This is a genomic window from Levilactobacillus sp. FUA 3915, from assembly GCF_044053135.1.
In the GTDB taxonomy this organism is placed as follows: domain Bacteria; phylum Bacillota; class Bacilli; order Lactobacillales; family Lactobacillaceae; genus Levilactobacillus; species Levilactobacillus lanxiensis.
On sequence record NZ_CP168704.1, the window covers coordinates 1 to 461,373 of the forward strand.

Here is a 461,373-nt window from a genome sequence, read left to right on the forward strand (position 1 = left end):
ACGTCCTATCCTCGCAGGGGGCGATCCCCCAACTACTATCGGCGTGCTGAAGCTTAACTTCCGTGTTCGGCATGGGAACGGGTGTATCCTTCAGGCTATCGCCACTACACTATGAAAGAACTTCTTCTCTCAAAACTAGATATCATCAAATTATTTTCTATTGAGAACACCACGTTTTTCAACTTGGTTAAGTCCTCGACCGATTAGTACTGGTCCGCTTCACGTCTCACAACGCTGCCACTTCCAGCCTATCTACCTGATCATCTCTCAGGGGTCTTACTTCCATATAGGAATGGGAAATCTCATCTTGAGGCGAGTTTCACACTTAGATGCTTTCAGCGTTTATCTCATCCATACATAGCTACCCAGCGATGCGCCTGGCGGCACAACTGGTACACCAGAGGTATGTCCATCCCGGTCCTCTCGTACTAAGGACAGCTCCTCTCAAATTTCCTACGCCCGCGACGGATAGGGACCGAACTGTCTCACGACGTTCTGAACCCAGCTCGCGTACCGCTTTAATGGGCGAACAGCCCAACCCTTGGGACCGACTACAGCCCCAGGATGCGATGAGCCGACATCGAGGTGCCAAACCTCCCCGTCGATGTGGACTCTTGGGGGAGATAAGCCTGTTATCCCCAGGGTAGCTTTTATCCGTTGAGCGATGGCCCTTCCATACGGTACCACCGGATCACTAAGCCCGACTTTCGTCCCTGCTCGACCTGTCTGTCTCGCAGTCAAGCTCTCTTCTGCCTTTACACTCAATGAATGATTTCCAACCATTCTGAGAGAACCTTTGGGCGCCTCCGTTACTTTTTAGGAGGCGACCGCCCCAGTCAAACTGCCTACCTGACACTGTCTCCCACCACGATAAGTGGTGCGGGTTAGAGTGTTCACACAGCGAGGGTCGTATCCCACCAGCGCCTCACTCGAAACTAGCGTTCCGAGTTCTACGGCTCCGACCTATCCTGTACAAGCTGTGTCAACACCCAATATCAAGCTACAGTAAAGCTCCATGGGGTCTTTCCGTCCTGTCGCGGGTAACCTGCATCTTCACAGGTAATATAATTTCACCGAGTCTCTTGTTGAGACAGTGCCCAGATCGTTACGCCTTTCGTGCGGGTCGGAACTTACCCGACAAGGAATTTCGCTACCTTAGGACCGTTATAGTTACGGCCGCCGTTTACTGGGGCTTCATTTCTGGGCTTCGCCGAAGCTAACTCATCCACTTAACCTTCCAGCACCGGGCAGGCGTCAGCCCCTATACGTCATCTTACGATTTTGCAGAAACCTGTGTTTTTGATAAACAGTCGCCTGGGCCTTTTCACTGCGGCTACACTTGCGTGTAGCACCCCTTCTCCCGAAGTTACGGGGTCATTTTGCCGAGTTCCTTAACAAGAGTTCACTCGCTCACCTTAGGATACTCTCCTCGACTACCTGTGTCGGTTTGCGGTACGGGTAATTAATTACTAACTAGAAGCTTTTCTCGGCAGTGTGACATCTGGCACTTCCCTACTAAAATTCGGTCCTCGTAACGCCTTGTCCTTAGCAATAAGCATTTAACTCATCACCAGACTTGACGCTTGAACGCACATTTCCAATCGTGCGCATACCATAGCCTGCTGCGTCCCTCCATCGTTCAAACATAATTAACTAGTACAGGAATATCAACCTGTTATCCATCGCCTACGCTTCTCAGCCTCGGCTTAGGTCCCGACTAACCCTGGGAGGACGAGCCTTCCCCAGGAAACCTTAGTCATTCGGTGGATCAGATTCTCACTGATCTTTCGCTACTCATACCGGCATTCTCACTTCTAAGCGCTCCACTAGTCCTTACGATCTAGCTTCGTTGCCCTTAGAACGCTCTCCTATCACGTGACCTAATGGTCACATCCATAATTTCGGTAACATGCTTAGCCCCGGTAAATTTTCGGCGCAGGATCACTCGGCTAGTGAGCTATTACGCACTCTTTAAATGGTGGCTGCTTCTGAGCCAACATCCTAGCTGTCTATGCAACTCCACATCCTTTTCCACTCAGCATGTATTTAGGGACCTTAATTGATGGTCTGGGCTGTTCCCCTTTCGACGGTGGATCTTATCACTCATCGTCTGACTCCCGGATATAAATCAGTGACATTCGGAGTTTATCTGAATTCAGTAACCCATGACGGGCCCCTAGTCCAAACAGTGGCTCTACCTCCACGATTCTTAATTCCGAGGCTAACCCTAAAGCTATTTCGGAGAGAACCAGCTATCTCCAAGTTCGTTTGGAATTTCACCGCTATCCACACCTCATCCCAGCATTTTTCAACATACACGGGTTCGGTCCTCCAGTGCGCTTTACCGCACCTTCAACCTGGACATGGATAGGTCACCTGGTTTCGGGTCTACATCAATTTACTGAAACGCCCGTTTCAGACTCGCTTTCGCTACGGCTCCGGTCTTTACACCTTAACCTTGCAAATTAACGTAACTCGCCGGTTCATTCTACAAAAGGCACGCTATCACCCATTAACGGGCTCTAACTAATTGTAGGCACATGGTTTCAGGAACTATTTCACTCCGCTTCCGCGGTGCTTTTCACCTTTCCCTCACGGTACTGGTTCACTATCGGTCACTAGGGAGTATTTAGCCTTGGGAGATGGTCCTCCCGGTTTCCGACCACGTTTCACGTGTGTGGCCGTACTCAGGATCCTGAACTGAGGGTCAACGATTTCATCTACGGGGGTATCACCCGCTATGCCACGCCTTCCCAGACGTTTCGATTATCATTGACTTTGGTAACTCAAATGTTCAGTCCTACAACCCCAACAAGCAAGCTTGTTGGTTTGGGCTATTCCCCGTTCGCTCGCCGCTACTTAGGGAATCGATTTTTCTTTCTATTCCTGTGGGTACTTAGATGTTTCAGTTCCCCACGTCTGCCTCAATTCAAGTATGTATTCCCTGAATTGTAATAGTCGGTTAAAACTACTGGGTTTCCCCATTCGGAAATCTCCGGATCAAAGCTTACGTACAGCTCCCCGAAGCATATCGGTGTTAGTCCCGTCCTTCATCGGCTCCTAGTACCAAGGCATCCACCATGCGCCCTTCATAACTTAACCTAACGATTACTTCGTAATCGTTGATTAATTGAGTATTAGCGATAAAAACTAATTAAAAACTCAAAAAAATTCGCAGTGTTCTCGGTTTAATTATTAATAAAAATAATTATTAGAAAATATTTGATAATATCTAGTTTTCAAAGAACAAGTTAGAGAGGTAAGCCCCTCAAAACTGACCATTGTTTCGACAAAGTATGTGTAGCCTCCGTATATTCCTTAGAAAGGAGGTGATCCAGCCGCAGGTTCTCCTACGGCTACCTTGTTACGACTTCACCCTAATCATCTGTCCCACCTTAGACGGCTGACTCCCGAAGGTTATCTCACCGGCTTTGGGTGTTACAAACTCTCATGGTGTGACGGGCGGTGTGTACAAGGCCCGGGAACGTATTCACCGCGGCATGCTGATCCGCGATTACTAGCGATTCCAACTTCATGTAGGCGAGTTGCAGCCTACAATCCGAACTGAGAACGGCTTTAAGAGATTAGCTTAGCCTCACGACTTCGCAACTCGTTGTACCGTCCATTGTAGCACGTGTGTAGCCCAGGTCATAAGGGGCATGATGATTTGACGTCATCCCCACCTTCCTCCGGTTTGTCACCGGCAGTCTCACCAGAGTGCCCAACTTAATGCTGGCAACTGATAATAAGGGTTGCGCTCGTTGCGGGACTTAACCCAACATCTCACGACACGAGCTGACGACAACCATGCACCACCTGTATCCATGTCCCCGAAGGGAACGTCCTATCTCTAGGATTTGCATAGTATGTCAAGACCTGGTAAGGTTCTTCGCGTAGCTTCGAATTAAACCACATGCTCCACCGCTTGTGCGGGCCCCCGTCAATTCCTTTGAGTTTCAACCTTGCGGTCGTACTCCCCAGGCGGAGTGCTTAATGCGTTAGCTGCGGCACTGAAGGGCGGAAACCCTCCAACACCTAGCACTCATCGTTTACGGCATGGACTACCAGGGTATCTAATCCTGTTCGCTACCCATGCTTTCGAGCCTCAGCGTCAGTTACAGACTAGATAGCCGCCTTCGCCACTGGTGTTCTTCCATATATCTACGCATTCCACCGCTACACATGGAGTTCCACTGTCCTCTTCTGCACTCAAGTTACCCAGTTTCCGATGCACTTCTCCGGTTAAGCCGAAGGCTTTCACATCAGACTTAAGAAACCGCCTGCGCTCGCTTTACGCCCAATAAATCCGGACAACGCTTGCCACCTACGTATTACCGCGGCTGCTGGCACGTAGTTAGCCGTGGCTTTCTGGTTAAATACCGTCAACTTCTGAACAGTTACTCTCAGAAGTGTTCTTCTTTAACAACAGAGTTTTACGAGCCGAAACCCTTCTTCACTCACGCGGCATTGCTCCATCAGACTTTCGTCCATTGTGGAAGATTCCCTACTGCTGCCTCCCGTAGGAGTTTGGGCCGTGTCTCAGTCCCAATGTGGCCGATTACCCTCTCAGGTCGGCTACGTATCATTGTCTTGGTGGGCCTTTACCTCACCAACTAACTAATACGCCGCGGGATCATCCAGAAGTGATAGCCGAAGCCACCTTTCAAACAAGAACCATGCGGTTCTTGTTGTTATACGGTATTAGCACCTGTTTCCAAGTGTTATCCCCTGCTTCTGGGCAGATTTCCCACGTGTTACTCACCAGTTCGCCACTCGCTTCAATGTTAAAATCAGTGCAAGCACGTCATTCAACGGAAGCTCGTTCGACTTGCATGTATTAGGCATGCCGCCAGCGTTCGTCCTGAGCCAGGATCAAACTCTCATCTTAAAGATGATGCTTGAATAGCTCATCGATTGTTGTTACTTTATTTGTTATAAAAGCGAATTGACTTCGCAAATATTGTTTGGGTTTGATACCAAGTATCAAACCGCCCTACACATATTTGGTTTGTCGAAACAATGTTCAGTTTTCAAAGGTCTACCAAGTTGTCATAAGAAGCAATCGCTCCGTGACAACTTTTAAAGTATATCATGTCGTTTAAATCGTGTCAACATCTTTTTTCAACTCTCTGAATATTTATTCAACATCCGAAGAAATGAATTCGACGTGTTTGACACGCCTTGACAACATAAATCATTGTATCAGTTACGATTTAACTCGTCAAGCACAAATTTCAAATTTTGATTAACTATTCAAGAACTTGTTATTTATGCATTGCTCGTCTCAAATCAGCAACAGGTAATATCTTACCAATCATCTTTAAGTAGGTCAAGCCCTAATTGCAAATAAAATAAAAAGCCTCCCCTAAGAGGAAGCTTGTTCTTGATCTAAGCGCTGTGAGGCCTCGGACTTCCAGCCTTCTAGCCGATCCGCAATTGGTTTAAACCCAATGTTGATGCGATGGTTCGTCCAGTAATGTCGGTGTTGATGCTCCAGGGGCTCTGGGCTATACGCTACGTGCTCAAGGCACCGTAGCGACAAACTGATTTTTCCCGTGAACTCATCAATGTCCAGAATAACCACGTTCACTTCCTGATTGACCTTTAAATAGTCGTGAATGTCCTTCACGTACCCACAATGACATTCAGAAATATGAATGAGGCCCTGACGATGACCGCCCAAACTGACAAACGCCCCGTAAGGCTGAATGCCCGTAATGTGGCCGGTCACCCGTTGACCAATTTGAAACGGCATAGTCGTGCCCTCCTCACTAATCATCTGGTTCTCGCCTATTTGGCTTCTGTGACCGTGACTTTGTCCATGGTGACAGGCGTTGCTGGTTGATCACTAGCATCCGTCTTGACCTTGGCAATGGCGTCAACAACGTCCATCCCCGCGATAACTTGACCAAAGACTGTGTGACGGAAGTCCAACCAAGGAGTCCCACCATCTTTATAAGCATCGACGATTTCTTCTGGGAACCCGGCATCCTTCATCTGAGCCTGCATCTGTTCCGTCATGTCCTTATCTTGCACGATAAAGAATTGGCTCCCGTTGGTGTTAGGACCCGCATTCGCCATTGAGACAGCCCCACGCAAGTTGTATAACTCTTGTGAGAATTCATCTTCGAATGGTTGACCCCAGATGCTTTCGCCACCCATACCAGTGCCGGTTGGATCGCCACCTTGAATCATAAAGTTAGGAATGACCCGGTGGAACGTCAAGCCATCATAGTAACCGGCCTTGGCATGGGTCACAAAGTTTTCAACTGTCTTTGGTGCTTGTTCGGGGAAGAGTTGCAGCTGAATGGTCCCCATGGACGTTTCAATCGTTACTTGTGGACCCCTGGCGTTAGCCAAATCAATTTGTGGAAACTTTGTCATAATTATCCTCCATATCTTTTCAAAACACTATCTGCTTATCTATTATCACCGCCAACCGTCAAAAATGCAACTGACAGCCACGGTGTTATACTAAGAGAACACAATTTAATTCGAAGGAGTCTGATTAAATGACAAAACCAACAACGGCTTTAAAGCAACGGACGATTGACTTACTTAACGAACGAGGTGTCGAGCTTGAGGCCATCGCCGACCTGGTTATCTTCCTCCAAAAAGATTACATCGCCGGTCTCACCACCGAGGAAGCCCTTGCCAGTGTGCAAACCGTCCTTAGCAAACGAGAGGTCCAAAATGCCATCCTCACCGGGATTCAACTCGACATTGCTGCGGAACACCACACCCTACTGGAACCGCTACAGACAATTGTCGAACGAGACGAGGGGCTTTACGGCGTGGACGAAACCATGGCGCTCTCTATAGTAGACATTTACGGCTCAATCGGCTTTACCAACTACGGGTACATCGACCGGGTCAAGCCTGGAATCCTAGCCAAGCTCAACGCCCACGAACCGGGGATCATCCATACCTTCCTTGATGATCTCGTTGGGGCGATTGCGGCGGCTGCGGCTGCGCGGTTAGCCCACGACGATACTGGTGAGCAGGATACCCCGTTTAAATAAGTGTCGAACGCGCTTACCCTCAAATATCATAATTTCGTTAAGGTTCGCCGCCCCTGCTGACAGTGGGGTCAAAACCTTCTACAATGTAGGCATAACAAATTTCACACTAGCATAAGGAGACCCTTAATGGGATATTTAATTGATTTCGTCTTACACATCGACGACCACTTGGTGAACATCGTCAATACCTTTGGCGGGTCCACCTACTTCATTCTTTTCGCCATCGTTTTCGTGGAGACCGGTGCGGTGATTCTGCCCTTCCTTCCCGGCGACTCCCTGTTGTTCGCCGCAGCGGCCCTTGCTGCTAACCCCGCCTACAAGCTGAACATCTGGTTCTTCGTGGCACTCTTCCTATTAGCTGCCATCGGCGGGGATTCGCTCAACTTTTACTTGGGTGGCAAGGCCGGTGCCGCATTGTCCAGTCACTCGTGGTTCGGCCGCTTGATCAACAAGGATAAGCTCGCGCAGTCGGAGAAGTTCTTCCGTAAGCACGGACCGTTGGCCATCTTCTTGGGACGGTTCATGCCCATCATTCGGACATTCGTCCCCTTCACAGCTGCGGGTTCCCAATTCCCTTACCGACGTTTTCTCAAATACAACGTTAGTGCCGCCCTTACCTGGGTGGCCATTTGCTGTGGCGGTGGGTATTTCTTCGGGAACATCCCCTTCGTCAAGGCGCACTTCTCTGCCGTTGTCTTAGGCATCATCGTGATTTCCCTGATTCCCGCCGTCGTTGGTTGGTTAAAGGGGCGTCACCCGTCAACCCCGAGTAGCCTCCCGGAAGACGACTAAAAAATAAATTCTTGTGACACAAACAAAGCAGGACCTGAGAATTTTCTCAAGTCCTGCTTTTTAATTTACCAATTAGGCGCGTTTAATGGCGACGCGGCCCCGCCAGTATAACCAGCCGAGTCCCGCCTCGAATAGGACGAACGCCAACACGAAACAGTGCAGGAAGAACGTATCTGGTAGCGCATTGATGATAGGATCGAGATCCGGGTCAAAGAGCCAGTCGTTGTTGCGAAAGAGCACTTCGTGAAAGGCAATGAAGAAGCCGTTAAAGTTCACGGCGAGCATCGCCCCCAGCACCAGTGGCACAATCGCTGCAATCTGGACCGGCCGCAAGAGACGCCACTGTTCGGCCCGTTGCTTGAGCTGGTGCAAGTACCACCCCGCAGGTCCCACACTGAGCACGAGAACCACGTTATTGAGCAAAAAGAGGTTCTTCACGTCATGAAAGTGGACCATCCCCGTAAATGACGTGGGAAAATCGGTCATGTTTAAATCGGTCACCCACGGCAGTTCCAGGTACGCCAGCATTTGCAGATAATTGTGCATGATCTTGTGTGCAGACATCTGGACCGTTTGGCTGATGGCCAACCAGTGAATGTCTAGGCGATACAGCCACACGGCGTTGATCGTTAAGAAGATGCTTAACGTGATCAACGCTAAAAAGAGGGCGGTTAGCCCACCCCAGCGTGCTAACCTAGTCAATCGGCCCCGCCTCCAGATCCCAGTGAGCCAGGTCCGGCACGGTATAGGTCGGTTGGATGGCCTGTTGCGTCACTTGTGCCGGTGTCGACACGCCCGTATAGGTCAACAGGGTGTCCACCCCAGCGTGAATGCCGGCCAGGATGTCCGTCTGGTAGTTATCGCCTACCATCAGTGCCTGATCAGCCGCAATCCCCAGCTGTGCCACGGAATTATTTAAGATAATCGGTTCCGGCTTACCCACAAAAATCGGGTCCTGTTGCGTGGCGTAGCGCACCATATCGACCAGCGCCCCGGCACCGGGCATCAAGCCCCGGGCCTTGGGAATATTGGAGTCCGAATTGGTCCCGATAAACGTCGAGCCACTGCGAATCGCCAGAATGGCCTTCGCAAATTTTTCGTAGGTCACGTCACTGTCTAGCCCCACGACCACGTACTCGGGATGGTCCTCATCGACCGTAAACCCCTTTGCAGCCAAAGCCTGTTTGAGCCCAATCTCGCCCACCACGTAAACGGTTCGTTTGCCCGTCTGACCGGCGCGACGGTCTAAAAAGTCCGCCGTTGCCAGTCCGGCCGTGTACACGTTGTCCGTGGTGACGTGAATGTCGTGGTTATTGGCCAGGTTCGCCACCACGTCGACCGGGAGCTTGGTCGTGTTATTCGTCACAAATTTAAAGGGCACGTGCGCCGCCTGAAGTCGCTCCACGAACGCCTTTGCTTTGGGATAGCGCTTGCTACCCGCGTAGATGGTCCCATCGAGGTCGATTAAATAAGCCTGATACTTTTTCACTGCCAACTCTCCCTAATCTTCTTTTTTACGAATAGTAAAGTGCCGCCGTCCCTGACCGCCAGAAGCCACGGTGACCGTCTTCTTGTCGTTGCCCGTAGTGGGCTTGGCGACTGGCCGCCGTTCTTCCGTGTAGGGATGCGACGTGTTGCGGTGACGGCGGTGTGACCGTCGCCGATGCGTGTTGTGTGCGCCGTTGCCGTTGCCGTTAACAGTAGCATGGCTTTCAGCCGTGGCCGATTTCTTAGCTGGTGCAGCTTCGCGCTTAGCCGACTGGTTCGTTGGCTTTTCTGCCGCGGCTTTCGTCTGATTGCTGGAACTGGTCGGCCGTGCGTTTCGACGCCGTCTCGGCCGCCGTGGTTTGGGTGCCGATTTCACATCCAAATTGTGCAGAATAAAGTAGGCACAGCCAAAATTACAGGATTCATAGAGATAGTCCTGCACGGCATCAATCTGATTTTGCTTGGCGCCCGCACGGTCTTCGGCGTAAAAGCCCTTCAACCGGAGCTGTTCGAAGCCCCAGTCGCCGACAATGTAGTCGAATTTGCTCAAGATGGTGCTGAAGCGTTGGGAGAATTCCGTGAAATCAAAGCCCTCCCGGACGTCAGCAACCACTTCGTAGGGATGGCCGTTGATGTTTAAATGCGTTTCATCGACCCGGACCACTTCGGCGGCTGGCTCCCGGGTTTCTTTTTGTTCGGCAACAAGTGCCTCTAAATCTTTGCGATCCACCGTCGTCATCCTCTCTGTTTCTAAGTTAAGGGGTAGTGCTTCGCCAGATATTTGGCAAAGACTTCCCGTAATAAGTCTTCATATAAAATTTGATTCTGGCCCACGATTGAGATCGTTGGGAAAAATGGGATGAACAAATAGTGATCCAATCCCGCAATCGTATACTGCTTAGTTGGTGATAGCGGTTCGCCCCGCCAGGTGACCTCGTGGGTCTTGGCGTCATAGGCGATACCCAAATAATTGATCTCTCCAAAGATTTTACCACGAAATCCCATGCCTTTTTGCGGAAAGTATCGTAAAAATAGCCGGGCGAGCTCAAATTCCTGAATCAACCGCCACAAGTCGTAGCCACTTAACGTGATCTTCATCACGTGCATGTTGTGGGGTAAGAGCTCGTGGAGTTGATTCTGGTTGACCACGCCACTAGGTAAATCGTGGAGAAAGAGCCCGGCATTTAAAATGGCTGCTTGGGTGCCGGCGTACTCCGCCACCGCGTGCAAGCCCTCTTGAACCAGCCGGGGATGACCAGCCGGATCAGCCTCCATGGCAACCGGCAAGTTGGCGACCCGTTGTTCGGACAAAATGGACTTGCCCAGGTCATCGAGTGCGCCAATTTCAGCAGCATCCCCGCTCTGTTCGGGTAAGGTCGCCGTTTCCACCACGCCGGCCTGGCCCCGCTTCAGCTGATGATCCTCGAGGTCCAACGTAATGCGGCCCACGTAACGCCCCCATTTGCCAGCCGCGGCCAACAGGCTATGGTTATCCTGCTCACCGTGCTTGAGCAAGTGGTGCGTGTGACTGCCGATGATGACCGTCACCTCGGGAAAGCGCTTGGCAATCTGCCGGTCAACGTCTAATCCCAAATGTGACAGCAAGACGCACACGTCAAATTGCCCGGCGTAGGTCTGTAAGAGCTGCGTTAAGGCTGGATTGACGGCAATCGGGTACCAACCGGCCAAAGGATACGTCAGATGGTACGGCGCCGTTAGCCCTAACACCAGCATCCGGGTCCCTGCCGGCGTCGTGAAAATCTGATGGTCGATGGCCCAATCCGGTTGCTCGTGCGTGTCCCCGGTCAGGATGTTGCCCAGAATCACGGGGAAATTTGCATGGTCGTAGAGATGGTCCAACTGTGCGCGCATGAATCCCAGGCCCTCGTTGTTGCCAATCGTGGCCGCATCGTAGCCAATCTGATTCATCAGTTCAATGTTTTTCTGACCGACCGTCGCCTCACTCACGGGGTGGACCCGGTCAATGTTATCACCCAAATCAAAGGTGTAGACGGTGTCCCCCGCTTGTTCGGCCTGTTGCCGGGTGGTCGCCAGGTACCGGCGAATCCGCGGCCAGTTCTCAAAGTGTGAGTGCAGGTCGTTGGTATGCAAAATGGTAATCCGTTCCATCAATTCTCTCTCCTCTTAACACTGATTTCAATCGTACGGCATCGGAGAGAAACGGTCAAGCACGGGCCGCAATACCTGACCGGCCTGATAACCGTGACCATCCTAAACGACCATTTATTGCTTTTCCTGGAACTCCTGGGCCTTGCCAGCGACCATTTCTTCAATCTCACTGGTTGAAAATGGCGTTCCAAATGGCACTTGTTCGGTGAGATAGCGGGTTTCTGGCGTATCCACGCCAACGTTGATATTCTCTTTGACCGGCACCGCGTAATGGTGAATATGCCCGTGCAAATTAATAATCTGGTTCACGATTCCCAGCATCATTGGGTAATGGGTCATGTAATACTGCCGGTGATCATATTTGATCAGTACGCCGACGTCGTGAAAGGCAAATTTCGGCTGACCGTTTTCAATGGGGTTGTGCGCCGCCAGGTACTTGAACAGGGCGCGACTGTCATGATTCCCCTTGATCAGTTCCAAATGGCCGTTCAGTTGCGATAAGACGTTGCAGACGGCCTCATCCGACTTCACGGCTGGCTTGGTAAAGTATAGGGCAATGTCGCCCAGATGATAGACCGTGTCGGTCGGCGCCACCCGCTTGTTCCAATTATCAATGATAGTTTGATTCATTTCGTCCACGCTGGCAAAGGGCCGTGGGGCAAAATCGCTGTCCCCCAACAGATCTTCGTGAAAGAAATGGGTATCTGACGTAAAAAATTCCATGAGTGCTCCCCCTTTTATAAGATATCTAATGGTTGCTTCGTCGTTGGTGCTGGAAAGGCTTGGTCCAGCTGCGCTAATTCAGCCGGCGACAACGTCAGGTCGCCCGCGGCAACATTTTGTGTCATATGCGCCACGGAACTGGTCTGCGGAATCGCCAGGACTTGCGGTTGGTGAATGACCCACGCCAAGAGGACTTGATAGATTGACACGTGGTGTTGAGCCGCGATGGCCTTGACCGTCTCGTTTGTGGTCAAATGGTGGCCCCAAGCATCCCCCTGAGCAAGTGGTGAATAGGCAATCAATGGCAGCTGGTGTTCTCGTTGCCAGGGCAAGACGGCGTAGTCCAAGCCTCGACTCCCCAGGTGGTACAGGTCTTCGTTGGCGACGGCTTGATCACCGCCGGGGAGCTGCCAGAGTTCCTTTAAGTCGTCAATATCAAAGTTAGACACGCCCCACGACCGGATTTTCCCGGTCTGTTGCAGGCGTTGGAGCTCCGCCACCGTTTCTGCTAACGGTACGTTGCCCCGCCAATGGTAGAGGTAAAGATCCAGATAATTCGTCCGTAACCGCCGCAGACTGGCATCCAAGCTGGCGGCCATGCGTTGCCGGGACGCATTTTCCGGTAACACCTTGGAGATCAGATAGATCTGTTGTCGGTCGACGGGGGCCAACGCCTCCCCGACCAGGTCCTCGGCCCGACCGGAACCATACATTTCGGCCGTATCGATGACCCGGGCCCCCGCAGCGATGCCCGCGCGGATGGCCGCAATCTCAGTTTCCCGTTGGTCTGGACGGTCGCCCATGTGCCAGGTTCCAATGCCAATTGCGGGCACTGTCTGTCCGGCAATCGTGACTTGTTTCATCATTAAACACCCCTATTAGCTTAGTCACCAACTTAGCTGATTGTCCGATCATTTAGACCACTAATGACTTGGCAATTTGCCCAAGTCTGTGCCCCCAAATATCAGATATCCTCACCAAAGCGGCAACCGTTATATTACTCCTATCGTAGCACTTTCAGCGTTTTTTCGCTGACTCTGGCCCGCGGATGAGCCCAATTAAAAAGAGCCTGGAATTTTATCCCAGGCTCACGTATTTCGTTTGACATTATTTAGATTTCTTTGGTGTCGTCGGTCGTGCCATCATCCACAACGGGATGACTAGCTGTCCGCCGATCCTTCAGGTATTTGCCGACACTCAACGCTGCGAGCCAGAAGATGGACCCAATCAACGCAATCAGCGTGTCCACCCGGAACAGGAGAACAATCCCGACCATGGCCAGGAAGGCCAAGATGAAGTAATCGCTCCATGGGAAGAATGGCATCTTAAAGCTGGACTTGGTGGTGACGCCGGCCGCCAACTGTTGCTTCTTGTATTTAATATGTGCCACAACGATTGCGCCCCAGATGAACAGGAAACAAGTTGTCGCCACACTGGAAACAAACGCGAAGACGTGACCCGGAATCAAGAAGTTCAGAAAGACTGACACAGCAATCACGACGGTCGAGAACCGCAGTGCCCGGACTGGCACCTGCGCATGAGAGAGAACGCCCATGTGCTTGGCGAACTTCCCCTCACCCCGGTAGGTCAGGGAGAACAGCATCCGCCCGGTCGTAAACAACGAACTGTTGCAGGCCGAAGCCGCCGCCGTCAAGACCACGAAGTTGATCACGGCCGCAGCGGATTGAATCCCCACGTTCTTGAACACTTGAACGAAGGGACTGCTGGTTGGGGAAACGGCTTGCCATGGGTAGATGGACATCAGTGCTAACAGAGATCCCAGGTAGAACAGGATGATTCGCAGCGGAATCTCGTTGATGGCCTTAGGCAAGACCTTCTTCGGGTTGGCCGTTTCGGACGCGGTCATCCCCACCATTTCGATGCCGACGAAACTGAAGAGCACCATCTGGAAGGAAAGGAAGAAACCTTTGGCCCCGTTGGCAAAGAAGCCGCCGGAAACCAGGTTCGTGACACTAGCGTGACCGGCCGGCGTTGGGTAGTGCACGGCAACCATGTACGCCCCGGCAAGAATCAAGGCAATGATGGCCACAATTTTAATGATGGCAAACCAGAATTCCGTTTCACCAAAGGCACTGACCGTGACCGAGTTTAAGGTCAACAGGATGCCCAGTAAGACCAGTCCCGTGACCCACTGTGGCAGGTGTGGGAACCAGAATTGCATGTATTGCCCCGCGGCGGTGATTTCTGCCATGGCAATCGTGATCCAGCAGACCCAGTAAGTCCAGCCGGCCACGAAGCTCATGTTGTCACCCAGGTACCGCTGAATAAAATCAATGTACGAGTGTGCATTTAAATCTGAGAGTAAGAGTTCACCTAATGCCCGCATTAACAGGAAACACATGATTCCCGTTATCAGGTAGGCCAACACAATGGATGGTCCGGCAAGGTGAATCGATTGGCCGGCCCCCAAAAATAGCCCCGTCCCGATTGTGCCCCCCAGCGCAATCAGTTGGACGTGACGACTCTGAAGGCCCCGTGAAAATTCTTGGTTTTCATTCACTTGACTTTTTTTCATCTTAATCGCCCCTTTGTTGAAATTCATTATACACGTCCAAGGGGGCAATGCTAGTAGCGACACTGGTTGGTTTGGTAAATTAAAAAGCGTTGCCGGCCCAGTGTAATCCAGTTTGTATCACTTTCGTAGATTTTAGATGAAATATATTCAACTATTGTTGCAAGATTCCGGCTGGTCATGAAACCGTGAGAAAAGATGGCACAAAAAAGCGACCCCACCGGCGCAAAATGCCAGTGAAGTCGCTGTCGTGAGTGACGCAAGGCCCTCACTCTTTAAAACTTATTTCCGTAACCGTTCGATGTCCCGAACGATCATTAATTCTTCATCGGTTGGGATCAAGAGCGTCTTGATCTTAGAACCGGCAACACTCAAGTCGCGTTCAACGCCACGAATGTTGTTCTTTTCTGGGTCAACGCCAATGCCAAAGTAGCTTAACTTGTCGGCAACTTCTTGACGGATCATGATGTCGTTTTCACCCACACCGGCCGTGAAGACGATGGCGTCAGCGCCACCCAATTCAGCCAGGTAAGATCCAACGTAGCGAATGATCCGGTTGATGAACATGTCACGGGCTAACTTCGCACGTGGGTTCTTAGCTTGAACCTTTTCCAGGTCACGCATATCAGCGGAAACACCAGAAACCCCAATCAAACCGGACTTCTTGTTCAAGATGTTGATCATGTCATTAGGCTTGTCGATGTTCAGCTTTTCCATCAGGTAAGCCACTAAGGAAGCATCGATGTCCCCAGAACGGGTGGCCATTTCGATACCGGCCAGTGGCGTGAAGCCCATGGACGTATCAAAAGACTTGCCATCCTTGATAGCGGTAATGGAGCCACCGGCACCCAGGTGCATGGTGATCAGCTTCAAATCCTTCAATGGCTTGCCTAACATGGCAGCGGCCCGGCCAGCAACGTAACGGTGGCTAGTCCCGTGGGCACCATACTTACGGGCACCATACTTTTCGTAGTATTCGTAAGGGATGGCGTACATGTAGTTTTCTTGGGGCATAGAGGTGTGGAAGGACGTATCAAAGACAGCCACACTCAAGACGTTAGGCAAGATCTTCTTGAAAGCTTCAATGCCTAAAGCAGCGGCTGGGTTGTGCAATGGGGCATATTCGGACAAGTCCTTGATCTTTTGTAAGACCTCGTCATCAATAATGGCGGAGTCCTTGAACTCTTGACCCCCGGCAACGACCCGGTGACCGATACCCGTGATTTCGTTGAAGTCGGTGATAATCTTCAAGTCAGTCAATTGGTTCAGCATCAATTGGATAGCGGCACTGTGGTCGTCCACGTCTTCATGCGTTTCGTACTTTTGGCCGTCGCCGTACTTGATTTCAACTAACGAGTTGCCCAAACCAATTCGTTCAATGGCCCCTTCAGCGATAACTGATTCTGCAGGCATTTCGAACAGTTTGAACTTTAAAGTTGAACTGCCGGCGTTAATTGCTAATGATTTTCCCATGTGGTATTTCTCCTTTTATTTGCGATCGGTCAGTAGGTTTTGTTCTTCCCACTGCACAATCTCTGCAACAAACTTTTGGAACGCTGATTGATTCTTAAATGAAGGGAATTCCCCCAACATGACTTGTTCAACTTGCTTGGCGCCCGCACCCGGCTTCTGTAAGATCAAAATGGCCTTTTGTGCGTTGGCATTCGCAAATAACTCACTTGGCAGATTCAACAATCCCTGCAAATAAGCGTTGTTTGGCAACCACTTCAACAGGTTCTCTGCCTGTTCACTCTGGAAGAGTTGTGAGGGCACCAGAAAGACACCGATACCGCCAGGCGTCAACTGATTCATGGCTTGCTCCAACAACAAATGATGCACATAAGTGTGCCCTTTTTGCGCCGCTGTCTTGAAGTTGACTGCATTGTCATCAACCGGGTAATACCCAATTGGTAAGTCAGCCACAATCAAGTCACTAGCTGGCACCAATAACCGTTCCAAGGCATCCTGGTGAACCAGTTCCACCGGAATGCGTTGCAGGTCACTGGATGTTTGGGCAATCGCTAACATGGTGTCATCGTTATCGATTCCGTACGCATCAATCTTACCAGCAACGACCGCTTTTAGCTGTGAAATCACAGCAGTTAACAAGTTCCCTGTCCCTACCGTTAGGTCCAGTAATGACAGGTGGGTCTTCCCCTTCTCTAACCGGGTAACCAAATAGCCCATGATGTAGGCAATGGTATCAGGCGTTAACTGATGATTGGCTTGGATTTCATCGATACGAATGGCTTTCAGCATTGCTAATTGCACTGCTCGCCGCACCGTTTCCGAATCAAAGCTTTGCCAATCGGCCTGCTGGTACAAGTCAGTTAATTGGGCGACGGTCTTTTGATCTGGCCGATCGTCTTCAACTTGAACTTGTCCGTTGAGGAGGTTATCCCCCGTCTCAACGAACGCATCTAAATAAGATGTGCTTAGTGCTGCTTGTAAGGTCGTCGTGGACTCGTCCAGGACCTTAAAGAGCGCTTCAGTCTGTTCTTGTGACAGCACGCTTCGCCTCCTTGTGAATTTTCCATGACACATTGTATCCGCTATCTATACTACCGATTTTTTACCCTTTATTCAAGCAATCTTTGCGGCGAATCCGCTTTGGTCGGCTGGTGACGTCGGGTTGTCGCCCCCTTTTTCACGAGCTGTCGGGTTTGGTGCACAATCTTTTGCGTCGATTGCTGATAGTCGCGAACCAGCTGATTGGTTGTCTCTCGACGCGCAGCTAGCCCGACCCCAACGACGCTCAAAAGTAGGCTGACACTGGCTAAGAAAAAGAGCGCCCAGAGTGTCAGGAACCCGTGATGCCGCGTAAATCGACGAGTGTGGTCTGCCAAGGTAATCCCTCCTGTTTGAGTCGTAGCCGCACCACCCCTTTGCCCAAATCCTGCCAGTGAATGGCCGTGACCTGGCGGAGCAAGGGGTCGTATCCCCGAAACCGGGCGTTGGTCAGCTTCAACACTTGCTTACGGTCAATTGACAGTCTCACTGGCTTATTGGCCTGCTGCTGGTCGTAAACGGTGAGGACGTCATCGTCAGCCGCGGCAAGGCGGTAGCGCCCTGGCTGTTCAAGGAGCTGGACCACCTGATACCAAGCCACGGGATCATGTCGGAGCGGTCGCAAGAATGTCTGCTCCGTACCGGTTGCCAGGACAAACACCCCCGCCGCAATCGCTAACGCCACGACGGTTTCAATTAGGGTGAATCCCGCGCGGCGCCTCATTGCTGGTCCAACCAGTGCTGTAAGGCCCGGTCGTGGGCCTGACGCGCCGTCTCTAATCTAACCTGTCGCTGCCGCTCTAAATGATGGGTGGTCTGTAAGAAATCCGTGGTCAGGGTCACTGCCAGACACACAACCGCGAGCGCCAACAAGGCATCAGGCAGGACCCACCCGTGGCGGTCGGCGCGTTGACGTGGTTTCCACATAAAAAATCGCTCCTCCCAATTGAAACGTTTGATAAATCCAGTTATGGCTGGCCGTGCTGTACCATTCCATTCGTAACGCTGTCGAGGCACCGGAAGGCCGAATGGTCCAAGCCGTGTCCGGATCGCGCAGTTGTAAGGTTGGCGGAATCCTTAACTGCCCCAGAACCTGGTGACCCTTGATGGTGCTAAGCGTGACTACGTGTTGCGCTGAAATCACCCGAATGCCTACCACTTCGCGGCGACGGATGGCAGCTTGCCGACCCGCCGTCCACATCCGTTGCCAAGAGGGCCAGAAAGCCCGTTCCGCTAAAAGCTGTTGGTGCCGCTGCCCCTGAAACGTGACCAATACCGTGAGTCCCGACACGATGACCAGAACAATCAGCATTTCGTATAGGGTAAAGCCCCTACTTCTGGGCAATGGCCTGGTCCCCTTTAATTTGAATATGTTCTTGCTCGGCACGTTCAACCTGTTGGGCAGTCAGGTATTTGCCGCTCTGTAACATCTCATAGGTCACATGCGGTTCCCGAGCATCCTTGACCGGGTGATCATCCAGATAGGCCGTGACCTGACCCTGAACGACCGTCGTCATGGCATTCCCATGAATCTGGTTGGCGCGCTGCCGCTGATTATTCAGGTTGGGCAGGATAATTAAGATCAATAAGGAAATAATAAAGAGCACGATGGTCATTTCCACCAGCGTAAAGCCGTGCCGCACGTTAGTCATTGTAGACCCCCTGTAAGTTTTGATACATCGGTAACAAGAGACTCAGATAGGCGCCGACAATCAGGATGGCCACGACGCCCAGTAGAATCGGTTGGACCAGTGCCAACCCCCGTTCCGTTCGGCGCACCAGTTCCCGGTACTGAAGCGTACTGAATGCTCGGAGTTCCCGGGCTAGTTGGGCACTAGTGCTCCCCTTTTGTAGGAAAACCAGTACCTGCGCCGGGATAAACGCCTGCTCCCTTAACCAGCCAACGGGCGACTGACCACCGGCTAGCTGGCGTTCCAGCCGATAAGCCAGTTGATGGAGCAAGGCGCGTTCCGGCAAGTGCTGGAGCACCGCTATCATTTGTTTGACGCTCAGCCCACTCTGCACCAGCTGACCAAGGTTTGCCGTCAGGTAGTACGCATAGTAGGTCTGACAGATGCGGCCGATAAAGGGAATCCGCAAGTACAGGCTCGCCAAACGCAGACTTGGTTGGCGCATCCACCACCGCGCGGCACTGACTAAGACCAGCACCAAGATGAGACCACCGCCCAGCCAGCTGTACTGTTGCCAGCCAATCGGGAGTGTTTGGGTCGGCGCTACCTCATGCTGAAGCTGAGGGAGAATCCCCACCTGTAGTGTCAGAAACAACCCGGCCATACTGACAAATAGGCCCAGCGGATACGCTAACAATTGCCGCAACCGTTGCCGTTGGGTCGCCATCAACCGTAAAAGTTCGGCCGCCTCCCGCAATGCCGGTGCCAGCTCGCCATAGGTCGTGGTGACCTGCAGTTGAAAATAAATATTGGGCTGCAGGTATGGCGCTAGCAAGGGGACCAGGTCGGCTCCACCTAACAGTGCTTGCTCAAGTGTTGCCAAGCTGGCCGGAAACTCGCCGCCGACCGTACGCAGAAAGGTCACGGCTTGCTTCAGTGAAAAGCCACTCGCAAGTTGGTCGGCCAGTAATTGGCAGAACCGGGCCTGGGTCGTCAATGGCCACCTAGCCCGCCCGAAATTTTGCCGCCGTAGCCGCGCTAATAATCCGTGTTGCTGCTGCGTTTTCAAGAGCTTCTCGCCACCTTTCTGTCGGAGTCGCGGTTGCCTGCCACAGGGAAGAGCCCGTCACAATATCCAGGAGCACGGCCGGTGTGCCATCCTGCTTAGGAATCAATCGCTGATAGCACGCCGCCGTCAACACCTGGCGCAGCTGGCTCGGCACAATCCCCAAGTCTGCCAACCGACTCACGGTCCCGACCGCCGTTTGAGCGTGTACCGTGCTCATGACCAGATGGCCACTCAGCGCCGCCCGCACTGCCGCCTGGGCCGTCTGTTGGTCGCGAATCTCCCCAATGATAAAGGCGTCAGGTCGATGCCGTAGACCCACCTTGATCAACGCATCGTAACTCATCCCCGCCGGTTCATTGACCTGTAACTGAATAAACCGGGGCTCTTTGATTTCCACCGGGTCCTCCACGGTCAGCACCACGGCGGACTGGGCTAAGCCACTCGCCGTCGTGTACATGGTCGTGGTCTTCCCCGCCCCGGTTGGCCCGGCAAATAGCATCAGTCCCCGTCGCTGGGCCAAGGCCACGAGCTGTCCCTGCTGTGGCGGTACTAAATAAGCTGTCCGTGTGGCCGCATAGGGATAGATGATTCGAATCACCAAGGATTCCTGGTTGGCGTAGTCCCCCACGGTCGAAAAGCGGAGTTCGACCGGTACGGGCCCCGGCCAGGTCAGCGCCCCGACTTGGGGTCGCCGCCGTTCGCTGACTGCCATGTTGGCGTGAAATTTAAAATACGTCATGATCTGCATCCCCACTGCTAGTGTCACCGTTTGCCACACCACAAGTTCCAATGCCTGTCGCAAACGAATCTGATACCCCGTTTCGTGCGGTAAAACATAAATATCGCTAGCATGTTGCGCCACCGCTGCGGCAATCAGTTTTTGAATCAAATCCTCAATCAAGTTGTGCCACCTCCAAGTCCTTTTAAGTTAACTCCGTAATCGATTGCCAAATGTTTTTTATTTTTGGAAAAAAGGGCAAAAAAAATAACGCCCACCGAAGTGAACGTTATTTCGAAAAAATCTATTCAACACTTTCAGGCAATACGGCTGCTTCATAAATATCAGAAACGTCATCGTTGTCTTCGAGTTCTTCAATCAAACCTTGGTATTGCGGAGCCTTAGCTTCTGGTACTTCGGTCGTGTTTTGTGGGAACATCCGCACTTCAGCGGTGTCCAGCTTGTAACCCTTGGCCTGTAATGCATCACGGGCACCGATTTCACTTTGTGGATCCGTGAAAATCTTGAACTCGTCGTCCGTGGTCTGCATGTCATCTGCCCCGGCGTCTAAAGCATCCATCAACATCGTGTCTTCATCCGTATCCAAGCCATCACGCAAGATAACAATGTAACCCTTACGATCAAACATGTATGAAACGGAACCGGCTGCACCCAATGCACCACCATGGTGCGTGAAGGCAGAACGAACAGCCGCAGCCGTCCGGTTCTTGTTATCCGTTAAGGCAGCAACCATGATTGCTGTCCCGGCTGGACCGTAGCCTTCGTAGGTGATTTCTTCGAACTTAGCGCCACCAACACCAGAGGCCTTATCTAAAGCCCGCTTGATGTTGTCCTTAGGCATGTTAGCTGCCCGCGCTTTGTCCATTTCCAAACGAAGTTGAGGGTTACCGTCGGGATCAGGACCACCTGCTTTTGCAGCTTGGTACAAATCACGTGAGATTTTTTGGAAGATTTTTCCACGTTTTGCATCCTGAGCATTTTTCCGGCCCTGGATGTTATGCCATTTAGAATGTCCTGACATCGTAACTCCTCTTTTCTAAAGTTTTATATATCCGTATAAAACAGACACTGTTCATATTAGCACTTACTCCGCTTTCATTCAATTGGCAAGCTCAGTATTTATCTATACAACAAAAAATGTATAAACGTTATCACCATTTCCCTTTAAATCAGTGTTTTCATGAATTTCAAAAGAATAGATTATGTATAAAACCACCTTTTTTAAAATAATTCTTGTATAAATAATCGAGTCCTGCTATACTCGTTAGCAACATCAAAAAATATTGAGGAGCTTTTATATGAAGAAGAGATTGGTATTATTCTTTGCTCTGCTGTTGGCGCTGGTCACCGGCTTCACCGCCCTAACCACGACGGCGAACGCTGCCACCGACAACTCACTGACAAAGATTGAGAAGAAGGGGACGCTGGTCATGGGGACCTCGCCCGATTATCCACCTTATGAATTCCAGGCAACCGTTCACGGCAAGACCAAGATTGTCGGCATGGACGTTGCCGTCGGTCAAAAGATTGCCAAGGACATGGGCGTCAAGCTCGTTGTGAAGTCGATGTCGTTTGATTCCTTGTTAGTTGCCTTACAAACGGGGAAAGTCGACATGGTTATCTCCGGGATGAACCCCACGCCCGCTCGGCGGAAAAACGTGGCCTTCACCCACACCTACTACCAAGGTGGGTACAGTATCGTCATCAACAAGAGTGACAAGGGAATCTATAAGAACAAAGATTCCTTCGTTGGCAAGACCATTGGTGCCCAGACCGGATCGACCATGTACAACGAATCCAAGAAGCAAACCAGTGGCACGACCGTCAAAGGAATGACCTCCGTGTCCGACCTGATTTTGGCGCTGCAAAGCCACAAGATCCAAGGGGTTGCGATGGAAAAGCCTTCTGCGCAAGCCTACGTGGCCAACAACAAGGAACTCGCCGCCATCCCCAGTGACTTTAATTTAAGTGCTTCGGATACCAGCGCTTCCGTTGCTTTTGCCAAGGGCTCCACGGCCTTAGTCAACAAGGCTAACAAGTCCGTTGACCAAATTAAAAAGCAGAACCTCGTCAACAAGACTTACCTGCCCGCTGCTGGGAAATACTTAAAGACCAACACGGTTAACACCAGCATGTTCCACTACTGGAAGGCCTTCCTGACTGGGATTGAATATACTTTGATCATCACCGTCTGCTCCGTCTTCTTTGGGTTTATCTTAGGGGTTCTCTTATCCCTGGCACGGATGGCCCGGGGCGGCGTCTTCAAGACGGCCCTGCGGTGGTTAGCCACGGCCTACGTTGAATTTATCCGGGGCACGCCAATGATGGTCCAAGTCATGTTCGTTTACTTCGGCTTAGGACTCATCGTTAACCTCCCCGCCTTAACTTCCGGGATCATCGCCATTTCCTTGAACTCTGGGGCTTACGTGGCCGAATACATCCGTGGGGGAATCAACTCCGTGGACGACGGCCAAACGGAAGCTGCCCGGAGCCTGGGGATGTCTAGCGGTGCCACCTTACGCTACGTTGTCTTACCACAAGCCTTAAAGAACATCTGGCCATCACTCGGAAACGAATTTATCACCCTGATCAAGGACAGTTCCATCGTCTCCATCATTGGGGTCTCCGAACTGATCTTCCAAAGCAACATTGTGCGTTCTGACACTTACCGGGGGGTTGCCCCAATCGCCGTCATCATGGTGCTCTACTTCATCTTGACGTTCACGGCTTCCCGGATTCTGAACTACTTCGAAAGGAGAATGCAACATGACTAAACCAATTATTGAGGTTAAAGATCTCGCCAAAAACTTTGGCAAAAACCAAGTCTTAAAAGATATTACGGAACAAGTCACCCCTGGCCAAGTCATCGTCGTCATTGGCCCTTCAGGTAGTGGGAAATCCACCTTCCTGCGGTGCTTGAACTTGCTGGAAACGCCCACCTCTGGTGAGGTCGACTTTGCCGGTGAAAACCTGACGACCCTGGATACCAAGCGGGTCAACGAGTTACGGGAACAAATGGGAATGGTTTTCCAGAGCTTCAACCTCTTTCCCAACATGACCGTGCTCGAAAACATCAAGCTGGCGCCCATGAAGGTCAAGCACGTGGACGATGCCACGGCGACCAAGCGGGCCCATGAACTCCTCAAACAAGTCAACTTAGACGACCACGCCGACGCCTTCCCTGCCAGCCTCTCCGGTGGTCAAGCACAACGGGTTGCCATCGCGCGGTCCCTGGCCATGGATCCCAAGGTCATGCTGTTCGATGAACCCACCTCTGCCCTGGACCCCGAAATGGTCGGTGAAGTGTTGAGCGTTATGCAACAATTGGCCGAACAAGGCATGACGATGGTCGTCGTCACCCACGAAATGGGCTTTGCCAAGTCCGTGGCCGACCGCGTCTGGTTTATGGCCGATGGCTACATTCAAGAAAATAGTACCCCGGATGACTTCTTCAGCAATCCGCAAACGGAACGGGCACAAGACTTCTTATCTAAGATTCTGATGTAAATAACTGCTTAAAATGCTCGTCGACCTAGTACCGGCGAGCATTTTTTCTGTCTGATTCTCGTTTTCACAAGGTTAATCCAAAGAGGACCATCCACGATTTAGTCTCGTGGACGGTCCTCTTTTTTTCGTGATAACAACTAACTTACTTTATTCATGACGACGTTTCCGCAATCCTGCAAGGCCCAGGCCGCCTAACAAGACGCCTAAGGCTGCCCACCAGGTTGTCGGAGCCTCGTTAGTCTGTGGCAACGTTGTCTTCGTAGCGGGTACGACAACCGGCTGCGTGGCCGACTTCTTAGCGGTTGTGGTGGTTGGTGTAATCAACGCGCCATCCCCACCATGGTGCAGGGTCCCCGTTGCTGGGTCACCCGTAATCGCGGCACCAATGCCGCCATTGTAACGTTCAAGTGTCTTCTGGGCACTCTTTTTGGCCTGCACGTTGATGGTTGCGCCGGCCCCCTTCTTATGAACACCTTGGTCACTAATGACCTTGTGCACATCGTCGGGGTCGGTTGGCTTGGCTGGATCAACGGGCTTAACGGGATCGGTTGGATCAGTCGGGTCGGTTGGGTCCGTGATATCTGGGTCGCCCCCGTTACCAGGATCCGTGGTGCCACCGCCACCGCCCGTGGTTGGTGCGACCACGTGAAGCGTGACGGTCTTGGTCAGCTCACCGTAGTGCAACGTCACGGTGTAGTCACCAACCTTGGTCGTGTCCGCATCCCCCAAATCCAGGGTCAGCTCGCTGTCGGGAACCGGTAACGCATTGGTATCCGTTGCCGCCGCCTTAAAATCAGCGAGCGTTGGCGCAGTGCCATTGACCTGCATGGTGTAGTCACTCCCGGTCAACGTTGCCGCCACCGGATTGATGGTCAATTTACCAAGGGTGACGTTAGCTGCCATGTAGTTTGCGTCCAACTGGCTGGTATCCAGCAGATAAGCGTAGTCGCCAGCTGTTTCGCCAGGCACCCGCGTCACTTGCAGGCCAGAAGTCGTCATCGCGTCGCCCTTGCTATCGGTCACCGTAAAGACAGGCGTTGGATCAGTGGTACCGGCATCTTTGGTGGCACTGGCCACATTGACCGTCAGTGGTGCCGCCACGATGGTCAGCGTCGCATCGGTCCCATTATCGGTCCAGTCGTAGTAATCACTGGCGGGCGCTTCCGCTTGAACCCGGGCAATGGCGTCCGGGTCGAGGCTGACCTGATACGTCCCGACATTTGGCAGAGAAGCCGCGGTCAAGGCAGAGGTCTTGCCGTTAAATTTAGACGTGCTGGTCGATCCGGATGGCGTAACGATCAAGTCGCCGCTCTTCAAGGTGTACACGAACCCATCGGACAACGTTAACGTATACTGGGAGGCGTCAAAGACGGGTGCTTGGCCAGTATACGTGACGGTGGCGTTGCCGGACAGACTGTAGCTGGCTTCCCGCTTGATGACGGTCACCTGGGCGGTCGAAGAATCGACGCCCTCGTAGCTGTAAGTCACGTTGTAAACGCCCGCGTTCTGTGTCACCTGATTAGCGTCAACGCTAGCTCCCTTGGCATCGGTAATCGTGACCACCAGATGATCTAAAGGAATGTTTTCACCGTTAGTCATCACGGCACTAACCACGTTGTCCGTCGGTTGCCAACCATCGCCGTACCAAACCGTCGAGTTGGCCACTTGAATCTTCGGGTCATTCAAGACGACTTGGTAGTTCCCGGTGTAGGTGGCGCCGGTACTGTCGGTCAGTGTCCAGGCAAACGTGAAGTTCTCCACGCTATCCGGAATGGTAAATTTGCCATTGCTGTAGGTCACGCCGTTAGACAACTTGGTCAGTTTTAAATCAGCGTTTTTGAGGTCACCAACCGCAACGTCAAATAGATCATCGATTGAATTTAATTTAGCCTTACTCGTGAAGATAGTGGCCGTCTGGTTTTGGGCCAAAATTGCCATGTCGCCCGCAGCAGTCAGGCTGGTCAACCGGTTGTAGTCAAATGCGTTGGCACCAACCTTCGTCGACGTCGCCACCTGAACGCCCGCCAATTGATTTCCGAAGAACGCCTGCTTGCCAATCGTCGTGAGCGCCGTGTCACTGAGGTCCAACTGACCACCCAAAGCGTTGTAGGTGAAGGCGCTCGTGCCAATCGTCGTCAGGTTGGCATTGACTGTCAACGATTCCAAATGGTTTCCGGCAAAGGCCAGGTCGCCAATGGTCGTTAAGGCTGGTGGCAGGGTTAAGCTCCCTGTCAGACCAGCGTATTCAAACGCCCCACTCTTAATCGTGGTGAGTGCCGTGGCTTCACTGGTGTCCACAGTCGCTAATTTAGAATCGTAGGTAAACGCGTTAGCCCCAATCGTGACCAGGCTGGCAGGCAATTTGATACTTTTCAGCGATGAATTCGCCAGGAAGGCCTGGTCACCAATGCTCACTAAGCTGGCGGGTAAGGTGATGTTGGCCAGCATAGTGTCATAGATGAACGCCGAGTTGCCAATCGTGGTCAACTGGCTGCCATCAGCAAAGTTGACCGTGGTCAAGCCGCCGGCCGTGGTGCCCGTAGCGTCCTTGGTCGTCATGGCGCCGAACGCGTAGTCACCGATACTGGTCAGACTCGCCGGCAGATTCAGCGTAGTGATGCCGCCATCGTACGTGAAGGCGTAGTTCCCAATCGTCTGTAAGCCGTTGCCAAAGTCGACCGAAGTCAGGGCTGTGTCGGGATCAAAACTGACATCCCCACTTTGGTAACTTGAAAAGGCGTTATCACCAATTTGCAAGACCCCGTCGCCCAAGGTCAGGCTCTTGAGACTCGTCGTCCCAGCAAAGGCCGCCGTTCCCATGGTCGTCAACGTTGGGATGTTTAAGCTCGTCAAGGACTCATCCCCGGCAAAAGCGAGGTCGCCAATGCTTTCTAACTGGGTCGCCTGACTGAAGTCGATGTTGGCCAGTTGCGTATTGTATTCAAAGGCACTAGCTCCAATCGTTTTCACGGTCGCCGGCAAGACCAGGTCGGTGATACTACTGCTGAGAAAGGTCCCTTCACCAATGTTCGTTAACGTATGATTCTCACTTAAATCAACGACCTTGATATTGTTCAGGTACCCAAACGCATAGTCACCAATTGACGTGATGCCGTCCCCAATCACCAGACCCGTGATGTTTTCCGTTAGCTTGGGTTGGTTGTAGAAGGCACTGTCCCCAATAGCCGTGACATTGTAGCTCTTACCACCATCGGTCACGGTCGTTGGAATCACCACGGTTCCCGCCAGCGCTTGGCCACTCAGACCGGTTAAAGTTGCCGTCCCGTCTGCATCATTATAGGAAAAATTAAAATTGCTTTGATCCGTTGCCGGTAAGGCGACCCGAGCCATTTGGGGTGCTGAAAAACTGACCGCTGACACGGGGTGAACGGCTGTGTTACCTGGCTGGTCTGACTTTTGATTATTAATCGGGACATCATTAACTGACCCAGTCCCCTTAGTTGATTGGTCAGTTAACTTTTCCTGATTGTTGGCGTCAGAAGCGGGTGACCCCGTTCCCGTGCCAGTTCCAGTTGACCCATCACCGGAATTCTCCTGTGACTGTTCCCCATTGTCAGTGTCACCGGGTACGACTTCTTCACCCGCAGCTGACTGATGATCATTCTGGCTACCAGTTTCACCATTTTCTTGGTCAACACTATTGTCCGACTCACTGCCGGTGGCGGCGTCACCATTGTCCACTGATGACCCGGTTTCAGTCCCAGTGCCGGCACCCGTTTCGGCGCCATTTTCGATTGCGTCATCGTTCTCTGTAACCGTACCCGCCACGGCAGCGCTTGCATTTTCAGCGTCGCTCGTTGGGTTGGCAATTGGCACGACTTTATCCGTCAATTCGTCCGACCCCGAACTCTGTTGACTCACGTTGTCATTGCTGGCTGGCGCCGTATCCGCCTGGGCCGTCTCTTGCCCAACCAGTGTTCCCAAGCCAACCGCAACGACCGTAATCGCTGCGAAGACCCAGTGCTTGCCATCCTTATACATCTTGTAGTGTTGTTTTGTTTGCATCGTTGTTTGCCCCTCTCACCATTGGAGTCTCATGTCCCCCAAAGCCTGTCTATCAACAACTAAATGACCGGCTGGCTCAATCCTTTACTGAGCATTTTAGCGCCTCAATCAATGAGTGCAACTAAACCCAACCCATGCCATCAAGTTGGGCTCTAAGCCTTACCAAGTCACTAATCATTTTCCTCAACTTTATAAATCCCTAACGACTGTTCATTTGAAACTTATTTCGCCACAATAGTCCCTAACCCCATGACTTAAAGGTCGCACTCACGGTTAAGCAAGCCGCCACTTAGGCTCCTAGTTAGCGCTCTTGGCTCGCAATCAATCGGCGTTTAAATGCCGATTGATTTTAGGACATTGTGTCTACTTTTTGCTTTGTTATATGGCGTTACTATAGCATATTATTAACTGAAATAATAGTCTAAAGTCGCTTTGTAACGGTATTTCTGTTGACTATTAAAATTCAATTAATCTAGCTTTTTGATAAAACACAATTTGCACATTATTCTTTCTCTGGCCAGCTGTTTCAACTTAAGATGGCCTTTAGTTCACGTCTAAAACGGTTTCTGTGCAAACTATCGGCTATCCCTTGATAAATCAATCTTTAGATTTCTAGTCATCGAAATCATCGACCGCCTCAGTCCTTTACCCACCTAAATTTTCCGACTCACTTGCTCAAAATGACAAATTAATGTGAACGCCCCAACAAGATTAGAAAATCAGGAGGCATCAATGGAGCCTGTCACTTTTTTCAATCAAGAAGAGGCGCCAATTTGCCTGACAGTGAACGCAAAAACGCCCCATCAGAGAAGTCAGCGGTTAATCTGGCTGAGTTTCTCTGATGAGGCGTTGCTTTAAATTTAATCACTTTTAACGCGGTTTATTCATGACGCTTCCGTTGCCAACCGACCAGGCTCAATCCGCCCAGTAAGGTGCCCAACAGGGCCCACCATGGGGTTTGCGTGTCACCCGTTTGGGGGAGCTCAGCGGTTGCTGGTTGGTCCGTGGTTGACGTTGCGGTCGTGCTTTGGTTCCGCTTGGTAGTCGCTGTCGCGGTTGCCGTGGTTGCCTTAGCTAGCCGTGTCACTACAGCCTGGTGATTGGTCGTTGGCATTTCGTCAGCCACTTGAACCATGGCGGCCGCCCCACCGGACTTCACCAAGAACTGTTGCACATCGTGTTCACCGGATGTCCCAGCGGAGACATTTTCATGTGTCCCCGTCTCGCTGACAATATACTGATCACCACTCTGACCAGGGGTCGGCTTAACTGGTGTCACCGGCTTCGTTGGCGTTACTGGTTTCGTCGGTTTGACCGGCGTGGTTGGTTTAACCGGCTTAGTCGGTGTGGTTGGCTCAGTTGTCGTGCTGCCACCGTTGCCCGTGTCTGGGTCAGTCTGATTGCCAGAATTGCCGTTATCGCCGCCGGTTGCGGCCGCTTTAACGTGCAGGATAACCGAAATCGTCTGCTCGTTAGGTTGATTGCCATAGCTGAGCGTAACTTGGTAATCGCCAGCCTTGGTCAGGTCAGCGTTGCTCAAATCTACGGCAATCTTATCAGCTGACACAGCTTGGGCATTTTCATCCGTCCCCGTGGCGCCGAAGTCTGCGGCCTTTGGCGTCGCTTCCCCCACCGTCATGGTGTAATCCTTACCAGACACTGTGACTTGCGCCGACGTAATGTTTAACGTTGCTGGCAGATAGGTGACGTCAAAGTTAGACGCAGGTACCGCGTCAGTGCCTTGAACGGCTGGCGTGTAGGCATACGTCCCAACAGTCTCACCTTTTTCCCGAGTATAGTCAATGGTTAAGGGGAAGTTAGTCAGCGGTGTGTGCGTTTCGTCATCGTCGGCCGTCACCACAAACGTTGGTGTGGGATCTTGGGTTCCGGCAACCTTAGTTGGTTGGTCACCTTTGATGGCCACGGTTACCTTGGCTGGCGTGATGGTCAACGTTGCCGTCGAATCCTTATCCGACCAATCAAAGAGTTCGACTGCGGGAACTTCTTTCTTTACCCGCTCAATGGCTTCTGGCTTAAAAATCACTTTATACTGGCCAACATTTGGTGCCGTACTGACAATTCTTGTGTTCTTCGCCGAATCAGTCACTGTTTCATCTGGCACGATTTCTATATCGCCATCCTTGACCGTGTATACAAAACCATCAGACATGGTGACCTGATAGTGATCCTCAGCAACCAGGCTTGGGGTGGTCCCTGTATACTGCACCGTTTGATTACCCGTCAAGGTATACGTTCCTTGTCGCTTGGCGACGGTTAAGATAATTGTTTGAGCATTAGTGGTGTCGTCTTTGTACTGATAGGTCACCGTATACTTACCAGGAGTCTTAGTGACTTGATCGGCTGTGACAGTCTTATCATCACCATCCTTAATCGTGACGGTTAAGTCGCTCAGTGTCAGACTCGTTTTATCTGGTTTTACGGCACTAACAAAGTTATCTGCCGGCGTCCAGTTATCCTTGTACCAGGCTTGTCCGTCCACGACCTTGATATCTGGATCGTTTAAAACGACTTGATAAGCGCCCGCATAAAGATTGGTACCGCTGGCATCCGGTAAAGACCAGTTGAATTTAAAACCAACCGTCTTAGCCGGAATGTTAAACGTTCCATCGGCTGGGTTATAAGTCACGCCATTCGTCAGAGAATCAGGATCAATGACCAGATTCTTATTGTTCAAACCACCGACCTCGGTGTCAAACAATGTATCAATAGTCACATCCCCAGAATCCCCAAAATAGGCGGCATATTGGTCCAAGGCAACGGCGCCATTATCCGCACGCGTTGACAGCTGGGTAATCCGGTTATAGTCAAAGGCGCTTTCCCCGACACTCGCCGATTTAGGGACAGTGATCCCTTGAATTTGGTTCCCATAGAAAGCTTTCTTGCCCACTGTTGTCACTGAATCTGGCAATCCAAGACTACCATCCAGCTCATTGTAGGTAAATGCGCCATCACCAATAGACTGGAGGTCGTCATTAAAGGACACTTTCTTTAACTGACTCCCGGCAAACGCATAGTTCCCAATTTCCTTTGTATTGGTTGGCATCACAAAAATTGGATTGCCATCGGCGTCCGTTTGACCAGAACCCGTGACCCCAGAATATTCAAAGGCCCCGTTACCGATTGTCGTCAGTTGGTCTGCCTTACGGGTATCCACAGTCTTGAGATTTCCGTCGTAAGTAAAGGCGTTATCACCAATATCTTGAAGACTCGCCGGCAAGGTAAAGGTCTTCAGCGCTGAATTAGCCAAGAAGGCTTGCTTGCCAATCGCTGTGACGCTGTCCGGTAAGGTGATATCTTCCAAAACTGTATCGTAAATAAACGCACTATCACCCACAGTTACCAGTCGGCTACCATCGGCAAAGGTCACCATTTTCAGCCCACCAATCGTGTTACCCGCGGCATCCTTCAGATTATCCGCAGCAAAGGCTTCGTTGCCAATCGTCACCAGGTTCGCTGGGAGGTTCAGGCTCATGATATGCCCATCATAGGCAAACGCATCATCCCCAATAGTGAGGTCCTCGTTCGCTGTTTGACCGTCAAACGTGACGTCAGCCAGGTTTGTGTTCGATTCAAAGGCAGCGGTCCCAATCTTTGTCAGTGTAGCTGGAAAGTGAACAGCCGTTAAACCGGTTCCATAAAAGGCATAATCATCAATGGTGGTTAATTGACTATCACTCGGTATGTTCAGGGTCGTCAGATTCTTATCGCCACTGAAAGCTGAGGCACCAATCTCTTTAATATTCCCCCCCAGCGTCACCGTGGTCAGATCGTCGTTATCTTTAAACGCTCCCGCCCCTATGGTCGTCACATGACTAAGATCTAGATTAGCAATTTTAACACCAGCAAAAGCATTTTGCCCAATACTGCTCAAATTAGGTGCCTCTGAAAGGTCCAGTCCCGTAATCTGTTTATCATTTGCAAACGCAGAGTCACCAATATTGGTTAAATTTTTCGAGAGCTTTACATTGGTCAGCTTACCGTTGTACAGAAAAGCCCCATTTCCAATGCTAGTTACGCTGTCAGGCAAGGTTAGGGAACTAATTTCACTCGACACAAAAGCTTCGTCACCAATTGTTTGAAGCTTTGTTGCTTTACTTAAATCAAGTGTCGTTAAATCGTCATACGAAAACGCACTATTGCCAATGCTAGTCACTGTTTCCGGTAACGTTAACGAAGTGATTCCAGCACTAACAAACGCCCTTTCTCCAATCGTTTCCAAAGTATGATTTTCACTAAGATCAACTACCTGCAGATTTTTCAGGTAAGCAAATGCATTGCTCCCAATGCTCTTGATGCCATCACCAATCACAACGGTTGACACGTTCTCCATCTTTCCCGTACTGCTAGCAAAGGCGCCACTTGCAATGGCAGTAACGGAATAAGTCTGCTTATTCTTCTCATTAACCGTAGTCCCAGGAATCGTCAGTGTGGTCGAATTAACCACACTGGTAACACCATCTAGGGTCGCGGTTCCATCATCATGATAGGTGTACACAAAACTGGCATCAGTCGTTGGTACATCAACTGAAAGGGCCATGGCTTTCATCATGCCCAACTTACCAGCTGGCAGTTGCAACAGCGAGTTTGATAAGTCAGACACTTTGGCGTCGTCTAAACTGTTAACGTCCAAAACGTCTTGGTTGATTTGATTGACGTCAGTTTTCTCTTTGCCTGAATCAGATGCTGTGTCGTCAGTCAGTTGGTCCGATGGCGTGTTGTTCACAGTGTTCCCGTCAGATCTTTCACTATCATTATTCTGAGCTGATTCGTCCACAACGACCTTGGTGTCAGACGTTTCCTTGGCCGCTACCTGCGAATCGGTATCGGTCGTTTGCTTATCTGAATCTGTATTTGCATCTTTACCTGTATCCACACCCGTACCGGCATCCGAGCCTGACTTATCTTCTGTGCCAGTACTTTCTGAAACTTCCTTAGTCCCTTGATCAAGACCACTCGTTTCAGTATCTTTCTCACCAGTCGTCTCAGTTCCCGGCTGCGACTCTTTTTCTACTGAAGTCTCTTCAGCCGCCCCACTGGTTTTCAAAGTTGCGGTCGTCCCGGTCGTCGTTTGCGTTCCAGTAGCCGTTTGACTGCTGTCCGTCCCGGTCGATGCCGTCTCGGCGTGGGCAACGGTGCCTTGGCCAATCATGGTTCCTAGTCCCATGGCGGCAACGGTCACAGCTGCGACAACCCAATGTTTCCCATCCTTGTACATCTTATAATGTTTTTTCTCTTGCACGATTCCTTACTCCTCTTGAGGCGGGGGTGGCCACTCCCACTGAACATCTACCCAATTTCTCGGTCCGTATGCTGCCCTGATATTTTAACGCCCAAATTAATCAATACTACTAATCTTAGTTTGTGGCGCCAAATCGTTTTTTAAACGCTGTTAGATAGCCATTTGCTCGGTGGTTCTTTCCATTTATACATTAAAGTTATTCATATTCTATTCCCAAGAATTGCGCCCGTCAACAAATAATTTAAATAAAAGTCAATCTAATAAAAAGAATTACCACTTAACCAATTCGACATGGGGTACATCGTTTTCAGTAAAAAATTTGTAAATGAAAAGACATTCAGCGATGGACCCAGCTGACGAGTCATCGCTAAATGTCTTTTGCGCACAAATTAAAAGGAGCCGCGGTTTTCACCCAGCTCCTCAACTAATTTCTATTCTTTTCGAAATGTCCGGTGACCCAGCATAACAACCATGCCAATCACGATTTCCGCCACACCGGCGAAAATAATGACGCCGAGACCGCTACGGCCAATCGTGGTCAGCAGATTGGCTGCCGTTTTACTGGTACTCGTCACCACGTACGGCAAGAAGAAATACCCGCCGACACCGACCAGACCGGTCAGTAAACCACCGACCGTCATGCCGGAGCCCAGGCTCGCAAACACGTGATGCACACTGAGGGCATAGAAGAACGTGACAATCAGTAGCAGGATGCTCCCCAGGAGGACCGCAAAATTAATCTTCTTGGCCCGTTGTACCTGAATGGCAGCCTGGGACATGGCCGACGTGCTAAACGCCGCCTGGGCCCGTTTTTTCGCCTGCTTAGCGATGGCCGTGGTCATCCCCGCCGTAGCGGTTACCCCCATGGTTTGGGCCTGCGTGCTAATGGCGGCGGACAGATCCGTGGTATCGACCGTCGTATCAATCGTTTCGCCATAGAGTTTGGCAACGCCCATGGCTAAGTACGGTTGCATCAAACTAGACGTGACCGGGGCCCCGGAGACCCCCAAGTTTTGGAGATCATCATTGACGTGATTGATGACTTTTTCACCAACTGACGACCGTGACACCACGCCCGCCGTGTAGTTGGCGTTAAACACGGTGAGTTTCAGGCCCACACTGACCGTCAATAATAAGATTAGAAAAGCCACCCACCGGGCCAAGGCTGGGCGCCGTTGATACGTTTCAGTTGTTTGTGGTGCTTGTTGTGGTTCCGGTTCTTCATCTGAGTGGTAGCGCGCCATGCGACTATTTTCACTCATAAGAACCACCTCCCGTTACCCAATATGATTTGCTTATCATTGTAGCACATCTAAATTTCAGATTGGTTAAGAGCAGCTTAATTGGGCAAAATCTTACACAATTGTTCCCCACTGTACCATGGATGGGGCTGTCCGCCTCCGGCTTCCAGGAACTCCGCCTGCTGTGGGGAACGACTGCGGCCTGAGAACCGGTCCTCCGTCTCGCTTTAAAGCCGTGTAAACCACACGTCTTCAAAGTCGTCCCATGCTGTAAGCTGGAAAAATCACCAGCTAACACCATCGACACAGCCGGCTACGTTCCTGGCTTCCTGCGGCTAGCATAGCCCCATCAATGGATACGCGTGCCAATCTGAACATTTGACATTATGCGTCCCACATGTGCATTCGAACACGCAAACTGCTAATTGTTGAACAAACCAGTCTACCACAAAGCTAGTGAAACTGTGCCAACCCGGCTAGTGTCAGTGACCAGAGGCGGATCAAAATGACCAGCTGTGTCGGTGGTCTTAACTGAGCGCTTTTCTCAGTTTAGAGCACGGGACGACCTTTGAGACCGCTCTTTGGCTCAAAGTCGAGGTGGAAGCCCGCCCTTCGGCTGGAACTGGTCCCCACAGCAGGGCATTTTGAATCCGCCGCCGGGAACGAACAGCACACGCCACCGCGTTCCAGTACAGTTTTCACTAAAGCAAAAATTATGTATATGAAAAGGTTCTGGAAACGGGTTCCGGAACCTTTTCATGACGCTTATTTAGTCGAACTCCGCTTCATTAACCCGTAAGGCAAGATAACGGTGTTCTCTTCAACTGTTTCGTTGTTCATCAGCTTCGTCAACAGACGCATGGCAACGGCACCAATATCGTACAAGGGTTGCGTGATCGAACTCATCTTAGGCCGAACCAATTCAGTCAGCTTCGTATCGTTGCTGGTGATGACTTCAAATTCGCCAGGAACGTCGATGCCGGCATCAGTTAAGCCGTTCATCACGCCAGCAGCCAGTTCGTCGTCGCCGACAAAGGCAGCCGTGGCACCCACTGCGCTCAAGGCTGGTTCCAATGATTGGCCTGCCTTGTACGTGTAGTCCGTTTCAAAGACCAATTTATCATCGTAAGCAATCCCTGCGTCCTTCAGGGCCTTCTTGTAACCTTTCAACCGGTAGTCGTGGTTGATGGCTTGGTCCATGGAGCCGGAAACGAAGGCAATCTTTTCATTACCGTGATCAATCAAATTCTTAACGGCTTCCGCCACAGCGGCTACATAGTCGATGTTGACACTGGGTTGCGCCTTTTCAGAATCCACAGAACCAGCTAAGACAACTGGTGCCTTAGAACGCTTGAATTCTTCGCGAAGCTCATCGGTCACCTGGTTACCCATGAAAATGATGCCATCAACTTGCTTGGCCATCAAGGTGTTCAGCACTTGAACCTCCTTGCCGCCGTTTTCATCGGAGTTGGTCAAGATAATGTTGTACTTGTACATCATGGCAATATCATCGATGCCTCGTGCCAGTGATGAGAAGTAGATGTTGGTGACGTCCGGGATAATAACCCCAACCGTCGTGGTCTTCTTACTTGCTAAGCCTCGTGCAACGGCATTTGGCCGGTAGTCAAGACGGTCAATGACCTCAAGCACTTTCTTTCGTGTAGCTGGCTTGACGTTGGGATTTCCATTGACGACCCGCGAGACGGTGGCCATGGAGACCGCCGCTTCCCGTGCCACATCGTAAATTGTAACTGTTTGTTTTTCCATAGCGATAGCCCTTTCTTCCTTGTTTTGGTTTGTTTTCATTCGTTTTCAAGCAACTTGACCAGTATACAGAAAGTCAATCAGGGACGCAACATTGAAAACGCTTTCATATCAAAGAATACCTTAATTTCATCGAATTTTCAAGGCACATCTCCCCATACGGTAGAATCTTTGGCCCTGATATTGTTTACTATAGGTCACTTTAACCGCGTTGTTAAGCCGTTTACAGAAAACAAAATCAATTAGCGGGTGATAAAAAATTAATCCGACCTTATTCGCTTGAATTATGAGAGATAGCTAATTTATATTTTCCATTATATAATTTCAATTATGCCAACATCAGCCTGCCCTGATATCCCAGCACTTTATGCCCGCGACCGGCCCAATTTTTGCGTGGCATTTTACGAGACACGGCAGTCCTTTTCACGAGTGCAACTAGTCTCTGGCTTATGCTATAATTAACACATCTTTTAAAGGGGTGATTGAATGACTAAACTCGAACAAATTCAGCAATGGACCGCAGAACAACACGCTAGTATGACCTACCTCAGCAATCCCAAAACTATCCAGTATCTCACTGGATTTGGGAGTGACCCCATCGAACGGGTACTAGCCCTGGTCATTTTCCCAGACCAAGACCCATTCATCTTCGCACCAGCCTTAGAGGTCGAAGTGATTAAGGCAACCGGCTGGCAGTTCCCCGTCGTTGGTTACTTGGACCACGAGAACCCATGGGCAATGATTGCCGCTCAAGTCAAGCAACGCCACGTCAACCCCGACCACATCGCGTTGGAAAAGGGCCAACTTCAGGTTGCCCGGATGGAAGCCTTGGCTGCCCAATTCGACAATCCTAAATTCGATTTGGATATCACCAGCTTCATCGAACGCATGCGTTTGATCAAGTCGGCCGAAGAAATCAAGAAGTTGGAAATCGCCGGTAAGTGGGACGACTTCGCCTTTGAACACGGCTTTGCCGCAGTTAAGGCCGGTAAGACGGAACAATCCGCCGTTGCCGAACTCCAATACGCCTTGATGCAAGAAGGCATTATGGAAATGTCCTTCGGTAGCCTGGTTCAAGCTGGCGCCCACGCCGCAGAACCCCATGGTGCCACCAACGACACCAAGTTCCAGAACAACGAACTGGTCCTGTTTGACCTGGGAACGGTCTACGATGGCTACATTTCCGATGCGTCCCGGACGGTTGCTTTAGGCACCCCAACGGCCAAAGAGTTGGAAATCTACGACGTTTGTTTGGAAGCCCAATTGACTGCCCAAGCCGCCGTTAAGCCTGGCATGACCGCCGCTGAACTCGACAAGATTGCCCGCGACATCATCACCAAGGCCGGCTACGGCGAATACTTCATTCACCGGTTGGGCCACGGGATGGGCATGAGCGATCATGAATTCCCATCCATCATGGAAGGCAACGACCTGGTTCTCGAACCCGGCATGTGCTTCTCCATCGAACCTGGTATCTACATCCCAGGTGTCGCCGGTGTCCGAATCGAAGATTGTGTTCACGTCACGGCCGATGGCAGCTTACCATTCACCCACACCTCTAAGGAATTAACTTACGTTGGGTAATTAAATGATTAACAAATAAGTTCTCGCCTTTCAATTGAAAATGGCGGGAACTTTTCTTTTCACCGGCAAAATAAAAAGAGCCACGACCGCAGTCGCAACTCCTAACTAGTCTTTGCTTAAATTAAACGGGCTTGTCCGCCGTTGGTTCGTCGCTAGCGGGCGTTTCGTCGTTGTCGGCTTCATCAGCGGCATCGGCGTCTTCACTAGGTAAATCAGGAACCTGGTCGCTGCTCAAGACGATATCGTCGTCTTCATCTTCGGCCGTTTCATCGGCGTCCGTGTTCCGCCAAGCTGGCGCATCGTTCTTACCAGCCAACCGGTCGTCTAAGGCTTCCTTGAAGTCGTCGGCGGCATCGGCTGCGTAAAATGCGTAGTCGACAGCGCGGTCCTTGAAGGCGTTGTACCGGTCACGAGCGGCATCCTTTAAGGCTTCGCGTTGTTCCAAGTCGAGGGCGTGGTAAGCCGCATAGGCTGCGCCACCCAGTACTAATCCTGCTAATAACTTGTGTTTTGCCATCTTCATGACTCCCTTTCCGTAAACAACTATTCTTTGTTTCTGCGGTTCTTGTACAAATCAAACACGGTCTTGCCAGCGCGGGCAGCCAGTGACGTCTTAGCCGTCGTTTTGGCGGTCTCACTTACCCGGTCGGTTAAATTACGAGTGGCGGTGTTTAAATCAGAAACACTCTCACCCAAATCAGCGGCAGCTTGGAAAACGGGATCAATGGTCGCAACCTTCTTGTTCACGTCTTCCAACAGTTCGTTGGCATTTGCCATAATGTCCTCGGCTTGGTGGCTGATTACGTCCACGTCCGAAGTCATCGTCTTCATTGAGCGATTCACCTCACCCAATGTTTTATTCATCTTTACTAAGAACATGCCAATGAAGAGAACCAAAATCAAAAACGCAATCGCCGCGATTAGGCCCGCTACTTGTCCACCGGTCATGACAACCCCTCCTTGTGCTCGTTACTTACCAATAGAATAGCATTCTCAGCGCTTACACGCAATTAAAACCCCGAATTCGATTGGTTTTATTCGTCAAGACTAGTAAAATATGGGATAGCGCGTTGTCATTCGCCTGTAGGAAGTTGAAAATTACATTGGGACGCGGTGGCAGGTTCTGTCCGTTCCCGGCGGCGGGTTCAAAACGCCCTGCTATGGGGCCGGTTCCAGCCTAAGGGCGGGCTTCCACCTCAACTTTGCGCCTGAAGAGCGGTCGCAAAGGTTGTCCCGTGGGCTAGGCTGGGAAATAACCCCAGCCAAGACCACCGACACAGCTGGGCATTTTGACCCGCCTCTGGTCACTAACACTGACTGGTCTGGCTCATTTTCACCTACTCCGGGCGATGGACATTGCTCTAACAACTAATTACCTTAATCATTTTTCATTCACCAACTCGTCAGCAATTATTCAATCATCACCATTACCTATTGGCTGGTGAATCAGATCAGGCAGCTACCCACTAAAAGGCTCCGATATTTATTGACGGGCTAAATCCGTGGCAGCCGCAGGGCTGGGAAAACTGGGCCAGTCGTGGGAGTGACCAGTCCGACTCAATTTCACCCGCCCCGGCGATTGACTCGCTCTAGCAACTAATTACCTCAATTTATTATTTTTCCACCAACTTGTTGGCAGTTATTCAATCACCGCCACTAACAATAGGCTGGTAAATCAAATCGGACAGCTGACCAGCCATCCAACCGAAATGAAAACACATATTGACGGGCTAAACCCGTGGCAGCCGCAGGGCTGGTGAAATAGGCTCAGCCGTGGGAGTTGCCTTAGCGGTTTACCGCTTAGGCAACTGATATCTTTGAGACGCGGTCTTCGGCTCAAAGTAAGCGCGGAGACCGCACTTTGGCTCCGGGCGTGCGCCCACAGCGTCACGGCCTATTTTCACCAGCCCGGAGGCGATGTCAGGCCCACGTTTAACCCGTAAATCAAAAGAAAAGGAGGGCTCGTCTCGTGACGGACCTAGTAACCACCACAGCCACCTCTTCCAAGTGGCTCCAACATTATTTAAATACCTTTGACTGGGAAAAGGTGCTCCACCTGATTACCAGTCGCTTTCTGAGTCTCCTCTTCCTCACCCTATTGTTCTTCGTAATCAACGTGGTGGGTCGCTGGATTCTCAACCGGAGTTTCAAACGCTACCTGGTGCCTAAAGACGGCCCCACCAACCGCCTACAGACCATCAGCATGCTGACGATGAATCTGTTCCATTACACGATTATCTTCTTCTGGGCCTACGCCATGCTCTCCACCTTAGGCGTGCCGGTCGGGACGTTGGTCGCTGGTGCCGGAATCTTCAGTTTGGCTTTAGGCCTGGGTGCCCAGGGTTTTGTCAGCGACTTGGTCACCGGGATTTCCATCCTGATGGAACAACAATTTGACGTGGGCGACACGGTTAAAATTGGGCTGATCACCGGGACCGTTTCCGCCATGGGCTTGCGCACCACGCAGGTTACCGAGGCGGATGGGACCGTCAACTTCATCCCCAACCGCAACATCACCATCGTGGCCAACCGCTCGCGTAACGACATGCACGCCACCATCAATATTCCCATCGCGCCAACGACGCCGGTCGAAAAGTTACCCGCCATTATTCATGCCACAAACGACCGCCTGTTGCCGGAACATCCCAGCGTGGTCGGTGAGCCCGTCATCACCGGTGTGGTCACGTTACCGACCGGCGAACTGGTTTACCAGGTCAATCTCGTTGCCAAGAGCGGCAGCCAATTTGGCTTGCAGGCCGCTTTCCTAACCGCCTATCTCAAGGCGATTCGTGAGGCGGGCATTCTCCTACCCACACACAATACGCTCCAGAATAAATAACATTAAGCTTGACTCGCGTCTTCTGGGGTCAAGTTTTTTTTCGCACGAAAAAACAGGTAACGGCCATCGCCATCACCTGTCTTGCCAATCTTTATCTTCAGCTGCCTAGCGGTCCAGCCGCCACCAATCAATGGTGCTGATCAGGGCCAGGACAAATAGGATCAAAAATGACCAGTAACTTCCGGCACCGGTAGCTGCCATGAAGGCTAGCCCAATCGCAAACAACCAGAGGATCCCAATCAGGATACCTAAAACCAGTTTCATCAGAAATTCCCCCTTCATTTATCGATTATGAGCCACCAATGCTTAGTGGTCGCCATTTTCAATCACTTTTTCCCGCGGAGTGACCAGGTAATGGTCATCTAAATTGTGGGCTAAGTAGTTTACACGTTTTAAAATTTCACGCCGGGTAATGATGCCCTGAAAAACGTTATCTTGATTTAATAACGGGATAAAGGGTTCATCCACCATATAGCTTAAGATTGTTTCTAATTTAGCTGGGTCGTCTACCCAGTGCTCTACCGGTAACATGGCGTCGGCCACGGTGTAGTTGCTCAGCTGTTCCACCGCAGCGCCTGGCACATGCAACAATTTATCGGTAATCGCGGCTAGCGAAATCATCCCCTGCAGGTGATCATCGGGGTCGAGGACCGGAATCCGGCTGTACCCGACCTTAGAGAGCACCATCAAAGCATGCTCCAGCGTATTGGTCGCTGTCACGTTGGCAACGACCGCGGCTGGAATCACATAGCTCTTGGGGTCATTGCGCAATAGCTGCTCAACAGCAGGGTCAATCATGGGTCATGTCATCCTTTCTAGTTACGAACGGTCAAAGGTAAATTTTAAATCGGGCACGGGCTGGGCGTCACGGGTGTAATACTGGACGACCCATTGCGCCGGCGTCACGGTGATCATGGCACAGGTGCCCCCTAGCTGGCGGAACTCGCCGCGCGGCTGACTGATGCTACCGGGATTCACGAAAACGTGGCCCCCGACCGCTTCGGCCGCCAGCTCATGGGTGTGGCCGTAAAAGACCAGGTCGGCCTGTTCCTGATCCGCGTGCAATTTCAGCTTGGTCAGGTCCCAATGCACCTCATCGTAGTGGCCGTGCGTCAACAGCACCTTGCAGCCATCGACCGTGGGCGTCTGCACCAACGGTAACTGACTATCAAAGTCCATGTTGCCCATCACCACGTACGCCCCCTTGAACCAGGGATCATCGGCGTTCATTTCGGAATCGCCACAGTGAAAAATGGTATCCGGTTGCAAAGCCTGCTTGAGACTGACCAGGATGTCCCGGTCTCCATGATTATCACTGACTACCAGCCAACGTGTCATTATTTTTCCTCCCACCATTCATCGAATTGCGGTAACATTGCCGCCGTGGCCTTGGCCCGGTGACTGTGTTGATTCTTCTGAGCCAAACTCATTTCGGCAAAGGTCGCGTGTTCGGCGGGCACATAAAATAAGGGATCGTACCCAAAACCGTCTTCACCGCGGGGAGCCGTTAAAATTTCACCGCGCACCTCACCCGTGGCCACCAGCTTCTTGCCATTTGGCTTGATCAACACTAGCGACGTATGAAACCCAGCGCCCCGTTGTGCGGCGGGAACGCCTTGCAGCTTTGCTAACAATTTGGCATTGTTCTTGGCATCATCGTGATCACCGGCGTACCGCGCAGAATAAATGCCCGGTTCACCATTGAGGGCGTCGACCATCAGGCCGGAATCGTCCGCTAAAACGGGCAGCTGCGTCTGTTCAGCCACCGCGGTCGCCTTCAACGTGGCATTTTCCGTGAAGGTCGTCCCGGTTTCCGCAACCTGCGTGAGGTCCGGGAAATCTGCCAGCGTCTTCACCGTCAGGCCCTTGGGCTCAAAAATAGCGCGAAATTCACGGGCCTTTCCCGCGTTGTTCGTGGCGATTACCAATGTGTTGTCCATACTTATTCTACCTCCGCGGGGGTCGCTAACGTGCTGACATCTAAGTGGGTGACGTGCTTCGGTGCGATGTCTAACCACTCACTGGCCAATTGATTAAACTGGTCAACGTCGCCGGTCGTGTAATACGTCGCCGTCACGGGTTGCCCCGTGGTATTCAGTTCATGCTTGTCTTTCAAAATAGCTGCCGTTTGCTCAGCGGCTGATACGCCGGGATCGACCAACGTGACGTCGGGCCCGATTGCCCGTTGAATGGCGTCCCGTAGCAGTGGAAAATGGGTGCAGCCCATGACTAGCGTATCAATGTCGGTCCCTTGGAAGGGTGCCAAGTTTTGGGCGACCACTTCTTGGGCGTGTGCCGAGGTCAAATCGTTGTGTTCGGCCAACGTCACTAGTTGGGGACAGGCGACACTCACAACCTGGTTCTGCGCATCGACGGCCAAAATATCCTGTTGATACTGGCCGCTCTTGACGGTGCCTTCCGTCGCGATGACGCCGATTTTGTGGTTCTTGGTGACCTTAGCGGCCGTCGTGGCCCCGGGGGCAATCACCCCAACCACGGGCACGGGTAGTTCCGACTGCATCTGCGTTAAGGCCGCCGCTGTCGCCGTGTTGCAAGCGATAACAAATATTTTAATGTTGGCATGTTGCCGTAAGTAAGTGGCAATCTGTCGCGTAAAGGTCGTGACCTCTTCGACAGACCGGGGACCGTATGGCAAGCGCGCCTGGTCGCCCAAAAAGACCGTATTTTCAGCTGGCAATAACCGCTGAACTTCCTTTAAAACTGTTAAACCGCCGACTCCTGAATCCATGAGACCAATCGGATCTGTTTGCATGAATCAACGCTCCTTCTCGATGTTCTTGAATCTCCATTATCGCCTTTTTATTAACCGGTTTCAAGTTTCCTGCCAGGCAAAACGCCAATTCCTATAAATATACGTAAAATTTACCGGATAGTCATATTCCTGAAACAAATACGGTATAATGAGTTCAGAAACTAATCGGATGAAGGAGTCCACCATCGTGAAAAACTTATATCAAACCGTCATGGCCGATGCCGACGGTGCCGTAAATCTGCCACAAATGTTACTCAGAGAAGCCTTACTCCCAGAATTGTTAGGCGATGACCAGGGCGATATCAACTACTGGGCGGGCAAATCACTAGCTCGCCGGTTCCCAATCGGCAACCCCAAGGACGCCACCACCTTCTTTGAGCAAGTTGGGTTTGGCCACTTGTCCCTAATCAAACAGACGGCCCAAATGACCCGTTGGCAACTCAGCGGTACGCCCGTTAAGCTGCGGAAACAATTACAGGGCGATGGCGATTTCACGTTGGAAGCAGGCTTCCTCGCAGAAATGATGGCCCAACAACTGGGCGTTTCCGCTGAAGCCGAGTTGACCGAAACTTCACGTAAGCTGCAGGCCACGACCGTCACCTTCGACGTCTACACCGATCCCGAAGATGTGATTCCGGACTACGACGCGCCCACCCCACTGACGGTGGTTCGCGACGAACCTACTGAGTCACCCGAAGAAAACTAGCCAAGTTACACGTAAGCACTGACCGCGCTATCACGAGGGTCAGTGCTTTTTTCGTCAAAAAAACGGCCGCCACCGCAGTGACGACCGTTTGCCAACGCGTTAAGCTTCCACGTATTGGTCCAAAATCTTCTTTAATTGATCCTTGGAGTGGTAACCCACGATAGAATCGACCACTTGGCCGTCCTTCTTCACGAGTAAGGTTGGGATACTCATGATACCAAAGGATTGTGGCGTGTTCGGGTTGGCGTCAACGTCCATCTTGTTGAACGTCACGTTGTCCATTTCCTCAGATAATTGTTCAACGACTGGTGATTGCATCCGACAAGGACCACACCAAGTTGCCCAAAAGTCCGTCAGGGTTACGCCCTTAGCGGTGTCCTGTTCAAAGGTCTTATCAGTTGTTTCTGCTACTGCTGCCATTCAGAATTGCCTCCTTATCAAATTTAATCACGACTTCATATCTTTCAGTCTACCAGAATTTTTTGAAATCACAACTAAGTTGCTTACAATTTATTAGCATTCGCATTTGATACTTGCAAATGTCTTTGTACGCGCCTCCAGGCTGGTGAAAACTGAGCCGTGACGCTGTGTCAGCTGTCCGTTCCCGCCGGTGGGTTCAAAACGCCCTGCTATGGGGCCGGTTCCAGCCTGTGAAACGGGCTTCCACCTCAACTTTGCGCCTGAAACCCGGTCGCAAAGGTTGTCCCGTGGGCTAGGCTGAGCAAAAACCTCAGCCAAGACCACCGACACAGCAGGGCATTTTGACCCGCCTCTGGTCACTTACACTGGCCAGCTCGGCTCATTTTCACAACCCCGCGGCTGACACGGCGTTACCCCGTATCAAACGGCTCATCAATCAATTGTTGGCACTTAATTGTCTGACTCATTAGCTAATGGTTAGTTTCTACTCATGCGCTTACTCACGCAACTATGCAATAGTCTCCTAACCAAAAAGTCCCCCAGTAAGCAATTTACTGAGGGACTTTGAACATGAGACAATTTAATACACACAAAACTCCACACACGCCCCGGTGATGGCTCCACCGTTGGGCTCTCACACCATGTAAGCCGTGAGGGCGGGGAAAATAAGTTCAGCCGTGGGAATTTCCTTAATAGTGTTCTCACTGTTAAGGAAATTGGCGTCTTTGAGACTCGGGTTTTGAGGCTCAAAGCGAGGTTAAAGACCGCTTCTCAGGCTTTGACCGTCCTTCCCTCGCGTTCCGACTTATTTTCCCCGCCTGGTAAGGCGCTGCAAAAGACTACTTAAACCGCACAACCGTCGACCCGTCGCCACCGGCGTTGGCTGGGGAGAAGCCGAAGCTCTTGATGCGGTTATTCCGCTTCAAGTACTCGGTGACCCCTTTCCGCAAGGCCCCGGTGCCCTTCCCGTGAATAATCGTCACAGATGGGTAACCCGCCAGTAAAGCGGAATCAATGTACCGGTCGACTTCGGCCATGGCCTCTTCGTAACGGTGGCCCCGGAGATCCAAGGTTGGCGACATGCCGTTGGAACCACTGCGTTTCACGCTGGCTCGCGGTTGTTTGGCCGACTTGGCTGGATCCTTGGCCTTTTCCAGGTCGTTGGTGGCAATCTTCATTTTCAAGATTCCCAGTTGGACTTCCCAGTGGCTGTCATCCAGCTGCTGCATCAGGACCCCGATTTGGCCGTAGGACTTGACCAGCACGCTATCACCCTTATGGAAGTCGAGCTTGGCCTTTTCACGCCGCAGAACCCGGTTCTTCTTGAGCTTGGTATCCTGTTGCAGGGCGTTCAAAGCCCCTTGAGCCGCAATCAGTTCGTCTTCCTTAACCACGCTCTGACCAGCCGCCAACTGCTTCTTCCGCAAATCAGAAATAATTTGGTTAGCCCGTTTACGGGACTCATCGACCAACCGGTTGGCGTCACGCTTAGCGTCCGTCATCAGCTGATCCTTTTGCTGTTGATAACTGTTAAATTGCTTTTGTAATTGATCGTGTAACTCATCGGCCTCAGCCAATTGGGTCCGCAAACTCTCGGCATCATCGTCAACCCGCCGCTTTTGTTCGGTCAGATCGGAAATCATGGCGTTCAAGTCTTGACTGTCTTGGTCGGTCAACCCCCGAGCCGCGTCGATCACCTGCGAAGGCATCCCCAGCCGGGCCGCAATGTCTAAGGCATTACTCCGTCCAGGAATCCCAATCAACAGCTTATACGTTGGTTGGAGCGTTTCGCCATTGAACTCCATACTGGCGTTAATCGTATCCGGTCGGTTGTACCCGTAAGCCTTCAGCTCAGGATAGTGGGTCGATGCCATCACATAGCTGCCCAGCGTCCCGATTTCATCCAAAATGGCGATGGCCAGTGCGGCCCCCTCTTGGGGATCGGTGCCGGCACCCAGTTCATCGACGACAATCAAGCTGTGGTCGTCGGCCTGCTTCAGGATGGATACGATATTTTCCATATGCCCGGAGAACGTACTCAGGCTCTGCTCGATGGATTGTTCATCCCCGATGTCCGCGAAAATATCGTTGAAGATGCCAATCACACTGTTTTCATTGGCGGGAATAAATAGTCCCGACTGACCCATTAACTGGACCAGTGCCAACGTCTTCAGCGTGATGGTTTTTCCACCCGTGTTGGGCCCGGTCACGATGATGGCCTTGTAGTCCTTGCCGATGGTGATGTCGTTGGCCACGACCTTCCGCTGATCAATCAGTGGGTGGCGTGCTTGCCGCAGGCTGACCTGATTATCCAGGGACAACTTGGGTTCGGTGGCCTTCAAATGATGGGCGTACTTGGCCTTGGCATTGATGAAATCAAAGTGCCCCAAAATTTCTGAGTTCCGTAAAATTTCATCCTGGTACGGGTCAAGTAAGGCCGTCAACTCGGCTAAAATGCGTTGTTCCTCGTGTCGTTCATCCATTTGATTTTGCCGTAACCGGTTGTTCAAGCCCACAACTGCTTGGGGTTCAATGAACAGCGTTTGGCCACTGGCACTTTGGTCATGCACGATTCCACCAAAGTGTTGCTTGTAAGCGGCCTGAACGGGAATCACGTAACGGTCATCCCGAATGGTCACGATGGTTTCACTCAGATATTTGGCATCCTTCCCCCGGGTGTATTGGTCCATGGTCCGGCGGATTTCAGCTTCGGTCTGGGTGATGTGCTGGCGAATCTGCTTTAAGGCGGGTGAGGCTTCATCCGTGATGTGGCCGTCGCCCTCTAGTGAGGTCCGCAACCGCCGCGTGACGTCGGGTAACGTGACCAATTCCTTCACGACCCGGTCCAGCCGGCGTAAATCGACTTCCTTTTCAGCGAGGTCATGGAAAAATTTAACCACGGTTCCGGTCGTCCATAAGACCCGACTGATTTGAGCCAATTCCAACCCGTTCAGCGCGGCTTCCATGGCTAACCGGTGTAAATGTGGCCGGATATCATCCAGCTTGGGCAGTGGAATCCCACTCTCTAAGCGGTAGATGTCGGCACCGTCTCTGGTTTCGTCCAACCAGGTCTGCAGTTGTTTGGCATCCGCGGTTGGGGCCAGCTGACTCAGCTCATGCTGACCAGCTGCCGAGACCAAGTAAGTGCGTAAGGCCTGCTTGATTCGGTCGTACTCCATAATTTTTAATGTTTTTTGATTCATCGGCGAACTCCTCTCTCCCGAATCAATCTAATTCGATTCATGCTCCGTCAGCCACCAGGTGAACACCTGCTTTGACAGCACGGGTGTCTGTTTGACGATCCACTGGGCGACTGGGGAGGCTTGATAACTGTTTTGAAAACCCTGAATTGGTAACAGGATCAGTAAATTTAAGGTTAAAAAAATGACCACATAACGAATGACCAGATTAATCAGCCCACCCGCTAAGGAATTAACTTGATGAATCACCGGCAACCAGGTCACCTTGTTGATGCCATAAGCTAATTTGCGGACAATGAAAAAGCCCACGGTCAAAATGGCCGAAAACGCGAGACCATTTAAAAAGAAACTGCTACTCTCAGCCGCGGTCACGGCGCTGGCAGAGCTGTTCAGGGAAAGATTTCCCACGAACTGGCCCACGCCGCTCGCCAGTGGTTTGGCACCCAACCGGGCGATAACCCAAACAATCAAGTAGCCAATCGTGCTAATAATCTGTAACACCAGTCCCCGCCGGTAGCCCCGACGAAAACCAAAGATGAGAACTGCGAGAATAATTAAGCTTAAAACCAAACTATTCCTCCGTTTCTGATGAGTCCTTAGCGGAATCCGCTTGGTCGTTGGCCGCTGCCATCTTTAATTGGTCCGAAACAGCGTTGAACGCCATCAAGATTGCCGCATCTTCTTTACTAATATTGGGTGACAGCTCCTTGAGCTGGGTGAACTGTTCATTCAGCACCTCAGTCACCGCCCGCATATGTTCGTCCGTGGCTTGCCCGACAATCGTGTAACTCTTACCGGCAATGACGGCTTTAAAGCGGTGTGTTTCTTCAGTCATTTTAAAATTCCCCCTGTTTTGCGCAACGTCTTATTTTACCATTAAACAGTGGTCGGGCGCACGTTTTGGCCTTTAAATTACCGCTAAGATTGTGGGGTTCCGCCTCCGGTAGTTAAATTCGCCGCCTGTGGGGCACGGCTGGAGCCAAAGAGCGGTCTCCAGCCTCCAGGGTGAACCTCCCAACCCGAGTTTCACCCCGGGCCGTGGTGTAAGACCGGAACTTCACCGGCCTAACACCACCGACACAGGTCTGCGAATTTAACTGCCTCCAGCTACACCCGCACTGACTAGCAAAATTTAGGCAAACGGGCGCTCACGCACTGTAATGATTGTTTTCTGCCAAGCAGCTGTTGGACAAAACGCTAATAACTGATTTCGGCTACACGCACACAGGTTTTCGCCCAGTCATTCGTTAATCCCACCAAATTTTCTCGTCATACAAAAAAGGACGGAAAAATTCCGTCCTTTCGTTGAAACTGACTAGTCTTTTTTACCAGCGTTAGGATCAATGGTCCCATCAGCCAGGAAAGTGTTCAGTACGGATTCAACCATGTCCCATTCTTCGTCGGACTCGATCAATTGCAAGTCGCCACCGGATGGGTTAGCTGGATCATCGTCTGCAGGTAACGCGTAGGCTTGGATGTCAACTTCCTCGTCGTCGCTCTTGCCTGAAGGGTAAATCAAGATGTATGACTTACCAAAATCGTCAGATTCAAAGGTAAACAGGACATCGTACAGTTCTTCGTTACCATTTTCGTCAACTAATGTAATTTGTTCTTGGTCTTCGTTCATGGGAAACCTCACTTTTCTTGAGTTAACTTGCCGTGACGGTCCAAATAGTTCTGGAGGATCAGTCCGGCAGCTAATTTATCAATTACTTTTTTACGTTTGCGGCGCGAAGTGTCCGCTTGTTCCACTAACATACGCTCCGCCTCAACGGTTGTCAACCGCTCGTCTTCAAAATCGACGGGCAAATGGAACCGTTCAGTTAACATCTCGCCGTACCGCTTAGATGCCGCGGCCCGGGGACCTAACGAATTGTTCATGTTCTTGGGGAGCCCGACCACAAAGCCTTGGACTTCGTGTGTCGCCACCAGTTCTGCGACCCGATCCAACCCGAAGACTTCTTCCTCTTCTTTGATTGGAATGATCTCAATCCCTTGGGCGGTCCACCCGAGGGCATCGCTAATCGCAATGCCCACGGTACGGGATCCCACGTCTAAACCCATTAACTTCATGAAGGCTTCACCGGTCCATTCTGATTCAGGTAGAACCGCACTAACTCTTCAATAATCTCGTCGCGCTCGTGCTTCCGAATCAAGTTCCGTGCATCATTGATACGTGGAATATATGCAGGATCGCCCGATAGTAGGTAGCCGACAATCTGATTAATTGGATTATAACCCTTTTCCTCTAGTGCTTGATAGACCGTTACCAGCGTATCATGAACGTCCTTTGGTTGGTTAGCCCCAAAGTCAAAATACATCGTTTTGTCTAATGAACTCACTATAAAACACCCCCGCACTTCCTCGCTTAGCCTCAATTTTACTCGATTACCGCCCAAACTACAACGCACTTCAGCAATGTAATCTATTCGTAATACTGTTGCTGGGAAGGGAGCCACTCAACTCGAGCCGCTCCCTCCTCTTGACTAAGCTTTTCGCTAATTTTTACACAGCCGGGTCGCGCCACCACTGGCAAATTCACCAGCACTGACGCCAACACCAACCTTAAACATGATTAATAGTTTAACAGAATGACCACAGTTTTCAAGCAAAACGCCTCAGCGTTAGTCTTGATCAGCCAACCAATCGGCCGCAGCCGTCATGGCATCTGGTAAGCCCGCTGGGTTCTTCCCACCGGCTTGGGCCAGGTTAGGCCGACCGCCGCCACCACCGTTGATCTTTGGTGAAATGGCTTTGATCAAATCGCCAGCCTTGACCTGCTTTTGCTTGTCCGCGCTAACGGCCACAATCAGGTTCGCCTTACCATTGACTTCCGCACCCAATACTAACACATCAGAAAGGGCTTGGTCACGCCAAGTGTCGGCTAAGGCCCGCAACTGGTCCATCTTGGAAACTTGGACAGTCCCGCTGATCAACTTGTAGTTACCAGCCGTGACCACGTTATCAAAGACAGCGCCGGCTTGTTGGCTAGCTAACTTGCCTTCTAAGGCCGCTTGCTTTTGTTCTAAGCTCTTGACTTGGGCTTGCAGGGCATTCACCTTCTGGGCAACTTCAGTGACCTGAGTCACCTTCAAATCGCTCGCAACGGCATGCAAGATGTCATCGTGTTCATGCAGGTACTTGTAAGCAGCCGCAGAAGTCACGGCTTCGATCCGCCGGACACCGGCACCGACACCAGATTCTGAGGTAATCTTGAACAGGCCAATTTCATTGGTGTTCTTGACATGGTTCCCCCCACAGAATTCGGTAACGAAATCGCCGGCACTGACAACCCGAACGACCTTACCGTACTTTTCGCTGAACAAGGCAATGGCGCCCATTTGCTTAGCGGATTCGATATCGGTTTCAACCGTCGTCACAGGTAATTCAGCGAAGATCTTTTCGTTCACAATAGCTTCGGCCTTGGCCAAATCGGCAGGATCAACCTGACCGAAGTGGGTGAAGTCAAACCGCAAGTAGTCCCCTTCAACCAGTGAACCGGCCTGTTGGGTGTGTTCGCCAAAGACTTCACGCAACGCCTTGTCTAACAAGTGGGTTGCGGTATGGTTCTTTTCGACCTTGCTATGGAAGATAGCGTCAACCTTGAGTTGGTAAGTGGCGCCCTTCTTCAATGGGGCAACGACCGTCAACGTGTGCAGGTTCTGGCCGTTAGGGGCGTGTTGCACGTCAGCAACGTGGGCAACCACGTGACCGGCTTCGTCCAAGATGTCCCCTTTGTCAGCAACCTGGCCACCCATTTCAGCGTAGAATGGCGTGGTGTCAAACATGGCTTCAACGGTGCCAGTCGTGGCTTCGTCAGCCAGTTGGTCATCAACCACGAGTTCGGTTAACTTGCTCGTCGTTTCAAGTTGGGTGTACCCCACGTATTGGCTAGGCGTCGTCACGTTGATCAAGAGGTCGTGTTGCAGACCCATGGCCGTTTGCTTGCCACGCGCATTACGTGCCCGATCCTTTTGCTTTTGCATTTCGGCTTTGAAGCCGTCAACGTCGACCGTGATGTCTTGGTCATCGGCGTATTCTTCGGTCAGTTCAACTGGAAAGCCGTACGTGTCGTACAACTTGAAAGCGTCGGGACCGGCGATTTGGCTACCGCCCTGCTTCTTCAGATCAGCAATCAAGCTGTTCAGCAAGGTTAACCCACCGTCCAGCGTTTCGCCAAAGCGGTCTTCTTCGGAACGAACGACCTTGGCAATGTAATCAGCCTGAGCCAAAACGTCTGGGTAGTAAGACTGCATGATGGTCCCAACGACGGGAACCAATTGGTCTAAGAAGGCACCCTTGATGCCTAACTTTTGGCCATTCACAACAGCCCGCCGAATCAAACGACGGATGACATAGCCCCGGCCTTCGTTACCAGGCAGCGCACCGTCACCGATGGCAAATGTGATGGCCCGCGCGTGGTCCGCAATCACCTTGAAGGACACGTCGTCTTCCTTGTTGACACCGTACTTCTTGCCATCGCTGAGTTCAGCGGTCTTTTCAATGATTGGCATGAACAAGTCGGTTTCAAAGTTCGTCCGGGCATTTTGGAAAATAGAAACGACCCGTTCGAGACCCATCCCCGTATCAATGTTCTTCCGAGGCAATGGCTTGTAGCTGCCATCGGGTTCGTGGTTGAACTGGGAGAACACGATGTTCCAAACTTCCAGGTAACGTTCGTTTTCGCCACCAGGGTAGTTTTCAGGATCGTCATCGGCCAGATTGTTAAAGGCTTCACCACGGTCGTAGAAGATTTCGGAGTCAGGACCAGAAGGACCCTCACCAATATCCCAGAAGTTATCTTCGACAGCGATGATGTGATCAGGGGCCACACCAGCAGCTTCCCAGTCAGTCTTGGCGTCGGTATCCTTTGGGTAAACCGTCATGTACAGGTTTTCAGGATCCCAACCGAACCAGTCTGGGGACGTTAAGAGTTCCCATGCCCAAGTGATGGCTTCTTTCTTAAAGTAATCACCCACGGAGAAGTTCCCGAGCATTTCAAATAACGTATGGTGCCGCGCGGTCTTCCCCACGTTTTCAATATCGTTTGTCCGAATACTCTTTTGAGAACTGGTCAAACGGGGATTCTCTGGCACAACTTGGCCGGAGAAGTATTTCTTCATCGTGGCAACCCCGGAGTTGATCCACAGTAATGATGGATCATCCTTGGGAACCAGTGATGCACTAGGCTCAATGGTGTGCCCCTTCGACTTGAAAAAGTCGAGGTACATTTGCCGAATCTGACTACTAGTTAGCTCTTTCATCTCTCAAATACCTCCAAAAATGTCAAAAACACCGTTGCCCGTAGAGACGCCGAAGCGCGGTACCACTCTACTTGCAACGATGTTTTAATCGTTAACCTCTTAAACTCATAACGCTGAGTCGCGATGTTCCTGAGGGAGCGCCACTGAATCCATGAGTCGTTTTTCACAGCAACCAAAACGTTTCTGAAAGTCATGGGGTCAGGGTATGTCCTCGATAGTATATTTAAATGTCCACTTGAAATTATAGGTGTGGCGCACTTTCTTGTCAACTAAACGTTCGGGAAAACTTTGGGTGAACGCCAGCTGTCTGCATCGCCTGCCGGACGGCCAATCGGCTTAGACTGGTTTGGGGCGTTCCCGTCTGAACTTATTCGCAGTGTGGTTAAGCTTGTTGACGGGTTGTGCAGAACCTGGCTTCCCTTGATTGGCTGCATCTTTGCTGGCTGTATTGGCTTACTGCGTTAAACTTGCTCTCGCCATTTTGTCCGGAAACTTGCGGCCTCTGAAACGTGCCACTACCGGGCAACTGGTTCCGCTTAACACCATTAAGCAAACGGCCCAAGCCCGGGGCCATTCACTTAATGCCGTTAATGCTCGCCAGCTGAACGCCCTTCGTACCACTCTTAACTGAAACGTGCTCCACAGGGCAGGTCCCTGCGCTTAGCAAAAAGAAGGTGCCCTGCTCGGCTTTGCCGTTGCTGGCCATGCTGGCTTACTGCGCTAAATTTGCTCTCGCCAATCTATCCGGAAACTTGCAGCCTCTGAAACGTGCTACACGAGCCAGACTCCTCCGCTTAGAAAAATAAGACGCTCCCGTCCGGCATAGGTCTTTCACTGGCCATGCTGGCTTACTGCGTTAAACTTGCTCTCGCCAATCTATCCGGAAACTTGCGGCTTCTGAAACGTGCTCCACAGGGCAGGTCCCTGCGCTTAGCAAAAAGAGAGCCCCAAGCCGGCTCTGCCGACTTGAGACTCTCTTCTCGCTAATGCTCAGGACCTAACCGCCCTGTTCCGCACTCTTTTATTGATACCGATCCGACTCGCGCTTCCGCCGCTTGCGTTCATTTCTGGCGCTTTGGCGTTGGGCGATTCGGCGTTCTTGGTCTTTTCTACGGTGAATTTCTTGCTTGATTTGGTGCTTGTAACCTGGCTTGATTTTCTTCTTCTTTTTCATAACGAAACCAATCAAACCTGGATCAAGCTTTTCAGTACTCTTGTTCCGTTGGGTCCGGCGGTTCCGGTCGTAGGAATCGATGATTTCACCGTTGCTGATTCGCTTAGGCTGGAACTTGATGCCCATGGCTTCAATTTCAGCGACCTTGGCTTCTTCATCTGGTGAGTACAACGTGATGGCCGTTCCGTGCATCCCCTGACGACCCGTCCGGCCAACCCGGTGGACGAAGAAGTCTAAGTCTTCTGGAATGTCATCGTTGATGACGTGAGAAACCCCTTCAATATCAATTCCCCGGGCAGCCAAGTCGGTAGCCACAACGAATTGGAATTGGAGGTTCTTGACTTCACGCATGACCCGCTTCCGTTCACGAGGCTTGATGCCCCCATGAATCATAGCGACCTTCATGCCCTGGGCCTGCAAGAAGTCGTGGATTTGTTCGACCCGCGTCTTGGTGTTGGCGAAAATCAGGACCAGGTAAGGTTCACCCATGGTAATCAATTGGTAGATCAATTGGTTACGGTTCTGACCTTTGGTTGAAATCAACCAGTTATCGATCGTATCAGAAATAATCGTATCAGTTGGAATTTCTTCAACGACGGGATGGTTCATGTACTTCTTTAAGAAGGGATTCAATCGTTGCGGAATGGTGGCCGAGAAGACCATCATTTGTAAGTCTTTCGGCATCCGCCCAGCAATCCGGTCGACTTGGTCCAAGAACCCAAGGTCCAGGGTCATGTCGGCTTCATCCACGACAAATTGGCGTGCGGTATGCACATCCAAGGCGTCAGATTGAATCAAGTCCATGACCCGACCGGGCGTCCCGATAACCAATTGGGGTTGGAAGTGCCGCAGTTTCTCAACTTGGCGCTTCTTGTCGGTCCCCCCGACGTAGTTCCCAATCCGAATTTCAAATGGGGATTCAGCGGCTAATTGTTCAGCGGCCGTGTGGATTTGGTAAGCCAGTTCCCGGCTAGGCGTGGTGATCACGGCCTGAACCTGGTTTTCTGACGTTAACTGGTTAAAGATGGGCAGTAAGAACGTATGCGTCTTCCCGCTCCCGGTCTGGGATTGGCCCACGACATCTTTGCCCGAAGCAATCACGGGAATTAATTTTTCCTGGACCTTGGTCGGGGTCGCGAAACCAATCTTTTGCAAGGCCGTCATTAAGTACGGCTGCAAGTTGAATTGTTTAAAATCTGCGGTCATTCATTTTCTCCTTTAGTGTTAGCCACTAACTCATCGAGCTCGTGAATAACTTGGTCAATTTCTGCCTGATCGTGGGCTGTGGCGCCACTGGCCAGGGCGTGACCGCCCCCACCATGGTTCTTAGCCAATTCGTTAATGGAAGGTCCCTTCGAACGCAACCGAATGCGGAAGGTCTTGTCCTTGGCTTCAACGAAGATAGCCCAAGCCACAACGGAAGTGATCTTACCGGGCAATGGCACGACGGCGGACGTGGAGTCACTGGCAGCGAGGCCAAAGGATTCCACGATTTCGTCGGTCAGCTTCAAATAAGCCGCCCCACTAGGCAAAATTTCTAAGTTCTGGTAAACGTAAGCGGACAACCGCGCCATTTCTGGGGAAATTTCATCCTCAGCCTGGTTGACGTCCGTCATTGAGAAGTTGTAAGTCAGTAACTTACTGGCAACGGCAAACGTGTTGGCTGACGTGGCCGGGTACATAAACCGCCCGGTGTCGCCAATGATGCCGGCATAAAGTAGTCGTGCCGCATCGTCAGGCATGGTGAGTGCCGCGGCATTCTTGGCATACCAATCATAAATGATTTCGGACGTGCTGGACGCTTGATCCAACACCCATTGAATGTCGCCAAAGGCATCGTCATTGGGATGATGGTCGATCTTGATGACCGCGGCCCCAGTGGACCACCGTTCATCGTCGACTCGAGGTTGGTTAGCGGTGTCCACAACAATCACTAACGCACCCTGATAAACGCCATCTTCCACGTCTTGGTCGGCTTGGCCCATCCAGTCGAAGCCGGGGTAATGCTTACCCACAGCCAGAACCTTCTTTTCTGGGAAGCTCGCTTGTAAAATGTCCCGTAAAGCCAGTTGAGCCCCGATACAATCGGGATCAGGCCGCTGGTGACGGTGAATAATAATTGTCTGATACTTTTTGATTTCTTCTAAAATGGCAGCTTCAATAGCCATAGGTTCACCCGTTTTCTATCCGATTTTTTCGACCAAGACGCGTCGATACCGCGTTTCAGTATACAAGTTTTAGCGCGCAATTTCAATAAAACTCGGTCCGCGGTGGATCGAACCATCGCCTCCGGGGTGAGAAAAACTGGACCGGAACGCGGTGGGCAGGACGTCCAGAGCCAAAGAGCAGTCTCTGAACTCGCTTTGAACCTCTGAGAAACGAGTTTCAAAGTCGCCATTTCTTAAGGGTTCCCCTTAAGAAATCCCACGGCTGAGTCCATTTTTCCCACCCCTGCGGCTGACATTGGTTGAACCCACGCTGCCGCATTTTATTAATTTTGTTGCTAAGTGTCGTTAGTTATTATTGTTCTGAATTAACTTTTACCTGACGATAACCTCGACTCACTAAATGTTCTCTTAATCATCGCCACCAAACAGTGGCAACTTCACGTTTTCAAAAGTTTGCGCGGCCAGTCCGGTTAGCGTGATGCCCAGCAAGCGGACCTGTTCGTCATCCCCGGCCACGCTGTGGTAGAGGTCCAGGGCTAAGTCGTAATAGATGTTGGCGTCGTTGGCAATGAAGTCCGTTTGGGTCACGCGCTTCGTGATGGTGTTGAACTCGCTGTCCCGTAGCTTGAGGACCAGCGTCTTGCCGTGCCGTTGCTTTTTCTTGACCGTTGTCGCAACCATTTCTGCCAGTCGTTGCAATTGCGATTCCACCTCGCCGACCGACGACAAGGGTGGCCCGTACGTGCGCTCCTTGCCAATCGACTTGCGCTCGCGCAGATACTCGACCGGCCGCTCATCAATGCCGCGCACCCGCTGATACAAAACATAACCGAACTTGCCGAAGTCGTGGATCAATTCCAATTGGGATTTTTGATACAGGTCCGCCCCGGTTTGAATGCCCAGCTCATGCATCTTAGGCACGGTCTTCTTGCCCACGCCCCGGTAACGTTCAATCGGCAACGCCATCAAAAAATCATGGGCGTCCTCCGGCAGAATCACGCTCACCCCGACCGGCTTACGGAAGTCCGAGGCCTCCTTGGCCAGAAACTTACTATAGGAAATCCCGGTCGAACAGGTCAAATGGGTCTTGTCAAAAATCTCCACCTGAATCTCGTGAGCCACCTGAACTGCCGAGCGGATGTGTTTCTTATTCTCCGTGATGTCCAAATAGGCTTCATCAAACGCCACGGTCTCAATTTTATCCGTGTACTCATGAAAAATTTCGTGAATCTGGTCGGAAATTTCGCGGTAATGGGGGAAGTCTGGGGTCTTAAAGGTGGCATGTGGGGCCAGTTTAAACGCCTCGTTGGCATTCATGGCGGAATGCACGCCTAGTTGTCGCGCCACATAATTGGCCGTAGTCACGACACCGCGACCGCCAGTTGTTCGGGGATCCCGGGCAATGATCAGCGCGTGACCCTTGAACTCGGGGTGGTCCCGCTCTTCAATCGACGCGTAAAACGCATCCATGTCGACGTGAATGATTTTTCTTTGCGTGTATTTTTCTGGGACCACAGCCATCCCCTCCTTTCCACGATTCTTCCGGTTAAGCAGTCGTTGTCAGCGCCTCCGGGATGGTGAAAACTGCGCCGGGACGCGGTGGGCGACCGCCCGGAGCCAAGGAACGGTCTCCGGGCTTACTTTGAGCCGAAAGCCCCGTCTCAAAGATATCAGTTACCTAAGTGGCAAACCCGCCCACTAAGGTAACTCCCACGGCTGAGCGCATTTTCACCATCCCTGCAGCTAACGCACGCTTAACCCATATCGCCTGCACCCATCCAGAATCTAACACTATGCACAACTTACGCAATACTTGAGTTGCTTGTTAACCGTCAGCCACAACTGTCTCTTCCCACCATGCCTACCGATTATTAGTATATAAATTATACCCAAACAAACGTTTGTCTTCAATCAAAAACCGTTATCTTTTTCCCGTAGTTTTTCGGCTTTTACTCACCGTTCACTTAAAATTCGGCCAAAAAAAAACGGCCTCTAGGAGACCGAACTTTTTGATGTCTTATTTAGCTGAGTCATCATCAGTTTTTTCAGTAGTTTCGTCACTTGCAGCGGCGTCACTTGCTGGTTCTTCAGTGGCATCTTCAGCGGGTTGGTCCTCGCTGGCTGCTTCACTGGTTGCGTCGTTAGCGGCTGGGGCCGTAACGGCTTGTGGTGCTTGAGACGTTACTTGGGCAATGGCACGCAGGTCAAAGACCAAGTAGATTCCGTCGCAATCCAAGGTAACCGTTTGGTCAGCTTGGTTGATTTCGTCGATCACACCGTGTAACCGGCCAATCGTGATGACGTGGTCGCCCTTTTTAAGTTCGCTCATCATGTCACGATGCTTCTTTTGTTGCTTTTGTTGTGGACGTAACATTAAGAAGTACATCAACCCCAAGAAGACAACTAAGATAATCAACGTTGAGTAACCACCGGCAGCGCCAGCAGCAATATTTAAATTATCAAACACATTTGTTCACCCCTTTATATTCTATCTATTGGACAACTTTACCAGAATACGGGGAATCCGTCCAATTATTTCTAGAAATTCTTTAGACGTTCGGCATTGCCGCGTACTTTCAGAAACGGCTTGTCACCGCGGACGGACGCCATCGGTCAGACGCTTAACCATTTTCCTGTTGTGGGAATTGACGGCCGAGGTGTTCATACCCCGCCGGCGTGACGACCCGTCCCCGGGCTGTGCGTTTCAAATACCCGCGCTGCAGGAGGTAGGGCTCGTACATGGCCGCGACAGTTTCCGTTTCCTCACCGACATTGGCCGCCAGGGTGTTCAACCCGACCGGCCCACCGTTGTAGTAATCAATCATAGTTTCCAACAGCTTGATGTCGGTGGCGTCTAGCCCGGCCGAATCCACTCGCAGTAATTTCAGCGCATGGTTCACGATGGCTAGGTCAATCTCGGTATGATTAGGCGAGACTTCGGCAAAATCCCGAATCCGTTTCAACAAGCGGTTCGCGATTCGGGGCGTTCCCCGCGAGCGTAACGCAATTTCGTGGGCCCCCTCAGTTGCGATGCGCGTGTTAAAAATGTCCGCCGACCGCGTCACAATTTCTTGCAGGTCTTGCGTTTGGTAGTAGGCCATGTGCTCCACGATACCAAACCGGTCCCGCAACGGTGCGGATAACAAGCCGGCCCGGGTCGTGGCCCCAATCAGCGTGAATGGTGGCAACGGGAAGTGCACCGGATGGGCGGTTGGCCCCTGCCCCACCACGATATCAATGTAGAAATCTTCCATCGCGGAGTAGAGCATTTCCTCAACAATTTTCGGCAGCCGGTGAATTTCATCAATGAAGAGAATATCGCCCGGTTGCAGTTCGTTGAGCAAGGCCACCAGGTCGCCCGGCTTTTCAATTGCCGGACCACTGGTCGTGCGGATGTGTACGCCCATTTCGTTGGCAATCACCATCGCCAAGGTCGTCTTCCCTAAACCAGGTGGCCCATACAGCAGCACGTGGTCCAAGGACTCCTCTCGTTGCTTGGCCGCCTGAATGTAGACGGACAATTCGTGTTTGATGGGGTCCTGACCGATATACTGGGTCAGGGTTTGTGGTCGCAATGATTTTTCAATCGAGTCTTCGTTATCATCCGCTGGTTCCGGTGACACGACACGTTCATCATCAGTCATGGGTCAGCCTCCTTTCAAAAACTAGGTCGTCAATAAACGTAAGCCTTCGCTCAGATAATCATTGGTTGAGTCTCCGGCAAATTTCCGCAACTGTGGCGTGATTTTCTTAACGGCAGCGGCCTTGTATCCCAGTGCTGTCAAAGCCGCAATTGCGTCATCCAATTTCGGATTCCCTTCGCCAGTCGTGACAGCTTCCGGTGTGAACAAGGCCCCATCGTCGACTGGTGCCAGGTCATCCAACTTATTCTGCAGGTCCAAGACAATCTGGCCGGCCGTCTTCTTTCCAATTCCGGGGAACTTCGTCAGGAAGCTGATATCGTTGGTCTTAATCGCCAACATCAGCCCTTGATGGTCCGGATTGGCCAGAATCGCCAGTGCACTCTTGGGCCCAATACCGTTAACGTTGATTAATTTTAGGAACAATTGTTTTTCAGCAAAATCTGCGAAACCGTAAAGAGTCTGCGCCGTGTCACTCACCGCCTGGTAGACGTAAATCGTGACCGGTGTGGTGCCAACGGCGTAGCGGTAAGGGTTAGCGGTATTGACCAGATAACCCACCCCGTTAACGTCAACGACCACGTGGTCCGGATAGACCGCCGCAATCTCGCCGTGAAGGTATTCATACATGCCAGTTAGTCTCCTTTGCGCTTGTTTCAGAGTTAACATTCAGCTAGTAAAAATGAAGTCGGGTCGACGCTTCCGTTCCCGACGGCGGGCTCAAACTGCCCTGCTGTGGGGAACGGCTCCAGCCTGAGAAAAATCACTCAGCCAAGACCACCGACACAGCTGGTCAGTTTGGCCCGCCTCTGGTCACTTACATTGGCCGAGACATTTTTACTAGCTCAAAACTGACTGATTGTTAGCCAGCCTCAAGCGTCTTATTCATCTATCTATCTATCTTTAAGAAAACATATGTTTGCTTTTTAAATTGTACCACACTTGGCTCAACTTAGACTATAGATTCTGTTCTGAGTTTTCTGACGCCAAAAAATAGAATCTAGCCCAGCAATAACTGAGCGGTTAGCCGGAGGCAGCCAACTTGAGCACCCCGTGTCAATGGTGTTAGTCGGCGTTTTTGCCGGCTTACAGCATGGGCCACCTTGGCTTTAAACGTATCTTGGGGCAAGCTCAAAAACAAAAGCCAACCGAATAGGTGGTCATTCTGGAGACAGCTAAGATTCACACCTGTGTCGGGGACCTTAGTCGGCGTCTTCAGCCGGCTTAGGTCCCGGGACGACTTTGAGATTGCGCTCTTGGCAAGCTCAAAGCGAGACTGAAGACCGCCTTTTGGCTTCAGTCGGTCCCCACAGGTGTGGACCTTAGCTGCCGGAAGAATTTAAGACCACCTATTCGCCCCAGTCGTCGCCGGAGTGGTGTGGATCCTGGATCCGTTTAAACAGCTTTTCCAAGTCCTGGTCCGTGAAATGAACCAGCACTGGCCGGCCGTGAGGACAGTTGAACGGGTTCTCCGCTGTGGCTAATTTCACCAGTAAAGCGCGCGCCTGTTGGTCGTCCAGGTGGTGATTGGCCTTGATGGCGCGTTTACAGCTCATCATGATAGCCGTCTTTTCCCGGAAGGCCGCCACGGAAATCTTGCCGTCCTTTAAGACCCAGTCAATCATTTCCTTAATGGTATCGGTCTCCTGCCCGGCCTTGAACCAGGTTGGGTGTTCATGCACGATGAAACTGTTGGGGCCAAACGACTCGAGGTTAATACCGACACTGGCTAACGTTTCCAAGTGATTGGTCAGCTCCAAGACGTCCGTCGTCGGGTAATCCAAGACGATGGGTACCAGCAATTTCTGCTCGTCATCGCTGACCTCGCCGATTGCCTGGCGGTAGAACTCGTAGTTCACCCGTTCCTGCGCAGCATGTTGGTCGACTAAATACAGGCCATCATCGGCCTCAGCCAACAGGTACGTGCCGTGGACTTGTCCCAAATAACGTAACTGGGGGAAACGTTGGGCTGGGGGTTCGGGCGCCGTCAAAGAGACTTCGGCCACCGGTTCCTCAGCGGGCGGCGTTGGCCCACCCAGGGGCGCGGCAACCCGTTCCGTTTGATATTTTTCATCAAATTCTTGGACGGCTGGCAATTGGAAATCCTGCTTGTCATGCACGACCACGGGCTCAACCGGGACCTCTTCTGGGGTGGTCAACGGTTGCGGGCCAGCGGCTGGTGTTGAGACTGGTTGTGCCGGTGTAGGTGTCGGTGCTGCACTTTCCGCCGGTTGTGGTGCTGGCTGGGTGTGGCGCGCCGACATATCATACTTGGCCGAGACGTCGTTTAACGCCATGGTCAGTTGATCCGTGGTTGCGGCTTCTCTTTTTTTCGTTGGCATTTCATCGAAGACATCCGGAATCAAATTCTCTCGGGAAAGCCGCTTGAACACGGTGTCCTGAATCAACTGCGTCAGTTCCGGCTCCTCACTGATGCGGACCTCTTGCTTGGTTGGATGCACGTTCACGTCCACCAGTAAGGGGTCCATTTTAATATCCAACACGGCCAGCGGGTAACGGCCGACCATCAGCTTGGATCCGTACCCGGCAATCAAGGCCTTACTCAGCTGAAAATTGTGGATGTACCGGCCATTTAGCAGTAGCGAAATGTACTGCCGACTGGCCCGGGTCAACTCGGGTAGGCTCACGTAACCGCTCACCTGAAAATCCGGGTTCTTGCCGTTGATGGCTACCATTTTCCGGGCGCTCTGAACGCCATAAATGCCGGCAATCACCTGTTGCAGGTCGCCCCGCCCGGCTGTCCGGGTAAGCTCACGACCGTTGTGGACCAGAGAAAACGCCACGTCGGGATAGCTTAAGGCCAGCCGGTTGACGATATCCGTAATCCGGGCCAGCTCGGTGGCGGGTGATTTCAAATACTTCAAGCGTGCCGGCACGTTGCCAAAGAGGTCCTTGACGGTAATCGTGGTCCCCTTGCGAGCGGCCGCGGCAGTGTGTTCCTTGATGATGCCGCCCACGTTGTGAATCAACGTGCCAACACCCCCGGTCGAGGTCGTCATCGTGACATCGGCCACGGAAGCGATACTGGGCAAGGCTTCACCCCGGAACCCCAGGGATTTGATACGAAAGAGGTCCCGCCTGTCGGTAATCTTACTGGTAGCGTGGCGCTTGAAGGCCATCTCGGTATCTTCGTCTGCGATACCATCCCCGTCATCGACCACGGTAATCCGTTGTAACCCGGCCTCTTCGACCGTGATATCAATCTGTTTACTGTGGGCGTCGACCGCGTTTTCTACCAGTTCTTTGACCACGGATGCGGGCCGCTCGACCACTTCACCCGCGGCAATCTGGTCGGCTAAGACCGACGCTAATTCATGAATTTTGGCCATCAACGACCCTTCCTCTCATTCAATACAAATAAAAAATGGTAGATGCATCCGTTCCCGGCGGTGGATTCAAGGTTCCCTGCTGTGGGGCCCGCTTCCAGCCTGAGAAACGGTCTTCCAGCTCGCCTTGAAGCCTGGAAAATAACCAGTCTCCAAGGTCGGCCCGTGCTCTAAGTTGAGAAACACACTCAACTAAGACCACCGACACAGCTGAGAACCTTGATCCACCTCTGGTCACTCACATCGACCACCATTTTTCATTGTCTTACTTTATTATCACGATAATTTGTTTTTAGTTAGCCTAGCGCTACTCGCAAACAATTTTAGGTTATCTCTGCTAAATCTACCACCCAAACGACTCATCGTCCCTTTTAGCCAGCCAACTTAACATCCTCAAAGCTGTTTACTTCTTCGCCAATTTCTGTTGCCATTGGTAAACCTGGTTCATGATGGCCATTGGGGTCATCCCCATCAGGTTCAGGTCGGAAATTTGTGCCAGCACCTTGGCCTGGGCCGGATTTAACTCTGGCTCTTCCGTGAACAACGAAAGCTGTTGATCGGTAGTTGGTTCTGCCGACTCGCTTAGTTCTGGTGTTGGTTCGCTGACAGCCGGTTCCGGCTTGACTGCCTCTGCTGGTTGCGCCTGCACGGGTGTCGTCGGTTCTGGTGCCGTTTGGACCGTTTGAATAGGTGTCTGCGCCGTTTCTGGTGTGGACAGGGGTTGGTCCTCAGCTGACTGTTCCAGGTCCTCTAAGATGACCTCAGCACGGTCTAACAGCTTCGTTGGCATCCCCGCCAATTTGGCCACGTGAATCCCGTAGGACTTGTCCGCGGGACCCGATTGCATTTGGTGTAAGAAGACCAGGTCGCCATCGCGTTCGACAGCGCCCACGTGGACGTTGCGTAACTGCTTCAAGGACTGGTCTAACGCCGTTAACTCGTGGTAGTGGGTTGAGAACAACGTCTTCGCGTGGACCCGGTTGTGAACGTATTCGATAATGGCCTGAGCCAGCGCCATCCCGTCATACGTGGCCGTGCCCCGCCCGATTTCATCGAATAAAATCAGACTGTTGGCGGTCGCTTGGCTCAACGCGTGGTTGGCCTCTTGCATTTCCACCATGAAGGTACTTTGCCCAGAAATCAGGTCATCTGCGGCACCGATTCGGGTGAAAATTTGGTCAAAGATGGGCATCTGGGCGGACTCTGCCGGCACGAAACACCCCATCTGGGCCATAATCACGGTCAGGGCCAGCTGCCGCATGTAGGTACTCTTCCCGGACATGTTCGGCCCGGTAATCAGTAAAATGTTGGTCTGTTCATCCATCATGACATCGTTAGGGACGTATGATTGACGACCCAAAACCTTTTCGACCACGGGATGTCGGCCCTGTTTAATGGCTAAATTATGCCCTTCAATCAACGTTGGCTTGATGAAGTGATAGTCCTCGCTGACGACGGCAAAACTTTGGAGCACGTCTAGACTGGCAATGGCGGCGGCTAATTTCTGTAGCCGGGTGATGGCTAGTTTGACCTGTTCACGCAGATCAACGAACAATTTATATTCCAGCGCAACGGATTTCTCCTCAGCCTCTAAGATCAAGCGTTCCTTATCCTTCAGCTCAGGTGTTGAGAACCGTTCGGCGTTAGCCAGCGTTTGCTTTCGTTCGTACCGGTCGGCTGGCAGCTTGTCCAGGTTGACCTTGGTGACTTCGATGTAGTACCCGAAGACGTGGTTGTAGCCAATCTTCAGGTTATTGATCCCGGTCACTTCACGTTCGTGGGCTTCCATTTCGGCCAACCAGGTCTTCCCGTTACGCATGGCATCCCGGTACTCGTCCAATTGGGCGTTGAACCCATCACGGATCACCCCACCGTCGGAAACGGAGATTGGGGGTTCGGGAACGATGGCCTCACGAATGGCTGCCGCGACATCTTCCACGGGGTCCAGCCCGGCCAGCGTATCATCAAAGACCGGTTCGTCCAGCTCTTCAATCGTGTGCTGGATTTGTGGCACCTGTTCCAAGGACGTTTGCAACTGGATTAAGTCCCGGCCGTTCACGCTCCCGAACGCTACGCGTCCGGCTAGGCGTTCCAGGTCATAGACCTTAACCAATTCTTCCTGCAAATTATTGCGTTCGAAATAATGGTCGAGTAACGCGCCAACCTTGTCCTGCCGTTCTTCAATCTGTTGCCGGTCAATCAGTGGCCGGTCTAACCATTGCTTCAGCAGCCGTCCCCCCATCGCCGTCTTGGTTTGGTCCAAGAGCCACAGCAAGGTCCCAGATTTTTTCTTAGTTCGTAAGTTCTGGGTGATTTCCAGGTTGCTTTGCGAAGAGTGGTCCATCTTCAAAAAGGCGGTTGGCCGGTAAGCCACGGCCCGTTGTAAATGCGCCAGACTACGCTTTTGCGTCACCGTCACGTAGGTCACCAGGACGCCGACAACTTGCTTCAGCAAATCGGTCTGTAGGTCCTGCTCCACGTAACTGAGCTCGGAACTTGATTGAATTTCATCTTGATTAGAAATCATCATGCCGAGCTGCTTCATCCGGGCCTTCAGCTCATCGTCAATCGTAGTATCCACGACGACTTCCTTGGTCTGCAGGCTCATTAATTCATTCATGACGGGGTCGTCGCCACTGATTTCAGCGGCCTTGAGTTCCCCGGTCGACAAATCAGTGTAGGCCAAGCCGTATTGTGACTTGGTGCTCATGGTTAGGGCGGTCAAGTAGTTGTTGCGTTTGGCCCCGGCAGCGCCGGTATCGGTCTGGGTCCCTGGGGTGACCAGTTGAATGACCTCTCGCTTGACCATCCCCTTGGCTAACTTTGGGTCCTCCATTTGTTCACAAACGGCAACCTTGTAGCCCTGATCCACCAAAATGTCGATGTAATTTTGCACGGCCTTGTGCGGTACCCCACACATTGGAATCGGGTTCTTGGCACTGTGACTCCGGGTCGTCAACGTTAGTTCCAGCAATTGCGAACCCTTGACGGCGTCTTCATTGAACATTTCATAAAAGTCCCCGAGCCGGTAGAACAAGAACGCATCGGGATACTGGTCTTTAATCTTTTGGTACTGCACCATCATGGGCGTCGTGTTCGTTTTCGTCATGAAAAATGGTTCATCCTTCCGTTATCGTTTAGCTTTGGTACGGGTGTTGTGGGCTGATCAAGATTGGCTTGATGCTAGCTGCGTGCCCCGTTTTATCGTTTAAGTCAATGACGGCACCGGAGAGAATTCCGGGACCGACTTCTTGGACCGTGTAGCGGGTTGGCCGTTGATTTTCAAAGCGTTCAATCACGCTATCGGCCTGCATCCCCAAAACACTGTCGGCGGGACCGGTCATGCCGGCTTCGGTCATGAAGGCCGTGCCGCCACGCAGAACCTGCGCGTCACTGGTCTGCACGTGTGTGTGGGTGCCAACGACGGCGGAAACCTTACCAGCATAACGCATCGCAAAGGCCCGTTTCTCACTGGTCGTTTCCGCATGGAAATCAACGAAGACAAAATCCGTGTCCAGTTCTGGCAGTAACTCCTTCATTTTCGCAAAGGGATCGTCCATGGGGTTCATGAAGACCCGGCCCTGCATGTTGACGACGGCCAACACTTGTTGGTTCACTTTGACCTTCGTCCAGCCTTGTCCCGGCGTATCGCCAGGGAAGTTAGCGGGCCGAACTAGCCGGTTGGCGCCACCAATGAAATCATAGAGTTCAGCGTTGTCCCAGGTATGGTTCCCCATGGTGACCACGTCGGCGCCATCTTTTAAGAGTTGCTTGTAAATACTTTGACTGATACCGCGACCAACGGGGGTTGAATTTTCCCCATTGACGATGGTGACTTGGGGCTTTAAGTCCCGCTTTAATTGGGGGAGGTACTCATGAATCATATCCACACCAATATTTCCAACAACGTCACCAACAAATAAAATACGCATCTTCGTTCCCCTATCTAGACCGTTTTGGCCCGCCTGGCTCTTGTGACCAGTTCTCGTAAATAACCTCTATTTTACCATGGTTTTTCTAATCCTGCGTGAGTTAAATCCGGGCTAACTGCCCGTTCATGCACCTCCGGATTGGTGAAAATGGGATTGGAACGCGGTGGGCGGACGCCTGAAGCCTGAGGGGCGGTCTTCAGACTCACTTTGAGCTGCCCAAAACGCATCTCAAAGATGCCAATTGTCTAAACGGCTAGCCGTTAAGTCAATTCCCACGGCTGAACCCATTTTCACCAATCCTGCGGTTAACGGCCGCTTAGCCCTTCTACTGGCAATTTTTTAGTACTCGTCACAATATGCCTGTAAACCAGCCAATCAATTTCAACTTTTTTCTACAAAAACGTAAAAAAGCTAGGACCAAATGGCCTAGCTTCTCTGACTTATTTCGCATATTCAACTGACCGGACTTCCCGGATGACGGAAACTTTGACGTGACCTGGGTAATCCAGGTCGCCCTCAATTTGTTTCTTGATGTCGCGTGCCAAGACAACGGCATCCGTATCGGAAATCTTCTCGGGCCGCACAATAACTCGAACCTCTCGTCCCGCCTGAATGGCAAAGCTGTGGTCGACGCCGTCAAATGCATTGGCGACGGTCTCCAGCTTGTCCAACCGGTGGATGTAACTTTCCAGAGAATCTGAGCGTGCGCCTGGCCGGGTGGCTGAAATAACATCAGCGGTCCCAACCAGTTCCGCAATAACGGATTGCGGAGCCGTTTGATCTGCTTGAGCTGCGATAGCGTTAACCACAACGGAACTTTCACGGTACTTCTTTGCGAGTTCCGTGCCCGTCGTGATGTACGAGCTATCGTCTTCATGCTCTGCAGCGCGGCCAATATCATGTAATAATCCTGCACGTTTTGCTAACGTAACATCCTCACCTAATTCAGCAGCCAACACCCCAGTGATCTTGGCAACTTCGATTGAATGGGCCAACGCGTTTTGCCCATGAGAAATTCGGAAATTCATGCGACCAACCAGTTTGACCATTTCGGGATGCATAGAATGAATCCCCAAGTCAAAGGTTGCTTGCTCGCCAAGCTCCCGGACATGTTCGTCCAGTTCTTTTTTCGCCTTGGCTACCATTTCTTCGATCCGTGCCGGGTGAATTCGCCCGTCTTGGATTAACTTCTCGAGAGCAATCTTCGCAACTTCTCGCCGCAAGGGGTCAAAGCCACTCAAAACGACGGCTTCGGGCGTATCATCAATGATCAGGTCAATCCCGGTCAGAGTCTCTAACGTCCGAATATTCCGTCCTTCACGACCGATGATTCGGCCCTTCATGTCGTCGTTAGGCAACGTCACCACAGTAATTGTGGTTTCCGTAACCATGTCGGCGGCACTCCGTTGAATGGCGGAGACAATCAGGTCTTTGGCATTTGCCTGAGCTGTCTTCCGCGCCGTTTCTTCGCTTTCTTTAATCATCTTTGCCCGTTCGCCTGCCAAAGCCTTTTTGGCCTCGGAAATAATCAGGTCCCGTGCATCATCCTGGGATAAAGCAGCTACGTCTTCAACCGCAGCTTGGCGTTTTTCAATCAGTGAGTCTGCTTGCTGTTGCTTCTTTGCTAAATTCTGCTCTTCAGCACTTAGCTTTTTGTCCCGACGATTCAAAGAGTTTTCGCGTTTTTCCAGAGAACTATCTTTCCGGTCTAACGTTTCTTCCCGTTGAATCAAGCGATCTTCTTGCTTCTGAACTTCGGCACGACGTTCTTTCAGCTCGGTTTCGACCTCTGCGCGGTACTTATGACTGTCTTCCTTGGCCTCTAATAAAGATTCCTTCGTGGCAGTCTCAGCTTGCTTCTTAGCTTCAGCCAGTACACCTTCAGCAGTGTACTTAGCCGCATCTAGCTTTCGCTCGTGGACAGATTTACGAAAATAATACCCGCCCACAACACCAACAACGATAGCGATGATTGCGAGGATTATAATTGGAACACTCATGATTCCACCTCCGCATCATCAAAATGACTAATTTAAAATCAGACTTTTTAAGATGTTGATTTAATAACTGACGCAACTTCAATTTTAATGGTTGCCATGAACGCTGTCAACTAAACTCACCGGAAACTGGTGGGTCCGTGCGGATTTATTCGTTTCGGATGATAAACCAGTGTCGCCAGAAAAATCACACGTAGCATGCGAAGGTAGAATCAAACGCGAGCACTAGTCGCTTCCGCCCTGTTTTCAGTCACAACACCAAACAAAAAACGCCAGCCACCTCACAGGATGACTAGCGTTTCGTTTTATTTACCAGGCTTGTTCTTGTCCGGAATTAATTCACTTTGTTCTGGCTTGCTTTTGTCCTTAGGGGCATCGGCTTTGGCATCCTTCTTGTCAGTTGGCTTACTGTCTTTACCAGCAGCCTTCTTCCCGTCATCGGCGTCGTCACCTTCGCCAACACCATAGGCGGCCCGAACACGTTGGTTAACTTCAGCCATCATATCTGGATGGTCAGCCAAGTATGCCTTAGCATTCTCACGACCTTGACCAATTCGGTCTTCGCCGTAAGAGTACCAGGACCCACTCTTATCAACAATGTCCTTTTCAACGGCCATGTCGAGCAATTCACCGGTTTGGGAAATCCCCTTACCGTACATGATGTCGACTTCAGCTCGCTTGAATGGCGGCGCAACCTTGTTCTTAACGACCTTGATCCGCGTCCGGTTACCGATAACATCGGTGCCGTCTTTGATCTGTTCAGCCCGGCGAACTTCCAACCGAACCGTGGCGTAGAACTTCAACGCACGGCCACCAGGCGTAACTTCAGGGTTACCAAACATAACCCCAACTTTTTCACGAATTTGGTTAATGAAGAGTGCAATCGTCTTCGTCTTGTTAATCGTCCCGGATAATTTCCGCAACGCTTGAGACATCAGACGGGCTTGCAGACCCACATGGGCATCACCCATTTCCCCTTCGATTTCCGCACGGGGAACCAAAGCGGCAACGGAATCGACAACCACAATGTCCACGGCCCCACTGGAAATCAAGGCATCTGCAATTTGCAGACCTTGTTCACCGGTATCAGGTTGTGACAAAAGTAATTGGTCGATGTTAACCCCTAAAGCAGTTGCGTAAGCCGGATCCAGAGCGTTTTCTGCATCAATATACGCTGCAGTCCCGCCCCGCTTTTGAACTTCCGCTACGGCGTGCAAGGCCACGGTCGTTTTACCTGATGATTCTGGACCGTAAATTTCAACGATTCGTCCACGTGGGTAACCACCAACACCCAAGGCCACATCAAGGGCCAACGAGCCAGATGGAACGGTTTCAATGTTCAGGTTACTGTTGTCACCTAGCCGCATGATCGAACCTTTACCGAAATCTTTTTCAATTTTCTTCAGCGCTTTATCCAACGCCGCTTGTCGTTCGTCAGCCATCCAAATCCTCCTTTGTTGCATCAATATTCATGTATCACTATACGGGTTTTGTTCGCAAAATGCAAGTAAAAATAGAACAAAAGTTCCCCTTTTATTTTGACCCGTGTAAGACGCGGCGGAGCCAATCCAAACCGGTCATCACGGACCGCTCACGAATGGCCGCTCGAGTCCCCGTCAAATGAACCAGACGGGCCCGCGGTTCATGTCCGCGTTGCGCCAGACCCAACCAAACGGTCCCAGCAGGGTGGCCTTCCAGGGCATCTGGCCCCGCCACACCGGTAAAGCTCAGCGAGAAGTCGGTATCCAATAACGCCCGGGAACGCTCCGCCATTTGCTGAGCCGTGGCCGCACTAACGACCCCATCCTCAGCGATGATGGACTGCGGAATCCCTAACAGGTCATGCTTAGCTGAATTGGCATAGGTCACGAAGCCACCCGGAAAGATGGCCGAAACCCCGGGGACGTCCCCCAGTGTACTCTGGAACTTCCCGGCCGTTAAACTTTCAGCGCCCGTAATCGTCAGGTGGCGGTCAATCATTTCGTTGACCACGACCGCTGCCAAACTGTTGTCATCCCCATAGCCATAGAGATAATCGCCCACACGGTCCTTAATAGTCGCCGTCATGTCATCCAACAGCTGATTACCAGCAGCCTCATCCTTTGCCTGGGCCGTCAACCGCAGCGTGACCTCATTTACTTTAGCATACGGTGCAATCGTCGGGTTCGTTTGCCCATCAATCAGGTCACTCAGCAGGGTCACCAGTTGCCCCTCGCCGATGCCAAAGAACCGCAAGACCCGCGATACCAGGTATTCATCCCGATGATAGGTCGCCTTCAGCAAAGGCACCGCCTGTTCAGCAAACATGGGCTCCGCTTCACTAGGTGGTCCGGGCAATAGCATGATGTCAGCCGCGTTAGGGTCCTGATAAAAGGCCCCGACAGCCATCCCGGTCCGGTTCTTGAGTGGTTGGCTTCCTTCAGGATAAAGTGCCTGTAAGCGATTGTTAGGGGTCATAGGCCGCTCTGCCGTGGCAAAGTGCTCGCGAATTTTGACCATCGCTTCAGGCTCCTCAACCAGCTTCACCCCCAACAAGTGGGCAACGGTCTGTTTTGTCAGATCATCTTTCGTCGGTCCAAGTCCCCCACTGATGATCACCAAGTCGCTCCGCGAACGGGCCTGATTCACCACTGTCGTCAGCCGGTCAGCGTTATCGCCAACCAATGAATGGTAATAAACTTCGATACCGGCCTCAGCCAATTCACGGGCAATAAAGGCCGAATTCGTATCAACGATTTGTCCCAATAGAATTTCGGTTCCGACGGCAATGATTTCTGCTTGCATGCTGACCCCTCCTGAATGACTTAAAGTTAACTTCGTAATGAAACGCGATTTATTTTATTTTTTTCAAATTTATTTTCTAATATCAAGCAAAACGCCCACAATACAACGTTCAGCCGTTTCTTCAACCACATCAAAGAAACGACACCTGTACTAAAATCCTACCACAATCACGCCACAACTGGTTAATATTGCCTCAGAAATCGTGAGAAATCTAAACAAAAATGGCGACCCCCAGTCATTAACAACTGGAAATCGCCATCCGATTATTTTTATTTTTTTGGATCAGTAACCGATGCCTGCATCCTACCGACAAAGTTGTGCTACTGCCAACTAAAAGTCGGACTCACAATTACTGACTAAACCAGTCTCAGCCGCAGGGCTGGTGAAAATGGGCCACGTCGGTGGATGTTAGTGAGCAGAGGCGGGCCCCCCCACAGTAGGACACTTTGAGCCTGCCGCCGGGAAAGAACGCGTTCATATAGAAAAGGTCGCACACCAGCGCTAGCTGACACACGACCCAAAATAAATTTAAATTCATAATTGCCGCAATACACACTCTGCAAAAAAGTGAATAGCGGATTAAACCAGTCTTAGCCGCAGAGGCTGGGAAAACTGGGCCGGTCGCAGAAGTGACCAGAGGCGGATCAAAGTGACCAGCTGTGTCGATGGTCTTAGCTGAGGTTTCTCACTCAGCTTAGTCCATGGGACAACCTTTGAGACCGCCCCCCAGGCTCAAAGTTGAGGTGGAAGCCCGCCCTTCGGCTGGAACCGGCCCCACAGCAGGGCGCTTTGAATCCGCCGCCGGGAACGGACAGCACTGCGTTCCGGCCCATTTTCACCAGCCCGGAGGCGCAGTCAAAGACTGGTTTAACCCAGTTATTCTGCGGAGGATTCGGCGAAGACTTGGCGGTTCTGAACAAAGTAATCGATTCCAGAGTAAATCGTGAAGAACAAGCAAATGTAGAAGAAAATCAGCGCCATTGGCACGTTGATACTCCCAAACCCAATGTTGTTCAACAGTAACAGGATAATCCCAACCATCTGTGTTGTGGTCTTGATCTTACCTGGCCAAGCCGCAGCGAGGACCTTGCCCCCGGTCTCCACGACAATCAACCGTAACCCAGTCACAGCTAGTTCCCGACAGACGATGATGGCGACACCCCAGGCAGGGACGGCGTTCATCGACACCAACAGAATGAAAGCCGTCATGACGATCATCTTGTCAGCCAGTGGATCGGCAAACTTCCCAAAGTTCGTGACCAGATGGTTGCGCCGTGCAATTTGACCGTCCAAAAAGTCGGTGATAGACGCCACGGCAAAGACAAGAGCACCCCAGATTTGGGCGACCGGAATAGCCGTCCCCAACCAGGTGACCTGGCCCCAGTCTAACGGCAACACTAGTAATAGAATGAAGACCGGGATTAAGATGATCCGGACAATGGTTAAGCGATTTGGTAGATTCACGAAAGGTTCCTCCTTAAATTTTCCAACTAAAAAAGGCGCGCCGGTCGCCACGGACCGACCCGCCTTGAGTCTTACTTAAATTCCAACGTCACAGTTTGAACTTGAGAAGACGTCGTCGTACTTGAGCTAGACGTGGTCGTCGTTCCCGAAGTGGTGCTTGAACTAGAAGCACTGCTGGTGCTGGTATCGGAAGTGAAGTCAAACTTCTTCCCGTCAACCTTCACGGACGTTGCTGGGGCGTTCCCAAATTTCAGGGTCACGCTGGTTGCGGAACTTGGAATAGTCAGTGAATGTGACGTCGAAGCTGACAAGGTTCCTTGCCAAACGGTCGAGCCACTAACGGTCACGGACATCCAAGCACTGCCAGTTGCGGACAAGCTCATCTTTGGCTTCGAGGAAGCGTTCGTCATTTCCCAAGTTGAGCCTGAGGTCGTTGAGCTGACCTTCTTAAAGCTTGGCGTCTTGGTCTTCTTTGAGGAAGACTTCTTGGATGATGAGGACTTCTTACTGCTACTGCTCTTGGTCTTGTTCGAACTGCTACCAGAAACACTGACAGAACTGCTGTCCACGTTGTCCTTGGCGGTATTGTTGCCGTTATGTGAAGCGGCGACCCAGATACCCACGAGGATCACGAGGACGACGATGACAATCCCAATCACAGGAATCGTCCGGCGTAATTTGACATAACGTTCATCGACCTGACGCTGTTGGGACCGGGTCTCCGGATTACTTTCGTTGACCTTATCCACGTATTCCTGCGTCTGCGTGCTTGGCAAAGCACTGTCGAACTGCTTTAACAGTTCCGCGCCATCCAAGTCGACCATATCGGCGTACTGCTTGATAAATGCCCGCACGTAAAAGTCCCCAGGCAACTCATCAAAGTTTTGATCTTCGATGGCAATCAGATAACGCTTCTGAATCTTCGTCGTCTGTTGCAGGTCATCCAGGGTGTACCCCTTCGCAATCCGCGCGTCACGCAGCGTTTTTCCCAATGTAATTTTGCTGTTATCACTCATGTTTTAATTCTCCACCTGTTCAAAATTTCTCTATAAGCAGTATAGCATAGGCGCCACCGCATTTTCAGCCACAACTCCCAGAATTCAGGATTTAACGGATTCTTAACCTCCGTTAGGGCAAAATCGTGTAGACCGTTTGCCGGCTGTCCCCTGAAAATTGGGCCCATGCTGCCTGCACATCGGCGAACGTCATGGCCTCTAAAACGGCCAACTCATCGAAGAGCGTGGTCCCGCCAAATAGCGGCCCGTCGTACTGATTGGCAATGGCCTCGACCGAGTTGATGGCCCCAATCGTCCGGCCAATCGCCTCGCGTTTAACCAGGTCAAATTGCTCCCGGGCAGCCAGTAGTTGTGCGGGTCCATCATTTAAAATCGCAGTTAGTTCACTGACAAAAGATTCTGGCTGATCAGTATCGCCCGCCAGTTGGCCGAAATGTGCCCCCCGTTGGACTTGGAAATCGTAGCCAAAACTGTCATCAATCACGTTGGCATCATACAGCCGTAGGTAATTGTCGCTACTGTCGTTAAATAACAGGTCCATCGCTAACGAAATGGCATCGCTGTATGCCAACCCCGCCTTACCCGCTGGCACTTGGTCGTACCCGCGCAGGCCAATGCTGACCTTGGGCCGGTTGACCGTTAAGTGCCGCGTTGTCGTTGGCACGATTTCCGTGGCCGGTGTTTGCGCAGAAGGAATCCGTTGAATCGGCTCGGCCGGCGCAAACGTCTTGCCAGCTTGATTAGCCGTGATCCAGCTTAACGTTTCTTCCGGCTCAAGCTGCCCCACCACGACCAGGCTCATGTTGCTTGGGTGATAGAACGTGTTGTAGGCCGCGTACAGGTCGTCCGCAGTAATCTTATCGATGGAGTCAACGGTCCCCGCAATGTCGATGTGCAAGGGCTCGCGGGGGTACAGCTGGCCAATCATGCCAAAGTAGCTCTGCCAACCCGGATCATCATCGTACATCTGAATTTCCTGACCGATAATTCCCTTTTCCTTGTTGACCGTTTGGGCCGTAAAGTACGGGTCCTGCACGAAGTCGAGGAGAATATCCAGGTTTTCATGCAGATGGCTGGTCGTCGCAAATAAATAACTGGTCTGGGTGAAGCTGGTAAAGGCGTTGGCACTTGCCCCGTACTGACCAAATAGGTCAAAGGCGTCGTGGTCCTTTTTCTCAAACAGCTTGTGTTCCAGGAAGTGGGCAATCCCATCCGGGAAACGAACGGGTTCTTTTTGTCCGCGGGGCACAAATTCATTGTCCGTGGACCCGTAGTCCGTGGTCATCACGGCAAAGGTCTTATGGAAACCGACTTTAGGGACCAGAATGACCTTTAGGCCATTGGCCAACGTGGTTTGGTAGACGTTTTCGCCCAACCGGTCGTACGCTTGTTTATTCAGCATCCTGATCACCTCCATGCAGGCAGTAAGTGGCCTGCAGCGTGACTTGTTGCGCCACGCGTTGCACGTCGGCCACCGTCACTGCCGCTAATTTTTCTTGCCAAGTCTTTAAGGGTTCCGTCAAATGGGTCAATTCACTGTTCAACAGCCCCACTAATTTCCGTTGGGGACTATCCAGTCCAGCCAGACGGGCATTGAGCAGGCTGGCCTTCACTTCGGCCAACAGCGATTCACTGAGCTCACCGCGTTGAACGGCAGCCAATTGTTCGCCAATAATGGCAATCACGCGGTCCTGGTTCTGGGCTTGAATACCGCTTTGCACGCCCATGGTCCCGGTAAAGGGATTGTACGAGCTGCTGGCATAGTAGGCCAAGCTGGCCTTTTCGCGAACGTTCGTGAACAACAGGGACAACGGTGTGCCCCCGAAGGCCGCGTTAAAGACAACGGCGGCCATGAAGTCCGCATCGTCTCGGTAAATCGGGAGCTGGTAGGCCAGGTTCAATTTGGCTTGAACGACTGGCGCCAGGTCATCTCCGGACTGCACCTCATCGCGCTTGTCCCACCGGTAGTACGGTGAGTCATCGGTAATCGTCCGGTCAGTTAGTGGCCAGGTGGTCAAAGCTTCCTGCACCCGGTCCGCCGTCACGTCACCGACAACGGCCACGTGAATGGCGTCGTTGGCCAACATGTCGTGATAGGTACCGAGAATGTCGGCCGAACTGAGCTCACCCAACGTGGTCGTGTCACCCAAGGCACTCATGGCTTGGGCGGGTTGACCGGTGAACAATAATTCTTGTAAACGCCGGTTCGCCAAGTATTGTTTATCATCATCTAAGGATTTAATCGCCGTTAATAAATTCTGGCGTTGTTGCGTAAACGTGGTCGGATCAAACTGACCATTGGGCAACAGCGGTTCAAACAGGACAGCCTTCAGGAGCGCCATCCCCTGTTCAAAGAGCGGGGTTTGGTCCGCAAATTGGTTCAGGTATTGTTCATCGACCACGGAACAAGTCAACCGAATCACATGCTTCGTCCCCAATTTAACGACACTGATGCCGAAACTGGCCCCATACATCTGGGACAGCTTACGGGCCAAGGCCGTCTGCGTGGGGTAAGCGGCCGTACTGGTCTCTAGAACCTGAGCCAACAAGGCTCGCGCGGTAATCGCCGTGGCCGTCAGTGGCGCAACAAAGTCCACCTTAATGCCAATTGTTTTAAATTGTTTTGTGGGTAACAGGTCGAGCGTTACCCCGTCTCGTATGCGAAAATGCACGCGCAATTGCCTCCTCTAAATATCTGGTTGGTTTGGGTTAAAGCCGTTGTTATCAGCGCCTTACCGGGCGGTGAAAATAATCCGTGACGCTGTGGGCGGACGCCCGAAGCCATAATGCGGTCTTCGGGCTTACTTTGCGCCTCTGTGGTGCGAGTCGCAAAGATACCAGTTTGCTAAGCGGTAAACCGCTAAGCAAACTCCCACGGCTGACACTGGCTTAACCCACCAACCGCTTATTTATTATTTCTTGATTATACCAACTCAAAGTTTTAATTGAACGTAAAATTATCTCGCGCTGGTTACTTTTCTACAACAACTCTTTTCAGCCGTTTTGCTGGTAACCCTAACTAAAACCAAGCGTATCGGTGTTTAATTTTAAGGGAAGCCCGGCATAAATACAAGCAACCGCACGCAAATATGAATTAATTTGTAAAAGTCTTTCCCCGGGTGTCCCCCTTTATCGACCGGCTTCATAATTTTTTACAAAAAAATAGTCGTTCCCAAATTTTCTGGGACGACTACCTAGAAGTTCATTCAGCCGGTGAACTGAAAGCCCCCCGACTTTTTTACTTATTATCAGGTAAGAGTGGCGTGTCGACGTTTTCGCCGAACCATTTCTTATTGATCTGACGCAGGGTCCCATTCGCAGCTAACCGCTTCAGGCCGGCATTAATCTTCTTGCGCATGGTCACATCCCCTTTACGTGTCCCCACGGCAAATTTTTCCTTAGGGAAACTCCCGACCGTGACGCGGTAGTCCTCGGGGTGCGCCTGATGTTTGATGTAGTAATTGGCATAGGTACTGTCAATCAACAGCCCCTGAATCCGGCCGACGTTGAGGTCGATGAAGGCGTTGGTAAATGAGTCGTACGTGACGGCTTCGTGATTCTTGATGCGGTTCTTCAACAGCTTCGGGTGCGCATCAATGTCGTTGGCCCCGGAGGACCCGGTTTGGGCGCCCAAGACCTTGCCCGTCATGTCCCGGTACGAGGTAATGTGGTTTTTCTTCAACGTGACCAGCACTTGGTCGTTGTTCAGGTAGGTATTCGAGAAGGCCACCTGCTTGGCCCGTTGCGGCGTGATGGAGAAGCCGTTCCAAATCAAATCAATCGTCCCATTGTGCAGCTCGGTCACGTTCATGCTCCAGTCGATCGATTGAAAATCAACTTTGATACCGTAAAGCTTGAACACGGCCCGGGCTAAATCAATATCGTAGCCGACTAACTTCCCACTCTTTTGGCGGAAACCCATGGGCACGAAACTATCATCAAGGCCCACGACCACCCGTTTTTTCTTCTGAACGGTCGACCAGGTGTCATCGGTATTGGCGCGTTGGGTGACATTGTTGCATCCGGCCAACAGCGTGCCGAATCCCGCCACCACGGCTAGAAGAACCCAGAAACGATAGACTCTTTTCATTTTGCGGCCTCCTTAGTTCTTCGGTTCCACGCGGAGCATTTGGTCCGCAATTGCTTCAGCAAAGGGAATATCATGGGTCACGACAATTTGCGTGATACCCTCGTCCCGTAATTTAACAATGATCTGTTGTACTTCTCGGCGTAAGTCAGGGTCCAGCGCGGACGTGGGTTCGTCGTAGCACAACAATTTGGGATGCATGGCCAGGGCCCGTACGATGGCGACCCGTTGTTTCTGGCCCCCAGATAATTCGTAAGGGAATAGGTCCGCCTTGTCACCCAAATCCAATTGTTTCAGGAGGCGTTCGGCTTCTTCGTTGGCGTCCTTAGCGGATTGCTTCAGCACCATCGTGGGTGCCAGCGTCACGTTTTGCCGGACGGTCAAATTAGGAAAGAGTTGATAGTCCTGGAAGACGACGCCAATCACAGCATCGTTGTCACGGTTAGAGGCAGGATCAAAGGCCTTGCCGTCTAAGAGAAATTGACCACTGTCGACTGAAGCCAACCCACTAATGCACCGCAGTAACGTCGTTTTCCCGGCGCCGGATGGTCCCACAATGGTTAAAATCTTACCATCCGTCACGGTCAAATTAATATTATCCAAGATGGTCTTGCCACCAAATTTTTTCGTAATTCCTTTAAGTTCTAACATATGTTGACCATCCTTTCCTTAACGCCAGAAACTGTAGTGCTTTTCCATCCGCTTCAAGACCAACGTGCAAACGGCCGTCAGCAGCAGGTAAATGACTCCGACTAGTAACATGGGCACCAGCGTGACATCGCGCGCCATGGCCACGTTGCCGGCCCGTAATAGGTCGCCCAACCCGATAACGTAAACCAGGGACGAATCCTTAACCAGGTTAATGACTTCGTTCCCAATGGAAGGTAAGACAATTTTGACCACTTGGGGAATCACAATCTTCCGTAACGTCTGCCAATTGGTCAGCCGCAGAACCCGGGCACTTTCGTACTGCCCTTCCGGAATGGCTTGCAGGCCGCCGCGGAAGATTTCAGCGAAGTAAGCCGTGTAGTTCAAAATGAAGGCGAATAAGGCGGCGTCATACCGTTGGAACACCACGCCGATGATGGGGAGCCCGTAAAAAACAAAAATTAATTGCAGTAACAAGGGCGTTCCCCGCATCAACCACACGTAGATATTGATCAACCAGGTCAACGGTTTGAAATTCGTGGTCATGCCTAGGCCGACCAGAATTCCCAGCGGAATCGCAATAATAATCGTCCAAAAGAATATCGATAGCGTCATTCCGGTCCCGGAAATTAACGATGGTAAAATCTGACTTACATAGTGCATAACAATTCTCCTCCTTTAACGACAAAAAAGCCCTCTCGAGAAATAACCTTCTCAAGAGGGCGTCTCAACGCTGTGCCACCTCATGTTCTCGACGGGCTCACGCCACGCCGACTCAACGAGTTGCCGACAAGCGCTGAGAGATTTGGCGGGAAATAAAAAACGCCCTCCTAGGTCCTAAGACCTAAGAGGACGATCACATCGTGGTTCCACCTCTGTTTGTTTCCGTATCACTACGAAAATCTCAGCGAGTTGCTAGCAACTCCAGCGATAACGGGCTAACCCGGACCTTCTTACTCATTTCAGAAAGCCAACTCACAGATGTGGTTCGAATCGTTAAGTCCGCCCGTTTCCATCATCGGGGCTTTCTGGAGAACCTTAACCGTTCTACTCTTCCGTTCAACGTTTTTTCATTCATTGACAGTATACTACGTTTTTTTCACGGCGCTGTCAAGACCAGTTGTCACAAAATTATTTTCAATGATCAATTTCATCGACCCAAATAAATTTTGCCTAACTCCCCTAACAACAGCTCCGTAATAACAATATGCATCACGGAGCTGTTCCACGTGGCTAACCACCACTGTGTAAGCCGTGAGGGTAACGAAAATGGCTTCAGCCGTGGGAGTTGGATTTCAGCTCGAAAGCTGAAATCCAACTGGCGACTTTGAAACGTGTTCCGAGCCATTTTCGTTACCCGGTAAGGCGCGGCAGTGGTGCCTAGCCGCGGTGGAACCAGCTGCTGACTTTGTGCCAGAAGCCCGTATCCTCTTGTTCCTCAATCTTCATCAATGGCACCGTTTCGCCCTCTAAACGCCGAGCAACGTTGCGGTAACCCTGACCAGCAGGATTGTCCGTTTGCATAACCACGGGTTCCCCTTGATTGGAGGTCGTGATGACGGCATCGTCATCGAAGATAATGCCAAGCAATTCAATCCCAAGATGATGGGTGATCTCATCGATATCCATCATGGAACCGTCTTGCATCATGTTCCGGCGAATCCGGTTGATCAACAGCCGTGGGGCTTCAGTCAAGGGGTGTTGTTCCAGCAGACCAACGACCCGGTCGGCATCCCGAACGGCAGAAATTTCTGGCGTCGTCACCACGATAGCGGCATCGGCACCGGAAACAGCGTTGATAAAGCCTTGTTCGATACCGGCTGGGCAATCGATCAAGACGTAATCGTATTCGGGCTTTAACTCGTCAACGATTTCCTTAACTTGTTCTGGCTGTAAGGCCGTTTTATCTGTGTTTTGGGCAGCTGGTAACAAGTAGAGCTTGTCATCAAACCGCTTATCCTTAACCAAAGCTTGTGGTAATTTGGCGCGACCCTCAGCCACATCCACGATATCGTAGATGATGCGGTTATCGAGGCCTAACACGACGTCTAGGTTCCGCAACCCAATGTCCAAGTCCATCAGGCAGACCCGCTTGCCCATTAAGGCTAACGCGGTCCCGATGTTGGCACTGGTCGTGGTTTTCCCAACGCCACCCTTACCGGAGGTGATCACAATTGCTTTTCCCATTTCTAAATTCCTCCAATCTGGTTATACAACTTCGGATTAATCTTCTTCAATTGCCCGAGCTTTCCGTACGACAAGACGTGAAGGTCATTGACGTAGGCAATCGTTTGCCGTGAGTCGGTCAATTCATCTGACTCAACAATATCAAACTGCTCAGCAATCCGGACCTGTTGCGCGGTCTGAAGATTTCCCATAATCAGCTTAGATTCGTCATCGGGATACCCCGCCTGAAGAATTCCAGCGACATCCCCCATGGAAAAGATGTTGCCCGTTGTCCGGAGCTTACCACCCTCGTGAATCGTCCCCAAGAACAGGACGTCCCCTTTCATGGCGACCTCCTGCCCGTTACGAATCACTTTACTTAACAGGTGAACGTTCTCCCGCTCACGCAATTGGATTGCATCGGCAATCGTCATGACGTTCGCAGCAATCTTGTGGATTTCAAAGCGCGGATACTGGGCCACCATCTGTTCGATGCGACTCTTCTCATCCGCCGTCAAAATCCGGTCCTCAGTCAGGACGTCCAAAGAAACCTTGGAACTTTCCAAAGCTTGAGGATCCACCTTGAGATTTTCTAACAATGTTTTTAAGTCAACCAAGATTTGGTCCAGACTCGCTGATTGCTTGAGGACTAAATCATAGCCGTTTTGCGTTCCGCGTAGTACGGCAGCCTGCATAGCGTTCGTTCCCTTCACCTATTTTAACCAATTATACACCCAACGAATGGGGAAATATAAAATGACAAACATGGCCAGATTAAAAGCCAATGTTGGTCCCAGCGTGTTCACTAGAAACGCGCTCCCAGCGGCATCATTGAGGTGAACGGCACGACTCGCCAAGTACCCCAATCCTTCAACCACAGCAATATCGATGAAATAAATCAGTAACCCACTTAAAAAGTTTGGACTGATCCACGCCACCAACTGCCGGGTCACGTAAATCACTAACGGAAAGATGAAGACGTAAACGCCAAAAATTCCCGTATAGTAAAGATCGAAGACTGCGCCGGCGACCGCTGCCCAACGCGCGAGTGGCATATCAAAAGCCCCATCGGCTTCAAAGATGACCCCGCAAACTAACCAGAGCACAACCAAATGGCTGATCATGGTCGTTGGGTAACGAAACATTTGAACACTAAAGACTTGGCTCACTGCCCCGTCTAGAAATAAAGCCAAGAACAGGAAGACAGGAAAGCCAAAACGTAATTTCGATAAGCGATACACGATTGGTTCCCCCTTACTGCTTGGTTACGGCAACGGTCACGATGTTCAGGTCGCTTAAGTCCGTTGCTGGCGTAATGTACAGCTTGGTAGACAGACCGTAGTCATCCCCACTGGCCTTCGCAACCGTTCCAACATACAAGCCCTTAGGCGTCACGCCACCCAGACCACTCGTCACGACCTTGTCGCCCTTAGTGATCTTAGCTTTGGTGGTGATGTTGTTCATGGTTACCTGACCCGTGTTGGCATTGTAGCCACTCAGGACACCGTTGACCGTCTTGCCGGACTTCGTGCTGATTTGCACAGCGAACCGGTTAGCCGTGTCATTGTTATCCGTAATCAGTTCAACTTTCGAGTTGGTCTTGTTGACCTCGGCCACCCGACCGATTAAACCGGAACCGGACATCACGGGCATGTTCTTCGTGACACCAGCCGAAGCCCCCTTGTTGATCACGACTTGGTTCTGCCATGACGAAGGCGTCCGGGTGATGACGGAAGCCGTCACGGCCGTGTAGTCCGTTAATGAACTGTTTAAACTAATTTCTTTTTTCAGTTGTTTATTTTCTTTAGCCAAAGTCTGATCACGCACCTTGGTTTGGGCGAGTTCACTGACCTGCTTCTTTAACTGTTGGTTTTCTTGATACGTATTCAGTAGCTCGGAAATGGAGCTCACGGAGCCGCTCAACCCGTTCGTTGGAATCGCAACAACGCGGTCGACCAAGCCGACAATGTCGTTACCAAACTGTTGAACTAGGGGTGGCGTTGCTTTCTTGTTACGAACTGCCACGGACACCGTCATCAAAGCAAAGCTAACAATCACGCAGACAATGATAATGACGAGTCGCCGATTGAGAGAAAATTTCTGCATGTTTGACCTCCATCTTGTGGGTCGGGTTTATTTGGCCCGTACCGTCACAATAAAGAAGCGGGAAGCTGCCTTCCCGCTAGTCCCTATTTTTTCTTCATGACATCGATACTCTTTAATGATTCACCAGTACCAGCGGCCACACAATCTAATGGGTCGTTTGCAATGGAAACCGGCACCTTGGTTGCGTCGGCGATGACTTCAGAAAGGTTCTTCAGTAAGGCACCCCCACCAGTTAACACGATACCGTGATCAATCACATCGGCAGCGATTTCTGGTGACGTTTCTTCCAAGGTTTCCTTGATAGCCGTAATGACGTCTTGAACGGGTTCTTGGATGGCTTTGGCCACATCAACAGCGGAAACTTCCACGGCTTTAGGCAAACCAGTGACTAAATCACGGCCCCGAATCGTGGCACCGTCGATCTTGCTGGCTTCTTCCACGGAAGCGGAACCAATGTCCATCTTCAGCTTTTCAGCCGTCCGTTCACCGATCAACAGGTTGAAGTTACTCCGAACGTAAGTTGCAATCGCATCGTCCAACTTGTCACCGGCAACCCGGATTGAGCGGCTGGACACAATCCCACCTAAGGAAATGGTGGCAACGTCGGTGGTCCCACCACCCATGTCAACGACCATGCTACCGGTTGGGTCCATCACGGGCAAACCGGCACCAATGGCAGCAGCAAATGGTTCTTCAATTACGTAGGCATCGCGCGCACCGGCAACCCGGGTTGCGTCGATCACTGCCCGCTTTTCAACTTCAGTCACACCACTTGGTACACAAACCATGACATATGGCTTACCACTAGACTTACCAACCGTCTTTTCGATGAAGTATTTCATCATGGCAACAGTTGTATCGTAGTCGGCAATCACGCCGTCTTTCATGGGCCGAATGGCAACAATACTAGCCGGCGTCCGACCAATCATTGCGCGTGCGTCTTCACCAACGGACACAATTTCCCCAGACTTTGTGTTCTTGGCGACAACGGAAGGTTCGCGTAGAACGATACCCTTACCGTCAACGTAGACAATTGTATTGGCGGTACCAAGATCGATCCCAATATTTTTCGTTCCTAATCCGAACACTGTGTTTCATCCCTTCATTGTCAACAAAACTTTAATTGATTTTTATTTTTATACATTGATAGACGTATTATAACATACCTATCAGCGTGAGAACACGTCGTCAATGTCAAGAATACCGAACTTTTAACGAGAAAGAAATAGCTAAAAGTGATTTTAAACAGTTTTTAATGGTTGGGGCCACTTTACCCGCTTTTCCTGGCAACCACTTATCCAGAGACTGCCGTCGTCTCGAGTGGCAAATGTCCCGTTTCCCGCAGACTAAAATAGCTGTGCACGCCAATCACAAAGCCATCCAGCAGTGGAATTCCCATGAGCTGGCCACACTCGGCCAAGCGCATCATGAAGGCCAAATCGTTGTGGGAGGGCTCCGGCAGGCCACTGGGATGGTTATGGGCCACCACGATGGCCGCGGCGCCATTGAGGACCGCCACCCGGAAGATTTCCCGGGGATGGGCCGGGCAGCTGTCTAGCGTCCCCTGAAAGACCGTCTGGCGGGCAATAATCTGGTGTTTGGCATCCAAAGCCAAGACTTCCAGCTGTTCCTGTGGCAAATAGCGCAGGTCGTCCATCAGGCTCTGCCCCAACTGGCTGCTAGCCAGGACCTCCCCCAGAATGGGCCGCGGTGCCCGCTGGACCCACCGTCCCAGCTCGATGGCCGTTAATAGGCTTCGTCGCTGCGGACGGTTCCCCACGTAGGCCCGACACTGCCGGTGACTGGCGTAGCGGACATCCGCAATGCTATGAAAATAGTGAAAGAACCGGTCACATTCCGTGGCGGCCGGTAAGCCAAGACTCTTTAATACTTGGTTCAGTAACTGACGTTCATTACGCGTCGATAATTTTGGTCGTTGCATGCGTTTCACCCCTCTACGGGTTAACTCCGTAAAAGAAGGCGAATTATTCGTCGGTTCCTTTAAAATATTGGCGAACCTCGGAAATAAAGTATAACGATCCCGTTAATAAGACCAAGTCATCGGCTGAAATGGTCCCCAGCACCGTCTTCAACGCGGTCGGCCAATCTGGTGCCATGGTCACGCGCTTGGAGGTCACTGCGTCCTCCAAAGCCTGTGGCGTCGCGGCGGCCCGCTTCCCAGGTCCCTGGAATTGCGTCACAACGATGTGGACGTTGCGGACCTTGAGCAGCGTTTGAACCATCTGATCGTACTGTTTATCGGCTAAGACCGCCAGGATAATGTAAACGTCATGCTGTTTAAAATGTTGCCGCAACAACTGGGTCATCTCGACCATGGCGGGCTCGTTGTGGGCCCCATCGATGGCAATCAACGGTTCGGTATTCAGTCGTTCGAACCGACCGGGCCAAGCCGTGTGCGCCAGCCCCTGCCGAATCTCAGCAATGTTGACCCGTTGCTTCTTGACCAGATGATACGTGATGAAGGCCGTTAAAGCCGTCGCCGCGTTATCAATTTGATACGGGCCTAACAAATCAATCTGAAGATGCCGCCAACGTCGGTCACCCCAAGCATAGGCAAAACGCTCGCCCCACTCGTCCTCCGGTTGATTCTTCACCTTGTAATCCCGATTCAGCGCGCAGACTTGCGTGTGGTTGGCCGCGGCCGTATCGTCCATGACCGCTAAGGCATCCGGCGTCAACCGACCCACGACCACGGGAACGTCGGGCTTAATGATGCCCGCCTTTTGTGCCGCAATTTTAGGAATCGTGTCACCCAAAATTTTCATGTGATCCATCCCAATCGTGGTGATCACCGAGACGACCGGCGTGATAATGTTGGTCGAGTCGTACAAGCCGCCCAGGCCAACCTCAACGACAACGATGTCCACCGGATGACTGGCAAAGTAACTGAACATCAGAGCCGTATCGATTTCAAATTCAGTAGGTCCCTCGGCCCCTAGCTCCGCGTCCAACTGCGCCACCACCGGTTCGATGCGTTGAACGTCGGCCAACAGGTCGGCATCACTGATGGGCTCGCCGTCGACACTGATGCGTTCATTGAAGCGCGTGATGAATGGCGAGGTAAAGGTCCCGACCGTGTTGCCCTCCGCCATGAACAGGTCCCGCAAAAAGGCCACGGTGGAGCCCTTGCCATTGGTGCCGGCCACGTGGATCATGGTCAGTTGCTCCTGTGGGTTCCCCAGCAACGCCATGAACTCACGCATCCGGTCCAACGTGGGCTTCTTTTTGAAGCGGTCCCGGCCGTGAATAAATTGTAGTGCTTCGGCGTACGTTTCAATCAAGTTAAAAACCTCCCGAGTAGTAGTCATTGCCTCCCAGTGTAGCAGATTTCCCCCGGGTGTGAACGGATAAATTGATTGTGTTTGTCGCCTTACCGGGTGGGCAAAATAGGCCGGAACGCTGGGGGCAGGACGCCCGAAGCCTGAGAAGCGGTCTTCGAGCTTGCTTTGAGCCTCCAAAACCGAGTCTCAAAGTCACCATTTCTCAGCTAAGCCCGCTGAGAAATCCCCCGGCTGAGCCTATTTTGCCCACCCTCACGGCTTACACAGTTATTTACCCATTCACTGTTTTTCGCCCCTTCCAGCTTTAAAAATTTACTTCTTAAATCACAAATACATACGAAATATCCGTCACACAAAACATAAACTCATGACTCTAGTCAGCATCGTCGCTAGTCTGGCTGTAAAACATCTAATCCCTTCACCAAGCAACGTAGTAAGTTAGTTCACCGTACTTAATCAATTTTACAGAAAACAAAAACCGGCACCAACTACTCATGAAGAGTCGTTGGTGCCGGAAATTTTAGTGATTTAAGAACTGTTCTGAAAACAAAACCCCCAGAGCAATCAGTCAACATAAGGAACAAACTAGATGGGTACGCCAGTGTAAGCCGTGAGGGTGGCAAAAATGGACTCAGCCGTGGGAATTCTCTTAACGGCGTAGTCGTTTAGAGAATTGGTGTCTTTGAGACTCGAACTTAGAGGCTCAAAGCAAGTCCGAAGACCGCTCTTTGGCTTCGGGCGTCCGCCCACAGCGTCACGGTCCATTTTTGCCACCCGGTAAGGCGCTGGCAAAAACCAATCTAGATTTGGGCCTTGATGTCGGCGAGGCGTTGCTTGGTGGCGGCTAACTTCTTCTCGTTATCCGCTTGCTTTTCCCGTTCAGCGTTAACCACGTCTTCTGGCGCGTTAGCCACGAAACGTTCGTTGCCTAACTTCTTGGTTGCCCGGTCAACTTCGGCCGTGTACTTGGCAACTTCCTTGTCCAAGCGCTTAGCTTCGTCGTTCAAGTCGACCAATTCGGCCAATGGCACGGAAACTTCGGCACCCGAGATCACGGAGGTCATGGCCAGCTTTGGTGCAGTCACATCAGCGCCCATTTCAAAGCCCTTTGGGTGAACGAACCGGTCGATGTAGTCGCGGTTGTTTTCAAAGACACTTTGTAATTGGGTATCGCTGGTCTTAATCTGCAGGTCGATTGGCGTGGACATTGGCGCGTTGGCTTCGGCCCGGATGTTCCGGACAGCCTTGATCAAGTCGATCAGGCTCGTCATGTCGTTTTCTGCCGTGGCGTTGTCAAATTCTGGGTGGTCGACTGGGTAAGCCGCCGTGACCAGGGATTGACCGTCATGTGGCATGGCTTGCCAGATGGCTTCCGTCACGAATGGCATGATTGGTTGCAGCAGACGTAAGGTTTGGTCTAAGACGTAAGCCAGCATGTCTTGCTTGTTGGCCTTAGCAGCGTCATCGTCGCCGGTCAGGACTTCCTTACTCATTTCGATATACCAGTCACAGAAGTCGTTCCAGATGAAGTTGTAGAGTGAACGCCCAGCTTCACCGAATTCAAACTTGTCAAACATTTCCGTAACGTGCTTAACCGTATCGTTCAAGCGGCTTAAGATCCACTTGTCGGTCAGGTCCCACTTGTCAGCGGCTGGCACAACGGGCTTGGTGTTCTCGCCCAAGTTCATGATGACAAATCGACTGGCGTTCCAGATTTTGTTGATAAAGTTCCAGGCGGCGTCCATCTTGTCATAGCTGAACCGGACATCTTGGCCGGCCGTTGAACCGGTAGATAAGAACCACCGCAGGGCATCGGCACCGTACTTGTCGATAACGTCCATTGGATCGATCCCATTGCCCAAAGACTTACTCATCTTGCGACCGTCTTCGGCCCGAATCAACCCATGTAAGAGCACGTGTTTGAACGGCTTCTTACCGGTAAATTCAAGGCTTTGGAAGATCATCCGGGAAACCCAGAAGAAGATGATGTCGTAACCGGTCACCAACGTGTCGGTTGGGAAGTAGCGTTTGAAATCAGCGCTGTCTTCGTTTGGCCACCCCATCGTGGAGAATGGCCACAGGGCACTGGAGAACCAGGTGTCCAAGACGTCAGGGTCTTGTTCCCAGTTTTCAATATCCTTAGGCGCTTCTTCGTCAACGTAGACTTCACCAGTCTTCTTGTTGTACCAGGCTGGAATCCGGTGGCCCCACCAGAGTTGACGGGAAATAACCCAGTCGTGGACGTTTTCCATCCATTGGGTGAAGGTGTGTTCGAACCGTTCTGGCACGAAATCAACCGCGTTGTCGCCCTCTTGGTTCTTGATAGCGGCTTCGGCAAGTGGCTTCATCTTCACGAACCATTGGGTAGACAGCCGGGCTTCGACTTGAACCCCGGTCCGTTCAGAATGCCCAACGGAATGGACGATTGGGTCAATTTTGATCATTAACCCTTGGTCGTCTAAGTCCGCAACCATGGCCTTACGCGCGTCGAAACGGTCCATCCCAGCATACTTGCCGGCGCGGTCGTTCATCGAAGCATCTTCGTTCATGGTGTTGATCCGTTCGAGGTTGTGACGGTTACCCACTAAGAAGTCATTTGGATCATGAGCTGGGGTAATCTTAACCATCCCAGTCCCAAAGTTGATATCAACGTATTGGTCAGCGATGATGGGAATTTCACGATTGGCTAATGGCAAGATAACCTTCTTGCCCACTAAGTCCTTGTACCGGTCATCGTCGGGGTTAACGGCAACGGCGGTATCACCCATCATGGTTTCAGGACGGGTCGTGGCAATTTCAATGTAATGCTTGCCGTTAAACGTGTAGTCTGGGTCGGCAAATGGGTATTTGACGTGGTAGAACGCACCCTTGTCGTCCTGGTGAATAACTTCGATATCAGATAACGCGGTCCGGGCTTGTGGGTCCCAGTTGATGATGTATTCGCCCCGGTAGATCAGGCCCTTCTTGTAGAGGGTAACGAAGACCTTCTTAACGGCGTCAGATAAGCCATCATCCAAGGTAAACCGTTCACGGGAGTAGTCCATGGACAGCCCCATCTTGGCCCATTGCTTGTGGATGGTTGCGGCGTATTCGTCCTTCCATTCCCAAACCTTGTCGACAAATTTTTCCCGACCTAAGTCGTAACGGGTAATGCCTTGTTCACGTAAGCGGGCTTCCACCTTGGCTTGCGTAGCGATACCGGCATGGTCCATCCCCGGAATCCAGAGCGTATCAAAGCCCTGCATCCGCTTTTGCCGAATGATCATGTCTTGTAAAGTCGTGTCCCAGGCGTGGCCTAAATGCAGCTTCCCGGTAACATTTGGTGGCGGTAAAACAATGGAATAAGGCGTGGCTTTCTTGTCACCACTGGGTTTGAAAACATCTTCATCAAGCCAAGTTTGGTACCGACCTGCCTCAACGGCGGTTGGGTCATACTTGGTTGGCATATCAATTTGCTTGTCAGCCATTTAAATCAATTCCTTTCTTTCTGGCGAAGTTAACGTTTGACGGGACAAAAAAATCTCCGTCCTAAAAAATTAGGACGAAGATTCTTCGCGGTACCACCTAAATTGGGCGTTTATGCCCCACTTAACTTCTTTGTTAACGGAGAGTGCTCCGGTCCGGGCTTACTGTTGGTTCAGCCCGGCAGCTCGCAAGCTACGTTCACGTATAGCCATCCACCGGTTTCCAGCAATTCCGGCTCTCTGCGAGGATGTTCTAACGCTACTGACTTGTTCAACGCTACTTTCACATAGTTTACGCAATTTTAGCCTAAAGGTCAACTCGTGAGACTAATTTTTCCAGCGCATCGATGGCGGCCAGGTAATCTGGTTCTTCCGTTTGTTCCTTGACGATTTGACGGTAAACAATCTTGCCGGCGTCGTCGATGATCCAGATGGACCGTGCCAGGTTCCCCAGGTTCGGAACGTACAGACCCATTTCGTAGCCAAACGACAATTCTTCGTCAGACAACAAATCAACGTTCTCAACGCCCTGAGCGGCACACCAGCCGGTCTGTTCCGCGATTGAGTTATTTGAAATCGTGGCAAACCGGGCATCTGGATAGTGATCCGCTTGCTGGGTAAACTTCCGTGTCTGAATCGTGCATACTGGTGTATCCAGGTCAGGCACAACGCTGATCAAAGTAACTTTCCCAACTAAATTAGCCGTCTTAACTTTGTTATTGTCTTGATCGAATACCTTAAACTTTGGTAACTGATCCCCGACTGCTGGCAAGGTGCCGGACAGTGAGAATGTATCGCCGAGTCGTGTGACTTCCACGCAGATCAACCCCTTCAAGTTGTTTATCGGCCTAACGCCGATTGATTGCTTCAATTATCACGCAACATAGGGGGTCCTGACAAGCGATTTGAGTTAAAATCACGAAAAAGACAAAATTGCGTTTTAACCTAGACCGAACCGGGAATATCGTTGCTGTGGCAAGGACAGAAAATTTATGATTAACCGTGATTCGCTACCGCTTGCTGAGCCAGTTGAACAGTCCCCACTGAACCACGTAGACCAGTAAGACGATTGCCCAGAACAGGCCGTAATTTCCCTTCACTATAAAAATAGCTACCAGTAAAATCAATGATAACGTTAGATTAATGAGCCATTTGGCCTTCTGGTGGTTCACCGTCGACTCCTCCAAAATTTTCTTTAGATTACTCGTTCAGCTTACCATGCTAACAGCTCATCTCAAAGTAATTTCGCCTATAAATATAGTATAAAGTTAATTATATTTATAGGTGTCACTAACACTGTTAAATTCTATCCTAATTCAAACTAAAACGCCCTAAGACTGTGCCCAGAGCGCTTGGGTATTTACCTTAATGTATTAACCTGCTTAGAGATTTCCGCATTAACCGCTTCTCGCTCGCCTTCCACCAATTGCACACTACTTTCAATCGTCGTGAACCCAATCGTAATGTTTCGGGCCAATCCTGCATGTTGTCGCTTAGAACCAAAAAACGCTTTAAACTCAGCCAAGCGATTGGCCGTATGGAAGGTCTCCGCCGTTAATGTAATCACGTAGGCCAACTGCGCCTCCCCACCTAAAGTCTTTGCTAGCCAGTACCAGCTCTCTCGTAACCAGTCCCAAGCCAGTTGTTCCCCCTGTGGGTTAGACAATAAGCCGCTATACCAAAACAAGCTATCTTGTGGCTTGACCACGTTAACATCCCGTAAATAGGTCACCAATTGCGCTAACATTTTTTTGTCTGACGTCGCCAATAATGCAGCCCCCAGGTCCTTTTGATAATTGGCCTCAGTCGCTTTTTGATAGCCAGTTAGGAATTTCTCGAAAAGTTCTGAACGGCAGAAATTAACCATTTCATTTCTTAAAATGTGCTTCCGCGTGGTCGCCGGTAAATCAATCAAATGCGCATGATTTTTGTCAAACAACTGGTGCGCTGTGGCAATGGCTTCTCCGTCTTCCCCATACAAGGCCGCCCGAATCACCATCGATCTCACGACTTGGTCATCCAGCGTGTCTGTTTCTTTCGGCTGCCAGCCCAATCGTGTGACCTGTTTCGTACTTAATTTCTTAAAATACGATTTGAGCTGTTGCTCTTCTGGCGAACCAGGTGTGACAAATCGTTTCAAGCTATTCGCAATGTCGTAAAGAATGGTCAACACGTTGGTTGCACGACTATCTGCAAACCTAGGTAACAGGGTCACTAACTCAGCATAGGAAAGTTGACCACCTTGCGCCAACAACTGTAAGTCTTGTAACAACTGGCGCTGGGCCGTGTCATCCAGTGACGCCACATTTGCTAAAATATCCGCCATCAGTGTCTCATCATACTTCACAACGACATGTGACTGATTACCCACGTTCAGACGCAAGGGTTGTCCATTGGCCTGTCGACAAGCCTGATAGTCAGCCACAGCAATTTCTTTTTGCGCCATGAGCGCTGGTACTTCTGGATAATTGCTTGCCAACGGGATTTTCCATTGACGACCATGGTCGGCCCCTTGTCCAATGAAGAACTGCTGTTGCGTGATGTGTACTTGATTATCGCGCAATGTCACCGAAAGAACCGGATACCCCGGCTGTTCCAACCACGGCACCATGATTGCCGCAATATCTTGACCAGAGGCTTGACTCAATGCTGACCACAAATCAGCGCCAATGGCATTAGCATACTGATGCGCCGCAAAGTAATCTTTTAAACCTGTGCGCAACGCTTGATCTCCAATCAGCTGACGGGCCATCGTCAACAAACGTGCACCCTTGGCGTACACAATCGCAGAATCAAAACTAGATTCAATCTCAGCTGGATTTGCAACCTGAAAATGAACCGACTGAACACCATCCGTCGCGTCCCGTTTCAGCGCCATCGGAACATCATCCGTCTGAAACATATTCCAAGCGTCCCACTCCGGCTCCAGTGCGTCGAGCGCCACATACTCCATCATATTTGCAAAACTTTCATTGAGCCACAAATCATCCCACCAGGACATTGTGACCAGGTCGCCAAACCACTGATGAGCTAACTCATGGGTAATCACGGTTCCCACAAACATTTTTCTATCAAATGTGACGTTAGCCAAATTGAGTAGTATCAGCTCTTCTCGGTAGGTCACCAATCCCCAATTTTCCATCGCCCCCATCGCAAAATCAGGCAAGGCCACGTGCCAAGAGTGTTTGAGGGGATAGGGTGTTTGAAAATAATCTTCATAAAACGTAATCGTACGGGTCGCAATCATCAAGGCAAAATCGAGTTCGGCCGGTTGATGGACCTTCGTCGCAAATATACCTACTTGAACACCACTCTTGGTTGTCGCCATTTTCTTTTGCAAATCGCCGAAGACAAACGCAATCAGGTAAGTTGACATCCGTAATGTTTGTTCAAAATAATGGATTCCCTGCTCACATTTAAGCTCGGGCATGTTACTCAAAATCGTCTCGCCCGCATGTTCATCGTATTTAATGGCCAGACTGAAGGTTGCTTTGGCGGCTGGCTCATCGACACAAGGAAATGCTTGCCGAGTGGCGGTTGCTTCGAATTGCGTCCCCACCAGTTGTTTCTTCTGGCCATTTACTTCGTAATAAGAAGGATAAATCCCCATCATCGTATCAGTCAGCTGTGTTGTATATGAAATAGTTAACGACACCGGTCCAGAATGGTCCAATGTCACCTGTAATAATTCGGTTTCATCATCAGTGACAAAAGCTCTCGACTGACCGTTCTCCGTGACTGTTAGGATCTTCAAGAATTTCTGGTTAAGCAAAAGCTGATTTTCGCTGGCGTTTCCTTGCACGATAACTGTCCCATTAATTTTCTTGGCCTCACGGCTGATGTCCAGCCGAATATCATAATGTTCCGGTTGAAATTGTTGTACTAAATGAACGCTACTAGTCATTTGTCCGCCTCCGTTTTGATAGAAAACAACTGTTAACGTAATCCCCTTTATCAGACTATAACACCTTAAAGTATATCCCCTCCTTTTGAAGGTATAAATTTCATCTGATTAATCCATTGCTAATCCCAACAAGGATTCCAGCACTAGTTTCTATATAGCAATTTCCGTTCACAAAACCACTAATGTCATTCGCCAAAAATCATTACAAAAACAAAAAAAGGACCATGCCAACCGGCACAGCCCCTCTCAAATTCTGGTTAAAGTAATTCTGCGAAGACATCTTCGTTTTGGTTCAGGTAGTTGTCCCCTGGCCGGATTTCCGTTACGGTAATCCCGTCGAGTGCTTCCTGCATCAAGCCCTCCACGTCAATGTACCCTTCGTACTTCCGGGACTTTTCCAAGTCGGGATGCGTCTTGGGTGCTGGTGGCGTGAAGATGGTACAGCAGTCTTCGTATGGCAAGATAGACAGGTCATAGGTGTCGATATCTTCGGCAACCTTGATGATTTCCGTCTTGTCCATGGACAGCAGTGGCCGCAGGATTGGCATGGACGTCACATCATTGATGGCCGCCATACTTTCCAACGTTTGTGAAGCCACTTGGCCCAGAGACTCCCCGTTAAAGATTCCCTTGGCGTGCCGCTTCTCCGCAATCGCTGCCGTCAACCGTAACATCAGGCGACGTTGGACCGTCATCAGGTAACCCTCGGGCACCTTTTCCTTGATGGTCTCTTGGATCTTGGTAAATGGCACCTGGATGAATTGAATTCCCCCAGAGTAGCCGGCCAACCGCGCCGTCAGTTCCTTGGCCTTGGCCAAAGCTTGTTCAGAAGTGTATGGCGGACTGAAGAAGTGCACCATATCAATCTTGACCCCACGACGAAGGGCGTAGTAAGACGCAACGGGTGAGTCGATCCCACCAGAAAGCATCATGACGGCCTTACCACCGGTCCCAACGGGCAGCCCGCCGGCACCATGAATCGTTTCGCCGGACAGGAAGACCCCGTTCATCCGCACTTCGACCCGTAACTCCAGGTCGGGGTGCTTCATTTGAACGGTCAACCCCGGAACGCCTTCAAGGACCGCATCCCCAAGGATCCCGTTCATTTGGTAGGTATCATATTCAAATTCTTTGTCTTGCCGCCGGGTGTTGATCTTAAAGGTCATGCCTGGCTTGAAGACTTCTTTGACCATGGCAATCGCCGTGGCTTTAATTTCGTCAATATCCTTATCAACCTTGACCGAAGGCGAGAAGTTTTCGATCCCGAAAACGCCCTTCAGCCGGTTCATAACGGCTTCTGAATCCGCCCCATTTAAGGTAACGTGCAAGCGGTCGTGTTGGGCCCGAATTTCCAGACTGTCAAACGTGCTGAGCGCCTTGCGGACATTTTGCCCCAGCTGCTTGATAAAGTCTTTCTTGTTCTTCCCTTTCGTTGACAGCTCGCCGTAACGGACCATAATTTCGCTGTATTCCATTGCGCGACCCCTTTCGTGATTTAGCTTAACTTGGCAAACTGCGTGTACAGTTCATCAAAGACTTGGTTAAATTTTTCGGCTTCCGCCATGGTGTTGTGTTCGTCCAATGAAATCCGCACGGCGCTGGTGGCAATCCCATCGTCGACCTTCATGGCCTGCAGCGTGCTGGATTCGACGTGCTTTTTAGAAGAGCAAGCACTGGTCGTTGAAATGTAGATGTCGTGTTCCTCAAAAGCATGCACGATGGTTTCACCCCGGACGCCGGCAATCGCAAAGCACAGAATGTGGGGAGCGAAGACGGGCAAATCCTTAGAGAAAATCGTCACGTTCGGGAAGCTCTCGACGTGGTGTAAGATGGCCAACCGAATCTCACGTTGGCGCTTGACCTTAGCGGATTCATCGGCCAATAACAACCGTAAAGCCTTGGCCATAGCGGCAATGGCGGGCAGGTTTTCGGTCCCGGAACGCAGATTCCGTTCCTGACCCCCACCGGCCATCAGTGGCGTAATGGTCCGACCTTGGCGTTTGTACATGAACCCGATACCGCGAGGCGCATGGAACTTGTGCCCAGAGAACGTCACAAAGTCGACCCGGTCGTTAAAGATCTTGTCGGCTAAGCCCTTCCCAATCCCTTGAACCGCATCGATATGCCAGTGAATCCGTGGGAAGTCCCGCAGGACATCGGCGATTTCATCGAGGGGTTGGATGGCCCCAATTTCATTATTGACGGCCATCGTGGACACCAGAATCGTGGTGGGCTTGATAGCGGCCCGTAAGTCCGCAGCGGACACCCGGCCATTTTCATCAACGGGCAGGTAAGTGACTTCAAAGCCTTCCTGCTTCAGTTGTTCCATGGAATTGTGCACGGCTGGATGTTCCACTTCGGTGGTGATCAGGTGGTTCCCAAATTCCTTCTTAGCCATCGCGGTACCCTTAATGGCCCAGTTGTCGCCTTCGGTACCCCCACTGGTGAAGAGAATTTCACTCAGCTTGGCACCAACCAGGTCAGCGATTTGCTGGCGGGATTGTTCTAACAGGTTGAATGCCTGTTCACCAAATTTGTGCAAACTTGATGGGTTCCCCCAGTAATTCTGGCTGACCTTCGCGTAAGTATCAACCACTTCGGGCGCTGCCTTGGTGGTTGCACTGTTATCAAAATAAATCATGCTGAACCCTCTTATCTTCTTCTATTGGTTCGACTCCGATAGAAATTCTTTCTCATTATAAACACAAATCCAGCGAACCACAAGCCTTTGCCCCCTGGGCATTTCGTTGAAAGGGGTTTCACTTTGACCGAAAAAAGAAGCCTCACTGGATGGGGTCCGAGTGAGGCTTTCTCGATTTAATTGTTGTCTTCTAACCGTCGCTTGGGCTTAGCCGTTCCCTTACGGTCGTAGTAGGCGTCTTCTAAACGCTTGTATGACCCGGGTTCAACTTCGTTCAAGACCGTCGCAATCGTTTCCAGGGCCTGAGCGTATTCGAACTTCTTTTCAAATAAGTTCTCGGCCTTTTGACTAGCCTCGGCCACGTTATCGTGACTGGTCTGGTAACGGTTCGCATACTGTAACAGTTGTTCGGCTAATTGTGAGCTGTCAATCAAATCATCCGTCTTTTCCTGGAGCGTGTCCAGGTCCGTTTGGATGATCAATAACTGCTTGGTGATCCGCTCCATGTCAATCTGGGGCTGATCCATATCGGTCGCCAGTTGGGCCACTTCATCCCGCACTACAAAGAAATAATCCAAGTAGGCTTGGGGAATGCCGGGCAGATTCAGGTTCTCAACTTGCCGCCGCAAACTGTGGAGGTTGAAGTCAAACTGTTGTAAGGTGTCACGCGCCTGCCGCTCTTCGTCGGCCAACCCGGCCACACTCTTCAAAATGTCTGCCTGTTGTTCTTCGATTTGCTTGAGTTCCTTCTCCTGTTGATTCTGGTGTTCCAGCACCTGGGAGAACGTGGCCGTCTTACCGGTCAACGCCTGAACATCTTGTTGGTAAATGCCATCGATGCCCCGCAGCTGTTCGTTCAACTCCCGGGCCGTTTCCAACTCCTGGTGGTCCAACGTATAGTTCTGGCTCAACCGATCCAACTCATTTAACAGGGAGTGGCTTTGGTTTTGCGCGTGGGCAATGAACTTGGCAACGCGGTCCAGATTCGTTTCAACCGGGTCCTTGGCGTCCATTTCCGTTTGCATCAGGTCGTAAATTTGGTCGATTTGTTTAGCAATCCGGTCATTGACGACCTTCGCATCCTCGGGCCGCAAATCATTTAATGTGTTTAAATTATCTTTGACATGTTCTTCAGCGTCATGAATCAGGCCGGGAACATCTTGATCACCGAATTGATAATGTTCGTTACTCAGCTGTTGGAAGCCACCGGTTAGTTCTTTGATTTGATCCGGGTAAACTACGGTCAAATCCTTATATAATGGCGGAATGGCTGCAATCAAGTCTTCCAAGTTTGTCGTATCCTCTTGGAGTTGGGTCAACACGTCCGCAGCCCGCTCGTGGTCCCCTTCTTGGGTCAAACGGGTAAACGTATCAAAGTTCCCCTCAAGTTGGCCTAAGCGTTCCTCTAAGCCATCAATGCTGGGGCCAAACGCAAAGTTTTTAGCCAACAACGTTTTCCGCAGGTCTTGGTACTTCTTTTCCAAGTCGCGGACGGCTTCACGGTGTTGCTTATCAACTTCCTGTAAGCTGGCCAGTTTGGCCTGAACGTCTTGCACCAACTCGTCAGTCTGTTTAACCAGCAACGTAATCTTGGTCAGCCGCTGGCGCAGTTGTATCAGGTTCACACCACGTGAGTCCTTCAGTAATTGGGTCAATTCCTGGTCAATGCGCTTGAAACGGTTCTCAGTGATGTCCTGATAATCCGCTTGTAGTTGCTGGAACTGCTCCAAAGACTGGCCCGTCAGGCTTAATTGCCCAACCAGCTTCAGTTCATCCGCCAAGGGAATTGCCACCATCGACGCCTTTTTTGTGGTTAACGCAACAACTTGTTTGCGAATACGCTGCTGGTAAACCAGCACACCCACGTAGACGACAATCGCAAGTATCACGATTCCAATCAACACACCTACCATAATTGACCCCATCCTTCATCAGCATTTCATCATTTAACGAGTTGCAAAATAACTCGGTTCATTTTACAATTTAATCTAATTTCGATTATAGCATAAGTCACGCCTAGGCTTCACTACGTTTTCACGATTCCCTTAACGTTTTCCCTATATTCGAACATTTTATTCATTAAACTTTGGAGGCCTTTCTATGAGTGATGCAATTAATCCATTAATCACCGAACAAATTGACGCTTTGTTATATGAGGAAACGAACCTCGTCGCCAACCTATCCAACGCCGCTGCACTCCTCAAGCAAACCTTGACGGACGTGAACTGGGCGGGCTTTTACCTGTATCAGGCGGCCACGGACGACTTGATTCTTGGCCCCTTCCAGGGCAACGTCGCCTGCGTTCATATTGAAAATAACCACGGCGTGTGTGGCACCGCGTTAGCGACCCAGGAAGTCCAACGAGTTGCCGATGTCCACAAATTTGCTGGCCACATTGCCTGTGACTCTGCCAGTAATGCCGAGGTCGTCGTTCCCTTAACCTTGGCCGATGGCACGAAGCTGGGCGTCATGGACATCGACTCCCCCAGCATCGACCGGTTCAGCGCGGCAGATCAGGCCGTTTTGGAAGAATTCGCCCGGGTTCTGTTGAAACACGTTGACAAAGCATAGTACTTCAGGTTATACTGCTCGTTGTGTAAAATAATGCAGCGATAAGTGGTAAGCTCGTCAACAGATTGTTGCCGTTACATTGGTTCAGGAAGTAACCTGCGGCTGCATACGGTGAAACCTGCAAAGCAACCTGCACGAATACTAAACTTATATACAGCTTATTTTACTCCAAATAATATTTTATTGGAGGAACTATCTATGTCTCGTTACACTGGCCCAAGCTGGCGCCTTTCTCGTCGTTTAGGGGTATCCCTTTCCGGCACTGGTAAAGAATTAAACCGTCGTCCTTACGCACCTGGTGATCATGGTCAAGGACGTCAAAAGAAGCTTTCTGAATACGGTACGCAATTGCGTGAAAAGCAAAAGCTCCGGTTCACTTACGGCATGACTGAACGTCAATTCTACAACTTGTTCAAGCGTGCCGGCAAGATCTCTGAAGGTACCCATGGTACGAACTTCTTAATCTTGCTCGAACGTCGTCTGGACAACATGGTTTACCGTTTAGGTTTGGCTACGACTCGTCGTCAAGCTCGTCAATTGGTTAACCATGGTCACATCACCGTTGATGGTAAGCGCGTTGACATCCCTTCATACGAAGTCGAAGTTGGCCAAATCATCTCCGTTCGTGACAAGTCTAAGGACATGACTATCATCAAGGGCGCTGTTGAAGCCGTTGTTGGTCGTCCACAATACGTCGAATTCGACGCTGACAAGCTGGAAGGTTCCCTTACCCGCTTCCCTCAACGTGAAGAATTAGATGCAGAACTTGACGAATCTCTTATCGTTGAATACTACAACCGTTAAGATTAATTCTGACTGGTTTAGAAAAGGTCTCGCCTTTGGCGGGGCCTTTTTATTTTGGAAATTTATTTGTGAGATGACTGCCTGTAGACTGGCACATCATCGAATGCCCCTTTAATTCCTTTGAGTTGAAAATGATGGCCTTTTCTGACCAGTTTGTACATAATGTTTCTACCAGGCCACAAGCCAATCTTCTTCGCGTACCCTTTTAAAAAGTAGGTGTTCTTCGTGTGCTTATAAAAAGGATGATAAACCGTCACGGTCGGCATCCCCATATGACCAACGCCAAACTCATGCTTAGTAGCAGAAAAATCAGTCCATCCGATATTGACATGCTTATTTTGAACGCCCTTGTTATACCAGTCTCCCCGAACCGCTTTGGGCGTCCCCTTTTTCCAAGCAGATGCATTAACCGTTGTTGGCACGGTTAGTCCCACCCCTAGCAATGGGATAGTTAATGCAATGACCATCTTAGCAATTTTCATCATCTTTCCTCCATCCTGTTATGGGTTAAGTATACTGCTGGTAACACCGTGTTGAAATGATATTTTTCAAAGATAATCAAAAAGCGATGACCAGCTTCTCAAATTTAAAAGTCTGGTTATCGCTTATATAAATTTTATAATTGTTTCGCTTTACGATTTCTCAGCATTCTCTGCCGACGTCACCCGTTTCGGTTTCAACTGTACGTCGAACACGTCCAGGAAGAACGCCACCAGTGGCACCCCGACAATCAGACCCCAGGCGCCAAAGAGTTGTTCACTGACAATCAAGGCAATGAACGTCACGAAGATCGGCAGGTTCGTGGCGTTGGCCATTAACCGGGGATGCAGGAAGTAGGATTCAAACATGTGAATCAAGATGACCAGCACTAAGACCTCGACGACGCGAATCAGCCCACCAGTCAGGAAGGCCACGATGGTCAGCGGAATCAGGGAAATCAGCACCCCGGCAACCGGAATCAGTCCCAGGAAGAAGACCATAATCCCTAAAATCAGTAAGCTAGGCATCCCAATGATCCACAAGCCCAAAACCATCAGAATTGTGTTGATGGTACAGATAACCAGCTGCGTTTCCAATACCGTGCCAAAAATGTTCACGAATTTCAGAATCAACTGGCCCATCGGCACAAATAGACTGGCAAAACGACTCTTGGTAAAGGCGTGGACAAAGGTCTGCAGCTGAAATTTCGTCAGGTTAAAAATAAACCCGAAGAAGAACGCTAACAGTATCGTCTCAACGCCCGAACTGAAGCGAGACAACTGCCCCATCCCACTGGTCAGTAAGTTTTTTCCATTGCTGATGACCGACGCATTTTGCGACAGGTTCTTGATCAGTCTGGTCAACTCACTCTGCAACTGGGGATATGTATCAATTAATTTATCAATCGTGTTCGGCAGGTTTGAGGCCTCCGACACCAGCGGCGGAATGATCTGTGAAAAGGCCGCCACCAAAATTCCCAGAAACAACACGTACACCAGCAGTGTCGCCCACAAGTGATGCAGGTGCAGGTGCCGCTCGATGCCCACGATTGCGGCATTCCCCAGATAAATGAAGATCACCGTAAACAAGGCTAGTGACAAAAAGGCGTGCGCCTGCCACGCAATAAAAATCAGCAAGATTAACGCGATGTACATCATCGTCAGCGGGTTCTGCCACACCCGTTTTAGAAACGCTACCACAAAAACTCCCCCTTCAAGCTGGGGCCATGCCGCCAACTGGCGCATCCCCTGGTAAACTCCGATTATTTTGAGCTTACCGCTAAACTAAATCCGAATCAATTGATCATACAGCGGCAACAGTGCGCGCACCGTATCCTGAATCGTCTGGACCTGTTGCGCGGGCGTCCCCGTGAAGAAGTCACTGCCACGCAGAAAGTTGCGACCAACCTGCCACTCCGCGTGTTTCTGCGGCTGCATGCGCATCAGTTCTTGATAAGTCTCCCGCGTCAACGGCTGCCCACAATTTTTATCCGTGTGGTCCCCGCCGCATTCAAAACCAGCGGGCAACTGCATCACCGTATCCTCTTTGAGACTACTCAGTAAGGCCTGACGATTCTTGGCCTCCTGCAACACGGTCAACCAGATGAAGAACCGGTCGTCCCAGAACCCTACCTCAATGTGCGGCAACATTTTATACCCCCGTTTGGACGTACTAAATGCCACCCAGGTGTCTGGCGGTGGATTCTTAGACCGCCGGCGATGCAACGAGATGTGATCGTAGATGGGCACGGCCAGTTCAGCGAAAACGGGTGCGAGGTCCGCCACCGTTGCCGTAAACTTCGGGTCGATCTGCGCCCGAATCTTGCCCAATCGTCCGGGTAGCGTTTGGTCGTCCCACACGTGAAAATCTTGGTCCTGATACATGCTGAAGCCCCCTTCCTAAACGTCTTTTCTATTCCATGGTATACTTATGGGACTAACTTGAAAAGAGGGAAACCAATGGCTGAGAAGAGTCAAATGGAACAACATTTACAAAATTCTGTCTATGGGACACCGAAAATCAATCCTGACGAGCAACGCCATTACCTGGGCACCTTCCGTGAGCGAGTCTCACTGGCCATGACGATTGCTGAAGTCACCGACCGGCAAAGCCTGGATGCGTTCATCACGGAAATTTCTGCGCACCCGGACTACCAGGTTATTTTTAATGGTCACATTAACCAGACCGACCTCGCGCCCTACCTCAAGCTGGCGAGCCAACACAACCTCAAATTTACGATCAAACAGGACACCATCTACGGCGTCAATGATACAGACCTTGGCCTAGTGGTGGCCAGTGACGAGGCCATCAATCAAAATCCCATCAGCCTTGCTAAAAAGTATCCGGCCAAAACACCAACCGATTCAACGTCTGCACCTAAGAAAAATTGGTTCGATAAACTACTCGGCCACTAAGAAAGGAGTCTCATTTTTGGCACAACAACCCTTAGCCTACCGCATGCGGCCCCAGCGCCTCGAAGACGTCGTGGGCCAACAGGACTTAGTCGGTCCCGGCAAAATCATTGCCCGCATGGTGGCGGCTAAACTACTATCTTCTATGATTCTCTACGGGCCGCCGGGCACCGGGAAGACCAGCATCGCCAGCGCGATTGCCGGGTCGACGAAGTATGCCTTTCGCAAATTAAATGCGGCCACCGATTCCAAAAAAGATCTCCAAATCGTGGCTGAAGAAGCCAAGATGAGCGGCACCGTCATCCTGCTCCTGGACGAAATCCACCGACTGGATAAGACCAAGCAGGATTTCCTGCTGCCACACCTGGAGAGTGGACGCATCATCCTGATTGGAGCGACCACCGAAAATCCCTACATCAACATCAACCCGGCCATTCGGAGCCGGACGCAAATTTTCGAGGTCCACCCGCTATCGCTAGACGACATCAAGACCGCGCTTCATCGTGCCATGGCCGACGAGGTTCGCGGACTCGGCAAACTCAACCTAAACGTTGACGACGAGGCCTTGAACTTCATGGCCGGTGCCACCAATGGTGACTTGCGGAGCGCATTGAACGGTCTCGAACTGGCCGCCCAGTCGACGCCTCCAGCCGACGATGGCGAGATTCACGTGACGCTTGAAGTCGCCGAGGCCTGTTTTCAGCGTAAGGCCCTGGTCGGCGATAAAAATGGTGATGCCCATTACGATGTCATTTCTGCCTTTCAAAAATCCATTCGGGGTAGTGATACCGACGCCGCGCTCCACTACCTGGCTCAACTGGTGGCAGCTGGCGACCTCCCGTCTATCTGTCGGCGCCTGATGGTCATTGCTTACGAAGACATTGGCATGGCCAATTTGCCAGCCGCCGCCCGTACGGTTCAAGCCGTACAGGCAGCCCAACAATTAGGCCTGCCAGAGGGGCGCATCCCCCTTGCCGACGCGGTGATTGAGCTCTGTCTGTCACCAAAATCCAATTCCGGGATTGCGGCCGTGGATGCCGCCCTGGCCGATGTGATGAACGGACACAACGGCGCGGTCCCCGACCGATTGAAGGATGCGCATTACAGCGGCGCAAAAAAATTAGGTCACGGCAATGCTTACCAGTTCCCCCATGACTTTCCGGGTGACTGGGTCAAACAACAATATTTACCCGACGACCTTAAGCACGCTGAATACTATCACCCCAAGACTAATGGCCGTTTTGAAAGTCAGTTGGCCGAACAATATCGGCGTCTTCTGCAAGCAAACCGACAGTGACTAATTGAAATTTTAATATTTATATGCTACTATACAGATGGTTCTAAGGTGTACGCGTTGTCTCACTACAAGTTGCCGATCAAGTAATCTATAAACGGGATCGCAAAATGCTGGAAAAGATGACATGCCTTTTCACTTGGAAGTCAGACGTTCTAGCTAGCTTTCCCCCCTGCATTGTCATCGCGGGTCAACATGACTAGACAATTAACGGCACCACTTAGATCATCCAAAGCTCTGCTTTGAAGGCCATTCCTTTGAATGGCCTTTTTCTTTTGTCTTCGTTGTCCTTGACCTGTTCTACTGGTTCGGTTCCGGGTCACCTGCGGCTGTCAGGCATTCCGCCTGCTATGGGGAACGGTCCCAGCCTGTGGTGCGGTCTGGAACCTCGCCTTTGAGCCCAAGGTACGGTCTCAAAGGTCGTCCCGTGCTCTAGGCTGAGTAACCCCCTCAGCCAAGACCACCGACACAGCTGACTCCATGTCTGACCTCCTCCGGTAACCCGGAACCACGCACTAAAACAGTCAGTCAATTTCAATTCTCTAAGTCTCTGCTGATTATCCAGCGAGCTTCACCGCATTGAGATTATCCTTCTAGCTTTCTTTAAATGACGAAAAAACTTTCCATAGTTCAAAACTAAAGTATCTTTTCCAATCCACCCACAGCGTTAGGGTAACCACCCTAACAGCCGTAGAATCAACAAGGTTCACGTGTCTCAAAGGTCATCCCGTGCTGTAACGACTAACACCACCGAGACAGGCAGCTGCGTAACTGACCTCCTCCGGTTACACGGACCCCAGCACCTGACCAGACGAGCGTCATAGCCGTCAAAGGACCAGTCGCATCAGACTTTTACTCGGAACGCATGTATAATCACCACTGCTAATCAGCAGTATATAGTATGCCCTCGCATAACATAAAGTTTCATTATCCCATCACACAAATGTGGTAACCTCCGGGAACTCAGCAACATCAGTTGAGAAACCAACTTACGCAGAAGAAAATCCTCACGGTTGTGGCGCTCACAATTTCAGCCGTGAGGGCAGAAAAAATGGACTCAGCCGGGGGAATTTAATCCGTGGACTCGCCACAGATTAAATTGGTGTTTTTGAGACGCGCTCTATGAGGCTCAAAACAAGTCTGGAGACCGCTCTTTGGCTCGGGACGTCCGCCCCTCGCTTCCCAGTCCATTTTTTCTGCCCAGTAAAGCGTGGTAAAAATCCAGCTTCCCCAGAAGAAAAACACCACGTGATTGTGGTTAACCCACTATATCAGCCGTGAGGTCGGCGAAAATGTGCTCAGCCGTGGGATTCTTCGAGGGACCCACTCGAAGAATGGCGTCTTTGAAACACGTGCTTTTCGTGGTTCAAAGCGAGCTTCAAGACCGCTCTTTGGCTTGGAGCGTCCTTCCCCAGCGTTCCGGCACATTTTCGCCGACCGGTAAGGCGCGGTAAAAAACCAAAGTAATCCCCACAAACCCGTGGTGATTTTAAGGGCTGAATCGGGTATACTTAGTCACACAGTACCGAATTTTTAAGGAGGACCCATCTCTTGGCCATTACGATTTTAATGATTTGTTACACCCTGCTCGCTCTTGGTATCGGCTGGTACTTTTACAGTCACCGGAACCGAGCTTTCCTAGTTTTCCATCCCGAATCATCCCCAGCACTCAGCCGGGTTCTCAACGTCGGCGGCATCCTGATGATATTGATTGGGATCGTCTCCGCCGTTGCCACAATTATGAATAATACCATTTTTATTTCCGGTGTCTTGCTAGTGGGGGTCATCGTGGTGATCACGCTGCAACTCATCCTCGCCCACTGGCTGCCCAAGGGGTAACCGGTTACACTTTTCTACGATTTTTCACCATTTCGCTTTTTATTTGCCGACAAATAACGTATGATAAGAGTATAAAGTAATGAGAGGTGAACAATATGTTACAACAATACAAGCACATTTTAGTCCCAGTTGATGGTTCCTACGAAGCCGAATTAGCTTTCAAGAAAGCGGTCGCTGTGGCTAAGCGTAACGATGCTGATTTACATCTCGTTCACGTTGTTGATACGCGGGCTTTCCAAAACATTTCCAGCTTCGATACCAGCATGGTTGAACAAGTCACGGAAACGGCAAAGAAGACGCTGGACAAGTACGTGGCTGATGCGAAGGCTGATGGCCTGCAAAGCATCGACTACGCCATTGAGTATGGGGCACCTAAGACCATTATCGCACGGGACGTTCCTCGGGATAATGACACTGATTTGATCATGATTGGGGCAACTGGTTTAAACGCCGTTGAACGCCTCTTGATTGGTTCCGTTACCGAATACGTTACTCGGACCGCTGTTTGCGACGTTATCGTCGTTCGGACCGACCTGAATAACCAACCGGCTAAGGTTACCCACCCCGAAGCTTAATTTAATTTTTGATGATTCCGCACGTCGCTGTTGATCAGCGGCGTGTTTTTTTGCGCAAAAAAAGACCGGCTACCGAATTCCTCCGATTGCTGGTCTGCTAAATTTTAACTTAATCTGCGAACACGGATGAACCTGCGGCCGGTGCCAACCGTTCCTGTAAAGGAATGTTGTGCGTCACCAGGGCCAACGTCTTGGCAATCATCAGACTGCGTTTGGCGGCCGTCTTGGCCATCAGAGCCTGTTCTGCCTGTCCCTTGACCTCGTACAAGACATCGATCAGGTAAAGCGAGGCTTGGCGTTTCACGGCCTCTAAGGCGGACTCAACACTTTCAACCACCAGTTGGGGTTGTTGGAGCGTCAAATACATTTGGGCAATCTGATAACGCGCCCAAACCAGGCGTTTGAAATCAATCTCATCGTGCCACTCGAAATCATCAAGGTAGCTAACGGCCTCACCTAAGTAGTAACGGGCCTTGTCCAGTTCCTCACGCTTCAAGTACGCAGCGGCCATCCCCACGTTGCCCACGATGGCGTACAGGTCCCAAGGCATCTGGTAAGACCGGTGCAGTAACAGGTTGAAGTGAAAAATCGCTTCGTCTGGCCGGCCATGCGCCCCGAGTTCAATGAACCCGCGGTAGTAATGGTACCGTTCACGATCAAAGGCCGTGGCGACCTCATTCATATCGATCTCTTCTAGGGAATCCGCCGCCGCGGTATAGTCACTCCGCCGAATTGCCAAGGAGATTTCATCAAATTGTTCGTCCATGCTACTGCCCACCCCGGCCAACACGTCCGTTAAAGACACGTTGAGTCGGCGGCAAACCTGCAACATGATCTTAATGCTTGGAATCTTGTTCTTCTTTTCCATCAAGCTTACGGTTGCCTGCGTGCAGATTCCGTCAGCCAGTTCTTGCTGTGACATGTTTTTTTGTTTTCGATATTGCTTAACTTTATTCCCTAATAACCGCATCTGCTCTCTCCCTCACGTACTGTAACGCTGGTCAGTTGCCAATTCTGATAAAGCCGAACATTACGTTTGAATCGCGTTGACTGAGAGCTCTAGCCGTCGACGCTCGTTAACTAGAACTCTTCCCCTGGAAAAATAATGGCCTAGTCCGGTTCCTTTATCATTAATACTAATAATAAGGGATTTATCACGGAATACAAGAAATATGCCAGTTTATTAAGGAACTCTAATCTGTCTAGGCCATTTTATCATTCTAATATAAAAAGAATTATAAACGGCATCTTTAGCCGGATATAATTCTCTAATTAGTTGATTTCATTCGTTTATTCGTCAATAACTCTTTTCGCACAATAGCCGTTAATCAGCTTAATGCTTACGCTTGTGCACGACACTGGCCGAACTAGAACTAGCCTCACCCACTACAGGTAACTGAACACAAAGTTCTGCAGTACCGCCCACCAATTGGCCGCTGGCCGTTGCTGAGACACGCCCCGCAGCCGGGACAGCTCATTGGTGATCTGACCATCCGCCCCCAACGCCCACATGCGCGTCATAGCGCTCCGGGAATCCGGCGTCCACAGGTAGGCCTTCGCCCCCAATTGATGTGCCGCCAGAATAAACTGCTGGCTGACGGAGATCCGTTGAAAGGAGTAAAAATCGGCCGGAATCGACGACGGCGCCACCCAGTTAAACGGTGTAATGTAGCCCACGCGTAACTGTGGCGTGGTCCGCTTCACCTGGGTCACCACCCGGTAATCCAGCGAATGAACCGCCGAGTGATCCGCCGCCAGCCGTGGGCCATACGCCCGGGCAAACCGTGCCGCCATCCCCTTGGAATCCGCTGGGGTCGTCTTAATTTCCACCAACAAGGGCTGATGCAAGCGTTCTGCCGTCCTGAGGTAGGTCGACCAACTCACCAAGTGGTCGTGATAGCCATTTTCGTGGACTGTCAGCCGTTGCAGTTGGGCTAGGGTCAACGAGTGTGGTGTCACGTTACGACCCGCGAGAGTGGCTAAATTTTCATCGTGAAGCACCACCCACTGATGATCCCGGGTCTCGTGCAGGTCCATTTCCACGTAGGTCGGGTGCTGACGGCTGACATAGCGCAGGGCACCCAACGTATTTTGGACGCCGTGACCATGATCCACCCCCCGGTGACTGATCAGGGCCATCTGGGAGAACTGGGGTGTTTGATAAATGGCTTGGGTGCTGACGCAGGCCGCGGCAAACACGGTCACGCCTACCAGCGCGCCAATCTGTCGACGGGGACTACAGGGACTGGTAACGGGTGGCTGCCCGCACCAGCTCCACACCAACGTGATGATGCTCAAACCGGTGACCAGTAACAAGCCCAATAAAATCAGGCCGAGCGACCCCCAGGCGAGAAAACGCGCACTCCCGGCACCTAGGTGCCGGCCCCACCACCAATTTAAGCCGACAAGTAGTTCTGCCCCAATCAGCCAGGTCAGTGTTAACCCCGCGGTGATCAATAGTGCACCCACCATCTGCCGTAGGGTTCCGGGATGGCTGATTTGCGGCGTCAACCGGCGAAAATGCCGTGGACCCCACAGGAGGCAATACCCCGCCACGACCACATAGATAATGATGACTACGATACCCACCGGCCGGCGGTGTAACCCGACAGCGTTGACCCACATGGCGGGCACCGGCAAGCGAACCAGCAGGCGACTGCTCAGTCCCCAGAGACCAAACGGTACCGTCAGGATGATCAGGCCCAGTTCTACGAACAACCAGGTCCCCTTGTTGCGCCAAACCAGTTGCCAGCTTTGCCAGGCGGCCGGTCGGCGACCAATTAGGGTCAGGGCCAACTGTGTTAATTGCCAGGCGCCCACTATCAGCGTCAGTAAAATCAAGACGATACCGGCAACGCTCCACCCCGGCACTTGCCCCAGTAACCGCAACCCGGTAAACAGCAGAACGGCGAGTCCCCACCCCAACGCCAGGTTTGGGCCTTGAATGCCAACCGTCCACGCCCGTTTCAGTTCATTTCGCCAAGACCGCACACCGGTCCACCCCTTTCCATCAAAAAAAGCCGGTCAGAACGTTTCCGCTCCGCCGACTTTCTCATAAAATCTGTTAGTTCTTTGGCTTGTAAGTTGATGCCGCTGAATGGTCATCCAACGGAATAAAGTCATAGGCCAATTCGTCTTGGTACTTAAACTCATCTAAGCCCAATTGAATCAGACGGTCGATCAAGTCGGCATAGCTGATGCCCGTTGCTTGCCACAATTGTGGGTACAGGCTAATGTTGGTGAACCCAGGTAAGGTGTTGACCTCACCGACGTAGGGGACGCCATCCTTGGAGACCAGGTAATCAATCCGGGCCATCCCCTTTAAACCAAGCGCAGCGTAGGTGTCTAAGCCCATCTGCGTGATTTCAGCGGTCAGGTCAGCGGATAATTTAACGGGCACTTCAAAGGTCACGCCACTAGCGTCCACGAACTTGTTGTTGTAGTCGTAGAAGACGTCTGAATCTGGTACCCGAATGGCCCCGAGCTTGGAAGCTTGTGGCTTTTCGTTACCCAAAATGGAAATTTCGACTTCTTCAGGACCGTCGATGGTTTGTTCCACTAAGACCTTGTAATCGTACCGGAAGGCGTCAGCGATGCCCTCGTCGAATGCCTTTTCGTTACCTGCCTTGTGAATCCCCACTGATGAACCCTGGTTGGCTGGCTTGATGAAGACGTTGTCGCCCAATTTTGCTTGAACGGTCGCGTAATCGTAGTCGTCGCGGTTTTCCGGCGTTAAGACCAAGTACTTGGTATTGCGGATGCCGTGCGCGGTCAAGACCTGCTTCGTCATATCCTTATCAAAGGCCACGGCCGATGCTAAGACGCCACTCCCCACGTAAGGCTTTTTCAGTAACCGGAAAAGCCCCTGGATCGTACCGTCTTCACCCAAGTTACCATGAATAATTGGGAAGAAAACATCGATGTCCTTTGCTTGAGATAAATTCCAAATGGGTGCCAATGGGTTGGATGCGTCTACTTTGGTTTGTTCCTCGGCTGCCACCGTTAATTCGTCCTCGCCATCAAAGACGCGACGAGATGCGGCATCGCTCAAAACAAAGCCGTCCCGGGTCAGTAAGAATAAACTAACATCGTAACGGTCCTTGTCCATTGCGTCATAAATATTGTGTGCTGAACGCTTAGAGACGTCATGCTCCGAGGAATTGCCACCGAATAATAGACCTACGTGTAACTTGCTTTTCGTTTCCATGTTGTCACTCATCCTATTCGTATATATTTCGGTTAGCCTTCAGTATACCATTTCTCGAAATAATTGAGAATCGATTCAGCCTAAAAAATCGATGGTCGAGTTTAAATATTTTTTAAGCGACTGGGGGAGACTCTCTTGCAGGCGCAAGGAATCCAATAAACGCTTGCGGTTAAAGAACCGATTCCAGCCCGCAATCGTATCCGGCCGGCGATGCAAGGCGACCTGTTGCCGCCAACTCTTGAGTGCCAGCAACAGTGTTTCCTCGTATAAGTCGTGACGGTTCGCCAGTTCTGTTAAGAACGTGGCGATGCGGTCGTTTTCCCCGTAAATCAGCGGCGTGTTCAGGCGCTTGATTCGTTCGATCAGGGTCATCATCAAAAATAATTTGTCGGCCCGCGTCAGATTCTGATTACCGGCCAGCACGCTCAAGAGATCCGTGGCGGCGGTAAAGGCGTGCGCCCACCCGTAGTGGTTCACGAAGCCCCGTGTGTCCGTTTCCAAGCAAAGGTAAGCGGCCGCCAAGACCACGGTCGGTTGAAGGTCCGGGTCGACCGGCACCTTGTCTGGCGAGATGAAATGCAACAGCACCGCTAACATCGCCACGCGCCCGGCCCGACCAAACACGGCGGCGTTGGCCGGCTCCAGAATGTGGTCAAACAAGGCTTCCGGGTCCCGCAGCTGTTGGAACAGGTAGGTCAACTGACCGCTGTCCAAGGCATTTTGTTGCAAGGCATCATACAGCGAGAAATTGATGCCCTGATAACGAAGACCGGGGTCGAGGGAGGACAGGTGGTCGATCAGGTTGGTCATTTGCGCGCGCGACAAGGTGACCGGCACATTGTCGTTGAGTTGCGACCGCAGCTCTTCTAAAATGTCCTGGATATCATCCCCATCGTCTGGCAACTGGACAGCCGTCCGCCGACGCCGGTGAATGTCGTCCATAATCTTACCCAACCGGGTACCCAATGACTGGTATACCTCGCCATTACGCACCTGCGTATTCAAGTCGCTGAGCTCCTGCAACACCTGTGCTACCTGTTCATCCATCAAGAAACCTCCATCGTTCAATCTTTTTTCTGCCAGTTACGCTTGCGAGCACCCCCTGCTCAGCAAAATGCTAACTGGGTTAATGCCTGCTACTCGACCATTTTCCCAGTATTGATGACGGGCTGAGAGCCCCGTTCGTTAATGATTGTGACCATCATGTTGTTGATCAGTTGAATCTTTTGGCTATCGGTTAATTCCAAATTGGTTTCGGCCGCCAACCGTTCGATGGCGCCTTCCGTAATGGAGACCGCCCCTTCGACAATGATTTTCCGTGCCGATAAGATGGCCTGGGACTGTTGCCGTTGCAGCATCGCGGACGCAATTTCCGTGGCGTAAGCCAGATGTGTCAGCCGCGTCTCCATGATTTCAACCCCGGCCACGTTCAGCCGTGCCTGGAGTTCTTCGGTTAAATGGTTAGAAACCTCGGTCGGATTACTCCGCAGCGTCAGGGCCTTGCCATCGCCAAAATTATCATAGGCATATTCAGAGGCCACGTGCCGGATAGCCGATTCACTTTGAATTTCCACAAATTGTTCGTAGTCTTCCACCGCGAACAGCGCTTTGCTGGTATCGACCACCTTAAACACGATGACCGCCGCAATTTCCACGGGGTTCCCTTGTAAGTCGTTAACTTTCAAAATGGCACTGTTAAAGTTGCGGACCCGTAAGGACACCGTCGACTTGTTGGTCAGTGGCACGGTCAGGTACAACCCGGCCTCCCGAATCGTTCCGATGTAACGGCCAAAGAAGGTCAAAACTTTGGATTGGTTAGGACTGATGATCGTTAAACTGCTAGCCCCTAAAACGGCGATGATGACTAACAACCCACCTAAAACGGGCATCCCGGCAACACTGAGGTAAACCCCACCAGCCAAAACAATCAGGACTAAAATCAGACCCAAGTAACCGTTAATGTGAAAAACGTTCTTTTCTTCCATGAAACTCACTCCAATCCCCTTAATAGTTCTATTATACCCGACTAGCCCCTAAACCCCTAAGAAACCGCTAACTTTTAATGGCCGTTCCCGGCGGCGGGTTCAAGCAGCCCTGCTGTGGGGAGCGGTTCCAGCCTGAGAGACGGTCTTCCACCTCGCCTGGGAGCCTAGAAACCCACTAGTCTCCCAGGTCGTCCCGTGCTCTAAACTGAGAAATTCACTCAGTTAAGACCACCGACACAGCTGGTCAACTTGACCCGCCTCTGGTCACTCACACTAACTTAGCCTTTTCTGATGGGCTATCCACGTAATTGTCTCAAGCTAAGCCTAGTTACATACTTGCTGATATTACGCAATCTTGCCACATACAACTATTATCTATTCGCCGCAATCCAAATCAATTGTATCTCCCAAACATATGACACAGCTACATCTAAAACCAATTACCGATAAGGCACAGCCCACCTCCACAACTGAGTGAGCCCGTTTTTTCGGACCAATTTCAACCACGGAATTGGTGAAAATTAGACCACTGATTCAGTGTTAGTGACCACAACTAACCTCCTGCCTACCAGCCCAACACTCCCACCGAGTGAACCCGCTTTTTTACGGGCCAAACCAGTCTCAGCCGCAGGGATGGTGAAAATGGGCTCAGCCGTGGGAGTTGCCTTAGCGGGTTCTCCGCTTAGGCAACTCCTATCTTTGAGACGTGAACTTCGGCTCAAAGTAAGTCTGGAGACCGCCCTTCGGCTCCAGACGTGCGCCCACAGCGCCACGGCCCATTTTCACCCTCCCGGAGGCGATGACAACGACCTAACGCCAGCCAGCCCATAAAAAAAGCCGGTTCAACTCCGTGGGGAGTTGAACCGGCTGGTATTTCAGCGAGGATTAGTCTTCTTGAACGTCGACAAACCAAGCTGCATCAGTATCGCTACCGTTTAAAGCATCGAAATCGTTGGCCAAAGCATCGTTAACGGCCGTTACCTTACCGGAAACGGGACTAGGAATGTCAGAAACCGCCTTGTCAGCTTCGACGCTCAACAGGTTTTCACCCTTCTTAACGTCATCGCCAACGGCTGGTAACTTGGCAAACTTGATGGTGCCTAATTCGTCTTGACCCTCGGTGGTTAAACCGATCCGAGTGCCGTCGTTAACTGCTTTCGTCCAGAAGTACTTTACCATTTCACTCATGAAAATAATCTCCTTCTACTTAAACGATTCGTTACGACTAAACATGTAACTCTTATAATGATAACGCATTGACATGATTAAGCCAATACCTATGAGGTTCCCAATCAACGCGGACCCCCCTTGGCTAACGAATGGCAACGGAATACCGGTCAGTGGTAACAGCCCGATACTCATCCCAATGTTTTCAAACACGTGGAACAGAATCATCATGATGACCCCGGTTGAGATGTAGGCGTAGAACACGTTCTTGGTATCAAACGTGACCCGAATCATTTGGTAGATCAACAGGAAGTAGAGGAAAATTAAGATACAGCCGCCGATGAACCCAAAGTTTTCCCCAATCACTGAGAAAATCATATCGGATTCACGCACGGGCACATACACGTGTGAGACGTTGAAGCCTGTCCCAGTAAGACCCCCGGAACCGATGGCCTTCATACTTTGCCACAATTGATACCCGTTGTTTGAGGTATCTTGTGCGGGATGCAGCCAGGTGTCGACCCGGGAGAATTGGTAGGCCTGGAAGCCGACCTTTTCCAAAATCTTCCGCCCGCCATCGGTCGTGACCAGCGCTAACGCGGTCCCCCCGACAACGGCAATCGCGCCAAAGGCTGGGGCAATGATTTTCCAAGTGATTCCGGAAACCAGGATGACCCCACCCACGATGGCGAAGAACACCAGCATGGTCCCAAAGTCATTTTGCAATTTCAGCAGGACTGCCACTGGCAAGGTCCAGAGAATCAGCTTGCCAATCAAAATCCAGTCGGTGTGCACCGTGTGAATCGGATTGGCATTGTTGTGCTCCGTCACGACCCGCGCCAGCATCAAGATGAACGCTGGCTTCATCACTTCGGATGGCTGGAAGGTCAGCGACCCAATCGCAAACCAACTCCGGGCACCCGTGTTGATATAGTAAGCCCGACTGTAGAAGACCAGCACCGCCAGCAGTAGGAAAATTCCCAAGCCGTATAAGAGGGGCGCTACTTTCCACAGTTGCTCCGAATCAAATTGCATGATGATAATGATGGCGACCGACCCAATCACGTACCAAGCCAATTGGGACACCACCGCTGAGGTAATGCTGGTGGCGCTACTATCGTGGGTCGCCGCTACGTAGATCGAAGCGACACCAATCAGCGCCAACATGAGGACACAGAAGATAATGCCCCAGTCGATGCGTGATTCCGTCTCGCCCCGTTTTTCTGTCGCATTCTTTGCCACAATGATTGCTCCTTAATTCAAACTAGGTTTTGATTTAATTATAAAGGCCGAAGTGAAATTCGACGTTTCACTCCGACCAACTTTACCAAAATTTATTAACCGCGGTGCAGGTGGTAGTCCTTTAATAGCAACTCGACACCCTCATCGACGGATTTAACGCGGTAAACGTCCCCGTCGTTCAGTTGGGCTTCTAGCCGGTCTTCAACTGGGGTTACCGTGCCGATGGTCTCGTCGCCAATCTTTAGCACGGACATGGTGCCACCGTCTGGGAGCTTTTGCTCATCAATGGTTACCTGTACAGATTTTTCTCGTTTGCTCATGCCAACTCTCCTTTATTTGCTGAGGAATTCTGGGTGTTCCTCGTCTAACTTCATGGCCTGGCGGTAGGCTTGTTCAGCCGCCACGTTGCGTTTCAGCGTGAAATGGTCCGGCACCGGATCGACGCCCCCCCGTACGAACGGATGACAGCGTAAAATCCGGGCAATGCCCATTAGACCGCCCTTAAGCGCCCCGTGTTTTGCCAAGGCCTGCAACATATAATTCGAGCACGTCGGGTAATACCGACAGCTCGGCGGAAACAGCGGTGAAATCCATCGTTGATAGCCGCGAACGAGCCAAGTTAGAATGTGGCGCAACGCCAGGCCCCCTTTGCTTTAAGCGTAATTAGTTATTTTCTTTAGCCGTCTTGGTGTCCATGTGTTCCAGGAGCACACCAGCACCCTTGGCCACGTTATCCAATGGGTCTTCTGAAATGATGACGGGAACCGTCAATCGTTCGGAGAAGAGCTTGTCGATGCCGTCTAACAGGGCACCCCCACCGGTCAACATGATGCCGCGGTCGATAATGTCAGCAGCCAATTCTGGGGGTGTCGTTTCCAACACGGCCATGGCAGCGGACACGATTTGTTCGATTGAATCATGAATGGCAATTTCCACTTCGGCGGCGTTGATGGTCGTCGTGGTTGGCATCCCGCTCACGGAGTCCCGGCCACGAACTTCCATGGTCTTTTCTTCGTTGCCTGGTTCTGGATAAGCTGTCCCAATCTTGATCTTAATGGTTTCAGCGGTCCGTTCCCCAATGATCAGGTTGTGGTTATGCTTCAGGTAGTTCACGATTTCCGTGTTCATGCGGTCACCAGCGACACGAATGGAGCGGCTAGCGACGATGTCACCCAAGGAAAGGATGGCAATATCACTAGTCCCACCACCCATGTCGATCACCATGTTACCACTAGGCTTGAAGATATCCATGCCGGCACCCAAGGCCGCCACTTTAGGTTCTTCTTCCAAGTAAACCTTGGCACCACCGGATTTTTCGGCAGCCTGAATGATGGCCTTTCGTTCAATCTCGGTAATGTTGGTTGGGGCACAGATCATGATGTTTGGCTTGGATAAGAAGCCCTTAACACTTAATTTATTGATGAAATAGGAGAGCATGGCTTCGGTAATGTCGAAATCAGAAATGACCCCATCCTTCAACGGACGAATCGCCCGGATATTACCAGGTGTCCGACCCACCATCCGGTAGGCTTCGGAGCCCACTGCTAATACCTTGTCAGTCTTCGTGTCAATTGCTACGACTGATGGTTCATTTAATACGATTCCTTTGCCGACCACGTAGATTAAAACGTTCGCCGTACCTAGGTCAATGCCAATGTCTTTCGCCATACTTATGCGTCCTCCTGAATTTTAATGCCAATTTTCAACATTTCATTATACCATAAACCGCGTGAACTCTAAACGGTTTCTCAAAATATCACGGGTGTTCCCCCGTCCCCTGGCCACCAAAACTGACAACCTAGCTTCAAGGATAACAAAAGGGTGGCATCACTGCCACCCCCGATAATTGCTAGTTATTCACGTGCGAGTTCTTTAAGACCACCGCGTCAGTGTCATCGACAGTGACCCGCTTGACCTCAGCACCCAGCGCCGTCAACTTCTTGTGGAAGTCGTAGTAACCCCGGTCCAGGTACTTCAGGTTCGTGACCTGCGTGTATCCGTCGGCAACTAAGCCGGCCAGAACTAAGGCTGCGGCCGCCCGTAAATCAGTGGCAGCCACTTCGGCGCCGTTGAAATCGGTTGGTCCATGCATCACGACGGTCCGCCCATTCACTTGGTAATTGGCGTTCATCCGGCGTAATTCTTCCAGGTGCATGAAACGGTTTTCAAAGACCGTTTCAGTCATCGTACTCGTGCCTTCAGCGGCCAGCTGCAAAATGGTCATTTGCGGTTGCATGTCCGTTGGGAAGCCCGGGTAAGGCAAGGTCTTAACGTCCGTTGGTTGGAGCTTATCTGGGCCGATGACCCGAATACCAGCGGGTTCTTCAGTCACTTGCACACCCATTTCTTGTAATTTAGAAATCAAAGGCTTGTTATGTTCCACGATGCCGTCTTGAATCAAGACGTTCCCGTGTGTTAACGCAGCACCCACCATGAACGTGCCGGCTTCGATACGGTCCTGAACCACACTGTGTTCGGTCCCATGCATCTTCTTAACGCCGTCGATTCGTAACGTTTCGGTCCCGGCACCACGGACGTGCGCACCCATCTTGTTCAGGATGTTAGCAAGGTCCACGATTTCCGGTTCACGGGCAACGTTATCGATCACAGTCGTGCCTTCAGCCAAGCAGGCCGCCATCAGAATGTTCTGCGTGGCCCCCACACTTGGGAAATCTAAGTAGATATGTGTTCCCTTGAGGTGATCGGCAAAGGCTTCAACGTACCCATCGTGTTGTTCGATGCGGGCACCCAGGGCCTCCATACCTTTCAAATGCAGATCGATTGGTCGGGTCCCAATGGCACAGCCACCAGGCAGCGCCACTTTAGCATGACCCAAGCGGGCCAACAGTGGCCCCATCACAACAATTGATGCCCGCATCTTGGAGACGTATTCAAACGGCGCCTCGCTAGAAACTTGCTTGGTTGCATCAATCGTGACTTCTCGTTTGGCTTCATCAAAATCGACGCCTAAATTCAAGAAGCGTAAGACTTTATTCATCGTATAAACATCAGACAAAACCGGAACATTTGCTAAATGAGTGAGTCCATCTTCGGCCAGAATAGATGCTGCCAGGATTGGCAATACAGCATTCTTGGCCCCTTCAATGTGGACCACACCAGTTAAGCGGTTCCCACCATGAACGATAATTTTTTCCATGGGATACCTCCAGAGATTTTTATGGGTCTACCGTAACAGATAGCCCAGGTTACGAACGTTATCGATGAAGTCCAAAAAGAATGAGCTACACCCGAAGCCAATGGCAACGGACAGCATCACGATCAAGACCCGTGACTGCCGGGGATAGAACGTCATTAATCGTTCAATGTGTAACGCAGAGATTGCCCAAAATGCAATCCCAATAAAAAACAAATGACTAATGATCGTTAAGATTCCCTGTAACCCAATGAGTGACATTCCCTCAATCCCTTCTAAACATTCTCACTAACTATAGCATAAATTTTCGGACTTGTCCCCGAGATTCCTATAAAATCGGCGTTTGTAATATTACAATTTTTTTATTTGACCAATTAAACTGAACAAACTATTGGTTAAATCACCGGATAAACCGTTAAACCGCCAATTTGCTTCACTAGCTGAAAGCGCCGCTAGCCACGCCGTACATACTTTAAACCATCTGTGATTTGCATAACCTTTCACAACAAAATCAATCCCGAAATAACTTGGTGAAGGCCCACAGCTAAAACTGAAAAAGCGTCGGCTAAAAAGATGTCTGCAATTTTCATTGGCTAGTCGTTGAAAATTGACACTCATGCCCAAACTACGACCAATCAGCACATGCCTCAATCACTTTTTTCTAGTGCTACCAATTTTACGCTGCAACTGAAAATAAATTTCCAGGTAAACGCAGAATTCTGCCAGAAAGTCCCCGCCTTTCTCGGCTATGGCACCTCCCCCCTGCTAATTATCAGTCAATTGAAGATTAATTATTCTCTTTATTTTTCCACACAGACAAAATATAAAATCATCGTAAGAGGAAAATCAACAACCGTCCAACACAACTAAAACTAAAATCACCCACTCATTGTTAGTAAACCCAGCACACAAAAGACAAATTCAACGGCCATTTTCTTTGACGTACTATGCACAATCAAAACAGCCTTAAGAACACTAAACAACAGTCGTAACCATCTCCCACAACAATCGCTAAAACCTAGGATGCCCCCCTCCCACGTGACCATTTTTTTACGCCATGTGAGTGACCAGAGGCGGCTCAAGGTTCTCAGCTGTGTCGATGGCATTAGCTGAGGTCCCTCACTCAGCTTAGGGCATGGGACGACCTGGGAGACTCGCGCCCTTCGCGAGGTTTCCAGGCGAGGTGGAAGACCGCCCCTCAGGCTGGAACCGTGCCCCACAGCAGAGTACCTTGAAGCTGCCGCCGGGAGTGCAGTTGTTCCCCACAGCAGCGGGAGCAAAGATTGCCGCCGGGAGCGTAAACCAAAGCAAAAAAAAACGGCCATCGCCGAGGGCGATGGACCGTTCAAACAAGAATTTGTTTAAGAGTTTAGTGCTTAGCGACGTTGATCCGGTTAACAGCTCGACGCAATGCTACTTCAGCCCGTGCAAGGGAGTCAGCATCATGCGCGGCGTGGGCCTTTTCAATCGTTGCTTGAGCACGTTTACGAGCACTTTCAGCCCGATTGACGTCAATATCGTCTTGACGTTCCGCACTGTCTGCAACAATGGTCGCCACGTTGTCAGAGAATTCCAAGAAACCACCGTTAACGGCAATTTTATCTTCGTTTTCACCTAACTTGATCCGCGTCTCATCAACTTCCAAGGAAGCGATGAGCGGCACGTGGTTATACATAATCCCAAGTTCACCAATCGTGGTCTTCACAACTAATAAGTCGCTCTTACCTTCGTAAACTTGGCCATCAGGGGTAACGATACTAACAGATAACACTGATTGATTATCAGCCAATTAGAATCCCTCCCTAATTGTTGGCAACGGCGTCATTCATTTGCTTAGCCTTGGCCACAGCATCTTCGATAGGACCACAGTTCCGGAAAGCATCTTCTGGAAGGTCATCGTACTTACCATCGAGGATATCCTTGAAACTCCGGATCGTGTCGTCGAGCTTGACGTACTTCCCTTCCATACCCGTAAACTGTGAAGCCACGGAGAATGGTTGTGACAGGAAGAATTGAATCCGCCGAGCACGGTTAACAATCGTTTGTTCTTCATCGGATAATTCATCCATCCCTAAGATAGAGATGATATCTTGCAATTCATGGTACCGTTGCAAGACGTGTTGAACTTCCGTCGCCACGTCGTAGTGCGCTTGGCCGATGATTTCAGGAGCCAAAGCGGTTGACGTTGAAGCCAATGGGTCCACGGCTGGGTAGATCCCTTGTTGGGTCAAAGACCGTTCCAAGTTGGTCGTAGCATCCAAATGGGCGAAAGTCGTGGCAGGAGCAGGGTCGGTATAGTCATCGGCAGGCACGTAAACGGCTTGGATAGAGGTGATAGACCCCTTCTTCGTCGACGTGATCCGTTCCTGTAACTGACCCATTTCAGTAGCCAACGTTGGTTGGTAACCAACGGCTGAAGGAATCCGACCCAAGAGGGCAGAAACTTCAGAACCGGCTTGCGTGAACCGGAAGATGTTATCGATGAACAACAGAACGTCTTGGCCTTTAACATCACGGAAGTATTCCGCAATTGTTAAACCAGTCAAGGCAACCCGCATCCGGGCACCAGGAGGTTCGTTCATTTGACCATAGACCATGGCCGTTTGCTTCAGAACCCCGGAGCCTTTCATTTCCCAGTACATATCGTTACCTTCACGAGTCCGTTCACCAACACCGGTGAAGACGGAAATCCCGTTATGGCCTTGGGCAATGTTATGAATCAATTCTTGAATTAAAACGGTCTTACCAACACCGGCACCACCGAACAACCCAATCTTCCCACCACGAACGTAAGGTTCGAGCAAGTCGATAACTTTGATACCCGTTTCCAGGATTTCAGTTGAAGGGTTTAATTCGTCATACTTAGGTGCATCACGGTGAATTGGCATCCGTTCTGCGTCTGGTCCAAATTCGGCACCGCCGTCAATTGGATTTCCGAGAACGTTGAACACCCGACCCAGTGTGTCGTCACCGACAGGAACAGAAATAGAAGCACCAGTGTTTTCTACTTCCAGTCCCCGACGAAGACCATCGGTACCGTCCATGGCAATGGTCCGCATAACCCCGTCACCTAATTCCAAGGCAACTTCGGTTACAAGGACACTACCATCATCTTTTTTGATGTTTAGGGCAGTGTTGATGTCAGGTAATTCATCATTCAACGGGAATTCAACGTCGACAACAGGTCCGATAACTTGAACAATTTTACCAGCACTCATTATTCGTTAATTCCTCCCGTCATTAATTATTTAAGGCTTCCTGACCACCGGTAATTTCGGTGATTTCAGTCGTGATCTGCGCTTGACGTGCACGGTTGTAGTGCAGTTGCAGCGTCGCGATTAAATCATCGGCATTATCAGTAGCAGACTGCATCGCATTGGTACTTGATGCATGTTCGGCCGTCTTTGCGTCCAAGATCGCACCATAAACCAAGCTTTCCGCGTATTGCGGTAACACAACTTGGAGCACAGCTTCATCAGAAGGCTCCGTATCGTATTCAGCCGTTAAGGGCGATGCTTGCGTATCGTTTGCCGCATCAGTCGTCATTGTTTCCTTGTCGACTGGCAACATCTTCTCAGCCCGGAAACGAGATGAGATTCGGTTAACAAAATGGTTGTAGCACACGAAGAGTTCATCGAACACTTCGTTGTTAAACATCGTGGTTACGGTCTTCACGATTTCCCGAACTTCATTGAATTCAGGCACATCGCTGACCCCACGATATTCATAGGCCACGTTAACGCCCCGGTGCCGATAGAAATCAGCACCCGTACCGCCGACGGCTAAAATCATGTAGTCGTCTTGGTTAGGCGTCCGTTCTTTAATGAACGCATTGGCATCCCGTAAGACGCTGCTATTATAGCTTCCCGCCATACCACGATCGGAGGTGATCACCAAATATGCGGTTTTCTTTACTGGACGGTTCGACTGTAGGCTACTTGAGGAATTATCCAACAGATGAGACTGCGAAAGATGCATGACGACAGCCTTAACCTTAGAAACATAGTCTTGGTAGCCGACTGCTTGTTTCTGAATCTTATTTAACTTCGCCGTCGAAACCATGTGCATCGCCGCCGTAATTTGACGGGTTGCTTTCGTGGAATTAATTCGACGTTGAACGTCATGAATTGATTCAGCCATTATTTCTCACCATCCTTCCTTCAAGTATCTTAATTAGCCGAGTCGTCGGCCTTGGCAGTTGGTTGGAAAGTCGTATCGAATTCAGCAATGGCCTTTTCCAGGGAGTCGCCTTCTGGCAAGTTCCCAGTCGTGGTAATTGTGTCTTCGAGATCTTGATGGCTGGCGTCCATGTAATCAAACAACTCGTTTTGGTAACGTAAAACGTCCTCAACTTCGAGCTTGTCCAAATGACCATGTGTCAAAGCAAACAAGATAATAACTTCCTTAGCAACAGGAACGGATTCGTGTAAGCCTTGCTTTAAGACTTCCACGGTCCGGGCCCCACGTGCTAACCGCGCTTGGGTAGCGGCATCCAAATCAGAACCGAATTGGGCGAAGGATTCCAGTTCACGGTAGGCAGATAAGTCCAACCGTAAAGTCCCAGCAACCTTCTTCATGGCTTTGATTTGAGCGTCCCCACCAACCCGGGAAACAGAAGTCCCGGCATCCATGGCTGGCCGAACACCTGAATAGAAGGAATCACTGTTCAGGAAGATTTGACCATCGGTGATGGAAATAACGTTGGTTGGAATGTAGGCAGAAACGTCACCGGCCTTGGTTTCAATGACAGGTAAGGCCGTCATTGAACCGCCACCAAGTTTATCGTTTAACTTAGCTGCCCGTTCCAATAAACGAGAGTGGGTGTAGAAAATGTCACCAGGGTAAGCTTCACGACCTGGCGCACGCCGCAGAATCAGAGAAAGTTCACGGTAAGCATCGGCTTGCTTAGTTAAATCATCATAGACGATCAACACATGCTTGCCGTTGTTCATGAACTCTTCACCCATGGCTGCACCGGCATATGGTGCCACGTACAGCATTGGGGCTGGTTCAGATGGTGCAGCGGTTACGACGATGGTGTAGTCCATGGCGCCAAATTTCTCCAGCGTAGCCACTTGTGCACGAACCGTAGAAGCCTTCTGACCAATAGCGACGTAGATACAAATCATATCTTGGCCCTTTTGGTTAATGATCGTATCGATGGCGATGGAGGACTTCCCAGTCTTCCGGTCACCAATGATCAATTCCCGTTGGCCACGTCCAATTGGAACTAAGGCATCAATGGCCTTGATCCCGGTTTGCAGAGGTTCACTAACCCCTTGCCGGTCCATAACCCCTGGTGCTTTATGTTCAATTGGTCGGGTCTTATCCGTGGAAATGTCCCCTTTACCGTCAATTGGTTGACCTAATGGGTTAACAACCCGGCCAATCAATTGATCGCCAACGGGAACTTCCATGATTCGGCCAGTCCGCTTAACCGTATCGCCTTCAGTGATTCCAGTGAAATCACCCAAGATAACAATACCAACGTCACTGGCTTCGAGGTTTTGGACCATTCCATAAACCCCGTTGTCAAACAACAGTAACTCACCTTGCAAAGCGTTGTTCAGACCGTGGGCCCGAGCGACACCATCACCAACGTAAGTAACCGTACCAGTTTCTTCAACTGAGATTTCATCCTTATAGCTTTCTAATTGTTGTTTAATTAGAGCACTGATTTCCTCAGCTTTAATGCTCATGAAAGTTTCACCTCTTTATCACCGAATTCGTTATGCTAGCAGTTGCTGCCGTAAACGATTAATTTTAGTTCGTAAGCTACCGTCAAGAACCGTATCAGCAGATTTAATCACGACGCCACCAATAACGGCGGGGTCGATCTTACTGCTCAAGATCACCTTGTCAGCCCCTACGCGCTTGGCGTAGACGGATTGGATCTGTGACTTCTGATCAGCCGTTAATTCGACTGCCGTCGTCACTTCAGCATAGACCGTGTTGTGGGCCTCATCATACAGCTTTTGGAAAGCGTCGATGATATCGACTAAGTTTTCCATCCGACCGTAGTCGTAAGCCATCTGAATCAGGTTCTTGATGTACGGTGAAGCCTGGTCCAACAATGGTTGGATCAAGGCTTGACGTTCAGCAACCTGCAGGCTAGCGTCTGAGAGCATCGTGCTCAACTGTGGGTTGTCCTGGAAGATACGCCGAAGTTCTTCGAGCTCTGTGTAGCCTGACTCCAGTTGGTCTTTTTCGGACAACAATTCAAATAATGCTTTGGAGTAGCGCTTTGCTACCGTTGCCCTATTAAGACTCATGTTGCTTCCCCAACCCTTCGATATAAGAATCAATTAATGCCTTTTGGTCGTCACCTTTTAATTCTCGTTGAATGATCTTGGAAGCAATCTCAATAGATAAATCCGCCACATCGTTCCGGGCATTGGACAAAGCGTCTTGACGCTCTTGTTCGATATCCTTTTGGGCATTTTGCTTCATTGTTTGAACATCCGCTTGCGCAGCCGTGACAATTTGTTCACGTTGTTGTTGACCATTGGTCTTCGCATCGTTCACAATCGTTTGCGCCTCTGAACGAGAATTTGCTAAGGCTGCTTGGCGTTGTTGCACCAAGTCAGCGGCATCGTTACGGGATTGTTCAGCTGAGTCAATATCATTACTGATCTTGTCAGCCCGATCCTGCATCATCTTCGTCACTGGACCCCAAGCAAAAATCTTAATGATCCACATCAAAAGTAAGAACGTAACAATGTAGAAAAGTGAATCTCCAAAATAAAGCGCCTGACCAATCACTAAATGTGAGAGCATCTATTGACACCTCCTTTTGCTATCAGATAATTACAATTTTTACCGGTTGTTCGTTGTGATTGTGACTACTTGTTCATAACCATCAAAGCAACAACGAAGGAAATGATAGGCATGGCTTCAACCAGCCCAACACCAATAAACATGTTCGTCCGTAATTGACCTGATAATTCTGGTTGACGAACCATACCTTCAAGCATCTTTGAAATAACGATACCGTCACCGATACCACCACCAACGGCGGCACCAAACATAGCAATACCAGCTGCAATAGCTCCCATAATCTGTGTTTCCTCCTTAAATTAGATAAAACTTATTCCTCGACTTCAAGCTTTTGAGAAATATAAACTGATGACAACGTAACGAAAACGAACGCTTGGATAGCCCCTAAGAAAGCAGAGAACCCTTGCCAAGCCATTTCAATTGGTACCGCAACCACCATCGTTGCAATACCGTGTGAAGCTGCCAGATCCCAGATTACCCCTAATAGCATTTCACCAGAGAAGATAACCCCGAAAATACGGAGACCCAACGTCAGGAAGTTCGTGAATTCCTCAAAAATACTGATAGGAAGCCAGAACACGAAAGGTTTCAGGTAGTTTGTGAAGTGTCGCTTGTATCCTAATTTCCAAACACCTGCGAATTGCGCAACCATCATGGTCATCAACGAGAACGTCAATGTCGCAATTGGGTCAGACGTTGGACTACGAACGATTGTCGCACCCCCACGCGTTGCCACTTGGATGAATAATCCCAATTCGTTAGACAGGAAGAGGAAGAAGAATAACGTGAATCCCCACAAGCCAAACTTACCGACATCGTCGGCTGGAATGGACCCCTTCAAAATTCCATTGGTAAAATCAATCAGCCATTCCAAGAAGTTTTGCCCTTTGGATGGCTTCATGGCCAATTTTCTGGAACAGAAAAAAACAACTGCAACGATCAGCGCAAAAACAATAAGGCCGGATACAACGTTGGCAGTGCTAAATGTCAGCCCCAAAAATTGGAAGGTCGAAACTGGATCACCATTCACCGAATATCACCTCTTTTCCACACTATATGAACGCATTTCCTCAGCTAAATCCCTCGACAAAGCCAGGTATCTCGCAAGAAACGCGGAATAGTGAACGAAGCGAGCGCTCCATTCAAATACACTGGAAATGATACCACCAATTCAGATAAAAGACAAAACAATTTTTCATAGTCTGAACATTCATGTGAAATGAGCTGTGAGTCAGACTATAAAAGGATTGATATCGGTTTCACCGTGTAGTTGCGTGCGCACTCGCCAGGATAAAAAAATTTCTGGTTAGACCATTTTTCTCCCAAAACTATTTGCCAATCAGTCGCTTCAGCGGACCGACTGGATCTAGTCGTTAAATGACTCGCCAAACAAACAATTTTACCACCGTTCTACCATATAAGAAGGCGCAGCTTGTCACTGCGCCTCCTTAAACTGATGGACATCGTGTCCAGAGCAGTTGTGGGGCTTAACTGACGCTTTTAACCAGTTTCTTCCATAATGATAGGTGTTACGGGTAAAGTCGCTTAGTGACGACTTTAGGGCTGTTTTGCTGTGGGCCGTTTTGACTCGTTTAAGGGTGGCAGGCGCCCGCGCTTAACCCAGCTAAAAACAGTTCAAGATGCTTCACTTACGACTGTTTTAGAGCGTTGGACTAGTTCCCCGCGTCTACTATCCTCGGCCCTGGCGGCCTCTGAAACGCGCGCCACAGGGCAACTGGTTCCGCTTAACACCGTAACAACAACGACCCAAGCCTTTAATTTCTTGGTTTCTTGGCGCTCTTACTTAGTCTCTCGAATCAACTTTTTCGGCCCTGGCGACCTCTGAAACGTGCTCCACGAGCCAGATGCCTGCGCTTAACCCAGCTAAAAAATAACCCAAGCCCGGGGTTATTCCTTTAGCTACGTTAATGCTCAGCATCTAAGCGGCTCGTTCCGCACTCTTCCAAACAAATAAGAGACTCAGCCCAAAAGGCCGAATCTCTTTGACGTTTACTTCGTTCCAAACAGGCGGTCACCGGCATCGCCGAGACCTGGGACAATATAGCCATCTTCGTTCAGGTGATCATCCAACGCTGCAGCATAGATATCAACGTCTGGGTGAGCTTCACGTAAGGCTTTGACCCCTTCTGGTGCGGAAACTAAGCACACGAACTTCATGTTCTTAGGATCGGCACCACGCTTTTCCAAAGCTTCAATTGCCATCATGGCTGAGCCACCGGTTGCTAACATCGGATCAACGATAAAGATTTGCCGTTGATTGATGTCAGAAGGCATCTTGAAGAAGTATTCATGAGGCTGCAGGGTCTCTTCGTCACGGTACATCCCGATGTGACCAACCTTAGCAGCTGGAATCAATTCCAAAATTCCATCAACCATACCGATACCGGCACGTAAGATTGGAACAATGGCAACTTTCTTTCCTGAAAGTTCCTTGGCAGTCATCTTGCCCATTGGTGTCTCGATTTCTTTATCCTTCAATGGCATGTCGCGTGACACTTCGTACGCCATTAAGGTCGAGATTTCGTTGACAACCTCCCGAAAGCTGCGGGTACCGCAGTCCTTGTTCCGGATAATTGTCAGTTTGTGTTGAATCAACGGGTGGTCAAGTACTTGAAACTTTCCCATGAATGAGCGCTCCTTTATGATTTCTTACAATTGTACCATGGATTTCCGCTACCAAAACGCCTAATTTGAAATGAAAACGTTTTTATTGCAATTTTTTTTAGTCTAACACTGATAACGGGTGGGCACTGGTCAATGCGTGAACTTTTTCGCGCACATCCTGCAGGCTGGCTTCATCGTCTGGATGTAAGACCGTCTGGACAATCAAACGGGCTACCTCGCGGCATTCGTCGGCGTTAAACCCACGGGTCGTCACGGCTGGCGTCCCTAACCGAATCCCAGAAGTCTTGAATGGACTGAGTTTTTCGTTCGGAATGGCTTCCTTGTTGGTTGTGATCATGACGCTATCCAACAATTCTTGTGCCTGCTTCCCGTTCAGCGTGGTTGCTGAGAGGTCCAGGGTCATCAAATGATTGTCCGTGCCCCCAGAAACGACGCGCACCGTTGGGGCCTTGCTGAATTCATCGGCCATGGCATGGGCATTTTCGATGATTTGCTTGCCATAATCGGTAAAGTCCGGTTGGAGGTCTTCAAAGAATGCGGCGGCTTTCCCAGCAATCACGTGTTCCAGCGGCCCACCCTGAGTCCCAGGGAAGACGGCAGAATTGATGCGTTTAGCATTTTCAGCTTGGGACAAAATCAGTCCCCCACGAGGGCCCCGCAAGGTCTTGTGCGTCGTGGTCGTGACCACATCCGCAATGCCCACGGGACTTGGGTGCAGGCCAGCAGCGACTAGCCCGGCAATGTGGGCCATGTCGACCATCAGGTAGGCACCAACTTCGTCCGCAATTTCACGGAAGGCGTTCCAGTCAATGATACGCGAGTAGGCTGAAGCACCGGCCACAATCATCTGGGGCTTCACCTCTTTGGCCAGGTCGCGAATCATATCATAGTCCAGGAGTTCGGTCTCTGGATTGAGGGCATAACTATAGGCGTTGTAAATTTTCCCAGAGAAGTTGACCTTGGCGCCGTGCGTCAAGTGGCCCCCGGCATCCAGGCCCATCCCCAGAATGGTGTCGCCAGGCTTTAAGAAGGCCGCATAGACGGCTTGGTTGGCCTGGGAACCAGAATGAGGCTGCACGTTAGCGTATTCGGCATTAAACAACTTCTTCGCACGGTCAATGGCTAATTGTTCGACAACATCGATGTACTGCGTGCCACCGTAGTAGCGCTTGCCCGGATAACCTTCGGCGTACTTGTTGGTCAACACGGAACCTTGCGCCGTCCGGACGGCCTCACTCACGATGTTTTCGGAAGCAATCAATTCAATGGTATCTTCTTGACGTTCTTCTTCCTTCGCAATGGCGCCCCATAATTCTGGATCTTTTTCTTTAAAATTCAATGGCGTTCCCTCCTGAACTGTGATTGTTTTTATTCTACCAAACTTTGACCGCCAACGGGACTACTTCGCACTATTTATTATTTTATAACGCGGCGTTCTGCCCACTGGCAAGTGTGACCTGACTAACGACTTCATTCACCCGCAACGCCCCAATCATCAGCGTAAGCTCTCCCCGCTCAGGAAACAACTGCTCACTCCTGGTTTTGATAGCCGCCCAACTAACTTAGAAGATTGTACAAAAAAAGGCTCGAAACGTTTATCGCGTCTCGAGCCCAGCTATTAATCAAAATTTATTTTTCAAAGTGTTGTTGCCCAGCCGACTTGTTCAACCGGTTCATGTAGGCCGCACCCAATCCTTCGGCCGCGAAGCCTTGGGCTAAGATGCCGGTCACGGGTGATTCCAAATCGTAGTGCCGCAGTCCCGCAAACAAGCGGTGGCTGGCACTGGCCATGTCGGCGCCCAACGAGAAGGCTTCGGTGTTGGCTGGTAATGTTTCGTTGGCTAACGTGTGGTCAAGGGCCATAACCCCAATCGTGCCTGCCTGTTGTGCGGCCCAGGCTAAAGCAGCTGGCCAATCGGCTTCGTCATCCACGATGGTGACCTGCGCGTTTGGCGCGTAGTGCTTGTACTTCATCCCCGGTGCCTTGGGAATCTCACCCTTGCCGACCTTGTGATGGTTGGATTGCACCGTCCCGATGACGGCTTCCAGCTGTTCCTCGGTCACGCCACCCGGCCGTAAAATGGTGGGAATATCCGTGGACATATCCAGCACGGTCGACTCGACGCCGACTTTGGTTGGGCCATCGTCGAGGATGCCAGCGATTTTGCCATTCAAGTCATGGTAGACGTGCTTAGCTAAGGTTGGACTGGGCTTGCCTGACGTGTTAGCGGATGGTCCCACCAACGGCACACCAGCGGACTTGATCAGATCTAACGTGACCTGGTTCGCGGGGTTCCGAAAGGCGGCCGTATTCAAGCCACCCGTGACGGCCTTGGACAAGGCGCCCGGTTGGAGCTTAAAGATCAGCGTCAATGGGCCGGGCCAAAAGGCCTTGATCAGCGCCTCAGCCTTATCTGACAGGGGTTCGGCATACTTTTTGACCGTATCTTCACCGGTCACGTGCACAATCAAGGGATTGTCACTTGGACGTCCCTTGGCGATGTAAACCTGCTTAACGGCGGCCTCATTGGTCGCATCGGCCCCTAAGCCGTAGACGGTTTCCGTGGGAAAGGCCACTAACTGCCCCGCCCGAATCGCGGCCGCGGCCTCATCAATTTCGTTTGGTTGAAAAATCTTTGTTTCCATACTGATTTCTACGCTCCCATCCTAAATTCACAATTGCACGCGCACCATCCGGTCGTGACCGTTGATGTCCGCCTTAATGGTTACCGTGGCTTGCGGGTAGGCCGCCGCGAAGATTGCCTTAACAGCTGGCCCCTGCTGGTACCCGATTTCGGCAAAGAACTGGCCGTGGGGCACCAGGAAGTCCCCGATGCTGGCCGCAAATCGCCGGTAAAAAGCCAGACCGTGGTCCGCCGCAAATAATGCCCCTTGGGGTTCAAAACGTTTCACGGATTCATCCATCTCCGGCAACTCCGAGTGGTCGATGTAGGGGGGATTTGACACAATCACGTCAAACCGATGCCCACTGACCGGCGCCAACAGGTCGCCCACCGCAAACGTTACGGGGGCCGCCAGCGTTTGTGCATTGGCCCGGGCGACATCGACCGCCGCGGCGGAAATATCCGTCGCCGTCACGGTCCAGTCGGGTTGTTCAGCCTTTAACGACACCGCAATGGCACCGCTCCCGGTTCCCACATCTAACAGACGAATGGGCGTCGTCACGGATGCCAAGATCCATTCGACCAGCTCCTCCGTTTCTTGGCGGGGAATCAGTGTGGCCGCAGTCACCTGAAACTCCCGGCCAAAGAACGGTGCGTGACCTAGCACGTACTGGGCCGGCTCGCCCGCACATACGCGGTCCACCTGCGCCTGATACATCGTTAGGAACGCTGGGGTGGCCGATTCACGGTAGTGTTGGACCAGTTCGGTAAAGGACCAGCCTCGCCCCTCTTGTAGTAAATACTGGGCAACGCTGGTCGCTTGGCCGGCCGCCGCTAATTGTTGCTCGGCAGCTCGTAACGCCATCAAAATGGTGGTCGTTTTAGCCATTATTCTTTAAATTTTCAAGCTTGGCGGCCTGATCGGACAGAATCAGGGCATCAATGATGTCATCCAATTCCCCGTTCATCACGCGGTCTAACTTGTTTAACGTCAAACCAATACGGTGATCAGTGACCCGGTTTTGGGGGTAGTTGTAGGTCCGGATTCGTTCGGAACGATCCCCGGTCCCCACGGCTGACTTCCGTTCGGCGTTGTAGGCGTCTTCTTCTTGGGTCTTGTAGTAATCGTAGACCCGGGCCCGTAAGATGGTCATGGCCTTGGCCCGGTTTTGCTGTTGTGACCGTTCATCTTGCATGGCAACCACGATACCGGTTGGCAAGTGGGTCATCCGCACGGCAGAAGAGGTCTTGTTAATGTGTTGCCCACCGGCACCAGATGACCGGTACACGTCGGTCCGAATATCCTTCGGGTCGATATCGATGTCCACGTCTTCTTCTTCAGGCATGACCCCGACCGTGGCGGTACTGGTGTGGACTCGACCGGCAGATTCCGTGGCGGGTACCCGTTGAACCCGGTGCGCACCGTTTTCATACTTCAGCTTGGAATAGACCTTGTCACCGGTGATCATCAGAACGATTTCCTTGAACCCACCAACTTCGGTGGCGTTCTCGTCAACGATTTCAATCTTCCAGCCCTGGCGTTCAGCGTACTTGGAGTACATGCTAAAGAGGTCCGCCGCAAATAAACTGGCTTCGTCCCCACCAGCGGCCCCATGGATTTCCATGATGATGTTCTTGTCATCGTTGGGGTCTTTGGGCAACAGTAAGACTTTGATGTCGTCTTCCAGTTGTTCCTTTTGGGTGGTTAGGTCCTTCAATTCTTCCTTGACCATGGCATCCATGTCGTCGTCGAGTTTTTCGCGTAACATTTCGTCGTCATCGGCGATTTGTTGGGTCACGTCTTGGTATTGGTGGTATTTGTCCACCGTTTCCCGCAGTTCCCCTTCTTCTTTGGAAAGCTTCATAAATTTTTGCGTATCGGCAATGACTTCAGGGTCACTGATCAATTCGTTCAGCTCGTCGTAACGGTCGGCCACGGCTTGGAGCTTGTCAAACATTTCATCCATTCGATATTAACCTCGTTTCAAATTAGCGTGCGCGTTTAATTGGTGCTGTTGACCGGTTGTTTTGAAAAACCATCGTTGCCTTACCGATATCGTGTGTAACACACATCGGCCAACACCATTTCAGTTTAAATTAAAGTTCCCAGTCATTTCTCGACCAGAACTTACAGTGTACCATAGCTAGCGGTCACTGTAACGGGTTAGTGCTGACCAGGTCGCTACTTTGGCCGGGACTTCCCAATCTGATCCAATGGTGGATTAAAGTAGTGGCGCCGACAAACGGGGTAATAGGCCTCGTTGCCACCGATCTGGACCTGTTCGCCCTCGTAGACCGGCTTGTTGTCGTGGAACCGCAAGTTCATGATGGCCTTCTTGGTACAGAACCAGCAGATGGTCTTCATTTCCTCAATCTTATCCGCATACAGCAAGAGGTACTTAGAACCCTCAAACAGTTCGTTACGGAAATCATTTTTCAGTCCAAACGTCATCACGGGAATGTGCAGCTCATCCACGACCTTGGCCAATTGGAACACGTGGTCCTTGGTCATGAACTGGGCCTCGTCAATCAGTACACAGTTTGCCTGGGCATCCAAGCGTTGGATCTCGTCGTACAGGTTCATGTCTTTATAAATTGGGTGCGCCGTGCGCTTGAGCCCAATGCGGCTAGCAACTTGGCCCACCCCGTCACGCGTGTCCAAACCACTGGTCATAATAATGACCCGCTTGCCTTGTTCCTCATAGTTATGGGCGACCTTTAAAATTTCAATGGTCTTCCCGCTATTCATTGCGCCGTACCGAAAAAATAGCTGCGCCACGTTACTCCCACCTTTTTGACAGTTTCTATCTATTATAGCCGATTCCTCTAGAAAATTAAACAGTCGTTGTCAGTGCCTCCGGGATGATGAAAATGGGACCGGAACGCGGTGGGCGGACACCCAGAGCCACAGGGCGGTCTCTGGGATGCTTTGAGCCGTAAGCCCACGTCTCAAAGACACCAATCCCCTAACCGGTAAAGCCCACCGCTAAGGGGATTCCCACGGCTGGGCCCATTTTCATCATCCCTCCGGCTAACGTCAGTTTATTTTCTAGGGGACGTCCCCCCTTTTGTCATTCACCGTTTTCGGCGGCGGATTCAAAGCGCCCTGCTGTGGGGAATACTTCCAACCTGAGAAGCGGTCTTCCAGCTCGACTTTGAGCCCCAAAACCGGTCTCAAAGGTCGTCCCGTGCTCTAGGTTGGGAAAGAACCCCAACCAAGACCACCGACACAGCTGTCCACTTTGATCCGCCTCTGGTCACTAACACTGACCCCGAATTAAACCATCCGCTCGGGCCGACACGCTGCCTTAATTTACGTAAGGTTTCTCCCTCGCATTCTAGTGTCACACGCAAGTAACAAGTCATACCAGAATATGACCAGCGCAATCAACACTGGGGTTGACTGCTCCCCCACTAACTTAGTGGTCGACCTGCAATCTAGAGCCCTGGAAGCCGCAGGCGGTAACTTATCCACAATCCAAATCACCAAGACAATGTGACCAGCGCACCCAACACTGGGGGTTGACTGCTCTCCCACTAACTTAGTGGTCAACCCGCAATTTAGAGCCGGAGGAAGCCAGGACGGAGACGGCTGTGTCGATTCTGTTAGTCGGCGTTTCTTGCCGGCTTACAGAATGGGACAACCTTTGAGACCTGCACGACCCTCGCAGGGCTTAAAGTTGAGGTGGGAGCCTGCCCTTCGGCGGAAACCGGCCCCACAGCAGGCGTAGCCCTGGAAGCCGCAGGCGGCAAATTCTCCACCCCCATCACTAAGACAGCATAAAGCCGAGCGGCCAAACCCCAGTGTTCCTTGCGTTTTGGGAAAGATGGGGCGTTGGACTCCCCTAAACGCGCAAAAAATGCTAAAATTAAGGCTTGAATATTCAGGAAACCGACATTAAAAAAATCTTGTCGCGATTAAGGAGCGAATTGCATGTCATTCAGAAGCGGCGTTGCCACCTTCGCGGGGAAATCCTCTTACTGGTTTCTCCACACGTTTCTACACGGGGGAAGTTCTCTCCCCGGAAAAATTACGTTAAAGCTCGACCCCAACATTTTACGCACGTTAGGCGCCAAGTATGACGTCATTGTCATCACGGGAACCAACGGGAAGACGTTGACGACGGCGTTGACCGTCTCCGTTTTGCACGAAAAGTATCCCACTATCCTGACGAACCCCACTGGGTCCAACATGGAACAAGGAATCGTCACGACCTTCTTAAACGCTAAGAACCCCAAGACCGGCCGCCCCTTAGCCGTGCTGGAAGTTGACGAGGCGAACGTTATCAAGGTCACGCAATATATTGAGCCCAAAGCCTTTGTCTTCACCAATATTTTCCGGGACCAAATGGACCGCTACGGTGAAATTTACACCACCTACCAAAAGATTTTGGATGGGGTGGCGCTGGCACCTAACGCAACCATTATCGCCAACGGGGATTCTCCCATTTTCCATTCCAAAGAGTTACCGAACCCAATTGAATATTATGGTTTCGATGACCAGCCCGACACGGACATGAAGGCCAAGCCCAACACTGATGGCGTGCTGTGCCCCAACTGTGAGCACATTTTGCATTACCATTCCCTGACCTACAGTAACCAAGGCAAGTATTTCTGCCCGAACTGTGGGTTCTCCCGGCCAGAGCTGACCTACCGCCTGACCAAATTGGGGGAACAAACGCCGACCTCGTCTAAATTTGAAATCGACGGTCACCCCTTCAAGATTCAAGTTGGCGGGACCTATAACATTTACAACGCGCTGGCTGCCTACGCTGTGGGTCGTTTCATGGGCGTCACCCCTACGCAAATCAGCAACGCGTTCAACGCCAACCAACAGGTCTTCGGTCGCCAAGAAGTCATCGACGTCGATGGCAAGCTGGTCACGATTATCCTGGTCAAGAACCCCGTGGGGCTGGACCAAGTGCTCCATATGATTGGCACCGACACGCATCCGTTCTCCCTGGTTGGGCTGTTAAATGCCAACTACGCCGACGGAATCGATACCAGTTGGATTTGGGACGGCGACTTTGAACAGCTGGCCGACCGTGACATCCCAACGGTGATTACCGGTGGTGAACGCTACAAGGACATCACGTTCCGCCTGAAGGTCGCAGGGATTCCTGACGACCGGCACATCGTGGAACCGAATTTGGAAAAAGTGGTCGATGAGATCAAGAAGGTCTCGACCGACCGCGTCTACGTGCTGGCGACCTACACCGCCATGCTCCAGATGCGTAAGATTTTAGCCGATAAAGGCTACGTCAAGGAGGGACTCGGACTATGAGCTACGAACTAAACGTCGCCCACCTGTACGGCGACCTGATGAACACGTACGGTGACGTCGGGAACATTCTGGCGTTGAACTACTATGCCAAACAAATGGACGTTAGCTTAAACGTTAAGGTCGTTAGTCTGGAAGAAGACTTCAAGTCAGATGACTACGACCTCGCCTTCTTCGGTGGTGGTCAGGACTTTGAACAGACCATCGTTTCCCAAGATATCCAAACGAAAAAGGCGGAACTGACGAAATTTATCGAATCCGACGGTCCCCTGCTGGCCATCTGTGGCGGTTTCCAACTGCTCGGCCACTACTACATCGGGGCTGACGGCGAAAAGCTGCCCGGCATCGGCGCACTGGACCACTACACGCTGGCCCAGGACCACAACCGGTTCATCGGCAACATCGTCATCAAAAACCAGGAAACTGGCGAGACCTACCACGGCTTTGAAAACCACCAAGGGTTAACCTATCTGGGGAAGGACGAACGCCCACTGGGCAACGTCGTCTCCGGTAAGGGAAATAACGGTGAAGACGGCACGGAAGGCGCGATTTACAAAAATGTTTATTGCTCCTACTTCCACGGCCCAATTCTGACCCGGAACGGCGACATCGCTAAGCACCTGCTGGTCGCAGCGTTGCAACGGAAATATCCGGACGCTGACTTCAGTCAACAGGCAGCCTTACCGATTCCCGCAACTTTCTAACTGACTAAATAAAGCGTCCCACTAACATCTATGTAATCTGGATGTTGGTGGGACGCTATTTTTGTGGTTTAGTTCATGACTCTATCTTGCAGAGTGGTCTCGGCTAACCCAGTTAAAAGCTGCCAATCACGATCAACGAATCAACGATACGACTAGCGTGAGTGACCAGAGGTGGATCAAGGTTTCCTGGTGTGTCGATGTTCTTGGCTGAATTGCCCTTCCTCAGCCTAGAACATGGGCCGACCTGGGAGACTTGCGTCCTTAAGCGAGGCTCCTAGGCGAGGTGGAAGACCGCCTCTCAGGCTGGAACCGGGCCCCACAGCAGGGAACCTTGAATCCACCGCCGGGAACGGATAAATCCCGCCTACACTTTCATTTAACAACTAAAATCGTGGGCATCGTAGCGGCTCTTCTCTGCCAGATACGTGCCAATCACCGCGTTGCGTTGGTCCAGGTACGGTTCGTTGGGCGCCACCGGATGGACCCGGTTGGTCAGAAAAACCATCGCCTGCTTGGCGGCCTGGTCGATGACCAAGTACGTCCCCGTGAAACCCGAGTGCCAGATAACGCGGTGCGGGGTCGGCCACTGGGTTGCGGTCAGTGCCCACCCCAGCGAGCGCCCGGCATGACCGGTGGGCGTCAGGTCATGGGCCAAATGGTTAACCAGCAACGGTGGTAAGACTGCGGCAACCTTTTCCGGTTGAAAATAGGCCTGGCAGAACCGGGCTAAGTCGTCCACCGTACTGAATAACCCCGCCGACCCACACCGTCGTTGCAACACGTAACCTTTAGGGTCATGGACCTCACCACGCACGAGCCCGCGTTCAACCGTTTGAGCCGTGGGAATACAAGCCAACGGATTAGCTGGCGTGAACGTGCTGTGAACCATGCCCAAGGGTGTCAACACGCGGCGTTGTGCAACCACCTGAATCGGATCGCCGAGAATCTTTTCAACGATCCAGCCCAGGAAAATGTAGTTCACGTCGGCGTATACCATTTTCCGATTAAAGGTGGGCCCAACATGCAATCCCAACAATCCGGCGGTCAACTCCGGCGCGGCCAACTGATTTCGGTTAGGAATGTAACCGGTGATGCCCGAGGTGTGCGTCAACAGGTGTTGAATTGTGACCCGTGTGTCCTGCCATTCGGGCAAGTAATCGCTGACCCGGTCCGATAATCGAAGTCGGTCCTCCGCCAACAGCTGTAAAACCACGCTCAGGGTGCCGACCACTTTGGTCAACGAAGCTACATCATACAGCATGTCCGGCCGCAGTGGTTCGGGAGCGGGCACCAGCGCGGCCTTCCCGTACTGCCCCGTTTCCACCCGGTCGCCATCGATCAGCGCAAAACTGACCCCTGGCACCACTTTCTCCTGAACCAGCCGCTGTAGGGCCGCCTTCGTTTGCGTATACGTCATGGACCGCACCTCTCTCTTCTCTACTAGCCCCCATTGTACCCGTTTGGCTTTCGCCTTGGCAATCCAAGATTCGGTTAAGACTTGGACAAGTACTGAATAGGCACGGACTGTGCGCAATATAAAACAAAAAGTGCCCCGCCCAATACAGGGCAGAGCACCAATAATTTTATTTAAATATCCAAAACACAGCCCACGCAAGCGGCCAATAAACACAACCACTCAGCTTACGGGTTAGTCGTGTTTCAGCCGCAGGGCTGGGAAAACTGGACCGGTCGTGGCAGTGACCAGAGGCGAGCCAAGGTGACCAGCTGTGTCGATGGCCTTGGCTGGGGTATTTTCCCAGCCTAGTCCATGGGACAACCTTTGAGACCGCTTCTCAGGCTCAAAGTTGAGGTGGAAGCCCGCCCTTTGGCTGGAACCGGCCCCACAGCAGGGTGCCTTGAGCTCGCCGCCGGAAACGGGCGCGACCAGGTCTAATCCTCAAAAAAGTGCCCCACCCAAAACGGGCAGAGCACTAATAATTTGATTTTTTAATATCCAAAACACACCAGACACACAGCCCAAGTAAGCAGCCAATAAACACAACCACTCAGCTTACGGGTTAGTCGTGTGTCAGCCGCAGGGCTGGTGAAAATGGGCTCAGCCGTGGGAGTTGCCTTAGCGGTTTACCGCTTAGGCAACTGATATCTTTGAGACGTGATCTTCGGCTCAAAGTAAGTCTGGAGACCGCTTCTCAGGCTCCAGACGTGTGCCCACAGCGTCACGGTCCATTTTCACCAGCCCGGAGGCGCAATGCAACGGCCTAACCCTAAGCCAAGTCGTTGCCGGTGAATTGACTGTTGTAGAGATCGGCGTAAAAACCATCCGCCGCCAGCAAACTGTCATGATTCCCGGTTTCCACAATGTGCCCATGGTTCATCACCACAATGTTTTCGGCATTCTGAATCGTGGATAATCGGTGCGCAACCACGAAACTGGTCCGCCCAGCCAACAACCGCTTCATCGCGTGTTGAATCAACATTTCCGTCCGGGTATCGACAGAACTCGTGGCTTCATCCAAGATCAAAACATCTGGATCAGCCACAAAGGCCCGAGCAATCGTTAACAATTGCCGTTGCCCTTGAGAAATGTTGGTGGCCGCTTCGTTCAGAATCGTGTCGTAACCGTCAGGCAGTTGCCGAATGAAGGTGTCCGCATGCGCCGCCTTAGCAGCTGAGTAGACGTCTTCTTCGGTCGCATCTTCCCGACCGTATTTGATATTATCAAAAATCGTTCCGGTAAACAGCCAGGTATCCTGAAGCACCATCGCAAAGTGCCGGCGCAAGTCCGTCCGCCCAACGGCGTGCGTGTCTTGCCCACGGTACTTGATTTGACCAGCATCGACATCGTAGAAGCGTTCCAACAGGTTAATGATGGTCGTCTTCCCGGCACCGGTTGGCCCAACGATGGCAACCATTTCGCCCGCCTTGACCTTCAGATTGAAGTCTTCAATCAAGGGATTGTCTGGCACGTACTTGAAGGCGACGTTATCAAATTCAATGACGTTGCCTTCACTGGCCGTCTGCTCTGGCAATTTAGCCGTGGTGGTGTCAGTCATGTCGTCTTCATCCAGCACGGAGAAAATCCGTTCGGCGGAGGCAATCGTGGCCTGAATCGTGTTGGTCAGGTTAGCCATCTGCGTGATGGGTTGGGAGAATTGGTTGGTATATTGCAGGAAGGCCTGCACGTTCCCCAAACTAACCGTCCCGTTGGCAACCTGAATCCCACCGATAACGGCGACAGCCAGGTAGTCCAAGTTCTTCACGAAGTTCATCAATGGGAAAATCAGACTGGAAACAAATTGCGCCTTCCAAGCCGATTGGTAATACTTCCGGTTGTGTTCTTCGAATTCTTCTTGCGTCGCACCTTCACGGTTAAACGTCTTGACCACGGTATGGCCAGCGTACGTTTCTTCAACCGTGTTGTTTAGGAGTCCCAAGTTCTTCTGTTGACTAGCAAAGAAGCGTTGTGACTTGGGAGCCACGATGCCGACCACTAAAATACTCAGTGGGACGGATACCAGGGCCACCAGCGTCAGCCAGCCACTGATGGTCAGCATCATGTAAAGCACACCGAAGAACGTCAGAAAACTCGTCACCATTTGGGAGAGCGTCTGTTGCAGCGTCCCACCGATGTTATCCATATCGTTAGCCATCCGGGACATCAAGTCCCCGTTGCTATGGGTATCGTAGTAACTGATTGGCAACCGTTGCATCTTTTCCTTCAGGTCGCGCCGCAAGCGGTAAACCACCTTCTGAGAGATCCAGCTCATAATCAGCTGTTGCACGATGCCAAACACCGCGGCACCGGCATACATGATTCCAACGACTAACAGAATGTGGCCAATTTTACCAAAGTCGACGGGTAAGTTGTGAATCGGAATCCCGGCCTTCAGTTCGGCCGTCCCCTTCATCACACCTTTAAACAGTTCCGTCGTGGCCTCACCTAAAATTTTGGGCGTCTTGATTTGCAAGACTACCGAAACGATGGCGAAGACCAAGACGACGAGGATACCGGGGATCCAGGCTTTCATGTAGCGGAACAACCGGATCGTCGTTCCCCAGAATTTTTGTGGCCGCTGTTTCGTTGCGGCACCACGTCCATTACGCATCGACGGTATCCCCCTTCCGCAGTTGTGAATCGAGAATTTCTTGGTAAGTCTCGTTACTTTCTTTCAGTTCATCGTGGGTCCCTTGACCAACGATCTTCCCACCGTCGATAACCAAAATCAAATCGGCATCGGCAACCGTGGAAACCCGTTGGGCAACGATAACGGTTACCCCATTTTGAACCTGTTCATCCTTCCGCAAGTCTTGCCGCAACAAGGAATCAGTCTTGAAGTCCAAGGCGGAGAAGGAATCATCAAAGATGTAGACACTGGCACGCTTCAAAATGGTCCGCGCAATCACCAGCCGTTGCCGTTGTCCACCGGAGAAATTATCCCCGTTTTGTTCAACGACACCGTCCAAGCCGCCTTCTTCTTTAATGAAGTCGCTGGCTTGAGCCACGTCTAAGGCATGCCAGATCTGTTCGTCCGTGGCATCCGGCATCCCAAAGGTCATGTTGCTTCGCACGGTTCCGGAGAACAAAACAGCTTTTTGTTGCGTGATAGAAATGGCATCGTGTAGGGCTTTTTGGCTCATCGCCGTCAATGCCGTGCCATTCAGCTTAATTTGACCACTTTCGGGATCAAATAGCCGCGGAATCAGGTTGACCAGCGTGGATTTACCCGAACCGGTCCCCCCGATAATGGCTACCGTCTGGCCGGCCGTTGCCGTGAAGTTCACGTCCGTCAGCGCTAATTTTTCAGCGCCGGTGTACCGGAAGTTCACGTGATCAAAGGTCAAGCTGGCTGCATCGGTGTTCAAATCAAGTGGTTGATCCGCATCGTTGATCTTACTCTTGAGGTCCATGACTTCATTGATTCGTGCCGCAGAGGCTTGCGCCCGAGGGAGGAAAACGAAGACCATGGAAACCATCATAAAGCTAATCAAAAGTTGGGTCGCATATGTCATGAAGGCAACTAAGTTACCCACTTCCATGGCTTGGTGGCCAATCAATTGACCCCCATACCAAACGATTCCAATATTGGTTCCACTGACAATCAAAGTGATGACCGGGAACATTAAGGAAACAATCATGAAGACCTTGATCCCAGTCTTGGTGTAGTCCTGGTTGGCCCCTTCGAAACGGTCCTGTTCAAATTGGTCCTGGTTAAAGGCCCGAATGACCCGCACTCCGGTTAGTCCTTCACGGAAAACCAAGTTGATGCGGTCAATCTTCTTTTGCAGACTCTTGAACAGCGGCACCGCAAAGTACATGATCAAGCCGGTAAAAAACGCCAAGATTGGCAGAGCCACGAGGAAAACCATGGTCAGCCGGGGACTCTTGACGTACGCCAGCACACCCGCACCAACCAACATGATTGGCGCCATTAGCATCATCCGTAACATTTGGACCATGACGTTTTGAATCTGCACCACGTCGTTGGTCGTCCGGGTAATTAAGGAAGCATTCCCCACCGTTTCAAACTCTTCAGTGGAAGAAAACGTGACTTTCTTAAATAAATCAGTCCGGATTCGTTGACCCATTCTTTGTGACTGGGTCGACGCATAGTAGACGTTCCCGGCAGCACCTAACACCCCAATGAAACTCAAGAGGAGCATCTGCCCACCAGTCCGCCAGATGTAGCCGATATCGTTGTTGGCGATCCCTTTATCGATGATGTCCGAAGTCAACGTCGGTAAGGAAAGGTCACAGGCAACTTGTATAATCATAAACCCAACAGCAAGGGCTACTGCCCACCAGTCCAAGTGTTTTCGGGCAAGTCGCATCATAGGAAATTTGGCCTTCTTTCTTCTAAGGTTACTCTATAAAACATCAAAATTGCATATGCGATAATTATACTCGCCTGAAATAGGTTTGCAATAAATGATTTCCGCAAATTTTAACTAGCCGGAAACCACTGGCGTTCCCTGACTAACGGTGGTTAAGCTACCCAGCGGTGCCACCTTTTACCAAGTTACTGTCCACCATCCGCGACCACGGTAAGGTCAGTATGGGAAATTAAGATTTTTATTGTCGCTCAATCATCATTTTTATAGAAAACTCGTATCCGCTTTCATTCACGTCCTAGCAAACTTTTGGCCAGACATCACAATCCGAATTGCTGAGTAAAGCCCCTTCTGGCAAGCGTTTGAGACTGGCAAACGCCGCAGAATTTGTTACAATGGGGTCACCGAAGGGAGAAAGATAATGGCGAGCAACTCAGATTCAATCTATAACGTCCTAACCTTTATCCATCGCCACCAAGACCGGGTGCGCTTTATCCAGCAGCGCAACAGCAACGTCATCGCGATTGGCGTGCCGGACACGGTTTCCGTGGCCAATCCAGAGCTCTACTTCCCCGTTGGCCACCTGCTGGTCAACCGGATGGACGATGACTTCTTGGCAATGAACGGCGACCTCCTCAACGATTTCTTCGAGCGGACCCGCAGTTCTAAACTAGACTATCGGGAAGTCTGGATCACGACCAGCCACATTCCGGCTGAGCAGACCTATTTGGTGGAGATGTCATTTGAATAACGCACGTATTGAAAAACGGACGGCCAGCTTGCTATAGTCCCCTTAAGGTTGACAGATGAAAAACTATAATTCATCTGTTAACTTTAAGGGGATTTTTCTATGCCTAGGACAAGATTTACAGCTATGGAGAAACTGGATATTTTGACTGGTCTATCACAGACCAAGTTGAACAGAAGCAAATACCTTGAGCAATATGGTATTTATGGCTCTACTATTCGTTTGTGGCGAGAACTTTACAAGCGTGATGGCCTCGACGGCCTAGAAGAACGCCATATCTGGACACGTTATAGTGCAAAGACCAAGCAGCAAGCCGTGGAAGCCTATCTAAATGGTAAAGGTAGTTTAGTTGAAATCAGCAATCGTTTTGGATTGAGAAGCGACAAGCAACTTCGCGACTGGATTAAGAAATTCCAGTATAATGGGACCAATAAATCATTGATGGCTACCCCGTCAAGAAGGCAGGTCCGCATTATGAGTCGTAAAACAACATTCGAAGAACGAATTAAAATTGTGGAGTATGTCACAGCTGGAAAGCATTCGTACTCCCAGGCATCCGAACACTTCAACGTCTCTTACCAACAGGTAAGAGCCTGGGTTCTCAAGTCCAAAGATGGTGGGTACACAGCATTAAAGGATGGCCGTGGACGTACTAAACCAGTTGAAGAAATGACTGAAGTTGAACGTTTAAAACTAGAGAATCGTCAACTAAAGGCCCAGCTCAAAGAACAGGAGGTAATGGAGCTCTTCGCAAAAAAAATCCGGGAACTACAGAACAAGGAGTGAACGCCCAACATAAATTAATATTCCAGACAATCCAGGAACTCAGTCCACAGATTCATGGCGCCCAAACCATTATTCTTCGCAAAGTGGGTCTATCTCGCCAAGCATTTAATCAATGGCTTCATCGTGAAGAAACCCCTTGGGAGCAACAAGAAGCGCAGCTTAAGCAAAAGATACTCATGTACTTCAATGCACATCGTCAGAGAATCGGCGCAGGAAAATTGAAGATTTATCTAGATCATGATTCAGATCTTGATTTTTACGTCTCGCTTAAGCGCGTTAAGCGGATTATGACTCTCCTGCATCTCAAGTGTCAAAGCAGACTGAAGAAACACCATCGAGTAAAACAAGCCGAACAAGAAATACGAGACAACGTATTAAATCAACGGTTTAATATGGCAGATAATCCAAATGAAGTGTGGTTGTCGGACGCCACCGAAGTTCGTTACGGTATCAATGGCGAGTACAAGGCTCGTTTGTGTGGTGTACTAGATCTATATGGCAGATATCTTTTATCCTACAATCTGAGTGTTACTGAGACCAGTGACGCAATGGTTGAAGTCTTTGAGCGAGCCTTTAGCAAAGCTGGAGAAGTTCATCCAATGGTTCATACCGATCGTGGTTCGGCTTACACTTCCAAAGATTTTAATAATCTAATGACCGAACACAAAGTCGTTCGGAGCATGTCCCGACCGGGAACGCCTTATGACAATGCCCCAATGGAACGTTGGTGGAATGAATTCAAGTTAAACTGGCTAGACAGCCACCCAATGCCTAAAACCAAGGAGGAGCTAATTAAGCTTATTGAGGAAGGTATTCACTACTTCAACTATATTGACCGTACAGCACAAAGAAACGGCTCCACCGCGGTTGAGTACCGCGGTGAAGCCGCTTAAACACATCTACAAAAATTATAGTATTTCATCCGTCAACTTGACAGGGACTAGGGACTGTCTGAAAACTAAAAATTCAGGTATAATCTGAGGAAAAACGAATCGAGGCATTCCGATGACAACACCTAAACGATACGAACTGGAAGATGCTCAGTGGGACCGAATCAAAGGATACTTCCCGCCATACCGGACTGGCCGTCCATCAAGCCTAGACAACCGTACCGCCCTCAACGCTATCCTCTGGCTCATGCGCAGCGGGGCTCCTTGGCGTGATCTACCTGAACGCTATGGCTCTTGGAAAACGGTGTATAGTCGCTTCCGAGCCTGGGTAAGTTCAGGCTTGTTCGAACAGGTTTTTCTCGAATTGATTGACAATCCCGACATGGAAAACTTGAGCTTAGATTCAACGATCGTTCGAGCGCATCAAAAGGCCACTGGGGCAAAAAAAACGCCGAATGTATGGTCGAAAATCAAGCTATTGGACTAAGTCGAGGTGGCCGAACGACCAAGATTCACGCACTCGTTGACGGATTAGGGAATCCCTTGGGTTTTCGCCTAACAGGTGGTCAAGTACATGATAGCCAAGTTGCCAGTGAGTTGCTGGAAGGCTTCGATATTTCTCAATCAAATATTATCGCGGATAAAGCCTATGGCACCGCGAAACTTCGCCAGTATATTAAAGATAAAGCAGCCGTCTATACCATTCCGCCAAAGGAAAATACCAAAGACAAGTGGACCTGTGATTACCACGTTTATTGTGAGCGCCATTTGATTGAGAACTTCTTCAATCAGTTGAAGAACTTTCGTAGGATTGCAACGCGTTATGATAAGCTCGCTCATGTTTATCTGGCTACGGTTTACATTGCCTCAATTTGCATCTTACTTAAGTAGTTTTCAGACGGACCCTAGTACAAGCTGGCCATCCGTTTTTGTTTTGTCTTCATTTATGGGCTTACGGGTTAAACGCGTGTACTCATCGCCTCCGGGCTGGTGAAAACTGGGCCTGGTCGTGTCCGTTCCCAGCGGTGGGCTCAAGATAACCTGCTGTGGGGTCGGTTCCAGCCTGAGGAACGGGCTTCCACCTCGACTTTGAGCCAAAAGGCGGTCTCAAAGGTCGTCCCATGGGCTAAGCTGAGTGAGAAACCTCAGCTAAGACCATCGACACAGCCGGCCATCTTGGCCCACCTCTGGTCACTCCCACGACCGGCCCAGTTTTCCCAGCCCTGCGGCTGACACGGGTTTAGCCCACAATGCCATTCGTCATTTTCTGTTGTCGTTATAACATTATCTGTTAATTAGTTGCGACGCTATTTAGTCAGTCTGAATGTGGCTGAAGCCGGGTGGAACAGGTTGCAGTCTCAAAGGTTTTCTCGTAATCTGGGATGGAAATGAACTCCAGCCAAGGTCACTTCCACGACCGGCCCATTTTTTCCCAGCTAGTCCGAGTGTAGCTGGAGGCAGTCAGGAAGGCCTGCCTGTGTCGGTGCTGTTGGTCGGGAGTTTTGCCCGGCCTTACAGCACGGGACGTGGGTGAGACTTGTGCTTTTCAAGGCTCACCCACGAGGTTGAAGACCGCTTTGGCTTCGACCGTTCCCCACAGGTTGGCCTTCCTGAACTGCCGCAGGCGCAACGCACACACACCAAAATACTAGCTGAATAGCGCGTGAGAGGCCCAGAGGCCGCCACCGATGACCAGGACCGCGACGATGAAGAAGCGGAACAGGGCCGCGAAGGCTACCAAAACAATGGCGCCGATAATTAACGTTCCCACGATGCCTAACAACCAGCCGGCCAAACCAAAGACCAGTCGCAAGATGGGAAATAGTAGTAACAATAGTAATAGTAAAAAGATCACGATGATCGCTCCATTCTGCCCGGGAACCCCCGGTTAAGTCGTATTTTACACGATTTTATTCAGGTTCGCATGGATTTGATATTTAAATATTTATAAAGGGTCCGAACGACTATCAAACAAAAACGCCCCCACTATTGTAGGGACGCTCGCTTGTCTGAATTCGTTAACCAATGGTAATCTGTTGCCGACCATTCTTCTTGGAATGGTACAGGTTGGCATCGACTCGCTTGTAAAAGTCCAACGGATTATGGTCACCTTCGTGTAGCACGGAAACCCCAACGGAAATGGTTACCTGTAAAATTTCCTCGTTATATGGGATTTTAAGCGCCTTGACCGCGTCAAACGCTGCCTCAGCCACCGGCCGGCTCCGATTGATGTCGTAGCCTGGCAAGAGGATATTAAATTCCTCGCCCCCGGTCCGGTAGAGAATAATCTCCGGATTGATGCTCTTAATCGTGCTGGCCACGGTACTGGCGACCTGCTTCAAGACCTCGTCACCAGCTAAATGCCCGTAGGTATCGTTCACCCGTTTGAAATGATCGATATCAAACATGACCATCGCCAAATTTTTCTTGTGGGCAACACTTTGATGGAAGTGATAACCGATAGCGTGGTCATATGCTGCGTAATTCTGAACGTGAGTTAGTGCATCCCAATTGGCGGACTAGAACAGCCGATCCTTGATACGACGGTCCTTGTCCTGAATCCGGAAGTACCCGTACATTAATGACGCTAGCACGGCGTAGTCCGCAATCTCAATCCAATACGTGCCCCATGGAAGATGGAACCGGAATTTAACAAATAACCACAATGCCATCCCAAAGCCCAATGCCACTGTAATGTAGCGGGTATACGGTGCGCGCCACAGATGGGTACTTTGTTGGTAGGAAATCATGTAGAAAAGGACAAACAGGAACGTGTATCCCCAAGAAAGGATGGCCGTCACGTTACCATTCATTAACATGAACCCGACCCCGGCCAATAGAATCAACCAGTTAGGTATTTTCAACTGTAGGAAGTACGCGACGAAGATTAGCAGTAGGAGTTGGAAATTGGTGAACGTCCACGACAGGTGGGTGTCCCGCACAATCAACTGCAAGGCGAAGACGGAGACCACCGCACAGGTCGTCCCCAACAGCACCTGAACCCGTTTTAAGTTATAGGGCTTACTGCTCGACTCCACCTTGGCAGTCACCCAGGTGAAGATGGACCAGTAGAGAGTGATGATTCCCAAGACAAAGAAAATACTAGTAATGATCGGCGGCACTAGCCACATAGTCCATGACATGGAATCAGTCTCCTTGTTTTCAATGAATTAACTGGCAACAAAGCCAGCCTCTGCTGATAAATTATCTTACGCTTAAGTATAACGCAATAATTTATTCATAGCACCCACTATAGAACATTTTATATAATAAATCCATAGGGCTTTATATAAATAAATATATCATGGGTTGAACGATTAGCGGTTTTTGTAGTCAGCCCCTATCGATTATTTTTGTAAATCGCCCCTATCCGTTTTCGTCAAAATAAAGTATGATAGGAGCAGACACTTTGGAAGGAGGACCTTAGCACTATGTACCGTTATTTTCTTCAGCCACAGCTAGATGTTTCCAACAATTCGTTAATTGGTTACGAATTATTGATTCGCCAACAGGTCGATGACAAATGGGTCCTACCCAAAGACTTCGAATCCATTCCCATCGACATTCAGGCCGACTTGATGAAACGGACCGCGCAAAAATTGCGGCTTAAGATTGGCTCCGTTTCATTTAATGTCAATCAGCGCCAATTCATCGATTGCACGATTGCTAAAGCCATTGTCGCTGCCCAACAGCAAATCTACCCCGTAAACTTGATTCTCGAAGTGACCGAGGAAGAGACTGACAAGGCCGTTTCCAATGAACAGCTGATCGAACAAGTTCACTTTTTCAATGACCACGCCATTCAACTGAGTCTGGACGACATCAGTACCGGGGTCAATTCCTACGAGCATTTGAAGCCAGTCCTCCCCTACGCCAGTGAGATTAAATTTGCCATGCAAAACTTCCGGGCAGAGGGCCGTGCCGATGAAATTACAGAACACTTAAAATTTTGGAAGAAGATTGCCCAAGAATACAAGCTCCGGCTCATTCTTGAAGGTGTGGAAAACGCCGAGGAAGACGAAATGGCTAACGACCTAGAACTGGATCTGCGTCAAGGCTGGTACTACGGTAAGCCCCATTTATTTAAGCTATAGTTTTTGGATCATGATATTATTTATTTTACAGGCGATTGAAGGTTGCTGCTGTTTAGGCCCTTTGATGGTCTTTTTATTTGGTTTCTTAACTATAGAAACCACTATTCCAGTGATTTCTGTTGATCTGGGGTATACTCTTTTTAATGTTAGTGGCGTTTGTTTTATTGGCTAGAAATGGCATTCTGCTCATCCTGATGAGGAGGACTTTACATGTTAAATGTTATAGCTGAGTACGCAATTTTAGTATTTTCAATTTTGATGGGGATTGCAACATTAGCAAACTTTAAGGCGTATGTCAGTGGTAATGGTTTGCTGAAAGTGTCCGGAGCTTTTAATTTACTTAGCCCATTACTTATTGCTGTATTTCTTTTTCTAGGCACTTCAACGGAAATTAAAATTGCTGTCACTTGTGCTGCTATCATTCTTATCGGTGCTGCCATTATGCATGGAATTGCGATTAATAATTTTCATTTAAAACACCACATCGTTAGAATAATTGTTTTCTGCTTAATGTTGTTTTTGGTTTGGGTATAGGGAGAAATTTTTCGCAAACTAAGAAGAACAATTTAGCTACCTATTGCCGCCCTTTATAGTTCTAGCCTCTTGTCCACGAAAGTGTGATTCAAAACGGTGTAAGCAGGAAAGTTGCCCGGCGTTTCGGTTGTCTGAAAAGTGGCTGCCCTTTTGGCTTCCATTCACAATAACACACATAAATGAGACCCAATTTCAACAGGTCAATGGAACTGTTAGCGTAACGGCTAACGGTTTTTATATTGCCATTATGTACCAAAAGAGCCCTACTCAATCTATTCGGACAGAGCATTCGGCAACAGAGGTTATTAGTTTTTGCCCCTTTTATGTTTTGCAGGTTAGGTGTATTTTATTAGGTAGAAAGCGGGGAAATACTATGGCTAACTTACCACACGCTATCACCCTTGCTGCACTGGCTAGTTCCGTTATTGGACTAGTCCTAGCAATACGAAACTTCGTTAAGGTGATGCGGCATGAATAAACAAAAGAAAGTTGACTATGAAAAGAAAACGCAAGTTGCTACTAACATTGGTATCGCACTCGTGCTAGTTCTACTAGTGTTACGGTTATTCTAAGGGGGGCAGTGTCATGAGTAATAAGGTTCTAAAGAAAAAGATTAAGCATCAATGGATCTATTTAAGAATTGCCGTTGCAGTTGGCATGGTATTAGTAGTTGCCAATATATTATTTCAGTAATCAAAAGGGTATCAAAATGAAAAGTAAAAAGGCAACTGCGCTACTGTATGGCAAGTAGTGTGATTAGTTTCCTACCCCTACCCACATTTTCAAATAAGCACACCGGCATCTAAGGGGGCATTACAATGAGTAAACGAACCATGAATACACTGACCGTTATTTCCTTTGCACTAGCTTTCATCATCTTAGCGGGAAAGGCAATTTTAAAATAGGTCAACTACTAACCATCTTTCTTATTCAGGGGATGGTTTTTAATTTACGCTCAGCAGGTTTACAATATTTTACAAGGAACAGATATATTAGGGGGTAACTAAATGATTAAGTTAACAGGTAAATACGCTGCTGCTCTCATGCTTCTAGGAACAGTTACAGGGGTTGGAATTGCTATGGGAACGCCTACAGCACATGCGTCAGTGACACCCATTGTAACGCCCGCACAAACAGCTAAAAACCAAAAAAAGTTAGATGCTCTATTTGACAAAATAGATATTAGTAAAGCATTCGGTGTTTCCGACAACTACGGTTTTGGGACGGCTGCTACAGTGAAGCCTGATACATACAATTATCGCCAAACGTATAAATTAACAACGGCCACTGCATTAACCAATGAGTTTAGACATAAAACCGTTACCCTGCCAAAAGGTTCGGTTGTGACAGGATATGCTGACGGAGATGGAAATTTGACCTCCCTAGACAACACTACTCTAAGCATTAAGAATCAGAAAAGAGTATTCAGCAATCTAGGCAACTGGAAATATAGTTTTCTCATGACTAAGGCAAACGGTGCAGCAGTTAAGCCATACACACGTAGCACTGCATTTTCTTATAATTCTTTGGCTAGTGTTCCCGCCTTGCCAATCAAGAATAACAAAGCACCCCATAACGGTGATGAAAGAACGCGACCATTTATTACTGTCACGGCGGACAGCCAACTTGTCTATCACAGTAAGGGCACAGTATACACGGCAACTCGCTATGCTAAAATCAAGAGCTTTAAGCGGTCTCATTCAACGCTTACCTACTATCTTAGCAAGCCTGTTAAAGGTGTAACTACCAAAAAGACCAAGGTAGGTAAAACGTACCGTTATAAGATGACTCTCAAGTTAGGTCACATTTATCAAAACGATATGATCGATTCTGATCCGGGTGAATTCAACCTCTCCGTCAAGAACGGCAAGCAGACGTTTTTCCTAGCATTCAGCGATATTGCAGAAGACTACGTAAACAGCGTAACCGGTTATGAAACCGTGACTGCCCGTTATTCTAAAGTGGCAGCTGATTATATTCAAGGACTATACTAGAGCCAACCAAAAAGGCCACCCATGGCAGGTGGCCTTTTATTTTTCTCTCAGATTGGTGCCCGTCATCCCCAAAACAAGCCCAGATTATAAGTCTCACCTGCGTAGACCTAACCTGCCCCACTACAGTTAAGATGGCAAATAACTCTCACCCGGGACATGCTACCTCTCATAGATCTAAGGCGTATCCTCTGTAATCATCCCCGTTAATAAAGATAATCGTTCAGGGCACAACCTTGAAAACTATTTCGACCGGGCCGAACTGGAACACTTTTTTGAGTGCTTGAACGATGATGATAACGACCCGCAGGCCAACGTATTTTTCAGGTTAGCGGCTTTCAGTGGCATGCGTAAATCTGAAATGCTCTGCCTGCAATGGTCGGACATCAATTTCAGTAAGAACACGGTAACCGTCTCTAAGACGCAATCACGAGGCGACAACGCGCGTTTGCTGGTGCAATCCCCTAAGACTGCCCGCAGTAATCGAACCGTCTACCTTGACCCCAAAACGTGCCATATTCTACAGCAGTGGAAACTTGAACAGCGAACCCAACTACTGCAATACGGATTCAACGTTAATCAGGGACACAACCTTATCTTTGCCAACGAAAATAACGAAATGTGCCAACCCTCTAAGCCGCGTAAATGGTTAGAGCATACTCTCAGCAAGTATGATTTGAAGCACGTCACAGTGCACGCTTTCCGTCACACGTATGCTACGTTAGCATTTGAGGCCGGTGCCTCTATCAAGTCAGTACAAGACCAGTTAGGACACTCTAGTTATAAGACCACCTTAGATATTTACACGGCCGTCACGGATAAGGAAAAGAACGAGGCAACAGAGAAACTTGCCAGCTATTTAAATTTCTAGTTGGTGTAGATCTACAGCGAGCAGGAAAGTTGCCCCGCATTGTGAATGTCTGTGTGAATGTCTAAATTGAATGTCTAATTGAATGTCTTTTGAATGTCTTTCAGCGGTATTTCACAGATACCCATGCAAAGCCCAATGTACTAAAAAAGCCGCTATATCAACCCCCGTGAGGTCTAATAGCGACTAATGCAAAACTACTATTGGGTATACTGGGCTCGAACCAGTAACTTACGGATTCAGAGTCCGCTGCCTTACCATTTGGCGAATACCCAATAAGACTTCTGTTGCCTGGACAACTATTTAATCTTAACTTGTTCAGCTTTTGGTGTCAACCAGTTTCACCTAAAAAATCCGAATTCTTGCATGAAGTCCCATTTGAATGTAATTTTATGCAGAGAAGGATTGACATTTTTTAGCGAATAGGTTAAATTAGATATTGCTAGTAGGGATTATTGCCCGTTGGTCAAACTGGTTTAAGACGTCGCCCTCTCAAGGCGGAGCTACGGGTTCGAGCCCCGTACGGGCTATCAGTTGTCCACAAACGTTGGTAAAACAACGTTTGTGGACTTTTTCTTTGTCTAAATTTTCCGGACACAAAAAATCGGTAAAAGTTCGTGGACTAGACCAATCAAAGGAACTTCAACCGTTCTTTTTTGTCTCACAATTTAGCTGGATCTTTCACCGTTAAGCGATTCAGCTCCTGCTCAAATTCAGCGACACCCTCACCCGTGACCGCCGACAACAAGTAGATCTGCTGCACACCAGCATTTTTCAACTGCTCTCGAGCGTAGTCGACCTGTTGCGGCGTTGCCACATCTATCTTAGAGATGACGCCAATCGTTTGAACCGGAAACATGGTGGTAAAGGCCGGTGGGAAAACCGCCCGCTGGTCAAGCCCGCTCTGAATCGCCACAATCAGCTTGGCCCCGGTCGACATCGTCATCAGTGACGGGTACAGGTAACGGTGCTCAACGAACTCACCGGGGGTATCGATAATCTCTCCCCGAAACTCTACTGCCTGGGTTTTATCATAGCTAATTTTCTCGTGATGTAGGCGCTGAATCAGGGTGGTCTTGCCACACCCAATCGCGCCGACAAACATGGCTTTTCTCATCGCAAACCAACCTCCCTTCACCACATCATAACGCTAATCATACATGGCAATGCCAATCGGGGTAACAAATTGCGGGAAGTCCGGCTTACTTGCCGGCGTTCCCAGTGCCTGACTGAACGTTTTAATGAAGTCCTTAAAGTTAATCGCCCCGCCAACCACGATAACGGGTTCCTGTGGCTGACCTTGCGTCGCCGAGCGGGTAATCGCCGCCATCTTCTCGACAACTGGCCGGATAGTCGCGAAGACTTCCAGTTCCTTTGTGGTATCGCGTTTGAAGGTCTCGGCTTGAGCCATGTCCCAGTGATTGTGCCCTGCTAAGACCATGGTCATGTGCGAGCCACCCGTCGCTTCATCCGTCACGTAGGTTAACTGATTATCCTTAAAAATACTGATCCCCGTGGTGCCACCACCAATATCAACGACCGTACCATTTTCCAAGTGTAAAAACTTAGCCGCGGCCGTGGGTTCATCGACCACTGCACTGCAAGTGAAGCCCGCCGACTCAATCACGTTGGCCACGATTTTAGCACTGCCTTCACCCGTGCCAGGTGGAATGGCGCCACTAGCGGTCGTCAACGACACACCCAGAATCTCTTCTGCCTGTTGTTTCAACCGCATTAAAATCCGTACGGAATCCATGAAATTAACCACTAAGCCATCACGAACCGCGTGATCATATTCAAAATTTCCATAAAGCACGTTATCGTCATGGTCCAAAACCACCATCACGATGGACGAGGTTCCTAAGTCGACGCCCACCTTTAGCGTTTCCTGGTCCGTCACTGGCCGCGTCGCTTGATCGCCGTTAACGACCTGCGCAAACTGATCAAGTTTTTGGTTCGCCGCCGTGACTAAATCTTGTTTTTCCGCAATCATACTGAACACCTCATCATCAAGTGACTTCACTAATGCAGACATAACCGTTGGGCAATTGACGGATGCTGCTTAAAGAATGCCTGCGAGTATCCGCAACCCGCCACAATACTTAGATCAAATAGTCGTGCCATCATAATTAGTTTTAGCATCAACTGACCCGCCAGCCCCTGATGGGCAAAGTCCGGTTCAATGGTGACCTCAGTGATCACTAGCAGGCCCGTGCTCCAATCAAAGGTTGCCTGACCGATGGCTTGCCCTTGTTGCTGTAGCTGAATGTCGTCTGGAGCAAAGGCAAACGTTAACGCCGGTGACGCCAGTTCGGCGCCTTGAACCGCCGCAACCAGCCGCGCCATCGCTAGCTTCAAAAATGTGATTGTCGGTTCATCCGTTAGCAAGTCATGCTTGGCAAATAACTGTTCCACGTCGCTAAGATAGATTTCTGAGGGTTGAATGACCTGCATCCCCAGCACCAAAGCTAACTGTTTCAGCTGCTGATTCGCGCTCATTCCGCCCAGTTTACCGGTCGAGGCCGAGGCAATTAAGGCGGGTTTCCCCTGCCACAAATTACCGTCATCAGATACCGACGCGATATCCAAGGCATTTTTTAAACAGCCCGGCATCCCCCGGTTAATTTCCGGCGTAACTATGCAAAAGCCGTCTAATTCTTTGATCTGTGCCTTGAACGCCCGACAAATCGCCTGTTCTCGACTACTCATTTGATCATGTAACAAGGGCAAGTGGGCCAGTGAAATCGGCTCAACCATGACGGTATTGGGGCCCATCAAGCCTAAATTGCGGACAACTTTTCGTGCATAGGATTCCGCCCGGAGACTCCCTGCCAATAACCCAATTCGTTTCAAAAGAATCGTGCCTCCTTCACTAATGACCCACGCTTCTCAAAAAAATCCGCAACAACCTAGGTGCCAAAATACCTAGTCATCGGGGATCTTTTTTAACCCAATTCTGATGTTAAGTATATTTGCTGTAACCGGCGAATCACTGACGCAGATACCCCCACAAAGTCGACCAGGTAATCACTGATGCTTCCAAATTCACCAGCAATCAAGGTTAAGGCCTGGTCAAAATAATCGGGTGAGGCTATCGATAGGTCAATAATTGAGGACTGAAAATTGGCATTCATTTGATAGTCACGCGCCGCGATGAGTCGCCGCACGACCCTTGCTAAACAATACTGATTCGTACGCAAATAGTCTTGCTTGATCTGGGAAATGGGCACGCCCAACGCCCCTAGAAGCAGCAGCGCACACATACCAGTGCGATCCTTACCAGCGGTGCAGTGGAACACCACCGTCTGCGGCTTGTCCTGCGTCAATAGGTCAAAGAACTGCCGGTAGGCCTGGCGCGGTTGGGCGTTCAGTACCAAGCGGCGGTAAACGCGGAGCATTCTGCGGTACCCATTGCGGGCGTCACTCGCATAAAACTGATTGCGTCGCTGAATCATTTGGACACTCTCAGTCTCATCGTTATCAAACAGCGGAATGTGCGTCAGCTGAATCGATTCGGGTAGCTTATCCGGTGCCTGACGCCACTCCGCGTGAGAACGCGTGTCAATCACCGTTGTCACGCCGTAGGCTACTAGCTTCTCTTGATCTGCTACTGTTAAATTGGCTAGGCTATCCGCCCGCAGCAACCGATGCGTCCGAACGCGCCGGTGGTCAAATGTCTCCAGACCACCCAAGTCGCGGACGTTCACCGCGCCTACTAACGGTAACGCTTGTTGCTTCATCATTTCTCACCACACCACTATGTTCGTGTAATATTGGTGACATCGAATCCCAGCAAGTCTCTCAGCGTGGTCACCACTTGCCGCAACGCCGCCTCGACCTCTGAGACCTCACCGACGATGACGACCGACCCACTAAACCGGTCAATAAATCCCAATTCCACATTGCTAGATTTGGTTGCAATATCGCCGGCAATAATGGACGTTTCACTGGGCGTAATCGTCAAGATTCCCAGTGCATTGCGATTCGTCTGGATACCCAGTTTCACGTAGATATCTGGCGTTGGATTAGCAATAATATGTGCCAGCGTCACCTGCTTACCAGGCACATACTCTTGAATTGAACGTGCAATATCGCGAGCCATTCCGTTCACCTTCTCCTAACTATCCAAAACCTTCTCAGTCTCCCGGGCAATCACCAGTTCCTCATTGGTCGGAATAACCAGCACTTTGACGCGACTGTCAGCGGCCGAAATATCCAGGTCATTGTCCTGGTTCGCCTCGGCATCAATTTTGACGCCCAGGTAACCAAAGGCGGCACAGACCCGTTCACGAATTGGCGCGGAATGCTCGCCCACACCGGCCGTAAAGACCAACGTTTGTAAGCCCCCCAGGTCGGCCGTATAGGCGGCAATGTAGGACTGAATCTGGTGCACGTAGATCTGTAAAGCTAACTTCGCGCGGTCGTTGCCGTCAGCCTCTGCCTGTAAGACATCACGAACATCATTGGACACACCGGAAATCCCTAGTAATCCCGATTGATGATTGAGCAGCTGCCGAATATCAGCAGCGCTAAAGTTCTCTTTCTCCGCGATGAATGGCAGAACGTTGGGATCCACGTCCCCAGAGCGGGTCCCCATCACCAGGCCAGCCAGTGGCGTGAACCCCATCGAGGTGTTCACCGACTTGCCGTCCCGAATAGCACAAACACTGGCGCCGTTGCCCAAGTGACAGGAAATAATTTTCCGCGAAAAGTCTTGATCATAGCGCCGGTTAACCTCGCTATAGATGTACTGGTGAGATTGCCCATGGAAGCCGTACCGCCGGATCCCATATTTGGCATAATATTCAAATGGTAGCGCATACATATAGGCCTTTGGCGGAATCGTACTGTGGAAAGATGTATCGAATACCGCGACTTCACTAGCACTTGGCAACAACTTCTCAAACGCTTCAATCCCCAATAAGTTAACCGGATTGTGCAGCGGCGAAATCGTTGCCAAATCCGCAATTTTTTGTTGGACAACTGGCGTAATCTTGGTGGTTTGGGTATATTCACGGCCACCATGCGCCACCCGATGGCCGATACCAACAATCTCTTGCTTATCTCGAACCGCCCCACTGGCCAACAGGGCATCCGTGACGAGTTGGACGGCCTCGGTATGGTTTTGAACTGCTTGGGCCTTTTTGTAGTGCGTTCCCTGATAATCATAAGTGAAGACGGCATCAGAATGGCCGATTCGATCAACCAAGCCACTGATAATAACGGTCTCTGCTGGCATGGCGTACAATTTAAATTTCAGCGAGGAACTCCCCGCGTTAACGGATAAAATCTTTGGCATACGTCATCTTTCCTTCTATCATCAACTGATTTACCGAATCACTTTACGGTAAATCGCCTTTAAATCCTCATCGGTTGGCACAACCGGGTTCCCCGCAAACGTTGCGTCTAATTTGGCATCATCCACCACGACCTGCAGCTTGGCTTCGGCGTCCTTAGCATCAACGCCAAATGCCCGCAAATTTTGGGGACAATCCATCTGGAGCATCATCTGCCGGATGCGTGACAGTAGGCGTTGAATCGCTAACCGATCACTCAACCCACGAGAGGCTAAACCCGCCTTGCGAATGGCCTCGGCATATTTATGCAGTGCCAGCTCAGAATGGGCCGCATTGTACGCCACGACGTGTGGCAACAACATGGCGCAGGCTAAGCCATGGGGTACCTGGAAGTTAGCCCCAAGTTGATGCGCCAAAGCGTGGCAAATGCCTAATCCCGCATTGGTGAAGGCCATCCCGGCCGCACACGAAATTTCGTGGACCGTCTGACGTTTGGCGACATCGTCCCCGTGCTGATAACAATCGACTAAATCATGGGTGATGACATCAATGCCCTTCTCGGCAAAGGCATCCGTAATCGTGTTGGCACCCTTGGAGACTAACGATTCCAGTGAATGGGTCAACACATCCAGTCCGGAGTAAGCGGTGACACTCTTGGGCGCCGTCATGACCAACTGCGGATCTAATAACGCCACATCCGGTGTCAAATAAGGCTCACTCAACGGAATCTTCGTATGGTTCTCGGTATCAGAGACGACCGCAAAACTGGTGACTTCTGACCCGGTCCCGCTGGTCGTTGGAATGGCGATAAACGCTTTGAGCTGCGTCTGATTGAGCTTTTCACCGAAGAAGCGAATGGCCTTACCAGTATCAATCGCTGAGCCCCCGCCAATGCCAATCATCACATCGGGTTTGACCTGATTAAACTGGGCAACCCCCGCCATAATCGTTTTCAACGGTGGATCGGGCTTAACGTCTGAAAAGAGACTGACTTGGTTAGACTGGTTAATCCGTTCTTGAATCCCCTTTAACGTAGGGGTTCCTGGCAAAAAGGCATCGCAGACCATTAAGATACTTTTACCAGACAGCTGTTTCAGCCAATCAAGGCTATCTGTTCCGGAAAAAATCTTGGTTGGAATTTGAAATTCTTCCATGGTCTAAACCTCCCAGTTTCTCAGTGAAAATCCTTCAGGGCTCGTGAACCGACGACGACGCGTAAAGGTCTTGGTCGTCGTGGTCCCTTCACCGGTTGGGGTCGCAATCGTAAAGGCCGCAGCACCCGTGTAGTAGCCGTTATCGCCAACCCCGGTTGCAGCAAACGTTGGACCGTTAGCCACAAAGATGGAGGTGTTCATCCGATGAGCCGCTTGATTGATATGTGGCAAGTTCTCGGAATGAATTGAGGCCGTGTGGTGATGTCCGCCTTCAACTTCAACCGCCGTTTGTAACGCGGACTTAAAGTCTGGGCAGCAAACCACTGGCAGAATTGGCATTAACATTTCGGTCGTGACTAAGGGATGATCCTTCTTGGCTTCAAAGGTAATCACTTTCGGCTTACCCGTGTAAGGAATCTTGGCCGCATCCAGAATCACGGTGGCATCCTTCCCGATATAGGTCCGACTTGGTGTGCCGTTCTCTTGAATCGTCATCTTAGTTAACGTGGCAATCTGGTCGGCATCGGTGATTAAGAAGGCCCCGGCAGTCTGCATCTTTTGAATCAAGTCATCCTTGACGCTGGCTTCCACGACAACTTCCTTTTCAGCGGTACACAAGATGTTATTGTCAAAGGCACAAGAGGTAACCACATCATGGGCAGCCAAGTCCAGGTTGGCCGTTTCATCAACGATGGCTGGTGGATTCCCAGCACCGGCACCAACAGCCTTTTTCCCGCTAATCAACGCCTGATGGACCACCGCTGGGCCACCGGTCACCGCGAGCATGGCAATGTCTGGATGCTTCATCATTTCTTGGACGGACTCAATTGAAGGGACGTCCAGGGAAACGACCATGTTCTTCATCCCCGTTGCTTTTTCAACATACTTATTAAGATGTTCGATCATCCAACGCGTAATGTTCTTAGCACCTGGGTGGGCCCCGAAGAATAAGGTGTTCCCGCCGGAGAGCATCATGATCGAGTTGTTAATCACCGTTTCACCGGGGTTCGTGCTTGGTCCAACGACCCCAATGACGCCAAATGGCGTGTACTCATACATGGTCATCCCGCCGTCACCCGTTTGAACCTCGGGATCCAGCATCTCAACGCCAGGCGTGTTGTACAGGGCATCCTTCAGCTTAGTTTCCTTCGCCTCAACGGTTCCCATGCCGGTCTCATCCCAAATCGCCTGGGCAATTTCCTTCAGGTGGGGACCAAAACCGTCTTGAATCGCCTTGATAACCTTTTTCCGAAAGGCTAACGGCTTGTCCGCATAGGCAACTTGGGTCTGCTTAGCGGCCGCAACCGCGGCATCGACCGTTTGAAAAATCCCGTTGCCTAAGCCCTCTGGTTGGGCCAGCTGTGGTGACGGTTCGGCGTCAGTGGACGCCTGCTTCGCTAATTCTTGGTGTAAAATCTCTCTGATTTTTGTCTCTAACTCATCGGTCTGCATATCTTCGTCACACTTCCTTTAAAAATTCCCGAATGGCTGCTTCACAGATGGCTTGGTCTTCCTCGACCAGGCCACCGCTGACCCCAATCGCCCCGATAATTTTGTCATCGATCACGATCGGGATGCCACCCGGAAACGACACCAATTTGCCATCAAGCATCGTTTCCATTTGATACAAGGGGCCGCCCGGCTGAATATCACGACTAATGTCTTTAGTGGGCTCTTCCATGGCGATTGCTGACCACGCCTTCTTCGGTGCGAGCAACGAGCCCACTAAATTGCCATTCGGCATGTGATACAGCATTTGGACGATCCGTGCGCGATTCATTAGGCAAATGGTGACGCCAACACCGAGATCGTCCGCCTTGGCAACCGCCGCATCAATCACGCGCTCCATCTTTTTGCGCGCAAACGGTTGGGCGGCATCCTGCTTGGACAGGACATCCTTCACAATCTGATTTAGCTGTTGTGCATCCATCCTATTGATCCCCCTTCACTGCTTGGCAGTACCGCTTGATGACTTGATCTTCAATGACGCGCAGTTGACGTTCGTGATCCTCTGAGCGGGCGATGATGTAGAAGAAGTCTGATAACCGATTGACATACTTTTCAATCTCCGGTCGAACAAAATGCGTCTGCATGAATTTAACTAGCAACCGCTCTGCCCGGCGGCAAACCGTCCGACAAACGTGTAACTGGGCACCGGCCGTACTAGAACCCGGCAGAATGAAACTGTCGACGGCTGGTAGACTGGCGGTGTATGCGTCAATGACGTGCTCCAAGAACTGAATGTCTTCCTCAGTAATCATGCGACTGTTCTGCTGGAAGGTGGTTGCGTGCTGCGTGGCTAGCTCTCCTTGCAGGAAGAACATATGATACTCGACCCACTGCAGCCATTCGACATTCTTGGGGACCTGACAGAACTTATCGGCCAGGCTCACATTCGCGTTCAGCTCATCAAAGGTGCCGTAGACCTCAACTTGTAATGAATCCTTCGAAACCCGTTGCCCATCGTACAAACTCGTCGACCCTTTGTCGCCGCCTTTGGTATAAATTGGCATGGCAATCACCTCCCACTGCTAGACATCCACGCTGTCGATGATGCCAACGATTGAACAGTCATTCACATCGTTAGGCACATTGTTCACCGTCGCGTGCCGCGCACCAGCACCACGCGCCAGTAAGACCCGCTCGCCAATCCCGGCACCAACCATATCGGCCGCAACTTCCTCGGAGCGCATCGCTTTGCCGTCCGCGTTAATGGGTTGCACAATCATTAACTTGCGACCAACCAGCGAGGCGTCCTTTTGCGTCGCAACAACGCTACCAATTACTTTTGCCATATACAATCTTCATCAGTCCTTACCTGCTTCGTGATGTGCTTTTGGGCCATCGCAGTCACAGCCTCAACCGTCAACCGTTGCTTGGGTGAGACAATCAGAATCGCTTGATCCGGTAATGCAGCAATCTCCGCTCGACCAATGCTGCTCTGGTAGTCGGCCTTAACGACCTGCGCGGATCCGACCTCAAAGGTGACCGGCCAATCCCGCAGCATTTTGAGCGGGATGAAATTGATTAGATTGCGATTAAGTTGAAACGTAAAGTGTACATCGTAACTCATTCCCTTCAGCAACCAGGCAACCCAGGCATTCGCTTCGTTAACTTGGTATAGATTTAACAGCAAGTCAATCGTCATGCCTTGTAGCGTGACCTGACCAAAATCAATCAGGAGTCGTTCACTGGGAACTGGCGCTTGTTCCGAATAAGGAATCGCTTTCATTTTAGTTTGGCGCTCTTGAATTCGTTTAAGTACCTCGGCAATCACCCGATCCATTCACCGTCACCAACTTTCATGCTTAAAATGTTGACTGAACTTTCGGAATGATGTGCGCAACCGTGGTCGACTGAACGTTCGCGGCGCTGGCTTCGTCCGTGTCGAGATGCATTTCTAGCGTAAAGTCTTTCCGTGGCCGGGCAATCACATCATCATAAATGGTTCGACGGCCCGCTGAGTTGATTTCAACCGTCACGGTATCGCCCAGCTTGACGCCAAATCGTTGGGCATCCATTAAACTCATGTGAATGTGTCGCTTGGCCACAATCACACCCTGAACGGTCACCTCACCAGCCGCTGTGCGCAGCTTAACCGATGGTGTCCCCGCCAGATCACCCGACAACCGAATGGGTGCCGGGACCCCTAGCTTAAAGGTTTCTGAATTTGCGATTTCAACCTGTGAATGCGACCGGCAAGGGCCTAAGACCCGCACGTGCTCCAGGGTTCCCTTGGGACCAATCACATCACACGTTTGCTTAGAGGCAAATTCTCCGGGTTGCTTCAGTTGCTTAAATTTTTCCATCTTTTGTCCTGGAAATAATTTATCGAAGTCCGCTTGAGTTAAGTGAATATGGTGGTTGGAAATGCCAATTGGAATCGCATTTGGATCGGCAACTGCGCTGGCACATTCAGTCACAATTTGGCGAACTAGAGTCCGTAAGTTTTCTTCAGTCAATTCCATAAGTTATCATCCAATCTCTTCAGCTTATTTACCGCTTGGTAAAATACCTTCAACTTCAGAATGTGGACGAGGAATGACGTAGGAACTGACGATTTCACCGACATTGCCCCCAGCTTGCACACCTGCATCCACTGCGGCTTTAACGGCACCCACGTCACCACGAACCATGACCGTGACCAGTCCACTCCCAATCTTTTCTTGTCCAATCATGGAAACATTGGCAGCTTTGACCATGGCATCCGCTGCTTCAATCGACGCAACTAAGCCTCTAGTTTCAATCATTCCAAGTGCATTGTTCATCATTCATTCCTCCTAATTTTGCTCCCAGGAGCCAAGCTCTCATCGAGGTTAGCTTTCCGGTTTGTTCTTTGGTTGCGACTTGTTTGTTGCTGGTCGCTTAGTCGTTGGTTTACGACTCGGTTTACGACGACTGACCGGCTTCTTTGCGGCTGGCTTGGTGGTCGTTGGCTTCGTAGTCGTTGGTGTTGCCTTGGCCTTGGTCGTTTGTACGGCCGGCACCTGTGGCTTCTTAACGGCTGGGGGCGTCTCGACCTTCTGCGTCGTTACCGGTTTCTTGGGCTGAGCAACGGCGTCCCCAGACTCACTTTCTGGCAAATCGTTGCTAAACGCATCCGTCTGTCCCAATTCAGGAACACCTTCGGCTGGGTTGGCCAAGACGGTGGTGCTGACGACGGTCACCCGACTGTCGGCTGTTCCAGCCTCAATCGCGGCTTCAACTGCAGCGACATCCCCCGTCACAGAAACGGTAATGTACCCACCGGTCGCATTCTCAATATTCTTAATGCCTACCGAAGCGGCTTTTAGCATATGATCCGCCACCATGATGGCATCGGTGAGTCCAATCACTTCAACGTATCCAATTGACTCCATTTCGTTCACCTACCTTACAGCTTAAATGGCACACCCTTTACTAAGCGGGCGGCATTGGCGCCGATGATTCTGATGGCCTTGGCCGTGGTCACGTCCTCCGTAAAGAGCGGGGCGTTCGGTGCCAGATTCTTGTAGTGCACCACGATCTGGTCGTGACTATAGGCAATGCCTACCGACAACCGCGAAGCAACCGCAGCATCGTAAGCCCGCGTGACTAAGTCCGGCGACGTCTGATCAGAATTCGGTAGAAATAGAAAAGGAATCTGTTCCTCTTCTATTCCCAACAGCAACGGCTGCAACCGTTCCGGTAAGGTGGTGCCATCCTCTGGCAGGAGGGCAATGTCGATTGCTGGACGATCTAAATCTTCAGCCATGGTCATTGTCGCCTACTTTCATCAGCGTACGAGAGAATCAGTCCCGTTGCGACGGCGTTCCGGGGACCTTCAATGCCCCGAATGTTCCCGCGTCCGGCAACCAAGTCATAATGCGACAGCTCATCGGTGACCAATCCAGGAATTTCAAAATCAAGCGCCGAGCCACCCACGATAACCACAAACGGGATATCGCGAATGTTACCCGTTGGACTGACGTGGCGTAAGGCCCGAAGCGCGTTGGTCACAAACACCCGCTTCTTAGCCGTTTGCCGAATCAGCTTGATTTTTTCAATGCTTAAGTTCCCCGGAATCGGTTCATAACCGGTCGGCTTCAGGGCAACGACCCGGGCAAACAGTTCTGCGGGCAAGGGATCCTCGAAGAACTGAACCGACCCATCCTCGTGCCGCAGTTGAAAGAGGTTCTCAACCTTGGCCAGCGGATAACGTTTGATATCTTCTGCCAGGTAAATGTTGTCGAGCCCTAACTCGGAGTTGATGATCATCGTGACCATATCTCCGGCACCGGCTAAATGAATGGCGACCTTCTGATTCTGCTTATTCACAATGGACGCATCGGTCGAGCCGGCACCCAAGTCCAGGATGGCCAGCGGCTTGGTCGTTCCGGGCGTCGTTAACGCCCCCAGAATGGCCGACTCCGCTTCGGCGCCCCCAATTTCAACGGGGATGCGAAGTTCCTTCTTGATCAAGTCAGCAATCAATTGCATTTGCAAATGGTCTGATTTAACCATCGCGGCAATCCCGACCGCCTGTTCCATTGAGAATTCACCGGCTAACCCGCCCCGTACCTTGACGGGCACAGACGTGTTCACTGCCAACAGGTCTTGAATAGCGATGTCCTTGTTCGTCTTGCCGGTTAAATCAGCCATGGTTTGCCGAACCTTTTCGAGCATCCCCCCCACGTTGGTGCCGGCTTCACCAGTGATATCATCGATTTGATCAAAGACGTTGATCTTATCCATAATGCTTTGCGCACCCGTCGCCACGTTGACTTTTTGGTGGCCCTTGTTCCCGGCGATGGTAATCGCCCCAGCCGGGATGACCCGCGCCTTAACATCACCCTTAGGCGTCTTGATCACAACGGCTGACCGATTCCCAATCAGTGCCCGCGAAACCGGCACGATGTTCTTCGTTTCTTCCGAGTTCAAATTAAACAACGTAGCAATCCCGTATGGGTTGGACAATTGCGAAATCACTTGCCCTTGCGGCGCAACTTCAACCGCGGCCAGCATATGACGTGGCACCTTATCGATCCGGGCGACTTCATCCACAATCGGCAACTTCGTTGTTAACCGATTATCAACCAAGACCCCATCATCGCTTTGAAGGATTGCCGCTGTAATATGGTAGCCGTTAGCAGTATAGGCATTGATCAGCTGGGCAACATCCGCAAAGTCCATCTCTTTCGACACAATCACGATATAAGACCGCTGTTTATCCGTCTGCTCACGCAAATCTAGTAAGTCGACCGTATAACCAGAACCAGTCCCCACGCCACCAGGAGTTCCCGGGTTATGCCCAATCATCGTTGATTCGGTAATCACCGTTTCCGTAATGGTTTCCATGGCAACATCGCCAATCACTGGAGTGGCCTCGTTGATGCGAATCAAATCAACATCCTTTAAGTCAGTTTTCGTGGTCGCAATCACGCGATGAATCGCATCCTTAACCCCAATTAAGTTTTTCTTCGTTCCCTTAATTCCCGTTGTTGGCGCAATTCCAGAACCAAGAAAGTTAACCTTGCCATCCGTTGACACATCCGCTAAAGCAACTTCAGTCGAGGAATTACCAATGTCTACACCAATCACACGTGTCATGCTAAAACCCCTACCTTTGTCTAATTGTCACCCTTCAGCTTATTGTGCTTTTCATAGTTAGTTGCGGCTTCCTTGAACCAGTTGGAGCAAATGGGTGCATGGTACTTGTCTGCCAGTTCATCGGCAATGTCTAACAGGTCCTGCTTGGAAGACCGGTATGGCCGCAAAGCCCCGTACATTTCAAGTAACCGATCATCTGGCACACTGGTCAATTCAGCTGCTCGCTGGAAGTTGTTTTGAATCTGTGAACGACCGGCTTCGGTAGCGATTTTCCCTTGCATTCTTAACGTTGATGGGGCAATCCGTAATTCTTTCGAATCCACTTTGCCATCCACGATGTCTTGGAACGTAATCGCTTTCAATTCTTTGCCAGATGGTGACTTAACTAAGTCTGGGTGCTTCTTGAACAGTGGGAAGTCCTTGGCCGTCAAATCAGGATCAGCACTAGTCGTGTCTTGAGCTGGTACCTTAGTCGCTGTCCCACCGTTGCCGTTTAACTCTTTCATAATTTTGGCAACTAAATCGTCTACTTCACTACTCATCAATACTGCCTCCAATCACGTACTTGTTAATTAAAGTTCACATCAATTTCTTCAGCTGGTTTACCAACCACAACCTGCTTCGTTTCTTTAATGTGCATCAAAGCTGCCAGTGCTTGGTAACGTGGCCGAGCCATTTGATCATTAACCGTTGGTACTGGGCTTGGGGACATGCCTTTCGCATACTGAGCCGCGTTCTTCCCGATTGCCCGGAACGTATCCAACGTCAGAACAGGTGCTTGTGGGAATAATTCCAAGTTGTTCAAAGGATCTTGGTCCTTCTGGTGAATAATGGTCGTCCCTTTGGATTGCACCGCAATGGCGATTCCGGAACCGGAAAGCTTGTCGGCTTCGGCTGAGATAAAGGAAACGTCTGAAGTCCGGTAAACCTTCATGACCCGGGCCTTCAAGCCTTCTTCTTCAATTCCGGCAATCAGTTGCCGCAAAACATCCTTGTGTGATTGCTTGATGATGGTTTGGGTCATGACCGTGGCAAATGCAGGTCCAACGGCAATGACCACTTCGTTCTTAGAACGTCCCGGCTTCGCAAGGCCCATTGGCTTGAACCAATCGACACTACTTTCTTGACTGGGGCCGTCCGTTGCAACTTCTCCGCCCTTAAATGAAATTGGGGTATCAGCGCTCTTCATTTCTCCAAGAACATCGCGAACAATGCTCTTGAGTAAAGTTTCATCAATTTCCTGACTCACTGAACTTACCTCCTTACCTGATACTAGAAGTCAACTTTTTGAGGATCCAAGGCCCAAGGAATATCCTTGATCTTCTGCCACTGGTCCTTGTTTTCCCAAACACGGTAGCCAGTTCCTGGACCCATGTAATCGTTGTTATCGTTGATCGCAGAAATACAGTTCCAATCCTTGTCGAAGATGGCAGAGGTTTGCAGGTAGTCCCCACAGATCTTTTGTTGGGCCAACTTGAAGACGGCTTGGGCAGTATCGTCAATGCCATGGTCATCCAACGCCTTGATGATGTCGGAAACCGTGACGCCACGATCCATCAGGTCTTGAGCCGCTTTGATATCCTGGGTCATGTCACGCTTTGGCATATCGTCTGACGTGCTCCCATAGGTTGCAGCTTCAACTTCTTCATCAGTGATTTCTGGTAATCCTAAACCATCGAAGACCGCTTGAACCGCCTTGGCAGCCTTTTGACGAATCTTGATAGCTTGATCTTCAGTGATTGGCAAAATCCCACCGTCAACCGCTAAGTCACGTTCCATGGATTCGTAGTCATCGTAGTCCAAGACATCCATGTTGGAACCTGCGAAGGTGTTGTCGGAGTTTTCTTCACCGGCATAACCAGAAGAAATGTAGTCAGTCCCGGCGATGAATTGACCTAACATCCGTTCAGTCCGACGAATATCAGAGTGTGAGAACGTTTGGTCGTTACTGGAAGCACATTCCAGATCCATCATCATGCACATCAGGTTTTCACCTAAGACTTCACGCAGACCACTTGGAACCGCACTAGGAACCCCGATACAACTAACACTCCCGTTTTGCAGGCCTTGAACACCAGAAGCCTTCGTGATGTAAATGCAACGAGATTCCAGGTAGAGCATGGATTTCCCTTCGGTGTAGCCCATCAGCACTTCAGAACCAGAACCGGAACTGAACCGCATCTTCAAGCCACGTGAGGCATAGCAGGAAGCCAAGAAGCCTTTGGACCAAGGCGTATCGTCACCATCAGTGAAGACTTTGTCGGTCCCGTAAACGGAAATCGTTTCGGCATAGGCCGTGAAACCACGCATCCCTAATCCCAGTTCAACCGCTTCTTCAACGGAACATTGGGTGATAACCCCGGGACGACCCGCTTGAGCCCCGACCATTAATGAAATCGCATTTAATGGGGCATAACGGGCAACCGCCGTGGTCGTTTCAAGTTCAGGGAAACCACGCAAGGCAGCTTCGGCACCATCGGCCGCAATTTCTGCTGGATTATCCAACGTGTTCGTAATATGTGCTTGGGTAAATGGTGTCCGCCGTGGACGCATCTTTTGAACCGCCATGATCATTTCAGCGAAGTTCAATTGATTGATGACATCGGAGGCTTTGGCTGGCGTCAATGCCGTCGTGACCTTGGCCACTTCGGAACGCGAAACGTTGGGATCAATCAGCATTTTTGCAATGGATTGTGAGGACATCGCGTTGGCCTTTTCAGCATTGGCAATGTTAATCCCATATTCAGCGATGTACTGGTCGATTAAATCAAAGTCTTCGCGCTTCTTGCCATCAAGTTCGGTAATAACACCGTTTTCAACTTTGAGACTTGGATCTGGGTCGTTCTTGCTGTGCATCGCAACCAGACCTTCATCGTCCCATTCCTTAACAAATCCGTCCAAATGTACTGGACGCTTCTCAAGCTTTTCAAATCGTTTTTGCCGCTTCAATTAAAATCATCCTCCCAACTACTTAATGTATGATGGAAAATCATTGACTGGCTTATCGCCTAATTCGGCTAATAATTTCAAACCAACTTCACGTCCGGCCATGACAGCTTGACGAACGGCACCTGATTCACCACTAATGTGAACCATCCCTTCGTTTGAGAAGCTCGTTCCGTGACCTGGTGACGCGAAGGATAACACGTTGACGGAAGCTGTTTTGACAGCTGTATCGGCCATCACAACCCCAATTCCGGCAGGCGCCCCACAAATCAGGCCGTAAGCCTTACCTTCAGGCGCACCGAAGGCAAAGTTGCAGGCACCTGAAGCCCGGGCAGTGAATTGGAATTCCAAATGTCCGGCGGCGGAATTATAAACATCCCCGAACGTCCGGCTCAAATTATCCAACGCCACATTGATTGCCTGACGGGCATCCGATGGGTCGTTACCACCGACAATGATCAAGGAACCATGGCCAGCGCCACCCTTGGTATCCCGGGGTAATTCAACGTCAATAACTTCGGTATTCGTTTGCTTAACCGCTTCATCAATGGCCATGATGTGAGGACCCGCACCAGAGCGGGCACTCAGAATCCCCAAAACGGGGTACTTCTTGGATACATGTAATTGATCAAGTAATAATGGATCAACACTTGGAATCACCATCCCAATGGTGTCCCCGATTTCTCGGGTCCCGACAAACTCAGGAACGACACTCGTTGAGTTCAAAAGGTCCTTGGTTTCCATTTTCTTTCCTCCCAACGAACTCATTGCTTCCTTAGGATCGATATTGATACCGCGCTTCAAAAGTTCTTGAACAACTTTCTGAATCACTTCATTATTTTCTGCCATCTTTATCAACCACTAATCCTTATTTGGCTGCGTCTGTTGCTTGCTTAGGTAACAGCTTCTCAACATCCGTGTGTGGACGTGGAATGACGTAGTTCGAAACAACTTCGCCGATGTTTTCCGCTGCTGAAACACCTGCGTCAACAGATGCCTTAACCGCACCAACATCTCCACGAACCATTACCGTGACTAATCCGTGACCAATCTTTTCTTGGCCAACCAAGGATACATTGGCAGCTTTAACCATCGCATCGGCTGCTTCGATTGAAGCGACTAACCCTTGGGTTTCAATCATTCCTAATGCTTCTTGTTCCATAAGGTGAGACCTCCCATAAAGTATAGAATCAAGCCGCTTCAATTCGGTTTGAAGCCGCCTGTTATTCTTAAAACACCTTCATTATAGAGAAGTCGACCGTCATTATCTTAATGAACAAATTCACAAAGCCTGCAATAATTCACTGATAAAAGGTAAGCTTTTTCCAAAATGACAAGATTGAAACAAAATTGTAAGCGCTTCCTTGCATTTTCTTGATAACCCGTTTAAAATTACCCATAGATAAGATTCTACTAATAATGTTTTCGAAACTTGGATACCTTCGGAAGGAAGATCACTATGCCTATTAGTACTCCCGTCACTATCGATTACACTGGATTATCTGATTCGATTCAACTATTTTCAAAAATAAGTCAAATAAGGACCTCCTTTTATGACTTCAGCGATACGTTATTAAAAGATGGTCACGTTTATCACGGGATAAGTGAGGTTGAACACAATCTCATTTTGAAGGATTCGGCAATCACCCTCCTGTTTCCGGTAATTGCTGCCGACAATATCATCGGTTTTGTCATCTGTGACGCGACCGGGGTCTCCCAAGAACGTGCTCACCTGGCCAAGACTTACATAGAGAGCATCTCCAACGATACTTTAGGAAAGTTACTGCATACCCACATAAAGATTCTCAACCCACTCAGTGCCCATAGCGTCTCTCAGATGAGAAAATTTGCTCTGTTGTTCAAACCAACCCTCAATCGGATTGATCAACAGCCGGCCACCAATCGCACGCATCCTCTGACCATCAAGAAGACCTCGAGCATTGATGACATTCTGGCCTACGTGCAAAGCAATATTCGTAATCCGATTTCCCTGGAATCAGTCTCACAGAACGTTTTCCTCTCGCCATCCTATCTCAGTCGGATTTTTAAGCGGTACCTTCACGTGAATTTCATCGACTATGTCAACTACCAACGGGTCGCCATCGCTTGCAAATACTTAATGCTCACCAACAATAAAGTCAGCGTCATTTCCAGACAAGTCGGTTGTGCCCAGAATAGTTACTTCTCCAAAGTCTTCAAACGTGCGACTGGCATGTCCCCCCTGGCCTATCGTCGAAGCCACGCGGCCGTTCAAAAGGTCTTGACCATTCCCCGTGATTTAACTTGGAACGATCAAGATACCATCTTTGATATTTCCCGCCGCTACTTCAAACAATTAGACTGTGACTTCTCCATGCAGACCACGAATGGCTACCCCTATGTCAACCAAATTGGGTCCTTAACGGATTCTGGGGCGCGGGGCTGGCTTTACACGGTTAATTGTCAGCAGCCCACGCAGCCATCCAGCAACATTGTTAGTGCCAATAACGCAGTGATTCAATGGATCTATACGAGTCGCGTCTCGTAAATTATGTTCGGGTTCAGCCGCTTAATCCGTAATTTAGCCAAATTAAAAACTATCCACCGGTAAGTAACTGCCGATGGATAGTTTTCTGTCTGTCTAACCTAATTACATCAAAGGGCAACCTTAATCGCTGCCGCAATCGTGCCACCCAGCAGTGGGCCACACATTGGTACCCAGGCATACCACCATTCACCACTGCCACCATTTGGCACTGGCAAAATCGTGTACGCCAACCGTGGACCCCAGTCACGGGCTGGGTTAATCGCGAAGCCCGTGGTCGTCCCGAGGCCAGTCCCAATGACCAGAATCAGTGTTCCGACGATGAATGGTTTCAGTCCTTGGGTAAAGTTCCCGAGGTTCAGCAGAACAAAGACAAACCCAAAGGTCGCAACCGTTTCAGAAATAAAATTATAAAATGGCGATTTAATCGCTGGCCGCGTTGCAAAGATGCCGACCGTGTTGCCTTCTGCTTCACCCTTGCTGGCTTTGAAGTGGGGGGCAAATTGTAAGATGACGATTGCCGCACCCACAAAAGCACCGAGAAATTGGCCGGCTAAGTAAGGCAAAACATGTGACCAGGGAAAGAGGCCAAACAGGGCAAATGGAATCGTGACGGCTGGATTCAAATGTCCATCTGAACCCAATGCGCCGGCCACATAGACCCCCATCGTCACGGCCAATCCCCAGGAAGTGCAGACAAACAGCCAACTTGATCCCTTAGCATAGGACTTATTCAGGTTCAACCCAGCACCCGTGCCGGCTCCGAGAAGGATTAAAACCATGGTCCCAAAAAACTCACCGATAAATCCATTCAAAATTGACACCCACCTTTTCTAAGTATTACCATTTTTACTGGCAATTCTATCTTAGCAAAGGCGAGCGGTAGAATTTTATTCTGTTCACCTTTGAACAAGTGAACGCGGCTAAAATTTGCTATTTCTTAATTGCAATCATCCGCGAAAAATTCTGCTTGCGTTATCGAACGTTTGTTCGTATAATGCTATTTGAGGTGATGATCATGGAACAACGCGCATTCAACGGAAAAATAATCGCTGACCCGAAAGTCCTCAAGCTCAGTCCCCTACTCATCTTTGCGAAGGTTGCTGACGAGGCCGGTAACGTTCACAACTGCCTGATTCACCAGCATGGGCTGAATTTCCTGTACCAGGCCACGTCCGGGGCACGGGTTGCACTTTACGGGCATCTGAACCAACGTAAACAATTTGTCGTCACCCACTTTACTGTGGTGGCCAGTTCGGCTTCTGTGGCTTCTTAATGGTAATTAAAAGAGGCTGTGACATAAGTCTCCAAAACGAAAACTGGTTGAGAAAAATCTTCGGATTTTCCTCAACCAGTTTTTTGGTATAATCAAAATAAAAAAGAGCATCGGTCGCACCCGACACTCCTCGAAACTATCCCCGAAAGGATGTTCAATATGCAAGATTATTATAACATGAACCAAACGACTTTGAGTATCGCTTTAGACTATTTGCCAGAAGAAAATCATCCGGCTCGTTACATTGATACGCTGGTTGAATCTCTAAAGTTAGACTACTCCTATCAGTTTGGTCGTCCTCGAGAATATGATTTAGCTGCCATGCTTAAACTAGTCCTACTTGCTTATACCTATGGAATTTTCAGTAGTCGTCAAATCGAGAAATTTGCCCGTGAAAATAAGCCCGCTGGTTGGCTAATCGCCGACCAGGTTCCTTCATATCGAACTATTTGTCGTTTTCGTATCTCGGATGAATTGGCTAATTTGACGCAGCAAAGTTTAAACAACTTAACGTCATTTTTAAAAGATGCCGGTGTAATTGACGATGTCACATTTATTGATGGGACTAAGATTTTAGCCGATGCCAATAAATATAGCTTTGTGTGGCGGAAGAACACCATCCGTTTTGACAAAATGAATCGGGACCAATTGGTCTCGATTTTGGGCGAACTCCACGAAGCAAAGCTCATCGGTGAAGTCCCAGCTGGTTCTGACCTTACAGTGAGCATGTTGGACGCTGTGATTGGAACAGTTGAGGATAAGTTGGTTACTTTAGATGAAAAAGTTCAGGCAACAAGAAAAATATCACCTAACCCAGCCAAGCAACAGCGACGGCTTCTTAAAACACAGCGCCGAAAATTAGACCAACGGCGGGACAAGATGATTGAACATCAGCAGCAACAAGCAACCTACGGTCAACGAAGCAGCTACTCAAAGACTGATCATGATGCCACTTTCATGAGGGTTAAGGAAGACCCCATGCAAAATGGCCAGCTGAAGCCAGCCTACAATCTTCAAATCGCAACGAGCAATCAATTTATTACCGGATTCGACCTGTTCCAAAACCCAACCGATACACGAACCTTTCCACTATTTTTAGCAAGTTTGGAATCGCAAAATGTGCTTGGTAAAGTCATTGTGGCCGATGCAGGTTATGGCTCAGAAAGTAACTACCGATATTGTGAAGACGAGCTCGATAAACACGTCGTATTAGTTCCTTACGGGACAATGCTCAAAGAAAATAGTCGGAAGTGGCAAAGTGATGATCGAAAGGTAATGAATTGGGATTACTACGAAAAAGATGACTATTTTATTGACCCGAAAGGTGTCAGATTCAACTTTAAAGCTTATCGAAAAAGCACTGACAAGTATGGCTTTACTCGTGGATTTAAAGAATACGAAGCCGAAAAATACAATGAGAATCATGAAGTGATTCCACTGGCTTTGACACCAAAGAAAAGGCTTCGCCGAATTAAAGTGAATGAGGCATGGGAATACTTTAAGGCAAAGGAACGCACCCAGCTTTCAAAGCCAGAAAACAATGCTATCTACGGACGTCGAAAGATTGATGTAGAGCCAATTTTTGGCAAGATGAAGGCTTATTTGCATTTCAATCGCTACTCGGTCCGTGGTCTAGCGAAGGTCAAAAAAGAAACTGGAATCCTCGTTCTAGCATTGAATATCCTCAAGTTAGTCTCCACCAGGAGAAGACGGCTTGAGAATCAAGAGCATGGAAATAAGGCACGAAACCAAAGTTCGGTTTCGTGCCTTATTTTTGTTCTACAGAGGCTAGTTATGTCACAGCCTCATTTTTTAATGCTTATATAATTTAAATTTTGTGTCCACAGCGAGAATATAAAACGTTTTCTCCTGAATTCTCCCAATAATTCGTCCCGTATCTGAAATACGAAAAATCCAAAAACCCGGTAGACAGTCTAAGTGTCGTAACGATCGCGTAAAATCAGGATGAACAGCTACCGCAACTTCTTTCTCCGGCAAATTTTCTAATCCAAGTCGTTTAGGCCATCCAAGAATCGCATTGTAGCGTTCTGACGAGAGTCGAACCATTTTATCAAACATTTGGCCCTTGACGACTTTGGTAAATCCCTTACCATCAAAGCCATACTTTCTATCTCGTGTGATGAAGGAAAAGTTAAACGCCAATCGATCCGGCTCAAAGTTAAGAATTTTTCGCTTCCCCAATTGTCAAATCAAGTGCAACACAGGACAGTAAGGCGTAAGCATAACAGGATGCATGTTCTTGAAGACCTGTGTTTTGAAGACCTGGGCGGCGCTAGCATAGCCCAGGGATTTACGTAATCGATGGTTAAGTGCGTTTTGAATGGCTTGGATCGTTGGTAGATCAAAGTTCTTGAGAGAGATGCCCTTCGGAATGTACTCACGGATGAGACCGTTGAGATTCTCATTAGACCCTCGTTCAGAGGGCGTATAAGGATGAGCGAAGTAAACTTTGGTTCCTTGGACCTGATCTAGCTCGGCAAACTCACTGCCATTGTCAAATGTGATTGACTGGAAGTTCTTAGGACCATAGGCCGTAATGACCCCTTGAAGTGCCTGGCGGCAAGTGTCAGCGTGGTAGTCAGGAATCTTAACGATGATTTCAAAACGACTGACACGCTCGGTCAATGTCATCAGTGCGGGTTCGCTAGTAACCCGCTTGCCCTTAACTAGATCTCCTTCCCAGTCGCCCACCAAGATACGTTGGTCGACGATAGCTGGGCGCTCATCGATTGAGCTGCCCAATATCTTCTTATTCTTTCGGGAGCGAGCTCGACGAGTGCTCTTTACTCGACGACGTAGTTTGACTGGTAAATCAGCGTTACACAGATTCAGATAGCCTAAATCAATGTATCGATAAACAGTAGGTGTCGATGGGCAAGGCTTGTCAGGGTAAAGCTGATGGAATCGGTGGACGAAGCTATCGACACTATCGACTCTAATCTTCGTTTTAAGCGCTTCGACTAATAGCTTGAAGAAGAGCCAGCAACGCTTTAGCAAGCCCTTAGAATGACATTTAAGGCGGTCTTTTTCATAGACAGCCTGTCCTGCTTCAGCAAAATATTGATAGTATGGCAGATAGTCGGAGTTAAGCTGGCGAACCGTGCCACGCTTGATTTCGCGTGAGATAGTACTGGGATTTCGATGAAGATTACGAGCAATTTGGCGAACAGATTGGTGGTCCTTCAAGAACGCTTCAATTTGGCCACGCTCTTCGGCAGAGAGTTGTTGGTAAGTAATGGTAGTGGTATGATTTGACTGGGTCATGGAGATACCTCTTTCTTTTTGGTTTGGTCGCTTAAAAGTATAGGTCTCCATGGCCTATTTGTTTACCCTCAATGTCTTAAGGGGTGTTGCACTTCAATTTTAAATCGGGCGAATTTTTCGCTTTCGCAACTCGACCTTTTTTCTCGCAGACTTCTCGTACTTGGATGTCAACCGAAGTTTGGTCACTGAGCAACAACCTCAGCAATAAAGAAGTCTTTCATTAGCTCAGGACTGATGACGGTATTTTGAGGTGTTTCCAGCCACGGCCGTTCCTCATGTGTTCGCCGCATCAACTCGGTTGCTGATTGGTCCCCAAAAGCCGTCCATACAGCTGCCAATACGATACCTAATTGGGAATATTCAGAAATACTTTGATAGTCATCGACTGCCGTTGTATCGTCAGTTAGATTCCCAACGATTCCCCGTCGACCCTGATATTTTTCGTGGATCTCACGCACCACTGGTCCAAACTGCCAAGCAAAGAGGTCATTGGCAAAAGCCTTCTCGCCATAGGCTGCTAAATGCGTTCCCTGAACATAATATAGCAGCTTCATGACCTTCATTTGTGTTAACTCATCGGCTTGAATCGTTCGCATCTCTGCATTACTGGTCACTCGAAACCAATTAACAATTTTGAACACATCGGTCATCGGCTCCCACCCCTTTCACTTGCATCTCAACGACTACCGGTAGTATACCTGCTAACTCAGGCTCTTGTAAACGAATTGCCGTAATTCTCATCAACTAATAACAATCGTGTTTGATTGGTTTAGTTGTTTGATACTTCCTGCGTGACATTGACCTTCTTGTCTTCAAATAGCTCAAGACTGTCGATTCTAAAATACGCCTGACTACTTGTCCTAAGAGGACAAATAATCAGACGTATTTTGCTTATTCTCTGGAACATCCCCCGACTCCAGGGAACTTTTGTGTAGAAAGACCGCAGTCGGGGAACATCCCCTTTCACCATTAGCTCACAAGCCAACAGCCCCCATTGCCACTTTCTCTGGAGGTGAAAGTAGCAATGATTTTACAACCTATTTCTTCGCGCCATATAGATTGGTGTAGTTGTAACCTTTAGGGTTCGTTTGCTTAGCCAGTTGCTTACTGGTGTAGTAGTACGGGATATCAACGGGTAACGAAGACAAATGCTTATCATGTAGCACCTTAACCTTCTTGCCGTTCACCTTAGCCGTGACAACCTTGTAGCTTGAAAGGGCATCCTTAGCCGTCATCGCACTTTTAGTGGTGTTCCAACCGCCCATTTTAGTTGACTTTCCCGCCTTATAAGCAAAGATCCAGCTATCTTTGCCCTTTTGTAGCTTTTTAGCTGAGTTGTATTGGTGTAGCACGTATTTATCCGCCGTGTTGGCTTTGGTGGTTCCCCACCCTGCCCATTTCATAGTTAGGCTCTTAGCGGTAAAGGTCAGCTTACTGTACGTGAACTTCCCGTTATCATTTTTTTCATAGTGATACCAGGTACGCCGCAAGGACTTCGGAAAAGTCTTCAACGACTTCTTAGCCTTGGCGTCTGCCGTCACGCCTGGTGTGGTAACAGCGACTGCAGCACCCATAGTCGTGGCGACCATCACTGCGCTGATAAGTTTCATTAATTTCATTCTGGATTTGCTCCTTTTACAGTTATTAAGACTTCACCTTCAACTGAATTAGCTTAAATCACCAACGGCCGTGCTTAATGCTTGAGAAAAAGTTTCCATAGTTGAGCTAACTTCATCCAGGTTATCCGTAATGGGTTCCAGATTATCTAATTGCTTAGCCATGGCATCCAAGTTCTTCCGCTGGGAACCAGAGAAACGGCTCTTAAATACGCCATATACATCCATTAAAGAATCTTTATCTTTAGTAGCAGCTTTCACGTCATCAGCACGTGATTTAAAAGAATTGGACTCCCAATTGTCTTTAATTGAACCAGCTAAATCTTCATAGCTTCTGCTGTAAGGCTTAGCTTGACTATCAGAACTAGCATGCATCAGTGCAGCTAAGTAAGCCGTATAAGTATCATTCAACCGCTTCTGCTTGTTAAACGGTGCCTTCCCAGAACGCAGGTACTTCTTGTAGATCCAACCAGACTTGCTGCCGGACTTAATGTAAGCCAGCGTCCCCTTCTTGCCGTGGTTCTTAATAACGGCCTTCTTGGTGGCAGTCCAGGTGGTGTAGCGGTACTTACTCATCTTGTACTTGCGGTGCGTCAATTTGGCACTGCTGTAAATATTCCCCATGCTCCCGTGATAGGTCTTGGGGGCAACCTTACTGGTCGACAGTACCTTGACCTTGCTCTTCGCGCTGGCTGGTGTCGTCAAACTTGGCGCAACTAACACAATACTCAGGGCGGCTAACAGCCCCGTCTTCATCAATTTATTCATTCTGATCCCACTTTCTAGAACTTGTTGTTCTCACTTAGATTAGGTGTTACTTGTAAGCCTTGACCTTGAAACTCTTGTTGGCCGATAAAACGAAAAACGACTGATGACCATTGACCTTGCCGTTGTAGCCAGCCCGCAGTGTCAGCTTCTTCGCTTTGGTCTTCACGACCTGACTAAAGGTTAACTGCTTCGTGACCTTCGCCAGCTTGACGCCATTGGCTGTCACGATTTGCACGTTCTTAGCCGGCGTAAATACGCTCAACGGAATGTTGGTGACGGCTAATTTGCCGCTGACCTTCACCGATTTGCCAGACTTGGTCCGCTTGGCCTTGACGTTGGTCAGCTTATACGTCCACCGATTTTCCTTAGCCTTAACGCTGCTATCACTGGTAAGGCCCAGCTCAACGCCCTGCTTTAACGTGTACTGCTTACCGTTATACATGACGACTTTCTTGCCATTGACCTCCGTCACCGTGGCCTGGACTGGCTGTGGCTTGGCCTGGGCCGTCGTTGATACCGTGGCTAAGGCCCCGCCTAAGCTCAACGCGACCAGCAAACCGGCGAATCCGCCTTTCACTATATCCATATGTACATCCTCCTTCGCCCGACAATTCGGGTTCCCCGATTGCCGGCACAACTGTCTGGGTACCGTTTCACCAGACACTCGTAATCATACACGTTGGGGATGTCACATTATGTCGTTTGGTATCATCCGCTAAATAAAATAGCAACTTTTTTATTTCCAACGTAAAAATCCGTGGGTCCTTGGCAATTTACCCTACCAAAGACCCACGGATTTTATCTTTTGCGTGCCTATATTTCATTATCACAATTCACCGGTCCACTTGTTCAAAATCCACTCTCCCTCACCACCATCCCAGAATAGCGTCTAAAATCGCCGTGAGAGCGTCGCATGTGAAAATTGGTATAGTCAGACGTTTTCACCCACCAAACGCGTCCTAGGACACTAAAACGGCTACTGATGGGTCGTTAGCCGTTCAGGGCTAGACCAGTAAGTCACTTTTACCCACGGCTAGCAAAAAAGCACCGCCACGAAATTCGCAGCGATGCTTTCATTTAAAGTTTAAGTTTAGAGCCGAGCGTTTAATTCCTTACCCAACTTTTCAAAACCAGGCTTGCCTAACAGGGCGAACATGTTCACCTTGTAAGCTTCAACACCGGGTTGGTTGAATGGGTTGATTCCGTTCAGGTAACCAGAAATGGCAACGGCCACCTCGAAGAAGTAGATCAAGTAACCCAACGTGTATGGCGTTTGGTCAGGGATGTGGACGCCCATGTTAGGAACACCCCCATCGGTGTGAGCTAAGACGACCCCTTGGCCAGCCTTGGTGTTGACAAAGCTCATTTGCTTGCCTTCCAAGTACTTCAAGCCATCTAAGTCATCAGATTCACTAGGCACGTCAACGTCGTTTTGAGGCTTGTCGACGGTGATGACCGTTTCCATCAAGTTCCGGCGACCTTCTTGGATGTATTGACCCAAGGAGTGCAAGTCGGTACTGAAGTTTGCGGATGATGGGTAGATACCCTTCTGGTCTTTCCCTTCGGATTCACCCATCAATTGCTTCCACCATTCTGCGAAGTACTGCAGACGTGGTTCGTAGTTTTCCAGCAATTCAGTGGTGTAACCCTTGCGGTATAAGATGTTCCGTAAGGCAGCGTATTGGTAAGCTTCGTTCTTGGTCAAATCAGGGTTGGTGTAGGCGTCTTGGGCGTCAGCGGCCCCCTTCATCAATTCGTCGATGTCAGCGCCAGAAGCGGCGATTGGCAACAAACCAACGGCAGTCAAGACGGAGTAACGGCCACCAACGCCGTCAGGAATGACGAACGTTTCGTAACCAGCAGCGTCGGCTTCAGTCTTCAAAGCCCCCCGTTGCTTGTCGGTCGTGGCGTAGATCCGGCTCTTGGCCCCATCGGCACCGTACTTCTTGATCAACATGTCCTTGAAGATCCGGAAGGCGATGGAAGGTTCCGTCGTGGTCCCAGACTTCGAGATGATGTTCACGGAGAAGTCACGGTCGCCAACCAAGTTGATCAGGTCATGAACATAGTCCGGACTGATTGAGTTCCCAGCGAAGAAGACTTGGGGTCCTTGACGCTTTTCTGCTGGTAAGTAGTTAAAGAAGGTGTCGTGTAAGAAGTCCACGGCCATCTTGGCACCCAGGTAGGAGCCCCCGATACCAATCACAATCAAGACTTCAGAATCAGAACGAATCTTCTTTGCTGCAGCCTTGATGCGGGCAAATTCTTCCTTGTCGTAATCATGGGGCAGTGCCAACCAGTCACGGAAGTCACTACCGGCCCCGGTACCTTGGCGTAATTCAGAGTCTGCAGCGGTGACAAGCGCTTGCATTTCTCCAAGTTCGTTGTCATGAATAAACGGATCAAGTTTGGAACGATCGAAGGCGATATGTGCCATATTTAGATAACCTCACTTTTATTGTTTTGACTAGTCCATTATAACGCATTCCCCTTAAAAGTAAATGGTCTAGTCCACACTTTTTAAGAAAATAAAAAGGGACGCCAACCCACGTTAGCCGTCCCTTATAACTATTTCATTAAACCGAGCGTAACCCCACCAGCAACAACTAACAGAGAGCCAATTGTGATGTAGACCATTTCGCGTCCAGTCTTCTTTTCACCCAGTAACCAGATGCTCCCGAACGTGGAAATAACGATCCCACATTGTGCCAGGGAGTAACTGATGGCCAAGCCGACCGTTGGAATGGACATGAACATAAAGAAGTTCCCAATGCCCCAGACCAAACCGGTGATGACGTTCTTGGCGGTTGCCTTGTGCCAAACTTTTTGGCGAGAGAACATCACGAAGATCAAGGCCCCTAAAATCATTCCCAAAGATTGTGGGAAGAGAATCGTCTTGGAGTCCAAGCCAGATGCTGTGACGATAACCGTGTACAGCACGTAACCAATCGTAGAAATCACGATGGCGATTGAGCCCCGACCCGCTTCAACGGGTTGACTCGAACCGGCTGCGGCGCGCTTGTCACGCAAGGACGTCATGGCTGCCCCGATGATCAAAACGATAACGGCAATCGTGCCCATCGTGATCATCTTAGTGGTCTTCCATTCGTGGAACAGTAAGACCCCGGCCAGCGCCGTCCCCACGAGTTGTAACCCGGTGGAGATGGGCACCGTCCGTGAAATCCCAATGAACTTCATGGACTGGAATTGTTCAAATTGCCCCACTGACCAGCACAGCCCGGAAGCAATTCCGACCAGCATGGACATGCCGGTTAAGGCACTGTGGAAGTAGACCAATGAGAAGATCCCGAATAAAACGGCCCCAGCGGTCATCCCTAACGTCTGTTGATAGGAAGTCCCACCCAGACGGCCACTGATCAATCCAATACTTCCCCAACAAACCGTGGGGATCAAAGCTAATAATATACCCATAATGCAAACCTCAACTCTCGTTTCATCTCTGTCGTTTCTCTCTGTAAGCGCTTCTTAATTAGCATTAGTAAGTGTAAATGTTTCTTTTCGAAAAGTAAACCATTGTTGTGCAAAAAAAGGACCAATTGGTCAGTGGTCTATCTAACCAAGTAGTCCTTCTTGTGTTTATTTTCAATCGTTTTCATTAATCAACCGACAAGAGTAAACCCTTTAACGATTCACTATGACGGTCGGCAACGTTGGTCAAAAAGTCATTTGGCGAGCCATACGTATTGAAAGCAGTTACATGACCGGTATAATTTTCTACCGCAGCGTTAACCGTTGACTGTAAGTGCTTCATGGAATACGTTGGGGCGGTAGCCGTGACCAGGATCTTCGTCCCCGTCGTCGCCACCTTCAAGGCTTGTTCAACCAGTGGTTGTAAGTCTTGTTCCAGCGTAAAGGTCCGCTTCTTACCACGGATAAAGGCAGGTGGGTTGATCATGATCATATCAAAGGTCAGCCCATGCTTGCTAGCGTAATCCAGGTAGTTGGTCACGTCCATCGTCCGCATTTCAACGGGCGCTTGTTCCAGGTTGTTGGCAGCCAATTGAGCTTGCAACGTGGTCGTGGCCCGGTTCGTGGGGTCAACACTGACCGCGTCAACGGCCCCACCGACCATGGCAGCGGCAACTAAACCAGTTTCCGCGCTGAATAAGTTCAAGACACGCTTTTGTTGGCCATTTTGCTTAGCCCAGTCCCGGACATCCCGGAACTCTAGGGCTAACTGTTGCCGGCTCAACGTCAGGTCAACGGGATAAGTGATGCCGTTTTCCAAAACATTGCTAGGTTGTTGACCCAGGTCGCCACTGATCAATTGGGTGGTTTCTTGCCCAGGCATGGCTGCCACAATGGTCTGGCCCTTGCCCATGATGCGTTCAAAGCCCGCGTAGATCAACCGTGCTTGTTGCTTCAGTGCGGCGTTTTGCCAGCGGAAGACGTAGATGCCGTTGTAAACATCTACGACCAAACCGCCAAGGCCGTCACCAGTGCCGTTAAATAACCGGTAAGCCTCTTGGTTGGCAAAGGCGCTCCGCTTAGCAGCGGCGGCCCGGAACTTGCCGGTAAAGAAGCGTTCATCGATTGGTTCATTTTCCTTCAGGCTCAGCACGTAGCCGATGCCCCGGTGTTGCTTGGCGAAGTAAGCCGTCGCCACGAAATGGCCATGGTTTTCCAATTGGACCCAGGCGCCGTTGTCAAAATCCTTGTTATTTTCTAAGTCGGTTAAAGCGACAATGGGATAGCCGTCCTCAAACTTACGGACGGACTTCCCGGTAATTTGTACTCGTTTCAAAAGTTTCCTCCTTAATGGTTCCCTCATTGTATCATGTTTAGCCCCAAAACACTCCCGCGAATTCCCTATTCCGTGGTTTTTGCGCGTTGCGAGTTGGTCTGGTGCTGATCGGGGAAGATGACGGTAAAGGTCGTGCCGACCCCTTCCTTACTGGTCACGCTGATCTTACCATGGTGCAGTTGGACCAGCTGGTGCACGATGGACAGTCCCAAGCCGGACTCGCCGTACTTGGTATTCTTCCGCGAAGGATCGGCCTTGTAGTAGCGTTCCCAGATGTTTTGCAGCTGCTCGTCACTCATTCCCATCCCGGTGTCGGCCACCTTGACGATGGTCTCCTCATAGCCACGTTGGGCCGAAATGGTGATGTGTCCCTGCTGGGTAAACTGAATGGCGTTTTGCGTAATGTTAAACATAATCTGCACAAACCGGTCATAGTCGGCATACACGGCAATTTCCTTGGGCGCCTGCAACTCCAGAATATCGCCGGAGTCATCGGCCTTTTGCTTGAGCTGTTCCACAATGTTGTGAAGCGCGTCGACCGCGTTAAACTCGTGCAGGTTCAGCGCAATCTGGTTGGACCGAATCTTTTCGTAATCCAGGTTTTCGTTGACCAACCGAATCAAGCGACTGGTTTCACTCCGCATCAGGTCGATGCTCTCTTCCTTACTCTCTTCGGGAATGGCATCATAGGCCAAGCCTTCCAGCAAGCCGTTGATGGTGGTCAATGGCGTTCGCATTTCGTGAGACGCGTTGGCCATGAATTCTCGCCGCCGCTGTTCCTGGCGTTGAATCTCTTCTTGTGAATCCTTCAACGAGTGGGCCATACCGTTGAAATCATTGATCAAATCATCAATTTCATCGCGATTGCGACTGGCCATTTGAATGTCGTAGTTTCCTTTAGACACCTGATTGGTCGCCGTCCGCAGTCGGTTGATTCGTGACGTGTAGTACCGGGCTAAAATGTAGCTCGCCACTACGGCCACTAGGAATGAAACCAATAACGCCCGAATTAAATTACGGTTGATTTGGTTCACGTTGGTGTTGATGTCCGAGACGAAGGCCCCCATCACCACGACCGCCACTAATTTATGATTATAGAAGTAAGGTTTCATGACTTCGGTCATCGCCGGACTCACTCGGCCATTCTTGTTACGGACCCGTCGATCGACGACTTTGTGAATGATTTGGTTATTTTTCAATTTCTTCCAATCAGACTTATCAATCGCCTGTTGGTAGACATTGGCGGGAAAAACGATTTTATTAGTTGCACTGTAGATGGTTGTGCTGATAGCCTGGTTCTGGAGCAACTGCTCACTACTCTCGAGCGAGGTCGTATCGAATTGCACGGTATTGGGTTTCTGCGAGCTGATTCGCAGCGACTGCTCAATCAGACTGTTGGAATATTTTTCCAGCGAGTTCCAGGTGTTACTGTACACCATGTGCCGGGTCATCTGCGAATACGACACGCCCATGATGACCAAAATAATCATGATTGCCGCAAAGAACCCTAACATCTGTTGATACATGAGTTTCATTGCTTGTTTGCTCCACTATCATCGAATTTATAACCGACTCCCCAAACCGTTTGAATAATTTGTGGGCCAACCTTTTCAATCTTCTGCCGGAGCTTTTTAATGTGGGCGTCCACGGTCCGTTCATCACCGTAGTACTCGTAATCCCAGACCAGCTGGAGGAGTTGTTCCCGGGAAAAGACCTGCCGGGGCTTCTGGGCCAACGTCTTCAGGAGGTCAAACTCCTTGGGCGTCAGGTCCTCAATCTGCCGGTCGTTCAGGTAGGCTTCCCGGGTCTTGGTGTTGAGCTTGAAGTTTTCCGTGACCACGTCAAACGCCTCAGTATCATTGGCGGTATCGTCTTCAGTCGGCTTGGAAACGGGCCCCAATTCGGCGCGCCGGTGCAGGGCCTTGATCCGGGCAATCAACGTAATGGGACTAAATGGCTTGGTGACGTAATCGTCCGCCCCCATTTCCAATCCCAAGACCTGGTCGCTTTCGGAGTCTCTGGCCGTTAACATGATGATGGGCACGGTCGGCGAAATCTTACGGATCTCCGCGCTGACCTGCATCCCGTCCATCCCGGGCAGGTTCAAATCAAGCGTGACCATGTCCCAATCATTGGGTGCGGCGGAAAACATTTCGACCGCTTCGTTGCCATCGTAGGCAAACTGCGCGTCCCACTGTTCCTTCTTAAAAAACATCGACATCATTTGCGAAACTGAATGGTTATCTTCTATCATTAAAAGCTTCATCGTTACCTCCACTGATTCCAACGTTATCTGGATTCGGTGCCGGCGAAAAAGTTAGTCGATCATAGTTATCCTGAAGTTAACAAGTTAATCAGAAATGGTGGTGATAGAACTATGAAGTTTCTGTAACTTTTAGCCGGTAACCGGTTTCTCTTCTATTATTTAAGGGCCATCCTGGCTGATAACGCACCTAACACTTGAATCACTTAAAATAGTTGTGCTGGTCACTGCTGTCAGTATAAACTAATTTCAGGCTGGGAACTACTGACACTGTCCACGGATTGGGTGCCAGTGTCGTGTTCGACGATCCCGGTGGGACTTGAAAATGGCCTCACTCTCACATTATACCGTTCAATCAGGATTCTGAATACCACATGGGGTGACCGATTTTTGCCACGGACCGTTGTCTCTTATTAAGCGTACACTCTTTAGCTTAAAACGGGTTACGCGGATTGACCAGTCACCCGTTTAGTTCCCCATCCATCCCCGACCCGGCCAAAATTTTACGTCGGTTACGGCTGATTCAAGTCAAATATTTTGCAGACGGGCTCAGGTATGGTACACTATATCAGTATCGAAATGGGGCCGTTCTGGATTCGACTGGTATAGGTTGAAGCTTGACTGCGCGTCGTAGCGGCATCTACGTTAAAAGGTCCAGTTTATTATAACTGCAAAAAATAATAACAATTCTTACGCTTTAGCTGCTTAATAGGCGCTTAACGTAGATCCTCCTAGGCTTGCCCGCGGTCTAGATCTGGGTCCTAAATTTAACGGGCTTACGCTAACGGCTCCCACCTGAAGTACGTTAGAAGAGATGAATCAGGTTAGCTGAGTATGTGGGCCCTGACAGGCGGCAAGTTATTCAGTGAAACTTTAAGTAGTCTGCCTATGCGTGTAGACGTTAAGTTGGCAATATGCTAGGACGCGGGTTCGATCCCCGCCGGCTCCATAAAGCACCAGAAACGGATTGTTATAACCCCTTAAAATGCCGGTAAAACGGCATTTTTATTTTGTCCAAAATGTATTAATCATCAAGATATGGTAGCCAATGGGACTCTTTCTGGTAACCAGCACACGAGAATCATCATGTAGGGCGGTGGAAATCGCGAAGAATCCATTATTGTCAGGGGAATGTCATATGAAGGTGCAACGCAGACTTAACATTGCGACGATTATCCTTAGTATAATTGCCGGTGGTTTATTATATATTAGGATAACTGATTATTGTCAACTATCGAATGTATGGGTAGACTTACCCGACGCGTCATTGAAAAACTATATTTTGCGTTTATGGATTTTAGTAGGCGCTTTAATTTTAAGTGATTTGGTCTGGTTTTATCTTCGCTCTAAAGATCTAGATTTTAAAACGTGGAGTGGCTTCGGGTTCTTGATAGTCGTTCTGTTGGGATGTATTTTACAATTCACCCAAACGCCAAATTATAAAAGCTATCATGAAACACCTTACATCATAAGTGCTACTACAGTGGAGAAACGAATAAACGCCAAGTCTTTTGATCCCTATAAAGATTTTCCGATTTACTTTTATCGAAAAACAGATTCTGCCTATAAAAGTGTACGCCACCAAATTCGGCAATTCTCATTGGGACAGCAAAATGATATACCAAGTATTGACCTAGCAACACTAGAGAAAAAATTGGGTAAGAAAAGGTATACCGTCGTTCTTAAAAACGCCAAAATAAACTCTAACAGTGCTTTCTTTATGAAGTATTATAATGATAATGGTGATGCCCGTAGAATAACGTTCAACAATCTACAAGATTCTGAAAACCTAAATAAAGCATTCAAGTTTATGGCTGATCACTAATCAGCGACTTCATTACATCAGCTATCGCTCCCCTAACGCTAAGTCATCATATTTTCAATTGACAATTAACCTTTAATTTGGACGCCAAAAGGGGTGACAACCGCTATTGCTAGCGGCTGACAGCCCTTTTCAATTTCCCTAAATTCCAAAAAATTAGAATTCAGCGTTACCTGGCGTCCGTGGGTATAGTAGGCTTTCTGGGTAAACAGCACACAAGACTCATCATGCAAGGATGGTGGAAACTGGTATCTTAATTGGTTAGCGGCTTTTATTGCCCTCCAATTCCGCCTGCCACTACCTCAAATGTAATTCATTACATTTGAGGTATAACACACTTGTGTTATACTGAATGTACAAAAAGATTTTGGAACATTGAGTTCACCAAAGGCCCTGACTATTGGAGTAGTCAGAGCCTTTTTTGTACGTCTATGTAAATAAACGGGTGGGTTAGAAGTTACCTAAAACTACCTATGCCGTCTACGGTCTAACCAGTCCGCAAATAAGGCGACTAGGATGCCAACAACAAGTGGCGCAAAAAGATTTTGAAACATGAGAGTTCACCTCCCCACTGTTGCTAGTGTGGGTTAGGCAACTTCTCTATTATCAGGTATGACAACTAGGATTGCAATGCTTTGCGTCCGAAACCACATCAATGTCTAACGGTTAAAATAACTGCTTTGGGATCAACCTTGTACTCTTTGAGCCTGTGCGCCACTTTGCTACTGGTCAATTGCCCGTTAGTTGCGCGGCTAACGGGTTTTCTTTTACACTTTTCCAGACGCCAAAAGGGCCGTCAACCGCTATTGCTAGCGGCTGACAGCCCTTTTCATTTTCCCTAAATTTCAAAAAATTAGAATTCAGCGTTACCTGGCGTCCGTGGGTAAGGGATCACGTCGCGGATGTTTTCCATCCCCGTCACGTACATCAGTAACCGTTCGAACCCGATACCGTAACCGGAATGTGGCGTTTCGCCATACTTCCGCAAATCAAGATACCATTGGTATTCCTCTTGTGGCAAGTTGTTGTCCTTGATCTTCTTGGCCATTTCAGCGTGACGTTCCTCACGTTGACTCCCACCGATCAATTCACCGATACGTGGAACCAACAAGTCAGCAGCGGCAACGGTCTTACCGTCGTCGTTATCGCGCATGTAGAAGGCCTTGATTTCTCGAGGGTAATCCGTCAAGAAGGTTGGACGCTTGTAAACCTGTTCACACAGGTAGCGTTCGTGTTCGGCTTGTAAGTCGAGGCCCCAGTAAACGGGAACGTCGAACTTAACGGGGGCCTTTTCCAACTCTTCAATGGCTTGCGTATAAGTGACTTGGGCAAACTTTTCGTTGGTCGTTTGGTGTAACCGGTCCAACAGGCCTTCGTCAACGGCGCCGTTCAAGAAGTCTAACTCATCCTTGGCGTTGTCTAACAGATAGTTGACCACGTACTTCAGTAACCCTTCGGACTCGTTGATGACGTCTTGCAGGTCGGCAAAGGCCATTTCTGGTTCGATCATCCAGAATTCTGACGCGTGCCGGGCCGTATGTGAGTTTTCTGCCCGGAAAGTTGGGCCGAACGTGTAAACGTCACGTAAAGCTAAAGCAAAGGCTTCAACGGGCAGTTGACCACTGACCGTCAAGTTGGTTTCCTTCTTGAAGAAGTCTTCGTGGTCATCGACCTTGCCATCGTCCGTCTTAGGCAGGTTGTTCATGTCCAGCGTGGTGACCCGGAACATTTCCCCGGCCCCTTCACTGTCACTACTGGTGATGATTGGCGTGTTCACGTAGGTGAAGCCGTGGCCCTGCAGGTATTGGTGAATGGCAAAGGCTGCCAATGACCGAATCCGGAAGACCGCGTAGAACGTGTTGGTCCGTGGCCGCAAGTGGGCCATGGTCCGCAAGTATTCATAGGAATGCTTCTTCTTTTGCAGCGGGTAATCGTTGTCGGAAGTCCCTTCCAACGTGATGGACTTGGCGTGAACTTCTAAGGGTTGCTTAGCGTCTGGCGTGTAAACGACCGTCCCCACGACCTTGATCGTTGAGCTCAGTGGTAACTTCGTCAGTTCTGCATAGTTTTCAATGTCACTCTTCATCACGATTTGGGCATTCTTGATGGTTGAGCCATCGCCGAGTTCGATAAACCCAACTCGCTTAGACCCCCGCACCGTCTTCACCCAACCGTGTAAGACAACTTCTTCACTTTCGGCAAAGTGTGTTTCGCCGAATAAATCTCTGACTAACGCTTCTGTCATTTGTATTCTCCTTCTTTGAGCACTAAAAAAAGACCCAACATCCCCATAATCAAGGGACGAAAGATCTTTCCGCGGTACCACCCAAATTGTTTTAGTAATCAAAACCAACTTTAAATAAACGTACTATCATACGTTCCGCTTGATAACGTGGCGGATCACGGCGCGGCCTACTCTCGAAATTTCAGCCGGCAACGAAAACGGGGTTATCCCCACCTGACGAGTGACTAAGCTCTCACTATCCTTAGTTCGCTAACCGTCGTAGCAGGTTGGGCGTTGGCCGTTTTTATTGTCTTTAAGCTTATGCAACTGTTGTCAGATTAGCACAAGTTGCCCCGAGTTACAACTGAAATTTCTCGGTGCAGCTTAAAAACGCGCGTGAAGTCTAGGCCAAACTGGCAATCTGTGTCGCCACCGCCTGACTGGTCGCTTGACAGGTGACGGATGCCCGTTGGCCCAGGTGCGCCAGTTGGGTTTTGCTGCTAACCCAGACGCTGGTACGTGCGCCGGCCAACATTTCCAGGTCATTTTGATCATTGCCAAACGCGATGTAGTCGGTCACGCCCAGGTGCTGCAGGGCCGTTGCTTTGTTAATATCTTGGGCCGTAATGTCTAAGTTGCCCTCCCCGGCATAGCTGACCACTGCTAAGCCTTTCCGAGCGGCCAACGTGCGGGACAAGTCAGTGGCCTGACGCGGTGGCAACCCGAGGAGTACCACCTTCACGGCCGTGGTAATTTCTGCTAAAGAGACCCGCTGCGCCAAGTGAGCCGGATCAATCCGTTGGGCCAGGGGATGCGTCGGGGTGACCCGCGCGGCGTAGTTCCAGCGGCCATCGACCACGTAATCCAGATTAGCCTGGGCAATGACCCCACGGAGCCGGTGGAAATCTGCCGTCTGAATAGGTGCAACGACTTCGACGCGACCATTCTGAGCCACGAGGGCTCCATTGGCACCAATCAGTTGGGCGTGCTTAAACCCTGGAATAATCGGCATTAAGTCGCGAATGGGTCGCGCTGAAGCAAAAATTATCCGGTGGCCCCGTTCCACCAATGCCTGAATGCTGGCTAAGATTTCTGCCGCAATCGTTTGCCCATCAAAGCTCAAGGTGCCGTCCACGTCAAATACAAAGGTCTTCATGCCCACTACCCCCAAAATATTAAGTTGATAAGCTCAATCCTACCATGGATAGTGGCCCCTGCCTATCACATTCGTCACCACCCATTAAGCGAATTCGCAGCCAATTTGTCTAGCGTAACTGCCATTTTCATTGGCTAATTATTTCCAATTTCTAGCGATTCACACACTTAGTCACTCACCGGATCAGTACATTTCTGCGTGAAAAATTTCCAACAACCGACAGCCACAGTTACCTAACGACGAAACGCCAAAATGGGCCGGGACAGTGATTGTCTCGAACCATTTTGGTGTTCTTAAATATTCTATTTTTTATTCAGAACGACCAAACGCCTGCAACAGTTGCGCCGTGTAAGCCACGTCCTGCTGGTAATCGGCGACCCGCACGTTTTCGTTGGGTGCATGGGGACCCGACCCCGCCCAGGTGGACCCGAAGGCCACGATAGGCGTGTGCAGGGCTTCATCAAATGGTGCCTGTGGCCCGGTTCCAGCAGCGTTGGGCACCAATTTCACGTGGTCCCCATAAGCGGCCTTCGCCGTGGTCAATGCCATTTGCACGAAGGGATCGGTCAAGTCTGAACGGAATGGCTTTTCACCTAATAAATAGGTCACATGCACGTCGTCGAAGCCGTTGCGGTCCAGCTGAGCCTGAATCAATTGCGCAATCTTATGTGGCTCCTGATTCGGCACCAACCGACAATCCAGCTTGGCCTTGGCAAACTTAGGCAGGACGGTCTTGACGCCATCCCCCTCGTACCCGCTGGTCAGGCCGTTGATGGTCATGGTCGTCGCGTTGACCAGCGCCGTCGTTGGCTCTTCCGTGACTAATGGCCGCTTCAACCCAAAGTTCTGGCGAGTCGTTGCTTCATTGAAGGCTAACTGGTCCGTTGCCTGTTGCTCCACGGGCGTCAAGGCACGCACGTCATCGTAGAAGCCATCCACCAACACCTCGTTGTTTGGCCCCCGCAACGACGCCAATGCACGGGTCAGTCGCCAAGCCGCGTTGTCTGCGTAAGCCGCCAGCGATGAATGCAAATCGTTTTCAGCCGTTTGGACGCTGACCTCGAAGCTCATGATGCCCTTCACGCCACAGGTGACGTTGAAATTCTCGTCCGCATCCTTGCCGCCGGTCTCCCACACCACCACGTCAGCCGCTAAATCCGCTGCGTGTTGCCGCACCATTGGCTCAATGTGGACACTGCCAATTTCTTCTTCACCCTCGACGATAAACTTCAAATTACAAGGTAAGCCGCCACTATTTTGTAGGGCCTTGACCGCCGACAACCGGGCCATCAACTCGCCCTTGTCATCGGAAACGCCCCGGGCAACGTACTTCCCCTCAACCTCTGTAAGGGTAAAGGGTTCCGTGTGCCATTCATCTAAGGGTTCCGGTGGTTGCACGTCATAATGGTTGTAGAACAACAGCGTCTTGTCCGCGTTACCGGTCGGTCCGGCGGCAAACGTCGCGAACACAAAGGGATTGCTTCCAGCCACATCCCGCCAAACCTCGACGTTGGCGCCTAACTTCCGAAAGGCCTGTTCCAAGAACGCTACCGTCTCGGGGATTCCCCGTTTCTGCGCGGAGACCGTTTCCAAATGTAAGTAGTCCGCCAGCCGTTGCCGATCCTCGGCTAGGGCCTGATTGACGGCATTCTGTAACGTTTCTGCTGCTGTATCTGCCATGAAACCACTCCTTCGATATTTTTTGGTTTAAACTTAGTATTTATTACGCCTCAGGGATGGTGAAAATGGGCCGTGGCGCGGTTCTGGTCGTTCCCGCCGGCGGGGCCAAAACGCCCTGCTATGGGGTCGGTTCCAGCCTGAGGACCTGGCTTCCGCCTCAACTTTGAGCCATAGAACGGTCTCAAAGGTTGACCCGTGGACTAGGTTGGAAAAAATTCACCCAACCAAGACCACCGACACAGCTGGGCATTTTGCCCCGCCTCTGGTCACTAACACAGACCTCACTAGCTCATTTTCACCATCCCTGCGGCTAACACTGGTTTAACCCACAACTAACGAATCCATTAATCTATTCTTCAATTAACTTGTTACTCGGTATGACACTACTTATCCACATATGTGAGGCCAATAGAACAGGTGGGATTTCCAACACACAACTGGCAATCACCCCCAACATCAGTGACCAGAGGTGGGTCAAGGCTGGCCTGCTGTGTCGGTCATCTTGGCTGAGATTTCTCACTCAGCTTAGATGGCGGGACGACCTTTGAGACCGAGCTTCACGCTCAAAGTCGAGCTGGAAGCGTTCCCCACAGCAGGGCAGCCTTGAACCCACCGCCGGGAACGACCAGCATCATCAATCAAACTCGTTATTTCCAGTAAGCGTAGCGGTATTGCGCGGCGGTGCTGAAGGTGCTGTACTTCACACCCCCGACCTTGTCGCTGACCAGGTTGACTTGGGCTTGTTGGTAAAGTGGGTTGAAGACGCCCAACTTAGACAACCGTTGACTAGCTTCCTTCAAGAGTGCAAACCGCTTCTTGGCGTTGGTTTCCGTTTGGGCGGCCAACATCAACTGGTTGTATTTCTTATCCACGTAGTTCGAGAAGTTGATGGAATTGCCCTTCATGAACAGGTCGAGGTCGGTGGTTGGGTCTGGTTCATCCCCGGTCCAACCGAACGTGGAAACGTCAAAGTTACCCTTGAACATCTTGTTGATCTGTTGTGTCAGTGGCATTGAGGAAATCGTGACGGTCAGTCCCGGCATGTCCTTTTGCCATTGACTTTGGATGTATTCGGCCACGTTCTTGGAGCCGTCGGAATCGTTGGTCAAGAGCGTGATGTTAAATTTACCCCCGCCCAATTCCTGCTTGGCTTTGTTCCAGAGTTGCTTGGCCTTGGCATCGTTGTGTGGCGTGTAGTTCCCGGTGCTGACGGCGAAGTCCTTGCCGTTGTTCGGGTCCTTGGCAACGCCCTGAGCCACCATGTTCTTCAATGGCACGGAGCCATCCTGATTGACCTTGGTGGTTAATTCTTTCCGGTCAATTGCCAGGCTAGCAGCGGTCCGGAAGTTTTGGTTGCCCCCCAACTTCGTCTTGGTATTGAAGTATTGGATGGAAACGGCGGTCGTTAGCGTCTTGCGCATTTGCTTCTTCAGCTTGGCGTTGTTGGCCGTCCCAGTGACCGTGGTCCCAGAAATCTTAGTTTCTTGAACCTTGCCGGCGGCGAATAATTTTTCAGCCGTCGAGTCGGTCTTGACCACTTGCACGTTGACCTTCTTGATTTTGACGCTCTTGGCATCGTAGTACTTGTTGTTCTTCACGTAGACCCAGTTGTCCTTGGTCCCGTTCCACTTCTTCAGCACGTAAGGCCCATTGGCCACAACGCGGTCGGAGTTGGTCCCGTACTTGGCGCCGTATTTTTTGACCAAGTTCCGGTTGACTGGCAGATATTCAGTCGCCGCTTCGTAATTGAAGGACGGGTTCTGGCGAGTCAGGTTCACTTGTAGTTTGTATTTGCCCAATGCCTTAACCCCTAAGGCGGACGGTTGTTTCGTGCCCTTTTGAACGGCATCGTAATTCACAAATGTGGCAAACCGGTTGGCGTATTGGGCCTTGGTCGTGGGATCAACCTGCCGGCGGAAAGACTCGACGAAATCCTGGGCCGTGACTTGGTCGCCGTTGCTCCATTTAGCATTGTGGCGCAGCGTAAACGTATAGGTCTTCCCATTGTTCGTGGGCTTCACAACTTTAGTCGCAATCGCTGCGACCACCTTACCGTTATTGTTCTGGCGATATAACCCTTCAGTGGTCTGTTTCATCATGTAAAATGAGTACGCATCTGTGGCCTTATTGGGGTCAGCCGTTTGTAGCTCGGCTGGCATGGTAACGTTCAACGCCTTGTTCTGGTTGGTCGCCGACTTGCTTGACCCACAACCGGCTAAGGTACCAACCACCATTAGTCCCAACAATCCTAATCCAAATCTCTTATCCATCGAATCCCTCCAAACTTTTCAACTTTTGGTAAGCCTTTAGCTGCCGTGGTAAAAAAAGAGCGCCCTCAACAGAATTTTGCTTCTGCTAAGGGCGCTCAACGCGCGGTACCACCTCATTTACGACCTTAAGTCGTCACTTGACGGACTGCCCGGGACAATCCGCTCGCACGATAATGGGTGCCACCAACGCGGTTACTAGAAAAAATTTCTTCACCACTTCACTCCGAAGTGATTTTCGACTGGCGGCCCTGTCTCCCCTCACACCAAACGGGAGTCGCTGGTCAGTGCCGCACCAATCTAATCGTCTTCATCAACGCTAATTATTTACCTGCAATCTAGCTTGGAGATAAGATTAGACTTTGATGAGAAATAAGTCAAGCGTTTTTTAATCTAATTTTCATTTTATGCCCGTGTCCGGTTGAAAATAGCCGACAGAACTGGTCGTAATCCACTTAGCTTGCGTCAGGGGTTTAAACGCGCCACTCTTCCCGGTCACGATGACGCCGGCAAACTTGGCCTGGTCCAGCTTGGGGTAACGCTTGGCAAAGTGGTTGGCGTACGCGAGCACATCAAAGCCGTTGTACGTCATTCCGCTCGCAGTGGACAGGGCCTCGTGGCGGAACCACCGGTAGTTTTCCGCGGTGAATTTAGCCTGACTAGCCCCCTGGAAGCCGACAAAATTGTTGTCCATGATGGTGGCGTCGGCCTTACCAGAAACACCGGCCCAATACCAGTTAGCGTGAACCCCAGCCGGTAATTTGGCGTTAATTTGCTTCAGGGTCAGGCGGTGGTCAAAGGTCAGGGCGACTTCGGCTAGGTAATGCTTTTGCCGCACGACCTGCCGGACCTCGTGAGCGGGCTGAACCTCGGATTTCTGCCGATTAACGTTGTAGAAGAGCGGAATCTTGTGTTGGGTGACCCGGTCATAAGCGGCCGTATCGGAAATGTCCGTGGCATTGGAAAAACCGCCGCCACGTCCCAGCAACCAGGTATACGGCCCCCGATTGGCGGACCAATTCTCGCGGGCCCCGTCAATATCCTTATAGCGGTGACTGACCACGGTGCCCCCAAAGAAATCGCTATTCTCTAAGAATTGATCACTGATTTGAACGTTGGGGGATAGCACCGCGTTGATCACGTCAAACGACCGATTGATCTCATCGGATGCCTGCTTGGCTCTGACCCTGGTCATTTGGATAAAGGCCAGTCCCCCACCGACCATAATCACCAGAATCAAGCCGATGGTGATGCCCCAGCGGCGCCACTTGACCCGACGCGCTAGCTTTTGAAATTGTTGCTCCTCATTCATGCTTCCTCACTCCTCAATATTTTTTCCAACTTGCGATAAACGCGTTGCAGCCGCATCTTCACGGCCGCCGGGCGAATCCGTAACTCCTGGGCAATGGCGGCCATCGACAGCTCCTGATCGTACCGCAACAGTAACAAGCGGCGTTCCTTGTCCGACAGTTTCGCCAGCGCTGGTCCCAAAGAATCTTCGACGGGTGGTTGCCGGGTCACCATTTCCGGACGTAAGTATTTTTCGACCAAATCCCGATAACGCTGGTCACGCCGATACTGATCCAGGTAGGTGGACCACGCCACCCGGTACAGGTATGGCCGCAGCTTGTCCGGTGGCAAGACTAGCTCCATTTCCAAAATCTTGACGAACACGTCTTGCACGATGTCTTCCGCCGTTTCCCGTTGTGCCCCGCGGCTGATCAGGTAGCGCTGCAGCTCGACCGCCAGCTGGGCGACTAATTTTTGGTACGCTTGTAGCTGCATCCTGCTGCCTCCCCCTCTCACTGAGATAACGAACGACTCGCCCAAAGGTAACGTTTTTTCTGAAAAAAGTTTCTCTGGCCGCATTATACCGAAAGTTGGGGATCACTGAAACATTGGCGCATAAAAAGGCCGCCCACCTGGACGACCCTTCAACATTTTCTATTCTGGTCGATTCACGTTCGTCATGGCCAACGGATCGACCCACTGATCAAATTGTTCAGCGGTCACGTCTCCCGATTTCAACGCCGCCTCACGCAACGTCCAGCCGTGTTGCTCCGCTGCTTGCGCAATCGCCGCACTGGCGTGGTAGCCGATGTGGGGCGACAGTGCCGTCACCGTCATCAGTGAACGGTCGACCAACGCCGTCATCCGTGCCTGATTGACCGTCAGCCCGTGGATCAGCTTATCTGCAAAGCTCTGCATCGTGCCGGTCAGGAGGTCCGTCGATTCCAAAAAGGCGGCAATGATGACTGGCTTGTACACGTTCATTTCAAAATTCCCCTGGGAGGCCGCCACACTAATCGTGACGTCGTTACCCATCACCCGCGTCGCCGCCATGGTCAAGGCCTCCGCCTGCGTCGGGTTCACCTTGCCGGGCATGATAGACGAACCGGGCTCGTTAGCGGGAATGTTCAGTTCGCCATAACCGGCCCGCGGGCCACTCGCTAGAAAGCGGACATCGTTGGCAATCTTCAGCAGGTCGCCGGCCAACGTCTTCAACGCGCCATGTACCACAGTCAACCCCGAATGCGCGGCCAGCCCAAAGAACTTATTGGTCTTGGCCGTAAAGGGTTGCCCGTAGGCTTCACTCAGCTGCTCGGCAACCGCCACATCAAAACCGGGTGCCGCGTTCAGTCCGGTTCCCACGGCCGTGCCCCCGATTGGGAGTTCCAAGAGGGTGTCCTGGAGCGATTCGAGATAGTCGACGTCGTGTTGTAGCATGCTGACCCAGCCACTGATTTCCTGGCCAAAGGTGAGCGGCGTGGCATCTTGCAAATGGGTCCGGCCAATCTTAACGACCTGCCAGTACGCCGTTTGTTTCGCCGTCAGCTCGGCAATCAAATGTTGTGTCGCCGCCAACACTGGCTGTAAAGCCATCCGCGCGGTAATCGCCATGGCTGTTGGAAAGGTATCATTGGAGCTCTGGCTGTGATTGACATCATCGTTGGCCAGCACCCCGCTGGTCGGGTCGAGCTTGGCCGTCTGATGCGCCAGCACTTCGTTAACGTTCATGTTGGTCTGCGTACCCGACCCTGTTTGGTAGACGTGAAGCGGAAAGTCCCGTTGCAGCTGGTCATCGGGCAACGCCAGCAACTGGTCCGCCGCCTGAATAATCAGGTTCGCCTTAGCCTCGCGGACTTCGCCCAAATCACGGTTAGCCACCGCGGCGGCCCGTTTCAGCTGAATCAACGCCCGAATCAACACCAGGGGCATCAAGGGCCCGGTCGTAAAATTGTGCCGACTCCGTTCCGTTTGTGCGCCCCACAAGGCGTCGGCGGGCACTTTGACGGTACCCAACGTATCTGCTTCTTCTCGATAGGTCATTGTTTAATTTCCTCCCAAAAAATTCTCTCTGGTGAATGTGCACAGCTGCCCGTCGTTCCCGCCGGCGAGTTCAAGGTTACCTGCTATGGGGCCCGCTCCCAGCCTGAGAACCGGTCTTCCAGCTCGACTTTAAGCCTGGAAGACCACCAGTCTCAAAGGTCGGCCCATGCTCTAAGCTGAGAAAATTCACTCAGCTAAGACCATCGACACAGCTGGCAACCTTGACTCGCCTCTGGTCACTGACCTGGCTTGTGCCCATTCACCGACGCAATAATCTTTCACTGTGGTTATGTAGTCATTAACTCTGCTCAATATCACTCACCACTTTTAATTGCATCAAGCTTACCATGTTTTTCTCAAATACACCGCATATTTCCACAAGCAATCTGGTCATAAATCAAAAAATATTCTTGTCCCTTCTACCTCATAGAAATCAAGGAATACAGAAATTTTAATCGAGTGGCCGATCACAAACCAATTAGAAGCTTTTAGGACTCACCACTACTTTCAACGCACCCAGAACTAAACCAATTTCAACTTACAGGGCTGGTGAAGATGAGCCAGTTGTGGGAGTGACCAGAGGTGAGCCAAGGCGACCAGCTGTGTCGGTGGTCTTGGCTGGCGTTCTTTGCAAGCCTAGTCCACGGGGCAACCTTTGAGACCGCTCCCCAGGCTCAAAGTTGAGGTGGAAGACCGCCCTTCGTCTGGAACCGACCCCACAGCAGGGCCCCTTGAGCTCACCGTCGGGAACGGACGCGACGCAGCTCATCTTTGCCAGCCCGGCGGCGACAATTGGTTTGGTTCTAGTGCACCAAAAAAGTCGCTCCCGACTGATCGGAAACGACTCATTTTGGCTTCTATTTCTTTGCTGGTTAAGCGTGCTGATTTAACCTTCAGCAGGGGTCTTTAACTTCAATTCGTCGTTTTTAGCCAACTGTTTCTCAGCCTGTTTCCGGGCGTCAACAGCATCATAAAAGTCGGTAAAAGTCTGGTTTAAAATGTAGCGGCCATGGTAGAATAGACGTGCAGCCCATTTGCCAGAACGTTTGTCGAAGCTGACGCCAATAACACCGGAAATGTTCCGAGAGCTAATCTTTGTCAAGGCTGCAACGTTGCTACCATTCACTAATGGCAGGTTCATGGCGTTACCAATTTGCTTACGGGTCCGGGGATCCTTGGTGAGCCGGTCTTTACTAACATCTCGCCGGTAACAGCCACAGCTCACGGTAATCCCGTGCCGTAACCGATAACTATCAACTGTGACCAGGTTGCCACAGTTACATTTACACAGCCACGTCGCGTTACCGTTCTTAGCCGTACCGTCACGACGGATAACCGTCAGTCTGCCGAATTGTTGTCCACTTAAGTCTAGGAGTCTCATGGGAATTCCTCCATTCATAATTTCAAAAGTCTTGGTGTGACGCCATTCTCCCCGTGAATGACCCAGGTGTCCTGGTAAATTTATCCTCACTTAACTATTCTACACGCCAAACTAAAAATTAGCTTAAAGTTGCAAATATTTTTGATCTGAATGGATGATTACCCACACCGTTATCCATTACCACTATACTAACTCAGATAGAAGAAGGCAATTATAATGATTATAATTTTAACATTCTTAATTTATCTTGTCGCGGTTGAACATCTCGTGATTATGGGTTTGGAAATCTTTGGTAAGCCTGAACAACAAGCCAAGTTATTCGACATGCCCCTGAGCTTCGTCAACCAGGCCCCCGCCAAAGCTGCCCTTGGCAATATGGGCATTTACAATGGGATGTTGGCGGTCGTCTTACTCGTCAGTCAGTGGGTCCTCACCGGTCAACCCCGGCTGATCACGACGGCCCTGTTACTGGTCTACATTGTGATAGTTGCCATTTATGGCAGCCTCACCGTAAAAAAGTCGATTTTTTGGCTCCAAGGAATGCCGGCATTAGTGACGTTTCTCGTTTTACTAACACAATTCCTTTAAGTGAATCTTTAAATTTGAGGTTTACAGACCCCCGCAGCAACGTTATAATAAGGGTACATATTCAGGTGAGAGCCTGCCACGGGACTTCAATCGTTGGAGGAGTTAATTGACATTTAGCCATTATTAACACCGTTGAAGCCGTACACATACTTCTATTCTGCTGGTTGCGTCCGACGTAACTAGCTTTTTTATTACCTAAAATTTCAAAAATAAGACCAAGCCCATAAATCCAGGCTTGGTCATTTTAGCGTTTATCGTGCTAACTTACATGTGGCTAGCCGTAATCCACAACACAATCATGTGGTAGATCACGTCCGCCATGATGCCGATGAACAACCATCCACTCAGGTAATAAACATAATACATCATTGGACGTTTCATCTTCTAGCCCCCTAATTCGTCACAGCGTACCACGAATCACCGCGTACCTAGTCAAAAAGGGTTTGGTAGCCCCAGTTACCTAACTAACCGCGGACGTCTCACGCCGTTGGGCCGCCGCAACAATGGCTTTTTGTTCTGCCACGGTTGCCGCAAACTGTTGCATCATTTTCTTCTCGACCACCTCGGCGCCGTGTTGTTTCGCGCGCCAGGTAATCATCTGGAACTTCTTGCGTTCATCTAATAGCTGTTCGTTTAACATTTGGCTCCCCCCAAACTGTTCGCCAGTGTCTGCTACTTAATGACTACATTATAAACATAAAATCCGGTGTGGTCTACCCCTGTTACGCAATTATTACAAAACTTTTACATAAAACCGTTTACGTACTTTCCCCGGATTAGCGGGCTTTTGCCCAACGTTTACTTTCATGATAATCCGCATTTCAGACCATTTAATCTATAATTGGTATGGTTGCCACGTGCAAACGGTTGAACGCTTGTCCCACCTTGACTTGCCGTAATTGTTTAATGGCTTAACCGTCATTGGTTTAGCCGTTAGGAAAGCCCTTACACTTACGTGGCGTTTCCGTTGTTTTTTAGTCTCAATCGGCGTAATCTAGGGGTAGACTAGACGAAAGAAGGTAATTCTTTTTGGCCATTGACCGTAAAAAATTTCCACCCCGCTATCGAACCGTTGCCATCAACGACGATGGGCTCGAAAGCCACTCCTACGTGCCGGGTGGACTGGACGTTTTAACCACTGATCCGCTCTCCGACCAGCCGGGCGCAAACCCCGAACAATTTGTTGGGCTGGCCCTGAGTACCTGTCTGAACGCCACGTTGGAAGCCATTGAGAAACGTAAAGGGATTCCCCACACGTCACAGGTCCACACGATTGTGGAAATGGCGCGTGACACCCGCGGCCTCCAATTCTACGTGACCGCCCAGATTCGGATTCCCGGTGTTGACCAGGCGACAGCCGAGGCCATGGCAGACCTCGCCGAACGCCGTTGTCCCGTTGCCAAGCTCCTAAATGGCAGTGATAACGTGCGTGTTGAACTGGTAAAAGAATTCTCACCCGTTGAGGCGGTTGTGGATTAATCCGTCAAAAAAATGGACCACCCGCCCTGACAAATTTGTCGGGAGCGTGTGGTCCATTTTTAATTAGCGCCGGCCCAGATGCCGGGTCAGTCGGTCCCACCATGATCGTTTCACGGGTTCCCCGTACACATACGACCGTGATTGGCGTGGCGACCGCTTGGCATCGTGGTCATCATCCATGAAGACAATCTTGCGCCAGCGCTTCTCTTCCTCAGTACTCATGCGCTTTTTGCTCATTGGCTCCATTCTCCTTCTCCATCGCAAATTCTCCGGTGGCTAAACGTCCAAAGACGACGTTCACTTACTTTTTCATGCGGGTAACCTGACTGAAATCTCGAATAAAGTTCAAGATTTCGTGAGCCCGCTCATCACCGTAAACGTCGACCCACCCTTGAAAACGGTGGTTGATACGTTGCCGGATTGCCTGTTCAGCTTTAGTGCCAGCTGGCGTCGCCAAGAGATACAGCCGCCGCCGGTCATTTTCATCCGGCTGCTGTTGCAAGTAGCCCTGCTTTAACAGGACCTTGATCTGCCGAGAAATGGCGCTGCGCGTGACCTGCCGCTTGCTGGCAATGTCCATCAACGTGACGTTCTCGTTGCGCGTGATTTCTCGCAAAATCAAATACTGTTCAAATGACAAATGAAACGCCTTAGCTGGTTCGGAAACAAACTCATCTAAATACTTCAGCGAATTCATGTAGACGTCGATAAATGCGTCTAACAAAGGCTCTTCTTGCTCAGCCATGATTACCCACCTACATTTCTCAAAATACGATTTTTATCTTAGCATTTACGCCCGGCAAATACCAGCTTTTTCCTACCCAATTAGGCGGTTGTCCGCCCCGTCCTATGCTAAAATGAAGGTAGCGACTCCCCGTTTTCATTGGCGAGCCACCACAGTTCTAATTTTTCACTTTCGAGGGGGAAGTTTCCATGTCACACGTCAAATTAATCGCCGTGTTGGGGAGTGTCTTGTTGCTGGCAGGATGCGGTGCCGGTAACAAGTCCGCGGCCAAAACGCCATCCAGTCAACAGGAACCGGCCAGCAGTCGGTCGAGTCAGTCATCGTCAGTACAATCCAGTCATGCCAAGTCATCGGTCAGCGCCAGCAGCGCGGCTAGTGTTGCCAAGACGGCCACGTTTAGCAATCAAACATTTACGATTAAGAACGTGGCGTTCAAGTTGACCGGGTCTAAGATCACGGCCAGTGCAACGGCCAATCGCAACCTATTTGTTATTTATTATACCGTAACGAACCACCAGAACACATCCATTATCCCGAGTGATCTCTGGCAAGATGCCGTGAGCGCCACGCAAAATGGCCATAAGCTGGGCACCGGCAACCTGGCCTTCACCACCAGTCAGACCAGTGATAACAACAAGTTGAACCGCACCGTGATGCCGGTTAAGGCTGGGCAGTCGGTTAGTGGCTTGGCGATGTTTGAGCCTAAGGGCAGTCAAAACATTACGGTGACGTTCAAGGATACGCACGGCCAGACCGTCCACACCAGCACTTACCCGGTGAACTAGGGTTTCTTCACCGCCGGGCTGGTGAAAATACGTCTGGTTGCATCCGTTCCCGACGGCGAGCTCAAGGAGCCCTGCTGTGGGGTCGGTTCCAGCCTGAGAAGCGGGCTTCCACCTCAACTTTGAGCCTGGGAATCGGTCTCAAAGGTTGTCCCATGGGCTAGGCTGGGAAAATACCCCAGCCAAGTCCATCGACACAGCCGGGCATTTTGACCCGCCTCTGGTCACTCACATCGACCACCGCTTGCCACATTTTCATCAGCCCTACGGCTTTTACACTAGTCTAGCCCCGGGGTTTCTGCGGCGTGTTGTCTATCTAGCCGACAATCAACCTTAGTGAACAACAAATTTTCACCATGACAACCATTATCAAATATTTTCAGTTTTGTCACCTAAATCTATTTCAGCGCCAGAAAGGAATTGCCTATGCCGAGTTTAATCGAACGCATTCACCAAGTTGAGCTGGGAAATCTTGCTCAGTTTGCTCATCTGTGCCAGCAACTAGACCTCCCCTACTTTTTAATGGGGGGCTCACTTCTCGGCGCGATTCGCCATCAGGGGTTCATTCCCTGGGACGACGACGTGGACGTTGGCCTGCTCCGCGCCGACTATGACCGGTTCTTGGCCGCCGCGCCTGACCTGCTTGCTGGTAGCCATTACTTTCTGCAGACGCCCACTAGCGATGAAAATTATGCGCTGAGTTACGCCAAGCTATTGGACCGCAACACCTATATTGAGGAAAAACGCAACGTGAACAACGCGCGGAAGGGCATTTTCATCGACATTTTTCCCTTGGATCGGATCCCCACGGATATTACCGCCCAGCGCGAGCAGCTCGGAAAGTTTCAGCTGCTTAATACGCGGATTCTCCTACAGTTGCGCTACCACCTGGTGGACAATCCCCTCCGCAAGCTTCAAAGCCCGCTCAAGCCTGAGCAGGTCACTGCGGTCAATGAATTGAAGGCCCAACGTGAGGCCGTCATGACCCAGTACCAAGACGATGAGACCCTCCCTCAAGTCAAAAATTTAGCGTCCCAGTACGCTTATGACAAGGAAATCTACAGTGTTGCGGAACTAACTGACCTAACCCCCGTGCCATTTGAGCAGTTAACTGTTCAGGCGCCGTCACAATATGATACGATTTTAACGCGGCTATACGGCGACTATCACGAATTGCCACCGGAAAACCAGCAAACAGAAAAGCATCTTGACCTAGTCATCATGGACAATCAATTATTTACCGATTAAATTAAAGCGTTAACAATTAGATTAGCCATCTGACAAACCAAGTCAAATCTCGAAGTTTTTCACATTATTTTTGCCCCCAGCAACATGGTCCAGACCAATTTTAGTATAATAAACACAATCTGTGACAATAACTAAAGTGGTAAAACGTAGGTTGGGCTAGCCGGTTTACATCCAGCAATGAACCAACCCGTTCAATGGCCCACAACCTGAGTCCATTGGCCCGACCAAACCGTCCGTGATTATACGTTTAATTTTCACAATAAGTTAAACCAGATTAACGGATTCACAGTAGCCACAACAAGAAGCCCATTAGCCTCATTGGCAAAGCACAGAACGGACCCACCCGATTGGGGTTAAACCGGTGTCAGCCGCAGGGCTGGTGAAAATGGCCGGTCGTGGGAGTGACCAGAGGGGCGCCAAGGTGCCCGGCTGTGTTGACAGTTCACTTTTAACTGACCCAGGACACTGATTCTAAGTAACCGCAACAGAACCGTTGCCCAACCACCGAACGAACCACCCAATTGGGGTTAAACCGATGTCAGCCGCAGGGCTGGTGAAAATGGGCTCAGCCGTGGGAGTTACCTTAGCGGGTTCCCCGCTTAGGTAACTGATATCTTTGAGACGTGAACTTCGGCTCAAAGTAAGCCCGGAGACCGCCTTATGGCTCCGGGCGTTCGCCCACAGCGCCACGGCCCATTTTCACCAGCCCGGAGGCGCTGATAAGAACAGGTTTAACCCCAAACCAAGAATATTGAAGAAAGTAGATGAATTTTATGGCTGATGATTATTTTGGCGCTATGCTCGTAAACGTGTCCAGTATTGAATTGTCGATTGTGAACCTTAAAACCGGCGCCCAGACGGAACGGGTCAAATCGGCCGTCGCCATTGGGGAAAATATTTACAACCATGAAGAAATTAGTTTTGAAACCGTGGGTGACGCCGTCGAAGCGTTGCGCGGTTTCCTCCAGGTTTTAAAGGATTACGGCGTGACCCGGTATAAACTGTGGGGCTCACAGGCCCTCTCGTCGGCACCCAACGCCGAGTTCATTCGTGATCAACTCTACGTGCGGACCGGTCTCCACATCGAATGGCTCTCCCTGGGGGAGGAATCCTTCGTCCGCAACGAGGCAATTGCCCTGAAGTACGACCGTTACCATCACCTGGTCAAGGACCACGCAGCCATCATTGGCATGAACTCCGGGAGCACCACCCTGTCCTTCTTTGCCCACGAAGACCTGATTGCGTCACATAACATGAAACTGGGCCCGATTCGGATCAAGGAAGTCCTGCAAACGCTGCGGGCCACCGCGCCCAACCCAGTCGACGTCCTGGACGATTATATCAATAGTAAAGTCGATGACTTCTACCGTTTCTTGCCGGAAGAATTTCAAACGACCCAAAACCAGGTGATGTTGATTGGGGCCTCCCCGCTCAACACCTACTTCATCCCCAAGGGCGACGTGAGTTACACGCTATCCGTCAAATCGTTTAATAAATTCTGTAATGAGGTCGCTGGGGCCTCCAACCAATACTTAATGGAGCGACTCCACCTGACCGAGGAAAACGTGGAAATCGTCTTACCCGTGGTCCTGCTGGTCCGGAAGCTCCTGACGGTCGTGCACGCTGAGAAGCTCCACCTGGTCAACCTGAACGCCTTAGACGGTCTGACCACCAACCAAGCCATCACGGCGGGCTATCACAAGTACCATTTCGAAGACCAAATCTTAGCCGCCGCTAACGACCTGGCCGACCGGTATCGCGTGGAACCCAATCACATGGAGTTGGTCCGGCGCTTTGCCCTACACCTCTTTGATCAATTGAAGCCACTGCACCACCTGACGCCGCGCGACCGCTTGTTACTCGAGGTCGCCGCCATCGTCCACGATATTGGGGGCTTCATCGACACCCACGAGCACTACCTGCACTCGGATTACGTGCTCAAGGAATCTGAAATTCTGGGGTTGTCGACCGAGGAAACGCAGATTATCGCCGCCGTTTCCCGCTACCACAGTACCCGGACGCCCGCCGAAGACCTGGCTCATTTCCGCCAGTTAGACAGCGACAAGCGTGTCGTGGTTGCCAAACTCTCCGCCATCTTGCGGATTGCGGACGCCCTCGACGATGCGCATCAACAGACGATTCAGCGCATCTCCGTCTCCGTGCGGACCAACAAGGTCGTCATCACGGCCTTCAGCGACGACGAGCTCTCGCTGATTCGTTGGGCCTTTAACTACAAGGCCGATTTCTTCACTGACGTCTTCGGCCTGCAACCAGTCTTAAAACAGAGGAGGTTACACAAATGACCCTGGATTATACAAAAGCAAAATATTACACCAACCGGGAACTCAGTTGGCTAGATTTTAACGACCGGGTCCTGGAGGAAGCCCGTGACAAGGCCAATCCGTTACTCGAACGCGTGCGGTTCCTGGGCATCACCCAGAGCAACGCGGATGAATTCTTCATGGTCCGGGTCGCCTCGCTCTCGAAGCTGGCCGCAGTCAACTATCCGAAGCCAGACGCATCCGGCATGACGGCCGAGGATCAATTACTCGCGGTCAACGCCAAGGCTCACGACCAAGTCGTTAAGCAATATTCCACGTTGAACCGGATGCTGCTACCGGCCCTCGCTGCGGAAGATATTCACATTTTGACACCCAACGAGTTAACGCCGCCACAGACACGCTTTATTGAAAAATACTTCAACGATGAAATTTCGCCAGCCCTGACGCCGATGGCGGTGGACAGCTCACGGCCGTTCCCGTTCATTGGCAACAACACCCTAAACATTGCGATGCGGCTGTACAAGGACGGCGACAAGAAGGATAAGCGCTTCGCCACCGTGCAGGTCCCAGAGATTTTCCCACGGACCGTGCGTCTGCCGGGTGCCGACAACGATTTCATCATGTTGGAAGACATCATCAAGACCTTCATCGGCAACCTGTTTATTGGCTACCAAGTCAAGGAAGCCGCCAACTATCGGGTCATCCGGGACATGGACTTGGACGTCGCCGAAGAAGATACGTCCGACCTCCTGAAAGAAGTTGAACAACAACTGAAGAAACGGGAGCACGGGGGCGCCGTCCGCATGGAAGTCGAGGCTGGCATCAGCCAGTCGCTGCAGAACCGCCTGGCCACCTCCATCAAGATTGCCGACTACGCGGTCTACGAAATTGGTGGGCCCATCGACCTGACCTTCCTGTCGAAATTGACCAAGCAGATCAGTGGTCACGACGATGAAAGCTATCCGAAGTTTACCGCTGCCCGGACGCCAGGCCTGCAACATGACGATGACGTCTTCAAGACCATTCGCCAGCACGATGTCTTGGTTCACCACCCCTTCGACGATTTCGCCGCGGTGACCGAACTGATTCGCCAGGCCGCCTGCGATGACGGCGTGTTGGCCATTAAGATGACGCTGTACCGGGTCTCCGCCAACTCCCCAATCATCAAGTACCTGGGGAATGCCGCCCAGAACGGCAAACAGGTCACGGTTCTGGTCGAAGTTAAGGCTCGTTTCGATGAAGAAAACAACGTCCACTGGGCCCAACAGCTGGAAAAGATGGGCTGTCACGTCATCTACGGCCTGATTGGCCTGAAGACCCACTGTAAGCTGACCCTAATCGTTCGGCGGGAACCCGACGGCATCCGGCGCTACATGCACATGGGAACCGGGAACTACAACGACGTCACCGCCCACTTCTACACCGACCTGGGACTGATGACCACCAACACGGATATGGGGATCGACGCCTCCAACATCTTTAACATGTTGTCCGGCTACTCCGAACCACCCTACTTCCACCAGCTCCACATGTCACCCGATGGCATCCGCAATTTTATTACGGCTAAGATTGATCAGGAAATTGCCAACGCCAAGGCCGGCCAACCCGCTTGGATTGAAATGAAGATGAACTCCTTGTCCGACTCGGCCATGATCGCCAAGCTCTACGAGGCGTCCAACGCCGGCGTTAAGATCAAGCTGATTGTCCGGGGCATCTGCTGCTTAAACGTGGGCATCCCCGAACTCAGTGAAAACATCGAGGTCCACTCCATCGTCGGCCGCTTCCTGGAACACAGCCGGATCTACGCGTTTGCCAACGCGGGTGACCCACAGCTGTACCTGTCCAGTGCCGACCTGATGACCCGGAACCTGAATCGGCGGGTCGAATTACTCTTCCCAATTTTGAAAGATAATCTGCGTGAAAAGGTCTTTGATATCTTCTCTACGCTGTGGCACGATAACGTGAAGACCCGGGTGCTCACAGCCGACCGGACCTACACCCGCGTCGACCGGCGGGGCCTCGAACCCCTGGATGCCCAGGAAACCTTCATGGCCCAAGCAACGGCGAAAATCAAGGCGAACGCCACGCACGCCCCACAGGACAGCAACGCGCCGCACCAATTCAAACCAATGTTAAGTCCTAAGAACCAACCAAAATCCCCTATTGATCGGAGTCTTGACTAAATGGAAAACTTAGTTGTCATCGACCTGGGTTCCAACTCAGTGCGCATGACCATTAGTGAAATTGACGAAGCCGGCAATCACCAAACCGTGGCGGAAGAAAAGCGCTACGTCCGGTTGTCGGAAAACATGGGTGAAGAGCAGCTTCTCCAACCCGCTGCCATTGAACGGACCCTGGCGGCGTTAGCGGAATTCAAGGCCATCTACGACAAATTAGACGACCCGCAGATTACCGCGGTCGCCACGGCAGCCGTGCGGCAGGCAGCCAATCAGAAACAATTCTTGAAGCAGGTCAAGGACCAATTTGACCTCGACTTCGACGTCATCTCGGGGGCAACGGAGGCCCGCTACGATTACGTTGGCGTCGTTCACACGCTACCCATCGTGAACGGCTTGATCGTCGATACCGGTGGTGCCTCCTCCGAACTGATTCTGGTGGAAAATCGCCAGATGAAACACGTCGTCTCGATTCCGCTGGGCTCCGTGACCCTGTCACAGGCCTACCTGGAAAGCGACAAGGTCCAGGCGGACTCGTTATTCTCCGCCATGACCTTCGTCAACAACGTCTTCAACGACGTCTGGTGGCTGCGTGAGGCGACGAACCTGCCCGTCATTGGCCTGGGTGGCGCCAACCGAACGCTGGCCAAGATCAATCGGCGGAACAAGAATTTCTTAAACGTCGAGGATGTCCACGGCTACAAGCTCAGTGCGACCGACGTGTACAGCACGTTGACCCAGTTGCTAGGGCTCGACCTGGCTGGCCGTAAGAAGGTGCCGGGCCTGTCCAAGGACCGCGCCGACATCATCGTCGGTGGCCTGATTCCAGTGGCCCTGTTGATGCGCCTGCTAGATTCACAGCTGATCACCTTCTCCAACGCTGGTCTGCGGGATGGTATCCTGTATGACCGCATTGACCAGATTAAGGCTGCGGTGAAGTAAGCTTACTGGAAAATAAAAATCCCAACCATTCAGAATTTTCTGAGTGGTTGGGATTTTTTTGTGCTGTTTGATTGCTTGGGTGTTCAGTTACCACTTACTCCTCCAGGAGGTGGTTACTTGAAATTAGCGTATGGGTAAGTCAATACATGTTTGTAAATATGCGTACTAAACTTAACCTTTCCATTTCGGTAAATAAGTGTCTTAGCACTTCCATCACCGCCGCCAATAGTCTTGACACGTACCAGGAGCTTACTTGACTTGGGATAGAATTTAACATCAGTTGTTGCGATGTCTAATGAATCATGGGCCAAATAATAGCTTGAGGTTAATTTTTTCCGATTAGTTATTGTCTTCCACACCGTACGTCGGTATGTGTATCCAACCATTTTAGTTAGCCGACCATTCTTAAAGGCAATCTTAATCGGTCGATTGTCCATCCCCACCACCAATAGCTGAGAAATTTTCCGCTTATTATTCCGGACAATATAAGCACGTTGCGGCACTGACAAACTATCATTAACACCCACTCTGCTCTTCGTTGATTCAGCACTCTGTTGCTTTTTAATGAGCTTATCATGAGTTTTCACTTTCAATAGTTGCTTCCCGATATCACAATACTTCCCCTTAATCAGAACTTTGGGAGACTTGTAAACCCAACCCAACTTTTTGTTTGCCGTTTCCAAGAAAACATAATGAATACCATTACGCTTAATCAATTCCTTAGTCGCATATAGTTGCGTCTGGGTTAGCCGATCAAACACGTGCGAAATATAAGTGTAGTGCTTCGTATATATTGGACTGTCCCAAATACGATGTGTAAATGGATCAGCTATATAGTATGGTCGCCGTTTCTTATAAGTCCATTGCGACTTAACACCGTTAACTTGCTTTACGTCCTCAGCTTTAATCACACCGAAATCATCAAACGCATCATAATCAGTTGACGTCATAGCATCCTTGAACTTTTCAAATCCCCCCGAATCATACGCAACCATATGATAGTACGTGCCACTTTCCGTTACATATTTGCTAATAGCACCTAAAGTAGTGATTTTAGCATCGGCATAATCAGCAATCACCCAATCCTTTTTTCCATACTTGGCCAAACTCTTATAAAATTTAGCGTGCCGATTTGTTACTTGGAATGACTTGTCTGGATCCATTTTTGAAACTGATTTTACAATTCCAACTTTTGAGCTAGTTTGTACACTTGAGCTTGCTAAACCACCCATGCACCCCGCTAATGGGAGCCCAAGAGTAATCAAGACTATCACTAGTACTTTCATCTTCGAATGAACATTAAACATCACTTGACACTCCCCTTTGTCCACATTTTTAAATCACTACTTGGTTGTGCCTTAATGACTACCCACTCCACTAAAATATTGTTATTTGAAATCATCGTACGGATATGTGATTACGCGCTTTTCAATAAGCGTTGCAAAACTAACGTGTCCATTGCGATAAACCGTCACGCTTGCAAATCCATCATATCCATCGGTCTCAACTCTAACTAATTTCTTACTTTGCTTCGCGTAAAAATAAGTTTTCGCTGAATCTACAGATAGATACTCATGGTCCGCCGTAAAATGCGTCCGTAGCTTTTTCGCGTTGGTGGTCGATTTCCAAGCTTTGCGCCGATACGTGTAGCTGACTACCTTGATTGCCTTGCCGTTACTGAAAGTAATCTTGGTCGGTCGATTATCCATGCCAACAATTAAAACCCGTACAATTTGTTTGCCCTTTTTGACGACATAAGCTCTTTGCTGGAGAGACAAACTATCATTTACACCAATCCGATTACCAGTGGACTGCTTTGCTTGTTTCTGGCTAAGCAGCCTTTCACCCTTTTTAACCTTCAGTAACTGTCGAGCCACATTTCGGTATTTCCCAGCAATCAACGTCTTTTTACTTTTTCTTACCCAACCTAGCTTTCGTCCATTTGCGGTCTCCAAATAGACATAATGCTGTCCGTTGTACTTAATAAGCTCGCTGGTTGCATATAACTGAACTGTTGTTAGTCGATCAAGAACATGAGTTACGTGGGCGTAGTGGACTGTTGACACCGGACTATTCCAAATGCGGTGACTGTTAGGATTAGCAACATAGTAAGGCCTTTTTCTAGCGTAGTGCCATTTAGACTTAATCGTCGAGAAGCGTTTTAAATCACTTGCTTTAACATAGCCCAAATTATCCGCATGACCTTTCTGATTAAACCCGCCAGAAGTATATTCAACCACATGATAATAAATTCCCCGAGTGGCCGTTATAACCTGGGTAATGCCAAAAATCCCACCCTTTTCCATTTGATAATAGGAGTACACGCCACCCCCTGTCCCAAACTCTTTTAGACTTCGGTAGAATTTGACGTGCTTGTTAGCCATCTTATAAGCAATATTTGGATCTGCCTTCTTCGTTGAATAAATTTGGCCAATAGCCAGTGGTTTTGACTCGCTCTTACTACTGGTTGACACCTTTGAGGCCTCTGACTGTTTACTGGAACTTTCTGCTGTTGCCTCGCTGTCGTGGCTTGAACAACCAACAATAAAACCTGATAAAATCAAAACTGCCAATGCCCACTTTTTAACTCTCATGATTTGTTTTCCTTCTCATTTGATGTTCGTGCTGACTGACTCCTCAGCAATACATGCTCAGCACAACAAAACGTTAATTACTTAAAGTCGCTTATCGGATAAGTAGTTATATCGTGATCAATATGCGTTTTGAATTTCACCTGACCATTTCGATAAATCCAGGTTGTCCCCTGACTATTGGTACCATACGTTTTTACCCGAACTAACTTCTTACTATTTTTGGAAAAGAAATGAACATTAGTATAGGTCGGCTCAGAAAATTCATGCGTTATCGTAAAATGATTCCGCAATTTTTTCTGACTTGAGATTGTCTTCCAAGGCTTACGCCAATATTCATATGCTTTTACACGAGTGGCAACTCCCCGGTCAAAATCAAATCGGATTGGGCGATTATCCATCCCAACAGCCAAGACACGCAGTCGATGTTGACGGCCATTTTTAATCAAATAGACCTTCTGTGGCAGTGCAGAGCTGTCATTCACGTCAACCCGATTCCCAGTCGAACGCTTACTCTGCACTTTCAAGACCATTTTTTCTTTTCCTCTAATCTTCAATAGCTGATGACCTAATCCTTTATAACGACCAGCAATTAAAGCTTTAGGTGATTTGTAGACCCACCCTAATGACCTCTTGGCAGTCTTAAGATAGACGTAATGATCTCCGTTAGACTTAATCATTTCCCTAGTGGCATACAGTTGCGTCGTCGTAAGTCGATCAAAGACGTGCGTCACGTAGACGTAGTGTTTCGTATTAACCGGATTAGACCAGATATGATAAGCATAAGGATTGCCAACGTAATATAACTGCTTAGATTTATAAGTCCATTCCGACTTAATCGTCTTAACCCGCTTCATATTTACAGCCTTAACGTACCCATAGTCAGCATCCTCGTTATAACCAGCCGACCCCTCAGGATTTGACTTGTTGTTAAATCCATTAGCGTAGTATCTGAAAACATGGTAATACACACCAGTAGCTGTTTTCACTTTCCTCACACTGCCAAAGAAAGCGCCTTGAGCCGTCTCATTATCCGACACAACTCCATCTTCAGTGCCATACTCCTTTAAGCTCCGGTAAAATTTTGCTTTTTTATTGGCAACTTTGTAGGCGATGTCCGGATTCATACTCTCATTCGAGATAACCTTTCCCACGGGCAACACATTTGCCTTTTTACTGGTGGTGCTAGCGGAAACTTTATTAGCTTGATTATTCTGAGTCGCACAGCCCCCCATCAGTAACCCCAATACCGTCAAACCTAACAATACCGTTTTCTTCATTTCCCTGTGCCCCTAATCATTTTTATTAATCCGCTATGTATAGCCTAATCTGAAATGAATTTAAAAATAGAATTTCCCTGACTTCAACTGCGTCTGCATCAAACTCACAATTTTAACTTTATGGATATGAATTGAGCTTGATATAAGATTCACATGGAAATATAGATTTCGCCAGCATTCGGTAAAAATACTGTCCCCACAAGTTTTCTATTCTGAATTCATGAACGCCCTATCAGTTGAAAATTGATGCTAAGTTAATTTTAATAATGAACTTCCCCTAAACTAAAAGCAAGATTAAATACCAAAGCCGTTTAAATTATTTACGCCAATCACATAAAGTCTATCAATCATTATAGTTTGCTTGTTGTTAGCTTTCATGTCCCCAAAAACAGGCTTTCCTATTATGTCTGGCCGATAAAAAGCGCCTCTGTCACAGCAGAGACGCCAATAATTTTATTAGTCTTTAATCCGGCACCTGAACAATATACGGCCCCAGATGCGGCACCGTCACAATCTCAATCGGCGTGGCAAACGTCCGGCCCAACAACTTGGCATCGCGGAGATCATCCGGGGGCCCACTGGCGACCAGTTGGCCGTCCTGCAACAGCCACAGCCAATCACTCACACGAAAGGCCTGGTTGATGTCGTGGAGCACCTGGATCACCGTCAGGCCCTTGGCCGCCAACTGGCGCAGCTGCGTCATCAACTGCTGTTGGTAGTGGACGTCGAGGTAGGTCGTCGGTTCATCCAGCAGGAGCACGGCTGGTTCCTGGGCCAAGGCCGCGGCCAACCAGGCGCGCTGCTGTTGGCCACCGGAGAGGTCTTGAATCAGCTCGTCAGCCAGCGAGGTCAGCCCCGCCATTTCTAGGTATGGCGTCACCTCATTTGCCGGGACCGCCTGCAACAACCCGTGATACGGCAAGCGGCCCGTCGCCACGACCTCGCGCACCGTCAGCTCGTCGTACAGCTGATGATGTTGCGTCACCACGGCCACTTGCTGGGCCAACTGCTTGGTGGTCAATTGGTCCAACGGCTGTTCATTTAACACGACCTGTCCCGCCTGTGCCGGCAGCCGCCGCGCCAATAGCTGGAGCAGCGTGGACTTGCCCGCACCGTTTGGCCCAATGATCGTCGTGACCTGTCCTGGTGGGAAGACCCCCGTCAGGTCACTCAGGCCGCGAGTTTGGCGAGGATACTGATAGCTAACGTGTTGACATTCCATGAAATCCTCGCCCCCGTTGTAAGAGAATAATGACAAATGGCCCACCGATGACTGCCATCATGGTTGCCGCTGAAATCTCGCTGGGCACGATGACCGTTCGTCCCAGCGTATCGGCGGCGAGCATCAGCCAGGCCCCCGCGAGCATGGAAAACGGGAGCACGGTTTGGTAATCGTGACCGACCAGCCGCCGCGCCACGTTGGGAATCACGATGCCGACAAAGGGAATCGTGCCAACTACCGCCGTCACGCTGACGGCCAGGTACATCCCCAGTAACAGCAACGTCCAACGGAGCACGTTGACCGGCACACCCACATTTTTCAGCGCACTATCCGTTAATTTTAAATAGTTCGCCCAGGGAGCCAGTATTAGGGCCGCCACGAGCCCCACGACGCCCAGTCCGAGCAAGGTGCCGGTATCGCTCCAGGTGAGCCCATTAAACGTGCTGTGGCTCACCGCAGCAGCCCCACTGCTCAGCAGCTGTTGCAGGCCAACAAAGGTGGCATCGAGCGCGACCCCCACGATGATCAACCGGTACGGATCGGTCAGTGCCCGGCCACTGGTCAGGATGGTCAGGGCAATCAGCCCGCCGACCAGCGCCATTAGCCAGTTGCGACCGGGCAACCAGGGTAAGAGAAGTGCCCCACCCACTTTAAAGAAATCGGCGGCGGAGCTAATCCCTAGGATACTGGGGTCGGCGATGGGATTGCGGAAGACGGCCTGAAACAGCGCACCGGCAACCGCCAGGCTCCCCCCACAGATGAGACTACTCAGGATTCGGGGTAGTCGGAGTGAAAAAATCGTCACGAAGGCACGACTGGCCGGATGGCTCACCGCCCATGTGACTTGAGACAGTCCCAGCCATTCCGTGCCGGCCATGAGCGCAATCAGGCTGGTCAGCACCAGCAGTGCTAAGACACCACCGTACCACCAGCCAGCGTGTTTGGTCATACGGCCGCCCCCTTCGGATACAGCCACTGGCTGACCTGCTTGAGCGCCGTGGCGACCCGCATGTTCGCGGTCGCGTCAAACGTCGGCTCCTGCAGGTCATAGACTCGGTGGTGCTTGACCGCCGCAGTCTGCGCCCACATGGCATTACTCTTGAATTCGTGATTAAACTGCTGGGTCACCATGCTGGGCATGGCGTGCTCTAGGCGTAAAATGACCTGTGGATTCGCCTTCTGAATGGCTTCATCGTTGGGCGCTTGGTACTCCTGTGTGCGACTGGTGAAGACATTTTTGCCTCCGGCCAGGCGCACCAGATCTCCCACGTACGAGCGATTAGTGGCCACCATGTAAGACGCACCAGGCAGTCCCATTAACACCAGGACTCGGGGCCGTTGCCGGTGACCTGCCCGGGCCGTTGCCCGCTGCTTGGCTTGGTTGATCAGTTTATTTTGATTCGCCGCAGCCGCCTGGCGGTCGTACCGCTTGCCCAGCTGCGTTAACGTTTTCTGTAAGTGGTCCACACTGGTTAAATCTAAAAAGTGTGGCGTCACGTGTTGGGCCTTGAAGGCCTTGCCAAATTGGTCGTCCAACGTCGTCACGGAATACACGACAGTCGGTTTCAACGCCGCAATCTTTTCCACGCTGGGATTCATCGGGCTCCCCACCTTGGTGACCTGATGGTACCGTTGTGGCAGCTTGTTGGCCGTCGTCGGCACGCCCACCAGAGGTAAATGGAGTTTGTCCGCAATCTGAACGATAGCGACCGTCGTCGCCACGATGCGCGGCTGGCTTTGCTTCTGCCGCTGCTGGTGCCAGGCAATGCCACCACCAGTGAGGCCCAGCACCACCAAAACGGCCAACGTGATCAGACCGATTTTTCTTGGATTTTGCATGTGCACTTACCTCCTAGTGTCGGCCAAAGTACCACCAACTACCACCACCGACTAAGACAACGATGGCTACCACACCACCAATCAGCGCGCCCCAATGAGTCTGGTGCGCCGGTAGCTGGTCCGCACTAGTGGCCGATTGACTGTCGGCACTACTGGACGATTGGCTGCTGGTGGACTGACTGGACTTGGCTTTGGCTGATGACTTAGCCTGGCTCTTTGCTTTCATGGAACTACTTTGGGCCTGCGATGACGCTTTAGACGCGGTGGTCGCCGACGATGATGCGCTAGTGGTCGCCGGTTTGGCCGTGGAACTGGCTGCCATGCTGGACTGTGTCCGCTTCGCACGCGTCGTTGCCGTCTGCTTATTCAAGGCTGGTAAATTCCCCGTCTTAAATTTAAAGGTGATCAGGTGCTTGGCCTTGTACACGTCCGGCACATAGATCGACAGCTTCGCGTTCACCGCGCGTTTTAAATTCGTGGTGGTAAAGCTGTAATACAGATGGGAATTGCCCGCTGAATCCTTGATCTTACGGACATTTTCGGGCGATTGCCCATCAATTGATAAAACCTTCACCGGCCAACTGGTTAACTTCTTGGCCGTTTTAATATCCATGGTGACCACGTAGGCGTGATTCTTCACCGTCACCTTGGCCGGATGGACAAAGTAGCCACTGGCCATCGAGGTTTGATCGGTGCCGTATTTGAGCGCCGAATAGTCCAGTGATTGGGCATGGGCCGCTGTGGGCAGGAACCAGACGGTGATGGTCATGACGATTGCTAGGATGAGACTGCGTAATCCCTTAGTCATGGGCGCGACCTCCTCGCCAAATGAATCCGCTGAGTGCTAAGCCCACGAGGCCCAGGACGGCCCAATCATTCGTGGCTTCACCCGTTGGTGGCAGTGTTGCCTGATGCGGCTTGGTCGTGGTCAACGTGGCCGTCGGACTGGCACTAGCGCTAGCTGCGGTCACCGTGGTATGTGGCAACGCCGCAACCGTCGCGGCCGTCGCCTGATCAGCCGCCCCACTCCGGGCAAACCGGAAACGAATCGGGAATGTCTCGCTGATGTTCATGGCGGGTACCGTCACGTGAATCTGACCCGGAATCAATTTCTGTGTCAACGCGGACCGTTTGGCCACAGTAAAGGTGTAATTCATGGTATAGTTCCGACCACTCTGACCGTACGTCACGTTTTGCGGTTGCACGCCGTTGATACGCTTAGGGACGACCGCCCGGGCCCCGAGTTTCAGGGACTTGGCATATTTCACGTGGAGCGTGACTTGATACCCGGTACCCTTCGGCGTCACGGTCGCCACATCCGTGTAGTATTGGTCGGCCTCGGACTTGGTCATCTTAGTGCCCTGTAAGACCTGGTAGCGCCAGTATTCGGTGGCCGCTGTCGTCTTTTTAGCCGTCGAAGTGGCGGTCTTCGCTTTAGTCGTCGTCTTCGGCATGGTTACGGAAGCCCTCTGACTGCTGGCATTGGCCTTGGCAAGCGTTTCGGCCTGGGCAATCAGGTCCGTGGTCGCGACACTTTTGCTGACGGACTTGGCTTTAGCCCAGTTCAGGGTCAGGCGGGCCTGTTCCTTCATGGCCCCCATTGGCGTCGTCAGGCTAAAGGCCGTGGTCAGCGGACTGGTCTGGGCCGTCAGATTAAATTGATACAACGCCTGGTGATCCACCGTCTTGACCAGCGTCACGGCTTGGTCAGCCACGGTCATCTTCTTAATGTACTTGGCGCCATTCGAGGTGATCAGAACCGTCACCTGAGCGTGATTCACGCGGACCACGGCCGTTTTGCCAAAGAACTGATTGGCATCGGACGTGGCGCTACTATCCGCCTTAATAATTTTCATGGGAACTTGATAAAGGCCATTGCTCAACGTCGCGGCATGGCCGTCCGTCGTTTGGGTCCAGCCAAGAAAGACGAGACCCACGACCAGACAGGCGATAACACGGAAAAATTGCTGTAGATGTTTCATCTTGTGCTCCCCCGTTTCTCATTTTTAATAAAACCAAAAAATCACCACCGAAACCGGTAGTGATTTTTCCACTTACTTAACCGTTACGGTCTTGGTCACGGTCTTGTAACCGGCTTTAGTCGCGGTGACCTTCAGCTTCCAGCTCTTCTTAACGGCCTTCTTCAGCTTGACCGTGTAGGCCTGCTTCTTGGTCGTGACCTTGCCCAGGGTGGTCTTGTTGTGCTTGACCGTTACCTTGGCGCCCTTGGTGGTCGTGCCGCTGACCTTCTTGGCCTTGGCTTTGACTGCCTTGGTGCTCAGCTTAACGGCCTTCTTAGCCTTCGCCTTCGTGGTGGCCTTCAACGTCTTGGTTTGAAAGGCCAACGTCGCAGTTTCCTTCATGGCTTGTGGCATGCCCGGAACGGCGACCGTGAAGCCAATCGTTTGGTCTTGCTTCAAGTTCACGTTGCTAAACGTGTATGTATTGCCCGTTGCCGCCTTCGTGACCTTAGCCGCCTGACCACCTAACGTGACGGCATCCAGGTATTGGTTAGCGGCTGCCGTGCTCTTCAACGCCACGGAAGCCTTCTGGTTCTTAGCCGTGACCGTTGCGGTGGTGAAGTAGCCAGCCGCTTCGGATGGCGTCGTGGTCCCGGTCTTGTACAGATTGTACTTCACGCTGTACTTACCATTTGCCAATTTAGCCGCGTTTAAAGCAGCCGCCTGAGCCGTCGCTGTTGGCGCTGTGACTTGGTTCAAGGAAATACCGGCACCCGCACTGGTAACCATCAATAAGGCACTCATAATCGTTAAAGATTTTTTCATAAAATAAACCCTCCCAAAACAAACTGTTGATTATTTATGAATCCGCTTTCATGGTAGCACGATTATTGGTTGAGTACCACAATTTTGTAGCCAATCAAATTGTCATTTTGTTTATATACTGATAGGCCGATTAGTTTTTCCTTGGGGTTAAATGGGTGGTTAACTGGATTGGATGTCGATGACAGTTCGTTCCCGGCGGCGGATTCAACCTGACCTGCTATGAAAAAACGGGCTTCCACCTCAACTTTGAGCCTGAAAGGCGGTCTCAAAGGTTGTCCCATGCTCTAAGCTGAGAAAATTCGCTCAGCTTAGAGCATCGACACAGCTGCTCACCTTGGCCCGCCTCTGGTCACTTAGACTGTCCTCGCTGGTCCAGTTTTACCATCCCTGCAGCTGACCGTTCTGTTTGCGTGTCACTTATCGGTGTTCCCTTGTTATTTCCCCATAAGCCTTGATAGTTTGCTAAATTGGCTAACTATCGTCTCTCCGCAATCACCTGTTGCGTAAGTGATTTAGCCACAAACGAGGACAAAGAAAAAACCACATCCTCATTGTCTTGGACGTGGTTTGCTAACAGATAATTTTAAAATTACCCAATATGGTTTTCGTGGAGAATGGCCGCAACTTCCTTTTCCATTTCTGGGGTGCGTTTCCATTCTTGAAATTCAGTGAAGGCCTCTTCTGGCATCGTGTAATTTTCGTTCACGTAGTCTTCGTAGGCCTGGACGTGAGGCGTGTGGGCAATGTTTAGTTGCAGGATCCGTACTTGCTTGATCAGCTTGCGTTCCACCGCTAGTTCTGCCCGGCCATTTTGGACCATGTCGCTGATTTCCATATATTTACTGCCATCGAGGCGGGTAATTTCCTCAATCAGTGTAAATGTTTCGTGACTTTTCATTTTTAAATCGCCTCCGCACAATGCCTCTATTATACCGTGATTTTGGGCAAAACAAAACCACTACCAGGGAATGGCAGTGGTCGGCATAAGAGAGAAAGAGAATTGATTAGAAGGTAATTATTAATACCTTACGAGATATAATATACCGGTTTTTGTAAGCGCTGTCAATAGCTTTCAAAAAATAGTTGGTGATTTTCACTATTATTTTACGTTATCAGTTTGGGTACTCACCAGTTACTCCCTACTCCTACATAGGGTTGGAGCGGATTGACGGCTATTTTAAAAAATTTATATTTCGTGTTGCATTTGAAAATGGTCTGTAACTTGGCCGCTAGTTGGTGTGGCTCAGTTTGCGCCAGAGTTCAACTAAACCCACTACTAAGGCCGCACCAATGACCAGAAGAATCCCAGCATTCACGGGAAAGATTTGACCGTGAAATTGACCAATCGCCTGCGTGACCCGGTAAAAGGTGATGTGAAAAAAGTCTACCCTAAGTGGCGTGATATCATCTGCCCGAGCAATCCAGGCATCAAATCCGCCCCACAGTAGCATCGCGACTGCGGTGACTAAACCACCACTGATCATTTCAATGAGAATTCGCCGACTAGTTTTGTTCATGTGGATTGCCTCCCCTTTTTGGTTGGGGCTAGTTTACTGCAAGTGCTTTGCGACGGTATTAATTTGGGTGCGGTTGGGTTGGTGAGTTTTATTTGTGTGCATTTTGATTCCTTTTTAAAATAAAAGAACCGCCTTGGTATTGGCAGTTCTTGGTTGGCGTTATATTTGCTTAGGTCGTTTGATTGGCTCCTCACGGAAATATCCCGATACTGGCGGCTTCTGAAACGTGCTACGCGGGGCAGGTTCCTGCGCTTAACCCCGACTAAGCAATGACCCAAGCCTGGCATAGTCCTTAAATTTTATCTTGCTTTAGGTCGTTTGCTTGACTCCTCGCGGAACTATCTTGGTCCTAGCGGCTTCTGAAACGTGCTATGCGGGGCAGGTCCCTGCGCTTAACACCGACTAAGCAATGACCCAAACCTGGCATAGTCCTTAAATTTTATCTTGCTTTAGGTCGTTCGCTTGGCTCCTCGCGGAACTATCCCGGTACTGGCAGCTTCTGAAACGTGCTACGCGAGCCAGACTCCTGCGCTTAACCCGGCAAAGAAAATATCCCAAGTTCGGGGATATTCCCTTTGCCACGTTAATGCTCAGAGTCAAACCGGCTCGCTCCGCACTCTACAAAAAGAGACCGAGAATTTCTTCTCGGCCCCGCCATTTAGTCTTCACCAAATGAGAGATAAACCTTTATTCGGTTCATTGGGAAATCAAATAAAGGGGTAAATAAATGGTAACTTAAAGATACCACGAAAAATAATAAAAATCTATCCGTATTCTTATTATTTTCTAATTTATTTCACATTTGTTGTTTTGTTTGAATCGTGAAGCACCGTTTCTGGGTGCACAATGCTCCCTGGGTTTTGCAGGACTTCACTCACTGAGTGACCCGAAACGTTGACCAGGCAAGCCAGGACAAAGACGATGGCAACCCCGAAGGTTAGGAGACGATTGCCCCAGCTCATCTTTTCGCTGATGACTGAGCCATAGAAGTCCTTTTTGACCTCGGCTGCCACGTTTGGATCATCCGGTGCCGCCGCTTGACGTTCTTCGGTGACCTGTTTCTGGTAAGCGTCAATATCAAAGGACTTTTGGTTGGTCTTCATTTGACGTTGGAAGTGCTTCTTTTCCTTCTTGGTCTGGCCCTTGAACCACTTGGTGAATTCGCGGTAATGCTTGACCACGTCAGCGGTCGCACCGATTTCCTTGAGCGTTCCATAGTGAATCCAGGCGACTCGATCACACAGAATTTCCACCTGTTTCAGGGAGTGACTAACGAAGACGATGGTCTTGCCCTCATCCTTGAACTCGGAAATCTTGTCCACACACTTTTGGTAGAAGGTATCATCCCCAACGGACAACGCTTCATCAATAATCAAGATGTCTGGGTTCACGTGCACGGCAATGGAAAAGCCCAGCCGTGACTTCATCCCAGAAGAGTAGCTCTTAACTGGTTGGTATAAGAAATCACCAATATCAGCGAACGACACGATGTCATCCATTAACGCATCAATTTCGGGATTGGTTAGTCCCTGCATCAAGGCCTTCAACCGAATGTTTTCCAATCCGGTCAGGTTGCCCCGTAAACCGGCACCGATGGCGATAATTGAGGTATCCCCGCGAACATCGACCGTCCCCGTCGTTTGGGGAATGATGCCGGAAATGATGTTGGACAGCGTCGACTTCCCGGAACCGTTGACCCCAATCAGGCCCAGGGTTTCGCCCGGCTTTACTTCCAGGGAGATACCCATCAATGACCAGAAATGTGGCACGGTGGAGTTACTCAGTGAGAAGAACGCGCGCAGTTTTTCCGCTTGGCTCTTGTACAGATCGTATTCCTTCGTAACGTGTTGTACTTTAATTTTGTAAGAATTATCCATGAATTAAACTTCCTAACTCAATTTTTACGTTTCCTTATGCGGCCCGTAAACGTACCGGGCTCAGTCTGTTGTATTATACCAAATATTTGTGACTTGTGGGAACTTTCTAGTCAGCCTTAGCGATTTGTTAAGGTGTCCGCGACGTTCCAAACGCAAAAAGGTTCAGCAGCCCTACGGCTACCAAACCTTCGAATCACTCTATTTAATTAAGCTAACGCGCGTGAATCGACCCAGTAATTGGTCTTGTTGCCGCTGAACTGGATGCGGTACCAAGTCGTCCCGTAGGCCGTCTTGAGTCCCTTATAGTTCACCGTAACTTTTGCGCCCTTCTTACTCCCACTCGGCCATTTATAGCTTTCCTGGTTAAAATGAGTCTTCTTCACGTGATTGTAAAGCGTATACTTCTTGTACTTAGCGCTCAGTTTCTTGGTGCCACTGGCCGCTGAGTACACAACGTAATCATACTGGGGACTGGCAGCCGTTTCCGTTGACGCAATCCAGTATTTACCGTCGCCAACCTTGAGCCGGTACCAGGTCGATTTGACCCCATCCTGCGTCTTCACCGCCTGATTATCAGCCGTGTAGGACTTTGCCGTTAACTTCTTCAGCGTGCCCATGGACTTGGCCAGGTACGGCGAATTGAATACGTGGTTATAGTAACTCCCACTCAATGCACTATTCACCTTGACCGTGGCCGACCCTTTGGTGTACTTAACGGTAGGCAAGGTTAACGCTTTGCCGTACACCCAATACTTCTTGGCTGAACTGCTGTTGGTAAATTTCAGCCGGTACCAAGTGGTCTTCTTGCCAGTCGTCGTGGCCTTCTTGACCCCACGCATATCCAGGTAAACCTGAACATCCTGGCCCGCTCTAACCTTGTTCCAAGCTGTCTTCGTGACCTTCTCGCGGGTCCCCTTGATGTGGTTGTACAGACAGTAGCTGGTGTATTGGGCGTTTAACCGAGCTGTTTGGGTCCCACTCGCACCAAAGTACGTCGCCTTATCATACACGACCGGCTTGGGCTTAGGTGCCGCGGTATCCGCACTGCTACTGTTAGAGGAGCTGCTGGATGAACTTGTCGAGCTTCCATCTAGCAGCGAGCTCAGACTGTACGTCTTAATAATCGAGATAAGACTGCTACCATAGGTCGGGGCGGTGGCGTAGGTGTTGGTCAGCGCATTGGCTGCGTCACTGTAAGTCGCCGCATTTTCCCGCCAGGTCCCACTGTAAATCGTGGGATTGTAACTGGTCCCATTGCGTAACAACGTGGCGTTGTCCGTCATTGAGGCTTTGGCGCTTGGATATTTTCTAAAGTTGGCATTGGTATAGTATAACTGTCCATTACTATCGTACTCGGACGTCTGCATCGTCACGGATTGGCCATTATAGGCGCCTTTAATGCCGAAGTAATTATTGGCGGTAGTGGTGAGCGTACTGGTCCCCCAAGCGCTCTCTAAGGCAGCCTGAGCCATCATCACGGACGGATACAATTTATACTTGTTTGCCACCGTCGTGACCGGACTCTTTAAAGTTGAGATAAAGGTTTGTGGGTCGGTGGTCGCCGCATGACCCGTCCCCTTACTAATGGTAAAGCCACCGACGCCGACACCCAAGACGAGCGCGGCTAGCAGCCATCGTTTCGTTCGCTTCATTTTACCGGTTTCCCCCTTAAAATCGCTTCCAGGACAAGAATACCATATGTGCCCCGGGTGCAGAAAGGAAAATTCAAGAGAAAATGCGGTTGAAACAAAGACTTAATCTAACTGACTTGCAGCGGCTTCATCCAAGATCACGGTCACGTTCGGATGAGTCTGCAAATAGCTGGCTGGCACGTCTGGCGTTACGGGACCTTGAATCATGGCAGCAACCGCGGCAGCCTTGGCTTCACCGTAGGCAACAATCAGGATTTGCTTGGCCTTTAAAATGGACCCGATACCCATGGAATAAGCGTAACGTGGCACTTCATCGGCATTGTCAAAGAACCGCGCATTGGCGTCAATGGTCGAATCCGTCAACGTCACCTTGTGGGTCGTTGAGTCGGGGTCAGTCCCGGGTTCGTTAAAGCCTATGTGGCCGTTCTTACCCAAGCCCAACAGTTGTAAATCAATCGGGTTTTCCGCAATGATTTGATCGTATTCGCTAGTGGCCTTAGCCGCATCCAAATCAGCCCCATCTGGGACATATGAATGTGCAAAAGGTTTAGCGTTGAATAAGTGTTCTTGCATAAAGTAATGGTAGCTTTGTGGATGGTCTGCGTTCAAACCAACGTATTCGTCCAGGTTGACCGACGTTAATTGACTGAAGTCCAAATCGCTCGCAGCCAATTGTTCATAAATGGTGACTGGCGTGCTCCCAGTTGCTAAGCCCAAAACCTTGGCCCCGTTCTGTAACGCTTCTTCAAAGACCCGGAAGCCGGCTTGGCCCCCTGCTTGCTTGTCGCTAACAATTTGTACCTTCATGTTCGTCAATTGTTTCATATCATTCAGTCTCCCTCTCTTAATGGTATAGTCCAATTATAAATGCTCTAGACCAGTTTTGCAAGTCATTTGCTCGGGATTTTGAAAATTTTTGAAAACAAAAAGGACGACCGCCAAAATGGCTACCGTCCCACTACTTCCGCCGAATTCCCCGCCGGTTGGCGCTTAAATCGTTCTGTTGCTTCCGGAATTTTTCAAAAGTGGCATCCTTTTGCTTCTGGTTTTTATGACTATCGACTCGCTTCGTATATTTCATCATTTTCACCTCCCGCTTTCATAGATTATTTGCAATTACTATACAACTAAAAGTAAGTTAACGCAAGAAAAAGACGTTCCCTGGCGAGCACCAAGACAGTCACAAACGCCGCGTTACTGGGCCATTAGCCAACTAAGCTACTCAACTTTCTCGTGGTGGCGTGCCGGGAAACAATCAGCGAGCAACGGCCGAAGTTGTATTGTACCTGTAGTAGACATCAAAGACGGCTGAATCCACCCACTTGTTGAGTGGCGCGCACCGAACCAGTCTCAGCGACCAGAGGTGGCTCAAAGTTCCCGGCTGTGTCGGTGGTCTTGGCTGAGGTTTTGTCTCAGCCTAGTCCACGGGACAACCTTTGAGACCGCTTCTCAAGCTCAAAGTTGAGGTGGAAGACCGCCCCTCAGCCTGGAACCGGCCCCATAGCCGGGCACTTTGAAAGCCGCCGCCGGGAGCGAACCCCAAACTCAAAAAAAGAGCCACCCAACAAGTGGGTAGCTCTCAGGTGAAACTTTATTCAACAGTCACACTCTTGGCCAAGTTACGTGGCTTATCAACATCCAAGCCCTTGTTCAGACTAGTGTAGTAAGCCAACAGTTGTGCTGGGACAACGCTCAGCAATGGCATTAACATTTCATCAACATCTGGCAGGATCAAGTCGTCGCCGTCAACGGCTAAACCTTCGCGAACGATGGTCAACGTCTTGGCACCCCGCGCCATGGTTTCTTGTAAGTTACTCCGAGTCAGGCCGGCCGTCTTTTCCTGGGTGATGAAACCAATGACTGGCGTGCCCTCTTCGATCAAGGCAATCGTCCCATGCTTCAATTCGCCGGAAGCAAAACCTTCACATTGAATGTAAGAAATTTCCTTCAACTTCAAGGCAGCTTCCAGAGAAACGGCGTGGTCGATCCCCCGGCCAATGTAGAAGGCCCGGTTGGTCTTCAACAGGTAGTTGTTCGAAATGGCTTCCAACTTATCCTTTTCGTCAACGATGGCCTGCATCCCCGTGGCAACTAACCCAAGTTGTTGGCGGATGTTAAAGTTTTGGGCGATGATTTGGCCCGTCACTTCACCTAAGGCCTTAGCCAGGATGGCTTCCAACGCGATTTGCGCCGTGTAAGCCTTGGTTGAGGCAACCGCGATTTCAGGACCGGCATGTAACAGCAACGTGTAGGTCGCTTCACGAGACAACGTGGAGTTTTGGACGTTCGTGATGGTCAGGCTTGGGTAGCCGGCATCGTTCACGTTGACCAGCACTTCACGGCTGTCGGCCGTTTCACCGGATTGCGTCAGGAAGATAAAGAATGGCTTCTCTGACAACATTGGTTGTTCGTAGGCAAATTCAGAAGAAACGTGAACTTCCGTTGGGATGTGCGCTAAGTTTTCAAACAAACGCTTCCCAATCAAACCGGCATGGTAGCTGGTCCCAGCACCCACGATGTACAGACGGTCAGCGGCTTGCATCGCCTTCAACAGCTTGTCATCAATTTCTGGTTCGCCGTGTTCTGACAGGTAAGTTTGCGCTAACTTGCGCATCACGTTAGGTTGTTCGTCGACTTCCTTCAACATGTAGAATGGGTAAGTCCCCTTGTCGGCTTCGTCGGCGTTCATGTCAACGTGGAAGGTCTTCCGTTCAACGGCGTTCCCGTCAGCGTCTTCAATGGCCACCTTGTCAGGGGTGATGGTCACCACTTCACCATCCATTAATTCCAGGAAGTCATGGGTTTCGCGTAACATGGCCAAAGCATCGGAGCAGACCACGTTAAACCCATCGCCGACCCCAATCAACAGTGGGCTCTTGTTCTTGGCAACGAATAACGTGTCTGGTTGGTCGCGGTCCATCATCAAGAAGGCGTAAGAGGAACCCTTTAACAGGCTCAACGTCTTAAGAAAGGCTTGCTTAGCGTCCAAATTGTCTTCAACGGCAAACTTATCGATCAATTGTACAACAACTTCGGTATCCGTTTGACTCTTGAAAGGCACGTCGCTCAAGTACTTAGCCTTGAGTTCTTGGAAGTTGTCGATGACCCCATTGTGGACCAAGTAGAACCGGTCGTCGTTTGAGAAATGTGGGTGCGCGTTGTCCACGCTAACGACCCCATGGGTTGCCCAACGCGTATGACCAATCCCAGTAGAACCGTGTACGTCTGGGGTAATCTTTGAACGTAATTGTGAGATTCGGCCCTTGGTCTTAACCAAGTAGTCCTGTCCCTTTTGGTCGTTCACGTAGATACCAGCTGAATCGTAACCCCGGTATTCCAGTTTTTGTAAGCCGTCAACTAAGATCTTAACGGCGTTGTCGTTACCCGTAACTCCAACAATTCCACACATAGTTTATATCTTCCTTTGCTCGACACCGGTTCCGGTAAACCGGACGGGTCGGATAATTTGATTAATTAAATGAATGAGCTTTCTCAGAAATTGGTATAGACTGAAACGTCCTGAAAATCATCTCTGAATGACTATACTTTACAGCGTTCCGTCAGGGTTGTCAATTAGAAAAGCCAAAACCGGTATATCGAAATATTTATACAAGGAAATCTTAAAAAACACGCACCTATTTGCCTACTTATGGGGTAAGCCATTGGGCAATTTGGTCATTCATGACTGGTCGTAATTTCCATTCACCAGCAAATAGCCCAAGAAAAAACAGGATTGGCGGCTCAGTTTATGAGTGGTCAATCCTGTTTGAACTTCTAATTAATTTAGTATTGGTCCGATGTTACCCGATTGCGTGTTTGCTGTTATCTGGCAAAGTGCCTCAGCCAGTATAAAACAGACGCCTAGCAAGACTAGCACAGGTTCAAACCTGTGTCAGCCGTGAGGTCGGCGAAAATAAACTCAGTCGTAGGAGTTTCCTTGGTGGCTCTGCCACCTAGGAAACTGGTATCTTTGAGACTCGTTTCTCAGAGGCTCAAAGTAAGCCTGGAGACCGCCTTTTGGCTCCAGGCGGCCGCCTACCACGTTCCGGTTTATTTTCGCCGACCGGTAAGGCGCCACCAACATCAGTTTAACCCAGAGTGCTAGTCGACGCCGACTTCGGCGCGGACCACGTCAGCAATCCGGTCCACGTAAGCCGCAACCGTTTCTTCGGTTGGGGCTTCAGCCATCACCCGTAACAGAGGTTCAGTCCCGGAAGGCCGAACCAAGACCCGGCCGTCGCCAGCCATTTCTTTTTCAACCGTGGCAATCATGGCTTGGACTTGGGGGTTGTTCAAAGCGGCTTCTTTGTCAGCGACTTTAATGTTGACCAACTTTTGTGGGTAGGTCTTCACGTCAGCGGCCAATTCGGACAGCTTCTTGCCCGTCACCTTCAGGATGTGGAGTAATTGTAAACTCGTCAACAAGCCGTCACCGGTCGTATTGAAGTCCAAGAAGACAATGTGGCCGGACTGTTCGCCACCCAGGTTGTACCCGGATTTCCGCATTTCTTCAACCACGTAACGGTCCCCGACCTTGGTCTTCACGGACTTCAGTTCATGGACCTCCATGGCCTTGTACATCCCCAGGTTACTCATGACAGTCGTCACGATGGTGTCCTTCTTCAGACGCCCATGTTCAGCCATGTATTTCCCACAGATGTACATGATCTTATCCCCGTCAACGATGTTACCTTCTTCATCAACCGCGATACACCGGTCACCGTCACCATCAAAGGCTAACCCAATGGCCGCACCCTTTTCCACAACAAATTTTTGTAATTGTTCTGGGTGGGTCGACCCAACTTGATCGTTGATGTTCAACCCGTTAGGCGTGGTGGCAATCGTGTCAAAGTCCAGGTTCAGGTCCGCGTATAAGCGAGAAACCAAGCCGCTGGTAGCCCCGTTAGCGGAGTCCACAGCGATGTGTAACCCTTCCAGGTCATCGGCAATCGTTTGTTCCAGGAACTGAATGTACTTTTGGCTACCTTCGGAGTAGTCTTCAACCGTGCCTAAGCCATCAGTCGTTGGCCGTGGTAAGTCGTCGGTTGGGGCATCCAGCAGGGCTTCGATTTCTTCTTCCATTTCGTCAGACAGCTTGTAGCCGTCGTTCCCGAAATACTTGATCCCGTTATATTCAACGGGGTTGTGGGAAGCCGTGATCATGACCCCGGCTGCGGCGCCTTGCGTCCGGACTAAGTAAGCAACGGCTGGCGTTGAGATCACACCCAAGCGGAGAACTTCGATTCCCACGGAAAGCAAGCCGGCAACCAAGGCATTTTCCAGCAATTGACCGGAGATCCGGGTGTCGCGGGCCACTAAGACTTGGGGGTGCGCGTTGTCGCTATCAGCGTGCTGGGTCAAGACATACCCACCGAACCGGCCGACTTTAAACGCTAACTCGGGAGATAAATCTTGGTTGGCAACTCCCCGAACACCATCAGTTCCAAAATACTTCATGTCAAATTTCCTCATTTCTCAATCTGTTTGTTGGTTTTATTTGGTTGTTGCTGTGACCGTGACCTTAATGGTTGACGGGTCAAATGCCGTGACATCGTTATCATTGGTGTCCAGCGTGACCGTCTTGGTCGTTTTACTCTTCACATCACTCACGTCAACGTCGACGTCAACGCTGTTACCTAGGGCCTTTAACTGCGAGGCACTCCCATACGCCGTGACCTTATTGCTGGTCGTACTCAGCTTATAGGACGTTCCCGATGACCCGTTCTTCGCGTTCAGGTTCACGCTGACCTTTTGGCTCTCCCCGTCAGACGTCACTGGCAGGTTCACAGTCGTGGTCGACGGTGTCAAAATGACGTTGACCGTCTTGCCACTACTGTCGAGCGCCTCGATGACCGCTTGGTTATTCACGGTCTTCTTGGTGTTGGCCGGCACCGTCAGCTGGGCGATGACCTGCTTGACCCGCGAAATCTCGTTGGCCGCGCCGGTCGCCTTGACCGTCGTCACGTCAGAAGTGGCCTTGCCAGCGGAATAGCCCGCCGCAATGTTTTGACTATTATACCGAACCTTGACCGGGAATGAAACCGTTCGCCGGGGTTCAATGTCCACGTTGATTTTTGCCGGATCAATGCTCGACTCAATTTCGTGATTCAAGCCCTCTTGGTGTAGGGTGACCGTGTGCTTGCCGACACCCAGGTCACTGAGCGCCGCGTACACTTTAAAATTTTGCGTGTTGGCGGTGGTTGTGACTAAGGCTAAGGGTCCCTTCAATTTAACTTTGACCTTGGAGGGGTAGCCGGTCACAAAATATTTATTACTATTCACGTTCAGTTGTAACGGCACCGACACCGTCATGGTCTTGGTGGCCGTGAGCGATGTCGTATTGCCCGTCGAACTGGTCGACGAGCCACTACTTGAGGACTTGGTACTGTTGACGTAGAAGAACAACAGCACGGCTAGGATCAAGGCGAGGATGCGGTACAACCACGTGGTATAACGCTCGTTTTTCATTAGCGCCGCCCCCCTCTAAACCGTTGATCAAACCAATCCAGTGCCCGTAAGAACACGTTATTGTTGTCAGTGGCTTCATCATTGACCAATTCGTTGCGCAAGAACTTCAGGTAGTCCGTTTGGGTCAGCCCGCGTAACAGCTCGTTGTTCTTAGTGATTGAAACTTCCCCGGTTTCTTCTGAAATGACGATGGTCAACGCATCCGTCACCTCGGAGATTCCCACGGCTGCCCGGTGCCGGGTCCCCAATTCCTTGGGAATCAGATTGCTCTCGGACAGGGGCAGGTAAGCCGCGGCGACGGCGATACGGTTATCACGGATGATGACCGCGCCATCGTGCAACGGGGTGTTGGGGATGAAGATGTTGATCAGTAATTCACCGGTCAACTCGGCATCCAGGTCGATCCCCGTTTCAATGTAGTCCTCCAGCCCGGTGTCCCGTTGAATGGTCATTAACGCCCCAATTCGCCGTTTGGACATGTACTGGATGGCTTTATCGAGGCCTTCGATCATCTTGTTGGCGGCTTCATTTTCATGCCGCACCCGGACAAACAAGGACCCCCGGCCGAGGTGCTCCAACCCCCGCCGGATTTCTGGTTGAAAAACAATAATGATGGCGATAACGCCCCAGTTGATCACTTGATCGACCAGCCACGACACCGTGTTCAGCCCCAGGTAGGCACTGATAAAGCGGACAATCAGAATTAAAATAACCCCACGGAAGAGCTGGATAGCCTTGGTTCCCCGTAGCATCACGATTAATTCATAGATGACGAACCACACCACAAGAATGTCGAGGAGGTTGACCAAATTTCCTATAGTTAGGAGATTTCCCCAATCCAGGTTCATGACTTTCCCTCCAAATTGAATTCAAATTTTATTATAGCACGGCACCGCTGACATTTCGCCCCGATTGCCGACAATCCCGCGAAACTCTGCCCCAATGGTCGCAAAGCTTACAGATTTCTTAAGGTCAGGTTCACCCGTTATTTAAATGAAAATAATCTGCTAATATAGAAGTCATATTCTGTTCGATTTCGGCCCCGCGCTGTAGAATGAGGGTAGTACTTTGGGAAAGGATTGGTGATGGCTATGAATCGGCGAGCCCGGTGGGAAATCCGCGTCTTCTTTGTGGCGTGGCTCATTTTCCTCTATTTCCGCGCGAAGGACCCCTTCTCGTTCTTGGTGCTCAACACCTTTCTAGGGGCCATCCCCATCGAGATCAGCTTTCACCTCGGGGCCAAACGACCGCGTGGCTGGCTATTCTGGCCACTCGTCCTGTTGTGGCTACTCTTCTATCCCAACGCGCCCTACCTGCTGACCGACCTGTTTCACCTGTCACTCCTACAGCCCTACGCCATGAGCGGCCTGCTGCGCGTCACGCCGCATCTGTGGATCTACTTCACCTACATGATTGTCAGTGCCATCAGCTGCTCGTTTCTGGGCTTCTGGAGCCTCAATCACGTCAGCCAGGCCATCACTGCGCGACTGGCTAAGGGCAACGGCCTCGCGCGACTAATTGTCGTTTTACTGCTGACCTTCCTGACGTCGGTCGGTCTGTACATCGGCCGCTTCTTGCGGATCCACACGATTTACCTATTCTTAAATCCCGAGCAGTTCATTCGGCCGTTGATGACCATGTGGACACCGGACATGTGGATCTTCGTGGTCCTGATGACGTTCATTCAACTGTTCTGCTACTGGATTTTGTACCTCATCATGAACAACCGTGACGTGACGGACTAGCGGGTTTAAGCTCCCTGTCCATCACCCACTGTATGATGTTTTGACCTAATAAATAACCCGCAATGGCAACCGTTAGTCCTCGTGACTGCTGGCTGCCATTTTTATTTGGAAACGAAAAAATCGCCCACTCCGAAGAATTTCAGAATGAGCGACCCGTTTTAAAATTTTAGCAAACACACGACTTGAACGCCTAACCCTCTTCGCTGTTCAGTGACATGACCAGCACGTTCTCGGAATAGTTCACGTACTGCCGGAGATGGGACGCCATGTTCCAAGTAATGTTGCCGGCTTCCAGCAACGTTTGAATCCCGGTCCGTTCGGCTCCCAGTGCCCGCACCCGTAACTTATTGATCTGGTGTTGGTAGAGTTCCTCGTGGTCCGGTGCTGTTTCGGCCTTAGCCCGTTCGATTCGATTCCGGTACTGGACCAGCAAGTGGTACACGGCTTGGTTGTCGAATTGGGTCTCGTCGACGTCGGAACTGGCCAGGTACTGTGACAGCGCCTTGATGGCCGCCTTCGCCGTTTCCCGTTCAATCAGGTTGTTCTCGGCGTGTAACCGGTCCGTATCCTCCGAATGCAGCCAGTAGGCGGCGTTTCGGAACATATGCTTGAAGAAGACCCGCCAGTAACGCAGCACGCTCGGCATGGTGTGCCCCGCGACCTGGGTCAGCCGGTTCTCAAAGTTTTCGATGCGCCGGATGGCCCCCACGTAACTGGTCTGGGTAATTTTTTCACCCTTTCGCAGTTCCTTGAGGGAGGCCCGCTCACCGGCCAACGTGACCTCGCGCAGCTTGATTTCGTCTTCCAAAACCTTCTGCATCGCGGTATCGGCACGGTAGTTCATTTCCAAACGGCGAATGACAAATTGGTAATCCAGGATCAAGTCATACGCGGCTCGCTGGTTGTTCGGGCGCCGCAGCTCTTCAATCTTAGAAATAGCCAAGCGCATGATGTACGCGCGGGCCTCATCCTCACTGATTTGGCGTACGGTGTCGGCGGGAATCTCCTCGCCGTCCTCGTCCAAGTCAATCTCATTGGCATTCTCATCGCTGGCACTCGCCCGCGTCTGCAGGGGTTGCCGCGACGTGGAAATCAATGGCAACGTAATCGTCGCCGCTACCAGACTGATGATGATGACCCCGGACGCCACGAACAGCATCAGCGACCGCGTCGGAAAGCCGGCCCCGGAGGCAACCGTCATGGGCACGGATAAGACCCCGGCCATGGTAACGGCCCCCCGGACCCCAGAGAGACCGGATAAGATAGACATCCGTATCCCGGGCCGTTCGGAACGTTCCTTGTGATTGAGCCGTTCAAACAGGACGTACCCGTAAGTCCAGACCGTCCGAATCACTACGATAATTACCCAGACCATAAAGGCAAAGAACAGGGCTTGCCAGGTGTTGAACTGACCACCCTTGATGACCTTCGACGTGGCCACGGGTAACTCGATCCCCAGAATCACGAACACGATACCGTTCAATGAATAGATAATAATATCCCAAACTTTTTCAGTCACCAATTTTAATTCTGGTGAATCTTCGACGATTCGGTTTTCCCGGGCGTGATAGAGCACCCCGGCCGTCACGACGGCAATAACGCCTGATGCGTGGGTAATCTCTTCGGTTACCAGGTAAACCACGAATGGCGTGGCAATCTGCAGCACGGTGTTAAAAATCACGTCGTCAATTCCTTGTCGGCGCAAAATATCCATCAACAGCTGGATGGCCGTCATGAAGATCAGCCCGGACAGGAAGCCGACGATACTGATGTAGAAGAAATCACCGACGGCCGTCCCCATGGAGAAGGCCCCGGTCACCGTCGCCGCAATCGCATATTTAAAGGCAATCAGGCCACTGGCATCGTTGATCAGACTTTCCCCACTCACCAGGTGCAGTAGGCTATCTGGGAGCTTAGCCTGCTTGGAAATCGACTGCACCGCCACGGGGTCGGTTGGCGACAGAATGGCCGCCAGGGCCAACGCCACGGTAAAGGGCATCTTGGGAATCAACTCGTAAATCAGAAAGCCGCCCAAGATAGTGGTCAAGAAGACCAGCCAGATGGCGTTGGCAAAGATGGGTCCACGCAAACGCCAGAGTTCTTTTCTGGGGAAGCGCCGCCCATCGTTATACAGCAACGGGGCAATGAACAAAAGCAAAAACCAATCAGTTTCCAGTGGGACCTCGAATTTCCAGATTAAGGCAACGAGGAGTCCCAGCGCAATTTGAATCAAACTGACCGGAATAAACGTGAGGTAGTGACTGATAATATTAGAGAACAAAACTAACACGATCAACAGGATCACTGCTTCAACTATAGGCACATAAGGTTCCCCCTTTTAAAAATTCGTGTGCTTAGGCCGTGGTCGTCGGTTCTTCACCGATGATGCGGACCTCTGTTTCCAAATGAACTTGATCTTTTTCCCAAATAACGGCCTGGATGTGGTGAATCAGTTCCAGGTAATCGGTGGCGGTGGCATGATCGATGTTGACGATGAAGCCGGCGTGCTTGGTGGAAACCTGGGCACCGCCCCACTTCAGGCCCTGCAGGCCAGCCTCTTGAATCAGTTGACCCGTGTAGTGACCCTCTGGCCGCTTGAAGACACTCCCACAGGATGGCAGCTCTAGCGGTTGCTTGGCTGCTCGCCGGGCATTCAGGTCGTCCATGGTTGCTTGGATGGCTTCCCCGTCGCCGGGCGTCAACGCGAAGGTCGCCGTCAGCACGATATCATCATAATCTTGAATTGAGCTGTGCCGGTAACCGAAATCGAATTCAGTCTTGGTTAGCGTCCGAATCTCACCGGCTGGCGTCAAGACCTCAGCGGAAAGCGCCACCTCACTGATTTCACCGCCATAAGCGCCGGCGTTCATGAAGACGGCACCCCCGACACTCCCAGGAATTCCGGCCGCAAACTCAAAACCAGTCAGGGCCTGGGTCTGGGCAACCTGGGTCGTCTTGATCAGCGACGCGCCGGCTTCGGCGGTCACGGTGTTGCCAGTGGACGTAATCTGATTCATCTTTGTCAGAATCATGACCAGTCCCCGGATGCCGCCGTCACGGACGATGAGATTGCTGGCGTTACCAACCACGGTGACCGGCAACTTTTCTTCGTTGGCGTAGGCCAATAAGGACTTGGTTTCTTGAATGTTCGTTGGAAATGCTAAGTAATCGGCAGGTCCCCCAGTCTCGGTATACGTGTAGTGCGCCAAAGGCTCGTCACGTAAGATCTCAATTGCTGGAAATGCCGTTGCTATATCTGCCATCATCATGATTTTCCTCTCGTTCCGCAAAAATTTAAACTTGGTTTTGTTAGTCACTGGGCCAACCGTCATTGCGGTCGACCCATTTTTGTCGTCAATAGAATTATTTTACCATGAAACGCCAGCCAACCGGGAGAGAACGCTTCAATTACAGCAAATTCTAACTTTTCTGGTATACTAAAATCAGTTAGTTGGAGGTGCGTTATGAAATTTATTTCTTGGAACGTGAATGGCCTACGGGCGATTGTGAAAAAAGACTTTGTCGAGACGTTTAAGGACCTCGACGCCGATTTCTTTGGGATTCAGGAAACCAAGTTACAGGAAGGTCAAATTGACCTCGACCTGCCAGGCTACTATCAATACTGGAACTACGCCGAACGCAAGGGCTATTCGGGGACCGCGCTGTTTACCAAGCACAAGCCACTGAACGTCCTCTACGGCATCGACGCCCCAGACTTTGACCACGAGGGCCGGACGATTACGCTGGAATATCCCGACTTTTACGTGCTGACCTGTTACACGCCGAACTCTGGGAGCGGCCTGAAGCGGCTGGACTTTCGGATGGGCTGGGAAGAAGCCTTCCTGGCCTTCGTCCAAAAGCTAGACGCGAAGAAGCCGGTCATCTTCTGTGGCGACCTGAACGTGGCCCGCACGGAGATCGACCTGAAGAATCCCAAGACCAATCACAAGAACGCCGGGTTCACCGACGACGAACGGGAAAAGATGGCGCACCTCCTGAGCGAAGGCTACACGGATACGTTCCGCTACTTCAACCCAGATGCCACCGAGCGCTACTCGTGGTGGAGTTACCGATTCCACGCCCGCGACAACAACGCTGGCTGGCGGATCGACTACTTCATCACCAGTAATCGCCTGCAAGACCAACTAGAAAAGGCCGAAATCTTAGACCAGGTCATGGGCTCGGACCATTGCCCCGTTGAACTGGACGTTAAGGATTTGACCGTCTAACACTGTTGTTAATCGTCAACCCATAAGAGAGGAAAATGTCCCTGTGAATTTTGTTGCCATGGACTTTGAAACGGCTAGCGGCAAACGCTACAGCGCCTGTTCCCTCGCGCTGACCATCGTGCGCGACAGCCAAGTCGTTGATGAGTTTTATTCATTGATCAAACCCGATACCGACTTCTTCTGGCGCAACGTCCAGATTCATGGGATTCATGAACGTGACGTCGCCAATGCCCCCACATTCCCGGAAGTTTGGGAGCACGTGTCCCCCTTCTTCCAGCGTGACCGGTTAGTGATTGCCCACAACGCCCCGTTTGATAACGGCGTGCTTCGCAGCAGTCTGGAGCACTACAACCTGCCGACTGCCCGTTACCTGACGCTGGACACCGTGAAGACCAGTCGGAAGTTCTTCCCGGAATTTCCGAATCATAAACTCAACACCGTTTGCGACGAGTTAAACATTGATCTGCACCATCACCACAATGCGCTCGACGATAGCTTGGCCTGTGCCAATATTCTATTGTATGAAGCCAACCACTTCGGCACGCAGCCGTTGAAGTCCTTCGTTACGGTGAATGCTTAAACCTGAATCGTTCCCAAATTATCAGACTTAGTCGCCACCCGCTAAATGGGATGGCGGCTAAGTCTTTTTTAGTGAAACCCATTTTATTGATTATCAGCTATTGATTATTGTTTATCGATATTGTATTATCGAGTCGTAATAAATTTCAGGGGAGATGTTAACCATGTCGAAATGGTTAAAGTTTGGAATTAACGTTGTCATCATGTTTTTTAGATTTGGGATTGTCGCCGGTTACGTCACGCTCATTTATCCAATTATTTATTTGGCCGACGCGTTTCAAAACCGCACCACTCACGTCATTCTCACTAGTTCTGATTTTCTGCGCTTCTCAAGTAATCACCAAGCCACACTGGGCGCCGTGAAGAGTTTCCCCAGTTGGCCGTATGCGCTGCTTATGGCACTGGGGATTGTCCTCTCGGTATGGGCATCGATTAAACTCTTTAAGGCCTTAATTAAGCTGCTCACAAATATCAGGGACCAGGATTACTTTTCCACCTCAAACGAATTGGCCCTAACCGCGATTATCAAGGCGCAAATCGTGATGCTGTTGGGTGATCTGCTAGTTGCCGGTGGAAATCAGCTGTCCCAAAGCTGGTTGCTGCGAGTGAACAACGGAGCTTTCTCGGAGACCTGGGAAACCTGTTTTCACGATGCCTTTCTCATCATTATGCTAGCAGCCATCTACGAAACCTACCGCCACGCGATGCGGGTCAAAGCTGAGAATGATTTGACTGTTTAGGAGGTCTACCTACTGTGGTGAAATTAACTTTAAATGTGGTCATGGCAGAACGCAACATCAGCAGCCAAGAACTGGCCAAGGCCATTGGCATCACGCCAGCCAACCTCTCAATCCTAAAGACTGGCAAGGCCAAAGCCATTCGCTTTAGTACCCTGAGTAAAATCTGCCACGTGCTTGAGTGTCAGCCCGGGGATATTCTAAAGTATGTCGATGAATGATCATCAACTAACGAACGAACACAAAAAATCGGACTAAGCATTTCTGTAAATGTTTAGTCCGATTTTATTTACTTAGCATCCCAGTCAATTGGCGATTGGGTGGCTAAAATGGTTTCAATCTGCTCAAACTCTTCAGGGCTAAAGGCCAAGTTGTCCAACGCCGCCACATTGTCGACGACTTGTTCCGGCCGGCTGGCACCAATCAGAACACTGGCGATGGCGGGTTGCCGTAGGTTCCAGGCCAGAGCCATCTGCGCCAAACTTTGATTGCGATTGGCGGCGACGGCATTCAAAGCTTTAATCGTTCCCAAGGTTTGTTCAACCTGCGCGGGATGCAGGAACGGAATCGTGGCCTTCTTAGCGCGGGAATCGCTGGGAATACCGTGCAGATATTTATTCGTTAATAGTCCCTGACACAGCGAACTGAAAGACACGGCGCCCTTCTTCTCGGCGGTCAGTTCTGGCAAAACGTCGTCTTCGATTTGCCGGTTCAAGAGATTGTAGCGCGGTTGATCAATGATAAACGGCGTATGTAACTCGCGGAAAATACCGGCCATGACCTTGATCTGCGCCACACTATAGTTGGATAGCCCCACGTACAGGGCCTTGCCCTCACGTACCAGTTGGTCCAGGGCCAACGCCGTTTCGGCCGGATTGGTCTGCGGGTCCGCCCGGTGACTGTAGAAAATATCAAAGTAATCCAGGCCGGTTCGCCGCAAGCTCTGGTCGGCACTGGCAATGATGCTCTTGCGTGAGCCCCAGTTACCGTATGGACCGGGCCACATCACGTAACCGGCCTTGCTGGCAATCACCAGTTCATCCCGGTACGGTTTCAAATCCGTCGCCAACATGCGGCCAAAGTTCGTTTCCGCGCTGCCCGGTTCCGGGCCGTAATTGTTGGCCAGATCAAAGTAGGTGATGCCTAAGTCAAACGCCTGGTGGACGATGGCCTTTTGTGTAGCGTAATCATCCACGCTGCCAAAGTTGTTCCATAGTCCTAGGCCAATGGCTGAGAGCTTTAACCCACTGTCGCCAACTCGATTATAAGTCATTTTATCGTAACGTTGTTCATTTGCCTGATACATCCTGCATCCTCCTCAAAGTGATGTCCTGCTTCAAGGATACCGCTTTCACGGAGACAAAGAAAGCGGTGGTCCGTCCCCACTCGTCTAAATTTGGCGATGAAAAAAGCGTCCGGGACAACTCCCAGACGCGCTTGTTGGTTTGATTTTCTATGGCTGAAACGTGTGTCAAAAGGCACGCTCTAATCGGCAGCCAGTTGATAAACCATCTCAACCGCGGTCACCCGTTCGCCATCATCATCCGTGACCTTGGTCGGCGGCGTGGCCGTTCGAGTAAACCCTAGCTTCTGATACAGCTTCATGGCGGCAACGTTGCGGGTCTGAACCATCAGACCGACTGCCTGCAACTCACTGGCCGTTTGGGCCCAATACAGGGCTTCGTCGACCAAAGCCGTGCCGATCCCCATGTGCCAGTATTTTTTCTCAACGGCAATGCCGAGCTCCCCGACGTTACCTTGGGGTGTCGGCGCGATTGAGCAGACGCCCAGCAGCGTCTTGCCCAGACTGGCAACCAACAGCAAGTGGCGCGGACTGCCAGCGATTTGATTGAGCTGGTCGGCTTCCTGCGCGGCACTGACGGGATCGTCGGCGTCGGCCAAGCTGAACGTATCACTCTCCTGTTGGAGCCGGTCTAACAACGCTAATAAATTTTCGGCGTCGGCTGGTTCTGGCAAACGAATGGCGACTTCTTCACTCATTTTTGACTGTCCTCCAACTGCTGCACAATTTTTTCAAAGCGGGCACCCACGGGCTCAAACCGCAATGTCCGCTGGTTTTCACCGGCTTCATCGTCGCGTTTGAACACGATACGCAGGTACTGGGCGGGTAGCTCATCTTCAATGAATTGGGACCATTCGACCACGTTCACGCCATCCCCGTTGAAGTATTCATCCAAGCCTAGCTCATCCCCGCTGCCATCTTCCAAGCGGTACACATCCATGTGGTACAGGGGGATGCGGCCACTCTGATACTCGCGAATAATGGTAAACGTGGGACTCTTCACGTTGCGCTTAATGCCTAAGCCGAGCGCCAATCCCTTGGTAAAGGTGGTCTTGCCGGCACCTAAATCACCGTCCAGTAGAATCACATCGCGCGGTTGTAGACTCGGCGCTAAGGCTTGGCCCCAGGCCATCGTCTGGTCGGGACTCGTTACGGTCGTTTCAAACATACTGCCATTCCCCTTTTTTCAAAACTGATTTCTCATCCTTTAGCCATGACCGGGTCCGTCTCCGGACCGCTCATAACTCACCAGAATAAATAATACCCGGACTGCTAGCAAATAGCAATTCGGGTATCGTTATTTAACACGATTCATTTGTGTCCATGAAATGAAAAGTTTAAATTGATTGGGCTGCGGTAATGATGGCAACCTTGTAAACGTCCTCTTCGTTGCAGCCACGAGACAAGTCAGAAACGGGCTTGTTCAGACCTTGCAGGATGGGTCCAATGGCTTCAAAGCCACCGAAGCGTTGGGCAATCTTGTAGCCAATGTTCCCGGATTGTAATTCTGGGAAGACGAAGACGTTGGCGTGACCGGCAACCTTAGAATCTGGCGCCTTTTGGGCGGCAACACTTGGGACGAAGGACGCGTCAAATTGTAATTCACCATCAACGGCCAAATCTGGGGCCGTTTCATGGGCAATCTTCGTGGCTTCTTGGACCTTGGTGACCATTTCGCCCTTAGCAGAGCCCTTAGTGGAGAAGCTCAGTAAGGCAACCTTAGGGTCGATGTCAAAGACCTTAGCGGTGTGGGCACTTTCAACGGCGACTTCAGCCATGCCGGCAGCATCCAATTCGATGTTGATGGCACAGTCGGCGAAGACGTAGCGTTCGTCACCCTTTTGCATGATGAAGGCCCCACTGATACGGCGGACGCCTTCCTTAGTTTTAATAATTTGTAAGGCAGGACGAACCGTGTCGCCAGTAGCGTGCACGGCACCAGAAACCATCCCGTCAGCTTGGCCCATGTAGACCATCATGGTCCCGATATAGTTCGGGTCCTTTAACATTTCAGCAGCTTGTTCAGGCGTGTTCTTGCCCTTCCGCCGTGCAACCAAGGCATCTAACATTTCCTTGTGTTGGTCGGCTGGAATGGCAGCTGGGTCCAACAACGTGACTTGGCTCAAATCAATGTCGTTGTCCTTGGCAGTGGCTTCAACGTCACTTTGCTTGCCTAAAACGACGGACTTGATCAGGCCATCAGCGGCTAAGCGGCTAGCGGCACCTAAGACCCGAGCATCTTCCCCTTCAGGGAAAACGATGGTTTTGTTTTGTCCATTAATCTTTTGCTTGAGACTATCAAAAAGTTCCATAGATAATGACCTCCATAAAATATCCCACGAATCAATTCTCTCTCTGTCTATGCTTGGTTGGATGCTGGGTGGGACGGCTCATCTTCGGTAACGTGTTCTGGTAGTTGCCAGTCGATGGGCGTCTCCCCTAATGATGTCAATGCGATGTTGGTCTTGGAAAATGGCTTGGAGCCAAAGAACCCCCGGTAAGCGGATAGCGGACTGGGATGCGGTGCTTGTAACACAATGTTGGTTTGCGTGTCGATCAAACTGATCTTAGACCGCGCGGCGCTACCCCATAGGATAAAGACCACGGGTTCGGGTCGCTCCGACAATTTCGCAATCGCAGCGTCCGTTAACCGCTCCCAGCCGTGCCCTTGATGGGAAAAAGCCTTGCCATCACGCACGGTCAGAACGGAGTTGAGTAACAAGACACCTTGCTTGGCCCATTTTTCCAAATAGCCATGGTTAACCGGCTTGATGCCCAGGTCACTCTCGAGTTCTTTGTAAATGTTTTTCAACGACGGTGGAATCGGTGTGCCCGGCCGAACGGAGAAGCTACAGCCATGCGCCTGGCCAGGATTGTGGTACGGGTCTTGCCCCAAAATAACCACCTTGACCTGACTAAACGGCGTCCAATCGAACGCGGTAAAAATATGATACATGTCCGGATCAATCCGGTAGTGCTGATACTCGCCGACCAAGAATTTGCGCAATTCCTGATAATAGGTCTGCTCAAATTCGGGCTCAAGTACCGGCCACCAGTCATTATGAATAAACGGTTTCATTCCCAACACCTCGCCTTTTATTCTATCATAACGGCCGGCTAAATGATATTATCGAACAGCTTCTGGTGAAACATGTTAGAATGGGTTTAACAAAGTCGAGAACGATGCAAAGGAGGCGCCCCATGCGAACACTGTATCTCAACCAGGCCGCGCTGTCCGCCAAGGCGACGACGGTCATTCGCGATACGAATAATCAATCCAGCTATTTGCTCGTGGGTAAATGGGGGCTCAGAGCGGACGTGCTGTCGGTCTATACGATTGCCGGCGCACTGGAAGCCGAGGTCAAACAGGAATCCCTGGGCCTGCTGCCAAAATTCCGCCTGGTCTATCACCGGCAAACGGTCGGTCGCGTCAGCAAGACCTTCGGCGTGATCCGTGAAGTCCTGTTTGTCCGCGGACTCAATTGGATCATCATGGGCAATATCAACAGTGGCCATTTCAAAATCACCCACGGGCGTGAGCTGATTGCCACGATCGACCAGGTCAGTCAATCCGGCGGGGGCACCACGACTCTGGCCGTGGATCAGCCCGACCATGAAGCCCTGGTCATCTGTCTGGCTGCCATTCTCGACCGTTGGGCCAAGCATCAACACAAGGCGTTGGCCCCGCTGCGAAGCCACGCTTGGGCGCCGGCTGCTGGCGACATTGCGCAATTTACAAAGAAATAAAAAAATCGGTATCAGCCAGTTTTCATGGTTGATACCGATTTTACTATTTCACGGCTAACACGAGTTTCTTATTAGCCGTCACATACTTGCCATTAGTCAGTTGGAACCGTGTCGTCTTATGATAGGCGACAATCTTTTTGACCTTTAGCTGTTGGCCCTTTTTATAGTGAACGCGCTTCGTCTTCAGCGATTTTTGCTGATAGGCATTGACGCCGTTCTTCGCAATCACTTTGACCTTAGCCTGCTTGGTCGCATAGTACGCGCCCGTCACATAACTCGGTTTCGCCGTGATATACCCGGTCTTCCCGGCCGTCTTGGATTTATGATTCACATCCTTGACCTTGTAGCGCAGATTGCCCTGCTTGGACTCGGCCGTGCCGGTCACCACAAACATCGGCCGGTTGGTCCGTTTCTGCTTGCTGTACCAGTGTTTGACCGTCTTCTTGGAGAAGTTCTTGGTCTGATACAAGCCAATCTTCTTCGTCGCGTAAACGACGCTGGCAATCGGTGCCACCGTGGCGGCATCCCCACCAGACATCAGGTTGCGTGCATAGTGGAAGGTCACCGTCTGGGCCTGATTACTAAACGTCCCGCTGACCTGGCCCTCGGTCCGGCTCAACTTGTACCCAGCAAAGCGCAACTGGTTGGCTTGATAGATTGCCCCAACGTCGCCAGTTAACACCTGATTATTGGCCAGCTGATTGCCCTTTTCATCCAGGTAACGAACGGTCACCGGCTGACTCTGCGTCACAGCGGGTGGCGTGACGGTAGGTGGCGTGACCACGGGTGGGGTCGTCGGTTCGATTACCCGATTGACCGGCTGCCACACGTAGGTGACGATACCACTTGGATTATCCGTCCCGTTATACAGGTCAGTAATATCCTTACCATGAGCGAATTCATCGCCGAGGGGATTTTGAAGCGTCCCCTTGCCCACAGCTTGCCACAATCCCGTGAATTCATCCGGAGTTGCTATAGCATCATTCAATTTCGGATCCCCAGCGAAATGGGTCTTCGGACCAAACGTCACTTGCCCAATCGTGGTCTTGTTGGCAAACATGCTATACCCCGAAAATGTTGCCGGTGGCGCAAAGGAATCCAAGCGAATTGTCCGTAAATCAGACCCCGAGAGCATGTAGCCTGCATCTTTCAAGTTAGCAAACGTGGCATTGGCCAAGTTAATGGTTTGCAAACTAGAAGCGCCATTAAACATGGACGTTGCGGCCGTCACCTGTCCGGTATCAAAACTCGACAGGTCCAGCTCACTGACTCCTTTCAGACCATAAAACATTCCCCACATGGTCGTCACATTTTTCGTGTTGAAATGAGAAACGTCCAGCGAGGTCAACACTTTGTTGCCGTTCATCTGCAGGAACATGCCCTTCATAGTGGTTGCCGCAGACGTATCCAGTAAATTCAAATTCTCGTAATCCGTCACGTTGGGTAACTGTGCAAACAGATTGGCAGCGTTGGCAGAGGTCTTAATCGGCCCATCTAACACGACCTTGGTCACTAGACTCCCGGCGGCCGTAAGCTCAGCTTCACTGGGCGTCGTGAACCCCTGTTTTAGCGCAATCTGTTTGGCAAACTGCCCATCGTTCGTGCCCGTTCCACTAGCCGGTGGCATCGGTTCATCGGCTAGTGTGCCGGCACCTAAATGGAGGACCCCACTAGTGGATAACGTCCAGTGAACGCCATAGTCGCCTTCATACTGAATGTCATCCTTTGTCGTCGCGGCCCGTGCAGTCACAATCGGTGCTGCCTGTGGCAAAACAACTGTACTGACGGGTTGGGCCATTCCTAAGGTCAATCCTGCTAATAAAATCGTCGCTTGTAACTTCATAAGTCTTCCCCTCCTCAAGGTTCGTTTATCGTTTTACTTTTGGTTCAAAAGTCCCTCTGGCCGTGAATCACCCGTCAAAAAAAGCAATGATTAAAATACGTCGCTACATTGCCAGTCCAGCCTTAAATTAGTAACCCATGCTTTAATTTACTTTCGAATCATATGAGTTATTGAGTATATTTACCAGCTGTATAATAGCACATAATAGAAATTAATGAAACCGTTATCATCCGCAACTTTTTTTAGTCTTAAAATATTCGTTACAAACATGATTATATCAGCGTTTACGTTAGTTTTGTCACTTGTCGAAACCACAAAAAAAGCCGTTCCTGAATTAACCAGAACGGATTTTTTGTCTAAACGTTAAGCACCTTATTTAAGAATTCCTGCGTTCGCGGATTCTGCGGATGATCAAACACCTCGGCAGGTGTTCCCGCCTCTTGGATAATCCCCTCATCCATGAAGGCCACGCGGTCGGCCACGTTCTTGGCAAAGCCCATTTCGTGGGTCACAACGACCATGGTCATCCCACCTTCGGCTAGGTCCTGCATGACCTGTAAGACGTCTCCCACCATTTCGGGGTCCAATGCCGAAGTGGGTTCATCGAACAACATGATTTCGGGTTCCATGGCTAGTGCTCGTGCGATGGCCACCCGCTGCTGTTGGCCACCAGACAGGGAATGGGGCATCGCCTCAGCCTTATCTTCCAGGCCAACCTGCTGGAGAAGCTTTTCGGCCCGCTCCTTAGCGGCAGCTTTACTCAGGCCTTTCAACTGAACGGGCCCCAGTGTGACGTTCTGGAGCACGGAGAGATGTGGGAATAAATTAAAATGCTGGAACACCATCCCGATGTTCTCACGAATCTGATTCAGATTGACTTTCGGGTCACCAACCCGTTGGCCTTCTACCCAGACTTCACCACTCGTGATTTGTTCCAACCCATTTAGGCAACGGAGAAAGGTACTCTTCCCGGAACCAGAGGGTCCAATCATGCAGAGAACTTCCTGGGGCTGGACATCCAGCGTGATGCCCTTCAAAACTTCATTTTGCCCAAAGGCCTTGTGCAGGTCCTTGACCCGAATTTTTGGTGCAGTTGTCATTTAAATAACCTCCCAATAAAAACCTATCCCAATTTTATGTAAAAAGGGACAGCCGAACCAACCAAGTTCTGCTGTCCCCCTTATAAATGACTAGTAACGCTTCATAACCCGCTCAATCTCTCGGTCTTGTTCCCGCCGTTTGATTGTTTGCCGCTTGTCATATTCTCGTTTCCCATGGGCAACACCGATTAACACCTTCGCAAATCCATGCTTCAGGTACATCTTCAACGGAATCAGGGTAACCCCTTTATCCATTGTCGCTTGACCTAACCGCCGAATTTCCTTCTTGTGTAACAGGAGTTTCCGGTTCCGTAACGGATTGTGGTTGAATCGGTTTCCCTGAACGTACTCACTGATGTGCACGTTCATCATCCACGCTTCGTTGTTCCGAATCTGAGCGAACCCGTCTTGCAGGTTGACTCGCCGTTCACGCAACGATTTGATTTCGGTCCCCGTTAAAACGAGTCCCGCCTCAACTGTTTCCGTGACCGCATAGTCATGCCGCGCCTTCCGGTTCTGAGCTAAAACGTTATCTGGTGTTTTCTTGGACTTTTTTTTCGCCAAGTTCAGTCACCTCGCTTAGTGCCGACCACCTTGTGAATTGTTGCGGTGTTGGCCGCCACCATTGTTGTTACTCCGGTGTTGGCTGTTATTCCCGCCACGTTGGTTCGATGATCGTTGATTCCCGTTCTGGTGATTGCCACCATTGCGGTTACCACCGCCATGATTATTCCCATTGCTATGACCACCATTGTTGCTCCGGCCGTGGAAGTTGCCCCCACGAGAGCGGTGTTCACGGTGTGGTAATAAATCACTAGTTGGTGTTTTTTCTGGATTTAATAATTCGAAATCAATTTCACTTTGTTCCTTGTCGACGTGGATAACCTTAACCCGAATTTCTTGACCGATCCGGTAAGTCCGACGCGTGTTGCGTCCAACTAAGGCCAGATACTTCTCAACGTATTCGTAGTAGTCATCCTGCATCCGACTGATGTGGATCAACCCTTCGATGGTGTTTGGCAATTCGACAAACATCCCGAATTTCATGACAGAACTAACAACGGCGTCAAACTCTTCACCGACGTGGTCAGCCATGTATTCAGCCATCTTCATGTCGTTGGTATCACGTTCAGCATCGATGGCGCGACGTTCAGCTTCGGACGTATGAATCCCGATTTCTTCCAAAATTGGGGCAAACTTTTCCTTGCTGCTATCGCCAGTACCGTGGTCTTCGTAGTAATGAATCATCCGATGAACCATGGTATCTGGGTACCGCCGGATTGGAGACGTAAAGTGGGTGTAGAACTCAGCACCCAACCCAAAGTGACCTAAGGACTGGTCAGCGTAACGGGCTTGCTTCAAGCTCCGTAACATCATCACAGAAACCATGGCTTCTTCAGGTTTGCCAGCAACCTGCTTCAGAATGCCTTGTAACATCTTTGGCCGTAAATGATCGGCATCACCCTTAACGTTGATCCCGAAGGCCGTTAAGAATTCAAAGAAGCTCCGGACACGGTCGCCATCTGGCGTTTCGTGAACCCGGTATAAGAAAGGCACCTTGGCACGGAAGTAGTGTTCCGCAACCGTTTCGTTAGCAGCCAACATGAAGGATTCAATCATCCGTTCGGAGATCCCACGGGTCCGTAACTTAACGTCTACGGCGTGGCCCTTGTCATCAACAATGATTTCAGCTTCGCGGTCATCAAAATCAATGGCCCCACGACGCTTACGGTGCTTAACCAAGATCTTGTGCAACTCGCCCATAGCTTCAAACATTGGGACGAGTGACTTGTAACGGTCCATGGTCAATGGGTCATGGGCTTCCAAGATTTGGTTAACGGCCGTGTAGGTCATCCGCGCCTTAGAACGCATGACAGATGGGTGAATCCGGTGCTTAACGACATTCCCGGAGTCATCAATTTCCATGTCACAACTCATACATAACCGCAATTCGCCCTCGTTTAAGGAACAAATCCCGTTAGATAAGCGCCGTGGCAACATTGGAATAACCCGGTCAGTCAGGTAGACACTGGTCCCCCGTTTGTAGGCTTCCTTGTCCAGAATTGAATCTTCTTGAACATAGTGGGAAACGTCCGCGATGTGGACCCCTAAATGATAGTTTCCGTTAGGCAATTTCCAAACGGTAACGGCATCATCCAAGTCTTTTGAAGACTCGCCATCAATGGTGACCAAGTCTTGGTCCGTAATATCTTCACGGCCAGCCATTTCTTCAGGCAGCACGTGATCTGGAATCTCATCAGCGGCCTGCATGACCTCTTCTGGGAATTCAGAAGGAATGTTGTGTTGGTACACGATCTGTAAAATATCGATACCAGGATCATCAACGCTCCCAATAACTTGCTTAGCAATCCCAACCATGGCATCTGGATGCGCATCGCTTGGGTATTCGGTGATTTCAGCCGTGACGACTTCACCTGGAGTGGGGTTCAAGCCAACAGCGGTCACGTAGAACTTGTACTTCATGACCTTCTTGTCCGTTAAACGAACCTGCCCCAAATAACCGTTATCGTCTTCGGTCTTGAAGAATTCACCAACAACTTGTTCGTAGTGGTGTTCCACAATTTCTGTGACTTTACCTTCAGGACCTTTGCCGCTACGAGGATCCCCCGCGCGAACGATTTCAATCTTAACGGTATCGCCGTTCAGAGCCCGTAACGTGTTGTTAGGGGCAATGTAGGCGTCTGGTTCAATCTTGTTTTCATCATATGCGACAAAGCCAAAGCCCTTGTCGTTACCGTGGAAAATCCCGGTCAACGTCCGTTGGCTAGGATCCAATTGAAAATGACCGTGGTCCGTTACTTGGACAAGACCGTCGCGTTCCAACTGTGCTAACTCCTGCACGATCAGCTTAAAAGCAGCTGAGCCGTGGTAGTGGAGTGCATCCGAAATATCTTCAACTGTGTAGCTTTGTTCCGAATGAGACCGGAAGAAAGCTGTTAAATCTGTTTTCAATGTATTTTCTTGCACTATCGATTCCTCGTTATTTTAAAAGATTGTTTGTAGATAAGCTAAAATGTCCGTTTCTAATGCGCGGTGCGCGGTGTTCACGGTTAACACGTGACCCGCTCCTGCGTATTCGTGAAAATCAATTTGGTCGGCCGGATAAGCCTCCGCCAACCATTTACCCGAACGGGGGTCGATCATGTGATCTGCATCCCCCTGGGCAATGAAGACGGGTTGCTTCACCCGGTCTAAATGCGTCGCTGTGGTATCAGCAAACGCTTGAATGGCCATCAACTGCGCGTTCAAATGATCTTTCAGCCAAATCACGCGTTGTTCTTGGTCATCCCCCGTAATGTTCTGTTCCCGGTAGCTGGCACGAGCCATTTCAATAAATGACGCCGGAACGTTGGTTTGTCCCCGGTAGATCACGGGGGAGGCAATCGTCCCACCACCGAGAAGTTCAGGATGTTCCTGTAGGGCTCGTGTCGCAAACAAGCCACCTAACGACAGGCCAAAAATGGCAATCCGCTCGTAACCACGTTGCTTTAAGAAGGCAATCGCGTCCTCAGTGTCCTGCCACCACTGCTTCGGTGAGCCCAGTCGCAAAACATCGGCTGGGTCCCCCGTGGCGTGGCCAGTAAAGATTGGCGCCAGCACGGTGTAATTTTCACCCTGTAGCCGGCGCGCTAAAATACGCATGTCATTGGAGCTCCCGGAATAAGCGTGCAGTAGAATCACTGCTTGAGGCCCCTGCTCGAAAAAGAGCGGGGTTGGTTTTCGAATCATGTAAAACCACCACTTTCCGCTATTTTTGACTCGGGTAGTCTGTAAAAAAGCCCCCTGTAACTAACAAACAGGAGGCCCACATTCTACTCTAGTGTGAAGATAAATAAACTAAAGCCATTGCTAGCCCAAAGAATAAGGCACCCAAAACAACGGTCACTTTTTGCATGAAAGCTTCGAAGCCACGTGGCTTAGCCTTTGCAAACAAGTCGTCCGCACCACCAGATAAAGCGGATAACGCGTCGTTGGTCTTAGCAGGCTGCATCATTACCGCAATGATAATCAAAACAGCAACAATTAAAATACAGGTCATTAAAAAGTTATACACGAATTTGCCTCCTACCTATCGAATAGGTCTAATAGGTCTAACTATACCTTACCAATTTATCATAGTCAGCCACTTTTTACCAGCCCCCTGCTTGGTTAATCGGCCAAATGAGGGTGAGAATCGTTTAACTGGGTAAGCTGTTGGCGGACGAACGCGCGGTTCCGCTGATACGTGAAAATCAGTAACGTATCGCCTGCCCGTAAAATGGTGTCTCCCCGAGGAATCACGGACCGCTCGCCCCGTTGAACGCTGACCAGCAATGACCCCTTAGGCCAAACTAAATCACGGACCTGCCGACCAGCTAGGCCGGAACCTTCACTCACCGCAAACTCGATCCGATCCGTCGGTCCAGCCGTCTTGGCCTCTGCCGGCGCCACCATCTGCTGGAGCATCGCTTCGTAGATAGGCGCGCCACCCAGAACATCGACAGTAATGTACGCCACAATGGCGACCACCGCCAATGGCATCAAATGTTGTAAGGTCCCAACCATTTCCGTAATCAGTAGAATCGCCGTGAATGGGGCCTTAGAAATTCCAGCAAAGTAACCAGCCATGGCATAAATGATCAGGTTAGCCACGTAGATTTTCGGTAACCAGCCCACTAACACAAAGGACCGGGCGCCAATAGCCCCGAGTAAGGCCCCTAATGTCAGAATCGGCAGGAAAATCCCACCAGGTAAGCCTGAACTATAACTAATCGTTGAAAAACAGAATCGCAGAATAAAGTAACCGATCAACGGCATAAGTAGCGGTGTGTTTTTAGCAAATAGCACAATCATCTGGTTCCCACCGCCTAAGGCAACCGGCCACAGAAGACCGATGGGAATAACCAGCAGGAAAGGAATGATGCCATCAAGGTGTTGCGGTAACCAAGTGAGCTTCGCATACCAGCTACCACCACGGAGGGTGACCCATTGATAGACGTAGCCCAGTAAACCTAGGCCGACACCTAAAATCAGTAATAACCAATAATATCGTAACGGTAACGTTTGTTGGTAGTTAATGTGTAGCACGGGTGTTAAGCCAAAGAACTCATTCGAGACAAAATTGGCAACGACGGCACTGGTCAGCGACGTGAGCCAAACCAGTGTCGAGAAATTATGATAAACCTCTTCCAAAATAAATAACGTTGACGCGATAGGCGCATTGAACGCAGCTGACAGACCAGCGGCAGCCCCACCCGCAATCAACAAGCGGCGTTGACTGCCCTTCAGATGTAGCCCTTCGGCGACCCCTTGAGCGACGGTCCCACCCAGTTGAATGGAGGGTCCTTCTCGGCCAAGGAACAGCCCGGATCCAATGCCCAGAATCCCACTGACAAACTTCTTCCACAGCACTGGCCACCAAGCATAGTCCATTTCGCCGGCTAGTTGCCCTTCAATTTGGGGAATCCCAGAACCTTTGATCATAGGTGACTCTTTGGTCCAATGACCAATCAAAACGGCCACGGCAACCAGTAAAATTGCCCACGGAATGAGCCACCACGGGTTCTGACCGAACCAGCCGTACATGCCTTGCATAAACTTGAGAAGGTGCTCTATGGCCAAACGAAACGTGCTGACGACGACCCCAGCAAGTAGGCCGACCACGCTACCGAAAAAGATGGCGTTGAGTCGTGTGAGATCATGTTGGGTACGGTGCTGACGTTTCATTAGGCGATTCCTCCGGTATTTTTAGTCTAACAACTAGTTTAGCACAAAATGTTGTCAGACTAACGACGAATCCGCCGGTACCCGGTCAGACCGGTGAGGCCTAGAAGGACGCTAGCGCCGTACCACGCCAATGGAAGCGTTTGTTCATCTGTTTGGGGTAACTGCGACGTTTTTACCGATGAGGATGGCTTCATAATGTGCCCTGGCCGTTGACCACTAGTCGATTGGGTCGTACCCGGACGATGATGAGCCGTTTGGGGCTGATGTGTTGGCTGAGTTGGTCGTTTGACTGGCTTGTCTGCCGTAACGGTCGCCGTTACCGGTTGCCACCAGTCCGCTGCCCACTGATGGCTCAACGGATGATTAGCCACCTGTAATTGGGGCAAGGTACTGGTGCTGGGTGCGGTGGTCAGCGTGGGCACCGGCTTCTTGCCTGGCCGTAAAACAGTGACCAAGGCCGGCTGCCCAATTGGGTGTGTCGTTATTGGCACCTGAACAGGCTTAGGATGCGGCGTTGGTAATTGCGGTGTACTTGGTTTAGTTTGGGGCTTCGACGGTGCTGGCGGCTTAGGAATGGCCACTACGTCCTTGTCACCAGCGTTTGGTTGCTTTGCGGGTTTACCTGGTTCTGGTTTCGGTTCTGGTTTCGGTTCTGGTTTCGTATCAGGTACTTGCAGATTCGGTCCGCCGTTTGGTTCAGAACCAGCCACTTGCCCACCAGGTTCCCCCGTGGAAATGGCCTTAACCTTAACACGCCATTCTTCAGATAAAGACAGCACCCTGCGCTCAGCATCCCCAACATCAACCAACTTATAACCTACCGGAACATCAAAGACTAACCGACCGCCGAGAGTTAATTCTGGTTTAGATTCTCGTTTAGAAATTATTTTCCCATTCTCAATCTCAAAAATTAGGTGGACATGTGCCAAGGCTTGAGAACCGTTATATGCAACCGTTACTTGTCCTTTATGTTCCGAATAATGCTGCGACGTAAAATGTTCCAACGCTGGTAATGTCTTCACGTCATCTTCAGTTTGAAGATCCTGTTTCTCTTTCTTATAAAGCACTGTCTGGGGTTTAGTATCACCTTCACTAAAAGCATTTATCTTGTGCTCTACCGTTACCAATTTAGCCAACGCTACCGAACCCCCAAAAGCCCCAACACTCCCCATCCCCACAGTAAAGCCACTAACCATCAACAGCATGACGCGCAATCTTGTAAAATTCATCATTGTAATTCCCCCTCGTTAAAGTTAACTCCGTAAGAAATCGCCGATTATTTTATTTTTCGCGCAAGTTTTTCAAATTCTTTTTCGCCATTCTTTTTCGCTCAAAAAAATATGTAAAAAAAGAAGCAGGCCCATCACTGGACTTGCTTCTTGAAATTCATTTTTAAGCTACTTGTTGATGATGGCTAAACGCGCATCTTCGCTCAAGTTGTAGAAGGAGTGAATACCCTTGTAGTTGGAAGTCTTACCTAATTGGTCTTCGATCCGCATTAATTGGTTGTACTTAGCGATACGTTCGCCACGGCTCATTGAACCAGTCTTGATTTGGCCGGCGTTCAAAGCAACAACCAAGTCAGAGATAGTCGTGTCTTCAGTTTCACCAGAACGGTGAGAGATAACGGCCGTGTAACCAGCTTGCTTAGCCATTTCAACGGCTTCAACAGTTTCAGTCAAAGTACCGATTTGGTTCAGCTTGATTAAGATAGAGTTGGCAACGCCCATCTTGATACCCTTTGCCAAGTAGTCCGTGTTCGTAACGAATAAGTCGTCACCAACGATTTGGACCTTCTTGCCAAGGCGTTCAGTAGCCATTTGCCAGTCAGCCCATTCGTTTTCGTCCAAAGGATCTTCGATGGAAACAACTGGGTACTTGTCAACGATGCTTTCCAGCAAGCTAACAAATTCTTCAGCAGTGTATTCCTTACCGTCACCCTTAAGTTCGTACTTCTTGGTGTCGGCATTGTAGAATTCTGATGAGGCACAGTCAAAGGCGATAGCAACGTCCTTACCAGGTACGTAACCGGCGTTCTTGATAGCTTCAACTAAGATTTCGAATGGTTCTTCGTTGTTCTTCAAGTCAGGAGCGAAACCACCTTCGTCACCAACGGCAGTCGAGTAGCCCTTTTCGTTCAACAAGTTCTTCAAGTTGTGGAACGTTTCTGAACCCATCCGGATAGCTTCCTTGACGGTCTTGGCACCAACAGGCATGATCATGAATTCTTGGAAATCAACCTTGTTGTTGGCGTGCTTCCCACCGTTGATAACGTTCATCATTGGCGTAGGAAGGACGTGACCATTGAACCCGCCTAAGTAGTTGTACAGAGGTTGGCCTAATTCGTCAGCAGCAGCACGGGCAGCAGCTAAGGAAACACCTAAGATAGCGTTAGCACCTAACTTACCCTTGTTTGGCGTACCGTCCAAGTCGATCATAGCTTGGTCAATGGCACGTTGGTCGGTAACATCGTAGCCAACGATTTCTTTGGCGATGATGTTGTTTACGTTGTCAACAGCCTTAGTAACACCCTTACCCATGAAACGACTCTTGTCGCCATCACGAAGTTCAACGGCTTCATGTTCACCAGTTGAGGCACCAGAAGGAACGATCCCCCGGCCCATTGCACCGGCTTCAGTGTAAAGTTCAACTTCAACAGTTGGGTTACCACGAGAATCTAAGACTTCGCGTGCGTAAATATCAGAAATAATAGACATTTTTTGTATTCTCTCCTTATGAGTGTTTGGCTTCACGGGAACAAAACAACAATCCCATGCTTTATTCTATAAGTTTAACTTTGAACTTTCAATCACATTTTGCTCGAATTACAAATTTTGGTAGTTCGCCAGCTGAATGAAAGAGTTTTCATCCAAACTAGAGCCCCCGGCGAGCACGCCATCGACATTATTTTTGGCCATCAGACCAGCAATATTGTCGGGCTTGACGCTCCCACCGTAGAGAATTCGAACGCCATTGGCTAAATCATCCGAGTAAATGTCTGCCAACGTTTGGCGAATCAGGTAGCAGCCTTCTTCGGCTTGGTCGGTCGATGCGGAAGTCCCGCTGCCAATCGCCCAGCTGGGTTCATAGGCAACCACGATCTTCGCAGCATCTTCTGGACTGACACCCTTTAATGCGGCGGTCACCTGATTGACGACCCAGTGAATTTTTTCACCGGATTCGCGTCGTCCCATGGTTTCGTCACAACAGACGATTGGGGTCATACCATTTCGGAAAACCGCTTGGACTTTCCGGTTAATGACATCATCCGTCTCGTTAAAGTAGCGGCGCCGTTCGGAGTGACCGACGATGGTATACGGAATCCCCATCTCGTGAAGCGCGCGTGGGCTAGTTTCACCCGTATACGCCCCGTCATCTTCGTAGTAGCAAGCCTCCGCGCCAATGCGCAGCACATCTTCAGTATTTGCCTCTAACATGGTCTGTAAAAATAACGCTGGTGCGGCAATCGCCGTTTCCACGACGTCCGCAGCCGGTAGCTTGCCCTGCACAGCTTCAATGAAACTGCGCGCTTCCGCGACCGTTTTGTTCATTTTCCAGTTACCCGCAATGAGTGGTATCCGCAACCTAATCCACCCTTTCCTAAAAATAAATTGACTACGCCCATCATCTTACCGAATTCCCACTGGATTAGCCAGCGAAGACCCTTAATAATCGGCGACTATCACAATAAAAAGCCGTGATGACAACCACCACAGCTCTTTATTAATTTACTTATCAGAAATTGCGGCAATTCCTGGTAACGTCTTCCCTTCGAGGTATTCGAGAGAAGCCCCACCACCAGTAGAAATGTGGGAAAGCTTGTCAGCAACACCAAGTTGTTGAACAGCAGCAGTTGAGTCACCACCACCGACAATCGTCTTAGCATCCGTCAAGGTCCCCAAGAACTTACCAATTTCCAAAGTTCCTTCAGCGTAGTTGCTCATTTCAAAGACACCCATTGGGCCGTTCCAAACAACCGTCTTGGCAGTCTTCAGAACGTCTTCGAATTCAGCGACTGACTTAGGTCCGATGTCCAAGGCCATGTAGCCATCAGGCACGTCACCGTCAACCGTCTTGTGAGCGGCATCGTTGTCAAATTTTTCAGCAACAACGGAGTCAACAGGCAGAACCAACTTGTCGCCGGCCTTGTCCAAGATTTCCTTGGCTAAGTCGATCTTGTCGGTTTCAACTAATGAGTTCCCAATCTTCATACCCTTAGCAGCGTAGAACGTGTAAGTCATCCCACCACCGATAAGAATCTTGTCAGCCTTAGCCAGCAAGTTGTCGATCACACCGATCTTGTCGGAAACCTTAGCACCACCCAAGATAGCAACAAATGGGTGTTCTGGGTTGTCAACGGCGCCACCGATGAACTTGATTTCCTTTTCCATCAAGAAACCAGCAGCCGTTTGGGCCATGTTAGCAGCGATGCCGGCGTTAGATGCGTGAGAACGGTGAGCCGTCCCAAAAGCATCGTTAACGAAGACGTCACCCAATGAAGCCCAGTACTTGCCCAATTCAGGGTCGTTACCGGATTCACGCTTAACGTATTCGCCGTCTTTAACATCTTCGTAACGGGTGTTTTCCATTACTAAGACGTCGCCATTGTTTAAGCCATCAATGGCATCTTCAAGCTGCTTGCCTTCAGTCGTTGGGACGAAGGTTACAGGCTTGTTTAACAAGTTGGACAGACGTTCAGCAACTGGACGCATGGACAATGCTGGCTTGTCGTCTTCCTTCTTGATCCGACCTAAGTGGGATAAGAGGATAGCCTTGCCACCATGTTCGATTACGTACTTGATCGTTGGTAATGCAGCAACGATACGGTTATCGTTACCAATCACGCCATCTTTGATTGGGACGTTAAAGTCGACCCGCATCAGGACTTTTTTGCCCTCTAAGTCTAAATCAGAAACTGTTAATTTAGCCAATTCTGAAATCCTCCTTGAGTTTTTATCTTTAAATGATTACTTTCACAATATACAGCACTTACCTCTGAATTTCAAAGGACTTGTGCAAATTTTTAACGACTTACAAAAAACGCAGCGAAGAAATTCCTCCCTCCGCCGCGTTCGTGAGTCTATTTATAAGCTACTGTTACAACGGTCGGATTAGAGAGTTGCGAAGTGCAATAAAGTCCGGACCATGTTGCAAGTGAAGCCCCATTCGTTGTCGTACCATGAAACAGTCTTAACTAATTGGGTGTCACCGTTAGTCGTAACTTCAGTTTGGGTTGGGTCAAAGACAGAACCGTGGTCATCATCGATGATGTCTGAAGAAACGATTTCGTCGGCGTTGTAACCAAAGGCATCGTTACCTTCAGCATGCTTCTTCATAGCGTCGTTGATTTCGTCAGCAGTAACCTTCTTGTCCAGAACAGTAACTAATTCCGTCAAAGAACCGTCAGTCAAAGGAACACGTTGTGCGTGGCCTTGTAACTTACCCTTTAAGTCAGGGATAACTAAACCGATAGCCTTAGCGGCACCAGTTGAGTGAGGAATCGTGTTAACACTGGCAGTACGGTTGTTACGCATCTTCTTACCGCGAGGGCCATCCAAGATTTGTTGGGTAGCAGTGAAGGCGTGAATCGTGGTCATAGTCCCGGCCTTGATCCCGAATTCTTCGTTCATGAAGTAAGCCATAGGTGCTAAACAGTTCGTGGTGCAAGAACCAGCAGAAACGATAACATCGTCCTTGCTTAAGACGTCCAAGTTAACACCAGGAACAACCGTCGTAACGGCACCGGCTGGAGCAGATACTAATACCCGCTTAACACCAGCATCGATGTGGGCGTGAGCCTTTTCTTCGGAAGTGTAGAAACCGGTACATTCGAGAACGAAGTCAACACCGTCGTTCTTAACCCAAGGAATGTCTTGAGCCTTAGGGTCAGCGTAAACAGGGTATTCCTTACCGTCAACCACGATGCCCTTGTCCGTAGCGGAAACCTCGCCAGGGAAACGACCATGAGTTGAGTCATACTTCAACAAGTAAGCCAACATTGAAGGTGTCGTCAAATCGTTGATGGCAACAACTTCGATGTCACTTGAGTGGAGTTCGTGAATCCGCTTGAAAGCCAAACGGCCGATACGTCCGAAACCATTAATACCAATCTTTACAGTCATACTGTGATTTCCTCCTTCAGGAAGCAAACAAAGATAATTTTTTTAAAAAGCAATACATGTTCATTGTATCACTTCTTTAAAACAAAGTCAGCAGCACCTTCGTCGGTAATTAACCAAGTCTGTGCTGGCGCTAAACGCATGTACGCCGCAATCGCAGCGCCCTTCTCGGCACCACCGGCGACGGCGATGACTAATTGTTTAGCGGCTAAGTCGCCAATTTCCAGCCCGATACGGGGGAACTTGCTGACGACGTGGCCCTGGTCGTCATAGAAATAACCAAAGGCCTCACCCACGGCATGGGCCGCAGATAAATCGGCGATCACGTGCGGGTCCATGTTGCGCCGCTCGGCCATGACAAATGCCTGGCCGATACCGTGAATCACCACATTGCTCTGGGCAATCAACTGGAGAACTTCGTGAATGGCTGGCTCGGCAAAGAGCGGCTTGTAGGTCTCCGTATTTAATTGCTCAGGCACATACAGCTGTCGGAACTCGCTGTTGGTGTGTTCTGCCATAGCGGCACTAACCGCGTTGGCCTGAATGGTTGGCGATTCACCAACACCACCCCGGGCCGGAACAAATAGTAACTGCCGGTTAACAGCTAATGCCGGGGTCAACGCATCCGCCACGGTGGCCAACGTGTGACCCCCCATGACAGCCACGGTACTCTGCCCCTGCGGTAACTGATCATTCAACACCTGACTAGCTGCCTGGGCTAAGCCGTTGAGCGAGCCATTCGCCGCGGTGCTATCACCGGGTACAATGGTACAGTGGGCAATGCCCAACCGTTGTGCCAGTTCACGTTCCCGCTGTTGCCGCCCAGCCAAGTCATTCATAACGGGGGCTAACCCCTGTAGAACGCGTTGACCCGTGGCCGTAATCTGCATGCCCTTCACGGACATTTGAACAAATCCCAGTCCCGCTAAGGCATCCGTCGTTGTCCGCACGGTGCGCTCCGAGCAAGCTAGCTTGGTGGCGAGGGTCCGTCGACCGACGGGTTGGAGGTTGGCGATTCCTTGCAGAACACGGAAGCGGCTGGTCAGTTTCCCAACCATCTGGGGCATAATTGCCTCGACCCACTGCCAATCTTCATGCATCCTGCTTACCTCCTAGTGGGACGTTATTCGACCAGAGGTGGCTGATAAACGCCCACCCTGGTCAAAAATTTAAAGGCCAACCAGAGCCAACCTTTTACGACTAATAGTATAAGTCACCACAAGCGCTTTAGCAAGTGATTCAGTCTGTTAATTTATGTAAGCCCTTACAATAGAAGGAACAGGAAAACTGGGTTTCACTGGCAGCCCCTAGATTGGTGATTTTCTCGCATAAATTAGTCATCGTTCAGAAGACTTTAGCTAGTCGTGACGTCCCCCAACTCCCCCGTTACAACAGCCACAAACTGATTTCACGGTATAAAAAAATCCCACACCCGAAGGTATGAGATGCCGTGTTGTTAGTGATGCGCCCGGAGGGAATCGAACCCCCATTTCAAGAACCGGAATCTTACGTGCGATCCATTACACTACGGGCGCATAAAAATTGTTATGAACAACACCTCAATTACTATAACTGATTTTGGATAAAAATACAAGTCAGTTTGACTGTTTTCGTGAAAAATCATGCTATAATAACGGCATTAACTTACGTGGAGGTTTCGGTAAATGACGCGACATAAGACTTTCCGCCTGGTGGTGGACGCGCTCCTCATGGCGATTGTTTTACTACAAAATATCATTCCATTTTTGGGCTACATCCCCTTTGGGCCCTTCAGTATGACGTTGATTGGGTTAACCGTCATCGTCGCCGGCACCGCCTTAGGACCGAAGGATGGTATGGCCATTGGTGGTTTCTGGGGACTGATCACGTTCATTCGGGCCTTCACCTGGCCGTCCAGTCCGGTAGCTCCATTGATCTTTACCAACCCCTTTATTTCTATTCTGCCCCGCCTATTGATGGGACTGGTGGCGGGTGGCCTGTATGCTTGGGGACTCAAGCGTCACTGGTCCCAACGCCGATCCATGCAGGTCGCTGCCGGCTGTGCGGCGCTGGTCAACACGTTGCTAGTCTTGGGATTGGTCTTCATCTTCTACCAAACACCCGCCGTGGCCACCGCGTTCGGCGCTCAAGGCAACCAAACCTTAGGCTACGTCTTAATGATTTCGTTGCTCACTAACGGCGTCCCAGAATTACTATTAGATGTGCTTGTGGCGCCATTGATTGCCCTGCCCCTGCGGAAACGTTGGGATCAGATTCGTCGCTAACTTAAGGTTATATTCAGAGCCTGGGATTAAATCCTGGGCTTTTTTCCTGTCGTTATTTAGACTTGCGAAGGGCCTGCTAGACAAAAAAATATCCATCTATGGTTACATTCTGGTGTACATTTGTCCACAAATACCCCAACTTAATCCGCTTGTTTAAACAAAAAAGGCCGCAACCACAAGGGTTACGACCAACTGATGCGCCCGGAGGGAATCGAACCCCCATTTCAAGAACCGGAATCTTACGTGCGATCCATTACACTACGGGCGCATAACAGCATCAGTATTTTTGAGTACTTAATTACTATACCTGATACTGCATATAAATTCAAGGGGCCGTCGCAAAATTTTTACTTAGACATAAATGATGGTCATGCCACCGAAGGAAATATTCCCGTGAACCCGGACTTCCGGCGCATTCGGATCAATCTCTTGGAAACCTTTTTCCTCGATTGCGCCAAAGCTAGTATTCATATCATTTTTAACGTTCCACGTCTTGGGGAGGTAGAGTTCGACGCCCCCAAACGAGTCATCCACGTAGATATCCGCACCCGCGTCATTGACCTTCACGTTGTCAAAATAAACCTTGGCGTTGCCCATGGACACCTTGATGATCGCCCGTTTGAAATCCTGTGACTGCAGGTACCGAATACTACTACTCATGTTGACGTCTACGGTCAGTTCGGGATCATCCACGTCCTGAACATCTTCCTCCGTCCAATCTTGTCCCCGATGATGCCAGTCCTGACCATTGACGATGACGCGCGGGCCATGATGGTGCCACCGCCACCGTGGCTTGATGATCAGGGACAACCCGGCTGTCAGCAAGATGGCGGCCCCGAGAATCGTCCAGGGCGCTAACGCCGCGATACCCAACGGTTTGGCAAAGATAATCGCCAGGAACGCTAGCGAGAAGACCATCCCTCCCACCGTTAAATGTACCAAACTTTCCACGAACGCAGCCACTAAGAAGACCGCCACTAACAATGTCCAGAACCCAATTTGATAGGTGAAGATTCCCATTCGGCTCGTCACTAAGATGCCCGCGGCTAACACTAGGAACACACCCCAAAACCAATTTCGATGCATAGCACTTACCCCTTTTCCTCTAATGCGTCCTTCAACGCCTTGTAATACCGGCGCGACACGTAAATTTGTTTATGCGACTGTTGAAATCGTACCAAATTTCCGGTCACCGACTTGGTCAGCGACAAGATTTGGTTGCGATTGAGGATGGCTGATTTGGAAATTCGTTGGAAAGTCACCGGTAGGCTTTCGGCCAACTCATACAGCGGTTGCCGGGTCACGAAGACCGCATCGGCCGTATGGACCATGACCTGGTGATCTGCCGCCTCTAAGAAAAGAATGTCCGCTACGGCCACTTGCACGTTCTGCCCACGTTGCCGCAGCGTCAACCGCTTGGGCGTGGTGCCGACGGTGTTGAGTGCCGCCATCACTTGGCTGAGATCGGTATTAGCCGCCGCACGAATCGTCACCTCGGGTTCGCTTACCGTGTCGTCGATTTCCACGTGAATTTTCAATCTGCCACCCCCTTTCGTTGTTCTTAGTAAAACATATCCCAATTGAAAAATAAATAGACTGGTCGCAACTGGTTATTTAACCGGCGCAAGTGGTCACAACTGACTGAATACTCACGCTTGATGGCATTAGCACTCTACCGATTGACTGACAGAATACGTGACGTTTGGCCAAACTCTGTTATGATAGTTTTAGTCAAAAGGTTCAGGGTTCATCAGCGAGTCTTTTCGTTTGACCTACTCTGACCATAGCGGTACACTAACAACATGTTAGCAAAACGCTAGCCATTTAATTGTTAATAAGGGAGGCTATCTTGTCATGAATTTAGTACCAACAGTTATCGAACAATCATCCCGTGGCGAACGGGCCTATGATATCTATTCACGACTCTTAAAAGACCGGATCATTATGTTGTCTGGTCCAATCGAAGATGACATGGCAAACGCCATCATTGCGCAGTTGCTCTTCTTGGATGCCCAAGACTCCACTAAGGACATTTCACTTTACATCAACTCACCAGGTGGGGTCGTTTCTTCCGGCTTAGCCATTTACGATACCATGAACTTCATCCAATCCGACGTGCAAACGATTACGTTGGGGATGGCAGCTTCCATGGCCAGTGTCTTGGCTTCATCCGGGACTAAGGGCAAGCGGTTTGCTTTGCCTCACGCCCAAGTGATGATTCACCAACCATCCGGTGGTGCCCAAGGCCAACAAACTGAAATTGAAATTGCTGCTCGCGAAATCTTGAAGACGCGTCAATTGATCAACAAGATTTTGGCTGACAACTCTGGTCAACCCGTTGAACGTCTGAACCAAGATACTGAACGGGACAACTACTTGAGTGCCCAAGAAGCCGTTGATTATGGTTTAATCGACCACATCATGACGAATAGTAGTGAACAAAAGAAGTAAACTTGTTTTAACGATAGATAGTACTGGCCCTCGGGCCGGTGCTATTTTTTTGCGCTCATTTTTTCAGCGTAAAATTGGCCAGAAAAAAAGAGCCCGGAAATAGTCCTGGACTCTTCACTACTGCCTAAGCCGTCGCTTCTTCGCGCAGCTGTTTGGCATAATCATTAATTTTACGCAACCGGTGATTGATACCTGATTTGGAAATCGGACCGCCGGGTACCAGGTCGCCTAGCTCCTTCAAGCTAACTTCCTGGTGCGCCATCCGTGCTTCAGCAACTTCCCGCAGCTTGATGGGCAGTTGGCCCAAGCCGACCGTCGCATCAATGAACTGAATGTTATCGAGTTGACGAGTCGAGGCGTTGGCCACCTTATCCATGTTGGCGTTCTCGCAGTTGACCAAGCGATTGACCGAGTTACGCATGTCCCGCATGATCCGGACATCTTCGAACCGTAGCATGGCCGTCGTGGCGCCAATCAGTGACAGGAAGTCGGCAATCTTTTCGGCACCCTTCAGGTAGGTGATGTACCCACTCCGCCGCACGATGGTCCGCGCATTGAGGTCGTAACGGTTCATCATCTCCGCAATCATCTGGTTATGTTCCTCGTATAGTGAGTAGATTTCCAAATGATAACGGCTGGTCTCGGGATTATTGACGGAACCACCGGCGAGGAAGGCCCCGCGGAGGTATGACCGCACCCGCATGTCATCGTTTAAAATGTCATCGGGCACGGACTCTAGCAATTGCATGCCGTCGAAAATCCCTAGGTCGGATAAGACTTCCGTGACGCCGGTCTTGACCCGCACGATGTACAGGTTATTTTTCTTTAATTTCATCTTGCGCCGGACCAACAGTTCACTTTCCAAATCATAGAACTGTTTGAGCAGCTGGTACATCCGCCGGGCAATCGCTGGATTTTCCGTTTGGACGTTCAAGACAAAGTGGTGGTTCGCGAGCCCTAAAGCACCGTTCATCCGGATCAACGCGACCAATTCGGCTTTAGCGTTGTCTCGGTGGACCTCCAGGGTGGTTAATTCTTTCTTGACTTCACTGGCATATGACACCGTTAAGGCCTCCGTTTCATTCGATAGCGCGGTTGCCCACTCAGGTTCAAGAGCTCATGAACGACCTCTTGCCCGTTGTGGAACGCCCCGTTATCGCGTAATTGTAAAAAGTCGGTCGAAATGACCCGGCACCCCTGATCACGGAGTCCCTGAAAATCATGCCGAACGGGTTGAGACATTTCATCCCAACGTTGGTAATCAATGTACTGGTCGGGCACCTTGCGGGTGTTGACCAATACGGTATCAATAAAGTTTGCGTTTAAATGTTCATTCAAGACGCGCACGTGATCGGCGTCGGTAAAGTTTTCCGTTTCGCCCTTCTGCGTCATGATATTGCAGATGTAAACGACCTCGGCGGAACTATCCCGCACCGCATCCCCCACGCTCTTGATCATCAGGTTAGGCAGGATACTGGTAAATAAGCTCCCGGGCCCTAACACGATTTGATCCGCGTTCATGATGGCATCGATCACGGGTTGGACGGCTTGCGGCTGGTCATGGTGGTCACTGGTTTCGACCCAGACTCGCTTGATCAGCTTGTGCGCGGCCGTGATTTCTGACTCGCCACTGAGCGTACTGCCATCAGCGAACTGCGCATGCAATTCCAGTGGCTCGTCCGCGGCCGGGTAAATGTGGCCGTTGACCCGCATCAACTGGGATAATTCCTGCACGGCATCAAAAATACCCCCCCGCATTTCTGACAGGGCGGCAATGATGAGATTGCCAATGGCGTGACCCGCAAAGAAATCGTCCGTCGTTTCAAACCGGTACTGGAATAAGTCTTTATAAATGTCTGGGACTTCCGCCAACGCCACCATGACGTTACGGATATCTCCAGGCGGCACAACGTTCACGTAATGCCGGATGATGCCGGAGGAACCCCCGTCATCAGCAACGGTCACGACTGCCGTGATATCAACATCTTGATCGCGTAAGTTGCTCAAGATGACTGGTAGCCCCGTGCCCCCGCCAATGACCACGATTTTGGGCCGGCGGCTGTTTGTTAGGTCTCTCATGATCGATTAGCGGACTCCTTTCGTTTGTTGATATCCCGATGGGTGACGTGCACGGGGTACGTGTCTCCGAGGGCCTTGCCAATGCGTTGCGTCAAGGCGACCGAGCGGTGTTGCCCACCGGTACAGCCAATCGCAATCGTCAGGCTCGACTTGCCCTCTTTTTTATAACCGGGCACGATGGACGTCAACAGGCCGACGAAACGCTGATAGAAGTCTTCCGTTTGCGGTTGACTCATCACGTAATCATAGACCGGCTGATCCAGCCCGGTTTGTTCCCGTAGCTCGGGAAGATAGTACGGATTCGGTAAGAACCGGACGTCCATCACGATGTCGGCATCGATGGGCAGGCCGTATTTAAAGCCAAACGACATGATCTCGATGTGAAACGTGTGGGTGGTTTCCGTTTCGTAGTTATGAAAAATTTCTTCCCGCAACTTCCGCGGGCTTAATTTTGTGGTATCAATGACCAACTGCGCTGCCTGACGAATGGGGGCCAGCAAGGTGCGCTCGCGCTGAATTCCCTCCATCACCCGGCCATTTCGCGCCAACGGATGGGAACGCCGGGTCTCCTTGTAACGGGACACCAGCTCCTCGTCCGAGGCGTCTAGGAAAAGCACCTGGGCGTTCATGGTCCCGTGAACCGCCACATCGTTCAGCATCCGGACAATTTCGTCATAAAGTGCGCGTGAACGCAGGTCAATCACTAACGCAATCTTGGACAGCTTCCCCGACTCGCGAACCAGGTCCCAAAATTTCGGTAGCAACGAAGGCGGCATGTTATCAATACAAAAGTAGCCTAAATCTTCAAAGCTTTGCATGGCGACGGTCTTGCCGGCCCCACTCATCCCGGTGATAATGACCAGGCGAATATCTTCTGTCATGGCTCTCCTTTGCTCCTTTTCGAAAACAATCTTTATGCAGTATAACACACCGGGTGTGTCTTTTCCTAACGATTCTCTTAAATTCACCGGTTTTTGGAAGCTTACCGGCTTTTCATGGGGGACGTTGGATGGGGTCAGGGCGACGACACCGCCATGACTTGAGGCGATTTAAAAACACGAGGTTAGGACGGCGGTCCTCCTCGTGTTTTTTAACTGGCTTACCTAACGCAGCTGTATCCTCTATTGCTGAAGCTAAGACGCCCGTCCCTAAAGTTTGGGACGACCACACCAGTCTACCTACTTCCGGTAACCATCGAAAGTGTGAGTGACCAGAGGTGAATCAAGGTTCCCCGCTGTGTCGATGTTCTTAGCTGAGTGCTTTATTCTCAGCTTAGAACATGAGGCGTCCTTGGAAACTCGCGACCTTCAGCGAGGTTTCAAGGCGAGGTGGAAGCCCGCTTCTCAGGCTGGAGCCGCCCTCCATAGAGGGGTACCTTGAATTCACCGCCGGGAACGGACGCGTGGCTAATTTTCAATAGTTAGTCGTAGAGGAGCTCGTCTGGGCGGACCGTGTGATACAGCGAAAAGCCCCCATCCAAGTTAACCACATCAAACCCATGCTGCTTCAAAATCCGTTCGGCCACGTAACTCCGGTGACCGCTCTGGCAGCTGACAATGTACGCCTGCTGCGGATCTAATTCCCCTAGCCGGTCACGCAGCTGGTCGAGCGGAATGTTCCGGGAGTCTGGGAAGTACCCCTGCGCCAATTCATCCGGATTACGCACGTCGATAAGCTGGCGCCCGGCCACCTCATTTTCCTTGAGCGCAGACCACTGAATGTTGTCGCTGAAGCCTTCAACCACGTTTAACGCGGCGTACCCCAGCAGGTTCACGGGGTCCTTAGCCGAGCCAAACGGTGGCGCATAGGACAACTCCAACTCCGGTAGGTCCGCGACCGTCAGATGTCCCTTGATGGCCGTGGCCAAAACGTCGATGCGCTTGTCCACGCCACTCGGCCCAACCCCCTGTGCGCCGTAGATTTCGCCGCTATCCGGGGCAAAAAGGAGCTTTAATAAGAGCGACTGGCTACCGGGGAAGTAGCTGGCGTGATTGTCTTCGCGCACGTGAACCGCTCGAAACGGCACGCCTTGATTGCGTAGGTCGGCTTCGTTCAGCCCGGTCATCGCCGCAGTTTGCTCAAATACCCGTACAATAGCCGTGCCGATGCTCCCGCGGTTCCGCCGGGGATGGCCGGCCACGTTATCTGCCACCTGGCGGCCCTGCCGATTGGCTGGTGATGCCAATGAAATGAGCGCGTTCTGCCCAGTCAGTTGTTGCTTGACCAGGATGGCATCCCCCACCGCGTAAACGTCAGCGGCACTGGTTTGATAATAATCGTCAACCACGATGCCGCCGTGGTCACCTAACCTGATGCCACTGCTGGCAAGGAAGTCCGTGGCCGGCCGCACACCGACCGTCAACAAGGTCAGATCCGTTTGCAGTTCAGTCTCATCATCCAAGACCAATGTCCGACCCGCGTGGCGGAAGCCCTGGACTGCGTGCCCGGTGATGACCCGGACGTCATGGGCCGCCAGTGTCCGCTGAACGCCCGCTGCCATTTCCTCATCCAACGGTGGCAAGAGGTGTTGATGCTGTTCCACAAGGGTCACGGCCAGGCCCCGTTGACGCAGGGCCTCGGCCATTTCTAAGCCAATAAAGCCACCACCCACTAACGTGACGCGCTGGGCGGCTGTGGCGTTGAGTTGCGCCATGATTTGGTCTAAATCCGGAATATTGCGCAGAACCCAGACGTTTTTCGCGGCGGCCAACCCGGCTAATTCGGGCACGACTGGCACGGCGCCGGGCGCTAAAATCAGACGGTCATAAGCTTCGACCCGTTCCTGTCCCTGGCTGACCACGGTCACCGTATGCTGCTCTGGATCAACGGCCGTTACCCGATGATTCGTCCGGACATCGATAGCGAACCGTTGCCGTAACTTTTCGGGCGTTTGAACTAGGAGATCTTCCCGGTCACTGATTTCACCGGATAGGTAAAAAGGCAGGCCACAGGTAGCGTACGACACGTAGGGCCCCTGTTCCAGCACCACAATTTCTGCCGTCTCATCTAACCGCCGTAGTCGTGTGGCAGCGGCCATACCACCGGCCACGCCCCCAACAATCACAATTTTCATATTCAAGCTCCTTTCGAGATACCCCCGCAGGTATGTAACTTTCTTCAGTATAGCCGACCCATGAGCGGGCGCAACTATTTTGCCAATCAGTATAAAAGAAAAGCCGGCAAACGATTTCCGTTTACCGACTCAACTAGGATTAAGACCGACTGCGCGCAATGGCAATCCAAATGGCGTTCACGCCAAAGACCGCAAAGAAGAACGCAATCAACACGTTCAACGATAAGGCGGCCGCAATTGGGTGAATGAAGAGCATGATGCCGACGATTAAGGTCACGACATCTAAAACGACCGACAGCCAGAACCAAACGCCCCCAAAATCTCGAAGGTGACTGGCGACCAGCAGGCGTTCAATGGAGTCAAAAATAAACCACAGGGCAAATAAGTAGCCCAATGTGACGATGGCACTGTTCATGTCAAAGAAGAACACCACCGCAATCAGAATATCCAGGACACCAAAAACTAACGCAAAGTTAGCCCGTAATCCGGTTGCATCATGCAATTTTTTATAACCCGCAATCGTGGTCAACCCACTCAACAGTGCCATGAAGGCAAAAATAATGGCTAATCCGGTTAGCCCGATCTTAGGTGAGCGCATTAAGCCAAACGCGGCAACGATGAATAGAATACCGAGAATGAACTCGCCCCAGTCAAAACCCCAACGGGATCGATTCATATTAAACATAGTCTGCATCTCCTCACAATTCCGGTCAAGTGGCGACCGGCTTTCAATCATTGTACTGGTTTTTCAGCCCGTCGACAAGTTCCACCCCCACCTAAATGCCGGGCAAACCGTGAACGGTCAACGTTACCCCATTTTATAACAATTTGATGACTAACCGACCGGATTAGAAAAGCAGCTCGTGACCCGCACAAAGGCGTGAGTCATGAGCTGCTACTGATTGGCATTTCGTTAAGCTTGATCTTCCTTGGTCCGGGCGGTATCGCGTACCAGTACCGGCTTCAGGTATTGACCCGTATAGCTCTCACTGACCTCGGCCAGTTCTTCGGGCGTCCCGGTCGCAACCACGTTACCCCCGGCTTCCCCACCTTCAGGACCCAGGTCGATCAGGTGATCGGCCGTCTTGATGACGTCCAGGTTATGTTCGATGACTAACACCGTGTTGCCCTTGTCGACCAGGCGATGCAGCACGACCAACAGGCGTTTGATATCATCACTATGCAACCCAGTTGTGGGTTCGTCCAGGATGTAGAAGTTCTTCCCGTTCTGTTGCTTGTGCAGTTCGGAGGCTAACTTCATCCGTTGGGCTTCCCCACCGGACAACGTGGTGGCTGGTTGGCCTAATTTAACGTAACCCAAACCAACGTCCTGAATCGTCTGTAGCTTCCGGGTAATCTTAGGAATGGCTTCGAAGAACTTGAGGGCTTCACTGACCGTCATGTTCAAGACGTCAGAGATGTTCTTCCCCTTGTATTCAACTTCCAAAGTTTCGGAATTGTACCGCGTCCCATGACAAACTTCACAAGGCACGTAGACGTCGGGTAGGAAGTTCATTTCAATCTTCAAGATTCCATCACCGTGACAGGCTTCACACCGACCACCCTTGGTGTTGAAACTAAAGCGGCCCTTTTGATAGCCCCGCAGCTTCGCATCATTGGTCTGCGCAAAGAGCGTCCGCACGTCGTCAAAGACCCCGGTATAGGTCGCCGGGTTACTCCGGGGCGTCCGGCCAATGGGACTCTGGTCGATATCTACCAGTCGTTCAATGTTTTTGACCCCGGCGATGCTCTTGTACTTACCGGGCTTCTCGGAGTTGTGATTCAACTTCTGGGCCAAGGCCCGCTTCAGAATCGTGTTAACCAGCGTCGACTTCCCCGAACCAGAAACCCCGGTCACCACGACGAACTCACCTAACGGAAAGTCGACCGTAATATCCTTCAGGTTGTTTTCAGCCGCACCGGTAATTTCGATGGACTTGCCGTTGCCAGCGCGTCGTTCCAACGGTACCGGAATGTACTGCTTGCCGGCTAAATACTGGCCCGTCAACGATTTGCGTGAACGCATGACCTGCTTAGGCGTGCCGGCAGCCATTACGTGGCCCCCGTTCTCACCCGCACCAGGACCAATGTCCACAATGTAATCGGCGGCCCGCATGGTATCCTCATCATGCTCAACGACGATCAGGGTGTTCCCCAGGTCGCGCATTTGCTTGAGTGAGGCAATCAACCGGTCATTGTCCCGTTGGTGCAACCCAATTGAGGGTTCATCTAAGATGTAGAGCACCCCGGACAGGTTCGAGCCAATTTGTGTAGCCAACCGAATCCGTTGCGCTTCCCCACCGGACAGGGTCCGCGCCGAACGACTGAGCGTGAGGTAATCCAGCCCCACGTTCCGTAAGAACGTCAACCGGTCGCGAATTTCCTTCAGGATGGGTTGGGCAATGACTTGGTCCTGCTCCCCAAAAGAAAGGTCCTGGAAGAAAGCCAATTCCTTTTCAACGGGTAACTCAGAGACTTCACCAATATGTTGGTGATTGATTTTGACACTCAAAGCTTGGCGGTTCAACCGGAAGCCGTGGCAGGTCTGACAGGTTAATTCGGTCATGTACTTGCGCATCACATCACGGGTAAAGTCGCTGTTAGTTTCGTGGTAACGCCGGTCGATGTTCGGGATGACCCCTTCAAATTCAACGTCCACGTCACGCACGCCACCAAAGTCGTTTTCATAATGGAAATGGAATTCCTTACCTTGTGACCCATAGAGCACTAGGGCTTGGTCATTCTTGGAGAGCTTTTCAAATGGGATATCCATATCCACGCCAAAAGCGTCACAAGCCTGTTCCAGCAAGGCTGGGTAGTACTGTGAGCTAATGGGATTCCAGGGCTCCAAGGCGCCTTCGCGCAGCGTCTTAGTTCTGTCGGGAACGACCAGATCAAGGTCGACCTCCAGCTTGACCCCTAACCCATCACAGTCCGGGCAGGCCCCAAACGGCGCGTTAAAGGAGAACAGCCGGGGTTCGAGTTCCCCCACCGTAAACCCACAGACCGGGCAGGCGTAGTGTTCGGAGAAAATCATGGGGTCACCGTCGATCAGGTCGGCGATGGCATAGCCACCACTCAGGCGCAAGGCGGCTTCGAATGAGTCAAATAACCGAGAACGAATGCCCTTCTTGACCACGACCCGGTCAATCACAATGGCAATATCGTGGTTCTGATTCTTGTTCAGTTCGGGGACTTCGGACAGGTCCATGGTTTCACCATCTACGCGAACCCGAACGAAGCCTTCGCGTTGAATCTTTTCAAAAATTTTCTTATGCTGGCCCTTTTTACCCCGGACGATGGGCGATAAAATCTGCATCTTCGTCCGTTCAGGCAAGGCCAGGACTTGGTCGACCATCTGTTCAACACTCTGGCTGGTAATCTGGGTACCGTCGTTGGGACAGATAGGTGTCCCGACCCGGGCCCACAGTAGGCGCAGGTAGTCATTGATTTCGGTCACCGTTCCGACCGTCGACCGGGGGTTCTTTGAGGTCGTCTTTTGGTCAATGGAAATGGCCGGACTGAGCCCATCAATGGAATCGACGTCTGGTTTGTCCATCTGTCCTAAGAACTGCCGCGCGTACGATGACAGACTCTCAACGTAACGGCGTTGGCCTTCCGCGTACAACGTATCGAACGCCAATGAACTCTTCCCGGAACCAGACAGGCCACTAATGACGACCAATTTGTTCTTCGGGATCGTCACGTCGATATCCTTTAAGTTATGGGCCCGCGCCCCGTGAATCACGATTTTATCGTTTGCCAAATTGAAATCTCCTCACTAACCTAATCACCGATCTCAGTCTTCATGTCCATGATGGTATCCCGGAGCGAAGCGGCTTGCTCAAAATCGAGCTTCTTAGCAGCGGCCCGCATCTCGTCTTCCAACCGAACAATCAGTTTTTCTTGATCTTCCTTAGTCATATCTTCAAAGTCGCTGGCCACGAAGTCATCCTTCTCGTCAGCGTTATCGTTCTTCTTCGTGACCGCAATCAAGTCACGAATTGGTTTAATAATAGTCGTTGGGGTAATCCCATGCTTCTTGTTATAAGCAATCTGAACTTTCCGCCGCCGGGCCGTCTCATCCATAGCAGCTTGCATGGACTCCGTCACCTTATCGGCATACAAAATAACGTGCCCGTGGGAGTTCCGCGCGGCCCGCCCAATCGTTTGGATCAACGACCGTTCGTTCCGCAAGAAGCCTTCCTTGTCGGCATCCAGAATCGCAATCAACGAAACTTCTGGGATATCGATTCCTTCCCGCAACAGGTTGATGCCGACTAACACGTCGTACTTACCCAGTCGCAGGTCCCGCATAATTTCGGTCCGCTCCAACGTCTTGATGTCCGAGTGTAAATAGGCCACCTTGATACCCAGATCCTTCAGGTAATCCGTCAGGTCTTCGGACATCTTCTTGGTCAGTGTCGTCACAAAGGTCCGCTCATTCTTTTCAACCCGAGCGTTGATTTCACCCACCAAGTCATCCATTTGGCCCATGATTGGCCGGACCTCGATGGTTGGATCCAACAAACCGGTTGGCCGAATGATCTGTTGCACAACGTGGTCGGTCTGCTCCTGTTCGTAGGGGCCTGGCGTGGCTGACATGTAAACGACTTGGTTAATGTGCTGTTCGACTTCATTAAGCTTCAATGGTCGGTTGTCCAGTGCACTTGGCAGCCGGAAACCGTAGTCCACCAGCTGTTGCTTCCGGGCACGGTCTCCGTTGTACATCCCCCGCACTTGGGGCATGGTGACGTGAGATTCGTCGACGACCATCAAGAAGTCCTTGGGGAAGAAGTCCAGTAACGTGTAAGGCGGTTCCCCTTCCTTACGACCGTCCATCCAGCGTGAATAGTTTTCAATCCCACTGGTGTAACCCATTTCCCGCATCATTTCGAGGTCATACGTGGTCCGCTGCTTCAGCCGTTGGGCTTCCAACAACTTCCCACCGTTCTCGAGTTCTTCGACCCGATCCTTGAGCTCGCCTTCGATGCCCGCCGTAGCCTTCGCCATGATGTCATCGTTGGTCATAAAGTGGGTCGCTGGGAAGATGGCCACGTGTTCGCGGTCGCCCACGATTTCACCGGTCAGGGCATCCACCTCACGAATCCGGTCGATTTCATCGCCGAAGAACTCGATCCGTAGCGCCCGTTCGTCCCGAGACGCTGGGAAAATTTCAACGACATCCCCGTGAACCCGAAACCGGCCCCGCTGGAAGTCGTAGTCGTTGCGTTCAAATTGAATATTCACTAATTTACGTAACAGGGCGTCCCGTTCAATCTCTTGGCCGACCCGCAAGGAAACCACGTGATTCTTATACTCGGTTGGATCACCCAAACCAAAGATAGACGAGACAGACGCCACGACAATCACGTCGTTGCGTTCCAGTAACGAACTTGTCGCCGAGTGACGCAGTTTATCGATTTCATCATTGATGGATGAATCCTTTTCGATATAGGTATCACTCGAGGGCACGTAAGCTTCCGGTTGATAATAATCATAATAACTAACAAAGTATTCCACCGCGTTATTCGGGAAGAACTGTTTGAATTCCCCGTAGAGCTGTCCCGCTAACGTTTTGTTGTGGGACAACACCAGTGTTGGTTTGTTCACATTTTTAATCACATTAGAAATGGTAAACGTCTTCCCGGTCCCGGTAGCCCCCAACAGAATCTGGGCCTTCTCACCAGACTCGATACCCTGGGTCAATTTGCTAATGGCCTCGGGCTGATCCCCGGTAGGTTGATACTTGGACACCAAATCAAACTTACGGTCCGTTTGTCGATCAATCATGAATGGTAACCTCCCTGCTACTGTTATTTTCACTGTGCTGGCTGGAAATCCTGACTGTCACCAGTCACGCTTTCCTCGCCGCCACGCGCCAGTTTCATTTGTTGCCAGGCCCCGCCAGCGCGGCGGAAATGCCTGCAATCGCAAAAAGAGTCTGGACGTAAATCCAAACTCATTACGCTAAAATATTTTACCATACCGAACATACTTTCGCCAGTTTGGCGACCTACTTAAAATTTGTCCTGGTAAATCGTCACGTTGGCGACCCGGTCACCCTTCACGAGGGCGGTCGTCTGCATCGCGGCTAGCCCGCGGTCTTCCCAGAATTGCTTCATTTGCCGGTCGCCCATGAAGACGCTTAACTGGAGTTGCACCGCACCAGCGGCCTTTAACGTCTCGACCAAACTCGCATAAAAGGCCGCGGACTGTTCCGCACTGACCGTCTTAGCTGGCAACCACATACCCAGCCAAACCAAACTTGGTAGCGGGTAGTCGATGATCAAATCGACCAGCACCTGCAACTCACCATCCTGGAAAATGCCCAAGTAGGCCTTCTGCTCCGGCTGTGCGTTCAGTGGGATGTCCGTCACGTCTTGAATGGCCTCTTGCCGGGTCACGGGATGCTCCTGAAAATGGGCAAAGTATTCCGGATGGCTGGCCTGAAATTGGTAGATCAGCGTGTCATCGTCATGCGTTAACGGCCGCACACTGGCGCCGTCCAATCGTTGATTCCAAACTTCTGCTAATTTCATTAGGCGTTATCCTCCAATAATTTATCCGTCAACTGCGCCAACTTCTGTCGGTCACTAAAGTCTGCTGCTAACATTTCTGGCAATACCTCGGCTAAGAAGTACTGAACACAAGCCATCTGATTGAATTTCAAAATCGTGCTCAGGCTTTCCCGGTAAATTTCGGTGAAGACGGGTTCCGGATTTCCCTTTTGAATTTCGCCAAAGGATTCGTAAAGCAAGTCCACCTTGTCGGCCACGGAAAGGATCTGGCCCTCCAGCGTGTCATCCTTCCCCTCACCTAAGCGGCGGGTGTAGGCAGCTTGAAACTGTTCGGGAATCTCATTTTGAATGAAGTTAGCCGTCAAGGACGTTTCCACGTCGGCTAACATCTGGCGCAATTGCGGCGTCGCGTACTTCACGGGCGTCTTGATGTCGCCGATAAAGCGCTCGGTGTAGTCGTGATTCAAGGCCTTCTCGTACAGCAGCCGCCAGTTGATATCATTCCCGGCTTGCTCCTCCACGTCGCCTAAAAATTGCGCGACTTCTGCCACTTTAAACGAGTGGGCGGCCACGGAGTGTTGCTCAAATTTAAAGTATCCCGGTGCCCGGTCGATTGTTTCCAAGTCACTCAAACTTTGCAAAAATTGATTCATGCCCATAATTCAGTTCAGCTCCCTCAAGTCAGTGATTACCGTCGGGGTGGTTGCCCCAACAGATTCTAAAGTTAGCTTACCACTCTTTTCGGTTTCAATTCACCTATTGTACCAAATAAAAAACGGGACCCACCCGCGAAGGCGTTCCCGTTTCCATTCAATCTTTATTTAGCTGCAGCGGCTTTTAAGTCTTCGATGAAACTGAAGGCTTCTTGGCCCGCGATACCACCATCGCCGACCGCCGTCGTGATCTGCCGCAAATCTTTTTGCCGCACATCGCCGATAGCGAAGATGCCAGGAACAGATGTCCGCATGTGTTCGTCGGTCTTGATCCAACCAGCGTCGTCCGTGATGCCCAAGTCCTTGAACGGATCGGTCATTGGTAAGTTCCCCACGTAAATGAAGACCCCACTCACAGCCTTTTCGCCAGTTTCACCAGTCACGTTGTTCTTCGTGGCCACACCAGTCACCTTCATGTCGTCACCCAACACTTCGGTCACGCTGGTGTTCCAAACAAATTCGATCTTGTCGTTAGCGAATGCCCGATCCTGGATAACCTTTTGGGCCCGCAATTGGTCACGCCGAACGTAAACCGTGACCTTAGAAGCTAATCCAGAGAGGTAGATGCTTTCTTCGACAGCGGAATCCCCGCCACCGATCACGGCAACTTCACGGTTCTTAAAGAACGCTCCGTCGCAGACCGCGCAGTAGGAGACACCCCGGCCACCGAATTTATCTTCGCCAGGCACGCCCAGCTTCTTGTATTCGGAACCGGAACCGATGATGACTGCCTTGGCAGCGTAATCACCGTCGTCGGTCTTAACCACCTTGTGGTCGCCATGATCTTCAATAGCTTCAACACTACCGTAAGCAAACTCAGCGCCAAATTGCGTTGAGCCTTCGTACATGTCCTTGGCCAAGTCGGGTCCGAGAACGGACTTGAACCCAGGATAGTTTTCAATGGCAGCCGTGTTGTTCATTTGGCCCCCATAGATGCCGCGATCCAACATTAAAACGGATAAGTTGGCCCGTGAGGCGTACAGCGCTCCGGTCATCCCACCGGGGCCGGCGCCGATTACAATCACATCATAATTCTTCAAGCGTAACGCTCCCTTCCACTCTTGCCTTGATGATAGAGACCACTTTACTATTAAAAAGTAAGTTTGTCACCTATTTCGACTTGGGAGCCTTCTCGTCAGCCTTGGCTAACTTAGCGCCCAACTCTTTGATGTAGGCCCGGAGTTGGTCTTTCGTTTCCGGATGGTTCAACCCATATTCGATGTTGGTTTGAATCCAACCGAATTTATTGCCGACGTCAAACCGCTTGCCCGTGTACTCGTGGGCAAACACGCGTTGCGTCTTGTTTAAGTTATCAATGGCATCCGTTAATTGGAGTTCATTGCCCAAGCCGACTGGCGTGTTTTCCAAGGCTTCAAAGATTTCTGGAGTGAATAGGTACCGGCCAATAATGGCTAAGTCACTAGGCGCTTCATCCGGTTGGGGCTTTTCCACAAAATTCGTGACGTTGTACAGGCCTGGCGCCGTTTCCTCGGAAGGATTAATCACGCCATACTTCGCCGTATCTTTGTGTGGGACCCGCATCACAGCCAGCGTAGACGCCCCGGTTTCTTCATACCGGTCGATCAATTGCTTGGTCAAGGGTACCTTGCTGTCGGTCATGTCGTCACCCAACATCACGACGAAAGGTTCGTCGCCGATGAAGGCCTTGGCCGTCAATACGGCATCCCCCAAGCCCCGTGGATAGGGCTGGCGAATAAAGTAGAGATTCATGCCCGTGGTTTCTTGAACCTGACGTAAAAGGTCATCCTTATGCTTGGCTTCCAAATTCGCTTCCAATTCCGGGTTGGAATCAAAGTGATCTTCAATCGAGCGCTTAGACTTGCCATCCACGATCACGATATCTTCAATGCCAGACTTCCGGGCCTCCTCAACGATGAATTGAATCGTTGGCTTGTCCACGATGGGCAACATTTCCTTCGCTAACGCTTTGGTTGCAGGTAAGAAACGGGTTCCCAAACCCGCCGCTGGAATCACTGCTTTTCTAACTTTTCTCATAGTAATAAGATCCTTCCTCGTATCCCCAGAAATTTTTAAAATTCAGACCGACCCTCACGTTGCATCAGATCAGAGATAGCGGCACGAATATCCTTGCCTTCGTAAATAACTTGATAGATGGCTTCCGTGATTGGCATGGAAACGCCGCGTTCACGAGAAAGTTCGTAAGCGGCCTTAGTCGTTGCCAAGCCTTCGATGACCATGCCCATGTGGTTGATGACGTCATCCAACGCCTCACCGCGGCCCAGTTCATCGCCGGCCCGCCAGTTCCGTGAATTAGAACTCGTGGCAGTCACGATAATGTCACCGACACCTGACAGCCCAATGAAGGTCATTGGGTCAGCCCCAAAGGAGGTCCCTAACCGAGAAATTTCGGCCAGGCCCCGGGTCATCAAGGCAGCCTTGGCGTTGTCGCCGTAGCCTAACCCGTGTAAGGCACCAGCACCCAAAGCAATGATGTTCTTCAGTGCGGCCCCAATTTCGACCCCAATAATATCGGGGTTGGTGTAAACCCGGAAGTAAGGTGTCATGAACAGTTTTTGCACGTATTTAGCCGCGTCGGGACTCACACTAGCCGCCGTGACCAGGGTAATATCCTTGCGCGCAACGTCTTCTGCATGACTAGGACCAGACAAGACGGTTACGGCCTTGCGGTTAGCTGCGGGAATCTCTTCCTCCAACACTTGTGACAGCCGCTTGTAAGTCTTCTGTTCGATCCCTTTGCTGGCGTGAATCAGTTCAGGTTGTAAGTTCTTAGCCTTTAAGATTTCAGCAACTTGGCCCGCCACGGAACGAATGGCCTTGGTTGGCACAACAAACAAAATGGCATCCACGCCATCCAGGGCGCTCGCCAAGTCGGAGTAAGCCACTAACGACGGAGAGAAAGTAAAGTCCTTAATGTAATGCGTGTTCGTATGCTGCTGGTTTAATTCCTCAACTTGTTTGGGATTGTACGACCAGAGGCGGACGTCATGACCATTTTCGTCCAAAACGCTCGCTAAGATTGATCCCCATGAACCGGCACCGAGTACTGCAATTTTCTCTGACATAGTAATGGATTCTCCTTATTTAGAAAGATTAGTTTTTTCTTGAAACGGATTTCCGTCAAGGTAAGCGATTGGTGGTGTGGCCGCCCGTCGCCGGGATACCCAGAGAATCAGGGCACCCACAAACAAGATGATCGACAACATTTGTGACACCCGGATGACGCCCAACAACATCAGGCTATCCGTCCGCATGCCTTCAATAAAGAACCGGCCAAATGAGTACCACATCACGTAGCCCAGGAAGACCTCACCCTGCTTGAAGAGCTTGGGATAGTGACGCAGGCTCATCAAAATGACGAAGCCCATCAGATCCCAGGTTGACTCATACAAATAGGTGGGCTGGCGGTAAGCCCCGTTGATCAACATTTGATTGATGATCCAGTTAGGCAGATGGAGCCCCTGCAGAAAGGCCAGACTGGTGATACGGCCAAAGGCTTCCTGATTCATAAAGTTTCCCCACCGGCCAATGGCTTGGCCCAAAATAACGGTCGGCGCGGCCACGTCCAGCATCAACCACACCGGAATGAACCGGGAGCGGCAGAAGAAGTACACGACCAGTCCGGCCCCAATCAGCGAGCCGTAGATGGCGATACCCCCATCCCAAATTGCAATGATCTCACCGGGATGGTGCTGGTAGTACGACCACTGAAAAATAACGTAGTAAGCGCGGGCCGCAATCAAAGCAGCTGGCAATGCCCAGAGAATCATGTCGTAAATATCATCCGATTTGATTCCCCGGCGGTCGCCCTCACGCACTGCCAGAGTCACCGCAATGATGACCCCGGTTGCAATAATGACGCCGTACCAGTGGACTGCAATCGGTCCGAGGTGAATGGCGATGGGGTTCAGCGCCGCCACAATAGGTGAAAAGATAACGCCCATCTCCCTTATGATTTATTTCCGTTTTGCTTAATTAAGCGCTTTAAGTTTTCATCAAAGACTTTGGTGGCATCGTAGCCCATTGACCGTGCCCGGAAGTTCATGGCTGCGGCTTCAATGATGATGGCCAGGTTACGCCCAGTCTTAACGGGAATACTGATTTTGGGCACCACGACATCAAAGAAGCGTTGTGTCTCATCATTATTACCAAGACGGTCAAAGTGGTTATCGTCCTTCCAGAGTTCCAGGTGGACAATCAAATCGATGTCCGTTTCACTCCGGACGGCGCCGGCACCAAAGAGGTTCATCACGTCAATGATACCAATTCCCCGAATCTCAAGCAGATGGCTCAAAATGGCTGGGGCGGCCCCCACTAGGGTCTGTTCATCCTGCTGGTAAACTTCGACCCGGTCATCGGCAATCAACCGGTGCCCCCGTTTAACCAGTTCCAACGCGGTTTCACTCTTCCCAACACCAGAATCACCGGTAATCATGACCCCAACCCCGTAGATATCCACGAGAACCCCGTGAACGGATTGACGTTCGGCTAATTTGCCTTCCAAAAAGTTGGTCATGTTACTGAGAACCCGCGACGTGGTGAGCTTGGTCCCTAAGATAGGGATTCCCGCCTCAGCAGCAGATTCCTTGAGTTCTTCTGGCGGATCCAGTTGCGTGGAAATCACAAATGCGGGTGTCTCAGGTTGACACATTTTCCGCATCACATCGAGCAATTTCTTGTGACTCATGCCCTTTGCAAATGACGTTTCGGTGATTCCTAGTAACTGAACCCGTTTTGCTGGATAGTAATTAAAATAACCGGTCAATTCCAATCCCGGCCGGGAAATATCGCTGGTCGTAATTTGACGGTCTAGATTTTCTTCGCCGGAATACACATCTAAGCGGTTGGCTTTGACGAGTTCGGCAACCGTGACACTTTCTGTCATGGGCGCTCCTCCTTACTGCATAGTAAACTACTTTAATTTTAGCACTTTCCCGTAGGAACTCCCACCAAATTAAACCGGTGACCGCAAGTTATCCTCGGGCAAAGTGGTCGCTGATAATCGCGTTACATAACGACATGATCACCGCAATGATCAGGGTCGTGCCAAACGAGCTGAAGGCAAAGTTGGCGCCAACGAACGCTGAGGTCAACTCGAGCATAGCAGCGTTCAGCACAATACTGAACAGGCCCAGGGTCAAAATGGTAATCGGTAGCGACAACACGAAGAGAATCGGCTTAACCACCGCATTCAACAGGGCCAGCACGAAGCTCGCCAGTAAGGCAATCCAGACACTGGAGACGTAGAAGCTATTTTGAAATGACCCGGCCAGCGAGCTCTGGAAAAAGCCGGCTAATGCCAGGAAGATTAACGCGTTCACAAAAATTCTTGGCCAAAACCGCACCCTACTCACCGTCCTTGTGAGAATCCTTGACGTCCTGTTCCGTGACGTCGTGAATCACCTTACGCCCGGTATGCTCGGGTTCCTGTTGGCCTCCGCCCCGGAATAGATCCCGGAAGTTAGGCGTTGCTGGCTGTGAATCATCCAGCGGCATGAAGGTCATCACGACCACGTAGACCAATAGGCCCAAGACGCCGTGAGTGGGAATCGCGAGTGAAACCAAGACGTAGATCAACCGTAAGAGGTTGGCGTTCCAATTAAAATATTCTGCAATGCCGCCCAATACCCCACCAACTAAGCGGTTAGTACGGGAACGGACGAAACGTTTCTTTGCTGCCATAGGCGAACACTCCTTTTTAATTACCTCATAAACATTTGAAATATATTAACTGACAAACTCCCTATAAACCCACTAAGTCATCGGCTAGGCGACCACGTTAGCTGTGGGTTAGCAACGTTAGCCGCAGGGAGAGTGAAAATGGTCTCAGCCGCGGGAATTGCCTTATCGGCGAACTAGGCCGATTAGGCAATTGATATCTTTGAGACATCCTGATGGCTCAAAGTAAGCGCGGAGACCGCTCTTTGGCTCCGGGCGTTCGCCCACAGCGTTCCGGACCATTTTCACTCTCCCGAAGGCCTGCACAACGCACAACACACGGCTTACGATTAAGTGCTTCTATCATATCCGAAATTACCTTAGTAAATCCAGTAATCTCGCGATTGATTGCTGTTTTTCAGGCTCACTAGGGCAAGAATAACGAAAGCGGCCACTGAAAGCAAGTCTTCAGTGGCCGTTCTCATCAATCTTCAGTTTAGATTAAGCTTTCACGCTGGCTGCAACGGATTACGCCGTTTCGCCATCCTGACTTGCCGTGTTCAATTCGATGATCTGCCCGGACTTCAGGTAAACGATCCATTCACAGACGTTCGTCACGTAATCCCCAATCCGACTGAGGTCTTGGGCCACGTTCAAATAAATGGACGCGCCTGTTTCAAACGCCGGGTCGCTACGCATCTGGGCGTAGCTATCAGCCCGCACCTGGTGGTTGAGCTGATCAAGTTTCCGGTCGACATCGGCTAGTTTCCGCGCTTCGTGGTCGTTCTTATCCACGTATGCGGCCAAGACGTCCTTGACCATCTGAGTCGTCATCAACCCCATCTGGTTCAGTAGCTGTTCTAAGACGGGAATCTTTTGCTTCGTGCCAAACTTAATCGTGGCGTGCGCAATGTTCCGGGCGTGATCCCCGGCCCGTTCCAGCTCCGACACGGCCTTTAAAATCGTCACAATTTCTCGCAGGTCCGTGGTGACGGGTTGGTACAAGGCAATCATTTCAAACGTTTTCTTTTCCAGAGCAATTTCACGTTCGTTAATATCATGGTCGTGGTCAATGATCTGTTGCGCGGCAACGGCATCCCGGTTGGTAAAGGAACTCACCGCCTGCTCAATCGTTTCACTGACCAGCATCCCCATTTCAGTAAAGTCAGCGTCTAATTCAGCTAACTCATCATCAAATAATCTGCGCATATCCTGCCTCCTTACCCGAAACGACCACTAATGTAGTCTTCTGTCTGCTTGTTCGCTGGGTTCATAAAAATATTCTTCGTTTGATCCACTTCAATCAGCTCCCCGTTCATGAAGAACGCGGTCCGGTCCGCAATTCGGGACGCCTGCTGGAGGTTATGGGTCACAATAATAATCGTATAATCGTGCCGTAAATTCAAGAGGGTTGCTTCAATTTGGCTACTGGACACGGGATCCAGGGCACTCGTTGGTTCGTCTAGCAAGATGATTTCTGGTGACACGGCTAAGACCCGCGCAATGCAGACCCGTTGCTGTTGCCCACCGGAAAGAGCCAGGGCACTTTCATGCAGGTGGTCCTTGACTTCATCCCACACGGCCGCCTGCCGCAAAGATTTTTCAACGACGGCGTCTAACTTTTCCTTGTCCTTTTTGCCAGCAATCCGCAGACCATAGATCACGTTGTCGTAGATGGAAAATGGGAATGGATTAGGTTGTTGGAACACCATGCCAATTTCCTTGCGGATCTGCACCGTGTCTGCACTGGGGGCGTACAGGTCGTCGCCCTTGAACTTAATGGTCCCGGTGATCGTGACGTTTGGAATCAAATCGTTCATCCGGTTAAGGGTCCGCAGGTAAGTGGACTTGCCACATCCCGATGGCCCAATCAATGCGGTGATGCCCTTTTCATCAAAGTTTAAATTGATGCCCTTCAAGGCTTCCTTATCACCATAGTATAAGTGAAGATCCTGCGTCGTCAAAATTTCTTCTTTCATTATTTCTCCTCCTCTTAGCCGAAGTTCCCCGACACGTAATCACTGGTCACCTGCACCGACGGATTGGTAAAGATATGGCTCGTGGTGTCGTACTCCAACACCCGTCCCTGATTGAAAAATGCCGTATATTCACTGATCCGCGCGGCCTGTTGCATGTTGTGGGTCACAATGATAATCGTGTAATGCTCCTTGAGTGACAACAACGTGTCTTCCAGTTGCCCGGTCGACACCGGATCCAACGCACTAGCTGGCTCATCCAACAAGAGGATGTCTGGCTTGATGGCAATGGCGCGGGCGATACACAACCGCTGCGCCTGACCACCGGAAAGCGCCAACGCACTCTTATTCAGGTCGTCTTTGACCTGGTCCCAGAGTGCCGCCTGCTTGAGCGACGTCTCCACGATTTCATCTAACTTATGTTTACCGGTTACCCCCCGGAGTCGTAAAGCAAAAGCGATGTTATCGTAAATTGACTTGGCAAACGGGTTTGGTCGTTGGAAGACCATCCCCACCCGACGCCGCATCTCGTAGACGTCAATGCTGGGCTGGTTGATATCAACGCCGCGGTACATGATTTTTCCCGTCACCGTGGCGATGCGATCATTCATCCGGTTCAACGACCGCAAGTAGGTCGACTTCCCCGAACCGGAAGGCCCAATCAAGGCCGTGATTTGATTGCTGGCAAACTCCAGGTCACCTTCAAATAAGGCTTCCTTCTTGCCATAGTACACGTGGAGGTCTTCCGTGGAGAGAATGACGGGATGGTCCGGATCATTGAGCTTAATCACGTGTCGCTCTTCCATGGCCATCGCATTTTTTACATCGTTATTCACAAACATGGTTTTCCTCCTCTACGCCGACGTCAGGCGCTTATACAAACGTTTACCCAGGTAACGGGCCGCAAAGTTGAACAGTAGGATGGCAATCACCAAGACGGCTGATGACCCGGATGAAATGGCCTTGGCGTCCGGCATGATGCCTTCCGAATTAATTTTCCAAATGTGAACGGCTAAGGTTTCTGCTGGCCGCATTGGGTTCAGTGGACTGGAAATGTTAAACGGATTCCAGTCGGTGAAGTCCAAGGCCGGGGCGCTCTGGCCCGCCGTGTAGATCAACGCAGCGGCTTCCCCAAAGACCCGGCCAGCACTCAGGATGACTCCGGTCAGGATACTGGGTACCGCGGCGGGTAAAATTACCCGAGTAACGGTCTCCCACCGAGACAGCCCGAGTGCCAGGCCCCCTTCTCGTTGCACGTCACTGATGGTGCGTAAGGAATCTTCAATGCTCCGGGTTAGCAGCGGCAAGTTGAAGAAGGTTAGTGCAAAGGCTCCGGACAAGATGGAAAAACCTAGGTGCAGCTTGACCACGAAGAACAGGAAGCCAAACAACCCAACGACAACGGAAGGCAGCGAACTCAGAATTTCAATCGCCGTTCGAATCGTGGTCGTGACCCAATTATCCTTGGCATATTCATACAGGTAAATGGCAGCACCCAAGGCAATGGGAAAGGAAATCAGCATGGCGAGGATCAACAGATAAAAGGAATTATACAGTTGAATCCCAACGCCCCCACCCTTCAGGAACGCCTTCCCCGGTGCGGTCAGGAAGTGCCAGCTTAACTGTGGCACCCCACTGACCAAGATGTAGCCAAGCAGGGCTAACAAAATCAGAACGACCAATCCGGCAATTCCGTAGAGACCGCCAATGGCAATCTTATTTTGCGTTTTGGAATTCATTATTGTAAGCGCCCCTTTCGACCAATCAAGCGAATAATTAAGTTAAAGACTAATGACATGAATAACAGAACCAGTGCCAGGGACCACAGCGCATTGTTTTGCAGCGAGCCCATGACGGTGTTCCCGATACCCGTCGTCAGAACAGACGTCAACGTGGCCGACGGTGAGACCAGACTATTTGGCATCAGTGCGGCGTTCCCAATCACCATTTGCACGGCTAAGGCTTCACCGAAGGCCCGCGCCATCCCGAAGACGACCGCTGTCATTAACCCGGGGGTCGCTGCGCGCAAGACCACCTTGTAGATGGTCTGCCACTGCGTCGCTCCTAAGGCTAAGGAAGCCTCCCGGTAGTAACGGGGCACGGCGCGCAAGGCATCCGCACTCATTGACGTCACTGTTGGGAGAATCATCACAAAGAGCACACAGGTTCCGGAAAGAATCCCGAAACCACTGCCGCCAAAGATGGCCCGGGTAGTCGGAACCACCACGGAAAGCCCGATAAACCCGTACACCACGGAAGGAATCCCCACTAGGAGTTCCGTCACCGGTTGGAGAATCTTGGCCCCTTTATTGGGTGAAATTTCATTCATAAAGACCGCCGTGCCAATTGCAAATGGCGTGGCCACGATGGCCGATAAAATCGTAATTAAGAAGGACCCGACAATCATGGGTAATGCCCCAACTTCAGGCTTGCCGTTGGCCCCGTTGACCCCGGGGTTCCAGCTCTTGCCGGATAAAAAGTCCCAGAGGCTCACGTGGTTACTCGTAAACGTTGCAATCCCTTTGGAGGCCACAAAACCAATGATGGCCACGACGACCGCAACAATCAGCATCAGCGCCGTTAGACTGACCAGGCGCCCCCAAATTTCTAACTTGGCGGCCTTGGAACGACGCTTCAGCTTGGCTTCTAATTGTTCAGTTGTTTTCATGTTAGTTGCCCTCCGTCTGCGTAATCTGACCGGTTGCATTCCGTTCGACCATCATTTGGTTGGGCGAAAGATAGCCCAGTTGGCGGACCAAAGTGTTTTGGACCGCTGGCGATTGAACGTACGCAATGAAGGCCTTCGTCAGACCGGTTGGCTGGCCCTTCGTGTACAGGTGCTCGTAGGACCAAATTTTCCAGCGATTCGTTGTCACGTTATCCTCAGTTGGCGCCACGTGATTCAAGGACAGATCCTGAACCGTTTTATCAACGTAAGAAAAAGCCACGTAACTGATGGCACCGGGCGTCGTGGCGACGATGGACCGGACCATCCCGGAAGAATCCTGTTCCTGTGAGGTCTTGGAACGGTGCTTCTCCAGGCCAAATTGTTCAAAGGTTGCTCGGGTCCCACTTCCTTGGGCCCGGTTGATTAAAACGATAGGCAGGTCAGCACCACCGACCTGCCGCCAGTTCGTGACCTGGCCGGTAAAGACCTGAATCAGCTGATGCGTCGACAGATTCTTGACACCCACTTTTTTGTTTACGATAGGGGTAATGCCCACGACGGCTACGCGGTGGTCGACTAATTCCTTAGCCCGAATCCCCTTTTGTTCTGCAGCGAAGAGGTCTGAATTTCCAATCTGGACTGCGCCCTCTTGAATTTGGCTCAATCCTGTACCGGTTCCCCCACCCTGAACGTTAATGAACGTCCCCAGGTGTTCGCCCGTATACTGTTCGCCTGCTGCTTCTACTAAGGGTTGGAGGGCCGTTGACCCTACCGCGGTGATGGATTCACCCGCATGGCTGACCTGACGCGTTTGGTAAGCATAAAACCCTAACGCAACCAGAACAACCAAGACCAGGCCCTGCACCCAGCGCTTTTTAGACATACCGTTAACCTCCTAATTGGCTAGGCTTTGCGGCCCGACCATTTCAAAAATAAGTATACCTAACGAATGTAAATGTCGTGTAGACGTATTGTAAAGGTTATGTAAATATATCCCGTTATGGGTATTTTTTTTGATTAAGCGGTCATGCCCCACAACTAGCTAATTAGTCTACGACCACGCGTTGCGCCACCTCCACTGCCTATGCCTGCCATCTTCTTCAGCGACCAAGCCACCGTCACTCACCAGTCCACTCGTTCTGCACAAAAAAAGGTGCCCGGAAAATAAATTCCAGGCACCCACGCACTTAATCTATTCTTTTTCAGCCAACGGGAACGTCAGCGTAACCTTAGTCCCCACGTCTGGCGTGCTTTGTAAATCAATCTTACCGTTCAACGATTCGACCAGCTCTCGAACGATGGCGAGACCGAGGCCGCTTCCACTAACCAACTGATTGGAATGGGACACGTCGGCCCGGTAGAAACGTTCGAATACCCGGAGCTGATCCTGCGGGGCAATCCCAATCCCCGTATCCGCAATGGCCAACGCCCACGAGTGCCCTAAAATGCGGGTCGAAAGCGTCACAGATCCCTGTGGCCGATTGTACTTGATGGCGTTGCTCAATACATTTTTCAGCACCTGATCAAACTTACGCTGGTCGGTGACGGCCATTAAGTCTGTCGGTACCTGATTGATCAGCGTCACGGCATTAACTGCCGCCAAGGGCGTTAACAACGCCACCTGACTCGCAATCATCTGGCCCACGGGGACCTCGGTCACCTCGACGGCGTTACCCGATTCGATGTGCGAAATGGTTAAGACATCATTGATTAATTCCACTAAGCGTTCACTCTGCTGGTCAATAATCTTTAAGAACTCGACCGACTTTTCCGGATCATCCTTGGCCCCCGCTAACAGGGTCTTGGCAAATCCCGAAATAGCCGTGACCGGTGTCTTCAGCTCATGGGAAGCGTTGGACACGAAGTCCATCTGCATCTGCTCGACCGCATACACCTCAGTCACATCGTACAGCAGAACCAACACTTGAAAATAATCCTGCGACGTCGCCGTATAAATAGCCCGAGCATCCACGGTCCGCTCATTGACCACGCCTGGCAGCTTCAAGGTTCGGTGCTGGGTCTCGCGGTCACTCAACGCTGAATTGATCAGACTGGCCAACTCAAACTGCCGAATATCTTGGGTGAAGGGATGTCGCCGTGGTGAGATGCGGTGCTGGAGAAACTGTTCCATCGCGGGATTGGCCAGCTCGACCTTACGATACCGGTCAATCACCATTACCCCGATGGGCAAGTAGTCCAGCAGGGTGGCAAACTCTTGGTTTTGCCCCGCCATTTGCCGCCGGGCCTTACGCTGCTGTGTTTGCAGATAATTGATCTGTAAGGCCAGCTGGTAAAACGGGTCGTGTGGCGATAATAACACGTGGGCCGGGGCCTCCTCGTGGCGGATGCCTTCGACCTTCTTCGTCAGAATCGTAATTCGCTGTTCAGCCCAGTGGTATAGGTAGCCAGCGACCACCGTTTCCAGTAAGGCTAGCGACCAAGCTACCAACGTGGCTAAGGCAAAATGTGGGGCCCGCACTACGCTCACCAGTAACGTATTGGCCGCCCCCAAGCCGAGAAAGACCACCAGCAATTGCCGGATCATGGCTGGGCCTCAAAGGTATATCCAAAGCCCCGGACCGTCTTCAACAGTGTCGGATGCTTAGGGTCCCGCTCAATTTTTTCTCGGAGATGGGACACATGAATATCCACCATCCGCGTTTGCCCACTGTAATCAAAGCCCCAGACGCCTTCCAGCAATTGCTCGCGGCTCCAGACCTTGCCGGGGCGCTTGGCAAAGAACAGCAGCAGTTCAAATTCCTTGGGGGTCAGCTCAATCGGCTGGTCGCCCCGCTTCACCTGGAACTTATCCTGATCAATGGTCAGGTCCCCGACCTGTAGCCGGTGGGCTGCCTTGCTTGGCGCCTTTTCCTGTGGCTCATCCTCGTGATACCGCCGCATGACCGCCTTCATCCGGGCAATCACCTCGCGGGGACTGAAAGGTTTGGTGATATAATCATCCGCCCCTAGTTCTAGGCCAAAGACCGTGTCAAATTCCCCCGTCTTGGCCGTCACCATAATGATGGGTGTCTGAATTTTCTCTTGGCGAAGACGTTTGGTCACCTCAACGCCATCTAATTTAGGCAACATTAAATCCAGTAAAATCACATCAAACTTTTCGTGTAGGGCTAAATTCAACGCCTGTTCGCCATCAATTGCTGTGACCACTTGAAAATCTGCTTGTTCCAAGTTGTACTGCAACAGCGTCACAATGGCGGGTTCATCATCGACGACTAGGACTCGACTCATAGGTTACCCCTCCTGATCTCTGAATAAAACGATCCCAATTTCGTGCGGTGCGCCGGAGTAGATGGCTGTCTCGGTCATTTTCAATTCACCGTTCATGTCCCGAACACGTAAATGGCAGTACGCGGGATTGGCCAGCAGCGCCTCATAAAAACTCGTTTCACTATTGATGGGACGATGGTTGCATTCCAAAATAATATCGCCAGCAGCCAGATCCATTTTCACGGCTGGTGTTCGTGGCCGGATAGCCAGTACCCGGACGCCGTCGTCCACCTGAGAATACCAGAATTGTTGGTGTTCGTCATAGCGTTTAGCCCGCCATAGGATAACAGCATAACCAACTAACAGGACGATTAATAGGAATGGCGAATCTTGTGGCCGAAACGTTGTCCAGCCCACAAAAGCTGCGGCGACCACGCCTAACCACACGAATTGCTTCGCTAAACGCCGGTAGACCAGCTGAGGGGCCTGCCGAAAGATGGTAAACCGTAGGCCTAGCAGTAACGGTAAAACTAGGACAGCAAAGCTTTGCCCTTGAATGTGAAAGACCGGCCAAAAGGCCCACTGACTGGTAAACCAGTCGCCAGGAACCAGTGTCACCATTGGAATGACAAGTAGTTCACGCCAGGGATAGCCAGCGATGCGCTTCCCTCGTTGTTTCGCGTAAATCTTAGGACTCGTGAACCGGCCCCCATAGTGGGCAACCCAGTGGCCCAGCAACAGGAAGAACATGACGGCCAGCCACAGATAGTTGGCCCCCGCTACGGGCCCAAAACTGAGACCGGCAGCTGATAGATCGGGCTTGATTGGTATGTAAGCACTGCCCCACCAAGTGATTAACGTGCTCACCACAATTAAGGTCAGCGGTAAAACAGTGGTTGGAAAAATGATCAACGTGATAAACGCCAACACTTCATAAACAATAATCCACATAATGGGTAAACTGAACCCAATTAAGAAGTTGATTAGGGAGAGCCCTAATCCTAGTAAAATCCCCTGCGTTAGCAGATGACGCAACTCAAAATGGTCACCGTAAACGGCGCTCCCAAAGTCATGACGCTCGGACTTGATCCGCGCGCGACTAGTCAGCCAGACCCGCAGAACGGCCAGCCAAACTAGCGGTTGCAGCAAATAACTGCCGCAAGCAATAAATGTCCGCATGAAATCGACACCTTTCCTGAAAAAATAGCTGTCCCCAGTATAGCATGAAACAAAAACGGGCAACACGACATTCGTGTTACCCGCGCAATCATTATTTTTGTGAATCAGTCAGCTAACCGGACGTGCCAGCCGGCAGCTCCGCTAAAACTTTCGCGCCATCTGCGATTGTTAGTTGTGCTAACGTTTAACCACGCCACCTGACGCTTAATCTGGATTCTTCTGGCTCAGTTGCCATTGCAGATAAGCATCGATGAAGGGATCCAGGTCGCCATCCATGACGGCTTGACCGTTCCCCGTTTCGTAGTCCGTCCGGTGATCCTTGACCATCGTATACGGGTGGAACACGTATGACCGAATCTGAGACCCCCAGCCAATATCCATCTGGTCGCCCTCGAGCTTGGCTTTTTCCTCGGCCTTCTTCTGTTCTTCGCGTTCATACAGTTTGGCCCGCAACATTCCCAAAGCCGTCTGCCGGTTTTGCAGTTGTGACCGCTGCGCCTGACTCTGCGTCACGATACCGGTTGGCAAGTGGGTGATTCGTACGGCCGAAGACGTCTTGTTAACGTGTTGGCCCCCAGCACCCGAAGCCCGGTAAACGTCCACCTTCAAGTCAGCCGGGTTAATCTCAACGTCGACCGAGTCATCCAGTTCTGGTAGAACATCCACGGAAGCAAACGACGTGTGTCGCCGCCCGGCCGAATCGAATGGGGAAATCCGAACCAGTCGGTGAACCCCCTTCTCGGACCGGAGATAACCATAGGCGTTGTGCCCGGCAATCAGCAACGTTGCGCTGCTTAAGCCCGCAACATCCCCCGGTTGGTAATCCAAAATAGTGACCTTAAAACTATGCTGCTCGGCCCAACGCGTATACATCCGCATCAGCATGTCACCCCAGTCCTGGGATTCAGTGCCCCCAGCGCCGGGATGGATTTCTAAAATTGCATTGTTACGGTCATACTTCTGGTTGAGCAACATGTTCAGACTGTACTGCTGTAAAGCTTGTTTGGCCTTGGCAAAATCAGCCTCAAACTCCGCCTGCATGTCAGCGTCGGGTTCCTCCTGTAATAGCTCCAGAGCAACCTCTAGGTCATCGACTTGATCGGAAAGGTTTTGGTATTCCTCGACCTTTTTCTTCATTTCATTGGTTTCATCAATTAATTTTTGCGCGGCTTGGGCATTGTCCCAAAAATCCGGTTGGACCATCTGGCCTTCATTGACACTGATGCTTTCGTTCAGGGCATCAAAGTCAAAGCGACCCCCTAAAGCCGGTTAGTTGTTCACGCATGGTGGTAATTTCACGTTTTGCATCGCTTAATTCCATGTTAGTTGGCTCCTTTTTAGTTATTCTATTTGTTTCTGGTTAAATCAATTTTTCGCCTCCAGGCTGGTGGAAAATGAGCCGTGACGCTGTGGGCGCCCGTCTGGAGCCAAAGAACGGTCTCCAGACTTACTTTGAGCCTCACAGCCCGAGTCTCAAAGATAGCAATTGCCTAAGCAGACAAGCTGCTAAGACAATTCCCACGGCTGAGCTCATTTTCACCAGCCCTGCGGCTAACACTAGTTTAACCCATAACCAAGACTGCTACTAGTATGACACACTTATCAGTCATGTGCCGCCAATAACTCTGTCTTAACCTTATTCGTGACTAAGACTGTCTTGTCCTCGCCACTACTTAGCATTTTTTGAAGCTAAAAGAAAACGAGGTCGGAATTGCTTCCGCCTCGTTCGTTCCCGTTTAACGGGTAATATTTTGTCTAATTTCAGACTTCATGAACAGGCGCGTGGCGTCGTAGTCGATGTCGGAAATCATTTCGCCGAACATCCGGAACCCATCTTGTTGGTATTCAACCAATGGATTCAACTGACCATAGCCCCGTAATCCAATGGATTGACGTAATTGGTCCATGGCGTCGATGTGGTCGGTCCAGTGAGAGTCGACACAACGTAACAGCACAACCTTTTCGAATTCCAACATTTGCGCTGGATCGTAGAGTTGCTTTTGCTTGTCAGCGTAAACCTCTTCAGCTAAGCCCATGAAGAAGGCCTTGATTTCATCAGCGGTCTTGCCCTTCAAATCATCCAGGCTAATCTTATCTGGTGAAACCATTGCGGAAATCCCGAAGTCTAGTAAGGTATCCAAATCCCAGTCGGATTGGTCGCCTTGCGTATGCAGGTTAACCACCCGGTCAACGGTCCGTTCAATCATTGGCATCAAGACCCACTTCAATGAGGAGTCTTGGTTAATGACCTGGTTCCGTTCGCCGTAGATAACGTCCCGTTGTTGACGCATAACGTCATCGTATTGCAGAACGTTCTTCCGGGAATCGTAGTTATTCCCTTCAACCCGCTTTTGTGCGGATTCCACTTGCTTGGTGATCATCCGGCTACGGATAACAGCGTCTTCGCCATCAACGTTCATCCGTTCGAGGAAGGCCTTGACCCGGTCAGAACCGAACCGCCGCATCAAATCATCTTCCAGAGACAGGTAGAACTGGGTCATACCAGGGTCACCTTGACGACCGGAACGCCCACGAAGTTGGTTATCAATCCGCCGTGATTCGTGACGTTCAGTCCCGATAACGGCTAACCCACCAATTTCAACGACGCCGGGTCCCAATTTAATATCGGTCCCCCGCCCAGCCATGTTGGTGGCGATGGTAACAGCACCCTTTTGACCAGCGTTTTGAATGATATCGGCTTCCTTGGCATGGTTCTTGGCGTTCAAGACCACGTGCGGAATGTTTTCACTATCCAAACGTTGGGACAGGTATTCAGACGTTTCCACGGCAACGGTCCCAATTAACATCGGTTGACCCTTTTCGTGTAATGACTTAATTTCCTTAACCACGGCATCAAACTTGGATTCCAAGGTTGGGTACAACAGGTCAGGTTCATCGACCCGGACAACCGGTTTGTTAGTTGGCACGGTGATAACTTCCATGTTGTAAATTTCCCGGAATTCTTCGGCTTCGGTCTTGGCAGTACCCGTCATCCCAGAAAGCTTCTTGTACATCCGGAACAAGTTTTGGTACGTGATGTTGGCCATCGTCTTGGTTTCTTCTTGAATCTCGACGCCTTCCTTGGCTTCAATGGCTTGGTGCAGGCCGTCAGAGTAACGACGACCGTCCATAACCCGCCCAGTAAAGGAATCAACGATTAAGACTTCACCGTCTTGAACCACGTAGTCTTTATCACGAAGCATGATAAAGTTGGCCCGCAAGGCTTGGTCCATATGGTGGGTCAAGGCCGTGTTGTCGGTGTCATACAAGTTCTTCAAGTTGAAGTACTTTTCGGCCTTTTCAATCCCAGTATCGGTCAAAGCAACCGTCTTGGATTCCAGGTCGATCTTAAAGTCGTCTTTTTCATGTAAGGTCTTCGCAAAGCGATCAACCCGTTGGTAAAGCGCACTCGTCCCTTCGGACTGACCAGAAATGATCAGTGGCGTCCGGGCTTCATCAATTAAGATAGAGTCAACTTCATCGACAATCGCAAAGTTCAATGGTCGTTGAACCATATCTTCTTTGTAAACAACCATGTTATCACGCAGGTAATCGAAACCGATTTCCCCGTTGGTTGAGTAAGTGATGTCGGCGTTGTAGGCTTCCCGCTTTTCTTCTGGTGACTTTTCAGCTGAGTTCAACCCAACCGTTAAGCCCATCCAGGTGTACAGTTCACCCATTTCAGTGGCGTCACGTGCAGACAGGTATTCGTTAACCGTTACAACGTGAACCCCTTTACCGGCAATAGCGTTCAGGTACACGGGCATTGTGGCGGTCAAGGTTTTCCCTTCACCAGTCTTCATTTCGGAAATGTTCCCTTCATGAAGCACAATTCCCCCCATGATCTGCACGTGGAAAGGATAGAGGCCGAGAACCCGCTTGGCACCTTCACGGACAGCCGCAAAAGCCTCAGGCAGTAAATCGTCCAACGTTTCGCCGTCTTGATAACGCTGTTTAAATTCCGGCGTTTTTGCCTTCAGATCATCGTCTGAAAGTTGTGCGTACTCGTCGGCGTAAGCACCAACTTCGTCCGCTAATTTACTGAGGCGTCGTAAAGTCCGGCGATCACTTTCGACCCATCGTTTCAAAATATTTGCCATGTGAGAATTCCCTTCAGTACATTTAGTAAGTCTATTTAAAGTTACCCATTTGTTTACAATAAATCAACCTACATTTTACCACTATCCGGACCAAGATGAAACAAATCTCCATACTGGCGGCTTGGTGAAGCGGTTTCTTTGGCTTGGCACCAACCTAAAATAGGGTTAACAAAATTAGTTTAACAATTAATCTATTGCGATATTCAAGGGGGTCACAGACTTCCAGCGTGCATCGCGGTCTCCCCGACACACTGATTCGAGTCTTAAGTATAACAGTTCTGCGTTAAGTCTGCGTTGCGTGGAAATTAAATTGTGATTTCACTGGCCAAACTGGCTGGTAGTTTGTGCCGGTTGAATTGTTTGAGTCGGTGCGTCACGCGTAGTTCGCCCGACTGAAATGTGTTCCACGAGGCAGGTTCCTACGCTTAACCCTGACTAAGCAATGACCCTAGACTGGACATTCATTTCTGCTGGTTTCAAATCGTTTCACTGGTTCTCCACGGAACAATTCCGGTCCTTGCGGCTTCTGAAACGTGCTACACGAGCCAGGTCCCTGCGCTTAACCCCGACTAAGCAATAGCCCTAGACTGAACATTCATTTCAGCTGGCTTCAAATCGTTTCACTGGTTCTACACGGAACAATCCCGATTCTGGCAGCCTCTGAAACGTGTTCCGCAAGGCAGCTGGTTCCGCTTAACACCGTAACGAAAATGTCCCAGGTTCGGGAACATTCCCGTTACGCCGTTAATGCTCGCCAGCAAACCGCCTTGCTCCACACTCTTATATAAAAAAGCGCCGCGAGAACTCGCAGCGCTTCGGAAACTAAATTTACTTAATCTTGGTCATCGGCCTCAATCAAGCCATACCGACCGTCATTACGACGGTAGACGATGCTGATACCATTGGTTTCAGCGTCTTCGTAGATAAAGAAGTCATGGCCTAACATGTCCATTTGCAGAACGGCCTCTTCATTATCCATTGGCTTCAATGAAACCCGCTTGGTGCGGACAACTTCTAATTCGTTACTGTCAGCCGTTTTTTCACTGTCAGCGTCCGGTGAGAAGTCGAGATTCTTGTAACCCTTTTCCCGGGACTTACGGTTGACCTTGGTCTTGTACTTACGAATTTGACGTTCCAGCTTGTCCGTTACCAGGTCAACACTTGCATATAAGTCCGGAGAGGTTTCCTCTGCCCGTAATGTCAAGTATGGGAGTGGGATTGTTACTTCAACCTTCGCTGTCTTGTTTTGGTAGACCTTCAGGTTGACATGCGCAATTGCCTCAACATTGTTGTCGAAATATTTCTCCAACTTGCTGATACGCTTTTCAACGTAATCCCGTATTGCGTCAGTAACTTCGATGTTTTCACCACGAATATTAAATGTGAGCATAAAACTTCTCTCCCTTCAGCCAAGAATTCCTTGGCTTGCTCAGCATTAGAAGGACCACTCTTCTAATATGCTTTGCTTACACTTATTATAATAGAAAGCCCTACCAGAAACAATTAATCTAATCATTTTTACCCACCCCTTAACGCGCTAAAGTCAGGCTAGTAACCGCTTTCGCCCCTCCTAAATAAATTTGGTCAGCGGCGTGACGCAGGGTCCGCCCCGTCGTGTACACATCATCCAGCAGCAAAACGCGTTGTCCGCGGAGAATCTGACCGGCATTGGGCGCCAAGGTAAATGGCTGGGGTGTCCGGAGTCGGTCGGCCCGGTCCTTGGCTGATTGCGGCCGTTCCTTGTGCGTCGTTCGGACCAGCAGGGCTTGCTGGAAAGGCTGATTCTGAAGCCAGCCGGTGACCTGATTGAAGCCCCGCGTCCGCCAGGTCAGCTGATCCACCGGAATCGGTACCAACACATCATAGGTCTCCCGCTGCAGGGCCGCCGCCAATGGGGCCTGCATCAGGACCCGCAATGCATAATCCCCCTGAAATTTATATTGCTGCATGTAGGCCTTCATAGCCGAATCGTACACGTAAACGGCATGATTGGTCAGTCGATTCCCCGACCAGCGCTGGCAATCCAGACAGACGGTCTCATCCCCTTGTTGCCGGCCACACGCCGGACAGTGCTGACTCGTAATGGCCGCAAATCGGTGCCGACAGGCGTCACAGACGGTATCCTGCACAATTGGAGTAAACTGCCAAATTTGGGCTAACGTCAGCGTCGTTTGTAACTGACGGCCACACCAAACGCAGGCCCTCATGGCCGTCCACCCTGGCGTCTGCCCTGAAGATTGAGGTGCGCAATCATCCCGCGCGCCAGCCGCACCCGTTTGGTATGGCTGTGACAGTAACAGGTGACCTGTCCACTAGGAAAGTCTGCACTTCTGCCAACCCGCCCGGCAATCTGCACCAAGGCTGCCGTCGAAAAGACCGGATCATCCCCACCCAAAATCACCACGGCAATATTGGGAAAGGTGACCCCCCGTTCCAAAATCGTGGTCGTGATCAAAAATGGGATCGTCTCGTCGCGCATCGCCTGGACCTTGGCCGGTCGTTCTGGGTCCGCCGCATGCACGGTCACCCCACCCTGAATCCCAGCCAGTTGCAGGGTCTGCTTGATCACCGGCAGGTCCACCACGTGCGGCACAAATAATAGGAACCGCTGATGCTTGGCCAAATACCCCCGCAACTGGTGAATCAACGCGTTCGGCAGGCGATTGCGTAAAAGCCCCTCCCGCCACCGCCACGCCAGCCGCAGATCAATCTGTGGCAACAAATGGCCGTGATAGCGGAGCGGCACGTAGGTCACCGCCAACTGTCGCCGACGGACCCGTTGCTGCAAGTCGTTGCCAGGCGTCGCAGTCAATAACAGATGACAGCCCTGGGGCTTCTGAGCGTTAGTGATGGCCCGTTGCAGCATCGGACTAGTCGCCAATGGAAAGGCATCCACCTCATCCACGACAATCAGGTCAAAGGCGGCCTTGAACCGTAACAATTGATGCGTGGTACAAATCGTCAACGGACAATAGGCGTACGGGTCAGCCTGACCACCATACAGTAAGGCCTGTGCAACCCCACCGAATGCCTGGCGTAACCGGGGGGCAAGTTCCAGACACACGTCCACTCGCGGCGAGGTCCAGGCCACCCGCCAGCCTTGCGCCAACGCCCAAGCCAGCGCCGGATAGACGATTTCCGTCTTTCCCGCCCCGGTGACCGCCCACAGCAAATGGTTCGTTCGCGTTTTCACGTGCCGTAACACGGCCTGTGCCGCCACATTTTGTTGGGCACTCAACTGCCCCGTCCAAGTCAATCCCCCAGATTTGACGCGCACAAACCGGTTGGGCTCCGGAATAGTGTATAATTCATGTTGCGAGGTCAATCGGCCTAGCTGTAGGCACTGGCGACAATACCAGTCGCCGTTGGCCAACCGGTCCGTGACCGCTAACCACTGTCCACAGCGCTGACACTGCCGCCGTTCACCCACGGTTCTTAACGCGTGTTGCCCCACTGCCCCATTCGCGGGCGCGCCTCGCAACGGTAACTGGCGGCCAAAAAAGTCTTCATCATTTTGCACGGCTACTCCTCCTTACGGTGACTCTACTAGTTAACTCCGTAAAAGAAGGCCGATTATTTTTTTGAAAGGTGCTTTTTAAATGGAAACAGATTATTTAACCATCCAAACGAGCGGCAACCACGAGCTCGAAATTAAAAAATCTCGGTTCATCGCCGATCTTGGCCGGGTCACATCGGAAGAGGACGCCAAGGCCTTTTTGGCGGACGTGACGGCCCGGGAGGCAAAGGCCACCCACCATTGCTGGGCCTATTTGATTGGTGAGCACGACGAAATCCAACGGGAAAGTGATAACGGTGAGCCCTCCGGAACCGCGGGTGTCCCCATCTTGACCGTCCTGCAACGCAATCACCTGCACAACGTGATTGCCGTGGTCACCCGGTACTTCGGCGGCATCAAGTTGGGCGCCGGTGGTTTGATTCGCGCTTACAGTAACGCCACCTCAACCGGCATCGAAGCGGTTGGCGTGGTCAAATTAGTCCGGCAACAGGCACTGACCCTCACCGTCGACTATCCCAACTACGACCGGCTCAACCACTACCTCACTGAAAACGCCATCAGCATCCTGGCCACCAACTATACGGACCAGGTCGCCGTCACGATTGCGGTCGATTTGGCCACTGTTGCTGACACCCAGGCCGCCATCACTAACCTGCTAAGCGACCGACTGACGGTTACCCTGGGCGACATTGCCTACAACGAGGTCCCGGTGGAAATCAACGCCAGCAGTCATGACAAAACGGATTAATTCTTCTACTAATACATTGGTAAACGAAAAGGTGTGCCGTCAGAATTTTCTGGCGACACACCTTTTAGATTTAAACTTCAAATTGGGTCCTACTCGTCAGAATTCTTCGACGTGAGCTTCTGAACAACCCGGTTGATCCAGTGCAGCAAGGGCTGTCGATCCGAACCGACCAGGCCAATGGCCTCCACGAAGAGTTCCAGTCCAATCAGGATGGCCACCGTCAACAGGACGGACCCCCAGATGGTAGACAACGGGTAGAGCAAGGAAATAAAGGAAAAGATCAGCGCAATGCCGTAGATGACCAGCACCGTTTGCCGGTGAGTTAAGCCCAACTGCATCAAGCGATGATGCAAATGGTGCTTATCCGCATGCGAGATTGGCTGCCGATTTAAGATCCGGCGAATCATGGCGTACACGGTATCCGTGATGGGCACCCCGAGAATGATCACGGGGATGATCACGGAAATAAACGTGACGTTCTTTAACCCATAGAGGGAGAAACAGGCAATCATGAACCCGATAAACTGGGCCCCGGTATCCCCTAAATAAATCCGGGCTGGGAAAAAGTTATAAGGTAAGAACCCAACCATGGCAGCCACCAATGCGAAAATCATAATGGCCACCCAGGTGTTGGCTACGTTTAAGAAGAACAAGCCGGTAATCCCAGTGGTCGTCAACGCAATGATTGAGACCCCGGTCGCTAGCCCATCCAGCCCATCGATCAGGTTGATGGCATTCACGATGGCCACAATCCACAGCAACGTGATTGGCAGGGCTAACCAGCCAAAGTGCCAGACGCCCACGAAGGGTAAGGTCAGGTAACGCATCCGCACGCCGGCCACGAAATAAACTTCCAGGGCTGCCAGCAGTTGTCCTAAAATCTTTTGTTTGGGGGAAAGCTCGAAGACATCATCGATCATGCCCTCAGCAACGATAATACATTCACCACCGAACAACCCCCACAGCTGTTGCGTTGGCATTTGGTCACGTAACAAAAACATGGTTGAAAATGTAAACGCAATGAAGATGGCTAGGCCACCCAGGGTCGGCATGGGAACTTTGTTGACCCGGCGTTGATTCGGTTTATCCACCGCACCAATTTGAAACGCAAAGCGGCGTACAAACGGGGTTAGGACCGCGGAGATAATCATGGTAGCAAATAAGCTAACAATAATCTCAAATTTCATTAAAGTGTCCTCTTTCTTTCATTCAACTCTTTTGCTAATTATACAAATCTATGAAATTAAACACAACCGCCTTTTCGGACTCATCAGAGAAAAATAAGCTTTGTTCAGTCAACTAACACAATTCACAAAGTACCCCGCTCTGGGTTTGTGAATTAAAAATTAATTCATAAAGTTTGTGTAAGCGTTTCCTTTCTATCCAATTGGGCGATTTCGTGCACAAGTGTACAGACAAAAGCCTAAAATTCACAGATTTTTCTTGTGCAAATCAGGCAAAAGCCATATAATGGATTTGTGCCATTGAGAAAGGTTTCACATTTCATTTGTGTCCAAGCTATTTATCCTATTTCCTTGTGAAACCTTTCCAGTCGTCCGTCACTTTGGTTTGTATTTTGAAAGGAGATTTTTCTATTGGCTGCTAATGATAAAGCAACAAAGACAGAAACGGCTAAAGAAGAACAAGCTTCACCCATCTTAATTCAAATGGGGATCTTCGCCGCCATCCTGTTTGTTTCCAGCCTAATTTCCCCACTGTTCCCAGCAACGTTCCCAGTTCCAACGCCTGTTATCGGTTTGGTAATCCTTTACATCTTATTGGCTTCCCACATCGTTAAGTTACGTAACGTTGAAAAATTTGGGGACTTCATGATCAGTTTGATTGCCTTCTTGTTCGTTCCTTCAGGTATCCAATTGGCTGCTAGCCTGGACATCTTAAAGGCTCAAGGGGTTCAACTGGTTGTCGTTATCTTAATTGCAACGATTGTCCTGCTGGTTGTTGTGGCCTACACGACCGCCGGATTCATCTGGCTTCGGAAGAACGTCTTCCATCGTGACGTTAACGTCGAAGAATAAATTCGTCGACTGCTACTACTTTCACTAGAAAAGGATGAAAATTTATGATGACTTTAACTGCAACCGCCCATATGGCAGTTTGGGGCAAATGGCTCGGTGACGCGTTAGGAACTAACGCCGCTGGTGCTTCTGCCGGTAACGCTTTATTTGGTATTTTTCTATCATTAATTGTTTACTTATTCGGTCAATGGTTATTCAAGATCGGTAAAGGTTTCTTCTTATTCCAACCTCTGTTCGTTGGGATGGTCTTAGGGATTTTCATTCTGTTCCTGTTTGCTAAGGCATTCGGAACGGACACGGCTACCTTCTACAAGTCAGCCTACTTACCAGGTGGTAACATTATCTTCTGGTTCTTGAACCCAGCTACTATCGCCTTCGCTATTCCTCTGTACCGTCGGAATGACGTTGTTAAGAAGTTCTGGTTGGAAATCGTGCTTTCCCTGATCGTTGGGTTAGTTATTTCCTTGTTCGTTATCTACTACGTCTCAAAGCTTATCGGTTTGGACAACGTTGGTATTGCTTCAATGATGCCACAAGCTGCCACGACCGCCATCGCGATGCCTATTGCCGGTGCTATCGGTGGTAACACTGCCGTTACTGCCATGGCCTGCATCCTCAACGCCGTTATCATTTACGCCTTGGGTGACTGGCTCGTTAAGTTCTTCCATGTTAACAGCGACCCAATTGGTGCCGGACTTGGTTTAGGTACTGCCGGACACACGGTTGGCTCTGCTAAGGCCTTACAACTTGGTTCTATCCAAGGGTCTATGGCATCCATCGCCGTTGTTGTTATCTCTATCGTTGTTGATATCGTTGTTCCACCATTTGCTTCTATGATGGGCTTAATCTAAGCTAACTTAAACTAGCTTGCTAAACACCGAATCCATTTGGGTTCGGTGTTTTTTTGCGCTCTTGGGTCTCCGGTCTTAGGTTTGAGTCAAGGGCTTTAAGTCAAACCCGTCAAGTCACTTGCGATTGGCCGCCACATGTCTGAATTCAGGTTAAGCAGCAATAGGAGGCTCGTTGGTTCCCCAATTAGCTACTCTCAATTCCCCCACTCTACTGTATTTGGGGGTAAAAACAGTTCTCCAACATAAGCTGCTTCACACAACCCGCAATTTGCCCTTCTAGATATCATTCTCCGTGACTTTACTGGCGAGTTGGTAAACTTACCCATGAACGGCTAAAGTCTCTGACAGTGCCGAATAGCATTGAAATTCAGCTACCCACTTACCTTATTGATTGATATTCTAGCTTGTCGATCTTTTTACCATCAAATTGCGTTTTCATTCAACGTACCATCACGCCAAAAAAAGAACACCTACCAAACGGCACGCGTTCTCATTTGAAATATATACTCTACGCTATAACTAACCCTCGTCATAATTCAGACGATTTTTTCCATACCTTCTTAGTACAAATGGGACAATTAGACCCACCCCAGTGTATACAAAGACATAGACCACCAAGAATGGCGACGCAATCTTGCCGCTTAAAAAGAAATAGTGGAAGTATTCTAACATCATTAGTCCACCACAAATCAAAATGGGTTTATAGACCGTTTTCTTCAGTGCTGCATAGAAGATATAGGACACGAAAACAATGGAGGTTAGTCCTAGTAGCCAAAAGTATAGTGCGAGCCACACACTCCCATTGAACACCAATAGCACAAAGGTAATCGCCATGCCCGCCAGATCATAAAGGACCAACGGCACCCCATGCTAAAACCCATAATATCACTTTGCGAAACACGGGATCATCTCCATCAAAAAGTCATCACTTTTGCTTATATGGCACAAACAATCTTTAAAAATATTCAAGCTGGTTGGCATACCTTGAATGTTATCGGTCAAAAACGGTCGAACGATCCGCGATAAATTCAATACTCACGCGGATGAGTACCTCTAACAGCGTGTTACCCTTTTAGCAGTCTAAATACTACGTCGTCTCTCAATTTTGAAGTGAACCTTTAAAGTTGGATACAGAATTTACATTACTTGAAACTCCAGGTACCACAAAAGGCGCTCCCCCGACAACCGTGTAACCGGCTGCTTGAGGAACGCCTTTTCTGGTGAAACTACTCTTTTAAGTGATAGTTATAAGTTGAAACGATGATGTTTTCCCGTGAATTCAGGATGGTCCGTAAGCGTAACGCCGTTTGGTTATGCAAGACATTTTGCCAGGGGTGCCGCGGAACGAACTGCGGTACCAGGACCGTGGTCGTAAAGTTCCGTTCAGCTGCCCGCTTGGCAATCACGTCACAGAACCGCAACGTTGGCGTGGCAATGGAACGGTAAGACGAGTGGATATCCACGAACCGGATATCGGGGAACTCTTCTTTGAACTCCTGAGCCGTCTTGTGTTCCTTCTCTGGATTTTCATCGAAAGACACGTGCATCGCAATCACGTAGTCCCCAATGGACCGCGCGTAATTGATGGCGCCGGACGTCACCCGGGTGATGTTGCTGACCAGCACGATGACGGTTGCCCCGTCATACTCGTGGATGTCAGCCCGTTCCTTTTCAGCGACCCGCAACTGTTTCGCGACGTTATGGTAATGACCATTAATCCGATAAAACAGCAACAGAATCAATGGCATAATGATCAGGTATGGCCAAACATTGCCAAAGCGCAGCAACAGTAAGACGGTGACCAATCCCAGTGAAATCAAGGCCCCTAATAAGTTAATCAACGCCTTACCAATCCACCAGCCTTCGCGTGTTCTGAACCAGTGAATGATCATCCCAGACTGTGACAGGACAAATGGCACGAAAACCCCAATTGCATAGAGGGGAATCAGCAGTGTCGTTTGACCATGGAAAATCAGGATCAAGACAATGGCCCCAACGGCTAACGAGATAATCCCGTTGGAATACCCTAACCGGTCCCCCCGGTCAAGATACGCGTGTGGCAAGAACTTATCCTTGGCTAAGTTGTAGGCCAAGATTGGAAAGGCCGAGAACCCAGTGTTCGCAGCCACGGCTAAAATCATGGCCGTTGACAGTTGGAAAATGTAATACAGCACACCATGGCCAAAGACCGCCGTCCCAATTTGTGACAGCACGGTCTGGCTACTCTGTGGCCGAATGCCCATGTAGTAGCTCAGGAACGTAATCCCAGCGAAGAAGATGGCCAGGATACCCGCCATAATGGCCAGCGTTGCCGCCGCATTATGCCGTTTCGGCTCCTTGAAGTTTGGTACTGCGTTACTAATGGCTTCGACCCCAGTCAATGAAGATGACCCAGACGAGAACGCCCGCAGGAACAGCAACAGCGTCATGCCCTTTACGGGATCGCCCAATGGGGTTGCCGCAGCGTGATACGTGATATTTCCGCTCACGATGTTATAGAGGCCAACACCAATCATCACGATGATCATGCCAATGAACAAGTAGACCGGAATCGTCAGAAATGCCGCCGACTCCTTCATTCCCCGCAAATTCAAAAGCATAATCCCAATAACGATTAAGACTGATACCAATACGGAATACGGATACAGCGCTGGAATCGCCGAGGTAATCGCCTCGGTCCCAGAAGTCGTTGAAACCGCCACGGTCAGCATATAATCAACCAGCAAGGAACCCCCAGCGACTAACCCGGCCGATTGGCCCCAGTTAGTGCTAGCAACCACGTACGCGCCACCCCCGGAAGGATATGCGTGAATGATCTGCTGGTAAGAAAGCGTGATTGCAAATAACAGAACTAAGACCAGTGCAGCAACCCACAATTGATACATCAAAGCGGCTGCTGATAAGGTAATCAGAACTGTCGTAATTTGCTCAGTACCATAAGCCACGGAAGATAACGCATCAGACGAGAGTAAGGCTAACGCTTTAAACTTGGTTAACGCCTGACCGCCTTCGTCCATGGTCTTGAGGGGTTTACCAATTAAAACCCGCTTTAAATAACGCCACATGACTATTTACTCCTTATCTCCATAAATAATGAAAACGGGTCTATGCCCGTTAATAAGTGCTTTTCAGATTGAATCCGAATGTGTGGTAAGTCTACTACAACTAGCTCCACATTACCACAATTCTAGCAGTTAGCAACACCAGAATTTCTCAACGAACTTATCCATTATCCGGCAAAGGCTAAGAGAAATAAAGACTTTCTTTTTACTTTGTTTTGTTGCTACCCCCTAATCCCTGATATACCGACTCTTTACCCGCTGAAATTTGGTTAAGTTTCCCCTTAAAAGCCCTAATTTAGACGCAAAAAAACGAGAAGATCGCAATCTTCTCGTTTTTTGATAATCATTTTAATGAAGCAGTCGCTTACATCATGCCGCCCATTCCTGGGTTAGCAGCTGGTGCAGCGGGTGCTGGATTGTCTTCTGGCTTTTCAGCAACAACGGCTTCAGTCGTCAACAACAGAGCTGAGACGGAGGCAGCGTTTTGCAGAGCAGAACGGGTGACCTTGGTAGGGTCAGTGATACCGGCCTTAACCATGTCTTCGTAGGTGTTGTCAGCAGCGTTGTAACCAACACCAGGCTTTTCACTCTTCAAATGTTCAACAACAACAGAGCCTTCGACCCCGGCGTTTTGAGCGATTTGACGAACAGGTTCTTCCAAGGCACGCAGCACGATGTTCACACCGGTCTGTTCGTCGCCTTCGGCTTCAACCTTGGCAACGTCCTTGATGACGTTGATCAAAGCAGTCCCACCACCAGCAACGAAGCCTTCTTCAACGGCCGCACGGGTAGCGTTCAAGGCATCTTCGATCCGGTACTTACGTTCCTTCAATTCAGTTTCCGTAGCGGCACCGACACGAACGACGGCAACCCCACCGGATAACTTAGCCAAACGTTCCTTCAGCTTGTCGCGGTCAAAGTCAGAAGTCGTATCGTCAATCTGACCCTTGATTTCAGCAACCCGAGCAGCGATTTGGTCCTTAGCACCAGCACCTTCAACGATGGTGGTGTCATCCTTCGTCACGTTAACCTTTTGGGCTTGACCTAATTGATCGATGGTCGTGTCCTTCAAGTTCAGACCTAAGTCATCGGTAATTACAGTCCCACCAGTTAAGGTCGCGATATCAGCCAATTGGGCCTTACGACGATCACCAAAACCAGGTGCCTTAACAGCAACCACGTTGAAGGTCCCACGCATCTTGTTCAATACCAAGGTTGGTAAAGCTTCACCGGTGATGTCATCAGCGATGATCAAGAGTGAACGGCTTTGTTCAACAACGGATTGTAACAATGGCAAGATGTCTTGAATGTTGGCAATCTTCTTGTCGGTAATCAAGATGTAAGGATTGTCGAGGTTTGCTTCCATCTTATCGTTGTCGGTAACCATGTATTGTGACATGTACCCACGATCGAATTGCATCCCTTCAACAACGTCCAAGCTGGTATCAACCCCACGAGATTCTTCAATGGTGATGACCCCGTCGTTTCCAACCTTTTCCATGGCGTCAGCAATTAACTTACCTGTTTCCTTGCTGGCAGATGAAATAGAAGCGATTTGGGCGATATCTTCCTTAGTCTTCACGTCGATGGACATCTTGTGTAAAGCATCCACAGCGGCGTCAGTAGCCTTTTCGATCCCGCGACGGATACCAACAGGGTTGGCACCGGCAGTGACGTTCTTCATCCCTTCGTTAACGATGGCTTGCGTTAAGACAGTGGCCGTCGTGGTCCCATCACCAGCGATATCGTTGGTCTTGGAAGCAACTTCGGAAACTAACTTCGCACCCATGTTTTCAAAGTGATCGTCTAATTCAATTGCCTTAGCAATCGTAACACCATCATTCGTGATGGTTGGGTTGCCGTAGCTTTGTTCCAAAACCACGTTACGACCCTTAGGCCCTAAGGTGGTCTTGACCGTATCAGCTAACTTATCAACACCAGCAAGCATCTTGCTGCGTGCATCTTCAGAGAACTTTAATTCTTTAGCCATTTTTTACATTCACCTCATACTAAATTTTTTAAATAGTTGCACGTATTAGTGGGAAAGCAATTAGTCAACGACAGCGACTAAATCCTTTTCGTGTAAAACAAGGTAAGTCTTGTCTTCGTACTTAACTTCCGTACCGGCATACTTATCAAACAATACCTTGTCGCCAACCTTAACAGCTGGGGCTACCTTATCGCCATTGTCTAACACACGGCCATCGCTGACAGCAACGACATTGGCCGTTGAAGGCTTTTCCTGAGCATTACTTGCTAAAACAATGCCACCAACCGTAGTTTCTTCTTCTTGTGGTTGATCCAAAATGACGCGGTCTCCTAATGGTTTTAACACTTGAATCCCTCCAATAAACTTACTTTTTAGCACTGTTAGCACTTGACTAACATAAGTGCTAATCACAATATCTAATATATGGTTTTTCCTCGTAAAAATCAAGGAATTTGGCAAACAAATTCTCGAGTGCTAATTGGTCAGTCCACTGATGCCTTGTGGGCCTAAGGATGACCGCACATTGTATGAATTTATTCATAGACGAAGACCGGCAACATCTCGTTGGCAGCGCCTCCAGTCAGACGGAAATCCACCAGTGGGCGGCAGGGCGCAACTGGCACCACCGGCCGGCAATTAGGCCAACTTGGCGCCACTAGCCCGCCACTTTCAAGTCCCCATCAGCTGGACTGACCATCCTCGTTGTTTCCTATCATACCGACCTCCTGACAAATTGCCATTAATTTGATATGCTCCCCTGCTCGGTAAACCAATCAGTTTGGCATCGGGCCAAGATAGCGGTCGCTTCCAGCACTAACATGCGGGGGTATGGCCCTGTTGCCCCCTGAGTGACTAGGCCCCCAATCTGATGACCGTCGACACAGTTAACGTAGTTGTTTTTAAGTACACAATCACAAAGTCGTCAAAGTGAAGGCTTTTTTCACCAATTTCGGCAAATTTGACCGCAGTCTTTCACAAATGGCAACAAAAAAGCCGCAACCTACGAATAGATTACGACTCCCTGATTATTCTTTGTTGTAGTGTTCCAAGAAATAGATCAGCGTTTGCAATTCGTTGGTCAAATCAACGTTTTGCACACGGACATCCTTAGGCACCGTGACCCGCAGTGGTGTGAAGTTCAAGATACCCTTCACCCCGCCGGCAACGGCGTCATCTGTGACGGATTGGGCTACGTCGGCTGGGACCGTTAAGATGGCCACTTGAATCTGTTGTTCTTCCAGCTGTGTCCGCAGCTCTGACATGGGGTAGATCGGCACGCCGCTTTGAATCGTGTTGGCAATATCTGCGTTCACGTCAAAGGCCGCACTGATCCGCACGTTTCCGTCTTGATGGAAGTTGAAGTTCAAGAGCGCATGGCCCAAGTTCCCGACCCCAATCAAGGCAACGTTCGTCAGCCGATCTTGGTTCAAAATTTTCTTAAAGAACTTAATTAAGCTCTCAACATCGTAACCGTATCCCCGTTTACCGAGGGCACCGAAGTACGAGAAATCACGACGAATGGTGGCAGAGTCAACCTTAACGGCTTCTGACAATTCCGTCGAAGAAACACGTGTCTTGTCTGCATCCAACAAAATGTTTAAGTAACGATAGTAAATGGGTAACCGCTTTGCTGTAGCGCGGGGAATCTTTTGTTCAGTCAAAAAACGAGACCTCCTAATCAATATTACGAGTTACCACCAGTCGGCGATAACACTTTCTCTAAATGACATCCTGATTGTGAAATTGACTTTCTTACAAATTATAGCATAACCACTGGTCTTGTGAAAGAATTTGCAAATATTTTTCACAATTCTTTACTAATTTCGGTCTAATCCCAGAATATGCTAAAATAGACGTATCTGCGTTGGTCAGGTCAGCCCCTCACTGTAGGTGGCCAAAATAGCCGGGAGCCGTCGCGCCACTTGCTTTTTCGTGGCTTTCGCTTCAGCTGACCAACGAATAACTAATTAACCATCAACATGAATTAAACTAAAAAATATAAGGAGGTCGGTTCACCGTGATACTTTTACAAGTGCAACAGGTTACCCGCCGATTCGGCGCCACCGTCCTGTTTGAAAATGTCAGTCTGGATGTCCCTGAACACGGTCGCGTCGCCCTAGTTGGCCGCAACGGTGCCGGGAAATCCACCCTGCTCAAAATGATTGCCGGCGAAACCACCCCGGATGTCGGTCAAATTACCACTAAACGGGGACTTACCCTGGGCTACCAAGCGCAAAACGCCGGCTTAGCCTCATCTAAAACGGTTTGGAACGAAATGCTGGAGGTCTTCGCCGAGGTCCGGGCGACGGAGAAACGGATTCACGAACTTGAAACACAGATGAGTGACCCCGCCATCATTGCCGACGAGGAACAATTTGCCCAAATCAGTGCAACCTACGATCAGCTACAACAAGATTTTAGCGACCACAATGGGTACGGCTACCAGGCCGAGATTCGCGGTGTTCTTCACGGTTTTGAATTTGGCGAGGAATACTACGATAAGCCCATCAATGAACTCTCGGGTGGACAACGGACCCAATTGGCCTTGGCCAAACTGCTGTTGGAACGGCCCGACTTGCTCATTTTGGACGAACCTACCAACCATTTGGACGTTGAAACGTTGACCTGGCTCGAAGGCTACCTCCAAGGTTATTCTGGCGCCATTCTCGTCGTTTCCCATGACCGGTACTTCCTGGATCACGTGGTCAACGACGTCTACGACATGGCGCACGGCGGCCTGGTCCACTATCCGGGCAACTATTCTCACTACATTTCCGCTAAGGCCGAACGGCTACGGCGCGAATGGAAGGAATACGACAAGCAGCAATCTGAAATCGGCAAGCTCGAAGACTTTGTGAACAAGAACATTGTTCGCGCATCAACGACCAAACGGGCCCAGGCTCGCCGGAAGCAGCTGGACAAGATGGACCGCATGGAGAAGCCCGAGGGGGATGAAAAGGTCGCCCGCTTCTCCTTCACGCCCCACCGCCAAAGTGGGAACGTCGTGTTAGACGTGGTCAACGGTGCTGTCGGGTACGACCAACAGGTGCTCTGCGCCCCGGTCACCCTCGACATCAAGAAACACCAAGCCGTCGCTATCGTTGGCCCCAACGGTATCGGCAAATCAACCCTGTTGAAAACGATTCTGGGTCGCATTCCCGCCCTTCAAGGCCAAATCATCTTTGGTACCGGCGTGGACACGGGCTACTACGACCAAGACCAAGCCACGTTGCACGAGAAGAAGACCGTCTTGCATGAACTGTGGGACGACCATCCCACGACCCCTGAAGGCGATATTCGCTCTATTCTCGGAAGCTTTCTGTTCACCGGGAGCGACGTCGACAAGAGCGTCCACAGTCTTAGTGGGGGTGAACGGGCCCGGCTCCTGCTGACCAAGCTGGCGTTACGGCACGATAACTTTCTGATGCTGGACGAACCGACGAACCATTTGGACATCGACAGCCGCGAGGTCTTGGAAAATGCCCTGAATGACTTCGACGGGACCATCCTCTTCGTTTCCCATGACCGGTACTTCATCAATCAGGTCGCCACACAAGTCGTTGAATTGGCCCCAACCGGCACGATTCGTTACCTAGGTAATTACGATTACTACATGGAGAAAAAGGCGGAACAGGATGCGTACGCCGCCAAGGAAGCCGCCGAAGCCGAGGAAGCCCACCCAACCGTGGTTGCCCCGAAGCAAACGCAGGTCGACTACCAGCAACAAAAGGAGCAGCAAAAGGCCAAGCGGAAATTAAGCCGCCAGGTCGAGGCGCTGGAAGCCAAGCTCGGTGACCTCGAACAACAAAAAAACGTTATCGAAACGGACATGAGTTCACCGGACAACTTCAACGATGCCGAGAAGCTAGCTGACCTGCAGGCACAATTGACTGCGGTCACCACGGACCTCGACGCCACCGAAGAAGAATGGACGGAAAAGAGTTTAGCCTTAGAAGATTTTAACGATTAATTAAAAAGCCGTTTCACCCGTTATCCCCTAAGGGACGCGAGTGAAACGGTTTTAATTTACCCTTTTATAAAGCGGTGTATCCGCCATCGACGTTAATCGTGGCGCCGGTCACAAATGACGCCTCATCACTAGCGATGAAGGCAATGACGTTGGCGATTTCTGCTGGTTCGGCTAGCCGGCCGATTGGCATCTTACCCACCATCGGTCCGGTCACCTCTGGTGGCAACGTCTTCAGAAGCGGTGTCGCCACGTAGCCTGGTGCTACCGAGTTGAACCGGATACCCTGTTGCGCATAGGTAACGGCCTGGGATTTGGTGTAGTTAGCCACACCGGCCTTGGCTGCGGAATAGGCCTGCGACTTGGCAGCGCCCACGACCCCGAGAATCGAGCTCATGTTGACGACGCTCCCACTCCCCTGCTTCACCATCTGGGCAACGGCGACTTTGTTGGTCAAGACGACCCCGGTCAAATCAATTGCAATCACCTTGTTCCAGTTGGCCATATCCATGTCGGCCACGCCAGCCTTCTGCTCGGCAACCCCGGCATTGGCCACCAAAATATCCAGGTGCCCGTACTGACTGACCACCTGATCGACCATCGCTTGCAGAGACTGCTCGTCCGTGACGTCCGTCTTGATAAACGCCACACTATCATCGGCAGGAGCCGTCACGTCAGCGGACACCGCCGTCGCGCCCTCGGCCGTAAACTTTTGAATGGTCGCCAGTCCAATTCCGGACGAGCCACCTGTGACAACGGCTACCTTGTTCTCTAGCTTACCCATGACACATCACTCCTTTGCGTCCAGTATACTGCAAATCAGCATTAACATGTAAGCGTTTTAATTACGCCTCCGGGTGGGGGGAAATAAGACCGATTCCATCCGTTCCCGCCGTCAGGCTCAAGGTCCCCTGCTGTGGGGCCCGGCTCCAGCCTGAGGACCGGTCTTCCGCCTCGCCTTGAAACCTCGCTAAGAACCGCGAGTTTTCAAGGTCGTCCCGTGCTCTAAGCTGAGAAAAATCACTCAGCTAAGACCACCGACACAGCTGGGAACCTTGGCCTGCCTCTGGTCACTCACGGCCGCTTTTATTTTCCCCATCAGTTAACTAGTTACTACTATTCATTGGCGATAATGGCTATTTCAGTCGGTTACAAAAAAGCCGTTCCCACTTGAAATGGCAACGACTTAGTTATTTCATTTAATTTAAGTGCGTACAACATCGTGATTCCCAAAAGGTGATTACACCTTCAAAACGATTTTACGTAAACGAAATGCCATCATACGTTAACTGGCAGAACTCAGCGATACGCTCGAAGAATTTCGCCACCGCCGCCTGATCAAACTCACCCCAACGGGTTACCATAAACCGCATCCGCTTCCCCGAAATCTGATAATTCCAGTGACCAACCAATTGACCATTGGCAATAATTGGGGCCATCAGGATGCCATTCACGGTCCACATTTTCGATTGCAGGGCAGGATCGACTAACCAGGCCTTTTGCTGATAGCCGGTCATCAGTGAACTGAACCGCGGCGCTATCAGCGTGCGGTCGGCCACCTCTGCCGTTATTTCCCGTAACTGTTGGGCCGGCACCGTCTGCGTTAACCACAGTGTCTCGCCCGCGACCGTCACGGGCGTCAACTCGGGTCCGACCACGCGCCAGGCCGGCCGGGCCTTACCAATCTTAACGCCCGACCATTTCACAAAGTCCGTCAACGTCGCCGGACCAAAGCCCGTAAGATAACGGCGAATCAGTTCTTGGGTCGCTAGCTGCTGGTCGACCCGGGAAAAGTCCGGTCGAAACAGGTGAAACTGACTCTGCCCTGGCTGGCCCTGCATCACGGCTCGACCTTGCGCCTCCAACACCTGGAGCACCGCGTAGTCAAAGTTTCGTGAGCGTTTCAGGCCAGGGACCAACTCGGCCACACAAGCCAGGTAATCTGCCTTGGACAACTCCTGGTGCTGCAGGACTGCCGCAATTTCATCAGCCACGGCGTGAACCTGCTCGGACTGACCGACAAAATAAGCCTTGGGAAGCCGCTCCGTTTGCCGGGCATTGATCATCAACTGCCAGTCCGCCGCGGTATAGAGGTGGAGCGTCCACCGTTGCCCCCAGGAGCGAACCAGCTGCCGCGTCTGATACAGCGCCGTCAACTCGGCCATGCTAGCCTGCGTTTGTAGCGCGACAGTCAGTTCGGCAACTCGCTGATTCTGGGCCTGAATCCCAATCACTTGGGTAAACGGCTGTAGAATTGGCGCGTCAACCGTTAACACGCCCTGCTGAAATAACCGATAAGCCAAAAGCTCTGCTGGCGTCATGCGCATGCTCCCTTCGCGTGTCCCCTACTTGGCTGAGTCAGCCGCCCAGTCGAATTCCAAACTTGGGTCGGCGTTCAACGTCGCGTCAGCGAAGACGCCGTGACGATAGGCCACGTTAGCAAAGGCGCCGATCATGGCCGCATTGTCCCCACACAATTTCAGAGGGGCTTTGACCAAATGTGTCGTTGGGTTGCTGGCTAGATCACTGGCTAAACGGTCTCGCAGGCCATGATTAGCCGCCACCCCACCGGCCAGAATCAGCTGGTGAACGGGGTAATCGGCTAGGGCGCGCTGCGTCTTTTCAGCCAAGACGTCGACAACGGCCTGTTGGAAACTGGCCGCTAAGTCTTGCTTGCTAAGCGTTTCGCCAATCTGGTCGGCGTGGTGGGTCGTGTTGATGAAGGCACTCTTCAACCCGCTAAAGCTAAAGTCAAAGTTGTCGTCCTTCTCCATGGCGCGGGGAAAGTTAAACGTGTCGTGGCCTTGGTGCGCCCATTCGTCCACGGTCTTCCCGGCAGGATAGTTCACGCCCATTACCCGGCCGACCTTGTCGTAAGCCTCACCAGCGGCGTCGTCACGCGTTTCACCGATGATTTCAAATTCATTTTCAGCTGGCATGTAGACCAGTTCCGTGTGACCACCGGAAACCAGTAAGGCCATCGCGGGGAACTCGATTGGTTCCACGTAACGGGCCGCATAGATGTGACCGGCCATGTGGTTAACAGGAATCAGCGGTAAGTTGTGGGCAAAGGCCACCGTCTTGGCCGCCGTGACCCCAATCAACAGGGCACCGACCAAGCCGGGACCGTACGTGACCGCCACGGCATCCAGGTCGTCATACCCGACCTCGGCCTCGGTCAGCGCGTCCTTGATACACAGCGTGACCTCTTCAATATGGTGCCGACTCGCAACCTCGGGCACCACGCCACCAAAGCGTTGGTGACTCTTGATTTGCGTTGCCACAATGTTTGACAGAATCTTGTGGCCATCTTCAATGACCGCCACACTCGTTTCGTCACAACTTGATTCGAACGCTAAAATTAAATTTCGCTTATCCGTTGGACCCACTCCCTTTTCTGTTATCAATCTGATTTACTAATTCAATTAAAAAGACGAGTGGCCAAACGCCTACTCGTCTGCGTCCGCAACGGTGTCATCGTTTAAATACAATTTCATATCCGCTGCGTCTTCGTGGTCGCCTAAATAGTAGCCCCGCTTGATGCCGGTCTGTTCAAAGTCCAAGTCCCGGTAGAGCCGTTGGGCATTGGTGTTGGAGACGCGGACCTCTAAGCTGACAGACTTGTAATTCAGCTTGCGCGCCTTTTTGATCATGATGGCCAATAAAAACCGCCCGAGTCCCCGGTTCTGGTACTCCGGTAGGACAGCAATATTGGTGATATGGGCGTCCCGGGTCCGTTCGTCAAAGGTACAGCCGATGAAGGCCAACAGCTTATCTTCCTTACGAATAACCAGGTAGAGCCGATCCTTTTCACGGCGCAGCTCGTTGGCAAAGGCCGTGGAATCCCATGGGGCCTTGCCAGCATAGACGGCCCGTTCAATTTCAATCATTTCAGGAATGTCCGTGAAAAGGGCTTTGGCCACAAAATACGTGACCTCTCGGATGTCTACCCGGTGGTTCTTGACGTCCATGGTTTCCTCACGCACTTGTTCACGCCGGCTTCCAAAAACATTTTTATACCAGACTTTAAATTTTTTCAACATATGAGTCGTTATCCTTTTTATTATTCGGGTTCTTCGCTTGCCATTCTGCTTCAGCCTGCGTCAAACGTAAATAGTTTGGCACAAACCGGTCGACATCCTTGACGGGCGCCATCTCTTGGCCCAGTAAGCCAATGGTGGCGACTTGAGGCAGGTTCAACCAGGGACTGATCTTGGGTGTTGCAGCTGACACGGTCGTGTTAATTAGGTCAGCAAAGTGACTGGCATCCCCCAGGAACCAAACGGGTTCAGCGTACTCCGTCACGGCTTCTAAGAAGCGCGTGATGTTTGTGTGAGCGTCCGCAATGACGACCGTTGGCACGCCATCTTTGATCCGGTACAACCCAGCAAAGACGTTTTGGTTCCGGGCGTCAAACAAGGGCGCCACCAGCGCACCTTCCACCGGCACGTTAGCTGCGAGCGTTGCCAGACTGGAAACAGCCACCAGCTCAATGTCGAGCGTCGAGGCGAGTGTCTTGGCGGTCGTCACGGCAATCCGGATGCCCGTGTAGGAACCGGGTCCTGCGGCAACAACGACCCGATCAAGGTCCGTCGGCTTGAGATCTGCCATCTCCAGAAGTCGTTCAATTTCTGGTAAAAGGTACTCCGCGTGTTTTTGATGAACGGTGACCGTGATGGCAGCTAACACCGTGCTGTCATCTAACACGGCGACGCTCAAAGGTCGATTCGATGTATCAATTGCTAAAATCTTCATAATTACTTGCGTTCCCCTTTACTGGACTTCACCAAGCCGGTGAGTTGCCGGGAAGTGAAAAGCGGTGGCCGAACTCGCCCACCGCTAACCATCTGTCTCGGTTGTTGCGCCCGTTTACTGTCTTTATCAGTTTATTATACTACCACAAACGGACGGACGCGACACCTTCTCTGCTTGAATTTTCTTAAAAAAGACTACCGTACTTGCCACTGAATCGTTGCCTTGGCAGCTAACACGTCGCCGCTGTAGATGGCATGTTGACTAACCAACGCGTCATCCGGCTGTACGTAATCACTGGTGACTTGCCGGCCATACGTGACTTCGTTTTCATAACGAATTCGAATATCCGTGGGCTGATGCTGGCGTAAAAAGTCTGCCGGCAGGGCATCCAACATCCACTCGAAGTAGTGCGCGTTGTTAACGTGGCCGTTCTCGTCGATATCAAAGTAACGGACCGTATAGGGTTTATCCGCCAACGTGGTTTCCTCAGGTAAGCGGTCTGGCCGGGGCAACCGCGGCAAGCGTACGCTCGGTTCACTCTCGTAAGGTGCCATGACTTCGGCAGGAATCGCCGCAATCTTGCGGGTCGCGTAACTCATGGTCACCCAGATGCCCTCGGCGTAGGCCAACTGATTGCCATTGGCATCGAACAACCAGTATTCGCGGTAGGCGAAGTACTTGTTAAACGACGTTGCCCGGGTCTTCAGCGTCACCTGGTCGCCAATCGCTGGTAACTGGGTCACTTGAATATGGTACTGGGTCACGACCCAGCCGACCCCGTGGGACTGCACAAATTCTGTGGTCAATCCCAGCGCAGCGTTCTGATCTTCAGAGACCAGCACGAAGAGGTCAATCAGCATGGCCAGAGTTAAATGGCCGGTGTCGTCTGCTTCATAGTAAACGACACGATGGGGTTCGGTAAATTCATTTGCGGCCACCTAGGTCACTCCTTGTCTAAATGATGGTAGGTATTATAGATTGCTTGTTTCTTCACACCACGCAGGTTGGCGACCTCTTTGATGGCGGCGTTGGGCTTTTCTCCCGCTGCAATCAACCGGTCGACCTGGACTTCGACGGGTTCGCTCAAATCGACCGCCGTCGTTGCCGTGGTGGTGGGTGCGGGGTTGCCGCCAACCAACACCACGAATTCGCCTCGAACCGTGTCCGTGGCGGCCCATTCAGCCAATTCGGCTAAGGACCCGCGGAGAAATTCTTCGTAGCGCTTGGTGAGTTCCCGGCAAAGTACGGCGGGCCGGTCATCCCCAAAGCCCGTTGCCAGATTCTGCAGGGTCTTCTTCAACCGGTGTGGTGCTTCATAGAAAATCAAGGTTTCTGGACGTTGCGCCAAGCCCTCGATTTCAGACCGTTGATCCTTGGGTTTGCGATCCAAGAAACCGTAAAAATAAAACGGTTGGGGTAGTAAACCAGAGGCAATCAACGCCGTTAACCCTGCATTGGCCCCAGGTAGCGGAACCACGGGGATTTGCGCCGCGATGCAGGCATTGACCAGCTCATGGCCGGGATCCGAAATGGATGGCATCCCCGCGTCACTGACCTGGGCAATGTCTTGTCCCTGCTGGAGTTTGGCGACCAGCTGGGGAATCCGTTCCTGCGTGTTGTGCTCGTGAAAGCTGATTTGTTTCGTGGTAATTTCAAAATGATTTAATAATTTCTGGGTGTTACGGGTATCCTCGGCGGCAATTAAATCGGCGGCCTTCAGGGTCTTAACCGCCCGAAAGGTCATGTCGTCCAGGTTCCCAATGGGCGTTGGCACCAGGTATAAATGACCCTGGGCATCGTCCTTAAAACTCCGTGTTCGTTCCATCATGTGGCCTCCTACTGATCGCGGTAAATAACTTCCAGGCAAAAGGCACATTCCTCATCCTGCTTGCGCCGGGTTCCGTAGAATTCCCGGCAAACGTGAAAGCCTTCCTCGTAAAGTTTCTCCAGAATCTGTCGCGACTTGGAGAGCCCTTGGGGTGTTTCGGGATCCTCGGGCAATGTCTTCTGTAGCTCCCGCACCAAGTCCCGCAAGTGCTGATTCTCAATTTCCAATTCGGCATTTTGCTCAAACACCTGCGTCATCTGCGTTTGTAAGTCAGAGAATTGGGCGAGCATCTGCTGCAACTGACCCTCAAGACTCTTGAATTGATCATAAACTTCTTCTTTATCCAAAGCTGCCACCCCTCCAATGCTGACTAGTCTTAGCGCATTTGCGCCAGAATCTGTAACGTTAAGGCTTCTAAGATTGCTTGAAAATTCATGTTCCCGGCCAACTGCCCGCGCGTGGCGAGCGTCAGCGTCATGATGGCCACCAGCTGGTCGATGGATAGGCGTTGACCCACCTCACGACTCGCCTGCGCCACCTGCGGATAGGCCAGGTCATCTGGACCGACCGTCCCCGACTGTTGGCGTAAGGCATCGTGCCAGGCCTGCACGACCATGTCTAAAATGATCCCCTGCCGATCTCGGTTACTGCCCAGTGGGACCAGGTCCGTTTGCACGCGGACAAAGGCCCGCTCATCCTTGGCACAGCAGGCGGCTAACCATTGGCCCACCGCCGCTTGGGCGTCCTTTAACCAGTCATCCGCCGTCAGTTCCAAAGCGGCACTGACGCTTTCGGTTAAGGTGGTCAATAAGTAACGCTGACTGGGAACGACGCCGGCCGTGGCTAGGGCATCCGTCAAGGCTCGTGGCGACACCCGGAGAAAGTCAACGACCTGCGTCCGCGACAAAATCGTGGGTAAAATCAGGTTTTTATTGGCCGTCAACAATAACGCCACCGTGTTGCCCACGGGTTCCTCAATAAACTTTAACAGGCTATTGGCGGCCCCAGTCGTCATCCGGTCGACCTGGTCGACGATGAAGATCTTTTGATTCCCCTCCACCGCACTCTTGGTAAACTCCGCCTTTAAGTAGCGGACTTGGTCGACCTTGATACGCTGGCCGTCCGGAACCACGCTGACTACATCGGGATGGTCGCCCGCCATGATGCGCCGGCACTCGGCACAGGTCCCACAGGGCAAGCCCTCAGCCGTGACATTTTGGCAAAATAACCGCATGGCCACGGTCCGCGCAACCTCTTGTCGGCCGGTCCCGTCCGCACCATTAAAGAGGTAGGCGTGCGCCAGATGATTGGTTTGAATCAGTTGCATAAAGTGGGTCACGAGTTGCGGCTGAAGCCGTTGGGCCGTGGCGACCACGGATTCTTCGGTCATATTTTCCTCCTAAAAACGGTGGAACTGCTCAACGGGCATCACGAATACCGTGGCCCCGCCGACTTGCACTTCGACCGGGTAGGCGGAAGTACTATCGAGTTGGGCATCCAGGTTAACGGGTGGCGTCATGAACTGCTGGCGCGTGTGGCTAGCTTCCTTGATCATGTCCAGCACCTCATCGACGCGCTCATCTTCCAACCCAATCATAAACGTCGTGTTCCCAGACTTTAAGAAACCACCGGTCGTGGATAACCGGGTCGCGCGAATATCGTGATCGATAAATTCATTACTGAGACGGTTTGCATCCTTATCTTGGACAATGGCGATTAATAATTTCATAACTGGTTTCCTCCCTCAATGCCGGTGCTAAAAGTAAGCTTGGGCCGTGTGCTTGATGAGTGCCAACGCCTGTTCCACCACGACTTCAGGTGCCTGCGTGGCATCAATCAGTTTGATGCGTTCCGGGTGCGCAGCTTGTAAGCGCAAATAAGCAGCCCGGACCCGGTCGTGAAAGGCCGCCTGCTCAACGTCTAGCCGGTCGACCTTTTTGGGGTCCCGGTGCGCTTGAATTCGGTGTAACCCCACTTCAGCCGGGACATCGAAATACACGGTTAATTCGGGCAACAGCCCGTCCGTGGCAAATTCATTCATTTGGGCAACGGCGGCTTCCCCGATTTCACGGCCAGCACCTTGATAGGCAACGGAACTGTCCACGTAACGGTCGCACAGCACCAATTTATCATCGGCTAGTGCGGGTAAAATGGTCTCCGCTAAGTGTTGCCGCCGAGCCGCTGCGTACAATAAGGCTTCCGTGCGGTAATCCATCGCCGTGTTGGCGCGGTCTAAAATGATGGCCCGAATACTTTCAGAAATCGGGTTGCCCCCGGGTTCTCGCGTAATCGTGAGTCGGTCACCCAACACAGGCGCAATTTGTGCGGTAATGGCCTGCAGCGCGCTAGTCTTCCCGGCGCCGTCGGGTCCTTCAAAACTAATAAACGTTCCTGACAACATACTCGACCCCATTTTTGTTTGATAGTTATATTGTACTTGAATTCAGAATTGATGTCTATTTGCATCGCTAGCTTTCGCCTGTTTCTTACCAAAAGTTCACGACTTGGCGTTGGTGAAAATGTCTGCGTTCAACTTCGTTCCCGCCGGCGGGCTCAAACCGCCCTGCTGTGGGGCCGGCTCCAGCCTGAGAAACGGTCTTCCGCCTCGCCTTGAAACCTCGCTGTGGGTCGCGAGTTTCCAAGGTCGTCCCGTGCTCTAGACTGAGAAGTTCACTCAGTCAAGAGCACCGACACAGCTGGTCAGTTTGGCCCGCCTCTGGTCACTGACATTGCGTGGACTTTTCACCAACGCTGTCATTCACGTTCACGCACTATGCTTGTCTGACTGACATAATAATTTTTCTATTATACGCACGGTAACTAGAGAACACAAAACCAATTTCAACAACTACCATAGCGTTGCTTAAATTTCTTCAACTTCACTCTCCTCAATTCTACACGCGCCGTCAACATGCGAGCACAAAAAAAGACGAACCGCTTAACGCTTTCGCCTTTCCCTTACTACTTATTAAATTAATCGCGGAACACTGCGGCAGAGATGTGCTTTCCTCTGACGTGGCGGCGACGGGCTTCGCGGTACAAGAAGAGGTACGTCTGCCGGGCCAGCGCGGTGTTGGCCGTCATTTGATTGTCGGCGTCCGCAATGGCCTCTTCCGTTTGCTTGGCGTGGTCCCAACGGTCCTTGGCGTCGTCGATGCTCAACAGGAGTTGTTCATCGTACGCGGCCTTTAACCGTGGGAGTTGCCGTTTCTTTCGTCCAAACATGTGGCAACCCTCCTCTACATTTCCGTTCGACCTTCAACCGCCTTGAACAGCGTCATTTCATCCGCGTATTCGATATCACTGCCGACGGACAAGCCGTGGGCTAATCGCGTAACCTTGATGCCCGCTGGCTTGATCAAGCGAGACAGGTACATGGCCGTGGCTTCACCTTCTGGCGTGGCGTTGGTCGCGATGATAACTTCTTTAATGGATGGATTCTGCTGTAACCGATTGATGAGGCTGGCAATGTTCAGGTCTTCCGGCCCCTTGCCTTCGATCGGTGACATGACACCTTGCAAAACGTGATACAGGCCATGATATTCCTTCATCTTTTCCATCACCATGATGTCCTTGGCCTGTTCAACCACTAAGACGTGCGATTGGTCCCGCGTCTTGTCGGTACAGATGACACACGGATCACTCTCGGTAATGTTCCCACAGATGGAACAGAAGTGCAGGTTTTTTTTGGCTGAAATTAATGCCTTGGAAAACGCCGTGACGTCATCTTCTTGCATATCAATCGTGAAGAAGGCCAGCCGCGTCGCTGACTTTTGCCCAATACCCGGCAGCTTCATGTAGCTGTCGATCAGTTGGGCAATCGGTTCTGGATACTGCATGGTCACAACGTCCTTTCTAAATTACATCCCGGGAATGTTCATGCCTTGCGTGTATTTGCCCAGGGATTGTTTCGTTGCTGCATCAACTTGGCCCAGGGCGTCGTTAACGGCGGCTAGGACTAAGTCGGCCAACATATCAGGGTCATCGGGATCGATGGCTTCTGGCTTGATGGTCAGGTCGGTCATCTTCCGTTCACCGGTAAAGGTGGCTTGGACCATGCTATCTGGTGAAACGCCGGTAAAGCTTTGGGCGTTCAAGTTGTTTTGGTCCTCTTCCATCTTCTTTTGCATTTGGCGCATTTGTTTCATCATGTTCCCCATATTTCCCATGTTCCGCATCATTAATCATCCTTTCAAGGTTTTAATCATTTTTAACATCAACAACATCTTTACCAAACAGTTCTTCCGCCTTGGTGACGACGGGATTAGGTGCTGGCTTAGTTGGTTCCGGTGACTCAGCGTTATTTTGCAGCTCATCACGGTGATCTGTCAAATAATTCTTTCGAATCGTTGGCCACTCATCCTTCGGCACGAAGACGACGGGTAAGGCCGTCCCAATCATGCGATCCAACCCATTTTCTAAGGCATCGGTCAACTCGTGATCGGTCGTCGCCCGCTGGTATAGGAAGGAATAATCAAAGGCCACAATGACCCCGGAATCCGCTGCCGCTACCGGTTGCGACACCTTCATCACGGCTCGCTGCGTAATAGATAACGTATCCAGCAGGTCGGGCCAAACTTCTTGAAGTTGGTTTAACTTCTCCCGCGTAGCCGACCCCAGAACGGGATAGATTTTTGCCAGGTTAACTTCTTTAACCGGGGCCGCCTTCGTCGTTCGTGGCTTAGCCGCTGCGGGTTTTGCCGCAACCGGAGCTTGTTCCAACTGCTTGACCGTGTTACGTAGCTGGTCGACCTCGTGTTGCAGGGAGGTCAGCTCAGTTGAACTAGCGGCTGCCTGTGGCGCAGCGGATGCTGCCGCTGTGGGTGCTACCGGTTGGGCCGCCCCCACCTGCCGACCAATCTCGGCCAGTTTGATCGTCAGAATTTCTAGATAAACGTCGGGATGGGTCGTAAACCGCATCTGTTGTTGAATGGCATTTAACTCATTGATCATGGCGTACATGGTCTGCGCTGGCGTTTGCTTGGCTAAGGCTTGGAAGTCCTCGCTCACGCTGCCCATCTCGGCCTCTTCGACCAGCTGAGGCGCCTGTTGGTATAATAACAGGTCGCGGGCATAGCTGATGACGTCCTCGGTGAACCGCTCGGCATCCTTGCCAGCTTCCAAAACGGATTGGAGCGTGGCTAAGGCCGCCTTGGTATCTCCGGCCAGCACCTGTTGCACGTAGGTCGCTAACAGTTCGTGGGTCACACTCCCCGTCACCAACAACGCGTTATCCAGGGTAATTTCATTATCCCCAAAGGACAGCGCCTGGTCGAGAATGCTCAGGGCATCCCGCATACCACCTTCGGCCGCCTTGGCAATCACCTTAACGGCTTGTTCATCGTAAGTGACACCCTTTTGGTCCAAGATATAAGTCATGCGCGCATAACTATCATTGGCCGCAATTCGTTTGAAATCAAACCGTTGGGTCCGCGAAATAATCGTGGCCGGAATCTTGTGGGGTTCCGTGGTGGCTAAAATGAAAATCACGTTAGCCGGTGGCTCTTCCAACGTCTTTAACAGTGCGTTGAACGCTCCAGTCGATAACATATGAACTTCATCAATAATGTAGACTTTGTAATCGGCCACGGTCGGCGCGTACTTCACCTTATCCCGGATATCTCGAATTTCTTCGACCCCGTTGTTCGAAGCCGCATCGATTTCAATCACATCGTTGAGCGTCCCCTCAGTGATGGCCTTGCAGGTCTCACATTCATTGCAGGGTTCGCCGTCCGTTTGATGGTGACAGTTGATGGCCTTCGCAAAGATTTTAGCCGCCGAGGTCTTCCCGGTTCCCCGCGGACCAGCAAAGAGGTACGCGTGACTGATTTGGTTGGTCGTAATGGCGTTTTTCAAGGTACGGGTAATGACTTCTTGCCCAATCATATCCTCGAATCGCTGGGGCCGCCAGACCCGGTAAAGTGCTTGATAAGCCATGCAATCTGTTCCTTTCTTTAGTCGTTGTTTCATGCCTCCGGGCTGGTGAAAATGAGCCGTGACGCTGTGGGCGCCCGTCTGGAGCCTGAGAAGCGGTCTCCAGACTTACTTTGAGCCGCTGAGAAACACGTCTCAAAGATAGCAGTTACCTAAGCGGGGAACCCGCTAAGGTAACTCCCACGGCTGAGCTCATTTTCACCAGCCCTGCGGCTTACATCGACTTAACCCGCTAACCCATTCAATAGACACACGATACTATCTATTTATTTTCCAGTGGTGTTTTCATCAACTTTGCCGTCTAGGCCTCATCGACCTGCTTATATCATTAAATAAGTCGAAAAATTTCTTTACGTGTGACGCAAACGTTCTTTTAATTTTACCCATTTTGCTTAAATTCACTGATTAACATTATAGCCTTTTTGACCGGGTCCTGTCACGACTCAGGTCGGAGATTTACCGGAACTTAATTGGGAACTTAATTAGCTAAATTTGGACACGAAAAAACTCCCAGTCCACGGACTAGGAGTTGGAATTATCACATAAACTTGAAGCACAAAGCGAAACGAACTTAGTGCTGCTTCCTTCCGGACCTGACACGATTCGTAAGCCCACCCTTGCTCCAAGGCCTTTACGGCAAATACTAGTGTATCATGATTTATTCTTGCTGTCTAGCGTCTTGTTAGCTTCTGCGCGTTTGGCCGCTTGCCGAGCCTTCTTCGCTGCCTTCTGCCGCTTGCGAGCCGCCTGGAAAAAGCTGACCATTCGCTCACCAGCATCCTTGGCCAGTAAGCCTTCATGGACCTTCACGGTGTGATTCAACCGCGTGTCCGTCAACGTTTCGTAGAGACTATCGACTGCGCCCGCCTTCGGATCACGCGCGCCATAAAAGACTTCGGGAATCCGTGAGTTAATAATCGCGCCGCTACACATCAGGCACGGTTCAATCGTCACGTACAGCTGACACTCTTCTAGTCGCCAACTCTTTAAGGTCCCACAAGCCTCTTCGATGGCCCGCACCTCGGCGTGCATCGTGGCATCGTTGCCGTGCTCGCGGAGGTTGTGCCCCCGCCCCACGATGTGATCATCATGCACAATGACGGCCCCAATGGGCACCTCACCAATGATGGCGGCCTGATCCGCTTCAAAGAGGGCCTCTTCCATATAGTGACGTTGTAATCCGGTATAACTCTGGTCGCGCACGGGGACCCCTCCTTTCAGCTAATCGGCTGTCAGTGTGCTCTCTAAGATATAGTAGCCTTTATCCTTCTTAATGTTTGTACAGTTGCCAAACGTTTCTTTCATGGTCTTCTCGGCCGACGGTGCACCCTGCTTCTTCTGTAAGACCACGGTCAACGTCCCGCCTGGAAGCAAATGATCCTTAGCCCCCGTCAACATGGTCGTTACCACCTGCTTACCGGCACGAACGGGCGGATTCGTAATGATAGCCGCGTAACGCTCCGTGACGTGGGTATACACGTCTGAGGTCTTGATCTCCACGTTTTCAATTTGATTGGCCACCGCATTTTGCCGGGCCAAATCCAAAGCTAATTCATTCACATCGACCATGGTGACCTGGCGATCAGGCCACTTCTTCGCCAGTGCCAGGCCGATTGGGCCGTAACCTGTGCCAAGATCCAACCAAGGACCAGCCGGTGTCTTGTCGGCGTTAAACGCATTCAGCAGCGCCCGTGAGCCGTAGTCCACCCGGTTTTTAGAAAAAACACCGTTGTCGGTGGTAAACAACAATTCGTTGCCTAAGAGGGTAAACGGCCAATGATGTTCCTCGTGTAAAACGTCTGGATTTTGTGTATAATAGTGATTAGTCAATTTCTCCGCCACCTTTACTGACTATTTTACCGTAGTTAGTCGTTGGTGGCTAATAAAAAAAGTTTATCAGTTCAGACACTATATTTGGTAGTTATTGTATGTTTCAACTACCAAATATAGTGTCTTTTTTGATTGTAATTTTCCATATCTGGTGTACACTGAACACATTGATAATGAATTTTACGAGGAAGTGTCGACCATGAAAGTAACAGTTTATTCAAAGAACAATTGTATGCAGTGCAAGATGACAAAGCGTTTTCTGAGCGAACATAACGTGGATTTTGAAGAACGGAATATTAACCAAAACCCCGAATATGTGACGTACCTCAAGGAGAAGGGTTTCCAAGCCGTTCCCGTTGTTGAAGCACCGGGCATGCCAGCCTTCTATGGCTTCCGTCCAGACCAATTAACACAAATCGCGGGCTAAGCCTTTTTTAGTTCGGCACAAACCCGTCTTGGCGACGTCGTGTTTGTTCACGGTGCCGCCATTTTTGTTTGAATTTTACGCAAATTAAGAGAAGGAAGAGTTGATCAGTATGCCTTTAAAAGACTTAACCGACGTGACGTATTACGACTTAAATAACGAAATCAACATCCCCGTCGACGGTCAAATTCCGTTGAACAAGGATCAAGAGGCCCTCCAAGCCTTTCTGAAGGAAAACGTGATTCCCAACACCAAGAAATTTGCTTCCTTACAGGAACGTTTTGATTTCCTAATTGCCAACAATTACGTTGAAGAAACCGTCATCGCCGCCTATCCCATGAGCTTTATTGAAGACCTGTACGCCTACATGCGTGCGCAGAATTTCCATTTCAAATCCTTCATGGCCGCTTATAAGTTCTACGCTCAATACGCCTTGAAGACGGATGACAACGACTACTACTTAGAAAACTTTATCGACCGGGTCGCCATGAACGCCCTGGACTTCGCCGATGGGGACCAACAACTGGCACACGATTTAGCGGATGAAATTATTCACCAACGCTACCAACCGGCCACGCCTAGCTTTTTAAACGCCGGTCGTTCTCGCCGGGGCGAACTGGTCTCCTGCTTCCTGATCCAGTCGACCGATGACATGAACACGATTGGCCGGACCATCAACTCGGCCTTGCAACTGTCCCGTATCGGCGGTGGGGTCGGCATTAGCCTCTCCAACCTGCGGGGGGCCGGTGATCCCATCAAGCACATCGAGGGCGCTGCATCCGGCGTCGTGCCCGTCATGAAATTACTCGAAGACAGTTTCTCCTACTCTAATCAACTAGGCCAACGTCAAGGCGCCGGGGTCGTTTACCTGAGCGTCTTCCATCCAGACATCGTGGCTTTCTTGAGTGCCAAGAAGGAAAACGCCGACGAAAAGATTCGCTTGAAGACGTTATCCTTAGGCATCACCGTGCCCGATAAATTCTACGAGCTCTGTGCGGCCGACGATGACATGTACCTGTTCAGTCCCTACGACGTTGAGCGCATCTACGGCAAACCCTTCTCCTACGTGGATATCACCCAGGAATACGACAACATGGTCGCCAACCCTGACATTCATAAGAAGAAACTGAAGGCGCGGGACCTGGAAACCGATATTGGCAAGCTCCAACAGGAATCCGGTTACCCCTACATTGTGAACATCGACACGGCTAACCGTGAGAACCCGATTGACGGGCGCATCGTGATGAGTAATTTATGCTCAGAAATCATGCAGGTCCAAACGCCTTCCACTGTCAACAATCGCCAAGAATACAGCCAGTTGGGCACCGATATCTCCTGCAACCTGGGCTCAACGAACATCGTCAACCTCATGGCCGCTCCCGACTTTGGCCATTCCGTCGAGACCATGGTGCGGGCCCTGACCTTTGTTACCGACCACTCCGACATCGACGTGGTGCCTTCTATTCAAAAGGGTAATCAATTGGCCCACACGATTGGTTTGGGCGCCATGGGCTTACACAGCTACTTTGCCAAGAACCACATGATGTACGGTTCCAAGGACAGCATCGCCTTTACCAGCGTTTACTTCATGCTGCTGAACTATTGGACGTTGAAAGCTTCTAACCAAATTGCCAAGGAACGCCACGAAACGTTCCACAACTTTGACAAGAGCGCCTACGCCGATGGCAGTTATTTTGACCGCTACACCACGACCGACTGGCGGCCAGCCAACACGAAGGTTCAGGAATTGTTTGCCGACGTGTGGCTCCCCTCGCCGGAAGATTGGGCAGCCTTGAAGACCGCTGTCATGCAGGACGGCCTGTATCATCAAAACCGGATGGCCGTTGCGCCTAACGGGTCCATTTCCTACATCAATGACACGACTGCGAGCCTGCACCCCATCATCAACCGGATCGAAGAACGTCAGGAAAAGACGATTGGGAAGATCTACTACCCAGCGCCTTACCTCAGCAACGACACCATGCCGTATTACAAGTCCGCCTACGACACCGACATGCGCCGGGTCATTGACGTTTACGCGGCCGCCCAGAAGCACGTGGATCAAGGGATGAGCTTGACGCTGTTCATGCGCTCCACGATGCCAACCGGGCTGTACGAATGGAAGAATGGCCGGACCGATAAGATGACCACGCGGGATCTGAGTATTCTGCGGAACTACGCCTATCACAAGGGCATCAAGTCCCTCTACTACGTTCGGACCTTCACCGACGACAACAACGAAGTCGGCGCCAACCAGTGTGAAAGCTGTGTCATTTAGACCGGTCCGACGACTTGTTTTGGGAACAAACAGACGCACACTAAAAGGAGTGCCCGCACATGGCAAGAACTGAAAATTATAACGCAATCAACTGGAACCAGGTCTCCGATGAGATCGACAAGGCCACCTGGGAAAAATTAACGGAACAATTCTGGTTAGACACCCGGATCCCCGTCTCCAATGACTTGGACGACTGGCGGACGTTGGATACCGACCACAAATGGGTCGTGGGTCACGTCTTCGGGGGCTTGACCCTGCTAGATACCCTGCAATCCCAAGACGGCATGGCCGCCCTGAGACGCGACGTTCGGACGCCCCACGAAACGGCGGTCCTGAACAACATTCAATTCATGGAATCCGTTCACGCTAAGAGTTACTCGACGATTTTTTCCACGCTGAATACCCCGGACGAAATTGATGAAATTTTCCAATGGAGTGATTCGGAAGAATTTTTACAAAACAAAACGGAGCGCATCTATGACCTGTACCACGACGATGAGCATCCCCTGAAGAAAAAGATCTCCAGTGTCTTTCTGGAAACCTTCCTGTTCTACTCTGGCTTCTTCACCCCGCTCTACTACCTGGGGCACAACAAGCTGAACAACGTCGCCGAAATCATCAAATTGATTCTGCGAGATGAATCAGTTCACGGCACCTACATTGGCTACAAATTCCAATTAGGCATGAAAGAGCTGACCGACAATGAGCAGCAACAAATGAAGGACTGGATGTACGACTTCTTGTACAAGCTATACGCCAACGAAGAACAATACACCCACACGTTATACGACCAAATCGGCTGGTCCGACAAGGTCTTGACCTTCATTCGCTACAACGCCAACAAGGCGCTGATGAACCTTGGTCAGGATCCGCTCTTCCCCGATACGGCTGAAGACGTCGACCCCGTGGTCATGAACGGAATTTCCACGTCGACCGCCAACCATGACTTCTTCTCGCAAGTCGGTAACGGCTATCTCCTGGGGAATGTTGAAGCCATGAGCAACGACGACTACAACATTGGCGAACCCGCCGACCCAGACGATTCCCAACATTAATAAACGTAGAAACCGGCAACGCACAGCCCTCAGAGGGTTGGCGTTGCCGGTTTTTTTGCGCTTAAATTTTAGTCGGCCATGACCCGTTGGCGACTGTGCAAATAACTATTTCAATGGTGGAAATAACGATTTTCATGGGAAATCTCATCGATCACTTATGGTACACCCCCAGTTAATTTTATACCCGTTATTCACTTGTAATCTCGGCAGATTGGCGTAAGATTCAACCTAACCCGAAAAAAGAGTGCGTCAAAAAAGTCTGGTAATCTCTCACCAGACTCCGACTCTCTACCATTAATCTTTGCCATCATCCTTCAAAAACTTCGCCGACGCAAACGCCGGTGCCGGATAACTGTAAAATCCCTGGTTACTTTCCTGACCCAATTTATTTTGATCAATCATTTCTGACTTGATCTTGTGGGCAACGTCGACTAACGTGCCCTTTCCCGGCGCCGTGCTGGCCGCTAACATGATGTTGTAGGCCGTCCGTAATCCAATCTCATCGAGGATGCCAAAGGGTCCCATGGGCGCACCCGTGGCCACCATCCAGGCCCGGTCAATCGTCTGGGGGTCGGCAACCTCATGGACCCATAAAACCAGTGCCGCATCCATGAATGGGATTAAGATCGTATTGAGAATGTAGCCGGGTTGCTCCTTGTGTAGCTGGATGACGACCATCCCAATTTGCCGGGCAAACGCCACGACCTGCTGGTACACCTCAGGCGACGTGCCCTGGTGGCCCATGGCCTCCGCCATGTTGTTTTCCCACACGTGGTTAGCAAAGTGTAGCGCCATGAACTGGGCTGGCCGCCCGGTAATGGCTGCGAACTGACTGGGCACCATGGTTGAGGAGTTCGTTGCGAAGATGGTGCGAGCGGGTGCGACCTTGGCCAGTGCCGCATAAAAGTCATTCTTAATGGCCACGACTTCGGGCACTGCCTCAATCACCAGGTCCGCGTCCTCCACCGCCGTCTCCAGGTCGGTCGCAAAGGCTAACCGGTCATTCGTGTCATGAATCACGGCTGGCGTGGCATTCATTTCCTGGGCGTAGGCCTGGTCCCAGGTGGCAATGCGCCGCTTGGCCGCCGCGATGGCCGCTGCGTTAATATCATAGATAGTCACCTGAAACCCACTATAGGCTGTTTGGTAGGCAATCTGACTGCCCAGGGTCCCACCACCAGCGACGACAATTCTTTTAAATGCCATGTTGTTCATCCTCCTTAACACCGACTCATTTTGATTACCCCTAGCTTACTCAGCAAGCCAGCCGGCGACAATCAAAACTACAATGTTAAGGTCGGACATTAACTAAGTGACTTTATTCACCAGGATAGAACCATTTTGCGGTATAATTATTTAGACTAAAAACTTTGGGGGTAATCCTATGCCAACTGTTAAAAATGTTTGTGTTTTCTGTGGTTCCAACCACGGTTACAATCCGAATTTTCTAAAAGAAACGAATGCTTTGGGCCAATACCTGGCCGACAATCACCATCCACTGGTTTACGGTGGCGGTAAGGAAGGCCTCATGGGCGCCATTGCCACCGCAACCATGGATGCTGGCGGTGAGGTCATCGGAATCATCCCAACCTTTCTGAGCGAAATGGGCCTGGCCAAAACGGACATCACTACGTTGCTTGAAACCAGCACCATGGACGAACGTAAGGATGAAATGATGCGCCAATCCGATGCCTTTATCGTGCTCCCCGGCGGATTCGGGACCTTTGAAGAATTCACGACCATGCTTTCGTGGAGTCAGATCAACGTTCACCAGAAGCCCATCGCCCTCTTCAATATTGACCACTACTACGATCAATTGGTGGCCATGATGCAGAAGAGCTGTGATGAAGGCTTTGCACCCCAAGAAAACATGAACCTCTTCATCGATGCCGCCACGATTGACGACATGTTTACCGGCTTTGCCAATTTCAAACACCAATTACCATTCAAATACACGAACTAGACGAAAGACGCCACGACCCGCAAGAAACTGCCAGCCGTGGCGCCTTTTTTAATTGTGATTTTGCCAGTGGACCTCATCCGTGACCCAGCCGCTCAACCAGCGCGGGGCTAGTCGGGGCAACGGTGTCGTCGGTTGATTGATGACCAGGACCAGTTGGAGCATGGTAAAGATCAACGATTGACGACGACGGTAAGCCAAGTATTTCGACTGCCAGTCCGTCACGTATTTTTCCTTATATGCCCGCAGGCCCTGGAAACTGTAGAAGTTCGAACCATACTCGTAGATCAAGTGTGCCGCCCGTTCCTCAATGAAACTAAATTCCGAGACCCCCACGTTAGCCAGGGGCGCCATCCCCAGATTAAAGCTGGCGTACCCCTGGTCACGACAGGTCTCAAACAGGTAGACGAAGAGGCCGTCCATAATCCCCGAGGGGGCATCTCGCCGGGTACGCATCAGGTCAATCGACGTCATCTGATGGTCGCCGGTCGGCATCAGATTGGCAAAGGCCACCAAGGTGCCTTCGGCGTCAACGACCACCGCGACCGGCGCTTCATTCAGGTATTCCCTGTCAAAATAGCCCATCGAGAAGCCCTTTTCCGTTTCGTCACCCAACCAGGAATCGGAAATTGTTTTTAACGCTTGATACTGGTCCTCACTCAGTGGCGGTTGCAAGAGATCAAAGCGATACCCCTCCCGCTTAAACTTGTTGATCAGTGCCCGTTCGCCACGGTGGGCCTTCCCCGCTAAGGTAAAGTCCTGTAGGCGAACGTGACCCTCCTCACCCACCTTGATGAAGTCAAACCCCATTTCATGCAGGCGCAGCGTCAGTGTTTCACTAATTTCATAGAAGACCGGCCGTAAGCCCGCCTGATTGGCATCGTGCATAAAGGCTTGCAGGGCCGGCGCCAATTTATCTTGATTCCCAATGGGCTCGCCCATCACCAGTAACTTATCCGCCTTTTGCCGGTAGAGTAGGAAGAGCTGGTCGACCCCCGCCTCCTGATAGAAGTACGCGCGTTTGTCCCGCAGAAAGGCCAGATGACTGACCTCGTTGCCCCCAAACTGGCGAATCACCGCCCGCATTCTCGGGGCATCATAAGGCGCCTGGAGCCACTCGGGCTTGCCAGCCGCTAGATACCGGAAGATACCTAATAAAATCAGCAGCGCCACCAACAGGCTCCCCAGACCCGTCAACCAGACCTGCGTGGATGGTAACAGCCAGGATTCCGGCAAGAATGGTCGGTGATGGTGACTCGGGAAACTGGAGATGCCAATGATCGTGTACACCACAAAGGTGCCCACGTAGATGAGCCCATCAACCAGGAGTCCACCCCACGAGTAGTGAAAACTCGTCCGGTACAGCTCTGGTCGTGCAAAGAGTAGGCAGGCTAAAACCAGTCCTAGCAGAATTGCTAAGCCAACCGGGAAGTTCTCCCGCCACAGCGTGTTGCCAATCGCCACGACCAACACCACGAGTGTTGGCCAGTAGGCCCGTTTGACCCGGGAGCCCACGCCACGCGCCAGGCCAATCAGTAGAAAGGCCATGACGATGTTGGTAATCTGACTCAGGAAATAAAACATGTAGGGCACTAATCGCAGGTAAAAATGATTGGCCAAAACCACGTCGGGAATGGTCGCAAATAAGAGCATCATGACCCCGGAAAAATACATAAAGGTCGTCACAAATAAATGCGCGGCTCGCCGGAACGTGGCCACCGGTAGACCATTTAAGAATTGATTCAGTCGGTGCCCAACGTCGTGGATGAAGAAGCCCACGCCGACGCCAAACGGTAAGAGGTAGTAAAAGAGCCGGTAGAGCAGCAACCACCCCGTGGCGTCCGCCCGACTGACACCCAAAAAGCCCAGACCAATAATCATGAAGACGTCAAAGGAACCCAGTCCCCCAGGAATCATGGAAACGACCCCGGCAACCGAAGCCACCACAAACATCGGAAAGACCGCGGCCAACGGAATGGGTAACCGCAAGGCCCAACCAATCAACAGGAAGAAGAGCGCACAGCTCCCCCACTCCAGACTGGACCCTAAGATCAGTTTGAATTCACGACGCCACGTGAGGTCCTTAAAGAACTCGCCGTCGCTGACGCGGGTGAAGATAAAAATCCCCGGGAAATAGAGCCCCCCGCCTAGTAACCAGAACCAGTATCCCCGGAATGGTTGCCCGACATCAAAGCCGAACAACAAGATCAACGCGACCCAACAGGACAGCGACAGCCCCGCCAATAGGAACAAGGCAATCTTCGAGATGGCGTACACCACCTGTTTTTTCGTCGCTGATTTGGCATAAAAGTTGGCGCGGAGACTGGCCCCCAGCAAGCCCCCCATGCCGGCTAAATTTGTAAACGTATTGGTGGTCCACCCGCTGCGAATCACGTAGCCCCGCGAAAACTTTCCCGGGAGAAATTCAACAATCGTAAAATCATAGACCAGCATCGGTAAGACGGCCACAAAGCCCCCGACCAGTAACAGGAGAAAGGTCCCCGTATCTAGTGTCGCCAGCTCCGCACGCAGTTGTTCCCCATTAACTTCGTGGGCCACTCGGCCGACCATTTGAATCACAAAAATCAAAATTGAAAATATAAAAAGCCCCTTGATCAGGGTCAAATGTTTCTGAATTCGCCCCCACAATCTTTTCCCCATAGTCGCTTACCTCCCCGTAGTTCTTCATTATCGCAACCAATTCGATGAAGAACAATTGTTAACCTATACAAAGCGCTGGTTAATTTAACAACCTAACAGCTTCTCACTAATACCCAGCATAGCAAAAAAGAGCAAGCCCCGACCAGTGTTTGTGGCGGGCTTACTCTAAATTTAAGGCTTTGCGGAATATTCAAGCTAACCAACTATTTCGCGCGACGGCCCTGAAGCGTCATGCGGACCCAGCCAATCAGTGCCGGCAACAGGGAAATCACAATGATGCCGAGCACGACTGCTGAGAAATGCGCCTTGACCACGGGAATATTGCCGAAGAAATACCCGCCGCCACAACAAATAGCCACCCAGGCAATCGCCGCGCTCACGTTATATTTGAGGAAGCGGGAATAAGCCACCTGCGATCCGGCCGCCACAAACGGCACGAACGTCCGAATAATTGGGAGAAAGCGCCCCAGAAAAATGGCAATCGGTCCGTGGCGTTGGAAAAACTTTTCCGATTGCGCCAATCGTTTCCGATTAAGTAACCGGTCAAACCAGGAGTGCCCGCTTAGCGCCATCCCCGTTCGCCGACCCAGATAGAAGTTCAACGAATCCCCGGCAATCGCCGCCACTAAGAACAGCGGCACGAAGAGCCAAATGTGGAGTTGATACACCGGGTTAGCAGCCAAAGCGGCCGCCGCAAATAAGAGAGAATCTCCCGGTAAAAACGGCAAGATCACCGCCCCCGTCTCGATGAAGATAATCGCAAACAAGATGAGGTAGGTCGTGCCACCAAACGTACTGACGAGATTAACAAGGTGACTGTCAATGTGTAACACAAAATCGACGAGGTATCCCATGATTGTGCTCCTTTACTTTTGTTTGGTATGTTTAGCCGTTGGTTGACGCCGGTTGCGCCAATACCAGCTGAGACCAGTGAATCCCAACAGCGACGCGAGGCTGATACCCAGCCCTAAACGGCCGCCTGGCACGTGATAGGTCAACTGGATCCGGTTTTGTCCCGGTTGAATTGGCAGGCCCATTAAGCCATTAACCAGCCGCTGAGCGGTCACCCGTTTGCCATTGACCCGTGCTTGCCAGCCAGTATCGTACGGAATGCTCAGGAATAACTCAGACTTTTGCGCGGATCCCTGAACGTGCCCCGTAAGCTTGGTCTGGAACCGACTCTCTTGGGTTCGCAGCGTTAACTTCTGTTGGCGCACGTCCTGAACCAATTTGGTAAAGTCGCTCTGCCGAAGACTCATGATCTGGGTCTTGTAGAGAGCAACGGGATAGGTGGCTGCAAAGCGACAGGTCAGCAATTGACCCCGCTTGAAGTCCCCTAGCTTGAGTAAGACGGCCTGGCCATTACTATTCGTCGCCGGCTTAATTGACCGGCCGTTGACCTGCATCGTTGCATACTTGGTGCCACCGTTCACGGCCCAAAAGTAGACGGGGCCGGTCGCCGTGGCTCGCATGGTCAACACGTGATGTTCCGGATAAGTCGTCTTCACCCCATGGATGTGCCCCACGTGTTTGACGTGATCACTGACGAGTTTAGCTTGCGCCAGGTACGCCTGTTTTTGCGGTCGAAGTGCCTGCATCAAGGCTTCTTGATTCCGTAACGCATCACTACTCAGTTGCACGGCCGCCAACGCTGGTGAGACGGCAAAGCCCATCCCACTGTAACTGGCCGAGGGCGTGGTCACGGACTGGTTCCCCGTCAGATGGACGGAATCCTTGACTCCGAGCAACAATTCGCTCAGTGGGGTTAACCCCGTCGCGCCAATGCGCCGCACGTTATCACTGAAGAGGCCCAGCTTTTGCAGTGTCTGGCGCGTTTGTTCGTTTAAGGTCGAACTGTACGCCGCCACGCCATGGAAATTAAACAACAGACTATCATTGTAGTTGTTGTAATGGCCCGTGTAAGCCCGGTTAATTAACGTATTGTCATTTTGAACCCGGTAGAGTTGCCCGTCTGGATCATTGACCTGCCCCATTTGTCGGTTCTCGGCCTGATAAGCCGCGGCATAGGCCTGCGCATGACCAAAGGCACTACCGCGCATGGCCAGCATAAAGTTTCCCCCGACCTCGGTGATGACCAGCAAACTAATGAGCCACTTACGCCAAATTTTCTGCGTGGCAAAGATGACCGCAGCCGCTAAGCCAATATACAATACCGACAAGCCAACGCTCGTCCAGTGAATCGTCTGAATGTGCCGATAGTAGGTCGCCAATTTCGCAGAGTGTCCCTGTACGAGTTTCAGCATCCCTTTGATAAATAACGCGCCCACGACCACACTCACAGCCTGTATCGCCGGCAGCCCCCACTGCCAGTGCCGCTTGATTTGTCGCGGCTCCGCTTGCCAGGCAGCAAAGGCCAATTCAACCATGATAAAACTAAGGAAGAAGACATTGCGGAACGGAAACCCAGCCGGCGCCTGCATCATGTGCCAAATTGTATTAAACGTCCGCACCCACATAGCCAGGAACAGTGCCAGCAAAAGCCCCGCTGCCGACCATTTACGTTGCTTCGTGATGCGGGGATGGACAAAGTACGTGAGCACTAACACAACCACGACACTCGACACAAATACGGTCGGTGCGTGCCACAGACGCTGAGAATAGGTCGTGGCCCCCACCCCAAACTGGGAGAAAATTTCCAGGCCGAACTCTGGGACCGGTCGCCAATTGATGGCGCTGGTCGCGGACTTGGCCGTCTGGAGCATCCCAATCCCCGTGGGAATCAAGATCACCGCGGCACTAAGCCCACTGAACATCGCTGTCAGCACAAATTGACTCAGCCGGCCATACCAGTCGGCCGGACGGGTGAGCTCATCGCGTGTCGCCGACCAGTTAACTAGCACGTAAACAAAGTAGAGCGCCGCAAACAGGCACGTCATGTACCCCAAGTAATAGTTGGTCACGATACTGGCCAATAGCCAGCCGAAAAACATCCCCGGACGCTGCTCCCGCACCAAGCGGTCAATACCGCCTGCCACCAATGGTAAAATGATTAAGGAATCTAACCACATGAAGTCAAAGTAATTCACTGCGACAAACCCACAAAAGCTGAATGTCAGCGCAAAAATCACGGTGAGACGTTGGGTCGTCCGGAAATGATGCTGCAAATACCAGGTCATGGTTGCCGCGATGGTCGCAATCTTGGTCATAACAATCAGGCTAGCCGCTATCGGGACCTGTGCCGCACTGAAAAAGACCACAATCAGGTTAAACGGACTCAATAAATAATAGGCCACCGTGGGAACCACGACGCTCCCTAATGATTGTGAGAACGAATATAAATGAAAGACCTGATACTTTAAGGCGTGTTGCATGGCGGTTAATAGCGGAATGTATTGGGTCCCCATATCGCTCATCAACAGACTATGCGGTCCAAATGGCACCACGCCTGCGTGCAGGAAGACCCCCGAAACGATTGCCAGTGCCAGTAGCCACGCAATCCCGGTATTTTGCCAAACTTTTTTTGCCGATAATGCTGCCATGTTGCCACCTCATCCTTACTCTTTAACCAAATTTTTTTGCCGCTTGTGGACGACCCATTCTCGTACACTGATCATTTCTAACCACCAGCCATTAGCTAAGAGGACGCTCCCCAGAACGTCGCTCGGATAGTGTGCCCGCAGGCCCAATCGCGCCAACAATACCCCGATGACGCCAAGAATAATCAAGGCCGTCACCCACCAGAAAACAGCGTTGCCCTTTAGAAACCGGTGCAATAGCGTAATCAGCATTGCGGCCAGTAACACCGTGCCAAAGACGTGCCCACTAGGAAAGCTAAAACCGGTATCCGCGACGACCTGATGCAGCGGTCGTAGCCGACCAACCAGCTGCTTGATCACCAGTAGCAGGCCATCCCCACCGATAACGCCCAACAGGGTGACCCCTGCCCAGCTGTGCTGCCGAATGCGCCAGAGGAAGAGCGCCAAGACTACCGCCAGGCCACTCATGACCAGTGGACTCCCAAATAGCGTCAACCATTCCCAGACCCGAACGTGCTGACCCAGTGCACTGGCACTAAAACTAGTCAACCACTGTTGATCTAAGCGCATCAACGGCGCAAATTGTGTTTTAACCAAAATGGCCAAAATCAGAAATAGTCCCAAGCAGCCAAACGCGGCCTGCTGATTCTTTTGTCTAATCATGTTCTCCTCCTACCGTTTATCCTTGATCAAGTATTGGGGCCGGTGCTTCGTTTCTAAATAGATTCGCCCAATATACTTGCCTAGAATCCCCAAGCACAGAAGCTGGAGACCGCCTAACATTAAAATAATGGCGACCAGTGAGGGCCACCCCGCCGTTGGATTACCAAACAATAGCGCCCGTCCCACAATCCAAATCATCGCCAGGATGGCGCCGATAAAGGACAGGCCGCCCAGCTAAGATGCGATGGCCAGGGGAACCTCTGAATAGTCCATGATGCCTTCTAAGGAATAATCCAATAATTGCCGCATGGACCAATGCGTTTTCCCAGCAACCCGGTCCTGATGCCGAAAACTCAGGTATTTCGTCTTGAAGCCGACCCAACTGAAGATGCCCTTAGAGAACCGGTTGACCTCTGGCATCTCGATAATGGCTTGCACCACGGACCGGCGCATCAACCGGTAATCTCGGGCCCCAGGGACGATTTTTACCTGGGAGATGCCATTGATTACATGGTAGAAGGCCGATGATAGTTTCGACCGCAACCAGGGTTCGCCTTGCCGGTCGGCGCGCTTCGTAGCAACCACGTCGACGTCCGTTTCCACTAACATCTGAATCATCGTCGGCAACAGCTCCGGTGGGTCCTGCAAATCCGCGTCCATCACTGCGACGTAATCCCCTTGCGCAGCCATTAACCCCGCCAATAAAGCGGCTTCCTTGCCAAAGTTCCGGGAAAAATTCACGTAATGCACGGCCTCTGGATTTGTTGCGTGGAGATATTGAATTTGTTGTAACGTCTCATCACTTGACCCATCATTCACGAACCAATACTCCCATTGAAATTGATCCCGGTGACGATTAAAATCGGTCATAATTTGTTCCACACGTTTATAAAATAATGGTAAACTCTCTTGTTCGTTATAACTAGGCACGACAATTGAAATGAGCTGCATCTGACACCCTCCTTTGCACAAAAAAGCACTTAACTCTCATGGCAGTTGATAAGTCCATGATAGTTAAGTGCCGCAAAATCTAATATAGGTCGCAAAAGAGATTAATCTGAGAGTTTATCAGAATTGGGTTGGCTCAGCGGAAACGCCACGATAAACTGGCTCCCCTGTGGGTGGTTATCCTGGACCGTAATGGTCGCCCGATTCAAAACCACCAGCTGGGCCACAATCGCTAACCCCAGCCCGGTCCCGCCAATCTGCCGGGTACGCGCAGAATCTACGCGATAAAACCGTTCGAAGATGTGGGACTTGTCTACATCCGCAATCCCCAGTCCGTGATCAACCACCTGCAATTGAACCGCCGTAGCCGTCTTGACCAAGCGCACCGTAATCGGCTGATCCACCGGCGAGTACTTGCCAGCGTTATCTAGCAACGCTGCCACAATCTGTTGCACACTTTCAGCGTTGCCATAAATCACGGTCGACACGACGCCGTCCACCTCTAACGGCTGCTTCAGCACCGTGCGTTCTTCCTCGACCGTCTCATTTAACGCCTCAGCCAAATCGAAATAATCTAGTTGCAGCGTTCCCCGGTCGGCCCGCGACAGTGTCAGCAAGCTGTTCACCAATTTTTGCATGCGCTGCGATTCGTCATCAATAAACTTGACGGATCGGGGGATGATCTCTGGATGCTCGGCCCCACGCCGTTCAATCAGGCGCACGTGCCCGCGAATAGCCGCAATTGGCGTTCGTAGCTCGTGGGCCGCATTGGAAATGAATTCCCGTTCCTGACTGGCGTGGTCGTTAATCGTGGTCAATAAGGTATTGAAGCTGTGGGCCAGTTCGGTCACTTCACTAGGCTGGGCCGGCACTGGCAAAATGGCCTTGGTCGTCCGCACCTGAGACTGTTCCTGTGCGGCCACATTCAGACTCGCTAACGGCTTCGTAATTTTTCTGGCCGTCAACCGGATGTACAGCCAGCCAATCATCACCGTCAGGATCATAATAATCACGACGACCAGAATGACTGATAACAAGACGTTCGTAATCGGCCGTAGGCTCAGCCAAATTTCCGACCGAATACCTAACCGGACGCCTGACCGGTAATAGGTAAAACCGTAACCCGGCGTGTACGCCACCGCAGAAAAGATGGGCATTTGATAGTGTCTAGCGCGGATAAATTTTTGCGTGTTGGGGGAATAGAAGGTCGCGGGGGCCTCCCCAATCTTGCTGTTATAGACTCGGACCATCGTATTTTTCGTGTTGATCGAACTGTTCTTCCGCCAGTGATTCCAATCCGGTTTGTCATCGATGATCGACCGTTTAAGACTCGCCATCAGCTCGACGGAGGACTGTTCGCTCTGCTTGACCAGCTGATAACCGACCGTGGTCACAATCGTGCCTCCCATGAGAATGATCACCAGCACCAACATCCAGATAAACCGGTGCTGAATCTCTTGAGCCGTCGATACGCGACGCTTTTTTCTTGCCATCGCCATCACCCACGGTAGTCAGCTGACAACACATAGCCCAAGCCACGGACCGTGTGAATCAGGGGCTGACTTTCTTCTTCGTTCAGCTTATGCCGCAAATACCGGACGTACACGTCCACCACGTTGGGTTGTCCTTCGAAATCAACACCCCAAACAGCATCTAACAACTCATCCCGGGTCATGGTTTGCCCGGCATTTTTCATCAAGCAGAGCAATAATTCATACTCTCGTTGGGTCAATTGGACCAGTCGGCCATTACGTTGAACCTGCCGCGCCCGCATATCTAGCGTGACATCCGCCACATGTAGCTGACTTTCCGTGGTCGTCTGGTGCTGCTGATGTCGTAAAATAACCCGGATACGGGCCAACAGTTCCTCAATTTCAAAGGGCTTCGTGATGTAATCATCCGCCCCCGTATCCAGCCCAGCAACCTTATCCCCCACATAATCACGGGCCGTCATCATGATGACCGGTAAGCTGTCATGCCGGCGAATCCGGCGCAAGACGCCAAGACCATCCAATTCCGGCAACATCCAATCCAGCAAGATCAAATCCAACTGACCCCGATTAGATTCATAAAGCTCTAAGGCCCGTTTGCCGTCCATCGCGTTTAACACCGTATAATCTTCAAATTGTAATTCAGTGGTCAGCGACGCCAACAACGCTTCGTCGTCTTCCACAATTAAAATAGTCCCAGCCATCTACTCACTCCGTTCAAATTAACTTCTTCCTTAGCTTAATCATTTCGCCCCCAAAAAGCTATTGGACCGTCTCAAACATAAGAAGAAATTAACCGACCAGTGGCACGGTGATCTAGCCGGTTCTCAAAATTTGGGCGCAAAAAAACCGTCACCCGAGGGCAACGGTTTTTCATTTCGTAAGTGAAGATGATTACTTAAGAGTAACCACACCACCAACGGCTTCAAGCTTTTCCTTGATGTCGTTGGCTTCGTCTTCAGTAGCGCCTTCCTTGATGACAGATGGTACGTTGTCAACGAGGCCCTTAGCGTCCTTCAAACCTAAACCAGTGATTTCACGGACAGCCTTGATGGCCTTAACCTTGGCGTCACCAGATTCAGTTAATTCAACGTCGAATGAATCCTTGGCAGCAGCGTCGCCACCAGCAGCACCGGCTGCAGCAACTGGTGCAGCAGCAGAAACGCCGAATTCGTCTTCGATACCCTTAACTAAGTCGTTAAGGTCAGTAATGGATGCTTCTTTAAGAGAAGCGATGATAGCATCTTTATCAAAAGCCATGTTATTTTCCTCCAATAATTGGGTTTTATTTTTTATGGTTCAAATTGAATCAGGGACTTAGGCTGCATCGCCTGCGTCACCCTTTTCAGCAATAGCCTTAACGGCGTAAGCCACGTTCCGTACTGGTGCTTGTAAGACATTAGCCAGCATAGAGAGCAGGTCTTCACGACTAGGCAAGCTTGCGTAAGTGTTGATTTCGTCAACGGAGACAATCTTGTCTTCGATGAAACCACCCTTGATTTCAAGGTCGTCAACGCTGTCAGCAAACTTCTTCAAAACTTTAGCTGGGGCAATTGCATCATCGTTAGAGAATGCAACGGCAGTAGGGCCTGCAAAGAGATCGTTAAGATCACTGTAGCCAGCCTTTTCAGCAGCCCGAACCAAAATTTTGTTCTTGATAACGTTCATTTGAACGCCGGCGTCACGCAATTGCTTCCGTAAGTCAGTTGCTTCTTCAACAGTTAAACCACGGTAGTCAACGACGATAGCACTGGTGGCGTTGTTGAATTTTTCAACAACCTCATCAACCTTTTTAGCTTTAATTGCAATAGCTTGTTCACTCAAATTAATTCACCTCCCGGAGTAGTTTGGTGGGATAAAAAAATCCCCATGTCACCAAGACATAAGGAGTCAAAAGTTTAAGTAAACTTCTTCCTCGGCAGGAAATTAAGACCATTAGGCCACCTGAGTCTTAGGTAGATCTATTAAATACAACTTCAATAGCATACAATACTTCAGCATCACTGTCAACGTATTGCAGGGGATTTTTTTAATTTAAAATTTAACTTAGGCTAATAAAGAAGCCAAGTCAACGTCGACACTAGGGCCGAACGTTGAAGCGATTGAAACGTGTTGAACGTAAGTCCCACGCACAGCGGCTGGGCGGATACGTGCAATCGTTTCGGCAATGGTCTTCAAGTTGCCGGCAAGCTTGTCAGCGTCAAAGGAAACCTTACCAAATGGAACAGCAACGTTACCGTCCCGGTCAGTCCGGTAAGTAACTTGCCCGTTCTTAGCATCGGAAACAGCCTTTTCGACGTTCATCGTAACAGTCCCCGTCTTAGGGTTAGGCATTAAGCCCTTAGGTCCTAAGACCCGACCTAAACGACCAACTTGGGCCATCATGTCTGGCGTTGCAATCGCAACGTCAAAGTCCAACCAGCCGTCTTGGATGCGTTCTACTAAGTCTTGTTCGCCAACAACGTCAGCACCGGCAGCTTCTGCAGCCTTAGCTTGGTCACCCTTAGCGAATACGATTACCGTGGTTTCCTTACCGGTACCATTTGGTAATACTAATGCGCCACGGAGTTGTTGGTCCGCTTGCTTTGTATCAACGTTAAGCTTGAAGGCAACTTCAACAGTTGCATCGAACTTAGCGAAATCCATCTTCTTAACTAAATCAATCGCGTCGCCCATGCCGTAGACCTTGTCAGCCTCGACCATTTTAGCAGCGTCTTGATAATTCTTACCTCGTTTGTGAGCCATTTTTGTGTATTCCTCCTTGCAAATGTGGTTGTAACGGATAAACCTCCCACTTGACACATTTCATTTTCGTGAAGTGTCCGACTATCCGAAAACTGAGCTTAACCTTCGACCGTGAAGCCCATGCTCCGGGCAGTACCTTCAATCATGCGCATAGCTGCTTCAACATCAGCTGCGTTTAGATCTTGCATTTTAGTTTCAGCGATTTGCTTAACTTGATCCTTGGTTACCGTAGCAACCTTTTTCGTGTTAGGTTCGCCAGAACCGCTTTCAACACCAGCGGCCTTCTTCAACAGCGTTGCTGCTGGAGGAGTCTTAGTGATGAAATCAAAGGAACGATCTTCATAGACACTGATCACAACAGGAATGATCATACCAGCTTGGTCAGCGGTACGAGCGTTGAATTCCTTAGTGAAGCCCATGATGTTGATACCTGCTTGACCTAAAGCTGGTCCAACTGGGGGAGCTGGGGTTGCTTTACCCGCAGGAATTTGTAATTTAACGACATTAGCTACTTTTTTAGCCACGAGACAATACCTCCTTGAGTCCGTGTGTGGTAAGTGGGGCTGTTAGTTTGCCCCTCCCACTTTGTACATATGCGTCACGCATACCTGAGAATCATACCACACTTTACTAATCACAACAAGTTCTTTTTGAATTAGCCTAAGATCGGGTCGACTTGGTCAAAGTTCAGTTCAGTACTGGTTTCCCGGCCGAACATGTCGATGTTAACCTTCAACTTCATCTTTTCGTCATCGACTTCGGTAATCTTACCGACTAAGCCACTGAAGGCACCGTCGACAATGGTTACGGAATCGCCAGGCGCAACGTCCAGGTCGGCGTGACGGGCAGAAATCCCGACACGACGTAAGATCCGTTCCACTTCATCAGGTAATAGTGGCGTTGGCTTACTACCTTGCCCATGGGAACCCAAGAACCCGGTAACCCCAGGCGTGTTCCGAACGATGTACCAAGCTTGGTCACTCATGACCATTTCAACTAAGACGTAGCCAGGGAAAGTCTTTTCCATTGAGACCTTGTCCTTACCATTCTTAACTTCGTGTTCCTCTTCTTCGGGCACGACAACGCGGAAAATGTTGTCTTGCATCCCCATTGATTCGGACCGTGATTCCAAGTTCGCCATAACTTTGTTCTCGTAACCTGCGTAGGTATGCAGAACGTACCATTGCTTTTCAGCTGACTCAACCATGTTTGGTGCACTCCTTTAATTTTCATTGACTTTTCGGGCAAAATAAAAAAACTCCGCATACACGAAGTTCCCTGTTACCAACTAATATAGCATATTTTAAGTGATTTGACCACCGACAATTCCGATTAGGAAAGGAACTTTAAGCCGTATTGCACGACCCAGTCGACGACCGCAAAGAAGATTGCGAACAGGACAGAAATGCCGACCACAGTGCCCGTGTCGTGACGAGTCTGCTTAACGCCGGGCCAAGAAACTTGTTTCATTTCGGCACCGACCGATTTGAAGAAACGGAATAAACGCATGGTGTTGCCTCCCTAAAATTAATGTTTGTCGTGATTATCAGTCAAATTAACGGGTTTCCCGGTGTAACGTGTGCTTGCCACAGTACTTACAATACTTCATAACCTCAAGTCGTTGTGTCCGTGTTGCACTCGCAGTGATGGTGTAATTCCGCGACCCGCAAACTGAACAGGCCAGGGCAATTTTCCGTTGAGCCATCTTTCCACCACCTTTATTTTTATCCAATCCAACTCATACTGTAGTAGCTTACCATCCTTTGCCCCTGCCGTCAATCATTCGGCGAGGACTTGTCGCAGCTTCGCCTGTCCCCGGTGGCAAGCGCCCCGCACCTGCTGATCACTCAGCTGATACTGTTGGCTAATACTCGCCAGCGTCTGTCCCAGCAGTAGCCCGGTAAACACCGTGTGCTCGATTCCCGAAAGCCTGGGCAACACCTGATAAATGGCCTCCTTGGTCTCCAGCTGTTCCCGCAATAACCAGTGGTGATCTGGCACCGTATCCGCAATGTACTCGGCTTCCGTTTCAATCGACATGGCGTTGCGGGTCATTTGCCGTTTGAGGGCCTGGGCTTGGCGAATCAAGTCGAAAATCCGGTGGGCCAAGCGGAGTCGGTAGTAAGCCCCAAAGCTACGCAGTCGTTGGCTCTCAAACCGTCGAACCGTTTCACACATCACTAGCAGGGCCTCCTGTTCCCAATCCCCCTGCTCAAATTCTGGGATAAAATACTGGTTCTGCAGTCGCTGCAAGACGGGTCGGTAACGTTCAAACAAAACGGGCAACGCGGGTGAATCCAGGCTCTGATGGAGCAATTCGATTAACGCATGGTCGGATAAGTCAGACACGGGTAACGCCTCCCCTTAGGTAATAACTTAAGTCTAAAGGAGCCCCGCCACGTGCCATAGCGAACGAACGTTTTCTGCGCAATTTATTTTGTTATGCAATCGATTTTCTGGCCAAATAAAAATGGTGCGAGCCCATCAAGCACCCACACCATCCCCCACAATTGAGGCTTACGGTTTCTTTTTTCGTTTTGGCTTGGCCATCATCTGGTCGCGAAGCTTTTCCAACTTGTACAGCTGTTGGTCATTCCACGGCGACTTGCGCACGATACCCTTGTCCGCAAACTCACGGGCGGTCTGTTTCACTTCGTTTTGCGCCCGCTCGATGTCCGTCAACAGTTCCCCGGCTGGAATTCGCAGGGCCCCCTCCGAAAAGATGGTCCACTGCTCTGCCTGGTCACTGGTGGCAACGGTCACCTGTGTGAACCGCGTCTGCCGTTCCTTCGCTAATTTTTCAATATAGCTGTCGGCGGTCTCATCACGGTTCGTCCAGACGACCTCCAAATCAAACTGCTTATAGCTCTTGGAAATGCCGGGCACGTACATGGCATCAAACACCACCGTGATCTTGGCATCCCGCAACTTTTTATAGTTGGCCAGCATGTTCAACAGCTCATCCCGCGCTTCTGGTAACCGGTCCGTTAACTTCAGCCGGTTGAGTTTGGGCCAGTTGCCGATCATGTTGTAGGCATCGACAATTAAAATGTCTTCTTTCATTACAACTTACCCCTCGCTCGTCACCGTTCCTTAGTGTTGAACCGGGTGCCGTGAACTGAATCCTTGATACATCAACAGTCCCGCAGCGACACTCGCGTTCAAGCTCTGCACTTCACCCACCATGGGGATCGTTAACATTTGGTCGACGGTTTCCTTCAGAAGACGGGAAATGCCCTTGCCTTCGTTCCCGATGATCAGGGCACTGGCGCCCTTAGCGTTCCAGTCCCGGTAGTCGGTCCCGGCCATGTCGGTCCCAAAGACCCAGACACCGCGGTCCTTCAGGTCATGCACGGTGTTGACCAGGTTGGTCACCCGGGCAACGGGCACGCGTTCGATGGCACCGGTCGAGGTCTTGGCGACGACTGATGTCAACCCCACGGCCCGGCGCTTAGGGATAATCACCCCGTGCACACCACTGGCATCGGCCGTCCGTAAGATAGACCCCAAGTTATGGGGATCTTCAACGCCGTCTAGAATCAAGAAGAAGGGCTCTTCGCCGGCCTTTTTGGCGTTGGCGAAGAGGTCATCAACCGTGGCGTATTCAAACGCGGCCACCCCTAGTGCGACCCCTTGGTGATTTTGGTGGTCGGTTAAGAGGTCCAACTTTTGCTTAGGCACTTCGGAAATCACTAAGTGTCGCTTCTTGGCCAATTGGCGAATTTCGTCAATGGCCTCAGCCTTTAAGCCACTTTGGAGAAAGACCTTGTTAATTGTTTGTTGACTCCGCAATGCGGCGACGGCTGGGTGCCGGCCAATCACGAAATCGTTACTGGTTTCGGTATTTGCTTGTTCTGTCATTATTCAGTCCGCCCCGCTTCTACTTGTTCAATGCACCATTGGCCGAGTTCATCCACGCGGTCCTGCCGCCCACTCAAGGCCAGGTAGCCCATTAAGGCTTCAAAACCGGTTGAGATTCGGTAGGTCACAACGTCCGTGTTCTTGGCGTGGGTGTAGCTCTTGGCGTTACGCCCGCGTTTGAACATGGTCCACTCGTCCTCACTTAAAATGCCGTCTTGTTCCATTAGGCTGATCAAGGCTGCTTGGGCCTTGGCCGACACGTAATGGGTGGCTTTCTTTTGTAAATGATTAGGCTTGGCTAAGCCTTCCGCAATCAGGTGCCGCCGTATGATGACTTCATAGGAAGCATCGCCCATGTAGGCCAGTGCCACCCCATTCAGTTGTTGATAATCTACTGTCGCTGTCATTAATTTTCCTTTCGCCAACGCGTCCCTTGGGGCGTGTCTTCCAAAATAATTCCTTGGTTCTTCAATTGTTCTCTGATTTCATCGCTGCGTTCAAAGTTCCGGGCCTTCCGGGCAGCTAAGCGTTCATCGATCAAGGCTTGAATCCCTTCGTCGCCTAGACTCGTGGCCTCGGCCAACTTCACGCCAAAGACACTGAGCAGGTCAGCCAACGTCTGACGCATGAATTCTAGCGTCCCAGCAAAAACCACGGGCCGTTCCGCATAAACGTTGCCCAGACGAGACAGCTCAAAGACTTCGGCCACCCCATTTTGCACGTTAAAATCATCATCCATGGCATCAATATAGTCGGCAACAATTTGCCGGGTTTCCTGTTCAACCTTAGGATCATTGCCGTCTTCGGCATCCTTCAGTCGGTAACCCATGTTGTTGTACGCCGTCTGGAGCCGTTCCAGGTTGCGTTCCGCCGTATCCAGGTTCTGTTGCGTGTACTGGATAGGCCGACGATACTGGGTCGTTGCCATGAAGAAGCGCAACGTCTGGGGATCCACGGTCTTCAAAATATCATGGACCGTGACGAAATTACCGAGCGACTTGCTCATCTTTTCGTCATCATCGCCCACCGTGACGAAACCGTTGTGCATCCAGTAATGAACAAAGGTTTTGCCAGTCTTGGCTTCACTCTGCGCAATTTCATTTTGATGATGAGGGAAGATCAAGTCCTCGCCACCACCATGAATATCGAAGGTATCGCCCAGGTAGTGCGTCGACATGACCGAGCACTCAATGTGCCAGCCCGGCCGACCGGCGCCCCAAGGAGATGGCCAGGAGATTTCGCCCGGCTTAGCACCCTTCCACAGGGCAAAGTCGACGGGATCTTCCTTGCGGGCGGTCTCCTCATCATTGGTATGCTGAGAAGCCCCCTCTTCCAGGTCATCCAGGTTCAAATGGGCCAATTCGCCGTAATGGGCAAACTTATGTGCCCGATAATAGACGTCCCCATCAACCGGATAGGCGTAGCCCTTATCGATCAAGTCCTGAACAAAGGCCACAATCTCAGTGATGTGGTCGGTTGCCCGAGGATTGACCGTGGCGGGTTCCACGTTCAAAGCTGCCGTGTCTTCCTTAAAGGCCGCAATAAACTTGTCCCCCAATTCAGGCACGGTAACGCCTTCTTTGCGGGCTTCATTGATCATTTTATCATCGACGTCCGTGAAGTTAGACACGTAGGTCACTTGATAGCCCCGATACTCAAAGTACCGTCGAATCGTATCAAAGGCAATGGCACTCCGCGCATTCCCAATATGAATGTAATTGTAAACGGTTGGGCCACACACGTACATGTTGACCACTCCCGGGGTAATCGGTTCGAATGTTTCTTTCTGGCGAGTCATGGTATTAAAAACTTTGAGCATGCCGAAGCTCCTTTCACGTCATTAGTTGAATTATAGGTTAAATTAATCCTGCTGGCGGCTAGTTACCTGTGCCCCCGATCAGGCTGACATCGACGCGACGAATTGACACGCCGACGAGACCCTTTAAATCAGGCAAACCAAGCAGGACCAAATGAGTTAGCTCCATTGTAGCATATTCACCCGATAACAAAGAAGCCGAATGAGCGCCAATTGGCCCTCATCCGGCTTCTTTACCAAATCATTAGCCTTCTAATTGTGCTAAGGTCTGGTGAATGTGTTCTAAGGCGGTTTCCCGTCCAACTAATTCGATGGATTCTGGTAATTCTGGTCCGTGCATTTCGTGGGTCACGGCAATTCGGATTGGCATCCAAAGTTGACGACCCTTAATGCCGGTCTTAGCTTGAACGGCCTTGATCACGTGGAAGATTTCTACGGAATCAAAGAGGTCGAGCTTTTCAATTTGGGCAGCGAATTCCTTCAAAACGACGGGTGCCGTTTCGTTGTTGATTTCGTCAAAGGCTTCACCACTGACTTGTTCGGGTTCTTCAAAGAAGACCGAAGCCATGTCATTGATTTGGGCCATGTAACTCATTTGTCGCTTGTACAAATTGATTAATTGACGCGCCCATTCCAACTTCATGTTGTCTGGGTTAGCAGGAATGTTGCCGGCCTTGATCAATTGCTTCAAGGCCAAGTCCATGATGGTGCTGTCATCAGCATCCTTCACGTAACGGTTGTTCAACCATTCCAGCTTGTCGCTATCAAAGGTGGCTGGTGAAGAGCTCAAACGCGTTTCATCATACATCTTGATAAATTGCTTGCGGTTAAAGATTTCATCTTCACCGACTGGAGACCAGCCCAACAACAGAATGAAGTTGAACATGGCTTCTGGTAAGTAACCCAGGTCGCGGTATTGTTCGATGAATTGTAAGACAGATTCGTCACGCTTGGACAGCTTCTTACCGGTGTCCTTGCTGATGATCAGGCTCATGTGGCCAAACTTTGGGGCTTCCCAGCCGAATGCTTGGTAGATCATCAATTGTTTTGGCGTGTTGGCAACGTGGTCATCGCCCCGGAAGACGTGGCTGATGGCCATCTTGTGGTCGTCAACGACAACGGCAAAGTTGTAGGTTGGCATCCCATCGCGCTTGGCGATAACAAAGTCCCCACCAATGGTGTCGGAGTTAAAGGCCACGTGACCCTTAACCATGTCGTCCCATTCAAAGACTTCATCCTTGGGTACGCGGAAACGAATAACAGGCTTCAAGCCCTTAGCCTTAGCGGCGTCAATGGCAGCTTGCTTTTCTTCTTCGTTCATCCCAGCATATTCGTATTCGTAATGTGGCATTTCCTTACGTGCCTTTTGGGCTTCACGGTCGGCAGTTAATTCATCTTCCGTCCGGTATGATTCGTAAGCTTTGCCTTCGTCCAACAATTGTTGGATGAGTGGCGTGTAAATGTCGCGGCGTTCAGACTGACGGTAAGGACCGTAGTCGCCACCGACGTCAGGACCTTCGTCCCAATCCAAACCGAGCCACTTCAAGTTTTCTAATTGGCTCCGTTCACCGTCAGCGATGTTCCGTTTCGTATCCGTATCCTCGATCCGAATGATGAACTTACCCTTGTTGTGACGGGCAAATAAATAGTTAAAAATGGCCGTCCGGGCATTACCAATATGCAAATGACCGGTTGGGCTCGGAGCGTACCGAACCCGAATTGAATTTTTCGCCAAAACGTTTGCGCCTCTTTCTAAATTTTATTACGTTAATTTGGTGAAACCTCGTCATAATTTTATGACGCAATGCTTTAATTCTACAATGCCGTCGCGGAAAAATAAAGGCGTGAGCCTCAATCCTTTCCAGAAATGTGAAATTGTCTAGTCCATTACCGTGAACGTTTCACGTTTTTGGACTCGTTAGACCCCTTCTTACCGGCATCGGCTTGTTCTTCAATGTTCTTGCTAGAATGCAGTGGCTTGGCAAAAATCATTCGCCCAGCATCCGTTTGAATGGCACTGGTGACCACAACATCCAGTTGTTTGTTGATAAAGTACCGCCCGTCTTCGACCACGACCATCGTGCCGTCGTCGAGGTAAGCGACCCCTTGTTGGCGTTCCGTCCCGTTCTTCACGACCATTACGTGGAGGTTTTCTCCAGGAATGACGCGTGGCTTCAGGGCGTTAGCTAAGGAGTTAATGTTCAGCACCTGAACATTTTGGAACTGGATGACCTTGTTCAAGTTGTAATCATTGGTGACGATGACCCCGCCGTTTTGCTTGGCCAACGCAATCAACTTGCTATCCACCTCAGGAATGTCTTCGAAGTCGCCTTCGTACATTTCAATTGGCATGATATGTTCATTTTGCAACTTGTTCAGGATATCTAATCCCCGGCGACCACGAACCCGTTTGATTGAATCGCTAGAATCCGCGATGTACTGGAGTTCGTAGAGCACGAAGTTCGGCACCAGTAACGTGCCTTCCAGGAAACCCGTCTTGGCTAAATCATAGATCCGCCCATCGATTAAGATGTTGGTATCCAAGATTTTGTAGTGATGGAAATTAGGTTCCGTTTCCTTGTCCAAGACCTTCTTGTCGGCCTCTTCCTCAGCCTTTTTCCCGCGGGATTGGAACAGCTTACGCCACTCCTCCAGCCGAATCTTGCTGAGCCGAGCCCCGATACGGAATCCAAAGTAACCGAACAACAACATCAGAATCCACGGAATCACCGTGCCAATGAAAAATGACGGCACGTGGAATAGAAACTGCGAAATCAGCAGCGCCAAGGCCAGACCGACAATGGTCAGCAGGCTACCGAAGATAATGGTCATCGGATTTTGCTTGTTCAGGTACGTTTCAATGCGGTTGATCAGTCGGAGAATCACGCCCGCGAAGAGGACTCCAAGAATAAGGAAAATAATGGCACCAAGCAAAATATCCACGATAACGTTGTTCAGTAACCGACTGGTCACCCCCATCAGTAGCCAGAGTCGGGAGAAGTAAGCGGCTCCCATGACCCCACCTAAGATGGCGAAAATAATTAACACAACCGTTTTTTTACGCATATTTGTTCACCTCCCTTCAAAGGTCCCTGTCGCTTACACGCCGAGGGCTAATTTTAACGCTTGCCGCAAAGTGGAGACCCCAACGACATCAATACCCTTGGGCGCCGTCCAACCTTGGAGGTTATTCTTAGGAACAAAAATTCGTTTGAAACCGAGCTTCTTGGCTTCGGCCACCCGGGATTCAATCCGGTTGACCCGGCGAATTTCACCAGTCAAACCGACTTCACCCACGAAGCAGTCCGTTGGTGCCGTGGCCGTATCGCGATAGCTGGAGGCAATGGACAAGGCGATGGCCAAGTCAATCGCTGGTTCATCCAGCTTAACCCCACCAGCCGCCTTCAAGAAGGCATCCTGGTTCTGGAGCATCAGGTTGGCCCGTTTTTCCAGAACCGCCATCAACAAGGCTACTCGGTTACGATCCAAGCCGCTGGAGGTCCGCTGGGCATTTCCGAAGACTGAAGGTGAAATCAAGGCCTGAACTTCGACCAGAATTGGCCGCGTCCCTTCCATTGAAACCACAATAGCGGAACCCGTCGCATCCTTGAGCCGTTCCTCCAGGAAGATTTCCGACGGGTTGGCGACCTCGTACAGGCCACCCTCGCGCATTTCAAAAATCCCCAGTTCATTGGTTGAGCCGAAACGGTTCTTGACCGCCCGCAGAATCCGGTAAGTGTGGTGCAGGTCTCCTTCAAAGTAGAGCACGGTATCCACCATGTGCTCCAAAATCTTAGGACCGGCAATCGCGCCACCCTTGGTCACGTGACCCACCACAAAAATCGTAATGTTATTGGTCTTGGCAATCTGCATCAGTTCACCAGTGACGGCCCGAATTTGTGAAACGGAACCAATGGCGGACTCAATACCCGGTGCCTGCATGGTTTGGACGGAGTCAATCACCACATAATCCGGCTGCATCTGCTCGATGTTGGCCCGGATGCTAGCCATGTCCGTCTCGGGATAGAGGTAGAGGTTATCGCTGTTGACGACTAATCGGTCGGCCCGCATCTTGATCTGTGAGGCACTTTCTTCACCGGAAACGTACAGCACCTTACCACCGGTCTCACTCAGTTGGCCAGAGACCTGCAGGAGCAACGTGGACTTCCCGATACCGGGGTCCCCACCAATTAAGATGAGAGAACCGGCCACGATACCGCCACCCAAGACCCGGTTGAGCTCTTCCATCTTGGTCTTGGTTCGAGCCTCTGAGGAATGCTTGATGTCCTTCATTAATTGGGGATGAGATTGTTCGCTACCTACCGCAGTCCGCGTTGACTGAGGCTTAGCCTTTGCGGCCGTAGGTGTGACAACTTCTTCCATCATGGTATTCCACTCACCACAGTTCGGGCAACGCCCGAGATAACGCGGTGAACTATAATCACAATTTTGACATACGTAAGTCGTTCTTGGTTTAGCCACGGAGATCCCCCTTTTTCTTAGTCTGAATACCTATATTTTAGCATATCTAGCGGGTAATCCCCCACTAGTCTATCAGCGTCAATTGTAAAGTTTTAGTTACGGTCAGACGACCCAAATCCACCGGTCCGCTGTTGTTGCGGCGCCTGCTCATCATCAGCCAACAAATACGGCATGAACAGGCCCTGCGCAATCCGTTGGCCCTTCTTGATGACCTGGTCCTTTAACCCAACATTGATTAACTGGACGAAGATTTCGCCCTCGTTCTTTTCATTATTGTAGTAATCCGCGTCAATCACCCCAATACCATTTGGTAAAATTAGGTTGTGCTTCAACGGACTGCTGGACCGGTTGGCCAGGATCAAGACCTCGCCTGGTTGCATGTAGGCCTTAACACCTGTTGGTACCAGCCAGGGCTTCAGGTCGCTTTGACCGGCCAGTAATTCATCGGTCGTCAGCTCATTCTGGTGCCGGAGTCGCTTAAACGCGTGGAGCAAGTCGTGCCGCCAAATGGATGGCAGGGTAAAGTCTGCTGCACACTCAAAATCGTAGCCAGCCGCCTGCTGGGTGGTTCGGTACGGCAGTTTTAGTCCTTGGTTGGCGTACTTGCTGACAATTTCAAATCCTCGTTGCATGTCAAAACACTCCTTTGATAGTCTTTTATCCTTGCTTTTATGCGAGTTTAGCTTTCATTGCGCCTCCGGGCTGGTGAAAATGGACCGTGACGCTGTGGGCGCACGTCTGGAGCCAAAGGACGGTCTCCAGACTTACTTTGAGCCGAAAACCACGTCTCAAAGATAGCAGTTACCTAAGCGGGAGACCCGCTAAGGTAACTCCCACGGCTGAGTCCATTTTCACCAGCCCTGCGGCTTACATTGGCTTAGCCCGTATTCAACTAGTCCATCTGCCACTGTCTTCCACCCATCATCTCAATCAACCTGATAACGGCTAGAGCAACGGAGAACTTCATCGATATATCCCTGTCTCTTGATTCAACGACTTTTACACAGATGGCAGCCAGCTAATTTCTGATTGGCCTAGTTACCGTGAGTTATTAATTTTACCATTTACACCAGCATTCGCAACGATTATATCCGAACTAGCAGGGCGAATTGGTCGAGCGCCTTTCTTTAGCTATTAGGTTTTCTGATTTAGACACTATAGACATGCCAATTCGACCATCCCCGCAATGCCTACTTTAGTGTAAGCAACCTCCCCCGGGATTACCAGCAAAAGTCTGGCCAGCGCCAAACTTTTTTGCCGGGGAAAAGGAGTTGACATTGACCGGCCGATAGAACAGAATTAGAGGCGAGACTGGTCATGAAAGGAGTTTACCCATGACGATTACGGAACAACCCGGGCAATTGCAGATTACCCAAGACGAGCAGCTGCTGGCAAGCCTACACTACCTGTGTTTGAGCGACACCAGCTGGGTGCTTGAACAAATCTTTGTCCGCCCATCACAGTCCGCCACGACGCTAGCTGACCAGCTGATAAATCGTTTTACCCAACTGGCAACGACCGCGAACGTGACGGTTAAACTGCTTGATCCGTACGCCAAACGGTACTTCAGCCAGCACCCCGAGGAACAGGCCATTTTGGCAGCTAATCAGCTACCCGTGACCGGTGACGCGGCGGTCAAGCCAGTTGCTTTACATCTAGAACACACAGAAGAGGAGTAGTTAAGATGGATCAAAACGCATTAAAAGCCCTTGTTGGCCAAGAAGCCGTTAAGTACGTTAAGGACGGCATGATTTTAGGTATCGGGACCGGTTCGACCGTCCGTTACATGATCGACGCCCTCGGCGAACGGGTCAAGAATGAAGGCCTCAGCATCATTGGTGTGGCCACGTCCGACCGTTCCGCTAAGCAAGCCGAATCCCTCGGCATTACCATCAAGCAATTAGATGAAGTCGACCACCTCGACCTGACCATCGATGGCGCCGACGAAATTGACGACAACTTCCAAGGTATCAAGGGTGGCGGTGCCGCTCACCTTTGGGAAAAGATCGTTGCCATCAACTCCACCAAGAACATGTGGATCGTGGATGAAAGCAAAATGGTTCACCACCTGGGCAAGTTCCCCTTGCCACTGGAAGTCATCCCCTTTGGTTCCAGCCACGTCCTGGAAAAATTAGACAAGATGGGCTTCAACCCTAGTTTCCGGATGCAAGAAGACGGCAGTCACGTCTTAACCGACTCCAAGAACTACATCATCGACCTGCACCTGGGCCGCATCGACCATCCCCACGAATTAGCCAACACGTTAAATGGCATCGTGGGTCTCGTGGAACACGGTTTATTCCTGGACACGGTCAACACGGTCATCGTTGGTCGTCAAGACGGGCCAGAAGTCCTGAACGCTCGCGACTAATTTTTGCAAGAGTGGGACAAAGGGCGGTTAGCTGGTTCCGCCATATAAATATTGTAATAGCAAACGCGCCTGGGGTTTTCTCCTAGACGCGTTTTTTGTACACCTATCAATATATTGCTGTCGTTAAGACCCCACCCATGAAACTAATGACTCGGTAGTGTATCATTAACTTATGCATTAAATATTTGTAGAGCGAGGTAAAGACATGGAAACGACAAAGTTAAGCAACGGCGTGACTATTCCAATGTTAGGATTCGGGACTTATTTAATCGATAGCAAGGACGTTCCCGCATCAATCAAGACAGCTTTAGATGCTGGTTACCGGCACCTCGATTGCGCCCACATTTACGGCAACGAACCAGCCGTTGGCGCGGCAATCAAGGCTTCCGGCGTTGACCGGACTGACCTGTTTATCACCTCTAAGGTTTGGAACGCCGATCAAGGCTACGACACGACCCTGGCCGCCTTTGACAAGACGTTAGCCGACTTACAGCTGGACTACCTGGATCTCTACCTGATCCACTGGCCTAACGAAGAAAACTTCGACCTAACCTTGGATACTTGGCGTGCCTTAGAAACCCTGTACCAACAAAAGAAGGTTCGGGCCATCGGGGTGTCTAACTTCTCCAAGGACCAGCTCGAACAGGTCTTTGCCATGGCCAAGGTTAAGCCAATGGTCAACCAAATCGAACGCCACCCCTACAAGGTACAGGCCGACTTAGGCAAGTTCGATACGGACAATGGCATCGTCAACGAAGGCTACTCCCCAATCGGTCACGGCCACTTGATTCTCGAAGACCCCGTCATTTCGAAATTGGCTGACAAATACGGCAAGTCCCCTGCGCAAATCGTTTTGCGGTGGCAAATCGATACGGGCTTCGTGGTCTTTCCGAAGTCTTCCAAGCCAGCCCGGGTGCGCGAAAACTTTGAAATTTCCGGCTTTCACTTAACGGACGCTGAAATTGCTGAAATTAATGGGTTGGATCAGGACAAGCATTTGAACTACGACTAAACTGGCTGGTTTGCTGAAAGTGATTAACTGGCGCTAGTCTGAAACACTTTGATTTAACTTTCAACCTTTAGATTTAATTACCAAAAGGACGTCCCCTCAACAACTGAGGCAGGACGTCCTTTCCATTTACTTTCGCCGCTTCAGCAACAACCACACCAACCCAATAACCGTCGCCCCAACAGCGCCCAAAACCACAATGTAAAAAATACTATCCGCAATAGCCACGTCAACACTCCCCTTTTCACTTCGTTTAGTCCTAGTATCCACAAACCATCCCCGCCTGTCACCACATTTTTCACCAACTTGCCCAATTCTATACAAAAAATGAGAAGATTGGAGTACAATGAGAGAATAAGATAGGAGAGTGACGTCATTGAGTAAAGAAATCACGGCGGATCAAACCGCCCGTTATCAACAAGCTTTAGCTACTGACCCAACCGCGAAGGTCTTAGAACGCGCCGTCAGTCATCAAGGTATCTTAGCAACGTCTGCCGATTACGCTTCCGAAACCGACATGACTCCCGTGTTCTCCATTGACTTGGACACCGGGAAAGTTGCCAACCAAAAGCAAAGTGGCCGCTGCTGGATGTTTGCCGCATTGAACACCATGCGTCATCATTTAGCCGACCTGTTTAACTTAAGTGACTTTGAATTATCCCAAAACTACACCAACTTCTGGGACAAATTTGAAAAAGCGAACTACTTCTACGAAAACGTCTTGGCCACCGCTGACCAACCTACGTCTAGCCGGAAGGTTGCCTTCTTAATGGCGACCCCTCAACAAGACGGTGGGCAATGGGACATGCTGTGTGCCATCATTCAAAAATACGGGATCGTGCCAAAGTCCGTGATGCCTGAAACTTACAACAGTTCCAAGTCTAACGAACTCAACAGCACGTTGAACCTGAAGCTGCGTAAGGATGCCGTTATCTTACGTAAGCTGGTCGCTGACAAGGCTAGTGCCGATGATATCGCCGCTGCCAAAGACAAGATGCTCGGCGAAGTTTACCGCTTACTGAGCTTCTCCCTCGGCGAACCCGTCAGCAAGTTTGACTTTGAATACCGTGACGATGACAAGCAATACCACATCGACAAGGACTTAACGCCAAAGTCATTCTTCGACAAGTACATCAACTGGGACTTGACCGACTACGTGTCCATCATCAACGCCCCAACCGCTGACAAGCCATACAACCACACTTACACCGTTGAAATGCTGGGTAACGTGGTCAGTGGCCGTCAAGTGAAGCATTTGAACGTTACGATGAAGGACTTCAAACAATTAGCCATCAAGCAATTGCAGGCTGGCCAATCCGTTTGGTTCGGTTGTGATGTTGGTCAATCTTCCGAACGTCAAAAGGGAATCATGGACACCAAGTACTACGACAAGGATGCCCTCTTCAACATCGACTTCTCCACGACCAAGGCAGAACGCCTGGACTACGGGGAAAGCATGATGACCCACGCCATGGTTTTGACTGGTGTCGATTTAGTCGACGGCCAACCAACCAAGTGGAAGGTTGAAAACTCCTGGGGTGAAAAGGTCGGCACGAAGGGTTACTTCGTGATGAGCGACGCCTGGATGGACGAATACTGCTACCAAGTTGTTGTGAACAAGCAATTCTTGCCTGACGACTTGAAGCAAATCCAAGAAACTGAAGAACCAACTGTTTTGGCCCCTTGGGATCCAATGGGTGCCTTAGCCTAAGTTGTTGGTCACTAGAAAACGCCTGAGATTTTTATCTCAGACGTTTTTTAGTGCGTACTTTAGTCAAAAATTTTGGCTCTTTGTCAACTAGTATTAAAACTTACTAAAACTGATACAAAATGAAAGTTTTACTTTTCTCGTGCAGCATGATCTTTAGAATGCGCGTTGTTTTGGCCATAATAGGCGTTCTTTCCATGCTTACGCAAGTAATGCTTATCTAACAAGTATTGTGGCAATTCGCTATTGGCACGTGTTAATTGCATCGTGTGATAATCTTCTTCTGCAACAACCTCTAGTACCTTAGCGTTATACACCGCTTTATCAGGAGTTGGCCCCCAAGCAAATGGACCATGCTGACTAACCAATGCAGCCGGAACTGCCTCGTAATCGATTTCACGTTCGTTAAAAGTTTTAACGATGGTTTTTCCTGTGTTACCTTCGTAGTCTTCCTTAATTTCTTCTTCAGTTAAGGCATCTGCGGCCGGAACATCCCCATAAAATGTATCGGCATGCGTGGTATTCATCGCTGGCACGTCCATCTTAGCTCCAGCAAATGAAACTGCCCAAGGCGAATGAGTATGCACAATTCCACCAATCTTTGGGAAATGGTTGTAAAGATAAGTATGCGTAGGCGTGTCACTGGACGGATTCAATTCACCTTCCACGACTTTCCCATCTAAATTCACAACAACCATATCAGAAGGCTTTAAATCATTGTAATCAACTCCAGAGGGCTTAATCACGAAAAGCCCCTTTTCACGGTCAATTCCTGAAACGTTTCCCCAAGTAAAAGTCACCAACCCTAGTTTCGGCAAGCGCATATTTGCTTCATAAACTTCTTGTTTTAAACTTTCAAGCATAATTTATTCTCCTTATTTTGCAACCGATACCGGCTCTTGAGTAATCCCGACTTTTTGAAAAAGATCATCAAAAAACTGCTTGGCTTTTTTAACTTCTGCTACGGCATCCTCAGAGGTCCCGGTCCACATCTCAATCGTATAACTACCAGAATAATTTAAGCGTTCAAGTAGTCGTAAGCACCCTTCAAAATCGACACAGCCTTCACCAAAAGGAACTTCCTTAAACTTCCCCTTAAACGTTGGCGTAACCGGTAATGTGTCTTTTAAGTGCACAGCCGCAACGTGCTCAATATTGTTTTCCAAATCTTCAGAAACATCATTTTCTGGCCAAGCAGAAATATTTCCTAAATCTGGATATCCTTGCAAGAATGGGCTCTTGATCATCGTCTTGTAGTGAACAATTTTGCTCATCGAATTGATGAATGGATCATCCATGGTTTCAATAGATAGCGTCACAAGCTTTTCGGCAGCCATTCGGACACACTTCGTTAAATTCTCAGCAAAGTATTCTCGTGATTGGACTGTTTTCTTTTCATAATAAACATCATATCCAGCTATCTGAATATTACGTATACCCAAATCAACCGCCAAGTTAATTGCCTTTTGCATCATATCCAAAGCCTTAGCCCGAATTTCTGGATTAGCTGAGCCTAACGGAAAGCGACGATGCCCGGACAACATCATGGTGTTAATTCGACTATTCGTATTCCACATTGCTTGCCTAAACTCGGCGCGTTGCTCTTTACTCCAGTCCAATCGTGCTAACCGCTCATCACTTTCATCAATTGAAAACTCCAAAAAGTTAAAGCCCAATTCATGTACTAAGTTAAATTTTTCTTCCCAACTAAGATTCTGTGGCAAAGCCTTTTCGTAAATTCCTAACGCATTTACTGTCATTGCACTACTCCTTCCTGGAAGCTCTTCAAGGGATTCCAATGACCATCTAAGGCAGTCAAGAGCGACTCATAGGCCTGATATTTTTGATTGTAGATAGCTACCTGTTCTGGTCGGGGTTCATAACGTGTCTTAACCCGTGACATTTTGGCAACCGCTTCCTCTAAGTTGGAATATTGTCCAATTCCAACAGCAGAGGCTATCGCCCCACCTAAACCACCAAGCTCATTAGCTTCAACCAACTCGATTGGTAAGTTTAAAACGTCAGCAAACATTTGAACCCAACTTGGCGAGTTTGTACCACCACCAGACATACGAATGACTTGTGGTTGGTTCCCTAATACTCGTAGTAAAGACTGAACATGATAACGATGGGCGAATGCAATTCCTTCATATACGGCACGAATCATTTCAGATTTAGTGCTTGCACTACGCAAACCGATAAATGCTCCAGAAGCTTCTGGGTCAGCATTGCTACCATACAAGAACGGAAAATAAATCATCTTTGAGAATGTCGCATCTGTATTTTCAAGAAAGACCTCAAGATTGTCGTAGATTGACTTACCATTAGCTTCCGCATCTCTCTGTTCTGCTGTCATCAACATTTTGATCATGATAGCTAGATTTCCTGCCGAAGTCGGACTGGATGCTTCAATAAGCTTCTTCCCGGTTGGAAAGATTGAATTCATTAATCCACTCTCTTCAGGGGCCATGTGGTCATTAGGAAAAATGTTCATATTCCAAGTTCCCGCAATTAAGCTAAACTTATCATTATCCAGCACCCCTGTTGCAATCGCACAGGCATCAATATCAAACATACCGCCAAAGACTGGTGTCCCAGCCTTTAATCCAGTGAAACCCTCAACATTAGTGGAAACTGTTCCACATTGGTCAGTTGCTTGAACAAGCTTTGGTAATTTGTCAGTCATTTCTGGAATACCAAAGAAATCTAATAATTTGTCATCATAAGTCTTCGTATTCAGGTTTACTAAATTATTTCCTGAGGCATCTCCAATTTCTTGGAAAACTTCTCCCGTCAGCAAGAAACGAATAAAGTCTTTATTCGAGAGTACAAAACCTATTTGCGCATAATTCTGCGGTTCATGGTCCTTCAGCCATCGCAAAATCACCGGTGCCTGACTAGGCATGACATGCTGATGACTAATATCAAAAATCTCGTGGACTCGCTGTTCAAATCCCTCAGCATATTCCTCCGCCCGACTATCAGCCGAAAGAATCCCATCCATGAAAACGTGCCGTTCACAATCTAACGTATAGAGACCTTTTCCATGGCCTACAGTTGAGATGCCGCTGATTTGGCTACCCGACAAATGCGCTTTTTTTAACGCCTTCTGAATAGTTTTACCTAAGTCCTGACGTAGTTCTGCCAGATTAACCTCATGGAAACCTGATTGCCGTTCACGATTTTTTGTAGGAAACGCCGCAACTGCAAGCTGCTGTCCTTGATCATTAAAGATGGCAACTTTCGTATTAGTTCCCCCATTATCAATGGTTAAAAAGTTGTTGGACATATTCACCCACACTCCTATTCCAAATCGATAGCGTACACTGCGACCTGATTGGCTTCTCGATTAGCTGATAACAAATAAGTTCGCCCATTTTTTTCGTACACTGTTACATTGCTTGGTCCAACCTGTTGATCAATTAATTGTGCATCCAAATTTTCACTAGAAATGAGTTCCAGATTTTGTTTCCCTGATCGCCAACCAAAGATAAAGTAATCACGATTCCCTAAGCGACCACCCCAAATTGCATGTCCAAATGGTGTATCAGCTTTGCTCCGGGTAATGGACTTAAAATTATCATCTGAAACACGCAAGTATGGGCCATGAAATCCTTCAATCGTCAAATATTCTTGACGTCCATCCTGGTTGACGTCAGCGCTAAAAATATCGGAAGTTTCAATGTCTGAAAGCTGTTCTAGCTTCCAGTCAGAAGCTTCTTTTGGTGGCGTCAACTTAAAGATTCCTTGAACACCAGTGATTAAAGAATAACCACTCATTCGTTTATAACCGTGATTTTTAGTCAGTGTGAAGTTTGGTAATGCCCGTAACTTATCGACACGATTTTCGTTGTCTTTGTACTCGCCAACCCAAACTTTTCCAGGATCTGTCCAGTCGTCGGTATCCTTTTTAGAGTTAGCAATCGAACAACCTACGAACCAATAGCCTTTGCCATCAGATTTAGGCAAGATATCAAATCGGTGAATATACGGGAAGTCACCAATAACCGTTTGGTCCCATTCGCTTCCATTAAATGTTTCCTTCACAATTCTGCAAGCAGCAGAATTGAATCCCGGATAAAATCGCTGTGTGGCTAAAAAGTTTAGTGTCCCTGGAATCTGAACCATTGTCATGGTTCCACCAACATCTGGCCAGACGGTTACTCGTCGATAATCATCATTTAAGTCATACGCATAGCAGGGCTTATTTTCTTCCGAAGCAACAACAATAAAGTCGTAATCATCATGCTTCAGTCGCATGATTGCATAGCAGTGATCCAATTCATCTTTGAAAACTTTTTCAAATTCCAAAATTTGCCTCCTAGTTAACCGGTTAACAAAAGTGCTAAAAGTAAACCACTCCCTTCAAAGAAGTGGTTATCGTAACAGTATCTTTAAGAAACACTCGCCGTTCTTAGAGACCTTTAAGCATTAACGTGATTCAGTACTTTCCCATCGCGAATAAATGAGATTAAATTCTTAGAAGCCTCTTGCGCAATTGCGGTCCGTGCTTCTAACGTTCCCGTCCCTGCATGGGGAGACATGATGACATTATCTAATGAACGCAACTCAGCAGAAACATTGGGTTCATTCTCAAATACATCTAGTCCTGCTCCTGCAATTTCACCATTCTTGAGAGCGGCAACTAAGTCGGATTCCTTAATCAGAACCCCACGAGCAGCATTAATAATGTAAGCCGTATTCTTCATTTTTGAAAATACACTAGCATTAAAAATGCCTTTCGTTGATGGCAAAGCTGGTGCATGTAACGTGATTACGTCAGCCTTTTGAACTAACTCATCAAAGCTAACGTAGTTGACATCCAGCTTTTCTTCAAGACTATGGTCTAATCGATGAACATCATTATAAATAACCTTCATACCCAGTGCCTGACAGAACTTGCCAACTTCAGAGCCAATTCTCCCCATACCGTAAATACCTAAGGTTTTCCCTTGCAGACTCATCCCCATATTTTTCTGTTCGGAAACGTCCAGCCATCCCCCGTTACGAACGACCTTATCATAGAATGATAGGCGCCGGACAGTAGCTAGCAACAATGCAAAGGTCATCTCAGATGTTGGTACTCGAACGCCCATCGGGCAGTTTGACACCACAATACCTTTTTCCTTTGCGTATGCAATGTCAATGTGATCAAATCCGACCCCATTAGCGGTGATAATCTTTAAGTTCTTACCAGCATCAATTAATTCACGGTCAGCCTTAGTTCCCATCAGCAATAGACCATCAAACTGATCCAGATTAGATAAAATCCACTCACGGGTCTCCTTTTCTGGCTCATAGGTAACGTCAAATACTTCTCGTAACTCCGTCAATCCTTCTTCTGGTATGATACCGGTCACTAATACTTTTGCTTTAGCCAATTTTATAATCTCCTTTTTAAGATTCTGACTTATTATTCATTTAAAAAACGGGAGTTAAGTAATTCGGTTAACAGACTATTAAGACATGCACTTTACATTTATTTTTAAAATGATTTCGACGGTATACGCCATCGCTGACAGCGTTTCCAACTAAATTTAAAAATAAAACGGTCCCAATGTTTTCAAACTGATTAGAGATTGAAGGTTAACCGCTTAACTACCTTATAAACAAATTCTAAGGCTATCATTTTCTTTTGTCAATAGGTTAGGCTAAAATGGCGTTCAAATAATTGTTTCTTCTGAAATCACACACCTTTTTCCCAAAGAAAGAACAAAACAACTGTCTTTAGTGTTAAGGTATTAACATAAATACTAGGGTAATACCTGACCCAATTGTCTGCAAACATGCTAAAATCAAATTATAAATCTAAGAATTTCGGAGGCCTATTTTGGATAAATTCACCATTAAAGATATTGCAAAGCTAGCTGAAGTCTCCACAGCAACAGTGTCTAATTTTTTGAATGGTAACTATGCAAAAATGTCTAATAACACACGGACAAAGTTAGCTAACATTATCAATAAGACCAATTATCACCCTAGTACAACAGCTAGGAATCTTGCAAAAAACGAAAATAAAACTATTGGCGTCTCGGTTGCTGACATCACAAATCCGTTTACAACACCCGTCATTTCTGGAATTTCCGAACGCTGTGAGAAGTACGGCTACAAGGTTATCTTTACGAACTCCAACAATGATGAACAACGTGAAATTGAGAACATTAACCGTATGCGCGAAGAAGAAGTAGCTGGATTAATTATTGATCCAGTCAATCCAGATAGTAACATCTACAATCAGCTCTCCAATGCTTATACAGTCATTGTCGACCGACAACCTCGACGTAACGTCATCGACACTATTGTTACTGATAACCGAGACTCCGTAAAAAACATGGTTGCTCAAATGCAAGCTAGTGGTTATGAAGATTTATACTTCATTAGTTGGCCACTCGACAGTTTTAGTACCCGGGTAAATCGTTATGCGGGATTTAAGCTCGCTACTAACTATCTTGACGATGAACACTTGTTAACCGTTCCTTATAATACCGAGCTAACTAAAAGTAACGGTTTCGATCAAATTCTGCAAAAAATCATGACTAACCCCCATAAAAAGATTGGCTTTTTTACAATGAATTCCCGAGTTCTTCTACAGTTACTAAAGTCTGCTCAACGGCTAGACTATACCTACCCAACTGATTTCGGAGTTGCCACATATGAAGAGTTTGAGTGGATGCAGTTATTAAACCCTGGCATTAGTTGCATTCGCCAAGATTCTTTTACTATTGGGTGCTCTGCCATGAACTTGCTGAAGGATAAATTGGAAACCACTTTTACTAATGAACCTGCTCCACAAGTTAAAGTAGTCCCAACGGAGATGGTTATCCGCGAAAGTTTTTAACCTCACTAAAAAGCCTGAAGGAGCTGTAATCTACTTAAGATTACAGCTCCTTCAGGCTTTTCGTTTACCTATTCAGGGTAGATTTTATACTATTTGAGTACAGGATCTTCTGCGTCCTTCATTGCTTGGACAGCAGCCTTATTAAAGTACACTTTTTCTGCATTATTGTACATGACATCTTCCAATTCCTTCTTATTGAAGATATCAGTTGCTTCAAGCCAAGTAGATAAATTCTTGTAAGAATTGAAGGTTGAAGACCATGGTGAATCCGTCCCCCAGATAATATGTCCGGCGCCCAAAATATCTTTAGCAATTTTGACATCTTTTTGGCAACGAGGGAATGGGAATTCAGTTTCGCCGTCAATATCCTGAATAGCTGAAATATCAGTATAGATGTTATCAATACCAGCCCATTGGTTTAATTCAGCCTTTAAGCGATCTGGATGATCTGCATTCGGAAATGACAAATGGCAAACGACAAAGTTAAGTTGTGGGTACGTCTTTGCCAAGTTAGCAATTGCCTCTGGTTGATGACTAAATTGCGTATAATCACCATAGTCAACAGCAACGGAGAATCCAGGGTAATCACTCAGGAAATGGAAAATACGACCAATTCGTGGATCGGTATCTAATCTAAATGGCGTAGTGAAGTGGTAACCATGCATCCCACCACCCTGACTGATTTCAAACTTGATGCTTCTGAAACCTAAGTCTTCTACATGACGCTTAACAATCTTCATATAAAATTCTGAGAACGGATCAACAGAGAAGGCGGCAACAAACCGATCTGGGTATTTCTTAGCAACTTGGTATGAATAGTAATTCTGGTAACCATTTAAGCTTCCTTGCAGCAAGACAGCCTTGTCAATACCATTTTCTTCCATGACCTTAAGTGCTGATTCAGCAGTGAAATCATCACTACCCCAGCCATCTGGAATCAACTTAATTGCAGTCCCATCATCCCAAATTGTCCGACCATCACCTAATGGTGTCATCCGGCCTTTACCATTAAACCCAGCAATAGAACGAACTAAATGCAAATGTCCATCAATTTTTTTCATAGCCCGATTTAAAATTGAAGTGCAACACCCCTTAAGACATTGAGGGTAAACAAATAGGCCATGGAGACCTATACTTTTAAGCGACCAAACCAAAAAGAAAGAGGTATCTCCATGACCCAGTCAAATCATACCACTACCATTACTTACCAACAACTCTCTGCCGAAGAGCGTGGCCAAATTGAAGCGTTCTTGAAGGACCACCAATCTGTTCGCCAAATTGCTCGTAATCTTCATCGAAATCCCAGTACTATCTCACGCGAAATCAAGCGTGGCACGGTTCGCCAGCTTAACTCCGACTATCTGCCATACTATCAATATTTTGCTGAAGCAGGACAGGCTGTCTATGAAAAAGACCGCCTTAAATGTCATTCTAAGGGCTTGCTAAAGCGTTGCTGGCTCTTCTTCAAGCTATTAGTCGAAGCGCTTAAAACGAAGATTAGAGTCGATAGTGTCGATAGCTTCGTCCACCGATTCCATCAGCTTTACCCTGACAAGCCTTGCCCATCGACACCTACTGTTTATCGATACATTGATTTAGGCTATCTGAATCTGTGTAACGCTGATTTACCAGTCAAACTACGTCGTCGAGTAAAGAGCACTCGTCGAGCTCGCTCCCGAAAGAATAAGAAGATATTGGGCAGCTCAATCGATGAGCGCCCAGCTATCGTCGACCAACGTATCTTGGTGGGCGACTGGGAAGGAGATCTAGTTAAGGGCAAGCGGGTTACTAGCGAACCCGCACTGATGACATTGACCGAGCGTGTCAGTCGTTTTGAAATCATCGTTAAGATTCCTGACTACCACGCTGACACTTGCCGCCAGGCACTTCAAGGGGTCATTACGGCCTATGGTCCTAAGAACTTCCAGTCAATCACATTTGACAATGGCAGTGAGTTTGCCGAGCTAGATCAGGTCCAAGGAACCAAAGTTTACTTCGCTCATCCTTATACGCCCTCTGAACGAGGGTCTAATGAGAATCTCAACGGTCTCATCCGTGAGTACATTCCGAAGGGCATCTCTCTCAAGAACTTTGATCTACCAACGATCCAAGCCATTCAAAACGCACTTAACCATCGATTACGTAAATCCCTGGGCTATGCTAGCGCCGCCCAGGTCTTCAAAACACAGGTCTTCAAGAACATGCATCCTGTTATGCTTACGCCTTACTGTCCTGTGTTGCACTTGATTTGACAATTGGGGAATTTTTTTCATAATAAAACCCTCCATATATATTTTTAGCTAATCGTTGTCGTACGTAATTTTCTCTTTGCTACCAGTAAACCCAGCGTTCTTTTCTGACATGCGTTTTAAGTAAGCCCAAATCTGTTCACGTCGAGTACGTAGTAACACTTCGACAATTAGGTAAGCAATAATTGTTAATCCAATAAAGACCCAATTACCAGAAATCCAAGCAGCAAACACAACAGCATTCATTGGACGTGCCATCAAGTTAAAGCTAGTAATCAGAACAACTCCAGCTGGAATTGCAACGCCATAATGCGAAATTGCACCAGTGTAAATTGTGCCTAACCAACTGCTTGCATATAATCCTAAGCTGAACCAAACAATCCCGTTGCAGATAACTTTTAAAATATTTCCACGAGTTACCGCCACAATTGATTCAATCATGAATGGAATTGAAATCAGATCAACGACAGGTAACGTCTTGTTCCCAGGTAAAATAAATGCAATCAAAACCATTATTGGAATCAAGATAACACCAGAAATAATCGTTGCTGGTTCACCATAACCAACCCCATCATCGACACCCAAGAACCACCGTTTCTTATCATAGCCCTTGTTCTCTTCTTCATCATCAGAATCATCATTACGATGACTATTCCGATCAATTTCCTCGGCCAATGGTGAAAAGGCTTTTGAGAAGACGCCAGTTACCAGTGGGAAAATAGTCATAACAGCTGATAATTCAATGGCAAAGGTTAAAATCTGTCCCCAGGCAGCCATTGTGGTTAAACTCTTAAGATTCCCAAGAATCCCGATGATAAGCCCCAAAATAGCACCCAAGGTCGTTGGCTCACCAAATACTCCCAACTTATTTTTAAAGTATTCAGGCGTCATCTTAACTTTGTTCAACCCAATTAGGTTCCATAGGGGATCTAATAAGATTGCTGGAACAGCTTGTTCCATGTTATGTAAAGAACTAACCGTAGCATTTTTAACACCATAATAGTCAGACCAACGATCCGCTTGAATTTCAGCTAAAGCTAAAGTGTAAAGTAACATGAAGAACGATAAACCTAACGAGAGCCAGAAGTTTCTAGTTACATAGTAGGCCATCGTTCCCCAAACCATAAATCCGAAATTATTCCATAAATTCGAGGGCATAAATACTTTCGTGACCCCTACAGCAAACAATACTAGTTCTAAAATCAATCCAAAAACAAAGAAACTCAGACCAACCGTTGAACCAAAAGTAGCTAATGATCCTGCTTGCCAACCAATATCAACAATCGGCAACTTAATTCCAGTGTTGTTAACCATTTGCTTAATAACTTTCGTGACAACTGGTGTAAAGGCCGAAATAATCCAACCAAAACCAGTCAACCCCACCCCAGCGTAGAAAGCACTCATCATTGCTGTTCGTACTCTGACTTTCAGAAAAAGTGCAACAATGAAAATCATAATTGGCACAACTACGCTCGCACCAAAAGTCTGGAATACTTGGTTTACCATCTCTAACATTTGACTGTCATCCTCTTTTCATTGATCAATTATCAATTCAAGTATTCTTTTTTTATTGCCTGTAGCCCTTGCTGAACCTCATCCTGTGTACCTGCATACTCTAAAGCCACCTCACGAACATCAGGAAAGCTCTTTACAAGTTTTTTCCAGTCAATATCGCCTTCAATTAAGGGGGTAACACTAAGCTTTTCATCGCTACCACGCTTATTCTTAAGATGGAGATAACGCGTCACACTCGCCAGCTGCACTGCTGCTTCTTCAGGCGTACTACCAGTCCAATACCAATTGGCCGAATCAAAACAAAAACCAATATCAATTTTCAAATTCTGCACTACCTTGAAAAATTTTGCAATATCAATCAGCTTACTCTCGGATGCTGTCTGATTATTTTCAACATTAAGTTCGAAGCTGCCATCCAAATACTCACTCAATTTGCTAACAAGCTCATCGTTAAATTCAGAAACTTGCCCAAAATTAAGTTTAAGGTGATCAGCCCCCAATTCATGCATCTCTGCAATATACTGTGTCAACTTCCGGTTAATACCTTGATTGATAAATAACGAATCATTAACACTATAGTAAACATTGAGCTTGTTTTTCTGAGCCTCATCTCGAATTTGATGTAACTCTTCTACATTGCCTGCTAAAAATTCATTTCTGATTTCAACGGCTTGAAACCCCATCCGTGTAACAGCTGGGATTACCTCTAACTGAGAAACACCCGATTGCAACTGCTCAGCAAAGGCAATTGTATTCAAGATAAACTCCGTCTTCGTATTGATGATACACACCTCCACTTTTGTTAACCGATAAACCTAAGAAGAAAACTGCATTATAAAAATTAAATGTAGCTGTAGCGGCTTTCTTCATCTCTTTGTTTGAGTATTGGTTTACCGCTTAACTTGAACTTACAAGACAAAGTGTATTCGCTTACAATCTATTTGTCAATCATTAATCCGGTATTTATTTTTTCCTACTATATTATGTTTTTTTGATTTTTTATTTGTTTAAGCAATCACGAGCATTCATTACTGCCATCTTTCGAAGGTGTTTTCATACAAATTCGTCCTATACGATTCCCTTTTATGTCAGCGTTAATCCGTCATTCATCCCAGCTTCGTACCTGCATTTAGCTTTTATCCAACTTATTAAAGTTTAAACAAGCAATTTCGAGTTCAATACAATAATCGTTTTCAAAAAATCAAATGTAACGTTTACCATGAAAGAATAGTCGCCTACTGTGTTTAGGACTTAAAGAATTCACACTGATCCGTTTATGGTTAATCGTTTAACCACGTTATCCACCTTTACTTATAAAATAAATAATTTCTCGCAAAATCTCGAACTCTAAGTATTTTATAAACTCAGAGAACAGCTAACCGGTTAACTTATTTTAATTGATCATCAAAAAACGCCTGAGATGAAAGTCTCAGACGTTTTTTTGATGCTGTTTACTTTCCTGCTGGTCATGCCGCTGCCTGGCGACCTGGCGTTGATACCCATCCAAAATGAGCATCAGGTCAATTAACAAAAACAGCCCACCCAACACAAGATTAAACCTCACATAAGCCATTTGGACCGCCGAAAATGCCAGGATGGGCGCCAACTGCCACCACATGCTGTTGAGCACGGGGCAGCGCCGGTGCCAACGTTTCTGCACCAGCGGCACCACGATGACCGCCAACAAAACCATGACGGCCAGTGACACGCCGTACACCCCAGATAACTGGTGATTGAACCCAACTTCGAGCATGGTTCCGCCCCCTTTACCTTAGTGTACCGCAACGACTTAATGATGGGCTGACTAATCATCCCCACTGACGCATTTGTGCATCGGCGACGCGACCTGCCGACCGACAAATTTTCCCTCTAAAAAACTGCCTAATCGTCTCCCCTAAATGGACAGACGACCAGGCAGCCGTTACTTACTTTAATTTTTTCGCTGTATTAATCTGTTGGAATGTCTGTAAGGCCAGGTCTTCCGTTGACCAGTCCGGGTACATCGTCTTCTTCTCGAAATTGTTCGACAGGAAGACGACGCCGTTCTTGCCACTCTTACTAATGGCAAAGGTGCTCTCGTAGTAATCGCCCATGCCGTGACCGTAATACCCGTTGCCCTGGTCGAGGTGGTAGACCCCACCGGCGTAATGAATCGTGGCATCCGCCTCATGCAGCACCTGCGCGCCCGCTGGCGTGTTTAGCAGGCTACCCTGGACAATTGCCCGTTCCGCTCTGAACACGTCACCCGTGCTCATCGTGGCGTTTCCTGTGGCTACCTGGACGGCCATGCTGGCTGCCGATGGCTTGTGCGGGTCACTGTAATCCCGCGGCGTGGCGCCGGCATAGCCCGTCGTCATCCCCTTGGTCTTGGACCGCAACTGGGCAAAACCGGTATGGTTCAGGTTCAGTGGCGTGACCATTTGTTGGTAAAATAAATCGTAATAAGAATCATGCGTCACCTGATGCAAAATACCCGCCAGCAACGTGAAACAGATCTGCTGGTAGTCAAACTGGCCGATCTTACTAGGGTCGATCCGCACGTTTTGACTGACGTACTGGTAAACCTCATTTTCCGTCAGTGTCCGGCCCGGTTTGAGCTCCCCGGTAATGCCGGCCTCCATGTTGAGCATCTGGCGAATCGTCACGCGGTTACTGCCCTTGATGCCCGGATAATACTGATTCAACCGGTCCGTCAGCTGAAGTTGACCGGCCTGAGCCGCCTTGATGACCAAGAACCCGGTCATGGATTTCTGTACGGAATTGATCAAATACTGCGACGTGACTTTGTTCTTCTTGTGCTTCTTGGCGTTCGCAAACCCAAAGGCCCGCTGGTAAACGACCCGGTCATTTTTCACGACCAGCGCCGTCCCCACGAACTTTTTGTTCTTCAGTTCCTGGGTCAGATGGGCACTAAACTTTGGGTGCTTCTGGCCTTTATTCGTGCGGTCAAAGGCCGTCTTGCTTAAATCCCGGTGACGCTTGCTGGCCGCAGCATCCGCCGCCAGTGTTGCTTTGGTCTGCTGGGCGTGCTGGCGATTGCTCATCGCCACCTCCCGCTTATCCTGCTGGTCAATGGCGTGCATGCCAAAAACCACGCCGCCAATCCCCAAGATGACGACGAACAATACCGCCCAATGGCGTAAGTTTCGTTTATTCAATTTTCTCTCCCCCAATTAGATTCCCCTACTGCCTTTTTACCGCCTAAACGGTCGGACCTAACTGTCATACCTTGATTATACGAAAAAGTCGGCCAAAGACAATGAATGTCTTCGCCGACAGGGGTAACTTATTATTTACTTTAAAAACTTACAGGGTTTGCTTGGCTAATACGTTCAGCCGGTCATCAAAGTCGTAACGAATGGGTTCACCGTTCGCAACTTCAACCTTGCTAATATCCGCATCGGCCACGTGATCCAAGTACTTAATCAATGCGCGTAACGTACTACCGTGGGCCACGACCAACTGATTGTGCCCATCCAATAACCGTGGGGCAATCTGGTCCGTCCAGTAAGGTAGCAGCCGGTGATAGGCCATCTCCAGGCTCTCACCACGGGGCTCCACGTGCGGTCCAAATTGGTCGTAACGCCGGTCCTGACTCACGTGATCCAGTAAGGGCGGCACCGTTTCAAAGCTTCGCCGCCAAATCTTGATCTGCGCCTCGCCGACCTGGGCCTTGACCGCGGCCTTGTTCTTCCCGCGTAACGCGCCGTAATGACGTTCGTTCAGCCGCCACGACTTGTATTCGGGGATGTACAGTTGGTCGATGGCTTCCAGCACGATGTTCGAAGTCACAATGGCGCGCTGCAACATGGAAGTGTGTAGCGCCCCAAACTGTAAGCCCGTGGCCGCCACCAATTTGCCAGCCGCAGCCGCCTGTTCACGGCCCTTAGCCGTCAGCGGCACGTCACTCCACCCCGTGAAAATGTTGTCTCGGTTCGCGACACTTTCCCCGTGCCGTAAAATGACCAGCGTTGCCATTGATCATGCTCCCTTTCTCTCTTTGCAATTCTCACTAATAATCATAACATAGGTTTGCCGTGGCTTCGCGCAATTTGTGCCTATTTTCACGTATTTTTCTCCTGCCCCTAACCTTTTGGAAACACCGATGCCAGCCACAAAAAAAGACGTTCCCCAGAAGTTCTGAGAAACGCCTCATAACAATTTTAAAGGTTAACCACTTAGTCAGCTGAGGATTCGGAGTGCGCTGCTAATTTCGCAGCCACTGGGTCGTCGGCTTCCTGGAAGTCGCTGGCGTCTTCTTCTGCCAAAGCAGATTCGCGCGCCTTGACCCGGTTCCCCATGAAGGTGATGACCGACCCAATCAGGATAATGACGATTCCGACAATCGTGTTGGTCAAAATCTTTTCGTGAATCAGGATTGCGGCCATGATGGGTGCCAACCCTGGCTTGATGAAGAAGACCAGAGACGCCGTGGAAACGTCGGACCGTTCCATGGCTAAGAAGTAAAAGGCAAACCCACCACCGGTAACACAGACCCCAATGAAGAATAGGATCCAGAAGTATTGTAAGCTAATATTTTGCAAGATGGGCATCGCCGCAAATTGACGAGACCAGCTTGCTTGCCGTAAGCCACTCGCAACGGCGGGGATGTGGGTGATCATCATGATCACGAACAATTCCAATGACCCGGCCAAGAACGTGAAGCAGGTCATGACAATCCCGTTGAAGTGGTGACGCACGGAACCCCACCGGGACACGATACTGTACAACCCAAAGGTCAAGGCGGAGGCAATGGCCAGCGTCAAACCGACGGGGTTGGTCAAATGGGCGGGGTTCACAATGACGACCAGCCCAATGATTGACACGATGACGGCAATCAAGTTTGCTCGGCCTAACCGTTCGTGCAAGATCAGATAAGAGAAGATCAAGGCGAAGACGGGGTTACAGCTGAACAGAACGGCCACAGTTGAAGCTTCGTCCACGCTGATGGCCAATTGGTACAGCGTCATACTGATGATGACACAGACCAGCCCGGTCAAGAAGAACAGGGCCCAGTCACTGCGGTTTAACCGGTGACTTTGTTTATGTAAGGCTCGTAAAGCAATCGGTAATAGGATCAAGCCCCCGATGAAAAAGCGAATCAGGTTCAGCTGAATCGGATTGAACGCATTTCCAGCAGACTTCAGGGCAATTTCCATGGAACTAAACATTAACGTTGAAAACGCGATATACAATAGTGTTTTTCTCAAAACGAAAAAATGTTCCTCCTTATTAAGTCAAACGGCATCAATCAGGCAACGTGTTGCACGATGACCATCAGAATCGGAATGACCACTAAACTTAGGAGGGTAGTTTCGGTTACCATGATGGCCGCGTAATCGGCGTCGGCGCGGTAGAGTTTGGCCACCACCGGCGCGTTCGTCATTACGGGCATCGCTGCTTGTAAAATAAAGACTTGTTTCATTAGAATTGGCATACTAGTTGGTAAGACGAGCAAGCCCATCAAGACCGGGGCGACAATGAAGCGTCCCAGGAGAATTCCCAGGCTGTCGCGGTCGACGTGGACATTTTGTAAGCCCGCCCCCGCAATTGCTGTGCCGATAAAAATCATCGACAACGGAATCGTGAGGCCACCAATATATTGGAAGTCTTGCATGATCCACCCGGGCAATTGAATGTCGAGCAGAACCAGCAGAACCCCCAGAATGAATCCCAGTAACGGCGGCGAGAAAATCTTCTGCAGCGTTTGTTTGAGATCAAACTTGGCCGCCCCCTGCCCGTCGCGTTGAATCAGGTAGACCCCCAACGTCCAGAAAAAAGTCGTGTTGGCCATATAGTAGACCAGCACAAACGGCAGACTCTTGGGGCCGAACAACGCTTCGTTGACTGGCAACCCCACGAACACGGTGTTGGAATTCAAAAACATGGATTCAAACAGGCCGCGGTGCTTGGGATTAATGCGAAACGCATGGAAGGCAATGATGGAGAGGCCGAACATAATCAGCATTGAGACGATTGGAAATCGCAGATCCGGCAGCGTCTTCTTCAGCGTTTCCGCCGAGAACTTTGCCGTGATCGTACTAATCATGTAGGCGGGCAACGCAATCTGCGTGACCAACCGGGCAATCAACTTAGGCGCTTGATCATCAAACCAGCCACGCCGGGAAAGCACGTAGCCCAGGCCAATCATGACCAGGATGATCAAAACACCCGAAACGCTTCGAATAAAGACGGCCATCGGCGTCCCTCCCCACTTAAACATTACCAAAAATTAGAGTTTCTTAAGCAACGCTTCTTATTATAGCACGTCCCCACCGTCGGCTCCCTTCGCAACCGTTTACAAATAGCGCTATAATACACTTTAGGTCACCTTGACAACTTAGTAAATCTAGCTTTAGCTGGTCTAGACGGCTCCCCAAACTAGCCGATTTAGCCGGAAGAAACATTTACGAATGACGATTTTTATGGTCTAATGAATTAATTGAGTCTACAGATGGGATTCCAGGGGAATTAACAAATCTGTATCACTGGTGCCGCCACGTTACTTGTGCGCCTGGCCCGGTGCGTCAGCCAAAGTTTTTGATGAGGATGAGGAAATAATTATGCCAAACGATAATACACCTAAGCGGCAGCACAAGCCTGAGGATTTCGAGCAGGTCTACGACAGCCGTGCCGACCGTAACTCACACTTTAAAACACCTAAGGTTCACCCACACCGCCCCATCATGTGGACGATTGTCTTGTTCGTCTTGCTCATGCTGGGGGGCGGCCTGGCGTATGGCTACCAAGCCTGGATGTCCGCGAAGAAGACGTTTAGCCAGACCTACGAGGCCTCGAACGCCGCCAAGAGCCGGAACGTTTCCGCCGTGTTGAAGTCCAACAAGCCCTTCTCGATTCTCCTGATGGGAACCGATACCGGGGCGCTGGGCCGTTCAGACGTCGGCCGGACCGACACCATGATGGTCGCCACCATCAACCCGACCAAGGAAACCGCCTACCTGACGAGTATTCCGCGGGATACGCGGGTCACGGTCGGTTCCGGAGCCAACGCGTCGATTCAAAAGATCAACGCCGCCTACACGATTGGCGGGCCGAAGACGGCCGTGAAGACCGTGGAAGACCTGCTGGACATCCCGATTGACTTTTACGCCATCGTTAACATGGGTGGCCTTGAAAAGATGGTCAACGCCGTGGGTGGGGTCGATGTGAAGCCACCGTTGACCTTCCAGTACGGTGCTGCCAACGTGGTCAAGGGTAAGAAGACCCATTTGAATGGGAAACAGGCGCTGGACTACTCGCGGATGCGGCATGATGATCCGTTGGGTGACTACGGTCGGCAAAAGCGACAACGTGAGGTCTTACAGAAACTGGTCGTGAAGGCGGCCGGCCTGTCCTCCATTACCCGTTACCAAACCATTTTGAAATCATTGAATGGGAACCTGAAGACTGACCTGACCTTTGATGACCTGATGCAGATTCGGGCCAAGTACGGGAATGCTTCCCACCACATCAAGTCCGAAACCTTACAGGGACAAGACGCAATGATTGATGGGCTCTCCTATCAAGTACCAACCACGACCGAGCTGAAACGCGTCTCGAACCACATTCGCAAGACGCTGGGCCTGGCCAACACCAAGAAATTTACAACTGACGCTGATACCAGTACGACCGGTTACTCTTCCTATGACAATAGCGGGACGAACGGCGGCGGATACGGCTACTAATTTAAAAAGCTCCACATGGCGTCCGGGAAAGTTCCGGGCGCCTTTTTTGTTAGCAACAGTCGGCTAATTCTTAAGATTACGGTCCCCGGTATTTTCTTCTTGCAATTTTTTGAAACACCCGGTAAAATTGGCAAATCGCTTGCCCATGAATTTTGATAAAACTGATCAATTTTAGGCTATCCCTAAAAAAATTGACCATTTGTCAACGCAAATTTTACCCCATTTTTACTTAAAATCAGTTGGACTGGGTTATCATTCGCTAATTAATACACACATCACCTATTCCGGCTAAAATCACGCACTTGGCTACTCTCAGTAAGGAAACCAGCCGAACTAGCTTTGGCGGCAGTCGCCTTAATCACGAACCCGTCCGTTAGTGTGACTGGCCAACGATTTGCGTCGCAAGCAAGTCATAGCCTCCCGCAGTTACCACACTGAAAGATATATGTCGTTGTGCTTTTTCAAGATTGCGGTAGAATAGACTTAAAGTCATGAGTAGGAAGATTCTAAAGGAGTGGATCGGTTATGTATCGTTTCTTTGTACAACCACAGATCAATCAAGATGACCACCGAGTCTTCGGCTATGAAGTCTTGTTACGTAAACAGGAAGAGGACGCTTGGGTCTTGCCGCATCATTTTACGGACATCTCTGTTGCCGATCAGGCTAAGCTCCTTGAGGACACGGCTTCTTCGTTACACACAGCCGTTAACAATCAGGTACTCGCTTTTAACCTCAATAATCAACAGCTTCGCAATCCCCTCACGTTGGGGACGGTGATTGCTTTAAAGAAACGCATTGCCCCAGCCGCATTGACCATTGAGTTAACCGAAGCCCCGACCCTCGAGGAAATGAAGCAGTTCAGTTTGGCTGTTCATCAATATGGTATTGGTTTGGTCTTAGATGATGTGGGCACGGGGTCCAACACGTACCAAAATATTCGCGACCTGTTGCCTTACGTGGACGAAATCAAGTTTGCCATGCAAAACCTGCGGATGAGCGGGGAAGCCGACTTGATTCCCGCCAGCCTCGCCTTCTGGGCCCAAATTTCTCGGGAATACCGGTTACGATTGATCCTTGAAGGGGTCGAAGATGCGGACGACCAGGCCTTGGCCAAGCAATTCGGCATCACCCTACATCAAGGTTACTTGTACGGTAAACCTAGCTTAGTTTAAATTTAACGGGAGTCTCGGAGCCGGTTTCGGTTCTGAGGCTCCCTCTTTTTGCCCAAAATGGGTGAACTGCATGTGTCACTTTTAAGTTTGGTGAGTTAACATGTATGGTAGGTACAAATAAATGCTGAATATAGATTGGATGGTGTTCCTTAATGACTTGGTCTCACTGGTTTGTGACCCCGGCAATTACGAGTCTGTTCTTCCTGCTGGGCGTGTTAACGCTATACTGGTACCTCACCAACCGGATTATTCGGTGGTTTAAAACCCGTGGCAAACACCCCAATGAGGACAAGGTCCGCACCGACGTCGGTCTCGTTTATATGGTTGTGCTCAACGTTGGCGTGCAACTCGCCGTCAACCACACCCCCTATAGCTGGGCCTTCACCAATTTCCAAATCTTCGCGATTGTCTTTGTCAGTTACTTTTTGATGTTGGAAATTAAGTTCTGGCAGTTGGCCCTCGCTATCCTGCTGTTCATGGTCGTCAACCAAACGCTGGGACTGGGACTCGCCTGGGTCTTCGCGGTGGTCTTCATCGCCTACTTCTACGTGATGAAGTTTGTTCGCAGTCGACGGCACCACATGTGGCTCGACTACATTGAATACACTGTCGCCTCGTTGCTCCTCTCCGCGATTCTCTGGGGGGTGGTCGGCCAACGCTTTGGCCTCTCCTCCTCCATCATGATGTGGGAGCTCATTTTCAGTTTCTTCCTGCTCACCATTATGTACATCTACGTGGATTCATTGATGAGCGGCGCGGCCACCCTGGCACAGCTGACCTACACCACGAACTACGATGACCTCACCCACGTGAAGAACTACTTTGCCTTTAAAAATGACTTCAGCGCGGCCTTCGACAACAGTAAGGTCACTCACAAGCCGCTGACGCTGATGCTGTTCGATATCGACCACTTCAAGCACGTCAACGACACCTATGGCCATTTGGCGGGTGACTACGTGTTGGGACACACGGCCACCCTGATTAGTGATCAGCTCCGGCGCGTCGACCCCAACCTCGTCCTCTACCGAACGGGTGGCGAGGAATTCACGATTCTCTTTAAAAATTACACAACGGATCAGGCCCGGGAACACGTCGACGATATTGCCGAGAGTGTCCGGTCGGCTATCTTCTCGCACGGCGGCCAGCAAATCAGCGTCAGCATTTCCGTTGGTCTGACGCAGCTCCAAACGGCCGACGAAGAACAGTTGGACGTTTACCGACGAGCCGACCAGAGCTTGTACTACTCTAAACGCAACGGTCGGGATCAAGTGACCGTGGGATAGCGATATAAAATTAGAACACAAAACGCGTCTGGGATTTTTTCTCAGGCGCGTTTTTGAATACAATTTAACTGATATTTTTTATCGAAAAGGTTATAAGGTAAACGGCGTGAACCATCGTCTTGGTCATGCTATAGTAAGGCTACCAAATCAGAAGATAGGCGGTGTTTCGATGTTCCCTGTGCTTACGTTGTCTGCCATTACCACGCTTGTTGGCTCAGTCACGGCTTCTCAACGTCTCACCACAGCAGTTGCGCATCCCACCCAAACACCCGCCGCGATTACCGGAAAATGCCCAACCAGTAACCACCCAGGCCGATGACGAAGACGCCGACTAACAGCCACAAGGGTTTCACGTGGCGGCGCAATAACCAGACACAGCCCAACGTCAACAGTAAGGGCACCAGTCCCGGCAGTAGCCGGTCCAGCATCCCCTGCAAGGACAAGCTCCCGTGAGCGCTCGTCGCGATGATGGGTGCCAGCGTGACCCGCGTCCATCGCGGGACAATGGCACCCATGACAAACATCCCCACAATGGAGGCTCCCAGAGTTAGTTTCTGGAGCATACCGCTGCTCAGGGCCGTCACGACCTTGAGTCCCTGGCGATAGCCCCACCGCTGTGCAATCCACCGAAAGGCCAACCGCACCACGTTCCAGCCAATAAAGAAGACTAAGGGCCCGACGATACCAAACCCACTCAGCGCTAAGCTAGCGGCAAAGGCACTCAGAATCGGCCGCCAGGTCCCCCACCAAACGGGATCGGCCACCCCGGCCAAGGACCCCATCATGCCAACCTTGACGGCACTGATATCTTCAGCCGAGACCGGTTTGCCATTCGCATGGTCCTCCTCAAGGGATAATGTCACCCCAGTAATCAATGACTGCATGTAGGGCATGGTATTAAATAACGCCAAATGCCGTTCCGCTGCGGCGCCCGCATCCGCTTTATCCGGGTAGAGTCGCCGAATCGCTGGAATCATTAAATAACAAAAGCCTAAATTTTGTAACCGCGGATAATTCCACGCTGCTTGTTCCCAACCGGATCGTCCGAAAATCAGGAACTGATCCCCCAGCGTGAGTTGGCGCGGTTTTGTTTGTTCAGTTGCCACTCGTCACGCCCCCTTAAAGATCATCCAGTTCTCGGTCCAATTCGTCTTCTTCAGTCTGATTGTTGCCGCCACCATTATCGTGGTGACCACCATCCTGCAAGCGCAGGTAAAGAATCGCCAGTCCGACGCCAATTAAGCCTAGGGCGACTAAGCTCAAATGGCCGTCCGTCGCGAGCGCGAAACCAATGAAGAAGAACGGCCAGAGTTGCCGAGTCGCCATCATGTTGATGACAATGGCAAAGCTGACAACGACTAACAAGCCTGCGGATACCCGCAACCCACCCTGAATAACTTGCGGTAGCAGGTGGTAACTCGCATGGACCCAAGCACTCGGAATCCACATCAAAAACGCCGTCGGAATCAAAACGCGTAGGCCCTGTAAGACCACGCTGAGGCGCAAAATCCAGTCGATGCGGTGGAGATTACCACTGGCAGCGGCCACATCGGCCTGTTGCACCAACGGAATAATCAGCTTGCGCAGGCCCTGCGTCAATCCCTGCCCAATCAAGGCTAAGGGAATGGCTAAAATGACCCCTGCCGCCACGGGCAAGTGCGCTGGGCCACTGACCCACCATGCGGCCACAACGGCGGCTAACGCCGGATCAGGGGCAACAGCGGCCCCAATGTTCATCCACCCCAACGTCACTAACTGCAGTGAAGCCCCGAGAGCAATCCCACTCACGAGATTCCCGGTTGCTAGGCCGACCAGCGTACAGGCAACGATGGGTTGATGAAATTCCCATTCATCAATCACACCTTCGATCCCCGCTAAGAAGGCAATAATCAAAACTCCCCAAATGCTCATGACCCGTTGACTCCCTTCTACTTTCTAATATGTACCGCAAAAACACCCCGCTCAGGTGGGGTGACCACCGAGTGAGGTGTTACGACAAACCCTTTTTAGCTGCTAACTTTAAGAAATCCTGTTTTCGATCCGTTGGAACCGTTTGCGCATAGACGTCGACGCCGGCTGCGACCAACTTCTTGGCAGCCGCAACGTCCGCTTCATCGGCGGACAGGCTAGCCGTCAATAGGGTCTTCCCCGCCGTATAAGCTAGGTTACCCACGTTCACACCGGTCGCAGTCAGGTCAACACCTTGGTCCACCAGACTGGCCATTTCCGGCAGTGTTTCCATTAAAATAATCGGCTGAAAACCATCAAAACGGGCATCCTGATAGATCTGCGCCATTTTCGCTAACGTAATGACGTTGGCCTTGGCTTCAGCGGGCGCCGCTTGAACGATCAACGTCTTGCGCAGTTGGTCCTGGGCCACGTCATCGGAGACGACCAAAATCCGGTTAGGCCGTACCGTCTTGGTCCACACCGTCGCAACTTGACCGTGCAGTAAGCGGTTATCGACCCGCGCTAATTTAATTGTCATCGTCATAGTAACTCGTCATCTCCCGTGTTCGCTTGTAAATCTAAATGGCGAATGCCCCCTTGAGCTGCGCGCTCTAAGTGGGGAATCACCTCAGCCAAAGTCTGGTTCTGAATCGACAGTGCCTCAATCAGCATTGGCAGATTCAAGCCAGCCACGAGACCATATCGGTCCGGATGCTGGGCAACGACCCGACTAGCCGCGTTAAAGGGCGAGCCACCCCATAGATCAACCAAAAATAACAATTCGTCTACCGGGGCCATTTCTTGAATCGCCGCCTGGTAGTGATTTGCCAAGTCCTCGACACTTTCGTCGGCCGCCAGTGTAACGGCAATAATTTTTTGCGCTTTACCAAAGATCATTTCAGCACTCTGTAAAATTCCACGGGCAAATTCACCGTGGCTTGTGACGATTATGGCGAGCATCCTGCCACCCCTTCATCAATTCCGCTATTCAGCGGTTTTCCGTAAATTGCGTCTGAATTAAATATAGCATAAAAAAGCGGTTCCAGCTACTCCCTCAGCTAAATTTACAGGTGGTCTAGCATGGCCGCTGGCGTGATAAAACTAACGTCCGGCGTAAAATCAGTTGGTGTTCGGCCATTCCACGCCGCGAAACCAAAGGTCACGTGGGCCGCTGCCGAAGCCTCGGCGTCATACACCGTGTCCCCCACGTAAACGGTCTCCGCTGGCTTTGCCCCCAGTCGGTCCATGGCCAATAAGATACCATCCGGTTCCGGCTTGCCATGGGCAATGTCTTCGGCGACAATGGCCTGGCTAAAGTAGCTATCCAGCCCCATGCTGACCACATCACGGTCATATTCAAATCGTTGCTTGGAGGTCATGATGGCGAGCCCCGCGCCGGCTGCCTTAAGCTGGGCCAGCGCCGATTTGACCCCCGCGTAAATGGCCACCGTATCTCGGTAATCCTGCGTCCGGGGGCCCCACTCGGCCAAGATGTCATCTACATCCGGTAACTGCAAGCGAATCAGTGCGTCCCGGCTGGGAATGCCAAACGTCTTTGCCAGCGTCGCATATTCCCGCTCAATCCCCCGTTCATGAAGAACGGCCTGGAGCGACTTCATATACATGGCCTCGGTGTCCAGTAAGGTCCCGTCAATATCAAAAATAAAATTTTTCATTTCGCAAGGTCTCCTTGTGCGTTTTTTACATTTTTAGGTAAAGAAAAATGGTGCGGCCATCATTGACCACACCATAGTTTATCACGCTTTACGGTAAGACTCTAATTCCGGTGCTGATGAAATTGTTTCACCCACAGGTTCGGCGTGCGCAACTGATGCAGCCAACGCTTCGGCCTCTGGGTTCTTCCCAGCAGCGATATCTTCTGAACGTTGTAAGTTCCGCAATTGCTTCACGGCTCGAATCCAAGAGGGTACCAGGATGGCACAGGAACCCAACCAAGCCAACGGTTCGGCGGAAACGGCCCCGGCATAACCCAACGTCCCCACCAGGAATACCGCCGCAAAGACCCGCATGGTCAGTTCCCCGACACCTGCCAAGGTTGGCAGAACTCGGCGACCAAGACCTTGGAGTGTGTTCCGGATGATAAAGAGGACACTTAACAAAAGGTACGTGCTCCCAATAATATTGAAGTAAGTTTGCGACAATTGAATGACGTGTTCGTCGGCTGTTCCAATGATCAGTGTCACGATTGGCTTACCGAAGAAGATAACCAGACTCCCCGCCAAAACGGCGAAGGTCCCGGATAACCAGAGGGTCTTCTTGACCCCTTCCATGATACGACCGTACTTGCCGGCACCAAAGTTCTGGGCGGCAAAGGTTGCCATGGTGACCCCGAAGGAAGACATGGGCAGTGAACACAGTTGGTCGACCTTGGATGCTGCGGTTGAAGCCGCAACGGAGTCAGTTCCCAGGGAGTTCAAGGCTGCCTGCATGACCATCGTCCCAATCGCAATGATGGACAGTTGAAAGCCCATGGGCATCCCCGTGGAGAAATGTTGCCAGAGTTCATCGAACCCGAATTTAAAATCTTCCTTAGTGATGTGTAGGAGCGGAATGGACCGGATGATGTACCCCACACAGAGGAGTGAAGCGACCACCTGAGAGATGACGGTTGCCCAACCGGCACCGGCGACGCCCATGTGGAAGACCAGGATGAAGAGTAATTCTAAAAGCACGTTAACCACGGTCCCGACGACCAGGAAAATCAGTGGCGTCCGGGAATCCCCGAGCGCACGAATAATGTTAGAGAGTAAGTTGAACGCCATCGACGCAAAGATTCCAGCAAAGATTGTACTGATGAAAATCCGGGCATTGTCGAAGATGGACGCTGGGGTTTGCATTAATTTCAAGATGGGATCAACGAAGGTCAACGACAGGACCGTCAACACAATCGTCATTAAGATTGAAATGATGATGCTCGCGGCAAACGACCGCCGCACACCCTTGTAATCGCGGGCCCCGAACCGGGTGGCCGTAATAATGGCCAAGCCAGCGGTCAGGCCTTGCGCGAAGCCAATAATTAAGAAGTTGATCGAACCGGTCGCACCAACGGCAGCCAGCGCCTTCACACCAAGGGTTTGCCCCACAACTACAGTATCAGAGACGTTATATAATTGCTGAAATAAATTACCAATCAACAATGGAATCGTGAAAAAGAAAATAAGTTTGAGGGAATTGCCCTTGGTTAAGTCGCTCATACGCCGACCTCCTTCTAAAATTATGGTCAATTAAATTGACACAAGAGAACTACTATAACGCGTTCACCACCACTTGTCAGTACATTTGCCTGAAAAGATGAAAAGTGGTTGATTTAATTTTCAATCTTACGCTCTTCTTAAGGATTTTTGAAGGCCTATTTTCATGAAAACGATTGCTTGGTGAAAATGTTATCTGTTTGTCATTTTTCGGGGGTAATTTAATTGTTTCGGGGCTTCATCGTTAAATCAAAACCGTGCTGGCCATGACTGTTGGCTAACACGGTTTGAAGTTTTACCTTTACTTTATTGAAAAGTAGCTTTCACCAATTTCCTAGGCAATACCACAAATAAGTATCAATTCATTGAGTTGAGCCCTACTAACTTATTTTCTACAGTGATATCATTTAATTGATATCTATACAGGAGGCGCAACTCAATGAAAAAACATTTACTAGTGGCAGTCCTTGCAGCTGTCTCACTTGGACTCGGTGTCTCTAATGCACCAATAAATGCCCAAGCCAAAACTCTCTCTACTTTGCCTAAAGCTCTACGAGGAAACTGGAAGAAACACCTAGGCTGGGGACATTACAAACAAAACACCTGGGAAAAAGCTTATACGGTAGATTGTAAAATTAATCCGAACGCTGTTCGGACAAAAAAGATCAGCTTCCTTTAAAATGGTGTTTACCACAAACCCATCTTTTAGGAGCTGATCTTTTGTCTAGTATAACCTATTCCGAACGAATTAAAATCGAAACCTTTTGTGAACTAGGGCTGTCCAATATCCAAATGGGCGTTCGGCTGAACCGATCACCGTCAACAATTTCTTATGAATTATCTCGATGTCAACCTTATCAGGCTGAATTAGCACAAACAGATGCCGAATACAAGCGATCACGATGTGGTCGGAAAACTAAGCTGAGCGATGAGTTAAAGCAAAAAATTCTCAACCATTTACGTCTAAGCTGGTCACCAGGAATGATTGCTCACGAATTTAAACTAGCTACTAAATCTATTTATAATTGGCTAAATCAGGGGAGAATTGATTTCTCCTTGAATGATCTACCTGAACATGGCGTACGCCAACGGCGTAACGTTGACCAACGATCCAAATATAATCAATCTTTGGGGCGATCAATTGAACAGCGTCCCATGATGATTAATCAACGTAATCGCATCGGCGATTTTGAACTAGATACAGTCGTTGGTCCTCGTGGGCATAGTAAGGCAGTTTTATTAACTTTAATCGATCGAAAATCACGGTTCCTTTGGGCATACCGGTTAAAAGATCGGACGACAGCGACTGTTAATGAAGCACTAACTAAGTTCCTAACCACTTTTAATGGTCCGGTGCACAGCTTTACTGTGGACCGTGGCACTGAGTTTAGTGGGCTAGTATCACTTGAATCACAATATGGTATTAAGACCTATTACTGCCATGCTTATACGCCAGCTGAACGTGGTAGTAATGAACGCTTTAATCGGAATTTACGTTATTTTTATCCTAAAGGGACTCGTTTTGAGCACATTAGTGCTCAAGATTTAACGACGACGTTACTCCAAATTAACCAGCGACCGCTTAAAATACTCGACTGGCAAACACCGTATCAGGTTATGCTGACAAATTTGTCCAAAAATTCGGATTAAATTTGCAATCTACCATACATACGTTGGCCATAAACATAGCTTTTGGGACGGTATGACTCAATCCGATACATATCCCAGCACCGTTCGCTACGTAATCAGTAAGGGTCACGGCCTCTATAAAGTACATGTAAAAACAACCATGGGTGGTACCTCAGGGAGTGTCAAATTTTTTGTGTAAATGGAAGTCCTCTCCCATTAGCTAGCTTCTAATACATGGATTCTAACGTATCTTGAATTTGCTTGAAACCTCGATGCGTTCGCTCAAAATTTTGGCCGTTGTAGTCACGAATAACTGTGACCAGAACGCGTTCTAGTGCTGGTTCATTTGGAAATTGTTCTTTCTTCTTTGTCTGCCGTTTTAGCTTCTTGTTGAATGATTCAATGAGATTTGTGCTGTAGATGCTACTGCGTATCGCAGCTGGAAAAGTGAAACAGGTCAAGAGATGAGGATTATTTTCTAGCTTGCCCGTTACTTTTGGATACGCCTTTTGCCACTTGTCTATGAAGTCAGCTAAGGCCTGTTTTGCGTCGTCCATGGTAGCTGCTTGATGGATCAGTTTGAAGTCGTTAAGGACCTCTTGTCGGTCCTTAGTTCGAACGTGAGCTTCAATGTTCCGACTGACGTGGATCAGGCACTGCTGGAGCTTAGCCTTAGGGAAGTGGTCACCAATTGTGTTGGTAAGGCCGACTAAGCCATCGGCCACGAATAAGAGGACTTCTTTTACACCACGCTGCTGAATGTCCACGAGAAGCTCTTCCCAAACGGTACTGGATTCAGTTGGAGCGACTTGGTATGCTAGGACCTCTTTCATACCATTTGGTCGAATGCCAATGGCGATATGCACGGCTTCTTTAGCCACTGAGTCCCGGCGCAGAGGTAAGTATGTTGCGTCCACATAAATGACTGCGTAACGACTCGCTAGAGGGCGCGTCTTGAAGGCGTTGACCTGTTGGTCAACGACCTTCGTGAGGTTTGAAACCGTTTGTGGTGTGTAATGAGCACCATACATTTTCTCAATCAAATCCGCGATCTCACTAGTGGTAATCCCTTTTTCGTAGAGCTGGACAACCGTGGCTTCTAAACCATCCGTTTGGCGTTGATAGCTTGGAATAGTTTGCGTATTAAAGGCGCCATTTCGGTCGCGTGGAACCTCCAAGTTTAGTTCCCCATACTTAGTTTTAAAGGTTCGCAGATAATGCCCATTGCGTGAATTGCCGCTGTTAAAGCCTTGGCGGTCGTAGGGTTCATAACCGAGGAACGATGAAAGTTCCTCGTGCATTAAATCATTGATGGCCGTTTCCAAATGTTGCCGAAAAACTTCGTCCAAATCTTGCTTTTGTGCTAGTGCTGCCATAATTTCTTTGTTAAACTGAGTCATGGGGAAAGCCTCCTATGTCCTATGAAGTGAGTGTGGTTGCTAACTATCATAAGGGAGAGGCTTTCCCTTTTCAATTGCTTATTTTTCTATTTACACATAATTATTTAAACACTCGTACCTCATACCATGTAGTCACTATGAAACGTACTAAACATACTCTTCGAGTCATTCAAAATGGATACGGAATGACTTACACGAGTCATCACAAAGCTATTGAATAATATTTGTATCCTTTACTACTAACTTTAAAACATCCCAAATTAGAAGACCAATTCGACGGCAAGTACCGAACAATTGGTCTTTTAAAATATGGTCCTAAAGTATCTGCAACCTACACGTTTACCACCCTAATAAAAACAAAAAAGCACCAACCCATTAGGTCGGTACTTTCTGTAAACCTCTGATGCGGCCAAGAAGATTCGAACTTCCACCCGGATTACCCGGACAAGATCCTTAATCTTGCGCGTCTGCCAATTCCGCCATGGCCGCATTAACTCACAAGAAATAGTATAACAAATGATTCCGCACCTGACAATATTTTTTGCAAGTTAATTCAAAAAAATTTTATTTATGCATCCGTTAAGACGGTCGCACCGTCCTGATCAAGGTCGATAATCCGCAAGCTACCGGCCATATCGAGCTTTGCCAGCTTCGCGCGCAAAAGTGTTAATTGTGGCGAAGTTCCGAAGGTCACAACGGTTGGACCGGCCCCGCTGAGGTAGGTCCCGGTGATATTTAGCTCATGAGCGGCTTCCCGAATCTGATTAAGCTCCGGTACCAGTTGGGAACGCGCTTGTTCATGGAACTCGTCACGTTCAATCATGGTTGAGGCCAGGTCCCAGTCGCCCTTGAGTAATGCGGCAACCAACACATTGGCCACACTGCTGGCATGAACCGCCGTCTGTAGGGGCAACTTTTCCGGTAAGACCGCGCGACTCTTGCGGGCCAACAGCTTTTGTCCTGGAATGAAGACCAACACCTGCAAGTCAGGCAATGGTAGCTTAATGGCGTGGGCCTCATCGCCCTCCGCCGTGGCAACCGTGGCTTGGCCCATCAAGGCGGGTGCCACGTTATCCAGCGTCCCGCCTAACTTGACGGCCCAGTTCAACTGTTGGGGAATCGTCAATTTCATATCGCCCAATTCATTGGCAATCTTAATCCCAGCGATAATGGCACTGGTCGAGCTCCCCAACCCCCGTGAGACGGGAATATCGGACATGACTGTTAACTGGTGCGCTGGCAAATCCGGGTTGACCTTCAAAGCCGTTTCCACCATCAAGTTGTGCTCATCACGGGGAATCTCGGTGCCCAACGCATGGTTGACCCGCCAAGCCTCCGTTTTTTCTTCAATGATAACCGTTAAATATAAATGTAATGCCGCCCCAATCGAATCGATTCCGGGGCCCAGGTTAGCCGCCGTAGCGGGAACCCGAATAATGGTTTTACCCATCAGTGATGACCTCCTTACGTTATTGTGGTCGCTCCTCGGCAATCACGGTCTTTTGCCAACGCAAATGCCCGTGACACCGTCCGCAAACCATTTTGGAAACATCAATGCGTCGTGCCCGGTAATACCGCTGGTGACACTGAACACATTCATACAGCATCCAGCGGCGCATCCGGGGTTGGCGGTGAGGCGGTGCCGGCGCGAACCGGAGGCCCCCCACCTGTTGCAGTAATTTTTTAAATGCCACGGTCCGGTGCTGCCCGGATTGGCCCGCCAAGTGCAAGTGATAGTGACACAACTCATGCTTGATCACGCCAATCAGAACGGCCTCACCGTGTTCCGTCAACATCTTAGGGTTGATTTCAATATCATGATCCGTCAACCGGTAGCGGCCCCCCGTCGTCCGTAGCCGCGCGTTAAACGTGGCGTGGTGCCGAAAGGGTTTGCCGAAACTGGCCAGCGAGATCTGTTCGACCAACCGTTGTAAGTCGTCATTAGTCATGGTTCTCAGCTCGCATCGTCAGTTGAATCCGTTGCCGGTTCTCATCAACACTCAGCACCCAGACCGTGACCACATCCCCAATCGTCACGACCGTGCTGGAATCACTCACGTAATGGTCGGCCAACTGAGAAATGTGAACTAACCCATCCTGCTTGACGCCAATATCCACGAACGCCCCGAAATCGACCACGTTGCGGACGGTGCCTTGCAGCTCCATCCCGGGTTTCAAATCGGCCATGGTCAACACATCTTGGCGTAACAGTGGCGCTGGCATGCTATCCCGCAGGTCCCGACCGGGTTTCCGTAGGCTGGCGACGATGTCACTCAGGGTTGCCGCGCCAACATCTAACTTGTCTGCCCACTGGCTTTGATTGAATTGGGCCAACTGTTGTTGCAACTTCGGCTGACCAATGGCTTGGTCCGTGCCCATTTCCTGCAACAATTGTCGGGCCACTGGATAACTTTCCGGGTGAATATCCGTGTTGTCCAGTGGTTCGCGACCATCAATGATTCGTAGGAAGCCAACCGCCTGTTGGTAGGCTTTCGGCCCTAGCCGTGGGACCTTCTTCAACTCTTGTCGGGCCGCAAAGCTCCCGTTGTCATTGCGATAGGTCACAATGTTTTGCGCGGTCGTCGCCGTCAGCCCAGAAATATGGGTCAACAGCTCCGGACTCGCCGTGTTCACGTTGACCCCGACCTGGTTGACCGCCGTTTCAACGACCCGATCCAGTTGTTCATCCAAGGACTTCTCGGGCACATCGTGTTGGTACTGGCCAACGCCGACTGCCTTGGGGTCAATTTTGATCAATTCGGCCAGTGGGTCCTGCAGGCGCCGGCCAATGCTAACGGCCGACCGTTCCTCGACGTGAAAGTCCGCAAATTCTGCGCGGGCATTGGCACTGGCCGAGTAGACCGACGCACCGGCCTCGTTGACCAGCACGTAGTAGACCGGATGATCCAGCGTCTTTAAAATACCACTCACAAACTCCTCGGACTCCCGGCTGGCAGTCCCATTCCCGATGGCAATCATTTCAACGTGATAGTCTTCGAGCAATTTCTTAAACGCGGGACCCGCGGCTGCCCGGTCCTTAGCCTTCGCTGGCTTGTGCGGATAAATCACTTGCTTGGCGAGGAAACGCCCGTTGGGGTCCATAATGGCCAGCTTGCAGCCCGTCCGGTACGCGGGATCAAAGCCCATGACGACCTTCCCCTTCAGTGGGGCCTGCATCAACAAGTGATACAGGTTATTGCCAAAGACCTGAATGGCATGTTCATCCGCCTTATCCGTCAATTGCCGGCGGAGTTCCCGCTCAATGGCGGGACCCAAGAATCGCTTGTAGGCGTCCGCAAAGGCGTCCTTAACCTTGGCCACGGCTGGACCTTGGTGCTGCCCAACCAGGCGGAAGTGCCCGTACTGCAAGATGGATGCTGGGTCGATTGAGATGCCAACGGACAAAATTTTCTCCCGTTCACCCCGATTGATGGCCAAGACCCGGTATGGTGGTAACTGCTTCAAACTCTGACTGAAATCATAATAAGTGGCGTAAACCTGCTGTTCATCGTCGTCCGCCGCACCTCGTTTGAGCTTGCTGGTCAATTCACCATGTTGCCAAGTATATTTACGAATCCATTCCCGAAACGCCGCCTGTTCACTAAACGTTTCGGCCAGGATTTCGTGAACCCCGGCCCAAACGGCTGCGACATCCGGCAATTCCTTGGTGGGCGCCACAAACTGTTGGGCCTTGGCGGTTAAGCCGGATGCCGGAAAAGTCAGTAACCATTGTGCTAACGGCGCCAACCCGGCCTCCCGCGCAACCGTGGCCTTGGTCCGACGCTTCTGCTTGTAAGGCAGGTAAAGATCCTCAACCTGTTGCAGAACCGTGGCGTGGGCCAAATTTTGTTTCAGTGCAGGCGTCAATTTTCCTTGCTCAGCAATAATCTTTAAAACTTCTTGCCGCCGCTGATTCAACTTCAGCAGGCGGTGTGCTTCGTCTTCAATGTCGCGAATGGCCACTTCATCCAGTGAGCCCGTCCGTTCTTTCCGATACCGCGCAATGAAGGGCACCGTATTGCCCTCGTCTAACAGGGTCAACACGGCTTGAATCTGTTGGACCCGGTACTGGCTCAGTTGTTGCTGAACCGGTTTAGCCAGGTCGCTTAGTGCTGTTTCGTGGGTAGTTGCCATGCAACCCCTCCGTTCTAATTTTTTTAGTAAGCGTCTCTAAGTTATTTGGTATTCAGTTTTGTAAGTTCCTAGTGAGGGTATTACCAGATAAAACAGCTAACACCAAGCCATAGGAATCCGACGATACTACGGGCTAAACCAGCGTCAGCCGCAGGGGTGGTGAAAATGAGTCCAGCCGTGGGAATGACCTTAGTGGTGAAACCACTTAGGTCATTGCTATCTTTGAGACGCGTTTCTTAGCAGCTCAAAGTAAGCCTGGAGACCGCCTTTTGGCTCCGGACGGGCGCCCACAGCGAACCGGTTTCATTTTCACCATCCCGGAGGCACTGTCAACGATGGCTTAACCCGGCTGGAGCCGTTCCTCACAGCGGGGCACCTTGAATCCGCCGCCGGGAACGGTATAGTCTTGCTACATTATACCATGCTAGCCGCTGGCCACGATGAATTACCGCAAGCAAAAAGGTCACCCCACAAGCTGTGAAGCGACCCTTTCATTTAATGCCATTACATGGGACTCGTCATGATCCGTTGTGTCGCGGCCGTGACTTTTTCCATGGCGTTTTCTTGCGTGGACTCTGCCGCGTTGAAGGCGTCAGCGTTGACCGTTTGGTGTTCCACGTCAATGCTGTCCGTCATGGATTGGCAAGCGTCCGTGTAGGTCCGGTAAGCGGCCACTAAGGACTTGTGCTTGCCCAAAACGCGAACGGGCACACTGGCCTGTTCAAGCTTGTTCAAGTTGTCTTCGTAGGCGTCGGTTCCGCGTTGGAAATTATCGGCCACCTTTTGCAGGTCGACTTGGCTTAACTCACCGACCGTGTCGTTGTCGATGGCGTTGCGCATTTTTTCAAAATCATCATTCATGGTGCCAGCACCCTCTTCGGTCGTTTGTAACACGCCCGAGAGAATCTTGATGTAGCCGTTCATATTATTTTTTTGCATAGTCTTGGTGCCTCCAAATTAGTCTTGCCAGAATGTATCGTAAACGTTGACCGGTAAGTGGCGCTTGTGCGCGGTCTTCCGGTACCAGTTCTCGATGCGTTCTGCCGCAGTGTCACTGACGGTCTGGCCTTCCAGGTAGTCGTCAATGTCTTCGTAACGCACGCCCAGCGCTGCCTCATCGGGCAAAGCTGGGCGATCTTCTTCCAAATCAGCCGTTGGAATCTTCTTGTACAGGTGTTCTGGCGCACCGAGGTAGGTCAACATGGCCGCCCCCTGACGCTTATCCAGCCGCCAAATTGGGCAAATGTCCGTGGCACCATCCCCATACTTGGTGTAAAATCCCGTCACGGCTTCGGCGGCGTGATCCGTCCCGACAACGGCACCGGAGCGAGCCCCGGCAATCGCATACTGGGCAATCATCCGTTGCCGCGCCTTAATATTGCCTTTGTTAAAATCACTCACGTTTTCATGGTTGGCTGAAACGGCCGCCACCATGGCATCGGTAGCTGGTTGGATGTTCACCCGTTCTACCTCGTCAGCACCCATGAAATCGATAGCCATCATGGCATCATCCTCATCGGCCTGTTCGCCGTAAGGCAACCGCACCGCAATGAAGCGGTAATCGCTGTCGCCCGTCTCTTGGCGCAACTCCGTGACCGCCTGCTCACACAGAATGCCGGCTAGCGTTGAATCCTGACCGCCGGAAATTCCCAAAACCAAGGTCTTCATAAAATCATAGTGTTGGAGGTAGCTCTTTAAAAAGTCCACGCTCCGCCGAACTTCAGTCGCCGGATCAATGGTGGGCTGCACCTTCAACGCCGCAATAATTTCTTTTTGCATGGCACGCATAACTCTGCCCCCTAATTTATTTGCTCGGGCTTACTCGGGCATGGTTTGAACGTAACTGTGAATGTCTTTGATGATGGCCATCTTGTGGTCCCAGCAATCTTGCGACAGGTCCACGGGATACTTTTGTGGGTTCAGGTCCCGCTTGTACTCTGGCCACAGGTTCGCTAAGGCGCCACGACACCGGTCCCGTACCGCCGATAAGGTCGGCAACTTGTAAACCAGTTCACCCTGATCAAAGATATCTTGCAAAATGGGCCGCGCATTAAAGTCGTTCACGGTCTTGTTAATGTAGGTAAAGCTGGGATGGAACATGAACAGCGAGTCCTCATTCCGCGGATCCTCGTTGACCAAGGCCACGTAATCCCCTTCGGTCTTGCCATCCGCCTTCTTGGTGATTCGCCAAACCTGCTTCTTGCCTGGCGTCGTAACCTTTTCAGCATTGTTCGACAGCTTGATTGTCCCTTTCATCTTGCCAGTCTCGTCTTCGATGGCAACCATCTTGTAAACGGCTCCCAAAGCGGGTTGGTCAAAGGCCGTGATCAGCTTGGTCCCAATCCCCCAGACATCGATCTTAGCGTCCTGCATCTTGAGACTTTGAATCGTCTTTTCATCCAGATCGTTAGACGCGTAAATCTTAGCGTTCGGGAAGCCCGCTTCATCTAGTTTTTGCCGAACCCGTTTGGACAGGTAGGCCATATCCCCGGAATCGATGCGGACCCCTTGGAAATTGATCTGGTCGCCGAGTTCCTTGGCCACCTTAATGGCGTTGGGCACCCCACTGCGTAACGTGTCATAGGTGTCGACCAGGAAGACACAGTCGCGGTGAGTCTTGGCGTAGGCCATGAAGGCGTCGTAATCGTTGCCGTAGGTCTGGACCAGAGCGTGCGCGTGGGTCCCACTAATGGGAATCCCAAAAATCTTCCCAGCACGGACATTAGACGTGGCATCAAAGCCACCGATAAAAGCCGCCCGGGTGCCCCAGATAGCGGCATCAAATTCCTGAGCCCGCCGTGTCCCGAATTCCATCAGGGCGTCATCGCCGGCCACGGAACGAATCCGCGCGGCCTTAGTGGCAATCAGCGTTTGGTAATTAATGATGTTCAAAATGGCCGTTTCAACCAATTGGCAATCGGCCAGTGGCCCTTCGACCTGTAACAAGGGTTCATGGGCATAAACCAGTTCCCCTTCAACGGCCGAGCGAATCGAGCCGCGGAATTTAAAATTGGCGAGATAGTTTAGAAAATCTTCGGAATAATCTTCAGCTTCCCGTAAGTAATCAATATCTGTTTGGGAAAAATGTAGATTTTGGATATAATGAACAATGTGTTCCAAGCCAGCAAATACCGCGTAACCGTTTTTAAACGGCATGTCTCGGAAAAAGACTTCAAAGACGGCGCGCTTGTCAGCGATGCCTTGTTCGTAATAAGTCTGAATCATATTGATCTGATAGGCATCCGTATGCAGAGTCATACTGTCGTCAGGATACAAATTCGTCATAATAGCTACTCCTTAGCTGGTTTTCGAACTGAATTATCACGTTTCATTTTTAATTTCAATACGTTTATTTTAGCATGAAACAAACAGAGCGTCATACTATTTAATGCGGTATCGGGGGCTTAATTCGTTCTCGTGCCAATCTTGAGAGGAGTCCCCCTATGCAAACCACATTTCCCACCGTCACCGTGCTTGACTTACCCTTCGTCAAGACCACCGCGGCGGACTTACTACCCGTCTTACAACAGCGCATCACCCAGCAGCAAAATACCTTCGTGGTGACCGCCAATCCGGAAATTGCGATGTACGCCCATGAACACGCGGCTTACCGCGACCTGATCTTAGGCGCAGACTTCATCACACCAGACGGCGTCGGCATCCTGGACGGGGCTAAAATTTTAAAGCAACCTCTTCCCGAACGCATCACCGGGTTCGATACCTTACAGGATCTGCTCGCCTGGGGCAGCGAGCAACACCGCTCCGCCTATTTCCTAGGCGCCAAGCCCGAGGTCATCGCCCAGCTCAAACCGATTCTGGCGCGGGACTACCCGGGCTTAGAGATTGCCGGCATTCACGATGGCTACTTCCAAGACGAAGCCCCCATCGTCGCTGACATCACGGCCAAACAACCGGACATGGTCTTCGCCGCATTGGGTTTCCCCAAGCAGGAACAGTTTATTCACCAGTACCGGCACACGACCAAAGGCCTCTGGATGGGAGTTGGCGGTAGTTTTGACGTTCTGGCCGGCGCCGTGATTCGGGCACCCAAGTTCTGGCAAGACCACCATTTGGAATGGTTCTACCGGACCCTGAAGGAACCCAAGCGTCTCAAGCGCATCGCGGTCATTCCCCGCTACCTGCATCTCGTGCGGCAGCAGGCCAAACGTAAGCAACCTCGCGGATAGGTCCCTGAATCTTCACGCGTTCCGTGGCCACGAAGCCACAGCGCTGGTAAAACTGGCGCGCCGGTTCATTGGTCGCCAGGACCCATAGGACGAGGCGGTCAAACGCTTGGTCCTGCAGAGCTGTCATGGCTCGCTGCATGAATTGACGGCCAAGGCCCTGGTGCTGCACCGTTGGCAATAGATAAATTGAATTGATTTCGCCCCACCCAGCAAACTGGGCATCGCGGGCCGGACCAAAGGCACAGGTCCCCACTAACTGGTGTTTGTCATCAAACGCGAGTAACCGACGACGCCAGTGCCGTTCGGGATGCCAAGTCGCCGGTGTTAGCTCGGCCAAGAATTCTGCCGGCAACAGCCCCCGATAGGTGTCCTGCCAAACGGTCCAGTAGAGTTGGGCAACCGCCTGAAAATCATCATCGGCTCGGGCCAATCGAATCGTGACCATCACATCACCCCGCTTACAACAAGTGCCTCACAAACGCGTTAGCATTTCAGCTAACCTTTGTGAGGCACTTTTCGCATTCATTGCTTATTTTTCCAAATAAAATTCAAAACGTTCGCCGACGTATTGCGTCCGAACATATTCAAACGGTGTGCCATCTTGGAGATAGGTCACCTGACGCAACCGTAAAATGGCGTCGCCCCGCTTGATATTCAGGTATTCCGCAATCCGTTCTGAGGCGGACATGGCCGAGACGGTCTGTTGGGCCTTGCCCGGATTCAACTTTTTCTTATCTTCCAAGGCCCGGTACAGCGAGCTCGTGACTTCCTTCTTGTTCAAGCCGTCGACCAGTTTTTCTGGCACGGTGGCCACTTCAAAACAAATTGGGACATCGTCGCCGTAACGAATCCGTTCCATCCGTAACACCTGATCATCTTCGTTGAGCTTCAGCTTTTCGGCCTCACTCAAGGATGGATTCATCACGTGATACGAAATGGTCTTACTGGTGGGTTGCTTACCCTGGGTCAACATTAAATCGGTAAAACTGGTCACCCCAGACATTTTTTCTTGAACCTTTTGATTGGCCACATAGGTTCCAGAACCCACTTGGCGTTCCAAGATTCCTTCATCTACCAGTGTTTGAATGGCCTGACGGAGCGTCATCCGACTCACATCAAAATCACGAGACAGCTCCCGTTCGGACGGAATTCGATCGCCTACCGCCCATTTTCCGGCTTCAATTGCACGTTTAATGTCATTATGAATTTGAATATAAATCGGTGAACTCACAGCACCCAACGTCCCTTCTCAAAATAACTACATTTTTATTTAACTAATTCCTGCATATTCCGGCCTAAACTGAAGGTCGTATCCACGTGCAGGTCACGGGTCAACAGGTTCAAGTCGGCATCGCGGCCTACTTCCAGTTTACCCTTCTGTGTCAAGCCGAACTCTTCGGCCTGGTTCACAGCACTCATTTGCACGGCTTCGTTGACGTCACAGCCGGTGAAGGCAATGACGTTGCGGAAGGCTTCATCGTAACGGAGCACGGAGCCAGCCAGGTTACCGCTCTCGAGCCGCGCTTGACGGTCCTTGACGATTACCTTTTGGCCACCCAGTTCACTGACGCCTTCTGGCATACCCTTGGCCCGCATGGAATCGGTCACTAGTTCCAACCGGTGTTGGCCCTTTTGTTCGTAAGCCAGCTTAATCATGTCGGGCACGATGTGGAACCCATCACAAATAATTTCACAGAACAGGCTGTCTTCCAGCATGGCGTGACCGGTAACCCCGGGTTCACGGTGCCGTAAGCCCCGTTGTGCGTTGTATAAGTGGGTCACATGGGTGGCCCGGCTTTCCAATAATTGTTCACGTGTGGCGTTAGAATGTCCCACGGATGGCACGATACCATTAGCTAAGCAGTAGGTTTCAAACTTCTTAGCCCCATCGTCTTCTGGCGCGTAGGTAATCAGTTTGACCCGACCACCGGACAGCTTGTTCCAGCGGTCTAACAGCGCAACGTCGGGATCCTTGATGTACTTTTCTGGCTGAGCCCCTTTGAAAATGGCCGCAATAAATGGCCCTTCCAAATGGACGCCTTGAATCAATGGGTTCCGTTCAGCGGCCACCGCAATCCCCTGCATCGCATGGTCAATAGCTTCGTTAGACTGGGTCATCGTGGTTGGGAAGATGGACGTGATACCCTCTAAGGACATCAAGTTAACCATCTTATCAATTTGGTCGGGGTCCCCATCCATACTATCATATCCGTAGCCCCCATGGCTATGAACGTCAATAAATCCGGGAACAATCGTCTTGCCAGTCACCACGTGGATTTCATCGGCAGGCAATGGTCGAAAATCGGCCACGGGACCAACCGCTTCAATTTCACGATCAAAACGAATAAACCCGTCTGGAATAACCTCGTCACCGGTGTAAATCTTCGCGTGCTTTAAAACAATACTCATGAGTCTCCTCCTCATCAATTATACCTTCAGTCAACACTGTTATTATAATCGGTATAGACCAAAAAGGCAACTCACCAGACTGCAAAACGCGATATTTATTCTGTTATGGTTTTGGCTGGGGTTCTCCGCCTGCGACCGCCAAAACGTGACCCGCTATGGGGACCGCCTTCGGCCTGAGGAGCGGTCCTACGGCTCGACTTGAAGCCGCAAAAACCGCGTCTCCAAGCTCGTCCCGTGCTGTAAGGCCGGGGAAAATCCCTCTCCGGTCTAACACCACTGACACAGCGGGTCTCATTTTGTCTGTCTCCGGCTCCGAACCCCAGCCAAACTAACCGACTAACATCACGTATTACCGTTGTCCGTGTCCTTGGTAGCACTAGCTTTTAAGGATAGTGTCTGCACTAAATCTAAAGAATCAGACAACCATTCCCATGACAACTGTGCAGTCACGCTTAAAGCACCAAACCCGTCTAAAGTGACCAGAGGCGGGCCAAGGTGCCCAGCTGTGTCGATGGTCTTAGCTGAGGTTTCTCACTCAGCTTAGAGCATGGGACGACCTTTGAGACCGCTTCTCAGGCTCAAAGTCGAGGTGGAAGCCCGCCCCTAAGGCTGGAACCGGCCCCACAGCAGGGCCCCTTGAGCCCGCCGCCGGGAACGGAAAGACCAGACACGCAAAGGTGCTTTAAGCTGGACCGCCGGCGTCGCGCTTGATGGTGGCGTCGATACCCTTGACCACCGCCGTCATCAGCCCAGCCTCTTCCATCGCCAGTAACCCGGCCACCGTACTGCCACCTGGTGAGGCGACTTGGTCGATCAGGGCAAACGGAATCTTGTCGCTTTCCAAAACCATTTTAGCGGAGCCTAAAGTCGCTTGAGCCGCAATCTTTGTGGCCTGGTCCTTGCTTAAGCCGTGCTTGACACCGGCGCGGCTCAGACTGTCAATGAAGAAGTCGATGTAGGCTGGTGAACTCCCGGCCAGCGCGCTGAAGACCCCAAATTGGTCTTCGGCTAACGTCGTCGTGGACCCAATCGTGTCGAACACACGTAACGCTGCGGCCAGGTCATCCCCGGTCAAATGCGCATTGGCGGCCACCGCGGTCATCCCCGCGCCAACCTCAACGTTCACGTTAGGCAACGTCCGTAAAATTGGCACGTTCTCGCCCACCACATTGGCCATGTCTTCTAGGGACAGTCCGGCAACGATGGAGATTAACGTCTTTTGACCGTCAACCAGTTGTGCTTCAATTTCCTGGAGCACGTCGCTGGCCACGTTGGGGGTCACGGCTAAGACGACTAAATTGCTGGCCGCCGCAACATCCGCGTTGCTAGTGGCCGTTTGAAGGCCGTGCGCTTCGGCATAAGGGCCATAGCTTTCAAGCCGATGACTGTGCACGATGATGTCGCTAGGGGCAAACGTTTTTGCATTGAGCAGTCCGCCGATAATGGCTTGGGCCATGCCGCCGACGCCGATAAATCCAATTTTCATAACTTAATGTTCCTCCTTGGCTGGTAAGTGGTCTTGGAACCACTGATTGATGCGAGTCAACCGTTCGATCCGCAGGTTGGGCAGACCGGAACGGGATAGTTCGTGATTAGATTTCGGGAACAGGACCAATTGTGTTTCCACCCCGGCTTCCTTTAAGCCGACGAAGAACTCCTCACCTTGCGTGGTCGGACAACGCAGGTCTTCCTCGCCGTGGAGCACCAGAATAGGTGTTGTGGCGTCTTGCACGTAGGCCAGTGGCGAGAATTTCCAGAGCACGTCGATGTTGTGCATGTCCTGTTTGAGCTCCCACGGCGTGAAGAAGTAGCCGATGTCGCTGGTGCCGTAGAAACTGATCCAATTGGAAATGGAGCGTTGCGTGACGGCCGCGGCGAAGCGGTTAGTGTGGGTCTCAATCCAGTTGGTCATGAAGCCACCGTAAGACCCACCGGTAACGCACAGCTGCTTGGGGTCAATCGTCGGGTCCAATTTCAACGCCGCGTCGGTCCCTAGCATCAGGTCTTCGAAGTCGCCCTCGCCATAATGGCCGATGACGGCCGTCTCAAAGTCCTGGCCATAACTGTTGCCACCACGCGGATTGATGGTGATGACGCCATACCCCTGGCCCGCGAGGAATTGTAGCTCGTGGTAGAAGCCGTAGCCAAAGTCGACTTGCGGTCCCCCATGAACGTAGAGTACGGCGGGATGTTGGGGCGCTGGCGTAACGGGTGGGAAATACCAGCCCTCGATGTCCCAGTCAGCCGCCCCCTTGAAGGTGAAGCGCTGACCGGCCACCAGCGCGTGTTTGGCCTCGTAGACGGCGTTGGGGTTAATCAGCTCCCGTTCCTCGCCTGTGGCAACGTTAAGGGCCTTTAACCGGCTCACACTGGTCATGGTCGACTCGGTGAAGACGATGGTCTGCGGGTCGACCACGCTAAAGTCCGTGATGGCCCGGTCGCCACCCAACAACGTCCGCGGTTGCGCATCGCCGTCGAGGCTTTGACTGACCAGGCTTAACCGCCCATGTTCATTTTCCAAGGTTAAAAAGGTGTTGTGCGTCAGCCACGCCACAAACTGGCCGGACTGCCGCTGTTGACTGTCGACGGCTAGCATGTCACCGACCTCCACGTCGCGCGGCGCGGTCAGGTCGGTCAATTCGCCAGTCGTGAGGTTGCCCAGCCACGCGTGAAATTGCGAGACGTTGGGGATGTGATTGTCTTGCCCCCACATCAACACGTGCTGGCCATCCTCATTCAGCTGTCCCTGGTCGAATGACCCCGCGGGCAGCTTTTCATTTAAGAGCCGGTCAGCCGTCCCATCGAAGGGATGCCAGTAAACGCCCTCACTGAAGTCGTGCTCGTCTTCGGGCAGCCGTTGCGTTGAAAATAAGAGGCCCTGGTCGTTGGCTGCGGTCACGGTAAAGGGGGCCGTGCGTTCGAGCACAACGGATTGGTCGCGGCTGGCACACTGGTAACGAATGCATTGATACGTCAGCCCTTGTGGTAAGAGGCCGCGGCCGTTCATTTTGTATTGTAATTTGTCGACGACCTGGACGCTAGGGAGCGCATCCTTTGCCGGTTGCTTGGCGCCGGTCGTCGTTTGAAAGTAGAGCACGTCGGTGTTGGCTTCCCAGGTCAGCTGGCTGATGTCGGCATCCCCGCGCGTGATCTGTTCCGGCGCCCCACCGTTGAGCGGAACCAGGAACAATTGCGCATGCTCATTGACCACCCCACTGAAGGCTAAATAGCGGTGGCTCGGGCTTAGTGCCAGTTCGTTGACGCTCACATCGGCCGGACTCCACCGCCGGCGATCACTGCCATCCGCCAGTTGGACGGAATAAATAGCGGCTTGACTGGTATTCTTCTGCTGGTCTAGTTGACTCTCCACGTAGTACACCCGCTGCCCATCACTCACTGGTTGAGCCAGCGGACGCAAGGCGAACAGGTCTTCCGGTTTCACGATTGTTGCCATCATAAGACCCCACTTTCTCTATCAAATACACAAATGGTCTGGAGCAATTATTAGTTTGACTTTAGCGAAGTTAGGGGTGAATGTCAATTTTTTCGGGTGATTCCGGGGATATTGCTGGGGTGAACCGTTTGACTGCCAAATGGTCGCTCATTCAGGTTGGTTAGCTGCGTAATCGATGGCACACGAAATAGGACTGCACTGAGGGGCGCAGTCCTATTTGAGTTGCTTATTTTAGTTGTGTTTGCGCCGTAACCCGAACCAACTGAGGCCGGATAAGAGAGCTAGGCCGACTAGTTGCCAGCCGGTCGCGGGTTGTTCCCGAGTTTGCGGCAGCGTCGCCGAGGTGGCTGGCGTTAGCGTGCCAGCGGACCGCACCCAGACGCCCTGGGCTTGGCTGTAGTGCCAGCCGGTTGTCGGGGTCGAAGTTCCGTTTGTACGCGTCGCTGTAAGCCGGTTCCAGCTCAGCGATTGTGGCCGTCGAGCGGTTGCGGTTGCCCGGTGTCCTTGCGCCTGGGTGGGATATTGCGTGGCTATTTGCCGTTTTCGCTTCCCTGCTGGCTGCTTGGGCGTTGTTTGGTTGGACTTGGTCGTTGGGTGCTTGGTTTTTGGTGCCTTGGATTTTGGCGACTTGTTCTTAGGCGTCGTGGATGTGGCTGGCGTGGATGTGGTTGGCGTCGATGTGCCTGGGGTTGTAGGATTTTCAGGATTTGTTGAGATCGTTGGTGTATCTGGCGTGGTGGTGCTGGTGCCGGGATTGCTGGTCGTGGGCCAGTTTAACGTCAACTTCTGAGTTTCATAATTCCCAGAATGATCCGTACTAGTTCCTGTCGTTCCTGAACTTACCGCTAATACTAGACTCGTTCCAGTAAATCCTTCAGGCAGAGTTAACGTACCGCCGTCTGAATCAACATAGCCTAGTTTTGTGCCCTTATAGGTAAACACTGGTGAAGTCAATGTTAAACCTAGCTTATCCTCAATTGCTTTTTTCACGCCAGTTAATCGATTTCCTTCACGACTAACTTCAACGGTCAATTCTTCTTGGTTTGCAAACGCATCATCACCTACATTTTCAATTTCTTCTGCAGTGTTATGAATCGTCTGTAAATCATTTTCAGCGAAGGCCTCATTGCCAACACTACCATCTTTACCAGTTAGACCTTTGCCTAAAGTTAAATCTTTTAGCTTGTTACCAGTGAACGCCCTAGGGCCAACTGTTTTGACACTATCTGGAATGACTAAACTATCAGCTAATCCGGCGTTTTCAAAAGCTGATGAACCAATCGTAGTAATACCGGTACCCAGCGTCAAATCATTCAGCTGCGTATTCTTAAAGGCTGATGAACCAATTGTCTCGACGCTACTTGGAATGACCATTGAACTAGTTGAGCCTGAATTCTCAAAGGCTGAATCACCAATTATATTGACAGCATTACCCAAAGTTATCCCAGTTAATTGATTGTCTTTAAACGCAGAATCGCCAATTGTCGTGACACCATCTGGAATAACGATTGCACTGGTTGATCCCGAATTTTCAAAGGCTGATGAACCAATCGTGGTAATACCGGTACCCAGCGTTAAATTATTTAACTGCGTATTCTTAAAAGCCGATGAACCGATTGTCTCGACACTATTTGGAATGAACATTGAACTGGTTGAACCCGAGTTCTCAAACGCAGAATCATCAATCAAAGTGACTGAATTTCCTAGAGTCACACTATCCAGTGTATTGTCTTTAAAAGCTGAAGCACGGATTGTTTTGACGCTATCTGGAATAACTAACGCGCCAGTCAGCCCATCATTCTCAAAGGCTGAAGCCCCAATATCCGTCACGGCTGGTCCCAACGTCAACTTGGCTACATGACTCGCTTTATTTTCATCATTGCTACTGAAAGATGAGATACCAACGTATGTTACCTTATTGGGAATAATCAGCCCATCGCCATCGGCCGTGATGTTAAGAGGATTATCTGCAAACGAATAATTTCCTATTGATGTCAACTTGCTTGATGAAGAATCATTGCCAAAGTGGACATCGCTAATCTGATTACTTTGAAAAGCGGCTGTCGCCAGAGTCGTTAAATTATCGTCCAATAACAACGTGCCAGAAATATGGTTACCAGAAAAAGCATCTTCCCCAATGCTACTTAACTTACTTTCAACGGTATCCAATGTTATTCCGCTTAAGTCATTATCAGCAAACGCATTTTTTTCAATTGTCTCTAACGAGTTGGGCAATTTTAACGTACCAGAAAGACTATCCCCAGCAAACACATTTGGCCCAATATTTTCAAGACCATCATTCAAAGTTAACTGAGCTAAATCGCTATTATCAGCAAACGCAGAATCATCAATTATCAGAGAATTCTTATCAGGTTTAGTAAAGCTAACTGTCTTCAAAGCATTATTCATAAAGGCATCATCGAAGATCTCTTGGAGTTGCCCACCAGAAAAGGTCACACTTGTCAGCTGATTACCAGTACCATCAGGGTTACCCGCAAAAGCTGAAACCCCAACTGTTGTAACGGCATCCGGAAATGTCAATGCCCCGGTCAACTTATTATTGGCAAAAGCACTTGTACCAATAGTTGTTAAGCTCTCATCCAACTGAACCGAATTCAATTGATTATGCTCAAACGCAGAAACACCCACTGTTGTAACGGCATCTGGAACTGTCAATGTACCAGTTAACTGATTGCTGGCAAAAGCATTGTTCCCGATAGTTGTTAAACTCTTGCCCAACTGAACCGAACTCAATTGGTTATTCTCAAATGCAGAAACACCAATAGTCTTAACCGTATCAGGAAGTGATAGTGCCCCACTCAATTTGTTATCAGCAAACGCTTTTTCTCCGATTGTCTCTGTCTGATTGCCAAACGTTACTGTTGCTAAATCATTATCTAGGAATGCCCCTTCATCAAGCGTTTTTATGCTATTAGGTAATACCAAACTCGTTAGATGATTATGGGCAAAAGCCTCGTCTCCAATCTCCCAAGACCATGTCCCTTGGCCAAACGTCACATTAGTCAGAGCATTTGATTCAAAGGCGTGCGCACCAATAACCCCACCCAAACTGGTTGGCAAAACCACATTAGTTAGCTGGTTGCCTTGAAAAGCACTATCGCCAATTGCAGAAATATTGTCACTAAATATCACACTGGTCAAACTTTTTTTAGCAAAAGCACCACTCCCAATAGCTGTGACATTAATGTCATTGAAAGCAGACGGGATGGTAATATCTTTTTGGCTTCCCTCATACCCGGTAATAGTATATGAGTCACCACTATCGCTCGTAACCTTTTGATAAATAAATCCATCCGCATCCTTCTCGGTAGTCGGCGTAGCGGCCGTATCAGCCAGCAAACTCGCAGCCATAGGTACATTCATGCGTGACAAAAATAACCGCGGACTAAACAATTGGCTGTCAGCCACCACAAACTTCTGCTGATCAGTCTTCTCATCAGTCGTTTCTACAGGTGGTACCGTCTGCTTTTCATCGTTATCTGCCGTCGTCACCTGTTGCGTTTGAACTGTCTTAACTACCTCAGACTGATCGGGCTGTTCCGAAATTTTCTCACCACTCCCGGCCGTCTTCTCATCATCGTTTAACTCAGATGACGATGACTCCTGATTCTGTGGCGCTACAGGTTCAGCCGGCGTCTTTTCTTTCGCATCAGTCTGCGATTCCGTATCTGCCTGCACTTTGTCATCAGACTGTTCATCAGTCCCCGTCGACTGGTCCTTTTCGGCGTCTTCATCCTCCACTGACTGCTTCTCAGTGACCTTGGTTTCGTCCATTTCCGGTTCTGTCGCTGTAGATTCCTTAGTCTTATCCGCTGTGTCAGCGGTCGTCGGCTCACTAGCGGTGACCGCGGTCACCGAACTGCTGCTGGCGGCCGTGGCCGGTTGGTCTGCCGCCTGTGCCTTGAGGATGTTGGCATTCAACGCCAACCCTGCACTTAAACTGATCACCGTTAGACCGGTTGACAACCATTTCTTCTGTCCAGCCGTCAACGGCCGGTTTTCCGTCATTAATTTTGTCGTTGGAACCCCATCCTCTCCTGAAAAAAATGGGTCAAATTCGTTGGAATCTGTCCCATTTCAGCGTTGCTATTAATCATCTTGTTTTTTCTTCGTAAATCCCAGCCAACTGGCGGCCAGCAATCCAATGGCCTCAAGCCAGTGCCATTGACTGGTTTGCTCGTTCGTTTGTGGCAGTGATGTTGCCGTCATGACCATCTTAGCTTGCCCCATGCGTTGGATTGATGCCGGTTCAGTCATGGCACCGTTGCCGTCAACTGTGTCAGCCGGTACCCCTGCCTGACGACTTGTCCAATCTGGGTGCTGCATCTTCGGTTGAACAGAAATATAAGTGGCATGTGTCCGCTTGTCCGGTTGTCCCACCGGTGCGTTTGCTAACCGATACTGAACTTGCGCCCACGCTTTTTGTGCCTGTACTTGTTTTTTCTGTTCCTGGTTAATTTGATAATTGGCTGATTCACCTAACGTGTTAGTTGTTCCATCAGTCACTGTTTTGTCGGATAACTTATCTGGCGTGTTGCCAGTAGTATTCGACGTTGTCGTCGTTTCAGCCTCGCCACCCGCGTACGGCGTCACAGTCTCACCCGTTTCGGGGTCAACCGGTTCCGTTTCCTTTGTGGGCGTTGTCTCCCCTGAATCGTTGTCATCAGGTTCAACTTGCAAATACTCGATTGTATCTCGCGTCGTTACCTTTTCGGGACCAAAGATGGCGGTAAAAGTGGTTATGTCCTGCTGCGTATCCGGATTAAGAATCCGATAGCCAGCCATCACTGGCGCATCAACCAATTGCGTTGAGCCTACCTGACCGCTAATCACAGCAGACCAAATACTCTTAAAGACGTACTTACTATTAATATTTTTGATAGCAACTGGTATATCAACCTGGCCCGAAAAAGTCCATACCCGTAAATCTAACGTCAGGGCCTGAAAGCCCAGCTGACCAGTATATGCCGCGTTCGTTGTGAGCGTAACCGTCAAATTGCCATCATGACTGGTGTCAAACCCCTGGGGTAGCAACAAACTATCAGTCGTTTTATCATAATTCAAACTAGTTCCGTCACTCAGAGTAAACGTTAACTCCCCAATGTCACTAGGCTTCATGTTAAGTTGTTCAACTAAAAGCGCCTTAATATTGTGGGCTGACGTTGTCGACATTGGCACATTTGCGAGTGTTAATGCTTTCTGATTACTGAAGGCATTCCCCCCATTTGTCCAGGTCATGTCAGCTGAATTAATTTTTTCCAACGCATTTTGGGCAAAGGCATTCGCACCTAAAGAGGCCTCTTTATTGACTAACTGTAGTCCTGTTAATAAATTGTTTTCGAAAGCTGATTCGCCCACCAAACTAACCTTTTCAGGCAAGATAAGCGTACCACCCAACTGATTATTCGCAAAGGCAAAATCACCAATCGCGGTAATCTGACTCCCTAAATTCAGCCCGGTCAACTGATTACCAATGAAAGCCCGATTGCCAATTTTCTCAACCGCATCAGGAACACTAAGCGTCTCCGTTAACTGATTGTCCGCAAACGCAGAATTTCCAATCGCGCTGACATTTTTCCCCAGCTTGAGCGTCCGTAGCTGATTACCGCTGAACGCCTCATCCCCAACACTAACTTTATCTGTCGTATCAGGAATTTCTAAGTTTGTCAGTGCATTATCAGTGAACGCCTGATTTCCAATGTACTGGACACCGGTCCCCAGATGGAGCGCGGTCAGGCCAGCCCCCTGCTTTTTGTCGTTGCTAAAAGCACTATCCCCAATCCGAACAATATTGTCTGGAATGGTTAATAGTCCGGTTAACTGATTATTGGCAAAAGTTCCCGTGTTCAAATCAGTCAACACCTGATTAAGGGTCACTGACGTTAAGCGATTATCCGCAAATGCATACTCGCCTAACGTCGTTAATTTTGCTGGCAAAATCAGTGTTCCACCAATTTGGTTGTTAGCAAAAGCTGAAGTCCCAATACTTTCCAGTGCGGCACTCAACGTCAAATCAGTCAGCTGGTTATTTTCAAATGCTGATGCGCCGATAGCGTTCACCGTGTCTGGCAAGACTAATGTCGTCAACTGATTCCCCTTAAACGCGTCCTGTTCAATTTGAACGGCGCCGTTCAATTCAACGTTAGTCAATTCATTATTTTTAAAGGCACCTGTCTTGATGTTGATCCAGGTGGCTCCCTGCAATGTCAAAGACGTTAACGCATTGTTGGCAAAGGCATTCTGACCAATGTAGTTTAAGTTTTTCCCCAGGATCACCTTGGTCAATGCAGAAACAATCGTTAGGTGATCATTAGCCGAGCCGTCATTATTAAACGCATTATCTGCAATACCAGAAACATACTTACCCTCATACATATCCGGAATCGTAATCTCGGTACTATACCCTGAAACTGGTGCTGATCCATCAGCCTGTTGCTGTGCCGCACCCGTATACCCAGTCACTTCAACTGTGTTCTCACTAGTTTGGTGAAAGGTAAAATCAGATTTTGGGGTTTGCTCATTCGTTGGAGCGGGTGTCACCGTTTCATCAGGCGTATCTGCTGGACTGACAGGTTCTTCGGTCTCATCCTCAGACTTTTCTTCATCCTCATCAATCGTGTCTTCACCATTATCTTCTTCATTGTCTAACTGGTTGGAATTATCATCTTTTTCAACATCTAATTGATTATCCGAACCATCGTCAGAACTATCATCTTTCACTGTATCTTCAGCTTCTACTTTTGGTATCTTCACAGCTGAATCAACATCATTCTGAGCTGATTCATCACTAATTTGGGAAGTCGCGGGGTCCGTATCAGCGTTAGCCGTCTCACTGCCAATGGCGATTCCAGTACTTAGTGCCGCAATCGTCAGACTAACGAACAGCCACTTACTGTGTGTAGGAGTAAGTTGTTCTCCCCTATCCTTATTGTTCCGCATACTATCTTCCCTTCGCTGGTGTCCTTGAGTGATTAGTTTATAGACCGTTTCGTTTCGCATTAGTTGCTTATGCAAAATATTCTATGATATTCATACTATCACGACTTAACCAAAACACCAGTGTGACTTAATTGCCAAGGGGGATAACGATTACCGCTATATGCAGATATTTCTTATCGAACTATTTTTGTCCCACACCTACTACAATTGGTGACTTTGGTTATTTGCTTGGGCACAATCGAATCACCCGGCACAATCATGGGACATAATCAGAGAAGTGTGGTAAAAAAACTTTTTTCTGAAAATTAAAAAAATTCACAAAAAAGTACGGTCAACACACAGAAAGCGTGTCAATCGTACGCGTAAATCGTTAAATTCAATTGTGATTTCGCTTGTGAGCTAAACCTAACCAGCTCAATCCAGCCAACAATATTGTCCCTAACCACTGCCAACCAGTTGATTGCTCATTGGTTTGCGGTAATGACTGTTGCTGGGTAACCGTCGCCTGTGACGGGACAGCTGCCTGCGGATTACCCGTTGCCGGCTGCCCGTCACGTGTAAAGTGTCCTGCCTTAATTGGCGAGCCAACCACGTACGCTGACGTCGTAACGCTTGTCCGCGTTAGGGTTTGCTGCTGAATAACGGTTGTCAGCAAGTGCCGCGGCACAACCCGTTTCAGCTGCCAGTTAGGACCCGTAACCGCGAGTTTCGGGGTAATTGTGACCGTCCGCTGTGCATTGCCGCGCGTTCCCGTCTGCGAGTTGCTGCCATCAAAGTCCGGTGGATAAGGAATGGCCTCATCCCCGCCAGTCGTCGGCGTAATCACGGGCGTCGTTGGCGTCACCGCCGGATCACCACCGGGCGTATTTCCCGGGTTAACTGGTGTTACAGGGGTCACCGGTGTGCTTGGATCAGTCGTTCCCCCAGTCGTGTCACCAGGTTGCGTTGGTCCAGTCGGCGTCCCAGTATCATGGCCGCCACCACCGGGCGTTAGGTCCGGCGTATACAAGACATCCTCATTGGGCGTGATGGTACCGTTCGGGTTGACCGTCGCCGTAATGGTCTTCTTGTTCGCGGTGTACCCGCTAACCACCGGAACCGTCACAACCACCTGCGTATTACCCACGCGGTCGGTAATTCCCCACGCTTTATCCGCATGCATCCCTTGCAGCATGCCAATCATACCAGGGTCGCGGCTGAGGTTGCTCGGAATCGCCACGTCGTCTGTCACCCACCGGTTTAAATCCAGCCTGAGGTTTTCAACGCCATAACGTCCGGTATCAGTGCTGTTAGTCGTCAGGCTCAGAACCACTTTGCCACTCTTCACCCAATCCGGCAACGTCGCACTATCAGCAACATTCGGCAACGTCAGGGTATCCGTAACCGGGTCGTAGATCAGCTGGGCTTGATTGTCAGTGAAAATGAAGGTTAATCCCGCAATATCAAGATTCTTCATTCCCAAGGCATCTCGAATTGCCTGCTGGACACCAGAGGCAACCGTGGTGATCGTGCCGTTTTGATTAGCCACAATCGCACCCGCAACACCGGCGTTCAACAAGGTTTGTCCAGCGAAGGCATAGTCCCCGATGGTTCCAATCTGACCGCTAGCATTGATTTTCTGCAAGCTATTATAAGCAAATGAATAATTTTCCAGACTGTTCATGTTCGACCCCATCTCGAGGTCAGCCAGCTTGTTATAAGCAAACGCATATTTCCCAACATCATGAACGTTGTCGCCCAGCGTCAGGGTCCCACTTAATTGATTATGTTCAAACGCTTCATCGTTAACGGTCACCAAGCCGGTCCCAAAGGTCAAACCGGTCAATTGGTTGTTCACAAATGCATCAGCCCCGACGTTGGTTAACGTATCCGGAAAATGCAGCGTGCCCGTCAGGTTATTGTTGGCAAACGCATTGGCTTCAATCGTTGACAAGGGGGCCGTCCCCAGCTCAAGTCGCGTCAATTGGTTACCACCCGCAAAGGCCGACTCGCCAATATTGGCCATTTGATCCGATAACGCCAGCGTCCCGGTCAATTTATTCCCGTAGAAGACATACTTTTCAATCGTGTTTAGCTTGGTCCCGCCAGTCAAACCAGTCAACTGGTTGCCACCCGCAAAGGCATACTCACCAATACTCGTCATTTGATCCGACAACGTCAGGGTCCCGGTCAATTTATTCCCATAGAAAGCATATTTTTCAATCGTGTTCAGCTTAGTCCCGCCAGTCAAAACGGTCAGTTGGTTATTGGCAAAGGCCGACGTCCCCACGTTCAAGATGCTGTCGGGGAGATTCAGGGTACCCGTCAGCTGATTATCGGCAAACGTTTGTGGCCCAATCTCCGTCAATTTGTCATTCAACGTCACGCGACGCAGCCGGTTATCCCAGAAGGCTTGGTCTCCCAGGTGCGTCAGACTGGCTGGTAAGTTAAGTGACCCAGCTAATAAGTTATGGGCAAACGCCGCCGTTCCAATCGACGTCACGCTGTCGTCCAGCTGCAAGCCAGTCAACTGGTTCATGTCGAAGGCGTCATCCCCAATACTGGTGATGGTCGCGGGAATCGTTAACGTGCCGGTCAGTTGATTATTGGCAAAGACGCCGGTGTTCAATAGGCTCAAACCAGCATCCAAGGTCAATCCAGTCAGCTGATTGTTAGCAAAGGCTTGATCCCCCAGCGCGGTCAGTGTCTCAGGTAATACCAAGTGGCCCTGAATCTGGTTGTTCGCAAAGGCCGCCGTCCCAATTGAGACCACGTTTTGGCTCAACGACAGCGACTGAATCGTATTATTTTCAAAGGCATCGTCCGCAATGCTAGTCACCGAATTGGGAATGACTAACTGCTGAAGCTGATTGCTCTGAAAGGCCCCGGCGTTGATCTGCTGCAAGTTCCCCAGATCAACCGTCACCAAGTCGTTATTGGCAAACGCCCCGGCCCCCACGGACCAGATACCGCTCGTAAATTTGATCGTTTTTAATTGGTTATTCGTAAACGCATAGTCCCGAATGACCTGTAGATTTTGGCCCAGCGTCACATCCGTTAGCCCCGCCCCATTGAAGGCGTTCGCGGCAATCTCCGTGACCGGCAAGTTCAAATAGGTATCCGGAATCGTAATCTGCGTGCCGTGCGTCTGATTGGCAAAACCCGTCACCACGTAGCCGTCCTTGCCCTCATTTAACGTGTAGGCCAGTGCCGACTGCGTATCAGCATCGGGAGTCGTGGTCGGCGCTGTCAGCACACCGCTCGCAGGTGTCGCATCAGGTGTTGAATTCGTTGTGTCTTCAGTCGATGGTTCGTCTTGTCCCGTTGGCTGCTCCACGTCTCTTAACAGTAAATACCGAGTCGCTCGCAGCGATGGCTTGATTGCCGTTGGTGTTGTTTTCTCGGATGAAACCATTGGCTTGGGCGTCACCGGCGTCTGTGTCGGCGTGACTGGCGTGATTGGTTTCGTCCCAGTCGTTGGTGCTGGTTTCGTTGTCGGTTCAGAACTCGGTATCACGGGTTTAGCCGGCTCTTCCGGTGTCACCGTCTCGTCTGACGTCCCAGTACCTTTCTGAGCGGAACCAGTCCCAGCACCGGTACCTGTTTGTCCAGACTGCGACACATCAGCCGGCGTGACCGAACTCGTCGCTTGGGTGGTCGCCACATTCTCCGTTTGGGGCTCACCGTCACCAGCAGTCGTTTCTCGGGTATCCGCAAAGACCGGCGTCGTGACGAGCATGACCCCCGCCCCTAGGCTCACTAAGGTGACACCGGCATAGATCCACCGACAACTAGGTTGCTGAACTTGACTAAGATGTTGCCATTTTTCTTTAAACATCAACTGCCACCCCTTTCACGAGCACCGACTGCCCCTTTTAAGATTATCCTAACACCCCACGAACTATTTGTCAGCGCTGATAAATTGAAAACTGGGGTAACGATTGTCCCTATAATTTGCTGGTGCCATGTTCTATACCCAGTTGACGCCGCCAGAACCCGGATTAGTGCACCGGTTTTCTCACGTTTTTGTCTAGCCACTGACTCATTTACAGGACGACCGCCCCAAAATGTCCAATTTTAAAATAATTTCGTGAAATACACAAAAAGGCGCTCGAGAAATTCCTCGGGCGCCATAATCTAAAATATAAATGAACGCATAAAAAAACAGTCACACACCGTGACTGTTCCTTAGTTGGGCTAGCTGGGTTCGAACCAGCGCATGACAGGATCAAAACCTGTTGCCTTACCACTTGGCTATAGCCCAATAATAAAAATGGTGGGGAGTGGATTCGAACCACCGAACCCGAAGGAGCGGATTTACAGTCCGCCGCGTTTAGCCAGACTTCGCTACCCCACCAAAACGTGAATCGTCGTAACGAATCAACTACACTATCATACAAAAAACTGCATAAATCGTCAAGACTTTTTTGCAGTTTTTTTTATTTTAAATTCAAAATCCTTAATTGGCGCTGCCATTCAACAAAAAAATCGGGCTGGGACCACTCGTCGATTCGCCGATTATGGTACCCAACTGCCTGATTGTAATAGGTAGTCGGGCCAAAGGTTGCGGGGGCGAAGCGGCTGTGGACGTGACCGAATAAAGTATCAGCCACTGAATATTTTTCCAAAACGGCCCCAATCCGCGGGCTCCCTAGCATGGCATTGGCCATGTTCCAGAAACGATCGTCATCCGTATACCGGATATAGTCCTGGCGTGGGACAAAGTGGGTCATAAACAGGACCCGTTTGCCGGCGACCTGTGCCTGTACCAATTGATCGGTCATCTGTGCCACGACCTGATTCAGCCGTTCCGGATCACTTTGGGGTTGTTCAATGCTACTGTCGATCCAAAAGGCCCGCTTCCAGCTCAAAAAATTCCGGCCGACCAGGTTATTAGCAAATTGATAATCATACCAGCCATTATTGCCGATTACCCGCCAGTTAGTCCCCGGAAGGTCTAAAGACCCACGATGGAAGTAAACGGGCGTCTGCGACGATTCTAGGCCCGCATACGTGATATCGTGCAACATGTCATGATTCCCCGCAATAAACCGCACCTTGGCTGGTGCCATGAGCGCTTGTAACCGGGTGACGAAGGCTAGCGACTGACTAAAGTAATTGGTCACGTCACCGGCGATTAAATACAGTCCCACGTTCCGTTGGGTCAGGTACGCCGCCTGCTGTTGGGCAACGGCCTCTGCGTCCTGCTGGTTGATGTCTAAATGTAAGTCACTGATCATGGCCACCTTAACCACGTCGTCGCCCCCTTTCAAATATAGTCGCACAAAAAAATGCCACTCCATCATAGAGTAGCACTTTTTCGCCAGAAACAAATTATTTAATTCCGGCCATTAAGTTCTTAATTGGTTTAACCAGGGCAAACATAATCAGCCCAGCGACGATGGCCACGATGGCCACGCCCATGAAGTAAGCTGCTTCGTTTTCTGGCGTGTATAATTTAACGATTTGCGCGTTAACGGCTTGTCCGGCAGCATCGGCTAAGAACCACATACTCATCATTTGAGATTGGAACGCCTTTGGTGCTAACTTGGTCGTCACGGATAATCCGATTGGTGAAATCAACAGTTCGGCAATTTCAACAACTGCCCAGCTACCAACTAACCAAAGCGGACTGACCCGAGCATCCGTCCCGAACATGACAACAGGAATCACCATGATCAGGTAAGAAGCCCCAGCGAACAGCATCCCAGTTGCGAACTTGGCTGGAGAGCTAGGTTGCTTCTTACCCCAACGGTTCCACATTGCAGCGAAGAATGGCGTGTAGATCAAGATGAACAGTGGGTTTAACATTTGGTACCAAGATGGCAAAATGTGAATGCCTAAGAAATGGTTGTTCGTCTGGTTGGCAGCGAATAAGGCCAACACAGATGACCCTTGTTCTTCAATTGCCCAGAAGATCATGGCAGCGATGAACAGGCCTAAGTAAGCCCACACGTGCTTCCGTTCAGTGCTGGTAACTTTTTTACTCGTTAAGAAAATCGTGAAGTAAACGACTGGTGCAGCAATCGCGATAACGGATAATAAGAGCACGAAGTTGTTTAAGTTCAGTGAACCTAAGAGGTACATCAAGATAATGATCAATCCGAAAGCAACCAAACCAATGGTCCCACGAACGGTCAGCTTCTTCATGTCACCGGGTTCCAGTGGGTCAGTTGGGTAAAGACTATCCTTACTCAAGTACTTCTTCCCACCGATCCAGTATTGAACCAGACCTAAGAACATCCCAATAGCGGCCAAGGAGAACCCTAAATGGAAGTTGTATTTCAGGCCTAACCACCCAACCAAGAGCGGTGCGACCAAGGAACCCAGGTTAATCCCGAAGACGAAGATGGTGAACCCAGCATCACGCCGCGTATCGCCCTCATCGTAAAGTCCCCCAACCATTTCGGAAACGTTAGGCTTCAACAGCCCAGTCCCCAAAACAATCAAGAGGATTGAGATGAAGAGTGCCATGGAACCGGCTGGAACAGACAAGGCAACGTGCCCGAACATAATCAGGACACCACCGATGAAGACGGTCTTCCGACTTCCCCAGACACGGTCACTCATGTAGCCCCCAAGAACTGAGGATAAGTAAACCATGGATCCGTAAATGGACATTACGGAAGCAGCAGTTGCTTGACTAAAACCTAACCCACCCTTAGTCACTGAGTAGTACATGTAGTAGATCAGGATAGCCCGCATGCCGTAGTAACTGAACCGTTCCCACATTTCAGTGAAGAACAGCGTTGATAACCCACGCGGTTGACCGAAGAATGTTCGGTCGGTAGTGGTGCTTGGTTCTGGTTTGTTATTCAAAACGATAATACCTCCATTGCATTTCTGAAAATGAATAATTTTATTTTCCGCAATGCACATCCTAAAAGCTGATGGCGACGGTGTCTCATAGACCTCTAATAAAACATAGTAGTAATTATACTGCACGAACTCCCGTTACGCAACGGTTTTCCGAATAAAAACGTCTTCATTCCTTTGGCGTCCGACAAAAAACAATGATGAAATTATTAGTCGTCTCATGCAATCCTCTTATTTTTTATTCATTTCCGCCTCATTCAAAATATTAAGAAATTTATGTATAAAATTCGTTTTAATTACCCTCTGTGCCCCTAATAAGGTGTTCAGTCGACATAAAAAAAGACGCCCTGCAGATTCACAAGGCGTCCCACGCGGAATTCTAATTTAGATGGCAGCGGCTGGTACTAAATTTAACTTGCCACAAGCAAACTTAACCAAGGCCTGACCGTTTAACCAACCATAGATGTCGTTAGGAATATCAACGGTTGGGACCTGGGTATTCATAGCCGCAGTATCAGCAGCGTTAGCCGTTTGTGGGGCCAACAGGATCAAGTCTTGGTCTGCCAACAGTTCAGGAGTCAAGTCAGCCATCACAGCCGCCTTAAAGCACAACGGTGCTTGCCGAGTTTCTGCAGTTCGTTTGGCTTCACCTAAAAATAAATGACTTGAATTTTCATTTCCGGATAATAATAAGACGTTTTTCATGATGACCTCTCCCTTTTTCGTATCTCTATTCGATAAATATAGGATAGCACTTTCATGAGTAGACCACAATAGGTTTATCAAATAAATCAATATTTAATTTATTATCCTAATCAGCTTCAAACCGGCATTTTCAGTTCTATACCAATTATTTTCAGATGACTATACCAATTGTGCAATACACGTTAATGCCATTTTGGCTTTCAATTGACTGTTTGTTTTATGAAAGCACAAAAAAAGCCGCTGGTCTACGACCAACGACTACTTTGATGCCGGCTGAGGAATTCGAATCCCCGACCCTCGGTTTACGATACCGATGCTCTACCAGCTGAGCTAAGCCGGCATATCAACTGGCTAACCAGGTTAACCCGACTCCGGCAGGCGGGCTCGAACCGTCGACAACCTGATTAACAGTCAGGTGCTCTACCAACTGAGCTATGCCGGAATAATCGCGTAGCAACGTCCTATCCTCGCAGGGGGCGATCCCCCAACTACTATCGGCGTGCTGAAGCTTAACTTCCGTGTTCGGCATGGGAACGGGTGTATCCTTCAGGCTATCGCCACTACACTATAAGAGAACTTATTCCCTCAAAACTAGATATCATCAAATTATTTTCTATGAGAACACCACGTTTTTCAACTTGGTTAAGTCCTCGACCGATTAGTACTGGTCCGCTTCACGTCTCACAACGCTGCCACTTCCAGCCTATCTACCTGATCATCTCTCAGGGGTCTTACTTCCATATAGGAATGGGAAATCTCATCTTGAGGCGAGTTTCACACTTAGATGCTTTCAGCGTTTATCTCATCCATACATAGCTACCCAGCGATGCGCCTGGCGGCACAACTGGTACACCAGAGGTATGTCCATCCCGGTCCTCTCGTACTAAGGACAGCTCCTCTCAAATTTCCTACGCCCGCGACGGATAGGGACCGAACTGTCTCACGACGTTCTGAACCCAGCTCGCGTACCGCTTTAATGGGCGAACAGCCCAACCCTTGGGACCGACTACAGCCCCAGGATGCGATGAGCCGACATCGAGGTGCCAAACCTCCCCGTCGATGTGGACTCTTGGGGGAGATAAGCCTGTTATCCCCAGGGTAGCTTTTATCCGTTGAGCGATGGCCCTTCCATACGGTACCACCGGATCACTAAGCCCGACTTTCGTCCCTGCTCGACCTGTCTGTCTCGCAGTCAAGCTCTCTTCTGCCTTTACACTCAATGAATGATTTCCAACCATTCTGAGAGAACCTTTGGGCGCCTCCGTTACTTTTTAGGAGGCGACCGCCCCAGTCAAACTGCCTACCTGACACTGTCTCCCACCACGATAAGTGGTGCGGGTTAGAGTGTTCACACAGCGAGGGTCGTATCCCACCAGCGCCTCACTCGAAACTAGCGTTCCGAGTTCTACGGCTCCGACCTATCCTGTACAAGCTGCGTCAACACCCAATATCAAGCTACAGTAAAGCTCCATGGGGTCTTTCCGTCCTGTCGCGGGTAACCTGCATCTTCACAGGTAATATAATTTCACCGAGTCTCTTGTTGAGACAGTGCCCAGATCGTTACGCCTTTCGTGCGGGTCGGAACTTACCCGACAAGGAATTTCGCTACCTTAGGACCGTTATAGTTACGGCCGCCGTTTACTGGGGCTTCATTTCTGGGCTTCGCCGAAGCTAACTCATCCACTTAACCTTCCAGCACCGGGCAGGCGTCAGCCCCTATACGTCATCTTACGATTTTGCAGAAACCTGTGTTTTTGATAAACAGTCGCCTGGGCCTTTTCACTGCGGCTACACTTGCGTGTAGCACCCCTTCTCCCGAAGTTACGGGGTCATTTTGCCGAGTTCCTTAACAAGAGTTCACTCGCTCACCTTAGGATACTCTCCTCGACTACCTGTGTCGGTTTGCGGTACGGGTAATTAATTACTAACTAGAAGCTTTTCTCGGCAGTGTGACATCTGGCACTTCCCTACTAAAATTCGGTCCTCGTAACGCCTTGTCCTTAGCAATAAGCATTTAACTCATCACCAGACTTGACGCTTGAACGCACATTTCCAATCGTGCGCATACCATAGCCTGCTGCGTCCCTCCATCGTTCAAACATAATTAACTAGTACAGGAATATCAACCTGTTATCCATCGCCTACGCTTCTCAGCCTCGGCTTAGGTCCCGACTAACCCTGGGAGGACGAGCCTTCCCCAGGAAACCTTAGTCATTCGGTGGATCAGATTCTCACTGATCTTTCGCTACTCATACCGGCATTCTCACTTCTAAGCGCTCCACTAGTCCTTACGATCTAGCTTCGTTGCCCTTAGAACGCTCTCCTATCACGTGACCTAATGGTCACATCCATAATTTCGGTAACATGCTTAGCCCCGGTAAATTTTCGGCGCAGGATCACTCGGCTAGTGAGCTATTACGCACTCTTTAAATGGTGGCTGCTTCTGAGCCAACATCCTAGCTGTCTATGCAACTCCACATCCTTTTCCACTCAGCATGTATTTAGGGACCTTAATTGATGGTCTGGGCTGTTCCCCTTTCGACGGTGGATCTTATCACTCATCGTCTGACTCCCGGATATAAATCAGTGGCATTCGGAGTTTATCTGAATTCAGTAACCCATGACGGGCCCCTAGTCCAAACAGTGGCTCTACCTCCACGATTCTTAATTCCGAGGCTAACCCTAAAGCTATTTCGGAGAGAACCAGCTATCTCCAAGTTCGTTTGGAATTTCACCGCTATCCACACCTCATCCCAGCATTTTTCAACATACACGGGTTCGGTCCTCCAGTGCGCTTTACCGCACCTTCAACCTGGACATGGATAGGTCACCTGGTTTCGGGTCTACATCAATTTACTGAAACGCCCGTTTCAGACTCGCTTTCGCTACGGCTCCGGTCTTTACACCTTAACCTTGCAAATTAACGTAACTCGCCGGTTCATTCTACAAAAGGCACGCTATCACCCATTAACGGGCTCTAACTAATTGTAGGCACATGGTTTCAGGAACTATTTCACTCCGCTTCCGCGGTGCTTTTCACCTTTCCCTCACGGTACTGGTTCACTATCGGTCACTAGGGAGTATTTAGCCTTGGGAGATGGTCCTCCCGGTTTCCGACCACGTTTCACGTGTGTGGCCGTACTCAGGATCCTGAACTGAGGGTCAACGATTTCATCTACGGGGGTATCACCCGCTATGCCACGCCTTCCCAGACGTTTCGATTATCATTGACTTTGGTAACTCAAATGTTCAGTCCTACAACCCCAACAAGCAAGCTTGTTGGTTTGGGCTATTCCCCGTTCGCTCGCCGCTACTTAGGGAATCGATTTTTCTTTCTATTCCTGTGGGTACTTAGATGTTTCAGTTCCCCACGTCTGCCTCAATTCAAGTATGTATTCCCTGAATTGTAATAGTCGGTTAAAACTACTGGGTTTCCCCATTCGGAAATCTCCGGATCAAAGCTTACGTACAGCTCCCCGAAGCATATCGGTGTTAGTCCCGTCCTTCATCGGCTCCTAGTACCAAGGCATCCACCATGCGCCCTTCATAACTTAACCTAACGATTACTTCGTAATCGTTGATTAATTGAGTATTAGCGATAAAAACTAATTAAAAACTCAAAAAAATTCGCAGTGTTCTCGGTTTAATTATTAATAAAAATAATTATTAGAAAATATTTGATAATATCTAGTTTTCAAAGAACAAATTCCTTGATGCTTTCGCATCAATGGAGAATAGCGGGATCGAACCGCTGACCCCCTGCTTGCAAAGCAGGTGCTCTCCCATCTGAGCTAATTCCCCAAAATGATGACCTTGCGGTCAATGGGCATAAATGGACTCGAACCATCGACCTCACGCTTATCAGGCGTGCGCTCTAAACCAGCTGAGCTATACGCCCAAAATCATTCAGTAGAGAGGTAAGCCTCTCAAAACTGACCATTGTTTCGACAAAGTATGTGTAGCCTCCGTATATTCCTTAGAAAGGAGGTGATCCAGCCGCAGGTTCTCCTACGGCTACCTTGTTACGACTTCACCCTAATCATCTGTCCCACCTTAGACGGCTGACTCCCGAAGGTTATCTCACCGGCTTTGGGTGTTACAAACTCTCATGGTGTGACGGGCGGTGTGTACAAGGCCCGGGAACGTATTCACCGCGGCATGCTGATCCGCGATTACTAGCGATTCCAACTTCATGTAGGCGAGTTGCAGCCTACAATCCGAACTGAGAACGGCTTTAAGAGATTAGCTTAGCCTCACGACTTCGCAACTCGTTGTACCGTCCATTGTAGCACGTGTGTAGCCCAGGTCATAAGGGGCATGATGATTTGACGTCATCCCCACCTTCCTCCGGTTTGTCACCGGCAGTCTCACCAGAGTGCCCAACTTAATGCTGGCAACTGATAATAAGGGTTGCGCTCGTTGCGGGACTTAACCCAACATCTCACGACACGAGCTGACGACAACCATGCACCACCTGTATCCATGTCCCCGAAGGGAACGTCCTATCTCTAGGATTTGCATAGTATGTCAAGACCTGGTAAGGTTCTTCGCGTAGCTTCGAATTAAACCACATGCTCCACCGCTTGTGCGGGCCCCCGTCAATTCCTTTGAGTTTCAACCTTGCGGTCGTACTCCCCAGGCGGAGTGCTTAATGCGTTAGCTGCGGCACTGAAGGGCGGAAACCCTCCAACACCTAGCACTCATCGTTTACGGCATGGACTACCAGGGTATCTAATCCTGTTCGCTACCCATGCTTTCGAGCCTCAGCGTCAGTTACAGACTAGACAGCCGCCTTCGCCACTGGTGTTCTTCCATATATCTACGCATTCCACCGCTACACATGGAGTTCCACTGTCCTCTTCTGCACTCAAGTTACCCAGTTTCCGATGCACTTCTCCGGTTAAGCCGAAGGCTTTCACATCAGACTTAAGAAACCGCCTGCGCTCGCTTTACGCCCAATAAATCCGGACAACGCTTGCCACCTACGTATTACCGCGGCTGCTGGCACGTAGTTAGCCGTGGCTTTCTGGTTAAATACCGTCAACTTCTGAACAGTTACTCTCAGAAGTGTTCTTCTTTAACAACAGAGTTTTACGAGCCGAAACCCTTCTTCACTCACGCGGCATTGCTCCATCAGACTTTCGTCCATTGTGGAAGATTCCCTACTGCTGCCTCCCGTAGGAGTTTGGGCCGTGTCTCAGTCCCAATGTGGCCGATTACCCTCTCAGGTCGGCTACGTATCATTGTCTTGGTGGGCCTTTACCTCACCAACTAACTAATACGCCGCGGGATCATCCAGAAGTGATAGCCGAAGCCACCTTTCAAACAAGAACCATGCGGTTCTTGTTGTTATACGGTATTAGCACCTGTTTCCAAGTGTTATCCCCTGCTTCTGGGCAGATTTCCCACGTGTTACTCACCAGTTCGCCACTCGCTTCAATGTTAAAATCAGTGCAAGCACGTCATTCAACGGAAGCTCGTTCGACTTGCATGTATTAGGCATGCCGCCAGCGTTCGTCCTGAGCCAGGATCAAACTCTCATCTTAAAGATGATGCTTGAATAGCTCATCGATTGTTGTTACTTTTTGTTATAAAAGCGAATTGACTTCGCAAATATTGTTCGGGTTTGATACCAAGTATCAAACCGCCCTACACATATTTGGTTTGTCGAAACAATGTTCAGTTTTCAAAGGTCTACCAAGTTGTCGTAAGAAGCAATCGCTCCGTGACAACTTTTAAAGTATATCATGTCGTTTAAATCGTGTCAACATCTTTTTTCAACTCTCTGAATATTTATTCAATACTCATAAAATCGAAATCAATATGATTAGCACGCCTTGACAACATTAACTATTCTATCAGTTACGATTTAACTCGTCAAGCACTAATTTCAAATCCTGATTAACTATTCAAGAATCTGTTATTTATGCATGAACATTGCCAAATCAGCAACAGGTAATATCTTATCAATTATCTGCACTTCGGTCAAGGGAATTTATCAATAAAAACAAAAAAGAACCCAGAAATTAATCTGAGTTCTTCAAAAACAATCTGATGGTCACTGTGCCTACTCAGCAAACCGCTTGACCGATGCCCGCTGACTGCGCGTTGCCATCTTAGCCAAAAACTGCTCCAAGATATCGACCATCACGTTTTCATCAGTGGCATCTGTCAAAGCGACCTTGGTCCGAGCAGCGTGTGGGATACCCTTCAGGTAGTAAGCCACTTGGTTACGAAAATCTCGTGGTCCCTCCTCTGGTCCCTTGGCCGCACATAGCTTATGCAGGTGCTCTTCCGCCGTCGCGACTTTCTCTGCCGCTGTGGGCTCCGGTAAAAGTTCCCCCGTCGCCAGATAATGGTTGATCCGGCGTAACAGCCATGGATTACCCTCAACGGCCCGACCAATCATCACGGCATCTGCGCCTACTTCATCTAACATCCGTTTCGCATCCTGAGGTGTTCGCACATCTCCGTTCCCCATAAACGGAATCGACAGGTGCTGGGCAACCTGAGCCAAGATATCCCAATCCGCTTGACCCTGATACATCTGTTTCCGAGTACGGCCGTGCATAGCGACCGCTGATGCCCCCGCACTTTCAGCGGCCAGTGCATTTTCGACCGCTAGAATATGGTGATCATCCCAGCCCGTGCGCATTTTTACCGTGACGGGCTTTTTAACTGCCGCAACAACTGCAGCGACCATGTCATGAACCTTCTGTGGGTCCAGTAACCATTTGGCCCCAGCATCCGTGTTAACCACCTTATTGACCGGACAGCCCATATTAATATCGATAATATCGGCTGGGGTCTCTTGATCCACATACTGGGCAGCCTGCACCAACGTCTCCTGTGTGCCCCCGAAGATTTGAATACTCATCGGATGCTCTCGGGGATCGACCGCCATCATATGAAGCGTTCGTTGATTATGGTAATGAATCCCCTGTCCTGAAATCATTTCGCATTCCACTAAACCCGCGCCGAACTCTTTACAGATTTGGCGAAAGGCCACGTTGGTCACCCCCGCCATGGGGGCCACAACAACGCGGTTAGGAATTTCTACATCACCGATTTTCCACGTCATGGCTTAGCCTACTTTTCTTGGGCTTGTGCCAGAATCGTCCGCAGGTCATCTTCGGAGTATTCATACTTCGTTCCGCAGAAATGACAAACGGCTTCAGCACCGTGGTCCTGGTCGATCATTTCTTGGAGGGCGTCGGGTTGGATGGATGCCAAGGACTTCGCGAACCGGTCCTTAGAACAATCACACTTAAAGCTAACTGGCATCTTTTGCAAGATTTTGATTTTTTCATCCTTAAACAACAATTGTAGAATCTCTTCGGGGGTTTGACCATCCAACAGCAATTCAGAAACCATTGGCATTTCCTTTAGGCGTTCTTCCAACCGAGAAATGGCTTCATCGGAAGCACCAGGCATGGTTTGAATCATGAACCCACCAGCAACCTTGACCGTGTTGTTGGGCTGGACGAAGACGGACACCCCAACGGCACTCGGAATCTGTTCCGACTTGGCCAAGTAATAGGTAAAGTCTTCACCCAACTCGCCAGAAATCAAGGGCACCTGACCAGTATAGGGTTGGCCCAGTCCTTGGTCCTTGGTTACCATCAGCATCCCATTGACCCCAACGGCCTTCTTGACATCAATTTTGTGCTTTTCATTTAACGGTAAACTGATATGGGGGTACTGGAGGTAACCCTTAACCGTTCCATTAGCATTTCCATCCGCCACGATGGCGCCAACGGGTCCATGACCGTTAACCTTCACCGTTAAACTCTCCTCACCCTTTAATAGAGAGGTTGAGAGTAACATGGTCCCAATCAGGGCCCGTCCTAAGGCTGCCGTTGCGGCGCTCCAAGTATCGTGTCGTTGTTGTGCTTCTGCGACTGTCTCCGTGGCATCCACCACGTAAGCCCGGAACATCCCATCATCAATTAAGCTTTTTACTAAATAATCTGCCATACGTTTAAAACGTCCTTTCGTTCAATTCATCATGCCCTACATTACCAGAAACCACATTTTTTGCAAATAGAAGCCTTTTCGGGTGCCAGCATCTATCACCCATTTCTAATATCTGGAGACAGCAAAAGGAGCGAGATCCGTGATCTCGCTCCCCTAACGTGACTATTCGGAATCGTCGGTATCCTTTGGATCATCGGCTGCCGAACTAGCTGCTGAGTTAGCCTGTGAAGACTCACTGCTTGCAGCGGACGAAGCTAACTTGGCTTCCGTAGAAGCTTGCCGTTCTGCTTCGCGCCGTTCTAATTCGCGCTTAGATTCTTCAAACGTTGCCGCCTTTTCACTTGGAAATTCGTTGTTGCTGTCCTTTTCAGGCATCTTCCCGGTGTTAAACAAGCTGAGAATTTGCTTTTCGTCCAGCGTTTCGTATTTCAGCAAGGCATCCGCGATAATCTTGTGTTCTGCTTTATGTTCTTCCAAAATCTTCCGAGCAGTCTCGTGGGCTTCTCCGATGATTCGGCGAACTTCAGTATCGATTAAACTAGCGGTGTGTTCAGAGTAACTTGGTTGGCCAGGGTAACCCGCACCAGCAAATGGTTGGCCGCCAGCACTTTCCAGTGCAACGGTCCCCAAAGCATCACTCATCCCATATTGGGTAACCATGGAACGGGCAATTTGCGTTGCCTGTTCAAAGTCATTGGAGGCCCCAGATGATTCGGAGTGGAAGATTAACTCTTCGGCCGTCCGACCACCCATTAACCCGGCAATCTGTTCCATGGCATCCTTCTTGGACATCAGCATTTGATCTTCCCGTGGGAGCATAATTGCATACCCGCCGGCACGACCACGAGGGACAATCGTGACCTTGTGAACGACTCGCGCATCGTTTAACACTAACCCGACAATGGTATGCCCGGCTTCATGGTAAGCAACGGTCTTGCGTTCTTCAGGACTGATGACCCGGTCCTTCTTAGCTGGCCCAGCGATAACTCGGTCTTCGGCTTCATCTAAATCAGAAGCGTCAATCTGAGTCTTATTCCGCCGTGCAGCTAATAAGGCAGCTTCGTTCAAGAGGTTTTCCAAGTCGGCCCCGACAAAGCCAGGGGTTTGCTTAGAAATTTCTTTCAAATCAACGTCGTTAGCTAATGGCTTGTTCTTGGCGTGAACCTTCAGAATCGCTTCACGACCCTTAACATCTGGCCGACCAACTAAGATCTTCCGGTCAAAACGACCTGGCCGCAGTAAAGCGGGGTCCAAGACGTCAGAACGGTTGGTTGCAGCCATCACGATGACGCCTTCACTCCCAGTAAACCCGTCCATTTCAACCAGCAATTGGTTCAACGTTTGTTCACGTTCATCGTGGCCACCGCCCATGCCGGCACCCCGTTGACGACCAACCGCATCGATTTCATCAATGAAGATGATGGAAGGAGCGGCCTTCTTGGCCTGTTCAAAGAGATCCCGCACACGGCTAGCCCCGACACCAACGAACATTTCCACGAAATCTGAACCAGAAATCGAGAAGAATGGTACCGCCGCTTCACCAGCAACGGCTTTCGCCAGCAACGTCTTACCAGTACCAGGAGGACCCTCCAGCAAGACACCAGATGGTATCCGGGCACCTAATGAAACAAACTTACGTGGATTCTTCAAGAACTCAACAACTTCGACAAGTTCTTGCTTTTCCTCCTCCTCACCAGCAACGTCAGCGAAGCGAACCTTGTTCTCTTTGCTATCGGCTGGTTTGGCCTTACTCTTACCAAAGTTCATGACTCGGCCATTGCCGCCGCCTTGGCCGGCTTGACCCATCATCATGTAGAAGAAGAAGATGAAGATAACCAGTGGTGCTGCATAGACTAACAAGTTAATCCAGAAACCACTCGACTCTTCTGCTTTGGTGTTGACCTTTACGTTGTGATTCTTGGCGGTCTTGTCAATCTCGGAAACCGTCGAGTTATTCGTTAAGACTTGCGTGGTGAAGCCCGTCACAGCGGTACTTTGAGAACCGCCAAGACTGAAGCCGGTATTGGTCGAGCGCTTTTGCGCGTTCCGATACTCACCGGTAATCTTGTAAACTCCTCCGGAAGGTTGAATGGAGAAATTCTTGATCTTATTCGCATTTAAATCTTTAACGAACTGACTCGATTGGATTTCTTGGGATTGTGAGCTGTTGTTGTTACCGTTGAATAGGTAAACAACACCAATGACCAACAAGAAGATCACAATGTAAAATAGACTATTACGAAACAGCCCATTTCGTCGATTATTCATGTCGTGCCTCCTTACTCACAGTTCCCAGCATTAAGATAGGAACGAAATTTAGGGCTCATGCCCTTTTACTAAATAAGATGTTATCACAATTGACTATCATTGACTAATTATTTATCTGAATAAACTGAGGGCTTCAAAACACCCACGTACGGAAGGTTCCGGTACTTTTCTTCGTAGTCCAAACCATAGCCAACCACGAACTCGCTCGGAACGTTAAACCCAACGTAATCCGCCTTCGCTTCAACCACGCGACCACTAGGCTTATCCATCAACGTGCAGACCTTGATAGACTTGGCGTTCCGGTCCTTCAACAGGTCTTCCAAGTACTTCAGTGTCCGCCCAGTGTCGATAATGTCTTCAACTAACAAAATGTCGCGCCCAGAGACGTCGGTATCCAGGTCCTTGAGTAACTTGATGGTCCCAGAAGAGGCGGTGCCCCCGTTGTAACTGGAAACATCGATAAAATCAATGGTAGCGTAAATATCCATGTCGCGAATCACATCGGTCATGAACAAGATAGCCCCCTTTAACACACAGATGATCAAGGGCGTCTTGTCTTTGTAATCCTCGGAGAGTTGGGTGCCCAACCGTTTGCAGGCTGCGGCAATGTCTTCTTCACTATATAGGACCTTCAAAATATCGTTATTCATGCTGTTCCCCTTTCGCCTATTCATGCTTCCAAACAATATGATAGTTTTTTGTGTGCGGTCGTGGTGGCCAAACCGACCACTTCACGCCAAGCACCGCCAGGAGATCTCCCGTCGCCGTGACCAAGACCTGTTGGGCAGGTCGCTGGTCACGGGGCACCTTGGCGTTGATTAAAACGCGCCGGACTGACTGATGATGACCGGTTGCGAGTCGCACCTGATCATCGGCCTGCCAGGGTCGGACCATTAGTGGTAACTGGTCCGCCGTCAATGCCACGGTGGTATGGGGAGTGTGTTCCTGAAGGCGGTTTGCCGTGAAGCAACCGAGTTGCCAGCCGTTACCAACTGGCCGCCATTGGTTTAAGTCTACCATAAATCTAAAATGTTCCACGGATTTTTGCTGTAAATTTTTTATTGGTAAAAATTGAAACATTTCATAGTCTTTATAAAAGGCCCAACCACCCGCAAAGGACACCGTTCCCGTCGGCCGCTGCGGGTTGGCTAACAGCTGTAAACACTGGGTTACGCGCGACTCACTGGTCGATGCTGCCGGTGCAATCTGCTTGATGAACCGACTGAGTAACAGGTGTTGTTCAGTAACCGGTCGGGCTAGCAACTTGGTACCATCCCCGGTCAAGGGCACTGACGTCACCACAATCGCCTGAAGTGTCGCCGTCAAAGCCTGTTCCGCCACCGCCAGCGTCGCCTGTAGCTGCTCAGCGTACGCCAGCAAATGTGGAACGACCTGGGGATTCTCCTGCTTGAGTTGCGGTAAAATCTCGTGACGCACCCGATTACGGCTAGCCACCAGCTCCTGGTTCGTCTGGTCCTCATACCAGGGAATCTGCTGTTGACGCGCGTACGCCACCAACTGCGCCTTGGTAAATGGCAGTAGCGGATGAATCACCTGTCCCCCTGCCAAAGGTCTGCTGGGGGCCATCCCCGTCAATTGGGTCAGGTCCCCGCCCCGAATGAGCTTCAATAGCAGGGTTTCCGCCTGCTCATCGGCCTGATGGGCCGTGGCGACCCAAGCGGCGCCCTGTTGTTGCATCTGTTCCGCAAAAAACTGGTAGCGAAACTGCCGTGCCGCCGCTTCAATGCCGTGTTTCGGGCGCTGGTCACGTGGCCAGTCCGTCTTGACGAGCGGCACGTGATGCGCTGCACACCAGCGTTCCAGGAAGGCGGCTTCCGTTTGACTTTGCGCTCGCAAGTGATGGTTGACGTGAACCACGGTCAATTTTGGCCGCTGGTCTGCGGGCAAGCTTAGTAGGAGGCTCAACAGAACCATGGAATCGACCCCGGTCGACACGGCTACCAGCCCCCGTTGCTGGGGATTAGCCCATCCCTGCGCTTGAAAATTCCGCTGAAAATCCGCCGCCAGTGTCACTGTCTCGCCCCCGTCTCACTTTACCTTTGTTAAGAAAAAGGGCCGCACGAATGCGGTCCTGATTAAAGACATTTAGCTACGACGGCCACCACGACCGCCCCGCTTGCCTTCAGTATTACGTTTAATCGTTGCCAAGCGGTCCTCACTTTGCTTCAAGAACCCTGACATCAAGTCGTCGAAGCTTTCTTCATGTTTAGCCGAGTGATGACCCGAGAAGCGGCCATTAGCTGAACTGTGATGTGGCCGGGGACCGTTATTTTCAAACCGACGGCCGTGGCCGTTGCTTTCCCCGCCGTGATTACCACCGTTGCCGTGGAACTCATGGTTGCCGCCACGATTATTGTTATCGTGATGGTTGTCATGATGGTCATTGTGGCTGTGATGTGGCCGCTCTGACTCTGGATGATCCGTGGCTTTACGAATCGACAAACCAATCTTGCCGTCATCGCCCACGGTCAATACCTTAACCGTTACTTCGTCACCAACGGATAAGACGTCATGGATGTCCTTAACGTACCCGTCAGAAATTTCACTAATGTGCACCAGCCCGGTCTTGTGGTCACCTAAATCAACAAATGCACCAAAGTTCGTAATTCCGGAGACCTTTCCGGTAACTTTAGCTCCAACCTCGATTGCCATAAACAAGAAGTTCCTCCTTAAAATAAGTGCTTTCAGTATAACACAATTCTTCCCAATCCCACACGCCGAGATGAAAAAAATAAAGTCCCTTGACCAACTCATGAGCCCCGGTCAAAGCCTGTTAAATTAACTTTCAAGCTAATTAGTCGGTCACGCGAATGATTTCCACGACTAGTCAAAAAATCCGACGGTGCTCATACAAGCAACCCGTCGGATTTGAACTGATTATTTAGCTGTCACATCACTAGCGTGGTCGCCAGGCAAACTATAAATCGTTTCGCCCGACTTAGAATAGTAGTACTTAGACCGAATCAACTGGGCCAAATAGTCTTTATCGTTCAACTGTTTGATCTCTTGCTTGAGGTCTGCGTTCTTGGTCTTCGTCTTGGTCAAGGTCTGCTCACTCGTTGCCACCTGCTGATTGACCTGATGCAGACTCGCGTGGGTCCGAATCAATTGGACCCCCAAAATAATCGCGAAGACTGCGAAGACCACTAGAATCCGAGTGGCCCGCCGCACGCGCCGATGACCCAGCCAGCGGGTGTGATGCTGCACCGCCTGCTGATGCTGAATCTTTCGCGTATAGTCATTGTCTAACCGTTTAATTTTTGCCGTCGGTTTCGCGTCAGCCATGCCACTCACTCCTCCATGTTCACCAGATCGTTTAGCTTGAGTATAGCAAGTTTCAAATTAGACGTCTAGCTAGTTAAGCATATTGTAAAACATTCGTCACATTAGTCGCTTGGATTGGCGGTGTTGCCCCGAAGAAAGCGCCTGCTAATTGCCTTTGCCAGCTCCGTGCCAATCCGAGGTCTGGTAAGTCAGTGACCTAACCTAATCCACCACAACTGACACCTTTGCGGTCGCTAATTATTCTTGGCGAAAGTCCTGGGCGTACTCTTCCTTCACGATGGTGTACATCCGTTCGGCGTCGTCCTTCTTCGTGGTTTCTAACAACTCGTCGACTTGGACGGTCAACGTCTTGTTCCCAAACTTAATGACCAGTTCATCCTTAGGCGCCACTTCAGTTGAAGACTTGGCAACCTTACCGTTGATTTCGATTCGGCCCTTGTCAGCAATTTCCTTAGCCACTGACCGCCGCTTGATGATTCGAGAAACTTTCAAATATTTATCTAATCGCATATTATTTTCCTCCGTGTTGGCTAAGTTTCTGCCATAATCGTAAAACTGTTTCTGCGTGTGGAATCGCTAGCCATTCCCGCACACTGAGTAACCGCCAACTGAGCGCCAGGCCCAAGAAGATAGCCACGCCAATGGGAATGGTGATCAAGAGACCCACGCCAGCCGCTAACCGCCCCGTCGCCAAGACCGGCCACCAGTGTTCCAGGACGACCACCGCCACTTTCACCCCGGCAACCATCAGAATGGTACAGCCTAACAGGGTGCGAATGTAGTTGCGCGTCCAGATACCGGAGCGGAGCGTGACGGCTGAGCCATACCAGATTACTAGAAAGGTCACGGCCAGGCTAATGACCGTCAGCCAACTGGCACCGCTCGCGCCAAAGTTGACCACGGCCCAGTGATTGGCCACGGCCTTCACCACCAGACCGGCAACCAGTGCCACGACCGTTAGGCGATAGCTGTTCTGACTCTGTAACACGCTATTATAGGTCTGAATCAGAGTGGCCAGGATAATGCTCAGCATGTAGACGCCCAGCATCCAGCTCCCCGTGATATTGCCAAAGAGCAGCCGATTGATCCACGGCATCAGACTGATCAGCCCCGCGGTCGCCGCCGTCGCAATCATCAAGGCAATCCGCATCATGGTCGTCGTCAGGCGTTTGAAAGCCTTGGGCCGCTGCTGATGTTGCGCCTCGCTAAGGGCCGGCAACAGCGACGTGGCAAAGGCGACCGCCACGACCAGACCCAATTGAACTAGCGGTTGGGCCCGGTCGTAGACCCCTTTGAGACTTTTAGCAGCTGCGTTGGCCATTCCCCCAGCTACCAGGCCATTTTTAACTGTAAATGAATCGACCAGTTGTAGTAGGACCATCATGGCCGTGAGGAGACAGAGTGTCCCCCCTTCGATCAGCAACCGCCGTCCCAAGTGTGGCAGACGCCAACTGGTCCGGACCTCAGGTTGCCGCCACCGCGGGAGCACAACCAGTGCCGCCACGGCCGCAATCGTGCCCCCGCTCAGCGCCCACATACCCATCCGATAAACGGACCAGTCATGGGTGACTGCCCAGCCGGCGGCCACCAGAATCACAACCACCCGGACCAATTGCTCGACGACTTGTGACCGTGCGGTGGGGAGCATTCGAAACTGCCCTTGGTGGTATCCCCGACCAACTGAAAGCTCTGGCATCAAGAGGAACATCCAGGCCACCATCCGAATCAGTGGCGCTAGCTGGACATCCCCCATTGCCCGAGCGATGCCGGGTGCGCCCACCATCAGGCCACCGAAGAGCACCAGGGCCAGTGCCCACACCCAGCGATAGACTTGCCGGGCCACAGCCTGCTGACTGGGCAGGTCGGGCGCCTCCGCAATTAATTTGGAAATAAAGACCGGCAATCCACTCAGGGCAAAGGTCATGCCAATGCCATACAGGGGATAAACCTGTTGATACACGTAGAACCCGGTGTTGCCGACCATGTTTTGAAAGGGAACCCGGTAGACCGCACTCAGCAGCTTCGCAATGAATGCCGCTACCGAGAGAATCAGGGCTCCCTGCAAGGTGGTATTTACGTTGCGTTTGCCCATGGTTCCTCCTCCTGCCAAAAGACAGACGTCCTACGCCTGTTCCTTGGGTTGTTTATCATCTGTCTTTGGTTTCGTGGTAACTTCCACAATATCTCTGAGCGCCGCCATAAATTGTTGGACCTGAGGGAGCCAGTCATTGACCGTCATCTTCGGTTGAATGACCAGTTTCACGTGGAGGCGGTCATCGGTAATGCCGACCGTCGCCTTCAGATCCGTGGCTGCTAAGGCCTTGAAGACATCCTCGCCACCCAGGATATTGGTGCCGCGCTTAGAAATCGTGACAAAGACATCCCCGTTGACTCGGCGAATCTTATCCACTAAGGCTAAGTCCGCCGCCAATTTCAATTGCCCAATCGTCAGCAATTGGCTGACGGCGTCCGGGTATTCCCCGAACCGGTCGATAAGGTCCGCTTGAATCTCACTGACCTCATCGTCATTTTCCAATTGGCGAATGCGTTTGTACATTTCAATCTTTTGTTGTTCGTCTTCGATATAGTCGCTTGGCAGGTAAGCCTCAACGCCCAGTTCGACCGTGGTATCGGTCTTCGGTTGCGTTTGCTTCCCACGCTTCTTGGCAACGGCTTCACTTAACATTTGCGTGTATAAGTCATACCCAACAGAATTAATGAAGCCGTGTTGTTGCTTACCAAGCAAATTACCGGCCCCCCGAATGGATAAGTCCCGCATCGCAATCTTGAAGCCGGAACCCAGTTCGGTGAAGTCCTTGATGGCCTCCAGCCGCTTTTCACTAACCTCGGTCAAGACCTTGTTCGGCTTGTACGTGAAGTAGGCGTAAGCCACCCGGTTGCTTCGGCCGATTCGGCCCCGCAACTGGTACAGCTGTGACAGACCCATCCGGTCCGCATTTTCAACGAATAACGTGTTGGCATTGGGAATATCAATCCCGGTTTCAATGATGGTCGTCGTGACCAACACGTCGTACTCCCCGCGCAGGAAGTCAAAGAGCACCCCTTCAAGCTGGGCCTCCGTCATCTTCCCGTGAATGTAGCCGACCCGGGCTTCTGGCACCAGGGACTGCACCTGGCCGACCGTCTTTTCAATGTCATCCACCCGGTTGTGCAGGTAGAAGACTTGGCCGCCCCGTTGCATTTCCCGGCGAATTCCGTCCTGAATGGCGCCAGCGTTTTGTTCCATGACGTAAGTCTGAATAGGGAATCGGTTGGCCGGTGGCGTTTCGATTACTGACAGGTCCCGCACACCCAGCATGGACATGTGGAGCGTCCGGGGGATGGGGGTCGCCGTCAGCGTCAAGACATCCACGTTGGCCTTTAATTCCTTCAACCGTTCCTTATGTTTGACCCCAAACCGTTGTTCCTCATCGACCAGGACCAGGCCTAAATTCTTAAACTTCACGTCCTGTGAGAGCAACCGGTGGGTGCCCACCACGATATCCAGCTGACCGCTTTCCAAATCCTTGATGGACTGGTGAATCTGCTTGGTCGTCCGGAACCGCGAAAACATTTCGACATTAATGGGATAACCCTCAAACCGACTAACCATGGTGTCGTAATGTTGTTGCGCCAAAATGGTCGTTGGGACCAGAAAGGCCACTTGTTTACCCGCTTCAACCGCCTTAAAGGCTGCCCGCAAGGCGACTTCGGTCTTCCCGTAACCCACGTCACCGACCAGCAAACGGTCCATTGGCCGGGGCTTTTCCATGTCGTGCTTGACCTCTTCGACGGTTCGGAGTTGGTCAGGTGTTTCGGCATACGGAAAGTCATTTTCAAAGTCCGTCTGTAGACTGTCATCGACTGGGAAGGCAAACCCCTTTTCGGCCGCCCGCTTGGCATAGAGGTCGACCAATTCGTCCGCAATATCCTCAATCTTGGCCGCGACTTTTCGCTTGGTCTTGGCCCACTCGGACCCACCCAGCTTGTTGATGCGGGGCTTTTTATCTTCTGAGGAGACGTATTTTTGAATCAGATTTAATTGGGTGACCGGGATAAACAACTGTGCGTTGTCTTGGTAATCGATGGTCATGTAGTCCTGATGGACCCCATCGACCGTCAGCGTCTGCATCCCGATGAACTTCCCAATCCCGTGATTGACGTGCACCACGTAATCGCCGGGCTTCAAGTCGGTATAACTTTTCAACCGTTCGGCGTTCGCCATGGTCTGCCGCCGAGCCCGCTTCTTCGTGATTTTCTGGAACATTTCGGCTTCCGTAATGATCACGAGGTTGGCCTCGGGCAATTCAAACCCGGTCCGCAACCGTTCGGGAACCAGCTGGGTCAGATTAGGTTGGAGGTTGGCGGATTTGGTCAAGACGACCTTGATTTCAAAATCATCCAACGTTTGCTCAATTTTTTCCAGCCGTTCCTCATCTTGAACCAGGAGCACGACCGTCTGGTTTTGCTTCTGCCAGCGGTCGATTTCCGTCTTCATGACAGGGAGTTGCCCGAAAAACTGTTGCATGGCACGCGTCGTGATATTGGTGATGGCTTGGAACCGTAAGCTCCCCATCCCCTTCTGGAACAGGGCTAGCATCAGCTGCGCGTGCTTGTCTTCCTTCACGATGGGCCGCAGTTCACCGCCAAAAATTTGGTGTGCAAAAATCTGGTGATGACTCAACTTATCGGTGGCCCAATTGGCTTCATCTTCTAATAATTGCCGTTCGGCGTCTTGTAGACGCGAATAGTCCCCGAACAACGCCAATCCATCAGCCGGTAAGTAGTCCAGCAATTGATTGTGTTCTGGGAATAAGTAATCCGCAAACTCCATTAGCTGGGGATCGACGGACCCTTTTTTCAGGCCATCGATCAGCGGTTGGACCTGATCCGTCAGATTCGTGGCCGCATCCGCTGCTAATTTGCCAGCCTGCTTGGTCAGTTCAGCCGTCAGAGCTGCCGCGCCCGCTGTCCGTTCCGCCGCCGTTAAAATGAAATCGGTGGCAGGCAAGACCTCAACCGTCTCAGCATTTTCAATACTGCGTTGGGTTGCCGGGTCAAAGTAGCGCAGCGAATCGACCTCGGTGTCAAAAAAGTCCAGCCGAACCGGATAATCGGCCGCCAGCGGGTAAATGTCCACGATGGACCCCCGCACGGCGAAGTCCCCGGGGCCAGCCACCAATTTCTGATGCGCATAGCCCATGGCAAACAGCCGCTGCTGCAAGTCTTCCAGGTCAAAGTCGTCGCCGACCTTAACGGTAAACCGGGCCGCCGCAAAGTTAGCCGGTGCCGGTAAGAACCGCCGCAGGCCAGACAGCGCCGTCACAATCACAACAGGATGGTCGCTCTGCAACGCCCGTAAGGCATCGATCCGCGATGACCGGTACTCGGGTGAGCTGGTCGCCACTTCCGCCGCCAATAACTCTTCTACTGGAAATTCAAATAACTCGTCGTCCCTGAGCAGGTTCGCCAGGTCATCGACGAGTTGGCCCGCGTGATAGAGCGTATCCGTCACGTAGACGATTGATCGTTGTTGATCATGGAGCAGGCTGGCGATGAATAAAGTCTCGGCAGAACCGTTGAGTCCGGTCACCAGTTGGCGTTGGCCGGGCGCTAACGTCCGCTTGATGTCTTTAAACTGCGTCGTCTGCGTCATAAATGCTTCTAAATTCACGCGATAACTTCCTATCCTAGTTGTACAGGTTCATCAACTGAGTAAATTCGGTGCCCTTTAACCAGTCATCCAACGCAGCGACAGCCTTATCCGTTGCTTGATTGAAGAGCGGTTGTTGGTCCTTGGTAAATTTACCCAAGACGTAGTCGACCACGGTGTGTTGTTCGGGGTGGGCAATGCCGACCCGTAACCGGGCAAATTTTTCGGTCGAGACGTGGGCGATGATGCTCTTGATCCCGTTATGACCCCCAGCAGAGCCGTGATCCCGTAACCGAATCCGACCCAGTGGGAGATCCATGTCGTCGTGAACCACGATGATGTCTGACACGTCAATCTTAAAGTAGTTCATGATGGGATGAACGGCCCGGCCGGATTCATTCATAAACGTCGTCGGCTTGACGACTAAGACCTTTTCGCCGTTGACCATGCCACTGCCGTACTTGGCATCCATCTTCCGCGTCGTCAGGTCAATGCCGTGTTCCTTGGCAAAGGCATCGACGACCATGAAGCCGGTGTTGTGCCGCGTACCATCATACTGGGGACCAATGTTTCCTAAACCAACAATCATTTTCATTTTTTAAAATTTCTCCCTTAAAGCTGTGTATTCCGAGCTAGAGACAAAAGAGCTGGACGGAAGCCATTGCTCCTCGTTCAGCCGCTCAGGTTATCTTTTTTGTCAAATTTACCACCTGTCAGTATAGCATAGTCCCCCCCGAACTTCACGCATCCTGACCGGGTTCGCAACGGTTTACCACTCCCCTCCTGACAGGACTGCCAGGAACCAATCGTCTTGCTCACGATAGGTGGCCACCGCCCCGTTAACCTTGCTTTCTCTGATCTCTCAGTGACCGGCCCGCTCACCCGAAAATGCCCCGGCACAATCACTGCCGCTAGATCCGATGAAACACCAACCGACTCGTCCCCGTTTTGACAAACTTTCACATTTATTTTTCTTCATTAAATTGCGTAGAACTCCAGTGTGACCGTTTTTACCCGTTTTCCATGTGAAAATTTTCAGGCGCTTTCACGATTCACGACCCCGCCATTTTAACGAGCTTGTGAAAGTTTTCCGCTACCACTGGCGGTAGACCGGCTATTCTTTAACCTATTGGCCGAGTGGTTGGTTGCGTTATTCACGTAAGGCTTGCTCAGTCAAACAAACGTGATCCATTCCGAATACAAATATCTCTATGTCGGGTTTTACCAGTACTTTACAGTGATTAAGTGTCACCTGTTCACGGCTAAATTCACGAGTGATTTTCCACTAATTGGTCAGTCTCTGAAAAGATAAATGATATTTTTCACAAAATTTTAGCTCACGCAATGGCTTTCATCCTTTTAACATGGTATACTAACTCACGGGTATTATTGCGTACCTTGATGTCAAAATACTTATTTGGAGATGAAGAATTTGACTACTAAGACTCATCAAAAAGTTGTTTTAGTTGGGGACGGTGCTGTTGGTTCAGCATTCGCCTACTCAATGGTAAACCAAGGATTAGCAGAAGAATTAGCTATTGTGGACGTTGTTAAGGAACGGACTGAAGGAGACGCTCTTGATCTTGAAGATGCACAAGTCTTCACCGCACCTAAGAACGTATACTCTGGTAGCTACGACGATTGCAAAGATGCTGACGTTGTTGTTATCACTGCCGGTGCCGCACAAAAGCCAGGCGAAACTCGTTTGGACTTGGTTAACAAGAACCTTAAGATCATCAAGGCTGTTGTTAAGCCAGTTGTTGATTCCGGCTTCGACGGGATCTTCATCATCGCTGCTAACCCAGTTGACATTTTAACTTACGCTACTTGGAAGTTCTCTGGTTTCCCTAAGGAAAAGATCATCGGTTCCGGGACTTCATTGGACACTTCTCGTCTGCGCGTTGCTCTGGCTAACAAGCTGGATGTTGACCCACGGAACGTTGAAGCTTACATCATGGGTGAACATGGTGACTCCGAATTCGCCGCTTACGACGAAGCTACTATCGGTTCAAAGCCATTGAAGACCATTGCTAAGGAACACGGCATCTCTGATGACGACTTAGCTAAAATCGAAGACGACACTCGTAACAAAGCTTACGAAATCATCAACCGTAAGGGCGCAACCTTCTATGGTGTTGCTACCTGCTTGATGCGGATCACTAAGGCTGTTCTGCGTGACGAAAACGCCGTATTGCCTGTTGGTGCCCCATTGAACGGTGAATATGGTTTGGACGATATCTTCATCGGTACTCCTGCAATCATCAACGCTAAGGGTATTGAAAAGGTTATCGAAGTGCCACTTTCAGACAAAGAAAAAGACTTGATGGCTAAGTCAGCTGCTACCTTGAAGAAGGTTACTGCTGATGGTTTAGCTGCTCTTGAAGGCTAATCTTTAGCTTAAATTTTCGAATCGTCGTTCCCTTGTGGAGCGGCGATTTTTTTGTCCCATTTTTTACGGAACCACCCACGCTGGCAAAAGCTGAGATAGACTTAAGGTGGTCTGCCAGTTATTTTGCATAAGGCGGTAATCGTGGAATGATTAGGTCAAATTAATGGTCTACTGGTTCATTGACGATTTACCCACTGACTATTTTAATCATTCACGAACAAGAACCCTTTCAAATCGGCGTTTACCTAGTGTTCAAGACTAGGTGCACACAATTAAGTTAGCCACAACGGACCCACCCCATTTTATTTAGGACCCCCTTACCTTTAAAAATCGTCAATCTATGTCTGCGGTCTATTAATCAATTAATGGTCAACCGCCCGGAATACCCACGCCTGAAATTTTTTTAATTCTTTTAGATGCTGATATGAAAGTAATGTAACCGTTAACATTAATGCTTCTACGTTGCGATTTAAGGTAGTTTGAAGTAAGCTTGGGGTATGCTATTGGTGATAGTTAAGCATGACGACTTTTCCTCCACTGGCTATTTTAGGAGGTCACACCTATGAAAAAGAAAAAAGCCTTCGTGATTGGCATCGTTACCGCTGCTGTAGCGGTCGGTGCCATTTACGTGGGACAAGCCTTACACTATTCTTCTGCTCAGGTCTTCTTCAAGGACACTGAGATTGCCGGCGTCAACGTCGGTGGGAGCACGGCGAGCCAAGCGGCCACCAAGTTAAAAGCAGCTCTGAAGGATCAGCAGTACACGTTAAAGGACGGCAGCAAGACCGTCACCACGATCAAAACGAACCAAGTCGACTTGAAGGTCACGTCACAGTCGGCCCTTAAGCAACTCATCAGTAAACAAAACGTTTGGAGTTGGCCCGTTCACGTGACGACCGCCACGGCAGATAGCATTGCGCTCAACGCCAGTGACGAGAATCAAGAAAGCGTCCAAACTTTGGCCACCAAGATTGCGACCAAAGCGAACAAGACGCGGACGGCTGCTAAGGACGCCACGTTCAGTTACCAAGATGGTTCTTGGGCTGTGACCAAGGAACAAAAGGGTAATCAACTGGACACCGATAAGTTAGCCAAGTCCATCACGACGGCCATTGAACAGGGATCGACGACAATCAACGTTGCCGGCGATTACATTCAGCCTAAGGTCACGACCACTTCTGCATCATTTAAGGCCGCTAAGACCAAGGCTACAGCCATCACCCAACAAACTTACGTCTACAAGCTCAGTGGTCACAAGATCACGGTCCCTAGCGAAACGTTAGCTAGCTGGGTTACCTTTAAGGGCGGTCAGTTGGCAACGGATGACGCTGCCATCAAGACTTACCTGACCAAGTTAAGTACAAAATATGGCACCATTCATAAGACACGGACGTTCAAGTCCACCAAGCGCGGGACGGTTAAAGTTCCTGCCGGTCTGTATGGCTGGAGCATCAAGGTGAAAACCGAGACGCCAGCGCTTAGCAAACTGGTTCTGGCCGGTAAGGGCATGGATCGCACCCCTGCTATTCAAGGGAGTGGCTACCACAATAACGGCACAGATATTGGCAAGTCTTACGTTGAAGTTGATAAAGTCAATCAGCACATGTGGGTTTATAAAAATGGAAAAGTCGTCGTTTCTACTGACGTTGTTACTGGATTACCAACCACGGCACACCATACGCCTGCCGGAGTTTGGGTCATCTGGAGTAAGCAACGGAACACCACATTAAGAGGTCAAAACGATAACGGTTCCAGCTACGCATCCAAGGTTAAGTACTGGATGCCAATCGATGATACCGGTGTCGGGATTCACGATTCGCCATGGCAACCTCAATACGGTGGGACCTGGTACAAGGCACATGGCTCACACGGCTGTGTGAACACGCCACCTTCCAAGATTGCGTCCGTCTTTGCGAACGTGAAGGTCGGCACCCCCGTCATTGTCTTCTAATGGAAATCTAAAAAAGTTGCGTCCACCTTTAACGGTGACGCAACTTTTTATTTGGTCGTTTAGAAAATCATACCGATTGCCAACAAGACCAAGATTGCCACGAAGGCCGCTAGGGTCCAGTAAAGCCACTTCTTCGTGATAATCGGCTTGTTATCGGGATCATCTGTATTCTTCACGAGTCCACCCTCCTTAACCACGCTTTCTTTTATTTTACCACGAAATTCCCCGAAAATTGCTACCCGTTGGCGAGTGAAATATGGTATTATTAGAAGAGATTATTAGAAGTTTCTAATTTTAGGAGGTCATCTGCTATGCTGCTTAAATCCCTAGTGAAACCGAAGGAACGCTTAGTTACGGTTCGCGAGGACGTCACCTTGGAACAAGCCTTAAAGGTCTTGGAAGACTCGGGCTATCGATGTGTGCCGATTCTAGATGAAACGGGGCAAATTTTCCGGGGGAACATCTACAAAATGCATATCTATCGCCACAAGTCTCGCGGCGGCGACATGCAGCTCCCAGTGACATCACTGCTGAAAAATGCCACGAAGTTTATTTCCGTTAACGCGGCCTTCTTCAACGTGTTCTTCTCCATCAAGGACCTGCCTTACATCGCCGTGTTAGACGACAAGAATGCCTTCTATGGTATCTTGACGCATACCCGGTTGATGGACATGCTGTCACAATCCTGGAACGTGAACATTGGGAGTTACGTGATCACCGTCGTATCAGCCGGTGAACGTGGTGACCTGGCTGGGATGGCCAAAATCATCACCAAGTACACGTCGATTGCCAGTGTCATCAGTCTGGATGCCCAGGAAGGCGAACTGGTTCACCGGACCATGTTCACCCTCCCCGCAGAAGTTGACGAAGAAAAGCTTGATCGGATCGTCAAGGCACTGGAACGCAAAGAATTCCACGTTCCGGAAATTGAAGATCTGCGTCACGAAAACTAACCGTAACCTTTTAGACCCGCGGCATTTGCCGGTGGGTCTATTTTTTACACTAAAAAACGGTCACCCACAAACCAACTGTGCGTGACCGTTTTTTGACGTGCATGACTGCTATGTACTAAATCTACTTCGCTTTTTTCTTACGCGCCTTGTCCACCAAGCCGATACTCGTTGCAAGGGCAGCATCTACCGCTGCCATGGTCTTGACATCCAAATGGGTCACCTGGTCTTTCAACCGTTGTTTATCAATTGTCCGAATTTGCTCAAGCAAAATGACGGAATCCCGCTCAATTCCGGTTCGTTCAGCCGAGATGCCCACGTGCGTTGGCATCTTTGGCTTCTCGATCCGAGCGGTGATTGCCGCCACGATTACGGTCGGACTATAGTGGTTCCCCACGTTGTTTTGGATGATTAACACGGGGCGCATGCCACCTTGCTCCGAACCAACGACTGGTGATAGGTCGGCGAAGAAAACGTCACCGCGTTTGACTTCAACACGGGCCATGGGCCGCCATCCCCTATCTGATTAGATTTTAGTTCTTAATTCTTGATCTCGGTTCTACGAAACTGGGTTAACCGCCGTTCGGCTTCCTCTTCACAGGGTGTGAAGGCCCGGGCTAAATCCCGGTTGATCAGAGCCATCGCTTGGTATCCAACAATCAAAGCTAACTTGCGTGCAGCCGCCGAATGCAGTGGAATCAATGCTTCATGCCGCGCATTGCGGGTAATGTGGAGCCGTAACTGTGGTTGATTTAATTGTTGTGACTGAGCCATGAATTGCCCCTCCTCAAGTTAATCACTTCGTCTCATCTAGTTTACCACGAATCGGCAATTCAGGACACAATAACACCGTAAATTAATGACGGTAACACCGCGGCAACCGGCTCGTGAAACCACAAGCAATTTCGTAATGAATCGTCCCACAATAGTCCGCCACGTCCTGAAGACTGATGGTCTCGTCACCATCACGACCGACCAGTGTGACTTGGGTTCCGCGTTGATACTCGGCGGGTAAGCGCACCATTAGCTGGTCCATGCAGACTCGACCAATAATTTCACAAGGTTGACCATCAACTAAGACATGAAAGCCTTGTAACCGGCGTTCGTAGCCATCGGCATACCCAATCGGTACGGTACCGACCCATTCGGCTTGGCTGGCCGTATAGGTCGCACCGTAGCCCACGGACTCACCCGCCGCAACCTTTTTTACGTGGACCAGTTCACTGGTTAAACTCATCGCTGGGTGTAAGGTATATGGCAGTTTAACAGCGGTTCCTGAAGGATTCAAACCGTAGCCGGCCACCCCAAACCGAACCATGTTGGCATTGCATTCCGCATGCCACAGACTCGTTGCCGAGTTTGACACGTGCACGTAGCGGGGTAAATGGTCCAAGGCCCCCGTCAGTGTTTTCCAGGTTGTGACTTGTTGCTTAAAGTAGCGGTCATCTGCACTATCGGCCGTCGAAAAATGCGTGAAGATTCCTTCAAAATCAAGGGTATCGTTGTCATTTAGATAAGCTACCGCTGATTGTAAGGCGGCTGGGGTCTTGAACCCAATTCGCCCCATCCCGGTGTCCAAACCTAAGTGGACCCGCAACGGTTGGGCAGGATGCGCCAATGTCAGGTACGCGTTGGCTTCGACCAACCAATCTTGGGCGGCAACCGTGGCTGAGATGCCCTGCGTTGCCATCAATGGGGCGTCCGCGGGATCACTGACGCCTAATACCAGGATCGGTTCGTTGAACCCAGCGGCCCGTAGCTCTAACGCTTCATCTAAAATGGCCACACAAAAGCCCGTCGCTCCCGCATCCTTAGCCGCTTGCGCCACCTGAACTGCCCCGTGACCGTAGCCGTTGGCCTTAACGACCATGAACAAGGCACAACCATCCGCTAACCGCGAAACCGCTGCGTGAATATTTTCTCTTAATGCCTGCCGATCAATCACTAACTGTGTCGGCCGATGAACCCCAACTACCATGACTAGTTCCCTCTTTCTAAGATGACCTGAGTCATCACCAGCGTGGCCGTATGTGAAATGGACACGTGAGCGACTCCCCCGAATGGGTGACGGACCACGATTGGTTGCCCAGCAGCGTTGTCCAGAATCTCAACGTCTTGGAAGCCCACAGTTGCCCCGATTCCGGTCCCCATGGCCTTACTGTAAGACTCCTTAGCTGACCACCGACCGGCAATGTATTCTACCGCTCGTTGACCACTCAACCGTTGATACGCCTGCAACTCGGCAGCCGTTAAAACCTTGTTCAAAAATAACGGCTGTCGCGCGACCACGTCTTTGACCCGGGCTAAGTCCGTAATATCAATGCCGGTTCCGTAAATCATGGCGTCACCTCTCCTATAATGTCTACGTTATATTTTAGCACAGCCCCCCCTCATTGACCCCCACAACTTAACCGGTTAAGCCGAATCTTAACTTAATTGCAGAAACATTTTGCCCTTTAATATGTAAAAAAGGAAAGCGTCTCTCTGTCCGCTCTCCCTGATGGAACTATGTTATGTCGTCTTTTAGTGTAACACCGCCGCACGTAACCGCAGTTGCGCAGCTACGGGGCTCCGGGTCGGCATGGCATCTGCCGGGAGGACCTCTACTTGGCCGCCTAAACGGCTAACCAAGAGGGCTAAATCGTTGTACAGGTTATTCTGGCGGCTCAGGGCGGTCGTGGTTAAGACCTCACCCTTTTCCGTCAGGTGCCCAGGTTGACTGGCATCCTCGCGTAACCATAGCCGGAGCACTTGCCCCTGAACCGTGGCCGTCGCGAGGGCCCCCAAGTCTTGCACAACTTGTTCGCCTTGCCGTGCTCGTTGGTAAGCATCGTGGCGAATCTGAGTGGCCTGTACGTGCCGTTGCTCAGTCACGCTGAGGGTCAATGCCGCTAAGGTCTGGTTCGCCGCCGCTAAATTGGGATTTTGAACCAACCGAACCGCGGGATCCAGATAGGCATTTTGCGAAATTTTCCGGAAGTTGCCTTGGTCACTGGCACTCGCCACTAAAATCAGCGGCACCTGATCCAGATTGGAATAGTGTTGGCTCACATAGCTGTCAACCATCATATAGTAATTACGTTGGTCCGCGGCCTTGGCCGTATCTAGGGAACCCGTCCCACTGTAATGGGTGTGCTCGCCTGCAGACCGTTGCCAACGACCCCGCCCACGCTGCTCGGTGCCTAAGGCGTGATTCATGGTCGCTGGCGCGTCAACGGGAAGATTGACCAATTCTGGTCGCCCACTCCGGACCTGTGCCAGTTCAAAGGACTTTTGTCCCAAGAGGAGCAGGTCGTAGTCACTGGTCTTGTCTCGTGCCTGTAAAATCGGTAGGACGTTTGGCTGGTAAGTCACCGTGACCGTCGCCGACACTGGTGAGTGGAGCCAATAATGATAACTATCCGTGGCTCCCGCCATAATCAGCAGGCCACTCGCACTCCCGTTAGTCAACGGACCGTGGTCAAAGGGGTCAAACGCATCCGCGTAAGCCGACCACGTTCTGTCAGGTGCAACGGCGAGTAACCGTTCCTTCCCCTGTTTAAGCAAACTCTTGAATTGGGTGCGGTCAGTGGCCGGAACCCCGGTAACCGGTAGAGTCATGGTAACGAATGGCCCGGGCTGAGTGGCGAGCATCAGTGCAGCGTGTAAGTCAAAGTGATTTGCCATGTAATTAACCTCCGTGGTTATTGTCATAAGTTTTGTCGTATCAATTCGATAAGGAAACTATATCATGTTCGATTTTGAATTGCAACTAATGTTTTTTATCAAAATACATTTATAGTGTGAATTTATTGCATGAACGTTGATTTACCGGCTTTTATTTTGGGTGAATTTTTTTGAAAAAAGTTTCAGATTTAGTCCGATTTAAGTGATTTTCTAGAGATTATCTGGTTAAAATCGTGGAATTCAGCAGATTGGTGCACGAACTTTCTTGTTGTTGAACATTCAGTTGATAGTTCAGCCAATTCGTTTTCACTTACCTAGCCCTATCTCAGGTCACTAGACTTTCCTCTAAATTATACATCCCGGTTCTGGCGGCTTCCGAAACGCGTTCCACAGGACAACTGGTTCCGCTTAACTAATCTATCTTAGGTCATTAGATTTTCATCCAATTATATATTCCGATCCTGGCGTCTTCCGAAACGTGCTCCACGAGCCAGACTCCTGCGCTTAACCCAGCTAAGAAAATATCCCAGGAGCGGGGATATTCCCTTAGCTACGTTAATGCTCAGAGTCTAATCGGCTCGTTCCACGCTCTCTATACAAAAAAAATCCTCACCAGTATGCGACTGGTGAGGACCCCTCTAATCAATTTAAATGAAACTAGTCTTTCTTACGAATGGTGAAGCCGCGGCTTCCACCTTCGTTACGCCGACCACTGTTGCCACCGTTGCTACGGTGACTCCGGTTGTCGCCATGGCTCCGTGAATCATGGGAGTCGTGGTTGCGAGAATCATGGCCGCGTGAACCGCCACGACTGCCGCCGCGTGAATCGTTGTTCCGATGGCCACGGTAGCCACCGCCGCCGTTACCGCCACGACGATGATTACCACCACCGTGATGGTAACCGCCACCGCCATGACCCTTGCCACCGCGCTTAGGCAATGGACGTTCTGGCGTGATCTTAACAGGAACCTGACTGCTGTCCTTGGTTAAGTCGTTTAAGAGCGCTGCAACCAAGTCTTCAGCATCGTATTGGCTTAAGAGGCTTTCAGCCGTCTTAGCATACTTTTCAGTGTCCGTCTTGCTAACTAAAGCGTCAACTTCTTCTTTAGCAGCGCCCAGTTGGCTAACCAGGGCTTCTTCATCCGAAGGTGGCTTCAAAGGCAGCATACGCACCTTCGTCAGCTTTTCGATTTCACGCAGGTAATCCATTTCGTTAGGCGTTACGAAAGTCATGGAAACACCATGCTTCCCGGCACGACCGGTACGGCCGACACGGTGAACGTAACTATCTGGATCTTGTGGAATATCGTAGTTGTAAACGTGGGTCACGTCATTGATATCGATACCACGAGCAGCCACATCGGTTGCCACTAAGATATCTAACTTACCATGACGGAATTCGTTCATGATTTGCGTCCGACGCTTTTGCGTCAAATCACCATGAATCCCAGCAGCGTTATAACCACGAGCTTGCAAACCGCTTGAGATTTCATCAACCCGGCGCTTAGTCCGCGTGAAGACAATCGTCAAGTCTGGTGATTGCACGTCGAAGAACCGTGTCATGACATCAAACTTTTCGAAATCACGTGAACGGACGTAGAATTGATCGATCAAGTCGGTCGTTAATTCCTTAGCCTTAATCTTCACGTGCTTAGGGTCTTGCATGAATTGGACACCGACCCGTTTGATTTCGGGAGGCATAGTTGCGGAGAAGAGCATCGTTTGACGCTTTTCTGGCAATTGCTTGATGATGTCTTCAATGTCATCCAAGAAACCCATGTTTAACATTTCATCGGCTTCATCCAAGACCAGCATTTGCACGTGGTCCAGCTTCAGCGTATGACGACGAATGTGGTCTAATAAACGACCCGGGGTCCCAACAACCACTTGCGGGTGGTTCTTTAAGGATTTGATTTGGCGACGAATGTCAGCCCCACCGTAAACGACTTGGACGTTAGCCCGTTCGTTACGGCCTAATTTATAAATTTCTTCTTGGGTTTGGATAGCAAGTTCACGTGTTGGAGAAACAACCAACGCTTGAACGTTTTCGTTGCTCTTATCGATCTTTTCCAAGATTGGTAAAGCGAAGGCCGCAGTCTTCCCTGTCCCGGTTTGGGCTTGTCCAATCACATCTTGACCAGCCAAAACCATGGGGATTGTCTCGGCTTGAATTGGGGTCGCTTCCTCGTAACCTGCTGTCGTAACTGCGTTCAGTAGGTCTTCGGAAAGACCCAGTTCTTTAAACTTCAAAAATAATTTCCTCCTAAATGGGTACGTCGCCATAGTGCCTCAGGGTTCTTGGAAAAAATCCGTTTTCCGTGGTGCGGACTGTGATTGGCTATGGCGGGATAAGTTCGTTTCATAAATACAACTAAGCCATCATACAACGCTGAAACAAAATAAGCAACTCCCACGACTTGTGGAAGTTGCTTATTTTTCAGTTTAATTTTCAGTAGAATCCTGTAATGCCGCCAACACTTGCTCCAAATGAATGCCGTGAGATCCCTTTAATAAAATCTGATCATCGGCAGTTAATTGCGCCTGCAAATCGGCTGAAAGCGTTGCCAGGTCGGCACTTTCGTAATGTGAGACTGGCAATGTTGGTTGCTCCTTAGCGAGCGCAGTTTGAAGCGCGGCCATGTGGGGGCCAACCAGGTACACGTGACTGATGGCCGCTGGATCAATGGCACTTGCCAGGCCCGCATGCATGGCATCCGCCTGGTCGCCCAATTCCAGCATGTCGCCCAATACCACGTACCGCTTGCCCGTGACCGGGGTCTTCGAGAAGGCTGCTAAGACTTCCTTGACGGCCGTGGGATTTGAGTTGTAAACGTCACTCAGGATAGCGGCGCCACTGGCACTCTGCACCCACTCAGCCCGGTTCTCGGTTAGGCTGACCGTCTTCAACGCCCGCTGCATGTTCTCGGGCCGAATCCGATAAACGTTCCCCACCGTTAACGCAGCCAAGGCGTTGTTGACGTTATAGGTCCCAATCATGGGAATCGTGAACGTCAGGTCTGGCCATTGGTTCGTGGTAAATTGGGTCTCGGTGGACGTCCCATTCACACTCGTGGCGTTGATGGTGTCCGTTGCGGTTTGCCCAAAGGTAAATTGACGCTGGGTCAATTCGGCTGCCCGCTCCTGCAGTAAGGGTTCGTCGCCATTGTAGACGAAGATACCGTCATCACTTAAACCATGGGTAATCTCCAACTTAGCATCCGCAATCTTGTCACGGGTCCCGAAGAACTCGATGTGGGCTTCACCGATCATGGTAATCACTGCTAAATCAGGTGACACCAGCTTGCTCAAGAAATCGAGCTGGCCTGGTCGGTCCATCCCCATTTCAACGACTAACATTTCCGTATTGGGTTCCATGGAGAGCACAGTCATGGGAACCCCAATCTCGTTGTTGAAGTTGGCGTGGGTCTTGGTTACGTTGAACTGTGTGCTCAGGACGGAGGCAATCATATCCTTCGTCGTCGTTTTCCCGTTACTCCCGGTAATGGCAACGACCCGGGGATTAATTTTAGATAGGTAATATTGCGCGAGCGCTTGCAGCGCCTTTAATGAATCAGCGACTTGAATCACTGGAAAATCGGCTGGCGCAGTTGCGAGGTCGCGGGCCCAGAGAGTTGCCACGGCACCGTGGTCGATGGCCGACTGAATAAATTGATGACCGTCTTGTTCACCAGTCAATGGAATAAAGAGGCCACCCGGTTGCAGGTGACGACTATCAAAAGCCACGCTCGTTACACTAACACTACGCCATTGTTCGAAATCATTGATTGCTCCAACCGCATGAGCAATTTCAGCAAGCTGCATCTTCATGTTTTCTACTCCTAATTAACGAAACGATCCCCTCGACCGCCCCGGTTTCAAATTACTAGCCAGACAGCAGCGTGGCCGTCCGGTTTGTTCCGCATTAGATTCTGAGTCACATTATACCATGGATTGCCATCGGCTAACTTAAAAGTCCTGCAAAAACTTCCCGGCCGTGGACGCAAAAAAGGAGCCAGACACTAGTCCAGCTCCCCTTGACACGCCTTAAATTAAATCGCCAACGTCACTAAAAACTTGGTTATCGTGAATGCTTAGTGCCCATTCACGCGTGGCTAGATCGTACCGCAGACTCGCCACTTCACGAGAGTCCGCATAGACCTCTTCTTGTGAGTACCAGGTATTTTGTCGTTCCGGATGGGTAATGGCCCGTACCGGAATCACATAGATGCGGTGCCGCTCAACCAACTGATCAAAGGCCACAATCATGCCATCGAGCAAGCCCTGAATCAATTGCAGTAAAATCTCGTGCGGCACGTCTGAGATAGCCAATGGTCGGGCAAAGACCCACCGGTTATTGTGCATCGACCGCAAGTGGCGTTTGATGCTAACCTCGAGCACGTGGTCAAAGTCTGACAGGTGCCGGTAGTAAGTCTTGTAAAACCCGTCTCGCAACGTCAAATACGCGTACTCATTTTGAAGCTTGGCGTAAAATGGGGTTCGCAGGTGCGTTTCCATGTGCGCTAGGTAAAGGAGCTCAGCGATTTCACTGGGCAATAGAAAGTCCAAGTCATCGCCGTGCGCGTAATCCAGCCACTTCACATCGTGTTCGTGTTTGGCTAACAGATAGCGCCGAATCTGCGCTTGCCCCGTCACAGTCTGCAACCGGGTGTGCGGATTAATTTCCACATCGTTACCCGATTCTTCGTTCAGCAAGAGCAGTTGGTTGGGGATGGCTGGCACCCCATTCAAAAAATCAGCTGGTGAAATGCCCAACGAATAGATCATATTCGTAACGGGTTCTAGACTCAAATAAATAAAATTTCCGCGCATGGTCGCACACTCTTTCCCCTAGTTTCAATCACATCTAATTGTACTACGAAACCGGGCACAACCGCTCACTATTTTTACATTTTTTCCAACCGGGCAATCCGGTCAGCCATTGGTGGGTGGGTCGCAAACAGATCCGCAAATTTTTGCTTGTGTTTGAAGGGGTCACTGATGTAAAGAGCTGCACTATTCGGGTCAGCCTCTTTCATCGGTGCACTATCGTCAATCTTCTCTAGGGCACTGATCAAGCCTTGTGGGTTCCGCGTCAGTTCAACACTAGACGCATCAGCCAAATACTCACGGTTACGGGACAACGCCATCTGGGCAATGCTAGCCGCAAGTGGCGCTAGGATAATGAGGAAGACTGAGATAACCAGTCCAATCACATTACCGCCCGAGTCGCGGTCATCACGCCGCCGGCTCCCGCCCCACCAGAACCAGTTGCTGGCAAAGTTAACCAGCAAGCCGATTGCGGCAGACAGAGCCAAGGCAATGGTCTGCAAGCGAATATCATAGTTCCGGACGTGAGACATCTCATGGCCAATAACACCTTCCATTTCCTCACGATTGAGACGTGAGAGAATGCCGCTGGTCACCGCGACTGCCGCGTGTTGCGGGTCGTTACCGGTAGCGAAGGCGTTGGGACTGGCATCGTCAATGATGAAGACCCGGGGCATGGGAACCTGAGCCACCATCGCCATGTCTTCAATCATGTGCCACAACTGAGGTGCTTGACTGACATCCGTAATTTCACGGGCGTGGTTCATACTCATGACCACATTCGTCGACTGGCTAATCATAATCAGCATGTACACGACCGCGACGACCGCCGCAATCACGGTCCCGGAAAGCCAGCTATTCCAGAAAAGGTAGCCCAAGGCCGCGCCAATCGCTAGGGTCAGCACCCCGAAGCCAAACATGACGTAACCCGTTCGCCGTTTATTCATGGCAATTTGGTCATACAACATGTTATCGCCTACTTATCTTGGCCAAAGTCATCGAAGTTAACCTTCGGCGCCGTTTTTTCTTCTTCAGGAACTTGCAGGTAGTCGCTCTCTTGGAAATGGTGAACCTTAGCGACAATGTTACTTGGGAAGGATTGAATCTTCACCGTTAAACTAGCCACGGAACTGTTGTACAACTGCCGGGAGTAAGAAATTTTGTTTTCGGTATTGGTTAATTCTTCCATTAATTGGGTAAACTGCGTATTCGCTTTCAGGTCTGGGTAATTTTCAGACAAGGCAAATAATGACCGCAACGTCGTCGAAAGTTGGTTAGAAACTTCCATTGTTTGTTGGTGATCACCAGCTGGCACTTCGGTCAGTTGGTTCCGCAAGGCAATCACCTTTTTTAACGTCGACTGTTCGTAATTGGCATACCCTTTGGTCGTCGAAACCAAGTTGGGAATCAAATCATTCCGCCGCTTTAACTGAACGTCAATCTGACTCCATGATTCTTGAACGTGCGTCCGGGTCCGAATCAAGCCGTTATAAGAACTAATGTACCAAACGACTAACAAGACCAGCACGATGACTAAAATAATTGCTACCATATGTGCACTCCTCCTATTTTTTCTGGTACACTCATCATAACAAACGGTCAAGACGGACTCCAGCAACTACGCCCGTCTTTACCATTAATTAGGAGGTTACCCCATGCAACACGTTCTGTTTGTTTGCCTTGGCAACATTTGCCGTTCCCCGATGGCCGAAGCTATCTTTAATCAGCTACTGATTGACCGCCAGCTCACCGATAAGTTTGCGGCTAAGTCAGTAGCTACCAGTCCGGAAGAAGAGGGAAATCATCCCCATCCGGGTGCCTTAAAAACCATGCGTGCCCACGGTCTAGATGCCAGTCAGCACCGGTCACGACCCATCACAGACGCCGACTTTGCGTGGGCGGACACCATCATTACCATGGACCACAGCAACCTATATAACCTACAACGGTTAGCCCCTTCCGTGGAAGACCAGGCCAAGGTCAAGTTGTGCTTGGATATCTTACCCGGTCGTGAGGGCGAGGCCATTGACGATCCTTGGTACACCCATAAATTTGAACTGACTTATCAGGAACTGGCAGAAGCCTTACCTGCCTGGTTGGATGCGTTGAACAAATAAGCTACTTACCCCTTAGCCTTACTTGATTGTAACTTGATTCAAGTAGGGCTATTTGTGTGCTTTAGAGCGCATTCTTTAGTTCCCATGTAATTTGACCTGAGTATTGGCCAGGAATGGCGCTTGAATTCAATTGTAGTAAGAGTCCACGGGGACCATCAGAATCACCTGCGATGAGGGTTTCGTTTGGAGTTTTGGTTTCGGGCTTTGTCTCCTGACTAGTGGCAATGACAATAGACTGTCTAGACAGTTCCTTCCATTGCTCAAGGCCAGACGCCACCACCCCCTGTTGTGTGGCTGGTGCAACATAGGTGAGCTTCCCGTCTAATGCCCGCTCCTCATTTTCAGTCATCAGTGTATCTGAATTCAGCGATGCGGTTAGTTGCCATCCTGGTCTTGATTCCCCGGTATCAACAACACTAACGTTAAAAGTTTCTTTGGGATAAATTTTATCCGACCGACCAGTCAGGGCATACTGACCAAACGTTAAATCAGGATCAGCAGACAATTCCAACAACCTTTGCGTAATCGTATACGCCAAAACATTGGTACTATTAATGCCATTAGCATCAGATGCGCTAACCTTCAACTGAGTCGTCTTCGACTGCAGCTGATCACTTGGTATCTTAAGCGTAAAGTTTCCTTCCTCATCCATCTGTATCTTCGCAGCTAAATTAACGTGTAACTTAATTCCGTCCAGTCCAGATAACCGAGAAACTTTTCCAGTTAGCGTAACATCTTTGCCGTCACTCACCATCATGTTCCCGGTAACGCTGTCGCCTGTCCACTGCAAACTGATTGGATCATCGACCGATTTCACCTTGAATCCATTTAAGGTTGCCGTTGTCACCGCATTTTCACCAATAAATTTACTGGTAGTTGCCGGTACGGAAGCCGCCTCTCGCGTAGAACCAGCTTGAGCCACTTTTCCTGGTAGCACCGCCTGCCCATTCAGTGACAAAGTTGCGCGCTGACTATCCTTGGGTGTTTTACTATTTTCATTGATTGATGATTTATACAAGTTCTGCGCCAATTTGGTCTTAATGTCCTGTCCTTTGAGATCGTTCAAACTAAGATCTTCCGTTTGACCATTGGAATATGTGATGACCCCATTCGTAAAGCTCAGATTTTTGGGTAAATCGATGTTGGCCTCCACCTTTCGCCACGGCTCCCAACCACTAGCATAGCTCAAGTCGTAATCAAGTTTGACCTGATGCCCTGCTTTTATACTATCATCTGTCTTCACCACACGATTATTATCAGTCGTATCCGTCAGGACCGCCTTAGCATTCACATCTACCAAACCAGGGACTTTCTCAAAAACAACTAAATTACTTTCCCAACTCTTTCCCGTGGAGCCTGTAAATCCCCAACGGACCTTCCCAGTGCCTTTCGGGTCAAGCTCCTGTAGATCCATATTTTTTACTGTATAGGTTTTCTGTGACTCTGGCGTATCTTTGCCAGTCTGCGGATCTTTGTCATTAAAGGTATAGGTCATACTCTTTTCTGCATGTTTCCAAGCTAGCGTCACATGATGCCATTCACCATTAGCTAAAAAAGCATTACCTTCGTTAAGAACACCTTCATGCTTCATTGTGGCATATTTCCATTCATCAAATTGTTTAATTTGATATGTTGTAGACATGCCTGGGTAGCCAGAAGCAATATGGGGATATCCCTTTGCAATTGCAACGCCAAAATTATTTTTCCCCTTATTAAGGGTATCACCCACACTACCTTCGTCAAATAAAGATTGCTGGCCCGCTTTCAATTTCTCTGCTAGCCCATTTTTCCAAACCTGATTAGGATACGTATCGAATTCTAGTGCCCAACTATTCTGAATAGCCCTTCCTGCAATTGTTTCAGCATCAGGAAGCACCTTTCCGGTAGCATCTCCCCAAACACCTAACGTCTCGCCAGCAGCAGGACTGTGATTCTCATCTAGTGCACTAGCGTTATTACCACGTGGATCATTCTGCATCACAAAAGCCATGCCATCTCCTGAACCCGTGCTATAACCACCCCGATCAAAAAACATCCACATGGACGCCGTTTGATCCTTATCCAAGGGCATGGCTGCCCCGTTCTTTGTCCAAATTGTTCCCAACTGATCCGGTCCATTTGTTAAATAAACCGCTTGATTTTCCCCATAATTTGTCTTCACCAAAGAAGCCGAGTTTTCTGGGATACTGCCAACGTCAAAATAACTACTGATATCAATTCCCTGCGGTGCTTTTTCAACAATTTTATCTAAACTAACATGATCTTGATCACTCAGGCCCTGCGCTCTAGCCTTAATCTCCCAGCCAAAACTAATCCCCATCAATCCCAAAACAATCCCTAACAATACGTGTTTCAAAAACATGTCAATTCCCCCAATTTAAATCAATCTGCCCAGCCACATAACCGGCCAAGACTACCGCACCCTATCGCTCTGGTTAACACCAGACGTCAATCTCAATTTCAATCGTTACGGTAGTTCCCCGGTCGCCGCCATTAACGTTGCCCACTGATTTTCACTATCAGCGACTTATAACATTTATTATATTATCACCCGTGTAATAATAACCTCATGTACTATTTAAAATTAGTATAGCACATTCACCACCAAAGTTAAGTAAAAATGTTGATATAACAATATTTATAAGAGGTTGACGACAAATTTAAGAACTCACTTTTAGCTGGATAAGAATTTTCAATGCAAAAAAAGAGCTTAGTCGCCTAAGCTCTCACATCAATCTTCTATTTAACGGCATCCACAAAACTCCAGGTCACCGTCCCCTGATAACGGCCTTCAGCGGCGCCACTGCCAATATCTAGCAACAGGCCCCGACCACTATCCCAATCGCCCGACACGTTGGTCAGGTCGTTGCCGCTGGTCGTCGTGCGATCCATCAGAACCTGGTTCCCCGCACTTAAGTTAGCGGCGGTTGTTCCATCCTGATACATCAGACTCGCTGGCAACACCGTACCAGACCCATCCGTGCCGGTCGTAAACGCAGAAGCCGCTGCCTGCAAGGTCCAGTGACTACCGGTTCCCCGGGTGTCACGCACATCGACATCCCAATCATCATTAGCCGCCAATTGCTGGTGCTGCCCGGTCAGCGTTCCACTAAACGCAATCGTCGGCGCCACGGCCAATTTCAGTGACCCCTGCGTGATGGTATAACTCACGTCGTTACTGTTATTCCCCTTGCTATCAGACGCGTACAGAATCAACTGGTTATTTTCCGATGTCAGTGCCGAACTAGGCACCGTGTAGCTAAAGGTTCCGCTAGCATCCGTGTTTTTCAGCGTGGTCACCGGCAGCTCTTCACCGTTCAGTTCCCCGTGCAATTTGATATTGCTGTTAGCATCCGCACTCCCGGTAACGTACGAGGCCTTCCCGGTCAGCGTAACCGATTTGCCCGCGGTCACCGACGTTGCGCCAATCGTGTTACTAGCCCCGTTGGCACTGTCGCCAGTCCACGCCAGGGTCATGGCACTATTGACGGCCTTCACGTTAAACGCATCCACCGTCGCCGAAGTCATCGCGTTATTCCCGACAAAGTTACTCGTCACGGTTTTCGTACTCGTCGTGGTTCCCGCAGCCGCTGGATTGCCCGCGCTGTCGACCGGGGCGGCCTTACCGTTCAAGGACACCGTTGCCGTCGCGTTAGTCTTGGACAAGTTTTGTGTCAAAGTCGTTTTCAGGCTTTGTCCACTGAGACCGCTCAAATCGATGGTATCCTTTTGCCCATTGGCGTAAGTAACCACGCCAGACGTAAAACGCACATCCTGAGGCAAATTCAAATTGGCAACCACGTTTTTCCAGTCTTCCCGACCACTCGCATAAGTTAGGTTGTAATCGAGTCGTAAGCGGTCACCGGAATTAATCGTTGTGCCACTGGTTACGGCGTTACCGCTAGTCGTATCCGTTAATTTGGCTGTCGAGTTGGCATCGACCAGGCCAGGAACTTTTTCAAAAATGACCAAGTTCTTTTCAGCATTCCAACCGGTTGATCCCGTAAATCCCCAACGAATTTTCCCGGTATTTTGTGGATCAATTTCGGTCATATCTAGTGGTGCGGTCGTAAATGTCTTATACTTTTCGTAACTTGAATCCTGAGGTGCACCCGTCGTCTGGCTTTTATCATTAATGGTGTAAGTCATCGTCTTGGCCGTGTGATTCCAATGAAGCGTGACGTGATGCCAGAATCCGTCAGCTAGGCCACTATAATTGTTGGTTAAAATCCCCGTATGGTTCATCTTAGCGTAATGGTAGCCTGTCGAGCCCACGTTAACAATCGAATAGGTACTGGCCTTCCCAGGATAAGCAGAGGCAATATGGGGATAGGCTCCCGTGATATCAACGTCAAAATAACTAGGAATGCCGCCTTTAATGGCATCCGCCATGCTTGTGTCATCCTTCTTATCAAACTTATTCACATAGGTATCAAATTCAATTGCCCAGCTGTTGTGGATGGCTGACTTGGCTAACTCAGTTGTACTCGTAAAGCCGTTCCCCGTGTCATCCCCCCAAACACCTAAGGTTTCCCCACGGCCTGGTTTACCACTTGTATCGACTGAACTGGCCCCGAGGCCCCGGGTATCATTTTGCATGACAAAGGCCATCCCGTCACCAGACCACGATGTGCTGCCATCCCCAAAATACATCCACATCGCCGCTGTTTGGTCTTCGTTCAAGTTCATTTCAGCCGAATCACTAGTCCAAATGGTTCCCAATTGACTTGTCTTATCAGTTAATTGAACTGCCTGGTCCTCACCGTGTTGTGTCTTGGCCAACACGGCTGAGTTATCCGAGGTCGTGCCTGCCTGAAAATAGCTACCAATTTTGATGCCTTGTGGCGCACCGTTTAATACATTTGTTAAATCGTCAGCTTGTGCCGAGGTCTCCCATCCCAGAGTCGCCCCCGCCAAGCCAATCACAATCCCCGTTACTAACCGCTTCAACTTCATTTAAGTCACTCCTTAGGCGGAAATCCCGCCGCGCTCCGATATTTTATCGCCCTAGTCATTAATTGCACAAATAGTTTTAATTGGTGAAAGGATACTGACTTTTCTATCTAAAAAACGCCAATTTAACAGCCCTTCAAACTAATCAAGGTTCAAAACACTAGTCAGCATTTTAAAGACTCCCCTAGAACAGTCTAACTATTAACTAATATGATTATATGCGGTTTACGAGAGAAACACAACCGTAAAGCAATAAATGTTTTAGTCAGCCTATTTAAACTGACAACCATTCGCGGTTTAACGGGATTCCTAAGCTACAGACAAAAAAGGACCTCAGTTTTCACAACTAAGGTCCTCTAAATGACAACTAGTTCAATTTTTAGCGAGCCGGCAACCCGCGAGATAATCGGCTTATGTCGGCGTATCTCCCAGCGTCCAGGTGACCGTGCTGAAGTACGTGCCCTCTAATGCATCGGAATGGACATTCAGAAACAGCCCTTGCGAATCGTTCCACTCATTCGTGATATTGACCACATCATCATCCGAAGTGGTCGTGTGACTCAGCACGTTAACCGCCCCACTCATCAGGCTACTACTGGTGCCATCGCTGGTCACGTAAGTCATGTCTGCAGAAAGGCTCCCCCGTAACTTCGAAATGAATGGCGTCGCACTCGCCGTCAAAGTCCATTGGTCGCCAGTACCCTCGGTGTCATCAACGGTTACATCCCAATTACTATCGGGCGTCAGGGTCATTTCCGACCCGGACATGCTCTGCGGATCATCACTGTTAAATGAGGACTTCGGGGAAGCCACCAAGCTCCGGGACCCCGCCGACAGATTTACCGTCTCGCTGACGTCATTGGTCGCGTGCCCCTTACTATCCGTCGCGTACAATGTCAGGACGTTATCTTGACCAGCAACCAGTGCGCTGGCCGGAATGGTGTAGGTAAAGGTCCCAGCCGCATCGCTGTTACTCAGCGTTTGCGTCTGAAGTTCTTTACCGTTCAAGACCGGGTGAAGAGTCAGACTGCTATTCGGGTCGGCGGTTCCCGTAACGTAGGAGATTTTCCCCGTCACAGCAACGTCCGCTGCCTTGGTCAGTCGCTTGCTGGCCGTCGTGTTATCTGAATTAACGTCATCCCCGGTCAACGTCATGCTAACAGTGGCGTCATCATTCTTCTCAACTTTGAAGCCCGTGAGACTTGCCTGCGTAATCGCATTCGAGCCATTAAAACTGTTATTCGTCGCGTCAACCGTGGTTTCACTGCTATCGCCAGCCACGGCCTTCCCGCTCAGCGAGATGGTGGCGCCGTCGTTGTCACTGGACAGTTCCTTACTCAAGGTCTCACTGAGGGCCTGCCCGGTACTACTCTGCGTATCCAAGTCCGTCACCGTTTGCGTGTCCCCGTTAGCATAAGTAATCGTCGCATTGCTAAATACGATATTGCTGGGCAGATTCAGTTTCGACTGAATGTCCTTCCAGGAATCCCGGCCGCCATTATAATTCAAATTGTAGTCAAGCTTCATCCGGTCGCCGGCATTCACCGTATCGCTAGTCGACGTGATTTCCTTGTCACTCTGCGTGCTATCCGTTAGTTTGGCCGTCGCACTCGCGCTGACCAGCCCGGGGACCTGTTCGAAGACGACTAGGTTGTTTTCAAAGTTGGTCCCGGTCGACCCCGTAAAGCCCCACCGAATCTTATTGTCGCTGCCCAGTTTAAGCTTACTCTTATCCACCGTGACCGTTCGCGACAGTCCCGTCTTAGCGGCCCCAGTGTCGGGATCTTTGTCATCAAACGTGTAGGTCATTTGACTACTCGACGCATCCCATTTCAGCGTTAAATGCTTCCAGGCCCCGGTTCCCAGGAGGTTAAAGCCGTTGGTGATTACACCTTGGTGGTTCAACACCGCATAAGGATAATTGTACGTCGTGTTCGTTGGTGTCAGGTTTAAAAAGCCTCCGTACGTGGTCACCGTAATATTCTTTCCCGATAAATCATAAGAATCCTTATCCCCGGGGTAAGCCGAAGCAATATGCATACTACTTTCATTCAAATCAAACTGATTCGCCGAATTAGCTGAACTGGCGAAATAACTATCCCAGGTCTTCTTCTGGTCCGCCGCACTGGCATCTGAATCCGTACTTGGCAGGCTTTTGTTGGCATAGGTGTCAAATTCCAATGCCCAGCTGTTCTGAATTCCCGTGGCGGCTAAATCGGTAGCGTTCTTGTACTTTTCATTGATGTCATCACCCCAGACCCCCAGTGTTTCACCTGTCGCGGGCGTGGGATTTGATTCATCACTGGTGTTGCGGGCACTTGCGCCGATCCCCCGTTCATCATTTTGCATGACAAAGGTCATCCCATCACCACTCGAAGTAAACGAATCCCCCGTGTACAGCCACATTGACGCCGTCTGGTCCTCGCTTAAATCCATCGCCGCGGCATCACTGGTCCAAATCGTTCCCAGTTCATCCCCGCCGGTCGTCGCATCCGTCAGCTGAACGGCCTGATTTTTTCCGTGATCCGTATCTGAAATTTTAGCGGAATTATTGGCAATGGTTCCTCTTTCAAAGTAGCTATCGATAGCAATTCCTTGTGGCGCCGTCCCCAACGCAGCGGTCACATTTTCCTTGGTCGAGGCGAGCCCAGGCACCGTCCGTAGACTGAGTAATGTTCCAACTGTTAAGATGCTTAACACGACTGCCTTTATTTTCATATTGATCCTCTCCTAGTGCTCGAAAGCCTGCCGGTACTAGTCATCCCAACAATCTTTCCCACCCTAAACACCACGTTACGAGCGTTACCGTCTTCAGTGATTTTTCTAAACGTTGTTCCCAGGAACAACCGGTTGCAATTGCGATTAAATGAGAACCCGCCGCAACCATTTCGCATTTGAATAAAAAATATTATAGTCGTTTCCCGTCATCAAAGGCAAACCGAACCATAAAGCTAGCTTAAAGTCTGTTTAGGTTGCCCAGTGGTTGGGCGACGCTTCCCGTCAATCAACCTAAAAAAGGACGACCCTAACCTTCCCCCAGTTAGGGTCGTCCAGATTTGAAAACACACCTTAGCTAAACTCATCTTAATTTCGTCGAACAAAAAAAGGTGCCAACGCCCGACCTCCATCCCTGAAGGTCAGCCATCGACACCTGTCCATCATTCATTTATTTTGGACCCGAAGACAATACCCAATTAATTTTGCCACTGTAATCACCAACAGCAGCACTACTATTCAAGTCCAACAGGATTCCGGTATTGGCCGTCCAGTCCGCAGCGATATCGGTCGTCTGCGCCTGACCATTAGCCGTGCCACTGGCAATCAGAGCAGCGTTGCCACTCGTCAGCTGGGTTATCCCGCCGTCCTGATCCTTATAGATGAGGTGACCGTCCAACTGCTTGCCTGGTGCATCACCACTAGTCAACCCGTCCGTCTGCGCCGTTAGTTGCCAACTGGTACCGGCAACCAGGGAACTATCCACGTTCAGTTGCCACGGACCGCCTGTCTCATCACGGGCAACGTCCGTAATGGCCCGTCCAGTCAGCTGGGTCGTGTCAAACGTCAGGTCACCACTGGTGGTCCCAAAGTCCATGGTTCCGCCGGTAATTTTACCCGTTCCACTCCCCTGATAGCTATTGCCAGCGGTTTGTGCGGTTGCACTGACCTGCAAGGTCGAGGTTCCCACCGGCACTTTTGGAATCGTCACCTTAAAGTCGTAGCCACTATGCGTATTAGCTGTCGTGTCTAATTTCACGTTATCGCTGGCGATGTCAGTGGTCGTGCCATCCGGTGCGGTCAGAACCGCCTTAAGCGTGGTGTCTTTCCCGTTAACTAGCTTATCAGTCGAGGAGATACTACCGGTCACGGTTCCCGTCGTATTGGCATTCGCTGCCGTAGTCGGCGTCACCGCGACTGTAAATGGGGAAGCCTTGATATTAAATTCCGGTGTCACCGTCTTGGTAATCGCATTATCCCCGACGAAGCTCGACACCGCCCCGGGTGACTTGACATCCTGATTGGCGGCCGTCCCCTCCAGCGTGATAACCGCCTGCTCAGGAAGATCATCTTTGTTCCCGAGGTCGTGAACGTCTACTGCCAGTTGATTATCGCTCTGGGTCGTCAGTGCGAGTGGCGTAATCGAACCGTCTGGATAACTGATCTTTCCACTCGTCCAATTAACGTTGGTTGGCAAGCCTATCTTTCCCTTGATACCGGTCCAATTGGCCCCACCACCCAGATAATTAAGCGTATACGTGGCCTTAATTTTATCATTGCCATTCACACTCGTCGTCGGATTCGTAGTGGTAATTGCCGAGTTGGTCGTTTCATCTGTTAAAGCAGACGAAGCACTCGCATCCACCTGTCCAGGGACCTGTTCGAAAGCGACCATACTGGTTTCCGTGTCCGTTGCCCCAGTCGTTCCGGTAAGCCCCCAATAGAGTTTAGAATCGCCCCTAGAGACACCCAAACTGCTAAGATTGATTTTCTCTTTCGCAAACGTTTCGGTACTCATTTTCTTAGGTGCACCGGTCGTCAAGTCACGATCGTTAAAAGAATACGTGATTGTTCCCGTATTCGAATCATCCGTTGGTGCCTGATAATTCAAGGTTAGATGATGCCATTTGGCATCTGACATGAACCGATCGCCAAATTGATCACGCACCAGGCCGTGGTGAACCAATCCATAATAATTATAGGTTCCGAAGTTATACTTCGGCGTTTGAATAAAAATTCCAGTCGTGCCCGCATAGTACCGTCCTGTTTGTTGATAGGCGAGATAGGAACTAGGTTGTCCCGGGTAACCTGAAGCAATATGTTCCCCTTTGATAGTCTCATCAACATTATCGTTATCAGTAGTGGAACTATATCCCGATCCCCAAAACTGCTTTTCCGGCGGATCACCGGCCTCTGTCATTCTTCCCACATCAAACGAGTCCGGCGTGGTCTGGTTCACAATCCAGTTATTAGCCGGTATTACCTGATCCACGCCTGTATCGAATTCTAGTGCCCAGCTATTAGGAATCGCCGTATCTGCCAAATCTTGCACGGTACCATTGGTCGTCCTAGGATCAACGCCCCAGACACCCAGGGATTCACCCAATCCAGAAAAAGCCGTGTTGCTATCCTTATTCAACACAAAAGCCATCCCATCACCGGGGGTGGTGCCACTGGTCCCAATATAGAACCACATGGAAGCCTGCTGGTTCTGATACGCGTCAAAAACGGGTTTACTGGTCCAAATCGCCCCGCCCTGGTTGGCACTGCCATCCTGCGTCAGTGCCACGGCATCCCCCGTTGCACTGGTCTTGAACGTCGCAGAGTTGCTAATCGAATCCTGGGGACCAATTTTCTGTGGCAAGTTAAAATAGGTGTCGGCCTTAACCTTTAAGCCTTGGGGCGCCGATTTGATCACATCGTCCGGTGATGCATCCAGGGCCTCACCGACAACGGTTCCGTGCCAGAGGCCCCAGCCCAAGCTAGTCATAATCACCCCAAAAACCACTAGCCATTTTGCTCGTAAGCGCATGCAAAATCCTCCCTCACAATTACGGTGTCCGCGCCAATAACCAACGAGCCCCGACGCAAATCCAATTTAAATTCGTAAATTAGCAATTTATCCCCCAATATACCTACAGTCATCTTTAGTAACGGAGGAAAACTTACTTCAGAGTTAAAATATCCTTATGCAATATTTTAACAACGCTAATAAATATAGTATAACATCATATTTTGCCGAAATTAAGTCAAATAAAAGCCACCACTGATTAGGCTGCTCCCCCTAAGGAGGCCTACAGTGATGGTCTTAATCTTGTATTTTTCTTAGTGAACCGCATTCGACAGAGTCCAAGTTACAGTGCCAGAATACTTGTCCTGTAAAGCATCGCTGTGCGTCTTTAACAAGAGGCCTGTATCGCTCGACCAACCGGCGACCACGTTCGTCGTGGCACTACCATCGTCCTCATGCGTCAAAACGGTCGTCGCCGTCGAATTGAGCGTCGTGGCATTGTGGTCAGCATCTACATACACCAGATTGCCTTTCAATTGGTTATCTGGCACATTGGTCCCCGTAAATGGCGTGGCACTGGCCTGTAACGTCCACCCGCTGCCGCTGCCCCGCGTATCGTCAATAATCAGCGACCAGTCGTTGCTACGTTCAATCGTCTGCGCTTGGCCCGTCAAGGCCGTCTCCTTAAACGAACTCTTGGGCGAAACCTGGCCGAAACCAAAGATGCCCACGTTGATGGTGACCGTCACGGTCGGGGAAGAATCCCCGTAGGCGTCCACGACGTACAGGTCCACCGTGTTGGCCCCATTCTGCAAATCGCTCCCCTTGACTGGCAAGCTGAAGGTTCCACTATTACCGCTGGTCATAAATTTACTGGTGGTTTCCGCA

Annotated in this window: 396 protein-coding genes, 11 tRNA genes, 6 rRNA genes, 2 other RNA genes, 3 pseudogenes and 3 other annotated features (1 of these 421 only partly in view); of the genes and pseudogenes, 68 read left to right on the forward strand and 350 right to left on the reverse strand. The window is 50.3% G+C overall.

Features of this window, described 5'->3' with window-relative positions:
• The 5 genes from rrf (ACEPST_RS00445) to ACEPST_RS00465 all read right to left on the reverse strand — a co-directional run bounded on the left by rrf (ACEPST_RS00445) (window position 1) and on the right by ACEPST_RS00465 (window position 6,384).
• A 5S ribosomal RNA gene (gene rrf / locus ACEPST_RS00445) occupies window positions 1-109 on the reverse strand.
• A gap of 74 nt (window positions 110-183) precedes the next feature.
• Window positions 184-3,102: ribosomal RNA gene (locus tag ACEPST_RS00450) — 23S ribosomal RNA — on the reverse strand.
• 220 nt (window positions 3,103-3,322) lie between these two features.
• Window positions 3,323-4,888: ribosomal RNA gene (locus tag ACEPST_RS00455) — 16S ribosomal RNA — on the reverse strand.
• Together the 16S, 23S and 5S rRNA genes form the textbook arrangement of a ribosomal RNA operon.
• A 477-nt stretch (window positions 4,889-5,365) precedes the next feature.
• On the reverse strand, window positions 5,366-5,755 hold the full coding sequence (locus tag ACEPST_RS00460; protein WP_125766254.1) for a CvfD/Ygs/GSP13 family RNA-binding post-transcriptional regulator: 390 nt from the start codon (window positions 5,753-5,755) through the stop codon (window positions 5,366-5,368).
• A gap of 35 nt (window positions 5,756-5,790) precedes the next feature.
• Window positions 5,791-6,384: a peptidylprolyl isomerase gene (locus ACEPST_RS00465; RefSeq protein WP_203646070.1), complete on the reverse strand. Its 594-nt coding sequence runs from the start codon at window positions 6,382-6,384 to the stop codon at window positions 5,791-5,793.
• Window positions 6,385-6,512: 128 nt separating this feature from the next.
• On the opposite strand from ACEPST_RS00465, the gene ACEPST_RS00470 reads away from it, so the two are divergent.
• Both ACEPST_RS00470 and ACEPST_RS00475 read left to right on the forward strand, forming a co-directional pair.
• Window positions 6,513-7,022 (forward strand): phosphatidylglycerophosphatase A, encoded by a 510-nt coding sequence (locus ACEPST_RS00470; protein WP_203646071.1) that lies wholly within the window; start codon window positions 6,513-6,515, stop codon window positions 7,020-7,022.
• Window positions 7,023-7,148: 126 nt separating this feature from the next.
• On the forward strand, window positions 7,149-7,814 hold the full coding sequence (locus tag ACEPST_RS00475; protein ID WP_203646072.1) for a VTT domain-containing protein: 666 nt from the start codon (window positions 7,149-7,151) through the stop codon (window positions 7,812-7,814).
• 72 nt (window positions 7,815-7,886) lie between these two features.
• On the opposite strand, the gene ACEPST_RS00480 is transcribed toward ACEPST_RS00475, so the two are convergent.
• The 17 genes from ACEPST_RS00480 to ACEPST_RS00560 form a co-directional block, all read right to left on the reverse strand.
• Window positions 7,887-8,516, reverse strand: coding sequence for a TIGR01906 family membrane protein (locus ACEPST_RS00480; RefSeq protein ID WP_204121371.1), 630 nt, complete (start codon window positions 8,514-8,516; stop codon window positions 7,887-7,889).
• Window positions 8,509-9,303, reverse strand: coding sequence for a TIGR01457 family HAD-type hydrolase (locus tag ACEPST_RS00485; protein ID WP_204121372.1), 795 nt, complete (start codon window positions 9,301-9,303; stop codon window positions 8,509-8,511). The genes ACEPST_RS00480 and ACEPST_RS00485 overlap by 8 nt, the downstream gene beginning before the upstream one ends.
• A gap of 12 nt (window positions 9,304-9,315) precedes the next feature.
• A complete protein-coding gene (locus tag ACEPST_RS00490) occupies window positions 9,316-10,041 on the reverse strand; it encodes a YutD family protein (RefSeq protein WP_204121373.1) in 726 nt (241 codons plus the stop codon).
• A gap of 11 nt (window positions 10,042-10,052) precedes the next feature.
• Window positions 10,053-11,432 carry a bifunctional metallophosphatase/5'-nucleotidase gene (locus ACEPST_RS00495; protein ID WP_204121374.1) on the reverse strand — a complete coding sequence of 460 codons (1,380 nt, stop codon included), beginning with the start codon at window positions 11,430-11,432 and terminating at the stop codon, window positions 10,053-10,055.
• Between the two features lie 114 nt (window positions 11,433-11,546).
• A complete protein-coding gene (locus ACEPST_RS00500; RefSeq protein ID WP_204121375.1) occupies window positions 11,547-12,155 on the reverse strand; it encodes a metallophosphoesterase family protein in 609 nt (202 codons plus the stop codon).
• 14 nt (window positions 12,156-12,169) lie between these two features.
• Entirely contained in the window at window positions 12,170-13,018 is an 849-nt protein-coding gene (locus tag ACEPST_RS00505; protein ID WP_204121430.1) for an aldo/keto reductase, read from the reverse strand.
• 248 nt (window positions 13,019-13,266) lie between these two features.
• A complete protein-coding gene (locus ACEPST_RS00510; protein WP_395390452.1) occupies window positions 13,267-14,691 on the reverse strand; it encodes an amino acid permease in 1,425 nt (474 codons plus the stop codon).
• 279 nt (window positions 14,692-14,970) lie between these two features.
• The gene (locus ACEPST_RS00515) at window positions 14,971-16,161 is read right to left on the reverse strand and encodes an acetate/propionate family kinase (RefSeq protein WP_125765780.1); all 1,191 of its coding nucleotides are present in this window, start codon (window positions 16,159-16,161) and stop codon (window positions 14,971-14,973) included.
• A gap of 15 nt (window positions 16,162-16,176) precedes the next feature.
• Window positions 16,177-17,199, reverse strand: a complete 1,023-nt coding sequence (locus ACEPST_RS00520; RefSeq protein WP_236000762.1) for a class I SAM-dependent methyltransferase — start codon at window positions 17,197-17,199, stop codon at window positions 16,177-16,179.
• 68 nt (window positions 17,200-17,267) lie between these two features.
• Window positions 17,268-17,534 (reverse strand): hypothetical protein, encoded by a 267-nt coding sequence (locus ACEPST_RS00525; protein WP_204121378.1) that lies wholly within the window; start codon window positions 17,532-17,534, stop codon window positions 17,268-17,270.
• Window positions 17,489-17,920, reverse strand: coding sequence for a prepilin-type N-terminal cleavage/methylation domain-containing protein (locus ACEPST_RS00530; protein WP_204121379.1), 432 nt, complete (start codon window positions 17,918-17,920; stop codon window positions 17,489-17,491). Before ACEPST_RS00530 ends, ACEPST_RS00525 begins: the two co-directional genes overlap by 46 nt.
• Window positions 17,917-18,123 (reverse strand): hypothetical protein, encoded by a 207-nt coding sequence (locus ACEPST_RS00535; protein WP_204121380.1) that lies wholly within the window; start codon window positions 18,121-18,123, stop codon window positions 17,917-17,919. The genes ACEPST_RS00530 and ACEPST_RS00535 overlap by 4 nt, the downstream gene beginning before the upstream one ends.
• Window positions 18,074-18,541 carry a type II secretion system protein gene (locus tag ACEPST_RS00540; RefSeq protein WP_204121381.1) on the reverse strand — a complete coding sequence of 156 codons (468 nt, stop codon included), beginning with the start codon at window positions 18,539-18,541 and terminating at the stop codon, window positions 18,074-18,076. Before ACEPST_RS00540 ends, ACEPST_RS00535 begins: the two co-directional genes overlap by 50 nt.
• Window positions 18,528-18,848: a prepilin-type N-terminal cleavage/methylation domain-containing protein gene (locus tag ACEPST_RS00545; protein ID WP_204121382.1), complete on the reverse strand. Its 321-nt coding sequence runs from the start codon at window positions 18,846-18,848 to the stop codon at window positions 18,528-18,530. The genes ACEPST_RS00540 and ACEPST_RS00545 overlap by 14 nt, the downstream gene beginning before the upstream one ends.
• Window positions 18,841-19,896 carry a type II secretion system F family protein gene (locus tag ACEPST_RS00550; RefSeq protein ID WP_239064515.1) on the reverse strand — a complete coding sequence of 352 codons (1,056 nt, stop codon included), beginning with the start codon at window positions 19,894-19,896 and terminating at the stop codon, window positions 18,841-18,843. The genes ACEPST_RS00545 and ACEPST_RS00550 overlap by 8 nt, the downstream gene beginning before the upstream one ends.
• Entirely contained in the window at window positions 19,832-20,797 is a 966-nt protein-coding gene (comGA, locus tag ACEPST_RS00555; protein WP_395390453.1) for a competence type IV pilus ATPase ComGA, read from the reverse strand. The genes ACEPST_RS00550 and comGA overlap by 65 nt, the downstream gene beginning before the upstream one ends.
• Window positions 20,798-20,918: 121 nt before the next feature.
• A complete protein-coding gene (locus ACEPST_RS00560) occupies window positions 20,919-21,656 on the reverse strand; it encodes a YebC/PmpR family DNA-binding transcriptional regulator (protein ID WP_204121384.1) in 738 nt (245 codons plus the stop codon).
• A 277-nt stretch (window positions 21,657-21,933) separates the two neighbouring features.
• Between ACEPST_RS00560 and ACEPST_RS00565 the strand changes: the two genes are divergently transcribed.
• Together ACEPST_RS00565 and ACEPST_RS00570 are read left to right on the forward strand one after the other, a co-directional pair.
• Window positions 21,934-23,409, forward strand: a complete 1,476-nt coding sequence (locus tag ACEPST_RS00565; RefSeq protein ID WP_204121385.1) for an ABC transporter substrate-binding protein/permease — start codon at window positions 21,934-21,936, stop codon at window positions 23,407-23,409.
• On the forward strand, window positions 23,402-24,142 hold the full coding sequence (locus ACEPST_RS00570; RefSeq protein ID WP_275404333.1) for an amino acid ABC transporter ATP-binding protein: 741 nt from the start codon (window positions 23,402-23,404) through the stop codon (window positions 24,140-24,142). The genes ACEPST_RS00565 and ACEPST_RS00570 overlap by 8 nt, the downstream gene beginning before the upstream one ends.
• A 147-nt stretch (window positions 24,143-24,289) precedes the next feature.
• Here ACEPST_RS00570 and ACEPST_RS00575 read toward each other — a convergent pair whose 3' ends face one another.
• The 4 genes from ACEPST_RS00575 to ccpA all read right to left on the reverse strand — a co-directional run bounded on the left by ACEPST_RS00575 (window position 24,290) and on the right by ccpA (window position 36,436).
• Entirely contained in the window at window positions 24,290-28,168 is a 3,879-nt protein-coding gene (locus ACEPST_RS00575; protein ID WP_204121386.1) for a leucine-rich repeat protein, read from the reverse strand.
• A gap of 880 nt (window positions 28,169-29,048) precedes the next feature.
• On the reverse strand, window positions 29,049-33,428 hold the full coding sequence (locus ACEPST_RS00580; RefSeq protein ID WP_395390454.1) for a leucine-rich repeat protein: 4,380 nt from the start codon (window positions 33,426-33,428) through the stop codon (window positions 29,049-29,051).
• A 431-nt stretch (window positions 33,429-33,859) separates the two neighbouring features.
• Window positions 33,860-34,690, reverse strand: coding sequence for a hypothetical protein (locus ACEPST_RS00585; protein WP_204121388.1), 831 nt, complete (start codon window positions 34,688-34,690; stop codon window positions 33,860-33,862).
• A 744-nt stretch (window positions 34,691-35,434) separates the two neighbouring features.
• Entirely contained in the window at window positions 35,435-36,436 is a 1,002-nt protein-coding gene (gene ccpA / locus ACEPST_RS00590; RefSeq protein ID WP_125765765.1) for a catabolite control protein A, read from the reverse strand.
• Between the two features lie 483 nt (window positions 36,437-36,919).
• Here ccpA and ACEPST_RS00595 point away from each other — a divergent pair, with 483 nt between their 5' ends.
• Window positions 36,920-38,017, forward strand: coding sequence for a M24 family metallopeptidase (locus tag ACEPST_RS00595; RefSeq protein ID WP_203646090.1), 1,098 nt, complete (start codon window positions 36,920-36,922; stop codon window positions 38,015-38,017).
• Window positions 38,018-38,138: 121 nt separating this feature from the next.
• Here ACEPST_RS00595 and ACEPST_RS00600 read toward each other — a convergent pair whose 3' ends face one another.
• Entirely contained in the window at window positions 38,139-38,534 is a 396-nt protein-coding gene (locus ACEPST_RS00600) for a hypothetical protein (protein ID WP_125765763.1), read from the reverse strand.
• Window positions 38,535-38,560: 26 nt separating this feature from the next.
• Entirely contained in the window at window positions 38,561-38,965 is a 405-nt protein-coding gene (locus tag ACEPST_RS00605; protein WP_203639230.1) for a DUF948 domain-containing protein, read from the reverse strand.
• Window positions 38,966-39,986: 1,021 nt separating this feature from the next.
• On the opposite strand from ACEPST_RS00605, the gene ACEPST_RS00610 reads away from it, so the two are divergent.
• Window positions 39,987-40,856, forward strand: a complete 870-nt coding sequence (locus ACEPST_RS00610; protein ID WP_203639232.1) for a mechanosensitive ion channel family protein — start codon at window positions 39,987-39,989, stop codon at window positions 40,854-40,856.
• A gap of 105 nt (window positions 40,857-40,961) precedes the next feature.
• Here ACEPST_RS00610 and ACEPST_RS00615 read toward each other — a convergent pair whose 3' ends face one another.
• From ACEPST_RS00615 to murI, 5 genes are read right to left on the reverse strand one after another with little or no spacing between them, the layout of a single operon-like run.
• Complete coding sequence (locus ACEPST_RS00615; protein ID WP_203639234.1) at window positions 40,962-41,120, reverse strand: hypothetical protein; 159 nt, start codon at window positions 41,118-41,120, stop codon at window positions 40,962-40,964.
• Between the two features lie 42 nt (window positions 41,121-41,162).
• Window positions 41,163-41,654 (reverse strand): cyclic-di-AMP-binding protein CbpB, encoded by a 492-nt coding sequence (gene cbpB, locus ACEPST_RS00620; RefSeq protein ID WP_203646091.1) that lies wholly within the window; start codon window positions 41,652-41,654, stop codon window positions 41,163-41,165.
• Window positions 41,655-41,675: 21 nt separating this feature from the next.
• Entirely contained in the window at window positions 41,676-42,194 is a 519-nt protein-coding gene (locus ACEPST_RS00625; protein WP_204121389.1) for a YfcE family phosphodiesterase, read from the reverse strand.
• A complete protein-coding gene (locus ACEPST_RS00630; protein WP_204121432.1) occupies window positions 42,194-42,802 on the reverse strand; it encodes an XTP/dITP diphosphatase in 609 nt (202 codons plus the stop codon). Before ACEPST_RS00630 ends, ACEPST_RS00625 begins: the two co-directional genes overlap by 1 nt.
• Window positions 42,799-43,629: a glutamate racemase gene (gene murI, locus ACEPST_RS00635; protein WP_204121390.1), complete on the reverse strand. Its 831-nt coding sequence runs from the start codon at window positions 43,627-43,629 to the stop codon at window positions 42,799-42,801. The genes ACEPST_RS00630 and murI overlap by 4 nt, the downstream gene beginning before the upstream one ends.
• A 187-nt stretch (window positions 43,630-43,816) precedes the next feature.
• Here murI and ACEPST_RS00640 point away from each other — a divergent pair, with 187 nt between their 5' ends.
• A complete protein-coding gene (locus tag ACEPST_RS00640) occupies window positions 43,817-44,335 on the forward strand; it encodes a YslB family protein (protein ID WP_204121391.1) in 519 nt (172 codons plus the stop codon).
• A gap of 99 nt (window positions 44,336-44,434) precedes the next feature.
• Here the strand turns inward: ACEPST_RS00640 and trxA are convergent, their stop codons facing one another.
• The 41 genes from trxA to ezrA all read right to left on the reverse strand — a co-directional run bounded on the left by trxA (window position 44,435) and on the right by ezrA (window position 98,973).
• Window positions 44,435-44,755, reverse strand: coding sequence for a thioredoxin (trxA, locus tag ACEPST_RS00645; protein ID WP_125765755.1), 321 nt, complete (start codon window positions 44,753-44,755; stop codon window positions 44,435-44,437).
• A gap of 839 nt (window positions 44,756-45,594) precedes the next feature.
• Window positions 45,595-47,958, reverse strand: coding sequence for an endonuclease MutS2 (locus tag ACEPST_RS00650; protein WP_204121392.1), 2,364 nt, complete (start codon window positions 47,956-47,958; stop codon window positions 45,595-45,597).
• Window positions 47,959-47,985: 27 nt separating this feature from the next.
• Window positions 47,986-48,525, reverse strand: a complete 540-nt coding sequence (locus ACEPST_RS00655; RefSeq protein ID WP_203639244.1) for a CvpA family protein — start codon at window positions 48,523-48,525, stop codon at window positions 47,986-47,988.
• A 1-nt stretch (window position 48,526) separates the two neighbouring features.
• Entirely contained in the window at window positions 48,527-48,790 is a 264-nt protein-coding gene (locus ACEPST_RS00660; protein WP_125765752.1) for a cell division protein ZapA, read from the reverse strand.
• A 480-nt stretch (window positions 48,791-49,270) separates the two neighbouring features.
• Entirely contained in the window at window positions 49,271-49,582 is a 312-nt protein-coding gene (locus tag ACEPST_RS00665; RefSeq protein ID WP_125584156.1) for a DUF1292 domain-containing protein, read from the reverse strand.
• A gap of 8 nt (window positions 49,583-49,590) precedes the next feature.
• Window positions 49,591-50,028 (reverse strand): Holliday junction resolvase RuvX, encoded by a 438-nt coding sequence (gene ruvX, locus ACEPST_RS00670; RefSeq protein WP_203646097.1) that lies wholly within the window; start codon window positions 50,026-50,028, stop codon window positions 49,591-49,593.
• Window positions 50,025-50,297 (reverse strand): IreB family regulatory phosphoprotein, encoded by a 273-nt coding sequence (locus tag ACEPST_RS00675; RefSeq protein ID WP_024746979.1) that lies wholly within the window; start codon window positions 50,295-50,297, stop codon window positions 50,025-50,027. The genes ruvX and ACEPST_RS00675 overlap by 4 nt, the downstream gene beginning before the upstream one ends.
• A gap of 282 nt (window positions 50,298-50,579) precedes the next feature.
• Window positions 50,580-53,219, reverse strand: a complete 2,640-nt coding sequence (gene alaS, locus ACEPST_RS00680; protein ID WP_204121393.1) for an alanine--tRNA ligase — start codon at window positions 53,217-53,219, stop codon at window positions 50,580-50,582.
• A gap of 1,021 nt (window positions 53,220-54,240) precedes the next feature.
• Window positions 54,241-55,599: a DEAD/DEAH box helicase gene (locus ACEPST_RS00685; RefSeq protein WP_203646099.1), complete on the reverse strand. Its 1,359-nt coding sequence runs from the start codon at window positions 55,597-55,599 to the stop codon at window positions 54,241-54,243.
• On the reverse strand, window positions 55,596-56,561 hold the full coding sequence (locus tag ACEPST_RS00690; RefSeq protein WP_125765748.1) for a DHH family phosphoesterase: 966 nt from the start codon (window positions 56,559-56,561) through the stop codon (window positions 55,596-55,598). Before ACEPST_RS00690 ends, ACEPST_RS00685 begins: the two co-directional genes overlap by 4 nt.
• 408 nt (window positions 56,562-56,969) lie before the next feature.
• Window positions 56,970-58,031, reverse strand: a complete 1,062-nt coding sequence (dinB, locus tag ACEPST_RS00695; protein WP_239064518.1) for a DNA polymerase IV — start codon at window positions 58,029-58,031, stop codon at window positions 56,970-56,972.
• Between the two features lie 547 nt (window positions 58,032-58,578).
• A complete protein-coding gene (yajC, locus tag ACEPST_RS00700) occupies window positions 58,579-59,028 on the reverse strand; it encodes a preprotein translocase subunit YajC (protein ID WP_204121395.1) in 450 nt (149 codons plus the stop codon).
• Window positions 59,029-59,182: 154 nt separating this feature from the next.
• A complete protein-coding gene (ruvB, locus tag ACEPST_RS00705) occupies window positions 59,183-60,205 on the reverse strand; it encodes a Holliday junction branch migration DNA helicase RuvB (protein ID WP_204121396.1) in 1,023 nt (340 codons plus the stop codon).
• Window positions 60,206-60,226: 21 nt separating this feature from the next.
• Window positions 60,227-60,832, reverse strand: a complete 606-nt coding sequence (gene ruvA / locus ACEPST_RS00710; RefSeq protein WP_204121397.1) for a Holliday junction branch migration protein RuvA — start codon at window positions 60,830-60,832, stop codon at window positions 60,227-60,229.
• Between the two features lie 719 nt (window positions 60,833-61,551).
• On the reverse strand, window positions 61,552-63,552 hold the full coding sequence (mutL, locus tag ACEPST_RS00715) for a DNA mismatch repair endonuclease MutL (protein WP_204121398.1): 2,001 nt from the start codon (window positions 63,550-63,552) through the stop codon (window positions 61,552-61,554).
• A gap of 400 nt (window positions 63,553-63,952) precedes the next feature.
• On the reverse strand, window positions 63,953-66,658 hold the full coding sequence (gene mutS, locus ACEPST_RS00720) for a DNA mismatch repair protein MutS (protein WP_204121399.1): 2,706 nt from the start codon (window positions 66,656-66,658) through the stop codon (window positions 63,953-63,955).
• A 28-nt stretch (window positions 66,659-66,686) separates the two neighbouring features.
• Window positions 66,687-67,481, reverse strand: coding sequence for a TIGR00282 family metallophosphoesterase (locus ACEPST_RS00725; protein WP_125765742.1), 795 nt, complete (start codon window positions 67,479-67,481; stop codon window positions 66,687-66,689).
• A gap of 440 nt (window positions 67,482-67,921) precedes the next feature.
• Window positions 67,922-69,481, reverse strand: coding sequence for a ribonuclease Y (rny, locus tag ACEPST_RS00730; RefSeq protein ID WP_395390456.1), 1,560 nt, complete (start codon window positions 69,479-69,481; stop codon window positions 67,922-67,924).
• Between the two features lie 302 nt (window positions 69,482-69,783).
• Complete coding sequence (recA, locus tag ACEPST_RS00735; RefSeq protein ID WP_395390457.1) at window positions 69,784-70,920, reverse strand: recombinase RecA; 1,137 nt, start codon at window positions 70,918-70,920, stop codon at window positions 69,784-69,786.
• A gap of 91 nt (window positions 70,921-71,011) precedes the next feature.
• Window positions 71,012-72,262 carry a competence/damage-inducible protein A gene (locus ACEPST_RS00740; RefSeq protein WP_204121402.1) on the reverse strand — a complete coding sequence of 417 codons (1,251 nt, stop codon included), beginning with the start codon at window positions 72,260-72,262 and terminating at the stop codon, window positions 71,012-71,014.
• Window positions 72,263-73,138: 876 nt separating this feature from the next.
• Window positions 73,139-73,726, reverse strand: coding sequence for a CDP-diacylglycerol--glycerol-3-phosphate 3-phosphatidyltransferase (gene pgsA, locus ACEPST_RS00745; protein WP_203646108.1), 588 nt, complete (start codon window positions 73,724-73,726; stop codon window positions 73,139-73,141).
• A 71-nt stretch (window positions 73,727-73,797) separates the two neighbouring features.
• Entirely contained in the window at window positions 73,798-74,742 is a 945-nt protein-coding gene (locus ACEPST_RS00750) for a helix-turn-helix domain-containing protein (protein WP_204121404.1), read from the reverse strand.
• Between the two features lie 112 nt (window positions 74,743-74,854).
• Window positions 74,855-76,141 carry an EF-P 5-aminopentanol modification-associated protein YfmH gene (gene yfmH, locus ACEPST_RS00755; protein WP_374706463.1) on the reverse strand — a complete coding sequence of 429 codons (1,287 nt, stop codon included), beginning with the start codon at window positions 76,139-76,141 and terminating at the stop codon, window positions 74,855-74,857.
• A complete protein-coding gene (gene yfmF / locus ACEPST_RS00760; RefSeq protein WP_204121406.1) occupies window positions 76,134-77,414 on the reverse strand; it encodes an EF-P 5-aminopentanol modification-associated protein YfmF in 1,281 nt (426 codons plus the stop codon). Before yfmF ends, yfmH begins: the two co-directional genes overlap by 8 nt.
• Before the next feature lie 566 nt (window positions 77,415-77,980).
• Complete coding sequence (locus ACEPST_RS00765) at window positions 77,981-78,832, reverse strand: amino acid ABC transporter substrate-binding protein (protein WP_204121407.1); 852 nt, start codon at window positions 78,830-78,832, stop codon at window positions 77,981-77,983.
• A 12-nt stretch (window positions 78,833-78,844) separates the two neighbouring features.
• Window positions 78,845-79,480: an amino acid ABC transporter ATP-binding protein gene (locus ACEPST_RS00770; RefSeq protein WP_125765733.1), complete on the reverse strand. Its 636-nt coding sequence runs from the start codon at window positions 79,478-79,480 to the stop codon at window positions 78,845-78,847.
• An 18-nt stretch (window positions 79,481-79,498) separates the two neighbouring features.
• Entirely contained in the window at window positions 79,499-80,140 is a 642-nt protein-coding gene (locus ACEPST_RS00775; protein WP_203646113.1) for an amino acid ABC transporter permease, read from the reverse strand.
• Between the two features lie 182 nt (window positions 80,141-80,322).
• Window positions 80,323-80,549: a binding site (T-box leader), on the reverse strand.
• 308 nt (window positions 80,550-80,857) lie between these two features.
• Window positions 80,858-81,664 carry a septum site-determining protein MinD gene (minD, locus tag ACEPST_RS00780; protein ID WP_125765731.1) on the reverse strand — a complete coding sequence of 269 codons (807 nt, stop codon included), beginning with the start codon at window positions 81,662-81,664 and terminating at the stop codon, window positions 80,858-80,860.
• A 2-nt stretch (window positions 81,665-81,666) separates the two neighbouring features.
• Window positions 81,667-82,356 (reverse strand): septum site-determining protein MinC, encoded by a 690-nt coding sequence (locus ACEPST_RS00785; RefSeq protein ID WP_225893674.1) that lies wholly within the window; start codon window positions 82,354-82,356, stop codon window positions 81,667-81,669.
• Window positions 82,357-82,884 (reverse strand): rod shape-determining protein MreD, encoded by a 528-nt coding sequence (gene mreD, locus ACEPST_RS00790; protein ID WP_203639276.1) that lies wholly within the window; start codon window positions 82,882-82,884, stop codon window positions 82,357-82,359.
• Between the two features lie 13 nt (window positions 82,885-82,897).
• Window positions 82,898-83,749, reverse strand: coding sequence for a rod shape-determining protein MreC (mreC, locus tag ACEPST_RS00795; RefSeq protein WP_203639278.1), 852 nt, complete (start codon window positions 83,747-83,749; stop codon window positions 82,898-82,900).
• Between the two features lie 83 nt (window positions 83,750-83,832).
• Window positions 83,833-84,837 carry a rod shape-determining protein gene (locus ACEPST_RS00800; protein WP_203646114.1) on the reverse strand — a complete coding sequence of 335 codons (1,005 nt, stop codon included), beginning with the start codon at window positions 84,835-84,837 and terminating at the stop codon, window positions 83,833-83,835.
• A gap of 206 nt (window positions 84,838-85,043) precedes the next feature.
• Window positions 85,044-85,691 carry a JAB domain-containing protein gene (locus ACEPST_RS00805; protein ID WP_204121409.1) on the reverse strand — a complete coding sequence of 216 codons (648 nt, stop codon included), beginning with the start codon at window positions 85,689-85,691 and terminating at the stop codon, window positions 85,044-85,046.
• Between the two features lie 43 nt (window positions 85,692-85,734).
• Complete coding sequence (locus ACEPST_RS00810) at window positions 85,735-87,051, reverse strand: bifunctional folylpolyglutamate synthase/dihydrofolate synthase (protein ID WP_204121410.1); 1,317 nt, start codon at window positions 87,049-87,051, stop codon at window positions 85,735-85,737.
• Window positions 87,052-87,851: 800 nt separating this feature from the next.
• Window positions 87,852-90,518 (reverse strand): valine--tRNA ligase, encoded by a 2,667-nt coding sequence (locus tag ACEPST_RS00815; RefSeq protein ID WP_203646117.1) that lies wholly within the window; start codon window positions 90,516-90,518, stop codon window positions 87,852-87,854.
• Window positions 90,519-90,585: 67 nt separating this feature from the next.
• Window positions 90,586-90,799 (reverse strand) — a binding site (T-box leader).
• A gap of 23 nt (window positions 90,800-90,822) precedes the next feature.
• Window positions 90,823-91,332, reverse strand: a complete 510-nt coding sequence (gene tpx, locus ACEPST_RS00820; RefSeq protein ID WP_203639291.1) for a thiol peroxidase — start codon at window positions 91,330-91,332, stop codon at window positions 90,823-90,825.
• A 193-nt stretch (window positions 91,333-91,525) separates the two neighbouring features.
• Complete coding sequence (locus tag ACEPST_RS00825) at window positions 91,526-91,687, reverse strand: hypothetical protein (protein WP_204121411.1); 162 nt, start codon at window positions 91,685-91,687, stop codon at window positions 91,526-91,528.
• Between the two features lie 188 nt (window positions 91,688-91,875).
• Window positions 91,876-94,419: a M1 family metallopeptidase gene (locus ACEPST_RS00830; protein WP_204121412.1), complete on the reverse strand. Its 2,544-nt coding sequence runs from the start codon at window positions 94,417-94,419 to the stop codon at window positions 91,876-91,878.
• Window positions 94,420-94,676: 257 nt separating this feature from the next.
• Window positions 94,677-95,894, reverse strand: coding sequence for a tRNA uracil 4-sulfurtransferase ThiI (gene thiI, locus ACEPST_RS00835; protein ID WP_203646118.1), 1,218 nt, complete (start codon window positions 95,892-95,894; stop codon window positions 94,677-94,679).
• A 20-nt stretch (window positions 95,895-95,914) separates the two neighbouring features.
• A complete protein-coding gene (locus ACEPST_RS00840; protein WP_204121413.1) occupies window positions 95,915-97,060 on the reverse strand; it encodes a cysteine desulfurase family protein in 1,146 nt (381 codons plus the stop codon).
• Between the two features lie 176 nt (window positions 97,061-97,236).
• A complete protein-coding gene (gene ezrA, locus ACEPST_RS00845) occupies window positions 97,237-98,973 on the reverse strand; it encodes a septation ring formation regulator EzrA (protein WP_204121414.1) in 1,737 nt (578 codons plus the stop codon).
• A gap of 187 nt (window positions 98,974-99,160) precedes the next feature.
• On the opposite strand from ezrA, the gene ACEPST_RS00850 reads away from it, so the two are divergent.
• Together ACEPST_RS00850 and rpsD are read left to right on the forward strand one after the other, a co-directional pair.
• Complete coding sequence (locus tag ACEPST_RS00850; RefSeq protein WP_395390458.1) at window positions 99,161-99,631, forward strand: GAF domain-containing protein; 471 nt, start codon at window positions 99,161-99,163, stop codon at window positions 99,629-99,631.
• Between the two features lie 198 nt (window positions 99,632-99,829).
• Window positions 99,830-100,435, forward strand: coding sequence for a 30S ribosomal protein S4 (gene rpsD, locus ACEPST_RS00855; protein ID WP_203646121.1), 606 nt, complete (start codon window positions 99,830-99,832; stop codon window positions 100,433-100,435).
• Between the two features lie 62 nt (window positions 100,436-100,497).
• Here rpsD and ACEPST_RS00860 read toward each other — a convergent pair whose 3' ends face one another.
• From ACEPST_RS00860 to ACEPST_RS00870, 3 genes are all read right to left on the reverse strand, one after another.
• On the reverse strand, window positions 100,498-100,920 hold the full coding sequence (locus ACEPST_RS00860; protein ID WP_204121415.1) for a hypothetical protein: 423 nt from the start codon (window positions 100,918-100,920) through the stop codon (window positions 100,498-100,500).
• Window positions 100,921-101,067: 147 nt separating this feature from the next.
• On the reverse strand, window positions 101,068-102,114 hold the full coding sequence (locus ACEPST_RS00865; RefSeq protein ID WP_204121416.1) for an AI-2E family transporter: 1,047 nt from the start codon (window positions 102,112-102,114) through the stop codon (window positions 101,068-101,070).
• Between the two features lie 84 nt (window positions 102,115-102,198).
• Window positions 102,199-102,798, reverse strand: coding sequence for a DUF1054 family protein (locus ACEPST_RS00870; RefSeq protein ID WP_203646124.1), 600 nt, complete (start codon window positions 102,796-102,798; stop codon window positions 102,199-102,201).
• A gap of 75 nt (window positions 102,799-102,873) precedes the next feature.
• Here ACEPST_RS00870 and ACEPST_RS00875 point away from each other — a divergent pair, with 75 nt between their 5' ends.
• The 4 genes from ACEPST_RS00875 (at window position 102,874) to ACEPST_RS00890 (ending at window position 107,034) form a co-directional block, all read left to right on the forward strand.
• The gene (locus ACEPST_RS00875) at window positions 102,874-103,329 is read left to right on the forward strand and encodes a YueI family protein (RefSeq protein WP_204121417.1); all 456 of its coding nucleotides are present in this window, start codon (window positions 102,874-102,876) and stop codon (window positions 103,327-103,329) included.
• A 43-nt stretch (window positions 103,330-103,372) separates the two neighbouring features.
• Complete coding sequence (locus ACEPST_RS00880) at window positions 103,373-104,623, forward strand: replication-associated recombination protein A (RefSeq protein WP_204121433.1); 1,251 nt, start codon at window positions 103,373-103,375, stop codon at window positions 104,621-104,623.
• A gap of 1,548 nt (window positions 104,624-106,171) precedes the next feature.
• Window positions 106,172-106,459 (forward strand): hypothetical protein, encoded by a 288-nt coding sequence (locus tag ACEPST_RS00885; RefSeq protein WP_204121418.1) that lies wholly within the window; start codon window positions 106,172-106,174, stop codon window positions 106,457-106,459.
• Window positions 106,460-106,554: 95 nt separating this feature from the next.
• Entirely contained in the window at window positions 106,555-107,034 is a 480-nt protein-coding gene (locus ACEPST_RS00890; RefSeq protein WP_125766025.1) for a universal stress protein, read from the forward strand.
• 109 nt (window positions 107,035-107,143) lie between these two features.
• On the opposite strand, the gene ACEPST_RS00895 is transcribed toward ACEPST_RS00890, so the two are convergent.
• The 27 genes from ACEPST_RS00895 to ACEPST_RS01025 all read right to left on the reverse strand — a co-directional run bounded on the left by ACEPST_RS00895 (window position 107,144) and on the right by ACEPST_RS01025 (window position 133,615).
• Entirely contained in the window at window positions 107,144-108,004 is an 861-nt protein-coding gene (locus ACEPST_RS00895; protein ID WP_203646126.1) for a helix-turn-helix transcriptional regulator, read from the reverse strand.
• A 416-nt stretch (window positions 108,005-108,420) separates the two neighbouring features.
• The gene (locus tag ACEPST_RS00900; protein WP_239064516.1) at window positions 108,421-110,025 is read right to left on the reverse strand and encodes a glycerophosphodiester phosphodiesterase; all 1,605 of its coding nucleotides are present in this window, start codon (window positions 110,023-110,025) and stop codon (window positions 108,421-108,423) included.
• A gap of 73 nt (window positions 110,026-110,098) precedes the next feature.
• On the reverse strand, window positions 110,099-111,241 hold the full coding sequence (locus ACEPST_RS00905; RefSeq protein ID WP_203646127.1) for a D-alanine--D-alanine ligase family protein: 1,143 nt from the start codon (window positions 111,239-111,241) through the stop codon (window positions 110,099-110,101).
• Between the two features lie 75 nt (window positions 111,242-111,316).
• Window positions 111,317-112,288 carry a DUF2785 domain-containing protein gene (locus ACEPST_RS00910; protein WP_203646128.1) on the reverse strand — a complete coding sequence of 324 codons (972 nt, stop codon included), beginning with the start codon at window positions 112,286-112,288 and terminating at the stop codon, window positions 111,317-111,319.
• Between the two features lie 89 nt (window positions 112,289-112,377).
• Window positions 112,378-113,226 (reverse strand): SPFH domain-containing protein, encoded by an 849-nt coding sequence (locus ACEPST_RS00915; RefSeq protein ID WP_204121419.1) that lies wholly within the window; start codon window positions 113,224-113,226, stop codon window positions 112,378-112,380.
• Between the two features lie 885 nt (window positions 113,227-114,111).
• Window positions 114,112-114,414 (reverse strand): glycine cleavage system protein H, encoded by a 303-nt coding sequence (locus ACEPST_RS00920; protein ID WP_125766030.1) that lies wholly within the window; start codon window positions 114,412-114,414, stop codon window positions 114,112-114,114.
• Window positions 114,415-114,429: 15 nt separating this feature from the next.
• Window positions 114,430-115,635, reverse strand: coding sequence for an FtsW/RodA/SpoVE family cell cycle protein (locus ACEPST_RS00925; RefSeq protein ID WP_204121420.1), 1,206 nt, complete (start codon window positions 115,633-115,635; stop codon window positions 114,430-114,432).
• Between the two features lie 95 nt (window positions 115,636-115,730).
• Window positions 115,731-115,955, reverse strand: a complete 225-nt coding sequence (locus ACEPST_RS00930) for a DUF2969 domain-containing protein (RefSeq protein ID WP_125766032.1) — start codon at window positions 115,953-115,955, stop codon at window positions 115,731-115,733.
• Window positions 115,956-115,967: 12 nt separating this feature from the next.
• Window positions 115,968-116,270, reverse strand: coding sequence for a membrane protein insertion efficiency factor YidD (gene yidD / locus ACEPST_RS00935; protein ID WP_204121421.1), 303 nt, complete (start codon window positions 116,268-116,270; stop codon window positions 115,968-115,970).
• A gap of 28 nt (window positions 116,271-116,298) precedes the next feature.
• Window positions 116,299-117,303, reverse strand: a complete 1,005-nt coding sequence (locus ACEPST_RS00940; RefSeq protein ID WP_203639854.1) for a rod shape-determining protein — start codon at window positions 117,301-117,303, stop codon at window positions 116,299-116,301.
• A gap of 181 nt (window positions 117,304-117,484) precedes the next feature.
• Window positions 117,485-118,792, reverse strand: a complete 1,308-nt coding sequence (murA, locus tag ACEPST_RS00945) for a UDP-N-acetylglucosamine 1-carboxyvinyltransferase (protein WP_203646132.1) — start codon at window positions 118,790-118,792, stop codon at window positions 117,485-117,487.
• Window positions 118,793-118,819: 27 nt separating this feature from the next.
• On the reverse strand, window positions 118,820-119,050 hold the full coding sequence (locus ACEPST_RS00950; RefSeq protein ID WP_125766036.1) for a DUF1146 family protein: 231 nt from the start codon (window positions 119,048-119,050) through the stop codon (window positions 118,820-118,822).
• Window positions 119,051-119,140: 90 nt separating this feature from the next.
• Entirely contained in the window at window positions 119,141-119,431 is a 291-nt protein-coding gene (locus ACEPST_RS00955; protein WP_395390459.1) for a hypothetical protein, read from the reverse strand.
• Window positions 119,432-120,158: 727 nt separating this feature from the next.
• Entirely contained in the window at window positions 120,159-120,578 is a 420-nt protein-coding gene (locus tag ACEPST_RS00960) for a F0F1 ATP synthase subunit epsilon (RefSeq protein ID WP_125766037.1), read from the reverse strand.
• 13 nt (window positions 120,579-120,591) lie between these two features.
• Window positions 120,592-122,007 carry a F0F1 ATP synthase subunit beta gene (gene atpD, locus ACEPST_RS00965; RefSeq protein ID WP_125766038.1) on the reverse strand — a complete coding sequence of 472 codons (1,416 nt, stop codon included), beginning with the start codon at window positions 122,005-122,007 and terminating at the stop codon, window positions 120,592-120,594.
• A 22-nt stretch (window positions 122,008-122,029) separates the two neighbouring features.
• The gene (locus ACEPST_RS00970; RefSeq protein WP_395425075.1) at window positions 122,030-122,929 is read right to left on the reverse strand and encodes a F0F1 ATP synthase subunit gamma; all 900 of its coding nucleotides are present in this window, start codon (window positions 122,927-122,929) and stop codon (window positions 122,030-122,032) included.
• Window positions 122,930-122,958: 29 nt separating this feature from the next.
• A complete protein-coding gene (atpA, locus tag ACEPST_RS00975) occupies window positions 122,959-124,488 on the reverse strand; it encodes a F0F1 ATP synthase subunit alpha (RefSeq protein ID WP_203639852.1) in 1,530 nt (509 codons plus the stop codon).
• Window positions 124,489-124,518: 30 nt separating this feature from the next.
• Window positions 124,519-125,061, reverse strand: coding sequence for an ATP synthase F1 subunit delta (gene atpH, locus ACEPST_RS00980; protein WP_125766041.1), 543 nt, complete (start codon window positions 125,059-125,061; stop codon window positions 124,519-124,521).
• Window positions 125,051-125,566, reverse strand: coding sequence for a F0F1 ATP synthase subunit B (gene atpF, locus ACEPST_RS00985; RefSeq protein ID WP_125766042.1), 516 nt, complete (start codon window positions 125,564-125,566; stop codon window positions 125,051-125,053). Before atpF ends, atpH begins: the two co-directional genes overlap by 11 nt.
• 65 nt (window positions 125,567-125,631) lie before the next feature.
• Window positions 125,632-125,844, reverse strand: coding sequence for a F0F1 ATP synthase subunit C (atpE, locus tag ACEPST_RS00990; RefSeq protein ID WP_125575374.1), 213 nt, complete (start codon window positions 125,842-125,844; stop codon window positions 125,632-125,634).
• Window positions 125,845-125,876: 32 nt separating this feature from the next.
• Window positions 125,877-126,596: a F0F1 ATP synthase subunit A gene (gene atpB, locus ACEPST_RS00995; protein WP_125766043.1), complete on the reverse strand. Its 720-nt coding sequence runs from the start codon at window positions 126,594-126,596 to the stop codon at window positions 125,877-125,879.
• Window positions 126,597-127,576: 980 nt separating this feature from the next.
• Window positions 127,577-128,212, reverse strand: coding sequence for a uracil phosphoribosyltransferase (gene upp, locus ACEPST_RS01000; protein ID WP_203646134.1), 636 nt, complete (start codon window positions 128,210-128,212; stop codon window positions 127,577-127,579).
• A 97-nt stretch (window positions 128,213-128,309) separates the two neighbouring features.
• Entirely contained in the window at window positions 128,310-129,551 is a 1,242-nt protein-coding gene (gene glyA, locus ACEPST_RS01005; protein WP_204121422.1) for a serine hydroxymethyltransferase, read from the reverse strand.
• A gap of 290 nt (window positions 129,552-129,841) precedes the next feature.
• The gene (locus ACEPST_RS01010) at window positions 129,842-130,858 is read right to left on the reverse strand and encodes an L-threonylcarbamoyladenylate synthase (protein ID WP_204121423.1); all 1,017 of its coding nucleotides are present in this window, start codon (window positions 130,856-130,858) and stop codon (window positions 129,842-129,844) included.
• 27 nt (window positions 130,859-130,885) lie between these two features.
• Window positions 130,886-131,725, reverse strand: coding sequence for a peptide chain release factor N(5)-glutamine methyltransferase (prmC, locus tag ACEPST_RS01015; protein WP_204121424.1), 840 nt, complete (start codon window positions 131,723-131,725; stop codon window positions 130,886-130,888).
• Window positions 131,718-132,803 (reverse strand): peptide chain release factor 1, encoded by a 1,086-nt coding sequence (prfA, locus tag ACEPST_RS01020; protein ID WP_203639846.1) that lies wholly within the window; start codon window positions 132,801-132,803, stop codon window positions 131,718-131,720. Before prfA ends, prmC begins: the two co-directional genes overlap by 8 nt.
• A gap of 215 nt (window positions 132,804-133,018) precedes the next feature.
• Window positions 133,019-133,615 carry a thymidine kinase gene (locus ACEPST_RS01025; RefSeq protein WP_203646138.1) on the reverse strand — a complete coding sequence of 199 codons (597 nt, stop codon included), beginning with the start codon at window positions 133,613-133,615 and terminating at the stop codon, window positions 133,019-133,021.
• A gap of 1,155 nt (window positions 133,616-134,770) precedes the next feature.
• Here ACEPST_RS01025 and ACEPST_RS01030 point away from each other — a divergent pair.
• Both ACEPST_RS01030 and ACEPST_RS01035 read left to right on the forward strand, forming a co-directional pair.
• A complete protein-coding gene (locus ACEPST_RS01030) occupies window positions 134,771-136,120 on the forward strand; it encodes a Mur ligase family protein (protein WP_204121425.1) in 1,350 nt (449 codons plus the stop codon).
• Window positions 136,117-136,821 (forward strand): type 1 glutamine amidotransferase, encoded by a 705-nt coding sequence (locus ACEPST_RS01035; protein ID WP_204121426.1) that lies wholly within the window; start codon window positions 136,117-136,119, stop codon window positions 136,819-136,821. The genes ACEPST_RS01030 and ACEPST_RS01035 overlap by 4 nt, the downstream gene beginning before the upstream one ends.
• Before the next feature lie 376 nt (window positions 136,822-137,197).
• Here the strand turns inward: ACEPST_RS01035 and ACEPST_RS01040 are convergent, their stop codons facing one another.
• From ACEPST_RS01040 to ACEPST_RS01050, 3 genes are all read right to left on the reverse strand, one after another.
• Window positions 137,198-138,238, reverse strand: a complete 1,041-nt coding sequence (locus ACEPST_RS01040) for a serine hydrolase domain-containing protein (RefSeq protein ID WP_204121427.1) — start codon at window positions 138,236-138,238, stop codon at window positions 137,198-137,200.
• Window positions 138,239-139,046: 808 nt separating this feature from the next.
• Window positions 139,047-140,888, reverse strand: a complete 1,842-nt coding sequence (locus tag ACEPST_RS01045) for an ABC transporter ATP-binding protein (RefSeq protein WP_204121428.1) — start codon at window positions 140,886-140,888, stop codon at window positions 139,047-139,049.
• Complete coding sequence (locus tag ACEPST_RS01050; protein ID WP_395390460.1) at window positions 140,881-142,614, reverse strand: ABC transporter ATP-binding protein; 1,734 nt, start codon at window positions 142,612-142,614, stop codon at window positions 140,881-140,883. The genes ACEPST_RS01045 and ACEPST_RS01050 overlap by 8 nt, the downstream gene beginning before the upstream one ends.
• Before the next feature lie 418 nt (window positions 142,615-143,032).
• Between ACEPST_RS01050 and ACEPST_RS01055 the strand changes: the two genes are divergently transcribed.
• From ACEPST_RS01055 to ACEPST_RS01070, 4 genes are all read left to right on the forward strand, one after another.
• The gene (locus ACEPST_RS01055) at window positions 143,033-143,362 is read left to right on the forward strand and encodes a hypothetical protein (RefSeq protein ID WP_125766197.1); all 330 of its coding nucleotides are present in this window, start codon (window positions 143,033-143,035) and stop codon (window positions 143,360-143,362) included.
• A 123-nt stretch (window positions 143,363-143,485) separates the two neighbouring features.
• Window positions 143,486-144,145 (forward strand): helix-turn-helix domain-containing protein, encoded by a 660-nt coding sequence (locus ACEPST_RS01060; RefSeq protein WP_395390461.1) that lies wholly within the window; start codon window positions 143,486-143,488, stop codon window positions 144,143-144,145.
• Entirely contained in the window at window positions 144,142-145,038 is an 897-nt protein-coding gene (locus tag ACEPST_RS01065) for an IS3 family transposase (RefSeq protein ID WP_395390462.1), read from the forward strand. The genes ACEPST_RS01060 and ACEPST_RS01065 overlap by 4 nt, the downstream gene beginning before the upstream one ends.
• 112 nt (window positions 145,039-145,150) lie before the next feature.
• Window positions 145,151-145,926, forward strand: a protein-coding gene (locus ACEPST_RS01070) for an IS5-like element ISLpl3 family transposase (protein ID WP_096109514.1) whose coding sequence is annotated in 2 segments (ribosomal slippage) — window positions 145,151-145,475 and window positions 145,475-145,926 — 777 coding nt in all. Because the reading frame shifts where the segments join, the coding sequence is not laid out codon by codon here.
• 757 nt (window positions 145,927-146,683) lie between these two features.
• Here the strand turns inward: ACEPST_RS01070 and ACEPST_RS01075 are convergent.
• The 3 genes and pseudogenes from ACEPST_RS01075 to ACEPST_RS01085 all read right to left on the reverse strand — a co-directional run bounded on the left by ACEPST_RS01075 (window position 146,684) and on the right by ACEPST_RS01085 (window position 148,178).
• The gene (locus ACEPST_RS01075; protein ID WP_204122095.1) at window positions 146,684-146,890 is read right to left on the reverse strand and encodes a hypothetical protein; all 207 of its coding nucleotides are present in this window, start codon (window positions 146,888-146,890) and stop codon (window positions 146,684-146,686) included.
• Window positions 146,891-147,053: 163 nt separating this feature from the next.
• A pseudogene (locus ACEPST_RS01080) lies at window positions 147,054-147,539 on the reverse strand (GGDEF domain-containing protein); the annotation flags it as partial.
• 15 nt (window positions 147,540-147,554) lie between these two features.
• Window positions 147,555-148,178, reverse strand: a complete 624-nt coding sequence (locus tag ACEPST_RS01085; protein WP_239064546.1) for a hypothetical protein — start codon at window positions 148,176-148,178, stop codon at window positions 147,555-147,557.
• Window positions 148,179-148,466: 288 nt separating this feature from the next.
• Here ACEPST_RS01085 and ACEPST_RS01090 point away from each other — a divergent pair, with 288 nt between their 5' ends.
• The 4 genes from ACEPST_RS01090 (at window position 148,467) to ACEPST_RS01105 (ending at window position 152,525) form a co-directional block, all read left to right on the forward strand.
• Window positions 148,467-149,129, forward strand: a complete 663-nt coding sequence (locus ACEPST_RS01090) for an EAL domain-containing protein (RefSeq protein ID WP_204122094.1) — start codon at window positions 148,467-148,469, stop codon at window positions 149,127-149,129.
• 210 nt (window positions 149,130-149,339) lie between these two features.
• Window positions 149,340-149,663, forward strand: coding sequence for a hypothetical protein (locus tag ACEPST_RS01095; protein ID WP_204122093.1), 324 nt, complete (start codon window positions 149,340-149,342; stop codon window positions 149,661-149,663).
• A gap of 1,007 nt (window positions 149,664-150,670) precedes the next feature.
• Window positions 150,671-151,657 carry a hypothetical protein gene (locus ACEPST_RS01100; RefSeq protein WP_204122092.1) on the forward strand — a complete coding sequence of 329 codons (987 nt, stop codon included), beginning with the start codon at window positions 150,671-150,673 and terminating at the stop codon, window positions 151,655-151,657.
• A 196-nt stretch (window positions 151,658-151,853) separates the two neighbouring features.
• The gene (locus ACEPST_RS01105; RefSeq protein ID WP_275404342.1) at window positions 151,854-152,525 is read left to right on the forward strand and encodes a site-specific integrase; all 672 of its coding nucleotides are present in this window, start codon (window positions 151,854-151,856) and stop codon (window positions 152,523-152,525) included.
• A gap of 200 nt (window positions 152,526-152,725) precedes the next feature.
• Here the strand turns inward: ACEPST_RS01105 and ACEPST_RS01110 are convergent.
• Window positions 152,726-152,797 (reverse strand) — tRNA-Gln (locus ACEPST_RS01110).
• Window positions 152,798-152,979: 182 nt separating this feature from the next.
• Here ACEPST_RS01110 and ACEPST_RS01115 point away from each other — a divergent pair.
• Window positions 152,980-153,052: transfer RNA gene (locus ACEPST_RS01115), tRNA-Glu, on the forward strand.
• A gap of 131 nt (window positions 153,053-153,183) precedes the next feature.
• On the opposite strand, the gene ACEPST_RS01120 is transcribed toward ACEPST_RS01115, so the two are convergent.
• From ACEPST_RS01120 to ACEPST_RS01225, 22 genes are all read right to left on the reverse strand, one after another.
• Window positions 153,184-153,639, reverse strand: coding sequence for a EutP/PduV family microcompartment system protein (locus ACEPST_RS01120; protein WP_203646158.1), 456 nt, complete (start codon window positions 153,637-153,639; stop codon window positions 153,184-153,186).
• A 33-nt stretch (window positions 153,640-153,672) separates the two neighbouring features.
• A complete protein-coding gene (eutJ, locus tag ACEPST_RS01125) occupies window positions 153,673-154,515 on the reverse strand; it encodes an ethanolamine utilization protein EutJ (RefSeq protein WP_204122077.1) in 843 nt (280 codons plus the stop codon).
• A 29-nt stretch (window positions 154,516-154,544) separates the two neighbouring features.
• Entirely contained in the window at window positions 154,545-155,375 is an 831-nt protein-coding gene (locus ACEPST_RS01130) for an NAD(P)H-dependent oxidoreductase (RefSeq protein WP_204122076.1), read from the reverse strand.
• A 92-nt stretch (window positions 155,376-155,467) separates the two neighbouring features.
• Window positions 155,468-156,265, reverse strand: coding sequence for a tyrosine-protein phosphatase (locus ACEPST_RS01135; protein WP_204122075.1), 798 nt, complete (start codon window positions 156,263-156,265; stop codon window positions 155,468-155,470).
• A gap of 14 nt (window positions 156,266-156,279) precedes the next feature.
• The gene (locus tag ACEPST_RS01140) at window positions 156,280-156,624 is read right to left on the reverse strand and encodes a BMC domain-containing protein (RefSeq protein WP_204122074.1); all 345 of its coding nucleotides are present in this window, start codon (window positions 156,622-156,624) and stop codon (window positions 156,280-156,282) included.
• 15 nt (window positions 156,625-156,639) lie between these two features.
• Window positions 156,640-157,821 (reverse strand): acetate/propionate family kinase, encoded by a 1,182-nt coding sequence (locus ACEPST_RS01145; protein ID WP_204122073.1) that lies wholly within the window; start codon window positions 157,819-157,821, stop codon window positions 156,640-156,642.
• Between the two features lie 30 nt (window positions 157,822-157,851).
• Window positions 157,852-158,973, reverse strand: a complete 1,122-nt coding sequence (locus tag ACEPST_RS01150; RefSeq protein ID WP_204122072.1) for a 1-propanol dehydrogenase PduQ — start codon at window positions 158,971-158,973, stop codon at window positions 157,852-157,854.
• Window positions 158,974-158,976: 3 nt separating this feature from the next.
• The gene (locus ACEPST_RS01155; protein ID WP_204122071.1) at window positions 158,977-160,425 is read right to left on the reverse strand and encodes an aldehyde dehydrogenase family protein; all 1,449 of its coding nucleotides are present in this window, start codon (window positions 160,423-160,425) and stop codon (window positions 158,977-158,979) included.
• A gap of 7 nt (window positions 160,426-160,432) precedes the next feature.
• Window positions 160,433-160,903: a GlcG/HbpS family heme-binding protein gene (locus ACEPST_RS01160; RefSeq protein ID WP_204122070.1), complete on the reverse strand. Its 471-nt coding sequence runs from the start codon at window positions 160,901-160,903 to the stop codon at window positions 160,433-160,435.
• 1 nt (window position 160,904) lies between these two features.
• A complete protein-coding gene (locus tag ACEPST_RS01165) occupies window positions 160,905-161,486 on the reverse strand; it encodes a cob(I)yrinic acid a,c-diamide adenosyltransferase (RefSeq protein ID WP_204122069.1) in 582 nt (193 codons plus the stop codon).
• Between the two features lie 18 nt (window positions 161,487-161,504).
• A complete protein-coding gene (locus tag ACEPST_RS01170) occupies window positions 161,505-161,768 on the reverse strand; it encodes a EutN/CcmL family microcompartment protein (protein WP_275404341.1) in 264 nt (87 codons plus the stop codon).
• Window positions 161,756-162,259 (reverse strand): PduM family microcompartment protein, encoded by a 504-nt coding sequence (gene pduM, locus ACEPST_RS01175; protein WP_203646167.1) that lies wholly within the window; start codon window positions 162,257-162,259, stop codon window positions 161,756-161,758. The genes ACEPST_RS01170 and pduM overlap by 13 nt, the downstream gene beginning before the upstream one ends.
• 22 nt (window positions 162,260-162,281) lie before the next feature.
• Window positions 162,282-162,935, reverse strand: a complete 654-nt coding sequence (locus ACEPST_RS01180) for a phosphate propanoyltransferase (protein ID WP_204122096.1) — start codon at window positions 162,933-162,935, stop codon at window positions 162,282-162,284.
• Window positions 162,936-162,965: 30 nt separating this feature from the next.
• Window positions 162,966-163,241 carry a BMC domain-containing protein gene (locus tag ACEPST_RS01185; RefSeq protein ID WP_125766228.1) on the reverse strand — a complete coding sequence of 92 codons (276 nt, stop codon included), beginning with the start codon at window positions 163,239-163,241 and terminating at the stop codon, window positions 162,966-162,968.
• 48 nt (window positions 163,242-163,289) lie between these two features.
• Window positions 163,290-163,832, reverse strand: a complete 543-nt coding sequence (locus ACEPST_RS01190) for a BMC domain-containing protein (protein WP_204122067.1) — start codon at window positions 163,830-163,832, stop codon at window positions 163,290-163,292.
• Window positions 163,833-163,846: 14 nt separating this feature from the next.
• Complete coding sequence (locus ACEPST_RS01195; protein ID WP_204122066.1) at window positions 163,847-164,206, reverse strand: glycerol dehydratase reactivase beta/small subunit family protein; 360 nt, start codon at window positions 164,204-164,206, stop codon at window positions 163,847-163,849.
• 2 nt (window positions 164,207-164,208) lie between these two features.
• Window positions 164,209-166,041 (reverse strand): diol dehydratase reactivase subunit alpha, encoded by a 1,833-nt coding sequence (locus ACEPST_RS01200; RefSeq protein ID WP_204122065.1) that lies wholly within the window; start codon window positions 166,039-166,041, stop codon window positions 164,209-164,211.
• 20 nt (window positions 166,042-166,061) lie between these two features.
• Window positions 166,062-166,583 carry a diol dehydratase small subunit gene (locus ACEPST_RS01205; RefSeq protein ID WP_395390463.1) on the reverse strand — a complete coding sequence of 174 codons (522 nt, stop codon included), beginning with the start codon at window positions 166,581-166,583 and terminating at the stop codon, window positions 166,062-166,064.
• 26 nt (window positions 166,584-166,609) lie between these two features.
• A complete protein-coding gene (locus tag ACEPST_RS01210; RefSeq protein ID WP_204122063.1) occupies window positions 166,610-167,290 on the reverse strand; it encodes a propanediol/glycerol family dehydratase medium subunit in 681 nt (226 codons plus the stop codon).
• Between the two features lie 23 nt (window positions 167,291-167,313).
• The gene (locus ACEPST_RS01215; RefSeq protein WP_203646172.1) at window positions 167,314-168,990 is read right to left on the reverse strand and encodes a propanediol/glycerol family dehydratase large subunit; all 1,677 of its coding nucleotides are present in this window, start codon (window positions 168,988-168,990) and stop codon (window positions 167,314-167,316) included.
• Window positions 168,991-169,008: 18 nt separating this feature from the next.
• Complete coding sequence (pduB, locus tag ACEPST_RS01220; RefSeq protein ID WP_125766235.1) at window positions 169,009-169,836, reverse strand: propanediol utilization microcompartment protein PduB; 828 nt, start codon at window positions 169,834-169,836, stop codon at window positions 169,009-169,011.
• A 19-nt stretch (window positions 169,837-169,855) separates the two neighbouring features.
• On the reverse strand, window positions 169,856-170,149 hold the full coding sequence (locus ACEPST_RS01225) for a BMC domain-containing protein (protein ID WP_203640091.1): 294 nt from the start codon (window positions 170,147-170,149) through the stop codon (window positions 169,856-169,858).
• 297 nt (window positions 170,150-170,446) lie between these two features.
• On the opposite strand from ACEPST_RS01225, the gene ACEPST_RS01230 reads away from it, so the two are divergent.
• Window positions 170,447-171,514, forward strand: a complete 1,068-nt coding sequence (locus tag ACEPST_RS01230) for a helix-turn-helix domain-containing protein (protein ID WP_204122062.1) — start codon at window positions 170,447-170,449, stop codon at window positions 171,512-171,514.
• 107 nt (window positions 171,515-171,621) lie between these two features.
• Here the strand turns inward: ACEPST_RS01230 and ACEPST_RS01235 are convergent, their stop codons facing one another.
• Window positions 171,622-172,326, reverse strand: coding sequence for an MIP/aquaporin family protein (locus tag ACEPST_RS01235; RefSeq protein WP_125765622.1), 705 nt, complete (start codon window positions 172,324-172,326; stop codon window positions 171,622-171,624).
• A gap of 203 nt (window positions 172,327-172,529) precedes the next feature.
• Here ACEPST_RS01235 and ACEPST_RS01240 point away from each other — a divergent pair, with 203 nt between their 5' ends.
• Together ACEPST_RS01240 and ACEPST_RS01245 are read left to right on the forward strand one after the other, a co-directional pair.
• Window positions 172,530-172,787, forward strand: coding sequence for a hypothetical protein (locus tag ACEPST_RS01240; protein WP_204122061.1), 258 nt, complete (start codon window positions 172,530-172,532; stop codon window positions 172,785-172,787).
• 159 nt (window positions 172,788-172,946) lie between these two features.
• Window positions 172,947-174,489, forward strand: a pseudogene (locus ACEPST_RS01245) (IS1182 family transposase); the annotation flags it as partial.
• A 110-nt stretch (window positions 174,490-174,599) separates the two neighbouring features.
• Here ACEPST_RS01245 and ACEPST_RS01250 read toward each other — a convergent pair.
• The 11 genes from ACEPST_RS01250 to ACEPST_RS01300 all read right to left on the reverse strand — a co-directional run bounded on the left by ACEPST_RS01250 (window position 174,600) and on the right by ACEPST_RS01300 (window position 185,487).
• Window positions 174,600-174,989, reverse strand: coding sequence for a hypothetical protein (locus ACEPST_RS01250; protein ID WP_395425076.1), 390 nt, complete (start codon window positions 174,987-174,989; stop codon window positions 174,600-174,602).
• A 3-nt stretch (window positions 174,990-174,992) separates the two neighbouring features.
• Window positions 174,993-176,072, reverse strand: coding sequence for an IS30 family transposase (locus ACEPST_RS01255; RefSeq protein ID WP_395390477.1), 1,080 nt, complete (start codon window positions 176,070-176,072; stop codon window positions 174,993-174,995).
• Window positions 176,073-176,254: 182 nt separating this feature from the next.
• The gene (locus ACEPST_RS01260) at window positions 176,255-176,722 is read right to left on the reverse strand and encodes a Panacea domain-containing protein (protein ID WP_204120886.1); all 468 of its coding nucleotides are present in this window, start codon (window positions 176,720-176,722) and stop codon (window positions 176,255-176,257) included.
• A 387-nt stretch (window positions 176,723-177,109) separates the two neighbouring features.
• Complete coding sequence (locus ACEPST_RS01265) at window positions 177,110-177,691, reverse strand: hypothetical protein (protein WP_204120887.1); 582 nt, start codon at window positions 177,689-177,691, stop codon at window positions 177,110-177,112.
• 48 nt (window positions 177,692-177,739) lie between these two features.
• Complete coding sequence (locus ACEPST_RS01270; protein ID WP_204120888.1) at window positions 177,740-178,456, reverse strand: hypothetical protein; 717 nt, start codon at window positions 178,454-178,456, stop codon at window positions 177,740-177,742.
• Window positions 178,457-178,502: 46 nt separating this feature from the next.
• Window positions 178,503-179,042, reverse strand: coding sequence for a hypothetical protein (locus ACEPST_RS01275; protein WP_204120889.1), 540 nt, complete (start codon window positions 179,040-179,042; stop codon window positions 178,503-178,505).
• Between the two features lie 504 nt (window positions 179,043-179,546).
• Window positions 179,547-180,893, reverse strand: a complete 1,347-nt coding sequence (locus tag ACEPST_RS01280) for a glucose-6-phosphate isomerase (protein ID WP_204120890.1) — start codon at window positions 180,891-180,893, stop codon at window positions 179,547-179,549.
• A gap of 131 nt (window positions 180,894-181,024) precedes the next feature.
• On the reverse strand, window positions 181,025-181,888 hold the full coding sequence (locus tag ACEPST_RS01285) for a GRP family sugar transporter (RefSeq protein ID WP_204120891.1): 864 nt from the start codon (window positions 181,886-181,888) through the stop codon (window positions 181,025-181,027).
• A gap of 184 nt (window positions 181,889-182,072) precedes the next feature.
• The gene (locus tag ACEPST_RS01290) at window positions 182,073-183,221 is read right to left on the reverse strand and encodes a class I SAM-dependent methyltransferase (protein ID WP_204120892.1); all 1,149 of its coding nucleotides are present in this window, start codon (window positions 183,219-183,221) and stop codon (window positions 182,073-182,075) included.
• Window positions 183,222-183,286: 65 nt separating this feature from the next.
• The gene (locus tag ACEPST_RS01295; RefSeq protein ID WP_203646182.1) at window positions 183,287-184,756 is read right to left on the reverse strand and encodes a sensor histidine kinase; all 1,470 of its coding nucleotides are present in this window, start codon (window positions 184,754-184,756) and stop codon (window positions 183,287-183,289) included.
• Window positions 184,753-185,487: a response regulator transcription factor gene (locus ACEPST_RS01300; protein WP_204120893.1), complete on the reverse strand. Its 735-nt coding sequence runs from the start codon at window positions 185,485-185,487 to the stop codon at window positions 184,753-184,755. Before ACEPST_RS01300 ends, ACEPST_RS01295 begins: the two co-directional genes overlap by 4 nt.
• A 578-nt stretch (window positions 185,488-186,065) precedes the next feature.
• Between ACEPST_RS01300 and ssrA the strand changes: the two genes are divergently transcribed.
• Window positions 186,066-186,436, forward strand: a transfer-messenger RNA (tmRNA) gene (gene ssrA / locus ACEPST_RS01305).
• A 186-nt stretch (window positions 186,437-186,622) separates the two neighbouring features.
• Complete coding sequence (locus ACEPST_RS01310; protein WP_204120894.1) at window positions 186,623-187,309, forward strand: hypothetical protein; 687 nt, start codon at window positions 186,623-186,625, stop codon at window positions 187,307-187,309.
• 464 nt (window positions 187,310-187,773) lie between these two features.
• Here ACEPST_RS01310 and ACEPST_RS01315 read toward each other — a convergent pair whose 3' ends face one another.
• From ACEPST_RS01315 to ACEPST_RS01355, 9 genes are all read right to left on the reverse strand, one after another.
• The gene (locus ACEPST_RS01315; RefSeq protein WP_125765626.1) at window positions 187,774-187,860 is read right to left on the reverse strand and encodes a type I toxin-antitoxin system Fst family toxin; all 87 of its coding nucleotides are present in this window, start codon (window positions 187,858-187,860) and stop codon (window positions 187,774-187,776) included.
• Between the two features lie 299 nt (window positions 187,861-188,159).
• Window positions 188,160-189,551 (reverse strand): asparagine--tRNA ligase, encoded by a 1,392-nt coding sequence (gene asnS, locus ACEPST_RS01320; RefSeq protein ID WP_204120895.1) that lies wholly within the window; start codon window positions 189,549-189,551, stop codon window positions 188,160-188,162.
• A gap of 382 nt (window positions 189,552-189,933) precedes the next feature.
• Entirely contained in the window at window positions 189,934-190,686 is a 753-nt protein-coding gene (locus ACEPST_RS01325) for an HAD-IIB family hydrolase (RefSeq protein ID WP_204120896.1), read from the reverse strand.
• A 309-nt stretch (window positions 190,687-190,995) separates the two neighbouring features.
• Complete coding sequence (locus ACEPST_RS01330) at window positions 190,996-192,366, reverse strand: M20/M25/M40 family metallo-hydrolase (RefSeq protein ID WP_204120897.1); 1,371 nt, start codon at window positions 192,364-192,366, stop codon at window positions 190,996-190,998.
• A gap of 647 nt (window positions 192,367-193,013) precedes the next feature.
• Window positions 193,014-194,636: a peptide ABC transporter substrate-binding protein gene (locus tag ACEPST_RS01335; protein WP_203644921.1), complete on the reverse strand. Its 1,623-nt coding sequence runs from the start codon at window positions 194,634-194,636 to the stop codon at window positions 193,014-193,016.
• Window positions 194,637-195,033: 397 nt separating this feature from the next.
• Complete coding sequence (locus ACEPST_RS01340; RefSeq protein WP_204120898.1) at window positions 195,034-195,945, reverse strand: sigma factor regulator N-terminal domain-containing protein; 912 nt, start codon at window positions 195,943-195,945, stop codon at window positions 195,034-195,036.
• Window positions 195,942-196,418: an RNA polymerase sigma factor gene (locus ACEPST_RS01345; RefSeq protein ID WP_204120899.1), complete on the reverse strand. Its 477-nt coding sequence runs from the start codon at window positions 196,416-196,418 to the stop codon at window positions 195,942-195,944. Before ACEPST_RS01345 ends, ACEPST_RS01340 begins: the two co-directional genes overlap by 4 nt.
• A 159-nt stretch (window positions 196,419-196,577) precedes the next feature.
• Entirely contained in the window at window positions 196,578-197,963 is a 1,386-nt protein-coding gene (locus ACEPST_RS01350) for a class II fumarate hydratase (RefSeq protein ID WP_204120900.1), read from the reverse strand.
• Between the two features lie 886 nt (window positions 197,964-198,849).
• A complete protein-coding gene (locus tag ACEPST_RS01355) occupies window positions 198,850-199,344 on the reverse strand; it encodes an alcohol dehydrogenase (RefSeq protein ID WP_203644903.1) in 495 nt (164 codons plus the stop codon).
• Between the two features lie 216 nt (window positions 199,345-199,560).
• On the opposite strand from ACEPST_RS01355, the gene ACEPST_RS01360 reads away from it, so the two are divergent.
• Window positions 199,561-199,932 (forward strand): DUF1304 domain-containing protein, encoded by a 372-nt coding sequence (locus tag ACEPST_RS01360; protein WP_204120901.1) that lies wholly within the window; start codon window positions 199,561-199,563, stop codon window positions 199,930-199,932.
• A 460-nt stretch (window positions 199,933-200,392) separates the two neighbouring features.
• Here the strand turns inward: ACEPST_RS01360 and ACEPST_RS01365 are convergent, their stop codons facing one another.
• Window positions 200,393-200,572, reverse strand: a complete 180-nt coding sequence (locus tag ACEPST_RS01365; RefSeq protein WP_125765600.1) for a hypothetical protein — start codon at window positions 200,570-200,572, stop codon at window positions 200,393-200,395.
• 389 nt (window positions 200,573-200,961) lie between these two features.
• Between ACEPST_RS01365 and ACEPST_RS01370 the strand changes: the two genes are divergently transcribed.
• Complete coding sequence (locus tag ACEPST_RS01370) at window positions 200,962-201,411, forward strand: OsmC family protein (protein ID WP_203644900.1); 450 nt, start codon at window positions 200,962-200,964, stop codon at window positions 201,409-201,411.
• Window positions 201,412-201,474: 63 nt separating this feature from the next.
• Here ACEPST_RS01370 and ACEPST_RS01375 read toward each other — a convergent pair whose 3' ends face one another.
• Entirely contained in the window at window positions 201,475-201,648 is a 174-nt protein-coding gene (locus tag ACEPST_RS01375; RefSeq protein WP_164511371.1) for a hypothetical protein, read from the reverse strand.
• Window positions 201,649-201,712: 64 nt separating this feature from the next.
• A complete protein-coding gene (locus ACEPST_RS01380; protein WP_125765598.1) occupies window positions 201,713-202,156 on the reverse strand; it encodes a MarR family winged helix-turn-helix transcriptional regulator in 444 nt (147 codons plus the stop codon).
• A 188-nt stretch (window positions 202,157-202,344) separates the two neighbouring features.
• On the opposite strand from ACEPST_RS01380, the gene ACEPST_RS01385 reads away from it, so the two are divergent.
• The 5 genes from ACEPST_RS01385 (at window position 202,345) to ppx (ending at window position 209,587) form a co-directional block, all read left to right on the forward strand.
• Window positions 202,345-202,941, forward strand: coding sequence for a DUF5067 domain-containing protein (locus ACEPST_RS01385; protein WP_395390465.1), 597 nt, complete (start codon window positions 202,345-202,347; stop codon window positions 202,939-202,941).
• Window positions 202,942-203,364: 423 nt separating this feature from the next.
• Window positions 203,365-204,186, forward strand: coding sequence for a LicD family protein (locus tag ACEPST_RS01390; RefSeq protein WP_203644896.1), 822 nt, complete (start codon window positions 203,365-203,367; stop codon window positions 204,184-204,186).
• A 773-nt stretch (window positions 204,187-204,959) separates the two neighbouring features.
• Window positions 204,960-206,489 (forward strand): HD domain-containing protein, encoded by a 1,530-nt coding sequence (locus ACEPST_RS01395; RefSeq protein WP_204120903.1) that lies wholly within the window; start codon window positions 204,960-204,962, stop codon window positions 206,487-206,489.
• A gap of 2 nt (window positions 206,490-206,491) precedes the next feature.
• The gene (locus ACEPST_RS01400; RefSeq protein ID WP_239064495.1) at window positions 206,492-208,651 is read left to right on the forward strand and encodes an RNA degradosome polyphosphate kinase; all 2,160 of its coding nucleotides are present in this window, start codon (window positions 206,492-206,494) and stop codon (window positions 208,649-208,651) included.
• Window positions 208,652-209,587 (forward strand): exopolyphosphatase, encoded by a 936-nt coding sequence (gene ppx / locus ACEPST_RS01405; RefSeq protein ID WP_203644891.1) that lies wholly within the window; start codon window positions 208,652-208,654, stop codon window positions 209,585-209,587.
• A 113-nt stretch (window positions 209,588-209,700) separates the two neighbouring features.
• Here the strand turns inward: ppx and ACEPST_RS01410 are convergent, their stop codons facing one another.
• From ACEPST_RS01410 to cdaA, 19 genes are all read right to left on the reverse strand, one after another.
• Window positions 209,701-210,873, reverse strand: coding sequence for a hypothetical protein (locus tag ACEPST_RS01410; protein ID WP_395425077.1), 1,173 nt, complete (start codon window positions 210,871-210,873; stop codon window positions 209,701-209,703).
• A 102-nt stretch (window positions 210,874-210,975) separates the two neighbouring features.
• Window positions 210,976-212,181 carry a hypothetical protein gene (locus ACEPST_RS01415; RefSeq protein WP_204120906.1) on the reverse strand — a complete coding sequence of 402 codons (1,206 nt, stop codon included), beginning with the start codon at window positions 212,179-212,181 and terminating at the stop codon, window positions 210,976-210,978.
• Window positions 212,182-212,258: 77 nt separating this feature from the next.
• Window positions 212,259-213,458, reverse strand: a complete 1,200-nt coding sequence (locus tag ACEPST_RS01420; protein ID WP_204120907.1) for a hypothetical protein — start codon at window positions 213,456-213,458, stop codon at window positions 212,259-212,261.
• A 463-nt stretch (window positions 213,459-213,921) separates the two neighbouring features.
• Window positions 213,922-214,680, reverse strand: a complete 759-nt coding sequence (locus ACEPST_RS01425) for an ABC transporter ATP-binding protein (protein ID WP_204120908.1) — start codon at window positions 214,678-214,680, stop codon at window positions 213,922-213,924.
• Window positions 214,661-215,629, reverse strand: a complete 969-nt coding sequence (locus tag ACEPST_RS01430) for an iron ABC transporter permease (RefSeq protein WP_395390467.1) — start codon at window positions 215,627-215,629, stop codon at window positions 214,661-214,663. Before ACEPST_RS01430 ends, ACEPST_RS01425 begins: the two co-directional genes overlap by 20 nt.
• Window positions 215,626-216,519 carry a heme ABC transporter substrate-binding protein IsdE gene (gene isdE, locus ACEPST_RS01435; RefSeq protein ID WP_204120910.1) on the reverse strand — a complete coding sequence of 298 codons (894 nt, stop codon included), beginning with the start codon at window positions 216,517-216,519 and terminating at the stop codon, window positions 215,626-215,628. The genes ACEPST_RS01430 and isdE overlap by 4 nt, the downstream gene beginning before the upstream one ends.
• Window positions 216,520-216,532: 13 nt before the next feature.
• On the reverse strand, window positions 216,533-217,327 hold the full coding sequence (locus ACEPST_RS01440) for an NEAT domain-containing protein (RefSeq protein ID WP_204120911.1): 795 nt from the start codon (window positions 217,325-217,327) through the stop codon (window positions 216,533-216,535).
• The gene (locus ACEPST_RS01445; RefSeq protein ID WP_204120912.1) at window positions 217,320-218,501 is read right to left on the reverse strand and encodes an NEAT domain-containing protein; all 1,182 of its coding nucleotides are present in this window, start codon (window positions 218,499-218,501) and stop codon (window positions 217,320-217,322) included. Before ACEPST_RS01445 ends, ACEPST_RS01440 begins: the two co-directional genes overlap by 8 nt.
• A 72-nt stretch (window positions 218,502-218,573) precedes the next feature.
• Complete coding sequence (locus tag ACEPST_RS01450; protein ID WP_204120913.1) at window positions 218,574-219,305, reverse strand: NEAT domain-containing protein; 732 nt, start codon at window positions 219,303-219,305, stop codon at window positions 218,574-218,576.
• A 589-nt stretch (window positions 219,306-219,894) separates the two neighbouring features.
• Window positions 219,895-220,203: a hypothetical protein gene (locus tag ACEPST_RS01455; protein ID WP_125765586.1), complete on the reverse strand. Its 309-nt coding sequence runs from the start codon at window positions 220,201-220,203 to the stop codon at window positions 219,895-219,897.
• 331 nt (window positions 220,204-220,534) lie between these two features.
• The gene (locus ACEPST_RS01460; RefSeq protein WP_204120914.1) at window positions 220,535-220,822 is read right to left on the reverse strand and encodes an LlsX family protein; all 288 of its coding nucleotides are present in this window, start codon (window positions 220,820-220,822) and stop codon (window positions 220,535-220,537) included.
• 791 nt (window positions 220,823-221,613) lie between these two features.
• Window positions 221,614-222,699 carry an ABC transporter ATP-binding protein gene (locus ACEPST_RS01465; RefSeq protein ID WP_203644836.1) on the reverse strand — a complete coding sequence of 362 codons (1,086 nt, stop codon included), beginning with the start codon at window positions 222,697-222,699 and terminating at the stop codon, window positions 221,614-221,616.
• A gap of 206 nt (window positions 222,700-222,905) precedes the next feature.
• On the reverse strand, window positions 222,906-224,351 hold the full coding sequence (locus ACEPST_RS01470) for a glycoside hydrolase family 73 protein (protein ID WP_395390469.1): 1,446 nt from the start codon (window positions 224,349-224,351) through the stop codon (window positions 222,906-222,908).
• A gap of 102 nt (window positions 224,352-224,453) precedes the next feature.
• Window positions 224,454-225,158 carry a glucosamine-6-phosphate deaminase gene (locus ACEPST_RS01475; RefSeq protein ID WP_204121016.1) on the reverse strand — a complete coding sequence of 235 codons (705 nt, stop codon included), beginning with the start codon at window positions 225,156-225,158 and terminating at the stop codon, window positions 224,454-224,456.
• Between the two features lie 151 nt (window positions 225,159-225,309).
• Window positions 225,310-225,432, reverse strand: a complete 123-nt coding sequence (locus tag ACEPST_RS01480) for a hypothetical protein (RefSeq protein WP_263853631.1) — start codon at window positions 225,430-225,432, stop codon at window positions 225,310-225,312.
• Between the two features lie 510 nt (window positions 225,433-225,942).
• Window positions 225,943-227,760 (reverse strand): glutamine--fructose-6-phosphate transaminase (isomerizing), encoded by a 1,818-nt coding sequence (glmS, locus tag ACEPST_RS01485; protein WP_125765581.1) that lies wholly within the window; start codon window positions 227,758-227,760, stop codon window positions 225,943-225,945.
• Window positions 227,761-228,452: 692 nt separating this feature from the next.
• Window positions 228,453-229,808, reverse strand: coding sequence for a phosphoglucosamine mutase (glmM, locus tag ACEPST_RS01490; protein WP_204120916.1), 1,356 nt, complete (start codon window positions 229,806-229,808; stop codon window positions 228,453-228,455).
• 36 nt (window positions 229,809-229,844) lie between these two features.
• A complete protein-coding gene (locus ACEPST_RS01495) occupies window positions 229,845-230,819 on the reverse strand; it encodes a YbbR-like domain-containing protein (RefSeq protein ID WP_203644830.1) in 975 nt (324 codons plus the stop codon).
• Window positions 230,819-231,667, reverse strand: coding sequence for a diadenylate cyclase CdaA (gene cdaA, locus ACEPST_RS01500; protein ID WP_125765578.1), 849 nt, complete (start codon window positions 231,665-231,667; stop codon window positions 230,819-230,821). The genes ACEPST_RS01495 and cdaA overlap by 1 nt, the downstream gene beginning before the upstream one ends.
• A 237-nt stretch (window positions 231,668-231,904) precedes the next feature.
• Between cdaA and ACEPST_RS01505 the strand changes: the two genes are divergently transcribed.
• On the forward strand, window positions 231,905-232,564 hold the full coding sequence (locus ACEPST_RS01505; protein ID WP_204120917.1) for a DUF1361 domain-containing protein: 660 nt from the start codon (window positions 231,905-231,907) through the stop codon (window positions 232,562-232,564).
• Window positions 232,565-232,754: 190 nt separating this feature from the next.
• Here the strand turns inward: ACEPST_RS01505 and ACEPST_RS01510 are convergent, their stop codons facing one another.
• A complete protein-coding gene (locus ACEPST_RS01510; protein WP_204120918.1) occupies window positions 232,755-234,887 on the reverse strand; it encodes a cation:proton antiporter in 2,133 nt (710 codons plus the stop codon).
• 31 nt (window positions 234,888-234,918) lie between these two features.
• Entirely contained in the window at window positions 234,919-235,833 is a 915-nt protein-coding gene (gene murB / locus ACEPST_RS01515) for a UDP-N-acetylmuramate dehydrogenase (protein ID WP_204120919.1), read from the reverse strand.
• A gap of 195 nt (window positions 235,834-236,028) precedes the next feature.
• Here murB and ACEPST_RS01520 point away from each other — a divergent pair, with 195 nt between their 5' ends.
• The 4 genes from ACEPST_RS01520 to ACEPST_RS01535 all read left to right on the forward strand — a co-directional run bounded on the left by ACEPST_RS01520 (window position 236,029) and on the right by ACEPST_RS01535 (window position 238,330).
• Complete coding sequence (locus ACEPST_RS01520; RefSeq protein WP_203644822.1) at window positions 236,029-236,793, forward strand: exodeoxyribonuclease III; 765 nt, start codon at window positions 236,029-236,031, stop codon at window positions 236,791-236,793.
• Window positions 236,794-236,836: 43 nt separating this feature from the next.
• Entirely contained in the window at window positions 236,837-237,373 is a 537-nt protein-coding gene (locus ACEPST_RS01525; RefSeq protein ID WP_125765573.1) for a 3'-5' exonuclease, read from the forward strand.
• Window positions 237,374-237,536: 163 nt separating this feature from the next.
• A complete protein-coding gene (locus ACEPST_RS01530; RefSeq protein ID WP_239064492.1) occupies window positions 237,537-238,112 on the forward strand; it encodes a DUF2975 domain-containing protein in 576 nt (191 codons plus the stop codon).
• A gap of 14 nt (window positions 238,113-238,126) precedes the next feature.
• Entirely contained in the window at window positions 238,127-238,330 is a 204-nt protein-coding gene (locus ACEPST_RS01535; RefSeq protein WP_203639804.1) for a helix-turn-helix domain-containing protein, read from the forward strand.
• A 68-nt stretch (window positions 238,331-238,398) separates the two neighbouring features.
• Here the strand turns inward: ACEPST_RS01535 and ACEPST_RS01540 are convergent, their stop codons facing one another.
• The 5 genes from ACEPST_RS01540 to ACEPST_RS01560 all read right to left on the reverse strand — a co-directional run bounded on the left by ACEPST_RS01540 (window position 238,399) and on the right by ACEPST_RS01560 (window position 242,491).
• Window positions 238,399-239,415: an aldo/keto reductase gene (locus tag ACEPST_RS01540; RefSeq protein WP_204120920.1), complete on the reverse strand. Its 1,017-nt coding sequence runs from the start codon at window positions 239,413-239,415 to the stop codon at window positions 238,399-238,401.
• 179 nt (window positions 239,416-239,594) lie between these two features.
• A complete protein-coding gene (locus ACEPST_RS01545) occupies window positions 239,595-240,110 on the reverse strand; it encodes a GNAT family N-acetyltransferase (RefSeq protein ID WP_203644812.1) in 516 nt (171 codons plus the stop codon).
• On the reverse strand, window positions 240,107-240,580 hold the full coding sequence (gene tsaE / locus ACEPST_RS01550; RefSeq protein WP_203639807.1) for a tRNA (adenosine(37)-N6)-threonylcarbamoyltransferase complex ATPase subunit type 1 TsaE: 474 nt from the start codon (window positions 240,578-240,580) through the stop codon (window positions 240,107-240,109). Before tsaE ends, ACEPST_RS01545 begins: the two co-directional genes overlap by 4 nt.
• Before the next feature lie 169 nt (window positions 240,581-240,749).
• The gene (gene pta / locus ACEPST_RS01555; RefSeq protein ID WP_204120921.1) at window positions 240,750-241,724 is read right to left on the reverse strand and encodes a phosphate acetyltransferase; all 975 of its coding nucleotides are present in this window, start codon (window positions 241,722-241,724) and stop codon (window positions 240,750-240,752) included.
• A gap of 47 nt (window positions 241,725-241,771) precedes the next feature.
• A complete protein-coding gene (locus ACEPST_RS01560) occupies window positions 241,772-242,491 on the reverse strand; it encodes a uracil-DNA glycosylase (RefSeq protein ID WP_204120922.1) in 720 nt (239 codons plus the stop codon).
• A 122-nt stretch (window positions 242,492-242,613) separates the two neighbouring features.
• On the opposite strand from ACEPST_RS01560, the gene ACEPST_RS01565 reads away from it, so the two are divergent.
• Window positions 242,614-243,159 (forward strand): LURP-one-related/scramblase family protein, encoded by a 546-nt coding sequence (locus tag ACEPST_RS01565; protein ID WP_204120923.1) that lies wholly within the window; start codon window positions 242,614-242,616, stop codon window positions 243,157-243,159.
• 43 nt (window positions 243,160-243,202) lie between these two features.
• On the opposite strand, the gene ACEPST_RS01570 is transcribed toward ACEPST_RS01565, so the two are convergent.
• The 14 genes from ACEPST_RS01570 to ACEPST_RS01635 all read right to left on the reverse strand — a co-directional run bounded on the left by ACEPST_RS01570 (window position 243,203) and on the right by ACEPST_RS01635 (window position 259,483).
• Window positions 243,203-245,002 carry a MucBP domain-containing protein gene (locus ACEPST_RS01570; protein WP_204120924.1) on the reverse strand — a complete coding sequence of 600 codons (1,800 nt, stop codon included), beginning with the start codon at window positions 245,000-245,002 and terminating at the stop codon, window positions 243,203-243,205.
• Between the two features lie 356 nt (window positions 245,003-245,358).
• A complete protein-coding gene (locus ACEPST_RS01575; protein ID WP_204120925.1) occupies window positions 245,359-246,102 on the reverse strand; it encodes an amino acid ABC transporter ATP-binding protein in 744 nt (247 codons plus the stop codon).
• Window positions 246,103-246,192: 90 nt separating this feature from the next.
• Complete coding sequence (smpB, locus tag ACEPST_RS01580) at window positions 246,193-246,666, reverse strand: SsrA-binding protein SmpB (protein ID WP_204120926.1); 474 nt, start codon at window positions 246,664-246,666, stop codon at window positions 246,193-246,195.
• Window positions 246,667-246,681: 15 nt separating this feature from the next.
• On the reverse strand, window positions 246,682-249,090 hold the full coding sequence (rnr, locus tag ACEPST_RS01585) for a ribonuclease R (RefSeq protein WP_203644780.1): 2,409 nt from the start codon (window positions 249,088-249,090) through the stop codon (window positions 246,682-246,684).
• An 18-nt stretch (window positions 249,091-249,108) separates the two neighbouring features.
• The gene (locus ACEPST_RS01590) at window positions 249,109-249,852 is read right to left on the reverse strand and encodes an alpha/beta hydrolase (protein WP_204120927.1); all 744 of its coding nucleotides are present in this window, start codon (window positions 249,850-249,852) and stop codon (window positions 249,109-249,111) included.
• An 88-nt stretch (window positions 249,853-249,940) separates the two neighbouring features.
• Window positions 249,941-250,177 (reverse strand): preprotein translocase subunit SecG, encoded by a 237-nt coding sequence (secG, locus tag ACEPST_RS01595; protein ID WP_125575696.1) that lies wholly within the window; start codon window positions 250,175-250,177, stop codon window positions 249,941-249,943.
• Between the two features lie 95 nt (window positions 250,178-250,272).
• Entirely contained in the window at window positions 250,273-251,829 is a 1,557-nt protein-coding gene (locus ACEPST_RS01600; protein WP_204120928.1) for a ClC family H(+)/Cl(-) exchange transporter, read from the reverse strand.
• A 59-nt stretch (window positions 251,830-251,888) separates the two neighbouring features.
• Entirely contained in the window at window positions 251,889-253,061 is a 1,173-nt protein-coding gene (locus tag ACEPST_RS01605) for an LPXTG cell wall anchor domain-containing protein (protein ID WP_204120929.1), read from the reverse strand.
• A gap of 165 nt (window positions 253,062-253,226) precedes the next feature.
• Window positions 253,227-254,546 carry a phosphopyruvate hydratase gene (eno, locus tag ACEPST_RS01610; protein WP_203639817.1) on the reverse strand — a complete coding sequence of 440 codons (1,320 nt, stop codon included), beginning with the start codon at window positions 254,544-254,546 and terminating at the stop codon, window positions 253,227-253,229.
• Window positions 254,547-254,654: 108 nt separating this feature from the next.
• On the reverse strand, window positions 254,655-255,413 hold the full coding sequence (gene tpiA / locus ACEPST_RS01615; RefSeq protein ID WP_204120930.1) for a triose-phosphate isomerase: 759 nt from the start codon (window positions 255,411-255,413) through the stop codon (window positions 254,655-254,657).
• A gap of 144 nt (window positions 255,414-255,557) precedes the next feature.
• Complete coding sequence (locus tag ACEPST_RS01620) at window positions 255,558-256,760, reverse strand: phosphoglycerate kinase (RefSeq protein WP_125765557.1); 1,203 nt, start codon at window positions 256,758-256,760, stop codon at window positions 255,558-255,560.
• Window positions 256,761-256,940: 180 nt separating this feature from the next.
• On the reverse strand, window positions 256,941-257,951 hold the full coding sequence (gap, locus tag ACEPST_RS01625) for a type I glyceraldehyde-3-phosphate dehydrogenase (RefSeq protein ID WP_204120931.1): 1,011 nt from the start codon (window positions 257,949-257,951) through the stop codon (window positions 256,941-256,943).
• Window positions 257,952-258,019: 68 nt separating this feature from the next.
• Complete coding sequence (locus tag ACEPST_RS01630) at window positions 258,020-259,048, reverse strand: sugar-binding transcriptional regulator (protein ID WP_204120932.1); 1,029 nt, start codon at window positions 259,046-259,048, stop codon at window positions 258,020-258,022.
• Window positions 259,049-259,411: 363 nt separating this feature from the next.
• Window positions 259,412-259,483: transfer RNA gene (locus ACEPST_RS01635), tRNA-Arg, on the reverse strand.
• 129 nt (window positions 259,484-259,612) lie between these two features.
• Here ACEPST_RS01635 and ACEPST_RS01640 point away from each other — a divergent pair.
• On the forward strand, window positions 259,613-260,212 hold the full coding sequence (locus ACEPST_RS01640; RefSeq protein WP_204120933.1) for an ECF transporter S component: 600 nt from the start codon (window positions 259,613-259,615) through the stop codon (window positions 260,210-260,212).
• A gap of 196 nt (window positions 260,213-260,408) precedes the next feature.
• Here the strand turns inward: ACEPST_RS01640 and ACEPST_RS01645 are convergent.
• The 3 genes from ACEPST_RS01645 to ACEPST_RS01655 all read right to left on the reverse strand — a co-directional run bounded on the left by ACEPST_RS01645 (window position 260,409) and on the right by ACEPST_RS01655 (window position 261,750).
• Window positions 260,409-260,480: transfer RNA gene (locus ACEPST_RS01645), tRNA-Arg, on the reverse strand.
• A gap of 83 nt (window positions 260,481-260,563) precedes the next feature.
• Entirely contained in the window at window positions 260,564-261,298 is a 735-nt protein-coding gene (locus ACEPST_RS01650) for a LiaF transmembrane domain-containing protein (protein ID WP_204120934.1), read from the reverse strand.
• A gap of 5 nt (window positions 261,299-261,303) precedes the next feature.
• Window positions 261,304-261,750 carry a LytTR family DNA-binding domain-containing protein gene (locus ACEPST_RS01655; RefSeq protein ID WP_204120935.1) on the reverse strand — a complete coding sequence of 149 codons (447 nt, stop codon included), beginning with the start codon at window positions 261,748-261,750 and terminating at the stop codon, window positions 261,304-261,306.
• Window positions 261,751-262,066: 316 nt separating this feature from the next.
• Between ACEPST_RS01655 and clpP the strand changes: the two genes are divergently transcribed.
• A complete protein-coding gene (gene clpP, locus ACEPST_RS01660; RefSeq protein WP_125765551.1) occupies window positions 262,067-262,663 on the forward strand; it encodes an ATP-dependent Clp endopeptidase proteolytic subunit ClpP in 597 nt (198 codons plus the stop codon).
• Window positions 262,664-262,787: 124 nt separating this feature from the next.
• Here clpP and whiA read toward each other — a convergent pair whose 3' ends face one another.
• The 30 genes from whiA to ACEPST_RS01810 form a co-directional block, all read right to left on the reverse strand.
• Complete coding sequence (gene whiA, locus ACEPST_RS01665; RefSeq protein WP_203639822.1) at window positions 262,788-263,726, reverse strand: DNA-binding protein WhiA; 939 nt, start codon at window positions 263,724-263,726, stop codon at window positions 262,788-262,790.
• Between the two features lie 2 nt (window positions 263,727-263,728).
• Complete coding sequence (locus ACEPST_RS01670) at window positions 263,729-264,742, reverse strand: gluconeogenesis factor YvcK family protein (RefSeq protein ID WP_203644736.1); 1,014 nt, start codon at window positions 264,740-264,742, stop codon at window positions 263,729-263,731.
• The gene (gene rapZ, locus ACEPST_RS01675) at window positions 264,739-265,623 is read right to left on the reverse strand and encodes an RNase adapter RapZ (RefSeq protein ID WP_395390470.1); all 885 of its coding nucleotides are present in this window, start codon (window positions 265,621-265,623) and stop codon (window positions 264,739-264,741) included. The genes ACEPST_RS01670 and rapZ overlap by 4 nt, the downstream gene beginning before the upstream one ends.
• Before the next feature lie 539 nt (window positions 265,624-266,162).
• Window positions 266,163-267,815, reverse strand: coding sequence for an FAD-dependent oxidoreductase (locus tag ACEPST_RS01680; protein ID WP_395390471.1), 1,653 nt, complete (start codon window positions 267,813-267,815; stop codon window positions 266,163-266,165).
• 139 nt (window positions 267,816-267,954) lie between these two features.
• Window positions 267,955-268,500, reverse strand: a complete 546-nt coding sequence (locus ACEPST_RS01685; RefSeq protein WP_203638906.1) for an HdeD family acid-resistance protein — start codon at window positions 268,498-268,500, stop codon at window positions 267,955-267,957.
• Window positions 268,501-268,728: 228 nt separating this feature from the next.
• Window positions 268,729-271,581: an excinuclease ABC subunit UvrA gene (uvrA, locus tag ACEPST_RS01690; protein WP_204120937.1), complete on the reverse strand. Its 2,853-nt coding sequence runs from the start codon at window positions 271,579-271,581 to the stop codon at window positions 268,729-268,731.
• Between the two features lie 20 nt (window positions 271,582-271,601).
• Window positions 271,602-273,608, reverse strand: a complete 2,007-nt coding sequence (gene uvrB / locus ACEPST_RS01695; RefSeq protein WP_204120938.1) for an excinuclease ABC subunit UvrB — start codon at window positions 273,606-273,608, stop codon at window positions 271,602-271,604.
• 227 nt (window positions 273,609-273,835) lie between these two features.
• A complete protein-coding gene (locus tag ACEPST_RS01700) occupies window positions 273,836-274,357 on the reverse strand; it encodes an acetyltransferase (RefSeq protein ID WP_204120939.1) in 522 nt (173 codons plus the stop codon).
• Window positions 274,357-274,995, reverse strand: a complete 639-nt coding sequence (locus ACEPST_RS01705) for an HD domain-containing protein (protein WP_203644711.1) — start codon at window positions 274,993-274,995, stop codon at window positions 274,357-274,359. The genes ACEPST_RS01700 and ACEPST_RS01705 overlap by 1 nt, the downstream gene beginning before the upstream one ends.
• Window positions 274,996-275,153: 158 nt before the next feature.
• Window positions 275,154-276,089 carry a thioredoxin-disulfide reductase gene (gene trxB / locus ACEPST_RS01710; protein ID WP_204120940.1) on the reverse strand — a complete coding sequence of 312 codons (936 nt, stop codon included), beginning with the start codon at window positions 276,087-276,089 and terminating at the stop codon, window positions 275,154-275,156.
• Window positions 276,090-276,159: 70 nt separating this feature from the next.
• Window positions 276,160-277,065 carry a UTP--glucose-1-phosphate uridylyltransferase GalU gene (galU, locus tag ACEPST_RS01715; RefSeq protein ID WP_203638918.1) on the reverse strand — a complete coding sequence of 302 codons (906 nt, stop codon included), beginning with the start codon at window positions 277,063-277,065 and terminating at the stop codon, window positions 276,160-276,162.
• A gap of 35 nt (window positions 277,066-277,100) precedes the next feature.
• The gene (locus ACEPST_RS01720) at window positions 277,101-278,114 is read right to left on the reverse strand and encodes an NAD(P)H-dependent glycerol-3-phosphate dehydrogenase (RefSeq protein WP_125765539.1); all 1,014 of its coding nucleotides are present in this window, start codon (window positions 278,112-278,114) and stop codon (window positions 277,101-277,103) included.
• 15 nt (window positions 278,115-278,129) lie between these two features.
• Window positions 278,130-278,993 carry a prolipoprotein diacylglyceryl transferase gene (gene lgt, locus ACEPST_RS01725; RefSeq protein WP_204120941.1) on the reverse strand — a complete coding sequence of 288 codons (864 nt, stop codon included), beginning with the start codon at window positions 278,991-278,993 and terminating at the stop codon, window positions 278,130-278,132.
• A gap of 5 nt (window positions 278,994-278,998) precedes the next feature.
• Window positions 278,999-279,934: an HPr(Ser) kinase/phosphatase gene (gene hprK / locus ACEPST_RS01730; protein ID WP_125765537.1), complete on the reverse strand. Its 936-nt coding sequence runs from the start codon at window positions 279,932-279,934 to the stop codon at window positions 278,999-279,001.
• A gap of 88 nt (window positions 279,935-280,022) precedes the next feature.
• Window positions 280,023-280,394, reverse strand: coding sequence for a phage holin family protein (locus ACEPST_RS01735; protein ID WP_203638922.1), 372 nt, complete (start codon window positions 280,392-280,394; stop codon window positions 280,023-280,025).
• Window position 280,395: 1 nt separating this feature from the next.
• A complete protein-coding gene (locus tag ACEPST_RS01740; RefSeq protein WP_204120942.1) occupies window positions 280,396-280,731 on the reverse strand; it encodes a PspC domain-containing protein in 336 nt (111 codons plus the stop codon).
• 504 nt (window positions 280,732-281,235) lie between these two features.
• Window positions 281,236-281,916: a phosphate signaling complex protein PhoU gene (phoU, locus tag ACEPST_RS01745; protein ID WP_204120943.1), complete on the reverse strand. Its 681-nt coding sequence runs from the start codon at window positions 281,914-281,916 to the stop codon at window positions 281,236-281,238.
• Between the two features lie 11 nt (window positions 281,917-281,927).
• On the reverse strand, window positions 281,928-282,686 hold the full coding sequence (pstB, locus tag ACEPST_RS01750; protein ID WP_204120944.1) for a phosphate ABC transporter ATP-binding protein PstB: 759 nt from the start codon (window positions 282,684-282,686) through the stop codon (window positions 281,928-281,930).
• Between the two features lie 14 nt (window positions 282,687-282,700).
• Entirely contained in the window at window positions 282,701-283,495 is a 795-nt protein-coding gene (gene pstB, locus ACEPST_RS01755) for a phosphate ABC transporter ATP-binding protein PstB (protein ID WP_374706459.1), read from the reverse strand.
• Between the two features lie 42 nt (window positions 283,496-283,537).
• Entirely contained in the window at window positions 283,538-284,422 is an 885-nt protein-coding gene (gene pstA, locus ACEPST_RS01760; RefSeq protein ID WP_203644703.1) for a phosphate ABC transporter permease PstA, read from the reverse strand.
• Window positions 284,422-285,351 carry a phosphate ABC transporter permease subunit PstC gene (gene pstC, locus ACEPST_RS01765; RefSeq protein ID WP_204120946.1) on the reverse strand — a complete coding sequence of 310 codons (930 nt, stop codon included), beginning with the start codon at window positions 285,349-285,351 and terminating at the stop codon, window positions 284,422-284,424. Before pstC ends, pstA begins: the two co-directional genes overlap by 1 nt.
• 1 nt (window position 285,352) lies before the next feature.
• On the reverse strand, window positions 285,353-286,234 hold the full coding sequence (locus tag ACEPST_RS01770; RefSeq protein WP_204120947.1) for a phosphate ABC transporter substrate-binding protein: 882 nt from the start codon (window positions 286,232-286,234) through the stop codon (window positions 285,353-285,355).
• 309 nt (window positions 286,235-286,543) lie between these two features.
• The gene (locus ACEPST_RS01775) at window positions 286,544-287,896 is read right to left on the reverse strand and encodes a sensor histidine kinase (RefSeq protein ID WP_204120948.1); all 1,353 of its coding nucleotides are present in this window, start codon (window positions 287,894-287,896) and stop codon (window positions 286,544-286,546) included.
• Window positions 287,893-288,600 carry a response regulator transcription factor gene (locus ACEPST_RS01780; protein WP_204120949.1) on the reverse strand — a complete coding sequence of 236 codons (708 nt, stop codon included), beginning with the start codon at window positions 288,598-288,600 and terminating at the stop codon, window positions 287,893-287,895. Before ACEPST_RS01780 ends, ACEPST_RS01775 begins: the two co-directional genes overlap by 4 nt.
• Before the next feature lie 3 nt (window positions 288,601-288,603).
• Entirely contained in the window at window positions 288,604-289,758 is a 1,155-nt protein-coding gene (locus ACEPST_RS01785) for a PDZ domain-containing protein (RefSeq protein ID WP_204120950.1), read from the reverse strand.
• 204 nt (window positions 289,759-289,962) lie between these two features.
• Window positions 289,963-291,079, reverse strand: a protein-coding gene (gene prfB, locus ACEPST_RS01790) for a peptide chain release factor 2 (protein WP_204120951.1) whose coding sequence is annotated in 2 segments (ribosomal slippage) — window positions 289,963-291,006 and window positions 291,008-291,079 — 1,116 coding nt in all. Because the reading frame shifts where the segments join, the coding sequence is not laid out codon by codon here.
• 415 nt (window positions 291,080-291,494) lie between these two features.
• Complete coding sequence (secA, locus tag ACEPST_RS01795; protein ID WP_204120952.1) at window positions 291,495-293,858, reverse strand: preprotein translocase subunit SecA; 2,364 nt, start codon at window positions 293,856-293,858, stop codon at window positions 291,495-291,497.
• A gap of 832 nt (window positions 293,859-294,690) precedes the next feature.
• The gene (gene hpf, locus ACEPST_RS01800; RefSeq protein WP_204120953.1) at window positions 294,691-295,248 is read right to left on the reverse strand and encodes a ribosome hibernation-promoting factor, HPF/YfiA family; all 558 of its coding nucleotides are present in this window, start codon (window positions 295,246-295,248) and stop codon (window positions 294,691-294,693) included.
• 139 nt (window positions 295,249-295,387) lie between these two features.
• The gene (locus tag ACEPST_RS01805; RefSeq protein WP_204120954.1) at window positions 295,388-296,065 is read right to left on the reverse strand and encodes a ComF family protein; all 678 of its coding nucleotides are present in this window, start codon (window positions 296,063-296,065) and stop codon (window positions 295,388-295,390) included.
• Entirely contained in the window at window positions 296,062-297,378 is a 1,317-nt protein-coding gene (locus ACEPST_RS01810; protein WP_395390472.1) for a DEAD/DEAH box helicase, read from the reverse strand. The genes ACEPST_RS01805 and ACEPST_RS01810 overlap by 4 nt, the downstream gene beginning before the upstream one ends.
• A gap of 79 nt (window positions 297,379-297,457) precedes the next feature.
• Here ACEPST_RS01810 and ACEPST_RS01815 point away from each other — a divergent pair, with 79 nt between their 5' ends.
• Window positions 297,458-298,123 (forward strand): YigZ family protein, encoded by a 666-nt coding sequence (locus tag ACEPST_RS01815; protein ID WP_204120956.1) that lies wholly within the window; start codon window positions 297,458-297,460, stop codon window positions 298,121-298,123.
• Between the two features lie 89 nt (window positions 298,124-298,212).
• Here ACEPST_RS01815 and ACEPST_RS01820 read toward each other — a convergent pair whose 3' ends face one another.
• Window positions 298,213-299,310 carry a glycosyltransferase family 4 protein gene (locus tag ACEPST_RS01820; RefSeq protein ID WP_203644677.1) on the reverse strand — a complete coding sequence of 366 codons (1,098 nt, stop codon included), beginning with the start codon at window positions 299,308-299,310 and terminating at the stop codon, window positions 298,213-298,215.
• A gap of 480 nt (window positions 299,311-299,790) precedes the next feature.
• On the opposite strand from ACEPST_RS01820, the gene ACEPST_RS01825 reads away from it, so the two are divergent.
• Together ACEPST_RS01825 and ACEPST_RS01830 are read left to right on the forward strand one after the other, a co-directional pair.
• Window positions 299,791-300,159, forward strand: a complete 369-nt coding sequence (locus ACEPST_RS01825; protein ID WP_125765725.1) for a CidA/LrgA family protein — start codon at window positions 299,791-299,793, stop codon at window positions 300,157-300,159.
• A gap of 44 nt (window positions 300,160-300,203) precedes the next feature.
• Entirely contained in the window at window positions 300,204-301,010 is an 807-nt protein-coding gene (locus tag ACEPST_RS01830) for an LrgB family protein (protein ID WP_204120957.1), read from the forward strand.
• A 1,226-nt stretch (window positions 301,011-302,236) separates the two neighbouring features.
• Here the strand turns inward: ACEPST_RS01830 and ACEPST_RS01835 are convergent.
• The 4 genes from ACEPST_RS01835 to ACEPST_RS01850 form a co-directional block, all read right to left on the reverse strand.
• The gene (locus ACEPST_RS01835) at window positions 302,237-304,075 is read right to left on the reverse strand and encodes an APC family permease (protein ID WP_204120958.1); all 1,839 of its coding nucleotides are present in this window, start codon (window positions 304,073-304,075) and stop codon (window positions 302,237-302,239) included.
• Window positions 304,076-304,436: 361 nt separating this feature from the next.
• Complete coding sequence (gene groL / locus ACEPST_RS01840) at window positions 304,437-306,062, reverse strand: chaperonin GroEL (RefSeq protein WP_204120959.1); 1,626 nt, start codon at window positions 306,060-306,062, stop codon at window positions 304,437-304,439.
• A gap of 60 nt (window positions 306,063-306,122) precedes the next feature.
• Entirely contained in the window at window positions 306,123-306,407 is a 285-nt protein-coding gene (groES, locus tag ACEPST_RS01845; protein ID WP_125765712.1) for a co-chaperone GroES, read from the reverse strand.
• A 680-nt stretch (window positions 306,408-307,087) separates the two neighbouring features.
• A complete protein-coding gene (locus ACEPST_RS01850; protein ID WP_125765711.1) occupies window positions 307,088-307,723 on the reverse strand; it encodes a redox-sensing transcriptional repressor Rex in 636 nt (211 codons plus the stop codon).
• Window positions 307,724-308,079: 356 nt separating this feature from the next.
• On the opposite strand from ACEPST_RS01850, the gene ACEPST_RS01855 reads away from it, so the two are divergent.
• Window positions 308,080-310,032, forward strand: coding sequence for an ABC-F family ATP-binding cassette domain-containing protein (locus ACEPST_RS01855; RefSeq protein ID WP_395390473.1), 1,953 nt, complete (start codon window positions 308,080-308,082; stop codon window positions 310,030-310,032).
• A gap of 64 nt (window positions 310,033-310,096) precedes the next feature.
• Here ACEPST_RS01855 and ACEPST_RS01860 read toward each other — a convergent pair whose 3' ends face one another.
• The 18 genes from ACEPST_RS01860 to ACEPST_RS01945 form a co-directional block, all read right to left on the reverse strand.
• On the reverse strand, window positions 310,097-310,813 hold the full coding sequence (locus ACEPST_RS01860) for an SDR family NAD(P)-dependent oxidoreductase (protein ID WP_204120961.1): 717 nt from the start codon (window positions 310,811-310,813) through the stop codon (window positions 310,097-310,099).
• A 475-nt stretch (window positions 310,814-311,288) separates the two neighbouring features.
• A complete protein-coding gene (locus ACEPST_RS01865; RefSeq protein WP_204120962.1) occupies window positions 311,289-312,350 on the reverse strand; it encodes a winged helix DNA-binding domain-containing protein in 1,062 nt (353 codons plus the stop codon).
• Window positions 312,351-312,374: 24 nt separating this feature from the next.
• Window positions 312,375-313,418, reverse strand: coding sequence for a tRNA (adenosine(37)-N6)-threonylcarbamoyltransferase complex transferase subunit TsaD (gene tsaD / locus ACEPST_RS01870; protein ID WP_125765724.1), 1,044 nt, complete (start codon window positions 313,416-313,418; stop codon window positions 312,375-312,377).
• 60 nt (window positions 313,419-313,478) lie between these two features.
• Window positions 313,479-314,072: a ribosomal protein S18-alanine N-acetyltransferase gene (rimI, locus tag ACEPST_RS01875; RefSeq protein ID WP_204120963.1), complete on the reverse strand. Its 594-nt coding sequence runs from the start codon at window positions 314,070-314,072 to the stop codon at window positions 313,479-313,481.
• Window positions 314,056-314,784: a tRNA (adenosine(37)-N6)-threonylcarbamoyltransferase complex dimerization subunit type 1 TsaB gene (gene tsaB, locus ACEPST_RS01880; protein ID WP_204120964.1), complete on the reverse strand. Its 729-nt coding sequence runs from the start codon at window positions 314,782-314,784 to the stop codon at window positions 314,056-314,058. The genes rimI and tsaB overlap by 17 nt, the downstream gene beginning before the upstream one ends.
• A gap of 194 nt (window positions 314,785-314,978) precedes the next feature.
• Window positions 314,979-315,722, reverse strand: coding sequence for an acyl-[acyl-carrier-protein] thioesterase (locus ACEPST_RS01885; protein ID WP_204120965.1), 744 nt, complete (start codon window positions 315,720-315,722; stop codon window positions 314,979-314,981).
• 5 nt (window positions 315,723-315,727) lie between these two features.
• A complete protein-coding gene (rsmI, locus tag ACEPST_RS01890) occupies window positions 315,728-316,609 on the reverse strand; it encodes a 16S rRNA (cytidine(1402)-2'-O)-methyltransferase (protein ID WP_125765704.1) in 882 nt (293 codons plus the stop codon).
• A gap of 11 nt (window positions 316,610-316,620) precedes the next feature.
• The gene (locus tag ACEPST_RS01895) at window positions 316,621-316,959 is read right to left on the reverse strand and encodes a DNA replication initiation control protein YabA (RefSeq protein ID WP_125765703.1); all 339 of its coding nucleotides are present in this window, start codon (window positions 316,957-316,959) and stop codon (window positions 316,621-316,623) included.
• A 29-nt stretch (window positions 316,960-316,988) separates the two neighbouring features.
• Window positions 316,989-318,002: a DNA polymerase III subunit delta' gene (gene holB / locus ACEPST_RS01900; protein ID WP_204120966.1), complete on the reverse strand. Its 1,014-nt coding sequence runs from the start codon at window positions 318,000-318,002 to the stop codon at window positions 316,989-316,991.
• A gap of 9 nt (window positions 318,003-318,011) precedes the next feature.
• Window positions 318,012-318,341 carry a cyclic-di-AMP receptor gene (locus ACEPST_RS01905; RefSeq protein ID WP_125765701.1) on the reverse strand — a complete coding sequence of 110 codons (330 nt, stop codon included), beginning with the start codon at window positions 318,339-318,341 and terminating at the stop codon, window positions 318,012-318,014.
• A gap of 27 nt (window positions 318,342-318,368) precedes the next feature.
• Window positions 318,369-319,013 carry a dTMP kinase gene (tmk, locus tag ACEPST_RS01910; RefSeq protein ID WP_203644646.1) on the reverse strand — a complete coding sequence of 215 codons (645 nt, stop codon included), beginning with the start codon at window positions 319,011-319,013 and terminating at the stop codon, window positions 318,369-318,371.
• 572 nt (window positions 319,014-319,585) lie between these two features.
• A complete protein-coding gene (locus tag ACEPST_RS01915) occupies window positions 319,586-319,837 on the reverse strand; it encodes a YaaL family protein (RefSeq protein WP_125765700.1) in 252 nt (83 codons plus the stop codon).
• 14 nt (window positions 319,838-319,851) lie between these two features.
• A complete protein-coding gene (gene recR / locus ACEPST_RS01920; RefSeq protein WP_125765699.1) occupies window positions 319,852-320,451 on the reverse strand; it encodes a recombination mediator RecR in 600 nt (199 codons plus the stop codon).
• 21 nt (window positions 320,452-320,472) lie between these two features.
• On the reverse strand, window positions 320,473-320,793 hold the full coding sequence (locus ACEPST_RS01925) for a YbaB/EbfC family nucleoid-associated protein (protein ID WP_191988081.1): 321 nt from the start codon (window positions 320,791-320,793) through the stop codon (window positions 320,473-320,475).
• 19 nt (window positions 320,794-320,812) lie between these two features.
• The gene (gene dnaX / locus ACEPST_RS01930; protein ID WP_204120967.1) at window positions 320,813-322,549 is read right to left on the reverse strand and encodes a DNA polymerase III subunit gamma/tau; all 1,737 of its coding nucleotides are present in this window, start codon (window positions 322,547-322,549) and stop codon (window positions 320,813-320,815) included.
• A 539-nt stretch (window positions 322,550-323,088) separates the two neighbouring features.
• Window positions 323,089-323,175, reverse strand: an RNA gene (gene ffs / locus ACEPST_RS01935) — signal recognition particle sRNA small type.
• A 22-nt stretch (window positions 323,176-323,197) separates the two neighbouring features.
• Window positions 323,198-323,710 (reverse strand): nucleoside deaminase, encoded by a 513-nt coding sequence (locus ACEPST_RS01940; protein WP_203644935.1) that lies wholly within the window; start codon window positions 323,708-323,710, stop codon window positions 323,198-323,200.
• 57 nt (window positions 323,711-323,767) lie between these two features.
• Window positions 323,768-324,376 (reverse strand): class I SAM-dependent methyltransferase, encoded by a 609-nt coding sequence (locus ACEPST_RS01945; protein ID WP_204120968.1) that lies wholly within the window; start codon window positions 324,374-324,376, stop codon window positions 323,768-323,770.
• A 199-nt stretch (window positions 324,377-324,575) separates the two neighbouring features.
• On the opposite strand from ACEPST_RS01945, the gene nrdH reads away from it, so the two are divergent.
• The 3 genes from nrdH (at window position 324,576) to nrdF (ending at window position 328,133) form a co-directional block, all read left to right on the forward strand.
• Window positions 324,576-324,803 carry a glutaredoxin-like protein NrdH gene (nrdH, locus tag ACEPST_RS01950; RefSeq protein WP_203638964.1) on the forward strand — a complete coding sequence of 76 codons (228 nt, stop codon included), beginning with the start codon at window positions 324,576-324,578 and terminating at the stop codon, window positions 324,801-324,803.
• Window positions 324,804-324,912: 109 nt separating this feature from the next.
• Window positions 324,913-327,078 carry a class 1b ribonucleoside-diphosphate reductase subunit alpha gene (gene nrdE / locus ACEPST_RS01955; RefSeq protein ID WP_204120969.1) on the forward strand — a complete coding sequence of 722 codons (2,166 nt, stop codon included), beginning with the start codon at window positions 324,913-324,915 and terminating at the stop codon, window positions 327,076-327,078.
• A gap of 59 nt (window positions 327,079-327,137) precedes the next feature.
• Entirely contained in the window at window positions 327,138-328,133 is a 996-nt protein-coding gene (gene nrdF, locus ACEPST_RS01960) for a class 1b ribonucleoside-diphosphate reductase subunit beta (protein ID WP_204120970.1), read from the forward strand.
• A 294-nt stretch (window positions 328,134-328,427) separates the two neighbouring features.
• Here the strand turns inward: nrdF and ACEPST_RS01965 are convergent, their stop codons facing one another.
• Window positions 328,428-329,339, reverse strand: coding sequence for a 3-hydroxyacyl-CoA dehydrogenase (locus tag ACEPST_RS01965; protein ID WP_204120971.1), 912 nt, complete (start codon window positions 329,337-329,339; stop codon window positions 328,428-328,430).
• 178 nt (window positions 329,340-329,517) lie between these two features.
• Between ACEPST_RS01965 and ACEPST_RS01970 the strand changes: the two genes are divergently transcribed.
• A complete protein-coding gene (locus tag ACEPST_RS01970; protein WP_204120972.1) occupies window positions 329,518-330,096 on the forward strand; it encodes a TIGR00730 family Rossman fold protein in 579 nt (192 codons plus the stop codon).
• A 48-nt stretch (window positions 330,097-330,144) separates the two neighbouring features.
• Here the strand turns inward: ACEPST_RS01970 and mprF are convergent, their stop codons facing one another.
• From mprF to ACEPST_RS02085, 23 genes and pseudogenes are all read right to left on the reverse strand, one after another.
• Complete coding sequence (gene mprF / locus ACEPST_RS01975; protein WP_204120973.1) at window positions 330,145-332,754, reverse strand: bifunctional lysylphosphatidylglycerol flippase/synthetase MprF; 2,610 nt, start codon at window positions 332,752-332,754, stop codon at window positions 330,145-330,147.
• A 203-nt stretch (window positions 332,755-332,957) separates the two neighbouring features.
• Window positions 332,958-333,608, reverse strand: coding sequence for a VTT domain-containing protein (locus ACEPST_RS01980; protein ID WP_204120974.1), 651 nt, complete (start codon window positions 333,606-333,608; stop codon window positions 332,958-332,960).
• Between the two features lie 12 nt (window positions 333,609-333,620).
• Window positions 333,621-336,254: a YfhO family protein gene (locus ACEPST_RS01985; RefSeq protein ID WP_395390474.1), complete on the reverse strand. Its 2,634-nt coding sequence runs from the start codon at window positions 336,252-336,254 to the stop codon at window positions 333,621-333,623.
• Between the two features lie 15 nt (window positions 336,255-336,269).
• Complete coding sequence (locus ACEPST_RS01990; protein ID WP_395390475.1) at window positions 336,270-336,914, reverse strand: phosphatase PAP2 family protein; 645 nt, start codon at window positions 336,912-336,914, stop codon at window positions 336,270-336,272.
• A 9-nt stretch (window positions 336,915-336,923) separates the two neighbouring features.
• A pseudogene (locus tag ACEPST_RS01995) lies at window positions 336,924-337,865 on the reverse strand (glycosyltransferase family 2 protein).
• A 101-nt stretch (window positions 337,866-337,966) separates the two neighbouring features.
• Entirely contained in the window at window positions 337,967-339,355 is a 1,389-nt protein-coding gene (locus ACEPST_RS02000) for a sensor histidine kinase (protein WP_204120977.1), read from the reverse strand.
• A 5-nt stretch (window positions 339,356-339,360) separates the two neighbouring features.
• A complete protein-coding gene (locus ACEPST_RS02005; protein WP_204120978.1) occupies window positions 339,361-340,056 on the reverse strand; it encodes a response regulator transcription factor in 696 nt (231 codons plus the stop codon).
• A 190-nt stretch (window positions 340,057-340,246) separates the two neighbouring features.
• Window positions 340,247-340,612, reverse strand: a complete 366-nt coding sequence (rplL, locus tag ACEPST_RS02010) for a 50S ribosomal protein L7/L12 (RefSeq protein ID WP_125765686.1) — start codon at window positions 340,610-340,612, stop codon at window positions 340,247-340,249.
• 57 nt (window positions 340,613-340,669) lie between these two features.
• Window positions 340,670-341,176 (reverse strand): 50S ribosomal protein L10, encoded by a 507-nt coding sequence (rplJ, locus tag ACEPST_RS02015; protein ID WP_204120979.1) that lies wholly within the window; start codon window positions 341,174-341,176, stop codon window positions 340,670-340,672.
• Window positions 341,177-341,201: 25 nt separating this feature from the next.
• Window positions 341,202-341,326: a sequence feature (ribosomal protein L10 leader region), on the reverse strand.
• 72 nt (window positions 341,327-341,398) lie between these two features.
• Window positions 341,399-342,097, reverse strand: a complete 699-nt coding sequence (gene rplA / locus ACEPST_RS02020; protein ID WP_204120980.1) for a 50S ribosomal protein L1 — start codon at window positions 342,095-342,097, stop codon at window positions 341,399-341,401.
• Between the two features lie 98 nt (window positions 342,098-342,195).
• Window positions 342,196-342,621: a 50S ribosomal protein L11 gene (gene rplK / locus ACEPST_RS02025; RefSeq protein WP_020088139.1), complete on the reverse strand. Its 426-nt coding sequence runs from the start codon at window positions 342,619-342,621 to the stop codon at window positions 342,196-342,198.
• A gap of 131 nt (window positions 342,622-342,752) precedes the next feature.
• Window positions 342,753-343,304, reverse strand: a complete 552-nt coding sequence (gene nusG, locus ACEPST_RS02030) for a transcription termination/antitermination protein NusG (protein ID WP_125765683.1) — start codon at window positions 343,302-343,304, stop codon at window positions 342,753-342,755.
• A gap of 125 nt (window positions 343,305-343,429) precedes the next feature.
• A complete protein-coding gene (secE, locus tag ACEPST_RS02035; RefSeq protein WP_125583947.1) occupies window positions 343,430-343,606 on the reverse strand; it encodes a preprotein translocase subunit SecE in 177 nt (58 codons plus the stop codon).
• Between the two features lie 46 nt (window positions 343,607-343,652).
• Window positions 343,653-343,802 carry a 50S ribosomal protein L33 gene (gene rpmG, locus ACEPST_RS02040; RefSeq protein WP_125765681.1) on the reverse strand — a complete coding sequence of 50 codons (150 nt, stop codon included), beginning with the start codon at window positions 343,800-343,802 and terminating at the stop codon, window positions 343,653-343,655.
• 74 nt (window positions 343,803-343,876) lie between these two features.
• Window positions 343,877-344,446, reverse strand: coding sequence for a sigma-70 family RNA polymerase sigma factor (locus ACEPST_RS02045; RefSeq protein ID WP_204120981.1), 570 nt, complete (start codon window positions 344,444-344,446; stop codon window positions 343,877-343,879).
• A 168-nt stretch (window positions 344,447-344,614) separates the two neighbouring features.
• Window positions 344,615-345,160 carry an NYN domain-containing protein gene (locus ACEPST_RS02050; RefSeq protein ID WP_125765679.1) on the reverse strand — a complete coding sequence of 182 codons (546 nt, stop codon included), beginning with the start codon at window positions 345,158-345,160 and terminating at the stop codon, window positions 344,615-344,617.
• Between the two features lie 30 nt (window positions 345,161-345,190).
• On the reverse strand, window positions 345,191-345,958 hold the full coding sequence (gene rlmB, locus ACEPST_RS02055; protein WP_204120982.1) for a 23S rRNA (guanosine(2251)-2'-O)-methyltransferase RlmB: 768 nt from the start codon (window positions 345,956-345,958) through the stop codon (window positions 345,191-345,193).
• Entirely contained in the window at window positions 345,958-346,365 is a 408-nt protein-coding gene (locus ACEPST_RS02060) for a Mini-ribonuclease 3 (protein WP_125765677.1), read from the reverse strand. The genes rlmB and ACEPST_RS02060 overlap by 1 nt, the downstream gene beginning before the upstream one ends.
• Complete coding sequence (gene cysS, locus ACEPST_RS02065) at window positions 346,365-347,777, reverse strand: cysteine--tRNA ligase (RefSeq protein ID WP_395390476.1); 1,413 nt, start codon at window positions 347,775-347,777, stop codon at window positions 346,365-346,367. The genes ACEPST_RS02060 and cysS overlap by 1 nt, the downstream gene beginning before the upstream one ends.
• A gap of 241 nt (window positions 347,778-348,018) precedes the next feature.
• Window positions 348,019-349,509 carry a glutamate--tRNA ligase gene (gltX, locus tag ACEPST_RS02070; protein ID WP_203638980.1) on the reverse strand — a complete coding sequence of 497 codons (1,491 nt, stop codon included), beginning with the start codon at window positions 349,507-349,509 and terminating at the stop codon, window positions 348,019-348,021.
• Window positions 349,510-349,661: 152 nt separating this feature from the next.
• Window positions 349,662-350,840 (reverse strand): PIN/TRAM domain-containing protein, encoded by a 1,179-nt coding sequence (locus ACEPST_RS02075; RefSeq protein WP_203644603.1) that lies wholly within the window; start codon window positions 350,838-350,840, stop codon window positions 349,662-349,664.
• A 33-nt stretch (window positions 350,841-350,873) separates the two neighbouring features.
• Complete coding sequence (gene radA / locus ACEPST_RS02080; protein ID WP_204120984.1) at window positions 350,874-352,256, reverse strand: DNA repair protein RadA; 1,383 nt, start codon at window positions 352,254-352,256, stop codon at window positions 350,874-350,876.
• 92 nt (window positions 352,257-352,348) lie between these two features.
• The gene (locus ACEPST_RS02085) at window positions 352,349-352,888 is read right to left on the reverse strand and encodes a dUTP diphosphatase (protein ID WP_204120985.1); all 540 of its coding nucleotides are present in this window, start codon (window positions 352,886-352,888) and stop codon (window positions 352,349-352,351) included.
• A 702-nt stretch (window positions 352,889-353,590) separates the two neighbouring features.
• On the opposite strand from ACEPST_RS02085, the gene ACEPST_RS02090 reads away from it, so the two are divergent.
• The 4 genes from ACEPST_RS02090 to ACEPST_RS02105 all read left to right on the forward strand — a co-directional run bounded on the left by ACEPST_RS02090 (window position 353,591) and on the right by ACEPST_RS02105 (window position 357,347).
• Window positions 353,591-353,935 carry an N-acetyltransferase gene (locus tag ACEPST_RS02090; RefSeq protein WP_203644592.1) on the forward strand — a complete coding sequence of 115 codons (345 nt, stop codon included), beginning with the start codon at window positions 353,591-353,593 and terminating at the stop codon, window positions 353,933-353,935.
• A 5-nt stretch (window positions 353,936-353,940) separates the two neighbouring features.
• Window positions 353,941-354,627, forward strand: a complete 687-nt coding sequence (gene rpiA / locus ACEPST_RS02095) for a ribose-5-phosphate isomerase RpiA (protein WP_204120986.1) — start codon at window positions 353,941-353,943, stop codon at window positions 354,625-354,627.
• A gap of 205 nt (window positions 354,628-354,832) precedes the next feature.
• A complete protein-coding gene (locus tag ACEPST_RS02100) occupies window positions 354,833-355,639 on the forward strand; it encodes an aldo/keto reductase (RefSeq protein WP_204120987.1) in 807 nt (268 codons plus the stop codon).
• Between the two features lie 373 nt (window positions 355,640-356,012).
• Entirely contained in the window at window positions 356,013-357,347 is a 1,335-nt protein-coding gene (locus tag ACEPST_RS02105; protein WP_204120988.1) for a C1 family peptidase, read from the forward strand.
• Between the two features lie 128 nt (window positions 357,348-357,475).
• Here the strand turns inward: ACEPST_RS02105 and ACEPST_RS02110 are convergent, their stop codons facing one another.
• The 5 genes from ACEPST_RS02110 to ACEPST_RS02130 all read right to left on the reverse strand — a co-directional run bounded on the left by ACEPST_RS02110 (window position 357,476) and on the right by ACEPST_RS02130 (window position 362,725).
• Window positions 357,476-358,207 carry an L-ribulose-5-phosphate 4-epimerase gene (locus ACEPST_RS02110; protein ID WP_204120989.1) on the reverse strand — a complete coding sequence of 244 codons (732 nt, stop codon included), beginning with the start codon at window positions 358,205-358,207 and terminating at the stop codon, window positions 357,476-357,478.
• Window positions 358,208-358,219: 12 nt separating this feature from the next.
• A complete protein-coding gene (locus tag ACEPST_RS02115; protein ID WP_204120990.1) occupies window positions 358,220-359,104 on the reverse strand; it encodes an L-ribulose-5-phosphate 3-epimerase in 885 nt (294 codons plus the stop codon).
• Window positions 359,101-360,633 (reverse strand): FGGY-family carbohydrate kinase, encoded by a 1,533-nt coding sequence (locus tag ACEPST_RS02120; RefSeq protein WP_204120991.1) that lies wholly within the window; start codon window positions 360,631-360,633, stop codon window positions 359,101-359,103. The genes ACEPST_RS02115 and ACEPST_RS02120 overlap by 4 nt, the downstream gene beginning before the upstream one ends.
• Window positions 360,634-360,647: 14 nt before the next feature.
• A complete protein-coding gene (locus ACEPST_RS02125; RefSeq protein WP_204120992.1) occupies window positions 360,648-361,655 on the reverse strand; it encodes a hypothetical protein in 1,008 nt (335 codons plus the stop codon).
• A gap of 113 nt (window positions 361,656-361,768) precedes the next feature.
• Window positions 361,769-362,725, reverse strand: coding sequence for an NAD(P)-dependent oxidoreductase (locus ACEPST_RS02130; protein WP_204120993.1), 957 nt, complete (start codon window positions 362,723-362,725; stop codon window positions 361,769-361,771).
• Window positions 362,726-363,174: 449 nt separating this feature from the next.
• On the opposite strand from ACEPST_RS02130, the gene ACEPST_RS02135 reads away from it, so the two are divergent.
• Window positions 363,175-364,182 (forward strand): LacI family DNA-binding transcriptional regulator, encoded by a 1,008-nt coding sequence (locus ACEPST_RS02135; RefSeq protein WP_204120994.1) that lies wholly within the window; start codon window positions 363,175-363,177, stop codon window positions 364,180-364,182.
• 89 nt (window positions 364,183-364,271) lie between these two features.
• Here ACEPST_RS02135 and ACEPST_RS02140 read toward each other — a convergent pair whose 3' ends face one another.
• Entirely contained in the window at window positions 364,272-365,243 is a 972-nt protein-coding gene (locus ACEPST_RS02140; RefSeq protein ID WP_125765661.1) for an amidohydrolase family protein, read from the reverse strand.
• A gap of 111 nt (window positions 365,244-365,354) precedes the next feature.
• On the opposite strand from ACEPST_RS02140, the gene ACEPST_RS02145 reads away from it, so the two are divergent.
• Window positions 365,355-366,434: an IS30 family transposase gene (locus tag ACEPST_RS02145; RefSeq protein WP_395390477.1), complete on the forward strand. Its 1,080-nt coding sequence runs from the start codon at window positions 365,355-365,357 to the stop codon at window positions 366,432-366,434.
• 48 nt (window positions 366,435-366,482) lie between these two features.
• Here ACEPST_RS02145 and ACEPST_RS02150 read toward each other — a convergent pair whose 3' ends face one another.
• The 7 genes from ACEPST_RS02150 to ACEPST_RS02180 all read right to left on the reverse strand — a co-directional run bounded on the left by ACEPST_RS02150 (window position 366,483) and on the right by ACEPST_RS02180 (window position 374,145).
• The gene (locus tag ACEPST_RS02150) at window positions 366,483-367,946 is read right to left on the reverse strand and encodes a PTS galactitol transporter subunit IIC (protein ID WP_204120995.1); all 1,464 of its coding nucleotides are present in this window, start codon (window positions 367,944-367,946) and stop codon (window positions 366,483-366,485) included.
• A 32-nt stretch (window positions 367,947-367,978) separates the two neighbouring features.
• Window positions 367,979-368,704 (reverse strand): sugar phosphate isomerase/epimerase family protein, encoded by a 726-nt coding sequence (locus ACEPST_RS02155; RefSeq protein WP_204120996.1) that lies wholly within the window; start codon window positions 368,702-368,704, stop codon window positions 367,979-367,981.
• Window positions 368,705-369,375: 671 nt separating this feature from the next.
• Complete coding sequence (locus tag ACEPST_RS02160) at window positions 369,376-369,699, reverse strand: hypothetical protein (protein WP_204120997.1); 324 nt, start codon at window positions 369,697-369,699, stop codon at window positions 369,376-369,378.
• Window positions 369,700-369,871: 172 nt separating this feature from the next.
• Window positions 369,872-371,104, reverse strand: coding sequence for a serine hydrolase domain-containing protein (locus ACEPST_RS02165; RefSeq protein WP_395390478.1), 1,233 nt, complete (start codon window positions 371,102-371,104; stop codon window positions 369,872-369,874).
• 148 nt (window positions 371,105-371,252) lie between these two features.
• Window positions 371,253-371,924, reverse strand: coding sequence for a 2,3-bisphosphoglycerate-dependent phosphoglycerate mutase (locus ACEPST_RS02170; protein WP_203644580.1), 672 nt, complete (start codon window positions 371,922-371,924; stop codon window positions 371,253-371,255).
• 200 nt (window positions 371,925-372,124) lie between these two features.
• Window positions 372,125-373,156, reverse strand: coding sequence for a DMT family transporter (locus ACEPST_RS02175; RefSeq protein ID WP_204120999.1), 1,032 nt, complete (start codon window positions 373,154-373,156; stop codon window positions 372,125-372,127).
• Between the two features lie 41 nt (window positions 373,157-373,197).
• Entirely contained in the window at window positions 373,198-374,145 is a 948-nt protein-coding gene (locus ACEPST_RS02180; RefSeq protein ID WP_203644576.1) for an AEC family transporter, read from the reverse strand.
• Window positions 374,146-374,509: 364 nt separating this feature from the next.
• On the opposite strand from ACEPST_RS02180, the gene ACEPST_RS02185 reads away from it, so the two are divergent.
• The 3 genes from ACEPST_RS02185 (at window position 374,510) to ACEPST_RS02195 (ending at window position 378,087) form a co-directional block, all read left to right on the forward strand.
• The gene (locus ACEPST_RS02185) at window positions 374,510-375,631 is read left to right on the forward strand and encodes an LCP family protein (protein ID WP_203644574.1); all 1,122 of its coding nucleotides are present in this window, start codon (window positions 374,510-374,512) and stop codon (window positions 375,629-375,631) included.
• Window positions 375,632-376,156: 525 nt separating this feature from the next.
• Window positions 376,157-376,804, forward strand: a complete 648-nt coding sequence (locus ACEPST_RS02190) for an EAL domain-containing protein (RefSeq protein WP_203644572.1) — start codon at window positions 376,157-376,159, stop codon at window positions 376,802-376,804.
• A 152-nt stretch (window positions 376,805-376,956) separates the two neighbouring features.
• Entirely contained in the window at window positions 376,957-378,087 is a 1,131-nt protein-coding gene (locus tag ACEPST_RS02195; protein WP_203644570.1) for a GGDEF domain-containing protein, read from the forward strand.
• 278 nt (window positions 378,088-378,365) lie between these two features.
• On the opposite strand, the gene ACEPST_RS02200 is transcribed toward ACEPST_RS02195, so the two are convergent.
• The 6 genes from ACEPST_RS02200 to ACEPST_RS02225 all read right to left on the reverse strand — a co-directional run bounded on the left by ACEPST_RS02200 (window position 378,366) and on the right by ACEPST_RS02225 (window position 383,252).
• Window positions 378,366-379,193 (reverse strand): PTS system mannose/fructose/sorbose family transporter subunit IID, encoded by an 828-nt coding sequence (locus tag ACEPST_RS02200; protein WP_204121000.1) that lies wholly within the window; start codon window positions 379,191-379,193, stop codon window positions 378,366-378,368.
• 13 nt (window positions 379,194-379,206) lie between these two features.
• Window positions 379,207-379,998, reverse strand: a complete 792-nt coding sequence (locus ACEPST_RS02205; RefSeq protein ID WP_203644567.1) for a mannose/fructose/sorbose family PTS transporter subunit IIC — start codon at window positions 379,996-379,998, stop codon at window positions 379,207-379,209.
• Between the two features lie 79 nt (window positions 379,999-380,077).
• On the reverse strand, window positions 380,078-380,581 hold the full coding sequence (locus ACEPST_RS02210) for a PTS system mannose/fructose/N-acetylgalactosamine-transporter subunit IIB (RefSeq protein WP_203644565.1): 504 nt from the start codon (window positions 380,579-380,581) through the stop codon (window positions 380,078-380,080).
• Window positions 380,578-380,997 (reverse strand): PTS sugar transporter subunit IIA, encoded by a 420-nt coding sequence (locus tag ACEPST_RS02215; RefSeq protein ID WP_125765647.1) that lies wholly within the window; start codon window positions 380,995-380,997, stop codon window positions 380,578-380,580. Before ACEPST_RS02215 ends, ACEPST_RS02210 begins: the two co-directional genes overlap by 4 nt.
• A gap of 104 nt (window positions 380,998-381,101) precedes the next feature.
• Window positions 381,102-381,713, reverse strand: a complete 612-nt coding sequence (locus ACEPST_RS02220) for an HAD family hydrolase (RefSeq protein WP_204121001.1) — start codon at window positions 381,711-381,713, stop codon at window positions 381,102-381,104.
• A gap of 81 nt (window positions 381,714-381,794) precedes the next feature.
• A complete protein-coding gene (locus ACEPST_RS02225) occupies window positions 381,795-383,252 on the reverse strand; it encodes an MATE family efflux transporter (RefSeq protein ID WP_395390479.1) in 1,458 nt (485 codons plus the stop codon).
• Between the two features lie 436 nt (window positions 383,253-383,688).
• Between ACEPST_RS02225 and ACEPST_RS02230 the strand changes: the two genes are divergently transcribed.
• Window positions 383,689-383,928, forward strand: coding sequence for a hypothetical protein (locus ACEPST_RS02230; RefSeq protein ID WP_395390480.1), 240 nt, complete (start codon window positions 383,689-383,691; stop codon window positions 383,926-383,928).
• A 41-nt stretch (window positions 383,929-383,969) separates the two neighbouring features.
• Window positions 383,970-384,899, forward strand: coding sequence for an IS30-like element ISLpl1 family transposase (locus ACEPST_RS02235; RefSeq protein ID WP_015473476.1), 930 nt, complete (start codon window positions 383,970-383,972; stop codon window positions 384,897-384,899).
• Between the two features lie 206 nt (window positions 384,900-385,105).
• Here ACEPST_RS02235 and ACEPST_RS02240 read toward each other — a convergent pair whose 3' ends face one another.
• The 8 genes from ACEPST_RS02240 to ACEPST_RS02275 form a co-directional block, all read right to left on the reverse strand.
• Window positions 385,106-386,278: an IS256 family transposase gene (locus ACEPST_RS02240; protein ID WP_057879063.1), complete on the reverse strand. Its 1,173-nt coding sequence runs from the start codon at window positions 386,276-386,278 to the stop codon at window positions 385,106-385,108.
• A gap of 404 nt (window positions 386,279-386,682) precedes the next feature.
• Window positions 386,683-386,767: transfer RNA gene (locus tag ACEPST_RS02245), tRNA-Leu, on the reverse strand.
• A 79-nt stretch (window positions 386,768-386,846) separates the two neighbouring features.
• Entirely contained in the window at window positions 386,847-387,728 is an 882-nt protein-coding gene (gene thrB, locus ACEPST_RS02250; protein WP_204121003.1) for a homoserine kinase, read from the reverse strand.
• Window positions 387,729-387,747: 19 nt separating this feature from the next.
• Window positions 387,748-388,227, reverse strand: coding sequence for a SprT family protein (locus ACEPST_RS02255; protein WP_203639017.1), 480 nt, complete (start codon window positions 388,225-388,227; stop codon window positions 387,748-387,750).
• Complete coding sequence (locus ACEPST_RS02260; protein ID WP_204121004.1) at window positions 388,220-390,412, reverse strand: Tex family protein; 2,193 nt, start codon at window positions 390,410-390,412, stop codon at window positions 388,220-388,222. Before ACEPST_RS02260 ends, ACEPST_RS02255 begins: the two co-directional genes overlap by 8 nt.
• A 504-nt stretch (window positions 390,413-390,916) precedes the next feature.
• On the reverse strand, window positions 390,917-391,351 hold the full coding sequence (locus tag ACEPST_RS02265; RefSeq protein WP_204121005.1) for a hypothetical protein: 435 nt from the start codon (window positions 391,349-391,351) through the stop codon (window positions 390,917-390,919).
• Window positions 391,352-391,369: 18 nt separating this feature from the next.
• A complete protein-coding gene (gene nadE / locus ACEPST_RS02270) occupies window positions 391,370-392,200 on the reverse strand; it encodes an ammonia-dependent NAD(+) synthetase (protein WP_204121006.1) in 831 nt (276 codons plus the stop codon).
• Window positions 392,201-392,230: 30 nt separating this feature from the next.
• Window positions 392,231-393,697, reverse strand: coding sequence for a nicotinate phosphoribosyltransferase (locus tag ACEPST_RS02275; protein ID WP_203644389.1), 1,467 nt, complete (start codon window positions 393,695-393,697; stop codon window positions 392,231-392,233).
• A gap of 158 nt (window positions 393,698-393,855) precedes the next feature.
• Between ACEPST_RS02275 and ACEPST_RS02280 the strand changes: the two genes are divergently transcribed.
• The gene (locus ACEPST_RS02280; protein ID WP_204121007.1) at window positions 393,856-394,599 is read left to right on the forward strand and encodes a WecB/TagA/CpsF family glycosyltransferase; all 744 of its coding nucleotides are present in this window, start codon (window positions 393,856-393,858) and stop codon (window positions 394,597-394,599) included.
• Here ACEPST_RS02280 and ACEPST_RS02285 read toward each other — a convergent pair.
• From ACEPST_RS02285 to pth, 31 genes are all read right to left on the reverse strand, one after another.
• A complete protein-coding gene (locus ACEPST_RS02285; protein WP_204121008.1) occupies window positions 394,538-395,044 on the reverse strand; it encodes a GNAT family N-acetyltransferase in 507 nt (168 codons plus the stop codon). The two genes, ACEPST_RS02280 and ACEPST_RS02285, sit on opposite strands and share 62 nt — an antisense overlap.
• An 84-nt stretch (window positions 395,045-395,128) precedes the next feature.
• Window positions 395,129-395,830 carry a GntR family transcriptional regulator gene (locus ACEPST_RS02290; RefSeq protein ID WP_125765636.1) on the reverse strand — a complete coding sequence of 234 codons (702 nt, stop codon included), beginning with the start codon at window positions 395,828-395,830 and terminating at the stop codon, window positions 395,129-395,131.
• Between the two features lie 35 nt (window positions 395,831-395,865).
• Window positions 395,866-397,008, reverse strand: a complete 1,143-nt coding sequence (nagA, locus tag ACEPST_RS02295) for an N-acetylglucosamine-6-phosphate deacetylase (RefSeq protein WP_203644371.1) — start codon at window positions 397,006-397,008, stop codon at window positions 395,866-395,868.
• A 682-nt stretch (window positions 397,009-397,690) separates the two neighbouring features.
• A complete protein-coding gene (gene proC / locus ACEPST_RS02300) occupies window positions 397,691-398,494 on the reverse strand; it encodes a pyrroline-5-carboxylate reductase (RefSeq protein WP_204121009.1) in 804 nt (267 codons plus the stop codon).
• A gap of 3 nt (window positions 398,495-398,497) precedes the next feature.
• The gene (locus ACEPST_RS02305) at window positions 398,498-400,462 is read right to left on the reverse strand and encodes a S9 family peptidase (protein WP_204121010.1); all 1,965 of its coding nucleotides are present in this window, start codon (window positions 400,460-400,462) and stop codon (window positions 398,498-398,500) included.
• A 231-nt stretch (window positions 400,463-400,693) separates the two neighbouring features.
• Window positions 400,694-404,257, reverse strand: a complete 3,564-nt coding sequence (locus ACEPST_RS02310) for a leucine-rich repeat protein (RefSeq protein WP_395390482.1) — start codon at window positions 404,255-404,257, stop codon at window positions 400,694-400,696.
• A 315-nt stretch (window positions 404,258-404,572) separates the two neighbouring features.
• Entirely contained in the window at window positions 404,573-407,422 is a 2,850-nt protein-coding gene (locus tag ACEPST_RS02315) for a leucine-rich repeat domain-containing protein (RefSeq protein ID WP_395390483.1), read from the reverse strand.
• Window positions 407,423-407,798: 376 nt separating this feature from the next.
• A complete protein-coding gene (locus ACEPST_RS02320) occupies window positions 407,799-411,239 on the reverse strand; it encodes a leucine-rich repeat domain-containing protein (protein ID WP_204121013.1) in 3,441 nt (1,146 codons plus the stop codon).
• Window positions 411,240-411,593: 354 nt separating this feature from the next.
• Window positions 411,594-411,665 (reverse strand) — tRNA-Gln (locus ACEPST_RS02325).
• 10 nt (window positions 411,666-411,675) lie between these two features.
• Window positions 411,676-411,758, reverse strand: a tRNA-Tyr gene (locus tag ACEPST_RS02330).
• 82 nt (window positions 411,759-411,840) lie between these two features.
• The gene (locus tag ACEPST_RS02335) at window positions 411,841-412,641 is read right to left on the reverse strand and encodes a metallophosphoesterase (protein ID WP_204121018.1); all 801 of its coding nucleotides are present in this window, start codon (window positions 412,639-412,641) and stop codon (window positions 411,841-411,843) included.
• 94 nt (window positions 412,642-412,735) lie between these two features.
• Window positions 412,736-414,220 (reverse strand): peptide MFS transporter, encoded by a 1,485-nt coding sequence (locus ACEPST_RS02340; RefSeq protein ID WP_204121014.1) that lies wholly within the window; start codon window positions 414,218-414,220, stop codon window positions 412,736-412,738.
• A 381-nt stretch (window positions 414,221-414,601) separates the two neighbouring features.
• A complete protein-coding gene (locus tag ACEPST_RS02345) occupies window positions 414,602-414,922 on the reverse strand; it encodes a cellobiose PTS IIC subunit (RefSeq protein ID WP_204121015.1) in 321 nt (106 codons plus the stop codon).
• 267 nt (window positions 414,923-415,189) lie between these two features.
• Window positions 415,190-415,262 (reverse strand) — tRNA-Thr (locus tag ACEPST_RS02350).
• A 29-nt stretch (window positions 415,263-415,291) separates the two neighbouring features.
• Window positions 415,292-415,364: transfer RNA gene (locus ACEPST_RS02355), tRNA-Asn, on the reverse strand.
• A gap of 6 nt (window positions 415,365-415,370) precedes the next feature.
• Window positions 415,371-415,487 (reverse strand): 5S ribosomal RNA (gene rrf, locus ACEPST_RS02360).
• Between the two features lie 73 nt (window positions 415,488-415,560).
• Window positions 415,561-418,479, reverse strand: a 23S ribosomal RNA gene (locus ACEPST_RS02365).
• A 171-nt stretch (window positions 418,480-418,650) separates the two neighbouring features.
• Window positions 418,651-418,723: transfer RNA gene (locus ACEPST_RS02370), tRNA-Ala, on the reverse strand.
• A 22-nt stretch (window positions 418,724-418,745) separates the two neighbouring features.
• Window positions 418,746-418,820, reverse strand: a tRNA-Ile gene (locus ACEPST_RS02375).
• 82 nt (window positions 418,821-418,902) lie between these two features.
• Window positions 418,903-420,468 (reverse strand): 16S ribosomal RNA (locus ACEPST_RS02380).
• 521 nt (window positions 420,469-420,989) lie between these two features.
• Complete coding sequence (gene dusB, locus ACEPST_RS02385) at window positions 420,990-422,003, reverse strand: tRNA dihydrouridine synthase DusB (RefSeq protein ID WP_204121507.1); 1,014 nt, start codon at window positions 422,001-422,003, stop codon at window positions 420,990-420,992.
• An 8-nt stretch (window positions 422,004-422,011) separates the two neighbouring features.
• Window positions 422,012-422,899, reverse strand: a complete 888-nt coding sequence (gene hslO, locus ACEPST_RS02390) for an Hsp33 family molecular chaperone HslO (RefSeq protein ID WP_204121508.1) — start codon at window positions 422,897-422,899, stop codon at window positions 422,012-422,014.
• A gap of 162 nt (window positions 422,900-423,061) precedes the next feature.
• Window positions 423,062-425,167 carry an ATP-dependent zinc metalloprotease FtsH gene (ftsH, locus tag ACEPST_RS02395; protein ID WP_204121509.1) on the reverse strand — a complete coding sequence of 702 codons (2,106 nt, stop codon included), beginning with the start codon at window positions 425,165-425,167 and terminating at the stop codon, window positions 423,062-423,064.
• A gap of 107 nt (window positions 425,168-425,274) precedes the next feature.
• The gene (hpt, locus tag ACEPST_RS02400) at window positions 425,275-425,817 is read right to left on the reverse strand and encodes a hypoxanthine phosphoribosyltransferase (protein ID WP_125765517.1); all 543 of its coding nucleotides are present in this window, start codon (window positions 425,815-425,817) and stop codon (window positions 425,275-425,277) included.
• A gap of 16 nt (window positions 425,818-425,833) precedes the next feature.
• A complete protein-coding gene (gene tilS, locus ACEPST_RS02405; protein WP_204121510.1) occupies window positions 425,834-427,201 on the reverse strand; it encodes a tRNA lysidine(34) synthetase TilS in 1,368 nt (455 codons plus the stop codon).
• Window positions 427,202-427,273: 72 nt separating this feature from the next.
• Complete coding sequence (locus tag ACEPST_RS02410) at window positions 427,274-427,840, reverse strand: S1 domain-containing RNA-binding protein (protein WP_204121511.1); 567 nt, start codon at window positions 427,838-427,840, stop codon at window positions 427,274-427,276.
• Between the two features lie 225 nt (window positions 427,841-428,065).
• Entirely contained in the window at window positions 428,066-428,473 is a 408-nt protein-coding gene (locus ACEPST_RS02415) for an FtsB family cell division protein (RefSeq protein WP_204121512.1), read from the reverse strand.
• Between the two features lie 237 nt (window positions 428,474-428,710).
• Complete coding sequence (locus tag ACEPST_RS02420) at window positions 428,711-428,983, reverse strand: RNA-binding S4 domain-containing protein (protein WP_125584007.1); 273 nt, start codon at window positions 428,981-428,983, stop codon at window positions 428,711-428,713.
• Window position 428,984: 1 nt separating this feature from the next.
• Window positions 428,985-430,565, reverse strand: coding sequence for a polysaccharide biosynthesis protein (locus ACEPST_RS02425; RefSeq protein WP_204121513.1), 1,581 nt, complete (start codon window positions 430,563-430,565; stop codon window positions 428,985-428,987).
• Window positions 430,566-430,595: 30 nt separating this feature from the next.
• Window positions 430,596-434,147 (reverse strand): transcription-repair coupling factor, encoded by a 3,552-nt coding sequence (gene mfd / locus ACEPST_RS02430; protein WP_203646851.1) that lies wholly within the window; start codon window positions 434,145-434,147, stop codon window positions 430,596-430,598.
• A gap of 16 nt (window positions 434,148-434,163) precedes the next feature.
• Entirely contained in the window at window positions 434,164-434,721 is a 558-nt protein-coding gene (gene pth, locus ACEPST_RS02435) for an aminoacyl-tRNA hydrolase (RefSeq protein ID WP_204121514.1), read from the reverse strand.
• A gap of 828 nt (window positions 434,722-435,549) precedes the next feature.
• Here pth and ACEPST_RS02440 point away from each other — a divergent pair.
• The 3 genes from ACEPST_RS02440 (at window position 435,550) to cbpA (ending at window position 439,419) form a co-directional block, all read left to right on the forward strand.
• Complete coding sequence (locus ACEPST_RS02440) at window positions 435,550-436,515, forward strand: L-lactate dehydrogenase (RefSeq protein ID WP_125765510.1); 966 nt, start codon at window positions 435,550-435,552, stop codon at window positions 436,513-436,515.
• A gap of 562 nt (window positions 436,516-437,077) precedes the next feature.
• The gene (locus ACEPST_RS02445) at window positions 437,078-438,466 is read left to right on the forward strand and encodes a L,D-transpeptidase family protein (protein WP_204121515.1); all 1,389 of its coding nucleotides are present in this window, start codon (window positions 437,078-437,080) and stop codon (window positions 438,464-438,466) included.
• 311 nt (window positions 438,467-438,777) lie between these two features.
• Window positions 438,778-439,419, forward strand: a complete 642-nt coding sequence (gene cbpA / locus ACEPST_RS02450) for a cyclic di-AMP binding protein CbpA (protein ID WP_048732552.1) — start codon at window positions 438,778-438,780, stop codon at window positions 439,417-439,419.
• Window positions 439,420-439,540: 121 nt separating this feature from the next.
• Here the strand turns inward: cbpA and ACEPST_RS02455 are convergent, their stop codons facing one another.
• The 10 genes from ACEPST_RS02455 to ACEPST_RS02500 form a co-directional block, all read right to left on the reverse strand.
• Entirely contained in the window at window positions 439,541-439,921 is a 381-nt protein-coding gene (locus ACEPST_RS02455) for a type II toxin-antitoxin system PemK/MazF family toxin (RefSeq protein WP_125765508.1), read from the reverse strand.
• Window positions 439,922-439,956: 35 nt separating this feature from the next.
• A complete protein-coding gene (locus tag ACEPST_RS02460) occupies window positions 439,957-440,190 on the reverse strand; it encodes a hypothetical protein (protein WP_125765507.1) in 234 nt (77 codons plus the stop codon).
• Window positions 440,191-440,272: 82 nt separating this feature from the next.
• Complete coding sequence (gene alr, locus ACEPST_RS02465; protein ID WP_204121517.1) at window positions 440,273-441,394, reverse strand: alanine racemase; 1,122 nt, start codon at window positions 441,392-441,394, stop codon at window positions 440,273-440,275.
• Window positions 441,395-441,396: 2 nt separating this feature from the next.
• Window positions 441,397-441,756 (reverse strand): holo-ACP synthase, encoded by a 360-nt coding sequence (acpS, locus tag ACEPST_RS02470; RefSeq protein ID WP_204121518.1) that lies wholly within the window; start codon window positions 441,754-441,756, stop codon window positions 441,397-441,399.
• A 183-nt stretch (window positions 441,757-441,939) separates the two neighbouring features.
• Window positions 441,940-443,082 carry a hypothetical protein gene (locus tag ACEPST_RS02475; RefSeq protein ID WP_204121519.1) on the reverse strand — a complete coding sequence of 381 codons (1,143 nt, stop codon included), beginning with the start codon at window positions 443,080-443,082 and terminating at the stop codon, window positions 441,940-441,942.
• Between the two features lie 657 nt (window positions 443,083-443,739).
• On the reverse strand, window positions 443,740-445,332 hold the full coding sequence (locus ACEPST_RS02480; protein WP_395390484.1) for a DEAD/DEAH box helicase: 1,593 nt from the start codon (window positions 445,330-445,332) through the stop codon (window positions 443,740-443,742).
• Between the two features lie 192 nt (window positions 445,333-445,524).
• Window positions 445,525-446,910, reverse strand: coding sequence for a UDP-N-acetylmuramoyl-tripeptide--D-alanyl-D-alanine ligase (locus ACEPST_RS02485; RefSeq protein WP_204121521.1), 1,386 nt, complete (start codon window positions 446,908-446,910; stop codon window positions 445,525-445,527).
• Window positions 446,911-447,126: 216 nt separating this feature from the next.
• Complete coding sequence (locus tag ACEPST_RS02490) at window positions 447,127-447,912, reverse strand: hypothetical protein (protein ID WP_203646835.1); 786 nt, start codon at window positions 447,910-447,912, stop codon at window positions 447,127-447,129.
• Window positions 447,913-447,986: 74 nt separating this feature from the next.
• Complete coding sequence (gene htpX / locus ACEPST_RS02495; protein ID WP_203646833.1) at window positions 447,987-448,877, reverse strand: zinc metalloprotease HtpX; 891 nt, start codon at window positions 448,875-448,877, stop codon at window positions 447,987-447,989.
• Window positions 448,878-448,885: 8 nt separating this feature from the next.
• Window positions 448,886-449,461 (reverse strand): LemA family protein, encoded by a 576-nt coding sequence (locus tag ACEPST_RS02500; RefSeq protein ID WP_203646831.1) that lies wholly within the window; start codon window positions 449,459-449,461, stop codon window positions 448,886-448,888.
• A gap of 103 nt (window positions 449,462-449,564) precedes the next feature.
• On the opposite strand from ACEPST_RS02500, the gene ACEPST_RS02505 reads away from it, so the two are divergent.
• On the forward strand, window positions 449,565-450,026 hold the full coding sequence (locus ACEPST_RS02505; protein ID WP_204121522.1) for a low molecular weight protein-tyrosine-phosphatase: 462 nt from the start codon (window positions 449,565-449,567) through the stop codon (window positions 450,024-450,026).
• 61 nt (window positions 450,027-450,087) lie between these two features.
• On the opposite strand, the gene ACEPST_RS02510 is transcribed toward ACEPST_RS02505, so the two are convergent.
• The 5 genes from ACEPST_RS02510 to ACEPST_RS02530 form a co-directional block, all read right to left on the reverse strand.
• The gene (locus ACEPST_RS02510) at window positions 450,088-452,388 is read right to left on the reverse strand and encodes a lectin-like domain-containing protein (protein ID WP_204121523.1); all 2,301 of its coding nucleotides are present in this window, start codon (window positions 452,386-452,388) and stop codon (window positions 450,088-450,090) included.
• A 377-nt stretch (window positions 452,389-452,765) separates the two neighbouring features.
• On the reverse strand, window positions 452,766-454,982 hold the full coding sequence (locus tag ACEPST_RS02515) for a hypothetical protein (RefSeq protein ID WP_204121524.1): 2,217 nt from the start codon (window positions 454,980-454,982) through the stop codon (window positions 452,766-452,768).
• A 408-nt stretch (window positions 454,983-455,390) separates the two neighbouring features.
• Window positions 455,391-457,697 carry a lectin-like domain-containing protein gene (locus ACEPST_RS02520; RefSeq protein ID WP_204121525.1) on the reverse strand — a complete coding sequence of 769 codons (2,307 nt, stop codon included), beginning with the start codon at window positions 457,695-457,697 and terminating at the stop codon, window positions 455,391-455,393.
• Between the two features lie 448 nt (window positions 457,698-458,145).
• Window positions 458,146-460,506 (reverse strand): hypothetical protein, encoded by a 2,361-nt coding sequence (locus ACEPST_RS02525; protein WP_204121526.1) that lies wholly within the window; start codon window positions 460,504-460,506, stop codon window positions 458,146-458,148.
• Window positions 460,507-460,799: 293 nt separating this feature from the next.
• Window positions 460,800-461,373: the 3' end of a hypothetical protein gene (locus ACEPST_RS02530; protein ID WP_204121527.1), read on the reverse strand. Its footprint extends 1,646 nt past the window's final position; the window shows 574 of its 2,220 coding nt (coding positions 1,647-2,220); the start codon falls outside the window, past its right edge — the gene reads right to left on this strand; its stop codon occupies window positions 460,800-460,802.

Coding starts and splice junctions, on each gene's coding strand:
- ACEPST_RS00460 (WP_125766254.1), bottom strand. CDS start 5,755: ATGCCGTTTCAAATTGGTCAACGGGTGACCGGCCACATTACGGGCATT.
- ACEPST_RS00465 (WP_203646070.1), bottom strand. CDS start 6,384: ATGACAAAGTTTCCACAAATTGATTTGGCTAACGCCAGGGGTCCACAA.
- ACEPST_RS00470 (WP_203646071.1), top strand. CDS start 6,513: ATGACAAAACCAACAACGGCTTTAAAGCAACGGACGATTGACTTACTT.
- ACEPST_RS00475 (WP_203646072.1), top strand. CDS start 7,149: ATGGGATATTTAATTGATTTCGTCTTACACATCGACGACCACTTGGTG.
- ACEPST_RS00490 (WP_204121373.1), bottom strand. CDS start 10,041: ATGACGACGGTGGATCGCAAAGATTTAGAGGCACTTGTTGCCGAACAA.
- ACEPST_RS00495 (WP_204121374.1), bottom strand. CDS start 11,432: ATGGAACGGATTACCATTTTGCATACCAACGACCTGCACTCACACTTT.
- ACEPST_RS00500 (WP_204121375.1), bottom strand. CDS start 12,155: ATGGAATTTTTTACGTCAGATACCCATTTCTTTCACGAAGATCTGTTG.
- ACEPST_RS00505 (WP_204121430.1), bottom strand. CDS start 13,018: ATGAAACAAGTCACGATTGCCGGACAGACAGTGCCCGCAATTGGCATT.
- ACEPST_RS00510 (WP_395390452.1), bottom strand. CDS start 14,691: ATGAAAAAAAGTCAAGTGAATGAAAACCAAGAATTTTCACGGGGCCTT.
- ACEPST_RS00515 (WP_125765780.1), bottom strand. CDS start 16,161: ATGGGAAAATCATTAGCAATTAACGCCGGCAGTTCAACTTTAAAGTTC.
- ACEPST_RS00530 (WP_204121379.1), bottom strand. CDS start 17,920: ATGAGGCGCCGCGCGGGATTCACCCTAATTGAAACCGTCGTGGCGTTA.
- ACEPST_RS00535 (WP_204121380.1), bottom strand. CDS start 18,123: ATGTGGAAACCACGTCAACGCGCCGACCGCCACGGGTGGGTCCTGCCT.
- ACEPST_RS00545 (WP_204121382.1), bottom strand. CDS start 18,848: ATGACTAACGTGCGGCACGGCTTTACGCTGGTGGAAATGACCATCGTG.
- ACEPST_RS00560 (WP_204121384.1), bottom strand. CDS start 21,656: ATGTCAGGACATTCTAAATGGCATAACATCCAGGGCCGGAAAAATGCT.
- ACEPST_RS00565 (WP_204121385.1), top strand. CDS start 21,934: ATGAAGAAGAGATTGGTATTATTCTTTGCTCTGCTGTTGGCGCTGGTC.
- ACEPST_RS00570 (WP_275404333.1), top strand. CDS start 23,402: ATGACTAAACCAATTATTGAGGTTAAAGATCTCGCCAAAAACTTTGGC.
- ACEPST_RS00575 (WP_204121386.1), bottom strand. CDS start 28,168: ATGCAAACAAAACAACACTACAAGATGTATAAGGATGGCAAGCACTGG.
- ACEPST_RS00585 (WP_204121388.1), bottom strand. CDS start 34,690: ATGAGTGAAAATAGTCGCATGGCGCGCTACCACTCAGATGAAGAACCG.
- ccpA (WP_125765765.1), bottom strand. CDS start 36,436: ATGGAAAAACAAACAGTTACAATTTACGATGTGGCACGGGAAGCGGCG.
- ACEPST_RS00595 (WP_203646090.1), top strand. CDS start 36,920: ATGACTAAACTCGAACAAATTCAGCAATGGACCGCAGAACAACACGCT.
- ACEPST_RS00600 (WP_125765763.1), bottom strand. CDS start 38,534: ATGGCAAAACACAAGTTATTAGCAGGATTAGTACTGGGTGGCGCAGCC.
- ACEPST_RS00605 (WP_203639230.1), bottom strand. CDS start 38,965: ATGACCGGTGGACAAGTAGCGGGCCTAATCGCGGCGATTGCGTTTTTG.
- ACEPST_RS00615 (WP_203639234.1), bottom strand. CDS start 41,120: ATGAAACTGGTTTTAGGTATCCTGATTGGGATCCTCTGGTTGTTTGCG.
- cbpB (WP_203646091.1), bottom strand. CDS start 41,654: ATGATTGACCCTGCTGTTGAGCAGCTATTGCGCAATGACCCCAAGAGC.
- ACEPST_RS00625 (WP_204121389.1), bottom strand. CDS start 42,194: ATGACACGTTGGCTGGTAGTCAGTGATAATCATGGAGACCGGGACATC.
- murI (WP_204121390.1), bottom strand. CDS start 43,629: ATGCAAACAGATCCGATTGGTCTCATGGATTCAGGAGTCGGCGGTTTA.
- trxA (WP_125765755.1), bottom strand. CDS start 44,755: ATGGCAGCAGTAGCAGAAACAACTGATAAGACCTTTGAACAGGACACC.
- ACEPST_RS00650 (WP_204121392.1), bottom strand. CDS start 47,958: ATGAATCAAAAAACATTAAAAATTATGGAGTACGACCGAATCAAGCAG.
- ACEPST_RS00660 (WP_125765752.1), bottom strand. CDS start 48,790: ATGACTGAAGAAACACACCGCTTTAAAGCCGTCATTGCCGGTAAGAGT.
- ACEPST_RS00665 (WP_125584156.1), bottom strand. CDS start 49,582: ATGAACGAAGACCAAGAACAAATTACATTAGTTGACGAAAATGGTAAC.
- ruvX (WP_203646097.1), bottom strand. CDS start 50,028: ATGAAGTTAATGGGTTTAGACGTGGGATCCCGTACCGTGGGCATTGCG.
- alaS (WP_204121393.1), bottom strand. CDS start 53,219: ATGAAAGAGCTAACTAGTAGTCAGATTCGGCAAATGTACCTCGACTTT.
- ACEPST_RS00685 (WP_203646099.1), bottom strand. CDS start 55,599: ATGACCGCAGATTTTAAACAATTCAACTTGCAGCCGTACTTAATGACG.
- ACEPST_RS00690 (WP_125765748.1), bottom strand. CDS start 56,561: ATGGCTATTGAAGCTGCCATTTTAGAAGAAATCAAAAAGTATCAGACA.
- dinB (WP_239064518.1), bottom strand. CDS start 58,031: ATGGATGCGTTTTACGCGTCGATTGAAGAGCGGGACCACCCCGAGTTC.
- ruvB (WP_204121396.1), bottom strand. CDS start 60,205: ATGACTGATGATGAACGTGTCGTGTCACCGGAACCAGCGGATGATAAC.
- ruvA (WP_204121397.1), bottom strand. CDS start 60,832: ATGTATGAATACCTTCACGGCGAGATTGCGGCGGTCTATCCGGACCAC.
- mutL (WP_204121398.1), bottom strand. CDS start 63,552: ATGGCCAAAATTCATGAATTAGCGTCGGTCTTAGCCGACCAGATTGCC.
- mutS (WP_204121399.1), bottom strand. CDS start 66,658: ATGACGAAAACGAACACGACGCCCATGATGGTGCAGTACCAAAAGATT.
- ACEPST_RS00725 (WP_125765742.1), bottom strand. CDS start 67,481: ATGCGTATTTTATTTGTTGGTGACGTTGTTGGAAATATTGGTGTGGAT.
- rny (WP_395390456.1), bottom strand. CDS start 69,481: ATGAGTGTTCCAATTATAATCCTCGCAATCATCGCTATCGTTGTTGGT.
- recA (WP_395390457.1), bottom strand. CDS start 70,920: ATGGCTGACGAACGACAAGCGGCGTTGGATAAAGCGCTGAAGAAAATT.
- ACEPST_RS00740 (WP_204121402.1), bottom strand. CDS start 72,262: ATGCAAGCAGAAATCATTGCCGTCGGAACCGAAATTCTATTGGGACAA.
- ACEPST_RS00750 (WP_204121404.1), bottom strand. CDS start 74,742: ATGAGTGATAACAGCAAAATTACATTGGGAAAAACGCTGCGTGACGCG.
- ACEPST_RS00765 (WP_204121407.1), bottom strand. CDS start 78,832: ATGAAAAGAGTCTATCGTTTCTGGGTTCTTCTAGCCGTGGTGGCGGGA.
- ACEPST_RS00770 (WP_125765733.1), bottom strand. CDS start 79,480: ATGTTAGAACTTAAAGGAATTACGAAAAAATTTGGTGGCAAGACCATC.
- ACEPST_RS00775 (WP_203646113.1), bottom strand. CDS start 80,140: ATGCACTATGTAAGTCAGATTTTACCATCGTTAATTTCCGGGACCGGA.
- minD (WP_125765731.1), bottom strand. CDS start 81,664: ATGGGAAAAGCAATTGTGATCACCTCCGGTAAGGGTGGCGTTGGGAAA.
- mreC (WP_203639278.1), bottom strand. CDS start 83,749: ATGCAGAAATTTTCTCTCAATCGGCGACTCGTCATTATCATTGTCTGC.
- ACEPST_RS00805 (WP_204121409.1), bottom strand. CDS start 85,691: ATGCAACGACCAAAATTATCGACGCGTAATGAACGTCAGTTACTGAAC.
- ACEPST_RS00815 (WP_203646117.1), bottom strand. CDS start 90,518: ATGGCTGACAAGCAAATTGATATGCCAACCAAGTATGACCCAACCGCC.
- ACEPST_RS00830 (WP_204121412.1), bottom strand. CDS start 94,419: ATGACTAGTAGCGTTCATTTAGTACAACAATTTCAACCGGAACATTAT.
- thiI (WP_203646118.1), bottom strand. CDS start 95,894: ATGGAATACAGCGAAATTATGGTCCGTTACGGCGAGCTGTCAACGAAA.
- ACEPST_RS00840 (WP_204121413.1), bottom strand. CDS start 97,060: ATGATTTATTTTGATAACAGTGCAACCACCAAGGCAGCGCCCGAAGTG.
- ezrA (WP_204121414.1), bottom strand. CDS start 98,973: ATGGTAGGTGTGTTGATTGGAATCGTGATACTTGCGATTGTCGTCTAC.
- ACEPST_RS00850 (WP_395390458.1), top strand. CDS start 99,161: ATGAGTGATGCAATTAATCCATTAATCACCGAACAAATTGACGCTTTG.
- rpsD (WP_203646121.1), top strand. CDS start 99,830: ATGTCTCGTTACACTGGCCCAAGCTGGCGCCTTTCTCGTCGTTTAGGG.
- ACEPST_RS00860 (WP_204121415.1), bottom strand. CDS start 100,920: ATGATGAAAATTGCTAAGATGGTCATTGCATTAACTATCCCATTGCTA.
- ACEPST_RS00870 (WP_203646124.1), bottom strand. CDS start 102,798: ATGTATCAGGACCAAGATTTTCACGTGTGGGACGACCAAACGCTACCC.
- ACEPST_RS00875 (WP_204121417.1), top strand. CDS start 102,874: ATGGCTGAGAAGAGTCAAATGGAACAACATTTACAAAATTCTGTCTAT.
- ACEPST_RS00880 (WP_204121433.1), top strand. CDS start 103,373: ATGCGGCCCCAGCGCCTCGAAGACGTCGTGGGCCAACAGGACTTAGTC.
- ACEPST_RS00890 (WP_125766025.1), top strand. CDS start 106,555: ATGTTACAACAATACAAGCACATTTTAGTCCCAGTTGATGGTTCCTAC.
- ACEPST_RS00895 (WP_203646126.1), bottom strand. CDS start 108,004: ATGCGGTTATTAGGGAATAAAGTTAAGCAATATCGAAAACAAAAAAAC.
- ACEPST_RS00905 (WP_203646127.1), bottom strand. CDS start 111,241: ATGGAAACGAAAAGCAAGTTACACGTAGGTCTATTATTCGGTGGCAAT.
- ACEPST_RS00910 (WP_203646128.1), bottom strand. CDS start 112,288: ATGGATGAACAGGTAGCACAGGTGTTGCAGGAGCTCAGCGACTTGAAT.
- ACEPST_RS00915 (WP_204121419.1), bottom strand. CDS start 113,226: ATGGAAGAAAAGAACGTTTTTCACATTAACGGTTACTTGGGTCTGATT.
- ACEPST_RS00920 (WP_125766030.1), bottom strand. CDS start 114,414: ATGAGTGAAATGGTAAAGTACTTCTGGACGAAAGCAGTTAACGACGGC.
- ACEPST_RS00930 (WP_125766032.1), bottom strand. CDS start 115,955: ATGAGCAAACGAGAAAAATCTGTACAGGTAACCATTGATGAGCAAAAG.
- ACEPST_RS00940 (WP_203639854.1), bottom strand. CDS start 117,303: ATGGCGAAAGACATTGGCATTGACCTAGGTACGGCGAACGTTTTAATC.
- murA (WP_203646132.1), bottom strand. CDS start 118,792: ATGGAAAAAATTATCGTTCATGGTGGGAACCGCTTAACTGGTGTGGTC.
- ACEPST_RS00950 (WP_125766036.1), bottom strand. CDS start 119,050: ATGTCACTCATTGGGTTACAGGGAATCTTAACGATCATTAGTCATTTG.
- atpD (WP_125766038.1), bottom strand. CDS start 122,007: ATGAGTGCTGGTAAAATTGTTCAAGTTATCGGACCTGTTGTCGACGTT.
- ACEPST_RS00970 (WP_395425075.1), bottom strand. CDS start 122,929: ATGGCTGAATCAATTCATGACGTTCAACGTCGAATTAATTCCACGAAA.
- atpA (WP_203639852.1), bottom strand. CDS start 124,488: ATGAGCATTAAAGCTGAGGAAATCAGTGCTCTAATTAAACAACAATTA.
- atpH (WP_125766041.1), bottom strand. CDS start 125,061: ATGAGTCTTAATAGGGCAACGGTAGCAAAGCGCTACTCCAAAGCATTA.
- atpF (WP_125766042.1), bottom strand. CDS start 125,566: ATGCTCTCACATTTAGTGATTGGTCAGGCGCTTTATTTTGGAGATTCA.
- atpE (WP_125575374.1), bottom strand. CDS start 125,844: ATGGGAGCTATTGCAGCTGGTATTGCTATGTTTGGTGCCGCCGTTGGT.
- upp (WP_203646134.1), bottom strand. CDS start 128,212: ATGGGAAAGTTTCAAGTACTTGACCACCCGTTGATTCAACACAAACTG.
- ACEPST_RS01010 (WP_204121423.1), bottom strand. CDS start 130,858: ATGGAAACAAAGATTTTTCAACCAAACGAAATTGATGAGGCCGCGGCC.
- prmC (WP_204121424.1), bottom strand. CDS start 131,725: ATGGCTAAAACGACCACCATTTTGATGGCGTTACGAGCTGCCGAGCAA.
- prfA (WP_203639846.1), bottom strand. CDS start 132,803: ATGGATGAAATGTTTGACAAGCTCCAAGCCGTGGCCGACCGTTACGAC.
- ACEPST_RS01030 (WP_204121425.1), top strand. CDS start 134,771: ATGTCATTCAGAAGCGGCGTTGCCACCTTCGCGGGGAAATCCTCTTAC.
- ACEPST_RS01035 (WP_204121426.1), top strand. CDS start 136,117: ATGAGCTACGAACTAAACGTCGCCCACCTGTACGGCGACCTGATGAAC.
- ACEPST_RS01040 (WP_204121427.1), bottom strand. CDS start 138,238: ATGACGTATACGCAAACGAAGGCGGCCCTACAGCGGCTGGTTCAGGAG.
- ACEPST_RS01045 (WP_204121428.1), bottom strand. CDS start 140,888: ATGCGTAATGGACGTGGTGCCGCAACGAAACAGCGGCCACAAAAATTC.
- ACEPST_RS01050 (WP_395390460.1), bottom strand. CDS start 142,614: ATGATGCGACTTGCCCGAAAACACTTGGACTGGTGGGCAGTAGCCCTT.
- ACEPST_RS01055 (WP_125766197.1), top strand. CDS start 143,033: ATGGCGAGCAACTCAGATTCAATCTATAACGTCCTAACCTTTATCCAT.
- ACEPST_RS01060 (WP_395390461.1), top strand. CDS start 143,486: ATGGAGAAACTGGATATTTTGACTGGTCTATCACAGACCAAGTTGAAC.
- ACEPST_RS01085 (WP_239064546.1), bottom strand. CDS start 148,178: ATGTCATGGACTATGTGGCTAGTGCCGCCGATCATTACTAGTATTTTC.
- ACEPST_RS01090 (WP_204122094.1), top strand. CDS start 148,467: ATGTACCGTTATTTTCTTCAGCCACAGCTAGATGTTTCCAACAATTCG.
- ACEPST_RS01095 (WP_204122093.1), top strand. CDS start 149,340: ATGTTAAATGTTATAGCTGAGTACGCAATTTTAGTATTTTCAATTTTG.
- ACEPST_RS01100 (WP_204122092.1), top strand. CDS start 150,671: ATGATTAAGTTAACAGGTAAATACGCTGCTGCTCTCATGCTTCTAGGA.
- ACEPST_RS01120 (WP_203646158.1), bottom strand. CDS start 153,639: ATGAGAAAAGCCATGTTTGTCGGCGCGATTGGGTGTGGCAAGACCACC.
- eutJ (WP_204122077.1), bottom strand. CDS start 154,515: ATGATTGCGGAAAAACAAGATTTAGTCACGGCGGCGAACCAAAAACTT.
- ACEPST_RS01135 (WP_204122075.1), bottom strand. CDS start 156,265: ATGATGAAGCAACAAGCGTTACCGTTAGTAGGCGCGGTGAACGTCCGC.
- ACEPST_RS01140 (WP_204122074.1), bottom strand. CDS start 156,624: ATGGCTCGCGATATTGCACGTTCAATTCAAGAGTATGTGCCTGGTAAG.
- ACEPST_RS01145 (WP_204122073.1), bottom strand. CDS start 157,821: ATGCCAAAGATTTTATCCGTTAACGCGGGGAGTTCCTCGCTGAAATTT.
- ACEPST_RS01150 (WP_204122072.1), bottom strand. CDS start 158,973: ATGGAAGAATTTCAAATTCCAACCAAGATTTTTTCCGGAACAGATAGC.
- ACEPST_RS01155 (WP_204122071.1), bottom strand. CDS start 160,425: ATGCAGACCGATGAGTTAGAGACAAAAATCAGAGAGATTTTACACCAA.
- ACEPST_RS01160 (WP_204122070.1), bottom strand. CDS start 160,903: ATGGATGCACAACAGCTAAATCAGATTGTGAAGGATGTCCTGTCCAAG.
- ACEPST_RS01165 (WP_204122069.1), bottom strand. CDS start 161,486: ATGCCAATTTATACCAAAGGCGGCGACAAAGGGTCGACGAGTTTGTAC.
- ACEPST_RS01170 (WP_275404341.1), bottom strand. CDS start 161,768: ATGGCAAAAGTAATTGGTAGCGTTGTTGCGACGCAAAAGGACGCCTCG.
- pduM (WP_203646167.1), bottom strand. CDS start 162,259: ATGGATCGGGTGATTGCCGAGGTACTTAAACGAATTCAAGAGCGCCAA.
- ACEPST_RS01185 (WP_125766228.1), bottom strand. CDS start 163,241: ATGAACAATGCACTTGGAATGATTGAAACTAGAGGCTTAGTTGCGTCG.
- ACEPST_RS01190 (WP_204122067.1), bottom strand. CDS start 163,832: ATGGAGTCAATTGGATACGTTGAAGTGATTGGACTCACCGATGCCATC.
- ACEPST_RS01195 (WP_204122066.1), bottom strand. CDS start 164,206: ATGGCTGAAGATTTAGATCGTCCAGCAATCGACATTGCCCTCCTGCCA.
- ACEPST_RS01200 (WP_204122065.1), bottom strand. CDS start 166,041: ATGACACGTGTGATTGGTGTAGACATTGGTAATTCCTCGACTGAAGTT.
- ACEPST_RS01205 (WP_395390463.1), bottom strand. CDS start 166,583: ATGAGTAGTGAAGTAGACGATTTAGTTGCCAAAATTATGAAAGAGTTA.
- pduB (WP_125766235.1), bottom strand. CDS start 169,836: ATGGCAGAAAATAATGAAGTGATTCAGAAAGTTGTTCAAGAACTTTTG.
- ACEPST_RS01225 (WP_203640091.1), bottom strand. CDS start 170,149: ATGGAACAAGAAGCATTAGGAATGATTGAAACCCAAGGGTTAGTCGCT.
- ACEPST_RS01230 (WP_204122062.1), top strand. CDS start 170,447: ATGCCTATTAGTACTCCCGTCACTATCGATTACACTGGATTATCTGAT.
- ACEPST_RS01240 (WP_204122061.1), top strand. CDS start 172,530: ATGGAACAACGCGCATTCAACGGAAAAATAATCGCTGACCCGAAAGTC.
- ACEPST_RS01255 (WP_395390477.1), bottom strand. CDS start 176,072: ATGACCCAGTCAAATCATACCACTACCATTACTTACCAACAACTCTCT.
- ACEPST_RS01260 (WP_204120886.1), bottom strand. CDS start 176,722: ATGACCGATGTGTTCAAAATTGTTAATTGGTTTCGAGTGACCAGTAAT.
- ACEPST_RS01265 (WP_204120887.1), bottom strand. CDS start 177,691: ATGAAATTAATGAAACTTATCAGCGCAGTGATGGTCGCCACGACTATG.
- ACEPST_RS01270 (WP_204120888.1), bottom strand. CDS start 178,456: ATGAATAAATTGATGAAGACGGGGCTGTTAGCCGCCCTGAGTATTGTG.
- ACEPST_RS01275 (WP_204120889.1), bottom strand. CDS start 179,042: ATGGATATAGTGAAAGGCGGATTCGCCGGTTTGCTGGTCGCGTTGAGC.
- ACEPST_RS01280 (WP_204120890.1), bottom strand. CDS start 180,893: ATGGCACATATCGCCTTCGATCGTTCCAAACTTGATCCGTTTATTCAT.
- ACEPST_RS01285 (WP_204120891.1), bottom strand. CDS start 181,888: ATGGGTATATTATTAGCTTTGATCCCCACGGTTTGTTGGGGAAGTATT.
- ACEPST_RS01295 (WP_203646182.1), bottom strand. CDS start 184,756: ATGAAACTCATGTATCAACAGATGTTAGGGTTCTTTGCGGCAATCATG.
- ACEPST_RS01300 (WP_204120893.1), bottom strand. CDS start 185,487: ATGAAGCTTTTAATGATAGAAGATAACCATTCAGTTTCGCAAATGATG.
- ACEPST_RS01310 (WP_204120894.1), top strand. CDS start 186,623: ATGAAGGTGCAACGCAGACTTAACATTGCGACGATTATCCTTAGTATA.
- ACEPST_RS01315 (WP_125765626.1), bottom strand. CDS start 187,860: ATGTTTCAAAATCTTTTTGCGCCACTTGTTGTTGGCATCCTAGTCGCC.
- asnS (WP_204120895.1), bottom strand. CDS start 189,551: ATGACAGAAGCGTTAGTCAGAGATTTATTCGGCGAAACACACTTTGCC.
- ACEPST_RS01325 (WP_204120896.1), bottom strand. CDS start 190,686: ATGAAGACCTTTGTATTTGACGTGGACGGCACCTTGAGCTTTGATGGG.
- ACEPST_RS01330 (WP_204120897.1), bottom strand. CDS start 192,366: ATGGCAGATACAGCAGCAGAAACGTTACAGAATGCCGTCAATCAGGCC.
- ACEPST_RS01335 (WP_203644921.1), bottom strand. CDS start 194,636: ATGGATAAGAGATTTGGATTAGGATTGTTGGGACTAATGGTGGTTGGT.
- ACEPST_RS01340 (WP_204120898.1), bottom strand. CDS start 195,945: ATGAATGAGGAGCAACAATTTCAAAAGCTAGCGCGTCGGGTCAAGTGG.
- ACEPST_RS01345 (WP_204120899.1), bottom strand. CDS start 196,418: ATGCAGCTACAAGCGTACCAAAAATTAGTCGCCCAGCTGGCGGTCGAG.
- ACEPST_RS01350 (WP_204120900.1), bottom strand. CDS start 197,963: ATGACCTATCGAGAAGAAGCAGATACGTTGGGTACCGTCAAAGTGCCC.
- ACEPST_RS01355 (WP_203644903.1), bottom strand. CDS start 199,344: ATGAGACTCCTAGACTTAAGTGGACAACAATTCGGCAGACTGACGGTT.
- ACEPST_RS01360 (WP_204120901.1), top strand. CDS start 199,561: ATGATTATAATTTTAACATTCTTAATTTATCTTGTCGCGGTTGAACAT.
- ACEPST_RS01365 (WP_125765600.1), bottom strand. CDS start 200,572: ATGTTAAACGAACAGCTATTAGATGAACGCAAGAAGTTCCAGATGATT.
- ACEPST_RS01375 (WP_164511371.1), bottom strand. CDS start 201,648: ATGAGCAAAAAGCGCATGAGTACTGAGGAAGAGAAGCGCTGGCGCAAG.
- ACEPST_RS01380 (WP_125765598.1), bottom strand. CDS start 202,156: ATGGCTGAGCAAGAAGAGCCTTTGTTAGACGCATTTATCGACGTCTAC.
- ACEPST_RS01385 (WP_395390465.1), top strand. CDS start 202,345: ATGTCACACGTCAAATTAATCGCCGTGTTGGGGAGTGTCTTGTTGCTG.
- ACEPST_RS01390 (WP_203644896.1), top strand. CDS start 203,365: ATGCCGAGTTTAATCGAACGCATTCACCAAGTTGAGCTGGGAAATCTT.
- ACEPST_RS01395 (WP_204120903.1), top strand. CDS start 204,960: ATGGCTGATGATTATTTTGGCGCTATGCTCGTAAACGTGTCCAGTATT.
- ppx (WP_203644891.1), top strand. CDS start 208,652: ATGGAAAACTTAGTTGTCATCGACCTGGGTTCCAACTCAGTGCGCATG.
- ACEPST_RS01410 (WP_395425077.1), bottom strand. CDS start 210,873: ATGAAAGTACTAGTGATAGTCTTGATTACTCTTGGGCTCCCATTAGCG.
- ACEPST_RS01415 (WP_204120906.1), bottom strand. CDS start 212,181: ATGAGAGTTAAAAAGTGGGCATTGGCAGTTTTGATTTTATCAGGTTTT.
- ACEPST_RS01420 (WP_204120907.1), bottom strand. CDS start 213,458: ATGAAGAAAACGGTATTGTTAGGTTTGACGGTATTGGGGTTACTGATG.
- ACEPST_RS01425 (WP_204120908.1), bottom strand. CDS start 214,680: ATGGAATGTCAACACGTTAGCTATCAGTATCCTCGCCAAACTCGCGGC.
- ACEPST_RS01430 (WP_395390467.1), bottom strand. CDS start 215,629: ATGACCAAACACGCTGGCTGGTGGTACGGTGGTGTCTTAGCACTGCTG.
- isdE (WP_204120910.1), bottom strand. CDS start 216,519: ATGCAAAATCCAAGAAAAATCGGTCTGATCACGTTGGCCGTTTTGGTG.
- ACEPST_RS01440 (WP_204120911.1), bottom strand. CDS start 217,327: ATGACTAAGGGATTACGCAGTCTCATCCTAGCAATCGTCATGACCATC.
- ACEPST_RS01445 (WP_204120912.1), bottom strand. CDS start 218,501: ATGAAACATCTACAGCAATTTTTCCGTGTTATCGCCTGTCTGGTCGTG.
- ACEPST_RS01450 (WP_204120913.1), bottom strand. CDS start 219,305: ATGAAAAAATCTTTAACGATTATGAGTGCCTTATTGATGGTTACCAGT.
- ACEPST_RS01455 (WP_125765586.1), bottom strand. CDS start 220,203: ATGAAAAGTCACGAAACATTTACACTGATTGAGGAAATTACCCGCCTC.
- ACEPST_RS01460 (WP_204120914.1), bottom strand. CDS start 220,822: ATGAACAAAACTAGTCGGCGAATTCTCATTGAAATGATCAGTGGTGGT.
- ACEPST_RS01465 (WP_203644836.1), bottom strand. CDS start 222,699: ATGGATAATTCTTACAAAATTAAAGTACAACACGTTACGAAGGAATAC.
- ACEPST_RS01470 (WP_395390469.1), bottom strand. CDS start 224,351: ATGAAGCGAACGAAACGATGGCTGCTAGCCGCGCTCGTCTTGGGTGTC.
- ACEPST_RS01475 (WP_204121016.1), bottom strand. CDS start 225,158: ATGAAGGTACAAATTGTTAGCGACAAGCAAGCAGGGGGCCAAGCCGGC.
- ACEPST_RS01480 (WP_263853631.1), bottom strand. CDS start 225,432: ATGAAATATACGAAGCGAGTCGATAGTCATAAAAACCAGAAGCAAAAG.
- glmS (WP_125765581.1), bottom strand. CDS start 227,760: ATGTGTGGAATTGTTGGAGTTACGGGTAACGACAACGCCGTTAAGATC.
- glmM (WP_204120916.1), bottom strand. CDS start 229,808: ATGAAGTATTTTGGAACTGATGGTGTTCGGGGAGTTGCCAACCAAGAT.
- ACEPST_RS01495 (WP_203644830.1), bottom strand. CDS start 230,819: ATGAAAAACGAGCGTTATACCACGTGGTTGTACCGCATCCTCGCCTTG.
- cdaA (WP_125765578.1), bottom strand. CDS start 231,667: ATGAACCTGGATTGGGGAAATCTCCTAACTATAGGAAATTTGGTCAAC.
- ACEPST_RS01505 (WP_204120917.1), top strand. CDS start 231,905: ATGGCTATGAATCGGCGAGCCCGGTGGGAAATCCGCGTCTTCTTTGTG.
- murB (WP_204120919.1), bottom strand. CDS start 235,833: ATGATGATGGCAGATATAGCAACGGCATTTCCAGCAATTGAGATCTTA.
- ACEPST_RS01520 (WP_203644822.1), top strand. CDS start 236,029: ATGAAATTTATTTCTTGGAACGTGAATGGCCTACGGGCGATTGTGAAA.
- ACEPST_RS01530 (WP_239064492.1), top strand. CDS start 237,537: ATGTCGAAATGGTTAAAGTTTGGAATTAACGTTGTCATCATGTTTTTT.
- ACEPST_RS01540 (WP_204120920.1), bottom strand. CDS start 239,415: ATGTATCAGGCAAATGAACAACGTTACGATAAAATGACTTATAATCGA.
- ACEPST_RS01545 (WP_203644812.1), bottom strand. CDS start 240,110: ATGAGTGAAGAAGTCGCCATTCGTTTGCCAGAACCAGCCGACGCCGAA.
- tsaE (WP_203639807.1), bottom strand. CDS start 240,580: ATGTTTGAAACGACCGTAACGAGTCCCGACCAGACGATGGCCTGGGGC.
- pta (WP_204120921.1), bottom strand. CDS start 241,724: ATGGAACTTTTTGATAGTCTCAAGCAAAAGATTAATGGACAAAACAAA.
- ACEPST_RS01560 (WP_204120922.1), bottom strand. CDS start 242,491: ATGAAACCGTTTATTCATAATGACTGGTGGCCGGTACTTGAGCCCGAA.
- ACEPST_RS01565 (WP_204120923.1), top strand. CDS start 242,614: ATGCGAACACTGTATCTCAACCAGGCCGCGCTGTCCGCCAAGGCGACG.
- ACEPST_RS01570 (WP_204120924.1), bottom strand. CDS start 245,002: ATGAAGTTACAAGCGACGATTTTATTAGCAGGATTGACCTTAGGAATG.
- ACEPST_RS01575 (WP_204120925.1), bottom strand. CDS start 246,102: ATGACAACTGCACCAAAAATTCGGGTCAAGGACCTGCACAAGGCCTTT.
- ACEPST_RS01590 (WP_204120927.1), bottom strand. CDS start 249,852: ATGATTCGAAAACCAACCCCGCTCTTTTTCGAGCAGGGGCCTCAAGCA.
- ACEPST_RS01600 (WP_204120928.1), bottom strand. CDS start 251,829: ATGAAACGTCAGCACCGTACCCAACATGATCTCACACGACTCAACGCC.
- ACEPST_RS01605 (WP_204120929.1), bottom strand. CDS start 253,061: ATGATGAATTTTACAAGATTGCGCGTCATGCTGTTGATGGTTAGTGGC.
- eno (WP_203639817.1), bottom strand. CDS start 254,546: ATGTCTATTATTTCTGATATTTACGCACGCGAAGTCTTAGATTCTCGT.
- gap (WP_204120931.1), bottom strand. CDS start 257,951: ATGACTGTAAAGATTGGTATTAATGGTTTCGGACGTATCGGCCGTTTG.
- ACEPST_RS01630 (WP_204120932.1), bottom strand. CDS start 259,048: ATGCATGAAGATTGGCAGTGGGTCGAGGCAATTATGCCCCAGATGGTT.
- ACEPST_RS01640 (WP_204120933.1), top strand. CDS start 259,613: ATGACGCGACATAAGACTTTCCGCCTGGTGGTGGACGCGCTCCTCATG.
- ACEPST_RS01650 (WP_204120934.1), bottom strand. CDS start 261,298: ATGCATCGAAATTGGTTTTGGGGTGTGTTCCTAGTGTTAGCCGCGGGC.
- clpP (WP_125765551.1), top strand. CDS start 262,067: ATGAATTTAGTACCAACAGTTATCGAACAATCATCCCGTGGCGAACGG.
- ACEPST_RS01670 (WP_203644736.1), bottom strand. CDS start 264,742: ATGAGAGACCTAACAAACAGCCGCCGGCCCAAAATCGTGGTCATTGGC.
- rapZ (WP_395390470.1), bottom strand. CDS start 265,623: ATGACAGAAGATATTCGCCTGGTCATTATCACCGGGATGAGTGGGGCC.
- ACEPST_RS01680 (WP_395390471.1), bottom strand. CDS start 267,815: ATGAAAATTGTGATTGTTGGGGGCGTGGCCGGTGGTATGGCCGCTGCC.
- ACEPST_RS01685 (WP_203638906.1), bottom strand. CDS start 268,500: ATGTTTAATATGAATCGATCCCGTTGGGGTTTTGACTGGGGCGAGTTC.
- uvrB (WP_204120938.1), bottom strand. CDS start 273,608: ATGATTGATCGACAAACGGACCGTAAGTTTGATTTGGTGTCCAAGTAT.
- ACEPST_RS01700 (WP_204120939.1), bottom strand. CDS start 274,357: ATGAAATTAGCAGAAGTTTGGAATCAACGATTGGACGGCGCCAGTGTG.
- ACEPST_RS01705 (WP_203644711.1), bottom strand. CDS start 274,995: ATGGGCATGAATCAATTTTTGCAAAGTTTGAGTGACTTGGAAACAATC.
- galU (WP_203638918.1), bottom strand. CDS start 277,065: ATGAGAAAAGTTAGAAAAGCAGTGATTCCAGCGGCGGGTTTGGGAACC.
- ACEPST_RS01720 (WP_125765539.1), bottom strand. CDS start 278,114: ATGTCAGAGAAAATTGCAGTACTCGGTGCCGGTTCATGGGGATCAATC.
- lgt (WP_204120941.1), bottom strand. CDS start 278,993: ATGGGCGTTATCTTTTCACCTATTGTGGCGGCGCTGAACCCCATCGCC.
- hprK (WP_125765537.1), bottom strand. CDS start 279,934: ATGACAGAAAGTGTCACGGTTGCCGAACTCGTCAAAGCCAACCGCTTA.
- ACEPST_RS01740 (WP_204120942.1), bottom strand. CDS start 280,731: ATGGCAGCAAAGAAACGTTTCGTCCGTTCCCGTACTAACCGCTTAGTT.
- phoU (WP_204120943.1), bottom strand. CDS start 281,916: ATGCGCAGATTATTTGATGATGAGTTAGCTGAATTAGACGCTGACTTT.
- pstB (WP_204120944.1), bottom strand. CDS start 282,686: ATGAAAGAAGAAATTTTGACGACGCAGGATCTTCACTTATACTATGGT.
- pstB (WP_374706459.1), bottom strand. CDS start 283,495: ATGGCCATGGAAGAGCGACACGTGATTAAGCTCAATGATCCGGACCAT.
- pstA (WP_203644703.1), bottom strand. CDS start 284,422: ATGAATTCCAAAACGCAAAATAAGATTGCCATTGGCGGTCTCTACGGA.
- pstC (WP_204120946.1), bottom strand. CDS start 285,351: ATGAAAACAACTGAACAATTAGAAGCCAAGCTGAAGCGTCGTTCCAAG.
- ACEPST_RS01770 (WP_204120947.1), bottom strand. CDS start 286,234: ATGTCTAAAAAGCGCTGGGTGCAGGGCCTGGTCTTGGTTGTTCTGGTT.
- ACEPST_RS01775 (WP_204120948.1), bottom strand. CDS start 287,896: ATGATCCGGCAATTGCTGGTGGTCTTTCTCGGCTTGGGGGCGGCCAAT.
- ACEPST_RS01780 (WP_204120949.1), bottom strand. CDS start 288,600: ATGAGTCGAGTCCTAGTCGTCGATGATGAACCCGCCATTGTGACGCTG.
- ACEPST_RS01785 (WP_204120950.1), bottom strand. CDS start 289,758: ATGCGGACATTTATTGCTTGCGGCAGTTATTTGCTGCAACCGCTAGTT.
- secA (WP_204120952.1), bottom strand. CDS start 293,858: ATGGCAAATATTTTGAAACGATGGGTCGAAAGTGATCGCCGGACTTTA.
- hpf (WP_204120953.1), bottom strand. CDS start 295,248: ATGCTCACATTTAATATTCGTGGTGAAAACATCGAAGTTACTGACGCA.
- ACEPST_RS01805 (WP_204120954.1), bottom strand. CDS start 296,065: ATGAGGGCCTGCGTTTGGTGTGGCCGTCAGTTACAAACGACGCTGACG.
- ACEPST_RS01815 (WP_204120956.1), top strand. CDS start 297,458: ATGGAAACAGATTATTTAACCATCCAAACGAGCGGCAACCACGAGCTC.
- ACEPST_RS01820 (WP_203644677.1), bottom strand. CDS start 299,310: ATGAAATTTGAGATTATTGTTAGCTTATTTGCTACCATGATTATCTCC.
- ACEPST_RS01825 (WP_125765725.1), top strand. CDS start 299,791: ATGGGGATCTTCGCCGCCATCCTGTTTGTTTCCAGCCTAATTTCCCCA.
- ACEPST_RS01830 (WP_204120957.1), top strand. CDS start 300,204: ATGATGACTTTAACTGCAACCGCCCATATGGCAGTTTGGGGCAAATGG.
- ACEPST_RS01835 (WP_204120958.1), bottom strand. CDS start 304,075: ATGTGGCGTTATTTAAAGCGGGTTTTAATTGGTAAACCCCTCAAGACC.
- groL (WP_204120959.1), bottom strand. CDS start 306,062: ATGGCTAAAGAATTAAAGTTCTCTGAAGATGCACGCAGCAAGATGCTT.
- ACEPST_RS01860 (WP_204120961.1), bottom strand. CDS start 310,813: ATGGGTAAGCTAGAGAACAAGGTAGCCGTTGTCACAGGTGGCTCGTCC.
- ACEPST_RS01865 (WP_204120962.1), bottom strand. CDS start 312,350: ATGACGCCAGCAGAGCTTTTGGCTTATCGGTTATTTCAGCAGGGCGTG.
- rimI (WP_204120963.1), bottom strand. CDS start 314,072: ATGTTGAAAAAATTTAAAGTCTGGTATAAAAATGTTTTTGGAAGCCGG.
- tsaB (WP_204120964.1), bottom strand. CDS start 314,784: ATGAAGATTTTAGCAATTGATACATCGAATCGACCTTTGAGCGTCGCC.
- rsmI (WP_125765704.1), bottom strand. CDS start 316,609: ATGGAACGAACACGGAGTTTTAAGGACGATGCCCAGGGTCATTTATAC.
- holB (WP_204120966.1), bottom strand. CDS start 318,002: ATGACCGAAGAATCCGTGGTCGCCACGGCCCAACGGCTTCAGCCGCAA.
- ACEPST_RS01905 (WP_125765701.1), bottom strand. CDS start 318,341: ATGAAATTATTAATCGCCATTGTCCAAGATAAGGATGCAAACCGTCTC.
- tmk (WP_203644646.1), bottom strand. CDS start 319,013: ATGTTGTCAGGAACGTTTATTAGTTTTGAAGGACCCGACGGCGCCGGG.
- ACEPST_RS01915 (WP_125765700.1), bottom strand. CDS start 319,837: ATGTTTGGACGAAAGAAACGGCAACTCCCACGGTTAAAGGCCGCGTAC.
- recR (WP_125765699.1), bottom strand. CDS start 320,451: ATGCAGTATCCAGAACCGATTGCCCAACTGATCGACAGCTACATGAAG.
- ACEPST_RS01925 (WP_191988081.1), bottom strand. CDS start 320,793: ATGATGCGGAACATGGGAAATATGGGGAACATGATGAAACAAATGCGC.
- dnaX (WP_204120967.1), bottom strand. CDS start 322,549: ATGGCTTATCAAGCACTTTACCGGGTCTGGCGGCCCCAGCGATTCGAG.
- ACEPST_RS01940 (WP_203644935.1), bottom strand. CDS start 323,710: ATGGAAGAGGCCCTCTTTGAAGCGGATCAGGCCGCCATCATTGGTGAG.
- nrdH (WP_203638964.1), top strand. CDS start 324,576: ATGAAAGTAACAGTTTATTCAAAGAACAATTGTATGCAGTGCAAGATG.
- nrdE (WP_204120969.1), top strand. CDS start 324,913: ATGCCTTTAAAAGACTTAACCGACGTGACGTATTACGACTTAAATAAC.
- nrdF (WP_204120970.1), top strand. CDS start 327,138: ATGGCAAGAACTGAAAATTATAACGCAATCAACTGGAACCAGGTCTCC.
- ACEPST_RS01965 (WP_204120971.1), bottom strand. CDS start 329,339: ATGGCATTTAAAAGAATTGTCGTCGCTGGTGGTGGGACCCTGGGCAGT.
- ACEPST_RS01970 (WP_204120972.1), top strand. CDS start 329,518: ATGCCAACTGTTAAAAATGTTTGTGTTTTCTGTGGTTCCAACCACGGT.
- mprF (WP_204120973.1), bottom strand. CDS start 332,754: ATGGGGAAAAGATTGTGGGGGCGAATTCAGAAACATTTGACCCTGATC.
- ACEPST_RS01980 (WP_204120974.1), bottom strand. CDS start 333,608: ATGGGATACCTCGTCGATTTTGTGTTACACATTGACAGTCACCTTGTT.
- ACEPST_RS01985 (WP_395390474.1), bottom strand. CDS start 336,254: ATGGCAGCATTATCGGCAAAAAAAGTTTGGCAAAATACCGGGATTGCG.
- ACEPST_RS01990 (WP_395390475.1), bottom strand. CDS start 336,914: ATGATTAGACAAAAGAATCAGCAGGCCGCGTTTGGCTGCTTGGGACTA.
- ACEPST_RS02000 (WP_204120977.1), bottom strand. CDS start 339,355: ATGGCAAGAAAAAAGCGTCGCGTATCGACGGCTCAAGAGATTCAGCAC.
- ACEPST_RS02005 (WP_204120978.1), bottom strand. CDS start 340,056: ATGGCTGGGACTATTTTAATTGTGGAAGACGACGAAGCGTTGTTGGCG.
- rplL (WP_125765686.1), bottom strand. CDS start 340,612: ATGGCTTTTGATAAAGATGCTATCATCGCTTCTCTTAAAGAAGCATCC.
- rplA (WP_204120980.1), bottom strand. CDS start 342,097: ATGGCTCACAAACGAGGTAAGAATTATCAAGACGCTGCTAAAATGGTC.
- nusG (WP_125765683.1), bottom strand. CDS start 343,304: ATGGTTGAGTCAGCTGAAAAGCAATGGTACGTTCTGCATACCTACGCA.
- secE (WP_125583947.1), bottom strand. CDS start 343,606: ATGCGTTTATTCCGTTTCTTCAAATCGGTCGGTGCCGAAATGAAACAA.
- rpmG (WP_125765681.1), bottom strand. CDS start 343,802: ATGGCTCAACGGAAAATTGCCCTGGCCTGTTCAGTTTGCGGGTCGCGG.
- ACEPST_RS02050 (WP_125765679.1), bottom strand. CDS start 345,160: ATGAAAGAAGACATTTTAATTGTCGATGCCTACAACATGATCGGCAAC.
- rlmB (WP_204120982.1), bottom strand. CDS start 345,958: ATGACAGAACAAGCAAATACCGAAACCAGTAACGATTTCGTGATTGGC.
- ACEPST_RS02060 (WP_125765677.1), bottom strand. CDS start 346,365: ATGACAGCGACAGTAGATTATCAACAACTGAATGGGGTGGCACTGGCC.
- cysS (WP_395390476.1), bottom strand. CDS start 347,777: ATGCTCAAAGTTTTTAATACCATGACTCGCCAGAAAGAAACATTCGAA.
- ACEPST_RS02075 (WP_203644603.1), bottom strand. CDS start 350,840: ATGCGTAAAAAAACGGTTGTGTTAATTATTTTCGCCATCTTAGGTGGG.
- ACEPST_RS02085 (WP_204120985.1), bottom strand. CDS start 352,888: ATGCAACGAGGATTTGAAATTGTCAGCAAGTACGCCAACCAAGGACTA.
- ACEPST_RS02090 (WP_203644592.1), top strand. CDS start 353,591: ATGACGATTACGGAACAACCCGGGCAATTGCAGATTACCCAAGACGAG.
- rpiA (WP_204120986.1), top strand. CDS start 353,941: ATGGATCAAAACGCATTAAAAGCCCTTGTTGGCCAAGAAGCCGTTAAG.
- ACEPST_RS02100 (WP_204120987.1), top strand. CDS start 354,833: ATGGAAACGACAAAGTTAAGCAACGGCGTGACTATTCCAATGTTAGGA.
- ACEPST_RS02110 (WP_204120989.1), bottom strand. CDS start 358,207: ATGCTTGAAAGTTTAAAACAAGAAGTTTATGAAGCAAATATGCGCTTG.
- ACEPST_RS02115 (WP_204120990.1), bottom strand. CDS start 359,104: ATGACAGTAAATGCGTTAGGAATTTACGAAAAGGCTTTGCCACAGAAT.
- ACEPST_RS02120 (WP_204120991.1), bottom strand. CDS start 360,633: ATGTCCAACAACTTTTTAACCATTGATAATGGGGGAACTAATACGAAA.
- ACEPST_RS02140 (WP_125765661.1), bottom strand. CDS start 365,243: ATGAAAAAAATTGATGGACATTTGCATTTAGTTCGTTCTATTGCTGGG.
- ACEPST_RS02145 (WP_395390477.1), top strand. CDS start 365,355: ATGACCCAGTCAAATCATACCACTACCATTACTTACCAACAACTCTCT.
- ACEPST_RS02150 (WP_204120995.1), bottom strand. CDS start 367,946: ATGTTAGAGATGGTAAACCAAGTATTCCAGACTTTTGGTGCGAGCGTA.
- ACEPST_RS02160 (WP_204120997.1), bottom strand. CDS start 369,699: ATGCTCGAAGTTGGGTTCAATCACCAGTTATCTGGGGTGTACGGCGTG.
- ACEPST_RS02170 (WP_203644580.1), bottom strand. CDS start 371,924: ATGGCAACGCTGGTCATTTTACGGCACGGGGAAAGTGTCGCGAACCGA.
- ACEPST_RS02180 (WP_203644576.1), bottom strand. CDS start 374,145: ATGGCCGTCTTTATTCGAAGCGTTTCGGGTGTTTTGATCATCCTGGTC.
- ACEPST_RS02185 (WP_203644574.1), top strand. CDS start 374,510: ATGCCAAACGATAATACACCTAAGCGGCAGCACAAGCCTGAGGATTTC.
- ACEPST_RS02190 (WP_203644572.1), top strand. CDS start 376,157: ATGTATCGTTTCTTTGTACAACCACAGATCAATCAAGATGACCACCGA.
- ACEPST_RS02195 (WP_203644570.1), top strand. CDS start 376,957: ATGACTTGGTCTCACTGGTTTGTGACCCCGGCAATTACGAGTCTGTTC.
- ACEPST_RS02205 (WP_203644567.1), bottom strand. CDS start 379,998: ATGAGCATTTGGGGAGTTTTGATTATTGCCTTCTTAGCGGGGATCGAA.
- ACEPST_RS02210 (WP_203644565.1), bottom strand. CDS start 380,581: ATGACGATGACAATTAAATTAGCGCGGGTCGATAACCGCTTACTGCAC.
- ACEPST_RS02215 (WP_125765647.1), bottom strand. CDS start 380,997: ATGCTCGCCATAATCGTCACAAGCCACGGTGAATTTGCCCGTGGAATT.
- ACEPST_RS02220 (WP_204121001.1), bottom strand. CDS start 381,713: ATGAAAAATTTTATTTTTGATATTGACGGGACCTTACTGGACACCGAG.
- ACEPST_RS02225 (WP_395390479.1), bottom strand. CDS start 383,252: ATGAGCGACTTAACCAAGGGCAATTCCCTCAAACTTATTTTCTTTTTC.
- ACEPST_RS02230 (WP_395390480.1), top strand. CDS start 383,689: ATGAAAAAACATTTACTAGTGGCAGTCCTTGCAGCTGTCTCACTTGGA.
- ACEPST_RS02240 (WP_057879063.1), bottom strand. CDS start 386,278: ATGACTCAGTTTAACAAAGAAATTATGGCAGCACTAGCACAAAAGCAA.
- thrB (WP_204121003.1), bottom strand. CDS start 387,728: ATGGGTAAAACCATTATTCGGGTTCCCGCTACGGCGGCTAACCTGGGC.
- ACEPST_RS02255 (WP_203639017.1), bottom strand. CDS start 388,227: ATGACTAATGACGACTTACAACGGTTGGTCGAACAGATCTCGCTGGCC.
- ACEPST_RS02260 (WP_204121004.1), bottom strand. CDS start 390,412: ATGGCAACTACCCACGAAACAGCACTAAGCGACCTGGCTAAACCGGTT.
- ACEPST_RS02265 (WP_204121005.1), bottom strand. CDS start 391,351: ATGCAAAAAAATAATATGAACGGCTACATCAAGATTCTCTCGGGCGTG.
- nadE (WP_204121006.1), bottom strand. CDS start 392,200: ATGCGTGCCATGCAAAAAGAAATTATTGCGGCGTTGAAGGTGCAGCCC.
- ACEPST_RS02275 (WP_203644389.1), bottom strand. CDS start 393,697: ATGACGAATTTGTATCCTGACGACAGTATGACTCTGCATACGGATGCC.
- ACEPST_RS02280 (WP_204121007.1), top strand. CDS start 393,856: ATGCAAACCACATTTCCCACCGTCACCGTGCTTGACTTACCCTTCGTC.
- ACEPST_RS02285 (WP_204121008.1), bottom strand. CDS start 395,044: ATGGTCACGATTCGATTGGCCCGAGCCGATGATGATTTTCAGGCGGTT.
- nagA (WP_203644371.1), bottom strand. CDS start 397,008: ATGAGTATTGTTTTAAAGCACGCGAAGATTTACACCGGTGACGAGGTT.
- proC (WP_204121009.1), bottom strand. CDS start 398,494: ATGAAAATTGGATTTATCGGCGTCGGCGGCATGGCCCAAGCCATTATC.
- ACEPST_RS02305 (WP_204121010.1), bottom strand. CDS start 400,462: ATGGCAACAATCGTGAAACCGGAAGACCTGTTCGCCTTGCGTCCGCTG.
- ACEPST_RS02310 (WP_395390482.1), bottom strand. CDS start 404,257: ATGGACGAAACCAAGGTCACTGAGAAGCAGTCAGTGGAGGATGAAGAC.
- ACEPST_RS02315 (WP_395390483.1), bottom strand. CDS start 407,422: ATGCGGAACAATAAGGATAGGGGAGAACAACTTACTCCTACACACAGT.
- ACEPST_RS02320 (WP_204121013.1), bottom strand. CDS start 411,239: ATGTTTAAAGAAAAATGGCAACATCTTAGTCAAGTTCAGCAACCTAGT.
- ACEPST_RS02335 (WP_204121018.1), bottom strand. CDS start 412,641: ATGATCAGTGACTTACATTTAGACATCAACCAGCAGGACGCAGAGGCC.
- ACEPST_RS02345 (WP_204121015.1), bottom strand. CDS start 414,922: ATGAAAAACGTCTTATTATTATCCGGAAATGAAAATTCAAGTCATTTA.
- dusB (WP_204121507.1), bottom strand. CDS start 422,003: ATGACGTGGAAAATCGGTGATGTAGAAATTCCTAACCGCGTTGTTGTG.
- hslO (WP_204121508.1), bottom strand. CDS start 422,899: ATGGCAGATTATTTAGTAAAAAGCTTAATTGATGATGGGATGTTCCGG.
- ftsH (WP_204121509.1), bottom strand. CDS start 425,167: ATGAATAATCGACGAAATGGGCTGTTTCGTAATAGTCTATTTTACATT.
- hpt (WP_125765517.1), bottom strand. CDS start 425,817: ATGAATAACGATATTTTGAAGGTCCTATATAGTGAAGAAGACATTGCC.
- ACEPST_RS02410 (WP_204121511.1), bottom strand. CDS start 427,840: ATGGCAATCGAGGTTGGAGCTAAAGTTACCGGAAAGGTCTCCGGAATT.
- ACEPST_RS02415 (WP_204121512.1), bottom strand. CDS start 428,473: ATGGCTGACGCGAAACCGACGGCAAAAATTAAACGGTTAGACAATGAC.
- ACEPST_RS02420 (WP_125584007.1), bottom strand. CDS start 428,983: ATGCGATTAGATAAATATTTGAAAGTTTCTCGAATCATCAAGCGGCGG.
- ACEPST_RS02425 (WP_204121513.1), bottom strand. CDS start 430,565: ATGGGCAAACGCAACGTAAATACCACCTTGCAGGGAGCCCTGATTCTC.
- pth (WP_204121514.1), bottom strand. CDS start 434,721: ATGAAAATGATTGTTGGTTTAGGAAACATTGGTCCCCAGTATGATGGT.
- ACEPST_RS02440 (WP_125765510.1), top strand. CDS start 435,550: ATGAAGAATTTGACTACTAAGACTCATCAAAAAGTTGTTTTAGTTGGG.
- ACEPST_RS02445 (WP_204121515.1), top strand. CDS start 437,078: ATGAAAAAGAAAAAAGCCTTCGTGATTGGCATCGTTACCGCTGCTGTA.
- cbpA (WP_048732552.1), top strand. CDS start 438,778: ATGCTGCTTAAATCCCTAGTGAAACCGAAGGAACGCTTAGTTACGGTT.
- ACEPST_RS02455 (WP_125765508.1), bottom strand. CDS start 439,921: ATGGCCCGTGTTGAAGTCAAACGCGGTGACGTTTTCTTCGCCGACCTA.
- ACEPST_RS02460 (WP_125765507.1), bottom strand. CDS start 440,190: ATGGCTCAGTCACAACAATTAAATCAACCACAGTTACGGCTCCACATT.
- alr (WP_204121517.1), bottom strand. CDS start 441,394: ATGGTAGTTGGGGTTCATCGGCCGACACAGTTAGTGATTGATCGGCAG.
- acpS (WP_204121518.1), bottom strand. CDS start 441,756: ATGATTTACGGAACCGGCATTGATATTACGGACTTAGCCCGGGTCAAA.
- ACEPST_RS02475 (WP_204121519.1), bottom strand. CDS start 443,082: ATGGCAAATCACTTTGACTTACACGCTGCACTGATGCTCGCCACTCAG.
- ACEPST_RS02485 (WP_204121521.1), bottom strand. CDS start 446,910: ATGAAGATGCAGCTTGCTGAAATTGCTCATGCGGTTGGAGCAATCAAT.
- ACEPST_RS02490 (WP_203646835.1), bottom strand. CDS start 447,912: ATGCGCGGAAATTTTATTTATTTGAGTCTAGAACCCGTTACGAATATG.
- htpX (WP_203646833.1), bottom strand. CDS start 448,877: ATGTTGTATGACCAAATTGCCATGAATAAACGGCGAACGGGTTACGTC.
- ACEPST_RS02500 (WP_203646831.1), bottom strand. CDS start 449,461: ATGGTAGCAATTATTTTAGTCATCGTGCTGGTCTTGTTAGTCGTTTGG.
- ACEPST_RS02505 (WP_204121522.1), top strand. CDS start 449,565: ATGCAACACGTTCTGTTTGTTTGCCTTGGCAACATTTGCCGTTCCCCG.
- ACEPST_RS02510 (WP_204121523.1), bottom strand. CDS start 452,388: ATGTTTTTGAAACACGTATTGTTAGGGATTGTTTTGGGATTGATGGGG.
- ACEPST_RS02515 (WP_204121524.1), bottom strand. CDS start 454,982: ATGAAGTTGAAGCGGTTAGTAACGGGGATTGTGATTGGCTTGGCGGGG.
- ACEPST_RS02520 (WP_204121525.1), bottom strand. CDS start 457,697: ATGAAAATAAAGGCAGTCGTGTTAAGCATCTTAACAGTTGGAACATTA.
- ACEPST_RS02525 (WP_204121526.1), bottom strand. CDS start 460,506: ATGCGCTTACGAGCAAAATGGCTAGTGGTTTTTGGGGTGATTATGACT.